At 71.2% G+C, this 454875-nt stretch carries 403 protein-coding genes, 4 tRNA genes, 2 pseudogenes and 2 riboswitches (2 of these 411 only partly in view); of the genes and pseudogenes, 148 read left to right on the top strand and 261 right to left on the bottom strand.

From position 1 onward, the window contains the following. Positions 1-272 carry the 3' end of a phospho-sugar mutase gene (locus ACFYYF_RS07295; RefSeq protein WP_361691398.1) on the top strand. 1360 nt of this gene lie to the left of the window's left edge, so the window shows 272 of its 1632 coding nt (coding positions 1361-1632); the start codon falls outside the window, past its left edge; its stop codon occupies positions 270-272. Positions 273-784: 512 nt separating this feature from the next. Further along, the gene (locus tag ACFYYF_RS07290) at positions 785-2005 is read left to right on the top strand and encodes a hypothetical protein (protein WP_388772306.1); all 1221 of its coding nucleotides are present in this window, start codon (positions 785-787) and stop codon (positions 2003-2005) included. A gap of 81 nt (positions 2006-2086) precedes the next feature. Here the strand turns inward: ACFYYF_RS07290 and ACFYYF_RS07285 are convergent, their stop codons facing one another. Next, complete coding sequence (locus tag ACFYYF_RS07285; protein ID WP_388772303.1) at positions 2087-2761, bottom strand: PH domain-containing protein; 675 nt, start codon at positions 2759-2761, stop codon at positions 2087-2089. Positions 2762-2813: 52 nt separating this feature from the next. After that, positions 2814-3254, bottom strand: a complete 441-nt coding sequence (locus ACFYYF_RS07280; RefSeq protein WP_388772301.1) for a helix-turn-helix domain-containing protein — start codon at positions 3252-3254, stop codon at positions 2814-2816. A gap of 73 nt (positions 3255-3327) precedes the next feature. On the opposite strand from ACFYYF_RS07280, the gene ACFYYF_RS07275 reads away from it, so the two are divergent. The 4 genes from ACFYYF_RS07275 (at position 3328) to ACFYYF_RS07260 (ending at position 8196) form a co-directional block, all read left to right on the top strand. Next, positions 3328-4200, top strand: a complete 873-nt coding sequence (locus tag ACFYYF_RS07275; protein ID WP_388772299.1) for a class I SAM-dependent methyltransferase — start codon at positions 3328-3330, stop codon at positions 4198-4200. 672 nt (positions 4201-4872) lie between these two features. Next, a complete protein-coding gene (gene deoC / locus ACFYYF_RS07270) occupies positions 4873-5826 on the top strand; it encodes a deoxyribose-phosphate aldolase (protein WP_388772973.1) in 954 nt (317 codons plus the stop codon). 6 nt (positions 5827-5832) lie between these two features. Then, entirely contained in the window at positions 5833-7290 is a 1458-nt protein-coding gene (locus ACFYYF_RS07265; protein ID WP_388772296.1) for an aldehyde dehydrogenase family protein, read from the top strand. Further along, complete coding sequence (locus ACFYYF_RS07260) at positions 7291-8196, top strand: aldehyde dehydrogenase family protein (protein WP_388772294.1); 906 nt, start codon at positions 7291-7293, stop codon at positions 8194-8196. It abuts the gene before it with no gap. 152 nt (positions 8197-8348) lie between these two features. On the opposite strand, the gene ACFYYF_RS07255 is transcribed toward ACFYYF_RS07260, so the two are convergent. Further along, positions 8349-8756 carry a hypothetical protein gene (locus ACFYYF_RS07255; RefSeq protein ID WP_388772292.1) on the bottom strand — a complete coding sequence of 136 codons (408 nt, stop codon included), beginning with the start codon at positions 8754-8756 and terminating at the stop codon, positions 8349-8351. A 258-nt stretch (positions 8757-9014) separates the two neighbouring features. Between ACFYYF_RS07255 and ACFYYF_RS07250 the strand changes: the two genes are divergently transcribed. Continuing rightward, on the top strand, positions 9015-9662 hold the full coding sequence (locus ACFYYF_RS07250; protein ID WP_388772289.1) for a uridine kinase: 648 nt from the start codon (positions 9015-9017) through the stop codon (positions 9660-9662). Positions 9663-9877: 215 nt separating this feature from the next. On the opposite strand, the gene ACFYYF_RS07245 is transcribed toward ACFYYF_RS07250, so the two are convergent. Next, positions 9878-10672, bottom strand: a complete 795-nt coding sequence (locus tag ACFYYF_RS07245; protein ID WP_388772287.1) for a SigE family RNA polymerase sigma factor — start codon at positions 10670-10672, stop codon at positions 9878-9880. 295 nt (positions 10673-10967) lie between these two features. On the opposite strand from ACFYYF_RS07245, the gene afsQ1 reads away from it, so the two are divergent. The 5 genes from afsQ1 (at position 10968) to ACFYYF_RS07220 (ending at position 14805) form a co-directional block, all read left to right on the top strand. After that, a complete protein-coding gene (gene afsQ1, locus ACFYYF_RS07240) occupies positions 10968-11645 on the top strand; it encodes a two-component system response regulator AfsQ1 (RefSeq protein WP_037625670.1) in 678 nt (225 codons plus the stop codon). Further along, entirely contained in the window at positions 11642-13225 is a 1584-nt protein-coding gene (locus ACFYYF_RS07235; protein WP_388772285.1) for an ATP-binding protein, read from the top strand. The genes afsQ1 and ACFYYF_RS07235 overlap by 4 nt, the downstream gene beginning before the upstream one ends. After that, a complete protein-coding gene (locus ACFYYF_RS07230; RefSeq protein WP_388772283.1) occupies positions 13222-13872 on the top strand; it encodes a hypothetical protein in 651 nt (216 codons plus the stop codon). Before ACFYYF_RS07235 ends, ACFYYF_RS07230 begins: the two co-directional genes overlap by 4 nt. Before the next feature lie 63 nt (positions 13873-13935). Then, positions 13936-14517: a VanZ family protein gene (locus tag ACFYYF_RS07225; protein ID WP_388772280.1), complete on the top strand. Its 582-nt coding sequence runs from the start codon at positions 13936-13938 to the stop codon at positions 14515-14517. Between the two features lie 84 nt (positions 14518-14601). Beyond that, positions 14602-14805: a PspC domain-containing protein gene (locus ACFYYF_RS07220; RefSeq protein ID WP_388772278.1), complete on the top strand. Its 204-nt coding sequence runs from the start codon at positions 14602-14604 to the stop codon at positions 14803-14805. A gap of 189 nt (positions 14806-14994) precedes the next feature. Here the strand turns inward: ACFYYF_RS07220 and ACFYYF_RS07215 are convergent, their stop codons facing one another. Both ACFYYF_RS07215 and ACFYYF_RS07210 read right to left on the bottom strand, forming a co-directional pair. Next, the gene (locus ACFYYF_RS07215) at positions 14995-15282 is read right to left on the bottom strand and encodes an ATP-binding protein (RefSeq protein WP_388772275.1); all 288 of its coding nucleotides are present in this window, start codon (positions 15280-15282) and stop codon (positions 14995-14997) included. Positions 15283-15424: 142 nt separating this feature from the next. Beyond that, the gene (locus ACFYYF_RS07210) at positions 15425-16579 is read right to left on the bottom strand and encodes an adenosine deaminase (protein WP_365480486.1); all 1155 of its coding nucleotides are present in this window, start codon (positions 16577-16579) and stop codon (positions 15425-15427) included. 113 nt (positions 16580-16692) lie between these two features. Between ACFYYF_RS07210 and ACFYYF_RS07205 the strand changes: the two genes are divergently transcribed. Beyond that, positions 16693-17454, top strand: a complete 762-nt coding sequence (locus ACFYYF_RS07205) for an alpha/beta hydrolase (RefSeq protein WP_388772272.1) — start codon at positions 16693-16695, stop codon at positions 17452-17454. A gap of 112 nt (positions 17455-17566) precedes the next feature. Here ACFYYF_RS07205 and ACFYYF_RS07200 read toward each other — a convergent pair whose 3' ends face one another. Further along, positions 17567-18529 (bottom strand): LysR family transcriptional regulator, encoded by a 963-nt coding sequence (locus ACFYYF_RS07200; RefSeq protein WP_388772269.1) that lies wholly within the window; start codon positions 18527-18529, stop codon positions 17567-17569. A 62-nt stretch (positions 18530-18591) separates the two neighbouring features. Here ACFYYF_RS07200 and ACFYYF_RS07195 point away from each other — a divergent pair, with 62 nt between their 5' ends. Both ACFYYF_RS07195 and ACFYYF_RS07190 read left to right on the top strand, forming a co-directional pair. Beyond that, entirely contained in the window at positions 18592-19893 is a 1302-nt protein-coding gene (locus ACFYYF_RS07195) for an MFS transporter (protein WP_388772266.1), read from the top strand. A gap of 179 nt (positions 19894-20072) precedes the next feature. Then, a complete protein-coding gene (locus ACFYYF_RS07190; protein WP_388772263.1) occupies positions 20073-21140 on the top strand; it encodes a sigma-70 family RNA polymerase sigma factor in 1068 nt (355 codons plus the stop codon). 39 nt (positions 21141-21179) lie between these two features. Here ACFYYF_RS07190 and ACFYYF_RS07185 read toward each other — a convergent pair. Beyond that, positions 21180-21419 (bottom strand): annotated as a pseudogene (locus ACFYYF_RS07185) (STAS domain-containing protein); the annotation flags it as partial. Between the two features lie 122 nt (positions 21420-21541). Between ACFYYF_RS07185 and ACFYYF_RS07180 the strand changes: the two are divergent. Then, entirely contained in the window at positions 21542-22462 is a 921-nt protein-coding gene (locus ACFYYF_RS07180) for an AEC family transporter (protein WP_388772261.1), read from the top strand. A 132-nt stretch (positions 22463-22594) separates the two neighbouring features. Here the strand turns inward: ACFYYF_RS07180 and ACFYYF_RS07175 are convergent, their stop codons facing one another. The 12 genes from ACFYYF_RS07175 to ACFYYF_RS07120 all read right to left on the bottom strand — a co-directional run bounded on the left by ACFYYF_RS07175 (position 22595) and on the right by ACFYYF_RS07120 (position 38320). Then, positions 22595-23878, bottom strand: coding sequence for a thymidine phosphorylase (locus ACFYYF_RS07175; RefSeq protein WP_388772259.1), 1284 nt, complete (start codon positions 23876-23878; stop codon positions 22595-22597). Positions 23879-23943: 65 nt separating this feature from the next. Beyond that, positions 23944-24357 (bottom strand): cytidine deaminase, encoded by a 414-nt coding sequence (locus tag ACFYYF_RS07170; RefSeq protein ID WP_388772257.1) that lies wholly within the window; start codon positions 24355-24357, stop codon positions 23944-23946. Beyond that, positions 24354-25619 (bottom strand): ABC transporter permease, encoded by a 1266-nt coding sequence (locus ACFYYF_RS07165; protein ID WP_361691455.1) that lies wholly within the window; start codon positions 25617-25619, stop codon positions 24354-24356. Before ACFYYF_RS07165 ends, ACFYYF_RS07170 begins: the two co-directional genes overlap by 4 nt. Further along, on the bottom strand, positions 25616-26740 hold the full coding sequence (locus ACFYYF_RS07160) for an ABC transporter permease (RefSeq protein WP_361691458.1): 1125 nt from the start codon (positions 26738-26740) through the stop codon (positions 25616-25618). The genes ACFYYF_RS07165 and ACFYYF_RS07160 overlap by 4 nt, the downstream gene beginning before the upstream one ends. After that, positions 26740-28386, bottom strand: a complete 1647-nt coding sequence (locus tag ACFYYF_RS07155) for an ABC transporter ATP-binding protein (protein WP_361691460.1) — start codon at positions 28384-28386, stop codon at positions 26740-26742. Before ACFYYF_RS07155 ends, ACFYYF_RS07160 begins: the two co-directional genes overlap by 1 nt. Before the next feature lie 288 nt (positions 28387-28674). After that, on the bottom strand, positions 28675-29730 hold the full coding sequence (locus ACFYYF_RS07150) for a BMP family ABC transporter substrate-binding protein (RefSeq protein ID WP_365480515.1): 1056 nt from the start codon (positions 29728-29730) through the stop codon (positions 28675-28677). Between the two features lie 316 nt (positions 29731-30046). Continuing rightward, entirely contained in the window at positions 30047-31105 is a 1059-nt protein-coding gene (locus ACFYYF_RS07145; protein ID WP_361691466.1) for a BMP family ABC transporter substrate-binding protein, read from the bottom strand. Between the two features lie 437 nt (positions 31106-31542). Then, the gene (locus ACFYYF_RS07140; RefSeq protein WP_361691469.1) at positions 31543-32766 is read right to left on the bottom strand and encodes a M20 family metallopeptidase; all 1224 of its coding nucleotides are present in this window, start codon (positions 32764-32766) and stop codon (positions 31543-31545) included. A gap of 761 nt (positions 32767-33527) precedes the next feature. Further along, positions 33528-34607, bottom strand: coding sequence for a hypothetical protein (locus ACFYYF_RS07135; protein ID WP_388772252.1), 1080 nt, complete (start codon positions 34605-34607; stop codon positions 33528-33530). 38 nt (positions 34608-34645) lie between these two features. After that, complete coding sequence (locus tag ACFYYF_RS07130; protein WP_361694903.1) at positions 34646-35584, bottom strand: N-acetylneuraminate synthase family protein; 939 nt, start codon at positions 35582-35584, stop codon at positions 34646-34648. A 14-nt stretch (positions 35585-35598) separates the two neighbouring features. Next, a complete protein-coding gene (locus tag ACFYYF_RS07125; protein WP_388772249.1) occupies positions 35599-36906 on the bottom strand; it encodes a cytidylyltransferase domain-containing protein in 1308 nt (435 codons plus the stop codon). A 76-nt stretch (positions 36907-36982) separates the two neighbouring features. Next, positions 36983-38320: a DUF6716 putative glycosyltransferase gene (locus ACFYYF_RS07120; protein ID WP_388772247.1), complete on the bottom strand. Its 1338-nt coding sequence runs from the start codon at positions 38318-38320 to the stop codon at positions 36983-36985. 198 nt (positions 38321-38518) lie between these two features. Here ACFYYF_RS07120 and ACFYYF_RS07115 point away from each other — a divergent pair, with 198 nt between their 5' ends. The 3 genes from ACFYYF_RS07115 to ACFYYF_RS07105 all read left to right on the top strand — a co-directional run bounded on the left by ACFYYF_RS07115 (position 38519) and on the right by ACFYYF_RS07105 (position 42539). Beyond that, positions 38519-39499, top strand: coding sequence for a glycosyltransferase family 2 protein (locus tag ACFYYF_RS07115; RefSeq protein ID WP_361694897.1), 981 nt, complete (start codon positions 38519-38521; stop codon positions 39497-39499). Continuing rightward, positions 39496-40830, top strand: a complete 1335-nt coding sequence (locus tag ACFYYF_RS07110) for an alpha-2,8-polysialyltransferase family protein (RefSeq protein ID WP_388772245.1) — start codon at positions 39496-39498, stop codon at positions 40828-40830. Before ACFYYF_RS07115 ends, ACFYYF_RS07110 begins: the two co-directional genes overlap by 4 nt. A gap of 545 nt (positions 40831-41375) precedes the next feature. Then, positions 41376-42539 (top strand): acyltransferase family protein, encoded by a 1164-nt coding sequence (locus ACFYYF_RS07105; RefSeq protein WP_388772243.1) that lies wholly within the window; start codon positions 41376-41378, stop codon positions 42537-42539. Positions 42540-42597: 58 nt separating this feature from the next. On the opposite strand, the gene ACFYYF_RS07100 is transcribed toward ACFYYF_RS07105, so the two are convergent. After that, positions 42598-43257, bottom strand: a complete 660-nt coding sequence (locus ACFYYF_RS07100; RefSeq protein ID WP_388772240.1) for a TetR/AcrR family transcriptional regulator C-terminal domain-containing protein — start codon at positions 43255-43257, stop codon at positions 42598-42600. Between the two features lie 74 nt (positions 43258-43331). On the opposite strand from ACFYYF_RS07100, the gene ACFYYF_RS07095 reads away from it, so the two are divergent. Next, positions 43332-44801 carry an FAD-dependent monooxygenase gene (locus ACFYYF_RS07095; RefSeq protein WP_388772237.1) on the top strand — a complete coding sequence of 490 codons (1470 nt, stop codon included), beginning with the start codon at positions 43332-43334 and terminating at the stop codon, positions 44799-44801. A 3-nt stretch (positions 44802-44804) separates the two neighbouring features. On the opposite strand, the gene leuE is transcribed toward ACFYYF_RS07095, so the two are convergent. From leuE to ACFYYF_RS07080, 3 genes are all read right to left on the bottom strand, one after another. Further along, positions 44805-45455 carry a leucine efflux protein LeuE gene (gene leuE, locus ACFYYF_RS07090; protein WP_388772235.1) on the bottom strand — a complete coding sequence of 217 codons (651 nt, stop codon included), beginning with the start codon at positions 45453-45455 and terminating at the stop codon, positions 44805-44807. A 54-nt stretch (positions 45456-45509) separates the two neighbouring features. After that, positions 45510-46088 carry a Uma2 family endonuclease gene (locus ACFYYF_RS07085; protein ID WP_388772232.1) on the bottom strand — a complete coding sequence of 193 codons (579 nt, stop codon included), beginning with the start codon at positions 46086-46088 and terminating at the stop codon, positions 45510-45512. Positions 46089-46180: 92 nt separating this feature from the next. Further along, positions 46181-47761, bottom strand: coding sequence for a methylmalonyl-CoA mutase (locus tag ACFYYF_RS07080; protein WP_388772229.1), 1581 nt, complete (start codon positions 47759-47761; stop codon positions 46181-46183). A gap of 187 nt (positions 47762-47948) precedes the next feature. Between ACFYYF_RS07080 and ACFYYF_RS07075 the strand changes: the two genes are divergently transcribed. Beyond that, positions 47949-48830, top strand: coding sequence for a L,D-transpeptidase family protein (locus ACFYYF_RS07075; RefSeq protein ID WP_388772227.1), 882 nt, complete (start codon positions 47949-47951; stop codon positions 48828-48830). 239 nt (positions 48831-49069) lie between these two features. On the opposite strand, the gene ACFYYF_RS07070 is transcribed toward ACFYYF_RS07075, so the two are convergent. The 8 genes from ACFYYF_RS07070 to ACFYYF_RS07035 all read right to left on the bottom strand — a co-directional run bounded on the left by ACFYYF_RS07070 (position 49070) and on the right by ACFYYF_RS07035 (position 57482). Then, entirely contained in the window at positions 49070-50155 is a 1086-nt protein-coding gene (locus ACFYYF_RS07070; protein ID WP_388772225.1) for a hypothetical protein, read from the bottom strand. Then, entirely contained in the window at positions 50155-50817 is a 663-nt protein-coding gene (locus ACFYYF_RS07065; RefSeq protein ID WP_037626719.1) for an RNA polymerase sigma factor, read from the bottom strand. The genes ACFYYF_RS07070 and ACFYYF_RS07065 overlap by 1 nt, the downstream gene beginning before the upstream one ends. 788 nt (positions 50818-51605) lie before the next feature. Continuing rightward, positions 51606-52442 (bottom strand): hypothetical protein, encoded by an 837-nt coding sequence (locus ACFYYF_RS07060; RefSeq protein ID WP_388772223.1) that lies wholly within the window; start codon positions 52440-52442, stop codon positions 51606-51608. Positions 52443-52736: 294 nt separating this feature from the next. Next, on the bottom strand, positions 52737-53354 hold the full coding sequence (locus tag ACFYYF_RS07055; RefSeq protein WP_361676335.1) for an RNA polymerase sigma factor: 618 nt from the start codon (positions 53352-53354) through the stop codon (positions 52737-52739). A 209-nt stretch (positions 53355-53563) separates the two neighbouring features. Further along, the gene (locus tag ACFYYF_RS07050) at positions 53564-53944 is read right to left on the bottom strand and encodes a hypothetical protein (protein ID WP_365480558.1); all 381 of its coding nucleotides are present in this window, start codon (positions 53942-53944) and stop codon (positions 53564-53566) included. 186 nt (positions 53945-54130) lie between these two features. Continuing rightward, positions 54131-54703 (bottom strand): hypothetical protein, encoded by a 573-nt coding sequence (locus tag ACFYYF_RS07045; RefSeq protein ID WP_365480561.1) that lies wholly within the window; start codon positions 54701-54703, stop codon positions 54131-54133. 178 nt (positions 54704-54881) lie between these two features. After that, positions 54882-55658 (bottom strand): DUF4328 domain-containing protein, encoded by a 777-nt coding sequence (locus tag ACFYYF_RS07040; protein WP_388772220.1) that lies wholly within the window; start codon positions 55656-55658, stop codon positions 54882-54884. Positions 55659-55847: 189 nt separating this feature from the next. After that, a complete protein-coding gene (locus ACFYYF_RS07035) occupies positions 55848-57482 on the bottom strand; it encodes a glycoside hydrolase family 20 protein (protein ID WP_388772218.1) in 1635 nt (544 codons plus the stop codon). A 287-nt stretch (positions 57483-57769) separates the two neighbouring features. Here ACFYYF_RS07035 and ACFYYF_RS07030 point away from each other — a divergent pair, with 287 nt between their 5' ends. The 5 genes from ACFYYF_RS07030 (at position 57770) to ACFYYF_RS07010 (ending at position 62049) form a co-directional block, all read left to right on the top strand. Then, a complete protein-coding gene (locus ACFYYF_RS07030; RefSeq protein ID WP_388772216.1) occupies positions 57770-58447 on the top strand; it encodes a 2-oxo-4-hydroxy-4-carboxy-5-ureidoimidazoline decarboxylase in 678 nt (225 codons plus the stop codon). Between the two features lie 167 nt (positions 58448-58614). Then, positions 58615-58995 (top strand): succinate dehydrogenase, cytochrome b556 subunit, encoded by a 381-nt coding sequence (gene sdhC, locus ACFYYF_RS07025; protein ID WP_355759678.1) that lies wholly within the window; start codon positions 58615-58617, stop codon positions 58993-58995. 5 nt (positions 58996-59000) lie between these two features. Continuing rightward, positions 59001-59492, top strand: coding sequence for a succinate dehydrogenase hydrophobic membrane anchor subunit (locus ACFYYF_RS07020; RefSeq protein WP_151469119.1), 492 nt, complete (start codon positions 59001-59003; stop codon positions 59490-59492). 23 nt (positions 59493-59515) lie between these two features. Further along, entirely contained in the window at positions 59516-61270 is a 1755-nt protein-coding gene (gene sdhA, locus ACFYYF_RS07015) for a succinate dehydrogenase flavoprotein subunit (RefSeq protein ID WP_388772214.1), read from the top strand. Continuing rightward, positions 61270-62049 (top strand): succinate dehydrogenase iron-sulfur subunit, encoded by a 780-nt coding sequence (locus ACFYYF_RS07010; RefSeq protein WP_361676352.1) that lies wholly within the window; start codon positions 61270-61272, stop codon positions 62047-62049. Before sdhA ends, ACFYYF_RS07010 begins: the two co-directional genes overlap by 1 nt. 98 nt (positions 62050-62147) lie before the next feature. Here ACFYYF_RS07010 and ACFYYF_RS07005 read toward each other — a convergent pair whose 3' ends face one another. Beyond that, positions 62148-64613, bottom strand: coding sequence for a DUF4132 domain-containing protein (locus ACFYYF_RS07005; RefSeq protein WP_388772211.1), 2466 nt, complete (start codon positions 64611-64613; stop codon positions 62148-62150). Then, entirely contained in the window at positions 64610-65002 is a 393-nt protein-coding gene (locus ACFYYF_RS07000; protein ID WP_388772208.1) for a hypothetical protein, read from the bottom strand. The genes ACFYYF_RS07005 and ACFYYF_RS07000 overlap by 4 nt, the downstream gene beginning before the upstream one ends. A 90-nt stretch (positions 65003-65092) precedes the next feature. On the opposite strand from ACFYYF_RS07000, the gene ACFYYF_RS06995 reads away from it, so the two are divergent. The 4 genes from ACFYYF_RS06995 (at position 65093) to ACFYYF_RS06980 (ending at position 67406) form a co-directional block, all read left to right on the top strand. Further along, a complete protein-coding gene (locus tag ACFYYF_RS06995) occupies positions 65093-65518 on the top strand; it encodes a VOC family protein (protein ID WP_365480578.1) in 426 nt (141 codons plus the stop codon). A 125-nt stretch (positions 65519-65643) separates the two neighbouring features. Next, positions 65644-66051, top strand: coding sequence for a hypothetical protein (locus ACFYYF_RS06990; protein ID WP_365480581.1), 408 nt, complete (start codon positions 65644-65646; stop codon positions 66049-66051). Positions 66052-66056: 5 nt separating this feature from the next. After that, the gene (locus ACFYYF_RS06985) at positions 66057-66572 is read left to right on the top strand and encodes a thiol-disulfide oxidoreductase DCC family protein (protein WP_388772204.1); all 516 of its coding nucleotides are present in this window, start codon (positions 66057-66059) and stop codon (positions 66570-66572) included. 150 nt (positions 66573-66722) lie between these two features. Further along, positions 66723-67406 (top strand): TetR/AcrR family transcriptional regulator, encoded by a 684-nt coding sequence (locus ACFYYF_RS06980; RefSeq protein WP_388772969.1) that lies wholly within the window; start codon positions 66723-66725, stop codon positions 67404-67406. Positions 67407-67466: 60 nt separating this feature from the next. Here the strand turns inward: ACFYYF_RS06980 and ACFYYF_RS06975 are convergent, their stop codons facing one another. Beyond that, a complete protein-coding gene (locus ACFYYF_RS06975; RefSeq protein ID WP_388772967.1) occupies positions 67467-69881 on the bottom strand; it encodes an MMPL family transporter in 2415 nt (804 codons plus the stop codon). Between the two features lie 161 nt (positions 69882-70042). On the opposite strand from ACFYYF_RS06975, the gene ACFYYF_RS06970 reads away from it, so the two are divergent. The 3 genes from ACFYYF_RS06970 to ACFYYF_RS06960 all read left to right on the top strand — a co-directional run bounded on the left by ACFYYF_RS06970 (position 70043) and on the right by ACFYYF_RS06960 (position 74784). Continuing rightward, a complete protein-coding gene (locus ACFYYF_RS06970; RefSeq protein WP_361676369.1) occupies positions 70043-70732 on the top strand; it encodes a response regulator transcription factor in 690 nt (229 codons plus the stop codon). Positions 70733-70761: 29 nt separating this feature from the next. Continuing rightward, positions 70762-72183 (top strand): sensor histidine kinase, encoded by a 1422-nt coding sequence (locus tag ACFYYF_RS06965; protein ID WP_388772201.1) that lies wholly within the window; start codon positions 70762-70764, stop codon positions 72181-72183. A 468-nt stretch (positions 72184-72651) separates the two neighbouring features. Then, on the top strand, positions 72652-74784 hold the full coding sequence (locus tag ACFYYF_RS06960; RefSeq protein WP_388772198.1) for a sulfatase-like hydrolase/transferase: 2133 nt from the start codon (positions 72652-72654) through the stop codon (positions 74782-74784). Between the two features lie 20 nt (positions 74785-74804). Here the strand turns inward: ACFYYF_RS06960 and ACFYYF_RS06955 are convergent, their stop codons facing one another. The 3 genes from ACFYYF_RS06955 to ACFYYF_RS06945 form a co-directional block, all read right to left on the bottom strand. Continuing rightward, positions 74805-76361, bottom strand: coding sequence for an ABC transporter substrate-binding protein (locus ACFYYF_RS06955; protein WP_388772197.1), 1557 nt, complete (start codon positions 76359-76361; stop codon positions 74805-74807). 144 nt (positions 76362-76505) lie between these two features. After that, complete coding sequence (locus ACFYYF_RS06950) at positions 76506-77849, bottom strand: metallophosphoesterase (protein WP_388772194.1); 1344 nt, start codon at positions 77847-77849, stop codon at positions 76506-76508. A 16-nt stretch (positions 77850-77865) separates the two neighbouring features. Next, a complete protein-coding gene (locus tag ACFYYF_RS06945) occupies positions 77866-78108 on the bottom strand; it encodes an SCO4848 family membrane protein (RefSeq protein ID WP_361676383.1) in 243 nt (80 codons plus the stop codon). A 112-nt stretch (positions 78109-78220) separates the two neighbouring features. Between ACFYYF_RS06945 and ACFYYF_RS06940 the strand changes: the two genes are divergently transcribed. Next, positions 78221-79528 carry a D-alanyl-D-alanine carboxypeptidase gene (locus tag ACFYYF_RS06940; RefSeq protein ID WP_361676386.1) on the top strand — a complete coding sequence of 436 codons (1308 nt, stop codon included), beginning with the start codon at positions 78221-78223 and terminating at the stop codon, positions 79526-79528. A gap of 73 nt (positions 79529-79601) precedes the next feature. Here the strand turns inward: ACFYYF_RS06940 and ACFYYF_RS06935 are convergent, their stop codons facing one another. From ACFYYF_RS06935 to ACFYYF_RS06920, 4 genes are all read right to left on the bottom strand, one after another. After that, positions 79602-80612 carry a YhjD/YihY/BrkB family envelope integrity protein gene (locus ACFYYF_RS06935; RefSeq protein WP_388772191.1) on the bottom strand — a complete coding sequence of 337 codons (1011 nt, stop codon included), beginning with the start codon at positions 80610-80612 and terminating at the stop codon, positions 79602-79604. Next, on the bottom strand, positions 80600-81013 hold the full coding sequence (locus ACFYYF_RS06930; RefSeq protein WP_388772964.1) for a GtrA family protein: 414 nt from the start codon (positions 81011-81013) through the stop codon (positions 80600-80602). The genes ACFYYF_RS06935 and ACFYYF_RS06930 overlap by 13 nt, the downstream gene beginning before the upstream one ends. Positions 81014-81156: 143 nt before the next feature. Next, positions 81157-82101, bottom strand: coding sequence for a decaprenyl-phosphate phosphoribosyltransferase (locus ACFYYF_RS06925; RefSeq protein ID WP_388772189.1), 945 nt, complete (start codon positions 82099-82101; stop codon positions 81157-81159). Continuing rightward, complete coding sequence (locus ACFYYF_RS06920; protein ID WP_388772961.1) at positions 82094-82582, bottom strand: phosphatase PAP2 family protein; 489 nt, start codon at positions 82580-82582, stop codon at positions 82094-82096. Before ACFYYF_RS06920 ends, ACFYYF_RS06925 begins: the two co-directional genes overlap by 8 nt. A 211-nt stretch (positions 82583-82793) precedes the next feature. Between ACFYYF_RS06920 and ACFYYF_RS06915 the strand changes: the two genes are divergently transcribed. Together ACFYYF_RS06915 and ACFYYF_RS06910 are read left to right on the top strand one after the other, a co-directional pair. Then, positions 82794-84143, top strand: coding sequence for an FAD-binding protein (locus ACFYYF_RS06915; protein ID WP_388772186.1), 1350 nt, complete (start codon positions 82794-82796; stop codon positions 84141-84143). 144 nt (positions 84144-84287) lie between these two features. Further along, positions 84288-85043 carry a decaprenylphospho-beta-D-erythro-pentofuranosid-2-ulose 2-reductase gene (locus ACFYYF_RS06910; protein WP_388772184.1) on the top strand — a complete coding sequence of 252 codons (756 nt, stop codon included), beginning with the start codon at positions 84288-84290 and terminating at the stop codon, positions 85041-85043. A 63-nt stretch (positions 85044-85106) separates the two neighbouring features. Here the strand turns inward: ACFYYF_RS06910 and ACFYYF_RS06905 are convergent, their stop codons facing one another. After that, positions 85107-85688: a 2'-5' RNA ligase family protein gene (locus ACFYYF_RS06905; RefSeq protein ID WP_361676401.1), complete on the bottom strand. Its 582-nt coding sequence runs from the start codon at positions 85686-85688 to the stop codon at positions 85107-85109. Between the two features lie 228 nt (positions 85689-85916). Continuing rightward, the gene (gene trpS, locus ACFYYF_RS06900) at positions 85917-86930 is read right to left on the bottom strand and encodes a tryptophan--tRNA ligase (RefSeq protein WP_388772181.1); all 1014 of its coding nucleotides are present in this window, start codon (positions 86928-86930) and stop codon (positions 85917-85919) included. A 388-nt stretch (positions 86931-87318) separates the two neighbouring features. Between trpS and ACFYYF_RS06895 the strand changes: the two genes are divergently transcribed. Further along, positions 87319-88062, top strand: coding sequence for a hypothetical protein (locus ACFYYF_RS06895; RefSeq protein ID WP_388772179.1), 744 nt, complete (start codon positions 87319-87321; stop codon positions 88060-88062). 60 nt (positions 88063-88122) lie between these two features. Here the strand turns inward: ACFYYF_RS06895 and ACFYYF_RS06890 are convergent, their stop codons facing one another. Continuing rightward, a complete protein-coding gene (locus ACFYYF_RS06890; protein ID WP_361676410.1) occupies positions 88123-89568 on the bottom strand; it encodes a glycine hydroxymethyltransferase in 1446 nt (481 codons plus the stop codon). A gap of 333 nt (positions 89569-89901) precedes the next feature. On the opposite strand from ACFYYF_RS06890, the gene rocD reads away from it, so the two are divergent. Continuing rightward, on the top strand, positions 89902-91116 hold the full coding sequence (gene rocD, locus ACFYYF_RS06885; protein WP_388772959.1) for an ornithine--oxo-acid transaminase: 1215 nt from the start codon (positions 89902-89904) through the stop codon (positions 91114-91116). An 86-nt stretch (positions 91117-91202) separates the two neighbouring features. On the opposite strand, the gene ACFYYF_RS06880 is transcribed toward rocD, so the two are convergent. Further along, the gene (locus ACFYYF_RS06880; protein WP_361676412.1) at positions 91203-92387 is read right to left on the bottom strand and encodes a glutathionylspermidine synthase family protein; all 1185 of its coding nucleotides are present in this window, start codon (positions 92385-92387) and stop codon (positions 91203-91205) included. A 73-nt stretch (positions 92388-92460) separates the two neighbouring features. Further along, positions 92461-92805: a hypothetical protein gene (locus tag ACFYYF_RS06875; protein ID WP_361676415.1), complete on the bottom strand. Its 345-nt coding sequence runs from the start codon at positions 92803-92805 to the stop codon at positions 92461-92463. A gap of 132 nt (positions 92806-92937) precedes the next feature. On the opposite strand from ACFYYF_RS06875, the gene ACFYYF_RS06870 reads away from it, so the two are divergent. Continuing rightward, a complete protein-coding gene (locus tag ACFYYF_RS06870; protein ID WP_365480947.1) occupies positions 92938-93792 on the top strand; it encodes a hypothetical protein in 855 nt (284 codons plus the stop codon). 4 nt (positions 93793-93796) lie between these two features. On the opposite strand, the gene ACFYYF_RS06865 is transcribed toward ACFYYF_RS06870, so the two are convergent. Continuing rightward, positions 93797-95188, bottom strand: coding sequence for a PLP-dependent aminotransferase family protein (locus tag ACFYYF_RS06865; protein WP_388772176.1), 1392 nt, complete (start codon positions 95186-95188; stop codon positions 93797-93799). 47 nt (positions 95189-95235) lie between these two features. On the opposite strand from ACFYYF_RS06865, the gene ACFYYF_RS06860 reads away from it, so the two are divergent. Both ACFYYF_RS06860 and ACFYYF_RS06855 read left to right on the top strand, forming a co-directional pair. Continuing rightward, on the top strand, positions 95236-95799 hold the full coding sequence (locus ACFYYF_RS06860) for a carboxymuconolactone decarboxylase family protein (RefSeq protein ID WP_388772174.1): 564 nt from the start codon (positions 95236-95238) through the stop codon (positions 95797-95799). Beyond that, positions 95796-96548, top strand: coding sequence for an isocitrate lyase/phosphoenolpyruvate mutase family protein (locus ACFYYF_RS06855; protein WP_388772172.1), 753 nt, complete (start codon positions 95796-95798; stop codon positions 96546-96548). Before ACFYYF_RS06860 ends, ACFYYF_RS06855 begins: the two co-directional genes overlap by 4 nt. 229 nt (positions 96549-96777) lie before the next feature. Here the strand turns inward: ACFYYF_RS06855 and ACFYYF_RS06850 are convergent, their stop codons facing one another. From ACFYYF_RS06850 to ACFYYF_RS06825, 6 genes are all read right to left on the bottom strand, one after another. Further along, the gene (locus ACFYYF_RS06850) at positions 96778-97737 is read right to left on the bottom strand and encodes an ABC transporter substrate-binding protein (RefSeq protein WP_388772169.1); all 960 of its coding nucleotides are present in this window, start codon (positions 97735-97737) and stop codon (positions 96778-96780) included. 1 nt (position 97738) lies between these two features. Continuing rightward, positions 97739-99688: an ABC transporter permease gene (locus ACFYYF_RS06845; protein ID WP_388772166.1), complete on the bottom strand. Its 1950-nt coding sequence runs from the start codon at positions 99686-99688 to the stop codon at positions 97739-97741. Further along, positions 99688-100956 carry a glycine betaine/L-proline ABC transporter ATP-binding protein gene (locus ACFYYF_RS06840; RefSeq protein ID WP_388772164.1) on the bottom strand — a complete coding sequence of 423 codons (1269 nt, stop codon included), beginning with the start codon at positions 100954-100956 and terminating at the stop codon, positions 99688-99690. The genes ACFYYF_RS06845 and ACFYYF_RS06840 overlap by 1 nt, the downstream gene beginning before the upstream one ends. After that, positions 100953-102485 (bottom strand): GMC family oxidoreductase, encoded by a 1533-nt coding sequence (locus ACFYYF_RS06835; protein WP_388772162.1) that lies wholly within the window; start codon positions 102483-102485, stop codon positions 100953-100955. Before ACFYYF_RS06835 ends, ACFYYF_RS06840 begins: the two co-directional genes overlap by 4 nt. 331 nt (positions 102486-102816) lie before the next feature. Next, positions 102817-104328, bottom strand: coding sequence for an aldehyde dehydrogenase family protein (locus ACFYYF_RS06830; protein ID WP_388772159.1), 1512 nt, complete (start codon positions 104326-104328; stop codon positions 102817-102819). Positions 104329-104603: 275 nt separating this feature from the next. Then, entirely contained in the window at positions 104604-105632 is a 1029-nt protein-coding gene (locus ACFYYF_RS06825) for a hypothetical protein (RefSeq protein WP_388772156.1), read from the bottom strand. A gap of 350 nt (positions 105633-105982) precedes the next feature. Between ACFYYF_RS06825 and ACFYYF_RS06820 the strand changes: the two genes are divergently transcribed. From ACFYYF_RS06820 to ACFYYF_RS06805, 4 genes are all read left to right on the top strand, one after another. After that, complete coding sequence (locus ACFYYF_RS06820; protein WP_388772154.1) at positions 105983-106402, top strand: CU044_2847 family protein; 420 nt, start codon at positions 105983-105985, stop codon at positions 106400-106402. A 74-nt stretch (positions 106403-106476) separates the two neighbouring features. Next, positions 106477-108555, top strand: a complete 2079-nt coding sequence (locus tag ACFYYF_RS06815; protein ID WP_388772152.1) for a trypsin-like peptidase domain-containing protein — start codon at positions 106477-106479, stop codon at positions 108553-108555. A gap of 52 nt (positions 108556-108607) precedes the next feature. Next, on the top strand, positions 108608-109558 hold the full coding sequence (locus ACFYYF_RS06810) for an AAA family ATPase (RefSeq protein WP_388772149.1): 951 nt from the start codon (positions 108608-108610) through the stop codon (positions 109556-109558). A gap of 2 nt (positions 109559-109560) precedes the next feature. Next, positions 109561-112896: an SAV_2336 N-terminal domain-related protein gene (locus ACFYYF_RS06805; protein WP_388772957.1), complete on the top strand. Its 3336-nt coding sequence runs from the start codon at positions 109561-109563 to the stop codon at positions 112894-112896. Positions 112897-113027: 131 nt separating this feature from the next. Here ACFYYF_RS06805 and ACFYYF_RS06800 read toward each other — a convergent pair whose 3' ends face one another. The 4 genes from ACFYYF_RS06800 to ACFYYF_RS06785 form a co-directional block, all read right to left on the bottom strand. Next, positions 113028-114017, bottom strand: a complete 990-nt coding sequence (locus ACFYYF_RS06800; protein WP_388772147.1) for a malate dehydrogenase — start codon at positions 114015-114017, stop codon at positions 113028-113030. Between the two features lie 613 nt (positions 114018-114630). Beyond that, positions 114631-115551 (bottom strand): XRE family transcriptional regulator, encoded by a 921-nt coding sequence (locus tag ACFYYF_RS06795; RefSeq protein ID WP_388772956.1) that lies wholly within the window; start codon positions 115549-115551, stop codon positions 114631-114633. Between the two features lie 316 nt (positions 115552-115867). Then, positions 115868-116359 carry a DUF3017 domain-containing protein gene (locus tag ACFYYF_RS06790; RefSeq protein WP_388772144.1) on the bottom strand — a complete coding sequence of 164 codons (492 nt, stop codon included), beginning with the start codon at positions 116357-116359 and terminating at the stop codon, positions 115868-115870. Between the two features lie 310 nt (positions 116360-116669). Continuing rightward, positions 116670-117524, bottom strand: coding sequence for a bifunctional methylenetetrahydrofolate dehydrogenase/methenyltetrahydrofolate cyclohydrolase (locus ACFYYF_RS06785; protein ID WP_037626775.1), 855 nt, complete (start codon positions 117522-117524; stop codon positions 116670-116672). Between the two features lie 348 nt (positions 117525-117872). On the opposite strand from ACFYYF_RS06785, the gene ACFYYF_RS06780 reads away from it, so the two are divergent. Beyond that, positions 117873-118508 carry a hypothetical protein gene (locus tag ACFYYF_RS06780; RefSeq protein WP_361676454.1) on the top strand — a complete coding sequence of 212 codons (636 nt, stop codon included), beginning with the start codon at positions 117873-117875 and terminating at the stop codon, positions 118506-118508. A gap of 76 nt (positions 118509-118584) precedes the next feature. Here the strand turns inward: ACFYYF_RS06780 and purH are convergent, their stop codons facing one another. Together purH and purN are read right to left on the bottom strand one after the other, a co-directional pair. Next, complete coding sequence (gene purH / locus ACFYYF_RS06775) at positions 118585-120174, bottom strand: bifunctional phosphoribosylaminoimidazolecarboxamide formyltransferase/IMP cyclohydrolase (RefSeq protein WP_388772141.1); 1590 nt, start codon at positions 120172-120174, stop codon at positions 118585-118587. Next, entirely contained in the window at positions 120171-120791 is a 621-nt protein-coding gene (purN, locus tag ACFYYF_RS06770; protein ID WP_361676460.1) for a phosphoribosylglycinamide formyltransferase, read from the bottom strand. The genes purH and purN overlap by 4 nt, the downstream gene beginning before the upstream one ends. Positions 120792-121261: 470 nt before the next feature. Here purN and ACFYYF_RS06765 point away from each other — a divergent pair, with 470 nt between their 5' ends. After that, entirely contained in the window at positions 121262-122140 is an 879-nt protein-coding gene (locus tag ACFYYF_RS06765) for a hypothetical protein (protein ID WP_388772139.1), read from the top strand. A gap of 382 nt (positions 122141-122522) precedes the next feature. On the opposite strand, the gene ACFYYF_RS06760 is transcribed toward ACFYYF_RS06765, so the two are convergent. Beyond that, positions 122523-124370, bottom strand: coding sequence for a DUF6350 family protein (locus ACFYYF_RS06760; RefSeq protein ID WP_388772136.1), 1848 nt, complete (start codon positions 124368-124370; stop codon positions 122523-122525). A gap of 108 nt (positions 124371-124478) precedes the next feature. Between ACFYYF_RS06760 and ACFYYF_RS06755 the strand changes: the two genes are divergently transcribed. Further along, positions 124479-125693, top strand: coding sequence for a helix-turn-helix domain-containing protein (locus ACFYYF_RS06755; RefSeq protein WP_388772135.1), 1215 nt, complete (start codon positions 124479-124481; stop codon positions 125691-125693). A 163-nt stretch (positions 125694-125856) separates the two neighbouring features. Here ACFYYF_RS06755 and sucD read toward each other — a convergent pair whose 3' ends face one another. From sucD to ACFYYF_RS06730, 5 genes are all read right to left on the bottom strand, one after another. After that, on the bottom strand, positions 125857-126741 hold the full coding sequence (sucD, locus tag ACFYYF_RS06750; RefSeq protein ID WP_103552813.1) for a succinate--CoA ligase subunit alpha: 885 nt from the start codon (positions 126739-126741) through the stop codon (positions 125857-125859). Between the two features lie 21 nt (positions 126742-126762). After that, the gene (sucC, locus tag ACFYYF_RS06745) at positions 126763-127941 is read right to left on the bottom strand and encodes an ADP-forming succinate--CoA ligase subunit beta (RefSeq protein ID WP_037626788.1); all 1179 of its coding nucleotides are present in this window, start codon (positions 127939-127941) and stop codon (positions 126763-126765) included. A gap of 446 nt (positions 127942-128387) precedes the next feature. Further along, the gene (locus ACFYYF_RS06740) at positions 128388-129551 is read right to left on the bottom strand and encodes a VWA domain-containing protein (protein WP_388772132.1); all 1164 of its coding nucleotides are present in this window, start codon (positions 129549-129551) and stop codon (positions 128388-128390) included. Then, positions 129548-132208, bottom strand: a complete 2661-nt coding sequence (locus tag ACFYYF_RS06735) for a DUF5682 family protein (protein WP_388772129.1) — start codon at positions 132206-132208, stop codon at positions 129548-129550. The genes ACFYYF_RS06740 and ACFYYF_RS06735 overlap by 4 nt, the downstream gene beginning before the upstream one ends. After that, the gene (locus ACFYYF_RS06730) at positions 132205-133350 is read right to left on the bottom strand and encodes an AAA family ATPase (RefSeq protein ID WP_361676481.1); all 1146 of its coding nucleotides are present in this window, start codon (positions 133348-133350) and stop codon (positions 132205-132207) included. The genes ACFYYF_RS06735 and ACFYYF_RS06730 overlap by 4 nt, the downstream gene beginning before the upstream one ends. A 133-nt stretch (positions 133351-133483) precedes the next feature. Between ACFYYF_RS06730 and ACFYYF_RS06725 the strand changes: the two genes are divergently transcribed. Continuing rightward, a complete protein-coding gene (locus ACFYYF_RS06725; protein WP_388772126.1) occupies positions 133484-134839 on the top strand; it encodes an SWIM zinc finger family protein in 1356 nt (451 codons plus the stop codon). 22 nt (positions 134840-134861) lie between these two features. Continuing rightward, positions 134862-136478, top strand: a complete 1617-nt coding sequence (locus tag ACFYYF_RS06720; RefSeq protein ID WP_388772124.1) for a DUF5691 domain-containing protein — start codon at positions 134862-134864, stop codon at positions 136476-136478. 183 nt (positions 136479-136661) lie between these two features. Here ACFYYF_RS06720 and ACFYYF_RS06715 read toward each other — a convergent pair whose 3' ends face one another. Beyond that, positions 136662-136802 (bottom strand): hypothetical protein, encoded by a 141-nt coding sequence (locus ACFYYF_RS06715; protein ID WP_388772122.1) that lies wholly within the window; start codon positions 136800-136802, stop codon positions 136662-136664. Between the two features lie 89 nt (positions 136803-136891). After that, on the bottom strand, positions 136892-137308 hold the full coding sequence (locus ACFYYF_RS06710) for a cobalamin B12-binding domain-containing protein (protein ID WP_361676490.1): 417 nt from the start codon (positions 137306-137308) through the stop codon (positions 136892-136894). Between the two features lie 811 nt (positions 137309-138119). On the opposite strand from ACFYYF_RS06710, the gene ACFYYF_RS06705 reads away from it, so the two are divergent. Then, positions 138120-138983: an esterase/lipase family protein gene (locus ACFYYF_RS06705; protein ID WP_388772119.1), complete on the top strand. Its 864-nt coding sequence runs from the start codon at positions 138120-138122 to the stop codon at positions 138981-138983. A gap of 225 nt (positions 138984-139208) precedes the next feature. Next, a complete protein-coding gene (locus tag ACFYYF_RS06700) occupies positions 139209-140990 on the top strand; it encodes a M23 family metallopeptidase (RefSeq protein WP_388772116.1) in 1782 nt (593 codons plus the stop codon). 147 nt (positions 140991-141137) lie between these two features. Here ACFYYF_RS06700 and pcrA read toward each other — a convergent pair whose 3' ends face one another. Further along, on the bottom strand, positions 141138-143624 hold the full coding sequence (gene pcrA / locus ACFYYF_RS06695; RefSeq protein ID WP_388772114.1) for a DNA helicase PcrA: 2487 nt from the start codon (positions 143622-143624) through the stop codon (positions 141138-141140). Between the two features lie 885 nt (positions 143625-144509). After that, positions 144510-144679, top strand: a riboswitch (cyclic di-AMP (ydaO/yuaA leader). 7 nt (positions 144680-144686) lie between these two features. Between pcrA and ACFYYF_RS06690 the strand changes: the two genes are divergently transcribed. Further along, positions 144687-145859: an NlpC/P60 family protein gene (locus ACFYYF_RS06690; protein WP_388772111.1), complete on the top strand. Its 1173-nt coding sequence runs from the start codon at positions 144687-144689 to the stop codon at positions 145857-145859. A gap of 132 nt (positions 145860-145991) precedes the next feature. Beyond that, complete coding sequence (locus tag ACFYYF_RS06685) at positions 145992-147002, top strand: tellurite resistance/C4-dicarboxylate transporter family protein (RefSeq protein ID WP_388772109.1); 1011 nt, start codon at positions 145992-145994, stop codon at positions 147000-147002. Positions 147003-147112: 110 nt separating this feature from the next. On the opposite strand, the gene ACFYYF_RS06680 is transcribed toward ACFYYF_RS06685, so the two are convergent. Next, entirely contained in the window at positions 147113-147466 is a 354-nt protein-coding gene (locus tag ACFYYF_RS06680; RefSeq protein WP_388772106.1) for a hypothetical protein, read from the bottom strand. Positions 147467-147938: 472 nt separating this feature from the next. Between ACFYYF_RS06680 and ACFYYF_RS06675 the strand changes: the two genes are divergently transcribed. Beyond that, positions 147939-149021, top strand: coding sequence for an NlpC/P60 family protein (locus ACFYYF_RS06675; protein WP_388772105.1), 1083 nt, complete (start codon positions 147939-147941; stop codon positions 149019-149021). A 9-nt stretch (positions 149022-149030) separates the two neighbouring features. On the opposite strand, the gene ACFYYF_RS06670 is transcribed toward ACFYYF_RS06675, so the two are convergent. After that, positions 149031-149783 (bottom strand): response regulator transcription factor, encoded by a 753-nt coding sequence (locus ACFYYF_RS06670; RefSeq protein WP_361676513.1) that lies wholly within the window; start codon positions 149781-149783, stop codon positions 149031-149033. After that, positions 149780-151069 (bottom strand): PspC domain-containing protein, encoded by a 1290-nt coding sequence (locus ACFYYF_RS06665; protein ID WP_361676516.1) that lies wholly within the window; start codon positions 151067-151069, stop codon positions 149780-149782. Before ACFYYF_RS06665 ends, ACFYYF_RS06670 begins: the two co-directional genes overlap by 4 nt. A gap of 177 nt (positions 151070-151246) precedes the next feature. On the opposite strand from ACFYYF_RS06665, the gene ACFYYF_RS06660 reads away from it, so the two are divergent. Both ACFYYF_RS06660 and ACFYYF_RS06655 read left to right on the top strand, forming a co-directional pair. Further along, a complete protein-coding gene (locus tag ACFYYF_RS06660; protein WP_388772101.1) occupies positions 151247-152626 on the top strand; it encodes a PspC domain-containing protein in 1380 nt (459 codons plus the stop codon). Beyond that, the gene (locus ACFYYF_RS06655; RefSeq protein ID WP_388772099.1) at positions 152613-152837 is read left to right on the top strand and encodes a hypothetical protein; all 225 of its coding nucleotides are present in this window, start codon (positions 152613-152615) and stop codon (positions 152835-152837) included. The genes ACFYYF_RS06660 and ACFYYF_RS06655 overlap by 14 nt, the downstream gene beginning before the upstream one ends. Before the next feature lie 49 nt (positions 152838-152886). Here ACFYYF_RS06655 and ACFYYF_RS06650 read toward each other — a convergent pair whose 3' ends face one another. Together ACFYYF_RS06650 and ACFYYF_RS06645 are read right to left on the bottom strand one after the other, a co-directional pair. Continuing rightward, positions 152887-153411 (bottom strand): DoxX family protein, encoded by a 525-nt coding sequence (locus ACFYYF_RS06650; protein ID WP_388772097.1) that lies wholly within the window; start codon positions 153409-153411, stop codon positions 152887-152889. Between the two features lie 497 nt (positions 153412-153908). Further along, entirely contained in the window at positions 153909-155174 is a 1266-nt protein-coding gene (locus tag ACFYYF_RS06645) for a hypothetical protein (RefSeq protein WP_361677318.1), read from the bottom strand. Between the two features lie 323 nt (positions 155175-155497). Here ACFYYF_RS06645 and ACFYYF_RS06640 point away from each other — a divergent pair, with 323 nt between their 5' ends. Then, positions 155498-156382, top strand: a complete 885-nt coding sequence (locus ACFYYF_RS06640) for a DUF4429 domain-containing protein (protein WP_388772095.1) — start codon at positions 155498-155500, stop codon at positions 156380-156382. Positions 156383-156512: 130 nt separating this feature from the next. On the opposite strand, the gene ACFYYF_RS06635 is transcribed toward ACFYYF_RS06640, so the two are convergent. Next, positions 156513-157307, bottom strand: coding sequence for a class II aldolase/adducin family protein (locus tag ACFYYF_RS06635; protein WP_361676531.1), 795 nt, complete (start codon positions 157305-157307; stop codon positions 156513-156515). 155 nt (positions 157308-157462) lie between these two features. On the opposite strand from ACFYYF_RS06635, the gene ACFYYF_RS06630 reads away from it, so the two are divergent. Continuing rightward, positions 157463-157933, top strand: coding sequence for a pyridoxamine 5'-phosphate oxidase family protein (locus ACFYYF_RS06630; protein WP_365480727.1), 471 nt, complete (start codon positions 157463-157465; stop codon positions 157931-157933). Between the two features lie 30 nt (positions 157934-157963). On the opposite strand, the gene guaA is transcribed toward ACFYYF_RS06630, so the two are convergent. Further along, positions 157964-159544 (bottom strand): glutamine-hydrolyzing GMP synthase, encoded by a 1581-nt coding sequence (guaA, locus tag ACFYYF_RS06625; RefSeq protein WP_361676537.1) that lies wholly within the window; start codon positions 159542-159544, stop codon positions 157964-157966. 629 nt (positions 159545-160173) lie between these two features. Between guaA and ACFYYF_RS06620 the strand changes: the two genes are divergently transcribed. Beyond that, entirely contained in the window at positions 160174-160458 is a 285-nt protein-coding gene (locus ACFYYF_RS06620; protein WP_326785978.1) for a chorismate mutase, read from the top strand. A gap of 453 nt (positions 160459-160911) precedes the next feature. On the opposite strand, the gene ACFYYF_RS06615 is transcribed toward ACFYYF_RS06620, so the two are convergent. Further along, positions 160912-162123 (bottom strand): hypothetical protein, encoded by a 1212-nt coding sequence (locus tag ACFYYF_RS06615; protein ID WP_388772092.1) that lies wholly within the window; start codon positions 162121-162123, stop codon positions 160912-160914. Between the two features lie 218 nt (positions 162124-162341). On the opposite strand from ACFYYF_RS06615, the gene ACFYYF_RS06610 reads away from it, so the two are divergent. After that, positions 162342-163325, top strand: coding sequence for an LAETG motif-containing sortase-dependent surface protein (locus tag ACFYYF_RS06610; protein ID WP_365480733.1), 984 nt, complete (start codon positions 162342-162344; stop codon positions 163323-163325). 185 nt (positions 163326-163510) lie between these two features. On the opposite strand, the gene ACFYYF_RS06605 is transcribed toward ACFYYF_RS06610, so the two are convergent. From ACFYYF_RS06605 to ACFYYF_RS06590, 4 genes are all read right to left on the bottom strand, one after another. Next, complete coding sequence (locus ACFYYF_RS06605; protein WP_388772089.1) at positions 163511-165364, bottom strand: GMC family oxidoreductase N-terminal domain-containing protein; 1854 nt, start codon at positions 165362-165364, stop codon at positions 163511-163513. Between the two features lie 71 nt (positions 165365-165435). Continuing rightward, a complete protein-coding gene (locus ACFYYF_RS06600; RefSeq protein WP_388772087.1) occupies positions 165436-167373 on the bottom strand; it encodes a succinic semialdehyde dehydrogenase in 1938 nt (645 codons plus the stop codon). Positions 167374-167518: 145 nt separating this feature from the next. Further along, entirely contained in the window at positions 167519-169381 is a 1863-nt protein-coding gene (locus ACFYYF_RS06595) for a protein kinase (RefSeq protein ID WP_388772085.1), read from the bottom strand. Between the two features lie 121 nt (positions 169382-169502). Then, the gene (locus tag ACFYYF_RS06590; protein WP_388772082.1) at positions 169503-171158 is read right to left on the bottom strand and encodes a serine/threonine-protein kinase; all 1656 of its coding nucleotides are present in this window, start codon (positions 171156-171158) and stop codon (positions 169503-169505) included. 326 nt (positions 171159-171484) lie between these two features. Between ACFYYF_RS06590 and ACFYYF_RS06585 the strand changes: the two genes are divergently transcribed. Then, complete coding sequence (locus ACFYYF_RS06585; RefSeq protein WP_388772081.1) at positions 171485-171904, top strand: hypothetical protein; 420 nt, start codon at positions 171485-171487, stop codon at positions 171902-171904. 383 nt (positions 171905-172287) lie between these two features. Here the strand turns inward: ACFYYF_RS06585 and ACFYYF_RS06580 are convergent, their stop codons facing one another. The 3 genes from ACFYYF_RS06580 to ACFYYF_RS06570 all read right to left on the bottom strand — a co-directional run bounded on the left by ACFYYF_RS06580 (position 172288) and on the right by ACFYYF_RS06570 (position 179874). Then, on the bottom strand, positions 172288-173943 hold the full coding sequence (locus ACFYYF_RS06580; protein ID WP_388772953.1) for a serine/threonine-protein kinase: 1656 nt from the start codon (positions 173941-173943) through the stop codon (positions 172288-172290). 189 nt (positions 173944-174132) lie between these two features. Then, positions 174133-177549, bottom strand: coding sequence for a protein kinase (locus ACFYYF_RS06575; RefSeq protein WP_388772078.1), 3417 nt, complete (start codon positions 177547-177549; stop codon positions 174133-174135). Between the two features lie 168 nt (positions 177550-177717). Further along, positions 177718-179874 carry a serine/threonine-protein kinase gene (locus tag ACFYYF_RS06570; protein ID WP_388772950.1) on the bottom strand — a complete coding sequence of 719 codons (2157 nt, stop codon included), beginning with the start codon at positions 179872-179874 and terminating at the stop codon, positions 177718-177720. Between the two features lie 274 nt (positions 179875-180148). Between ACFYYF_RS06570 and ACFYYF_RS06565 the strand changes: the two genes are divergently transcribed. Then, complete coding sequence (locus ACFYYF_RS06565; RefSeq protein ID WP_388772076.1) at positions 180149-181225, top strand: serine hydrolase domain-containing protein; 1077 nt, start codon at positions 180149-180151, stop codon at positions 181223-181225. A 70-nt stretch (positions 181226-181295) separates the two neighbouring features. On the opposite strand, the gene ACFYYF_RS06560 is transcribed toward ACFYYF_RS06565, so the two are convergent. Next, positions 181296-183002 carry a glycerol-3-phosphate dehydrogenase/oxidase gene (locus ACFYYF_RS06560; protein WP_361676564.1) on the bottom strand — a complete coding sequence of 569 codons (1707 nt, stop codon included), beginning with the start codon at positions 183000-183002 and terminating at the stop codon, positions 181296-181298. Between the two features lie 270 nt (positions 183003-183272). On the opposite strand from ACFYYF_RS06560, the gene ACFYYF_RS06555 reads away from it, so the two are divergent. The 3 genes from ACFYYF_RS06555 to ACFYYF_RS06545 all read left to right on the top strand — a co-directional run bounded on the left by ACFYYF_RS06555 (position 183273) and on the right by ACFYYF_RS06545 (position 185486). Beyond that, positions 183273-184481 carry a nucleotide sugar dehydrogenase gene (locus tag ACFYYF_RS06555; RefSeq protein WP_361676567.1) on the top strand — a complete coding sequence of 403 codons (1209 nt, stop codon included), beginning with the start codon at positions 183273-183275 and terminating at the stop codon, positions 184479-184481. Between the two features lie 149 nt (positions 184482-184630). Next, positions 184631-185218, top strand: a complete 588-nt coding sequence (locus tag ACFYYF_RS06550) for a hypothetical protein (protein ID WP_388772074.1) — start codon at positions 184631-184633, stop codon at positions 185216-185218. 1 nt (position 185219) lies between these two features. Continuing rightward, positions 185220-185486 (top strand): hypothetical protein, encoded by a 267-nt coding sequence (locus tag ACFYYF_RS06545; protein ID WP_388772071.1) that lies wholly within the window; start codon positions 185220-185222, stop codon positions 185484-185486. A 79-nt stretch (positions 185487-185565) separates the two neighbouring features. Here the strand turns inward: ACFYYF_RS06545 and ACFYYF_RS06540 are convergent, their stop codons facing one another. The 4 genes from ACFYYF_RS06540 to ACFYYF_RS06525 all read right to left on the bottom strand — a co-directional run bounded on the left by ACFYYF_RS06540 (position 185566) and on the right by ACFYYF_RS06525 (position 190447). After that, entirely contained in the window at positions 185566-186690 is a 1125-nt protein-coding gene (locus ACFYYF_RS06540; RefSeq protein WP_037626843.1) for a GuaB3 family IMP dehydrogenase-related protein, read from the bottom strand. A gap of 139 nt (positions 186691-186829) precedes the next feature. Then, the gene (gene guaB / locus ACFYYF_RS06535) at positions 186830-188338 is read right to left on the bottom strand and encodes an IMP dehydrogenase (protein ID WP_361676576.1); all 1509 of its coding nucleotides are present in this window, start codon (positions 188336-188338) and stop codon (positions 186830-186832) included. A 468-nt stretch (positions 188339-188806) separates the two neighbouring features. Next, positions 188807-189382, bottom strand: a complete 576-nt coding sequence (locus ACFYYF_RS06530; RefSeq protein ID WP_361676579.1) for a sigma-70 family RNA polymerase sigma factor — start codon at positions 189380-189382, stop codon at positions 188807-188809. A 453-nt stretch (positions 189383-189835) separates the two neighbouring features. Beyond that, positions 189836-190447, bottom strand: coding sequence for a response regulator transcription factor (locus ACFYYF_RS06525; RefSeq protein WP_003948568.1), 612 nt, complete (start codon positions 190445-190447; stop codon positions 189836-189838). Between the two features lie 389 nt (positions 190448-190836). Between ACFYYF_RS06525 and ACFYYF_RS06520 the strand changes: the two genes are divergently transcribed. Then, complete coding sequence (locus ACFYYF_RS06520; protein ID WP_361676582.1) at positions 190837-191166, top strand: WhiB family transcriptional regulator; 330 nt, start codon at positions 190837-190839, stop codon at positions 191164-191166. A gap of 316 nt (positions 191167-191482) precedes the next feature. On the opposite strand, the gene ACFYYF_RS06515 is transcribed toward ACFYYF_RS06520, so the two are convergent. Continuing rightward, entirely contained in the window at positions 191483-192400 is a 918-nt protein-coding gene (locus tag ACFYYF_RS06515; RefSeq protein ID WP_388772066.1) for a LysR family transcriptional regulator, read from the bottom strand. 79 nt (positions 192401-192479) lie between these two features. Here ACFYYF_RS06515 and ACFYYF_RS06510 point away from each other — a divergent pair, with 79 nt between their 5' ends. The 3 genes from ACFYYF_RS06510 to ACFYYF_RS06500 all read left to right on the top strand — a co-directional run bounded on the left by ACFYYF_RS06510 (position 192480) and on the right by ACFYYF_RS06500 (position 194813). Further along, on the top strand, positions 192480-193172 hold the full coding sequence (locus ACFYYF_RS06510) for an MOSC domain-containing protein (RefSeq protein WP_388772064.1): 693 nt from the start codon (positions 192480-192482) through the stop codon (positions 193170-193172). A 49-nt stretch (positions 193173-193221) separates the two neighbouring features. After that, positions 193222-193995 (top strand): SDR family NAD(P)-dependent oxidoreductase, encoded by a 774-nt coding sequence (locus ACFYYF_RS06505; protein ID WP_361676591.1) that lies wholly within the window; start codon positions 193222-193224, stop codon positions 193993-193995. A gap of 110 nt (positions 193996-194105) precedes the next feature. Then, positions 194106-194813, top strand: coding sequence for an ester cyclase (locus ACFYYF_RS06500; RefSeq protein WP_361676594.1), 708 nt, complete (start codon positions 194106-194108; stop codon positions 194811-194813). A gap of 153 nt (positions 194814-194966) precedes the next feature. On the opposite strand, the gene groL is transcribed toward ACFYYF_RS06500, so the two are convergent. The 4 genes from groL to ACFYYF_RS06480 all read right to left on the bottom strand — a co-directional run bounded on the left by groL (position 194967) and on the right by ACFYYF_RS06480 (position 199065). After that, positions 194967-196592 carry a chaperonin GroEL gene (groL, locus tag ACFYYF_RS06495; RefSeq protein ID WP_359026147.1) on the bottom strand — a complete coding sequence of 542 codons (1626 nt, stop codon included), beginning with the start codon at positions 196590-196592 and terminating at the stop codon, positions 194967-194969. Positions 196593-196742: 150 nt separating this feature from the next. Next, positions 196743-197051, bottom strand: coding sequence for a co-chaperone GroES (gene groES / locus ACFYYF_RS06490; protein ID WP_037626893.1), 309 nt, complete (start codon positions 197049-197051; stop codon positions 196743-196745). A 314-nt stretch (positions 197052-197365) separates the two neighbouring features. Further along, positions 197366-198118 (bottom strand): polysaccharide deacetylase family protein, encoded by a 753-nt coding sequence (locus tag ACFYYF_RS06485; RefSeq protein ID WP_388772061.1) that lies wholly within the window; start codon positions 198116-198118, stop codon positions 197366-197368. Beyond that, positions 198115-199065, bottom strand: coding sequence for a polysaccharide deacetylase family protein (locus tag ACFYYF_RS06480; protein WP_388772059.1), 951 nt, complete (start codon positions 199063-199065; stop codon positions 198115-198117). The genes ACFYYF_RS06485 and ACFYYF_RS06480 overlap by 4 nt, the downstream gene beginning before the upstream one ends. A 91-nt stretch (positions 199066-199156) precedes the next feature. Between ACFYYF_RS06480 and ACFYYF_RS06475 the strand changes: the two genes are divergently transcribed. Continuing rightward, complete coding sequence (locus ACFYYF_RS06475) at positions 199157-200350, top strand: methyltransferase domain-containing protein (protein ID WP_388772057.1); 1194 nt, start codon at positions 199157-199159, stop codon at positions 200348-200350. A gap of 147 nt (positions 200351-200497) precedes the next feature. On the opposite strand, the gene ACFYYF_RS06470 is transcribed toward ACFYYF_RS06475, so the two are convergent. The 6 genes from ACFYYF_RS06470 to ACFYYF_RS06445 all read right to left on the bottom strand — a co-directional run bounded on the left by ACFYYF_RS06470 (position 200498) and on the right by ACFYYF_RS06445 (position 207910). Beyond that, positions 200498-201781: an RNA polymerase sigma factor gene (locus ACFYYF_RS06470; RefSeq protein WP_388772054.1), complete on the bottom strand. Its 1284-nt coding sequence runs from the start codon at positions 201779-201781 to the stop codon at positions 200498-200500. 44 nt (positions 201782-201825) lie between these two features. Then, entirely contained in the window at positions 201826-202182 is a 357-nt protein-coding gene (locus ACFYYF_RS06465) for a YciI family protein (RefSeq protein ID WP_361676608.1), read from the bottom strand. A 160-nt stretch (positions 202183-202342) separates the two neighbouring features. Beyond that, complete coding sequence (locus tag ACFYYF_RS06460) at positions 202343-203719, bottom strand: FG-GAP-like repeat-containing protein (protein ID WP_388772050.1); 1377 nt, start codon at positions 203717-203719, stop codon at positions 202343-202345. Between the two features lie 81 nt (positions 203720-203800). After that, positions 203801-204868, bottom strand: coding sequence for an LCP family protein (locus tag ACFYYF_RS06455; protein ID WP_361676613.1), 1068 nt, complete (start codon positions 204866-204868; stop codon positions 203801-203803). Between the two features lie 116 nt (positions 204869-204984). After that, a complete protein-coding gene (locus ACFYYF_RS06450; protein WP_388772047.1) occupies positions 204985-206385 on the bottom strand; it encodes an endo-1,4-beta-xylanase in 1401 nt (466 codons plus the stop codon). A gap of 496 nt (positions 206386-206881) precedes the next feature. Further along, positions 206882-207910 (bottom strand): LacI family DNA-binding transcriptional regulator, encoded by a 1029-nt coding sequence (locus ACFYYF_RS06445; protein ID WP_365480798.1) that lies wholly within the window; start codon positions 207908-207910, stop codon positions 206882-206884. Between the two features lie 138 nt (positions 207911-208048). Here ACFYYF_RS06445 and ACFYYF_RS06440 point away from each other — a divergent pair, with 138 nt between their 5' ends. From ACFYYF_RS06440 to ACFYYF_RS06425, 4 genes are read left to right on the top strand one after another with little or no spacing between them, the layout of a single operon-like run. Next, a complete protein-coding gene (locus ACFYYF_RS06440; RefSeq protein WP_388772044.1) occupies positions 208049-209356 on the top strand; it encodes an ABC transporter substrate-binding protein in 1308 nt (435 codons plus the stop codon). A 2-nt stretch (positions 209357-209358) separates the two neighbouring features. Further along, a complete protein-coding gene (locus tag ACFYYF_RS06435; protein ID WP_388772947.1) occupies positions 209359-210303 on the top strand; it encodes a carbohydrate ABC transporter permease in 945 nt (314 codons plus the stop codon). A 4-nt stretch (positions 210304-210307) separates the two neighbouring features. Further along, a complete protein-coding gene (locus ACFYYF_RS06430; RefSeq protein ID WP_388772042.1) occupies positions 210308-211207 on the top strand; it encodes a carbohydrate ABC transporter permease in 900 nt (299 codons plus the stop codon). 50 nt (positions 211208-211257) lie between these two features. Next, a complete protein-coding gene (locus ACFYYF_RS06425) occupies positions 211258-213564 on the top strand; it encodes a glycoside hydrolase family 3 N-terminal domain-containing protein (protein WP_388772039.1) in 2307 nt (768 codons plus the stop codon). 102 nt (positions 213565-213666) lie between these two features. Here the strand turns inward: ACFYYF_RS06425 and ACFYYF_RS06420 are convergent, their stop codons facing one another. From ACFYYF_RS06420 to tsaB, 4 genes are read right to left on the bottom strand one after another with little or no spacing between them, the layout of a single operon-like run. Continuing rightward, positions 213667-213921, bottom strand: a complete 255-nt coding sequence (locus ACFYYF_RS06420; RefSeq protein ID WP_388772036.1) for a hypothetical protein — start codon at positions 213919-213921, stop codon at positions 213667-213669. Continuing rightward, the gene (gene tsaD / locus ACFYYF_RS06415; RefSeq protein WP_388772033.1) at positions 213918-215021 is read right to left on the bottom strand and encodes a tRNA (adenosine(37)-N6)-threonylcarbamoyltransferase complex transferase subunit TsaD; all 1104 of its coding nucleotides are present in this window, start codon (positions 215019-215021) and stop codon (positions 213918-213920) included. Before tsaD ends, ACFYYF_RS06420 begins: the two co-directional genes overlap by 4 nt. Next, on the bottom strand, positions 215014-215487 hold the full coding sequence (gene rimI / locus ACFYYF_RS06410; protein ID WP_361677329.1) for a ribosomal protein S18-alanine N-acetyltransferase: 474 nt from the start codon (positions 215485-215487) through the stop codon (positions 215014-215016). The genes tsaD and rimI overlap by 8 nt, the downstream gene beginning before the upstream one ends. Before the next feature lie 17 nt (positions 215488-215504). Beyond that, the gene (tsaB, locus tag ACFYYF_RS06405) at positions 215505-216158 is read right to left on the bottom strand and encodes a tRNA (adenosine(37)-N6)-threonylcarbamoyltransferase complex dimerization subunit type 1 TsaB (RefSeq protein ID WP_388772031.1); all 654 of its coding nucleotides are present in this window, start codon (positions 216156-216158) and stop codon (positions 215505-215507) included. A 110-nt stretch (positions 216159-216268) separates the two neighbouring features. Here tsaB and ACFYYF_RS06400 point away from each other — a divergent pair, with 110 nt between their 5' ends. Continuing rightward, the gene (locus ACFYYF_RS06400) at positions 216269-216826 is read left to right on the top strand and encodes a hypothetical protein (RefSeq protein ID WP_388772029.1); all 558 of its coding nucleotides are present in this window, start codon (positions 216269-216271) and stop codon (positions 216824-216826) included. 153 nt (positions 216827-216979) lie between these two features. Here ACFYYF_RS06400 and ACFYYF_RS06395 read toward each other — a convergent pair whose 3' ends face one another. From ACFYYF_RS06395 to glmS, 8 genes are all read right to left on the bottom strand, one after another. Continuing rightward, a complete protein-coding gene (locus ACFYYF_RS06395) occupies positions 216980-217165 on the bottom strand; it encodes a hypothetical protein (RefSeq protein ID WP_388772026.1) in 186 nt (61 codons plus the stop codon). Between the two features lie 233 nt (positions 217166-217398). Beyond that, positions 217399-217932 (bottom strand): tRNA (adenosine(37)-N6)-threonylcarbamoyltransferase complex ATPase subunit type 1 TsaE, encoded by a 534-nt coding sequence (gene tsaE, locus ACFYYF_RS06390; RefSeq protein WP_361676641.1) that lies wholly within the window; start codon positions 217930-217932, stop codon positions 217399-217401. Next, the gene (locus ACFYYF_RS06385; protein ID WP_361676644.1) at positions 217898-219133 is read right to left on the bottom strand and encodes an alpha/beta hydrolase; all 1236 of its coding nucleotides are present in this window, start codon (positions 219131-219133) and stop codon (positions 217898-217900) included. Before ACFYYF_RS06385 ends, tsaE begins: the two co-directional genes overlap by 35 nt. Before the next feature lie 156 nt (positions 219134-219289). Next, on the bottom strand, positions 219290-220462 hold the full coding sequence (alr, locus tag ACFYYF_RS06380) for an alanine racemase (protein ID WP_388772022.1): 1173 nt from the start codon (positions 220460-220462) through the stop codon (positions 219290-219292). A 103-nt stretch (positions 220463-220565) separates the two neighbouring features. Continuing rightward, entirely contained in the window at positions 220566-221390 is an 825-nt protein-coding gene (locus ACFYYF_RS06375; protein ID WP_388772019.1) for a L,D-transpeptidase family protein, read from the bottom strand. Between the two features lie 669 nt (positions 221391-222059). After that, a complete protein-coding gene (locus ACFYYF_RS06370) occupies positions 222060-223490 on the bottom strand; it encodes an NAD(P)H-hydrate dehydratase (RefSeq protein WP_388772017.1) in 1431 nt (476 codons plus the stop codon). A gap of 123 nt (positions 223491-223613) precedes the next feature. Then, the gene (locus tag ACFYYF_RS06365) at positions 223614-223985 is read right to left on the bottom strand and encodes a holo-ACP synthase (RefSeq protein ID WP_388772015.1); all 372 of its coding nucleotides are present in this window, start codon (positions 223983-223985) and stop codon (positions 223614-223616) included. Positions 223986-224053: 68 nt separating this feature from the next. Next, positions 224054-225901: a glutamine--fructose-6-phosphate transaminase (isomerizing) gene (gene glmS / locus ACFYYF_RS06360; protein ID WP_388772013.1), complete on the bottom strand. Its 1848-nt coding sequence runs from the start codon at positions 225899-225901 to the stop codon at positions 224054-224056. A gap of 168 nt (positions 225902-226069) precedes the next feature. On the opposite strand from glmS, the gene coaA reads away from it, so the two are divergent. Both coaA and ACFYYF_RS06350 read left to right on the top strand, forming a co-directional pair. After that, positions 226070-227059 carry a type I pantothenate kinase gene (gene coaA, locus ACFYYF_RS06355; protein WP_361676660.1) on the top strand — a complete coding sequence of 330 codons (990 nt, stop codon included), beginning with the start codon at positions 226070-226072 and terminating at the stop codon, positions 227057-227059. A gap of 38 nt (positions 227060-227097) precedes the next feature. After that, positions 227098-228048: a DUF389 domain-containing protein gene (locus ACFYYF_RS06350; protein WP_388772010.1), complete on the top strand. Its 951-nt coding sequence runs from the start codon at positions 227098-227100 to the stop codon at positions 228046-228048. 124 nt (positions 228049-228172) lie between these two features. Here ACFYYF_RS06350 and glmM read toward each other — a convergent pair whose 3' ends face one another. From glmM to ACFYYF_RS06330, 4 genes are all read right to left on the bottom strand, one after another. Then, on the bottom strand, positions 228173-229531 hold the full coding sequence (gene glmM / locus ACFYYF_RS06345) for a phosphoglucosamine mutase (RefSeq protein ID WP_361676666.1): 1359 nt from the start codon (positions 229529-229531) through the stop codon (positions 228173-228175). A gap of 194 nt (positions 229532-229725) precedes the next feature. Beyond that, entirely contained in the window at positions 229726-230247 is a 522-nt protein-coding gene (gene rpsI, locus ACFYYF_RS06340; RefSeq protein WP_339130949.1) for a 30S ribosomal protein S9, read from the bottom strand. Between the two features lie 42 nt (positions 230248-230289). Then, a complete protein-coding gene (gene rplM, locus ACFYYF_RS06335) occupies positions 230290-230733 on the bottom strand; it encodes a 50S ribosomal protein L13 (RefSeq protein ID WP_095936057.1) in 444 nt (147 codons plus the stop codon). Positions 230734-230956: 223 nt separating this feature from the next. Further along, positions 230957-232153: a glycosyltransferase 87 family protein gene (locus ACFYYF_RS06330; protein ID WP_388772007.1), complete on the bottom strand. Its 1197-nt coding sequence runs from the start codon at positions 232151-232153 to the stop codon at positions 230957-230959. 74 nt (positions 232154-232227) lie between these two features. On the opposite strand from ACFYYF_RS06330, the gene ACFYYF_RS06325 reads away from it, so the two are divergent. Next, positions 232228-233115 (top strand): hypothetical protein, encoded by an 888-nt coding sequence (locus tag ACFYYF_RS06325; protein WP_388772004.1) that lies wholly within the window; start codon positions 232228-232230, stop codon positions 233113-233115. 90 nt (positions 233116-233205) lie between these two features. Here the strand turns inward: ACFYYF_RS06325 and truA are convergent, their stop codons facing one another. From truA to ACFYYF_RS06160, 33 genes are all read right to left on the bottom strand, one after another. Then, positions 233206-234072 carry a tRNA pseudouridine(38-40) synthase TruA gene (truA, locus tag ACFYYF_RS06320; RefSeq protein ID WP_388772001.1) on the bottom strand — a complete coding sequence of 289 codons (867 nt, stop codon included), beginning with the start codon at positions 234070-234072 and terminating at the stop codon, positions 233206-233208. 92 nt (positions 234073-234164) lie between these two features. Continuing rightward, a complete protein-coding gene (gene rplQ / locus ACFYYF_RS06315; RefSeq protein ID WP_361676678.1) occupies positions 234165-234662 on the bottom strand; it encodes a 50S ribosomal protein L17 in 498 nt (165 codons plus the stop codon). A 178-nt stretch (positions 234663-234840) separates the two neighbouring features. Further along, entirely contained in the window at positions 234841-235863 is a 1023-nt protein-coding gene (locus tag ACFYYF_RS06310; RefSeq protein WP_003966937.1) for a DNA-directed RNA polymerase subunit alpha, read from the bottom strand. A gap of 178 nt (positions 235864-236041) precedes the next feature. After that, entirely contained in the window at positions 236042-236446 is a 405-nt protein-coding gene (gene rpsK / locus ACFYYF_RS06305; protein ID WP_003956432.1) for a 30S ribosomal protein S11, read from the bottom strand. Between the two features lie 69 nt (positions 236447-236515). Further along, positions 236516-236896 (bottom strand): 30S ribosomal protein S13, encoded by a 381-nt coding sequence (rpsM, locus tag ACFYYF_RS06300; protein WP_060901485.1) that lies wholly within the window; start codon positions 236894-236896, stop codon positions 236516-236518. 218 nt (positions 236897-237114) lie between these two features. After that, the gene (gene rpmJ, locus ACFYYF_RS06295) at positions 237115-237228 is read right to left on the bottom strand and encodes a 50S ribosomal protein L36 (protein WP_003998809.1); all 114 of its coding nucleotides are present in this window, start codon (positions 237226-237228) and stop codon (positions 237115-237117) included. Between the two features lie 70 nt (positions 237229-237298). Further along, positions 237299-237520 (bottom strand): translation initiation factor IF-1, encoded by a 222-nt coding sequence (gene infA, locus ACFYYF_RS06290; protein ID WP_003948620.1) that lies wholly within the window; start codon positions 237518-237520, stop codon positions 237299-237301. A 351-nt stretch (positions 237521-237871) separates the two neighbouring features. Then, a complete protein-coding gene (map, locus tag ACFYYF_RS06285) occupies positions 237872-238711 on the bottom strand; it encodes a type I methionyl aminopeptidase (RefSeq protein WP_388771997.1) in 840 nt (279 codons plus the stop codon). 220 nt (positions 238712-238931) lie between these two features. After that, entirely contained in the window at positions 238932-239588 is a 657-nt protein-coding gene (locus ACFYYF_RS06280; RefSeq protein WP_388771995.1) for an adenylate kinase, read from the bottom strand. Then, on the bottom strand, positions 239588-240901 hold the full coding sequence (gene secY / locus ACFYYF_RS06275; RefSeq protein ID WP_361676688.1) for a preprotein translocase subunit SecY: 1314 nt from the start codon (positions 240899-240901) through the stop codon (positions 239588-239590). Before secY ends, ACFYYF_RS06280 begins: the two co-directional genes overlap by 1 nt. Positions 240902-241141: 240 nt before the next feature. Then, the gene (gene rplO / locus ACFYYF_RS06270; protein WP_003974249.1) at positions 241142-241597 is read right to left on the bottom strand and encodes a 50S ribosomal protein L15; all 456 of its coding nucleotides are present in this window, start codon (positions 241595-241597) and stop codon (positions 241142-241144) included. 3 nt (positions 241598-241600) lie between these two features. Then, complete coding sequence (gene rpmD / locus ACFYYF_RS06265; RefSeq protein WP_055553514.1) at positions 241601-241783, bottom strand: 50S ribosomal protein L30; 183 nt, start codon at positions 241781-241783, stop codon at positions 241601-241603. Then, positions 241783-242388: a 30S ribosomal protein S5 gene (gene rpsE / locus ACFYYF_RS06260; RefSeq protein ID WP_006376045.1), complete on the bottom strand. Its 606-nt coding sequence runs from the start codon at positions 242386-242388 to the stop codon at positions 241783-241785. Before rpsE ends, rpmD begins: the two co-directional genes overlap by 1 nt. A gap of 38 nt (positions 242389-242426) precedes the next feature. After that, a complete protein-coding gene (gene rplR / locus ACFYYF_RS06255; RefSeq protein WP_361676693.1) occupies positions 242427-242810 on the bottom strand; it encodes a 50S ribosomal protein L18 in 384 nt (127 codons plus the stop codon). Positions 242811-242813: 3 nt separating this feature from the next. Then, positions 242814-243353, bottom strand: a complete 540-nt coding sequence (gene rplF / locus ACFYYF_RS06250; RefSeq protein WP_361676696.1) for a 50S ribosomal protein L6 — start codon at positions 243351-243353, stop codon at positions 242814-242816. A gap of 24 nt (positions 243354-243377) precedes the next feature. Then, positions 243378-243776, bottom strand: a complete 399-nt coding sequence (gene rpsH, locus ACFYYF_RS06245; protein WP_010986352.1) for a 30S ribosomal protein S8 — start codon at positions 243774-243776, stop codon at positions 243378-243380. A 211-nt stretch (positions 243777-243987) separates the two neighbouring features. Beyond that, positions 243988-244173 (bottom strand): type Z 30S ribosomal protein S14, encoded by a 186-nt coding sequence (locus ACFYYF_RS06240; protein ID WP_003948630.1) that lies wholly within the window; start codon positions 244171-244173, stop codon positions 243988-243990. 5 nt (positions 244174-244178) lie between these two features. Then, positions 244179-244736, bottom strand: coding sequence for a 50S ribosomal protein L5 (gene rplE, locus ACFYYF_RS06235; RefSeq protein WP_037626984.1), 558 nt, complete (start codon positions 244734-244736; stop codon positions 244179-244181). Continuing rightward, complete coding sequence (rplX, locus tag ACFYYF_RS06230; protein WP_361676700.1) at positions 244736-245059, bottom strand: 50S ribosomal protein L24; 324 nt, start codon at positions 245057-245059, stop codon at positions 244736-244738. The genes rplE and rplX overlap by 1 nt, the downstream gene beginning before the upstream one ends. 2 nt (positions 245060-245061) lie before the next feature. Then, on the bottom strand, positions 245062-245430 hold the full coding sequence (gene rplN, locus ACFYYF_RS06225; RefSeq protein ID WP_003998823.1) for a 50S ribosomal protein L14: 369 nt from the start codon (positions 245428-245430) through the stop codon (positions 245062-245064). A 100-nt stretch (positions 245431-245530) separates the two neighbouring features. Further along, on the bottom strand, positions 245531-245815 hold the full coding sequence (rpsQ, locus tag ACFYYF_RS06220; RefSeq protein WP_181863401.1) for a 30S ribosomal protein S17: 285 nt from the start codon (positions 245813-245815) through the stop codon (positions 245531-245533). Continuing rightward, positions 245815-246039: a 50S ribosomal protein L29 gene (gene rpmC, locus ACFYYF_RS06215; RefSeq protein WP_003998824.1), complete on the bottom strand. Its 225-nt coding sequence runs from the start codon at positions 246037-246039 to the stop codon at positions 245815-245817. Before rpmC ends, rpsQ begins: the two co-directional genes overlap by 1 nt. Continuing rightward, the gene (gene rplP / locus ACFYYF_RS06210; RefSeq protein ID WP_007443989.1) at positions 246039-246458 is read right to left on the bottom strand and encodes a 50S ribosomal protein L16; all 420 of its coding nucleotides are present in this window, start codon (positions 246456-246458) and stop codon (positions 246039-246041) included. Before rplP ends, rpmC begins: the two co-directional genes overlap by 1 nt. A 5-nt stretch (positions 246459-246463) precedes the next feature. After that, on the bottom strand, positions 246464-247294 hold the full coding sequence (rpsC, locus tag ACFYYF_RS06205) for a 30S ribosomal protein S3 (RefSeq protein WP_037747976.1): 831 nt from the start codon (positions 247292-247294) through the stop codon (positions 246464-246466). Continuing rightward, positions 247294-247641 carry a 50S ribosomal protein L22 gene (rplV, locus tag ACFYYF_RS06200; protein ID WP_003974262.1) on the bottom strand — a complete coding sequence of 116 codons (348 nt, stop codon included), beginning with the start codon at positions 247639-247641 and terminating at the stop codon, positions 247294-247296. Before rplV ends, rpsC begins: the two co-directional genes overlap by 1 nt. A 42-nt stretch (positions 247642-247683) precedes the next feature. Continuing rightward, positions 247684-247965 (bottom strand): 30S ribosomal protein S19, encoded by a 282-nt coding sequence (gene rpsS / locus ACFYYF_RS06195; RefSeq protein WP_015035577.1) that lies wholly within the window; start codon positions 247963-247965, stop codon positions 247684-247686. Positions 247966-247977: 12 nt separating this feature from the next. Continuing rightward, positions 247978-248814: a 50S ribosomal protein L2 gene (gene rplB / locus ACFYYF_RS06190; protein ID WP_020132633.1), complete on the bottom strand. Its 837-nt coding sequence runs from the start codon at positions 248812-248814 to the stop codon at positions 247978-247980. Between the two features lie 39 nt (positions 248815-248853). Continuing rightward, positions 248854-249270, bottom strand: a complete 417-nt coding sequence (gene rplW, locus ACFYYF_RS06185; RefSeq protein WP_037626998.1) for a 50S ribosomal protein L23 — start codon at positions 249268-249270, stop codon at positions 248854-248856. After that, positions 249270-249926 carry a 50S ribosomal protein L4 gene (gene rplD / locus ACFYYF_RS06180; protein ID WP_103549183.1) on the bottom strand — a complete coding sequence of 219 codons (657 nt, stop codon included), beginning with the start codon at positions 249924-249926 and terminating at the stop codon, positions 249270-249272. The genes rplW and rplD overlap by 1 nt, the downstream gene beginning before the upstream one ends. 5 nt (positions 249927-249931) lie before the next feature. After that, the gene (rplC, locus tag ACFYYF_RS06175; protein WP_020135811.1) at positions 249932-250576 is read right to left on the bottom strand and encodes a 50S ribosomal protein L3; all 645 of its coding nucleotides are present in this window, start codon (positions 250574-250576) and stop codon (positions 249932-249934) included. 17 nt (positions 250577-250593) lie between these two features. Further along, positions 250594-250902: a 30S ribosomal protein S10 gene (rpsJ, locus tag ACFYYF_RS06170; protein ID WP_003948644.1), complete on the bottom strand. Its 309-nt coding sequence runs from the start codon at positions 250900-250902 to the stop codon at positions 250594-250596. A 486-nt stretch (positions 250903-251388) separates the two neighbouring features. After that, positions 251389-251829, bottom strand: coding sequence for a hypothetical protein (locus ACFYYF_RS06165; protein WP_388771987.1), 441 nt, complete (start codon positions 251827-251829; stop codon positions 251389-251391). A 107-nt stretch (positions 251830-251936) separates the two neighbouring features. Next, positions 251937-256436, bottom strand: a complete 4500-nt coding sequence (locus ACFYYF_RS06160) for a DUF6531 domain-containing protein (protein ID WP_388771985.1) — start codon at positions 256434-256436, stop codon at positions 251937-251939. Positions 256437-256640: 204 nt separating this feature from the next. Here ACFYYF_RS06160 and ACFYYF_RS06155 point away from each other — a divergent pair, with 204 nt between their 5' ends. Continuing rightward, positions 256641-257669, top strand: coding sequence for a hypothetical protein (locus tag ACFYYF_RS06155; RefSeq protein ID WP_388771982.1), 1029 nt, complete (start codon positions 256641-256643; stop codon positions 257667-257669). Between the two features lie 18 nt (positions 257670-257687). On the opposite strand, the gene ACFYYF_RS06150 is transcribed toward ACFYYF_RS06155, so the two are convergent. The 3 genes from ACFYYF_RS06150 to ACFYYF_RS06140 are packed head-to-tail and all read right to left on the bottom strand — an operon-like array spanning position 257688 to position 259389. Further along, positions 257688-258293, bottom strand: a complete 606-nt coding sequence (locus ACFYYF_RS06150) for a hypothetical protein (RefSeq protein ID WP_388771980.1) — start codon at positions 258291-258293, stop codon at positions 257688-257690. Between the two features lie 41 nt (positions 258294-258334). After that, on the bottom strand, positions 258335-258535 hold the full coding sequence (locus tag ACFYYF_RS06145) for a DUF397 domain-containing protein (protein ID WP_388771977.1): 201 nt from the start codon (positions 258533-258535) through the stop codon (positions 258335-258337). Positions 258536-258540: 5 nt separating this feature from the next. Then, complete coding sequence (locus ACFYYF_RS06140; protein ID WP_388771974.1) at positions 258541-259389, bottom strand: helix-turn-helix domain-containing protein; 849 nt, start codon at positions 259387-259389, stop codon at positions 258541-258543. Between the two features lie 139 nt (positions 259390-259528). Here ACFYYF_RS06140 and ACFYYF_RS06135 point away from each other — a divergent pair, with 139 nt between their 5' ends. Both ACFYYF_RS06135 and ACFYYF_RS06130 read left to right on the top strand, forming a co-directional pair. Continuing rightward, positions 259529-260266 (top strand): ATP-binding protein, encoded by a 738-nt coding sequence (locus tag ACFYYF_RS06135; RefSeq protein ID WP_388771972.1) that lies wholly within the window; start codon positions 259529-259531, stop codon positions 260264-260266. Then, positions 260256-261173 (top strand): annotated as a pseudogene (locus tag ACFYYF_RS06130) (helix-turn-helix domain-containing protein); the annotation flags it as partial. The gene ACFYYF_RS06135 and the pseudogene ACFYYF_RS06130, both read left to right, overlap by 11 nt. 80 nt (positions 261174-261253) lie before the next feature. Here the strand turns inward: ACFYYF_RS06130 and gdhA are convergent. The 5 genes from gdhA to rpsL form a co-directional block, all read right to left on the bottom strand. Further along, positions 261254-262609 (bottom strand): NADP-specific glutamate dehydrogenase, encoded by a 1356-nt coding sequence (gdhA, locus tag ACFYYF_RS06125; RefSeq protein ID WP_388771970.1) that lies wholly within the window; start codon positions 262607-262609, stop codon positions 261254-261256. Positions 262610-262949: 340 nt separating this feature from the next. After that, complete coding sequence (gene tuf, locus ACFYYF_RS06120) at positions 262950-264143, bottom strand: elongation factor Tu (protein ID WP_361676725.1); 1194 nt, start codon at positions 264141-264143, stop codon at positions 262950-262952. A gap of 143 nt (positions 264144-264286) precedes the next feature. Then, positions 264287-266413, bottom strand: coding sequence for an elongation factor G (gene fusA, locus ACFYYF_RS06115; protein ID WP_361676728.1), 2127 nt, complete (start codon positions 266411-266413; stop codon positions 264287-264289). Positions 266414-266452: 39 nt separating this feature from the next. Next, on the bottom strand, positions 266453-266923 hold the full coding sequence (gene rpsG / locus ACFYYF_RS06110; protein ID WP_003992340.1) for a 30S ribosomal protein S7: 471 nt from the start codon (positions 266921-266923) through the stop codon (positions 266453-266455). A gap of 2 nt (positions 266924-266925) precedes the next feature. Next, a complete protein-coding gene (gene rpsL / locus ACFYYF_RS06105) occupies positions 266926-267297 on the bottom strand; it encodes a 30S ribosomal protein S12 (protein ID WP_003948652.1) in 372 nt (123 codons plus the stop codon). Between the two features lie 431 nt (positions 267298-267728). Here rpsL and ACFYYF_RS06100 point away from each other — a divergent pair, with 431 nt between their 5' ends. The 5 genes from ACFYYF_RS06100 (at position 267729) to ACFYYF_RS06080 (ending at position 274692) form a co-directional block, all read left to right on the top strand. Then, entirely contained in the window at positions 267729-268430 is a 702-nt protein-coding gene (locus ACFYYF_RS06100; RefSeq protein WP_361676731.1) for a Crp/Fnr family transcriptional regulator, read from the top strand. Between the two features lie 202 nt (positions 268431-268632). Further along, on the top strand, positions 268633-269577 hold the full coding sequence (locus tag ACFYYF_RS06095; protein ID WP_388771965.1) for a hypothetical protein: 945 nt from the start codon (positions 268633-268635) through the stop codon (positions 269575-269577). After that, positions 269574-271760, top strand: a complete 2187-nt coding sequence (locus ACFYYF_RS06090; protein ID WP_388771963.1) for a hypothetical protein — start codon at positions 269574-269576, stop codon at positions 271758-271760. Before ACFYYF_RS06095 ends, ACFYYF_RS06090 begins: the two co-directional genes overlap by 4 nt. Before the next feature lie 3 nt (positions 271761-271763). Further along, on the top strand, positions 271764-273167 hold the full coding sequence (locus tag ACFYYF_RS06085) for a PE-PGRS family protein (RefSeq protein WP_388771960.1): 1404 nt from the start codon (positions 271764-271766) through the stop codon (positions 273165-273167). Positions 273168-273252: 85 nt separating this feature from the next. After that, the gene (locus ACFYYF_RS06080; RefSeq protein ID WP_388771958.1) at positions 273253-274692 is read left to right on the top strand and encodes a M48 family metalloprotease; all 1440 of its coding nucleotides are present in this window, start codon (positions 273253-273255) and stop codon (positions 274690-274692) included. A gap of 100 nt (positions 274693-274792) precedes the next feature. Here ACFYYF_RS06080 and ACFYYF_RS06075 read toward each other — a convergent pair whose 3' ends face one another. From ACFYYF_RS06075 to ACFYYF_RS06025, 11 genes are all read right to left on the bottom strand, one after another. Then, complete coding sequence (locus ACFYYF_RS06075; RefSeq protein WP_361676744.1) at positions 274793-278692, bottom strand: DNA-directed RNA polymerase subunit beta'; 3900 nt, start codon at positions 278690-278692, stop codon at positions 274793-274795. Between the two features lie 114 nt (positions 278693-278806). Beyond that, positions 278807-282292 carry a DNA-directed RNA polymerase subunit beta gene (rpoB, locus tag ACFYYF_RS06070; RefSeq protein WP_361676747.1) on the bottom strand — a complete coding sequence of 1162 codons (3486 nt, stop codon included), beginning with the start codon at positions 282290-282292 and terminating at the stop codon, positions 278807-278809. A 639-nt stretch (positions 282293-282931) separates the two neighbouring features. Further along, positions 282932-283315, bottom strand: a complete 384-nt coding sequence (gene rplL, locus ACFYYF_RS06065) for a 50S ribosomal protein L7/L12 (protein WP_361676750.1) — start codon at positions 283313-283315, stop codon at positions 282932-282934. Between the two features lie 109 nt (positions 283316-283424). Next, on the bottom strand, positions 283425-283955 hold the full coding sequence (rplJ, locus tag ACFYYF_RS06060; RefSeq protein WP_361676753.1) for a 50S ribosomal protein L10: 531 nt from the start codon (positions 283953-283955) through the stop codon (positions 283425-283427). Positions 283956-284320: 365 nt separating this feature from the next. Beyond that, positions 284321-285169: an LppX_LprAFG lipoprotein gene (locus ACFYYF_RS06055; RefSeq protein ID WP_388771954.1), complete on the bottom strand. Its 849-nt coding sequence runs from the start codon at positions 285167-285169 to the stop codon at positions 284321-284323. 162 nt (positions 285170-285331) lie between these two features. Beyond that, positions 285332-286279 (bottom strand): hypothetical protein, encoded by a 948-nt coding sequence (locus ACFYYF_RS06050; protein ID WP_388771951.1) that lies wholly within the window; start codon positions 286277-286279, stop codon positions 285332-285334. Positions 286280-286491: 212 nt separating this feature from the next. After that, positions 286492-287217, bottom strand: a complete 726-nt coding sequence (rplA, locus tag ACFYYF_RS06045) for a 50S ribosomal protein L1 (protein WP_361676762.1) — start codon at positions 287215-287217, stop codon at positions 286492-286494. 94 nt (positions 287218-287311) lie between these two features. Further along, positions 287312-287746 (bottom strand): 50S ribosomal protein L11, encoded by a 435-nt coding sequence (gene rplK / locus ACFYYF_RS06040; protein WP_037627044.1) that lies wholly within the window; start codon positions 287744-287746, stop codon positions 287312-287314. A 191-nt stretch (positions 287747-287937) separates the two neighbouring features. Beyond that, positions 287938-288780, bottom strand: coding sequence for a transcription termination/antitermination protein NusG (nusG, locus tag ACFYYF_RS06035; RefSeq protein ID WP_361676766.1), 843 nt, complete (start codon positions 288778-288780; stop codon positions 287938-287940). Between the two features lie 77 nt (positions 288781-288857). Then, positions 288858-289139: a preprotein translocase subunit SecE gene (gene secE / locus ACFYYF_RS06030; RefSeq protein ID WP_361676769.1), complete on the bottom strand. Its 282-nt coding sequence runs from the start codon at positions 289137-289139 to the stop codon at positions 288858-288860. A gap of 109 nt (positions 289140-289248) precedes the next feature. Continuing rightward, positions 289249-289321, bottom strand: a tRNA-Trp gene (locus ACFYYF_RS06025). Between the two features lie 247 nt (positions 289322-289568). On the opposite strand from ACFYYF_RS06025, the gene ACFYYF_RS06020 reads away from it, so the two are divergent. Together ACFYYF_RS06020 and ACFYYF_RS06015 are read left to right on the top strand one after the other, a co-directional pair. Next, positions 289569-290795 (top strand): pyridoxal phosphate-dependent aminotransferase, encoded by a 1227-nt coding sequence (locus tag ACFYYF_RS06020; protein WP_365493233.1) that lies wholly within the window; start codon positions 289569-289571, stop codon positions 290793-290795. A gap of 175 nt (positions 290796-290970) precedes the next feature. Continuing rightward, positions 290971-292002 carry an adenosine deaminase gene (locus ACFYYF_RS06015; protein ID WP_388771946.1) on the top strand — a complete coding sequence of 344 codons (1032 nt, stop codon included), beginning with the start codon at positions 290971-290973 and terminating at the stop codon, positions 292000-292002. Here ACFYYF_RS06015 and ACFYYF_RS06010 read toward each other — a convergent pair. Continuing rightward, complete coding sequence (locus tag ACFYYF_RS06010; RefSeq protein WP_388771944.1) at positions 291999-292634, bottom strand: TetR/AcrR family transcriptional regulator; 636 nt, start codon at positions 292632-292634, stop codon at positions 291999-292001. The two genes, ACFYYF_RS06015 and ACFYYF_RS06010, sit on opposite strands and share 4 nt — an antisense overlap. A 127-nt stretch (positions 292635-292761) precedes the next feature. On the opposite strand from ACFYYF_RS06010, the gene ACFYYF_RS06005 reads away from it, so the two are divergent. Then, on the top strand, positions 292762-293394 hold the full coding sequence (locus tag ACFYYF_RS06005) for an NAD(P)-dependent oxidoreductase (protein ID WP_388771941.1): 633 nt from the start codon (positions 292762-292764) through the stop codon (positions 293392-293394). Between the two features lie 134 nt (positions 293395-293528). Here ACFYYF_RS06005 and ACFYYF_RS06000 read toward each other — a convergent pair whose 3' ends face one another. The 8 genes from ACFYYF_RS06000 to ACFYYF_RS05965 all read right to left on the bottom strand — a co-directional run bounded on the left by ACFYYF_RS06000 (position 293529) and on the right by ACFYYF_RS05965 (position 298899). After that, the gene (locus ACFYYF_RS06000) at positions 293529-294584 is read right to left on the bottom strand and encodes a UDP-N-acetylmuramate dehydrogenase (protein ID WP_388771939.1); all 1056 of its coding nucleotides are present in this window, start codon (positions 294582-294584) and stop codon (positions 293529-293531) included. Positions 294585-294771: 187 nt separating this feature from the next. After that, entirely contained in the window at positions 294772-296235 is a 1464-nt protein-coding gene (locus tag ACFYYF_RS05995) for a DHA2 family efflux MFS transporter permease subunit (protein WP_388771938.1), read from the bottom strand. 101 nt (positions 296236-296336) lie between these two features. Further along, positions 296337-296906, bottom strand: a complete 570-nt coding sequence (locus ACFYYF_RS05990) for a TetR/AcrR family transcriptional regulator (protein ID WP_388771935.1) — start codon at positions 296904-296906, stop codon at positions 296337-296339. A 195-nt stretch (positions 296907-297101) separates the two neighbouring features. Beyond that, a complete protein-coding gene (locus ACFYYF_RS05985; protein WP_361676792.1) occupies positions 297102-297530 on the bottom strand; it encodes a MaoC family dehydratase in 429 nt (142 codons plus the stop codon). Position 297531: 1 nt separating this feature from the next. Then, a complete protein-coding gene (locus ACFYYF_RS05980; RefSeq protein WP_361676795.1) occupies positions 297532-297984 on the bottom strand; it encodes a MaoC family dehydratase N-terminal domain-containing protein in 453 nt (150 codons plus the stop codon). Between the two features lie 471 nt (positions 297985-298455). Next, on the bottom strand, positions 298456-298620 hold the full coding sequence (gene rpmG, locus ACFYYF_RS05975; RefSeq protein WP_003948671.1) for a 50S ribosomal protein L33: 165 nt from the start codon (positions 298618-298620) through the stop codon (positions 298456-298458). An 87-nt stretch (positions 298621-298707) separates the two neighbouring features. Next, positions 298708-298780: transfer RNA gene (locus tag ACFYYF_RS05970), tRNA-Met, on the bottom strand. A 46-nt stretch (positions 298781-298826) separates the two neighbouring features. After that, positions 298827-298899 (bottom strand) — tRNA-Thr (locus ACFYYF_RS05965). A gap of 888 nt (positions 298900-299787) precedes the next feature. On the opposite strand from ACFYYF_RS05965, the gene ACFYYF_RS05960 reads away from it, so the two are divergent. Next, positions 299788-301050, top strand: a complete 1263-nt coding sequence (locus tag ACFYYF_RS05960) for an amidohydrolase family protein (protein ID WP_388771933.1) — start codon at positions 299788-299790, stop codon at positions 301048-301050. Between the two features lie 37 nt (positions 301051-301087). On the opposite strand, the gene ACFYYF_RS05955 is transcribed toward ACFYYF_RS05960, so the two are convergent. Beyond that, the gene (locus ACFYYF_RS05955) at positions 301088-302167 is read right to left on the bottom strand and encodes a hypothetical protein (RefSeq protein ID WP_388771930.1); all 1080 of its coding nucleotides are present in this window, start codon (positions 302165-302167) and stop codon (positions 301088-301090) included. Between the two features lie 144 nt (positions 302168-302311). Here ACFYYF_RS05955 and ACFYYF_RS05950 point away from each other — a divergent pair, with 144 nt between their 5' ends. Then, on the top strand, positions 302312-302968 hold the full coding sequence (locus ACFYYF_RS05950) for an SDR family oxidoreductase (protein ID WP_365493262.1): 657 nt from the start codon (positions 302312-302314) through the stop codon (positions 302966-302968). A gap of 121 nt (positions 302969-303089) precedes the next feature. Here ACFYYF_RS05950 and ACFYYF_RS05945 read toward each other — a convergent pair whose 3' ends face one another. Then, a complete protein-coding gene (locus tag ACFYYF_RS05945) occupies positions 303090-303302 on the bottom strand; it encodes a hypothetical protein (RefSeq protein ID WP_388771928.1) in 213 nt (70 codons plus the stop codon). A 466-nt stretch (positions 303303-303768) separates the two neighbouring features. Then, entirely contained in the window at positions 303769-304035 is a 267-nt protein-coding gene (locus ACFYYF_RS05940) for a hypothetical protein (RefSeq protein ID WP_388771925.1), read from the bottom strand. 327 nt (positions 304036-304362) lie between these two features. Here ACFYYF_RS05940 and ACFYYF_RS05935 point away from each other — a divergent pair, with 327 nt between their 5' ends. Next, entirely contained in the window at positions 304363-304659 is a 297-nt protein-coding gene (locus tag ACFYYF_RS05935; protein ID WP_388771923.1) for a hypothetical protein, read from the top strand. A 171-nt stretch (positions 304660-304830) separates the two neighbouring features. On the opposite strand, the gene ACFYYF_RS05930 is transcribed toward ACFYYF_RS05935, so the two are convergent. Further along, positions 304831-304912 (bottom strand) — tRNA-Tyr (locus ACFYYF_RS05930). A gap of 201 nt (positions 304913-305113) precedes the next feature. Between ACFYYF_RS05930 and ACFYYF_RS05925 the strand changes: the two genes are divergently transcribed. Then, entirely contained in the window at positions 305114-305602 is a 489-nt protein-coding gene (locus ACFYYF_RS05925) for a YajQ family cyclic di-GMP-binding protein (protein ID WP_037627493.1), read from the top strand. Between the two features lie 115 nt (positions 305603-305717). Here ACFYYF_RS05925 and ACFYYF_RS05920 read toward each other — a convergent pair whose 3' ends face one another. Continuing rightward, positions 305718-305984 (bottom strand): GlsB/YeaQ/YmgE family stress response membrane protein, encoded by a 267-nt coding sequence (locus ACFYYF_RS05920; protein WP_103554853.1) that lies wholly within the window; start codon positions 305982-305984, stop codon positions 305718-305720. A 189-nt stretch (positions 305985-306173) separates the two neighbouring features. Between ACFYYF_RS05920 and ACFYYF_RS05915 the strand changes: the two genes are divergently transcribed. Further along, positions 306174-307418, top strand: coding sequence for an APC family permease (locus ACFYYF_RS05915; RefSeq protein WP_388771920.1), 1245 nt, complete (start codon positions 306174-306176; stop codon positions 307416-307418). 38 nt (positions 307419-307456) lie between these two features. On the opposite strand, the gene ACFYYF_RS05910 is transcribed toward ACFYYF_RS05915, so the two are convergent. The 13 genes from ACFYYF_RS05910 to ACFYYF_RS05850 all read right to left on the bottom strand — a co-directional run bounded on the left by ACFYYF_RS05910 (position 307457) and on the right by ACFYYF_RS05850 (position 319585). Beyond that, entirely contained in the window at positions 307457-308023 is a 567-nt protein-coding gene (locus ACFYYF_RS05910; protein WP_388771917.1) for an SMI1/KNR4 family protein, read from the bottom strand. 111 nt (positions 308024-308134) lie between these two features. Continuing rightward, a complete protein-coding gene (locus ACFYYF_RS05905; RefSeq protein WP_037627077.1) occupies positions 308135-308527 on the bottom strand; it encodes a YccF domain-containing protein in 393 nt (130 codons plus the stop codon). Then, the gene (gene htpX, locus ACFYYF_RS05900) at positions 308524-309387 is read right to left on the bottom strand and encodes a zinc metalloprotease HtpX (RefSeq protein ID WP_103548377.1); all 864 of its coding nucleotides are present in this window, start codon (positions 309385-309387) and stop codon (positions 308524-308526) included. The genes ACFYYF_RS05905 and htpX overlap by 4 nt, the downstream gene beginning before the upstream one ends. Before the next feature lie 207 nt (positions 309388-309594). Continuing rightward, positions 309595-311094, bottom strand: coding sequence for an NADH-quinone oxidoreductase subunit N (locus ACFYYF_RS05895; protein ID WP_388771914.1), 1500 nt, complete (start codon positions 311092-311094; stop codon positions 309595-309597). Beyond that, positions 311091-312665 (bottom strand): NuoM family protein, encoded by a 1575-nt coding sequence (locus ACFYYF_RS05890; protein WP_388771911.1) that lies wholly within the window; start codon positions 312663-312665, stop codon positions 311091-311093. The genes ACFYYF_RS05895 and ACFYYF_RS05890 overlap by 4 nt, the downstream gene beginning before the upstream one ends. A 6-nt stretch (positions 312666-312671) precedes the next feature. Further along, on the bottom strand, positions 312672-314663 hold the full coding sequence (locus ACFYYF_RS05885; protein WP_388771908.1) for an NADH-quinone oxidoreductase subunit L: 1992 nt from the start codon (positions 314661-314663) through the stop codon (positions 312672-312674). After that, a complete protein-coding gene (gene nuoK / locus ACFYYF_RS05880) occupies positions 314660-315034 on the bottom strand; it encodes an NADH-quinone oxidoreductase subunit NuoK (RefSeq protein WP_266761664.1) in 375 nt (124 codons plus the stop codon). Before nuoK (ACFYYF_RS05880) ends, ACFYYF_RS05885 begins: the two co-directional genes overlap by 4 nt. Beyond that, entirely contained in the window at positions 315034-315699 is a 666-nt protein-coding gene (locus ACFYYF_RS05875) for an NADH-quinone oxidoreductase subunit J (protein WP_361676829.1), read from the bottom strand. Before ACFYYF_RS05875 ends, nuoK (ACFYYF_RS05880) begins: the two co-directional genes overlap by 1 nt. Continuing rightward, positions 315696-316319, bottom strand: a complete 624-nt coding sequence (locus ACFYYF_RS05870; protein ID WP_388771906.1) for a NuoI/complex I 23 kDa subunit family protein — start codon at positions 316317-316319, stop codon at positions 315696-315698. Before ACFYYF_RS05870 ends, ACFYYF_RS05875 begins: the two co-directional genes overlap by 4 nt. Before the next feature lie 2 nt (positions 316320-316321). Then, a complete protein-coding gene (locus ACFYYF_RS05865; RefSeq protein WP_388771904.1) occupies positions 316322-317290 on the bottom strand; it encodes an NADH-quinone oxidoreductase subunit H in 969 nt (322 codons plus the stop codon). Next, positions 317287-318516, bottom strand: a complete 1230-nt coding sequence (locus ACFYYF_RS05860) for an NADH-quinone oxidoreductase subunit C (protein WP_388771902.1) — start codon at positions 318514-318516, stop codon at positions 317287-317289. The genes ACFYYF_RS05865 and ACFYYF_RS05860 overlap by 4 nt, the downstream gene beginning before the upstream one ends. Further along, complete coding sequence (locus ACFYYF_RS05855; RefSeq protein WP_388771899.1) at positions 318513-319181, bottom strand: NADH-quinone oxidoreductase subunit B; 669 nt, start codon at positions 319179-319181, stop codon at positions 318513-318515. Before ACFYYF_RS05855 ends, ACFYYF_RS05860 begins: the two co-directional genes overlap by 4 nt. Beyond that, a complete protein-coding gene (locus tag ACFYYF_RS05850; protein WP_361676844.1) occupies positions 319172-319585 on the bottom strand; it encodes an NADH-quinone oxidoreductase subunit A in 414 nt (137 codons plus the stop codon). Before ACFYYF_RS05850 ends, ACFYYF_RS05855 begins: the two co-directional genes overlap by 10 nt. 274 nt (positions 319586-319859) lie before the next feature. Here ACFYYF_RS05850 and ACFYYF_RS05845 point away from each other — a divergent pair, with 274 nt between their 5' ends. From ACFYYF_RS05845 to ACFYYF_RS05825, 5 genes are all read left to right on the top strand, one after another. Then, positions 319860-321059, top strand: coding sequence for a sensor domain-containing protein (locus ACFYYF_RS05845; RefSeq protein ID WP_361676847.1), 1200 nt, complete (start codon positions 319860-319862; stop codon positions 321057-321059). Between the two features lie 375 nt (positions 321060-321434). Further along, entirely contained in the window at positions 321435-322790 is a 1356-nt protein-coding gene (locus tag ACFYYF_RS05840; RefSeq protein ID WP_388771896.1) for a sensor histidine kinase, read from the top strand. A gap of 382 nt (positions 322791-323172) precedes the next feature. Next, the gene (locus tag ACFYYF_RS05835; RefSeq protein ID WP_361677332.1) at positions 323173-323832 is read left to right on the top strand and encodes a response regulator transcription factor; all 660 of its coding nucleotides are present in this window, start codon (positions 323173-323175) and stop codon (positions 323830-323832) included. A gap of 235 nt (positions 323833-324067) precedes the next feature. Next, the gene (locus tag ACFYYF_RS05830; RefSeq protein ID WP_388771893.1) at positions 324068-326011 is read left to right on the top strand and encodes a 2-oxoacid:acceptor oxidoreductase subunit alpha; all 1944 of its coding nucleotides are present in this window, start codon (positions 324068-324070) and stop codon (positions 326009-326011) included. Continuing rightward, complete coding sequence (locus ACFYYF_RS05825) at positions 326004-327083, top strand: 2-oxoacid:ferredoxin oxidoreductase subunit beta (protein WP_388771890.1); 1080 nt, start codon at positions 326004-326006, stop codon at positions 327081-327083. The genes ACFYYF_RS05830 and ACFYYF_RS05825 overlap by 8 nt, the downstream gene beginning before the upstream one ends. A gap of 28 nt (positions 327084-327111) precedes the next feature. On the opposite strand, the gene ACFYYF_RS05820 is transcribed toward ACFYYF_RS05825, so the two are convergent. After that, positions 327112-327528: a helix-turn-helix domain-containing protein gene (locus ACFYYF_RS05820; RefSeq protein ID WP_361676859.1), complete on the bottom strand. Its 417-nt coding sequence runs from the start codon at positions 327526-327528 to the stop codon at positions 327112-327114. Positions 327529-327657: 129 nt separating this feature from the next. Here ACFYYF_RS05820 and ACFYYF_RS05815 point away from each other — a divergent pair, with 129 nt between their 5' ends. The 3 genes from ACFYYF_RS05815 to ACFYYF_RS05805 all read left to right on the top strand — a co-directional run bounded on the left by ACFYYF_RS05815 (position 327658) and on the right by ACFYYF_RS05805 (position 330300). Next, positions 327658-328512 (top strand): SDR family oxidoreductase, encoded by an 855-nt coding sequence (locus ACFYYF_RS05815; RefSeq protein WP_388771887.1) that lies wholly within the window; start codon positions 327658-327660, stop codon positions 328510-328512. Between the two features lie 186 nt (positions 328513-328698). Further along, a complete protein-coding gene (gene rarD / locus ACFYYF_RS05810) occupies positions 328699-329760 on the top strand; it encodes an EamA family transporter RarD (RefSeq protein WP_388771885.1) in 1062 nt (353 codons plus the stop codon). A gap of 57 nt (positions 329761-329817) precedes the next feature. Beyond that, entirely contained in the window at positions 329818-330300 is a 483-nt protein-coding gene (locus tag ACFYYF_RS05805) for a VOC family protein (protein WP_388771883.1), read from the top strand. Between the two features lie 56 nt (positions 330301-330356). Here the strand turns inward: ACFYYF_RS05805 and ACFYYF_RS05800 are convergent, their stop codons facing one another. Genes ACFYYF_RS05800 through ACFYYF_RS05790 form a run of 3 tightly spaced genes read right to left on the bottom strand, consistent with a single transcriptional unit; the run spans position 330357 to position 334722 of the window. Continuing rightward, entirely contained in the window at positions 330357-332897 is a 2541-nt protein-coding gene (locus tag ACFYYF_RS05800) for a hypothetical protein (RefSeq protein ID WP_388771881.1), read from the bottom strand. An 8-nt stretch (positions 332898-332905) separates the two neighbouring features. Then, a complete protein-coding gene (locus ACFYYF_RS05795) occupies positions 332906-333673 on the bottom strand; it encodes a hypothetical protein (protein WP_388771878.1) in 768 nt (255 codons plus the stop codon). A gap of 14 nt (positions 333674-333687) precedes the next feature. Next, the gene (locus ACFYYF_RS05790; RefSeq protein ID WP_388771875.1) at positions 333688-334722 is read right to left on the bottom strand and encodes a peptidoglycan DD-metalloendopeptidase family protein; all 1035 of its coding nucleotides are present in this window, start codon (positions 334720-334722) and stop codon (positions 333688-333690) included. A 173-nt stretch (positions 334723-334895) separates the two neighbouring features. On the opposite strand from ACFYYF_RS05790, the gene ACFYYF_RS05785 reads away from it, so the two are divergent. From ACFYYF_RS05785 to ACFYYF_RS05735, 11 genes are all read left to right on the top strand, one after another. Continuing rightward, positions 334896-335525, top strand: a complete 630-nt coding sequence (locus ACFYYF_RS05785) for a DUF6668 family protein (RefSeq protein WP_388771873.1) — start codon at positions 334896-334898, stop codon at positions 335523-335525. After that, positions 335522-335779 (top strand): hypothetical protein, encoded by a 258-nt coding sequence (locus ACFYYF_RS05780; protein ID WP_361676882.1) that lies wholly within the window; start codon positions 335522-335524, stop codon positions 335777-335779. Before ACFYYF_RS05785 ends, ACFYYF_RS05780 begins: the two co-directional genes overlap by 4 nt. A gap of 541 nt (positions 335780-336320) precedes the next feature. Continuing rightward, positions 336321-336620, top strand: coding sequence for a hypothetical protein (locus ACFYYF_RS05775; protein ID WP_362405534.1), 300 nt, complete (start codon positions 336321-336323; stop codon positions 336618-336620). A gap of 39 nt (positions 336621-336659) precedes the next feature. Then, positions 336660-337433, top strand: a complete 774-nt coding sequence (locus ACFYYF_RS05770; protein ID WP_388771871.1) for a hypothetical protein — start codon at positions 336660-336662, stop codon at positions 337431-337433. A 1-nt stretch (position 337434) separates the two neighbouring features. Continuing rightward, on the top strand, positions 337435-338586 hold the full coding sequence (locus ACFYYF_RS05765; RefSeq protein ID WP_361676891.1) for a hypothetical protein: 1152 nt from the start codon (positions 337435-337437) through the stop codon (positions 338584-338586). A gap of 175 nt (positions 338587-338761) precedes the next feature. Beyond that, positions 338762-340255, top strand: a complete 1494-nt coding sequence (locus tag ACFYYF_RS05760) for an SCO6880 family protein (RefSeq protein WP_365495495.1) — start codon at positions 338762-338764, stop codon at positions 340253-340255. Continuing rightward, the gene (locus ACFYYF_RS05755) at positions 340252-341817 is read left to right on the top strand and encodes an ATP/GTP-binding protein (RefSeq protein ID WP_388771868.1); all 1566 of its coding nucleotides are present in this window, start codon (positions 340252-340254) and stop codon (positions 341815-341817) included. Before ACFYYF_RS05760 ends, ACFYYF_RS05755 begins: the two co-directional genes overlap by 4 nt. A 264-nt stretch (positions 341818-342081) precedes the next feature. Then, the gene (locus tag ACFYYF_RS05750; protein WP_388771865.1) at positions 342082-343839 is read left to right on the top strand and encodes a type IV secretory system conjugative DNA transfer family protein; all 1758 of its coding nucleotides are present in this window, start codon (positions 342082-342084) and stop codon (positions 343837-343839) included. Beyond that, positions 343836-344309, top strand: a complete 474-nt coding sequence (locus ACFYYF_RS05745; RefSeq protein ID WP_388771864.1) for a DUF4913 domain-containing protein — start codon at positions 343836-343838, stop codon at positions 344307-344309. Before ACFYYF_RS05750 ends, ACFYYF_RS05745 begins: the two co-directional genes overlap by 4 nt. 18 nt (positions 344310-344327) lie before the next feature. Further along, positions 344328-344639: a hypothetical protein gene (locus tag ACFYYF_RS05740; protein WP_388771861.1), complete on the top strand. Its 312-nt coding sequence runs from the start codon at positions 344328-344330 to the stop codon at positions 344637-344639. Then, entirely contained in the window at positions 344636-345898 is a 1263-nt protein-coding gene (locus ACFYYF_RS05735; protein WP_388771858.1) for a zeta toxin family protein, read from the top strand. The genes ACFYYF_RS05740 and ACFYYF_RS05735 overlap by 4 nt, the downstream gene beginning before the upstream one ends. A gap of 59 nt (positions 345899-345957) precedes the next feature. Here ACFYYF_RS05735 and ACFYYF_RS05730 read toward each other — a convergent pair whose 3' ends face one another. Then, positions 345958-346506, bottom strand: coding sequence for a hypothetical protein (locus tag ACFYYF_RS05730; RefSeq protein WP_388771856.1), 549 nt, complete (start codon positions 346504-346506; stop codon positions 345958-345960). Positions 346507-346552: 46 nt separating this feature from the next. Between ACFYYF_RS05730 and ACFYYF_RS05725 the strand changes: the two genes are divergently transcribed. Then, positions 346553-349285 carry a hypothetical protein gene (locus ACFYYF_RS05725; protein ID WP_388771854.1) on the top strand — a complete coding sequence of 911 codons (2733 nt, stop codon included), beginning with the start codon at positions 346553-346555 and terminating at the stop codon, positions 349283-349285. 422 nt (positions 349286-349707) lie between these two features. Next, positions 349708-350292 carry an NAD(P)H-dependent oxidoreductase gene (locus tag ACFYYF_RS05720; RefSeq protein WP_365493899.1) on the top strand — a complete coding sequence of 195 codons (585 nt, stop codon included), beginning with the start codon at positions 349708-349710 and terminating at the stop codon, positions 350290-350292. Between the two features lie 9 nt (positions 350293-350301). Here ACFYYF_RS05720 and ACFYYF_RS05715 read toward each other — a convergent pair whose 3' ends face one another. Genes ACFYYF_RS05715 through ACFYYF_RS05705 form a run of 3 tightly spaced genes read right to left on the bottom strand, consistent with a single transcriptional unit; the run spans position 350302 to position 353598 of the window. After that, a complete protein-coding gene (locus ACFYYF_RS05715; protein WP_388771852.1) occupies positions 350302-351309 on the bottom strand; it encodes an ABC transporter permease in 1008 nt (335 codons plus the stop codon). Further along, positions 351296-352318 carry an ABC transporter ATP-binding protein gene (locus ACFYYF_RS05710; RefSeq protein WP_388771849.1) on the bottom strand — a complete coding sequence of 341 codons (1023 nt, stop codon included), beginning with the start codon at positions 352316-352318 and terminating at the stop codon, positions 351296-351298. Before ACFYYF_RS05710 ends, ACFYYF_RS05715 begins: the two co-directional genes overlap by 14 nt. Positions 352319-352350: 32 nt before the next feature. Then, positions 352351-353598, bottom strand: a complete 1248-nt coding sequence (locus ACFYYF_RS05705) for an outer membrane lipoprotein carrier protein LolA (RefSeq protein WP_388771846.1) — start codon at positions 353596-353598, stop codon at positions 352351-352353. A 629-nt stretch (positions 353599-354227) separates the two neighbouring features. Between ACFYYF_RS05705 and ACFYYF_RS05700 the strand changes: the two genes are divergently transcribed. Further along, a complete protein-coding gene (locus ACFYYF_RS05700; protein WP_388771843.1) occupies positions 354228-354791 on the top strand; it encodes a hypothetical protein in 564 nt (187 codons plus the stop codon). Between the two features lie 120 nt (positions 354792-354911). Here ACFYYF_RS05700 and ACFYYF_RS05695 read toward each other — a convergent pair whose 3' ends face one another. Next, complete coding sequence (locus ACFYYF_RS05695; RefSeq protein ID WP_365493884.1) at positions 354912-355922, bottom strand: polyprenyl synthetase family protein; 1011 nt, start codon at positions 355920-355922, stop codon at positions 354912-354914. A gap of 432 nt (positions 355923-356354) precedes the next feature. Here ACFYYF_RS05695 and ACFYYF_RS05690 point away from each other — a divergent pair, with 432 nt between their 5' ends. Both ACFYYF_RS05690 and ACFYYF_RS05685 read left to right on the top strand, forming a co-directional pair. After that, positions 356355-358352 (top strand): CocE/NonD family hydrolase, encoded by a 1998-nt coding sequence (locus tag ACFYYF_RS05690; protein ID WP_388771841.1) that lies wholly within the window; start codon positions 356355-356357, stop codon positions 358350-358352. 474 nt (positions 358353-358826) lie between these two features. Further along, positions 358827-359019, top strand: a riboswitch (cyclic di-AMP (ydaO/yuaA leader). 3 nt (positions 359020-359022) lie between these two features. Beyond that, positions 359023-359784 (top strand): transglycosylase SLT domain-containing protein, encoded by a 762-nt coding sequence (locus ACFYYF_RS05685; protein ID WP_388771839.1) that lies wholly within the window; start codon positions 359023-359025, stop codon positions 359782-359784. Positions 359785-359959: 175 nt separating this feature from the next. On the opposite strand, the gene ACFYYF_RS05680 is transcribed toward ACFYYF_RS05685, so the two are convergent. After that, positions 359960-360772 carry an HAD family hydrolase gene (locus ACFYYF_RS05680; protein ID WP_361676939.1) on the bottom strand — a complete coding sequence of 271 codons (813 nt, stop codon included), beginning with the start codon at positions 360770-360772 and terminating at the stop codon, positions 359960-359962. Positions 360773-361465: 693 nt separating this feature from the next. On the opposite strand from ACFYYF_RS05680, the gene fahA reads away from it, so the two are divergent. After that, positions 361466-362692, top strand: a complete 1227-nt coding sequence (gene fahA, locus ACFYYF_RS05675) for a fumarylacetoacetase (RefSeq protein WP_388771834.1) — start codon at positions 361466-361468, stop codon at positions 362690-362692. A gap of 233 nt (positions 362693-362925) precedes the next feature. Here the strand turns inward: fahA and recQ are convergent, their stop codons facing one another. Beyond that, positions 362926-364935: a DNA helicase RecQ gene (recQ, locus tag ACFYYF_RS05670; protein ID WP_388772944.1), complete on the bottom strand. Its 2010-nt coding sequence runs from the start codon at positions 364933-364935 to the stop codon at positions 362926-362928. A gap of 290 nt (positions 364936-365225) precedes the next feature. On the opposite strand from recQ, the gene ACFYYF_RS05665 reads away from it, so the two are divergent. Next, entirely contained in the window at positions 365226-365915 is a 690-nt protein-coding gene (locus ACFYYF_RS05665) for a hypothetical protein (protein WP_388771832.1), read from the top strand. A gap of 59 nt (positions 365916-365974) precedes the next feature. Here the strand turns inward: ACFYYF_RS05665 and nuoN are convergent, their stop codons facing one another. The 14 genes from nuoN to ACFYYF_RS05595 are packed head-to-tail and all read right to left on the bottom strand — an operon-like array spanning position 365975 to position 381925. Then, the gene (gene nuoN / locus ACFYYF_RS05660) at positions 365975-367633 is read right to left on the bottom strand and encodes an NADH-quinone oxidoreductase subunit NuoN (RefSeq protein ID WP_388771830.1); all 1659 of its coding nucleotides are present in this window, start codon (positions 367631-367633) and stop codon (positions 365975-365977) included. Continuing rightward, positions 367630-369201 carry an NADH-quinone oxidoreductase subunit M gene (locus ACFYYF_RS05655; RefSeq protein WP_361676950.1) on the bottom strand — a complete coding sequence of 524 codons (1572 nt, stop codon included), beginning with the start codon at positions 369199-369201 and terminating at the stop codon, positions 367630-367632. The genes nuoN and ACFYYF_RS05655 overlap by 4 nt, the downstream gene beginning before the upstream one ends. 5 nt (positions 369202-369206) lie before the next feature. Beyond that, the gene (nuoL, locus tag ACFYYF_RS05650) at positions 369207-371120 is read right to left on the bottom strand and encodes an NADH-quinone oxidoreductase subunit L (protein ID WP_361676953.1); all 1914 of its coding nucleotides are present in this window, start codon (positions 371118-371120) and stop codon (positions 369207-369209) included. Positions 371121-371134: 14 nt separating this feature from the next. Next, positions 371135-371434 carry an NADH-quinone oxidoreductase subunit NuoK gene (gene nuoK / locus ACFYYF_RS05645; protein ID WP_054232157.1) on the bottom strand — a complete coding sequence of 100 codons (300 nt, stop codon included), beginning with the start codon at positions 371432-371434 and terminating at the stop codon, positions 371135-371137. Beyond that, positions 371431-372249: an NADH-quinone oxidoreductase subunit J gene (locus tag ACFYYF_RS05640; protein WP_355761885.1), complete on the bottom strand. Its 819-nt coding sequence runs from the start codon at positions 372247-372249 to the stop codon at positions 371431-371433. Before ACFYYF_RS05640 ends, nuoK (ACFYYF_RS05645) begins: the two co-directional genes overlap by 4 nt. Next, positions 372246-372875, bottom strand: a complete 630-nt coding sequence (gene nuoI / locus ACFYYF_RS05635) for an NADH-quinone oxidoreductase subunit NuoI (RefSeq protein WP_388771827.1) — start codon at positions 372873-372875, stop codon at positions 372246-372248. The genes ACFYYF_RS05640 and nuoI overlap by 4 nt, the downstream gene beginning before the upstream one ends. Beyond that, entirely contained in the window at positions 372868-374238 is a 1371-nt protein-coding gene (gene nuoH / locus ACFYYF_RS05630; RefSeq protein WP_361676959.1) for an NADH-quinone oxidoreductase subunit NuoH, read from the bottom strand. Before nuoH ends, nuoI begins: the two co-directional genes overlap by 8 nt. Beyond that, a complete protein-coding gene (locus ACFYYF_RS05625) occupies positions 374235-376739 on the bottom strand; it encodes an NADH-quinone oxidoreductase subunit G (protein ID WP_388771825.1) in 2505 nt (834 codons plus the stop codon). Before ACFYYF_RS05625 ends, nuoH begins: the two co-directional genes overlap by 4 nt. Next, on the bottom strand, positions 376736-378088 hold the full coding sequence (gene nuoF / locus ACFYYF_RS05620) for an NADH-quinone oxidoreductase subunit NuoF (RefSeq protein ID WP_339130853.1): 1353 nt from the start codon (positions 378086-378088) through the stop codon (positions 376736-376738). The genes ACFYYF_RS05625 and nuoF overlap by 4 nt, the downstream gene beginning before the upstream one ends. After that, the gene (gene nuoE, locus ACFYYF_RS05615; protein WP_361676968.1) at positions 378085-378927 is read right to left on the bottom strand and encodes an NADH-quinone oxidoreductase subunit NuoE; all 843 of its coding nucleotides are present in this window, start codon (positions 378925-378927) and stop codon (positions 378085-378087) included. Before nuoE ends, nuoF begins: the two co-directional genes overlap by 4 nt. Then, entirely contained in the window at positions 378924-380264 is a 1341-nt protein-coding gene (locus tag ACFYYF_RS05610) for an NADH-quinone oxidoreductase subunit D (protein ID WP_388771823.1), read from the bottom strand. The genes nuoE and ACFYYF_RS05610 overlap by 4 nt, the downstream gene beginning before the upstream one ends. Continuing rightward, positions 380261-381001: an NADH-quinone oxidoreductase subunit C gene (locus ACFYYF_RS05605; protein ID WP_388771821.1), complete on the bottom strand. Its 741-nt coding sequence runs from the start codon at positions 380999-381001 to the stop codon at positions 380261-380263. Before ACFYYF_RS05605 ends, ACFYYF_RS05610 begins: the two co-directional genes overlap by 4 nt. Then, positions 380998-381552, bottom strand: a complete 555-nt coding sequence (locus tag ACFYYF_RS05600; RefSeq protein WP_003998928.1) for an NADH-quinone oxidoreductase subunit B family protein — start codon at positions 381550-381552, stop codon at positions 380998-381000. Before ACFYYF_RS05600 ends, ACFYYF_RS05605 begins: the two co-directional genes overlap by 4 nt. A gap of 13 nt (positions 381553-381565) precedes the next feature. After that, positions 381566-381925 (bottom strand): NADH-quinone oxidoreductase subunit A, encoded by a 360-nt coding sequence (locus tag ACFYYF_RS05595; protein WP_037627175.1) that lies wholly within the window; start codon positions 381923-381925, stop codon positions 381566-381568. Positions 381926-382649: 724 nt separating this feature from the next. On the opposite strand from ACFYYF_RS05595, the gene ACFYYF_RS05590 reads away from it, so the two are divergent. Next, entirely contained in the window at positions 382650-383477 is an 828-nt protein-coding gene (locus tag ACFYYF_RS05590; RefSeq protein WP_361676974.1) for a C40 family peptidase, read from the top strand. 170 nt (positions 383478-383647) lie between these two features. Here ACFYYF_RS05590 and ACFYYF_RS05585 read toward each other — a convergent pair whose 3' ends face one another. After that, positions 383648-384949: a geranylgeranyl reductase family protein gene (locus ACFYYF_RS05585; RefSeq protein ID WP_361676977.1), complete on the bottom strand. Its 1302-nt coding sequence runs from the start codon at positions 384947-384949 to the stop codon at positions 383648-383650. A 98-nt stretch (positions 384950-385047) separates the two neighbouring features. Here ACFYYF_RS05585 and ACFYYF_RS05580 point away from each other — a divergent pair, with 98 nt between their 5' ends. Then, entirely contained in the window at positions 385048-385554 is a 507-nt protein-coding gene (locus ACFYYF_RS05580) for a GNAT family N-acetyltransferase (RefSeq protein WP_388771817.1), read from the top strand. 105 nt (positions 385555-385659) lie between these two features. Further along, the gene (locus tag ACFYYF_RS05575) at positions 385660-385992 is read left to right on the top strand and encodes a PASTA domain-containing protein (RefSeq protein ID WP_361676983.1); all 333 of its coding nucleotides are present in this window, start codon (positions 385660-385662) and stop codon (positions 385990-385992) included. 34 nt (positions 385993-386026) lie between these two features. On the opposite strand, the gene ACFYYF_RS05570 is transcribed toward ACFYYF_RS05575, so the two are convergent. From ACFYYF_RS05570 to ACFYYF_RS05550, 5 genes are all read right to left on the bottom strand, one after another. Next, positions 386027-386719 (bottom strand): demethylmenaquinone methyltransferase, encoded by a 693-nt coding sequence (locus ACFYYF_RS05570; protein WP_388771814.1) that lies wholly within the window; start codon positions 386717-386719, stop codon positions 386027-386029. Positions 386720-386877: 158 nt separating this feature from the next. Next, positions 386878-388401, bottom strand: a complete 1524-nt coding sequence (locus ACFYYF_RS05565) for a reprolysin-like metallopeptidase (protein ID WP_388771812.1) — start codon at positions 388399-388401, stop codon at positions 386878-386880. A 116-nt stretch (positions 388402-388517) separates the two neighbouring features. Continuing rightward, entirely contained in the window at positions 388518-389948 is a 1431-nt protein-coding gene (locus tag ACFYYF_RS05560; RefSeq protein ID WP_388771810.1) for an acyltransferase, read from the bottom strand. Further along, entirely contained in the window at positions 389945-392266 is a 2322-nt protein-coding gene (locus ACFYYF_RS05555) for a bifunctional polysaccharide deacetylase/glycosyltransferase family 2 protein (protein ID WP_388771808.1), read from the bottom strand. The genes ACFYYF_RS05560 and ACFYYF_RS05555 overlap by 4 nt, the downstream gene beginning before the upstream one ends. A gap of 19 nt (positions 392267-392285) precedes the next feature. Next, positions 392286-392555 (bottom strand): hypothetical protein, encoded by a 270-nt coding sequence (locus tag ACFYYF_RS05550; RefSeq protein WP_388771806.1) that lies wholly within the window; start codon positions 392553-392555, stop codon positions 392286-392288. Between the two features lie 463 nt (positions 392556-393018). Between ACFYYF_RS05550 and ACFYYF_RS05545 the strand changes: the two genes are divergently transcribed. Next, on the top strand, positions 393019-394062 hold the full coding sequence (locus ACFYYF_RS05545) for a chitinase (RefSeq protein ID WP_388771803.1): 1044 nt from the start codon (positions 393019-393021) through the stop codon (positions 394060-394062). Between the two features lie 208 nt (positions 394063-394270). Here ACFYYF_RS05545 and ACFYYF_RS05540 read toward each other — a convergent pair whose 3' ends face one another. From ACFYYF_RS05540 to ACFYYF_RS05525, 4 genes are all read right to left on the bottom strand, one after another. Beyond that, positions 394271-394870 (bottom strand): hypothetical protein, encoded by a 600-nt coding sequence (locus ACFYYF_RS05540; RefSeq protein ID WP_388771800.1) that lies wholly within the window; start codon positions 394868-394870, stop codon positions 394271-394273. A 7-nt stretch (positions 394871-394877) separates the two neighbouring features. Further along, complete coding sequence (gene mqnC / locus ACFYYF_RS05535; RefSeq protein WP_361677010.1) at positions 394878-396077, bottom strand: cyclic dehypoxanthinyl futalosine synthase; 1200 nt, start codon at positions 396075-396077, stop codon at positions 394878-394880. A 111-nt stretch (positions 396078-396188) separates the two neighbouring features. Beyond that, positions 396189-396926 (bottom strand): prepilin peptidase, encoded by a 738-nt coding sequence (locus tag ACFYYF_RS05530; protein WP_388771798.1) that lies wholly within the window; start codon positions 396924-396926, stop codon positions 396189-396191. 348 nt (positions 396927-397274) lie between these two features. Then, entirely contained in the window at positions 397275-400304 is a 3030-nt protein-coding gene (locus tag ACFYYF_RS05525) for a BTAD domain-containing putative transcriptional regulator (protein WP_388771796.1), read from the bottom strand. Between the two features lie 436 nt (positions 400305-400740). Between ACFYYF_RS05525 and ACFYYF_RS05520 the strand changes: the two genes are divergently transcribed. The 7 genes from ACFYYF_RS05520 (at position 400741) to ACFYYF_RS05490 (ending at position 403809) form a co-directional block, all read left to right on the top strand. Beyond that, positions 400741-401592 carry a helix-turn-helix domain-containing protein gene (locus tag ACFYYF_RS05520; protein ID WP_388771793.1) on the top strand — a complete coding sequence of 284 codons (852 nt, stop codon included), beginning with the start codon at positions 400741-400743 and terminating at the stop codon, positions 401590-401592. Between the two features lie 9 nt (positions 401593-401601). Beyond that, complete coding sequence (locus tag ACFYYF_RS05515; protein ID WP_361677022.1) at positions 401602-401805, top strand: DUF397 domain-containing protein; 204 nt, start codon at positions 401602-401604, stop codon at positions 401803-401805. Between the two features lie 52 nt (positions 401806-401857). Further along, positions 401858-402049, top strand: coding sequence for a hypothetical protein (locus ACFYYF_RS05510; protein WP_388771789.1), 192 nt, complete (start codon positions 401858-401860; stop codon positions 402047-402049). Positions 402050-402107: 58 nt separating this feature from the next. Beyond that, complete coding sequence (locus ACFYYF_RS05505) at positions 402108-402806, top strand: hypothetical protein (protein ID WP_388771787.1); 699 nt, start codon at positions 402108-402110, stop codon at positions 402804-402806. A 71-nt stretch (positions 402807-402877) separates the two neighbouring features. After that, entirely contained in the window at positions 402878-403018 is a 141-nt protein-coding gene (locus tag ACFYYF_RS05500; protein WP_388771784.1) for a hypothetical protein, read from the top strand. Between the two features lie 34 nt (positions 403019-403052). Next, on the top strand, positions 403053-403382 hold the full coding sequence (locus ACFYYF_RS05495; protein WP_361677032.1) for a hypothetical protein: 330 nt from the start codon (positions 403053-403055) through the stop codon (positions 403380-403382). Between the two features lie 97 nt (positions 403383-403479). Then, positions 403480-403809: a hypothetical protein gene (locus ACFYYF_RS05490; RefSeq protein WP_388771781.1), complete on the top strand. Its 330-nt coding sequence runs from the start codon at positions 403480-403482 to the stop codon at positions 403807-403809. A gap of 69 nt (positions 403810-403878) precedes the next feature. On the opposite strand, the gene ACFYYF_RS05485 is transcribed toward ACFYYF_RS05490, so the two are convergent. From ACFYYF_RS05485 to ACFYYF_RS05430, 12 genes are all read right to left on the bottom strand, one after another. Then, complete coding sequence (locus tag ACFYYF_RS05485) at positions 403879-404391, bottom strand: TadE/TadG family type IV pilus assembly protein (protein ID WP_388771778.1); 513 nt, start codon at positions 404389-404391, stop codon at positions 403879-403881. After that, complete coding sequence (locus ACFYYF_RS05480) at positions 404388-404834, bottom strand: TadE/TadG family type IV pilus assembly protein (RefSeq protein WP_388771775.1); 447 nt, start codon at positions 404832-404834, stop codon at positions 404388-404390. The genes ACFYYF_RS05485 and ACFYYF_RS05480 overlap by 4 nt, the downstream gene beginning before the upstream one ends. Then, positions 404831-405211: a TadE family protein gene (locus ACFYYF_RS05475; RefSeq protein WP_388771772.1), complete on the bottom strand. Its 381-nt coding sequence runs from the start codon at positions 405209-405211 to the stop codon at positions 404831-404833. Before ACFYYF_RS05475 ends, ACFYYF_RS05480 begins: the two co-directional genes overlap by 4 nt. A 90-nt stretch (positions 405212-405301) precedes the next feature. Further along, positions 405302-405553 carry a hypothetical protein gene (locus ACFYYF_RS05470; RefSeq protein ID WP_028805786.1) on the bottom strand — a complete coding sequence of 84 codons (252 nt, stop codon included), beginning with the start codon at positions 405551-405553 and terminating at the stop codon, positions 405302-405304. Between the two features lie 66 nt (positions 405554-405619). Then, entirely contained in the window at positions 405620-406543 is a 924-nt protein-coding gene (locus ACFYYF_RS05465; protein WP_388771768.1) for a type II secretion system F family protein, read from the bottom strand. Next, positions 406540-407469 (bottom strand): type II secretion system F family protein, encoded by a 930-nt coding sequence (locus tag ACFYYF_RS05460; protein ID WP_388772942.1) that lies wholly within the window; start codon positions 407467-407469, stop codon positions 406540-406542. The genes ACFYYF_RS05465 and ACFYYF_RS05460 overlap by 4 nt, the downstream gene beginning before the upstream one ends. A gap of 230 nt (positions 407470-407699) precedes the next feature. Further along, positions 407700-409010 (bottom strand): CpaF family protein, encoded by a 1311-nt coding sequence (locus ACFYYF_RS05455; RefSeq protein WP_388771765.1) that lies wholly within the window; start codon positions 409008-409010, stop codon positions 407700-407702. Beyond that, positions 409007-409867 (bottom strand): hypothetical protein, encoded by an 861-nt coding sequence (locus ACFYYF_RS05450; protein ID WP_361677050.1) that lies wholly within the window; start codon positions 409865-409867, stop codon positions 409007-409009. Before ACFYYF_RS05450 ends, ACFYYF_RS05455 begins: the two co-directional genes overlap by 4 nt. A gap of 20 nt (positions 409868-409887) precedes the next feature. Continuing rightward, positions 409888-410619: a hypothetical protein gene (locus ACFYYF_RS05445; RefSeq protein WP_388771762.1), complete on the bottom strand. Its 732-nt coding sequence runs from the start codon at positions 410617-410619 to the stop codon at positions 409888-409890. A gap of 371 nt (positions 410620-410990) precedes the next feature. Next, positions 410991-411575 carry a hypothetical protein gene (locus ACFYYF_RS05440; protein ID WP_388771759.1) on the bottom strand — a complete coding sequence of 195 codons (585 nt, stop codon included), beginning with the start codon at positions 411573-411575 and terminating at the stop codon, positions 410991-410993. 11 nt (positions 411576-411586) lie between these two features. Continuing rightward, positions 411587-416167: a DUF6531 domain-containing protein gene (locus tag ACFYYF_RS05435; RefSeq protein WP_388771757.1), complete on the bottom strand. Its 4581-nt coding sequence runs from the start codon at positions 416165-416167 to the stop codon at positions 411587-411589. 247 nt (positions 416168-416414) lie between these two features. Next, a complete protein-coding gene (locus tag ACFYYF_RS05430; RefSeq protein WP_388771754.1) occupies positions 416415-417065 on the bottom strand; it encodes a hypothetical protein in 651 nt (216 codons plus the stop codon). A gap of 594 nt (positions 417066-417659) precedes the next feature. On the opposite strand from ACFYYF_RS05430, the gene ACFYYF_RS05425 reads away from it, so the two are divergent. The 4 genes from ACFYYF_RS05425 to ACFYYF_RS05410 all read left to right on the top strand — a co-directional run bounded on the left by ACFYYF_RS05425 (position 417660) and on the right by ACFYYF_RS05410 (position 420530). Next, complete coding sequence (locus ACFYYF_RS05425) at positions 417660-418112, top strand: hypothetical protein (RefSeq protein ID WP_388771751.1); 453 nt, start codon at positions 417660-417662, stop codon at positions 418110-418112. Beyond that, positions 418100-418759, top strand: coding sequence for a hypothetical protein (locus ACFYYF_RS05420; protein WP_388771748.1), 660 nt, complete (start codon positions 418100-418102; stop codon positions 418757-418759). The genes ACFYYF_RS05425 and ACFYYF_RS05420 overlap by 13 nt, the downstream gene beginning before the upstream one ends. An 80-nt stretch (positions 418760-418839) precedes the next feature. Next, the gene (locus tag ACFYYF_RS05415) at positions 418840-419493 is read left to right on the top strand and encodes a hypothetical protein (protein WP_388771745.1); all 654 of its coding nucleotides are present in this window, start codon (positions 418840-418842) and stop codon (positions 419491-419493) included. Beyond that, positions 419481-420530: a hypothetical protein gene (locus tag ACFYYF_RS05410; RefSeq protein WP_388771742.1), complete on the top strand. Its 1050-nt coding sequence runs from the start codon at positions 419481-419483 to the stop codon at positions 420528-420530. Before ACFYYF_RS05415 ends, ACFYYF_RS05410 begins: the two co-directional genes overlap by 13 nt. A 153-nt stretch (positions 420531-420683) precedes the next feature. On the opposite strand, the gene ACFYYF_RS05405 is transcribed toward ACFYYF_RS05410, so the two are convergent. The 5 genes from ACFYYF_RS05405 to ACFYYF_RS05385 form a co-directional block, all read right to left on the bottom strand. Beyond that, positions 420684-421295, bottom strand: coding sequence for a hypothetical protein (locus ACFYYF_RS05405; protein WP_388771739.1), 612 nt, complete (start codon positions 421293-421295; stop codon positions 420684-420686). Continuing rightward, positions 421292-421954 carry a hypothetical protein gene (locus tag ACFYYF_RS05400; protein ID WP_388771737.1) on the bottom strand — a complete coding sequence of 221 codons (663 nt, stop codon included), beginning with the start codon at positions 421952-421954 and terminating at the stop codon, positions 421292-421294. Before ACFYYF_RS05400 ends, ACFYYF_RS05405 begins: the two co-directional genes overlap by 4 nt. A gap of 34 nt (positions 421955-421988) precedes the next feature. Then, positions 421989-423374: a hypothetical protein gene (locus ACFYYF_RS05395; RefSeq protein ID WP_388772939.1), complete on the bottom strand. Its 1386-nt coding sequence runs from the start codon at positions 423372-423374 to the stop codon at positions 421989-421991. 2 nt (positions 423375-423376) lie between these two features. Continuing rightward, positions 423377-423697, bottom strand: a complete 321-nt coding sequence (locus tag ACFYYF_RS05390) for a hypothetical protein (protein ID WP_388771734.1) — start codon at positions 423695-423697, stop codon at positions 423377-423379. Positions 423698-423820: 123 nt separating this feature from the next. Then, complete coding sequence (locus ACFYYF_RS05385; RefSeq protein ID WP_266761472.1) at positions 423821-424126, bottom strand: WXG100 family type VII secretion target; 306 nt, start codon at positions 424124-424126, stop codon at positions 423821-423823. A gap of 277 nt (positions 424127-424403) precedes the next feature. On the opposite strand from ACFYYF_RS05385, the gene ACFYYF_RS05380 reads away from it, so the two are divergent. Together ACFYYF_RS05380 and ACFYYF_RS05375 are read left to right on the top strand one after the other, a co-directional pair. Further along, a complete protein-coding gene (locus tag ACFYYF_RS05380; RefSeq protein ID WP_388771732.1) occupies positions 424404-428969 on the top strand; it encodes an FtsK/SpoIIIE domain-containing protein in 4566 nt (1521 codons plus the stop codon). Between the two features lie 112 nt (positions 428970-429081). Beyond that, positions 429082-429621 (top strand): hypothetical protein, encoded by a 540-nt coding sequence (locus ACFYYF_RS05375; RefSeq protein WP_388771730.1) that lies wholly within the window; start codon positions 429082-429084, stop codon positions 429619-429621. Between the two features lie 24 nt (positions 429622-429645). Here the strand turns inward: ACFYYF_RS05375 and ACFYYF_RS05370 are convergent, their stop codons facing one another. Both ACFYYF_RS05370 and ACFYYF_RS05365 read right to left on the bottom strand, forming a co-directional pair. Then, complete coding sequence (locus ACFYYF_RS05370; RefSeq protein WP_388772938.1) at positions 429646-431631, bottom strand: serine/threonine-protein kinase; 1986 nt, start codon at positions 431629-431631, stop codon at positions 429646-429648. Between the two features lie 99 nt (positions 431632-431730). After that, positions 431731-432579 carry a menaquinone biosynthetic enzyme MqnA/MqnD family protein gene (locus ACFYYF_RS05365; protein WP_388771728.1) on the bottom strand — a complete coding sequence of 283 codons (849 nt, stop codon included), beginning with the start codon at positions 432577-432579 and terminating at the stop codon, positions 431731-431733. Between the two features lie 344 nt (positions 432580-432923). Between ACFYYF_RS05365 and ACFYYF_RS05360 the strand changes: the two genes are divergently transcribed. Then, positions 432924-433127: a cold-shock protein gene (locus ACFYYF_RS05360; protein ID WP_037627265.1), complete on the top strand. Its 204-nt coding sequence runs from the start codon at positions 432924-432926 to the stop codon at positions 433125-433127. Between the two features lie 157 nt (positions 433128-433284). On the opposite strand, the gene ACFYYF_RS05355 is transcribed toward ACFYYF_RS05360, so the two are convergent. Beyond that, complete coding sequence (locus ACFYYF_RS05355; protein WP_388771725.1) at positions 433285-435189, bottom strand: AMP-dependent synthetase/ligase; 1905 nt, start codon at positions 435187-435189, stop codon at positions 433285-433287. Between the two features lie 760 nt (positions 435190-435949). On the opposite strand from ACFYYF_RS05355, the gene ACFYYF_RS05350 reads away from it, so the two are divergent. Together ACFYYF_RS05350 and ACFYYF_RS05345 are read left to right on the top strand one after the other, a co-directional pair. Next, positions 435950-436912 (top strand): MaoC family dehydratase, encoded by a 963-nt coding sequence (locus tag ACFYYF_RS05350; RefSeq protein WP_388771722.1) that lies wholly within the window; start codon positions 435950-435952, stop codon positions 436910-436912. Between the two features lie 203 nt (positions 436913-437115). After that, positions 437116-438408, top strand: coding sequence for a DUF6716 putative glycosyltransferase (locus tag ACFYYF_RS05345; protein ID WP_388771719.1), 1293 nt, complete (start codon positions 437116-437118; stop codon positions 438406-438408). 105 nt (positions 438409-438513) lie between these two features. Here the strand turns inward: ACFYYF_RS05345 and ACFYYF_RS05340 are convergent, their stop codons facing one another. The 8 genes from ACFYYF_RS05340 to ACFYYF_RS05305 all read right to left on the bottom strand — a co-directional run bounded on the left by ACFYYF_RS05340 (position 438514) and on the right by ACFYYF_RS05305 (position 445036). Beyond that, a complete protein-coding gene (locus ACFYYF_RS05340) occupies positions 438514-439224 on the bottom strand; it encodes a TetR/AcrR family transcriptional regulator (protein WP_388771716.1) in 711 nt (236 codons plus the stop codon). Positions 439225-439271: 47 nt separating this feature from the next. Next, a complete protein-coding gene (locus ACFYYF_RS05335; RefSeq protein ID WP_388771714.1) occupies positions 439272-439577 on the bottom strand; it encodes a DUF4229 domain-containing protein in 306 nt (101 codons plus the stop codon). A gap of 83 nt (positions 439578-439660) precedes the next feature. Further along, a complete protein-coding gene (locus ACFYYF_RS05330; protein ID WP_361677116.1) occupies positions 439661-440194 on the bottom strand; it encodes a GNAT family N-acetyltransferase in 534 nt (177 codons plus the stop codon). A gap of 1 nt (position 440195) precedes the next feature. Continuing rightward, the gene (mqnE, locus tag ACFYYF_RS05325; RefSeq protein ID WP_388771711.1) at positions 440196-441359 is read right to left on the bottom strand and encodes an aminofutalosine synthase MqnE; all 1164 of its coding nucleotides are present in this window, start codon (positions 441357-441359) and stop codon (positions 440196-440198) included. 95 nt (positions 441360-441454) lie between these two features. After that, the gene (locus tag ACFYYF_RS05320; protein ID WP_037627278.1) at positions 441455-441910 is read right to left on the bottom strand and encodes an Lrp/AsnC family transcriptional regulator; all 456 of its coding nucleotides are present in this window, start codon (positions 441908-441910) and stop codon (positions 441455-441457) included. A gap of 54 nt (positions 441911-441964) precedes the next feature. After that, the gene (locus ACFYYF_RS05315) at positions 441965-442654 is read right to left on the bottom strand and encodes a UbiX family flavin prenyltransferase (RefSeq protein ID WP_388771708.1); all 690 of its coding nucleotides are present in this window, start codon (positions 442652-442654) and stop codon (positions 441965-441967) included. 31 nt (positions 442655-442685) lie between these two features. Further along, entirely contained in the window at positions 442686-443588 is a 903-nt protein-coding gene (gene mqnP, locus ACFYYF_RS05310) for a menaquinone biosynthesis prenyltransferase MqnP (RefSeq protein ID WP_388771706.1), read from the bottom strand. Next, entirely contained in the window at positions 443585-445036 is a 1452-nt protein-coding gene (locus tag ACFYYF_RS05305) for a menaquinone biosynthesis decarboxylase (protein WP_361677128.1), read from the bottom strand. The genes mqnP and ACFYYF_RS05305 overlap by 4 nt, the downstream gene beginning before the upstream one ends. Positions 445037-445125: 89 nt before the next feature. Between ACFYYF_RS05305 and ACFYYF_RS05300 the strand changes: the two genes are divergently transcribed. Together ACFYYF_RS05300 and ACFYYF_RS05295 are read left to right on the top strand one after the other, a co-directional pair. Beyond that, positions 445126-445524 (top strand): PLD nuclease N-terminal domain-containing protein, encoded by a 399-nt coding sequence (locus ACFYYF_RS05300; protein WP_388771704.1) that lies wholly within the window; start codon positions 445126-445128, stop codon positions 445522-445524. Position 445525: 1 nt separating this feature from the next. Further along, positions 445526-446431 carry a LysR family transcriptional regulator gene (locus ACFYYF_RS05295; protein ID WP_361677134.1) on the top strand — a complete coding sequence of 302 codons (906 nt, stop codon included), beginning with the start codon at positions 445526-445528 and terminating at the stop codon, positions 446429-446431. Here the strand turns inward: ACFYYF_RS05295 and ACFYYF_RS05290 are convergent. Both ACFYYF_RS05290 and ACFYYF_RS05285 read right to left on the bottom strand, forming a co-directional pair. Then, on the bottom strand, positions 446316-447371 hold the full coding sequence (locus ACFYYF_RS05290; protein ID WP_388771701.1) for a DMT family transporter: 1056 nt from the start codon (positions 447369-447371) through the stop codon (positions 446316-446318). The two genes, ACFYYF_RS05295 and ACFYYF_RS05290, sit on opposite strands and share 116 nt — an antisense overlap. A gap of 97 nt (positions 447372-447468) precedes the next feature. Further along, a complete protein-coding gene (locus tag ACFYYF_RS05285; protein WP_388771699.1) occupies positions 447469-447807 on the bottom strand; it encodes an ArsR/SmtB family transcription factor in 339 nt (112 codons plus the stop codon). Between the two features lie 123 nt (positions 447808-447930). Between ACFYYF_RS05285 and ACFYYF_RS05280 the strand changes: the two genes are divergently transcribed. From ACFYYF_RS05280 to ACFYYF_RS05260, 5 genes are all read left to right on the top strand, one after another. Continuing rightward, positions 447931-448914 carry a zinc-binding alcohol dehydrogenase family protein gene (locus tag ACFYYF_RS05280; protein ID WP_388771697.1) on the top strand — a complete coding sequence of 328 codons (984 nt, stop codon included), beginning with the start codon at positions 447931-447933 and terminating at the stop codon, positions 448912-448914. A gap of 69 nt (positions 448915-448983) precedes the next feature. Next, on the top strand, positions 448984-449442 hold the full coding sequence (locus tag ACFYYF_RS05275) for a nucleoside deaminase (RefSeq protein WP_388771694.1): 459 nt from the start codon (positions 448984-448986) through the stop codon (positions 449440-449442). A 286-nt stretch (positions 449443-449728) separates the two neighbouring features. Beyond that, on the top strand, positions 449729-450691 hold the full coding sequence (locus tag ACFYYF_RS05270; protein WP_388772935.1) for an isopenicillin N synthase family dioxygenase: 963 nt from the start codon (positions 449729-449731) through the stop codon (positions 450689-450691). A 136-nt stretch (positions 450692-450827) separates the two neighbouring features. Then, positions 450828-452948 (top strand): hypothetical protein, encoded by a 2121-nt coding sequence (locus ACFYYF_RS05265; protein ID WP_388771692.1) that lies wholly within the window; start codon positions 450828-450830, stop codon positions 452946-452948. After that, positions 452948-454492, top strand: a complete 1545-nt coding sequence (locus ACFYYF_RS05260; protein WP_388771690.1) for an ABC transporter substrate-binding protein — start codon at positions 452948-452950, stop codon at positions 454490-454492. Before ACFYYF_RS05265 ends, ACFYYF_RS05260 begins: the two co-directional genes overlap by 1 nt. Positions 454493-454575: 83 nt before the next feature. Here ACFYYF_RS05260 and ccsB read toward each other — a convergent pair whose 3' ends face one another. Continuing rightward, on the bottom strand, positions 454576-454875 hold the final stretch of the coding sequence (gene ccsB / locus ACFYYF_RS05255; protein WP_388771687.1) for a c-type cytochrome biogenesis protein CcsB. The gene runs 822 nt beyond the window's last position; the window shows 300 of its 1122 coding nt (coding positions 823-1122); its start codon lies beyond the right edge, outside the window; its stop codon occupies positions 454576-454578.

Here is a 454875-nt window from a genome sequence, read left to right as displayed (position 1 = left end):
AGCCGCCCACGGAGCTCGCCGGCCTCGCCATCACCCGGGCCGAGGACCTGACCCGGGGGACGGACAAACTGCCGCCCACGGACGGCCTGCGCTACACCCTGGACGGCGCGCGGGTCATCGTCCGGCCGAGCGGCACCGAGCCGAAGCTGAAGTGCTACCTGGAGGTCGTGGTGCCCGTCGGCGGCCACGACGAGCTTCCGGCGGCGCACGCGAAGGCGGCCGAGCTGCTGTCGGCGATCAAGCGGGACCTGTCGGCGGCGGCCGGCATCTGAGTCGATGCTCCGGGGTGGGAGCGGTGCTCTTCGGTGCGAGCGGTGCTCTCTGGGGAGAGCGGTGCTTCTGGGTGGGAGCGGTGCTCTCCGATAGGAGCGGTGCTTCCGGGTGAGAGCGGTGCTCTCCGGTGCGAGCGGGGCTTCTGGCCGGGAGTGCTGCTCTCCGGTAGGAGCGGTGCTTCGGGGTGAGAGCGGTGCTCTCCGGCGAGGGCGGCGCTTGCTGGGAGGAGCGGTGCTCTTTAGGGAGAGCGGTGCTTCCCAGTAGGCGCAGCGCTCTCCAGGGAGGGCGGTGCATTCCAGTGGGAGCAGCACTCTCCGGGGAGAGCGGTGCTCTCCAGTAGGAGCAGTGCTCTTCGGTGAAAGCAGTGCTCTGGTGGGAGGTGGCGTTCCGTCGCCTCCTACCCTTCTTACGGGTGATTTCCGCAGGGCAGTTGACGCAGCGCTCCCGTGCGCCACCGGACGACCGAGGAACGGTTACCGGCAGCGCACCATCGAGTCCCAGGAGCCGCCGCGTGCCCTCGACCGATTCCCGGCCGACGTCCGCCCCGCCCCGAAGCGACCCGGGCGAGGCCGTCCCCGGCGTCCCGGCCGCCCGGCGCGCGCACCGCGCGACCGGTCTCCCCGCCCGGGTCCGCGCCGGTCTGCGGCACGCGGCCCCCGCCCTCACCGCCTACGCGGCCGTCCGTCTCGCCGGACTGCTCACCCTCGCGCTCTGGGCGCACCGCAGACATCACGGCGTCTGGCCGATCCTGGCGGCCCAGTGGGACGCGGACTGGTACCTCGGCATCGCCGACCACGGTTACGCACGCCATCTCGGCACCGCGTTCGACGCGAACAACCTGGCCTTCTTCCCGCTCTACCCGGTCCTCGTCAAGGCCGTCGCGGCCGTGACCCCCGGCTCGCGCGCCTCGACCGGGCTGGCGATCGCGGTCGTGTGCTCCTTCGTCGCCGCGTGGGGCGTCCACGCGGTGGGCAGCCATCTGCACGGCCGCCGGGTGGGCGTGCTGCTGACCGTGCTGTGGGCGGCCCTGCCGGTGGGTCTGGTCCAGTGGATGGGCTACACGGAGTCGCTGTTCACCGCGTTCACCGCGTGGGCGCTGTACGCGGCGCTCACCGGCCGGCTGCTGTGGGCCGCCTCGCTCGCCTCGCTGGCGGGGCTCACCCGGCCGACCGGTGTCGCGGTGGCCGCCGCCGTGGCCGTGGCCGCGCTGCTGTCGCTGCGGCGCGGCTTCCGTGTCCGCGCGCTCGCCGCGGTCGTCCTGGCCCCGGCCGGCTGGCTCGCGTACGTCGGCTGGGTGGGTCACAGGCTGGGCCGCTGGGACGGCTACTTCGCCGTGCAGCGGCTGTGGCACAACGAGTGGGACGGCGGCGCGGAGACCGTGCGCCGGCTGCGGGAGGTCCTCGCGCAGAACTCCTCGCCCGAGCTGTTCCTGGTGATGGTGACCGTGACCCTGCTGGCGGCCGTGGCGCTGTACGCGCTCTCCGTGGGCGATCGCCAGCCGGTCCCGCTGCTCGTCCTCACCGGCATCCTGCTGCTGATCGTCCTCGGCAGCGGCGGCGTCTACTTCCCGCGGGCCCGCTTCCTGCTCCCGGGCTTCCCGCTGCTGCTCCCCCTGGCCCTGTACCTGGCGCGCGCGTCCCGCCGCCTGCGGACGCTGTTCCTGACGGCGGCGGTCCTCGGTTCGGCCTACTGCGGCGCGTACATGGTCCTGGTGTGGCCGAGTGCGCCCTAGGGCACCGGCTTTCGGGTGGGCCCGGTGGCTCCTTGCCGGCCCTCAGAGAGGGAGGGGGAGCACCGGGTGCCCGTCACCGCGTCAGCCCACGGCCAGCAGGATGGCCAGGACCACGAGGCCGGCCAGCGCGGGGCCGATCACCTCGTACGCCCAGCGCACCGTGACCTCTCCCTGCGCGCCCTCCGCGGCGGCACGGTTCTCGGCGAGCTCGCGCAGATCGTCCATGATCCGGTCGGTCTCGGGGCGGACCGGTGCGTCCGTGGCGGGGCTGCCGCCGAAGGCGGACGCGCGGCCCAGCGACAAGGAGCGACTGCCGCCCCCGCGGCCGGCCGCGCCCTGCGCCTGCCGGGCCGCCTTCTTGCGGGCCCGCAGCGACACGGGCACCGCCCAGAGCTGGTACTTCGTGCCCGAGGCGTCGACCACCTCGTTCGAGTAGTGCGACCGCAGCGAGGCGACCTTGCTCCAGGGGAGCACGATCACGCGCAGCGGGTTGCGGATGCGCAGCCGGTCCTCGTTGGCGTAGACGGCGGGGCGCAGGGTGAACGCGGCCACGACCGGAACGATGAGGATCAGTCCGGCGAGCGCCAGCCAGGGGGTGCGGCCGTGGCCGGAGACCAGCGCGTCGAAGCCGAGCCAGCCCACGATGAGGAGCAGGAGGACGCCGCCCGCGATACCGGCGGGCGACCGGTAGATCCGGTCCCTGGCCTCGGGTCGCGAGGCGTCCGGAAGGGGTGACTGGTGGTCGGGGGTCGTCATGGTCCCGATTGTGCACGACGCGCGCCGCGGGCTTGAGCTCGGTCGGGTCTCGCTATGGTCGCGAAGGAGTCCGCGCCGCCCGCCTGCCCGGCACCGCGACCGCGCCGGACACGACCGCGCCGATGATCCGGCGGAACGTCGGGCACTCCATGTGGCTGGGCGCGGGGCAGGCGGCGGTGTGCCGCAGGGAGTCGCGCAGGACCTCCAGCTCCCGGATCGTCCGGTCCAGTTCGTCGGCCTTGCCGAGCAGGGCACGGGGGTCGATGCGGGGGCGTCCGTCCGGCGCGAACATCCGGCCGATCTCGTCCAGGGAGAACCCGGCGGAGCGGCCCATCGCGATGAGTGCGAGCCGTTCGAGCACGGCTGGGTCGTACTGCCGGCGCAGACCGCGTCTGCCCGTCGGGGCGATGAGCCCCTTCTCCTCGTAGTACCGCAGGGTCGAAGCGGGCACTCCGGCGCGGCGTGCCACTTCGGCGATATCCAGATCCGGCATCGTCTTGACCTCAAGTCGGCTTGAAGTAGGACGGTGTCATCTCCAGGCCGTGAGGGCAACCACAGGAGGCGTGATGGGATCCGATCGCGGAGCGGGGGGCACGGTGGGCGACGAGCAGGCCGCGCGGTGGAACGGGCCGTCCGGGAACGCCTGGGTCGGGGCCCAGGACATGGTGGACGCGTTGTTCGCGCCGCTGGAGGAGCTGCTCGTCGGGACGTTTCCGGCCGGGCAGGGGGGACGGGTTCTCGACGTCGGCTGCGGGACGGGCGGGACGACGGTGGCGATCGCTCGACGGCTGGGGGCCGGGGGGCGGTGTGTCGGCGTGGACATCTCGGAGCCGATGGTGGAGGCGGCTCGGGTGCGGGCCGGGCGGGAGGAGGGGGAGGGTGCGGGGGCCGTCTCGTTCCTTCGCGCCGACGCGCAGGATCACGTCTTCGAGCCGGCCGGGGTCTTCGACGCGGTCGTCTCCCGTTTCGGGGTCATGTTCTTCTCCGATCCGCTGCGGGCGTTCGCCAATCTGCGGCGGGCGGCTTCGGACGACGCCGTGCTGCGGTTCATCGTCTGGCGCGGTATCGCGGAGAACCCGTTCATGACGACGGCCGAGCGGGCGGCGGCGCCGCTCCTGCCGGGTCTGCCGGCGCGTGAGCCGGAAGCGCCGGGGCAGTTCGCGCTGGCGGACGCGGGCCGCGTGCGGCGGCTGCTGGAGGGGGCGGGCTGGGGCGGGGTCGGGCTGCGGGCGGTCGACGTGGAGTGCGTCATGGCCGAGAAGGAGCTGGTCCCGTACTTCAGCCGGTTCGGGCCGGTCGGGATCGCGCTGCGGGACGTGGACGAGGCGACGAGGGCCCGGGTCGTCCCGACGGTCCGCGCGGCGTTCGAACCGTACGTCTCCGGCGAGGAGGTCCGCTTCACGGCGGCGTGCTGGCAGATCGACGCCCAGGCCGGATAGATCCCGTCCGGGGGGGGTGGCCCCGGTCCGGTGGGGCGGTCATGTCCGGGCACGGCTTCGGTCCGGTGGGTGGGTCGGGGCCGCGCCGGTGCATCAGGCCGCCGCTGTCGGGCAGAGAAGTGACCGTTAGTGGCGACGGCCATCGATGTACCGGCACGTCCCCTCACGTGCGTCGCCGACTGCGGACACGTCGTGGTGACCCGCCCTACCGGCCCCCTCCGCCGGATCCCGGCTGCGGGTGCGCCGGGGAAAAGTTCAGCCCCTCCGGCGATTGAGGAGCGGGGTCCGGGGCGGAGCCCCAGGGGCCCACCTCTCGGGTACGGGGCAACGTTTCAGCCCCTCCGGCGATTGAGGAGCGGGGTCTGGGGCGGAGCCCCAGGGGGCCACTTCTCGGGCGCGGGGCAAGTTTCAGCCCCTGCGGCGTTTGAGCAGCGGGGTACTGGGGCGGAGCCCCAGGTACGGGACGGGTAGGGGCGGAGGGGGCGAAGGAAGGCTGGTCGAGGGGGCGTGGGGGCCGTTCCCGTTGCTCCCCGCCCGGCGGGCACAGGGGCGGCCTGGCAAGGTCACCGCCCGGAGGGCCATGCGGCACCCCGCCCCGGCGGGCGAAAAATCCCCGGAGGACCCCGGGACTGTACAAGCCGCTACGCGCGTAGATATGCTCGTCTGGTGACCATGCCCACCTCTGCACCAGCACACGCACTCGGCGAAGTGACCGCGTCCGACAGCACGCTGCGCCGCTTCCTCCACGGGCTGCCCGGCGTCGACCCGGTCGGCCTGGAGGCGCGAGCCGCATCGCTCGGCACCCGATCCATCAAGACCACCGCGAAGGCGTACGCCATCGACCTGGCCATCTCGATGGTCGACCTGACGACGCTGGAAGGCGCGGACACCCCGGGCAAGGTCCGGGCGCTCGGCGCCAAGGCGGTCCTCCCGGACCCGACCGACCGCACGACGCCCACCACGGCGGCGGTCTGCGTCTATCCCGACATGGTGGCCGTCGCGAAGGAGGCCGTCGCCGGCTCCGGGGTGAAGGTCGCCTCGGTCGCGACCGCGTTCCCGGCCGGCCGCGCCGCGCTCGACGTGAAGCTGGCGGACGTCCGCGACGCCGTCGCCGCGGGCGCCGACGAGATCGACATGGTCATCGACCGCGGGGCGTTCCTCGCGGGCAGATACTTGAAGGTGTACGACGAGATCGTCGCCGTGAAGGAGGCCTCGGGCGCCGCCCGCCTGAAGGTCATCTTCGAGACCGGCGAGCTTTCGACGTACGACAACATCCGGCGTGCGAGCTGGCTCGGCATGCTGGCCGGCGCCGACTTCATCAAGACCTCCACCGGCAAGGTGGCCGTGAACGCGACGCCCGCGAACACGCTGCTGATGCTGGAGGCCGTCCGCGACTTCCGCGCCCAGACGGGCGTGCAGGTCGGTGTGAAGCCGGCCGGCGGCATCCGCACCACCAAGGACGCCGTGAAGTTCCTGGTCCTGGTGAACGAGACCGCGGGCGAGGACTGGCTGGACAACCACTGGTTCCGCTTCGGCGCGTCCTCGCTCCTGAACGACCTGCTGATGCAGCGTCAGAAGCTGGCCACCGGCCGCTACTCCGGCCCCGACTACGTGACGGTGGACTGATCCATCATGGCTTCCGCATTCGAATACGCACCGGCGCCCGAGTCCCGCTCCGTCGTCGACATCGCCCCCTCCTACGGCCTGTTCATCGACGGTGAGTTCACCGAGGCCGCCGAGGGCAAGGTCTTCAAGACCGTCTCCCCCTCCTCCGAGGAGGTCCTCTCCGAGATCGCCCAGGCCGGCGAGGCGGACGTCGACCGCGCGGTGAAGGCGGCCCGCAAGGCCTTCGTGAAGTGGTCCGCGCTGCCGGGCTCCGAGCGCGCCAAGTACCTGTTCCGCATCGCGCGGATCATCCAGGAGCGCAGCCGTGAGCTGGCCGTCCTGGAGACGCTGGACAACGGCAAGCCGATCAAGGAGACCCGGGACGCCGACCTGCCCCTGGTCGCGGCGCACTTCTTCTACTACGCGGGCTGGGCCGACAAGCTCGACCACGCCGGCTTCGGCGCGAACCCGCGCCCGCTGGGTGTCGCGGGCCAGGTCATCCCGTGGAACTTCCCGCTGCTGATGCTGGCGTGGAAGATCGCGCCCGCCCTCGCGACCGGCAACACGGTCGTCCTCAAGCCCGCGGAGACCACGCCCCTGACGGCGCTGTTCTTCGCGGACATCTGCCGCCAGGCGGGCCTGCCCAAGGGTGTCGTCAACATCCTTCCCGGCTACGGCGACGCGGGCGCGGCCCTCGTGGCGCACCCGGACGTGGACAAGGTGGCCTTCACCGGCTCCACCGCCGTCGGCAAGGCGATCGCGCGCCAGATCGCGGGCTCGCACAAGAAGGTCACGCTCGAACTGGGCGGCAAGGGCGCGAACATCGTCTTCGACGACGCCCCGATCGACCAGGCCGTCGAGGGGATCGTCAGCGGCATCTTCTTCAACCAGGGCCAGGTCTGCTGCGCGGGCTCCCGGCTGCTGGTCCAGGAGTCGATCCACGAGGAGCTGCTCGACTCGCTCAAGCGCCGGCTGTCGACGCTGCGCCTGGGCGACCCGCTGGACAAGAACACGGACATCGGCGCGATCAACTCCGCCGAGCAGCTCTCCCGTATCACCACGCTCGTCGAGCAGGGTGAGGCGGAGGGCGCCGAGCGCTGGTCCCCGGCCTGTGAACTCCCGTCCGCCGGCTACTGGTTCGCCCCGACGCTCTTCACGAACGTCACCCAGGCGCACACCGTCGCCCGGGACGAGATCTTCGGTCCGGTGCTGTCCGTCCTGACGTTCCGCACCCCGGACGAGGCGGTCGCCAAGGCCAACAACTCCGCGTACGGCCTCTCGGCGGGCATCTGGACCGAGAAGGGCTCCCGGATCCTCGCCGTGGCGAACAAGCTCCGCGCGGGCGTCGTCTGGTCCAACACGTTCAACAAGTTCGACCCGACCTCGCCGTTCGGCGGGTACAAGGAGTCGGGCTTCGGCCGCGAGGGCGGCCGTCACGGCCTGGAGGCGTACCTCGCCCCGTCTAGCCCGGAGGGCGAGCGATAAATGAGTGCAGCCGAGAAGTCCGAGCAGCAGCGTCTGAGCGTCTTCAAGACCTACAAGCTGTACGTGGGCGGCAAGTTCCCGCGTTCCGAGAGCGGCCGGGTGTACGAGGTGAGCGACTCCAAGGGCAAGTGGCTGGCGAACGCGCCGCAGTCGAGCCGCAAGGACGCCCGTGACGCGGTCGTCGCCGCGCGCAAGGCGTTCGGCGGCTGGTCCGGAGCGACCGCGTACAACCGCGGCCAGGTCCTGTACCGCGTCGCCGAGATGCTGGAGGGCCGCAGGGAGCAGTTCGTCCGCGAGGTGGCCGACGCGGAGGGCCTGTCGAAGGCGAAGGCGGCGGCCGTCGTCGACGCGGCGATCGACCGCTGGGTCTGGTACGCGGGCTGGACGGACAAGATCGCCCAGGTCGTGGGCGGCGGCAACCCGGTCGCGGGCCCGTTCTTCAACCTGTCCTCCCCCGAGCCGACGGGCGTGGTGACGGTCCTGGCTCCGCAGGAGTCGTCCTTCCTCGGCCTGGTCTCGGTGATCGCCCCGGTGATCGCCACCGGCAACACGGTGATCGTGATCGCGAGCGAGAAGTCCCCGCTTCCGGCGCTGTCGCTGGGCGAGGTGCTGGCCACCTCCGACGTGCCCGGCGGTGTCGTGAACATCCTGTCCGGCCGGACCGCGGAGATCGCGGCCCCGCTGGCCGCGCACCAGGACGTCAACGCGATCGACCTGGCCGGCGCGGACGAGGTGCTGGCGAAGGAGCTGGAGATCGCGGCCGCGGACAACCTGAAGCGCGTCGTCCGTCCACAGGCTGTGGATTACGCGCGGACTCCCGGGACCGAGCGCCTGACGGCCTTCCTGGAGACGAAGACCGTCTGGCACCCGACGGGCTCCCTGGGCGCCTCGGGTTCGTCCTACTGAGCCCGGTCCGCCGCATCGGCGCCGGCTGAGACGCCGGGCCCCGATCCGTGTCCCCGGGGCCCCGCGACACGGGAGAGCCGCGCTTCCCCTCCGTCCAGGGGGAGCGCGGCTCTCTCATGTCCAGGGACCGCCGGCGGCCCGTGCGCGGGACGTCAGTGGAGGAGTCCGGTCACCTGGCCGATCACCGGGATGCTGCCGATCGAGGGTGCCTGCGCCACCGGTCCGGTGAGCGCCTTGGACGTCAACGGCTTGAAGTCCGCGAGCTGGGTGCCCACGCCGTTGTCGAGCGGGTCCGAACCGGTGCCTGCCAGCGGGTTGGGCTTGAGACCCTCGACGGGGCCCGTGACGTACCCCACGGTCCCGTTCAGCGCCGAGAGTCCCGACAGCGGGTCGATCTTGCCGAGCGGGGCGGGCCGGGTGTGCAGGGCGTCCACCACCGGGGCCGTGTCCGCGAAGGCGGGTGCGGCCGCGGCCGTACCGGCGGCGGCCACACCGACCACCGCGGCGATCCGCGCGGTCGTCCGGGCCAGGGTGTTCCGCTGGGCTGCGTGTCGCGCCATCAGATTGTCCTCATTTTGACTAGCGGAGAGCGAAGGGGGAAGCACGGAGTGCAAGGGGTGCGACACGCACAGTAGTTGACCTGGGGCGTGTCCGTGGAACCCCGTCGGAGGATTCGCCCCTGCGGGTCAACCGGCGCGTCAGCGCCACTCGTCACATTCGCCCGACATCCGTCCGTCCGTTCGGTGAAGCCGGGGATAATGGCCGGGAGCCGCGCCGTCGCGCGGCGCCGCCGGACCTGTCACAGAAGGTACAGACCATTGGGTTCCCCTCTCCCGATACCCGCCCGCGTGGTGCTGCTCTGCGGCCCCTCCGGCTCCGGGAAGTCCCTTCTCTCCGCCGCCTCCGGGCTCCCCGTGCTGCGCCTCGACGACTTCTACAAAGAGGCCACGGACCCGACGCTGCCCCAGGTCGAGGACAGCGAGGACATCGACTGGGACCACCCGCAGTCGTGGGATGCGGACACCGCCGTCGCCGCGATCGAGGAACTGTGCCGCACGGGACGTACGACCGTCCCCGTCTACGACATCTCCCTGAGCGCCCGGACCGGGACCGAGGCCCTGGGCATCGACGGGGCACCGCTGTTCATCGCGGAGGGGATCTTCGCCGCCGAGATCGTCGGGCGGTGCCGTGAACTCGGCGTCCTCGCCGACGCGTTGTGTCTGTCCCGGGGCGCGGTGACCACGTTCCGGCGCCGTTTCGTGCGGGACCTGAAGGAGGGCCGCAAGTCGGTGCCCTTCCTGCTGCGGCGCGGCTGGCGGCTGATGCGCTCCGAGCGTTCCATCGTGGCGCGCCAGGCGGCTCTGGGCGCCCACCCCTGCGACCGGGCCGAGGCTCTGGACCGGCTGAAGACCGCTTCGGCCCCCTCGGCCGCACCACGGGCGTCGGCGCCCACGGCGAGCGCGTAACCGCCCGTTCCCGGGCACGAAAGAAGGTCCAGGCGGACCCCCGACCGCATGGACCTTCTTCCGTTTCCCCCGTGGTCCCCCGTGACACGGCCGTTTCGCCCGTGCCCCGTTTCCCCGTGACCCCGTTCGGTGTCGGCTCCCCCCGGAACCGACTCCCCCACCACCGGCTCCCCCCGGAGCCGGCCCCCGTCCTTGTTACCGCTCCCCCCGCACCCTCAGGCGACAAGCTCCCCGAAGGACTCCTCCTCGTCACGGCCGAAGCTGAGGACCTCGTCCTCGCGCATCCGGCGCAGCGACCGCCAGATGCTGGACTTCACCGTGCCGACACTGATGCCGAGGATCTCCGCGATCTCCGGGTCGGTGCGGCCCTCGTAGTAGCGGAGGACCAGCATCGTGCGCTGGAGTTCGGGCAGCCGGGCCAGCGCCTGCCACAGGACCGCGCGCAGCTCGGTGCCGCGCATCGCGTCCGTGTCACCGGGCGTCTCCGGCAGCTCCTCGGTCGGGTACTCGTTCAGCTTGCGGCGGCGCCACGCGCTGATGTGCAGGTTGGTCATGGTGCGGCGGAGGTAGCCCCCGACCGCCGCCTTGTCACTGATCCGGTCCCAGGCGCGGTACGTCGAGAACAGCGCGCTCTGCAGCAGGTCCTCGGCCTCGAAGCGGTCACCGGTCAGGTGGTAGGCGGTTGCGTACAGGGAGGCGCGGCGCTCCTGGACGTAGGCGGTGAAGGCCGCTTCGGCCTCCACGCTGCCCACCCCGGAACGACGCTCCCCCGAGTCCTCCCCGTACGCGGCTCCCCCGTGAGCCTTCCCCCCCGTCGTGCCCACGGCGGCCTGCGCCGTGGTGTTCTCCCCCGTGAAACCGTCAACCACCGTCATGTACGCGGTGTGCTGACGCCCGGCACCGCGAGCGCACCCCCGTCCGCTCACGACCCCGGACTTCTCCGTGGCCCGGGTGACGTCGTGGAGCCGCGTGACAACTGCGCTAGTGCTGGTGCTGTGCAGCGTGTTCATCTCGCGCCCCCCGTCGTGGAGTCCCGGATCTTCGGTTCGTTCCGTCGTGCGTCCTGCCTTGTGTCGAAAAGCTTGCCGGGCCCACTTCATGGCCGTGTCCGCCGACTGTCACAGACCTGTCACAGGGGTCGCCCCCAGGCACGGCACAGCGCGATCACAGAGAAGAGCGGTACGACTACGCAGATGACCACTTGGGCCCCCGCGGCCGCCCGCGGGGCCTTTCGTTGGGCCGGGAGACGAGTGGGAGCGCTCCAACAGTCGATACCCGAGCATGACATGGGCCAGAATGACGTCCGTGCCTTCCCTGTTGCTGATCGAGGACGACGACGCCATCCGGACGGCCCTGGAGCTCTCTTTGACGCGCCAGGGACACCGCGTGGCCACCGCTGCCACCGGCGAGGACGGTCTGAAGCTGCTGCGCGAGCAGCGACCGGATCTGATCGTGCTGGATGTGATGCTGCCCGGCATCGACGGATTCGAGGTGTGCCGGCGCATCCGGCGCACCGACCAGCTTCCGATCATCCTGCTGACCGCGCGCAGTGACGACATCGACGTCGTGGTCGGGCTGGAGTCCGGCGCCGACGACTACGTCGTCAAGCCGGTGCAGGGCCGGGTGCTCGACGCCCGGATCCGTGCCGTGCTGCGCCGCGGCGAGCGGGAGGCGAACGACTCGGCGTCGTTCGGCTCGCTGGTCATCGACCGTGCCGCGATGACGGTCACCAAGAACGGTGAGGATCTGCAACTGACGCCCACCGAGCTGCGGTTGCTCCTGGAGCTGAGCCGCAGGCCGGGGCAGGCCCTGTCCCGGCAGCAGCTGCTGCGTCTGGTGTGGGAGCACGACTACCTGGGTGACTCGCGTCTGGTCGATGCCTGTGTGCAGCGGCTGCGCGCGAAGGTGGAGGACGTGCCGTCCTCGCCCACCCTGATCCGTACCGTGCGCGGCGTCGGCTATCGGCTGGACAACCCTCAGTGACCAAACCGCAGGACAAGCTCCGCGGCTGGGCCGCGGCGCGCAAGGCGTTGCTGTCCGGACTGCGCTTCACCAGTCTGCGGCTGCGGCTGGTCGTGGTGTTCGGGCTCGTCGCGCTCACCGCGGCGGTGTCCGCGTCGGGCATCGCGTACTGGCTCAACCGCGAGGCCGTGCTGACGCGTACCCAGGACGCGGTGCTGCGTGACTTCCAGCAGGAGATGCGCAACCACGCGAGCATGCTGCCCGTGCACCCGGCGCAGGACGAACTCCAGCGCACGGCCGGGCAGATGGCGAACAGCAGCCAGCGTTTCAGCGTGCTGCTGACCGCCGAGGCCGCCGACGGCAAGATGATCACCGGCAACTCCGAGCTGGACACGTTCACCCTGGAGGACGTACCGAAGTCCCTCCAGAAGGCGGTGAACAAGCGGCAGCCGCTGACCTCGACCAACACGTCCGCGTACCACCTGTACTGGCAGCGGATCACCCAGCACGACAAGTCGTACCTCGTGGGCGGGGCCCGCGTGATCGACGGCAGCACGACCGGTTACATGCTCAAGTCCCTGGAACCGGAGGCCAAGGACCTCAACTCCCTGGCCTGGTCGCTGGGGATCGCGACGGGGCTCGCGCTGATCGGCTCGGCGCTGCTCGCTCAGGCCGCCGCGACCACGGTCCTCAAGCCGGTGCACCGGCTGGGCATCGCGGCCCGCCGGCTCGGCGAGGGCAAGCTGGACACCCGGCTGCGGGTCTCCGGAACGGACGAACTCGCCGATCTGTCCCGGACGTTCAACCGGACGGCGGAGTCGCTGGAGAAGCGGGTCGCGGACATGAGCGCGCGGGACGAGGCGTCCCGCCGGTTCGTCGCCGACATGTCGCACGAACTGCGTACGCCGCTCACCGCGATCACCGCCGTCACCGAGATCCTCGAAGAGGAACTGGACGCGGAGACCGGCAGCGTCGATCCGATGATCGAGCCGGCCGTACGGCTCGTCGTCAGCGAGACCCGGCGCCTGGGCGACCTCGTCGAGAACCTGATGGAGGTGACCCGCTTCGACGCGGGCACCGCCCGGCTCATCCTCGACGACGTGGACATCGCCGACCAGATCACCGCCTGCATCGACGCGCGCGCCTGGCTGGACGCCGTCGAACTGGACGCCGAGCGCGGCATGATGGCGCGGCTGGACCCGCGCCGCCTCGACGTGATCCTGGCGAACCTGATCGGCAACGCGCTCAAGCACGGCGGTTCACCGGTGCGGGTGTCGGTCCGCGTGGAGGGCGAGGAACTGGTCATCGAGGTGCAGGACCACGGTCCCGGCATTCCCGAGGACGTCCTGCCGCACGTCTTCGACCGGTTCTACAAGGCCAGCGCGTCCCGCCCGCGCTCCGAGGGCAGCGGTCTCGGCCTCTCCATCGCCCTGGAGAACGCGCACATCCACGGCGGCGAGATCACCGCGGCGAACGCTCCCGAGGGCGGGGCGGTCTTCACGCTGCGCCTGCCGCAGGACGCGTCGGAACTGCTCGCCGACCACCCGCGGGGCCGGGACGCCGCCGCGCACGGGAACGGCACGGAAGGCACCACCGAATGACCTCCGCACACCCCACCGGCCCCCGGACGCGCACCGCTTCCCGGGGCAGGGCGCTGCCCTGGCTGGCCGTGCCGTTGCTCGCGGGGCTGCTCGCGGGGTGCGGCATCCGTCCCACGCAGGTGCCCACCGACTTCGGTCCGGCGCCCTCCCGGGTGCCCTGCGCCCTCTCCGGCCCGGACATCACCACCCAGTCCTCGCACGGGGTGCCGGTCCAGGTCTTCCTGCTGTGCTCGGAACAACTGGTCACGGTCGACCGGTCGGTGCGCATCGCGGACGGCACGGCGGAGTCGGCGCGCCGGGTCCTGGTGGCCCAGGCTCTGCTGGACGAGCTCGCCGAGGCGCCCTCGACGCCCGAGGAGCAGGCCGGGTACACGACGGACGTGCGCGGCGGCATGACGGTCGGCGGTCCCCGCGGAGGGGACCCCGAGGACACGCTGCGGCTGAGCACCGCGCCGCAGGACCTCAGCCGGACGGCTCTCGCGCAGATCGTCTGCACCTTCTCGGACTCGGCGGCCGCGCGGGACGACGGCCGTGTCGTCCTGGGCGGTCCCGCCCCCTCCGGCCTGCGCAGTTACGAGTGCACCCCCGAGATGCGCGCCGCCCCGGGCGACACGGCCCCGGCGTCGACGACTGTCCGGGGTTCGTAACGCTACGGGGCCGAAACCCGTCACAGCGGAACCGATCGTGCCGGACGCGGCGTCTTGGGGGGCGTGCAGCGTCAAGGTTCTGAGGACGGCAGCGCCGTCACCCGCGTCCGTGTGGCAGGAGGTGTCCTCCTCGTCGCACACCTGGCGCTCGTCGCCTGGATCACGCTGCGGCCGCTGGACGTCCCCTGGGTGAGCGCCGCCAACCTGCGGCCCTTCGCCGGTATCAGAGCCGACCTCGCACTGGGCCCCGCGATGGCGGCCCGGCGTATCGCCGCGGGCCTCGGCCTGCTCGCCCCGCTGGGTGTGCTGCTCCCGATGGCGGGGGGCAGGCTCGTCGTCTCCCCCCTCGGCTCGCTGCTGCGGACGACCGCCGCCGGCGTGCTGCTGTCGCTGGGCATAGAACTGCTCCAGACCGGGGTGCCGGGCCAGGTCGTGGACATCGACTCGATCATCCTGAACACCTTCGGCGTGGCGCTCGCGCATCTCGCGCTCGTGCCCGCCCTCAGGGCCCGGTTCCGCCGCAGGGCCGAGACGCGGCGCCGGGCGGCCGTCCTGCGGGAGGACCTGGCTCAGGGTCGGACCCCGACGATTGCCAGGGTCGGGATCGCCCCCTGGAGCGAGGTTTCGCGCACGTCGTCCTCGTAGCGTTGAGGGCATCGGTGAAGGCACCGATGAGAACGACGAAGCCGGCCCCGCCGGCACTCGACGACGGTTCGCGAAGGAGCCACCATGACCGCCCTCGCCCGCCCCACGAACAGCCGCATGATCGGCGGAGTCTGTGCTGCGCTGGCACGGCGCTTCGGCACCTCGGCGACGACGATGCGGGTCGTCTTCGTCCTGTCCTGCCTGCTTCCCGGCCCGCAGTTCCTGCTCTACATAGCGCTGTGGATCCTCTTCCCGTCCGAGGACAAGGTCTCCCGCAACGCCTGGTGACCCGGGCGGGCGCCTGGTGGCGGACGGCACGCTCACGGCGAACGCCGGTGGGGCACACCCGAGTCGGGTGTGCCCCACCGGCGTTCGTACGGCCAAAGTCGGCGCGGCCGCGGTGTGTACGGCCCCTGCGCGTACGGAGCGAAGGTCCCGGGCTCGGACAGGCCGGGGACCTCCGTCCGGCGGCGGACGTCAGCCCAGCGGGATGCCGTTGACCGGCAGGCCGTGCGTGGGCAGCCCCTGCAGCGGCAGTCCCCCGAGCAGTCCGGCCACGGGCGCGGCGGGCCCGTCGGCGAGCAGGCCCGAGGCGGCGGGCAGCGCCGAGGTGACCTTCTCCGCGGGCAGCGCCTTGGTGACGGTGTCCAGCGACGGGGCGGCCTCCGGAAGGGCCGGTGCGGCGTTCGCGGCACCCGCGCCGACGGCGGCGAAAGCGGCGCCGAGAGCGGCGACACCGAGAGTCTTGACAGCAGACTGCTTCATCGTGAATGCGTCCTTGGGGTGGGTGAGACGTTATGTGAGCGGTCCAGAACCGTAAACACGCGATCCCGCCGTCCGCAAACATCGAAAAGCGGCCGAGTCATGGAGGAGAAGTGAAGACCCGGCCGCTTTCGCTTCGCCTCGATCAGGCCCCTTCGCCGGAAGAACCGCTGGTGGAGGCGGTCTGCTGGAACAGCCATTCGGACTTCAATTCTGCATATCCGGGCTTGATCACGTCATTGATCATGGCCAGTCGTTCATCGAAAGGAATGAATGCTGACTTCATAGCATTGACCGAGAACCACTGCATGTCGTCGAGCGAGTAACCGAACGCCTCGACAAGGTGCTCGAATTCCCGGCTCATGCTCGTACCCGACATCAGACGGTTGTCGGTGTTGACCGTGGCGCGGAAGTGCAGCCGCCGCAGCAGCCCGATGGGATGGGCGGCGTACGAGTCGGCGGCGCCGGTCTGGAGGTTGGAGCTGGGGCACAGCTCCAGCGGGATGCGCTTGTCGCGGACGTACGAGGCGAGCCGGCCGAGCTCGACCGAGCCGTCCTCGCGCACCTCGATGTCGTCGATGATGCGGACGCCGTGCCCGAGCCGGTCGGCGCCGCACCACTGGAGCGCCTGCCAGATGGAGGGCAGGCCGAACGCCTCGCCGGCGTGGATCGTGAAGTGGTTGTTCTCGCGCTTCAGGTACTCGAAGGCGTCCAGGTGCCGGGTGGGCGGGAACCCGGCCTCGGCGCCCGCGATGTCGAAGCCGACGACGCCCGAGTCGCGGTAGCGGTTGGCGAGTTCGGCGATCTCCAGGGCGCGGGCCGCGTGCCGCATCGCGGTCAGCAGGGCACCGACCCGGATGCGGTGGCCGTTCTCGCGGGCCAGCCGTTCCCCTTCCCTGAAGCCCTCGTTGACGGCCTCGACGACCTCTTCGAGGCTGAGCCCGCCCTCCAGGTGCTGCTCGGGCGCGTACCGCACCTCCGCGTAGACGACGCCGTCCTCGGCCAGGTCCTCGGCGCACTCGGCGGCGACCCGCACCAGGGCCTCACGGGTCTGCATGACGGCGCAGGTGTGGGCGAAGGTCTCCAGGTACCGCTCCAGCGAACCGGAGTCGGCGGCCTCGCGGAACCAGATCCCGAGCTTGCCGGGATCGGTCTCGGGGAGGTCGGAATAGCCCGTCTCACGGGCGAGTTCGACGATCGTGCCGGGGCGCAGGCCCCCGTCGAGGTGATCGTGCAGCAGGACCTTGGGCGCCCGGCGGATCTGCTCCGAGCTCGGGGTGTTCCGGATCTGGCTCGTCATTTCCGCACTGTAGCCCCTACGCGCGTAGATCTCCTGTCGCACACTTCCGTCGATACGTAACGGTGACCGTGCGGACGGGTGGCGTACACCCTTGCTTCTGACACTGTTCTGTCATGGCACAGCAAGCGACGCCGGTTCGCAGGGCCCGGCTGGGGAGGGCTCTCGGCCCGGAGCCGACGGCGGTCAGCGGCGTGGTTCTGCTGCTTCCGGGCGGCGAGGAGACCTCGTCCCGAAGACCCTCACCGATGATGGCGACCGCCTCCGTACGCGCGCTCGGGCGCCGGCTGGCCCGCGCCGGACGCGCGGAAGGCCTGGTCGGCCACGTGGTGCACTACCGGGTCCGCGGCTGGAACGGCAGCGGGGCCGATCTCGCGGCCGACGCGTCCTGGGCCGCGGACGAGGTCGTCCGCCGCTACGGCGACGTGCCCGTGTGCCTGGCCGGCGTCGGCATGGGCGGCCGTGCGGCGCTGCGCACGGGCGGGCACGCGGCCGTCAACTCCGTGCTGGCGCTGGCCCCCTGGCTGCCCGAGGAGGACGTCGCGGCGCCACCCGAACCGGTGAAACAGCTCGCGGGGCGGCGTGTGCTGATCGTGCACGGCACCAACGACGCGCGCACCGACCCGGAGTTGTCCTTCCGGCTCGCCGCGCGCGCGAAGAAGGCCAACCGCGGCATCTGCCGTTTCGAGGTCCACTCGGACGGACACGCGCTGCACCAGTACCGGCACGAAGTCCTCGCCCTCGCCGAGGACTTCGTGATGGGCTCGCTCTTCGGACACGCGTACTCCCGCCCGGTGGAGGACGCCTTCGCCGCGCCGCCGCCGCTCGGGCTCCGGATGCCGCTGGCGGCGGGCTTCGGGCAGTCCTTGCGCCGCTAGGGCGGGCGGGTCCGCGACGACCGGCCGGGGCGGCCCCGGCCTGTCGCGGCCGCCTCGTCCGGTCGCGGCCGCCTCGTGCGAGCGGTTCGGGCCATGCGGGCCGTGCGGCCGGTCAGTGGGGCAGCAGGCTGCCGCGGCGGGAGAGCAGGAACTTCTTGAAGGCGGCCACCGGCGGGGTGTCCGGGTGGCCGTCGAGCCAGGCGACCCCGATCTCGCGCACGGCGCGCGGGGCGGTCACCGTCAGTTCGACGACTCCCGGACGGGGGACGGCCGGTGGCGGCAGCAGCGCGACACCGAGGCCGGCGGCGACGAGGCCGCGCAGCGTCTCCGCCTCCTCCCCCTCGAAGGCGATGCGCGGCCGGAACCCGGCCTCCTGGCACAGGTCGTCGGTGATGCGGCGCATGCCGTAGCCGGGTTCCAGGGTCACGAAGGTCTCGTCGGCCGCCTCGGCGAGCCGGACGCGTCTGCGCGCGGCGAGTGGATGGTCGGCCGGTACGACCAGGCGGAGCTTCTGCTCGTCGAGGCGGCGGCCCACCAGGTCGGGCGCGTCCGGCACGGGCGAGGTCAGGCACAGGTCCAGTTCGCCCGACCGCAGCCGCTCCAGCATGGCCTCCCCGTAGTTCTGCACGAGGCTGAAGCGGACGCCCGGATGATCGGCGCGGAACGCGCGGATCAGCCCCGGCACCGTCTCCGAGCCCATCGTGTGCAGGAAGCCGAAGGCGACCTTGCCGGTGGCCGGGTCGGCGTCCGCGCGCACCTCCTCGGCGGCGCGCCCGACCTCGGCGAGGGCCCGTTCCACGGAGGCGAGGAAGGTGCGGCCGGCCGGGGTCAGCGACACCGTGCGGCCGTGCCGCGCGAACAGGTCGACGCCCAGGTCCTGTTCGAGCCTGACCATCGCCCTGGACAGCGTCGACTGCGGGACCTGCATCTGTTCCGCGGCCCGGGTGACGTGCTCGGTGCGGGCGACGCCGGCGAAGTACGCCAGGCGCGGTGCGAGCAGTTTCACGAAGTGCGCGCTGTCTTCTGTGTCACTGGATGGTGACAGGTGAGTCTGTGACCTCTGCTGATGCGGCATGGGAACGATTATGGCGATTCCATGCATTGGACGGATGAACGGCGGCTCCCTAGGTTCGGGGTATGCCTTCCGCCAGTACCGGGGCGCCCGTCACCACGGGCGCCGCCGTCTCCGCTCCTGCCGCCGTCTCCCTGCCCACCTCCGCCGACGACGCCCGCATGGCGCCCGGCGGGCCCGGCTACCGCCGGATGAGCTTCGCGCTCTTCCTCGCGGGCGTCGCGACCTTCGCGCTCCTCTACTCCACCCAGGCCCTGCTGCCGCTGCTCTCCTCGGACTTCGGGGTGAGCGCGGGCGAGGCGAGCTGGACGGTGTCGGCGGCGACGGGCGGGCTCGCGCTGTTCGTCCTGCCGATGAGCGCGCTGTCGGAGCGCTTCGGTCGGCGTACGGTGATGACGGCGTCCCTGGCGGTGGCGGTCGCCGTGGGTCTCCTCGTCCCCTTCGCGCCCTCGATCGGGGCGCTGGTGGTCCTGCGGGCGATCCAGGGCGCGGCGCTGGCGGGACTCCCGGCGTCGGCGACGGCCTATCTGGCGGAGGAGGTCCGCCCCAAGGCGCTGATCACCGCGATCGGTCTGTTCGTCGCGGGCAACAGCGTCGGCGGGATGAGCGGCCGGGTCATCACCGGCTGGGTGGCGCAGGAATGGGGCTGGCGGGTGGCCGTCGGCACGATCGGGCTGATCGCCGTGGTCTGCGCGGTGGCCTTCCGGCTGCTGCTCCCGGCGCCGCGGCACTTCACGCCGGGTTCGCTGCGGCCCCGGGTGCTGGCCCGCACGGTGCGCGACCACCTCGCGAACCCGCTGCTGTGCCGGCTGTACGCGATCGGCGCGCTGTTCATGATGGTGTTCGGCGGGGTCTACACGGTGATCGGCTACCGCCTCGGCGAAGCGCCGTTCTCACTCCCGCAGGGCATCGTGGGCTCGGTCTTCCTGGTCTATCTCGTCGGCACGGTGTCGGCGTCGACGGCGGGCCGGCTGGCCGGCCGGCTGGGCCGCCGCGGCTCCCTGTACGTGGCGGGCGCCACCACGACCGCGGGACTGCTGCTGACCCTGACCGGCTCCCTGGCGACGGTGCTGCTCGGCCTGGTCCTGATCACGGCGGGCTTCTTCGCGGGACACGCGGTGGCGTCGTCGTCGGTGAGCCACACCGCGAAGGAGGGGCGGGCGCAGGCGTCGGCCCTCTACCAGTCCGCGTACTACATCGGCTCCAGCGCGGGCAGCACGCTCGGCGCGGTCGCCTTCCACGCGGGGGGCTGGGCGGGCACGGTGGCCATGGGGCTGTTCGCGGTGCTGGGAGTCGTCTCGATCACCTTGTTCGGCACCCGCGCGGCCCGTACCGCCGCGCGGCGCGTGCCCGTACCGGCCCACTGACGGCCCGGTGCCCGAGGGAGGCCCGGCGGAATCCCGCCGGGCCCGGCCCGCTTCCGGGACACCCGCTGCGACCTGCAGCTTTCCCCGCTCCGCACGCCATTGTCAGTGGGCTGCGGTAGCTTCCGAAGTGCCGGCGCGATGACGCGCGAATCGGAAGTGGCCACAGGGGTGGGTTGGCGATGAGCGAGGGTACGGCGACTACGGCGGACCTGGACGTCCGGCTGGAACAGCACCGGGTCGAGCTGACGGGGTACTGCTATCGCATGCTCGGCTCGTCCTTCGAGGCCGAGGACGCGGTGCAGGACACGATGGTGCGGGCCTGGCGCGGCTACGCCTCGTTCGAGGGCCGCTCCTCGATGCGGTCCTGGCTGTACCGGATCGCGACGAACGTGTGCCTGGACATGCTGAACGCGGGCAACAGGAGGGCTCGTCCGATGGATCTCACGGGCCCCTCGCCGCTGGCGCAGGCCGCGCTCACGCCCCGCCCCGACAACACCTGGCTGGAGCCGATGCCCGACGGCCGTGTCCTGCCGACGACCGGCGATCCGGCGGAGGCAGCCGTGGCCAAGGAGTCGGTGCGGCTGGCCTTCATGGCGGCCCTGCAGCAGCTTCCGCCCAAGCAGCGCGCGGTGCTCATCCTGCGTGAGGTCCTCGCGTGGAGGGCGAGCGAGGTCGCCGAGCTGCTCGGTACGAGCGTCGCCTCGGTCAACAGCGCGCTCCAGCGGGCCCGCGCCACCCTCGCGGAGAACGAAGGGGCGGGTGCGGTCGCCGCGACCTCGGACCCGCTCGACGAGGAGCAGCAGAAGCTCCTGGAGCGCTATGTGGCGGCCTTCGAGGGGTATGACATGACGGCACTGACGGCGCTCCTGCACGAGGACGCGGTCATGACGATGCCGCCGTTCGACCTGTGGCTGCGGGGCACGGACGACATCACCGGTTTCATGACGACGCTGGGTGCCGCCTGCGCCGACTCGCGCCTGATCCCGGTGGAGGTCAACGGCCTGCCGGGCTTCGCGCAGTACAAGCCTGACGAGGAGGCGGGCGGCCACACGCCCTGGTCGGTGCAGGTGCTGGAGATCTCAGGGGGCCGCATCTCCGGGTTCCACTTCTTCCTGGACACGGCCCGCTGGTTCCCGCTCTTCGGACTCCCCCTCCATCTCGACGGACCCGGGACTCCCGGCCCCCGGGGCGAGGGCGGGCCCGCGGCCGTCGGTGGTCTCGAAGCGAAGGCCGACGAGGTCGAGTAGGGCGCGCAGCGCCGGGTCCGGGCCGTGCAGGCGGATCCGGCCGCCCGCCCGGCGGGCCGCGAGTTCCATGCGGGCCAGCGCGTCGACGGCGGTGAGGCCGGGCGGCCCGAGTCCGGCGACGTCGCAGACCACGACCCCGCAGCCGCCCGCCCCGAGGAGCGCGCGGACAGCCTCGCAGAGCCGGGGCACCTCGTCCCGGGTGACGAGTCCTGGCAGCACGAGCACGGCCGGTTTCGCGGAGTCCACGGTCAGTAGACCGCCCGGCGGCCACGAACTCATCGCGGCCGGCGCGGAAGATCACATTGACCGGCGCCCGCTCCTCCCTCTTGGGTTGGGTGCATGCCCCATGAATCTGTTCCGCCCGCGATACCCGAGCGCGCCCTCCCCGCCGAGGGGGCCCGGTGCAAGGGGTACTGAGCGGCTTCGCGGTCATCGCCGTCGTGATCGGGGTCGGCTACGCGCTCGGCCGGGGCGGTCATCTGGGCGAGCACGGGCGCGAGGTGCTGACCAGGCTGGCCTTCCACGTGGCGTCCCCGGCCCTGCTGTTCACGATGCTCGCGCGGGCCGACCTGTCGGTGATCTTCTCCAGCCGGCTCCTGGTCACGGCGATGAGCACGGCCGCGGTGGCCGGCGTCTTCATCGCGGTGGGTGCGGTCCGGCGCTGGGGCGTGGGCCGGACGACGATCGGCGCGCTGTGCTCCAGCTACGTCAACTCCGGCAACCTGGGCATCCCGATCGCCGTCTACGTCCTGGGGGACGCCTCGCTGGTGGCGCCCGTGCTGCTGTTCCAGCTGATCGGCGTCACCCCCGTCGCGCTGACGGTCCTCGATCTGTCGGGCGAGGGCGCCAAGGGCTCGCCGGCGCGTCGGCTGCTCACTCCGCTGCGCAATCCGATCGCGGTCGGCTCGCTCGCCGGGGTCGTCGTCTCGGCGAGCGGCCTGCGCATCCCCGGCCCGCTCCTGGACCCGCTGACGCTGATCGGCAACATGTCGGTCCCGGCGGTCCTGCTCGCCTTCGGCATCTCGTTGTGCGGCAGCACGATGCCGGGCCGGGGCCCCGACCGGTACCCGGTCCTGCTGTCGGTCGCGCTGAAGTCGGTGGGCCAGCCGGCCGTGGCCTGGGTCGTGGCCTCGGGCGTCTTCGGCCTGAGCGGAGCGCATCTGCTCGACGTGGTGGTGACCTCGGCTCTCCCCGCCGCCCAGAACCTCTTCACCTACGCCTCCAGTTACGGCGTGGGCGAGCGCCTGGCCCGGGACTCGATCCTGCTGTCGACGATGGCCTCGGTCCCGGTACTCGTCGTGGTGGCGGCACTGCTCGGCTGACCCGGCCCCGCGAACGCCGCGGCCGGTGAGACCGCTCGGTCCGTCCGGCCGGGGCGTCACCGGCGTGCGGCACGCGGAACGGGACCGGTGGAGGTCCACCGGTCCCGTTCACCCGCATGAGGAGACCGCGGGTCAGGCGATGCGGTCCAGCACGATCGGGCTGGGCTTGAAGTCGGTGCCGGGCGCGGCGATGTCGTACGAGCCCTCGACGGACTGGAGCGCGTACTCGAAGCGGTCCGGGGTGTCGGTGTGCAGGGTCATGAGGGGCTGGCCCGCCGTGACCGTGTCGCCCGGCTTGGCGTGCAGCTCGACGCCCGCGCCGGCCTGCACCGGGTCCTCCTTGCGGGCGCGTCCGGCGCCCAGGCGCCAGGCGGCGATCCCGATGTCGTACGCGTCCAGGCGGGTCAGCACGCCGGAGGCCGGGGCGTTGACGACGTGCGTCTCGCGCGCGGTGGGCAGCGCGGCGTCCGGGTCGCCGCCCTGCGCGGCGATCATGCGGCGCCACACGTCCATCGCGGAGCCGTCGGCGAGTGCCTTCGCCGGGTCGGCGTCCTTGATCCCGGCGGCGTCGAGCATCTCGCGCGCCAGGGCGACGGTGAGCTCGACGACGTCGGCGGGGCCGCCGCCGGCGAGGACCTCGACCGACTCGCGGACCTCCAGGGCGTTGCCCGCGGTCAGGCCGAGCGGCGTGGACATGTCGGTGAGGAGCGCGACCGTCTTGACACCGTGGTCGGTGCCGAGGCCCACCATCGTGGAGGCGAGTTCGCGGGCGTCCTCGATGGTCTTCATGAAGGCGCCGGTGCCGACCTTCACGTCGAGGACCAGCGAGCCGGTGCCCTCGGCGATCTTCTTGGACATGATGGAGGAGGCGATGAGCGGGATCGCCTCGACGGTGCCGGTGACGTCGCGCAGCGCGTAGAGCTTCTTGTCGGCGGGGGCCAGTCCGTCGCCGGCTGCGCAGATGACCGCGCCCGTGGTGTCGAGGACGTGCAGCATCTCCTCGTTGGACAGCAGCGCGCGCCAGCCCGGGATGGACTCCAGCTTGTCCAGGGTGCCGCCGGTGTGGCCGAGGCCGCGGCCGGAGAGCTGGGGCACCGCGGCACCGCAGGCGGCGACGAGCGGGGCCAGCGGAAGGGTGATCTTGTCTCCGACGCCGCCCGTGGAGTGCTTGTCGGCGGTCGGACGGGACAGGGAGGAGAACTCCATGCGCTCGCCCGAGGCGATCATCGCGGCCGTCCAGCGGGCGATCTCACGGCGGTTCATGCCGTTGAGCAGGATCGCCATGTTGAGGGCGGCCATCTGGTAGTCGGCGACCTCGCCGCGGGTGTACGCGTCGATGACCCAGTCGATCTGCGCGTCACTGAGTTCGGCGCGGTCCCGCTTGGTGCGGATGACGGAGACGGCGTCCATGGCCATGGCGTTCCTTCCGAAAGATGAGCGGCCCCTCCCCGGCGTCAGCCGGTCGGAGGGGCCGCGGGGCATTACTTGGTGAGATGGCCCGGCCCGAAGGCCTGCGGCAGCATCTCGGACAGGGGGACGAGCCCGCGCGGTGTCTCCACGATGAGTTCGTTCCCGCCGAACTCGAACAGGAGCTGCCGGCAGCGTCCGCAGGGGACGAGGATCTCGCCCTGCCCGTCGACGCACGTGAAGTGCGTCAGCCGGCCGCCTCCGGTGGCCCGCAGTTCGGAGACCAGACCGCACTCGGCGCACAGGCCGAGGCCGTAGGAGGCGTTCTCGACGTTGCAGCCGGAGACGATCCGGCCGTCGTCGACGCGGGCGGCGGCGCCGACCGGGAAGTCCGAGTAGGGGGCGTACGCGCGGGTCATCGCCGTACGGGCCACCTCCCGCAGCTCCTCCCAGTCGACGTCCGCGGACTCCGCGCCGGCGGCCGTCACTTCCCCTGTCCCTTCCGGTACGGCAGGCCGTCCGCCTTCGGCATGCGCAGGCGCTGCGCCGACAGGGAGAGGACGAGGAGGGTGATGACGTACGGCGTGGCGGAGACGATCTGGCTGGGCACCTCGTCGGTCGCGGAGTACCAGAGGAAGACGAGGCCGCCGATGACCACGGTGATGGCGGCGGACACGTACTTCTTCTTGACCGAGAGCCAGATCGCGCCGATCACCAGCAGGATCGCGCCGAGGAGCAGCAGGGCGTGGACGTTCTCGGAGCCGCCGCGCAGGTTGAGGCTGTCGGTGTAGCCGAAGAGTCCGGCGCCGAGCGCGAGACCGCCGGGCATCCAGTTGCCGAAGATCATCGCCGCGAGACCGATGTAGCCGCGGCCGGCGGTCTGGCCCTCCAGGTAGAAGGGGTTGGCGACGATCGAGAGGAAGACACCGCCGAGACCGGCGAGACCACCGGAGATGATCACGGCCATGTACTTGTACTTGTAGACGTTCACGCCGAGCGACTCGGCCGCGACCGGGTTCTCGCCGCAGGACCGCAGGCGCAGACCGAACGCGGTGCGCCACAGGATCCACCAGGTGGCGGGGATCAGCGCGATGGCGATCAGCGTCAGCCAGGAGACGTCGGTGACCAGACCGCCGAGCAGGCCCGCGATGTCCGAGATGAAGAACCAGCCCTTGGAGTTCAGGGTGGTGAGCCAGTCGGAGAGCCCGGGCACGGTGAACTGGCCGAGCGATTCGACCGGCGGGGACTGCTTGGCCGAGCCGCCCTGGACGCCCACGAAGGCGAGCGGGGACAGGTAGCGGGTGACGCCGAGCGCGAGGATGTTGATGGCCACACCGGAGACGATGTGGTTGACGTTGAAGGTGACCGTGATGATCGCGTGCAGCAGGCCGCCGACGGCGCCGCCGATGATGCCGATCAGGACACCGGTCCAGGGGCCCCACTGGTATCCGGCCCAGGCACCGAACCAGGTGCCGAGGATCATCATGCCTTCGAGGCCGATGTTGACGACGCCGGAGCGCTCGGCCCACAGACCGCCGAGACCGGCCAGACCGATCGGGACGGCCAGTTCGAGCGCGGTCGACATCTGGCTGACGTTGGTGATGCCGTCGGCGCCGGTGATGATGCGGACGATCGAGGTCAGCGCCAGGGCGCCGGCGATCACCAGCAGGAGGACGGGGAGCGACATCCGGCGGCTCTTGGGGGCCGGGGGCTGCACCGTGGGCTGGTTGACGTCGGTTGCGGTGGTCATCGGCCCGCCACCTCCTTCTCGGTGTTGTCGTTTCCGCCGAGGACGTTGCCCGCGGCGAGTTCGGCGCCGACGCGGCGCTGCTGACGGCGCAGGCCCCACTCGCGCACGGACTCGTAGGAGACGACGACGGCGATCACGATCAGGCCCTGCATGATGACCGCGATCTCCTTGTCGTACCCGTGGAAGTCCAGCTCGGGCGAGGCCTTGTCGAGCCAGGCCCACAGCAGGGACGCGAAGGCGATGCCGACGGGGCTGTTGCGGCCGAGCAGCGCGATACCGATGCCGAGGAAGCCGATGCCGGTCGGGAAGTTCAGGCTGTACGTGTGCGTGTCGCCGAGGAGGATCGGCAGGCCCGCGAGACCGGCGATGCCGCCGGAGAGCAGCATCGCGGTGAGCACCATGCGCTTGGGGTCGACACCGCTGGCCGCGGCGGCGGACTCCGAGGCGCCGGAGGCGCGCAGGTCGAAGCCGAAGCGGGTGCGGTTGAGGACGATCCAGTAGCCGATGCCGAGGACCACGGCGAGGATGACCAGGCCGTAGATCTCGCCCGCGTCACCCATGTTGAAGCCGGGGATCCAGCCGGACTTGTGCATCTCGCCGGTGGTGTTGTTGTTGCCGAGCTTGACGCCGAAGACGTCGGGCAGCCACAGGTAGGCGATGACGGAGGTCGCGATCGCGTTCAGCATGATCGTCGCGACGACCTCGCTGACCCCGCGGGTGACCTTCAGGACACCGGCGATGCCGGCCCAGAACGCGCCGGTGCAGATCGCGGTCAGCATCAGCAGCGGGACCTGGAGCGCGGCCGGCAGGGCGACGTGCGCGCCGACGACCGCGGCCATCATGGCGGCGAGCTGGTACTGGCCGTCGACACCGATGTTGAACAGGTTCATCCGGAAGCCGATGGCCACCGCCAGCGCCGCGATGTAGTACAGCGACGCCTGGTTGATGATCAGGACCTGGATGTCGGAGAACGTCGCCTGCTCGAACATGATCGAGTACGGCTCGATCGGGCTCTTGCCCGAGGCGAGCAGCACGATCGAGGTCAGCGCCACGGCGACGACGAGCGCGATGACCGGCCCGGCCACCGCGAGGAGCAGGCGCTCCTTGTCGAACTTCTTCATCAGCGGGCCTCGTCTTCCGGGGCGTCGGCCGGGTTCTCGGCGGGCTCTTCGAGCTCGGCCGCTTCGGCGAGCTCCTCGTTCTCCAGGTGTCCGGAGGCGGCACCGGTCATGGCCGAGCCGAGTTCCTCCGGGGTGATGGTGGCCGGGTCCGCGTCCGCCACCAGCTTGCCGTTGTAGATCACCCGGAGCGTGTCGGACAGGCCGATGAGCTCGTCCAGGTCGGCGGAGATCAGCAGGACGGCGAGGCCCTCACGGCGCGCCGCGCGGATCTGGTCCCAGATCTGCGCCTGCGCGCCGACGTCCACACCACGGGTGGGGTGGGCGGCGATCAGGAACTTCGGCTGGTGGCTCATCTCGCGGCCGACGATCAGCTTCTGCTGGTTGCCGCCGGACAGGGAGGCGGCGGTGACGTCGATGCCGGGGGTGCGCACGTCGTATTCCTCGACGATGCGGCGGGTGTCCTGCTGGGCGCCCTTGATGTCGATCCAGACACCCTTGGCGTTGGGCTTCTCGGTGACGTGACCGAGGATGCGGTTCTCCCAGAGGGGGGCTTCCAGGAGGAGGCCGTGACGGTGGCGGTCCTCGGGGATGTAGCCGATGCCGTTCTCGCGGCGCTTGCGCGTCGACAGACCGGTGATGTCGTCGCCGAGGAAGCGGACGACGCCGAAGTCCGCGGCCTTGAGGCCGATCAGCGCGTCGATGAGCTCGGTCTGGCCGTTGCCCTCGACACCCGCGATGCCCATCACCTCACCGGCGTGGATGGTGAAGGAGACGTGGTCGAGGACGAGGCGCACGGCGCCGCGCTCCACCTGGTCCATGAGCAGGGCCGCGGAGCCCTTGCCCAGCGACACCGAGCCCTTGGCGAAGACCGTCAGGTCCTCGACCTCGATCACGGGCTGGTCGGTGACCGTCGACTCGGAGGTCTCGGGGGTGGGCAGTTCGCTGCCGACCATCAGCTCGGCGAGCTGACGCGGGGTCGTCTCGGAGGGCACGGCGGTGCCGACCGTCGTACCGCGCCGGATGACCGTGATGTCGTCGGCGACCGAGAGGACCTCGCCGAGCTTGTGCGAGATGAAGATGACCGACAGGCCCTCGGCCTTGAGCTCGCGCAGGTTGTCGAAGAGCGCGTCGACCTCCTGCGGCACGAGGACGGCGGTGGGCTCGTCCAGGATCAGGATGCGGGCGCCGCGGTAGAGGACCTTGAGGATCTCCACGCGCTGCCGTTCGGCGACGCCGAGCTCCTCGACCAGGACGTCGGGGCGGACCCCGAGGCCGTAGCGGTCGGAGATCTCCACGATCTTGCGGCGGGCCCTGGCGCCGATCCCGTACAGCTTCTCGCTGCCGAGGGTGACGTTCTCCAGGACGGTGAGGTTGTCGGCCAGCATGAAGTGCTGGTGGACCATGCCGATGCCGCGGGCGATGGCGTCGCCCGGCGACGAGAAGGTGACCTGTTCGCCGTCGACGGCGATGGTGCCCTCGTCCGGCTTCTGCATGCCGTAGAGAATCTTCATCAGCGTCGACTTGCCGGCGCCGTTCTCCCCGACGAGGGCGTGCACGGTGCCCTTGCGGACGCTGAGGTGGATGTCGTGGTTGGCCACGACGCCAGGGAATCGCTTGGTGATCCCGGCGAGTTCGACAGCGGTCACCTGACCGTTGACCGCGTCGGCCGGAGGGCTGCTGGACGCGTTGATGGCGCACTCTCCTGAGGGAAAGGGGGTCGTCTACGCGCGTAGCGCCCCTACGGCAACGAAAGGGGCCACAGGCCGCGAGAACGGGATACGTGGAGCAAGACTCCTCGTATCCCGTTGAGCGGACGTAACCCCGCGGTTACCAAGCGGCTCCGGGGCAGAACGGGCGCCTCCCCGTGCCGGCCGGCACGAAGACTTGCCCGAACTTCCCCGGGACCGCATTGGCTGCTCCTGAGGTAACTCTCGTCAGCTGGTCTTGACCTTGATCGCACCGCTGATGATCTTCTCCTGGGCGGCCTTGACGGCGTCCTGGATCGCGGTGTTGCTCTTGAAGGCCGGGTTGGAGTCGGCCAGGCCGACCTCACCGGACTTCAGATCGCCCCGAACGATACCGCTCTCGGGCTTGCCGTCCTCGACCGACTTCGCCAGGTTGTAGACCGCCTTGGCGACATCCTTGGTCGCGGACGTCAGGATCGAGTCCTTGTACTGGGCCAGCGCCTCCTGGAGGTACTGGTCCGAGTCGACGCCGATCGCCATGACCTTCTTGGCGGAGGCGGCCTCGATGACACCCTGACCGGACAGACCGGCCGCGGCGTAGACGACGTCGGCCTTCTTCTCGATCTGGCCCTCGGCGGCCGTCTTGCCCTTGTCCGGGCTGGAGAAGCCACCCTCCTGGGCGGTCTGGGTCAGGTACTGCGAGAGGACCTTGACGCCGGGCTTGGTGTCCTTGACACCCTGCTCGAAGCCCGCCTCGAACTTGTGGATCAGCGGAACGTCCACACCGCCCACGAAGCCGACGGTGTTGGTCTTGGTGGCCTTGGCGGCGGCGACGCCGGCCAGGTAGGAGGCCTCCTGCTCGGAGAAGACCAGGTCCGCGACGTTCTTCGCCGTGACGGTGGAGTCGTCGACGATGCCGAAGGTGGTGTTCGGGAACTTCGCCGCGGCGGCCTTGACGGCCGGGCCGTAGGCGTAACCGATGCCGATGACCGGGTTGTAGCCCTGCTTGGCCAGGGAGACCAGGCGCTGGGTCTTGTCCGCGTCCGTCTCGCCGTCGGTGGGCTCGACGTCGGCGGTGGCGTACTTGAACTCGCTCTTCGCCTTCTTCAGGCCCTCGTACGCGGCGTCGTTGAAGGACTGGTCGCCCTTGCCGCCGACGTCGTACGCGATGGCGAGGCCCTTGTGACCACCCTTGGAGTCCGAGGAGGACGAGGAGGAGGTCGAGGTGCCGCCACAGGCGGACAGAGCGAGGGCGAGAGAGGCGGTCGCAGTGCCTGCGAGCGCGATGCGGGTAACCCGGCGCATTACATGTGCTCCTGTCGTACAGCGCCCGACGGTTCAGCTTCGGCGCTGGCTTCGCCGCAGATTAACGCGCGTAGACCAACTAGAAAACCCCTTCTGTCCACCTTGTTATGCGGCTGTGCTCGACGCCACTCGCCCAGGGGCCGCGCACATGCCGATCGCAAAGGGAAGGTGGCGCAGGGTGAGATCGCGGGCGGACGGCGGAACGGGCGGGCACCTGGGGTGCCCGCCCGTTCCACGGTACTTCGATCGTGTTCGCCCGCCAGGAGGGCGGAGGCGGACCGGGGCCCGCCGCCGTCACCCGCGGTTCACGCGACGACTAGGAGGTCTTGACCTTGATGTCGCCGGCGATGATGGCCGCCTTGGCCTTGGCCACGGCGTCGTTCAGACCGGCGATCTCGCCCATCTTCGGGTTGCTGTCGGCGAGGCCGACACCGTTGACCTTGAGGTCGAACGTCTGCGTGCCGGTCAGCGGCTTGCCGTCGTGGACCGACTTCGACAGCGTGTAGACCGCGCCGCCGACGTCCTTGAGCGCGGAGGTGAGGATCTTGTCCTTGTACGCCGCCAGCGCTTCCTGCTTGTACTGGTCGGAGTCGACGCCGATCGCCCACACGCCCGCCTTGGAGGCGGCCTCGATGACACCCTGGCCGGAGAGACCGGCGGCGGCGTACAGGACGTCGGCGCCCTTCTCGATCTGGCCCTCGGCGGCGGCCTTGCCCTTGTCGGGGCTGGAGAAGCCACCCTCGGCGGCGGTCTGCGTCAGGTACTGCGAGAGGACCTTCACGCCGGGCTTGGTGTCCTTGACGCCCTGCGTGTAGCCGGCCTCGAACTTGTGGATCAGCGGAACGTCCACACCGCCGATGAAGCCGACCGTGTTGCTCTTGGTGGCCTTGGCGGCGGCGACGCCGGCGAGGTACGAGGCCTCCTGCTCGGCGAAGACCAGGGAGGCGACGTTCTTGCCCTCGACGACCGAGTCCACGATACCGAAGGTGGTCTTCGGGAACTTCGCGGCGGCCTTCTCCAGCGCGGGGCCGTAGGCGAAGCCGATGCCGATGACGGGGTTGTAGCCCTGCTTGGCGAGCGACTCCAGACGCTGCTGCTTGTCGGCGTCCGTCTCGTTGTCGGTGGGCTCGACGTCGGCCGTCTGGTAGCCGAACTCCTTCTTCGCCTTCTCCAGGCCCGCGTACGCGGCGTCGTTGAAGGACTGGTCGCCCTTGCCGCCGACGTCGTACGCGATGGCGAGGCCCTTGCCGCCGCCGCTCGCGCTGCTGTTGCTGCTGCTGTTGCTGTCGCTGCTGGTACCGCCGCAGGCGGTGGCGGCGAGTGCGAGCGACGCGACCCCCACCGCGATCCGGGTCAAGCTGGCAATCCGACGCATCTGAAGTTCCCCATTCTCCAAAGCCCCGCAGTGGGTGCTCAGTTCGGCGCACATTAACGCGCGTAGACCGTCCAGGGAACGGGGTTCCGCCTGGCCGTTATCCATTCGTGCCGATGGCCGGTTACGTCCTTGTGAACCATGCGGCCTAAAGGCGTGTTCGGGGACGCAGCGCCCATCACGGACCGCACGCGGTGAATCCGCAGAACGGACCCCGTGTGACGGAGCGGGTGGTCGCTGCTCCACAAAGTGACTGTTGTCAGGAACTGCCGACCACGCTACTGCGGGGCCGTGGGGGACGCGACCGGAGTTCACCCGGGCGTGTCCGGCCCCCCGTCCGGGGCCCCGGACGGGGGCCGCTCCGGCGGCCCGGGGCGGGTCGGTCGAGCGGTGCCGGAGCGGGTCGGTCGAGCGACCCCGGAGCCGGCGGACCGGCGGCCCTAGGAGACGGGCCGGTCCAGCAGGGCCGCGGCGGTGAACATCTCGACGCCGACCGTGATGGCGTGCTCGTCGGCGTCGAAGTCGCCCCGGTGCAGATCGCGGGTGGTGCGGTCGCCGGGGCGGCGCACCCCGAGCCGGGCCATCGCTCCGGGCACGTGCTCCAGGTACCAGGAGAAGTCCTCGCCGCCGAGGCTCTGCTCGGTGTCCTCGATGGACTGCGCGCCGCGCCGGGCGGTCATGGCGTCGCGGAGCAGGTCGGTGACGGCCGGGTCGTTGACGACCGGCGGGACGCCCCGGATGTAGTTGATCTCGGACTTGGCGCGGTAGAGGTTCGCGATCTCGTCGATGGCCGCGTGGACGAGGTCGGGCGCGGCCCGCCAGGCGTCGAGGTCCAGGCAGCGGATCGTGCCGGACAGTTCGGCGTGCTGGGGGATCACGTTGCAGGCGTGGCCCGACTCGATGCGGCCCCAGGTCACCGCGAGCCCGCTGCGGGCGTCCACGCGCCGGGCGACGAGCGCCGGCACGTCGGTCACGACCCGCGCGGCGGCGGTGACGAGGTCGGTGGTGAGGTGGGGGCGCGCGGTGTGGCCGCCCGCGCCGTCGAGTGCGACTTCCAGCCGGTCGCACGCCGAGGTGATCGCGCCGTGCCGCAGTCCGATGCGCCCCGCGTCGACCCTCGGGTCGCAGTGCACGCCGACGATCCGGCCGACCCCTTCGAGCACGCCCGACTCGATCGCGTCCGGGGCGCCGCCGGGCAGCACCTCCTCCGCTGGCTGGAAGATGAGCCGGACGCGCCGGGGCAGCAGGCCCTTGGCGTGCAGGTCGGCGAGCACGAGGCCGGCGCCGAGCACGACCGTGGTGTGGACGTCGTGGCCGCAGGCGTGGGCGCGGTCCGGCACGGTCGAGCGGTACGCGCAGTCACTCTTCGTGTCCGGAATGGGCAGCGCGTCGATGTCGGCGCGCAGGGCCAGCATCGGGCGTACGTCGCTCTCGTCCCCGATGTCACAGATGAGGCCGGTCCCGATGGACAGGACCCGCGGCTCGAGGCCCGCCTGCTCCAGGCGCGCCTTGATCGCCGCGGTGGTGCGGAACTCCTGGTTGCCGAGCTCCGGGTGCATGTGCAAGTCGCGGCGGAACGCGACGAGTTCGGCGCGCAGTGCCTCGGGCAGCGCGCCCGGGAGCAGTGGCTCCCCGGGGAGATCGGCCTCGGACTCTCGGGACATCAGTTGGTTCACCCTTTGAAGGGTAGGACGATCGGGCGGCCAACTGACCCACGATCAACAAAAGTTCAGCCCGTTAGGGGAAGAAAAGTTGGCCGCGCGGTGCATGGTCGGCTACGAGGATGGGTAAACTCGCCCGGCTCTTCGGGCGTTTGGATCTTGAACGGGTGCGGTGACCGGCTGTGATCCGACGCGTCGGCGGTGTCCGCCGATGTGCACCGGAGAAGGCCCGGGGTCCCCGGGCTCATTCCCCTTCTCGGTCTCCACGGTCTCACACCGGCGCGCCCGGATCCCGGCGAGGCGACCGTCCCCGGCCGTTTTTCGCGTCACGTTCCGTCATGAGGGGGTCCGGGGTGCCGGCGGCGTGTCCTCGTCCGGCCGGGGGCGGCTCAGCCGAAGCGGCCCGCCACGGCGCGTGCCGGTGTCCGGCGGGCATCGGTGCGGGCGGCGCGTTTGCGCACCATGTGGCTGCCGACGCCGGCAGCCCGCGCCCGTCCGGCCCTGCGGGAGCCGCCGCCGGGCGGGCGGGGAGGGTCCCGTCCGACGGGACAGGCGGCCGGTCGACGGTGGCGGCCGCGGCGGGTCCCGGGTCGGGCGACGGCGTGGCGGCAGTGGTGAACGGCCCACGACCGTTCGGTGCGGTCGCCGTGGGGGACACGGGCGGACAGCGGTCCGGGCGACGCTCGGGGAGCGCGTTGGCACGAACGGCGGGGCCCGGCGCCGTACGCCGGACCCCGCACGCGTGAATACGCTCGTGACTGGACCTAGACGGTGGACACCGCCGAGAGGCGATAAACGTCCCGGGCTGTTCCGGTGACCCCGGAGAGGAAGCCCTGGGCCCTCGGCGAGGCGTTCTGCGTCAGCCAGGCCGGGTCGATGTCGCAGACGGCGACCCGCACCTCGGTGCCGGCCAGGGCGAGCGGCAGGGTGTGGACGACCGTCGACGGGAAGCTGAGGATCGTACGGCCTATGGGGCCGCGCCGTGCGATCAGTTCGAGCGGCAGGTCGGGACGGACGATCTCCAGGCCCGTCTCGGCGGCCAGCCGGTGGAGTTTGTCCGCGCTCTCGCGGCGGTGGGCGAAATAGCGGGTCGCGCCGTGCGCCTTGGCGAGCGAGCGGACCGCGTCCAGGTAGCGGTCCGGGTCGACCACGCCCGTCTCGACGAGCGAGGTGCCGACCATGTCCGCGCTCCTGGTGATGCGCGGCGGGCCGAAGCGGGCCCGGGTCCAGGAGAAGTCGTTGGCGGTGACCGTGACGCCGTCCGGCGCCGATTCGATCGGCATCGAGGAGAAGACCTCGACGCTGCGGCGCCCGCTGGGCGTCAGCCGGCGGCGGGCCGAGGCGGACACGGGGGCGAAGAGCACGTCCCGCGGGCCGGGGCGGCCGCCGCGCCGGTGCCAGCGCACCAGGCGTTCACCGCGGGCGAGCTGGGAGACGAACTCCATCGTCGCCGTGCCGTCGTCGACCACCACCAGGTCGCGCGCCTTGGTGATGGTCAGCAGGAGCTGCACGTAGCGGGAGAACGGGTCCCCCATGACGATCCGCCGGGCCCGGCGCAGCAGCGGCGCCAGTCCCCCGATGGTGTGGAAGGGGGCCGTGGTGCCGCCGCGCGCCTCCTCCCAGCGGACCGTGTGCCCCTCGTCGCGGGCCAGTTCCGCCATCCGGCGGAGCTGGCCGCGGGTCATCGGGTCGTTGGGGGACAGGACGACGAGGGTGAGCCCCGCGCCGGGCGCCGCACCGTTGTGGGCATGCGCGTGCGCCCACTCCAGCACGTTCAGGAGCTGTACCGGACTCTCGACGAAGGCGAGGGTGGGGGAGCCGGCGGAACCGGCGCGGGGGCTCATCGACGTACGACCGTCCCGTCGTAAGGGATTCAGGGCGTTCAGACCGAGACGGGCTCGCCCGCGGCCGCGGCGATCTCGGCCTCGGCGACGACGCCCGTGACGCGGCGGAGCTTCTTCATCGGGCCGAGCTCGGAGTCGTAGACCTTCTTGACACCGTCGCCGAGGGAGGCCTCGATGGTGCGGATGTCGCGGACGAGGCGGGTCAGGCCCTGCGGCTCGACGGAGGCGGCCTGGTCGGAGCCCCACATCGCGCGGTCCAGGGTGATGTGACGCTCGACGAAGGCGGCGCCGAGGGCGACGGCGGCGAGCGTGGTCTGCAGGCCCGTCTCGTGGCCGGAGTAGCCGATCGGGACGTTCGGGTACTCGGCCTGGAGGGTGTTGATGACGCGGAGGTTGAGCTCCTCGGCCTGCGCCGGGTAGGTCGACGTGGCGTGGCACATCAGGATGTTGTCGCTGCCGAGGACCTCGACCGCGTGGCGGATCTGCTTCGGCGTCGACATGCCGGTGGAGAGGATGACCGTGCGGCCGGTGGCGCGCAGGGCGCGCAGCAGCTCGTCGTCGGTCAGCGAGGCGGAGGCCACCTTGTGGGCCGGGACGTCGAACTTCTCCAGGAAGGCGACGGCCTCGGTGTCCCACGGGGAGGCGAACCAGTCGATGCCCTTCTCCTTGGAGTACTCGTCGATCTGGCGGTACTCGTCCTCGCCGAACTCCACGCGGTGGCGGTAGTCGATGTAGGTCATGCGGCCCCAGGGGGTGTCGCGCTCGATGTCCCACTGGTCGCGCGGGGTGCAGATCTCCGGGGTGCGCTTCTGGAACTTGACGGCGTCGCAGCCGGCCTCGGCGGCCGCGTCGATGAGCTTGAAGGCGTTCTCCAGCTCACCGTTGTGGTTGATGCCGATCTCACCCACGACGTAGACGGGGTGGCCGGGACCGGCGGTCTTCGAACCGAACTGGCGCAGACGGGAGTTGGTGCTCATGGTGGAGAAGTTCCTTACTTGTCGAGGGAGTCGAGAGAAGGGCCGAGGATCCAGCTGGCGATCTCTCGGATCGCGCCGTCGCCACCGGGGACGGTGGTGACCGCGCGTGCGGCGCCGCGCACGACGTCGTGGGCGCTCGCGACCGCGACCGGCCAGCCCACGAGGGCGAAGCACGGGAGGTCGTTGACGTCGTTGCCGACGTAGAGCACGCGCTCGGGCGCGATGCCCTGTTCCTCGCACCACTGCTTCAGCGCGAGGTCTTTCCGGTCGATGCCGTGCAGGACCGGAAGCTTGAGCTTCCGGGCGCGTGCGGCGACGACCGGGTTCTGTTCCGTGGACAGGATCAGCATCGTCAGTCCGCTCCTGCGGAGGGCTGCGATACCGAGTCCGTCCCCGCGGTGCACGGAGACGAACTCCCGTCCGTCGGAGTCGATCAGCACCCTGTCGTCGGTCTGGGTGCCGTCGAAGTCGAGGACGACCGCGTCGATGTCGTCGGCGGTCGGAAGGGTGCCCGGCCGGTTCGCGTCGAAGAGCGGCGCGAGCGCGCGGGCGCGGGCGAGGTCGTGCGGGTCGTCGATCTCCAGCACGCGGGCCGGGTCGGTGCGCACGAGTTCGGTGCGGCCGAAGAAGCGGTGCTTCGCCGCGCGGAAGCCGGTGGCCTCCATGGCGTAGACGGCTCCGGTCTCCAGGAGGTCCTGGGGACGGTCCTGGCGGCGCGGGCGGAAGGACTTGTCGTGGTTGACGCCGTAGCCGCCGCTGACGGCGGGGTCGGCGACCAGGACGTCGGCTCCCCCCTCGACGGCCGCGCGTCCGGTCCCGGCGGCCACGGAGGCGGCGGGCTCGTCGTCCCCGTCGCGCCACACGAAGCCGTGGAAGGGGGCCACGGTCAGCGCCGTGTCCGCGCCGCCGGTGACGATCGCGTCCACGACGCCGTCCACGTCCTCGCGGACGATGAACGGGCTGGTGCACTGGACGAGCAGCACCACGTCGACCGGGGAGCCGTGCAGCGCCTCGTGCGTGTCCAGGGCGTGCAGGACGGCGGCCTCGGAGGTGGCGGTGTCCCCGGCGATGGCGGCGGGGCGCAGCACGACCTCGGCGCCGGCCTGGCGGGCGGCGGCCGCGATGGCCTGGTCGTCGGTGGAGACGACGACGTCCGTCACGAGGCGGGCGGCACGGCACTCGCGCACGGCGCGGGCCACCAGCGGTACACCGCCCACGGGCAGGAGGTTCTTGGCGGGCACGCCCTTGGAGCCGCCGCGCGCGGGGATCACCGCGAGCACGCGGCGCACCGGCGCGGCCTTGCCCGCTTCCGAGTTGGTCATGCGCTGTTCTCCTTGACGAGGGAGGTGAGGAAGGCGTGGGGGGCGAGGGGCGGCGGGCCGCCCGCTGCCGGGGTGCTCACAGGTCGCCCATCCGCCGGATCACCGGTGCGACGCGCTGGACGCCGTGGCGGTAGGCGCCGCGGGCGGCCCGGCGCACGAACTGCCGTACGGGGCTGGGTTCCCGGTCCGCCGCCGGGGCGCCCGGCAGCGGGCTGCCGTCCGGGCCGAGGTGGTGGCGGGCGAGGATGCCGGGCAGATACCCGGGCGCGGTGACGGGGGTGTAGTAGGGGGTCAGGGGCGGCAGCTCGTCCGCGGCGAGCAGTTCGGTGATGCGCAGGCGGGCCGCGTCGAACGCCGTCTCGTACGATCCGTCGGCGGCGACGCCCTGGCGGGCCACCCACTCCGGGTCGGGCACCGGCCGGTGTCCCGCGTCGAGCTGGTCCCAGGAGGCGAGGCAGCCGGATCCCACGAAGTGGTGGTTGCCGAGCGCCTCGCGCACCCCGAGGTCGCTGAGGACGACGGTGGGGATGCGCCGGTGCAGGGATTCCAGGGCGGCGGTGGAGCTGATGGTGACGAGCAGGTCGGTGCGGTCCAGGACCTCACCCATGTGCCCGTACACGAGGCGGAAGTTGGCCGGCGGATCGGCCTTCTGCACGAGTTTCTGGTACGGCAGTTCCTCGATGTGCGTGGTGTGTTCGCCCGGCTTGGAGCGCAGCTTGAGCAGGACCTCGCGGTCCGGGTGCAGCCGCGCGTGACCGATGAGCCGGTCCAGCAGGTACGTACGGTCCTTGCGGCTCTCCGGTACGGAGGGCTGGGCGGCGAAGACGACCGTGTGGGGCCTGCGCCCTTCCTTCGCGGACGGATCGCTCCCGGTGTACGCGGCCCCGCCGAGGAAGGGCAGCGCGACCTCGGTCACCGATCCGGCGTCCGCGCCGACTCCCTCGTACACGGCCCGGAACCGGTCCGCGTCCTGGCGGGAGTTGGCGAGGACGAGGTCCGCGCCGTGCCGCAGGAGCAGCCCGTCGGCGAGCTTCTCGTAGACGACGCCGACGTAGCCGGTGACGACCAGGGGCCGCTTCGCGCGTCCTTCCCAGACCCGGGCGAGGCCGTGCAGGACCGCCTGGACGGCACCGCCGACCAGGGCGAGGACGACGACGTCAGGGGCGGCGTCCTCCTTGCCCAGCTCGCGCAGGAACTCGAGGGCGGTGACCTCGCGGAGGGAGTCCGCGCGGACGCCGACCTCTTCGAGCTGGCGGGCGGTCGGGGTGGCACGGCCGCGCAGGAGGAATCCGTCGAGGCGGATGTCCGATCCGGCCGGGGAGATGCGGTTCGCGGTGAGCGATCCCCACTTCCACCGGGTGTCGGAATCCGCGAGGACGGCCACCCGCAGCGGCTTCGAGGTACTTGCTGGCACGTCCTAGACGCTAGGAAGCCATTTCGAGGAGCGGCCCAACCCGAATACAACAAACGGTTAACAGCGCGTCGACGAATGGGGGTTCAGCCCGGGATCGGCTGAGAAAGCGGCGTGGTTCACGGTACCGCCACGCGTCGTTCACCTTGCATCTCACCAACGGTAAAGACGAATGCCGGGCTTCCCCCTAACGTCACAGGGGTGGTCAAGCTCTCCGTCATCGTGCCGTTCTACAACGTGCAGCAATATGCGCCCGACACCCTGAAGAGCCTGCGTGCGAACGCACGGCAGGATTTCGAATTCATTCTCGTCGACGACTGCTCGCGCGACGAGACACCGGACATCCTCGCGCGCGCGGAGCGCGAGCTCCCGGGTGCGGTGTATGTCAGACACGAGAAGAACGGAGGACTGGCGACCGCCCGCAACACCGGGATCGACAAGGCGCGTGGCGAGTACCTCACGTTCCTGGACGGGGACGACTGGCTCGCCCCCGGATATTACGAACAACTCGTGTCCGCCATCGAGGATCTGGGCTGCGACTTCGTCCGTACGGACCATGTCCAGTGCACCGCGCGCTCCCGTTCCGTCCACCGCGTCCCGCACGGCCGCCGCGGGGTCGTCATGGATCCCCGTGACGCCATCCTTCCCTCCGACCGGTCCACCTCCGTCGACTACGCCTACGCCTGGGCGGGCGTCTACCACCGCCGGCTGGTCGACCGGGGACTGCTCCACTTCACCGACGGGCTGCGCACGGCCGAGGACCGGCCGTGGATCTGGAAGCTGCACCGGGAGGCGGAATCCTTCGCCACGGTGGGGCTGCTCGGCGTTTTCTACCGGCGTGGCGTCGCCTCCTCCCTCACCCAGATCGGGGACGTGCGTCAACTCGATTTCATTCGGGCGTTCGACCAGGTCGTGGCGGAAACCGCCGAGGACCGGGACGCGGAAAAACTCCTTCCCAAAGCCGTGCGCACGTATTGCGCGATTATTTCCCATCACCTGGGATCCATCGAAAGGTTCGAGCCGGCGGTGGCACGGAAACTGAAGTCCATGAGTGCCGTCGCACTGCGCCGAATGCCGCAGGGCGTGCTCGACGACGCGCTCGACTCGATGGACGTCCAGCGCGCCACCCGGCTGCGCCGGCTGCGCCGACGGCCCGCGCCCGCCGCGGGGGTGGCCGCGTGACCACCCAGATCTTCATGGCGTCCACGCTGTACGGGACGGCCACGCTCGCCGCGGCCCTCGACACCGACAGCTTCGGGCCCGCCGACCGGCGCATCCTGCTCGTCTCCAACAACGCGGCGACGCCGGAGACGACACCCGGGGTGGACACGATGCCCGGCTTCGAGCGGCTGCGCGGCCGCTTCGACGACGTCATCTCGTGGAACGAGACCATCTCCCCCTTCCACCCGGGCGGCTGGGCGCCGCGCCCTGACGACGTCCCCCTGTGGGAGCGGCATCTGCGGCTCGCCTGGAACCTCGGCGACGACGACGTCGAACTGGCCGTGGAGTCGATCCAGGTCAACCCGGCGCTCGGCGTCTCCCAGATCTTCATGGGTGCGCCCGTCACGGTGTACGCCGACGGCCTGATGAGCTACGGCCCCACCCGCAACAAGATCGACCCGCTGGTCGGCACCCGGGTGACCCGGCTGCTCCATCTGGACCTGGTGCCCGGTCTGAAGCCGCTGCTGCTCACCGAGTTCGGCGTGGAGCCGCAGATCGTGCCCACGGACGCGTTCGTGAAGGTGCTCGCGGAACTCGTCGACACCGGTGACGAACTCCCCTCGGCCGACGAGCCGGCGCTGCTGCTCGGGCAGTACCTCTCGGCGCTGGAGATCCTCACCGCCGAGGAGGAGGAACAGCTCCACGTACGGATGCTGCAGGGGGCCCTCGCGCTCGGCCACACCCGGGTGGTGTTCAAGCCGCACCCCTCCGCTCCGGCGCGCTGGTCGCGGATGCTGGAGAAGGAGGCCGAGAAGCTGGGCGCGGACCTCACCGTCCTGGACACCCCGGTGCTCGCCGAGGTGCTGTACCAGCGGATGCGGCCCGCGCTGGTCGTCGGCTGCTTCTCCACCGCGCTGTTCACGGCCTCCGCGCTGTACGGCCTGCCGGTCGCCCGCGTCGGGACCGGCCCGCTGCTGGAACGGCTCACTCCGTACGAGAACAGCAACCGCGTCCCGGTGACCGTCGTGGACGCGCTGCTGCCCGACCTGGCGGACGGCGCCGCGGTCACCGCGCAGCGCCCCGGCATGGACGTGGCGGAGCTGACGAGGCTCCTGAGAGCCGTCGGCTTCGCGATGCAGCCCAAGATCTACCCGGACCTGCGTCCGGCGGCCGAGAGCTATCTGACGCACCAGCTCACCGACGACACCTGGCGCTACTTCAAGCGCAAGCGCCTGACCTCGCTCGCGCTGCCCGGGGCGGTGCCGGCGCAGCTCGCGTTCATCCCGCGCAACGCGACCGTGCGGCGGGTCGCCCGGAGGGCGCGCTCGTTGAAGCGGGCGGTGGGCCGCTGACGCGCTCGCCGCGCGGAACACCAGGGAGCGGGGCCGGGTCGACGCGACCGGGCCCCGCTCCCTTGCGTGCGCCTCCGGCACGGGTGCCGGCCCCAGCTTCCTTCGCCCCCTCCGCCCCTACCCGTCCCGTACCTGGGGCTCCGCCCCGGACCCCGCTCCTCAATCGCCGGAGGGGCTGAATCTTTCGCCGGCCGGGGCTGAAATCTTGCACGGCACCCGAAAGGTGGGCCCCTGGGGCTCCGCCCCGGACCCCGCTCCGCAAACGCCGGAGGGGCTGGATCTTGCAGCCGGGATCCGGCGGAAGGGGACGTGCCGGTACATCGATGGCCGTCGCCACTAACCGTCACTTCTCCGCCCGACAGCGGCGGCCTGATGCACCGGCGCGGCCCCGACCCACCCACCGCCGGCGGAGTCGTCGACGCGACGGCAACCCGCAGATGAACTCCCGTGGGCAAGAAGGAGAACCGGCCTCGCGAGGCCGTAAGCATCCCCGACTATCGGACTAACGTGCTGTGGGCCAGCTGAGTCCCATCGAGGGGAACCTTGTGATCGACACGCCCGAGGAGGCCCGCGGGACGTCGACCGGCACCGTGGTCCGTACCGTCCTGCCACCTGCCGAGACGTCCGCCGCACCCAAACCCGCGGCACCCCGGGAGAACCGGCTGCGCGCCCTCGACGGGCTGCGGCTCGTCGCGGCCCTGATGGTGGCGGGGTACCACTACGGCGGCCGGGACGGCGAGGTGGTCCAGGCTTGGGGCACCTCCCCCAAGCACCAGTTCCCCACGCTGCACCACCTGTTCGCCTACGGGTGTCTGGGCGTGCAGGTCTTCTTCGTGATCAGCGGCTTCGTCATCTGCATGAGCGGCTGGGGCCGGCCGCTGCGCTCCTTCTTCGCCTCGCGCGCCTCACGGCTGCTGCCCGCCTACTGGGCCGCGATCGTCATCGTGACGGCCGTGTTCGCCCTGCCCGTGGTCGCGTACAAGACGGTCTCCCCGAGCGACGCGCTGGTCAACCTCACCATGCTCCAGCAGCCGCTGGGCGTCGACCGGGTGCTCGGCGTGTGCTGGACCCTGTGGGCGGAGGTCCGCTTCTACGCCCTGTTCGCGCTGTGCATCGTGCTCCCGGGGGCGAACCGGCAGCGCGTGATCCTGTTCTGCGCCGCCTGGACGCTGGCCGCGGCCGTCGCGCAGGGCGTGCACGAACCCCTGCTCGACGTGGTCCTGATGCCGGAGTACGCCCCGTACTTCATCGGCGGCGTCGGCCTCTACCTCGTCCACCGCAACCGCCGCGACGCGTACGCCTGGGGCATCGTCGGCGTGAGCTGGCTGATCGGCCAGCACTACGCGGTCCAGCGCCTGTGGCACGCCCCGAACCCGCAGTTCTTCTCCGACCGCTCGTCCTACGCCATCATCCTCGTCGTCACCTTCGGCTACGTCGCCGTCGCCGCGATCGCGCTGGGCTGGCTGCGGTGGGCCAACTGGCGCTGGCTGACGGTCGCGGGTGCCCTGACGTACCCGTTCTACCTGGTCCACGAGCACCTGGGCTGGGTCGTCATCAAGGCCTACCACCGGACCCTGCACATCCCGTCGTACGGCACGTTCCTCGCTACGGTCACCACGATGCTGCTGCTCGCCTGGCTGCTGAACCGGTTCGTGGAGGACCGGCTCACCCCGAAGCTGCGCACGGCCCTGTCGAGGCCGCGCCCCTAGGGCCGCGATGACCGACGGCCGGGCGGGGAATCCCGTCCCGGAGAGACGGGGCCACCGCTCAGCCGATGCCGTAGCGCGCCCCGATGCCCGCGACGATCAGGCCGAGCCCCTCCTCGAAGTGCCGCTCGTAGTCCTCGAAGATCTCCGCGCCCGCCGCCGCCGACAGAGGGAAGTCGGCCATGTGGCGGGCGCGTTCGTCCGTGTCGTACCCCTCGCGGCGCTCGCCCGGCAGCGGCTGGACGCCCTGCTCCTCGGTGACGAAGCCGAGCGTGTACAGGTACGTGGTGGAGGTCGCGCGCACCGCCTGCGTGAGAGTGAATCCCGCCTCGGTGAAGAGCGTCAGGGTCCGCTCCATCTCGACGGCGTGCAGGGTGCCCGTGAAGCGTGAACCGCTGAAGACCTTGGCACCGTCGCGGTAGCTCAGCAGGGCGGCGCGCAGGCCGCGGTTGGCGGCGAGCAGCCGCTCCCGCCAGCCGTCACCCCCGGCCGCACCGGGGGCGTCGACCATCCGGCGGTACATCTCCGTCGCCATCTCGTCGAGCAGTTCCTGCTTGTTCTTGAAGTGCCAGTAGAGCGCCGGCGCCTGGACGTTCAGCTCCTTGGCGATGGCCCGCAGGGTCAGTCCGTCGAGGCCCGTCTCGTTGAGCAGCCGCAGCGCGGTGTCGACGACCTGCTTCTTGTCCAGCCCGGGGGATCGCTGGGTTCTCTGGGTAGCCACGCTTGACAGTTTAACGCCGTTAAGGGCATGCTCGCCCCATTGAACTTAACGGCGTTAAGGAGAAAACCATGGGCATGACATTCACTCAGTCCGCGCCCGTTGACGTGGACGTCCTCGTCGTCGGCGCGGGCCCGACCGGCCTCGCCCTCGGCGTCGACCTCGCACGGCAGGGCGTGGACGCGCTCGTCGTGGAGCGGGGCGAGGGCCTGGCGCCGGGCTCGCGCGGCAAGGGGCTCCAGCCGCGCACCATGGAGGTCTTCGAGGACCTCGGCGTCCTCGACGCGATCCGCGCGGCGGGCGGCGACTACCCGGTCGGGATGATCTGGCAGGACGGCAAGCGGGCGGGCGAGCACCCGATGTTCGACCCGGCCGAGGACGGCGAGGCGGGCTCCGCGTTCACCGCGCCGTGGATGGTGCCCCAGTGGCGCACGCAGGAGATCCTGCACGCACGGCTGGCCGGACTCGGCGGCCGCGTCGCCTTCGGCAGGGAGGTGACCGCCCTCGACCAGGACGAGGACGGTGTGAGCGTGCGCTTCACCTCGCGCGAGGGAGCGGGGACCGTCCGCGCGAGGTACGTCGTCGCCGCCGACGGAGGCCGCTCGGCCGTCCGCCGGGCCGTCGGCATCGGCATGACCGGTGCCGGGAGCGACGGTTCGGGCGTCGTCGACCCGGACCCGATCCTGGTGGCGGACGCCCGGATCAGCGGCCTGGACCGCGACCACTGGCACGTCTTCCCGCCGGGCGGGGACAGCGACGGCTTCCTGGCGATCTGCCCGCTGGCGGGCACGGACCACTTCCAGATCGTCGCCGGGTTCCCGGCCGGGACCACGGTCGACAGCTCACCCGCGGGCGTACGCAAGGTCGTCGCCGCCCGTTCGCACCTGGCCGCCGACGCGGTGACCGGGACGACCTGGATCTCGGAGTTCCGGCCGCGCGCCGCGCTGGCGGACCGCCTCCGCGCGGGGCGGGCCTTCCTCGCCGGGGACGCGGCGCACATCCACTCGCCGGCCGGCGGGCAGGGGCTCAACACCAGCGTCCAGGACGCCTACAACCTCGGCTGGAAGCTCGGCGCGGTCCTGCGCGGCGAGGCTCCCGCGGCCCTCCTCGACACCTACGAGGAGGAACGCCATCCCGTCGCCGCCGACATGCTCGGCCTCTCCACCCGGATCCACCGCGGCGAGGCCCGGCGCGGCAGCCAGACCCGTCAGCTCGGCCTCGGCTACCGCGGCTCCTCCCTCGCGGTCGAGACCCGTACGGACCTGCCGGACGGGGCGCTGCGCGCGGGCGACCGCGCCCCCGACGGAACCATGGACGGCGTACGTCTCTTCGACGCGTTCCGGGGCACGCACTGGACGCTGCTCACCGTCGGCACGGACACGGAACTGCCGGAGCTCCCCGGCGTCCGCACCGCGCGGATCGGGTCGTACGAGCGCTACGGGACCGGCGTCTTCCTCGTCCGTCCCGACGGCCACGTGGGCTGGGCGGGCACGGACGCGCGGGGCTTGGCGGAGTACGCGGCCCTGGTGGGCCTCGGCGCCCGCTGAGCGCTACGCGCTGGCGAGAGTCAGCTTGACCGCGAAGCCGAGGAACAGGGCACCCGCGGCGGTCGTGGCGCCCGCGGAGAGACGCTTGCGCCGGCGGAAGGCCGACGCGAGGCGGGTCCCGCTGAAGATCAGCGCGGTCAGATAGAGCACGCTCGCGAGCTGGGCGAAGGCACCGAGCACGACGAACGACAGGGCCGGGTAGGCGTATCCGGGATCGACGAACTGAACGAAGAAGGCGACGAAGAACAGGATCGCCTTCGGGTTGAACAGGCTGATCACCAGCGCCCGCCGGAACGGCCGCTCCCCCGGCGCCTCCTCGGTCTCCGCGCTCTCGGCGACCGGCTCACGTCGGGCCCGCCACATCGCCCGCGCGGCGCGCAGCATGCCGATCGCCAGCCAGGTCAGATATCCCGCACCGGCGTACTTCACGATGCTGAACAGTACGGCGTTCGCCTGGAGCAGCGAGGCCACACCCGCCGCCGACAGGGTCATCAGGACCGTGTCCCCGCACCACACGCCCGCGGCGGCGGTGTACCCCGTGCGGACGCCCCGGCGGGCGGCGACGGACAGCACGTACAGCGAGTTCGGTCCCGGCAGCAGGACGATCAGGACGAGGCCCGCGAGATAGGTGGGGAGATCGATGACACCAAGCATGAAAAGGAGTGTCGCACGCGTCTACGACATCGCGTCCGGGCGTCTCATCACGGCTCAGTCACCGTCGAGGAGGGTGTCCACGGGGAGGTCGAGAGCGACCCCGACGACGTCCGGGACCGGGAAGCTCTGCCCCCGCCCGTAGCGCTCGGGGGCCGGGTACTTGCCGTTGACCGGGTCCCGGTACAGCAGGACCTCGTCGTGCTTGCGGTCGACGACGACGTAGACGGGGACGCCGGCCTCGGCGTAGCACTCGACCTTCGGTCCGAGGCCGTCGGACCAGTTCGACGAGGTCACCTCGACCACGAGACGGAAGACGTTCGGGGCGTAGCAGTTCTTCTGGACGAGGGCGTCGCGGAAGTCCTCGTCGACGATCGAGAAGTCGGGGATCGCGAAGTCGGCGGGCAGGGTGGGCAGCCAGAGGCCGACGCCCTGGACGTACCTGAGCCCGGCGTCCCGGGCACCCGCCCGATCGAACGCCACGACCAGCCATGACAACGACAGCGCATGCGAGCCGTCCGGCGGTGGTGTCGCAGTCAGCCTCCCCTGGAGAATCTCCGCGCGGTGCCCAGGCAGTGCACGGGAGAGCAGGTCGGCGGCTTCGCCCAACGTCAGCTCGTGTTGCAGTACGGCCACGGCATCCTCCCGTTCAGGGGTCGCTCTCCCCGAGCGCAGCCGGGGGCGTGCGGCTTCCGCCCTCGTTCACCCGTACGAAGGAATCGCGCAGGTCAGAAGGTGTCCGAGGGCACGTAGGTCCCCCAGATCTCGCGCAGCGCGTTGCAGACCTCCCCGACCGTGGCACGGGCGCGCAGCGCCTCCTTCATCGGGTACAGGACGTTGTCCGTGCCCTCGGCGGCCTTCTTCAGCGCGGTGAGGGCGGCGTCGACGGCGCCCTGGTCGCGCTCCGCGCGGAGCCTGGCGAGGCGTTCGGCCTGCTGGGCCTCGATGGCCGGGTCGACGCGCAGCGGCTCGTACGGCTCCTCCGCGTCGATCCGGAAGCGGTTGACGCCGACCACCACGCGCTCACCGGAGTCGGTCTCCTGGGCGATCCGGTAGGCGGAGCGTTCGATCTCGCCCTTCTGGAAGCCCTGCTCGATGGCCCCGACGGCGCCGCCGAGGTCCTCGACCCGGGTCATGAGGGCGACGGCGGCCGTCTCGACGTCGTCGGTCATCGACTCGACGACGTACGAGCCGGCGAAGGGGTCGACCGTCGCCGTCACGTCCGTCTCGTGGGCGAGGACCTGCTGGGTGCGCAGGGCGAGCCGGGCGGACTTGTCGGTGGGCAGCGCGATGGCCTCGTCGAAGGAGTTGGTGTGCAGCGACTGGGTGCCGCCGAGGACCGCGGCGAGGCCCTGGACCGCGACCCGGACGAGGTTCACCTCGGGCTGCTGCGCGGTGAGCTGGACGCCCGCCGTCTGGGTGTGGAAGCGCAGCATCAGCGACTTGGGGTTCCTCGCGCCGAACTCGTCGCGCATCACCCGGGCCCAGATGCGCCGGGCGGCACGGAACTTGGCGACCTCCTCCAGGATCGTCGTACGGGCGACGAAGAAGAAGGAGAGGCGGGGGGCGAAGTCGTCGACGTCCATGCCGGCGGCGACGGCGGTGCGGACGTACTCGATGCCGTCGGCGAGCGTGAAGGCGATCTCCTGCGCGGGAGAGGCGCCGGCCTCGGCCATGTGGTAGCCGGAGATCGAGATGGTGTTCCACTTCGGGATCTCGGCCCCGCAGTATTTGAAGATGTCCGCGATCAGCCGCAGGGACGGCTTGGGCGGGAAGATGTACGTGCCGCGGGCGATGTACTCCTTGAGGACGTCGTTCTGGACGGTGCCCGTCAACCGGTCCGCGGGGACGCCCTGTTCCTCGCCGACGAGCTGGTACATGAGCAGCAGCAGCGCGGCGGGCGCGTTGATCGTCATCGAGGTGGAGACCTTGTCGAGCGGGATCCCCTCGAACAGGACGCGCATGTCGTCGACCGAGTCGACGGCCACGCCGACCTTGCCGACCTCGCCGTGCGCGAGCGGGGCGTCGGAGTCGTGGCCCATCTGGGTGGGCAGGTCGAAGGCGACCGACAGGCCGGTCGTTCCGTGGGCGATGAGCTGCCGGTAGCGGGCGTTGGACTCCACGGCGGTGCCGAACCCCGCGTACTGGCGCATGGTCCACGGGCGGCCCGTGTACATCGACGGGTAGACACCGCGGGTGAAGGGGTACGCGCCCGGCGCGCCGAGTCTCTCGGCCGGGTCCCAGCCGGCCAGGGCCTCGGGGCCGTAGACCGGTTCGATGGGCAGTCCGGACTCGGATTCGCGCGTCATTGCTGTGCCTCCCGTGAAGCGGCCCGACGACAGGGACTCCGTTCCGCCGTGCGGCGGCTCGTTCCATGGTTCTCTTCCACCATGCCGCCCCGTTCGCAACCGGTCACCCGCGGAAAGCATCTCAGGTGACATGACGGCGGGACGGGGGCCTGAGGTGCACGACAGAGCGGGTGGAACAGGGGTCCGGATGCGTACGACTGGCTGGAAGAGATCGCTGGCCGCGCTCGCGGTGCTCGCCGTGGTGAGCGGCTGCACGGCGCACGCCGTGGACACGGAGGGCAAGGGGCGGCCGGCGGGCGTCGGCGGTTCGCGCACCCCGTCCCCCGGCGCGGCGAAGAAGGACGACGGCAAGCCCGCCTCCCCCTCGAAGGGCGGGGACGGCGCCTCCGGCTCCGCGGACGGCGGGAAGGACGGCGACCGGCCGGCCGCCGAGCCCGCCAAGGTGCTCTGGTCCGAGGGCGACAAGGGCGACGACATCCGCAGGGCGCAGGCCCGGCTGCATCAGGTCGCCTGGCTGATCACCCCGCCGACGGGGACGTACGACGCCCGGACGGTCGCGGCGGTGAAGGGGTTCCAGGGCAAGCGGGGACTGCCGCGCACCGGTGATCTGGACACCGTGACCTGGCAGCGGCTGCGGCGGATGACGCACGAACCGGCCGCCTGGGAGCTTTATCCCTACGGCGGGCAGCCGGCGGCGAAGCCCGACCCGCGCTGCATGAAGGGCCGCGTGCTGTGCGTCAGCAAGACGAGCCGCACACTGCGCTGGATGATCGACGGCAGGACGGTCTCGGAGATGGACGTCCGGTTCGGCTCGCAGTACACGCCCACCCGCGAAGGGGTGTTCACGGTGTACTTCAAGTCGCGCCACCACGTGTCGACGATCTACCACACGTCGATGCCGTACGCGATGTTCTTCAGCGGCGGCCAAGCGGTGCACTATTCCTCGGACTTCGCGGCCCGCGGCTACTACGGCGCCTCGCACGGCTGCGTCAACGTACGGGACGAGGGCAAGGTCGCGTCGCTGTTCGCGCAGGTCCGCACGGGCGACAAGGTCGTCGTCTACTGGTGAGGGGCCTCCGCGCGAAGGCGGGGCGAAGAGGAGTGGGGCGCGGGCGGGACCGGGGGAACGTGTCCCACCCGCGCCAGGTGCACGAAGCCGTGGGTACGGGGGGAACCCGGGCTCCGCGCTACGGCCGATGACCAGTCGGCTCATCACGTACTGCGTCGCGGCGGCCGAAAACGTCACACCCAGCCGGTGAAATTTTCAACGACTTACAAAAGTGCAGGTCAGCGCGGTGTGGCGGTGCTTCACAGGAGCGTGTCGGGCGACGGGACCGGCGTCGTCCGCGGGTTCGGGACCGGCGGCGGGGACCAGGTGGGCAGGGCCGGCCGGATGCGGATCAGCCCCGGGCGCACGACGGACGGGTTGCTGACACCGTTGTCCCGGGGGTGGTCGATGCCGGGACCTATGTGGTGACCGTCGCCGCCCGGGTCGCCCTGGTCTCCCTGACCGGAGCCGTCGCCCGTCCCCTGCCCGCCGCCGTCGCCCGAGTCCCCGCCCGAACCGTCGCGGGTTCCCTGTCCGCGGCCGAGGACGCCCGAGCAGTACAGCCGCACCCGGGCACCGCCGCCCGCCACGTGCTCCAGGGCGCGCCTGCGTTCCCCGTCGAGGTCCTTGCCGTCGAGGAGGTCACGGCAGTACGAGCGCGTCCGGGCCCACCACTCGCGGGTGCGGTCGGCGTTCCCGTCGGCGTCGGGACTCGGCGGCGCACTCGGCAGGCCGGGCCCCGCGGAGGCGGAGGTGTCCCCGGACGGTTCGCCCGACGGCGTGTCGGGCACCGGCACCAGCGTGCCGTTGCCGCCGGAGACCCCGGGCGAGGGGGAGGGCGAGGCGGAGACGACCGGACGGTCCGGGGTCCGGGCGGCCGTGGCCGTCGCGGCCGGGCCCGGGTGTTCACGGGTGAACGGGGTCGGCAGGACTCCGGTTCCGGCCGCGAAGGCGACACCGCCGAGCATCCCGGCGGCCAGCACCGCGGCGAGTCCGAAGCGGGTGGGCCGCCCCCAGCGCGTCCGGCGTCCGTGCGCTGCGGGGCGTCCGATCCGTACGAGACCGGCGTCGGCGGCGTGCGCTGCGGACCGCGCGCGACCGTGCCGGCCGGGTCGCGCGGCGACGCCGTCCCCGCCCTCGCGCACCTTGCGGAACGCCGCCAACGCGGCCGCCTCGCCCGGGAGTTCGTCGCTGGTCGGCTGGGGTCCCGCGGTCAGTGCGCCGAGCGCCGCCGCGAGGCGGTCCACCTGGTCACGCGTGCCGGGGTCGACGGCTTCCAGCGGCTCCCCGTTCAGCAGACGCTCCGCGGCGTCCCGGTCCAGCCACTTGTACTGCTCGTCGGCCATCACATGTCCTTCTGCGCCCGCGAACGCGTATGCGTCACACCGGCGGACGTCACCGCACGGGTGCGGGAACCTCGTTGCGGGGGAACGGCGTCGAGCGCGCCGACGGATTCCGGATCGGTGCCGAGCAGTTCGGCGAGCCGTTTCAGACCCCGGTGCGCGGCGGTCCTGACGGCTCCGGGGCGCTTGCCGAGGGTCTCGGCGGCCGTCTTGGCGTCGAGACCGACCACGACCCTCAGGACGACGGCCTCGGCCTGGTCCTGCGGGAGCTGGGCTATGAGCGAGAGCGTGCTGCCGGTGGACAGCGCCTCCATCGCCTCGGTCGCGGTGTCGGACTCGGCGGCCTTGCCGGTCAGCTCGGTCTCGTCGCCGCCTATCGCGGGACGGCGTCCGCGCATCCGTATGTGGTCCAGCGCGCGGTTGCGGGCGATCCTCGCCGCCCAGCCGCGGAAGCGGTCCGCGTCGCCGCTGAAGCGTTCCAGGTCGCGGGCGATCTGGAGCCAGGCCTCGGACGTGACGTCCTCGGCGTCCGGCTCGCCCACCAGTGTCCGCACGTATCCGAGCAGGCGTGGATGCACGGCTCGGTACACAGTCCGGAACGCGGTCTCGTCCCCGTCCTGTGCGGCAAGTACCGCGGCGGTCAGCTCCGCGTCGTCCCCCAGCACCCCCGCGCCCCTCTGTGCACCTCGACCGGTTCCGCTCTCGCGGACCGGGTTCTCGCCGTCGTCGTGCGTTCCTCGATGGACGGTTGTGGTCTCGGGTCCGCGTGGTCGTGGTCTGCCGCCCCACGCGGTTCCGGCCCCAGGCCCCACGTGGTCGTGGTCCCCGGTCCGCACAGTCGTGCTCCCGGGTCCCCCGTGGTTGCGGTCGTCCTCTCCGCACCGGCGCGAAAGGCACGTTACGGCCTGAAACAGCTCCCCGTCCATGTTCGTACAACCTGCAACTACGCGGTGACGGTGCGAGGTGTGACACAAAACGCAGTCGCGGCGCTGTAGAGAGTACGGGTCGCCGCGCGGCCCGTGCCGCGCGACGGTCGGGGCCTCTCCTGTGGGGGGTGGCGGCCCCGGCCGTTGCCATCGGCGAGGAATCGGGCCGACGGCCCCGCAGAGAGGGACACCTGGCGTCGCGTCAGGGATGTCCCCGGCAGCCCGTCCGCGAGGCCGGCCGCTGTCCGCCGGGCCGGGACCGCCCGCGTCAGCCGGGCGCCGACGCCTCCGACGCCGGAACACCCGCCGCCTTCACGGCGGAGACATCCGCCGTCCTCAAGCCACGGACGGCGCCGCCCGGACCCGGGCTCCCTGACGTCCGACCGAACCCCGGCGGGCGTTCCGGTGGCCTTCCGGGCCCCGTCCGGCCCACGAGCGGCCGGGCCGGCGTTCGGCAGTCCGGCCGGGGCACGTCCGCGAAGTCGCGTCGTCCGCCCGCCGGTCGGGCGGGACGTTGCGGACACGACCTAGCGCTCGCCCTTCGGCTTCGCCGTCGCGGCCGGCGTCTCCTGAGCCGGCGTCCCGTCGGGCTTCCCGGCGTCGCGCGCGCTTCCCGGGTTCTCCGGGTTCTCCGCGTTCCCCGTCCCCTTCGCACCCTTCGTCCCGCTGCGCGCGGCCAGTTGCCCGGCGCAGAACGCCTCGACCTCGTCCTCGCCGCCGGCGGCCGTGACGAGCCGCTGCCAGGAGCTCGCGTCCAGGGCCTTGCCCCGGTCCCGCACGGACGCGTACGCGCGGCAGTGGGCCTCGATGTCCTGGGCGCGCGGCGGACGGCTCACCGCGCCGCTCGGGGTCGGGGTGCCGGGAGCACCGGGCCCCACCGGCACGGCGGCCCCGGGGAGGCGGGGTGGAACACCGCCGGACGGCCGGGACGTGGCTCCGCCCCGGTGCCCGGTGTCGTCGTGCGTGACCGGGCCGATGGCCGCGACGGCCACACCGCCCAGGGTCAGACCGGCCAGCAGAACGGCGAACGCGGCCCGCAGCGAACGGCTCGGCCCCTTCTGCTCCTTGGGGCGCCAGTCGTCCCGCCGCCGGGTGCGCGCCGTGTGCGCGCCGCCGTCCCGCGCGACCCTGAAGGCGGCCACGGCCCGCGTCTCGGCGGCCCTGTCGTCGGCCCGGCCGAGCATCGCGGCCGCGAGGAGCCCTTCCAGGGAAGTCCCGTCCGAGGGAGCCCCTTCAAGGAGAGTCGGGGCCTCCCCGCTCCCGCGGCCGGCCGCGGGAGCGGGGCGGGCGCCGGGGGCCGCGCCGTCGCCGACGTGCCGTTCACCCATGCCGGTTCGCGTGTCCGGTTCCCTGTGCGGTTCCACGTCCGGTTCCCTCTCCGCCTGCCGCTCCGCCCTGCAACTCCTCGCCGTACCGGGACTCCGCCCCGCGCTCCGCTCCGTACAACGCCCTCGTTCCACACGGCGCCCCGCGCCCGTGGAACGGCACCCCGCCATGGGCCGCCCCGGCCCCGGACGGCGGCCCGTCGCGGTACGGCAGCCGTCCTGCGTGTGACGGCCGTCCGCCGTGCACCATCCGTACACCGGTCGACTTCCTTCCGCCGTACGACGATGCGGTTCCGGACGACGGCGTGGCGCCGGCCGTTCCGGAGGTACTGCTCATCCCGACTCCCCCAGCGTCCGGGACTCCTCATCCGTCACACCCGCGACACCGAGCTGGCGCGCGAGCCGCTTGAGGCCCCGGTGGGCGGAGGTGCGCACCGCGCCGGGCCGCTTGCCGAGCACCCGCGCCGCGGCCGGTCCGTCGAGGCCGACGACCACCCGCAGGAGCACGGCCTCGGCCTGGTCGCGCGGCAGGCCCGCGACCAGTTCCAGGGCGTACTCGGTGGACAGGCTCTCCAGGGCCTCGTCCTGGGTGCTGTGCCTGCCGGGCAGGTCCAGCGCGTCCTGCTCGATGGCGGTGCCCCGGGGCCGTACCCGCAGCCGCCGCAGATGGTCCAGGGCCCGGTGCCGGGCGATGGTCGCGGTCCAGCCGCGGAACCCGGCGCCGTCCCCGCGGAACCGTCCCAGGTCCCGGGCGATCTCCAGCCAGGCGTCGGACGCCACGTCCTCGGCGTCGTCGCCGACGATGCCGCGCAGATAGCCGAGCAGTCCGGGCTGCACGAACCGGTACGCGGCCGCGAAGGCGAGTTCGTCGCCCTCCTGCGCCCGCGCCACGGCCATGCCCAGTTCCGCGTCGTACGGCTGCCCGCGGCGGGGTTGCCCTCCCTGGCCCAACACTGTCCTCGTTCGCACCGAGTTCGCCCGAATGTGCCTGCCGGCGCGGCCGTCCGCGTCGACACCCTCATGGTCATCAGCGTCGGGCCCCACGGAAGTGTCACAGTGCGTCAGACGCTCCGGCCGGGCACCGCGTCCGGGCCTGCCGGGCCCCCGGCCGCGGACGCCGGAGGCCGTCGTCACGCGGCCGGCGGGGCCCGGCGGGGACCTCAGCGGGTGGCCTCGCGGCACAGCAGGCGCAGGGAACCGTCGCCCGCGTAGCAGCGGCTGGCCTCCTCGATCGGGTCCCACAGACGTCCGTCGGGCGTACGGAGCCAGTGTTCGCCGCCGGTCTCCCACCACTCGGCGCCGGTGTGACGGACGACCACCTCACCGGCGTACGCGCCGAATCCGCGCAGCACGCTCGCGACGGCGGCGTACGGGGCCCCGTCCCTGCGTATCTCGTCGATGACGCGGTCGACGCGCCACAGGCTCTGTGCCGAGTAGTCGAGGCGCAGCCTGGCGCCCTCCCGCATGGCGGCGACCGTGTCGCCCGCCCAGCGAACGGGCTTCGTCGCAGCCGAGGGCCGAGTTGCTTGAGTTGCGTTCACACTCGGTAGAGCGCGGGGGCGGCTCGATTCGTCACGGGTCCGGGCCCGGGTTCGCGACACCGGCCCAGGACCGCCATGTCCGCCCCAGGACCCTCACAGGAACCCCTCGCGATCAAGGTTTCGGGTGCGCCGGAGCCGTGCCCCGCCGGAAGGCCTCCGGCGCACCCTCGCAGGTCCGTTCGGGGACTACACGCGTCCCCGTGCCCTGCGGGAGACCACCGCCCGCAGGACGCGCCGCCCCTCCGTCGACGCGTCCAGCGCGAGCCGCAGTCCGCCCGGGCCGTGCTCGGCGAGCAGCTCCAGGACGGAGACCTGGCGGCGCAGTTCGGCGGCGACGAGCGGGGACATGCCCTCCGTGCGCCCCTCGCGGCGTGCCGTCACGCACGCCTCCGCGTCGTCGGCGTGGTCGAGGAACCGGTGGACCTGCAGCGCCGCCACCGAGCAGGCGTCCGACCAGGCGCGCAGCTCCTCCTCGGAGGGCTTCGCCGGGACGGCGTCCAGCATGCCCCGGGCGAGCAGGGCCGCATGGTCCTCGTCGGTCACGGCCGGCTCGGGGTCCTCCGCGTCCATCTTGGCGCGTGCCTCTTCCAGGCGCGTCCCCCACTCGGCCCAGGTGTCCGCCTCCGCCAGGCTGGCCCACAGGGGCCGCAGGACGTCGTCGTCACCGCCGAGGAGCGGGACACACCGATCCAAACAAGCCAGGCCACTCGCTGCCAGACCTCGCTCGTCGGCCCGAGCGATCAGTTCCACCAGACTCATCACGACTCCCTCGAAATGCCTCGACAGGGCGCCCTTGCCTTACGGAGCCCGCACTTCCCCTTACTGCGTGCAACGGACCCGGAGTGTCACAGTGCGAGCCCACCCTGCCGTTCGGAGAGCCGAATGAACAGGTTTTCGGCCAAAGACGCACTCCGGGACCGGCACGATTCCGCGCGCGTCAGGCGCCGGAGACGGCCGGGTCCTCCAGCGCCTTCCGGTTCTGCATCCCGGTCAGCTTGAGGACCACGACGATGGCAGCGACGGCTGCCGCGATGTCGAGGCCGTCGCCGATCATGGCCTGGAGGGCGGTGTCCCGTATGTCCTTGGCGGTCTCGGCGTTGCGGGAGAGGGCGGAGTAGAACCGGCCGGCCACCAGACCCGCGAGCCAGAGCACCCACCAGAGGTTGACGAGTCCGAGCCGGCTGCGGCTTCCCGCGGGACGGCTCGCGTCCCAGATCTCCGTCATGATCTGGCGCGGGCGCCACAGGTTCACGATCGGCACGAACCAGCCCCCGATCACCCAGGCCCGGGACCAGGTGTGTCCGGCCGGGAAGAAGACCTCGGCGTTGAGCCGGACCCGCCGGAACCAGAACAGGAAGACGACGCCGGCAGCCAGAAGGGCGGTCGTCTGCACCCGAGCGGCGGCCAGACTGAGCGAGTCCGCCTCATCGGCCCTTTGCACGAGGGAGGCGAGGGACACGCCTCCGCCGGCGAGGCCGTCCGCGAGCGCGCCGACGACCGTGTTCGCCACGTCGTACAGCTTGTAGTCCGCCCAGACCCCGAAGAGGTCGGCGGCGATCACCAGGCCGAGCACGGCGGCGGTGATCCTTCCGAGGACGACCGGCGAGCGCAGCGAGGCGGGGCCGTGCGGCGACGGGAGCGGCGGCAGCGGCGGCAAGGGGCGCCTGGCGGCGACCCCCTGCTCGGCGGGCTGCGGCGATGGCGGCATGGTCATGAGACCCCCCAGATCTGCCGTCACGTCACCGGGACGGCACAAGAAGCCGGACGCGCCCCTCCCCAGAGGTCACGTCCGGCCCGCGAACAAAGTAAGCGGAAGATAAGGGTCCTTACCTTGTCGCGTCCAGTCCCTTTCGAAGCGCACCGTCGGGCGCTGACCAGTGCGTTTCCGGCGGCGGGGGTCGCCTCAGCCCAACTGGTCCGCCAGCGCCCTGAACTGGGTCCAGGAGAGGGACGGCTTGCGGGAGTCCCACAGTTTCTGCGACAGGGCGCGCAGCGGCATGCGGATGCCCGCCGCGACCTGGTCCTGGGTCTGGGAGTTGGAGAGGTCGCACCAGACGGCGAAGGAGCCGCCGAGGATCTGGGAGTCGTACGTCGCGGAGACCGGGGTGGTCCCGCGCAGGACGAGCGGGGTCCACTGCTCGTAGATGCGCTGCCCGGTCGGATAGACGAAGGTCTGGGGTTCGCCGAGGACGTAGTACAGGTACTCGTCGTTGTAGTTGACGACCTTACGGCCCGCGCTCAGGTACTCCACCGGCTGCCGGGCCCCGATCTCCTTGCCGGTCCAGTACGCCACCCGCAGGCTGCCGTCGGCCCGGACGGTGCCCGAGCGGAAGAAGCCGTCGTTCCAGGCCCGCGCCGTCCGCCCGTGCCCCTGAACCACCTTGGCGCGGTCGTTCAGCCAGCCGGTCGTGAGGTCGGTGACGCCCGCGCCGGCTCCGTACTTGTTCCTCGCCGCGGTGACGAGTTGCGGGAAGGACGCCGCCGGGTTCGCCACCGTCAGCGCCTGGTACTCGTCTCCGCCGAGGTGCCAGTCGGTGCCGGGGAACAGACCCGCGTACTCGTCGAGCAGGTCGTCGACGATCTGCGCCGCCGCGGGCTTGGAGATGTCCACCGCACCGCGGACGGGGACGCCCGAGACGTTGCGGAGCTGGAGATCGGGGTGCGCCGCGATGACCGCGCCGAGGTGACCGGGCGAGTCGATCTCGGGCACGACGGTGATGTGCCGGCTCTTGGCGAGGGCGACGATCCGGCGCACCTCGTCCTTCGTCAGATGCTGCTGCGACACGATCTCGGGGTGCGTGTCGGACTCGATGCGGAAGCCCTGGTCGTCCGAGAAGTGCAGCCCGAGCTGGTTGTACTTCAGGTCCCCGAGCTCGCGCACCCGGTCCTCGATCCAGGCCGCCGTGAAGTGCTTGCGCGCGGTGTCGAGCATGAACCCGCGGACCGGCTTCGCGGGGCGGTCGCGTACGACGCCCTCCGGCGCCGTGCCGCCGGCGCGCACCTCCTGCTTGAGGGTGCGCGTGCCGTAGAAGACCCCGGCCTCGGCGGGCCCGGTGACGCTCACCCGGCCGTTCCTGACGGTCAGGGTGTACGACTCCGGGCCCGCTCTGCCCTTGTCGAGGCCCAGTTCGACGTCGCCCGCCCTGGCGGCCGCCCGCCCCGCGTACGTCATCTTGAGCTCGCCCGCGAGCAGCTTGCCCTCGCCGGCGAGGCCGTTGTCGTCCACGACCACCCGGGCACCGGCGGCCGGACGCCAGCCGGGACCGTGGGCCGCGGTGTGCTCGCGCACGGCGGGGATGGTGCGGGGCGGCTTGGAGAGGGGATAGCTCTTGGTCGGCGAGGGGCTGGGGGCCGACACGGCCCCCGATCCGTCGGCGGACGGCACCCCCGCCCCGGCCGGCCCGCCGCCCCCGTCGGGCCAGACCGCCACGGCCACCGCGACGACACCGGCGACCGCCAGAACGGCCGCGACGAGTTTGCCCCGCCCGTGCTGTTCCGGCCCCCGCCGACGCGGCGCACGCCGCCTGCCACTGCTCACTCCGCCACCCTCGTCTCACCGCGCCCGCTGCGCGGCGCTCACTTCACGGCGCCGGCCGCGCGGCACCCGCTTCACCGTGCCGGCACTCCGCGGCCGGCACTCCCTACAGGTGTACTCCCCCGTCGAGGCGGCCACCTCTTCGGAACACCTCGCCGGACCGGCTCCCCCACTCCCACCGCAGACTCTGCCCCGGCCGTCACCCCAACCGTCCACCGAACGCTACGAAACTCTCTCGTGCGGGTGAAATCCGGGCATCCGTCGGACAGGTCCCGACACGCCTCGATAGCGTGAGCAGCACAACTTTCACTTCCGCCCCTGCCGAAACACACGTATCGCACGCACGTCATGCTCACCGGACGTCGCGCGTCCCACCCCCACGCCGAGGACCCACGCTGACGTCTCACCGTCTCCCACGCCTCCCCGGCCAGGTCGCCCTCCCCGAGCAGAAGAGCGCGGAACCGTCCCCGGTCCGCCTCGACGGGTTCAACTCCGCGCCCACCGGAGAAGTCACCCGCGCCCTGCTCACCTGCTGCCGCAGCCTGCGCTGGGTCCACCGTCTGGCCGACCACCGCCCCTACCCGGATCTCGGCTCCCTGCTGGCCGCGGCCGACGAGGCGGCGTACGACCTCACCCCCGCCGACCTGGCGGAAGCCCTGGCCGGCGAATCGCTCACACCGCTCCCGGACGGCGCGTACTCCGCCGCCCACACCGCGCTGAGCGCCGCGCACGCCGCGTACGAGAGCAGATTCGGACATGTGTTCGTCATCTGTCTGGACGAATTCACTCCGGGCGAGGCGCTCGACCAGGTCCTCGCCGGCATCCGGTCGCGCCTGGCGAACGACCAGGAGGAGGAGCGGATCACCACCGCCGACGAGCTGCGCAGACTGGCCCGCGGGCGGCTGACCCGGCTCGTCCGTCAGTTCGCCCACGAGGCACGACCCGCCGAGGCGCCGCGCCCGGAATAGCCCGAACGTGCCTGATTGATTGCCAGTTTGATCACATTGATAGGGCCGCTGTAAGCGTTCCGACAACACGTCGCTACGATGGCCGGGGCCGGTGGACCGTACCCGGCCGGGCCCGACCGACAGAGAAGCCGGCGCGGCCCCAATCCCCGCTCCCGGAGGGTTCTTCCGTGCCGGCTGGAACGCTGTACCGCGGCCGGGAAGGAATGTGGTCCTGGGTGGCTCATCGAGTCACCGGCGTCCTCATCTTCTTCTTCCTGTTCGTACACGTGCTGGACACCGCTCTCGTCCGTGTCTCCCCCGAGGACTACGACAAGGTCGTAGCCACGTACAAGACGCCGATCGTCGCGCTGCTGGAATACGGCCTCGTGGCCGCCATTCTCTTCCACGCGCTCAACGGCCTGCGTGTCATCGCCGTCGACTTCTGGTCCAAGGGTCCGCGCTACCAGAAGCAGATGCTCTGGACCGTCGTCGGTATCTGGGTCGTGCTGATGTTCGGGGCTCTGTACCCCGTCCTCGGACACGCATTCCGCGAAGTATTCGGGAGCTGACGCAGATGTCCACTACTGACACCGCCGCTTCCGGCATCGGCCCCGTGGAGGGCGCCGGAGACCACTCGGCCTACAGCGTCGACAACCCGGCCCCCTTCATCGAGGCCCCGCGCAAGCGCACCAAGAAGACCCCGAAGTCGACCCGCGGCAACTTCGAGATGTACGGCTGGCTCTTCATGCGCCTGTCGGGCATCGTCCTGGTCGTCCTGGTCCTCGGTCACCTGCTGATCCAGCTCGTCCTCGACGGCGGCGTCTCCAAGATCGGCTTCGCCTTCGTGGCCGGCCGCTGGGCGAGCCCCTGGTGGCAGGCCTGGGACCTGGCGATGCTGTGGCTGGCCATGCTGCACGGCTCCAACGGCCTGCGTACCGTCATCAACGACTACGCGGAGCGCACGAACACGCGCCTGTGGCTGAAGGGCCTGCTGTACACCGCCACGGTGTTCACGATCCTGCTGGGCACGCTGGTGATCTTCACCTTCGACCCGAACATCCGCTAGGCACGGGGCTGAGGCAACCACTCATGAAGATCCACAAGTACGACACCGTCATCGTCGGCGCCGGCGGCGCCGGCATGCGCGCCGCCATCGAGGCGACGAAGCGCAGCCGCACCGCCGTGCTGACGAAGCTCTACCCCACCCGCTCCCACACGGGCGCCGCGCAGGGCGGCATGGCCGCCGCGCTCGCCAACGTGGAAGAGGACAACTGGGAGTGGCACACCTTCGACACGATCAAGGGCGGTGACTACCTGGTCGACCAGGACGCCGCCGAGATCCTGGCGAAGGAGGCCATCGACTCGGTCCTCGACCTGGAGAAGATGGGCCTGCCGTTCAACCGGACGCCCGACGGGACGATCGACCAGCGCCGCTTCGGCGGTCACTCCCGCAACCACGGCGAGGCCCCGGTGCGCCGGTCCTGCTACGCCGCGGACCGCACCGGTCACATGATCCTCCAGACGCTGTACCAGAACTGCGTCAAGGAGGGCGTGGAGTTCTTCAACGAGTTCTACGTCCTCGACCAGCTCATCACCGAGATCGACGGGGTCAAGCACTCGGCGGGCGTCGTCGCCTACGAGCTCGCGACCGGCGAGATCCACGTCTTCCAGGCGAAGTCCGTGATCTACGCGTCCGGCGGCACCGGCAAGTTCTTCAAGGTGACCTCCAACGCGCACACCCTGACCGGTGACGGCCAGGCGGCCGTCTACCGTCGCGGGCTGCCGCTGGAGGACATGGAGTTCTTCCAGTTCCACCCGACCGGCATCTGGCGCATGGGCATCCTGCTGACGGAGGGCGCCCGCGGTGAGGGCGGCATCCTCCGCAACAAGGACGGCGAGCGCTTCATGGAGAAGTACGCGCCGGTCATGAAGGACCTCGCGTCCCGTGACGTCGTGTCCCGCTCCATCTACACCGAGATCCGTGAGGGCCGCGGCTGCGGTCCCGAGGGCGACCACGTCTACCTCGACCTCACGCACCTCCCGCCGGAGCAGCTCGACGCCAAGCTGCCCGACATCACGGAGTTCGCGCGGACCTACCTCGGCATCGAGCCCTACACGGACCCGATCCCGATCCAGCCCACCGCGCACTACGCCATGGGCGGCATCCCGACGAACGTCGAGGGTGAGGTCCTCTCGGACAACACCACCGTCGTCCCGGGCCTGTACGCCGCCGGTGAGGTCGCCTGTGTCTCCGTGCACGGCGCCAACCGCCTCGGCACGAACTCGCTGCTGGACATCAACGTCTTCGGGCGCAGGGCCGGCATCGCGGCCGCGGAGTACTCGGCGAAGGCCGGCTTCGTGGAGCTGCCGGAGAACCCGGCCGAGCAGGTCGTGTCCCAGGTCGAGCGGCTGCGCAACTCCACGGGCACCGAGCGGGTCGCCGAGATCCGCCGGGAGCTGCAGGAGTGCATGGACGCCAACGTGATGGTGTTCCGCACCGAGCAGACGATCAAGACGGCCGTGGAGAAGATCGCGGAGCTCCGCGAGCGCTACAAGAACGTCTCGGTCCAGGACAAGGGCAAGCGGTTCAACACGGACCTGCTGGAGGCCATCGAGCTGGGCAACCTGCTCGACCTGGCCGAGGTCATGGCCGTCTCCGCGCTGGCCCGCAAGGAGTCCCGCGGCGGTCACTACCGCGAGGACTACCCGAACCGCGACGACGTCAACTTCATGCGCCACACCATGGCGTACCGCGAGGTCGGCGACGACGGCACCGAGTCCATCCGTCTCGACTACAAGCCGGTCGTCCAGACCCGCTACCAGCCGATGGAGCGTAAGTACTGATGGCTACTCCCACTCTGGACAAGGCGGACGCGGCCGGCGCACCCGAGCCCGGTTTCGCCGACTCCCCCTACATCACCGCCACGTTCCGCATCCGCCGCTTCAACCCGGAGGTCTCGGCGGAGTCGGTCTGGGAAGACTTCCAGATCCAGATCGACCCCAAGGAGCGTGTCCTCGACGCGCTGCACAAGATCAAGTGGGACGAGGACGGCACGCTCACGTTCCGCCGCTCCTGCGCCCACGGCATCTGCGGGTCGGACGCCATGCGGATCAACGGCAAGAACCGGCTGGCCTGCAAGACGCTGATCAAGGACCTGAACCCCGCGAAGCCGATCACGATCGAGGCCATCAAGGGCCTGACCGTGCTGAAGGACCTCGTGGTCGACATGGACCCGTTCTTCCAGGCGTACCGCGACGTGATGCCCTTCCTCATCTCGAAGGACACCAACGAGCCGACGCGCGAGCGTCTGCAGTCGGCCGAGGACCGCGAGCGGTTCGACGACACGACCAAGTGCATCCTGTGCGCGGCGTGCACGTCGTCCTGCCCGGTGTTCTGGAACGACGGCCAGTACTTCGGTCCGGCCGCCATCGTGAACGCCCACCGCTTCATCTTCGACTCGCGTGACGACGCCGGAGAGCAGCGCCTGGAGATCCTCAACGACAAGGACGGCGTGTGGCGCTGCCGCACGACGTTCAACTGCACGGACGCCTGCCCGCGCGGTATCGAGGTCACCAAGGCGATCCAGGAAGTCAAGCGCGCGCTGATCACGCGCCGCATCTGACGGCCGTTCCGCTGTGACCGAAGGGCCCCGCTCCTCTCCCGGAGCGGGGCCCTTCGGCGTGTCCCGCGCGGCGCCCTTCGGCGTGCGGCGGGTGCGGGTCAGAGCTGGCTCAGGATCGTCGGGTCGGTGATCTTCAGGTCGTCGGCCAGGAGCATGGCCTTGCTGAGGATCACCGTCAGCATCCGGTCGCCCTCGAACGGCAGGTAGCCCGCCTGGGGTCCTGGCGTGGCGGACTTCGGGACGATGCACAGGTACTGGTCGTTCGGGCTCATCAGGATGTTGCCCGAGCCCAGATGGATCTTGTACGTGTGCCGCTCGCCCTTGACGTGCAGGAAGCGGCCCTCCAGGGTGCAGCGGTCCGCCATCGCCAGCCGGGGGATCAGCCGGTCGAGCAGGGCGCGGCGGGTCTGCGCGGTCTCGTTCAGGTCCCCGAAGCCGTACGACGTCCAGTACTCCCGGAAGCGGCCGCCGGGGCCGCCGTCCTGCCAGGTCGGGTCGTTGCCGACGCTGGAGACTCCGACGAACAGGTCGACGTCGCGCAGGACCTCGGACAGGACGAGCGGCGGGATCTCGGTGAGCGGCAGGGCTTCCACGGGAGCCCTGCCGAGCCCCCTTCTCATGCGGTACTCGCCGCCGTCGCAGTGCGCCGAGTTCTCCGGGGCGTCGATCGGGTAGAAGCGCACCTGGTCGGTGTGCAGCCGCAGATAGCTGCCGGACTCCGTGGTGTCGACGCCGGGCTCGCCGTCGCCGGTGATCCAGTACTCGGCGCGCAGCCCCCACTCGGGCAGTTCCCGGGTGGCCGGGGGCGCCTCGTCGTCGACGCAGAGGCGGAGTTTGTTGCGCCAGCCCCTGACGGCGGCCAGGGAGTGGAACTGGTGCTGGCGCACGATGTGGGCGGCGAAACGGTTCGAGTAGGTGCCCGTCGCGCGTTCGGCGTCGGTGAGGAGATAGACCTCGCGGTGGGCCTGCTTGAAGGGCTGGGTGATCTCGTGCCGCTCCAGCCAGTCCCGCCAGGCGACGACCTCGGCGGGTTCACGGCCGACGGGGTGCCAGAGGGCGACCTCCCCGCCCGCCTTCACCGGGTCGTCGGTGAGGGTGCGCAGCTCGCCGTCGGCGAACCCGGCCGGTGTGCCGTCGACGGTCCACAGGAGCCGGCGGGCGAGGGTGCCGACGAGCGGGTGGTCCAGGTAGCGCTCGCGCCAGGTGTCGTACGCCCAGGTGCGCCGGGCGAGGAACTGCCGGTCCAGGCGTTCGGTCTGCGCGGAGAGCATCTTGTCGATGTCCTTGACGGCCGCCTTGAGTTCCTTGAGCTCCTCGGCGTGATCGCGCCGCACGGCCGCGGGCACGCTCTTGACGGCCTTGCCGCTCGCGTTGCGCCAGCTCAGCGTGGTGCGTGTGCCGTGGACTTCGAGGAGGGCGGTGGTGTCGCCGAACTCGTGACGCGCCTGCCCGACTTCGGTGAGGCCGTACGCCGGGACGGCCAGTTCCTCGATCTCGTCCCGGCTCAGGCCGAGGGCGGCGGCCTTCGTCTCCAGGGCGGCGTCCAGGAGCTTCAGCGTGCCCCGGTACGTCACCCGGGCCGCCAGGCGGGCCAGTTCGGCGAGGGCGGCCTCGCCGTCGACACGGGAGAGCGCGATCACACCGGCGTTGGCGACCTTCGGATTGCGCGGGCCGAGTCCGGTGACCTTCTTCAGGGAGGTCTCGACGAGCGCGCCGAGGGCCCGTGCGGTGTCCGGGTGGGGCGGCAGCAGCGAGACCAGCCAGGCGAGGCCGCGCAGGGCGTTGGCGTTGTACGGGTCGTAGGTGTCGTTCACGTCCGAGCCGTGCCGCCGGTCGACCAGCCTGAAGGTCCGGGGACGGCCGACGAGGGCCAGCCAGGACAGCGCGGTGGCCCGGACGTGGTCGGCGCCGATGGCTTCCACGAGCGCCCGCGCCCGCGCGTCCCACGGGGCGGAGGGCTTGGCGGCGGTGGCGGTCGCCAGGTGGGTCAGCAGGGCCTTCCGGTCGGGGTCGGAGGCGTCCCGGACGGCCTGCTCGGCCCACTCCTCACCGACGTTGAGGACCGGCTCGGCGACGTGCCCGGCCAGGCTTCCCAGGTCCCGCGAGCGGTAGGCGTCCATGACGGTGCGGCGGTAGGCCGCGACGAGGGAGGGGGGCAGCCGGCGGCCGGCCGCCAGCTCGGCCTCGGCCAGCCCGTCCACCCCCGTCACGTACCAGAGGGCGTAGTGCTCGCCGAACTCCTCGAGTTGCCTCAGCCGCTCCGCGGGGAGCCGGTCCCCGGGCAGGTCCCGGGAGACGACGCCGAGGAGGATCAGCGCGTCCTTCCGGGTGCCCGAGCCGTCGCCCGCCGAGTCGTGGTGCCGCACCAGTGCGTCGGCCAGCCTGGTCCGCTCCTCGGCGGGCAGTTCGCGCAGCATCGCGAAGGTCTCGTACCACCCTGCGCCCCAGTGGCCCTTGTCGGTCACGGCCGCCTCCAGGAGGCCGGTGGCGAGCTCCCCCATGTTGCCCTCGGCCGCCCGCTCGCGGAGCCGCTCTTTCCACGATCCGGTGCTGTCCATCGTCATCCCCCCACCAGTGCGACGAGCTTGAGGAAGGTGACCTCGGTGCCCAGGACCAGCTCGATCTCCTCGTCCAGGTCGGTCATCTGACGCTCCCCCACGAGCACCAGGAAGCCGTTCCCGGCGAAGGCCTTCAGCGCCAGCCGGGTCTGCGCCTCCGGGTCTATCCGGCGGGGCGTACGCAGCGCGTAGCCGTTCAGCACGCGCTCGGTGTCCTCGGGCTGCACGAGCCCCTGGAACACCTCCGGCGTGTCCGCGTTGTACTCGGCGACCTCCTGGAAGACCCGCCGCCGGATCAGCTCGCGCACCGCGAGCCGCTCCTCGGCGATCTCGATCCCCCAGCCCGCGCCCCGCCCCCCACTGGTCGTCTCGTCGACGAACGTCACCATTCCCATGCCGCCGAGCGTACGAGCCCCCACTGACAACCGGCCCCCGCCCCCGGGTCGTTCCGGGGCGGCACCGCGCCCCCCTCCTAATCTGATGCCATGTCAGATGAAGTGTCACGCGAGCCGGGCGAGCTGCTCGGGGTCGACAACGTGCTGTTGCCCGTCGGGGACATCGGCGAGGCCGTGGGGTTCTACGAGCGGGCCGGGTTCCCGCCGGCGTTCCGCCTGGACGAGGCCGGGATCGCCGTGCTGAAGGTGGGCAAGGAGACGCCCGGAGTACTGCTGCGGCTGGACGGGGAGCTGAGCCACCGGCCGCCGCCGTGGGCGTCGCCGCGCCTGTGGGTGGAGGTGCCGGACGCCCGCGACGCGGCCCGCTCGCTGGCCGCCGCGGGCATCGAGGCGCTCGACGAGCCCTTCTCCGGCGCCACCGGCTGGACCGTCGAGATCGCCGACCCCTGGGGCAACGTCATCGGTTTCACGGACTACACCAAGCGGCCCGAACTGGCCCGTGGAGCCCGGGGGTAGCCCAGGATCCACTCGCCCCGGATCCGGGGCGTCCACTCACCTCGGATCCGACTTGAACATGTTCAAAAGGAGGTCTACATTCATCTCAGACAGCGTTTTGAACGCGTTCAAGAAGGGGTGGGGACATGGACCTCACAGTCGTCGCTTACGTCATCTATCTGCTGGTCAGCATCGCGCTGACGGTCTGGGTGGCGCGCACGCTGAGCCACAACGGGCGGATCTTCCTGTCGGACGTCCTGCACGGCAACGAGAAGCTCGCCGACGCCGTCAACCACCTGCTGGTGGTGGGCTTCTACCTCGTCAACCTCGGCTTCGTCGCCCTCTATCTGCACCAGAGCGACGAGATCTCCAACGCCCGCGAGATCTTCGAGGCCCTGTCGACCAAGCTGGGCGTCGTCCTGCTGGTCCTCGGCGTGATGCACCTGGGCAACGTCTACGTCCTCAACAAGATCCGGCGGCGGGGGGTCATGGAGCGGGAGCAGACGCCGCCGGTGCGGCCGACCGACTGGGCCGCCCCCGCGGCCGGGATGTGAGACCGGTGACCGCCGCAGCGGCCACCGGGGACCGGGACGCGGCGAGCGTCCCGGTCCTCGGGCTCACCGTCCTCTACGACGCGCGCTGCTCGCTGTGCGCCTTCCTGAAGAAGTGGCTGGCCGGGCAGGCGCAGCTCGTACCGCTGCGGTTCGTGCCGGCCGGTTCCGAGGAGGCCGCCCGGCGCTACCCGCGGCTCGACCACCGCGCCACCCTGGACGAGATCACCGTCGTCGGGGACGCCGGACAGGTCTACCAGGGAGCCGCCGCCTGGATCGTCACCCTGTGGGCGCTGCGCGACCACCGGCCGCTGGCCCACCGGCTGAGCACGCCCGCCGGTGCCCGGCTGGCCAGGGGCGCGACCCTCGCCGCCGCCAAGTGGCGCGGGGCGCAGTGGTCCCGGCACTGGGGCGGCGGCGCGTACGAGTGGGGCGACGGCTGGAGCTACCACCCGACCACCGGATGGACCTTCGAGCCACCGGCCTGTGACAGCGGCGGATGTACGACGCTTCCCAGTCGTTAGGCTCGTCCCGTGCCAGCACCGAAAGACAGCCCCGCGCCCGCCGGGTCCTCCGAGCCCACCACGGCCCCCGAGCCCGCCAAGTCCCCGGGCAAGGAGGCGAAGAGCCCGGCGAAGAGCGAACAGACCCGGGCCCTGATCCTGGAGACCGCGATGCGGCTCTTCCAGGAGCGGGGGTACGACAAGACGACGATGCGAGCCATCGCCCAGGAGGCCGGGGTCTCCGTCGGCAACGCGTACTACTACTTCGCCGGCAAGGAGCACCTGATCCAGGGCTTCTACGACCGGATCGCCGCCGAACACCAGGAGGCGGTCCGGGAGGTGCTGGACCGCGAGACGGATCTGGAGGCCCGGCTCGGCGGCGTCCTGAAGGCGTGGCTGGACATCGCCACGCCCTACCACGAGTTCGCCGTGCAGTTCTTCAAGAACGCCGCCGACCCGGACAGTCCGCTCAGCCCCTTCTCCCCCGAGTCCGAGCACGCCCGCCGCGAGGCGATCAGCGTCCACAAGGAAGTGCTGGCCGGCGCGAAGACCAAGGTGCCGGAGGAACTGCGGGAGGTGCTGCCCGAGCTGATGTGGCTCTCCCAGATGGGCCTCGTCCTGTACTGGGTCTTCGACCGTACGGAGAGCCGCGAGCGCAGCTACCGGCTCGCCGAGCGCGGCGCGCGTCTGACGGCGCGCGGTGTCTCGCTGGCCCGCTTCCGGCTGCTGCGGCCCCTCGTCCACGAGGTGCACGAGCTGTTCACGGACTTCCTGCCGGGCATGACGAAGGCCCTGCCGGACCCGGCGAAGAAGACGGACCGGGGCCCCGCCGGACCGGCGGCGGACACGGACTGAGGGGCACCCGCCGAGGCGGGCGCCCCCGTGCGCCGGGACGGTCCGGCAGCTCCGGCGGCCTCAGTTGACCGCGTCGGCGTCCACCTCTCCCTGGGCCAGCTCCACGTCGTGCACCAGCGGTTCCCCGGCCACGACGACGTGCTGGGCCCGCGCCGCGTACGAACGGGCCGTCGCCGACAGCAGGTACGTCCCCGGGGCCGGCACCGAGACGATGTAGGAACCGTCGGCCAGCGAGGTCACCCGGTCGAGCTGCCTGCCCCCCTTGGACAGCAGCGTGAGGACCGCCCCGTCGACGGGCCCGCCCTCCGCGTCACGCACGAAACCGTGCACGGCCGAGGCACCGCCGCCGTCCGGCGCCGCGTCCTTCGACGGCTCCTCGGCGGGCTCCACCGCCAGGTGCGGCAGCCGCCTGTCCAGCCACGCTGGCAGCCACCAGTTGGAGTCGCCGAGCAGGTGCATCGCGGCGGGCACCAGCGCCGTCCGCAGGATGAAGGCGTCCAGTGCGACGGCGGCCGCGAGGCCGACACCCGCCATCGCCGCTCCCGCGTCACCGCTGAGGACGAAGGCGAGGAAGACACACACCATGATCAGGGCGGCCGAGTTGATGACCCGGCCGGTCTCGGCCAGCCCGACGCGCACCGCGCGCGCGTTGTCCTTCGTGTGCACCCATTCCTCGTGCATGCGGCTCACCAGGAACACCTGGTAGTCCATGGACAGGCCGAACAGCAGCGAGAGCATGATGACGGGCAGGAAGGCGTTGATCGGACCCTCCTTGCCGAGGCCCAGCAGCTCCAGGCCCCAGCCCCACTGGAAGATCGCGACCAGGACGCCGAAGGACGCGGCGGCCGCGATCAGGTTCATCAGCGCGGCCGTCAGCGGGACCACCAGGGAACGGAAGGCGATCAGCAGGAGCAGGAAGCCGAGCCCGATGATCGTGGCGATGAACCAGGGCAGCCGGTCGCCGGTGATCGTGGCGAAGTCCTTCGACACGGCGGTGACACCGCCGACATGGGCCGTGGCCCCGGCGTCCGGGATCACCCGGTCCCGCAGGGTGTCGATGAGCCGGTCCGTCCGCACCGACTGCGGTGACGTCGTCGGCACCACCTGGATCACCGTCACACCGCCCGCGGGCGGCAGCGCGGCGACCGCGGCGACCCCTGGCGTGCCCTTGATGCTCTTCGCCAGCGCGTCCGTGGCACCGGCGGTCACGACCACCTGCAACGGGCCGTTGAAGCCGGGTCCGAAGCCCTCGGCGAGCAGGTCGTAGGCCTGCCGGGTGGTGGTCGCGCCGTCGTCGTTGCCCTGGTCGGTGGCGCCGAGGCGCAGCGACAGGACGGGGATCGCGAGAACCGCCATCACGGCCAGCGCGAGCGCGGCGATGGTACGGGGACGGCGCTGCACGCTCATCGACCAGCGGGCCGCGGCCCCGCTCGCCCGCTCCTCCTCCGGGCCCCGCTCGGCCAGTTTGCGCCGCTGGCGGCGGCTGAGCACCCGGGTGCCGAGGACACCGAGGAGCGCGGGCAGCAGCGTGGTGGCGGCGAGCACGCTGAAGACGACCGTCAGGGAGGTGCCGATGACCACGCCGTCCAGGAAGCGGAGGTTCGTCACGAGCATGCCCGCGAGCGCGATGCACACCGTGCCGCCCGCGAACAGCACCGCGCGGCCCGAGGTGTTGAGGGCGACGACCGCCGACTCCTCGGGCGCCAGGCCCCGCAGAAGACCGCGCCGGTGCCGGGTGACGATGAACAGCGCGTAGTCGATGCCGACACCGAGACCGATCAGGGTGGCCAGCAGCGGTGCCAGGTCCGGGATGTCCGTGGCGTGGCTGAGCAACTGCGTGGAGAACAGCCCCGTGCCCACGCCGAAGATCGCGATGCCGATCGGCAGCAGCATGGCGAACAGTGAACCGAAGGCGAAGAAGAGGACGACCGCCGCGGCCAGGATGCCGACCATCTCGGCGAGCCCGGTCGGCGGCTCCTGCACCCGCTGGATCGCCTGACCGCCCAACTCCACCTGGAGTCCGGCCCGTTCGGCCCCTTGAGCGGTGTCGACGACGTCCTGCACCAGTTCCTTGGGTACGGCGTTCGCCTGCTCGGTGAAGGTGATCTGGGCGTAGGCGATCGTGCCGTCACGGCTGATCTGCGCGGCGCCCCGCTCGCCCTCGTACGGGCCCGCGACCTGGCCCACACCCTTCATGCCCGCGATCTCGTCCAGCACGGGCTGCATCCGGTCGCGCACGGAGGCGTCCCGGGCCGTGCCGTCCGCGACCTTCCACACCACCGTGTCGGTGTCCCCCGCGCTGTCCGGGAAGGCCTTCTCCATCTGGTCGTACGCACGCTTGGAGTCCGTGTTCGGAAGGGAGAACACGTTCGCGTAGTCCGTGCCCGCGGTGGTCGCCGCGAAGCCCAGACCGAACAGCGCGCCCACCCACAGCAACAGGACCACCAGCCGGTGCCGATAGCACCACCGTGCCAATGCCGCCACGTTCAACTCTCCTCAGTCGGTCGGTTCCCCCGGGTCCTGGTCACCAGGATTCGCGGCCGCCCGCGCGAGTGGACACGACCCGCCCATGACTCTCAAGGAACTCCAAGGAGCGAACGGCCCACGCCCTCAACAGCCCGGCCGATACTGGGAACATGACCGCACACGAGGCAGCCACCGTGCTCGTCGTCGAGGACGAGCCGAGCATCGCGGACGTCCTGACCATCGCGCTGCGCTACCACGGCTTCGAGGTGATGGCCGCGGGATGCGTGCGCGAGGCCCTGGCCCTCGCCGAGCGCACCCGCCCCGACGCGGCCCTGCTCGACGTGATGCTCCCGGACGGCGACGGACGGGCCCTCGGCCGCGAACTGCGCCTGCGGCGGCCGGACCTGGCCGTCGTGTTCCTCACCGCGCGGGACGCGCCCGCCGAGATCGTCGGCGCGCTCGGCTTCGGCGACGACTACATCACCAAGCCGTTCAACATCGACGAGGTCGTCGCCCGCATCACCGCCGTCCTGCGCCGCACCCGGCAGGGCGACGTCCTGCCGCAGCGGCCGCCCCTGCGTTACGGCGACCTGGAACTGGACGAGACGACGTACCGCGTCCACCGCGCGGGCACCACGGTCGAACTCACCCCCACCGAGTACGCCCTGCTGCGCTTCCTCGTGCGCAACGGCGGCCGGATCGTGCCCAAGGAGCAACTCCTGCGCCACGTCTGGCAGTACGAACACCCCGCGGAATCGACCGTCGTCGAGACGTACATCAGCTACCTGCGGCGCAAGCTCGAACCGCTGGGCCCGCCGGTGATCCAGACCCGCCGGGGCGTGGGATACGGGCTCGCGTGAAGGCGCCCGTCCCACCCGGTTGCCGCCCCGTGCGCCGCCGGCACGGCATCCACTCGCTGCGCGGCCAGCTCACCATCGCGAACGTGGCGCTGCTGGCCCTGGGCATCGTGGTGGCGACCGCCGTCAGCCTGATGGGCATGCGGCACTACCTGCTCGACCAGGTGGACGCCCAGCTCCTCAAGACCCGTGACTCACTGGGCGGTTCACAGCTCACGATGCGCCAGATCGACTCGCTGAGCGCCCTGGCGTTCGTGCACGAGCGGATCGGACCCGCCGCGGACGAGTCCTCGAAGCCGGAATCGATCTTCGCGGCCGTGGACCGCGAGGGCCGGGCCGTCGAGGTGGCCGGCTACGAACCCACCGGCACCCAGCGCGCGTTCGCCGCCGCCGTGGACGACCCCGGCGGCCTAGCCCGCGCCGCCGACCCGCGTGACGTCAGCGTGCGCGGCGCCGACTACCGGGCGACCGGGGCGCGGCTCACCGACGGAACCTACGTCCTGTTCGCCAGCTCGACCGACGGACTCCACAAGGGCATCGCGAAGGCGCTCAGGCTCGATCTCGCCGTGGGCACCCTGCTGCTGGCGCTCCTCGCGTGTCTGACGATGTTCAGCGTGCGCCGCCGGATGCTGCCGCTGGAGGCCATGGTGGAGACCTCGTCCGCCATCGCCGAGGGCGATCTGGCCCGTCGCGTCCCCTCCAGCCAGCATCCGACCCAGGAGGTCGAACAGCTCCGGCTCGCCCTCAACTCCATGCTGCACCAGGTCGAATCGGCCTACCGGACGCGTGAGGACAGCGCCGCCCAGCTCCGCCGGTTCGTCGGGGACGCCTCACACGAGCTGCGCACCCCGCTGGCGGCGATCCGCGGCTACCTCCAGCTCTACGAGAAGGGGATGCTGACCGACCCCGTCGAGCGCAAGCGCGCCTGGGACCGGATGAACGGGGAGGCCGACCGCATGGGCCGGCTGGTCGACGAACTGCTCACGCTGGCCCGCCTCGACCAGCGGCCCGAGCTGCGCTTCCGGAACGTCGACCTGAGCCGGCTCGTACGGGACGCGGCCGCGGATCTGCGGGCCCAGCAGCCCGGCCGCCCGGTGACCGTGGAAGCCGACGGCACCCTGCTCGTGCAGGCCGACGAATCGGGGCTGCGGCAGGTGCTGGGCAATCTCGTGGGCAACGTACGCACGCACACGCCCGGTGACGTGCCCGTGCGGCTCGGTCTGGAGCGTGCGGACGGCGTCCTGCGGCTGTGTGTCGCGGACAAGGGTCCCGGGCTCACGGAACAGGACGCGGCGCGCGTCTTCGACCGCTTCTTCCGGGCCGGCGGCAACGCGGGCAGCGGGCTCGGCATGGCGATCGTGGAAGGCGTGGTGCGGGCCCACGGGGGAAGCGTCGCGGTACGGACGGCCCCGGGCGAGGGCCTGTCGGTGACGGTGACACTGCCGGTGCGATGAGGCTGCCGCCGGCGCGGTGAGGCTGCCGCCGGCGCGATGAGGCCGCCGCCGGCGCGATGAGGCCGCCGCCGGCGCGATGAGGCCGCCGCCGGCGCGATGAGGCCGCGGACGCCGGTGGTGCTGTGGGCCGCGTCGGCGCGGGGGCCGCCGCCGATGCGGGGGGCCGCTGTCGGTGCGGTGGGGCCGCGGACGCCGATGTGCGGTGAGGCCGTGGACGCCGCCGGTGGGGTGAGGTCGCCGACGTCGGTGGGGGGCCGCCGCCCGGCGCCGGTGGGGCCGGGGCGTCCTGCGTGACGGCCGGGACCTCTCCAGCACCGCTCTGACCTGCGCCGACGGACTTGGACAGAAGCTGACCGAGGCGGTTGAACACGGGCTGCCGTGGCCCCGTACACCACGATGAGGGCGCTTCGGTCGCTTCCGAGAAGCCCGCCACGCCACCACCGCGCTGCGCACGGAAGGACCGCCGGGTTGTCGTTCAACACGAGCTCTCGACAGCTGCCGAACACGGACGAGACGCCTCCGCGCGACGAGCCGACGCCGGGCACCGACGCGGACACCAGCACCGGAACCGGCACCGGCACCGGCACCGATCAGGACGCCGCCGCCTCGGGTGAGGGACAGGCAGCGGCCGGGGCGGCCCCTGACGTCACCATGACCGAGGGAGCCGCCTCGATCGGTTCCGGCGCCCCGGAGGAGACTCCGCCGGAAGCCGCCCCCGGTGACGGGACGGCCCCCGACGCGAGCGAGGACGGACCGGCCGCCGACGCGACCGGGACCGAGGCGCCCGGCGGCACCGGCGTGGACGCAACGGACGCGGAGGACGCGGAAGCGGTCGGCGCCACGGACTCGGCGTCGCCCTCACCTGAGGACGACGCCCCGGCTCCCGCCCGCGGTGACGAGGGCGGGACCGGGGAGGAGCCCCCGGTGGACGAGCCGCCGGGGAGGGGCCGGGGAAGTGGGTGGCGGGACCGGCGTCCCGTCGCCGCCCGCGTCCTCGCCTGGACCACGAACCTCGCCGCCGCCGCGCTCGTGCTGTTCGCGCTGCTCATGCCGAGCGAGTCGGACAAGTTCCGTCCGGCCGAGTTCATGCGGCTGCCGGTGGAGGCGATCTTCGGTGCCGCGCTGCTGATCGTCCTGCCCCGCCGGCCGCGGATCGCGGTGTCGGCGGCCGCCGGGCTGGTCCTGGGCGTACTGACCGTCCTGAACGTCCTCGACATCGAATTCAACGAATACCTCGGGCGCGGCTTCAACGTCGTCCTCGACTGGTCGCTGTTCGGCGACGCGCAGGCGTACCTGGAGGACACGTTCGGCCACGGCGGCGCGCTCGGCATCGCGGCGCTGGCCGTGGCGCTCGTGATCGCCGTCCTGGCCCTGATGACGCTGTCGGTGGTCCGGCTGGGCAACCTGGTGGCCGGGCACACCCGGACGGCGACCCGCACGACGCTGGTCCTGGCCATGGCCTGGGTCACCTGCGCCACGCTCGGCGTGCAGTACACCGGGGTGCCCGTCGCCTCCGAGCACGTCGCGCTGGTCGTCCAGGAGCGCGCGGCGCGGGTACGGAAGACCCTGCGGGACGAAGCCGAGTTCGCCAAGATCTCCAAGAAGGACGCCTTCGCGAACACGCCGCCGAACGAGATGCTCACCGATCTGCGCGGCAAGGACATGATCGTCACGTTCATCGAGAGCTACGGCCGCAGCGCCGTCGAGGACCCGGCCATCGCACCGGACGTCGACGCGACCCTGACCGCGGAGAACACGAAGCTGACCCGGGCCGGTTTCGCGGCGAAGAGCGGCTGGCTCACCTCCGCGACGTACGGCGGCAGCAGCTGGCTCGGTCACTCGACGTTCCTGTCGGGCCTGTGGATCAACAACCAGCAGCGCTACCGCACTGTGACCGCCGGCAACCATCTCTCCCTGATCAGCGCCTTCAAGAAGACCGGCGACTACGACACCGTGGGCGTCATGCCGGGCATCCAGAAGGGCTGGCCCGAGCAGAACTTCTACGGCATCGACAAGCTCTACGACGCCTTCCACCTCGGGTACAAGGGGCCGAAGTTCAGCTGGTCGACCATGCCCGACCAGTACGCCCTGGCCGCGTTCGAGCGTCTGGTGCACAGCAGGAAGCACGACAAGCCGCTGATGTCGACGATCATCCTGACCTCCAGTCACCAGCCCTGGGCGCCCATACCGAAGACGGTCCCCGAGGACCAGGTCGGCGACGGCTCGGTCTACGAGGCCATCGAGAAGGCGGGCAAGAAGCCCGCCGACATCATCACCAGCTCGCAGAAGTCGAAGGTGGAGTACGGCAAGGCGATCTCGTACTCGGTGACCAGCCTGATCGACTACCTGGTGAAGTACGGCAACAAGAACACCGTGCTGATCTTCCTCGGGGACCACCAGCCGATAGCGCGGGTCAGCGGCGACCACGCCAGCCGCGACGTGCCCGTCTCGATCGTCGCCAAGGACCCGAAGGTCCTCGACAGGATCGCCGACTGGGGCTGGACGGACGGGATCCAGCCCGATCACGACGCCCCGGTGTGGAAGATGAGCTCGTTCCGCGACCGCTTCCTGACGGCGTACGGGTCAACTCCCCGCCCCTAGACCGGGACCCGGCGCCGCCGTCACAGCCACTTCATCTGCCAGAGGCGGAACACGCCGGTCCCGTCGGACAGGTACTGGCCGCCGCTGATGTCCTCACTGCTGATGACGTAGTCCTTGCGCTGCCACAGGGGAACCAGCGGGACGTCCTCGGCGACGCGCTGCTGGAGCCGCCGGAACGCGTCCGCCGTGCGGCTGCGGTCGGCGTCGTCCTGCGTCTCCTTGATCAGACGGTCGACGACGTTGTTCGTGTAGCCGTTCTTCATGCTGTTGCCGGTGCCGACGAGCGGCGCGCCGAAGGTGTCCGCGTCGGGGTAGTCGGCGACCCAGCCGACCGCCCACGCGTCCAGGCCGCCCTCCGCGTACTTCTTCTGGAACTCGGTCCACTCGAACCCCTCGGTCGTCACCTTGAAGAGTCCGTCCGCCTCCAGCTGCCGCTTGAGCTCGGCCGCCTCCTCACCCGCGGCACCCCGCCCCTCGGCGAACCCGTAGGTGAAGCGCACGGGCAGGGAGACGCCGGCCTCGGTCAGCAGGGCCCGCGCCTTCTTGGGGTCCGGTTTCGGATAGGCGTCGAAGAACGAGGTCGCGTGCCCGGTGATCCCCGCCGGGATCAGCCCGTACAGCGCGTCGGTGGTTCCCCGGTACGTCCGGTCGACGAGCTCCTGGCGGTCGATCAGCGAGGCCACGGCCTGCCGGACCCGCCGGTCGTGCAGCGGCGAACTCTCGCGCACGTTGAGGACGAGGTTGCGGGTCTCCGCGCTGTCGGCCTCCGTGACGCGTTGCGCGGGGTCGCTCGGCGAGAGCGCGGCGAGCTGGGCGGGCGGCAGCTGACGGGCCACGACGTCGAGCTGCTTCGCCTTCCACGCCACCTGCAGCGCGTCCGAGTTGGCGTAGTAGCGCAGGACGACGGGGCTGCCGAGACCGTCGACGGCGCCCTTGTAGCGGGGGTTGGGGGCGAGGACGGCCTTCGAACTCTGGGTGTACGACTTCAGGACGTAGGGCCCCGTGCCGTCGACGTCGCTACCGGTGCGCAGGCTGCGCCGGGGGTAGCGGGTGCTGTCGACGATCGACCCGGCGCCGGTCGCCAGCTTGAACGGGAAGGTCGCGTCGGGCGAGGACAGGTGGAAGGTGACGGTGCGGCCGCTCGCGTCCACGCTGCCCAGCGTGGAGAGGAGGGAGGCGGGCCCGACCTCGTCGTTGATGCGTCTGACGCGGTCGAAGGAGAACTTCACGTCCTCGGCGGTGACCGCGCGCCCGCTCGCGAAGGTCAGGTCGTCGCGGAGTGTGCAGCGGTACGTGCGCAGGCCCGCGTCGGTGAACGCGCAGCTCTTGGCGGCGTCCGGGACGGGCTTGGCGCCGCCGGGCTCGAAGGTGAGCAGCGACTGGAAGACATTGCTGAACAGGGCCCAGGATCCGGCGTCGTAGGCGCCGGCCGGGTCGAGCGAGGTGACGGCGTCCGTCGTGCCGACCGTGATGGTGCGGCTGTCGTCGCCCCGTGCCGGCAGGAGCTGCCAGCCGGCCACCCCCACGCCCGCCACGACGAGCAGTGCCACGACCATCCATAAGCGAACCGATCGCATCGGTGCCCTCCCCAGGCGCCCCGCACACCACTCCCTTAGTGGCGCGGATCACCTAATCACAGGAGTTTGGGCCGGGGAAGCGAATCGGGAAGAGTGCTCAGGACCGACGAAAATGATCTTTTCCGCCCCCCTCACAGGGGATTCTCAGGCTTGGCGCGACGCCAGCTCGACGACCGTGATGTCCGAGGGCGCGCCGACCCGGGTCGGCGGCCCCCAGGCTCCCGCGCCGCGGGAGACGTAGAGCTGTGTGTCGCCGTAGCGGTCGAGGCCGGCGACCGTCGGATTGGCGGCGGCCGCGATGAGGTTGCCCGGCCAGAGCTGCCCTCCGTGGGTGTGGCCGGACAGCTGAAGGTCGACCCCGTGGCGTACCGCTTCATGGATCTGCACCGGCTGGTGCGCGAGCAGCACGCAGGCTCGTGTCGTGTCCCGGTCTCCGAGCGCCTTGCCGAAGTCGGGTCCCTGCCCCTCGCTCTCGCCCTGGAGGTCGTTCACACCGGCGAGGTCGAACCAGGCCAGTTCGGTCCGCGCGTTCTCCAGGGGATGGATGCCCAGCTCCCGCACCTCCCGGACCCACTGCTCGGCTCCGGAGAAGTACTCGTGGTTCCCGGTGACGAAGTAGGACCCGTGGCGGGCGCGCAGCCCGGCGAGCGGTGCGGCGGCGGGGCCGAGGTTCTTCACGCTGCCGTCGACCAGGTCGCCGACGACGGCGATCAGATCGGGCTGCGTGGAGTTGATCGTGTCGACGACGTTCTGCGCGAATCCGCGTCCGAGCACCGGTCCGAGGTGGATGTCGCTCACGACGGCGATCCGGAAGCCGTGGGCGGACCGGGGCAGTTTGGCGAGCGGCACGGTGACCCGCTTGACCCTGGGACCGCGCAGCACGCCGTACGTCCCGTGGCCCACGGTCCCGACGGCGGCGGCCGCGGCCGCACCCGCCACGACCCGCGAGACGAACAGCCGCCGTGACGGTTCGAGGACGGCCCCGGCCGCTTCCCCGGACCCCGCCGCCGGGGCGGGTCCGGTCGCCTCCGCGGGTTCGTCGGGTTCGGTCCGCTCCGTCGCCTCCGCGGGCCCGGCGGGTTCCGCCGCGTCCGTCCGTTCGGCCGCGGCCGTCGGGACGACCTCGGCGAGGGAGGCCGCTCCCCCGGTCTCCTGACGTCCTGCGGCGCGGCGCCTCGGGGCGCGGAGCAGGAGCGGTCGCACCAGTTCCCCGGCGAGCAGTGCCAGTACGAGGTAGAGACCCAGCGGCATCCACAGGAATCCGGGCCAGGCCAGCGCCTGCTGGAGCCCGAAGGGAGCGCCCGAGCGCTCGGCCACCAGGGCGCCGACCATCAGCAGCGGCCCGGCGACGAAGAGGGCCGTACCCAGCCGGCGGGCCGGTCCGGGCCCGCTCGTGGTGTCCCGCACCAGCCGGCGCCAGGCGTACCAGTGCAGCCCGACGAGCACGGCCAGCACGGCCAGGCCCACCGCCACGAACAAGATGACCATGACGCCGTATCCCCCGTTATGACGTCTGGCGCAAAGCGCGTACGCCGCGCAACCCGATGACCCCGACGACCGTCCCAAGGACAAACGAGACGACGGCGAGCGTCAGATGCACCCAGAAGTACGCGGTCGGATCGCCCGCGTCGTCGAACGCGAGCCCACTGGCGTCCTGCCAGAGATTCTTAGCGAAAGTGACCCAAATGACCCAACTCCACACCCCGAAGGCGAGCAGGAACCAGGACACGGGGCGGCTGAGCTTCATGCGTTCAGTATCGCCGTCGCCCACCGTGGTCCGGCGCCGGGGTGGAGAGGGCGAGGCGGCTCCCCCGAACGGTGACGGGTATTCCGGTCACAACCCCTGTACTTTCTCGATCGTGCCCGCCTCGAAAAAGACCATTCGACGATCCTTGTTGATCACTTCTTCCACACTGCTGACCGTTTCCCTCGCCGCGCCCGCGTTCGCGGACACCACCGACGCGAGCCCGACGGCAAGCCCCTCGGCCTCCCCATCGGCCACGCCCCCGGCGAACATGTCGAGCCTGGGCGGCGAGCTGCTGGGCCGGCCCGGCAACCAGGTGAAGCTCGGCGCCGGCGCCCCCGTCCTGCCCGGGGACGTCACCGCCCGCTCCTGGATCGTCGCCGACGCCGAGTCCGGCGACGTCCTGGCCGCGCACAACGCGCACTGGCGGCTGCCACCGGCGAGCACGCTGAAGATGCTGTTCGCCGACACCGTGCTGCCCAAGTTCCCGGGGAGCACCTCGCACAAGGTGACCCCCTCCGAGCTGAAGGGCATCGGCGAGGGCTCCAGCGTCGTGGGCATAAAGGAGAACGAGACGTACACCGTCCACGATCTGTGGCTCGGTGTCTTCCTGAAGTCCGGCAACGACGCCGTGCACGTGCTGTCCGCGATGAACGGCGGCGTCCCCGAGACCGTCAAGGACATGCAGGCGCACGCGGACGACCTCCAGGCCCTCGACACGCACGTGGTGAGCCCGGACGGCTACGACGCCAGGGGCCAGGTGTCGTCCGCCTACGACCTGACGCTGTTCGCCCGTTCGGGGCTCCAGAAGAAGGACTTCCGGGAGTACTGCTCGACGGTGCGGGCCACCTTCCCCGGCACGACGGCCGGGAACAAGAAGGGCACGTCCGCCCGCGCGTCCTCCGAGATCCGCAACACCAACCGGCTGCTGTCCGGTGACACGGACATCACCCCGTACCAGGGCATCGCCGGCGTGAAGAACGGCAACACCACCAACGCGGGCGCCACCTTCACGGGTGTCGCCGAGCGCGGCGGCAAGGTGCTGCTCGTCACGGTCATGAACCCGGAGAAGAAGGAGCACAACGAGGTCTACAAGGAGGCCGCGCAGCTGCTCGACTGGGGGTTCCAGGCCGCCGACAAGGTCGAGCCGGTGGGCGAACTGGTCGCGCCCAAGGGCGTGGACACCACGGCTCAGCCGGGCGCGAACGCCTCGGACGGGTCGAGCCCGGGCACGGGCTCCGGTTCGGGCACCGCGCACGCCTCCACGAAGCCGGTGGCGGCCGCCGCCGCGGCGAAGGGCGGTTCGAGCGGGATCGGCATCGCGCTCGGTGTGGTGGGCGGCTGCCTCGCCCTGCTCGGGGCGGGCGTCTTCCTCGTCAACCGCCGCTGGCCGCTGCCGGACCTGATGCGCCGCCGCCGCTGAACACCGGGGACCGGGGCGTGTCGGCGAAGTCCCGCCCGCCCGGCGGCGGACGGCACGACCTCGCGGACACGCCTCAAGGTCCCTGCTTCGCGCTCCTCGGAGCCCCCGGGTCACCCCGGTCCCCGCCCTCGGAGCCCACCGGTTCCGGCGGTCCGTCCGGCCCCTTCGGTCCCTCTGGTCCGTCCGGCCCGTCCGGTGCCGCCGGTTCGCCCTCGCCGGCCGCCTCCTCGTCCTGGCCCTCGCTGGGTGTCGCCGTCCAGGCGGCCGAGTACAGGAGCAGTTTCGAGGTGAAGTTGATCCACAGGAGCAGTGCGATCGGCACGCCGAAGGCGCCGTACATGCTCTTCGACGCGACCCCCCGCATGTAGCCGCTGAGCAGCAGCTTCAGCAGCTCGAACCCGACGGCGCCGATCAGCGCGGCGACGATCAGCCGGCGGCGCGGCGGCTCCACGCCGGGCAGCAGCGTGAGGACGTACAGCAGGACCAGGAAGTCGGCGAGCACGGCCACCGCGAAGGCGACGACCTGGAGCAGCGTGGTTCCCCAGCTCTGCTCGTCGAGGCCCATGTGCCGCGCCGACCAGCCCATCGCCGTGGACGCGAGGGTGGAGACGGCGATGGTGAGGAGCACGGCGCCGCCGAGACCGACGAGGACTCCCCCGTCCTTGAGCTTGCGCAGAAGCGGGTTCTCCTCGGGGTCGGGCAGCTCCCAGACCGCGCGCAGGCACTCCCGCATGGAGCCGACCCAACCGATGCCGGTGACCAGCAGCAGGGCGCCCGCGACGAGCCCGATCGTGCCGGCGTTCTGGACGAGGCTGTTGATGTCGAGCTGGTCGGAGATGCCCGGCACCTGCTCGGCGAGCTTGTCCTGGAGGTCCTTCTGCTGCTGCGCGCTGAGCGTGGCGGCCCCGATCGCCGCGGCCACGGTCAGCAGCGGGAACAGCGCGACGAAGCTGATGAAGGTCATCGCCGCGGCGAGCCGCGTCCACTTCACGCGGTCCAGCCGCTCGTACGAACGCCACGCGTGCGTGGCCATGAGGCGTACGACCCAAGGTCCCACGCCGGGAATCTTTTTCAGCCAGTCCATGATCCGACTCTGCCCTCGCCTCGGAAAACCAGTGACCGGGTACCCCAGAATCGCAGGACCGTCGCGAGCGCCATGCCGATTCCCGCACCGGAGACCGTGTCCGCCCCCGGCGAGGTGAAGCCGAGCCCGTAGTGGCTGACGGCGACGCACAGCAGCTGCACCAGCGCTCCCGCGATGTTGACCGCGAAGAAGACCAGGTACTGCCGCGGGCCCCGGGCCGCCGCGTGGCGGTAGGTGCCGAGGGCGTTCCCGGCGTAGGCCACCGAGCAGCCCGCGAGGAAGGACAGCGCCTTGGCCGTCAGGGGACCGAGACCCACCGGGCCGCGGAGCCAGACGAACAGCCCGAGGTCGGCCGCGTAGGCGAGGGCGCCGACCGCGGCGAAGCCGAGGACTTCCCGCAGGAACCGCTCGCGGGGGCGAGCCGCCGCGGGGGCCGCCGCCTGTTCGCCGACGGCCCCCGGGGCGGTGGGCGCACCGGCGTCGGTGCCGGCGTCCGTGCCGGGAGCGGCGAGGAGGCCGGGGCCCGGCCGGTCCTCGGTGACGCTCACCAGTTGGCCACGGCCAGCCCGTACATGGCCAGCCACACCAGGCCGATGAGGGCGAGCGGACGGTCGCGCAGGACCACGTCCTCCGGCTCGCCCGCGGTGCCCCGGTCGGCGAAGACCGCGTAGCGCAGGACGGCCAGGATGAAGGCGACCATGGAGAGCTGACGCCACGGCAGCAGTCCGCTGTCCGGCACCCCGCCCTCCTCCAGGGCCCACAGGCAGTACCCGAGGACGGAGACCCCGGCCGCGAGCTGCCAGACGAAACGCAGGTAGCCGGTCGTGTACTCGGTGAGCAGCGCGCGCGTGGCTCCCGCCTTCCCCGCCATCTGCACGGCCTCGGAGTAACGCTTCGCCGAGACCATGAACAGCGCCCCGAAGCCGGTCGTGATCAGGAACCAGCGCGAGAGCGGGATGCCGAGGGCCAGGCCGCCGATCATGGCCCGCATCAGGAAGCCGGTCGTGACGACGACGAGATCGACGACGAGGACGTGCTTGAGACTGACGCAGTACGCGAGCTGCATGCCGATGTACGCGGTCAGCAGCGCGCAGACGGACGCCGAGCAGAGCCAGGCGGCGGCCGCGGGCGCGAGGACCGCGAGGGCGCCGCCGACGGCGTACGCGGCCGGTACGGGGACCTGACCGGCGGCGACCGGGCGGTGACGCTTGTGGGGGTGGGCGCGGTCGGCGGCGGCGTCCCGGGCGTCGTTGATCAGGTAAACGGCGGCGGCGCAGGCGGTGAACAGGACGAAGACCAAGGCGAGTTGAGCGGCCGCGTGCTGCGAGAAGAGCCGGCCGGCGGCGGCCGGGGCGGCGACGACGAGCACGTTCTTCACCCACTGGCGGGGGCGCGCGGTTCTGACGAGGCCCCGGAGTGACCCGCTCAGGCTCCGTGGCGGCGGGGCGAGGGCCGGGGTGCGCTCCAGCAGCGCCGTGCGCTCAGTCATGGCCGGCCCCGATCCAGCGGGCGCCCAGTCCGGCCGCGGCGGCGCCGAGGGCCGCGCCCGCGGCGACGTCCGTGGGGTAGTGGACGCCGACGACGAGGCGCGAGAGGCACATCGCGGCGGCGAGCGGCGGGACGGCGTACGCGCCGAGCGTGCCGTAGGCCACCGCGGCGGCGGTGGCGGAGGCCGCGTGCGAGCTGGGGAAGGAGTGCCGTCCGGCCGTGCGCACGCGGGGCGCCACGTGCGTGGGGCGCGGGCGGCGCACGATCCGCTTCACGCCCATGCTGGCGAGGTGCGCGCCCGCGGTGAGCGCTGTCGCGCGCAGCCACGCGCCGCGCCGCCCGCGGTCGGCGGCCGCTCCGGCGAGCCCCGCGGCCAGCCACAGGGCGCCGTGCTCGCCGCTCCAGGACAGGGTGCGCGCGAGAGCCGCGACGCGCGGGTTCCCTCCGTACGCGTGGAGTGCGGACAGCAGTCTGCGGTCCATGTCGTCCGGTGGACGGTCCGTGCCGTCAAGCCGCCGATCCGTCTCGTCACGGTCGTCAAGGTCGTCCATGTGAGGCCACTCTTCTAGGGAGCCGCCACAGAACTACGGCAATCTCGGACGACATCCCATTAATCACCCATTTCGGTGAGGAGCCGGGAGCGCTGGGTAGATTGCCCCGATGCGCACCCCCGGCGGCGCTACGGTCACGGTCATGCCTGCCGACTCCGTCTCCGTCACGGGTTGGGGCCGCACCGCCCCGACCACCGCCCGACTGGTGCGTCCGCGCACCTACGGGGAGGCGGCGGCCGCCGTCCGGGAGTGCGGGGCGCGGGGCGGGATCGCCCGGGGGCTCGGACGGGCCTACGGGGACGCCGCGCAGAACGCGGGCGGGGCGGTGCTCGACATGACGGGCCTGGACCGGATCCACGCCATCGACGCGGGCGGCGGCACGGTCCTGTGCGACGCGGGGGTGTCCCTGCACCGCCTCATGGAGGTCCTGCTCCCCCTCGGCTGGTTCGTACCGGTGACTCCGGGGACCCGCTACGTGACCGTGGGCGGCGCGATCGGCGCGGACATCCACGGCAAGAACCATCACGTGTCGGGCTCCTTCGCCCGGCACGTCCTGTCCTTCGAGCTGCTGACGGCGGACGGCGAGATCAGGACGGTCGGGCGCGGCACCCCTCTGTTCGACGCCACGGCGGGCGGCATGGGCCTGACCGGCGTGATCCTGACGGCGACCGTCCGTCTCCAGCCGGTCGAGAGCGCCCTGATGTCCGTCGACACCGAACGCGCGGTGGACCTGGACGACCTGATGGCCCGTCTCACCGCCACCGACCACCGCTACCGCTACTCGGTGGCGTGGATCGACCTCCTCGCCCGTGGGTCCGGCACCGGGCGCGCGGTCCTGACCCGCGGCGATCACGCGCCGCTGGACGCGCTGCCCCCGCGGGCGCGCAGACACCCGCTGGCGTTCCGCCCCTCGCGTCTGCCGGCGGCCCCCGCCTTCGTACCCGAAGGGCTCCTCGGGCGGACGACGGTCGGCCTGTTCAACGAACTCTGGTACCGCAAGGCCCCCCGCGCGCGGACCGGCGAACTCCAGCCGATCCCGGCCTTCTTCCATCCCCTCGACGGGGTGCCGCACTGGAACCGCGTCTACGGGCGCGGCGGCTTCGTGCAGTACCAGTTCGTCGTCGGACACGGCCGGGAGGAGACCCTGCGCCGGATCGTGCGGCGCATCTCCGAACGCCGCTGCCCGTCCTTCCTCGCCGTCCTGAAACGCTTCGGCGAGGGCGATCCGGGCTGGCTGTCCTTCCCCGTGCCAGGCTGGACCCTGGCCCTGGACATCCCGGCGGGCCTGCCCGGCCTCGGCGCCTTCCTCGACGAGCTGGACGAGGAGGTGGCGGGAGCCGGAGGGCGCGTCTACCTCGCCAAGGACGCGCGGCTGCGGCCCGAACTGCTGGACGCCATGTACCCGCGGCTCGGCGCGTTCCGGTCGCTGCGCCGGGAGCTGGACCCGCGGGGCGTCTTCACCTCGGACCTGTCCCGCCGCCTCGGCCTGTAGAGCCCCGCGGAGCGCCCCGCGTCGGTCCCGGTCCCGGACCCAAGCCCCACCCCGTCACCGGCCCCCGCCTCACCCCGCCACCGGCCCGCGGAGCGCCCGTTCCCGCACGCCCCTCCGGTTCCCCGTCTCTAGGAGCTAGCTGTCATGAAGGACGCCTTCGGAACCCCCCAGTCCCTGCTGGTCCTCGGCGGCACGTCCGAGATCGCGCTGGCCACCGCGCGCCGGATGATCGCCCGGCGCACCCGCACGGTGTGGCTCGCCGGACGGCCGACGCCCGCCCTGGAGGAGGCGGCCGGGCGGCTGCGAGGGCTCGGCGCGGAGGTCCGCACCCTCGCCTTCGACGCCCTGGATCCCGAGTCCCACGAGGCCGTGCTCGGCAAGGTGTTCGCCGAGGGTGACATCGACATGGTGCTGATGGCGTTCGGGGTGCTCGGCGACCAGGCCCTGGACGAGAAGGAGCCGGTCGCGGCGGTCCGGGTCGCGCAGACGAACTACACGGGCGCGGTGTCCTCGGGCCTGGTGTGCGCGCGGGCGCTGCAGACGCAGGGACACGGCTCGCTGGTGGTGCTGTCCTCGGTCGCGGGCGAACGCGCGCGCCGCTCGAACTTCATCTACGGCTCCAGCAAGGCGGGCCTGGACGCCTTCGCGCAGGGCCTGGGCGACGCCCTGCACGGCACCGGCGCGCACGTCATGGTCGTACGCCCCGGATTCGTCCGTACGCGGATGACGGCGCATCTGCCCGAGGTCCCGCTGTCGACCACTCCCGAGGCGGTGGCCGCGGCGATCGAACTGGGGCTGCGGCGCCGCTCCGAGACGGTGTGGGTGCCGGGGGCGCTCCGGATGGTCATGTCGGCGCTGCGGCACACGCCCCGGGCGGTGTTCAGGCGGCTGCCGGTCTGAGACGCCGCGCCCGCCGGGGCCGCCGAGCCCCGGCGGAATCCTCTAGAGCGCCGACAGGGACCTCTAGAGCGCCGGCAGGGTGGTGTCCCGCTCGGGCGACGTGGCCTGCGGGGGCACCACGGCGCCGCCGAAGGCGAACTCGCGGAGCTTGCGCCACACACCGTCGCCGCCCTGCTCGTAGAGCGCGAATCCGGTGCAGGGCCACGCGGCCTCGTAGTCGGACAGCGCCTCGAAGGCGAGGTCCATGGCCGCGTCGTCGATGCCGTGCGCCACGGTGACGTGCGGGTGGTACGGGAACTGCAGCTCACGGGCGCAGGGGCCCGAGACGTCCCGGACCTGCTTCTGGAGCCAGGTGCAGGCCTCTGCGCCCTCGGCGAGCGCGACGTACACGACCGGGGACAGCGGACGGAAGGTGCCCGTGCCGGACAGCCGCATCGGGAACGGGCGCCCGGCGGCCGCGACCTCGACGAGGTGCGCCTCGATCGCGGGCAGCGCCGACTCCTCGACCTCGGTCGGCGGCAGCAGGGTGACGTGCGTGGGAATGCAGCAAGCCGCGGGGTCGCCGAAGCCCGCGCGCCGCTCCTGGAGCAGGCTGCCGTGAGGCTCCGGGACCGCGATCGACACGCCGATCGTTACGGTCCCCACGTCGTCTCCTGTCGTTGTCGATGGTCAGGGCTGTTCGGTGGTGCTGCGCGTGGGAGGGGCGATCGCTCGGCCCGCCCCGCATCCGACTGTACGGCGGTATGACCCGCAATCGGCCGTCGTAGGAGTGTCGCGCTCGTCTCGTACTGACTGCCGAAGGTGGTGTGGTAGGGGCTGAGCGCCGTCGCGGGGCCGGGGCAACGGCCCCGCCGACGGCGGCGGCCCCGGCCGTCAGTGCTTGGCGGGCAGGAATCCGACCCGCTCGTACGCCTGGGACAGCGTCTCCGCGGCCACGGCGCGCGCCTTCTCGGCGCCCTTGGCCAGGATCGAGTCGAGCGTCTCGGGGTCGTCCAGATACTGCTGGGTGCGCTCCCGGAACGGCGTCACGAAGTCGACCATGACCTCGGCGAGGTCCGTCTTGAGCGCGCCGTACATCTTGCCCTCGTACTCCTGCTCCAGCGCGGCGATCGACGTGCCGGTGAGGGTGGAGTAGATGGTGAGGAGGTTGCTGACGCCCGGCTTCTCCTGAGCGTCGTACCGGATGACGGTGTCCGTGTCGGTGACGGCGCTCTTGACCTTCTTGGCGGTCACCTTCGGGTCGTCGAGCAGGTTGATGAGCCCCTTCGGCGTCGACGCCGACTTGCTCATCTTGATCGACGGGTCCTGGAGATCGAAGATCTTCGCCGTCTCCTTGAGGATGTACGGCTTCGGGATCCTGAACGTCTCGCCGAAGCGGCCGTTGAAGCGCTCCGCGAGGTCGCGGGTCAGCTCGATGTGCTGGCGCTGGTCCTCGCCGACCGGGACCTCGTGGGCCTGGTAGAGCAGGATGTCCGCGACCTGGAGGACCGGGTACGTGAAGAGGCCGACGCTCGCGCGGTCGGCGCCCTGCTTGGCGGACTTGTCCTTGAACTGGGTCATGCGGGAGGCCTCGCCGAAGCCGGTGAGGCAGTTCATGACCCAGGCGAGCTGGGCGTGCTCGGGGACGTGGCTCTGGACGAAGAGCGTGCAGCGCTCGGGGTCGAGACCGGCGGCGAGCAGCTGCGCGGCGGCGAGCCGGGTGTTGGACCGCAGGTCCGCGGGGTCCTGCGGAATCGTGATCGCGTGCAGGTCGACGACCATGTAGAACGCGTCGTGGGACTCCTGGAGGGCCACCCACTGACGGACGGCGCCGAGGTAGTTGCCGAGGTGGAACGAGCCCGCCGTGGGCTGGATTCCGGAGAGCACGCGAGGACTGTCAGAGGCCATGTTCACCATTCTCTCAGGTACCGGGGCCCGCTCCGGAACTGGCCGGAAAGTGAGTGGACCGGGTCGGGCCGGCGCCGCGACGCACGGAAGCGCGCCCTCGGAACCTCCACACCATCGACACAGACGGTGACCATTTCGCTCACCTGAGCGGCTTTCGAACACGCACCGTCAGGCAAGTGCAACGGTGAGGTGACATTCCGCCGGGAGGGGGTGCTTTCGGCGTCACCGGCGCTTGAGAATGCCGGTCCGCCCAGGTAGCCGGTTTCGGCAGGGCGGAGCGCTGCTCGGACGTCGCCGTCGAGGGGAACCCCCGGCGGGTCCGTCGGCGCACCCGGAAATCGGCACAACGGCGTGCGGGTCGGCTCAGCGCCGGCCGGTTGGGGGTTCCATGCGCGGGCTGCGCGAACTGGTCACGGTGGTGGGCGCGTCGGTGGCGGCCGCCGCGGTGGTGGTGTCGGCGGCACCCGCCGCCCTGGCCGGCCCCTCGGCGAACACGCCGATGGTCGCGTCGGCGGTCCGGGAGAGCGCGGAGTCCGCCGCGCAGGCCTCCTCGGGCGACAGCCCGGACATCGTCCTGACCGTCGCCGGTGACACGGGACGGACGACCACCCTGCACAGCGGCGATCCGGATTTCGGACGGCTGTGGCGGCTGCTGTCCCCCCGGTACACGGGGCCGAAGAAGACGCCCGACGAGTGGGCGGACGGCCACCTTCCCCTTCCCGAGGTCACGGTGATCTGGGGAGTCACGGGTCCCGGAGGTGACGTCGCCATCGAGCGCCAGGACCAGGTGTTCCTCACCGCGGACGGCGAGCCGTGGGTGCGGTCGGACCTGGCTCCCGACCTGGTGGGCGGCGACTTCCGCTGGCACCGGGCGCCGCTCTCGGTGCTCGACCAGCTCAGGCAGGAGAAGAGACTGTTCGGCTCCGGGCCCGCCGCCTCCGCCGTGCTGGTGGAGCCGGACCCGGCGGCCTGGGCGGTGCCCGGACTCGCGGCGGGCGTCGCCCTCGGCGCCGGCGCCACGTGGTTCGTCCGCCGCGCGAAGGTCCGGCTGGCGAACGCCGGGAACGCCGGGAGTACCGGGAACGCCGAGCCGCTGCCGGAGCCGCGCAAGGAACTGGTCGAGGTCGGATGACCGTCCGATGACCGTCCGGGGCCGGACGGATCCGGCCCCGGCGCGGTGTGGCGCGGAGGGTCAGCCGAGGTCGATCTCCGGGTAGAGCGGGAAGCCGGTGAGCAGGTCGCTCGCGCGGTGGGCGATCTCGTCGGAGATCTTCGTGTCGAGCACGTGCTGCGCCTTGGACGGCGCGCCCTTGGCGGTGGTGCCCGCCTCCGCCGCGGTCAGGACGCGGTCGATGAGACCGGCGATCTCGTCCATCTCGGTGGCACCGAGGCCGCGGGTGGTCAGCGCCGGGGTGCCGATGCGGATACCGGAGGTGTACCAGGCGCCGTTCGGGTCGGCGGGGATGGCGTTGCGGTTGGTGACGATGCCCGAGTCGAGCAGCGCGGACTCGGCCTGGCGGCCCGTCAGGCCGTAGGAGCCGGCGACGTCGATGAGGTTGAGGTGGTTGTCGGTGCCGCCGGTGACCAGGGTGGCGCCCCGGCGCATCAGCCCCTCGGCGAGGGCACGGGAGTTGTCGACGACGGCCTGCGCGTAGTCGCGGAACTCGGGGCGGCGTGCCTCGGCGAGCGCGACGGCCTTGGCGGCCATGACGTGCGGCAGCGGGCCGCCGAGGACCATCGGGCAGCCGCGGTCGACCTGCTCGGCGAGGGTCTCGTCGCACAGGACCATGCCGCCGCGCGGGCCGCGGAGCGACTTGTGCGTGGTGGTGGTGACGATCTGGGCGTGCGGGACCGGGTCGAAGTCGCCGGTGAGGACCTTGCCCGCGACCAGGCCGGCGAAGTGCGCCATGTCGACCATGAGGGTGGCGCCGACCTCGTCGGCGATCTCCCGCATGATCCGGAAGTTCACCAGGCGGGGGTAGGCGGAGTACCCGGCGACGATGATGAGCGGCTTGAACTCGCGGGCGGAGACGCGCAGGGCCTCGTAGTCGATGAGACCGGTGGCGGGGTCCGTGCCGTACGAGCGCTGGTCGAACATCTTGCCCGAGATGTTCGGGCGGAAGCCGTGCGTGAGGTGGCCGCCGGCGTCCAGGGACATGCCGAGCATCCGCTGGTTGCCGAAGGCCTGGCGCAGTTCGGCCCAGTCGGCCTCGGTGAGGTCGTTGACGTTGCGCACGCCGGCCTTGGCGAGCGCCGGGGCCTCCACGCGGGCGGCGAGGACGGCCCAGAAGGCGACGAGGTTGGCGTCGATGCCGGAGTGCGGCTGGGCGTAGGCGTGTTCGGCGCCGAACAGTTCGCGGGCGTGCTCGGCGGCGAGGGCCTCGACGGTGTCGACGTTGCGGCAGCCGGCGTAGAAGCGGCGGCCGACGGTGCCCTCGGCGTACTTGTCGCTGAACCAGTTGCCCATGGCCAGGAGGGTGGCCGGGGAGGCGTAGTTCTCGGACGCGATCAGCTTCAGCATGTCGCGCTGGTCGGCGACTTCCTGGCCGATGGCGTCGGCGACGCGGGGCTCCACGGCCCGGATCACGTCGAGGGCGCTGCGGAAGGCGGTGGACTCGGTGGAAAGGGGCTCTGGCATGACGGCCTCCGGACGTTGCTTTCAGCGTTCACGGGTCGGCCCAGGCGCACGGCACTCGGTTGCCGCGACGTCCCGCCCGGACGATCCGGGCTCCTCGGGACGGCCTGCCGCTCCGTCCGGAGGTCCGGGATCGCCCCGGGAAAGCCTCAGCGCGGGTGCCGCTCCCCGATGGTCGGTCCCATCCCAGCGCGCCAGTCACGGCCCCGTCCGTCAGCCTACCGGGCGCGCCGGATCAGCGGGGTCCACGGTCCACCATGCGAGCGACGATAGGAAAGGGGCCACAAGCCCGCCCCCGCGTGCCGCCCGACCGAGAACGGAGATCCCGTGACCACCATGGATGCCAGGGAGACGACGGAGGCGTTCATCGCCTCGGCCGAAGCGCACAGCGCGCACAACTACCACCCGCTGCCGGTCGTCGTGGCGACGGCGGACGGGGCGTGGATGACGGACGTCGAGGGGCGCCGCTTCCTCGACATGCTGGCCGGGTACTCGGCGCTGAACTTCGGCCACGGCAACCGGCGGCTGATCGAGGCGGCCAAGGCGCAGATGGACCGGGTGACGCTGACCTCGCGGGCGTTCCACCACGACCGGTTCGCGGACTTCTGCCGGGAGCTGGCCGCGCTGTGCGGCATGGAGATGGTGCTGCCGATGAACACCGGCGCCGAGGCGGTGGAGACGGCGGTGAAGACGGCCCGGAAGTGGGGGTACCGGGTCAAGGGCGTCCCGGCCGAGATGGCGAAGATCGTGGTCGCGGGCAACAACTTCCACGGGCGTACGACGACGGTCATCAGCTTCTCGACGGACCCGGAGGCCCGGGCGGACTTCGGCCCGTACACGCCGGGATTCGAGATCGTGCCGTACGGGGACCTGACGGCCCTGCGGGCGGCGGTCACGGAGAACACGGTGGCCGTGCTGCTGGAGCCGATCCAGGGCGAGGCGGGGGTGCTGGTGCCGCCGGCCGGTTATCTGCCGGCTGTGCGGGAGCTGACGCGGGAGCGGAACGTGCTGTTCGTCGCGGACGAGATCCAGTCGGGGCTGGGGCGGACCGGCCGTACGTTCGCGTGCGAGCACGAGGGTGTCGTGCCGGACATGTACGTCCTCGGGAAGGCGCTCGGCGGCGGGGTGGTGCCGGTGTCCGCGGTGGTGTCGAGCGCGGAGGTGCTGGGGGTGTTCCGGCCCGGGGAGCACGGCTCGACCTTCGGCGGGAACCCGCTGGCCTGCGCGGTCGCGCTGGAGGTGATCGCGATGCTGCGGTCGGGCGAGTACCAGGAGCGGGCGGCCCGGCTCGGCGAGCGGCTGCACCGGGAACTGGGCCTGTTGAAGGAATCCGGTCATGTCACGGCGGTGCGCGGGCGCGGTCTGTGGGCGGGCGTCGACATCGCCCCCGCGTACGGCACGGGCCGGGAGATCTCGGAGCGGCTGATGGAGCGGGGCGTCCTGGTCAAGGACACCCACGGCGTGACCGTCCGGATCGCCCCGCCGCTGGTCATCGGCGAGGAGGACCTGGACTGGGGTCTGGCCCAGCTCCGGGCCGTGCTCGGCGCGTAGGCGCCCCGGCCCGGGAGGACCGCGCGGGACCCGGGCCCCGGACGGCCCGCGAGGGGACCCGGGCCCCGGACGGCCTGCGCGCGGGTCTAGAGGATCACGTGGGGCAGGAAGCGGGCGTACTCGTCCGTGATCGGGCCCGAGGACTCCCGGATGCCGAGGCCCGCCGACTCGTCCTCGACGACCCAGGCGCCGAGGACGACCCGGTTGCCGTCGAAGGAGGGGAGCGGCGCCAGCTCCTGGTAGCAGCAGGCCTCTTCGCGTACGACGGGCGCGGCGCCGGCTTCGTGGATCGTGACCCCGGCGCCCTCGCGGCCGAGCAGGGGCTTGGCGACGTAGCCGTTCGTGGCGGCCAGTTCGCGGGGGCCGTCGAGGTAGGCGGGCAGCAGGTTCGGGTGGCCCGGGTAGAGCTCCCAGAGGACCGCGAGGAGCGCCTTGTTGGACAGGAGCATCTTCCAGGCGGGTTCGATCCACAGGGTCGTACCGGTGCCGCCGCCGTTGTCGAGGGTGTCCAGGACGTGGCCGGCGAACGCGTCGGTGGTGAGCCACTCCCAGGGATAGAGCTTGAAGCAGCTGCGGATGAACGCGAGCCGGTTGTCGACGAAGCGGCCGGAGAGGGGGTCCCAGCCGATCTCCTCCATGGAGATCCAGTCCGTGTCGAGTCCGGCCTGCTCCGCGGTCTCCTTCAGGTAGGCGACCGTCATCAGGTCCTCGCCGAGTTCGTCCTCGGCGGAGTGCGCGAAGTAGAGCGGGCCGCCCGGCGGGAGGAGGGCGCCCTGCTTCTTCCAGGCCGCGACGAGGCGTTCGTGGAGGGAGTTCCACTGGTCGGCGCCGGGGAAGCGGTCCTCCATCCAGAACCACTGCGGGCTCGCGGCCTCCACCAGCGAGGTCGGTGTGTCGGCGTTGTACTCCAGGAGTTTCGCCGGGCCCGTCCCGTCGTACCGGAGGTCGAAGCGGCCGTAGACCGAGGGGAGTTCGGCGCGCCGGTGCCACGCCTCGGCGACGGCGGCCGCGACCCGCGGGTCGTCGATGCCGAGGTCGGCGAAGCGTCCCCGCTCGACGATGTGCCCGGCCGCGGTCAGGCACATGGCGTGCAGTTCCTCGACGACCTCCTCCAGCGCCTCCACCTCGGGCAGCGAGAAGACGTAGTGCGCGCTCTCGTCCCAGTAGGGGCGCAGGGAGTCGTCGGGATGGCGGGTGAGCGGGTAGATCAGTCCCTGCCGCTCGACGGTCTGCTGCCAGCCGGGACGGGGGGTGATGGTGCGGCGTTCCATGGGGTGCGTGGGTTCTCCGTCTCGGCGGGCGGGTCGGGTGCCGGAGCGCTCGCTCCGGCGGCGGGGCCGCGGGTCAGCCGCCGGAGCTGCCCTTGCCGCCGCCGAAGCCGCCGCGGTGGACGCCGCTGCCGCCCGAACCGCCGGAGCCGCCGGAGCCGCTGGGCCTGACGAAGGAGCCGCCCTCGACCCAGCTGCTCTTCTTGCTGCCGCCGTAGTACCAGCCGGTGTGGTACGAACCCGAGGAGGACGTGCAGTACTTGTCCGCGACGACCTCGTAGCCCTTGGCCGCGTTGTAGCTGTCGCGGTCGACGCAGCGCTTGTCGGGGTCCGAGGAGCAGGCGGTGAGCGTCGCCGCGAGGAGCCCCATGCCGCCGAGGACGACCGTGCCCGAGCGGAGTTGCCGTCGTACGTCCGCCATGTCCGTTCCCCCGTTTGTTCGCCGTGGTTCGTTCTTCGACCGAAGAGGACAGATTAGAGATCCCGTACACGGAGGGTTCACGACAGCCCCCCGTAACGCGCCGTCCCCTACAGTCGCTTCGTGCTCTTTGGAATGATCTGCGCCCTTGGTGCCTCGGTCTGTTTCGGTACGGCGACGGTTCTGCAGGCGATGGCCGCGCGGGCCGCGGGCGAGGGCGGGACCGGCGGCGGAGCCGGCGGCGCGGCCGTCCTGCTGCTGCGGGCGCTGCGGCAGTGGCGCTATCTGGCGGGGCTCGGCCTCGACGGGGTCGGGTTCGTGCTGCAGATCCTCGCGCTGCGGTCCCTTCCGATCTACGCGGTCGGCGCGGCCCTCGCGGCGAGCCTGGCCGTCACCGCGGTGGTCGCCTCGTGGCTGCTGCGTGTGCGACTGAGCCGGACCGAGTGGGGCGCGGTGGCGGTGGTGTGCGGCGGACTCGCGATGCTGGGGCTCGCCTCCGGTCCCGAGGGGGACCGGGCGGGGTCCCTGGCGCTGAAGTACGCGATGCTCGGGACGTCCGTGGCCGTCCTGGTGCTGGCGCTCGTCGGCGGACGGCTGCCCGACCGCGGGCGGGCGCTCGCGCTGGGCCTCGGGTCGGGGTTCGGGTTCGGGGTGGTCGAGGTGGCGGTACGGCTGATCGCCGACCTCGATCCGGGGACGCTGCTGGCCAATCCGGCGACGTACGCGCTGCTCATCGGCGGCGGCGCCGCGTTCCTGCTGCTCACCACGGCCCTGGAACGGGGTTCGGTGACGACGGCCACCGCCGGTCTCGTCATCGGGGAGACCATCGGGCCCGCGCTGGTGGGCGTGGTGTGGCTGGGCGACCGTACCCGCGAGGGACTGTCCTGGCTGGCGGTGCTCGGTTTCGCGGTGGCGGTGGCCGGAGCCCTGGTGCTGGCACGGTTCGGCGAGGCGCCGGCCGCGGAACCGGCCGCGCCGGCACCGTCGTGAACCGTCAGGGAAGCGCCCGGCACAGTGCCTCCAGGGCGCCGGACCAGGCATGGTCCGGCGGGGTGCCGTAACCGACGACCAGCGCGTCCTGGTGCGGGACGAGCGCGTCCGGGTGGCGGTGGTGGGACAGGCCGTGGACGGCCAGGCCCTGGAACGCGGCGGCCTGGACCACGGACCGCTCGGTGCCGGGCGGGAGGCGGAGCACGGCGTGCAGCCCGGCCGCGATGCCGGTGGCGTGCACGTCGGGGGCACGGGTGGCGAGCGCCGCGACGAGAGCGTCCCGGCGGCGCCGGTAGCGCAGCCGGGCGGAGCGGACGTGCCGGTCGTAGGCGCCGGAGGTGATGAACTCCGCGAGCGTGAGCTGGTCCAGGACCCCGGTGGACCAGCCGCCCTCCCCCTTCAGGGAGACCACCTCGTCCACGAGCGACGGCGGCAGGACCAGCCAGCCGAGGCGCAGCGCGGGGGCCAGGGACTTGCTGGCGGTGCCCAGATGGACCACGTGCTCGGGGTCGAGGCCCTGCAACGCGCCGACGGGCTGCCGGTCGTAGCGGAACTCGCCGTCGTAGTCGTCGTCCAGGACGAGCCCGCCGGTGCGGCGCGCCCAGGCGACGACGGCGGCCCGGCGGTCCGGATGCAGGGGCACGCCCATCGGGAACTGGTGGGCGGGGGTGAGGAGTACGGCCCGTACGCCCGTCATGTCGCGGGTGTCGGTGCCGAGTTCGTCGAAGGGCAGCGGGACCGTGCGCAGGCCCGACCGGTGCAGGAGCGCCCAGTGCACGTCGAGCCCGTACGACTCGACGGCGACCGAGCGGAGCCCCCGCCCGCGCAGGATCGCGCCGAGCAGCGTGAGGCCGTCGGAGAAGCCGGAGCAGATCACGATGCGCTCCGGGTCCGCGCGGACGCCCCGGGCGCGGGAGAGATAGCCCGCGAGGGCGGTGCGCAGTTCGGGGCGGCCGCGCGGATCGCCGTAGCCGAGGGCCTCGTGCGGGGCGCGGGCCAGGGCGCGGCGGGCGGCCTTGAGCCAGGCGGCGCGCGGGAAGGACGCTAGGTCGGGGCGGCCGGGGACCAGGTCGTAGGCGGGACCGAGCTGTTCGCGGCGGCGCGGCGCGGCCTGGGGCGCCGGTCGTACGACGCTCCGCTCGGCGACGCGCGTGCCCGAGCCCTGGCGCGCGGTGAGCCAGCCCTCGGCGACGAGGTCGGCGTAGGACTCGGCGACCGTGTTGCGGGCGATGCCGAGGTCGGCGGCGAGGGAACGGGAGGACGGGAGACGGGTCCCGGGAGCCAGCCGGCCGCCGCGCACGGCCTCGCGCAGCGCCTCCGTCAGTCCCTTGCGGATGCCGGACCCGGTCGGCTCGACATGGAGGTCGACACCCAGATTGGCCCATGTTTTCCCCATGCGAATGGACCATACTCCTGGGCTATTCCCTTCGTAGGGTCGATCGCATGACGACGCAGGACACGACCACGCAGCCCACCACGACCCCCGCTGGCTCCTCCCCGGCGTCCGCCCCGCCCGCCGACGGCACCGCGCCGCACGCGCCCGAGCACACGCCCCGGCTGGCCTGGGCCGAGCTCGCGCCCGACGTCTACAAGGCGATGGTCAGGCTCGACGCGGCGGCCCGGCGCGGAGTGGACCCCACGCTCCTGGAGCTGGTGAAGATCCGTGCCTCGCAGCTCAACCACTGCGCGTTCTGTCTGGACATGCACAGCAAGGACGCGCTCGCGGCGGGCGAGAGCGTGGAGCGGATCGTGCAGCTCGGCGCGTGGGAGGAGTCGCGGCACTTCTACACGGAGAGGGAGATCGCGGCGATCGAGCTCACCGAGGCCGTCACGGTGCTGACGGACGGCTTCGTGCCGGACGAGGTGTACGAGCGCGCGGCCCGGCACTTCGAGGACGCCGACCTGGTCCAGCTCATCGCCTCGATCACGATGATCAACGCCTGGAACCGGTTCGGCGTGACCTGCCGCATGGTGCCCGGCCACTACCGGCCGGGCGGCCACAAGTGACGCCCGGGGCGGCCGCGGGCGGGGCGCCCGCGCCGGCGGGCGGTGCCGGGAGGTTCCGGGCACTGCACCACGGACGGGTGCCGGGCGATCCGCTGGTGCTGCCCGGGCCCTGGGACGCGGCGAGCGCCCGGGTGTTCGCGGACCAGGGGTTTCCCGCGCTCGCCACCCCCAGCGCCGGGGTGGCCGCGTCGCTGGGCTACGCGGACGGGGAGACGCCCGCGGCGGAGATGTTCGCCGCCGTCGCGCGGATCGCCCGGGCGGTCGACGTGCCGGTGTCGGCGGACGTCGAGGGCGGCTACGGGCTGGCGCCCGGGGAACTGGTGGAGCGGCTGCTGGAGGCCGGGGCCGTGGGCTGCAACCTGGAGGACTCCGAGGGCGGGGTCCTCAAGGACGCGGCCCGGCACGCCGACTGGCTGGCCGAGGTGCGCGGCGCGGCGGCGGACCAGCTCTTCGTGAACGCCCGGGTCGACGTCTTCGCGTACGGCGACGGCGATCCGGGGCGGGCCATCGAGCGGGCGGCCCTGTATGTCGCGGCGGGGGCGGACTGCGTGTACCCGATCGGGGCCCCGGAGCAGGTGCTGCCGCTGCTGCGGTCCGGAATCCTGGGCCCCCTGAACGTGTTCGCCCGGCTCGACGGGACGTCCCCCGCCGAGCTGGGCGAACTGGGCGCCACCCGCGTCACGTTCGGCCCCGGACTGCAGCGCCGGGCGGCCGAGGCGCTGGGCGACATCGCGGCGAAGCTGCGCTAGGCGGTGGCGTCGGGGGGCGGTCCGGGTCAGGCCCCGACGGCTCGCCGCGCCGCCGATCACGCGGACGGTGTCCCGGGGCCCGTCCCGGGCCACCGCCGACGACCCGTCCCGGGCCACCTCCGACGGCCCGGGACCGGCGACGCAGGGCATCGCCCGAACGCGCGGACCCCCGACCGGCCTCGCGGGGCCCGCACGACCGTGCGGGGTCTCCTTCAGCCGGCCGGCCGGGTCACGACGGCAGCCACGCCCTCCAGGTGGACCGGTGGCGGTCCGCCCACTTCTTCGCCGCCTCCTGGGGCGTCAGCTTGTCGTCGGCGATCATCAAGGAGACCTCGTTCTGGTCCTCGGTGGTCCACTTGAACTTCTTCAGGAAGGCCGCGGCCTTGCCGCCGGTCTTCGCGAAGTCGGCGTTGAGGTACTTCTGCAGCGGCGTGTGCGGATAGGCGCAGGCGACCTTCGCCGCGTCGGCGTCGCAGCCCTCCTTGTAGGCGGGCAGCTTCACCTCCGTCAGCGGGACCTTCTCGAACAGCCACTGCGGGGAGTACCAGTACGTGAGGAAGGGCTTCTTCTCCTTCGCGAACTGCTTCATCTGCGTGATCTGCGCGGCCTCGGAACCGGCGAACACCACCTGGTAGTCCAGCTTCAGGTTGTTCACCAGCGCCTTGTCGTTGGTGACGTACGACGGGGAGCCGTCGAGGAGCTGGCCCTTGCCGCCGCTCTCGGGCGTGCGCAGTTGCTCGGCGTACTTGTTCAGGTTCTTCCAGTCCGTGACGTCGGGATGCTGCTTCGCGAAGTACGTCGGGACGTACCAGCCGATGTGCCCGGTCACACCCAGCTTCCCGCCGGGCGCGATCGTCCCCTTGTCCTGGACGTAGCGCTTCTCCTGGTCGGGGTGGCCCCAGTCCTCCAGGATCGCGTCGACGCGGCCCTGGCTGAGCGCGTCCCAGGCGGGCACCTCGTCGACCTGGACGGTGTCGACGCGATAGCCCAGCTCGTGTTCGAGGAGGTACTGCGCCACCGCCACGTTCGACTGGGCGCCGACCCAGGACTGCACGGACAGGGTGACCGTCTTCGCGCCCCGGGCGTTCGCGAAGGGCGAGGCCTGCTGGGTCATGTCGGCGGCGCCGCAGCCGGTGAGCAGCAGCAGGGCCGAGGCCCCGGCCACCGCGGATGTCGTACGAACGCGCATGTCAGGCTCCCTTCTTCGCGCGGCGCCCGGTCGGCTGGGTCACCCGGTCGAGCATCAGTCCGAGGCAGACGATTGCGGCGCCCGCGACCAGCCCGGTGGCCAGGTCGCCCTGGGCGAGGCCGAAGACGACGTCGTAGCCGAGCGCGCCGCCGCCGACCAGACCGCCGATGATGACCACGGCGAGGACCAGGACGACGCCCTGGTTGACGGCGAGCAGCAGCGCGGGACGGGCCAGCGGAAGCTGGACCTGGCGCAGCTGCTGCCCGGCGGTGGCGCCGAGGGAACGGGCCGACTCCAGTGCGGCCGGGTCGACGGCGCGCAGCCCCTGGGTGGTGATGCGGACCACGGCGGGCAGCGCGTAGACGACCGCGGCGGCGACGGCGGGGGCGCGGCCGACGCCGAACAGCGCGACCACGGGGATGAGGTAGACGAACTGCGGCATGGTCTGGAAGACGTCGAGGACGGGCCGGAGCAGGCGCTCGAACCGTTCGCTGCGGGCGGCCGCGATCCCGGTGGCGAAGCCGATCACGAGGGTCACGGCGACCGCCGCGAGGACCTGGGACAGCGTGTCCAGGGCCGGCTTCCACTCGCCCAGCACGCCGATCGCGGCCATCGCGAGGACGGCGGTCAGGGCGGTGCGCCAGGTGCCGATCAGCCAGGCCAGGGCGGCGACGGTCAGCAGCACGGCCCACCAGGGCAGCCACTGGAGTCCGTCGCGGAGCGGGTCGAGGACCCAGGTGGTGAAGTGGCCCGCCCAGTCGGCGGTGCCGCCGATGTAGGGGACGCCGGAGTAGAGGTGGCCGGTCATCCAGTCGACGGCCGTGTTCACCGGCTCGGCGAGATGCACGGCCCACGCGTCGGGCCACTCCGCCCGGCCCGCGAGACGGCCGGCGAGCGCGACGACGAGGACCGCGGCGGCGGCGAGCGCCACGTACAGCCGGGGAGTGTTCTCGTGGGGCGCTCCGATGCGCTCCCCCGCCGCGGCCGTGACCCGGTCGAGCACGACCGCGAGGAGCACGATCGGGATGCCGGCGGCGAGTGCGGCGCCCACGTCCACGGAGGCGAGGGCCTGGTAGACGCGGTCGCCGAGACCGCCGGCGCCGATCACCGAGGCGATCACGGCCATGGACAGCGCCATCATGATCGTCTGGTTGAGGCCGAGGAGGAGTTCCCTGCGGGCCAGCGGGAGACGGGCGGTGAACAGGCGCTGCCGGGCCGTGGCGCCGAGCGAGGCGACGGCCTCCATGACGCCCGCGTCCGCGTCGCGCAGACCGAGCGCGGTGAGGCGGGCCATGGGCGGGGCGGCGTAGACGACGGTGGCGAGCACGGCCGCGGGCACGCCGATCCCGAAGACCAGCACGACGGGCAGCAGATACGCGAACGCCGGAAGCACCTGCATGGTGTCGAGGACCGGGCGCAGTGCGCGGTGGGTGCGGTCGGAGAGCCCGGCGGCGAGGCCGAGCAGGACACCCAGGACGACCGAGGCGAACACGGCGACCACCATGACCGCCAGCGTCTGCATGGTCGGCACCCACATGCCGAGCAGTCCGCAGACGAGGAAGGCCGCGCCGGTGCCGAGGGCCTGCCGCACTCCGGCGGCCCGCCAGGCCACGAGGGCGCCGAGCGCGGTCACCCCGGCCCAGCCGGCCGCGAGGAGCAGCAGATAGACGGCGCGTACGGACAGCACGACGGCGTTGCTGACGTAGCCGAAGAAGTACAGGAACAGCGGGTGGCTGTCCCGGTTGTCGATGATCCAGTCGCCGGTTCTGCCGAGCGGGCCGGTCAGGTCGACGGTCAGGGCGTGCGGCCAGCTGCCGCCGGACCAGCGGGCGACGGCGAGGGGCACGAACACCGCCGCGAGGACGGCGAGCAGCACGAGTTTGCCGACGGCCGGATGTCCGAGGCGGCCGGGCAGCGCCGTACGGGGTGCGGATGCGGTGACCGCGGCCATCACACCGCCTCCTTCAGCGCGTCCTGCGGGCCGGCGACGACCTGGAGCAGCCGCTGCTGGTCGACGACGCCGAGGCAGCGGCCTTCGTCGACGACGCAGGCGGCGCGGCCGGTGGCGGCGACGGTCTTGATCGCGTCGGCGACCACCGTGCCGGGGGCGAGCGCGCCGGGGTGCTCCGGGCCGCCGCAGTCCCCTGCGCGCATGGCCGTGCGGACCGTCATGACCTGCTCGCGGGGCACGTCCCGGACGAATTCGCGGACGTAGTCGTCGGCCGGGGAGCCGACGATCTCCTCGGGGGTGCCGAGCTGGACGATCCGGCCGTCGCGCATCAGCGCGATGCGGTCGCCGAGGCGCAGGGCCTCGGTCAGGTCGTGGGTGATGAAGACCATCGTGCGGCCCTCCTCGCGGTGCAGCCGGACGACCTCCTCCTGCATGTCCCGCCGGATCATCGGGTCGAGCGCGCTGAACGGCTCGTCGAAGAGCAGGACCTCGGGGTCGACGGCGAGCGCGCGGGCCAGCCCGACGCGCTGCTGCTGACCGCCGGACAGCTCGCCCGGCCTGCGCTGCTCCATGCCTTCCAGCCCGACCTTGGCGACGACCTCGGCGGCCTTCGCCCGGCGTTCCTCGCGCGGGACGCCCTGGATCTCCAGGCCGTAGGCGACGTTGTCGAGGACGGTGCGGTGCGGCAGCAGGCCGAAGTGCTGGAAGACCATGGCGGCGCGGTGGCGGCGCAGTTCGCGCAGCCGGCCCTTGTCCATGGCGAGGACGTCCTCGCCGTCGATCGCGAGGCTGCCCGAGGTGGGTTCGATCAGCCGGGTGAGACAGCGCACCAGGGTGGACTTGCCCGAACCGGACAGGCCCATGACGACGAAGACCTCGCCCTTGCGCACGTCGAAGCCGACATCGCGGACGGCGGCCGTACAGCCGGTGGCGGCGGCCAGTTCGGCGGCGTCGAGGGACGCCAGTCCGGGGTCGCCGGGAACGCGGTCGGCCTTCGGGCCGAACACCTTCCACAGCCCGCGTACGGAGAAGACGGGGTCGGCGGCGGCCGTGGCGCCGTCGGCGCGAGCGGTCGTGTCGGTCTCGACGCGGGTGGTCGTGGCGGCAGGGGCGGTCGGGCCGCCCTCGGCGTTCTCGGCGTGGACGGCCGCGTCGCTCTCGACGCGGGCCGGGTCGGCGCTCGTCTGTATGGCGCTCTCGGCGCCGGTCGGCGCGGCGCTCTCGGCGCCGGTCGGCGTGGCGCTCTCGGCGCCGGTCGGGGTGTTCATCGCGCGTCACCCCCGATCAGCTCGGCGGCCTTCTCGCCGACCATCAGCACTCCCACCATCGGGTTCACGGCGGGCATGGCCGGGAACACGGAGGCGTCGGCGATCCGGATGCCGTCGAGGCCGCGGACGCGCAGTTCGGGGTCCACCACGGCGAGTTCGTCCAGGAGGCCGCCCATCCGGCAGGTGCCCGCCGGGTGGTACACGGTGTGCGCGACCTGGCGTGCGTACGCGCTCAGTTCCTCGTCGCCGGTGACCTCGGGTCCGGGGCACACCTCGCGCTTGAGCCAGCCGGCGAGCGGTTCGGCCGCGGCGATCTCACGGGCGATCCTGATGCCGTCGACGAGGGTTCGGCCGTCGTAGTCGTCCTCGTCCGTGAAGTACCGGAAGTCGAGGGCCGGTTTGACGGTCGGGTCGGGGCTGGTGAGGTAAAGACGGCCGCGGCTGCGCGGCTTGGGGATGTTGGGGGTCATCGAGACGCCGTGCGCGGGCCGTTCGTAGCCGATGCGCTCCGGGTTGTCCGTGAAGGGGATCTGGTAGAAGTGGAACATCAGGTCGGGGCCCGGCTCCGCGGGGTCGCGGCGCACGAACAGGCCCGCGTCGGAGTCCATCGCCGAGTTCTCCGGGATCGGTCCGTTCGTCTCCCAGACGATCACCGACTCGGGGTGGTCGAGCAGGTTCTCGCCGACGCCCGGCAGATCGTGCACGACGGGGATGTCCAGCTCCTCCAGGTCACCGGCGGGCCCGATGCCGGAGTGCAGCAGCAGCCGCGGCGAGTCGACCGCGCCCGCGCACAGCAGGACCTCGTGGCGCGCGCGGACGAGGACCTCCTCGTCGTCCTTCGTGCGGACGTGCACGCCCGTGACGCGCTTCCCGTCCAGTTCGAGCTTGTACGCCCAGGTCTCCAGCAGGAGCGTCAGGTTGGGCCGCTCGTCCATCACGGGGTGCAGATACGCCACCGAGGCGCTCGACCGCTTGTTGTCCTCCGGGTGGTACGCGAGGTCGAAGAAGCCGGCGCCCTCGGTGAACGGCTGCCGGTTGAAGCCCTCGACCAGCGGCACGCCGAGGGCGGACCGCGCGGCGTCCACGAAGTCGCTCGCGATGGCGTTCCGGTCCTTCGCGTCGACCGGGACGATGTTGTTCAGGAGCCGCGTCCAGTACGCCTCCATCGGCTCCGCGCCCCAGCCCTTGGCGCCGGCCGCCTCCCACTCGTCCCAGTCGGACGGCAGCGGCTTGAACGCGATCAGCGTGTTGTGCGACGAGCATCCGCCGAGCACGCGGGCACGGCTGTGCCGGATGTGCGAGTTGCCGCGAGGCTGTTCGGTGGTCGGGTAGTCGTAGTCGAGCTCCCCGCCGAGCAGGCCCATCCAGCGGCGCAGGGTGAGGACGTCGTCGCGTCCCACGTCGCTGGGGCCGCCCTCGATGACGGCGACGCTGACATCCGGGTTCTCGGTGAGGCGGGACGCGATCACGGAGCCCGCCGTGCCGCCGCCGATGACGACGTAGTCGTACGTTTTCTCGTGCTGGGACATGAAGGGGTGCTCCAAGGTGCTGTGAAAGGTGGGGGGACGAGCGCCGGAACCCGACGCACGAGCCCGGCGGACCGGACAACGGACCGATGACCGAAGGCTGTTGGCCGATGGCCACCACAGGCCATGACCGGCTGCCGTTGGCCGATGACGGGCTGCCGTTGGCTGATGACCGGCCGCCGTTGGCTGATGACCGGCCGCCGTGGCTGTTGACCGGCTGCCGTTGACGGCCGAAGTGGGCCGGACTCAGCCCGAGTCAGCCGGAGTCAGTGGGGTCAGTCGGAGTCAGTCGAGGTCAGCCGGAGTCAGTGGGGTCAGTCGGAGTCAGTCGAGGTCAGCCGGCGAACCAACGGACCGGCGCCGGCGCGAGGTTCTGGTAGACGTGCTTGGTCTCGCGGTACTCGGCGAGCCCGGCCGGGCCGAGTTCGCGCCCGACGCCGCTCTTGCCGAAACCGCCCCACTCCGCCTGCGGGAGGTAGGGGTGGAAGTCGTTGATCCAGACGGTGCCGTGGCGCAGCCGCCCCGCGACACGGCGGGCCCGTCCGGCGTCGGCGGTCCAGACGGCGCCCGCGAGGCCGTACTCGGTGTCGTTGGCGAGCGCGACGGCCTCGTCCTCGGTGGTGAACGTCTCCACGGTGAGGACGGGTCCGAAGACCTCCTCGCGGACGACCCGCATCCCGCGGTGGCACCGGTCGAGCACGGTCGGCTCGTAGAAGTAGCCGCCGGCGGGCCGGACTTCGGACGGCTCGGGCCGCTTGCCGCCGGCTCGCAGCACCGCGCCCTCGGCCAGCGCGGAGGCGACGTACTCCTCGGTCCTGGCGCGCTGCTGCGCGGAGACCAGCGGGCCGCACTCGACACCGTCCTCGGTGCCGCGGCCGAGGCGGATCGCGCCCGCCCTGCGGGCGAGTTCGGCGACGAAGCGTTCGCGCAGCGACTCCTCGACGATGAGCCGGGAACCGGCCGAGCACACCTGACCGCTGTGGATGAAGGCGGCGTTGAGGGCCTGGTCGACGGCGGTGTCGAAGCCCTCCTCGGTGGCGCAGGCGTCGGCGAAGACGACGTTGGGGTTCTTGCCGCCGAGTTCGAGCGCGACCTTCTTGACCGTGTCGGCGGCGGCGCGCGCCACCTTCGTCCCGCTGACCAGGCCCCCGGTGAAGGAGACGAGGTCGACGTCGGGATGCTCGGCGAGGCGGGCGCCGACGGTGTGGCCGGGGCCGGTGACGAGCCCCGCGACACCGTCGGGGAGGCCCGCCTCGGCCAGCAGCCGCAGCAGGGCGACGGTCGTCAGCGGGGTGATCTCGCTCGGCTTGACCACGAAGGTGTTGCCGGCGGCGAGGGCCGGGGCGATCTTCCAACTGGCCTGCAGCAGCGGATAGTTCCAGGGCGTGATGAGCGCGCACACGCCGACCGGCTCATGCACGACGACACTGTGGACGTCGGCCGAACCGGCGTCCACCACTCGCCCTCCGCCCTCTCCCACCACGAGGTCGGCGAAGTACCGGAAGGCGTCGGCGACACAGTCGATGTCGACGCGCCCTTCCTCCACCGTCTTGCCGGCGTCCCGGCTTTCGAGCAGGCCGAGTTCCTCGCGGTCACGGGCGAGGAGACCGGCGACGCGGCGCAGCAGGGCCGCGCGCTCGGCGACGGGGGTGTGCGGCCAGGGGCCCTCGTCGAAGGCGCGCCGGGCGGCGGCGATCGCGAGGTCCGCGTCCTTCTCGTCGCCTTCCGCGACCACGGCGAACGGCACGGCATCGGCGGGGTCGAGGATCTCGCGCGTCGCGCCGGAGAGCGCCGCGCGCCACTCGCCGCCCACATGGATGGTCTGTTCTGCCTGCTGTCCTGCCATGGTCGGTGTTGCCTTCCGTTCCCGTTCGATCCCCCTGCGTCACGTGGGTGTCGCCCCCGTGAGCTGTGAGCGCCTGCCCCTCGCCCCCGGCCGCATGCGCGATCCGCCACCGGAAGTGCGCCGGATCACTGAAAAATCGCACGAAAAGGGACAAACAGGGGCGGTGAACGCGCGGAAACCGCCCGCCGACCAGTGACGGTCGTCGCTCAGGAACGGACGGGACTCTGGAACGGGAAGGGACTCAGGATCGGACAGGCCTCAGGATCGGACAGGCCTCAGGAGGGACTCGCGCAGGTGAACCCGGTCGGACAGAAGGAGTTCACGGCCGTCGTGAGCTGCTGGGCCATGTCCCCGCCCGGCGGGCCGCTCACGACGACCGCGTACGGCGTGCCGTCGGCGGCCTCGAAACGGTGGTCGACGGTCTCGGTGACCCCGTACTGCTTGCTGTCGTAGCGGTAGCTGAACTCCGTCCAGCCGGTGCCGGTCTGCCGGTCCAGGTACTGGTAGCCCCGGAACCCCTCCGCGATGGACTGGGCCTGGGACGAGGACTCCGTCACGGAGGTCTCCTTGACCTCGAACACCATGAGCTTGCGTCTGCCGCCGGGCGCCGTGTACGTGACGACGGGCGCCAGCCTGCCCTGCGTCTCCTCACGCGCCCAGCCGTCCGGCACGTCCACGGAGTAGCCGAGCGGATCGACCGAACGGCTGTATCCGGGCGCCGGCGCCGGGGCGGTGGTCGCGGCCGGGGCGGTGTACGTGCCCTCACCGCCGGAGGTGTTCGAGGCGCCCGGGGTCACGCCGGGCTGTGACGTCGTGACGGTGACCGAGGGACCGGACGGGTTCGCCTCCGGGTGCTTCGCCGAGTCGTCCCGGGTCAGCGCCCACAGACCGCCGCCCACGCCGCCCGCCAGGACGGCCACGGCGACGATCACCAGGAGCAGCCGCCGCGAGTCCCCGGGCCCGCGCGGCCGGCCACCGCCCGGCGGCGGCACGACACCGCCGGGCCACGTCTGCGGCTGCGACTGCGACTGCTGATGCGACCAGGCGGCCTGGGCCTGCTGCTGGGAGTGGGCCCACTGCTGCTGTTGCTGATGCTGCGGCGGCTGGGGCGGCGGCGGCACGGAGCCCGCGGGCGGAAAGGAATCCGGCCGCATCGGGCCTGCCTGGGTGGCCGCCGCCCACCACTGCTGATCCCCGGCCGGCGGCGCTCCGCCGGCGTCCACTCCGTCCTGAACTCCCCCGTCCGTCGGGCCCGTACCGTCGTCGACCCATTGCCGACGATCCGCGTCCCATCGCTGCGCCATGCCGTCCCCCGCTCCCCGTCGGCCCCACCCGACGGCCCGATCTCGGCGCTTTCCCCACCGAACCTCTGCCGCACCCCTGCCCCCGGCGGACCGTACACAACGACGATAGTGAGGATTCCGCCCCCAGCACCCCTCTTTATGAGGACAAAGCACATACGTTCGATACGTACTTTCCGTACGTCTGTCGCAAGAGAAGTCCGGCAGCATCCGGCCAGGAGGCCCGAATCGCCCCACCCGGATCCGGTCGCCGGGACGGGGCGGTGACCTCACCAGTACGCAACACGACTCAGCGGACGTCGAGTTGGGCGAATATACCGGTGTCAGGGACCTGTCTCTACCAGAATGTGACTGTGTCAACCTCAACAGAGTCGCAGTTCGACGGGCAGTTCGAGGACGGTACGCCTGTCAGGTTCGTCCTCACGCCTGTCCAGGGCGGGACGAGACCCGACCGGGCCGGGGACAGAGACCGTCCCGAGGGCATGGGGACCGCCGTCCCGGTGGCTACGGCCGGCGGAGCCGTCGTGGCTTTCGCGGTCGGCACCCTGCGCCATGCGCTCCGGCCGCTCGGCCCCATGCTCCAGGAAGTGCACGACGCGGTCACGTCCGCGCCCGATCCGCCGACCGAACTGAGTGTGGCCTTCGGCGTCCAGGTCGGACAGGACCTCAAGCTCGGAATCGTCGGCGGAAGCGGCCAGGCCCATCTCACGGTGACCGCCAGTTGGAAACCGACGTCCGGCGGCACTGGTGGCGCGCTGCCGAACGCGGAATGACTATGCGGTGGTTCCGGCCCCTCGGACACGCGGACAACCACCCTCCCGTCTCATGCGCGGCGACGGTTCGCCGCGTGCGGGACGACAAAGTGGCGGGCGGCGGGCTGATCCTCGGCCCCGACACCGTGGTGACGTGCGCGCATGTGGTCAACGACGCCTTGGGCAGGGCACTCTTCGAGCCACGTGCTCCGGGCCTCGAAGACATCACCGTCGAGTTCACGGGACCACGCGCGCACGGCAGGTATCCGGCACGCGTGGCCCACTGGATCGCGCCACGCACCCACGACGGCGCCACGGTGCGCGCGGGCGAGGACCACTGGCTCGGCGACCTCGCGGTGCTCCGGGTCAACGCGCCGGAGGACAGTGTGTGGCCGGCCACCCGGCGGCTGGCCATGACGGCGGGCCAGAAGGTGCGCGCCTGGCACGGCAGCACGGGCGGAGCCACGTTCGCTGACCTGACCGTCAAGTCCGCCGACGGGCCCGTGGCCTACCTCGACGGCGAAGCCACCGGCATGGCGGTCGGTCCCGGCTACAGCGGCGGCCCACTGTGGTGCAGCCGTGACCAGGCCGTGGTGGGTGTCGTCGTGGCTCACTTCATGCCGCCCCAGGACCCCCTCACCGGTGGCCCCGCCGGGTACAGCCCTCAGCATCTGATCCGGCGCAGCTGGGGCATCCCCTGGCAGCACATCGAGACCGAGCTACGTGGCGTCGGCGCCCTCGACCTCCAGGAGGTCGAACCGGCGGACCCCGACGACCCGGCCCGACTGCTGCTCATCGAGGCACTGGAAGCCGCCTTCCCGTCGCCGTCCGGCCGCGGCGACGCGGCCCGGCAACTGGCGCGCGCCTGCGGTGTCGGTGACGGCGGCGAGGTGACTCCTCCCACGTTCGAGGAGTTCACGGACTTCCTCCTCAGCCACCCTCGGGCTCTCGCCGCCTTCACCGAGATACTGCGGCGCCGGGACTCGGCAGCCGCCGACCGCGTCCTGACGGCCGGCCGCCTCTCACCTGGGCCCCGGCTCCTCTCCCCACGCGAATACGCCCGTCTGCACCACCTGTTGCGCGGCGTCGACCGCACGGTGCTCGGACGGTTCGGGGAAGTGGTACGCGCGGCGCTGCCACTGGTCGCCGTGTTCCCGGGCGGGGGCAGCCTCGACACGCTGCTCGACCATCTGGAGACGCTGCCGGGTGACGGCCGCTCGGACGGCACCGACCCACGGGTCCCCGCTCTGCTGCGTGCCATGGAATACCTGAGCGTGCTGTGCGCCGCGCCGCAGCGTGCCGGGCTGCGCATGTGGTCCGACGGGGTGATCGCCCGGCTCGGCATTCCTCGCTCGGCCCTTGCGGAGCGGCGCTCGGACGCCCAGGAATGGGCACGGGACATACGCACACGGTCGGCCCGCGCCCGGGTCCTGGTTGAGGTACGGCAGGCCGGGGCGGAACGCCATCGCCTGCGGATCTGGTGCGACGAGGGCGCGGGGCCCCGGCAGGTCTCGGCCACGGCGGACGTCTCCTACTCGGCGTCCGAGGCCGCCCGCGAACTGTTGCGCACCCTGGAGTCCGTCGCTCCGTCCGCCTCACAGGGCCAACGCCCCCTCGTGGAGGTCCTGGTAGACCGCGGCAGCCTGAATCTCCCCGTCGACGAATGGGAGGGCCGGGCCCCCGACGAGATCGTGCCCGGTGTGCTCGGGGTGGAGTTCCCGCTGGTCATGCACTGCCCGGAGCTGCTGCGCCGTCACGAGCGCTTCCTGCCCGAGTGGCGCCGCCGGTGGAGCCGTCTCGATTCCGGAGCAACCCTGGTCTTCTCGGACGCGTCCAAGGATCCGAACCAGGTCTACTACGAACTGATGGAGAAGCTCGATGCCGTGCGCGTCTCCGTCGACGTGCCGCCCGGTCTGCGCGATGGCATCGTGCAGGTCTGTCTGGCCGTCGGGGTACCTGTAGTGGTGTGGGACCGGGGCCGGGACACGGACTCGCACGCCGTGAGACACATGGCACGGGTCGCCACACGGGAACTGCCCGACGGCGTGCGCTCCTACCGCGCCAGGACCATGGCCCACCCTCACGACTTCCCGGGCCGTCCGGTCCTCGCTTGGGCCGACGCCGACCGCACGGTGCCCCGGCTGCATCTGGCGGAGCCTCAGGAGGGCGTATGAAACCCGATCCCGCGCCTCTTCCACCGCTGACCCACGAACCGCAGGAGAGGTCATGACGACCGCACCCGACGCCGACTGGCGCCTGTTCCGCGGAAGCGGACTGCCCCGGGCCGTGGCCCTTCCGCCGGCGCCGCCCTGGCGTCGCTTCACCCCGTCGCACATCGCCCGGGCCGAACTGCCGTACCTGATCGAGCCACAGCACGCCGATGTCGTCAACGCCGCACTGCATCTGCGCCGTCCGCTGCTCGTGACCGGCCCGGCGGGTACCGGAAAGTCGTCGCTCGCCCGGGCGGTCGCCCACGAACTCGACCTCGGCGAACTGCTGCGCTGGCCCATCAACAGCCGCTCCACCGTGCGCGAAGCCCTCTATCAGTACGACGCCATCGGTCGGCTGCGCGAGACGACCCTGAGCCGCGACCGGGGCGAACGAGAGCCCTCCATCGGCACGTTCGTCCGACTCGGCCCTCTCGGCACCGCACTGGTCCCCTCTGCCGCGCCCCGCGCCCTGCTCATCGACGAGATGGACAAGGGTGACGTCGATCTGCCGAACGACCTGCTCACCGTCTTCGAGGAAGGGGTCTTCGACATACCCGAACTCACTCGGCTCCCCGAGGACGTCACGAACGTGGAAGTGCAGACCGCCGACCACCGCGGCACCGTAAGCGTTCATCAAGGGCGGGTCCAGTGCGTGGAGTTCCCGGTCGTCGTCATCACCAGCAACGGTGAACGCGACTTCCCGCCGGCGTTCCTGCGTCGCTGCGTCCGCCTCGAACTGCCCGTGCCCGACGAGGAGCGGCTGCGCGCCATCGTCGCCGCCCATCTGGGCGAGGACGCGCTACGCGAAGCGGACGACCTCCTGAACGCGTTCCTGCGCCGCCGGGCCCCCGGCGAACTCGCCACGGACCAGCTGCTCAATGCCGTCTTCTTGCGCGTCGGCGGCGTCGATCTGGACGCGGAGGGCCTCCTCGACGCCGTCCTCCACCAGCTGACCGGGGCGATGTGACGATGGCGGGCGGCGGTGACCGGCTCGCCGAGGCCCTCCGGGTCCTGGGCGCATGCGGCCAGGACCTCGACGCGGACCTGGTACTCGACGTGCTCTGGCTCGCCCGGCGTCTGCCGTCGACCGATCAGGCACCCCTGAGCGTCGGCCTGCGCCCGTCCCCGCAGCCCGCATCCCCGGCCGCCGACCCCGAGCCCGCATCGGAGCCCCTTCCGCCACCGGGGCCCGCCCCCGAGCCCGACGACCCGGAGCTGCCCGATCTCACCAAGCCTTCCCTGTACGCGGCGGCCCGCCAGAACCCCGCCCCCGCGTCCTGGCCACGGCAACCGGAGCGGGAACCGCGCAAGGCACTGCCCATTCGGGTCCCGGAGAGCAAGGCCCTCGACGACGAACTCGAACTCGGACGTGCACTGCGTCCGTTGCGGCGCCGTCTGACCAGCCGGCACCGGCTGGAGATCGACGAGGAGCGCACCGCCGCCGAGCTGGCCGAGACACGGCTGCCCGACGTGGTGCAACGTCCCATGCAGGAACGCTGGCTGAGCCTGGTGCTGCTCGTCGACGATGGTGTGTCGATGCTGCTCTGGAACCGGCTCGGCGCCGAACTGCGCACGCTGCTCGAACGACTGGGTGCCTTCGCCACGACCCGCGTCCTCGGCCTGGACACCCATCGCGCACGCGAACCGCGGCTTCGCGCCCGGCCATTTCAGCGCGAGAGCGCCGAGATCCCGCTGAGCGCGGTACGCGACCCCTCGGGCCGCACCCTGGTACTGGTCGTCAGCGACGGGATGGGGGCCGGCTGGCGGAACGGAACCATGCACGATCTGCTGGCGGCGTGGGCTGTCCTGGGCCCGGTCGCCCTGCTGCACACACTGCCGCCCGAGATGTGGGAGGCGTCCGGAATCCACGCCGAACGCTGGCAGGCCACCACCCGGCGGATCGGTGGCGCCAACACGTCCTGGGAGATCACCGACCGGGTGTTGCCGCCCGAACTGGCCGAGTTCACCGGGGTACGCGTCCCGGTCCTGGAGCCGACAGCCGCCGCTCTGCGGAACTGGGCGCGCCTGCTCGCCTCGCCGGGAACCACGGTGGAGTTGCCTCTGCTCGCTCGCCCCAGCCGCTACGCGGCGGTCGCCGCCTCCCGGGACCTGCACAGCGCCCAGCGGTTCCGGGACGCTGCGACTCCGGAGGCGTACCGCCTCGCCGCCCATATGGCCGCCGTCTCGCCGTTGTCGGTGCCGGTCATGCGGCTGGTCCAGACAGCGGTCCCCTGGCCGGCGCGCACCTCGCACCTCGCCGAGGTGTTCCTCGGTGGCCTCATCGGACCGCGTCCAGCACCCGTGTCCGGACCCATACCCGCCAAGCACCTCGTCTTCGACTTCTCCGAGGAGTCCAAGTCCGTTCTGCTGGACGCGGTCCCGCAGGCCGAACTCCTGCGCACAGGGCGCAGCATCGGCCGCAGGCTGGAGCAACTGGCAGGCAATTCGCCCGACTTTCCCGCCTGGCTGATCCATCCGGACGGCATGGCGCAACTGCACGGCTCCCAGAACCCGTTCACCAGTGTCGAGCGGCGACTGCTGACCCGTTTCGGGGTCTCCGTCGACGGCGCGCCCGGCGCCGCCGCTGTCACCGAACCGAACGTGCCGGAGTCCGGCCCGGACGACTGGGCTGCCCTGACGGACGAGGATCCCCGCGCGCTGGGACCGTACACGCTCAGGGGGCGGCGGCGGGGTCGTCGCACAGTGGTCTACCAGGGGTCGACCGCGGAGAACGAGGTGGCCGTACTCCGCGTCCCTCGTCCTGATCTCCCCACAGTGAACGCGCGACTGATCGAGGTGGAGGCCGAGGCTCTCCGGCGGCTCAGCGGCCAGTACGCGCCCGTGCTGCACATCGCCCGGCTCGACGCGACTCCGCCCTGGCTGGCGATGGCACCCGTCGCCGACGCCGACGCGCCCGACAGGCAACCGCCCCGGCTGTCGGAGATCTTCAACAGGGCCTTGCTCGACGGCACGGCTCCGTTCGACAAAATCGCCGGTCTCGTCGTCGCGTGGCACCTGGCCAGCGCCCTCGCCGTCTGTCACGTCAACGGCCTGGTCCTCGCGGACTTCAGTCCCGACAGTGTGTTCGTCCTCAGGCGCTCCGTGGTCCTGGGCAACCTGTCCGACTGCGTCGTCGACGGACGCCACCTCGGAACGGGTCCGGTACCGACGGCCGAGGACAACGTACGATCCCTCGGCGAGATGCTCCAACTCGTCAGCAGCAAAGCCGGCTGGGAGATACCGGCGCTGCCCGAGGGCATGCATCTGTGGCAGGGCGACACGTGGGAACGGCTCCGACTGCTCGTGCTGCGCTGCCTGGACCCCGACCCGGCGCGGCGCCCCATCGCGGGGGCGGTGGCCGACATCCTCGCCCGTTACGTCGCCATGGCCCGGGCGACGCAGGACAGCGAGGGAGCGCCTGTCGTGTCACTGGGCCCCGCGCTGGCGGACATACCCCTCGCTCTGCCGCCCGCCGATGCCCGGCCGGAACGGCGCGCCCGCCTTCGCCTGCCACGGTTCGGTGTCACGGACCGGGACGCACGCCTGCAGCGGCTGCGCACGCCGCTGCGCCGGAGCAAGCGCGTCACATTGGTGGGCTCGTACCATTACAGCGGCCGGGCCACGACGACCATGGTCCTCGGCTCACTGCTCGCCACCGTCCGCGAAGAGCCCGTTCTCGCTCTCGACGGAGCCCCGTCACAAGGAGCTCTCGACTCCTTCCTGACCCAGCGCAACCCAGCCACCCTGCGCGACCTGGCGACCCTGCCCCTGGACGCCTCGTACGACGAGATCCGCGCTCTCACCAACCACTTGCCCTCAGGCCTGGAAGTGCTCGCGCACCGCTCGGGCCACTTCAACTCGAACCCGGTCCATGCCCAGGAGTACGCCCGGGTGCTGACTCAGACGGCGCCGTACTACTCCTTCGTGCTGACCGACTGGTCGCCCAAGCGTCTCGACCGGTCCGCCGAGGTCGCGCTGACCCTCACGGACCAGCTGGTCCTGTGCTCCAGTGCCACCGACCAGTTCCTGGACATGGTGGCGTCCTTGCTCGAGGATCTGCGCGCGTCGGGGCACCGGACGCTCGCGGACGAGGCGATCGTCGTGGCCTCGGAGATCGAGGGACCCGGCCGACCGGCGCGCTCCAGCGAACTCGCGTTCCGTCTCGGCTGCCCCCTTGCGCAGGTCGTCCTCATCCCCTTCGACATGAGCCTGCGCTCTCCTGGATTCCGTGATCTGAGCAAGCTGCGCACGGCGACGACGCGGGCGTTCCTGGATCTGGCCGAGCTGGTGGTCGGCCAGGCCTGAGGCGCCCCGCCCGAACGCACCGATGCCCGGGTGGTGAGCACCACCCGGGCATCGCGTGTACCGCGGCGGAACGAACGCCGCCGGGCCGATCCGGACGAATGCCGTTACGGTTCAGCCCGGTTCGCGTCGGATCAGATCAGGCCGAGGGAGCGGACGGCCTCGCGCTCCTCCTCAAGCTCCTTGACGGAGGCGTCGATGCGGGTGCGGGAGAACTCGTTGATGTCCAGGCCCTGGACGATCTCGTACTGGCCGTCCTTCGTGGTGACGGGGAAGGAGGAGATGAGGCCCTCCGGCACACCGTACGAACCGTCGGACGGGATACCCATGGAGGTCCAGTCACCCTCGGCGGTGCCGTTGACCCAGGTGTAGACGTGGTCGATGGCGGCGTTGGCGGCCGAAGCCGCGGAGGACGCGCCACGGGCCTCGATGATCGCCGCACCGCGCTTGGCGACGGTCGGGATGAAGTCCTCGGCCAGCCACTTCTCGTCGTTCACGACCTCGGCGGCGTTCTTGCCGGCGACCGAGGCGTGGAAGATGTCGGGGTACTGGGTGGCGGAGTGGTTGCCCCAGATGGTCAGACGCTTGATGTCGGCGACCGTGGTGCCCGTCTTCTTCGCGAGCTGGGTCAGCGCGCGGTTGTGGTCCAGACGGGTCATGGCGGTGAAGCGCTCGGCGGGTACGTCCGGAGCGGCGGCCTGGGCGATCAGCGCATTGGTGTTCGCGGGGTTGCCGACGACCAGGATCTTGACGTCGTCCGCGGCGTTGTCGTTGATGGCCTTGCCCTGCGGCTTGAAGATGCCGCCGTTGGCCGAGAGCAGGTCGCCGCGCTCCATGCCCTTGGTGCGGGGGCGGGCGCCGACGAGCAGACCGACGTTCGTGCCGTCGAAGGCGACGTTCGGGTCGTCCGTGATGTCGATGCCCTGAAGAAGCGGGAAGGCGCAGTCGTCGAGCTCCATCGCGGTGCCCTCGGCGGCCTTGAGCGCCGGCGTGATCTCCAGGAGGCGCAGCTTGACCGGCACGTCCGCGCCGAGCAACTGGCCGGAGGCGATGCGGAAGAGCAGGGCGTAACCGATCTGGCCGGCCGCGCCGGTGACGGTGACGTTCACGGGAGTGCGAGTCATGGCGTTCTCCGTATGACAGCTGGCGGTGGGGCGTCCCTGCCCCGGGTGCAGGATCGTCCCCTGCCACCACCGCAATGATCGATCAAAGGTTCCGATGATCGATCTCTCGGCGTCAAGAGAGATCCGCCGCTCAGGCTATCGCGCATCCGGGACGCCGGACGTCAGGGTGCGTGTGGCCCACCCCACAGATGCGGAGTGGATCCCCCGGGCAGGCGGTCGCCGGGACCGGGAGAGGGTGAACTCGGCGACCGCCAAAGGGGGGTACCAGGCACTCCGGGAAGGGATCTCCCCCCTTCCCGGCGCTCCGGATCCCGTGGGGGTACGGTCCGCCTGCCCCCTCAGAACCAACTCAATCCCCCAAAACCAAAGTTTTCGCCGTCCCTCCACAGCCTTCTCTCGCCCCCTCCGCCCCTACCCGTCCCACCCCTGGGGCTCCGCCCCAGACCCCGCTCCTCAAACGCCGGAGGGGCTGGAATGTGCACCCGCAGCCGGGATCCGGCGGAAGGGGACGTGCCGGTACATCGATGGCCGTCGCCACTAACCGTCACTTCTCCGCCCGACAGCGGCGGCCTGATGCACCGGCGCGGCCCCGACCCACCCACCGGACCGGCCGCTAGCCGGTACAGCCCGTCTCTCCCGACCCCAGCGTCACGCAGGCCCTCGCCTCACCGGCACCCCGCACGACGACCATCGGCGTGTACGTGTTCACGTCCGTGCCCACCACGGCGCTCTGCTTGACCGAGGCTCCGCCGGCGCCGTCCGCCGACACCTCGACCCGGTCCCCCACCCCCGCCCGCGTAACCCGAGCCCAAGCCGCCCCGCACGTCTCGCTGTACCGCACCTCCACCAGCGCACCCCCCACGGTCACGCTGGTCGCCGTCGTGGCCAACCGTCCGCTGCATCCCATGGTCTCGGGATCCTTCCCGGCACAGGAGGCCCCGGCGCACTTCACCCCGGACGGCAGAGCCTGCCGAGGACTCGCGGACACCACCGGCTTCTTCGGCGTCCCGGCCACGTCCTCCTCGCCTCCACCCCGGGTGAACCAGACCCCAACACCGACCAGGACCCCCACAACACCGACAAGAAGCAGCACCAACCCCCGCTTCCTGCGCGCGAACCCCTCCCCCGAACCGGCACCGACACCGACACCGACACCGACAGGCCGAGCATCCTCAGGCTCCGCCCCCAACGCCCCCAGCTCCCCCAACGCGGCCCGCGCCCGGGAAATCCGTATCGCTTCCATCGTCGTGTCGTGACGCATCTCCGAACGGCTCCAGGCACGCTCGGCCAGCTCCCACATCGTCGCCAGATGCACGGGACTGGCCCCGGTCACCTCGGCCAGCGCGACGACCGCCCCCTTGGGCGCGAGCAGCCCGGCGTTCAGGTACCGCTCCCAGGATGTCCTGCTGTAGCCCGTCCGGTCGGCCACGGCCGCGACCCCCAGCCCGCTCCGGTCGACGAGCAGCCGCAACTGTCCGACGAACTCCGCCACCCGCGGATCGAGTTCGTCCGGCAGAGCCTTCCAACGAGCCATGCTTTCCCCCAACTTCCCCTGGTAGCACCAGTGTTCCACCCCGCGGACGGGAGTTGAACGGCCGCCGTCACACGGCGCGCACACCGTGCCGGAATGGTCACTTCCGTGCCACAGCGGGCCGAGAGCTGTTGAACAGCGCGTTGCCGTGCACAAGGGTTGACCCCGGGCGGAACACTCGCCCGATCGCGGCCCGTCCTTGACTCGGGGGAGAGGACGGGCCGTCGTCGTTCCCGAGAACGGCAAAGGCCCGCCCCCTGGAGGAGAGGACGGGCCACCGGTGCGCACGAACGGCCGGCACGCGCGTGCCGGCCGCGGTTCAGCGGACCGTGAAGTGCAACGTGTCGTCGAGGAACGGAATCTCCAGCACCGGGTTGGGCTGGGCCATCAGCGCGAGCACCACGATGGCGCCGCCCAGGACGCTGTAGGTGACCATGTCCGTGAAGCGGGAGCGGACCGCGAGCATGCCGACGCTGGGCAGCATCCATCGCATCACGGCCCCCGCGAGCAGCGCGGCGCCGATCAGGATCGTGCCGACGCGGAACACGTCGAGCGCGGTGAGCAGCAGGCCGAGCGCGACGGCGGACAGCACGGTGAGGATGGGCCACTGGCGCGCGGGCGCCGGGGCGTCTCCGGGCGCGGCCCGGCCGCCGCCCTCGGGCCGTGCCGTGTCCCGCGTGAACAGCGGGAAGCGGCGCGTGGTTCGCCGCGGCTCACCCTGGGCGTCGGGCGCGCTGATCGCGTCCCGAACGGTCACCTCGTCCTGCTCGGCCCCGTCCGAGGCACCGTCCGCAGCCTCAGCCCCGGACACAGCCCCACCCGAAGCCTCAGCCCCGACGCCGCTCGCACCCGAAGCCCCAGCCCCGACCTCGCTCCCACCCGAAACGTCAGCTCCGGACACAGCCCCGCCCGAAGCCTCGGCCCCGGACACGACCCCGCCCGAAGCCTCGGCCCCGGCGTCAGCCTCGGCGCCGGCCCCGACCTCAGCCCGCCCCCGGGCCTCAGCCCCGCCGGTCGACGCGGCCTCGATCCCGGTCTCCTCCTCGGCCCTGGACCGCACTCCGGCAGCGCTCGCCCCACCCCCGCGCACGGCGGAGGTCCCGGACTCGTGGGTCTTGCCGTCAGCCGACACTGCGCTCCGCCGCTTCCACCACGTTGACGAGCAGCTGCGCCCGGGTCATCGGGCCGACTCCGCCCGGGTTCGGGGAGATCCAGGCGGCGACCTCGGCGACGTCCGGGTGGACGTCTCCGACGATCTTGCCCTCGGCGCTGCGCGAGACACCGACGTCGAGGACGGCCGCGCCCGGCTTCACGTCCTCGGCCCGGACGAGGTGCGCGGAGCCGGCGGCGGCGATGATGATGTCGGCGCGCTTGAGGTGCGCGGAGAGGTCACGGGTGCCGGTGTGGCACTGGGTGACCGTGGCGTTCTCGCTGCGCCGCGTCAGCAGCAGCGGCATCGGGCGTCCGATGGTCACACCGCGGCCGACGACCACGACCTCGGCACCCTTGATCTCCACGCCGTAGCGGCGCAGGAGCGTGAGGACGCCGTTGGGGGTGCAGGGCAGCGGGGCGGGCTCGTTGAGGACGAGGCGCCCGAGGTTCATCGGGTGCAGGCCGTCCGCGTCCTTGTCCGGGTCCATCAGTTCCAGGATGCGGTTCTCGTCGATGCCCTTGGGAAGCGGCAGCTGGACGATGTAGCCGGTGCAGGCAGGGTCCTCGTTCAGCTCGCGGACCACCGCCTCGATCTCTTCCTGCGTGGCGGTCGCGGGCAGTTCGCGCTGGATGGAGGCGATGCCGACCTGGGCACAGTCGCGGTGCTTGCCGGCGACGTACTTCTGGCTTCCGGGGTCGTCCCCGACCAGGACCGTCCCGAGGCCGGGCGTGACGCCCTTCTCCTTCAGGGCCGCCACGCGGACGGTCAGGTCGGACTTGATCGCGGCTGCGGTGGCCTTGCCATCGAGAATCTGGGCGGTCATGGCCCCCATCCTCCCGGATGACGCGGTCCAGGTTCCAATCCGGGGCCGCCCAGGCCCCCGCACCGACCCCAGCGACGGCCTTCCAGCCGCCTTCCCCCGGTCATCCAGCCGCCTTCCAGCCGCCCGTCGGCGGCCGCAGAGCGCCCGATTCACCCGTATCCGGCCATGATCGTCGATGTTGCACTTGCACAACACATAGGGAAGTTCGCTGGACAAGTAAGAGTCTGCTAAAGAACGATGAGCACACACAGTGTCGCGGGCAGTACCGGGGGGACGGACCGCTCTGTAGAAATTCCTCCGAACCGTGCCGCGCGTAGTCCCCGCACCAGGCAACGGAGGAAACCCGCCATGAGTTTCGGCGACCCGAACAACCCCTACGGCCCCCCGCCGCAGCAGCCTCCCGCCGCCCCGCCGGGAGCCCCCGGCTACGGGTACCCGCAGGCCCCGCCGACCGTGCCCCCGCAGGGCTACGGCTACCCGCAGCAGCCCGCGTACCCCGGCTACCCGGGCGGCAACATGATGCCGCCGACCATGCCGGGCCTGATGGTCACCGCGCGCGTGCTGCTCTACATCGTGGCGGGCGTGCAGATCCTCATCGGCATCTTCGCCATCTTCGGCGCCGCGACGATCAACGACGCGTCCAACGCGGGCGAGGACACCTTCGGCGACAACGGCCTGTCCGACATCGGCCACGCCTCCGCGGGCATCATCTTCGTGTTCGCGCTGATCTTCCTCGGCCTCGCGGCCCTGTCGATCACGCTGGGGGTGAAGTTCACCAGAGGCGGCCAGGGGATCCGTATCACCACCATGGTCTACGGCATCCTGGGCTCCCTGATGGGCTTCCTCGGCCTGATCAACGCGGCGGACGTCGGCTCCTCGGCGTCGCTGGTGTTCGCGCTGCTGTGGATCGGCTTCGGCGGTGTGATGGCGGCGGCGATGATCGCGCCGTCCGGCGCCGCGTGGTTCAACCGTCCCCGCTACTGAACGCTCCGTTTCACGCCGAGGGCCGTGTCCCACCCCGCAGGGGGAGACACGGCCCTCGCGTTCGTCCGCTGCCGGATCAGTGGAAGAAGTGCCGCGTCCCGGTGAAGTACATCGTGATGCCGGCCTTCTTCGCGGCCTCCACGACCAGCTCGTCGCGGACCGAGCCGCCGGGCTGGACCACGGCCTTGACGCCCGCGTCGGCGAGGATCTCCAGGCCGTCGGGGAACGGGAAGAACGCGTCCGAGGCCGCGTAGGAGCCGCGGGCGCGCTCGGCGCCGGCCCGCTCGACCGCGAGCTTCGCGGAGTCGACGCGGTTGACCTGGCCCATGCCGACGCCGACCGAGGCACCGTCCTTGGCGAGCAGGATCGCGTTGGACTTCACCGCACGGCAGGCGCGCCAGGCGAAGGCCAGCTCGTCGAGCTCGCCCTCGCTCAGGGCGTCGCCGGTCGCCAGCGTCCAGCTCGACGGGTTGTCGCCCGCGGCCTGGAGGCGGTCGGTGACCTGGAGCAGCGCCCCGCCGTCGACGGGCTTGATCTCGACCGGGTCGGCCGGAGCCTTGTGGGCCCGCAGCACGCGGATGTTCTTCTTCTTGGTGAGGGCTTCGAGGGCGCCGTCCTCGTACTCGGGCGCGACGATGACCTCGGTGAAGATCTCCGCGACCTGCTCGGCCATCTCCCGGGTGACCGGGCGGTTGACCGCGATCACACCGCCGAACGCGGACAGCGGGTCACAGGCGTGCGCCTTGCGGTGCGCCTCGGCGACGTTCGACGCGACGGCGATCCCGCACGGGTTGGCGTGCTTGATGATCGCGACGCAGGGGTCCTCGTGGTCGTACGCGGCACGGCGCGCGGCGTCCGTGTCCGTGTAGTTGTTGTACGACATCTCCTTGCCGTGCAGCTGCTCGGCCTCGGCGAGGCCGCCCGTGCCGGAGGTGTAGAGGGCGGCGGGCTGGTGCGGGTTCTCGCCGTACCGCAGCGTGTGCGCGCGCTCCCAGGTGGCACCGAGGAAGTCGGGGAACTGTGAGTCGTCGACGGGCGCGTACGAGGAGGCGAACCAGGACGCGACGGCGACGTCGTACGCGGCCGTGTGCTGGAAGGCCTCGGCGGCGAGCCGCTTGCGGGTGCGCAGGTCGAAGCCGCCGCCCTGGACGGCGGTGAGGACGTCGCCGTAGCGGTCGGGGCTGGTGACGACGGAGACCGAGGGGTGGTTCTTGGCGGCCGCGCGGACCATCGAGGGACCGCCGATGTCGATCTGCTCGACGCACTCGTCGGGGGTGGCGCCGGACGCGACCGTCTCCCGGAAGGGGTAGAGGTTGACGACGACCAGGTCGAACGGCTCGACGCCGAGCTCGGCCAGCTGCTGCCGGTGGCTCTCGAGACGCAGGTCGGCGAGGATCCCGGCGTGGACCTTGGGGTGCAGGGTCTTGACGCGGCCGTCCAGGCACTCGGGGAAGCCGGTCAGCTCCTCCACCTTGGTGACGGGCACACCGGCCGCGGCGATCTTCGCGGCGGTGGACCCGGTGGAGACGAGCTCGACGCCGGCGGCGTGCAGCCCACGGGCCAGCTCCTCAAGGCCGGTCTTGTCGTACACGCTGACGAGCGCGCGCCGGATGACCCGCTTGGTGCCCTCGGTGCTCTCGGCCGTGACTGTGCTGTCGGCGGTCACTGGATAACTACCTTTCGTCCCTCAATGCGATAGCCGTTGCGGGCGAGCCGCCCCACGACATCGACGAGCAGCCTTCGCTCGACTTCCTTGATGCGCTCGTGCAGAGCGCTCTCGTCGTCCTCGTTGCGGACCTCGACCACGCCCTGGGCGATGATCGGTCCGGTGTCGACGCCGTCGTCGACGAAGTGGACGGTGCAGCCGGTGACCCGGGCTCCGTACGCGAGCGCGTCACGGACGCCGTGGGCGCCGGGAAAACTGGGCAGCAGCGCGGGATGCGTGTTGACGAACCGTCCGCCGAAGCGGGCGAGGAATTCCTTCCCCACGATCTTCATGAACCCGGCGGACACGACGAGATCGGGCTCGTACGCGGCGGTTGCCTCGGCGAGCGCCCGGTCCCAGTCGTCCCGGCTGCCGTGGTCCTTGACCTTGCACACGAAGGTCGGGAGTCCGGCACGCTCGGCCCGCGCGAGCCCCTCGATGCCGTCCCGGTCGGCGCCGACGGCCACGATCTCGGCCCCGTAGGCCGCAGGGCCCGCCTCCGCGACGGCGTCGAGCAGTGCCTGCAGATTCGTACCTGATCCGGAGACCAGCACGACGAGGCGCTTGGTCTTGGCCACGAGGGGGCCCTTTCTCGGGGGAGCGTTTGTACGGTCGTACGAATGCTTCGCGCCCCGGGATACGGGGAAGTCTACGAAGCGGCCGACCGTCAGCAACGATACCGGCACACCGGGCGGCCCCCACGGGACGGGGGCGAGGCCGGAAGGTAGCGTCTGGGGAGGATCCACCCGGGAAGGCCTCCGGCACGGGGAACGCCCTGTGCGCGCGGGACGTTGACCTGGGACGAGAACGAACGTCCGGGGCGTGCCCCCGGCACCACCCGCGGCACGGGTTCGGGAGACATCCGGAACCCGCGTCCAGGGGTACGAAACTCGGGGCGCGAGTCCGGAGTGCGAGGCTCGGGGCGTCGGTCCGGGGCGGACCGGCCGGCGCGTCAGCCCGGGAGGACCCGCCCGGGGCGTGCGTCGCGAGCGCGAAGCCGTGTGGACCCACCGCCTGCCAGAACCACCAAGGGGAAGACGCTCACCTGATGCCGGACCGCAGTCTCCGACTCCCTTCGCTCCTGCTGCGCGAGCGGCGCTCTTCGTCCACCCCGCCGAGGCCGGGCGAGGGCGGCTCCACCGGCGGGCCCGGCTCCGCGGACGGGAACGGCGGCGGCTCGGCGGGCGGAGGCGGCACCCCCTCGGGCGAGGGCGGACCCGACGCGCCCGGCACTCCCCCGTCCGGCGGGGCCTCCGGCCAGGAGGACAACCCGTTCGCGCCGCCGCCGGAGGGAACACCCGACCGGCCCTGGCAGCCGCGCCGGCCCGCGCAGGGCTCCGGCGAGAACGACGGGGGCGGACAGCAGGGCTCCGGGCACTCGCCCTGGGGCAGCCAGTGGAGCGACCGTCAGCCCGGCCCCTCCAGCGGCGGCGGTTTCGGCGACCGGCCGGGCGCGCCGCAGGGACAGGGCGGACCCGAGGGCGGACCCGAGGGCGGACCCGGCGGGACGCCCGGCGGAGGCATGCGCTGGGACCCCACGGACCCGGCCCAGCGTCGCGCGCGTTACGCACTGCTCTCCGGCATGTGGGCGTTCTTCTTCGTCCTCTTCGGCTGGCCGTACGTGGCGCTGCTGCTCGGCGCGCTCGCCCTGTACTGGGGCGGCAGCGCGCTGCGTTCCAGGTCGCGTACGCCGGACCCCGACTCCCCGGCTCCCGACCCGAACGTCCGCCCGCAGACGACCGCCGCGGTGAGCGGCATCGTCACGGCGTCGCTGGCCATCGTGCTGGTCGCCGGGGTCTTCACCGCCCACCTCGTCTACAGCGACTACTACTCCTGCACGAACGACGCCCTGACGACCGCCGCGAAGAAGTCCTGCAACGACCTCCTCCCGAAGGACCTGCGCGGAATCCTGGGCACCCACGACTGACACCGCCCGGCTGCCCGGCACCGGCCACGAGGCCGTTCCGGCCCCGGACGCGTAACGGAACCGCCCCCGGCAGAAGACCGGTCCGCCCCGCGGCTTCTCGGAGTTCGCTCCTGGCCCGGACGCACCGGAGGCCGCGACGGCGGTCCCGGTCCGGGCGGAGAGCCGGTCCGCCGCCCGGCTCCCGGAGTCCACTCCGCGCCCGGACCCGCCGGAAGCCGCGACAGCGGGGCCCGGTCCGGACGGCGGGGCGAGCCGGACGCGCCGGACGCCGCAAGGGCGGGGCCCGGTCCGGGCGGTGGGGCGGGCCGCTCCCCTCGGGGGCCGGGCCTGGGGCTGTCGCCGGTTCACGGCTCCCCCGTCTCCGGGTTCTCGAACAGTCCCTCTACTCCGGTCCGTTCCGGTGCTCCGGGCCCCGCGGGCTCCCGCCGTCCGCCGGGTCCCCCGGACCTTCGGAACTCTCCCGGTGTTCCCGGGACTCCGGCTCCTCCGACTTCGGTTCCGGCTCCGACTCCGGCTCCACCTCCGAAGACCCGTTCGCCTTCTTCAGGGCCTCCCATCGGGATTCCCTCGACTCCTCGCCGTGCCAGCCGCCCCCCGTGGCCTCGCCCGGCAGCGGGTCGTACGGCTCGAAGGGGTCGTAGGAGTCGTACGGGTCGTACGCCTCGTACGGGTCGAAGCCCTCGACGACCGACGCCGGCACCGTGGGATCGGCCTGGCCTGACATGGACGCCGCCCCCTGGTGCGGAACCGGCGTCGGCACCGCCATCGCGGCGGTGCCCCCGCGCCCCGGCAGCCAGGCACGCAGCCGCGACAGCCGCAACGACTGCGCCAGCCACGACGGCCGCCCCGCCTGCCGCACCCCCCGGCGCGCACCCGCGCCCCCGGCCGGCGCACGCCCCCGGTCCCGCCACTCGGCCGCGGCCGCCGCGACGGGAATCCCGACGACCGCCGTCCACACCGCCGTCGCGGGCCCCACCTGCCACCACACCGGCCCGAAATGCGCCAGGGCGCGGACCCCGAGCGGCCCCCCGGCCAGCCCGGCGAGCAGACCGAGCGCGACGCCGCAGCACCCGGCGGCGATCGAGACGACGGCCACCGTCCGCCCGAGCGGCCAGGGTTCCTCCCGCTCCGGGTTTCCCCGCGCGGCCCCCGACTTCACCGCGAACCACGCGACCGTCACCCCGGCGGCCAGCGGCACCAGCGCGCTCGGCCAGGGGGACGGCGCCCCGGAGCCCGCCTGCGGCAGGGCCGCGAGCAGCGGAAACGCGGGAAGCAGTTCGGTCGGCGCGTGCGCCGCGGAGACGGCCGCGGTCAGCGGACCGGCGACATGACCCGCACTCAGGACGACTCCGGGCCCGAGACCGTAGGCGGCCCCCCACACGGCGGCGTTCGGCGCCAGGACCAGACACAGCAGCAGGACGGCGAACCGGCCCGACCATCCCCCGGTGAGCTGCACGAACGAGGCGCGCGCCGTGTCGCCGTGCCAGACGAGCGACGCCGCCACGAGCAGGGCCCCGCCCGCGACGAGGACCACGATCCCGGCCGCGGCGGCCCGCGCCGCACCGCCGAGCACCCGGCCGTCGGCGGCGACGAGACGGCGTACGGCCGAGACCGGGCGCCCCCCTGTTCGCGGATGCTTCCCGGCGGCCCGTCCTCCCCCGAACGGACCCGGTCCCCACGGCCGCCCGTACGCCGTCCAGACCCCCGCTCCCGCGGCGCTCACCGCGAGGAGGGGCAGACAGATCGCCGCCCAGGTCCAGGAGGGACGCAGGGTCCCGCCCGAGGCGTACAGCACGGTGGCCCAGCCGACGGACAGATAGCCGGCCACGACCCCGGCCCACGCCGTGTGCGGCGACGAACCCGACGTGGCGTCGGCCGCCTCGCGTGCGGCCCGGTGCAGCAGCCACACGGGGAGGGCGAGCAGGAGCAGCGGCGTCACGCCCACCGGCATCGGCAGGCCGGAGAGGGTGTCGGTGCGGATCAGCTCCACGCCGTGCGCGAGCAGCCAGAGCCCGGCGGCGACGTGCAGCGCCCCGTCCGGTCCGCTGTCCGGGTAGGGCGAGCTGATCCACAGCACCATGACGAGGATGGCGAACCAGGCGAGCCCGAGCCCCGCGGCGAAGACGCCGCCCAGGAGGCTGGCGGCCAGTCCGGGTGAACGGTCGCGCATCCGGGTGAGCAGGTGCGACAACGAGAGCCTGCGGTCGGTGATTTGGGTCACGGCTCTCATGCTCCCAACGACACGCGCTTTCTCGTCGTAACAGGCGAACCCTGGATGTGTCGCTCAATATGCAGTTATGTACTTTTTCGTACGAAGGGGCTGTCTGTGGAACCCGAGATGACACAGAGCCCCGCCACCCCGCTGCCGGCGCCCAAGGAGCGCCGCCGCCTGCGCGAGGGCCGGTCGCTGACCCAGGCCGAGGTGGCCACCCGGCTCGGCGTCAGCCGGTCGACGGTGCGCTCGTGGGAGAGCGGCCGTTCGGCCCCGCGCGGCCGCATGCGGGAGGCGTACACGAGGCTGCTCATGACCGATCCCTCCGCCGCCCGGCCGGAGGTGACCGTCCCTCAGGAGGACGTCACACCCGAGCTGGTGGGGGCGGGTACGGGCGGCGAGACGCCGGCCGGCACCGGAAGGAAGGGGCCCGCCCGAGTCGGGCGACGGCCCGGGCGGAACCGGGCCGAGGGGCGGCTCGCCGCGGGGGTGCCCACCGAGGAGTGGCTCGTCGAGGACGCGCACGCCGGTCTCTCGGAGCCCTCGCTGACGCCCGCTCAGGCCTTCGACGCGCTCTACGCGTTCTGCGCCCCCGCCCTCGTACGACAGACCTATCTGCTGACCGGGCGGCGCGAACTGGCCCGCGAATCCGTGGAACGGGCCTTCCAGCAGGCCTGGTACCGCTGGCCCGAGGTGGCCGTGGACCGGGACCCGGCCGGATGGGTGCGCGCGACGGCGTACGAGTACGCGCTCTCCCCGTGGCACCGGCTGCGCCCCCGCTACCGTCACCCGGAGGCACCGCCCGCCGGTGCCGCCGACCGCGCCCTGCTCGACGTACTCCTCGAACTGCCGCCCGTGTACCGGCGCACCCTGCTGCTGTTCGACGGTGTGGGGCTCGGCCTGCCGGAGACCGCGGCCGAGACGGAGGCGAGCACGCCCGCGGCGGCCAACCGGGTGCTGCACGCGCGTGAGGCCGTCGCCGAACGGCTGCCGGAACTGGCGTCGCCGGAGGACCTGCACCGGCGGCTCACCGAACTCGCGAGCGCGGAGCGGCTGCGCGCGGCGAAGCCCCGGACCGTCCGCTGGCACGGAGAGCGGCGGGCCCAGCAGTGGACCCGGGCGGCCATCGCCTTCACGGTCCTGCTGATCGGGGTGACCGTCCTGACGCTCGGCACGGCCCCGGACCACTACGAGGAGCCTCTCGCGCCGCCGGAGACCATCCACGGCCTGCCGCCCAAGGCCGCGCCCGGGCCGCTGTCCGCGGCGGAGCTGAAGCTGCGCGCCCGGCTGCGGTCCCAGGAGATGCACGGTCCGGAGCGGCTGATCCCGGAGAGCCGCTGAGCCCGGAGAGCCGCTGCGCCCGGAGAGCCGCCGAGCGGGAGGACCGCCGATCCCGGGGGACCGCCGATTCGGGTGACCGCGGGGGACACGGACAGCACGGAACGCCGGTGGGCCCGCACCCTCGAAGGAGTGCGGGCCCACCGGCGTTCGGTCGGGCGTCGGCTCAGCCCGCGAGGATCTCGCGCGCGAGCTTGGCCGTCTCGGTCGGCGTCTTGCCGACCTTGACGCCGGCGGCCTCGAGGGCCTCCTTCTTCGCGGCGGCCGTGCCGGAGGAGCCGGAGACGATGGCGCCGGCGTGGCCCATGGTCTTGCCCTCGGGCGCGGTGAAGCCGGCGACGTAGCCGACGACCGGCTTCGTCACGTTGGCCTTGATGAAGTCGGCCGCGCGCTCCTCGGCGTCGCCGCCGATCTCGCCGATCATGACGATCAGGTCGGTGTCGGGGTCGGCCTCGAACGCGGCGAGCGCGTCGATGTGCGTCGTGCCGATGACCGGGTCGCCACCGATGCCGACGGCGGAGGAGAAGCCGATGTCACGGAGCTCGTACATCATCTGGTACGTCAGCGTGCCGGACTTCGAGACCAGGCCGATGCGGCCCGGCTTCGTGATGTCGCCCGGGATGATGCCGGCGTTGGACTGACCCGGGGTGATGAGACCGGGGCAGTTCGGGCCGATGATGCGGGTCTTGTTGCCCTGCGCCACGGCGTACGCGTAGAACGCGGCCGAGTCGTGGACGGCGATGCCCTCGGTGATGACGACCGCGAGGGGGATCTCCGCGTCGATCGCCTCGACCACGGCGGCCTTGGCGAAGGCCGGCGGCACGAAGAGGACGGACACGTTGGCGCCGGTCTTCTCCATGGCCTCGGCGACCGTGCCGAAGACGGGGATCTCGGTGCCGTCGATGTCGACGGAGGTGCCCGCCTTGCGCGGGTTCACGCCACCGACGATGTTCGTGCCGTCGGCCAGCATGAGCTTGGTGTGCTTCATGCCCGTGGCACCGGTCATGCCCTGGACGATGACCTTGCTGTCCTTGTTGAGGAAGATAGCCATGGCTGTTTAGTCCCTCGTCCCTTACTTCGCAGCCGCGAGCTCGGCGGCCTTGTCGGCCGCGCCGTCCATGGTGTCCACGCGCTGGACCAGCGGGTGGTTGGCGTCCGACAGGATCTGACGACCCAGCTCGGCGTTGTTGCCGTCGAGACGCACGACCAGCGGCTTGGTGACTTCCTCGCCCTTGTCGGCGAGGAGCTGAAGCGCCTGGACGATGCCGTTGGCGACCTCGTCGCAGGCGGTGATGCCACCGAAGACGTTGACGAAGACAGACTTGACGTCCGGGTCGCCGAGGATGATCTCCAGGCCGTTCGCCATGACCGCGGCGGAGGCGCCGCCGCCGATGTCGAGGAAGTTGGCGGGCTTGACGCCACCGTGGTTCTCACCGGCGTACGCGACGACGTCGAGGGTGCTCATGACGAGACCCGCGCCGTTGCCGATGATGCCGACCTCACCGTCGAGCTTGACGTAGTTGAGGTTCTTGGCCTTGGCGGCGGCCTCGAGGGGGTTGGCGGCCGCGTGGTCGACCAGCGCCTCGTGGTCGGGCTGACGGAACTCGGCGTTCTCGTCCAGCGACACCTTGCCGTCGAGGGCGATGACCTTGCCGGAGGCGACCTTGGCGAGCGGGTTCACCTCGACGAGGAGGGCGTCCTCCTTGATGAAGGTGTCCCACAGCGTCACCAGGATCTCGGCCACCTGGTCGGCGACCTCGGCCGGGAACTTCGCCTGGGCGACGATCTCGCGGGCCTTCTCGATCGACACGCCTTCGTTGGCGTCGACCGGCACCTTCGCGAGGGCGTCGGGGTTCTCCTCCGCGACGACCTCGATCTCCACGCCGCCCTGGACGGACGCCATGGCGAGGAAGGTGCGGTTGGTGCGGTCGAGGAGGTACGAGACGTAGTACTCCTCGACGATCTCGGGCGCGGTCTCGGCGATCATCACCTTGTGGACCGTGTGGCCCTTGATGTCCATGCCGAGGATGTCCGTCGCGCGGGCGACGGCCTCGTCCGGGGTGGCGGCGAGCTTGACGCCGCCGGCCTTGCCTCGGCCACCGACCTTCACCTGGGCCTTGACGACGGACTTGCCGCCAAGACGCTCGGTCGCCTCGCGGGCTGCCTCAGGCGTGTCAATGACTTCACCGGCCAGCACCGGTACACCGTGCTTGGCGAAGAGGTCCCTCGCCTGGTACTCGAACAGGTCCACGCGCGTCCGTCCCTATCAGTGATCTCGCGGTTCGTTGGATGCGTGGGCGTGCCGCGAAGGGCAACGTGACGTCCGCTGTCACAAGGGTGGCGCACACGGTGTCCGAGCGCGCGGCATGTCCGTCTCGCAGGTTATCGCCGCCGGGCACGGGACCCTAAATCGCAGCTCACACCACAGCGGTGATACCTGTCACAGAACGGGCCCGGGACCGGCCCTCACCTGGCCCGGGGGCACCCCGTGAGGCCCTGTGAGCAGCCGCTGAGGGCCCCGCGCGGCCCTCCGGGCCCCAGAGGCGGACCGGCCGGCGGGGGCCGGGGAGCCCGGTCTGGCGGATCCGGCGGCTTTCCGCCGTCCGGGTCTCCCGAACCGACCCGAACCGATCCGAACCAATCTGAACCGATCTGAACCGATCTGTATCGGTCATCCGCGGTCAGGACGGAAACCCCTCACCTCGTGTCCGGGACCGGCAGCGGCCGCTTCTCGATCGCCGCCGCCATCACCTCGGGGAAGAGGTCGGGTGTGCAGGCGAACGCCGGCGCGTCGAGCGCCGCGAGCGCCGCCGCGTGCTCACGGTCGTACGCGGGCGCCCCCTCGTCGGACAGCGCCAGCAGCGTCACGAACTGCACCCCCGACGACTTCATCGCCGCGACCCGCTTCAGCATCTCGTTGCGGATCCCGCCTTCGTAGAGGTCGCTGATGAGGACGACGACCGTGTCGGCCGGTCTGGTGATCTGCGCCTGGCAGTAGGCGAGCGCCCGGTTGATGTCCGTGCCGCCGCCGAGCTGGGTGCCGAAGAGGACGTCGACCGGATCGTCGAGCTGGTCGGTGAGGTCGACGACGGCCGTGTCGAACACGACGAGCCGGGTCGCGATGGACCGCATGGACGCCAGCACGGCACCGAACACGGAGGCGTAGACGACCGACGCCGCCATCGACCCCGACTGGTCGATGCAGAGGATGACCTCCTTCTTCACCGACTGAGACGCCCGCCCGTAGCCGATCAGCCGCTCGGGCACGACCGTGCGGTACTCGGGCAGGTAGTGCTTCAGGTTGGCCGCGATCGTGCGGTTCCAGTCGATGTCGTGGTGGCGCGGCCTGCTGATCCGGGCGCTGCGGTCGAGGGCACCGGTGAGCGTGGCCCGGGTGCGGGTGGCGAGCCGCTTCTCCAGGTCCTGGACGACCTTGCGCACCACGGCCCGCGCGGTCTCCTTCGTCGTCTCCGGCATGGCCTTGTTGAGGGAGAGGAGGGTGCCCACCAGATGCACGTCCGCCTCCACCGCCTCCAGCATCTCGGGCTCCAGGAGCAGGGCGGAGAGCCCGAGCCGGTCGATGGCGTCCCTCTGCATCACCTGGACGACGGAGGAGGGGAAGTGGGTCCGGATGTCACCGAGCCAGCGCGCGACCGACGGCGCCGACGCCCCGAGCCCCGCCGAGCGGTCCCGCCCCGGCCGTCCCCCGCTCCCCTTTCCGTAGAGCGCGCCCAGCGCCCCGTCCATGGCGGCCTCCCGGCCGGAGAGCACGCATCCGGTGCCGTCCGCCTCGTCGCCGCCGAGCACCAGCCTCCAGCGCCGCAGCCGCTCGTCCCCGGCACTCAACGCCGCCTCGGTCATGGAGCCACCCTCACAAGATCGTTGTCGATGCCGGCGTCGGTTCCGGTGCCGGTACGGCTTTCGGTGCCGGTACGGCTTTCGGTGCCGGTGCCGATGTCGGTTCCCGCGCCGCTGTCGGTGCCGGCTCCGCCGTCGCTGCCGGCTCCGCTCTCCGTGCCGGAGTCGGCCAGCCCCAGCAGCAGGCTCAGCAGCGGCAGAACGGCGTCGGCGCGCTCGGTGTCGAGGTCGGGCGCGAACCCGGGTATGCCGGAGCCGGACCCGGTGGCCTGCGCGTGCGCCCGGGGCGCGGGACCGCGCCGGACCAGCTCGCCCAGGGTCCTGCGCACCCCCGTCTCGTACGCCGAGAACGTCCGGCGCAGCAGCGGCAGCACGTCGGTGAACGCCTCCGCCGGCACCCCGGTCAGCCATGTGTCCACCAGCCCGAGCAGCCGCTCGTCGTGCACGAGGAGCATGCCGCCGGAGCCGCCCCCGACGAACCCCTCGATCCACGCGGCCCCGTCCGCGGGTTCCGTGCCCGGCGACAGCACGAGGCCCATGAGCCGGGCGGCCTCCTCCTGGGCCAGCTCCCCTTCGTCGAGGAGCAGGCGGACCGCCCGGCCCCTGACCACTCCCGGAACGGTGTCCCGCGCGGCGAGCACCCGCAGCACCGAGTGCCAGCGCCCGCGGATGCCCGGAGGCCCGTCGGTCCCCAGGGCCGCCTCCCCCAGCAGCCCCACCGCCCCGTGCACGGCGTCGAGGTGGCCGCGCATCTCCTCGGCGGCGTCGCCGTCGAGGGAGGCGCAGGCCGGCGGGAGGCCCACGAAGACGCGTTCGGCGAGGCCGGCCGCGACCCCGCCGAGGGCCTGGGTGTCCGTGCCGCGTACGTCGCCGTAGCGCAGGGAGCGGACGAGGGCGGGCAGGGCCTGCGCGAGGTGACCCACGTCCGTGTCGAGGGCCGCCCGGTCGGCGAGGACCCGCATCACCACGGGCAGCGCGTCCGGAAGCTCGGCGAGGAGGCAGCGCTCGGCGAGGGCCGTGACGTCCCCCAGCGACGGCGCGCCGACGGCGTCCGCCTCGGCCTTGGCCGTCGCGGCCGACACGACGGTCGTGCCCCACACACCGGCCTCGGCGACCCGCACCGACAGCTCCGGCTCCCAGCGCAGCCGCCAGGTCTCCCGGAAGGTGCCCGTGCTGCCGCGGGACGCCGCGGGCTCGCCCCATCCGACACCCAGGAGCCGCAGCCGGTGCAACAGGGTGCTGCGCCCCGCGTCGGTCTCCTTGCGCAGGTCGAGCTCCACCTCCCGCTCCAGCGCCTCGGGCTTGAGCCGCAGCCGCCGCTGCGCCTGCGTGAGGTCTCGCTGCAACGGCACCGCCGGGGCGGATTCCGGCACCTCACCGAGCACCTCGCCGACCACGAGCCGGTCGCGCACCAGGTCCAGGGGGACGTCCGAGCCCTCGCACATCACGGCGCGGACGGCGTCGGTGGTCTCGGTCAGTCCCGGCAGCGGGCGGCCGCGCATCGCGGCGAGCGTGCCCGCCAGGCGCACGGCCTCGATGACGTGGGCCGACGACACGCCCCGGTCCTCGTCGCGCAGCAGCCTGGCCACCTTGGTCATCCACCGCTCGACGGGGCGGTCGGGGGCGCCGAACAGATGCCCGTACCAGCCCGGCGAGTCGATGCCCGCTCCGTACCCGCTGGCGCGGGACAGCCGGCGGTGTGTCCAGGGCACCCACGTGAGCTGGACCTTGGCCTTGGGCAGCCCCTTCAGGAGTGCCCGGTCGGCGCCGACCGTGGCCCGCTGCCGCAGGGCGGGCACGTGCCAGGCCCCGCACACCACGGCCACCGCGTCCCCGGACTCGCGCTGTGCCGCCCTGATCTGGAGCCGCATGTAGGCCTCGCGCACCAGGTCCCGGTCGTGGCCGCCGACCCCGTACACCTCGCGCAGCGACCCCATGGCCTCCTCCAGCACGGCGAACGGTGCGAACGGGTCGTCGGCCGCGCCGGACCGGTGCTCGACCACGTCCTCCCACCAACGCTCCGGATCGTCGTACCCGGCCGTCTCGGCGAGCACCGCGAGGGGGTCGATCCGGACGGCGGCCGCGTCGGCGGACCGGCCGGGACCACCTGCCGTGCCGGGATCCACCGCGTTGACTCCGTCCGGTTCCGGTGCCGCGTCGCCTCCGGAACCGGGGACGCCGGGGACACCGCGGTTCCCGTCCAGGGGCGGGGCGTCGAGAGGCGCGCCGCCGGGCCCGTCCCCGTCCCCGTCGGGGTCCGTGCCCTGCTCGTCGTCTCTCCCCCAAGCCAGGGTGTGGGCGGCCGGGAGGTCGATGAAACGGGCCTGCGCCCCGTGCTCCAGCGCCCACTGGATCGCCACCCACTCCGGCGAGAACTCGGCCAGCGGCCAGAAGGCCGACCGGCCGGGCTCGTCGACGACGTGGGCGAGCAGCGCCACCGGGGGCCGCATGTCCTTCTCGCCGGCCAGCGGGACGAGCGCGTCCGCCTCGGGCGGCCCCTCGATCAGCACGACCCGGGGCGCCGCCGCCTCCAGCGCCGCCCGCACGGCCCGCGCCGACCCGGGTCCGTGGTGCCGCACGCCGAGCAGCAGCGGCCCGGGCCCCCGGGCGAAGGTCCCGCGCTCCGGACCGGGCGGCCCGGCGTCCCGCCCGGCGCTCATGCGCTCACCTCGCGGCAGGCACGGTAGAAGTCCTTCCAGCCGTCCCGCTCGCGGACGACCGCTTCCAGATACTCCTGCCAGATGACACGGTCGGCGGCCGGGTCGCGCACGACGGCGCCTAGGATGCCCGCGGCTACGTCGCTCGCCCGCAGGACTCCGTCACCGAAGTGGGCCGCCAGAGCGAGGCCGTTGGTGACGACGGAGATCGCCTCGGCCGTGGACAGGGTGCCGCTGGGCGACTTCAGCTTCGTCCGGCCGTCGGCCGTGATCCCGTCACGCAGCTCCCGGAAGACGGTGACGACCCGGCGGATCTCGTCGACGCCGTCGGGCACGGCGGGCAGGTCGAGGGAGCGGCCGATCTGGTCGACCCGGCGCGAGACGATGTCGACCTCGGCGTCGGCGCTCTCCGGCAACGGCAGCACCACCGTGTTGAAGCGGCGGCGCAGGGCGCTGGAGAGTTCGTTCACCCCGCGGTCGCGGTCGTTGGCCGTGGCGATGAGGTTGAACCCGCGGACGGCCTGCACCTCCTGGCCCAGCTCCGGGATCGGCAGGGTCTTCTCGGAAAGGATCGTGATCAGGCTGTCCTGCACGTCCGCGGGCACACGCGTCAGCTCCTCGACGCGGGCGGTCATGCCCTCGGCCATGGCCCGCATGACGGGGCTCGGCACGAGCGCGTCACGGCTGGGCCCGTGCGCGAGCAACTGCGCGTAGTTCCAGCCGTACCGGATGGCCTCCTCCGGTGTGCCGGCCGTGCCCTGCACGAGCAGGGTCGAGTCGCCGCTGACCGCGGCCGCCAGATGCTCGGACACCCACGTCTTCGCGGTGCCGGGCACGCCGAGCAGGAGCAGGGCCCGGTCCGTGGCGAGGGTGGTGACGGCGACCTCGACGATGCGGCGCGGCCCCACGTACTTGGGAGTGATCACGGTGCCGTCCGGCAGCGTGCCGCCCAGCAGATAGGTGGCCACGGCCCAGGGCGACAGCAGCCAGCGCTCGGGGCGGGGCCGGTCGTCCTGCGCGGCGAGCGCGGCGAGTTCGGCGGCGAAGGCGTGCTCGGCGTGCGGTCGCAGCGCCTCGCTCGGCCGGCTCGCCCCCTTCTCTCCCGCGGGTGCGTCAACGGACGTCGGTTCAACGGACACGGACATGCCTCGGTCCCCCTCCAGCTCGGCCGGTTCGGATCTGGTTCCACCGTGCACCACGCCACTGACAACGCGCTCTGACCTGCGCAGACATGGCCGCCGGGGCCGATTGTCAGTGGCGGGTCCTACCTTCGATCGCATGACACAGCAGGCGGTGCGCTGGACGGCGGATCAGGTGCTGGCACTGGCGCCTGACGCCGCGTCACGCAAGGCGGGGAGCAAGCTCGGCGCGGCCGGCCCGTGGTCCGAGGCGGGCAGTACGGAGGAGGGGACGGTATGGGGACTGTGCAGGGGAAGCGGCAGCAAGCCGTATCAGACGGTCGTGGACATCGCGGACTCGACGGGTCCCGCTTACAAGTGCAGTTGCCCGAGCCGGAAGTTCCCGTGCAAGCACGCGCTGGGGCTGCTGCTGCTCTGGGCGGGCGCGGACGGGGTGGTGCCGTCCGCGCAGCCGCCGGAGTGGGCCGCCCAGTGGTTGGAGGGCCGGCGCAGGCGCGCGGAGAGCAGGAGCTCGCCGGGCGGGGGATCTGGAGCCGCCTCCGCGGGTGATCCCGAGGCGGCCCGGCGCCGGGCCGAACGCCGGGCCGAGCGGATCACCGCGGGGACGTCGGAGCTGGAGCAGCGGCTGGCGGATCTGCTGCGCGGCGGCCTCGCCTCCGCCGAACGGGCTGGGTACGGGATGTGGGAGGAGACGGCGGCCCGGATGGTCGACGCCCAGGCACCCGGACTGGCCTCGCGCGTGCGGGAGTTGGGGGCGATCCCGTCGTCCGGGCCGGGCTGGCCCGTGCGGTTGCTGGAGGAGTGCGCGCTGCTGCATCTGCTCGACCAGGGCTGGCTGCGGCGCGAGCGGCTGCCGGACGACCTGGCCGCGACGGTCCGCTCCCGCGTCGGGCTGCCCGGCTCCGCGGACGGCCCGCCGCTGCGCGACCGCTGGCTGGTCCTCGCCCAGTACGACACGGCGGACGCCCGGCTCACCACACGCAGGATCTGGCTGTACGGCGCCGAGTCCGGCCGCACGGCCCTGATCCTGTCCTACGGCGCCGCCGGCCGGGCACCCGAACTGGCGCTTCCAGTGGGGCTGGCCTTCGAGGCGGAGCTGTCCGCGTACCCGGGAGCCGGCCAACTGCGGGCGGCGCTGGGCGAACGGTTCACCGCCCCGGCACCCGCGGCGATCCGGCCGAAGGGGCTGACCACTCCTCAGGCCGCCGCCCGTTACGGCGAAGCGCTGCGCGCCGATCCCTGGCTGGACTCCTGCCCCGTCACCCTGGAGCGGGTGATACCGACCCCGGACGGCGACGCGTGGCAACTCGCCGACGCCGATGGCGACTCGGCGCTCCCGCTCAGCCCCTCCTCGCTGTCCCAGCCCGAACTGTGGCGCCTGGTCGCCTTGTCCGGCGGCGCGCCGGTCACGGTCTTCGGCGAGTGCGGCCACCGCGGCTTCACCCCGCTGACGGCATGGCCGCGGGGCGAGGGCGAGGCGGTGCCGCTGTGCTGACCTCCGTACGGAAAGGACGTTCATGACCACCGCACCGGCTTCCCCGGGCACGCCCGGCGGCGGCTCCTGGGAGGAGCTCGTCACCGTGGCGCTGCTCGGCACCGAGCGGCGCACGCTTCCGGGCCAACGGCCCGGGCAGCAGGCTCCCGTGGCGCTGCTGGACGCGGCGGCCGTGGAGACCGTACGGCGGCGGGCCGGAGTCCGGCCGGCGCGGGCGGCGGCCCGTCCGGAGCCCGCGGCACCGGACGGACGGACCCCGCTGCCGCCCGCCGCGGCCCGACGGCTCTCGACTCTGCTCGCGGACCGGCCCGGGACGGGAGGCGGCGGCCGCAGAGGCGCGGCACCCGACCTCGTCGAACTGCTGCCCCAGTGGCTGGCCCTGGCGAACGCACGCGGTTTCGCCGCGCCCCCGCAGGCCCTTCCTGCGCTTCTCGACGCGGCCCGGGGGCGCACGGACCTGCGGCCCGCCGCCCTCGCCTTCGCCGGGCCGCGGGCACTGTGGCTGGCCGGGCTGAACCCCGAGTGGCGGTTCGCGCTGCGCAGCTCGCCGGGCGGCGCCACCACGCCGCCGGAGAAGGCCGAGGACGTACAACGGCTGTGGCAGGAGGGGCTGTTCGCGGAGCGGGTCACGCTGCTGGCGGCGGTCCGGGCCAAGGATCCGGCCACCGGACGCGCCCTGCTCGTCGCCACCTGGGCTACGGAGCGGGCCGAGGACCGGCTGATGTTCCTGGACTCGCTCCGGTCCGGACTGTGCGCCGAGGACGAGGCGTTCCTCGAAGGGGCCCTGGCCGACCGCAGCCGCAACGTACGTGCGACGGCGGCCGAGCTGCTGTCCGCGCTGCCGGGGTCGGCGCTCGCCGCGAGGATGGCGGACAGGGCCGCCTCGTGCGTGGCCCTCGACCATACGCGCGAGACCCCGGCGATCACGGTCGAGGCACCGCACGAGTGCGACGCGGCGATGGAGCGGGACGGGGTGGTGCCGAAGCCGCCGGCCCGCCGGGGAGAGCGGTCCTGGTGGCTGGGCCAGCTCGTCGAGGCGGCACCCCTGCGCACCTGGGTGGATCGGCTCGGCGGCCGCTCACCGGAAGAGGTGGTGGCGCTGCCCGTGGCGGACGGCTGGCAGGGGGAACTGCACGCTGCATGGTGCCGGGCGGCGGTGCGGCAGCGCGATCCCGCGTGGTCGAGGGCGCTCCTCGGGCCGCCCTCCGCTCCGGAGGCCGGGGGGCCGGGGGCGGTGTCGCTGGCCGAGCGGGCCAAATTGCTCGCCACGCTGAGCCCGGGGGAACGGGCCGACTGGGTGGCCGGGTTCATCGGTACGCACGGACTGTCCGAGGCGTTCCAGTTGCTCGGGGTGTGCGCGGTGCCCTGGGCGGGGAGCCTGGGGCGGGCGGTGGTGGACGCCCTCGACATCGCGCGGGACGCGGGGAGCTTCCCGTGGAGCTTCAGCGGGGTGATGGGGCTGGCCGAGCGCTGCCTCGACCCCGCGGAGGCGGCGCGGCTCGAAGGTCTCACCTCGGTCCCCGACGAGTCGGAGCACGCGGCGCCGGGCTCCGGCGACTACTGGGCCGAAGCCTTCCAGCGGCTCGTGACGACCCTGCGACTGAGAGCGACCATGTCCGCCGAACTCACGGCACCGTGACCGCCCCTCGCGGAGAACCGGGCGAAACCGAGCCCTCCGGCGCCGAACCGCTCCGGCGCTGGGGACGCCGAAGGCCACCGGGGTCCACGCGGGCGGGGGTACCCGGCGGCCACGCGGACCGACGCGGACACGGGCGCGGCACCGATGGCCAGGTGGACCCGCCGCAGGCGTAGGCACCGGCGGTCACGCGGACCCGGCGTAGGCACCGGCAGTCTCGGCGCAGGCGTAGGCGTAGGCGTAGGCGTAGGCGTAGGCACCGACGGTCACATGGCCCGCACCGGCACACGCGCAGGCACCGGCGCTCACGGTGGCCGGTACAAGCACCGGCGGTCACGGTGGCCGGTTCGAGCACCGGCAGTCACGGTGGCCGGTTCGAGCACCGGCATGTCACACGGGTCGGCGCAGGCGCCCGGTCACGTGCCGGCCGGCTGCCTGACGTTCGCGCGGACCCAGTCCACGATGGACACCGTCGTCGCGCCCGGGGTGAAGATCTCCGCGACGCCCTTCTCCTTGAGGGGAGCGATGTCCGCCTCGGGGATGATGCCGCCGCCGAAGACCTTGATGTCCTCGGCCTCGCGCTCCTTGAGAAGGGCGATGACGGCCGCGAAGAGCGTGTTGTGGGCGCCGGACAGGATGGACAGGCCGATCGCGTCGGCGTCCTCCTGGATCGCGGTGTCGACGATCTGCTCGGGGGTCTGATGAAGCCCGGTGTAGATGACCTCCATACCGGCGTCGCGCAGCGCCCGCGCGATCACCTTGGCCCCACGATCGTGGCCGTCGAGCCCCGGCTTGGCCACCACCACGCGGATCGGACCGGCTGCCACACCCATCACTGCCTCCATGAACGAGCTACTTCGACCTGCACCTACGAAGACTGCCGACGCACGGCCTGCGACGGCCACCGCCGGACGAGGACCGGCAGCCGATCGAGGAACCACCGACCGGGATTCACCACCGGGGTACACCGACCGACCACTCTTGACTACCCGCCGTCACCGACAGGCGCTCCTCGACCGCACCGACTACTGACCATCGACACATATCGCTCAGTTTTCCGCGCGCCACACCGGATGACTCGGAATCACCGATCGCGCCCAAGCGGCACAGGCGTCCCGGGGCCCTTTCGGTCCGAGAAGTGAACGAACGTTATCGCCAGCATCCCGCAACCGGCAGTTTCGCGGTCGGGACCGAGGGGGAAATCACACACTGGGACAAGTTCGCCGCGCACGGTTCCGTACGGCGGCACTGGCGCCGCAGGCAGTTGCGGCGTACGGGCCTCGGCCGGAGCAGGCGCAAGAAGAGCCGCGACCAGGTGGCCGCACAGCATGTCGTCAGCGGGACGGCGTGGTGCTGGGGCACATCGGCGACGGCACGACAGCGGGGAGCGAGGCCGGGCGGCAGGACCACGGGAACACGAGGGCGACTCCACGCCACGACACGACGCCGTGCACCCAGCGCGGCGGACCGTCGGGGAGCCGGGGTCGGCGTCGTATACCGCGCCTTCGCCGAGCACTCCGCAGCGTCACCGGTCTCACACCCCGGGGACGCGTCGTGGGCCGCCGCCGTCGCCGACCTCACGGCTTTCCACTAGGGCACACGGGGGACGGAGTGGTCCTCCCGCGTGCCGACTGGAGGTCGGCCATGAAGGTGACCGAGGCTGCGTCGCCCTTTCTCCCCCTGTGCCAGCGCCTGTTTCCGACGAAACTGGCCGGGCTCTCGGTGGCCCTGCTGAAGGCCACGGCACTGGAGCTCGCGATCCTCGCCGGGCACCTCCTCCTCTATCCCTCCGGCATCACACAAGAACGCCGCACCGGTCATCCGCTCCCCCCGTCCGACGTCGCCGCCCCGCTGCCCACCGAGGCCAAGCCCCCGGTCGTCCTGCTGCACGGTTTCATCGACAACCGCTCCGTCTTCGTCCTGCTGCGCCGCAATCTCGCCCAGCACGGCCGGCAGCACGTCGAGTCCCTGAACTACTCGCCGCTGACGTGCGACATCCGTACGGCGGCGGAACTGCTGGGCCGGCACATCGAGGAGATCTGCGAGCGCACCGGCCACGACCGGGTGGACATCGTCGGACACAGCCTCGGCGGGCTCATCGCGCGCTACTACGTGCAGTGCCTCGGCGGCGACAGCCACGTCCGCACCCTCGTCACGCTCGGCACCCCGCACTCGGGCACCCGGGTCGCGCCGCTGATGAACGCGCACCCGATCGTCCGCCAGATGCGCCCCGGTTCCCCGGTGATCGAGGAACTGACCGGTCCCGCTCCGGGCTGCCGTACGCAGTTCGTCAGCTTCTGGAGCGACCTCGACCATCTGATGGACCCGCTGGAGACGGCCTGCGTCGAGCACCCCGACCTGCTCGCCCAGAACGTCCGCGTGAGCGGGGTCGGCCATCTCGCGCTGCCCGTGCACCCGGCCGTCGCGACCGGCATCCGGCAGGCACTCGACCTCGAGGTGTCCGGACCCACCGCCGTGACCCGACGCGGCGGACTCACCGTGGCATGAGGGACGGCCTCACCATGGCGTGAGGGCGGCTCCACGCCGGCGTGAGGCGGCGCGGAAACACTCCGCGGGAACGAGAAACGCGCCCCGAGGGGACGAGAAGCGGTCCGAGGGCGGCCGTCGGGAGGGCTGACGGCCGCCCGACGGCCTTCCCGGCAGCCGAAATCCTCGAACATCAATCGAACGCCAGGCCAAGCCCTTGCCCGCCCTCCCCCGAAACACGGCCGAATGCCCGTTTCCCGCGACGGGGAAACCTGCCGAAGATTGTCGCGCCCGCATACCGCCGGGTACAGTCGCCGCACTGCTCTGCCAGCCCCTGTTGTCGAGGCGAAAGAGAAGTTGGTGAACGACCGTCACCCGTCGGGGATCGCGACTCCCCCGGCCCCGGCTTCCGACGCCGCCTCGGCGTCCTACGCGTCCTACGACGCGCAAGAAGCCCAGTACGGCGACTTCACCGCGTACGGCGACTACACCGCCACGGCCTTCGACCCGGGCGCGGCCACCATGGGCGCCTACGCCGGCGCGGACTACTCCGGTGACCCGCTCTTCGGCACCCTGCCGGACGGTTCCGGAACCGGCTCGTACGACGCCACGCAGTGGAACGCGGGAGTCCAGCAGCCCATGGGCTACGACCCGTACGCGGCGCAGCACTCCGGCTACGACACCGGCGCCCACAACAGCGCGGCCTGGACGAACGGTTACCAGCAGCCCGCCGACATCCCCGCGCAGCATCCGGGCCCCGACGCCTCGGGCCAGTGGGACTCCGGCGCCTGGGTCCAGCCCGAGCAGCCGCTCGGCGGCACCCAGCAGTGGACCGTGCCGACGCAGGAGACGGGCGCGTACGACGCCACGCAGTGGAACAGCGCCGGCGGCCAGGACGCGTACCAGGCCCACGAGCACCCGCAGACGGAGACGTACGAGCACGCGCAGACCCCTTCGTACGACCAGCCGCAGGCGGAGTCCGCGTCGTACGACCACGAGCTGACGCAGCTCGACATGACCTACGAGGGCGCGTCCGGCGCGGCGGAGGCGGTGCCCTTCGACCAGCAGGCCACCGCGACCTTCGACCAGGCGCTCCACGGCCGGCCCGACGCGGACGAGGACGAGTTCGGCCCGGCCGAGTTCGACCCGGCCGAGGACTTCGCGGGCGCGGACGGCGCCGAGGACGGCTACGACCCGTACGACGAGGGGCACGAGCGGCCGCTGCTGGAGGACCAGGAAGAGATCACCCCGGTCCGGCGGCCCGCGTCGCGGAGCGGTTCCCGCGCCCGGCGCCGCAGCCCCGCGAAACGTTCCGCTCTGCTGACCGTCGCGGTGCCCTCCGCCTGTGTCATGGGGGTCGCGGGGATCGCAGCCGCCTCCGTGGGCGGTGTCGGCGGCCTCGGCGGAAGCGACTCGAAGGACACCACCGCCAGCGCCTCCGACGCGACCTCGGTGAAGCCGTCGGCCGCCAACGTCAAGCTGGACACCCAGCTCCAGAGTCTGTCCGCCGGCGCGGACGACTTCGCCGACCGGGCCAGCCGCACGCAGGAACGTATCGATCTCAAGGCGCAGCAGGCGACGGAGAAGAAGAAGGCGGCGGAGGAGGCGGCCCGCAAGGAGCGGCTGCGTCCGAAGTTCGCTCTTCCCGTGGCGCAGCAGGGTCTCAGCGCCTACTTCGGTCAGGCCGGCGTCAACTGGATGTCGGTGCACACGGGCATCGACTTCCCCGTCTCCTACGGGACGCCGGTGATGGCCGCGACCGACGGGACCGTCCGGACGCAGTGGAACAGCGCGTACGGCAACATGATGATCGTGACGGCGATGGACGGCACGGAGACGTGGTACTGCCACCTCTCCACGTACAAGGTCGCCTCGGGCACCACCGTCAAGGCCGGTGACCAGATCGCCTTCTCCGGGAACTCCGGCAACTCGACCGGCCCGCACCTGCACTTCGAGGTCCGCCCGGCCGGCGGTTCCGCGATCGACCCGCTGCCGTGGCTGCGCAGCCACGGACTGGACCCCACGTAGGAACCCGGATCGCTGTCGGGAACCCGGCCGCCGCGTGAACCTGGTCGGGAACCCCGCCGGCATGTGACCACGGGCGAGAATCCGGCGCCCGCGGCCTCGGCCGTCCGTCTCCGGACGGCCGAGGACCCCTGCGAACGGTCTCGCGGACTACAGCTTCTCCACCGGCGCGTACCGCAGCAGCAGCCGCTTCGGCTTGGGCTCTCCGAAGTCGACCGTCGCCTCCGCGTTCGCGCCCGTCCCCTTCACGCCGACGACGGTGCCGAGGCCGAACTGGTCGTGCGTGACCCGGTCCCCGACGGCCAGCGAGACCACCGGCTTCTCGGTGGCGCCGCGGCGGGTGGCGAACCCGGAGGCACCCGAGGCCGCGGACCGCGAACGAGAGGACGACAGGGAGGCGGCGACACCGGAGACGGGACCGGCGGGCCTGGCCGACGTCGCTCCCGTGCGCTTCCAGTCCAGATGGGTCGCCGGGATCTCCTCCAGGAAGCGGGAGGGCGGGTTGTACGAGGGCTGTCCCCAGGCGCTGCGCATCGAGGACCGGGTGAGGTAGAGCCGTTCCCGCGCGCGGGTGATGCCGACGTACGCGAGGCGCCGCTCCTCCTCCAGTTCCTTGACCTGTCCGAGCGCGCGCATGTGCGGGAAGACGCCGTCCTCCATGCCGGTCAGGAAGACCACGGGGAATTCGAGGCCCTTGGCGGTGTGCAGGGTCATCAGGGTGATGACGCCGTTGCCGTCCTCCTCGTCCGGGATCTGGTCGGAGTCGGCGACGAGCGCGACCCGTTCCAGGAACGCGGAGAGTCCGGGCGGGGTCTCGCCCTCACCGGTCTCCTGCTCGAACTCCAGGGCCACGGCGGCGAGTTCCTGGAGGTTCTCGATCCGGGTCTCGTCCTGCGGGTCGGTCGACGCCTGCAACTCGGCGAGATAGCCGGTGCGTTCGAGGACGGCCTCCAGGATGGTGGCCGGGCCCGCGCCGGACTCGACGATCGTCCGCAGGTCCTCCATCAGCGTGTTGAACCGCTTGACCGCGTTGGTGGAGCGCGCGGCCATGCCGTAGGCCTCGTCGACGCGGCGCAGCGCCTGCGGGAAGCTGATCTTCTCGCGCTGTGCCAGGGCGTCGATCATCGCCTCGGCGCGGTCGCCGATGCCGCGCTTGGGCACGTTCAGGATGCGGCGCATCGGGACGGAGTCCTCGGGGTTGGACAGCACCCTGAGGTAGGCGAGGACGTCCCGGACCTCCTTGCGCTCGTAGAAGCGGACGCCGCCGACGACCTTGTACGGCAGGCCGACGCGGATGAAGACCTCTTCGAAGACGCGGGACTGCGCGTTCGTGCGGTAGAAGACCGCGACGTCGCCGGCCCTGGCCTCGCCCGCGTCCGTGAGACGGTCTATCTCGTCGGCGACGAACTGGGCCTCGTCGTGCTCGGTGTCCGCGACGTAGCCCGTGATGTTCGAGCCCGCGCCCGCGTTGGTCCACAGGTTCTTGGGGCGGCGCGACTCGTTGCGCTCGATGACCGCGTTGGCGGCGGACAGGATCGTCTGGGTGGAGCGGTAGTTCTGCTCCAGCAGGATCGTCGTCGCGTTCGGGTAGTCCTCCTCGAACTGGAGGATGTTGCGGATGGTCGCGCCGCGGAAGGCGTAGATCGACTGGTCCGCGTCACCCACCACGCACAGCTCGGCGGGAGGCAGGTCGTACTCGCTGGGGGGTACGTCCACCGGGTGCTCGGAGGTCCCGACGAGTTCGCGGACGAGGGCGTACTGCGCGTGGTTGGTGTCCTGGTACTCGTCGACGAGGACGTGCCGGAAGCGGCGGCGGTAGTGCTCGGCGACGTCCGGGAAGGCGCGCAGCAGGTTGACCGTGGTCATGATCAGGTCGTCGAAGTCGAGCGCGTTGGCCTCGCGCAGCCGCGACTGGTACAGCGCGTACGCCTGGGCGAGGGTCTTCTCGAAGCCGTCGGTGGCCTGGGCGGCGAAGTCCTCCTCGTCGATCAGCTCGTTCTTCAGGTTCGAGATCTTGGCGCTGAACGACTTCGGCGGGAAGCGCTTGGGGTCGAGGTCGAGGTCACGGCAGACGAGCGCCATCAGGCGCTTGGAGTCCGCGGCGTCGTAGATCGAGAACGACGAGGTGAAGCCGAGGGTCTTGCTCTCGCGGCGCAGGATGCGGACGCAGGCGCTGTGGAAGGTCATCACCCACATCGCGTTGGCGCGCGGGCCCACGAGCGCCTCGACCCGCTCCTTCATCTCACCTGCGGCCTTGTTGGTGAAGGTGATCGCGAGGATCTGGCCGGGGTGGACGTTCCGCTCGCCGAGCAGGTGCGCGATGCGGTGGGTGAGGACGCGGGTCTTGCCCGAACCGGCTCCGGCCACGATGAGCAGCGGGGAGCCGGAGTGGACCACGGCCGCGCGCTGGTTCTCGTTCAGTCCGTCCAGCAGGGCCGCCGGGTCCACGGCGGGCCTGGGCGCGCCGTCGCGGTAGTACGCGTCCCGGCTCGGCGGCACGTCGAACTTCCCGCCGAACAGATCGTCCGGAACCGGTTCCGGTACGTGGTCGTCCTCGGGCGGCGGCGGGTGTTCGTCCTCGTGGGCCGCGGAGGGCTGGAGGGCCGCCAGGAAGCTGTCGTCAAAGAGGCTGCTCATCGCTCTCCGAGTCTAGGCCGCCCCACCGACAGCCCGCCGCCACCCCGAGAACTCGGCCCGAACTCGGGCGCCCGGCGAGCACCAGGGGTTCACGGCTCCCCCGTCGTCATCTCACCCCGCGTGACGGCACACGACGGTCCGGTCACCCGGCGTGAGACCCGGCCACCGACCGCGGCCGGAGCGGCACCCGTCCGGCGTTCTTGTCGATGCGAGGGCCCCGGGGCCGGCGGGAACGAGGGAGGAGGCCGACCGGGCCGGCGGAGAAGCGAGCGGTCCGACCGGCCGGGCACGAAGGCGACCGGCCCAGCGGGAGGGGGGGCCGACAGGAAGGAGGGCCGGCGCGAAGACAGGCCGGCGCGGAAACGGGCCGCCGCGAAAACGGGCCCGCGCGAAGGCAAGCCGGGCGGACCGACCAGCCGGGCGGGAAGGAGGGACCGCCGACCAGCCAAGCGGGACGAAGGGAGGGCGAGCGGGCGGGAAGGCGGGCGGGCCCACGAGCCGGGCTGGAAGAAGGGGGAGCGAGTGCGGCGGCCAGGACAGGGCGAGCGGGTTGCCTGCGACAGCACATGTGGCGGCGCCTGCGACGGCACGTGCGGGGCGTCTGCGACGAGACGCGCGGGGCGTCTGCGACGGCACGCGCGGCGGCACCTGCGGTGCGCCCGCGACGAAACATGGGGCGACGCCTACGGCAGCGTACGCGGGGGCTGCGGCGGCGCATGCGCGGCGACAGCGGAGGCGGCACCTGCGAGAGGTCTGCGACGGCACATGCGGCAAAGGTCACGGAAATGTATCGGGCGTATCGGGCATCAACCTTCACACGGGCCACACCGGTTGGCTAGCGTGCTCGAAGGCCGCTCGACCGCATCCGGCGAACATCGCCGGGCCGGGCGGCCTCCGCCGAGTCCGGTGCGCCGCGAGGCCCCGGAGCCGGGGACCCACCGACCTTGGGGTGAATCGGTCCAACCGCCTTGTGGGGCACGGACCGTAGGGCAGCCTTCCGGAACCACCCGCCCGAACCCGACAGCTAACTCGGTAGGCGGATGACGGAAGGAGTCGCCTCTCTTGGCGTCACACCGCAAGGCGCGTCCCACCGGTGCGCGCATCGCAGGCATACGGACCCCCGCCCTCGCCACCGCGGCCCTCACCTCCGTGGCCCTGCTCTCCCAGACCGCCAACGCCGCCCCCTCGGCCGAGCCCAGGCCCAGCATCGAGGAGGTCTCGAAGAAGGTCGACGACCTCTACCACCAGGCCGAGTCCGCCACGGAGAAGTACAACGCGACCCGGGAGAAGACCGCCAAGCAGCGCAAGCGCGTCGACACCCTGCTCGACGACGTCGCCCGGCGCACCGAGAAGCTCAACACCGCGCGCGAGGAACTGGGGTCGTTCGCCGCGGCGCAGTACCGCACCGGGGCCGCCGCGCCCGACACCGCGACCCTGCTGCTCGCGGACGACCCCCAGGACTACTTCGACCAGACCCAGTTGATGAACCGTCTGACGACCCGCCAGAAGGCGGCCGTCGACGACTACATCACCGAGCAGGCGGCGACGACCAAGAAGCGGACGGAGGCCACCGAGAACCTGGAGTCGCTGACCGCATCGCAGAAGGCGCTCAAGACGTCCAAGGCCGAGGTGCAGCGCAAGCTCGCCGCGGCGCGCGACCTGCTCTCGGATCTGAACGCCGAGGAAAAGGCGCGCCTGGCGGCGATCGAGAAGAAGAAGCAGGAGCAGGCCGCGGCCAAGGCGGCGGAGCTGGCGCGGCAGCAGGCCGCCGCCGAGAAGGCCGCGCAGGCGCAGTCGTCGGACAGCACCGCCGGTTCGGCCACCGGCTCGGCCGACGGGTCGTCGTCGGGATCGACGGCCACGGACTCCTCCGCCTCGACGAAGGCGGCCAAGGCGCTCGCGTTCGCCCGCGCGCAGATCGGCAAGCCCTACGTCTGGGGTGCCACCGGCCCCGACTCCTACGACTGCTCGGGTCTGACCCAGGCCGCCTGGAAGGCCGCGGGCGTCAGCCTCCCGCGCGTCACCTACGACCAGGTGAACGCCGGCACGACGGTCTCCCTCGCCGACGCGCAGCCCGGCGACCTGGTCTTCTTCTACGACGACATCAGCCACGTCGGCGTCTACATCGGCGACGGCATGATGATCCACGCGCCGAAGCCGGGAGCGTACGTCCGCGAGGAGTCGATCTACTACGACGGCACCTCGGCGATCCACAGCGTGGTGCGCCCGGCGTAGCGCGGGACACGAAGGCCCCTGTCGCGGGGCCGCGCGCGGGACGCTTCCGATCCTCGCGCGCGTGCCCCGCGTTTTCGTCCCGTCCGCGCGTGGCCCGCCCGCAACCGCACCGCGGGTCCCTAGCATCGACGCATGCCAGACACACCGGACATGACGGACACCATTCCGCTCCGCGCCTGGTGGGCGGGGTGGGCGCCCGCCGCCGGGGCCGCCGTCATGGCCACCGGCATCCTCTCGATCGGGCTGCACCTGACCGGCTACGAGGTCCTGTCCGGGATCGCGCTGGTCCTCGCGTCGCTCGCCTGGGTCGCGCTCGCCTCGGACTTCCTCGGCCGGCTGGTCGGCGACCGGGAGCAATGGGCGCGCCGGGCGGGCACTCCCGCCGGGCTCGACGCGGTCGCGGCGACCACCGTGCTCGGCACCCGGTTCTCGGCCCTCGGGTGGCGGACGCTCGCCGAGATCCTGCTCGCACTGTCGGCCCTGCTCTGGCCGGTCCTGCTGCTCTCCGTCCTGCGGCGCTGGCGGCGCCGCGGGACCGGAGAGGTGTTCCTCGTCTGCGTGGCCACACAGGGCCTCTCGGTCCTGGGGTCGGCGATCGCCACCGAGGTGGGTTCGGACTGGCTCGCGCACGCCGCGATGGCGCTGTTCTGGCTGGGGATCGCGCTCTACGTGCTCTCATTCGCGGCCTTCGACCCGCGGGAGGTGCGGAAGGGAGCCGGGGACCACTGGATCGCGGCCGGCGCGCTGGGCATCTCGGCACTGGCCGGGGCGGGGCTCGTCGTGGCGCACGACGTGAATCCGTACCTGTGGAACAACGACGACCAGGGCGTCCTGCGCGCGACGACCGGCGCGCTGCTCGTGCTCGACCTCGCCTGCTACGCCCTGCTGGCCGTCGCGGAGGTGGTGTGGCCGCGCCCGCGGTACGACGTACGGCGCTGGTCGTCCGTCTTCCCGATGGGGATGTCGGCGGTGGCGACCCTGGCGGTGTCGGCCGCCCTCGACGTCTTCTGGCTCAAGGGGACCGGGCAGGTGCTGCTGTGGATCGCGGTGGCGGCCTGGCTCGCGGCGGTCGCGGGGACCGCTTTCGCCTTCAGGTCAGGGGTACGGGGTGACGCGGCGGGGGTCCGGCGTCACCGAGCCTGAGCGGCCGGCAGATCCGCCCTCGCGGAGGTGACGCGGCCGGTGGATCCCCCGTCACCGGGGCCGCCATCGGAGCCGCCGTCAGGTCCGCCGCGGGGCGATGTGCGGGCCGGTCAGGTCCACAGGACGGCGATGAAGATGTTCGCGACGGTCAGCAGCCCGACGAGGCCGAACAGGCGCTTGTCCACCGTCTCGTCGTCCCGCTTCACGTAGACGAGCCCGAGGATCACTATCAGCAGGGCCAGCTTCACACCGATCTTGACGGTGCTGACCGTGCTGCCGTCGGCCTGGTTGAGCCCGACCAGGGCGACTCCGGTCACCAGCATGGTCAGCGCGCCGTGCAGCATCGCGGGGACGAAGCGGGCGGTGCCCTTGCCCATCGCCTTCATCTGCGTGAGGAAGCCGCCGAGGAGCGCGGCGATGCCGATGATGTGCAGGCCGACGAAGAGATGGATGAGTACGTCCATGGGGCCGGAGCCTAATCGCACCCCCTGACGCCCCCGCCGACCGGGCCCCTCCCTACCGGCCCCTTCCCACCGGGCCCCTCCCGACCGGGGCGCCCCTTCCTCCACTCCCTCTCCACCGGACCGTCGCGCGTCACCCATAGCACCAGCATCATGCGGACTGTCCGGGATTCCCCACTTCGGTCATCACCCTGCGTGAAGTCGGCGACGTACGACCAGGATCTTGGCCACATTTGGTCACTTGGCGATCCAATCGCAATAGTTCCGTACATAGCGTTACCAACAGCGCGCTCTCAGGTTTAGCGTCCTCCACCAGGTGACCGGCTCCCCACCACCGTCCGGGCCAGGGACGGCAGTCGGACACCACCGCCGAGAAGGTCCGGCGGCGGCCCGCTCCCCCTGTGTGCGCCGCCGCCGGACGTGTCACCGCTTGACCGCACCTCAGGGGCGGTCGCACGGAAGGATGTGGGCCCTCGTGGCAGCGCACCGCAAGGCCAGGCAGCGTTCGGTCGGCGGAAACACGGCTCGCACAGCGGTCACCATCGCCCTCGCGGGCGCGGCGACGGCCACCGGCTTCGACGGCGTCGGCCACGCCGACCCCCAGCTCTCCCCGGCGCAGGTGAAGGCCAGGGTCGACAAGCTGTACGAGGAGGCGGAGGCCGCCACCGAGAAGTACAACGGCGCCAAGGAGAAGGCCGGCCAGGCGGAGACGAAGCTGAGAAAGCTCCGCGACGAGGCGGCCCGCCGGGAGGACCGGCTCAACTCGGCCCGGGACGCGCTCGGTTCGATGGCGGCCGCGCAGTACCGCAGCGGCGGGCTCGACCCCGTGGTCCAGCTCGCGCTCTCCGACCACCCCGACCAGTACCTGGACGGGGCCGCGCTCGCCGAGCGGGTCGGCACCCGCCAGTCGGCCCAGATCGCGGGGGTACGCAAACAGCTGCACGAGCTGGAGCAGCTGCGCGGGGCGGCGAACATCGAACTGGCCAGGCTCAAGTCGCGGCAGACCGAGCTGAAGCAGCACAAGAAGACGGTCAACGAGAAGCTCACCGCGGCACGCCGGCTGCTCGACCGCCTCACCCCGGAGCAGCGCACGCAGTACGCGGAGCGGGGCGGCGCGGGCGACCAGCAGCACGTCTCGCGCGACACGTCCCGCGACCCCGCACCGGTCGCGTCGTCCGGGGCCGCCGGAGCGGGCACCGCGGCGCCCAACTCCCGGGCGGCGGCCGCCGTCGCCTACGCCTACGCGAAGCTCGGCAGCCCCTACGTCTGGGGTGCCACCGGGCCCAACGCCTTCGACTGTTCCGGGCTCGCCCAGGCCGCGTACCGTTCCGCGGGCGTCTCCCTGCCCCGTACGACCTACTCCCAGATCAACGCCGGCACGCGGGTCACCCGCTCCGAACTCCAGCCCGGCGACCTGGTGTTCTTCTACGCGGGCATCACCCATGTGGGCATCTACATCGGCAACGGCCAGATGATCCACGCCCCGAACCCGTCGGCGCCCGTGCGGGTGGCCCCGATCAGCGAGATGCCCTTCGCCGGGGCCACCCGGGTCGCCTGAACGCCGGGGTCAGACCAGCCGGCGCGCCGTCGCCCAGCGGGTCAGCTCGTGGCGGTTCGAGAGCTGGAGCTTGCGCAGGACCGCCGAGACGTGCGACTCGACCGTCTTGACGGAGATGAAGAGCTGCTTGGCGATCTCCTTGTACGCGTACCCGCGGGCGATGAGGCGCAGGACCTCGCGTTCGCGCTGGGTGAGACGGTCCATGTCCTCGTCCACGGGCGGGGCGTCGGTGGAGGCGAAGGCGTCGAGGACGAATCCGGCCAGGCGCGGGGAGAAGACCGCGTCGCCGTCCTGGACGCGGAAGACCGAGTCCACGAGGTCCGTGCCGGTGATCGTCTTCGTGACGTACCCCCGGGCGCCGCCGCGGATCACGCCGATCACGTCCTCCGCGGCGTCCGACACGGACAGCGCGAGGAAACGGACCGGCTGCTCGGCGTCGGCCATCAACGGCGCGCAGCGGCGCAGCACTTCGACGCCTCCGCCGCCGGGGAGATGGACGTCGAGGAGGACGACCTCGGGGCGGGTGGCCGTGATGACCGTGACCGCCTGGTCGACGTCCGCGGCCTCGCCGACCACCTCGACGCCGGTCCGCGCGGTCTCCCCGATCTCGGCCTGGACCCCCGTACGGAACATGCGGTGGTCGTCCACGAGCACCACGCGCACCCGGCGCCCGCCCTCGGCTCCGGCGTCGGCGGACGCGGTGGCACCGGAGGCCTCCGCGGCCGAACCACCGGACTCCACAGGCTCGTTCGTGTCGCTCATGACGTTTTCTCCGCCCTCTCCATCTCCAGCTCGACCTCCGTGCCCCCGTCCGGCACCGCGCGCAGTCGCGCCGTGCCGCCGTTGCGCTCCATGCGGCCGATGATCGATTCTCTGACGCCCATGCGGTCGGCGGGTATCGCGTCGAGGTCGAAACCGGGGCCGCGGTCACGGACGGACACGAAGACCGTCCTGCCCTCGACTTCGGCGTAGACCTGCACGGCGCCGCCCTCGCCACCGTACTTGGCCGCGTTCACCATCGCTTCCCTCGCCGCCTGCATCTGTGCGGTCAGCCGGTCGTCGAGCGGGCAGTCGCCCACGACGACGACCTCGATGGGGACGCCGTGCTTGTCCTCGACCTCGGCGGCGTGGCCGCGGACCGCCTCGGCGAGGGTGGCGGGCTCCTCGTCCTCGTCCTTGCCGCTGCCGTCCGGTTTGTAGAGCCAGGCCCGCAGATCGCGCTCCTGGGCGCGGGCCAGGCGCCGCACCTCGTTCGCGTTCTCCGCGTTGCGCTGGATCAGGGTCAGGGTGTGCAGCACCGAGTCGTGCACGTGCGCGGCGACTTCGGCCCGCTCCTGCGCGCGGATGCGCATCAGGCGCTCCTCGGAGAGGTCCTGGGTCATCCGGATCAGATAGGGGCCGGCGAGCAGCGCGATGCCGACGAGGACCGCGAGCGCCGCCTGGAGCACGGAGCCGAGGTGGGCCGCGGAGCCCTGGAGGACGAAGATCCCGGAGACGCCGGCGGTGACGAGGAGCACGCCCGCCGCGGACCGCAGCAGGCTGAGGGTGCGGCGACGGCGGCCGACCTCCGCCCAGCGGGCCCGCCGCGCGTTGTCCGCCTGCCGCCAGACCAGGGCGACGCCCGCGCCGACGAGGACCGTCGGCCACAGGTACGCCTTCGTGCCGCCGCCGAGATTGACGTTGCCGACGAAGACCATGGCCACGACGACCATGAGGAGAAGGGCGACGATCTGGCCCTTGTCCGGCTTGCGGGCCACCAGTCTGCGCCGGCCGTCGGGCGAGGTCTCGGTGGTGAACGCCGGGGTACGGCCGGAGCCGACGCCGCCGACACCGAGCGGCACGAAGAACCAGAACGCGGCGTACAGCAGCGCGCCGAGTCCGTCGGCCATGAACAGTCCGACGAACACCAGCCGCACCCAGACCACGGGCAGCCCGAGATGCCCGGCGAGCCCCCGCGCCACTCCGCCGAGCCAGCGTCCGTCGCTGCTTCGGTAGAGCTTGCGCGGGGGCCGCGGGTCGTCGGCGGACAGGACTGCGGCTTCCGGCATGCCACCGATGGTCACACGCCCGGGAGGCCGGAGCATCAGGGTCGGCCCCGGATACTCCCCTGATCTTCGAGAACCGGCCCTCGAACAGTCCCCATCCGCCTTTCGGGGGCGGATATCAGGGTTCGGCCAGGGTCATCCCGACTGCCGCCGCGCCGTCCCGCCCGTCACCATGGACGCATGACAGATCAGCAGCACGCGGCGGCGGAGCCGGACCCCGGCACCGCTCCGGGCGACGAGCCGCGCGCTCGCCGGGAGGCGGCCACGGCAGGGTCGGCGGACGCCGACGCCGCCTCCTCCGGAGCGCCGCACCGGTTCCGGCGCGACCGCCGGCAGAAGATGCTCGGCGGGGTGTGCGCCGGGCTCGGCCGGCAGTGCGACATGGACCCGGTGATCTTCCGCATCGTGCTCGCGGTGCTCGCCGCGACCGGCGGCATCGGCCTCATCTTCTACGGCTTCGCCTGGCTCTTCGTCCCGTACGACGACGAGGAGGAGAACGAGGTCCGCAAGCTGCTCACGGGCCGTGTCGACGGGCCCGCGCTGACCGCCGTGCTCTTCGCGCTGGTCGGCTGCGGAGTGTTCCTGTCCATGCTGAAGAACGGCGGCGTGCTGACGTTCGCCGTCGTCCTGTCCCTGCTGCTGGCGGGCGCCGGCTACTGGTCGCACAACCGCGGCGCCGCCGACCCGGACCCGCTGGCCGCGCAGGCCGTCGCCGACGCGCCGCCGGAGGCGAAGGCCCCGCCCGTCCCCGACTCCTATCCCTCCTGGTGGCGCGACCCGATCGTCAAGGACGGCTCGCACGTCGGCGGCACCGGCTACATGTGGGGCCCCGTGGAGACCCGGGACCGCGATGTCGCGGCCGCCCTCGACAGCGCCCGGGGCACCTCGCGCCCCGCCTCGCGGACGGGACCGGAGCGCGGACAGCGCGGCCCCCGCCCGATCGGCGGCCGCGTCTTCCTGCTCGCCCTCCTCGCGGGCGGCCTGACCACGAGTCTGAACTGGCACGACCACTCGCTCGGCACCAGCCTTCAGGCCGGGCTCGCGGCCGCGCTCATCGTGTTCGGCCTGGGCATCGCGGTGAGCTCGTTCCGCGGTCGCACGGGCGCGGGGACGGTCTTCCTGGCGCTGATCACGGCCGTTCTCCTCGCGGCCTCCGCGGCCCTGCCGAAGGACATCGGCACACACTGGGTGCGGACGGACTGGACCCCGGCGACAGCGGCCGGCGTACGGCCGGCGTACGACCTCGGCACGGGAGTGGGCACGCTCGACCTCAGCCGTGTCGACCTGGCCAAGGGGCAGACGGTGAAGACGAACGCCGAGGTGGGCGCGGGCCGGCTCAAGGTGATCGTCCCCAAGGACGCGACCGTGCGGCTGACCATCGAGGTGGGTGTCGGCGACATCCAGCTTCCGGGCGACGACAAGAAGGACGTGGACGTGGAACCGGGCAAGCACAAGCGGGTGACCCTGCCGCCGGCGACGGGCGGCAAGGACGGCGGCACCTTCGACCTCGACCTGCAGGTCGGAGTCGGCCAGGCGGAGGTGGCCCGTGCCACGTCATGAGTTCCAGCCCGGAAAGCTCGTGGTGGGTCTGTTCCTCACCGCCGGGGGCGTCGCCTACGCCGGAGACGCGGGCGGCTGGTGGGACACCGAGTGGTTCGCCATCATCCCCGTCGTCGTGATCGGCCTCTGTCTGGCGGGGGCCGTGGCATCCGTGAACCACGCCGTCCGCAGACGCCGCACGAACCGGGGGGCGGGGGCCGCGAAATCGTAGGCCCCTGGCCTTCTCCCCGTGACCGTCCCGGATGCCGGCGTCAGTACCGTCAGTACCCGGCCCGTTGCCGCCGTCGTTGCCGGATCACGGCGTCCAGCGACCAGTAGGACGCCCCGGCCAGCACGAGGGGGGTCCAGAGGAACAGGTACGGGAGGTCGTTGCCGTAGTAGTACGGGTCGGAGGCCCAGCTCACGGTCAGCCACAGGCTGAGCGAGATGACGGCTCCGCCGAGCGCGGCGAGGCGGGCGAACAGGCCGATCAAGGTGCCGATCCCGACGGCCAGTTCGCCGAACGCGATGGCGTAGCCGAAGCCGACGGGGTTCTTCAGGGACAGGTCGACGAGGGCCGGTATCGCGGAGGAATCACGCACCGTGCGCATCATGTCGCCGATCGAGCCCGAGCCGGAGGCCTTCATGAAGGCGCTGTCCGTGAGTTTGTCGAGGCCGGCGTAGATGAAGGTGACGCCGAGGAAGATCCGCAGGGGGAGCAGGGCGTAGTGGGTGGCGGTGTCCCGCCAGTCCCGGCGTTCTCCCAGATACCGGGTGTGCGTGTCCGTCCGCGTACCGTGAGTCATCGTTCTCCGCCGCCTCTCGCCCGCGTGCCGTTGACCACTCAACAGACCATACGTACGAATCGGTTCCCCGACTCAGCCGAGGGAACCTTTTCCGGGCCTCACCTCTCGGCATACCCCCACCGACCCCACCTCTCCCCGACCCCCCCAAACCTTTCCTCGCCCCCTCCGCCCCTACCCGTCCCGTACCTGGGGCTCCGCCCCAGACCCCGCTCCTCAAACGCCGGAGGGGCTGAACTTTCGCCGGCCGGGGCTGAAAGCCTTTCCTGGCGGGACTGGAAACTTTCCCTGGCGGGGCTGAAAGCTTTCGCTGGCGGGGGAATGCTGCGCCCGCACCCAAGTGAGCACGCACCCGCAGCCGGGATCCGGCGGAAGGGGACGTGTCGGTACATCGATGGCCGTCGCCACTAACGGTCACTTCTCTGCCCGACAGCGGCGGCCTGATGCACCGGCACGGCCCCGACCCACCCACCGGCGGAACCCGCGACGCCCGCACCGGCTCAGTCCGTCACATCGATCTCGTACCGGTTCGTCTCGACACCCGCCGCGGTCACCACCTGCACCTCCACCCGCCCCGGCTCCACATCCACCGGCACAGGCACGGTCAGCACCGCGTCCGTGGGATTGCTGAAGCCCCCGGACACCGGCACCAGCGGCACATGCACATGCACCACCCCGATCCGCACGACCATCCGCGACAGCCGGTCCGCGGTCTGCGCCCCCGGCGGCACGAACCCGGCCCCCCGGATCTCGATGTCGTCCCCGGTACGGATGGGCGCGTCCAGATCGCCCGCCTCTCGGGACCGGACCACGGAGAGGATCACCGGCCGCCCGCCCTCGGCGTACTTCCCGGCGAGATAGGTCGCGGCCGACACCAGCACCAACAGCGCCAGCCCCCACGGAAGATCGGGCAACTGCGACGGCCGCCGAGCCATCCGCACCGCCGCGAAGACGAGAGCGGCCGCGCTGATCACGACGTACTGGATGTCGGCGAAGCCACCCCGCCCGGAGTCGTCGGTCAGCAGGTCCGCCGCCCGCGGCCGATCGGCACGCACCTTCTGGAGCCGCTGCCCCAGCACCCTCAGCCCGACCACCCGCCGCACCAGCACCGCGACCCCGCAGACCACGGCGACGACGGTCACGACACCGGCGGCCCGCGCCAGTTCGAACCCGGCGATCAGCTCGTCCCGGCGGCCGTGCGCGGAGGCCGCGGCGAGCTGGCCCACCAGCACGAGCACCGCGTACACCACGAGCAGCACCCAGCCGGCGGCCACCGCACGGGAGGTGGACAGCCGGTTGTCCTCACCGATGACCGGCGCGAGGGCCCCGCCCCGCGCCCGGTGCAGCCAGGCCGCCCCGGTCAGGAGCACGGCCAGCACGACCGCGGCGAGCAGCCCCGCCGTGCGCGCCGCCGTCCAGCCGGCCCCGATCGCGGTGAGCGCCTGCACGAGCAGGAGGACGACGACGGCGGCCCAGACGGTGTACGCGGTGTACCGCCACAGCCGGCCCAGCCACGCCTCGCCCTCGAGGCGGCCGCGTTCGGCGACGAGGTCGGCGGACTGGGTGAGTTCGTCGGACACCCACTGCCGGGACGCGGAGGCGGAGTGCGCGACACCGGCGGGCAGTCCCTGCCCGGACGCCAGCGCGTCGCGCTTGGCGAGGAACGCGGCGACAGCCCGCCGGTGCCCCGTACGCGCCCCGTGCGGACAGTCCCCGCACGTGCAGCCGCCCTCGTGCCCTCCGGGCCCCCCGCCCGGCTCACCGATCGGCCCGCCACCCGCCCCGCCACCGGAGCCACCGCTCCTCCCGGTGCCCGCCCCGGACCCCGGCCCGGCACCGTGCCCCGCACCGTGTCTCGCCTCCTGCACCGCCACGCCCACTGCCGCCTTCCCGCGCCAGAACGAACTCCGCGGAGACGAACTCCGTGGAACCGGAATGTCACGAACCTCCGGCTGCCGCGCCCCCACCCGACAACTCTCCTGTGACGAAAGCGAATTGTGCCGTACTCGGCACCCCGCGCATGCGTCAGGTCGGTTCGGCGCGGGTGAAGCGAGATATCCCCTGTTGACCCGGCTGCGAGAATTTGTCCATGGCCGAGATCATCCAGCGCGACGGGGCCTGGGCCTTCGACGGCAGCACGGTCAGGATCACGCCGGGACTCCACCGCAGGGTGCCGCTGTTCCGGCAGACGTACGGGGAGATCGCCGTCCCGCTGGAGGCGGTGTCGGGTGTGGTCCACGAACCCGAACGCAGGGGCGGCCGCCTGCGGCTGCGGCTGCGCGAGGGCGCGGACCCGCTGCTCCAGGCGACCGGGGGCCGGCTGCCCGACACGGCGGACCCCTACAGCCTGTCGGTCGGCGCCGACCGTTCCGGGGTGGCCGCGTACGTGGCCGAGGAGATCCGCCGCGCGCTGCTCCTGGACCAGGTCCCGAAGGAGCCGGCGAAGACGTATCTGCTCGCGGGGCCGCCCGTCCCGGTGTCCGTCCGGTCCAGCGACGGCACGGTCTCCTTCGACGGGACGCGGGTGCGCATCGACTGGGCGGACACCTCGGACCGGATCAAGCGGGCGACGGGGCCGCGGATCATCGACCTGGGCGACCTGACGCAGGTCGAGTGGCTGCCCAACTCCGGTTACGGGGACGGCTTCCTGCGTTTCGTGACGGGCGAGGCGGTGTTCTCTAAACTGCCGCCCGAGAAGGACCCGTACGCCCTCGACCTGTGGGGCAGCACCCGGCGTGACCTGCTCACCGCGCTGGTCGCCACCGCGGTCACGGCACGGCTGCCGCATCCCTCCACGCGCGCCGGAGCGTACGCGGAGCGGCCCCGGCCGGCCCCGGGGGTGCCGTCGGCGCGGTCCGGCCATCACGACGTACTGCTGCGCCGGCTGCGGGAGTTGGGGGAGCTGCACCGCGACGGCGTCCTGACGGACGAGGAGTTCGCGCGGACGAAGGCGGCAGTCCTACGAGGCTTCTAGCACCGCGCCGAGGAGCCGCCCCTCACCCCCGAACGCCCCACCCGCCCCGGACCTGCCCCTGCCTGCGCCCCCGGACCCGGACCTGCCCCTCCCCCTACGCCTCCCCTACCCCTCCCCTGTCTCTCCCCCCCTAGCTGAGCAGATCGGGTTCGCTGCGGCTGATGTCCTGCCACAAGGGCTGGTAGTTGATCCAGGCCACCAGGTCGCCGCCGAGCTGTTCGCGGGTGGCGACGGCCTGCTTGTGGTCGATGAGGAGGGGCCGGCCCGCGGCCTTCGCGGTGAGCTGGACCTGGCTCGACCGTTCCATGGACAGGAACCACCAGGCCGCCGCGTCCACCGAGTCCCCGACGGTCAGCAGCCCGTGGTTGCGCAGCACCAGCGCCTTGCGGCTGCCCAGCGCGGACGCGATCCTGCGGCCCTCCTCGGCGTCGACGGCGACCCCGGTGTAGGCGTCGTACAGCGCGTGGTCCTCGTAGAACGCGCAGCTCTCCTGGGTGATCGGGTCGAGCAGGTCGCCGAGGGCGGCGAGGGCGCGGCCGTGCACGGAGTGGCAGTGGGCGACGGCGACGACGTCGGGCCGGGCCGCGTGGACCTGGGAGTGCACGGTGAACGCGGCCTGGTTCACGTGATAGCGGCCCTCGATCACCTGGCCCTCCTGGTTGGCCATGACCAGGTCGCCCACGGTGACGTGCTTGAACGGCATGCCGAACGGATTGACCCAGAAGCAGTCGCTGTACTCCGGGTCGCGGGCCGTGATGTGCCCGGAGACGCCGTCCTCGAAGCCGAGCCGCCCGAACAGCCGCAGCGCGCCGGCGAGGCGCTCCTTGCGGTGCCGCCGTTCGTCGTCCAGCGACTCGTGCATCGGCGGCATGGCGAAGCGGAGCTGGTCGGTGGGGCGGGGCAGCGGCGGAGTGGACCCGTGCATCTGTCCTCCAGCACTGGCGTGTTCGGTACGAGCGGAAGTTACCCGGGGTCAGCGCAGGAGAACAGGGGTGTTCGGGGAGAGAAAAAATGTGGAACGCCGAGGGACACGGGCCATACCCGACAGGAGATGTCGGGTATGCGCGTCAGACTCGCGGCATGAACTGGGCAGCCCTCTCCACAGCCGAACCGGCCCTCGCCGAGACCGTCGAACAGCGCTTCGGTGCCTTCACCCACCACGTCCTCGCGACCCTCCGCAAGGACGGCTCGCCCCGCACCTCCGGCATCGAGGTGCGTTTCCTCGGCGGCGAGCTGTGGCTCGGCATGATGCCGGACTCCCTCAAGGCGCTCGACCTGCGCCGCGACCCCCGTTTCGCGCTCCAGGCGAACCCGGGGGCCGGCACGGACATGGGCGGCGGCGACGTACGGATCAGCGGGCGGGCGGTCGAGGTGGGCGACGACGTCCCCGCCAAGGCGGCGTACGTGAAAGAGGTGGAACCGCCGGAGCCGTTCCACCTCTTCCGCACCGAGCTGACGGAGGTCACGCGGACCTGTGTCGAGGACGAGACGTATCTCGTCGTCCAGGTCTGGAAGCCCGGCGCGCCGGTGCGCACGCTCAAGCGGACCTGAGGCGGGAGTCCCCTCCCGCCCGTGGGAGGACTACTCCCACTCGATGGTGCCCGGGGGCTTGCTCGTCACGTCGAGCACGACGCGGTTGACGTCCGCGACCTCGTTCGTGATGCGCGTCGAGATCTTCGCCAGCGTCTCGTAGGGCAGCCGCGACCAGTCGGCCGTCATGGCGTCCTCGCTGGACACCGGACGGAGCACGATCGGGTGGCCGTAGGTCCGGCCGTCGCCCTGGACGCCCACGCTGCGCACGTCGGCGAGCAGGACGACCGGGCACTGCCAGATCTCGCGGTCGAGACCGGCGGCGGTCAGCTCCTCGCGGGCGATGGCGTCGGCGGCGCGGAGCAGGTCGAGACGCTCCTTGGTCACCTCGCCGACGATCCGGATGCCGAGGCCGGGGCCGGGGAACGGCTGCCGCTGGACGATCTCCTCCGGCAGGCCGAGCTCCTGGCCGACCATCCGGACCTCGTCCTTGAACAGCTTGCGCAGCGGCTCGACGAGCTGGAACTCCAGGTCCTCGGGGAGGCCGCCCACGTTGTGGTGGGACTTGATGTTGGCGGTGCCGGTGCCGCCGCCGGACTCGACGACGTCCGGGTAGAGCGTGCCCTGGACCAGGAACGCGACGTCCTCGCCCTCGGCGGCCTCGGCGATGATCTCCGCCTGGGCCTGCTCGAAGACGCGGATGAACTCGCGCCCGATGATCTTCCGCTTCTCCTCGGGGTCCGAGACGCCCTTGAGCGCGGTGAGGAAGCGCTCCTCCGCGTCCACGACCTTCAGCTGCACGCCGGTCGCGGCGACGAAGTCCTTCTCGACCTGCTCGGTCTCGCCCTGGCGCATCAGACCGTGGTCCACGTACACACACGTGAGCTGGGAGCCGATGGCCTTCTGCACGAGGGCCGCGGCGACCGCCGAGTCCACTCCGCCGGACAGACCGCAGATCGCGCGCTTGGTGCCGACCTGCTCGCGGATCAGGGCGACCTGCTCCTCGATGACGTTCCCGGTGGTCCACGACGGGGTGAGACCCGCGCCGCGGTACAGGAAGTGCTCCAGGACCTGCTGGCCGTGCGTGGAGTGCATGACCTCGGGGTGGTACTGGACGCCGTAGAGCTTCTTCTCGTCGTTCTCGAAGGCGGCGACCGGGACGACGTCCGTGGAGGCCGTGACGGTGAAGCCCTCGGGGGCGGCGGAGCAGGCGTCGCCGTGCGACATCCACACCGGCTGCTCGTCCGGGGTGCCCTCGAACAGGGTGGAGCCGGACTTCGAGACGTGCAGCGGGGTGCGGCCGTACTCGCGGGCGCCGGTGTTGTCGACCGTGCCGCCGAGGGTCGTGGCCATGAGCTGGAAGCCGTAGCACATGCCGAAGACGGGGACGCCCGCCTCGAAGAGTTCGCGGTCCAGGCGCGGGGCGCCCTCCGCGTAGACCGACGAGGGGCCGCCGGAGAGGATGATCGCGGCCGGGTTCTTGGCGAGCATCTCCTGGACCGGCATGGTGCTCGGCACGATCTCGCTGTAGACCCGGGCCTCACGGACGCGACGGGCGATGAGCTGGGCGTACTGCGCACCGAAGTCGACGACCAGGACGGTGTCGGGGGCGGCGGGGGACGCTTCTGGCACGGTCTGCCTTCCGGCGGTGAGCAAAAGGGTGTGTACGGCCGATTCTACCGGGGGCCGCGACGGGCCTGGCCCCGCCGGGGTTTCAAGGCCCACGACGGACCGGCGCGGGCCGGTTCTCGCGGGCTACGACGGGCCGGTGCGAACCAGCGCGGGCCAGGCGTCGAGGACCACGACGGGCCGACGCGGACCGGGCCTCAAGAGCCACCGCGGTCCGGTGCGGGCCGGGGTTCGCGGCCCGGTACCGGACCGGTACGAACCGGTACGGCCGGGCTTCGAGGACCAGGGCGGACCGCTGCGGACCGGGCCTCAAGAGGGGCTGTGCACCGATGCGGGCCGGGCTTCGGGAGGCGCCGCGCACCGGTGCGGGTCGGGGCCGGCGGGACCGTGGGCCCGGTCTCAGCATCCGAACCGGCTTGGCCGGCGTCGCCGCCCGCGTGCATACTGCCTCCATGCTCACGCAGACGACCTTCCTGTTTACCTATGGCAACCGGCCCACCGGCTGCCATGGTCGTGCTGCTTGAGCAACTGACAAGCGACTTCCCAGGCGCCCCGGGCCGACAAGGCCCGGGGCGTCTGCCGTTTCCGGGCCCGGTCGCTCCGGGGCTTCCCTTCCACCGAGGAGCCCCACCATGGCCGACGTACTCGACAAGACCGGCGCCCGCACCGACGAGGCCGCCGACGTGATCACCGGCGCCCGCGAACGCATCGACGCCCTCGACGACCGGATCATCGGTCTCGTGCAGGAACGCATGGCCGTCTCTGCCGTGATCCAGGAGGCCCGGATCACGTCGGGCGGCCGCCGGGTGAACCTCTCCCGCGAGATGGAGATCCTCGGCCACTACCGGGACGCCCTCGGCAAGCCGGGCACCTCGCTGGCCATGATCCTGCTCGAACTGTGCCGCGGCCGGATCTGAGACCCGCACCCGGCGTACGCACGTACGCATTCCCTCTCACCCGTACGGCGCGTATCCGGGGTGCCGCGGACTTCGTTTCTTCTGGTGTCCGTGTCAGCCAGGGGCGGGCCCGAAAGAACCACGCGTGGCTTCACTGGAGCGATGAGACGTACGGATCGTGCCGTACGTCGTGGGACCTCGCTCCAGGTCGTGTGACCGGACGGCAGGGGACAGCAGCCCGGTCACTCAAGAGAACGGTCGGCCCCGGGGACGCCCGGGGCCGTCCGACGGAACCTGTTCAGGCCGTCGTCGTGCGCGCGCCCTCGTGGGCAGCGGCGCGGACGGGCGGCCCCTCCCGCCATCGGCGGCGCATCCCCCGACGCCGCTTCGAGGCACCGGTGCCGCCCTGACGCCGGTGCCGCCGGTGAAGGGCCCCGCGGACACGCGTCCCGCGGGGCCCTTCACCGTGCGACGTCAGGTACGCGACACCGTGCCGCACTCCGCGCTGCGGGACGCTTCGAGGTCACGGCTGCGGTCGTACGGGTCGGTGGTCGGGCCGGTCGGCGCCGTGCCGGTCGACGCCGTGCCGGTGGGTGCGACCGAGTCGAACCGCGGGTGCAGGAACCCGTCGTAGACGTCGCAGGCGGAGTTGCCGGCACGCTCGTCGTAGTGACTGATCATCACTTTTCCGGGCGTGAGCCGGTACTTCCTCGGATCCAGGAAGGTGACGTCGAGGACGCGGCGCACGATGGTGCGGGTCACCTCGTCCTCACTCCCGCCGACCGGGGACACCGGATAGACGAAGGTGTAGTCGGCGTGGATGGCGACGGCCCCCTTCTCGCCCTCCTTGAACGTCATCCGGCCGCGCACCTTGACCACCTGTCCGACCAGGCTCACCTCGTGGGGGTCGAAGCGGCTGAACAGGGTCAACGGATCGTGTTTCTTCTCCGGCGCCCTCAGCATGCGCTCGATGTCGTCCAGCATGCGGGGCTGCTTGGGGTCGAGGACGGCGAGCGCCGCCTCCGGACGCTCGCCCCGCAGGGTCGCCGTGTCGAGGTTGGCCCCCACGAGCAGCTTCTTGGTCCCCCGCAGCGCGGTGGCCACCTGCTCCTTCGTGAGGGAGCCGACCGGCGTGGCCTTCGGGACGACGACGGCGTCGGCGCCCTCGGCCCAGCGCTCGGCGGGCGACCCCGCGAACGGCCTTTGCCTGGTCGGCGTCCGCGAGGCCTGGGCGGAGGGCGGCGCCGTCGGGGCGACGGTCTCGGCGGGCAGCTCGGGGGCGGGCGAGGCCGAGGCCGACGCGGACGAGGCGCCGAAGAGGTCGCCGGGCAGCAGGGACGGCTTCATCGCGACGACGGCCACGGCGACGGCGAGCGGGATGCCGAAGATCGCCCACAGCCTGCGGCGCCGGGCGGCGCGCGCGTCCGCCTCACGCCAGGCGGAGCTCGTTCGCCATCCCTCGGGCTGCGCCTCCGCACGCGACTGCTTGCGGGCGCTCCGGCGGGAGGCCCGCTCGGCCTCCCGCTCGTCCTGAAGGCGCAGGCGTTCCGTCACCATGCGCGCCCGGGCGGACGGCTCCTTGGGCGCGGAGGCGCGGATGTCGCGCTCGGTGTCGCGCGCGAAGCGTTCCCACACGTCGTCAGGAACCGTCGGCTCACCGGATTCCCCGGGCTGTTGATCAGACACGAAGCCTTTCTAAGTGTCTCGAACGGGCGTGCGCAAGCCGCACATCGATGTGACCCAGCACACATAAGAATCTCGTCAGATGTAGGACAACCATTCTCAGACCTCGCCGGTCTCACCTGCAGAACCAACGGTCACATCCGCGTTCACACGCGGACGGCCACACACAAAATCGAAAATCGCGCCGCGAGTTCACGGCGCACTGGATCACCGAGGTCTTCATGAAGCTTCGCCGTGCCATGGCCACTGCGGCCGCGACGGCTGTCATAGCACCGCTCGCGTTGCTGTCGGTCGCGCCGGCCGCGTTCGCGGAAGAAAGCCCGTCCCCGAGTGCGAGCGTGTCCGAGTCCGCGACCGAGTCGGCCGAGCCGAGCCCGAGCGAGTCGGCCCCCGAGGCGACCGACGAGGCGTCGGCCTCCGCCTCGGCCTCGGCGTCCGTCTCCGAGTCGGCTCCGGCTCCGAGCACGTCCGCCTCCGAGTCCGCACCGGCCCCGAGCGCCTCCGCGTCGGCGTCGGAGTCCCCCGAGCCCGAGCCGTCCGAGTGCTCTGACTCCAAGGTCCAGGTCTCCATCAACGGCCTGCCCGGCAAGATCGCCGCGGGCAGCGGATGGCACAAGTTCTCCCTGGACGTCCTGAACAACTCGGACTCCACCCTCACCGACCTCGGCTTCTTCGCGGGCGCCTCGCCCGACAAGAACGGCGAGGACATGTTCAAGAGCAAGCAGGTCCAGCTCCAGGCGTACAACCCGGACGACAAGGTCTGGGAGGACGTCGACTCCGAGGGTTACGCGGTCGGCTACGTCGGCTACACCGACGAGCTCAAGCCCGACTACGAGGTCGACATCCCGCTGCGTATCAACGTGAAGGCCAGTGCCCCGGTCGGCGCCGGCTTCTCCCTCGGCGCCAGCATCTACGGCGACGCCGACTCGGAGTGCTACGGCTACGGCGAGGTCGCCTACAAGTTCCAGATCGTCGCGTCCGGCACGGACACCGACGGCACCAAGCCCACCGAGGGCGGCAAGGTCCCGGTCTCGGACAAGCCCGCCGACAAGAGCAACACGCCTTCGGTCGACGGCAGCCTCGCCGAGACGGGCTCCAGCTCCGCGCTGCCGATGATCGGCCTCGCGGGCGGTATCGCCGTCGTCGCCGGTGCCGGCGCACTGGTCGTCGTCCGTCGCCGCAAGTCCGCCGGGACGAACGCGTAACGACACCGCACCACACGGCCGGCGCGCGCGTCGGCCCCGTACGAAAAGAAGGACCTGCGCTCGGAGGGGGGCGCAGGTCCTTCTTCTCGTTGTACGGGTTCGCTGTGTACGGGTTCTCTGTGTACGGGTCCCCGGTGTACGGCGGTTCGCCTTACGGGTCTCCGCCGCCGCGGCCGGGGCCCGGGCTACTTCTTCGGGGGCATCGCCGGCATGCCGAGGAACGGCAGCCGCAGCGCGCCGAACGCCTCCGCGGGGACGACGGGACGGTGCGGCTCGACCGCCTTCAGACGCTCGTACGAGGCGCCCTGCGCCGGACGCGGATCGGCCTCGCCCTTGTTGGGCCAGAACGACATGGCCCGCTCGGCCTGCGCGGTGATGGTGAGCGACGGGTTGACGCCGAGGTTCGCGGAGACGGCGGCGCCGTCGACGACGGAGATGCCCGGGTGGCCGTAGAGCCGGTGGTAAGGGTCGATGACGCCCTCCTCGGCACCGGCTCCGATCGGGCAGCCGCCGAGGAAGTGCGCGGTGAGCGGGGTGCCCATCAGCTCGCCGACATTGCTGCCCGGGAAGCCGTTGATCTCCTCGGCCAGGACGGAGGCGGCCCGCGAAGCGGCCTCGATCTGCTTGGGGTTGGGGACACCGTGACCCTGACGTGCCGTCAACAGCCCCTTGCCGGCGCCCTTCGGCTTGAGATAGGTCGTCAGGGAGTTGTCGAGGGACTGCATCACCAGCCCGATGATGGTGCGTTCGGACCAGCGGCGGTTGGAGAGCGACCGGAGCACGAGCAGCGGATGCCGGGCCGCGTTGACGAACCAGCCGGCCACCCTCGACGAGCCTTCGGCGTAGGGGACCTGGAGGATGGACATGCCGCCCATCGCGTTGGAGCCCTTGCCGTAGCGGACGGGTTCGATGTGGGTGTCCGCGTCCGGGTGGACCGAGGACGTGATGGCCACGCCCCGGGTGAAGTCGGCCTTCGTCCCGTGCGCCTTGCGGTAGCGGCGGTCGTCGGTCTGCGCGCCCACCAGCGCCTCGGAGTTGGTACGGGTCAGCTCGCCCAGCCGCTTCGACAGATGCGGAAGCTGACCGCCGGCCTTCATGCGGTGCAGCAGCGTCTGGGTGCCGTAGGTGCCGGCCGCGAGAACGACCCGGCGCGCCGTGAACGTCCGCCCCCGCCCCTTGCGCCGGTCGTCGGTCGGAAGGGTCTGGACGGCGTAGCCGCCGCGTGAGTCGTCGGTGACGGACACGACGGTCGTCATGGGATGGACGGCGGCCCCCGCCTTCTCGGCGAGGTGGAGATAGTTCTCGTTGAGGGTGTTCTTGGCGCCGTGGCGGCAGCCGGTCATGCACTCGCCGCACTCGGTGCAGGCCTTGCGCGCGGGCCCGACGCCGCCGAAGTACGGGTCGGCGACCTCCTCACCGGGCTTCGCCCCGGCCGTGCCGTCCGCGTCCTGCCCGTCGCCGAAGAACACGCCGACCGGTGCCATGTGGAAGGTGTCGCCGACCCCCATCCGCTCCGCGGCAGCCTTGAGGTGGACGTCCGAGGGGGTCATGGTCGGGTTGAGCCGCACGCCCAGCATGCGCTTGGCCTGGTCGTAGTAAGGCCCCAGCTCCTCCTCCCAGTCGGTGATGTCCTTCCACTGCGGGTCCTCGAAGAACGGCTTCGGCGGTACGTAGAGGGTGTTGGCGTAGTTGAGCGAACCGCCGCCCACGCCCGCGCCGGCGAGCACCATCACGTTGCCCAGGAGATGGATGCGCTGGATGCCGTACATGCCGAGCCGCGGCGCCCAGAGGTAGTTCCTGATGTCCCAGGAGTTCTTGGGGAGCGTGTCGCGGGTGAAGCGGCGGCCCGCTTCGAGGACACCCACGCGGTATCCCTTCTCCGTCAGCCGCAGGGCGGTGACGGAGCCGCCGAAGCCGGAACCCACGACGACGACGTCGTAGTCGTACGTCTCCTCGCCCGGCTTCTCGTCCGTTGCCTCGCCCGGCTTCTCGTCCGGCTTCTCGTCCGGCTGTTCCTGGACAGAGCTCTCCTGTGACACGTGCCGCTCTCCTCGTCGAGACCGTTCAGAAGCGTTGAGAACCGTTGGGGGATTCGTTCGGAAGCGGCGGGCTACCGCAGCCGGAGCGCCTTCATGACCTGCAGGCTCCGGCTCATGAACGCCGCGTACTTCTCGTCGTCCATGCCGAGCGACGGCGCCATCGGCAGCAGCCGCTGGTGGGCGACGGTCTGCGCCTCGGTGTACTTGAGGATGCCCTCGGAGCCGTGCCGGCGGCCGAGGCCGGAGTCCTTCATGCCGCCCATCGGCGACTGGACGCTGCCGTACGCGGGCGCGTAGCCCTCGTTGACGTTCACCGTGCCGGTCCGCAGCCGGGCCGCGAGCGCGCGACCCCGCCGGCCGTCCTTCGTCCAGACGGAGGAATTGAGACCGTACGAGGTGGCGTTGGCGCGCTCGACGACCTCGTCCTCGGTCTTGAAGCGGTAGACGGAGACGACGGGCCCGAAGGTCTCCTCGGCGCAGACGGCCATCGGGGCCTCCACTCCGTCGAGGATCGTGGGCTCGTAGAAGTACGGGCCGACGTCGGGCCGGGCGACACCGCCGGTGACGACCCTGGCCCCCTTGGCGACCGCCTCCTCGACGTGCCGCGTCACGGTCTCCAGCTGCCGCTCGCCGACCAGCGAGCCCATGTCCGCCCCGTACGCGAGGGACGTACCGAGCCGCATGGCCCGGGTCCGGGCGGCGAACCGCTCCGTGAACGCCTCGGCCACGGACTCGTGGACGTACAACCGCTCGATGGAGATGCAGAGTTGACCGGCGGAGGAGAAGCAGGCCCGGACGGCGCCGGCGGCGGCCTTGTCGAGGTCGGCGTCCTCCAGGACCACCATGGCGTTCTTGCCGCCGAGTTCGAGGGAGACGCCGACGAGACGGGCGGCCGCGCCCTGGGCGACCTCGCGGCCGGTGCGGGTCGATCCCGTGAAGGAGACGTAGTCGGCGTGCCGGACGACCTCGGGGCCGACGACCGGTCCTTCGCCGATGACGACCTGGAAGATCTCGGCGGGCAGCCCGGCCTCGACGAGCAGGTCACGCGCCCACAGGGCGGTGAGGCAGGTCTCGGTGTCGGGCTTCATGACGACGGCGTTGCCCGCGACGAAGGCCGGCAGCGCGTCGCCGACCGACAGCTCCAGCGGGTAGTTCCAGGGCGCGATCTGGCCGACGACACCGCGCGGGTGCCGCAGCTCGGTGACCTTGGTGAGGGTCGGTATCGCGCCCGCGTGGCGCTTGGGGCGCAGGTAGGAGGGAGCCTTGAGTCCGTAGTGCCGCGCGGCGACGAGGACGGCCTGGACCTCCTCGTGGGCGTGCAGCCGGGCCTTGCCGGTCTCCAGCTGGATGAGGTCCAGGACCTCGGCCTGCCGGGCGAGCACGAGGTCGTGGAAGCGGAGCAGGACGGCGGCGCGGCGCCGGACGGGAGTGGCCGCCCAGGCGCCCTGCGCGGCACGGGCCCGCTCGAAGGCGTTCTCGACGTCCGCGGGGGTGGACTCGGGCACGTCGGCGAGCTTCTCGCCGGTGAACGGCGTGTGGTTGGCGGTCCGTCCGGACCCGGTGACTCCCTTGGTGAGCTGCGCGACGAGCTCGGGGGTGACCACGTCGGCGGCGCTGCGGGCGCCGGCCGGGGCGGGAGCGAGCGGGTTGGTGCCGAGCGCGACGGGCGCCGCGACGGCCTCCCCGGCGGCCTCGACCTCGTCCCCGGCATCCCCGGCAACCTCGGCGACGGCCTCGTCCACGGCGACGGCCTCGTCCACGGCGACGGTCCCATCCACGGCGACGGCCTGGTCCGTGGTGACCTCGTCCGCGGCGGCGGCCGTCGCGTCGGCGCCCGCCGTGTCGGTCACGTCGGCCGATGCCGCGGTCGCGGTCACGGTGTTCGCGGCGGCGGCGGACGTCACGTCCGCCTCGCTCGCGGCGGCCACGGCGGCCGTGGCGTCGGTACCGGCCGTCTCATCGGCGCCGGTGCTGTGCGTGGCCTGCTCCGCGGCCTGCGAGTCCGTCATGAGCCGCAGAGTATGCCCACGCGCTCCCTTTGGGTACCCGTCGGTAATGGCCTTTCACGGAGTGCTCACACGCTGCCAGTGATCACTGGCAGCAAATGCGCTGATCAGGGCGTTGTCGGTCCGGCGATCACCCGCGGATCGGTTCTCACGGTTTGTCGAGGTCCAGGTTCGCGATCGCCGCGTCGGCGACCTCGCGGCCCCGCGCGGTGAAGTCGCCGTCGCCCGGATAGCTGATCGTGAGCTTGTACATGTCCCCGGCCTTCGACTTGTAGTAGAAGAGCCGCACCTCGCGGGGACGGGGATGCTGGCTGTCGTCGGTCTTGTAGGTCACCGTGTTCTCGGCGGACTCCCGGCCCCGGTACGTCGCCCGCGCGTCCGGCTTCGTCCCCGGCCCCGCCGGCATGTTCAGCTCGTAGGCACCGCTCGCCTTGAACTCGCCGTCGTCCGCGTACATCTCGGCCCTGGCCGAGTCCTTGATCAGCTTGCTGGTGTCCTCGGACTTCCGGGCGAGGCTCAGCCCGATCCAGATGCTCCCGCTCCAGTCGGTGTACGTGACCCAGTGCCCCTTGTCCGACGCCCGGTCCGGCGTTCCCGGCTGGTACTCCGCGGGTACCGCCAGCGTCGCGGCCACGTCGGCCACGTGCCGCTTCCTCCAGCCGTCCGGCAGCGGACCGGCGAACGGGTCAGCGATCACCACGTACGCCGTCACCGCGGCCGCCGCGACAGCCGTGGCGACCGCCGCCGCGAGGCCGATCAGGACCTTGCGGCCGATGCGGATCCCGCCGCCGGGCGCGCGGGCGCCGTCCGGGCCCGCCACGCCCTCGATCCGCATGGGCTGCGTCGCCGCGGGGGCGGGCGGCCGTACGGCCTCCTCCAGGAGGCGCCGGACGTCGGCCGCCGCGGGCCGGTGGGCCGGTTCCTTGGCGAGCAGGCCGTTGATGGCCTCCGTGAGCGGGGCGCCGGCCGAGGCGGGCGCGGCCGGTGTCGCGTTGAGGACCGACTGGAGCGTGGCGGGCGTGTTGCTGCGCCGGAACGGCGACACTCCCTCGGTGGCGGCGTAGAGCACCACGCCGAGCGACCAGAGGTCGGAGGCGGGCCCCGGGCGCACCCCCAACACCCGCTCCGGGGCGATGTACTCGGGCGAGCCGACGAAACCGCCGGTGTCCGTCAGGTTCGTCTCGCCCTCGATGCTGGCGATGCCGAAGTCGGTGAGGACGACACGGTCGTGCGGTCCGAGGAGGACGTTGTCGGGCTTGACGTCACGGTGCAGGACGCCCGCCGCGTGCGCCGCCTCCAGGGCGCCCAGGACCTCCAGGCCGATGCGCGCGGTCTCGCGGCTGCCGAGGGTGCCCTCCCTGAGCGCGTCGCCGAGGGAGCGGCCCCGCACCAGCTCCATGACGATCCAGGGCTGTCCGTCCACGACCGCGACGTCGTGGACGTTCACCACGGCGGGATGGTCGAGCCGGGCCGCCGCGCGTGCCTCGCGCCGCATCCGCTCGTACGCGGTGGCCCGTTCACGCTCGGGAAGGTGGTCCGGGACCCGCGGTTCCTTGACGGCGACCTCGCGTTCCACGGTCTCGTCCCTGGCGCGCCACACCGTGCCCATGCCGCCGTGCCCGAGCTTGGCGAGCAGGCGATAGCGCCCGGCGATGAGCCGGCCCGTTCCGGGGTCGTCCGAGGGTCCCGGCGCGCTCGTCCCCGGCGGGTCCGTGACGGTCCGGGCGGGCGTGGCGTACGGATTGCCCGGGTGCGGCACGGCGACCGGGCCCTCCGTCCGGCGCTCCGGCGCCATGGCGCCGGCCCGCGGGTCCGGCGCGGCGCTCCTGGGGTCCGCGGCCCTGGCCGTCGGCGGCGTCTCCGGCACCGTGGCACTCGGGTGCGGGCCCGGGATCACGGCGCCCGGCTGCCCGCCGTGCGCCGCCCGTGCAGGTGGTTGCAGACCAGGTGGTTGCAGACCGAAACTCGTCGGCTCGTCGCCCCGGTGAGGGACTCCCCCGTCGTCGCTCATGCCCCCATCTGTATCGCGGCGGACGCCCGGCCTTCCAGCCTCTTCGCCCACCGGTCACAGACCCGTGACGCACCCCATCCCTTATCTCCCCTTTACGGGGTTACGAGGCCGCCTCACGGGGTTACGAGGCCGCGAACGTGTCCACCGCGACGTCGAAGTACTCCTTCGCCTCCGTGACCCGGCCCACCGGCGCGGAGACCCAGACGTCGTACATCCGGCCGCCCTGCTCCCAGCACAGGTCGTAGGTGTGCCGCGGGCCCTCCGCTTTGCTGAAGCCGTTCCAGGTGAACTCCCAGAGGGCGGCGGTGTTTCCGTCGTGGACGGTCCGTGTGACCCTGCCGTCGCGGTAACCGGGGTTGCTGGAGGCCCCGTCGGCGTCCGCCCGGCGCATCACGCCGAGCGGACCGCCCGTCGCGGGATCGGACACCTTGATGCCGATGCGGAAGGTGTCGCCCGACGACATGTAGAAGATCCGCTCACCCTGCGGATCGCGCGTGAACCCCTCGGGGACGGCGAGCGAGAAGCCGTTCGGATCCGCGGCGATGCGGTAGCCCGAGGGCGCGGTGCGGGCGGTGGCGGACGGCGTCCGGTGGCCGGTCGCCGTGACGGCGGGCCCCGCGCCGGTGGGCGGCGCCGACGGGGTGCCGGACGACGGGGACGTGCCGGAGGAGGTGCCCGTCGTGTGGGGCGTGCCCGGAGCGCTCGACGCGGCCGGTTTCCCGTCCCCGCCTCCGCCCATCAGCAGCGCGGCCGCCGACACCCCGGCGCCGGCCATCGCGGCGACGAGCGCGGCCGTGACGAGGAGGCCGCGGGTGGACTGCCGGGGCGGTGGGGCGGACACGGTGCCGCCGGAGGCCGGCGAGGGCTCGGGCGCGGACCTGCGCAGCGACACGTGGGGCACGTCCCGCCGGGTCGGCGTGTACGGGACCAGCAGCCGCGGCGTGCGGCCGGTGTCTCGGTAGGCGCGCAGCATGCGCTCCGCCTCGGCCGCGTCGAGCCGCCGCTCAGGATCGCGTTCCAGCAGTCCTCGTACGACGGGCAGCAGGGGCGCGGCCTGGGCCGGGGGACGGATCTCGTCGACGACGACCGCGTGCAGGATGCCGCCGAGCGAGTCGCGGCGAAAGGGCGAGGCGCCGCTCAGGACGGCGCACAGCAGCACGCCGAGCGACCACAGGTCGGACTCGGGGCCGGTCCGTGCCCCGGCCATCCGTTCGGGCGCGGTGTATTCGGGCGAGCCGACGAACGCGCCGGTCTCGGTGAGCGTCGTCGCGCCGGCGACCTGGGCGATCCCGAAGTCGGTGAGGACGACGCGGTCGGTGCCCGCCTCGACGAGGACGTTGGCGGGCTTGAGGTCGCGGTGCAGGACGCCCGCCTCGTGCGCGCGGCGCAGCGCGCCGAGCAGGTCGATGCCGATGCGGGCGGCCTCGCGGGCGTCGACCGGCCCGTTCTCGGAGATCCGTTCGGCGAGCGAGCCGCCGCCGATTAGTTCCATGACGATGTATGGGCGTTCGTCGTCCTCGACCACGTCGTGGACGACGATGATGTGCGGGTGGTGCAGCTGGGCCACGGCCCGTGCCTCGCGCAGGGTGCGGTCGCGCTGGAGCCGTGACTCCTCCGCGGAGAGCGAGTCGTCGACGGCCAGTTCCTTCACGGCCACCTGGCGGCCGAGCAGTTGGTCGGTGGCACGCCAGACGACGCCCATGCCGCCCCGGCCGATTCTCGCCTCCAGCCGGTAACGCCCCGCGATCAGACGGGCGTTCTCCCCCTCGGTCCCCATGGGTCTCATCATGCCCCACCGGACGGGCCCCCTCCGTGGCACCGACCGGCCAAGTATGCCGCCGTAGCGGGGCAGTCTGCGCACTAGTACGGCACACCAGTGGCCCGGTGACGCGCGACGTCCACCGAAGGCGGTGAGCTTGCCGAGTTCATCGGCATGCTTGATCAGGGAAGGCCGATCATCCAGAGACGATCATTTTGGGCCACGGCCTGGATCAGAAAAGAGACAAGGCGCGAAAAATCGCCGAGCGATATACACCATCCGGGAAAAAACGGGCGACCGGAATCCTGCTGTCACGTGAATCTTGGAAGCCTTACTATTCCTTTATGGGGAACACATTGAAGCGTCTTTCCGTCACGAGCGTCGCGGCGGTGGCAATATTCGCCACAACCACAGTGACCAACGCCAGTGCGGCGAGCGGCGTCGCCGCATGCTCCACGACCGGCGCCTCGGGAAGTCTGACATTCACCAACTGGTCAGACAATCATGTAGAAATCAAGGGCTGGGTGAAGGACACCGCCGCCGATGGCCACCATGTAGCCATTCAGCTCCTCTCCACCGACGGTAGCAGCAATAACAACTACCCTTGGCCCTGGCATCATGAATATGACGGCAAAGGAGCGGTTCTCCCCATCGACACCTACGCTTCGAACCCCGACGGCTGGCTCCGCTATGTCGGTGTGAGGGTGGCAGTCTGGGAAGGAGACAGGATATTCTCGAGTAGGGTTTGCTCCGAATGGGCCTGAGTGCACACACGATAATCTGAGCCATCTTTACGACCTGTTCGGTGGGGCTACGTCACTAAGTCCCACCGAATCCACACTCCGGTGAATCACCCGGAGCGCGGCGTTCATGTCGATCGGGCAGCGCACCGGCAGAATCGTTCGATGATCTCGCGAGCGGTGGGGCGCAACAACAGTCGGCGACAGAGCTCAATCTCGCGCATCGACCTGCGGGCGCATCGAGCAACCCCCCGCGGGTCGATGCGCCCCGCCAGAACCGCATCGCCGGGATGGTGAACGCCTGCGGTCGTTGCCGAGACGCCCGCCCACTCACTGCCCCGGCCGCCTCTCGGACGCCGCACGCCGACAGAACAGCTGGACGAAGTGTCAAGCGCCGCTGGACACTCTCACCGCTTGACTGCACCCTCTCGCCAGCCCTGCAGCACAGTCTCAAACTGCTTGCGCGTGGTGGCCCAGTCCTCCACAGGAGAGGCCATGCAGATCGCGTACTCGACCCCGTTCCGGGCGATGTACATCACGTCGACGGCTCGGTACGCCCCAGGCGGGCGTGAACCCTGTACCTGCGCCGTCCACTTGTACTCCAGCCGGGAGCTCTGACGGTCACGGTAAACCTGGCGCTGCATGCTCACGCGCTCGTAGTCGACCAGCTGCTGGCTCAACTGCTCGTCCAGTTCGACTTGGTGCAAGTACGGGTCGTCGTAGTCCGGCGCGGTGTCGACCGCGACCCGTACGAGGTGTTTGCCCTTGTCGGGTGTGAAGTCGACCTGCCGGAGGCCGTCCTTGTCGATGGAGACGGACCGCGTCCACCCCTTGGGCAGGGAGATGCCGAATCCCACTGGGTCGTCGCGATGCTGCCAACCGGCGGGAACCGCCCCCTCGCCGCCCTTGCCGCTCGGCTTGTCGCTCGGTTTGCCGCTCGCCTTGCCGTCGGCGGTCCCGGTCGACGAGGCAGAGCCCGAGCCGCGGGGTCCGCTGCCCGTGCCGAAGTGCTGCAGCGCGACCGCGACACCTCCGCCGATGACCGCCGCGAGGGCGACGACCAGGGTGAACGTCCGCAGAAGGTGCCGCTTCGGCGGCGCGGGCACGGGCGCGGGCACGGATCCGATCGTCACCGGCTGGTACGGCGTGTTGGCGGCCGTGTGCGCGCGGGTGGCGGTGCCGGTCCCCTGCTCGGCGGCGCCGTACCCGGTCTGCCGCGACGGCGCGTACGACGGCGCCGCATCCGGCACGCGTCCCTGCGCCGCCTCGGCGAGCATCCGCTCGGCCCGCTCCGCGTCGGGCCGTTCGGCCGGATCCTTGCGCAGCAGCGCGGCGAGGACGGGCCCCAGCGCACCGGCGTTGACCGGTTCGGCGGGTTCCTCCTCGACGACGGCCTGCATGGTGCCGATGGGCGAGGTGCGGCGGAACGGCGACCTGCCCTCCACCGCCGTGTACAGCGTGGCGCCGAGCGCCCACAGGTCGGACGCAGGGCCCGGGTCGTGGCCGCGCACCCGCTCCGGGGCGAGGTAGTCGACCGAGCCGACGACCTCTCCGGTGCGGGTGATGGTGGTGTCGCCCTCGATCTGGGCGATGCCGAAGTCGGTGAGCAGCACCCGGCTGTCGCGGCCGAGCAGGACGTTGCCGGGCTTGATGTCGCGGTGCAGCACGCCCGCGGCGTGCGCGGCGCGCAGGGCCCGCAGCACCCACAGGCCGATGCGCGCGGCCTCGCGCGGCTCGATGCGGCCGCGCTCCTTGACCGCGTCGGCCAGCGACTCGCCCTCGACCAGCTCCATCACGATCCAGGGACGGCCGTCGTGATCGAGGACGTCGTGCACGGTGACGACGGCCGAGTGGTTGATGCGCGCGGCGGCGCGGGCCTCGGCACGGGTGCGGGCCAGCAGGACGCTCTGCTCACTGTCGGAGACGTAGAGCGCGGCGGTCAGCTCCTTGACCGCGACGGCGCGGTGCAACACCTCGTCGTGGGCGCGCCAAACCCGGCCCATGCCACCGCTGCCGATGGATTCGACAAGCCGGTAGCGGCCCGCGAGGAGCAGGCCCTGCATCTGATTCACGTTTCCCCGCAATGGTCTTGACAGGGTCAGACTAAAGAGCGGTACCCAGCCTGGGAACAAGCGGGGTCGTACGGAGACCGCACTGTGACGGTTGTCCCTTCCCTGTACGGGAGGGAACCGTCTGGTGTTCAGACGCCGCCGCCTGCCGAAACGTTGCGCCCTGGGCGCAGAAAGAGTTGTTCAGCGGGTGACCCGGTAGGTCGACGACGCCTGTTCGTAGAGCCGCGAGACCTCGTCGCGCTCGGCGTCCGGACCGCGCAGCTGCACCACGTGGTAGTGCCCGGCGATCAGGATCGCGAGGTTGCGCACGTAGAGCGAACGGCCCGCGGAGTCCTGCCAGGTGAACTGGCCCTCGGCCATCACCTTTCCGCCCACGTCGATCCGCCGCATCCCGCTGGAGGTCGCCCAGGTCGAGTCCCTGAAGGGCTGCAACTCCTTCTCGCTCTCCCGCTGATAGGTCATCGGGTCGCTGCCGTACGTGGCGGTGCCGTCCCGGCCGGGGACGACGATGAGCTCGAAGTCCCCCTGGGAGTAGACGACCTGGCCCCTGCCGTTCTTCGGCGAGCGCGTCCAGCCGCTCGCCACGGCGACCTGGAATCCCTCGGGGTCCTTGCGGAGGGTGAACCCCTGGGCCACGTCGGGATCGGCGGTGGTGTGCGAGGAGGTCGAACTGGACTTCCCCGAGGGGCTCTTGTCGGGGTCGGGCGAGGTCTGGTCGGAGCCGGGCGCGTTGCTCACGGTCGGGTCGCCACCGGGCTGCGTGGCGGGACCGGCCTGCCCGGCGGCGCCGGTCCGCCCGCCGTCGGTGCCGCCGCGGTCCGCCTTGGGCATGAAGACGACCGCGTACGTGACCGCGGCGGCCAGCAGGAGCAGGATCAGCAGGAGGAGGTTGCGGCCGAGCCGGCGCGGACCCGCCGCGTTCTCCTGCCTGGCCCGCTTGTGGCGGGCGTGCGCGCTGGTCGCGGGCAGCCCGGCGCGGCGCCTGCGGACGAGCTCGCCCCGGCGCCGTACGATCGGCAGCCGGCTCGGGTCGGCGGGCGGTACGGGCACGACGTGCGCCCCGGCCTCGGGCTCCGGCGCGGAACGCACCAACGACCGCAGCCAGCCGCGCAGTTCCTCGAAGTCGAGGCGTTCGGTGGGGTCCTGGCGCAGCAACGACTCGACGACGGGCCGCAGCGGTCCGCACTCCTCGGCGAAGGCGGGCGGTTCCGCGCACACCAGCTGGACCAGCTCGGCGGTGTTCTCCTCCGGGTAGGGGGCGTGTCCCTGCACGGCGCGGAAGAGCAGCGCGCCGAGCGCCCACAGGTCGGTCGCCGGGCCGATCGGAGCCGCCAACTGCCAGTTCTCGTGCACCGGTCCGGCCTGTTCGGGCGCCCAGCGTTCGGTGACCGGACCGACGACGGCCATACGTGCCTGCCGGGCCCGCTCGGCCGCGAGCGCGGTGGCGGGCCCCCGGCGCGGCGGAGCCCCGGCGACCAGGTCACCCCAGCCACCGCCGGGGCGGCCGGAGGGGTGCGCGGCGGGGGCGAGGCCCTGCGGGGTGCCGGGCGCCCGGGTGTGGTCGTGGGCCGGGGAGGCACCCGCCGTACGGGCGTTCCCGGTGCCGGTGAATCCGCCGGGCGGTACGGGTACCTGGGCGCCGCCGGGCGCCCGGAATCCGCCGGTGGACCGGCCGTCGTCCGGGGCCCGCTCGCCGCCGATGGGCCGTCCGGGAGCCGGAACTCCGGGGCGGCCGCCCTGCCCTGTCCCGTAGGGGGCCTGTCCGGGCGCGAGCGCGGAACGGCCGTACGCCGTGTCACCGCCCGCGCCTCCGGCGCCCGGTCCCGGGGGGAGGGTGGGCCGCGTACGGCCGCTGTCCCCGGCGGACCGCGCCTGGACTCCGTACCTGCCGGTGCCGCCGACTCCGTACGGATCGGCTATCTGCCCCGGGGGCGCACCCTGCACCTGCTGCCGACCGTCCTGACCGGGCAACTGCGGCGTGGTGGGGGCCTGGGCCCCGGGGGCGTACGGAGTGGCGCCGTACTGGCCGCCCTGGCCGGGCAGGTGCGAGGACGAATCGGGGTCCTGGGGCCCCTCAGCGTGAGGAGAAGCGCCGTACGGACCACCCTGGCCTGGGACATGCGACGGCGGGGCGGAGGCTTGGGCTCCTGGTGTGTGCGGGGAGGCGCCGTACCGGCTGTCCTGGCCGGGCACGTGCGACGACGGAGTGGGGGCCTGGGCCCCGGGGACGTAGGGAGAAGCGCCGTACTGGCCGCCCTGGCCGGGCACGTGCGAAGACGGAGTGGGGGCCTGGGCCCCGGGGGCGTACGGAGTGGCGCCGTACTGGCCGCCCTGGCCCGGCACCTGCGAAGACGGGGCGGGGGGCTGAGCCCCCGGAGCGTGCGGGGAGGCGGCGTACCGATCGTCCCGGGTGGGCGGCTCGCCGGGGGTGGAGGGGCGGGGGGCCGGGAGGGCGAGCGGGTCGCCGCGGCGCTCTCCCTGTACGCGGGCCGCGGCACGCGCTCCGGCGCGGTACGCGGCGATGGCCCCGGCGCGCGCGGCGCGGATGTCGTCCCCGGCACCCTCGGCCTGCCCGCCCGTCTCCGGTCCGCCGTCGGGACCGGCCGCTCCCGTGGGGCGGCCCGGACCCGCCGGACCACCCGCTTCGAGGGCGCGCGGCCCCCGGCCGGCCGCGGGCGCGCCGGGAACCGGTGCCCCCGGAACCGGAGTTCCCTGCTCCGCACGGGCCTCGATCGCCGCCCGCCGGGCCGCCTCGGCGTCGGCGCCGCTCGTGGCCGCCACGGCGACACCGCGCGAGGCACCAGCACCGAATCCGCCACCGCCGACGGGCCCGCGCCCGCCCGCGGCACCCTGCCCGCCACCGGGCCCGCTCCCCGGCCCACGTCCGGCGGCACCCTGGGGGGCACCCGCGCCGGCCGGACCGGCGTCACCGGGCTGCCCCGCGCGGGGGCCGGATCCGTGACCGCTCGTGAAGTCGTCCTCCGGCGCCGGCACCGGGTCGTACCCGCACAGCGCCTCTTCGGCCGCCCCGGCGGCAAGCCCGGTGAGCAGGACGCGGCCGTCGTCGCAGACGAGCACCGTGCGCACGGTGATGTTGCGGTGCACCCAGCCGTGCGCGTGCAGGACCCGCAGGGCGGTCAGGACGTCGGCGGCGACCTCCGCGGCGCGGTACGGGCTGAGCGGCTTCTCGGCGAGCAGCGCGGCCAGCGGCCTCGCGGGCACCAGCTCACTGACGATCCACAGCGAGCCGCCCTCGGCGAACACGTCGAAGACCTGGTCGAGCCGGGGGTGATCGGGAATCCGCGCGGCCGCCTGCGCCGCCTCGATCGCGCGCAGCACCGCCGGTTCGACGGACCGCCGGGTGGTGCGGGCCGACGCCCGCCGCACACCGCCGTCCCGGGCCACGAACCCGTCGGGCAGCCCGTCCGCGTCGAGCACCTCGGCCTCGACGACCTCGGGCAACGGCACCTGCCGTACGAGGACTTCCTGCCCGCTGTAGGTGTCGAAGGCCCGGCTCTCGGCGAGTTCGTACTCGTCGGACGGCGGCAGGGGCAGGCGGTAGCGGTCGGCGAGTACCCGTCCCGCGTAGTCGTCCACGATGCTCCCCCAGCCGACCGGTTGGTCAATTCCGTTCGCCGTGCGTCCCGTTGTGGCTTCGTTCGGTCCGCAACCACTCACGATACGTGCCCGAGGCAACCCGCAGAGCGGTGATGCGAGATCTCGGGCCCCGTTCGTCGCGGAACGTCACCTAGAGCCTGCGGTACGTCATGACTTCGGCTGGAACGTCTTGGTCAGCGTGGCCCACGTGCTCTTGCGCAGCGTGCTCCCCCACGCGGCGTCCTTGGCCGTGTACATCAGTGCGTAGCCCTGATGCGGGTTCACCACGAAACCGCGGTCGATCGTGTGGAACTTCGTGCCGCCGTCCACGTAGGTGAACTCCCAGTCGGCCATGTTCCAGCTGCGGTAGTCCACCTGCGCTATACGGATCTTCGAGTACTGGGAGCGCGTCATGTAGCGCTCCTGGTTCTTCCAGTCCGCGACCGGGTCGTCCTTGGGCGTCGAGGTCCAGCCGACGAGGAGCTTCTGTCCGTCGGGGCCGGTGAACCGGGCTCCCGCGGCGTCCTGGGACTCGTACTTCCATCCCTTCGGCAGCCCGATCGAGAAGCCCTGCCCGCTCTTGTACGTGGTCACGGCGGCGGAACCCGAGCCCGACTCCTTGCCGCCGCCCGAACCGTCCGAGTCGCCGGTGCCCGTGTCCGTGCCCGTGCCGGACGAGGTCTTGGCGTCGTCGTCCGAGCCGGAGCCGGAGCCGGAGTCCGTGCCCGACTTGTCGCCGCTGTCGGTGTGGGCGGTGTCGCTCTTGCTCTTGTCGCCGCTCTTGGCGCCGTCCTTCTGCCCGCTGCCGCCGGCCGCTCCGGTGGAGGCGGTCGCCTTGGCGCCGCTGCCGCCGCCCTTGGCGCCGTTGTCGTCGTCGCCGCCGCCGATCGTGATGGCCAGCACGGTGCCGACCACGGCCAGCGCCACGACGACCGCGAGGATCACCAGCGTCCGCAGCGGCACGACATCGGTCAGCGAGGCCTTGGGTGCCGGACGGGCCGGACGCTCGGGGGCCACGGGCCACCCGGAGCCCGAGCCGCCGCGCTTGCCGCCCGCGCCTCCGGCGCCGGTGGCCGAACCCGGGTTCCCCGGTCCGCCGTCGGAACCGCCCGTCCGTCCCGGCACGGACGCGTTCACCGCGGTCGCCGCCACGGAGGCGCCGCCGGTCCGACCGGCATCCGATCCGGTCCCCGAACCGGCCTGCGGGGAGGTCGTCCTGGCTCCGGCCGCCTGCGCGGAGTCCGCGCCGCCGGCCGCCTTGGCACGGGCCGTCGCCGCCGAGGTGGCCGCCGCCGTGGCGGCTCCGGCCGCGGTCGCGGCCTTGCGCACCGACCGCAGGGCCCCGCGCAGCCGCTCCGAGGGCTCCTCGCCCTTCTTGGCGCCGCCCGAGCCGCCCCGCCGGGCCGGTTCCTCCGGCAGCGGCGGCATGGCCACGACCTTCGTCGCGTCCGCCGGCTCCGGCACGTCCGGCTCGGGCGCGCGCAGCACCTCGTTGAGCATGGCCCGGGCGCCCGCGTCGTCGAGCCGCTGCTCGGGATCCTTGGCCAGCAGGCCGTAGATCACCTTCTCCAGCGGGCCCGCGTTCTTGGGCTGTTCGACCGGCTCGGTCATCACCGCGGTGAGCGTCGCGATCGCGGAGCCCTTGTCGTACGGCGGCACGCCTTCGACCGACGCGTACAGCAGACCGCCCAGCGACCACAGGTCGGCCGCGGGTCCGGGCTTGTGGCCGCGCGCCCGCTCCGGCGAGATGTAGGAGGGCGCGCCGACGAGCATGCCGGTCGAGGTGATGGACGGGTCGCCCTCCACCTGCGCGATGCCGAAGTCGGTGAGCACGACCCGGCCGTCGTCGGAGATCAGCACGTTCGACGGCTTCACGTCACGGTGCAGGATGCCCTCGCGGTGCGCCGCCTGGAGCACGTCGAGGATGGCGAGCCCCACCTCCGCGGCACGCCTCGGCGTGAGCAGTCCGTCCTCGCGGATGGCCTCGGCGAGGGACTTGCCCTCGACGAGCTCCATGACGATCCAGGGCCGGTTGTCCTCGTCGACCACGTCGAAGACCGTCACCGCGCTGTTGTTGCGGATCCGCGCGATGGCCTTGGCCTCGCGCAGCGTGCGCGTGATCAGCCGGCGCTTCTCGTCCTCGTCGATGGCCGACGGGAACCGCAGCTCCTTCACGGCGACCGTACGGCCCAGGGTCTCGTCCTCGGCACGCCACACGGTGCCCATGCCGCCGCGACCGAGAACGTCCCCCAGCCGGTACCGCCCGGCGAGGAGACGTTCGCTCTTGTCCTGACGGGATGCCCCCGCCCGCTCCGCCTCCGACATGCGTCCCCTCATGCAACCCGCCCTGACAGAGCCTCCATTGTCCCCCACCCGACAAGTGCCCGACGCCGTGGGGGCCCCTGGAACCGCAACAGCTCAGCCAGTGAGACGCCCGGACCCCGCCGGCGGCCCGCCCACGACCGCGCCGCGCGCCCCGCGGCCACCCCGTGACCACGGCCGGGCGGGTCCGCCGCACCCGTTTCCGTGACCCGCCCCACGATGTTCCCGGGCACAGAAACGTGCCCCATGATGGGCCGCGACAAGGAAGGACCCCGCGATGCCATCGCCCCGGACACCTCGGACACTTCTGGCCATACCCCTGTCCCTGGCCCTGTTCGTCACGGTCCGGACCCAGCTTCCGGGGCATGTTCCGGCCGCCGCGCACACGACCGTCACCCGGGCCACGGACGCCGCGCTGACCCGCCTGGTGACCCGCGGCGGCGCTCCGGCCGCCGCCCTGCTCGCCGACGACACGTCCGGATCCCGGTTCACGAGCGCCGGAAACGGAATCTCCCGCTCCGATCATTTCCGTGCCGGAAGCATCACCAAGTCGTTCATCGCGACGGTCGTCCTGCAACTCGCCGACGAGCACCGGCTGTCCCTGTCCGACTCCGTCGACGACCATCTGCCCGGCCTGGTGCGCGGCGCGGGCAACGACGGCCGCCGCATCACCCTGCGCGACCTGCTCCGCCACACCAGCGGCCTCTACGACTTCACCGCGACGACCCGGGGCGCCGTCCCCGTGACCGCTCGTCAGGCTCTGCGCATCGCACTCACCCATCCCCCGGCCGACCGCGGCCGCTTCGCCTACTCGAACACGAACTACGTGGTGCTCGGCCTGATCGTCGAGCAGGTCACCGGCCACTCGTACGCCGCCGAGGCCGAACGGCGGATCATCAACCCCCTTCATCTGACGGGCACTTCGTTCCCGGGCGCCCGCACGACGCTGCCCGCGCCGCACGGCCGCGCCTACGCCGCCGACGGCTCCGACGTCACCGGGCTCGACCCGCGCGTGGCCGGCGCGGCGGGTGAGCTGGTGAGCACGCTGGCCGACCTGAACCGCTTCTACGCGGCCCTGCTCGACGGCACGCTGCTGCCCTCGCGCCGTCTGCGCGAGATGCTCGACACCCGCGCCGCACATGGCTCGTACGGCATGGGGCTGTTCCCGGTGAAGCTGCCGTGCGGGACCACGGTGTGGGGACACAACGGCCGGATCTCCGGCAGCTACGTGCGCAGCGCGGCCACCGTCGACGGTCGGCGTGTCCTCACCTTCCGGGTGAACACGGACGGGGTCACGGACCCGACGCTCGAACCGGCCCTGCTCGCCGCCGAGTTCTGTCCCCGCACCTCGTAGAACGGCCGGGCCCCGGGCGGAGATCCCTCCTCACCACACCCGTTCGAGTGATATCGGCAAAGAGCTCGGGTCAGAACTGCACGATCTCCGGCGCGCCCAGCCGGGCCGCGTCCGCCGTCAGGTCGTCCGGCTGCCGCTGGGACTCCCGCTCGGCCTCGACCCGCTTCTCGTAGTGCTCCACCTCGCGCTCGATCTGGTCCTTGTCCCAGCCGAGGACCGGCGCCATCAGCTCGGCGGCCTCGCGGGCGCTGCGGGTGCCCCGGTCGAAGGTCTCGATGGAGATGCGGGTGCGCCGGGTCAGGACGTCGTCCAGGTGGCGGGCGCCCTCGTGCGAGGCGGCGTAGACGATCTCGGCCCGGAGGTAGTCCTCGGCGGCCGGCAGGGGACTGCCCAGGGAGGGGTCCGCCGCGATGAGGGCGAGAAGCTCCTCGGCGAGCGATCCGTACCGGTTCAACAGGTGCTCCACACGCGCCACATGGATGCCGGTGCGAGCCGCGATCCGCGCTCGCGCGTTCCACAGCGCGCGGTACCCCTCGGCGCCGAGCAGCGGGGTGTCCTCGGTGACGCACTCGGCGACCCGCTGGTCGAGACCGTGCACCGCCGCGTCGACGGCGTCCTTGGCCATGACCCGGTAGGTCGTGTACTTGCCGCCGGCCACGACGACGAGCCCTGGCACCGGATGGGCCACGGTGTGCTCGCGCGACAGCTTGCTCGTGGCGTCCGACTCGCCGGCCAGCAGCGGGCGCAGCCCCGCGTACACCCCTTCGACGTCGTCCCGGCCGAGCGGCACGGAGAGCACCGAGTTCACATGCTCCAGCAGATAGTCGATGTCCGCGCTGGACGCGGCCGGGTGGGCCTTGTCGAGGTCCCAGTCGGTGTCGGTGGTGCCGATGATCCAGTGGCGGCCCCAGGGGATCACGAACAGCACGGACTTCTCGGTGCGCAGGATCAGGCCCGTCGTGGAGTGGATGCGGTCCTTCGGCACGACCAGGTGGATGCCCTTGGACGCGCGGACGTGGAACTGGCCCCGCTCCCCGACCATGGCCTGGGTGTCGTCGGTCCACACGCCCGTGGCGTTGACGATCTGCCGGGCGCGGACCTCGTACTCGCCGCCGCCCTCGACGTCACGCACCCGGGCCCCGACCACCCGCTCGCCCTCGCGCAGGAATCCGGTGACCCGCGCGCGGTTGGCCACCTTCGCTCCGTACGAGGCCGCCGTGCGCACCAGGGTCGCCACATAGCGGGCGTCGTCCATCTGCGCGTCGTAGTACTGGAGGGCGCCGATCAGCGCGTCCTTCTTCAAGGCCGGTGCGACGCGCAGGGCGTGGCGGCGGCTCAGATGGCGGTGGGAGGGCAGGCCGCGGCCGTGACCGCGGGCCATCGACATGGCGTCGTACAGCGCGACGCCGGAGCCCGCGTACAGCCGCTCCCAGCCCTTGTGCTGGAGGGGGTAGAGGAACGGGACGGGCTTGACCAGGTGCGGTGCCAGCCGTTCGAGGAGCAGGCCGCGCTCCTTCAGCGCCTCGCGGACGAGCGCGAAGTCGAGCATCTCCAGATACCGCAGGCCGCCGTGGATCAGCTTGCTGGATCTGCTCGACGTGCCCGACGCCCAGTCACGCGCCTCGACCAGGCCGGTGGACAGCCCGCGCGTCGCGGCGTCCAGCGCGGTGCCCGCGCCGACCACGCCCGCGCCCACGACCAGCACGTCCAGCTCGCCCTCGGCCATTCCCGCCAGTGACTCGGCACGCTCCGCCGGCCCCAGTGTCGCTGTCCTCACCGCTGCCTCCCGCTGTAGATCGCGCTGGCCGCACCCGTCCGGCGACGCCCGGCTCACTTCCCCCTGCCCAAAGTCTGACCGTCTCTCCCCTCATCGGCCACCGTCCGTCCTCAGCCTGTGGACAACTCTGGGCGACGCGTAGGGAATCTTGATCGATCAATCCCGTAAATCGGTCATATTTACTCCTAGTCTGACATTGCTCTCGCCCATCCTGTCCACAGGGCTTGCGCACCTGTCCCGCATCGGTTACTGGGAAGGACGGCCCACTCCATGCCCGCAGACCTCGCCGTCATCGGACTCGGTCCCCTCGGCCTGCCCCTGGCCCAGGCCGCCGTCGCCGCCGGCATCCCCACCCTCGGCTACAGAACCGGCCCGGAAGGCGGCTCCCTCACTGCCGCGGAACTGCGCCGGATGCTCGCGGGCGGCTTCCGCCCGGCCACGAACCCGGCCGAGCTCGGCCGCGTCCGCACCGCCGTCATCTGCGCACCGACCCCGCGGGGCGCGGACGGCTCCCTGGACCTCGGCCAGGTGGAATCGGCGGCCCGCACCCTGGCCGCGCGGCTGCGCCCGCACACCACGGTCATCCTGGAATCGCCGGTGCACCCCGGCACCACCGAGGCGTTCCTGCGCCCGCTCCTCGAAACCGGATCCGGGCTGCGCGCGGGGCGCGACTTCCACCTCGCCTACTCGCCCAGCCGGGTCGACCCCGGCAACCGCGACTTCACCCCCGCCGGGACACCGAAGGTCATCGGCGGCCTCACCCCCGCCTGCACCGAGTCGGCCGCCGCCTTCTACGGACGGCTCACCGACAAGGTCGTCCGCGCGCGCGGGCCGCGCGAGGCGGAGACCGTGCAGGTCCTGGAGACCAACTTCCGGCACGTCAACATCGCGCTCGTCAACGAGATGGCCGTGCTCTGCCACGACCTGAACGTCGACCTGTGGGACGTCATCCGCTGCGCCGAGACCAAGCCGTTCGGGTTCCAGGCGTTCCGGCCCGGCCCGGGAGTCGGCGGCCACGGGATCGCCCAGGACCTCGGCGGCCCCTCCGGACGCCCGCTGCGGATGGTCGAACTGGCCCGGCAGGTCAACAACCACATGCCCCAGTACGTCGTCCAGCGCGCCGCCGCGCTGCTCAACGAGCACGGCAAGTCCGCCCGGGCCGCGCGGGTGCTCCTCCTCGGCATCACCTACAAGGCCGACATCGCCGACCAACAGGGCTCCCCCGCCCACGAGATCGCCGTACGGCTGATGGAACTCGGCGCCTCCGTCAGCTATCACGACCCGCACGTACCGTCCTGGAGCGTGCTCGGGCGGCCCGTACCGCGCGCGGACTCCCTCTACGAGGCCGCGGCCGACGCCGACCTGACGATCCTGCTCCAGCAGCACCGCACCTACGACCTGCAAGGACTGTCCGTGAAGGCCCAACTCCTCCTGGACACACGGGGAGCGACCCCGACGGGAGCGGCGCACCGGCTCTGAGCCGAAGAATTGCCTCACCGACTGTCACTCCCCCCTGCTAACCTGCGGCAGCTCTCGCACACGCGTGCGCCCGTGCCCCGGGCGCCGCCAGGTGTGCGGCGACTTCACCAGCGCACAGCACGTGCGCCCGCATCCCTGGGGGGAACCACATGAGCCAGTCGACGCCGCCGTCCGGTCCACCGGCCGACGCCAACCCGCCCGCCGCCGCGCCCGCGCCCGCCGCTCCGGCCGACCAGCCGCCCGTCCCGCCGCAGGCCGCCGCGCCGCAGGGCCCCTGGCAGGGCGCGCCCCAGCCGGGCTTCCCGGTCGCGCCGCCCGCCCCGGCCGCCCCGGCGCGCAGCAACTTCCCGCTCGGCCTCGTCGCCTCGATCGGCGCCGGTGTGGTGTCCGCGATCCTGTACGGCCTGGTCATCGGCCTCACCAAGCACGAGATCGGCTACGCAGCCGTGGGTGTCGGCTTCCTCGTCGGCATCGCCGCGGGCCGTGTCGGCGGCCGCAGCCAGACCCTCCCGGTCGTCAGCGTGATCGTCTCCGTGGCGGCGGTCTACCTCGGCCAGCTCATCGGCGAGGCCATGATCATCGCCAAGGAGTACGGCGTCGGCTTCAGCGACGTCTTCTTCGACCACTTCAGCGTCGCCCAGGAAGGCTGGAAGGCCGACGCAGACCCGCTGACCTTCGTCTTCTTCGCGGTCGCCGCCTACGTGGCGTTCCAGAGCGCCCGCAAGGCCGGGGACTGAGGTGCCGGTCTGGCTGTTCCTGATGCTGTTCGGTCTGTCCGGCGCGGTCGCCGGGGGCTGGGTCGCCTTCAACATCCGGGGCGCCGCGGACGCCATGAAAGCCTTCCAGCAGCGCAGCCACGAGATGACCGCCCTCGCCGCCGGGACCTTCACCCCGCGGCCGGACCGGGTCAGCCGCATCGGCCTGCGGCCGTACGCCGCACTCGTCGGCCTCGCCGGCGCCAGCCTCGTCCTCGCGGGCGTGGCCGAGCTGCTGACCAGCCGCTGACGAGGCCAGAGAACACGACGAGGGCCCGGCCACCACACGGTGAACGGGCCCTCGTCGCGTACGGCCTAGGGCATGGGGACTACCGCTTGTGCTGGGAGTCCGCCACCGTCACCTCGACGCGCTGGAACTCCTTGAGCTCGCTGTAGCCGGTGGTCGCCATCGCGCGGCGCAGGGCGCCGAAGATGTTCATCGAGCCGTCCGGGATGTGCGACGGACCGGTGAGGATCTCCTCGATCGTGCCGACGGTGCCGAGGTCGACCTTCTTGCCGCGCGGCAGCTCCTCGTTCACCGCCTCCATGCCCCAGTGGTGGCCGCGGCCCGGCGCGTCGGTGGCGCGCGCGAGCGGGGAGCCCATCATCACGGAGTCGGCGCCGCAGGCGATGGCCTTGGGGAGGTCGCCGGACCAGCCCACACCGCCGTCGGCGATGACGTGCACGTACCGGCCGCCGGACTCGTCCATGTAGTCACGGCGGGCCGCGGCGACGTCCGCGACGGCGGTGGCCATCGGGACCTGGATGCCCAGCACGTTGCGCGTGGTGTGCGCGGCGCCGCCGCCGAAGCCGACGAGGACACCGGCCGCGCCGGTGCGCATCAGGTGCAGGGCCGCGGTGTACGTGGCGCAGCCGCCGACGATCACCGGGACGTCGAGCTCGTAGATGAACTGCTTCAGGTTCAGCGGCTCGGCGGCACCGGAGACGTGCTCGGCCGACACCGTCGTACCGCGGATGACGAAGATGTCCACGCCCGCGTCGACGACGGCCTTGGAGAACTGCGCCGTGCGCTGCGGGGAGAGGGCGGCGGCGGTGACGACTCCGGAGTCGCGCACCTCCTTGATGCGCTGCCCGATCAGCTCCTCCTTGATGGGAGCCGCGTAGATCTCCTGGAGACGGCGCGTCGCGCGCTCCGCGTCCAGCCCGGCGATCTCGTCGAGCAGCGGCTGCGGGTCGTCGTACCGCGTCCAGAGGCCTTCCAGGTTCAGGACGCCGAGGCCGCCGAGCTCGCCGATACGGATCGCGGTGGCCGGGGAGACGACCGAGTCCATCGGGGCGGCCAGGAACGGCAGCTCGAAGCGGTAGGCGTCGATCTGCCAGGCGATCGAGACCTCCTTCGGGTCCCGCGTACGGCGGCTCGGGACGACGGCGATGTCGTCGAAGGCGTACGCCCGGCGGCCGCGCTTGCCGCGCCCGATCTCGATCTCAGTCACGTTGTGGCCTTTCCCTCTTCGCTTCTGCGCCTCCCAGTATCCCCGACGCCCACGACAAGGGCGGCCCCGGAACCTCCGGGACCGCCCTCGTGGCGGGTCTCCACGCGCGCGTGGGAAGACCGATCAGCTGTACGGGTGACTACTTGAGGCGGCTGTAGTTCGGCGCCTCGACCGTCATCTGGATGTCGTGCGGGTGGCTCTCCTTGAGGCCCGCCGAGGTGATGCGCACGAACCGGCCGCGCTCCTGGAGCTCGGGCACGGTACGGCCGCCGACGTAGAACATCGACTGGCGCAGACCGCCGACCAGTTGGTGGACGACCGCGGACAGCGGGCCGCGGTAGGGCACCTGGCCCTCGATGCCCTCGGGGACGAGCTTCTCGTCGGAGGCGACGCCCTCCTGGAAGTAGCGGTCCTTGGAGAAGGAGCGCTGCTCGCCACGGGACTGCATGGCACCCAGGGAGCCCATGCCGCGGTACGACTTGAACTGCTTGCCGTTGATGAACAGCAGCTCGCCCGGGGACTCCTCGCAGCCCGCGAGCAGCGAGCCGAGCATCACCGTGTCGGCGCCCGCGACCAGGGCCTTGGCGATGTCGCCGGAGTACTGGAGGCCACCGTCGCCGATGACCGGGACACCGGCCGCCTTGGCGGCGAGCGACGCCTCGTAGATGGCGGTGACCTGGGGGACGCCGATGCCGGCGACGACGCGGGTGGTGCAGATGGAACCGGGGCCGACACCGACCTTGATGCCGTCGACGCCCGCGTCGATCAGGGCCTGCGCGCCGTCACGGGTGGCGATGTTGCCGCCGATGACGTCGACGCCCGAGGAGTTCGACTTGATCTTGGCGACCATGTCGCCGACCAGCCGGGAGTGGCCGTGCGCGGTGTCGACGACGATGAAGTCGACGCCCGCCTCGATCAGGGCCTGGGCCCGCTCGAAGGCGTCGCCCGCGACACCGACGGCCGCGCCGACCAGCAGACGCCCCTCGGAGTCCTTGGCGGCGTTCGGGTACTTCTCGGCCTTGACGAAGTCCTTGACCGTGATGAGGCCCTTGAGGACGCCGGCGTCGTCGACCAGCGGAAGCTTCTCGATCTTGTGGCGGCGCAGGAGCTGCATCGCGTCGTGACCGGAGATGCCGACCTTGCCCGTGACCAGCGGCATCGGCGTCATGACGTCGCGCACCTGCTGCGAGCGGTCGGTCTCGAAGGCCATGTCGCGGTTGGTGACGATGCCGAGCAGCTTGCCGCCGCCGTCGGTGACCGGCACACCGGAGATACGGAACTTGGCGCAGATCGCGTCGGCCTCGACGAGCGTGGCGTCCGGGCGCACGGTGATCGGGTCGGTGACCATGCCGGACTCGGAGCGCTTCACCAGGTCGACCTGGTTGGCCTGGTCCTCGATGGACAGGTTGCGGTGCAGAACACCGACGCCGCCCTGGCGGGCCATCGCGATCGCCATGCGCGATTCGGTGACCTTGTCCATGGCGGCGGAGAGCAGCGGGATGTTGACCCGGACGTTCTTCGAGATGTGCGAGGCGGTGTCGATCTGGTCGGGCGCCATGTCCGACGAGCCCGGCAGCAGCAGCACGTCGTCGTAGGTCAGCCCGAGTGTCGCGAATTTGGCGGGCACTCCGTCGACGTTGGCAGTCATGACACCTTCCCCAAATGGCCTTGATCGGTGCGGATGTCCATGCTAACGGGAAGCATGGCTCTCTCATTCCACGGTTGAGGGTGGGCTTCGGCTTCGTATGTTCGTACGGGATGACGGGCGTTCCCGTTCAGACCCGCGCCCGGAGAGGGGCGCGGAGCCCGCCCGGGCCGCCCGGCCCGAGGTGGGCGAGGGCCCGCGGGCCCTCGCCAGGCCTGCCGGAGGCGGCACCGTGCCGTCCCCGGCCGGGGTCGATCGGCGCCGCCGGGATCCGCCGCCCTTTGCCCGCGCTTTGCGGAGGAAAAGGGTCGCGGCGCGCGGGGCGCCCCTGACCGCAGTGACCGGCATCACCGGCCCGACACCACCGGAACGTGTCCCGCCGGCCCGGACGCGCCCGACTCGACCGGACGCCTGCCACCCGGTCGCGTCGGCGTGCCGTCCGCTCGCGTCGCCGCGACCGGATCCGGATTCCTACTGCTCCGCCAGTGCCCTCAGCCGGCTCAGCGCACGGTGCTGGGCCACCCGGACGGCACCCGGAGACATGCCCAGCATCTGGCCCGTCTCCTCCGCCGTGAGGCCCACCGCGATCCGCAGAAGGAGCAGCTCTCGCTGGTTCTCGGGGAGGTTGGCCAGGAGTTTCTTGGCCCATTCGGCGTCGCTGCTGAGCAGCGCGCGCTCCTCGGGTCCGAGGGAGTCGTCGGGCCGCTCCGGCATCTCGTCGGACGGGACGGCCGTGGACCCCGGATGGCGCATCGCGGCACGCTGGAGGTCGGCGACCTTGTGCGCGGCGATCGCGAAGACAAACGCCTCGAAGGGGCGACCGGTGTCCTTGTAGCGCGGCAGCGCGAGGAGCACCGCGACACAGACCTCCTGCGCCAGGTCCTCCACGAAATGCCGCGCGTCCCCCGGCAGCCGGGACAGCCGGGCGCGGCAGTAGCGCAGCGCGAGCGGGTGTACGTGGGCGAGCAGGTCGTGCGTGGCCTGTTCGTCGCCGTCGACCGCGCGAAGGACGAGCGCACCGATCCCCGTCGTCTCGTCTTCACGCATCGGTCCATGGTGCCTTGACGTCGTCCTGTCCGTGGCACCGCGTCCATAGTTGTGCACCGAAGCGTTATGAGCAGGTGCGCCGGAACTCATCTCCTGCGCCCTCCCCTTCCGCTCGACCGACTTGTCCCCAAGGAACTCCACACCTCAAGGATGCGGCATCCGCCGGGAAACGGAGTCCGGACACCGAGGAGGCACGCTCCAAAGGCCCGGCCCCACCCGCCGACCGGCGGGCAGGGACTGCCCATGTCATACCCGCGAGGCGGCTCACCCGAGGGCTGTCCGACGCTCCCCGACGCGTGCGCGAGGACGGCTGACGCGTGCGTGAAGACGGCTACGGCACCTCGCCGCGTCGCCGGACCGCCCGGATACGCCCAGTACGGGGAACGCCCTCCGCGTCGAGGTGCACCGCACCCGACGCCGCGCGCTGATCCACCGGGTGCCACGGGACACTCCTCAACGAACCAGGCCCCACCGGAATCCGAGCGCGACCGCGTGCGCCCGGTCCGAGGCGCCGAGCTTCTTGAAGAGCCGCCGGGCGTGGGTCTTGACCGTGTCCTCGGAGAGGAACAGCTCACGGCCGATCTCGGCGTTCGAACGTCCGTGGCTCATTCCTTCGAGCACCTGGATCTCACGCGCGGTGAGCGTGGGCGCGGCGCCCATCTCCGCCGAACGCAGTCTGCGCGGGGCGAGCCGCCAGGTCGGGTCGGCGAGCGCCTGGGTCACGGTGGCGCGCAGCTCCGCCCGCGAGGCGTCCTTGTGCAGATAACCGCGGGCGCCGGCGGCGACGGCGAGCGCCACGCCGTCCAGGTCCTCGGCGACGGTGAGCATGATGATGCGCGCACCGGGGTCGGCGGACAGCAGCCGCCTGACCGTCTCCACGCCGCCCAGTCCGGGCATGCGTACGTCCATCAGAATCAAATCCGAACGGTCGGCTCCCCAGCGGCGGAGGACTTCCTCGCCGTTGGCCGCCGTCGTCACGCGCTCGACACCGGGCACGGTCGCGACCGCGCGGCGGAGCGCCTCTCGGGCAAGCGGGGAGTCGTCGCAGACGAGGACGGATGTCATGACCGTCCTCCGCAGCTGATGCGCGTCACCTTGAGCCTCCAGGCTGTTACGAATCGTCACCTGTGCGGTCGACACTCGCAGGCGGATACATCCGCCTACCCGAGCGCTTGTTCCTTCAACCGCCTCAGCCATCTCAACGATGGTCACTCGAAAGAGTTACGGGGCAGTCGGCCGTCATCGGCACTGTACGTGAGGGCGCGGACACGGTGCAGACATGCGCGCCGACCCTCAACGTTTCATCACAACCCATGCCCCATTTAGCCTGTTTTCTTCCCATTAGCTGGTGTCTGAGGCTAGATTCGCAATGAGTCATATTTTCATCTCCTTAGATCGTAGATGTACGGTCGGTGGGCACAGAGCAGCCCAGAACGGCAACAAGGGGACACGCAATGGCAGATTTCTCCCGCCTTCCCGGTCCGAACGCGGACCTCTGGGACTGGCAGCTCCTCGCGGCCTGCCGAGGGGTCGACAGCTCGCTCTTCTTCCACCCGGAGGGTGAGCGTGGTGCGGCACGGAGCGCTCGTGAGAACTCGGCCAAAGAGGTCTGCATGAGATGCCCGGTACGCGCGGAGTGCGCGGCACACGCGCTCGCGGTGCGCGAACCGTACGGCGTGTGGGGCGGACTGACCGAGGACGAGCGCGAAGAGCTCATGGGACGGGCACGCAACCGACTGGTCTCGGCGGCGGCCCCTGGAAACGCTTCCGCTTCGAACAACTGAAGGAACGTTTCTGCCCTGAAGACGCGTACAGGTTCGGTGTGCGTACAGGCCGGTGCGCACGGACTGGAGGTGCGTACGCGACAGCCCGTACGGCGTGTGCAGCCCGTACGGCGTGTGCAGCCCGTACGGCGTGTGCAGCCCGTAGGGCGTGTCCACGGAGCACACGACGCGCACGACATGTGCAGGGGGCCGCAGCAGGAGTTGAGCCCCGCCGTGACGGCCCGGCTCCCTCGCGGGCCGAGCACCGGCGGGTGAAGCGCCGACGGGCGGAATGCCGACGGGCCGCCTGCTTGGCGGCCGAGTGCCGGCGGGCCGCCTACTTGCCGGCGGCGGAGTGCTGGCGGGCCGCCGCCCGTGCCAGCCGGTCCAGCGTCGCGGCCACTGCCGGGACCTCGGCGAGGTCCGGGAGGGTGAGCGCGACGATCTCGCGGCGCACCGCGGGCTCCACCGTCACGGTCCGGGCCCCCTTCGGGCGTACGGACTCGATCGCGAGTTCCGGGAGGACGGCGACGCCCAGTCCCGCGCCCACGAGCCCGACCACCGCCGGGTAGTCGTCGGTGGCGAAGTCGATGCGGGGCTCGAAACCCGCACCACGGCAGACCTCGACGAGCTGGCCGCGGCAGCGCGGGCAGCCCGCGATCCACGGCTCACCGGCGAACTCGCCGATCGCGACGGACCCCGCGCGCGCGAGCCGGTGCCGCTCGGGCACCAGGCCGACGAGGCGGTCCATGAGCAGGGGCCGTACGACGAGGTCGTCCCACTCCTCGACGCCCGGAGCGCTCTCGTAGCGGAAGGCGAGCGCGATGTCGCAGTCGCCGGCCCGGAGCTTCTCGACCGACTCCGGCGGTTCGGCCTCCTCCAGGGAGACCCGTGTGCCGGGGTGGGCCTCGCGCAGCGCGGCGAGGGCGGTGGGGACGAGGGTGGAGCTGCCGCTGGGGAAGGAGACCAGGCGGACGCGGCCCGCGCGCAGACCGGCGATCGCGGCGACCTCCTCCTCCGCGGCCGTGAGGCCGGCCAGGATGGTCGCCGCGTGCTTGACCAGGGCCTCACCGGCCTGGGTGAGGCGCATCTCGCGGCCCGTCCTGACGAGCAGCGGAGTGCCCACGGACGACTCCAGGGCCTTCATCTGCTGGCTGACGGCGGGCTGGGTGCAGCCCAGCTCGCGGCCCGCCGCCGAGAAGGACCCGGTGGTGGCGACGGCGCGCAGGACGCGGAGATGACGAGCCTCGATCACCTTTCGAGCATAAGCGCGTCTTGGGTGCTGTGCCGAATATCGCGTCGACGCTTTGGTCGGTATCGCCTAGCTTGATGGCATGAAGCTTCTGTCGCTGAACGTGGGCCGGGCCCGGACCGTCCCGTACACGGACCACCCCGAGGGCGTCACCGGCATCGACAAGCAGCCGGTCGACGGCCCGGTCCGGGTGACGGCGCCGGGGCCCAAGGGGACCGGCGGGAGCGGGCTGGCCGACGACACCGTGTGCGACCTGCGGCACCACGGGGGCGACGACCAGGCGGTGTACGCGATGGCGCGCGAGGACCTGGACGACTGGGAGCGCGAACTCGGCCGGGCGCTGCCGAACGGCGTGTTCGGCGAGAACCTCACGACGCTCGGGCTCGACGTGTCCGGCGCGCTGATCGGCGAACGCTGGCGGATCGGTTCCGACGTCGTCCTGGAGGTCACCTGCGGGCGCATCCCGTGCCGCACCTTCCAGGAGCACCTCGGCGAGAAGCGCTGGGTCAGACGGTTCACGCTCCGGGGTGCGCCGGGCGCGTACCTGCGGGTGATCGAGCCCGGCGAGATCCGCTCCGGGGACCCGGTCGAGATCGTGCACCGGCCCGCCCACGACGTCACCGTCGCCCTCCAGTTCCGCGCCGCGACGACCGAACGGAAGCTGCTGCCACGGCTGTTGGCGGCGGGCGAGGCGCTGCACCCGGAGTCGCTGGCGTCGGCGCGGGAGTACGTGGCGAAGTACGGCGGACAGACCGGGGCGGCCGCCGCCGGGTGACCGGCCGCACCGGGGGGCGGGGGTCCGGGCCGGTCACTACCCTTGCGCCATGACAACGGCTCTGATTACGGGATCGACCGCGGGGATCGGTGCCGCCTTCGCGCGGCGGCTCGCGGCGGACGGGCACAACCTCGTGCTGGTGGCGCGGGACACCAAGCGGCTGCGGGAGCAGGCGACCGAGCTGCACGACCTCCACGGCATCGAGGCCGAGGTGCTCACCGCCGACCTGGCGACGGACGCGGGCATCGAGGAGGTCGCCGCCCGGCTGTCCGACCGCAAGAACCCGGTCGACCTGCTGGTCAACAACGCCGGCTTCGGCAACAAGGGCCGCTATCTGGACGTGTCGATGGCGGACGAGCTGAAGATGCTCAAGGTCCACTGCGAGGCGGTTCTCCGGCTGACGTCGGCGGCGACCGAGGCGATGCGGGAGCGCGGCCGGGGCGGGGTCGTCAACGTGGCGTCGGTGGCCGCGTTCGTGCCGCGGGGCACGTACGGGGCGTCGAAGGCGTGGGTCGTGCAGTTCACGCAGGGCGCGGCGAAGGATCTCGCGGGCAGCGGGGTCCGGCTGATGGCGCTGGCCCCGGGCTTCGTGCGCACCGAGTTCCACGAGCGGGCCGGGATGGGCACGGACAACATCCCGAACTGGATGTGGCTGGACGCCGACAAGCTGGTCGCGGCGGCGCTCGCCGATCTGGCCCGCGGCAGGACGCTGTCGGTCCCGGACCCGCGCTACAAGGTGCTGATGGGCGTGGTGAAGGTGACGCCGCGCGCGCTCCTGGGCGGGATCTCGTCGCGGACCGGGCGCAAGTACGGACCCGAGTGAACCGGGGCGCCCGGGCGGTCCGTTCGCGATGATCGCGCGGTGGGTGGTGTCGCCCCTCCGGTGGGAGAATCGAGGTGGATCAACCGGACCAGGGGGCCGGAGGCGGCGCCATGACATTCATGCAGTTGATTGACTGTAGAACCAGTCGGTTCGACGAGATGAACCGGCTGATGGACACGTGGGTCGAGAAGACCAAGGGGAAACGGACCGCGACGCACAGCGTCATCGGCAAGGACCGCTCCGACGCGAGTCACTTCGTGGAGATCGTGGAGTTCCCGTCGTACGAGGACGCGATGCGGAACTCGAAGCTCGCGGAGACCGACACGATCTTCCAGGAGATGGTGGCGCTCTGTGAGGGCATGCCGACGTTCACGGACCTCGACGTGGTGCGCGACGAGCAGCTCTACGCGGCGAACATCCGCGGCTTCTTCGAGATGCTGGGTGCTCCCGGGGAACTGCCGCCGCTCGACGGGCTGATGGCGGAGAGCTATCACGACCACGATCCCGCCAACGAGCAGGACACCATGGGGCTCGACGCGATACGGCGCGAGATGGAGATGTGGCGCGGCGGCTTCGACTTCACGTTCACCATCGACGACCAGATCGCCGAGGGCGACCGCGTCTGCTCGCGGTGGACCTGGAGCGGCACGCACACGGGTGACTTCATGGGGATCCCGGCGTCCGGGAAGCAGGTCTCCATGACCGGCACGACGATCTTCCGGTGCAACGAGGACGGAAAGATCGCCGAGGGCTGGTGGGAGTACGACCGGCTGGGCCTGATGGCGGATCTCGGCGCGCTGGACGCGATGGAGGGCTGAGGCCACTCCCGCACGGGGACGGTCCCGTGCAACGAGGCCGCTCCGCACGGGGATGGTCCCGCGGAACGCGAGAGGTCCCCGTTCCTCGTGGAACGGGGACCTCTTCACGACGTCACGCCCCGGGGGGCGTGTCCGCGCTCAGGGCGTCGGACGTCAGTGGGAGTGGCCGTGGCCGCCGTGGCCGGCGTCGGCCTCTTCCTCGGCCGGCTTCTCGACGACCAGGGTCTCGGTCGTCAGGAGCAGGGAGGCGATGGAGGCCGCGTTCTCCAGGGCGGAGCGGGTGACCTTGACCGGGTCGATGACGCCGGCCTTGACCAGGTCGCCGTACTCGCCGGTGGCGGCGTTGAAGCCCTGGCCCTTGTCGAGCTCGGCGACCTTGGAGGTGATGACGTAACCCTCGAGGCCGGAGTTCTCGGCGATCCAGCGCAGCGGCTCGACGGCGGCGCGGCGGACGACCGCGACACCCGTGGCCTCGTCGCCGGTCTTGTCGAGGTTGCCCTCGAGGACCTTGACGGCGTGGACGAGCGCGGAGCCACCACCGGAGACGATGCCCTCCTCGACCGCGGCGCGGGTCGCGGAGATGGCGTCCTCCAGACGGTGCTTCTTCTCCTTCAGCTCCACCTCGGTGGCGGCGCCGACCTTGATCACGCACACGCCGCCGGCCAGCTTCGCGAGGCGCTCCTGGAGCTTCTCGCGGTCCCAGTCGGAGTCGGTGTTCTCGATCTCGGCCTTGATCTGGTTGACGCGGCCGGCGACCTCGTCGCTGCTGCCGGCACCGTCGACGATCGTGGTGTCGTCCTTGGTGACGGTCACGCGGCGGGCGCTGCCGAGCACGTCCAGGCCGACCTGGTCGAGCTTGAGGCCGACCTCCTCGGCGATGACCTGACCACCGGTGAGGGTGGCGATGTCGCCGAGCATGGCCTTGCGGCGGTCACCGAAGCCGGGGGCCTTCACGGCGACGGCGTTGAACGTGCCGCGGATCTTGTTCACGACCAGGGTCGACAGGGCCTCGCCCTCGACGTCCTCGGCGATGATCAGCAGCGGCTTGGAGGCGTTCGACTGGATGACCTTCTCCAGCAGCGGCAGCAGGTCCTGGATGGAGCTGATCTTGCCCTGGTGGATGAGGATGTACGGGTCGTCGAGGACGGCCTCCATACGCTCCTGGTCGGACACCATGTACGGGGACAGGTAGCCCTTGTCGAAGGCCATGCCCTCGGTGAAGTCGAGCTCCAGACCGAAGGTGTTGGACTCCTCGACGGTGATGACACCGTCCTTGCCGACCTTGTCCATCGCCTCGGCGATGAGCTCGCCGACCTGCGGGTCCTGGGCGGACAGACCGGCGACGGCGGCGATGTCGGACTTCTCGTCGATCGGGCGCGCGGTGGCGAGGAGCTCGTCGGAGACCGCCTTGACGGCCGCGTCGATGCCCTTCTTCAGCAGCGCCGGGGAGGCACCCGCGGCGACGTTGCGCAGGCCCTCGCGCACGAGCGCCTGGGCGAGCACGGTGGCGGTGGTCGTACCGTCACCCGCGATGTCGTTGGTCTTGGTCGCCACCTCCTTCACGAGCTGCGCGCCGAGGTTCTCGAACGGGTCCTCGACCTCGACCTCACGGGCGATGGTCACACCGTCGTTGGTGATGGTGGGAGCGCCGAACTTCTTGTCGATGACGACGTTGCGACCCTTGGGGCCGATCGTCACCTTCACCGTGTCGGCAAGCTTGTTGACGCCGCGCTCAAGGGCGCGACGGGCGTCCTCGTCGAACTTCAGGATCTTCGCCATGGAAGCGGTTCAGCCCTCTCGGAAAATGTGGAGAACGAACCGCGCCCCCGGCGCCCGGCTGGAATATCGCGGGTGCCAGGGGCGTGGTTCACTGCAATGCTTGGTGCGGGGTCGCCCGGGGACGAACCCCGAACTCCCTTACCAGGTGAATTACTTCTCGATGATCGCGAGCACGTCGCGAGCCGAGAGGACGAGGTACTCCTCGCCGTTGTACTTCACCTCGGTGCCGCCGTACTTGCTGTAGAGAACGATGTCGCCGACGGCGACGTCGAGCTCGACACGCTTGCCGTCCTCGATGCGGCCCGGGCCCACGGCCAGGACGACGCCCTCCTGGGGCTTCTCCTTCGCCGTGTCGGGAATGACCAGGCCGGAGGCCGTGGTCTGCTCGGCGTCGAGCGGCTGGACCACGATGCGGTCCTCGAGCGGCTTGATGGCAACCTTGGAGCTGGCGGTCGTCACGATCCGACCTCCCCCTTCGGAGATCTCACGGGGTTAACTGTCTGAGGTGGCGACCAGGTCGATCCGTCGTCGCGGGTGCCGGACCTGCCCGTCGCTGTTGGCACTCTCCAGGGGGGAGTGCCAGACCTGAGACTATGACTGTGATTAGCACTCGGTCAAGCGGAGTGCCAAAGCCGTCCGGCGTGGCGTGGACCGGAAGGGGCGGGACCCCACCGAACGGGCGCACTCCGGAAGGGGCTCGCCGGTGCGAGTCCCTTGATGCCGGTCCGCCGCTCGGCGCCCCCGAAGGCCGTTCTCTCTCCCCCGGGTGCCCTCTAGAGGTAGTTCTCCAGCCGCGCCACGGTGAAGCCCTCGCGCTGGATCCTCCGGAGCAACCGGAGCGTGGCGTCCGTGAGACCGCCTTCGCCGGGGCCCGCGAGGATGTCGCCCGGCCGGAGCCGGTGCGCGTCGGCCGTCCTGCCGAGGACGATGGCGGCGACCCCGCAGTCGGCGGCGGCCCGCAGGGTGGTGTCGTCGTACCTGCCGTAGGGGGGTCGCAGCAGCCGGGGCCGGACGCCGAAGCGCCGTGCGAGCTTGTCCTGCTGTCCGCAGATCTCGGCGCGCTGGCCCGCGTAGGGCAGACCGCGCAGGGTGACGTGGTCGAGGGTGTGGTTCTGCAGGTTCGCGCCGACCGCGCGCAGCCGGGCGAGACGCCCGTATCCGGGGCCGGCGACCCGGTCCGTGAGGAACATGCTGACCGGCAGGCGCAGTTCGCGGACCATGTCGGCGAACCGCGGGTCGCGCTCCGCCCCGTCGTCGTACGTCAGGAAGACCACCTTGTCGCGGGTGCGCACCTGGGTCACGACGGGCGGCAGTCCCGTGTCCGCGGTGCGCGCGGTGCTCCGTACGGTCACGTCCGGCGCCGGGGTCAGGGGGCCGGCCAGACCCCAGCGGCGGTACGCCGACTGCGTCGGGTGGACTCGCTGGGCGGCCTTCTTGCCGAGGCGCTCGATGGGGTCGACGGACTGGGCGCAGCCGCTGAGCAGTGCCGCCACGAGCAGCCCGGCGGCCGGCGCGCGCAGCCTCACAGGTAGTCCTCCAGGCGTGCGACCGCGTATCCCTTGGCGGTGACCGTCCTGAGGAAGCGGCGGACCATCTCGGGCATGGTGCCCGTCCCTTGCTCGCGGCCCTGGAAGTGGGTGAGGACGATGTCGCCGGGGTGCAGGTCCTGGTCCTCCTCGCGGTACTCCCAGTGGTCGGCGAAGACTTCCTCGTTCCAGATGGGCGCGTACCTGATGCCGCAGGCCCTGGCGGCGCGCAGGGTGTCCTGGTCGTAGTTGCCGAACGGGGGGCGGAAGACGGTCGGGCGTCTGCCGAACTGCTTCTCCATCACGTCCTGCATGCCGCAGATCTCGCGCTTCTGCCGGGCGTAGGAGAGCGCCGGCAGATAGGGGTGGTGCAGCGTGTGGTTGTCGAGGGTGACGCCCCGGTCGCGCATCCGCCGGAAGTAGCCGTAGTCGTCCTTGACGAGGAAGTCGCTGAGGAAGGCGGTGTACGGGATCCTCAGGTCGCTCATCATCCGCAGGAACGCGGGGTCCTTCTGGGCGCCGTCGTCGACGGTGAGGAAGACGACCTTGTCCTTGGTGGGGACGGTCGTGAAGACCGGCGGCAGCCCCAGTTCCTTCTGGCCGTCGACCTCGAAGCCCTTGCGGGCCTCGATGACCGGCTTCCTGGCGGGCGGCGCCGGAGGCGTCAGCGGCACCGCCGTCAGGCCCCAGCGCCTGGCGACGGCGGCGCGCCGGACCTGTGCCGCCCGGAGCCGGGAGGCGTACGCGGCGAGGGCGCCGGCGGGGCCCTCCAGGTGTGCGGCCCGCGGGGCGTGGGCCCCTCCGGCGCCGCCGTCGGCTCCGGGTGCCGGGGCCGCGCCGGACCCGGCGCAGCCGGAGGCGAGGAGGGCGAGGGCGAGCACGCCGACTCCCCGGCGCACACCGGCCCCTCTTGCGCCGTTTTTATCATTTTGTCGTACGGGTCGCATGGAGCCGGATCCTCCCAGCTCACCTCCCGCGCGAGGGCCCCGACACCGCCGCCGGAAGCACACCGTCCACCGACTGGCCCACAATGGCCGGGTGAACGACGTCTCCTTCGCCCCCCTCCTCACCGCCGAGGGCCGCGCCCTGCTCGACGAGGTCCGCGCCACGGAACCGGCGCAGGAACTGGCCGTCGCCACCCGGCTGCGCCGCGAGCACCCGGCCGAACTGGTCTCGGCGGCCCTCGGTCAGGCACGCCTGCGGCAGCGGGCGGTGGCGAAGTTCGGCGCCGAGGACGCCGGACGGATGTTCTTCACCCCGAACGGGGTCGAGCAGTCCACCCGGACGAGCGTGGCCGTGCACCGCGCCGAGCGGCTGCGCGCGCTCGGCGTCCGCTCCGTCGCCGACCTGTGCTGCGGCATCGGCGGCGACGCCATCGCGCTGGCCCGCGCCGGAATCCGCGTCCTGGCCGTCGACCGCGATCCGCTGACGGCCGCCGCCGCCCGCGCGAACGCCGACGCGCTCGGACTCACGGACCTGATCGAGGTGCGCGAGAGCGACGTCACCGAGGTGGACACCGCCTCGTACGACGCCGTCTTCGTGGACCCGGCGCGCCGCGGCGGCCGCGGCCGGATCTTCGACCCCGAGGCGTACTCGCCGCCGCTGTCCTGGGCGGTCGCGGCGGCCCTGCGCGCCCCGGTCGCGGCGCTGAAGATCGCCCCCGGCATCCCGCACGAGGCGGTCCCGGCCGAGGCGGAGGCCGAGTGGATCTCGGACGGCGGGGACGTGAAGGAGGCGGTGCTCTGGTTCGGCACCGAACCCGGCCTGGTGCGCGCCACCCTGCTGCCGGGCCCGCGCGAGCTGCGCGGCCGCGGCCTGCCCGATCCCGGGGTCAGGCCGGTCGGGCGCTATCTGTACGAGCCGGACGGCGCCGTCATCCGCGCGCACCTGGTCGCCGAGGTGGCCGAGGACCTGGACGGCGGGCTGATCGACGAGACGATCGCCTACGTCACCGCGGACGCCCTGCGCCCGACGCCGTACGCCTCCGCGTACGAGATCACCGACCGGCTCCCCTTCAACGTCAAGAAGTTGAAGGCGCTGCTGCGGGAACGGGAGGTCGGTGTCCTGACCGTGAAGAAGCGCGGATCGGCCGTCGAGCCGGAGGAACTGCGCCGCAAGGTGAAGCCCCAGGGCCCGCACTCCGCGACGGTGTTCCTGACCCGGGTGGCGGGCGCACCGACCATGCTGGTGGGAGCACCCGCCAAGCCGTCCGCCGCTGCCGGCGGTCGCTGAGCGGACCGGGGTCCGGCCCGGCGACGGGCCGTGGTCCCGGGCCCGTCCGCACCACCGGTGCCCCCGCGGACGGCCCGGCGAGGGCGGACGAACCCGCTCGGGGCGGTGCGCCGATCACCCCGGGAACGGATCACCGCACGGGGAACCTCACGATTTCCGCGACTCGCGCGCCCGCGCCTCCAGCAGCGCGCGTTCCCGCTCGTTGCGCGCCAGCGCGGCCGCCCGCTCGAACTCCGCGCGTGCCTCCCGTGTACGTCCTAGGCGGGCGAGGAGGTCGCCGCGCACGCTCGGCAGCAAGTGGTAGTCGCGCAGGGCGGGTTCGTCGGCGAGGGCGTCGACGATGTCCAGGGCGGGGCCGGGGCCCTCGGCCATCGAGACGGCCACGGCCCGGTTCAGTTCGACCACGGGGGACGGGGAGCGGGCCGCCAGCAGGCCGTACAGGGTGGCGATCACGCCCCAGTCCGTGTCCTCGTAGGTGTAGGCCTGCGCGTGGCAGGCGGCGATGGCGGCCTGGAGCGCGTACGGTCCCGGACGGCCCGTCGCGACGGCGTTGGCCCGGCCGAGCGCGGTGAAGCCGCGGCGGATCAGCAGGCGGTTCCAGCGGCGGCGCTGCTGGTCCTTGAGGAGGACGGGCTCGCCGCCGGGCCCGGTGCGGGCGGCCGCCCGGGACTCCTGGAGCTCCAGCAGGGCGGCGAGGGCGTGCACCTCGCTCTCCTTGGGCATCAGCTCGGCGAGCACCCGGGCCAGCCGGAGCGCGTCCTCGCACAGCGCGGGGCGGAGCAGGTCGTCGCCCGCCGTGGCCGCGTACCCCTCGTTGAAGACGAGGTAGATGACCTCCAGCACGGATCCGAGCCGGGCTTCGCGCTCGGGCCCGTACGGGACCTCGAAATCCACGCCCTTCGCCGCCAGCGTCCGCTTGGCCCGCACGATCCGCTGGGCGACGGTCGCCTCCGGGACGAGGAAGGCGCGGGCGATCTCGGACGTCGTCAGACCGCCGAGGAGCCGCAGGGTGAGCGCGATGCGGGCCTCGGCGGACAGGACGGGATGGCAGGCGGTGAAGACCAGGCGCAGCAGGTCGTCGTCGATGTCGTCCGGATCGGCGGGTGCGTCGAGATGGTGCGGCGCGGACAGCGAGAGGTCCCGCCCGACCTCCTCCAGCTTGCGCGCGTACCGCTCACGGCGGCGTACGAGGTCGATCGCCCGGTGCTTGGCCGTGGCCGTCAGCCAGGCGCCGGGATTGTCCGGCACCCCGTCGCGCGGCCACTGCTCCAGCGCCGCGACCAGGGCGTCCTGCGCGAGTTCCTCCGCGATGCCGACGTCACGGACGATCCGGGCCACGCCCGCGATGATGCGGGGGGACTCGATGCGGTAGATGGTCTCGACGGCGGTGTCGACACCGCCGTCGGGTGCTCGGGTGGGCTGCTGTTCCACAACCCCCCATGAGACACCCACGGCGGCGCCGGGCCAAGGAGCGCTCAGCCCTCGGCGATCTCCCGCACCTCACAGGTGACCGTCCAGTGCTCCTCGTGGACCTTCAGGAAGCGCTTGGTCCACTCCAGGGCCTCGGCCATGTCCTTGCACTGCATGATCGCGTAGCCGCCGACGACCTCCTTGGACTCGGTGAAGGGCCCGTCGGTCACGGACAGTTCCCCGCCCACGTAGTGGACGCGCTTGCCCTGCGCGCTGGGTGTCAGGCCCTCGGTCTGGAGCATGACACCGGCCTTGGTGATCTCCTCGATCAGTTCGCCCATCCGCTGCATCAGTTCGGGGCTGGGGCCTTCGGCGGGTGCGGTGCGCTCGTCGATCTGGACCAGGGAGAGGTAGCGGGGCATGGTGACTCCTCGTGTCGGTGGTGTCTCGGAGGCGGGGCTTCTTCCCGCCTCTCACCAGTGCGTCGAACGGGGAGACCCCGGATCGACACCCACCCCGGAATTCTCCGGAAGATTTTTCCCGGGGCCCGTCCGTCCGGTGTTCGCGCAGGTCGGACGGCGGCTACCGGAGTACGGAACCGAAGGCGGCCTTGGCGTAGGGGGCCCCGAGCGTCCTCCCTCCCAGGACGAGGGCCCCGTCCGTGACGACGCCGGTCGCGGCGCCGCGCAGCAGCCACACGGCGCCGTTGCCCGCGTCCTCGTTCGCCGCGGAGGCGGCCAGGTCGGCGTGCCCGTCGTGGCCGACGTCGAGCAGGCGGACGGTGTGGCCGAAGCCGTCCCCCGGCTCGGACACTCCGGGGACCCCCTCGGTGTCCTGGGTGAACGCCCGGGCGTGCGCGCCGGTCAGTCCGGAGCGGCTGCCCCGCAGCACGTCGACGACACCGGTGGAGCCGTTCTCGCCGGGGGCACCGACCGCCACGTCGTCGATGCCGTCGCCGTCGACGTCACCGACCGCGATCGACGCGCCGAACATGTCGCCGGCCTCCCTGACGCCGGGCACGCCGGGCGTGTCCTGCGTGTACTCCTTCCAGCTGCTCTGGTCCTGGCTCGGCCCGCCGGCCGAGCCGGGGACCACGGTGATGGCGTCGCCGTAGCCGTATCCGCCGATCAGGTCGTCGTAGCCGTCGCCGTTGACGTCGCCGAGGGTGAGGACACCGTCGCCGGTCAGGTAGTAGCCGGTGAGCCGGGTGAGGCCGAAGAGGCCGCCCAGGTAGACCCGGCCGCAGTCGCCGCCCTCCCCGCAGTAGGCGGTGAGCGCCAGGTCGGCCCGGCCGTCGCCGTTGATGTCCCCGGCCGTGCCGTCGTGGACGTCGATGTACTGGAGGTGGTCGGGGTCGAGCGGGGCCGCGGCGGCCGGGGTGCCGGAGCGGGTGACGGGGCCCGTCCAGACCTCCGCGGTGGTGCCCCGCGGATCGTCGCCGCCCGTGTAACTGGCGCGGAAGACGGCGAGGTCGAGGTGTCCGTCGCCGTCGAAGTCACCGGTCTGCGTGTTGTTGCCGGGGACCGGGGTGCCGCCGGACAGACCCCGCGGACCGCCCCAGAGCACGACCGCGTCGGCACCGGCCGCACGGGTGCCGACGACGAGGTCCGAGTAACCGTCGCCGTCCAGGTCGCCCTTGGTCAGCTGGAGGCCGAACGTCTCGTAGGCGGTGGGGTCGCCGGGAACGCCGGCCGTGGCGCGGCTGACGATCGTGCGCCGGATGCCGGCGAGCCCGTGCGGGCCGCCGTACAGGACGGCCGCGTAACCCGCCCTGGTCCGGCCGCCGACGGTCGCGTTCGGGGCGCCGACGACCAGGTCGGCGTACCCGTCGCCGTTGAAGTCGTCGCGGACGGAGGCCGTCGTCGGCGACGCGGAGGCGGGAGGAACGGCGACGCCCAGTGCCGCGAGTCCCAGCGTCAGCGGGACCGCCCAACGGGCGTACGAACGTGCGGAGAACACCGGGAGGCTCCTTCGGCGCGTGAACATGTCACCGCACACGACCCTCCGGTCGCCCCGATGGTTGCCCCGGAGCCGGACCCGTCAGCGCAGGGACGCCCACAGCTTCCCGGCGGCCGGTTCGCGGGCCACCACCCGGTTGGGGTCGGACGGCGCCGTCGCCACCGGCATCATCACCGTCCTCACCTCGTCCGAGGACAGACCCTTCAGGCTCTGGCCCAGGTCCATCAGCTCCTTCAGGGAGTCGAGGCCGGTGTCCGTGGTCAGGCTGGAGGTGACCGCGTCGGCGACCTTGTAGAGCCTGGCGGGATCGGTGAGCAGGTCGGTGGCGGACATCTGCTCCAGCAGGGCCTTGACCAGCTTCTGCTGGAGACCTATCCGGCCGAGGTCGCTGCCGTCGCCTATGCCGTGCCGGGTGCGGGCCAGGGCGAGGGCCTGCTTGCCGCTCAGATGGTGGGTGCCGGCGGCGAGGTGCAGATGGCTCTTGTCGTCGTCGATGTCCTCGTCGGTGGTGACGGTGACCCCGCCGAGGGCGTTCACCAGCTTCGCGAAGCCCGCGAAGTCGATCTCCAGGTAGTGGTCCATCCGGACGTTCGTCATCGATTCGACCGTCTTCACGGCGCACACCGGACCGCCCACCGAGTAGGCGCTGTTGAACATGGCGCCGTACGTCACCGCGGTCGAGCCCCCGGAGGACAGCGGGCAGGACGGACGGGTGACCAGCGTGTCCCGGGGGATGCTGACGACGGTGGCCTTGGTGCGGCCCGCGTCGATGTGCACGACCATCGCCGTGTCGGAGCGCGCGCCGGAACTGTTCCCTCCGCCGAGCTTCGCGTTCGCCTCGCCGCTGCGCGAGTCCGAGCCCAGGACCAGGATGTTCAGGGCCTCGGTGGGCAGCGGGGACGGGGACGCCGAGGCGGAGGCGGACGCCGTGGCCGAGGGTGTCACCACCGCCTTGGCCGGGCGGTCGTCGCCGAGCGCGCTGTTGATGTCGACGCTCGCGATGTTGTGGTTCAGATGCCAGTACGCCCAGCCCGCGGTGCCGGTGCCCACCACCAGCAGTCCGGCCAGGGTGAGGCCGGCGGCCTTCAGCACCCGCGACCGCCGGCCTCGTCGTCTGTTCTCGTCGCCGTTCTCGTCATGTCCGGTCACGGACAGGAACGTAAGTGCGCTTTATTAGGGGACTGTTAGGGAAACAGACCCGGAACGATTTTCTTCGGAGAATCTCATCATTCTTACCCCGGCCCGGAGCTGAAGCGCCCGCCCCCTCAGCCCAGTGTCACCGTGGGCACGGGGTTGCCCCCGCTCCAGGAGGCGTTGAACCCGAAGGTCACCGAACCGCCGTCCGGGACGGTCCCGTTGTAGGAGGCGTTGGCGCAGCTCACGGCCGCGCCGTTCTGGGTGCAGGTCGCGTTCCAGGCCTGGGTGATCCGCTGGCCCGCGCCGTACGTCCAGTTCACCTTCCACGAGGAGAGCGCGGCCCCGGAGCACGCGATGCGCACCTGGCCGGTGAATCCGGTGTTCCACTGGGTCTGGACGCTGTACGTGGCCGTGCACGCGCCCGTGGGTGGTGTCGTGGTGCCTCCGCCGAGCGAGGCCGCGATGGCGCCGTACGCCGGTTTGGGCGCGTAGTTCTCGTCGTACGGGGTCGCCGCGCCGTAGCCCGGGAAGACGTCCGGGATCCAGGAGTCGGAGTCGGTGAAGCCCCACACGGTCACGCCGTGGCAGCGGGTCACGGCGACGCAGGCGTCGAACACCGCCTTGTAGTCGGCGGCCTGCTGGGCCAGTTTCACGCTGTCGGAGGGGAGCTGCATGCGGATGTCCAGCTCCGTGACCGCGACGTCGACGCCGAGGTCGGCGAAGCGCTGGATGTTCTGCTGGAGGGTGCCGGGGACCTGGCCGAGGATGAGATGGGCCTGGAGGCCGACGCCGTCGATCGGGACGCCTCGCGCCTTCAGGGACTTGACCAGGTTGTACAGGGCGGTGCTCTTGGCGTTGACGCCCTCGACGTTGTAGTCGTTGATGTAGAGCTTGGCGCTCGGGTCGGCGGCGTGCGCCCAGGTCAGCGCCTGGGCGATGTAGTCGGTGCCGAGGCCGTTGTACCAGAGGGTCGAGCGGTAGGTGCCGTCCTCGTTGAAGGGCTCGTTGACGACGTCCCAGGCGGCCAGCTTCCCCTTGTAGCGGGTGACTTCGGTGGTGATGTGGTCCTGGAGCAGACCGCTCAGCTCGGCGGTGGTCCAGGTGCCGTTCGTCAGCCAGCTCGGGTTCTGGCTGTGCCAGACCAGGGTGTGACCGCGTACCTGCTGGTTGTGGGCCTGCGCGAACGCGACGATCTGGTCGGCCTCGGCCCAGTCGAAGCCGCCCCGGGTGGGCTCGACGGTGCCCCATTTCATGGCGTTGCCCGGGGTCAGCGAGTTGAACTGGCTCCCGGCGATGTCGCCGTACGCGCCGGTCAGCCTGGAGCCGGTGACGGCGGTGCCGATGGCCTTGCCCTTCGCGGCGGCGAGGTCGCGCAGCGGGGTGGCGGCGGCGTGCGCCGTCGTGCCGGCCGCGTGTGCCGTCGTGCCGGCCGTGAGCAGGGCGGCGACCGTCACTCCCCCGGCGAGCAGGGCGGTGGCCGCGCGGCGTAAGGAGCGGGGTCGGGCGGAGCGGGTTCGGGAGGTTCTCATGGCGGGTGCCTCCGAAAGTTTCGGCTGTACAACCGATTGACTTCGCAGGAGTGTGAAGGCGGACGCCCCACCCGTCAACCACTCCCCGGGTCACCCCACCCCCTGTTTTTCGCCCCCTCCGCCCCTACCCGTCCCGTACCTGGGGCTCCGCCCCAGACCCCGCTCCTCAAACGCCGGAGGGGCTGGAACGTTGCCCCGTACCCGAGAGGTGGGCCCCTGGGGCTCCGCCCCAGACCCCGCTCCTCAAACGCCGGAGGGGCTGAAACTTTTGCCGGCCGGGCCTGAATCCAGTACTCGCACCCGCAGCCGGGATCCAGCGGCGTGGCCCGGACGGGCCACCACGACGCACCCGCACCCGCACCCGGCAACGCACGCGAGGGGACGTGTCGGTACATCGATGGCCGTCGCCACTAACGGTCACTTCTCTGCCCGACAGCGACGGCCTGATGCACCGGCGCGGCCCCGACCCACCCACCGGCGGGAACCGGAACCGGTACTACGCCGGAGGCGCACCCGTGCTGCTGCGGACCACCAGGCTGGTCGCCAGCTCCATCCGCGTCCCGGCCGACGGCCTCTCCTGGCGGCTCAGGTCCAGCACCAGCTTCGCCGCCGCCTCGGCCATCTCCGTCAGCGGCTGCCGCACGGTCGTCAGCGGCGGCCCCACCCAGCGCGCCACCGGCAGATCGTCGAAGCCGACGACGCTCAGGTCCTCGGGAATGCGCAGCCCCAGCTCACGGGCCGCCTCGTAGAGGCCGAGCGCCTGGAGGTCGTTGCCGGCGAAGACGGCCGTGGGCCGGTCGGGACGGCGCAGCAGATCGAGGCCGATCCGGTGACCGGCCTCGTGGTGGAAGTCCCCGGCGACGATCAGCGAGGGGTCGACGGGCAGCCCGGCCGTCTCCAGCGCCGCGCGGTAGCCGTCGACCCGTGCCCGGCTGCACATCATCCGGGACGGCCCGCTGATGGCGCCGATCCGGGTGTGGCCGAGTTCGACGAGATGGCGGGTGGCGGCGAGACCTCCCTGCCAGTTGGTGGCGCCGATGGAGGGCACGTCGACGCCCGGATCACCCGCCGGGTCCATCACCACGAACGGGATGGACCTGCTGTTCAGCAGGGCGCGCTGGGAGTCGTCGAGGCCCGACAGAACGAGGATCACACCGTGCGGGCGCCGGGCGGCGACCTGGTCGGCCCAGGTCCGGCCGGGAGTGAGCCGCCCGGCGGACTCGGAGAGCACCACGCTGAGGCCGGCGTCCCGGGCGACGTTCTCGACGCCCCGGATGACCTCCATCGCCCAGGCGCTCTCCAGCTCGTGGAAGACCAGGTCGATCAGCGGCGAGCGGGAAGCCTCGGCCCGGCGGCGCCGGTAGCCGTAGGCGTGCAGCAGCTCCTCGACGCGGGAGCGGGTCGCGGGCGCGACGTCGGCACGACCGTTGAGGACTTTCGAAACAGTCGGAGCCGAGACACCGGCCTCCCGGGCGATCTCGGCCAGCGTCGCCGTCTGTGCTTCTGCGGACTTCCCAGGCTTCATGGCGGCGATCGTATATCTGCGCACCCCCTTGACGGGCTCATCGGATCGCCTTACGTTCCCGGAACATTCGAAATAAAACTCGAAACATTCGCGATGGATCATCGGCGATCCCTCGCGCCTACCGAGAGGTGCCGTCCTATGGAGTCCTACAGCAGACGTTGGTTCCTCGGCGCGGGCACGGCCGCCCTGGCCTCTGTCGGCGGGCTCACCGCCTGCGGCTCCGACGGCGACTCGGGCGCCGGCGGGACGCTCACCGCCTTCGTCTACGGCGACGACGCGGCGAAGATCCAGGTCAAGTCCGTCAACCGGTTCAACGCGTCGGCCGCGGCGAAGAAGGCCAAGGGCAGCATCAAGCTGCAGAAGGTGCCCGCGACCGACTACCCGGCCAAGCTGCGCACGGCGATGGGCTCGCCCAACGCCCCCGACGTGTTCTTCAACTGGGGCGGCGGCTCCATCAAGGCCTACCGCGAGGCCGGCCAACTGGTCGACCTGACCGACGTCATCACGTCCGACCCGGTGCTCAAGAGCGGCTTCCTGCCGTCAGTGCTGGCGTCGGGCGGACTGGACGGCAAGAACTACGGCGTGCCGATGCGCGGCATGCAGCCCGTGATCCTCTTCTACAACAAGACGGTCTTCGAGGAGAACAAGCTCCAGCCGCCCACCACCTGGGACCAGTTGCTGGACATCAACACCAAGCTGAAGAAGGCGAACATCACCCCGTTCGCGCTGGGCGGGGCGGACATCTGGCCCGAGCTGATGTGGCTGGAGTACCTGGTCGACCGGATCGGCGGCCCCCAGGTCTTCGAGAAGATCAAGAACGGTGACGCCTCCGCCTGGGGCGACCCGGCCGTCCTCAAGGCCGCCCAGACGGTCAAGGAGCTGATCGACGACGGCGCCTTCGGCAAGGGCTACAGCTCGGTGGGCTACGGCAACGGCGGCGCACCCGCGGTCTTCGCCAAGGGCAAGGCGGCGATGCACCTGATGGGTTCGTGGGAGTACTCCACGCAGCTCGGCAAGTTCCCCGACTTCGCCAAGAAGAACCTGGGCTGGTGCGCCTTCCCGAAGATCGAGGGCGGCGCCGGCGACATCCGCAACGTGGTCGGCAACCCCACCAACTACTGGTCGGTGAACGCCCGTACGTCCAACAAGGACGCGGCGATCGCCTTCCTGCGGGACTCCGCCTCCCTGGCCTACACGAAGGAACTCATCGCCAACGGTGACGTCCCGGCCACCTCGAACGCGGCGAACCTCCTGGACGCCTCGCCGAACCCGGAGTTCGCCAAGTTCCAGTACGAGATGGTCCAGCAGGCCCCGGCGTTCACGCTGAGCTGGGACCAGGCGGTCGACCCCGACGTGTCGACGCCGATGCTCACCGAGGTCAACAAGCTGTTCGTGGGCAAGTCCTCGCCGACGCAGTTCGTGTCGGCGCTCAAGGAGCTGAAGTGAGCCTGACGCAGGTCAAGGGCGGCCCGCGCGACAACGCGGGCCGCCCCCGCTCCGGTGGACGCGACAGGACCAGTGGGCGCAACAGGACCGGCGGGCGCAACAGGACCGGCCGCCCGAGCGCGGCACTGGCCCTCCCCGGCGTCCTGTTCTTCGCGTTCTTCGCCCTCGCCCCGATGGTCCTGGCCCTCTACCTGTCGTTCACGAAGTGGAACGGCCTGGGCGACCCGGAGCCGGTCGGTCTGGCCAACTGGCGCAAGCTGCTGAGCGACGACCGGCTGACCCAGTCGCTGACGGTCACCGTCTCACTGACGGTGGTGAGCTGGGCGTTCCAGACGGTGATCTCACTCCTGCTGGGCGTGTGGGCGGCGGGCGGACAGCGCAACCGCGCGGTGCTCTCGGCGATCTTCTTCGTGCCGTTCCTGCTGTCGTCGACGGCGATCTCGCTGCTGTTCTACGCGCTGCTCGACCCGAACTTCGGCATCATCCACAAGGACACCCTCGGCACGACGAGCGGAGCGTTCCTCGCGATCGTGTTCGTCGGCGGCTGGCAGTTCGTCCCGTTCCACACCCTGATCTACCAGGGCGGGGCACGACAGATCCCCGAAGTCCTGTACCAGGCGGCCGCGATCGACGGCGCCGGCCGCTACCGCCAGTTCTTCTCGATCACGCTCCCGCAGCTCCGCAACACGGTGACGACGTCGAGCGTGCTGATGATCGTCGGCTCGCTGACGTACTTCGAGACGGTCCTGATCCTCACCCAGGGCGGTCCGGGCACCGACACGGCGATCCTGCCGTACCTGATGTACGAGGCCGGCTTCAAGAGCTACGACTTCGGCTATGCGAGCGCCGTCGCCTCCTTCCTGGTGCTCGCGGCGACCGCGTTGTCCCTGCTGATGGTGAAGCTGTCCGGCTTCGGCGCGATGCGCAGCACCCGGGAAGGGATGTGACGGCATGTCACACGACACATTGCCCCGCCCCGTGAGGACGGACTCCGTACCGACCACCGAGCGGCCAGGGCGTCGCCGCAGGCACTGGACCCGGCGCGCCAACCCGCTCGCCGGAGCCGGGGCGCTGATCTGGCTGGCCGTCGTGATCGTCCCGATCTACGCGATGATCTCGGCCTCGCTCACCCACCAGGACGAGGCGCTGGGCCACAACGCCCTGAAGCCGCCGTCCCGTCCGACCCTGGACAACTACAACACCGTCCTGCACAACGGCTTCGGCCACCTGCTGTGGAACACGGTGCTCGCGGCGGCCGGGGTCGTCCTGATCGTCCTCGTGCTGTGCGTCCCGCTGTCCTACGTGGCCGTACGGACCCGCAGCGTCTGGTCGGGGGCCGCGTTCCGGCTGTTCCTGCTGGGCGTGGCGATCCCCGCGCAGGCCGTCGTGGTGCCGCTCTATCTGATGATCGCCAAGCTGAACCTGTACGACAGCCTGCTCGCGATCGTCCTGCCGACCGCCGCGTTCGCCATGCCGGTGTCGGTGCTGATCCTCACCGGCACGCTGCGGGACATCTCGGAGGAGATGTACGAGGCGATGGCGCTGGACGGCGCCTCCACGACCCGGATGCTGTTCCAGCTCGTCATCCCGATGGCCAAGGGCGGCATCAGTACCGTCGTCATCTTCTCGGCGCTGCAGGCCTGGAACGGCTTCCTCTTCCCGCTGATCTTCACCCAGTCCGACGGGCCCCGGGTGCTGACCCTCGGCCTGTTCAACTACGTGAGCGAGTTCGGCGTGAACATTCCCGCGATCCTCGCCTCCGTCGTCCTCTCCGGTGTGCCGATCTTCATCGTGTACCTGGTGGCCCGCCGCGCGCTGGTCGGCGGCCTCATGGGTGTGGGCGGCAAGTGAACATGTACGACCTGGGGCGGTCGAACCCCCCTTTTCCCGACAGGAGTTCCATGACCACCGCTCCCTGGCGCGACCCCGCCCTGCCCGCCGCGACCCGCGTCGACGACCTGCTCTCCAGGATGACCCTGGAGGAGAAGACCGCCCAGCTCTACGGCGTGTGGGTGGGCGCCGCCACGGACGGCGCCGGAGTCGCCCCGCTCCAGAGCGAGATGGCCTCCGCCTACGACTGGGACGAGCTGATCACCCGCGGCCTCGGCCAGCTCACCCGCTCCTTCGGCACCGCCCCCGTGGACCCGGCGCTGGGCGCGCAGGCCCTGGCCCGCGCCCAGCGCCGGATCGCCGAGGCGGGCCGCTTCGGCATCCCGGCGGTCGCCCACGAGGAGTGCCTGGCGGGCTTCACGGCCTGGCGGGCGACGGCGTACCCGGTCCCGCTGGCCTGGGGCGCCGCCTTCGACCCGGCGCTGGTGGAGGAACTGGGCCGGCGCATCGGCGAGGACCTGCGTTCGGTCGGCGTCCACCAGGGCCTCGCCCCGGTCCTGGACGTGGTCCGCGACCTGCGCTGGGGCCGGGTGGAGGAGACGATCGGCGAGGACCCGTACCTGGTCGGCACCGTCGCCACCGCCTATGTGCGGGGCCTGGAGTCGGCCGGGATCGTGGCCACGCTCAAGCACTTCGCCGGGTACGCGGCCTCGGCCGGGGCCCGGAACCTGGCGCCGGTGCGGGCCGGGGTGCGCGAGCTCGCCGACGTCACGCTGCCGCCGTTCGAGATGGCGCTGCGCGAGGGCGGCGCCCGTTCGGTGATGGCCGCCTACAACGACACGGACGGCGTCCCGGCGTCGGCCGACCCGTATCTGCTGACCGAGCTGCTGCGCGAGGAGTGGGGCTTCACGGGCACGGTGGTCTCGGACTACTTCGGTGTCGGCTTCCTCCAGTCGCTGCACCGGGTGGCCGGCAGCGAGGCGGAGGCGGCGCACAAGGCGCTGGAGGCCGGCATCGATGTCGAGCTGCCCACGCTGAAGTGCTACGGCGAGCCGCTGGTGGCCGCGGTCCGCGCGGGCACCGTCCCCGAGTCGCTGATCGACCGGGCGGCCCGCCGGGTGCTGCTCCAGAAGTGCGAGCTGGGCCTGCTGGACGAGGACTGGCGGCCCGAGACCGGCCGCCCGGTCGACCTGGACTCCGCGGGCAACCGGGCGCTCGCCCGCAGGCTCGCCGAGGAGTCGGTGGTCCTGCTGGACAACGCGGACGGCGTGCTGCCGCTGGCCCCGGACACCCGGATCGCGGTGGTCGGCCCGCGCGCGCACGACCCCCTGGCGATGCTCGGCTGCTACTCGTTCCCCTCGCACGTGCTCGCGCACCACCCCGGGGTGCCCACCGGCGTGGACATCCCGACCGTGCTCGACGCGCTGCGCGCCGAACTGCCGGACGCCAAGGTGACGTTCGCGCGGGGCTGCGAGGTCTCGGAGCCGGACCGGTCCGGTTTCGAGGAGGCCGTGGCACGGGCCGCCGAGGCCGACGTGTGCGTGGCGGTGCTCGGCGACCGGGCCGGACTCTTCGGCCGGGGCACCTCCGGGGAGGGCTGCGACGTGGCCGACCTCGGTCTGCCGGGCGTGCAGGGCGAACTGCTCGACGCCCTGGTCGCCACGGGGGTCCCGGTGGTCCTGGTGCTGCTCACCGGCCGCCCCTACGCGCTGGGCCGCTGGCAGGACCGGCTCGGTGGCGTGGTCCAGGCGTTCTTCCCCGGAGAGGAGGGCGGCCCCGCGCTGGCGGGCGTGCTGTCCGGCCGGGTCGGCCCCTCGGGCAGGCTGCCGGTGAGCGTGCCGCGCGATCCGGGCGGCCAGCCGTGGACGTACCTCCAGCCGCCGCTGGGCCTGGCGGGCGAGGTGAGCAACCTGGACCCGACGCCGCTGTACCCGTTCGGCCACGGCCGCTCGTACACGTCGTTCGACTGGGAGGCGGCCGAGGTGCCCGAGGCCGAGATCGCCACGGACGGTTCGTACGACGTGTCGGTGACCGTCCGCAACACCGGTGAGCGGGCGGGCGCCGAGGTCGTCCAGCTCTACCTGCACGACCCGGTGGCCTCGGTGACCCGCCCGGACGTGCGGCTGATCGGCTACCGGCGTCTGGAGCTGGCCGCGGGCGAGGCCCGCCGGGTGACCTTCCGCTTCCACGCGGACCTCTCGGCGTTCACCGACCGCACCGGCACCCGGATCGTCGAACCCGGTGCCCTGGAGCTGCGGCTCGGCGCCTCCAGCGCGGACGTACGCCACACGGCCCGGCTGAACCTGACGGGTCCGGTGCGGCACCCGGGCACGGACCGGCGTCTGCACTGCGAGACCGAGGTCGAGCCGGCGTCCTGATCCGGGGGGGGGAGGGCCCGGTCCCCGTGGGCCGGGCCCCGGTGGGCCGGGCCCGCGCCTGACGCGCGGTCCCGGGTCACCGGTACGCAGGCACCGCCGTCGTCATCGGTCCACCTGCTCGAAGCGCCACCGGTGCACCGCTCGGGACACCAAGTCCCCTTCCGGCTCCGGGAGTTCGGGAAGTTCGGCGTCGTACGGCGCGTCCCACCAGGTGATGACGAGGACCCGGTCCTGGGGCGCCCGCAGGATCTCCCGGCGCACCGGCTCCCCGGGGATCGCCTGCCCGCGCACCCAGGCGAGCAGGTCCTCGCCCCGGCCGGCGGCGGCCCGGGCCTCCCACATCAGCGCGACGGTCACGGGTAGAGGTTCTCCTTCGCGACCTCGTGCACGTGATCGTGCGTGTGCGTGTGCCCGCGCCCCGGCACGTGCGGGTCCGTCACCGGCAGCGAGGAGTCCGCCGACAGGTCCCAGTCGGAGGCGGCCCGGTTCCGGGCGACCATCTCGGCGCCCAGCGCCGCGACCATCGCGCCGTTGTCCGTGCACAGCTTGGGGCGCGGCACCCGCAGCCGGATGCCGGCGGCCTCGCAGCGCTCCTGGGCGAGCACCCGCAGCCGCGAGTTCGCGGCCACGCCGCCGCCGATCATGAGGTGGTCGACGCCCTCGTCCTTGCACGCGCGGACGGCCTTGCGGGTGAGCACGTCCACGACGGCCTCCTGGAAGGACGCGGCCACGTCGCGCACCGGCACCTCCTCCCCCGCCGCCCGCTTGGCCTCGATCCAGCGGGCCACGGCGGTCTTCAGACCGGAGAAGGAGAAGTCGTAGGCCGGGTCGCGCGGGCCGGTGAGGCCGCGCGGGAACGTGATGGCGTTCGGGTCGCCCTCCTTGGCGTACCGGTCGATGACCGGGCCGCCGGGGAAGCCGAGGTTCAGCACGCGCGCGATCTTGTCGAAGGCCTCGCCGGCCGCGTCGTCGATGGTCGCGCCCATCGGCCGTACGTCGGAGGTGATGTCGGTGGACAGCAGCAGCGAGGAGTGGCCGCCGGACACCAGCAGGGCCATCGTCGGCTCCGGCAGCGCGCCGTGCTCCAGCTGGTCCACACAGATGTGGGAGGCCAGGTGGTTCACGCCGTACAGCGGCTTGCCGAGCGCGTAGGCGTACGCCTTCGCGGCCGAGACGCCGACGAGCAGCGCCCCGGCGAGCCCGGGTCCGGCGGTGACCGCGATGCCGTCCAGGTCCCTGGCCGACACCCCCGCCTCCTTCAGCGCCCGCTCGACGGTCGGGACCATCGCCTCCAGGTGCGCCCGGGACGCGACCTCGGGCACGACCCCGCCGAACCGCGCGTGCTCGTCGACGCTGGACGCGATGGCGTCCGCGAGCAGGGTGTGGCCGCGGACGATGCCGACGCCGGTCTCGTCGCAGGAGGTCTCGATGCCGAGGACGAGGGGTTCGTCAGCCATGGGTCTCTGTTCCTTGTACGGAGGTCGATGGGTCGTGCAGCCGCATCACCAGGGCGTCGATGTTCCCCGGCTGGTAGTAGCCGCGCCGGAAGCCGATGGGCTCGAAGCCGAAGCGCTCGTACAGCTTCTGCGCGCGTACGTTGTCGACGCGGCACTCGAGCATCACCTCGGCGCAGTCGAAGTCGCTGGCGGCCCGCAGCAGTTCGGTGAGCAGCCGGCCGCCGAGGCCGGTGCCCCACTGGTCCTGGCGCACCGCGATCGTCTGCACGTCGCCCAGGTCTCCCGAGGCGGCGAGCCCGGCGTAGCCGACGAGCGCGTCGCCGTCGCAGGCGACCAGATAGCGCCGGGTCGCCTCCGGCCCGCGGGCGTGGGCGAGTTCGGACCAGAACATGCCCCGGGACCAGGCGTCGACGGGGAAGAGTTCCTTCTCCAGCTCCAGTACGGGATCGATGTCCCACCAGCGCATCTCGCGCAGCACGGCGGTCACTTGGGGGTGACCACCTTGTAGTTCTTGGGCACCTGGGCGTCCGGGCGGCGCAGGTACAGCGGCCTGGGCGGCTCCAGCTCCTCCCCGGCGGCCAGCTTCTCGGCGGCCAGGGAGGCGAGGGCCGCGGCCGAGACGTTCTCGGGCGCGCGGGCGTCCGGGAAGGTGTCGGGGTACAGGAGGGCGCCCGCGCCGACGGCGGGCAGCGCGGTGACCGCCTCGTCGATCTCAGCGGGGCGGTCCACGGCGGGCTCCGACAGCCGCGTACGGCGGTCGGCGTACCGCGCCCAGTAGACCTCCTTGCGCCGGGCGTCCGTGGCGACGACGAACGGCCCCTCCACGTCGGCGGCGTAGGCGAGCCCGTCGAGGGTGCACACGCCGTGCACGGGCACGCCGAGCGCGACGCCGAAGGTGTCGGCGGTCATGAGGCCGACGCGCAGCCCCGTGTAGGGGCCGGGGCCGACGCCGACGACGATGCCGGTGACGGCGTCCAGCCCGAGGCCTGCCTCGGTGAGCACCCGGTCGACGGCCGGCAGCAGCAGCTCTCCGTGCCGGCGCGCGTCCACCTGGCTCGACGAGGCGATGACGGACGTGCCGTCGTGCAGGGCGACGGTCACGGCGGGGGTGGCGGTATCCAGAGCGAGCAAGAGCACGCAAACAGCCTACGGCGCCGGAGCCCGGCGCAAGGCCGCCCGGGACTCCCGTCCCTCGGCTGCTACCGTCAGCGCAAGGACGTACGAAGGTCGAGAGGTGGGCACACAAGGTGGCTAGGAGCAGCTCGGGAATCGTGGCCGGGCTCACCGTGGCGGCGCTCGCGGCAGTCGGCTTCCTCGCCTTCCAGGCACAGGCGAACGTTCCGGACACCTTGGGCGCGCCGAGCGGAAGCGTTTCCCCCAAGGCCTCCGCCCCCAAGACGCCCAAGGCCGCCAAGAAGAACCCGAACGCGCTGCCGGCCCCGTCCGGGACCGGAGTGCGGGTCGTCTACTCGCTCGGCAGCGACCGGGTGTGGCTCGTCGGCGCCGGGAACAGGGTGAAGCGCACCTTCGAGGTCACCCCGGGCACGGTCGACCCGGCCGCCGGCACGTACGCCGTCACCTCGCGGACCGGTTCGACCCCCGGGTCCGACGGCACGCAGATCGAGCACGTCGTGCGGTTCTCGCTGGCCGACGGCGTCGCCTTCGGCTTCAGCGCCGCGGTGAACGGCTCCACCGAGGCTCCCGACCCCGAGAAGAAGCTCGGCGGCATCCGCTCCACGCGCGCCGACGGCGACGCGATGTGGGCGTTCGCGACCGTCGGAGCGAAGGTCGTCGTCATCAAGTAACACCCGGCACCCGGCGCCGCGCGGGCGCCGAGACCGTCGCGCCCGGCTCGTACGGCCCGCGCAGGCGTCCGGAGTGCCGTACCCGGCCCGTGCGACGCGCGCAGGTGTCCGGTCAGGAGGCCGCGCGCCGGTGTCCGGCGCCCCTGGGGTGCGTCAGGCGGCTCTGCGGGGGCTCTGCTCGCCCGGGTCGGCCAGAGGGGCGCGAGGGGGTCTGGACACCGCCTCCGCCGCGGCGCACGCCGCCAGCAGATCCCGCATCGACACCCCGGCCACCGCGCGCGGCGCGGCCTGCACGTCACGTTCTGAAGCCGGCACTGCAGCCGACTCTGATGCCGACATGGACGCCTCCTCGGGCTTCGGGGGCAAGCGTGGTTAGGTAGACCTAACTACGTACTGATGTCCATGTGACCACGGCCGGGACGCCGAACGCAATATTTTGCCGACGTCCTGTCGGAATCGTTGGCCGAATGTACGCCCGAGGGCCGCCCGGGCCGCGGGCGAGGGCGGGTCGGGCGGCGGGCGGACGCGTGCGGCGCCGGCCGGAGACGGGGCGGGCTCCGGGCGGAGACGGGTCAGGCGGCGAGGACCGTCAGGTCGGCGGCGGCCCAGCGCCCTCCGAGTCCCGTGACCGTCACGTGCCGCACCTCGTCGGTGGTGTCCCCGACGGCCCGGTGGATGACGACGTTCAACCGGTCGTCGGTCAGCTCCTCGACCTTGCCCTCGCCCCACTCCACCACGATCACGGAGTCGGAGAGCGAGACGTCGAGGTCCAGGTCCTCCATCTCGTCGAGCCCGCCGCCGAGGCGGTACGCGTCCACGTGCACGAGCGGCGGCCCGTCGCCGAGGGAGGGGTGCACGCGGGCGATGACGAAGGTCGGCGAGGTGACCGCGCCGCGGACGCCGAGCCCCTCGCCGAGCCCGCGGGTCAGCGTGGTCTTGCCCGCGCCGAGCTCGCCGTTCAGCATCACGAGGTCCCCCGCGCGCAGCAGCTTGGCCAGTCTGCGGCCCAACTCCTGCATCTGTCCGGGCGAGTTGACGGTGATCTGCACGCCGACGCCGTCCTGGGCGGGCTCAGCCGGGTTGTGCGCTGCTGCTGGTGCTTCCATAACCGCCCACGGTAGCCCCTGCCGGGACGGCTCCGGCGCGCACGAGGAGGTCCGCGAGGCGGTCTATGACGACCTCGGGGTGCTCCAGCATGACCAGGTGTCCGGCGTCCGGGACGAGCACCAGCTCGGCGTCCGGCAGCAGGTCGGCGATCGCCTCGCTGTGCTCGCTCGGTGTCACCAGGTCCTTCACTCCGGCGAGGACGAGGACGGGCATCTCGGCGAACCGGGCCAGCGCGGCGGTCTTGTCGTGCTCGGTGAACGCCGGGTAGAACTCGGCGACCACGTCGATCGGCGTTCCCTCGATCATCCGTTCGGCGAACCGCTCGACCGCCGGATCGACGTCCCGGCCCGCGAACGAGTACCGCTTGATGACCCCGGCGAACAGGTCGGCCGTGGCCCGCCGCCCCCGCTCCACCAGGGCCGCCTGCTGTCCGAGTGCCTTCAGCACCCCGGGGAGCACGCGCCGCACGGCGGCGACGCCCGCGACGGGCAGCCCGAAGTTGACCTCGCCGAGCCGTCCCGACGACGTGCCGACCAGGGCGACGGCGACGACCCGGTCGCGGATCAGCTCGGGGAACTGCTCCGCGAGCGCCATGACGGTCATGCCGCCCATGGAGTGCCCGACGAGCACGATCGGGCCCTCGGGCACCGCCGCCTCGATGACGGCCAGCAGGTCGCGGCCGAGCTGGTCGATGGTGACCGGCTTGCGGTCCTCCAGCTGGGCCACACCCCGCCCGGACCGGCCGTGACTGCGCTGGTCCCAGTGCACCGTGCGCACGACACCGCGCAGCGCCGCACGCTGGAAGTGCCAGCTGTCCTGATTGAGGCAGTAGCCGTGACTGAAGACGACGGTGACGGGTGCGGGCGCCTTGCGTCCGAAGAGCCGGCGCCGGCGCGGGGCCAGCGAGGCCTCCGGCTCGGCCTCGTCGACCTCGTAGTACAGCTCGGTGCCGTCGTCCGAGAACGCCTTGCCCGGTGTGCCGCGCAGGGTGCCGTACGGACCGGTGGAGTCGAGGGCGAGACGGGCCTTCTTGCGCATGCCGCGCCCGACCGTGAGCCGCTCGATCGCGACTCCGGCCGCGGCGCCCGCCGCGACCACGCCTATCGCGGCCCCCGCGACACCGGCCCTGCGCCAGTTCCCGGCGGAGGCGGCGGCCGTCGAGGCCGCGCTCACGACGGCCTCCGCGCTGGTCTCGCTCACGTACCGCTCCTCTTCGCTCCGGATCTCGGCTGTCCGCTGTCCGCTGTCGGCTGTCCGCTGTCGCCCTGGGCTGCGCGCCGGCCGGGCTCCCGCCCGCCGTGGACCGCCCGGCGTTCCTCGCCCGCCGGGCCCGCGCGCCTGTTCGACTACAGGGTGCTACCCGTCCTGTTCCTCGTTCACCTTCACGTAGACGCGCGGAACGCGGGTTCCGATGCGGGTGACGATCTCGTACGCGATCGTGCCCGCCGCGCGCGCCCAGTCCTCGGCGGTGGGCTCGCCGTCGTCGCCGGGACCGAAGAGGACGGCCCGGGCGCCGGGCTCCGGCTCGTCGCCGCCGAGGTCGACGACGAACTGGTCCATCGCGACCCGGCCCGCGACGGTGCGCCACTTGCCGCCCACCAGGACGGGGCCGGTGCCCGAGGCGTGCCGCGGGATCCCGTCCGCGTAGCCGACGGGGACGAGGCCGAGGGTGGTCTCGCCCGGGGTGACGTAGTGATGGCCGTAGCTCACGCCGTGGCCGGCCGGTACGTGCTTGACCAGCGCGAGCGACGCGCTCAGCGTCATCACCGGGCGCAGTCCGAAGTCGGCGGGGGTGCCGAGCTCGGGGCTCGGCGAGATCCCGTAGACCGCGATCCCGGTCCGTACGAGGTCGAAGTGGCTCTCGGGGAGGGTGAGGGTCGCGGGCGAGTTGGCGATGTGCCGCACCTCGGGGCGCACGCCCTGCTCCTCGGCGTACGCCACCATCTCGCGGAACAGTGCGAGCTGGGCCTGGATCGAGGGGTGGCCCGGTTCGTCGGCGCAGGCGAAGTGGGACCACAGTCCGGTCACGGTGATCAGCCCGCGCGCCTCGGCGGCCAGGGCCCCGGCGACGAGCTCGGCCCAGTCGGCGGGCTGGCAGCCGGCGCGTCCGAGGCCGGTGTCCGCCTTGAGCTGCACCCGGGCCCGCACACCGACGGTCTCCGCGGCCGCCACGGCCTCGCGGAGCGCCCACATCCCGCTGACCGACACGTCGATGTCGGCCTCGATCGCCTCGGCCCAGGGGCCGCCCGGGGTCCAGAGCCAGCACATGACGCGTCCGGGCAGGCCGGCCGCCCGCAGGGCCAGCGCCTCCTCCGGGGTGGCCGTGCCGAGCCACGTGGCGCCCGCCTCGCGTGCGGCGCGGGCGCACTGGACCGCGCCGTGGCCGTACGCGTCGGACTTGACCACGGCCATCAGGGCCGCGGTCGGCGCGTGGGCACGCAGGGCCCGCACGTTGGCTCGCAGGGCGGCCAGATCGATCTCCGCGCGGGCGCGCAGGGGCGCCGTGGGCGGGTGTGCTGTCTCTGTCATCGCGCCCCAGTCTCTCAGAGGCGTACGGCGGCCTCCCGGCACCGGTCCCCGGGAGGGGTCCGGTGAGCGGCCCGGACCCGGGCGGGTCCCCTGTCCGCCGCCCCTACCGGCGGGGCCGTCGGCCCCACACGTAGACGCGGTCGCCCTTCCGCAGGACCTTCCAGAGCCCGCGGGCGTCGGCGAGCCGCAGATTCACGCAGCCCATGGAGCCGCCGACGGTACGGATGCTGCCGCGGACGGCGTGGAAGGCCTGCCCTCCGCTGAAGAACTGGGCGTACGGCATGGGGCTGTTGTAGAGGGTCGACCAGTGGTTGCGGTTCCGCAGGTAGATCCGGAACCAGCCGGTGCGGGTGGGGTGCCGGACGCTGCCGCTGCGCATCGGCACGGGGCCGTACAGGATCCGGCCCCGCTGCTGCACCCAGGTGCGCTTGCGGGTGAGGTCGACGCAGGCGACCCGGTAGGACCGGACAGGGCAGCCACGGAGGACCCGCTTGTGCCCCTTATGCCCCTCGTACCCCTCGTTCCCCCTGTGGCTCTTGTTGCCCTTATGGCTCTTGTGACCCTTCTCCGGCTCATGGCGCTCGTGCCGCTCGCGCCGCTCGTGCGGGGCTTCGCCGGCCGACAGCGCCCGCATGCGGGCCCAGGTCGCCGGTCCGGCGGTCCCGTCGGCGGGCTCGACGCCGTGCTTCCTCTGGAAGGCACGGATGGCCCTGCAGTCCCCCGCTGACTGCTTCCCGTCCACCCGCAGCTTCAGCCACCGCTCGGCTTCCCGCTGACGGACGCCCCGCCGCCCGCCGCACCTGCCGGGCCCGGCCCCGGGCGAGCCGGACGCGACGGGCGCGAACCCGGCCGCCGTGGCCGCGCCCGGCCCCTGCCGATCCGGGGGCGTGTCCCGCGGCCTCCGTCCGATGGCGGGGATGTCCCGCATGCTCCGTCCGCCGGCGCGCGTGTCCACGGGAACCGAGAGGGCCTGCGGCATCCGCACGCCAGGGCCCCCGACCGGCCAGGACGGTCGCGGACCTCCCGCCGCTCCTGGCCACGGCTCGACGACCCGTCCGGGGGCGGGCGGCAGCGGGGCCGACTCGGCCGCCACCGCCCCCAACGGCACGGCCGTCACCACCGCCAGCAGCAGCCCGATCCCCCGGCAAGCACTTCGTCCGCTCATCACGCGAACAGACATACGCAACACCCACCGCCCCCGGCAGACGCCACACGCAAAGGGTCCCCCGATCTGGGCAACGCCCGGACAGCCACCCCCCGGCCCGCCGGCATCGGCGGTCGGGGCGAGCGCGATGCAGGTCAGGGAGGCGGGCAGGCCCCCGGCGGGGAAGTCAGCCGGTCCGGGACGGGAGCCGGGGTGCCTCGGCCGGGGCCGCTGACCGCGGCCCGACACGGCCGACGGCCCTGTCGGACACACGTGCCGCACCGGGCTTCGGCTGCCCGCAGCCGTCAGCTCGTGGGCGGCTGATGGTGGTGTCGGGCGAGCGCGCCGCTCCATGCTTCCGGTGCCCACGGCCCGAAGGCGGCCGACCGCCTTCACGCGAGGGTGTCGCGGCGGGCCTCCGGTGCCCGCAGCCAGGGACAGCCGGCGAGGGTGTCAGGCCAGCGTGTCGCGCCAGGCTTCCGGGATGGCTGTGGCCACGTCGTGGGCGCCTGCCGGGGCGCCGTCCGCCGCGAAGCGGCCGGCGAGGCCGTGCAGGTACGCGGCGACACTGCCCGCGTCGAGCGCGGAGAGCCCCGAGGCCAGCAGCGACCCCGCGAGCCCCGACAGCACGTCCCCGCTCCCCGCGGTGGCCAGCCACGCCGTCCCGGTGGCGTTCACCCGTACCGCGCCCCCCGTGGGATCGGCGACCAGTGTCGTGGCCCCCTTGAGGAGGACCGTCGCCCCGTACAGCCCCGCCAGTTCCCGTACGGAGGCCAGCCGGGCCTCCTCCACCGCCTCCCGGGCGACCCCGAGCAGCGCGGCGGCCTCCCCGGCGTGCGGGGTCATCAGCGTCGGCGCGGTGCGGGCCCGCACGGCCCCCCGGTCGGCGAGCCGCAGCCCGTCCGCGTCCACCAGCACCGGCACGTCCACGTCCAGCACCTCCGCGACCGCCGAGGCGTCGTCACCGGCCCCCGGGCCCGCCACCCAGGCCTGCACCCGTCCCGCCTTCGACGGCCCGGCGCCGGACACCAGCGTCTCGGGGAAGCGGGCGATGACGGCGTCCGCGGCGGGCCCGACGTACCGCACCGCCCCGGCGCCACCGCGCAGCGCCCCGGCCACGGCGAGCACCGCGGCCCCGGGATAGCGGGCGGACCCGGCCGCGATCCCGACGACACCGCGCCGGTACTTGTCGCTCTCGGCTCCCGGAAACGGCAGCCGGGCCGCGACGTCGGCGTGCTGGAGCGCCTCCACGTCGGCCGGCTCCGGCAGGTCGAGCCCGATGTCGACGAGGCGCACGGAACCGGCGTACCCGCGCGCCGGTTCGATGAGCAGCCCCGGCTTGTGGGTGCCGAAGGTGACGGTGAGGTCGGCGCGTACGGCCGCGCCCAGCACCTCCCCGGTGTCCGCCTCGACCCCGCTCGGGAGGTCGACGGCCACGACGGCGGCCCGTGAGACGTGCGCGAGTTCCGCGAGGCGCGCCGCGTCCGGCCGCAGGCCGCCCTTCCCGCCGATCCCGACGATGCCGTCGACCACGAGGTCGGCCCGCCTGAGGAGCGGTTCGGCGGCGGCCGGATCGGCCGTGGTGCCCCCGGCGCGCAGCAGCGCCGCCAGTCCACCCGGATGGGTCCTTTCGGGGGCGAGCCGCACCGCGGTGACACCGGCACCCCGGCGGGCGAGCCTCGCCCCGGCGTACAGGGCGTCGCCGCCGTTGTCCCCGCTGCCCACCAGCAGCACCACCCGGCGGCCGTAGACCCGGCCCAGCAGGTCGGCGCAGGCGGCGGCGAGCCCGGCGGCGGCCCGCTGCATCAACGCCCCTTCGGGGAGCCGTGCCATCAGCTCCCGCTCGGCGGTCCTCACGGTCTCCACGCTGTACGCAGTACGCATGCCGTCGAGTCTCCCGCACCGGCCCGCCCCGTGCGCGTCCCCGCACCGGGCGGGCCCACCGGACGCCCTGTGCACTCCCGGGACACCGTGCGGGTCCGCGAGCCGTCCGCGGGAGGTGTCCGGCTAGCCCTCCGCCACCACCACCGCCGAGGCCACCCCGGCGTCGTGACTGAGCGACACGTGCCAGGAACACACGCCCAGTTCGGCCGCGCGGGCCGCCACCGTGCCCTTCACCCGCAGCCTGGGCTGCCCGCTGTCCTCCACGTAGACCTCGGCGTCCGTCCAGTGCAGCCCGGCCGGGGCGCCCAGCGCCTTGGCGAGCGCCTCCTTCGCCGCGAAGCGGGCGGCGAGCGAGGCGATGCCCCGCCGTTCACCGCTGGGCAGCAGCAACTCGCTCTCCACGAAGAGACGTTCGGCCAGCCCAGGCGTCCGCTCCAGCGACGCCCGGAACCGGTCGATCTCGGCCACGTCGATACCGACCCCGATGATGCTCATGGCGGCACCCTAGAGGGTCCGCACCCCTCGGGACGGGGCCACGGCGCGGCCTCGCGCGGCGGCGCCGCTCACTCCACCGTCACGGACTTCGCCAGGTTGCGCGGCTGGTCCACCTCGTTGCCCCGGGCCGTCGCCAGTTCGCAGGCGAACACCTGGAGCGGGACCGTCGACACCAGCGGCTGGAGCAGGGTGGGGGTGGCCGGGATGCGGATGAGGTGGTCGGCGTACGGGACGACCGCCTCGTCGCCCTCCTCCGCGATGACGATCGTGCGGGCGCCCCTCGCGCGGATCTCCTGGATGTTGGAGACGATCTTGTCGTGCAGGACCGAGCGGCCGCGCGGCGAGGGCGCCACGACGACCACCGGCATGTCCTCCTCGATCAGCGCGATCGGCCCGTGCTTGAGCTCGCCCGCCGCGAAGCCCTCGGCGTGCATGTACGCCAGTTCCTTGAGCTTGAGGGCGCCTTCCAGCGCGACCGGATAGCCCACGTGCCGGCCGAGGAACAGCACGGTGTCCTTGTCGGCGAGGGAGCGCGCGAGCTCCCGTACGGGCTCCATGGTCTCCAGGACCCGCTCGACCTCGCGGGAGATGCGCGACAGCTCCCGGATGACGGCCTGGATCTCGTCGCCCCACTTCGTGCCGCGCACCTGACCCAGGTACAGCGCCACCAGGTAGCAGGCCACCAGCTGGGTGAGGAACGCCTTGGTGGAGGCGACGGCGACCTCGGGGCCCGCGTGCGTGTACAGCACCGCGTCGGACTCGCGCGGGATCGTCGAGCCGTTGGTGTTGCAGATCGCCAGCACCCTGGCGCCCTGCTCGCGGGCGTGCCGCAGCGCCATCAGCGTGTCCATCGTCTCGCCGGACTGCGAGATGGCGATGACGAGCGTCTGCCGGTCAAGGATCGGGTCCCGGTAGCGGAACTCGCTGGCCAGCTCCACCTCGCACGGGATGCGCGTCCAGTGCTCGATGGCGTACTTGGCGATCAGCCCGGCGTGGAAGGCGGTCCCGCAGGCGACGATGACGACCTTGTCGGCCTCGCGCAGCGCCCGCACCGGGATGCGCACCTCGTCGAGCCTCAGCGAACCGGCCGCGTCGATCCGCCCCAGCAGCGTGTCGGCGACCGCCTTGGGCTGCTCGGCGATCTCCTTGAGCATGAAGTAGTCGTAGCCGCCCTTCTCCGCCGCCGACGCGTCCCAGTCGACGTGGTACGAGCGGACGTCCGCGGGGCTGCCGTCGAACCCGGTGACGGTCACACCGTCGCGGCGCAGTTCGACCACCTGGTCCTGGCCCAGCTCGATCGCGGAGCGGGTGTGGGCGATGAACGCGGCGACGTCCGAGGCGAGGAAGGCCTCGCCGTCGCCGACCCCGACCACCAGCGGCGAGTTCCGGCGCGCCCCGACGACCACGTCCGGCTCGTCGGCGTCCACGGCGACGAGCGTGAACGCGCCCTCCAGACGCCGGCACACCAGCCGCATCGCCTCCGCCAGGTCCGCGCACGAGGAGTACTCCTCGGCGAGCAGGTGGGCGACCACCTCGGTGTCCGTCTCGGAGGCCAGGTCGTGCCCCCGCCCGGCGAGTTCCTCGCGGAGCAGGGCGAAGTTCTCGATGATGCCGTTGTGGACGACGGCGACCCGGCCCGCGTTGTCGAGATGCGGATGGGCGTTGGCGTCCGTGGGGCCTCCGTGGGTGGCCCAGCGGGTGTGCCCGATTCCCGTCGTCCCGGCCGGCAGCGGTCTGCCGGCCAGTTCCTTCTCCAGGTTGACCAGCTTCCCGGCCTTCTTCGCGACGGCGAGTCCCCCGTCCGCGAGGACGGCGACACCCGCCGAGTCGTAACCCCGGTACTCGAGCCTCTTCAGTCCGGCCATCACCACGTCGAGCGCCGGCTGCGACCCCACATAACCCACGATTCCGCACATGGCGGCAGCGTACGGTCCCCCGCCCGCCGAAATCCGGCTCACCGTGCCCGATATCGGAAATTCAGGCCGCCTTTCAGGACCCGCCGACGGGCTCTTCGTCCCCCCGGCTGTCACCAGGCGTGACGGACCCCACCCTCCATCCCGTCCATACTCCCGTAACAATGGACTGTGATCTCTCCGGTCTCCTCGTTGCCGCGGAGCGCCCACCGGTCCAAGCCGGAGGCGACTCCCTACGTCGACCTCACCCGTGCCGAGTGGAGCGCGCTGCGCGAAAAGACGCCGCTCCCGCTGAACGCCGCGGAGGTCGAGAAGCTGCGCGGTCTGGGCGATGTCATCGACCTCGACGAGGTGCGGGACATCTATCTGCCGCTGTCCCGGCTGCTGAACCTGTACGTCGGCGCCACGGACGGGCTCAGAGGCGCGCTGAACACCTTCCTCGGCGAGAAGGGCTCGCAGTCCGGCACCCCGTTCGTCATAGGCGTCGCCGGTTCCGTGGCCGTCGGCAAGTCCACCGTGGCGCGACTGCTCCAGGCGCTGCTCTCCCGCTGGCCCGAGCACCCCCGGGTCGAACTGGTCACCACGGACGGCTTCCTGCTCCCCACCAAGGACCTCGAGGCGCGCGGGCTGATGTCGCGCAAGGGCTTCCCCGAGTCCTACGACCGCCGGGCCCTGACCCGGTTCGTCGCGGACATCAAGGCGGGCAAGGACGAGGTGACGGCGCCCGTCTACTCGCACCTGATCTACGACATCGTGCCCGGCGAGCGGCTCACCGTCCGCCGCCCCGACATCCTCATCGTCGAGGGCCTGAACGTGCTGCAGCCGGCGCTGCCCGGCAAGGACGGCCGCACCCGGGTCGGCCTCGCGGACTACTTCGACTTCAGCGTGTACGTCGACGCCCGCCCCGAGGACATCGAGCGCTGGTACCTGAACCGCTTCCGCAAGCTGCGCGCGACGGCCTTCCAGAAGCCCGACTCGTACTTCCGCAAGTACACCCAGGTCTCCGAGGAGGAGGCTCTCGACTACGCCCGGACGACCTGGCGCACCATCAACAAGCCGAACCTGCTGGAGAACGTGGCTCCCACCCGCGGCCGGGCGACCCTCGTCGTCCGCAAGGGCCCGGACCACAAGGTGCAGCGCCTGAGCCTGCGCAAGCTGTAGCCCTACGGCGCCGGGGCGGCGCCCACTAGTCTGCGGCCATGCTGCACCTGCGCCTGATCACTCCCGCCGACCGGACCGACGACGTCGTACGCCTGATCGAGAAGACGGTCGGCACCACGCACCTCGTCGTCCTTCCCGGCGCCGCCCGTGACCCGGCGGGCGACGTCATCATGTGCGACGTCGCCCGTGAGGCGGGTGACGAACTCATCCGCGGCCTGCGGGAGACGGGCATCGACCGCACGGGCTCGATCGCGGTCGAGGACATCGACCTGTCCTTGTCGAAGCGTGCGGACAGGGCGGAGGAGGAGGCCCCGGGCGAGGGCGCCGACGCGGTGCTGTGGGAGCACCTGGAGGAGGCCACGCACGAGGAGTCGACGCTGTCGGTGACCTACGTCGCGTTCATCACGATCGCGACGATGATCGCGGCCTGCGGTGTGGTGCTCGACAACGCGGTGCTGATCGTGGGTGCCATGGCCGTGGGGCCGGAGTTCGGTCCGCTGGCCGGGCTGTGCACGGCGATCGTGCAGCGCGGCGGACGCCTCGCCCTGCGCTCCCTGACGGCGCTGCTGGCCGGCTTCGCGATCGCCATGGCGGTGACGGTGCTCTTCAGCCTGTTCATGGACTCGGTGGGCCTGTTCAGCGAGGCTCAGCTGGAGGGGCCGCGGCCCAACACGGGGTTCGTCTACGCCCCGGACTGGTTCTCCTTCGTCGTCGCGGTGCTCGCCGGCGCGGCCGGCATGCTGTCGCTGACCTCGGCGAAGTCCGGTGCCCTGGTCGGTGTCGCGATCTCCGTGACGACGGTCCCGGCGGCCGCGAACGCGGCGGTGGCCCTGAGCTACGGCGACATGGGCCAGACGTGGGGCTCCACCAAGCAGTTGCTGTTCAACCTGCTCGGCATCGTGGTCGCCGGAACGCTCACGCTGATCGCCCAGAAGTGGTTCTGGGCCCGGCAGCGCGACCAGCGGCCCGCGCGGCAGCGGACCGCGTGACGGACGAGGCACGGGCAGGCGGACGGAGGCGCGGGCGGACGGCTATGCGGGCCGTGCGTGCCCGTGCATCGGTGAGGCCCGGCACCCCTCGGGGTGCCGGGCCTCACCGATGTGGTCGCGGCGACTAACCGAGCGCCGACTTCACGACGTCGGCGAGGCGCGCGGCCACCGAGCGGGCGTGCTCGATGTCGGCGGCCTCGACCATGACGCGGACGAGCGGCTCGGTGCCGGAGGGGCGCAGCAGCACCCGTCCGGTGGTGCCCAGTTCCTGCTCGGCGTCGGCCACGGCGGCGGCCAGCTCGGCGGAGGTGTTCACCCGCGTCCGGTCGACGTCCGGCACGTTGACCAGGACCTGCGGCAGCCGCTCCATGACCGAGGCGAGGTCCTGGAGCGTACGGCCGGTCTGGGCGACCCGGGCGGCGAGGAACAGACCGGTGAGGGTGCCGTCGCCGGTGGTGGCGTGGTCGAGGACGATGACGTGCCCGGACTGCTCGCCGCCGAGCGCGTAGCCGTGCTGCTTCATCTCCTCCAGGACGTAGCGGTCGCCGACCGCCGTCTGGACGAGGGCGACGCCTTCGCGCTCCATGGCGAGCTTGAAGCCCAGATTGGACATGACCGTCGCGACAACGGTGTCGGAGCGCAGTGCGGAACGCTCCCGCATCGCCAGCGCGAGAACGGCCAGGATCTGGTCGCCGTCGATCTCCTCGCCCGTGTGGTCCACGGCGAGGCAGCGGTCGGCGTCGCCGTCGTGCGCGATGCCTAGGTCGGCGCCGTGCTCGACGACGGCCGCCTTGAGGAGGTCCAGGTGGGTGGAGCCGCAGCCGTCGTTGATGTTGAGCCCGTCGGGCTCCGCGCCGATCGTGACGATCTCGGCACCGGCCCGCGCGAAGGCCTCCGGGGAGACGCGGGCGGCGGCGCCGTGCGCCTCGTCGAGGACGACCTTCAGACCGTCGAGACGGTTCGGCAGAACACCGATGAGGTGGGCGACGTACTGGTCGAAGCCCTGGTCGTAGGAGTTCACCCGGCCGACGCCGGAGCCGGTCGGGCGGTCCCAGGGAGCGCCGGTGCGGTGCTCCTCGTAGACGCCCTCGATCCGGCCCTCCAGCTCGTCGGCGAGCTTGTGGCCGCCGCGGGCGAAGAACTTGATGCCGTTGTCGGGCATGGCGTTGTGGCTGGCGGAGAGCATCACGCCGAGGTCGGCGCCGAGCGCCCCGGTGAGATACGCGACCGCCGGGGTGGGCAGCACACCGACCCGCAGGACGTCCACACCGGCGCTGGCGAGGCCGGCGACCACGGCCGCCTCCAGGAACTCCCCGGACGCGCGCGGATCCCGCCCGACCACCGCCACGGGCCGGTGGCCTTCGAACGTGCCCGCCTCGGCGAGTACGTGCGCCGCCGCAACGGACAGCCCGAGCGCGAGCTCGGCCGTCAGATCCGCGTTGGCGACACCACGCACGCCGTCCGTGCCGAAGAGTCGTCCCACTTGTCCTCCTGAGAAAGCTGCAGAGTACGGAAGTCCCCCGAGGATACGGAGTCATCCGATCACATGAGCCTTTGAGCACCTTGTGCCGTTATACGCCCAACCACTGTGATAAACGAACGCCCCGGCAGCACGGTGAGGTGCCGCCGGGGCGTTCGGAGCTACGCGTACCTACGCGCAGAAGCAAGCAGCGAAGATTAACGCTTGCTGTACTGCGGGGCCTTGCGGGCCTTCTTGAGACCGGCCTTCTTGCGCTCGACCGCACGGTCGTCGCGCTTGAGGAAGCCGGCCTTCTTGAGGGCGCCGCGGTTGTTGTCCACGTCGGCCTCGTTCAGCGCGCGGGCCACGCCGAGGCGCAGGGCACCGGCCTGACCGGAGACACCGCCACCCGCGATGCGGGCGATGACGTCGTAGCGGTTGTCGAGCTCGAGCACCTTGAAGGGCTCGTTGACTTCCTGCTGGTGCACCTTGTTGGGGAAGTAGTCCTCAAGGGTGCGGCCGTTGATCTTCCACTTGCCGGTGCCCGGGACGATCCGGACGCGGGCGATGGCGTTCTTGCGACGGCCCAGGCCGGCCGCGGGCTGCGGGTCGCCGAAGCGGCCCGCGAGCGACTCCGAGGTGTACTCGCCCTCGACGGGGACCTCGGACTCGGTGGTGTAGTTCTCGATGTCGACGAGCTCAGTCTCTTCGACCGGCTGCTCAACGGTGGTCTCGGCCACGATTCTCCTCAGATTCTTTTTCGTCTTAGGGGGTGGCCGGAACTACTGCGCGACCTGGGTGATCTCGAACGGGACCGGCTGCTGCGCAGCGTGCGGGTGGTTCTCGCCCGCGTAGACCTTCAGCTTCGAGAGCACCTGACGGCCCAGGGAGTTCTTGGGAACCATGCCCTTGATGGCCTTCTCGACGGCCTTCTCGGGGTTCTTCGCCAGCAGCTCGTCGTAACGGACGGAGCGCAGACCACCCGGGTAACCGGAGTGGCGGTACGCCAGCTTCTGGGTCTTCTTGTTGCCGGAGAGGTGCACCTTGTCCGCGTTGATGATGATGACGAAGTCACCAGCGTCGACGTGGGGGGCGTAGATCGGCTTGTGCTTGCCCCGCAGGATGTTCGCGGCAGTGGTCGCCAGACGGCCCAGGACGACATCCTGGGCGTCGATGACGTACCACTGGCGAGTGATGTCGCCGGGCTTGGGGCTGTACGTACGCACGGTCGTAGCCTTCGCTTCTTCAGTGAGTGGGTCCTGACATGGCCACCACGGACGATCACGACAGCCCTGACCGCACTGCGGTGACGCATACCGCGTGCTGGTCGCTGGTCATCGGCCCCGGTGGACCGGTGTAAGGGCCCCTCACGTGAGAATGAGCAAGCCAATACACATAACGAACCGCAAGCTTACCCGCGGTGGACCGCAAGGGTCAAAACGCGAGTGCTCACACCCTCGTGGCCCGTCGTCCCCGTCGCTGTGCGACGAAATGCTCCGGGCCGGCGAGCGGCAGGTGACGGCGGCGCCGAAGCGCCACCGATGCAGTCATCACACACAGGGTAAAGCAGTCCCGGAAGGAACGCCGGGTCACCGCTTCCAGCCAGGGCCAGTCCGCGCCGGGCGCCTGCGGCACCAGCGCCAGCCAGAACCACGGCCCACGGGCCGCCGCGCCGGGGTCGGGCAGCCCCGCGAGCAGCAGCGGCACCACGACGAGCAGATAGTGGTCGTAGGACGGCCGGGACACCAGGAACGCGGAGAGCATCAGCAGCACCGCGGTCTCGGTGAGCCGCAGCGGCCCGGGAAATCCGCGTGACCAGCGCCGGTACGCGGCCAGGACTCCGGCGCCCGCCGCCGCGCAGGACAGCGCGACCGCCACCGGTGAGGGCACTCCGAGCCGCGGCAGCACGGCCACCGGAGAAGCCTCGTAGAGGCGGACGAAGCCGTCGTGGCCGCGCAGCAGGAACGGCAGCGTCCGTGTGACGAACGCCGCAGGATCGGGCATCAGCAGCGCCGCCCCGCCGGACGCCACGGCGGGCACCAGGACCACCGCGGCCAGCCCCCTCCAGCGGCGCGCGAAGAGGAACAGGAGCGCCACGGGCGCGAGCAGCGGCTTGAGGGCGAGGGCCGCGCCGATGACCACTCCGGCCCGCCCCCACCGCTCCCGCGCCGCCAGCAGCACGGCGAGCGGCAGCGCCGCCGCGGCGGTCACGGTCCAGTTCCCGAGCGCGACGAGGTGCCCGAAGGGCGCGAAGCCCAGCGCGAGCGCGGCCGGCCCGAGCACCCCGAGGCGGCTGCGCCAGGGGACGCCGTGGACGCGCAGGGCGCACGCCCAGCCCGCGACCAGCAGAACGGTCACGGTCAGCGGGACCAGCACCCGCAGCGCGTCCGCCGGGAGCAGGGTCTGCGGCACCGCCGCGAGCACCGCGCTCGGGAGATAGAGGAAGTGCCGGTCGGCGTACGGCGAACCGCCGTCCAGCCAGGTCCGCGCCGCGCGGACGACGATCGCGTTGTCCATCCCGCCGTCGGAGGTGTGCAGCGCGACGGCCACGACGTGCGCGGACAGCACCGCGCCCGTGGCCGCCCACGCGTGCCAGGAGGCCCTACGCACCAACCACCCGGAGATGTCACTTTTGCCCTTGCGCATTCAGATCACGCTAGGGGCTCAAGTGCCCGGTGGAGCTGACCGGCACCCCCCAACCCCCGTCTAAGATGCGGCGCATGAGTTATGGGCAAGGTGGGCAGGGGCAGCCCCCGTGGGACCCCTGGAAGCCGGGTTCTCAGCAGGCGCCCCAGTGGAACAACCAGCGTTCCGGCGGGAATCCCGACTGGGCCGCCATGGCGGAGGCTTCCGAAACGCGCAACAAGCGCCGCAAAGTGCTGTTCATCGTGGGCGGGGCGCTGGCCACCGTCGCGGTCGGCGCCGCCGTGGCCATGGCCGTCGCGGGTGCGAACGGGAACAACGAGGCCGCCGGCCAGCCGTCCCAACTGCCCGCGAGCGCGGACATTCCCGGCGCCACGACGCCGCAGCCGTCCTTCGAGCCGACCTCGGCTCCGCCGCCGCTGGATCCGAAGCAGTTCATATCCAGCGCGCAGAAGGACACCGCGCCGCTGAGCCCGGACATCCTCTTCCCCGGTACGCAGCTCACCATGGGCAACCGCGTGTACCGCAAGGGTCCGACGGCCGACACGAAGAACTGCGCCTCGGCCGTGAAGGGCACGCTGCCGAAGGTCCTGACCAAGGACGGCTGCACCCGCTTCATGCGGGTCAGCTACGTCAAGGACGGCATCGCGGTGACGGTCGGCGTGGCCGTCTTCGACACCGAGGCCAAGGCGAGCAAGGCCAAGGCCGACGCGGACAAGAAGAGCATCATCGCCTCGCTCCCCGGCAACGGCATCAAGGCGTTCTGCGACGCGGCCGTGTGCCGGTCGACGACCAACGCCTACGGCCGGTACGCCTACTTCACCCTCTCCGGTTTCACCAACGGCAAGGACGTGACGACGAAGGACACCGCGGTGTTCACGACCGGCGACGACCTCGCCGAGTTCGCGTTCCGTCAGATCAGCCGGCGCGGCCAGGCCCAGGCGTCGGCCGCGGCCAACCAGTAGCGGTTCCGGGCGCGGCGGCCCGCGGAAACCGGCCGCCGCCCCGCCTTCCCCGGGCCAACCGGCCCCCGGCTCCGATCCGGTGAGCGTGCGTCAGCAGGACGCGCACCCGGCCGCACCCGGCAACGTCCGCTTGTTGCGGGCCTCCTTGTTCCGCGCGGCCAGCAACTCGTCGGCGGGGTAGCCGACTTCCTCCAGCGTCAGCCCGTGCGGCCGTACGACGTGAACGGCCGAGTCCCGCACGCCGGCGGCGAGCACCTTGCCCGGCCAGTCGGGCCCGCGGTGCCCGTCCCCGACGAACAGCAGGGCCCCGATCAGCGACCGCACCATGTTGTGGCAGAAGGCGTCGGCCCGCACGGTGGCGGTGATGACGCCGTCCTCGCCCCGTACCAGGCTCAGTTGCTGGAGCGTGCGGATGGTCGTGGCACCCTCGCGCTTCTTGCAGTACGCGGCGAAGTCGTGTTCACCCAGCAGCCGTTCGGCGGCCCGGTTCATGGCGTCCACGTCCAACGGCCAGTCGTGCCAAAGGACATGACTGCGCAGCAGCGGGTCGACACCGCCGGGTTCGTCGGTCACGCGATAGGCGTAGCGCCGCCAGATCGCCGAGAACCGTGCGTTGAATCCCGCGGGCGCCTCGGTGAGCGACCACACCCGCACGTCCTTGGGCAGCCGTCCGGCGAGCCGCTTCAGCAGCTTCTCCCGGTGCTCGGCCCACAGTTCCTCCGGCAGGTCGACGTGCGCCACCTGACCGCGCGCGTGCACCCCTGCGTCGGTCCGCCCGGCCACGGTCAGCTCGTACGTGGTGTCCTTCGTCCGCGTCACCGTCCGCAGCGCGTCCTCGATCTCGCCCTGCACGGTCCTGCGTCCGGCGGCCTGCCGCGCCCAGCCGGAGAACTCCGTCCCGTCGTACGACAGATCCAACCGCACCCGGACGAACCCGGGCTCCGCTTCGTCACTCACACCTAGATCCTCTCAAGCCCGGGCTCCTCCCCGGGAACGCGAAAGCGGGCCCGCCCCGAAAGGGACGGACCCGCTCACAGCAAGGCAGTGCCTCAGGCGTCCTTCGACTCCTCGGCGGGAGCCTCGACGGCGTCCTCGGCCTTGGTGTCCTCGACCTTGGCCGGGGCCTCGGTCTCCTTGGCGGCACGCTTGGTGGCGGCCTCGGCCTCACCGGTGGCCTGCTGGGCCACGGTCAGGGCCTCCACCAGCTCGATGACGGCCATGGGCGCGTTGTCGCCACGGCGGTTACCGATCTTGGTGATACGGGTGTAACCACCCGGGCGGTTCTCGTAGCGCGGGCCGATCTCGGTGAAGAGCGTGTGCACGATGCTCTTGTCCGTGATCACCGAGAGCACCTGACGGCGGTTGTGAAGGTCACCCTTCTTCGCCTTGGTGACCAGACGCTCCGCGTAGGGACGCAGGCGGCGGGCCTTGGCCTCGGTGGTGGTGATGCGGCCGTGCTCGAAGAGCGACTTCGCGAGGTTCGCGAGGAGCAGCTTCTCGTGCGCGGCGCTGCCGCCCAGACGGGCACCCTTGGTGGGCTTCGGCATGGTGTTTCTCCTAGGTGTCTGCCCCGGCCGTATCAGGTACCGAGGTCAGTGTCCGAGCGGGCGATTACCCGTCGAAGATCCGACGAGCCCCGAAGGGGCGAGCCGGAAGGGGCGCGGGGAACTGCGCGACAAGCCACAGCGCACCCGCACCCAGGAACCGGCAGTCGGTCCCGAGCTCTTAGTACTGCTCGGTCTCGACGAAGCCGGCGTCCGCGTCGTCGTCGGCGCCGAAGGCGTCGGCGGCGGCGGTCGGGTCGAATCCGGGCGGGCTGTCCTTGAGGGCCAGGCCCATGCCGGCCAGCTTCGCCTTGACCTCGTCGATGGACTTCGCACCGAAGTTGCGGATGTCCAGGAGGTCGGCCTCGGAGCGGGCGACGAGCTCACCCACGGAGTGGATGCCCTCACGCTTGAGGCAGTTGTACGAGCGGACCGTGAGCTCCAGCTCCTCGATCGGCAGCGCGAGGTCGGCGGCGAGGGCGGCGTCCGTGGGGGACGGGCCCATGTCGATGCCCTCGGCGTCGATGTTGAGCTCGCGGGCCAGACCGAACAGCTCGACCAGGGTCTTGCCGGCCGACGCCATGGCGTCACGGGGACGCATGGCCTGCTTGGTCTCGACGTCGACGATCAGCTTGTCGAAGTCGGTGCGCTGCTCGACACGGGTCGCCTCGACCTTGTACGTGACCTTCAGCACCGGCGAGTAGATCGAGTCGACCGGGATGCGCCCGATCTCCTGACCGACCTGCTTGTTCTGAACGGCGGAGACGTAGCCGCGACCGCGCTCGACGGTCAGCTCCATCTCCAGCTTGCCCTTGCCGTTGAGCGTGGCGAGGACGAGGTCGGGGTTGTGCACCTCGACACCGGCCGGGGGCGCGATGTCCGCGGCGGTGACCAGACCCGGGCCCTGCTTGCGCAGGTACATCACGACGGGCTCGTCGTGCTCCGAGGAGACGACGAGCTGCTTGATGTTGAGGATCAGGTCGGTGACGTCCTCCTTGACGCCCGGCACGGTGGTGAACTCGTGCAGGACACCGTCGATGCGGATGCTGGTGACAGCAGCGCCGGGGATCGACGAGAGGAGGGTGCGGCGCAGGGAGTTGCCGAGGGTGTAGCCGAAGCCCGGCTCCAGCGGCTCGATCACGAACCGGGAGCGGAATTCGTCGACGACCTCTTCGGTCAACGAGGGGCGCTGAGCGATCAGCATGTGGTGATCAGATCCTTCATTCGTGGACGCCCGCTATTTGACGCCCGACAAAACCGGGCCTCCGAAGAGGCCGGGTACAGCAAGGGTACGGGCGATACGGCCCTTTTACGGAGCCGTACCGCCCGAAAACCTCGAACCTGCACAGGGCCGTCGGGATCGACGGCCGAGCGGCCGTGCGTCAGACGCGGCGGCGCTTCGGCGGACGGCAGCCGTTGTGCGGGGTGGGGGTGACGTCCTGGATGGAGCCGACCTCGAGGCCAGTGGCCTGGAGGGAGCGGATCGCGGTCTCGCGACCGGAGCCCGGGCCCTTCACGAAGACGTCAACCTTGCGCATGCCGTGCTCCTGCGCGCGGCGGGCGGCCGACTCGGCGGCCATCTGCGCGGCGAAGGGGGTGGACTTGCGCGAGCCCTTGAAGCCGACGTGGCCGGCGGAGGCCCAGGAGATCACGTTGCCCGAGGGGTCCGTGATCGAGACGATCGTGTTGTTGAACGTGCTCTTGATGTGGGCGTGCCCGTGAGCGACGTTCTTCTTTTCCTTGCGGCGCACCTTCTTGGCGGCGCCCTGACGACCCTTGGGGGGCATCTGTTTCTCCTACGGGGAGGTGGTCGGTCCTACAGCGAAGACCGCTGATGAAGCGTTGTCCGCTGAGGACTACTTCTTGCCCGGCTTCTTCTTACCGGCGATGGCGCGACGCGGGCCCTTGCGGGTACGAGCGTTCGTGCTGGTGCGCTGACCGTGGACGGGCAGGCCACGACGGTGGCGCAGACCCTGGTAGCAACCGATCTCCACCTTGCGGCGGATGTCGGCCTGAATCTCGCGACGGAGGTCACCCTCGGTCTTGATGTTGGCGTCCACGTACTCGCGGATCTTGACCAGCTCCTCCTCGGAGAGGTCACGAACGCGCGTGTTGGGGTTCACGCCAGTCTCGGCCAGCGTCTGCTGGGAAAGGGTCCGGCCGATGCCGAACACGTAGGTGAGGGCGACCTCCACACGCTTTTCGCGCGGGATGTCAACACCGGAAACGCGTGCCATTCAATGGCTCCAGTTGTCGTTCGGAGGTCTTCCGCAGAACCGGATCCCGCCCGCCGTCGTCCTCTGATCCAGGGGATCGAAGAGTCGGTACGAACCGGGTCCCCGGCCTCCGACCGGGGGTGTCAGGCCTGATGAGACTCAGCCCTGGATCCTGCGTATGAACATGTACTGCTTGCGTCGCGCGAAGTATCTGCGGGTGCAGAAGGTGCGGTCGTGCGTCAGCCCTGGCGCTGCTTGTGGCGCGGGTTTTCGCAGATGACCATGACCCGACCGTGACGGCGGATCACCCTGCACTTGTCGCAGATCTTCTTGACGCTCGGCTTGACCTTCATTAGGTGAGGTTCTCCGGGTCAGTGCCACCCCCCGCGCTCCCGGAACCGGGAACACGGAGCAAGGCAAGATCTACTTGTAGCGGTAGACGATCCGGCCGCGCGTCAGGTCGTACGGAGACAGCTCCACCACGACCCGGTCGTCAGGGAGGATGCGGATGTAGTGCATGCGCATCTTGCCGCTGATGTGCGCCAGGACCTGGTGGCCGTTCTGGAGCTCCACCTTGAACATCGCGTTCGGAAGAGACTCAACGACAGTGCCCTCGATCTCGATGGCACCTTGCTTCTTGGCCACGCTTTGCCCTTCGAATCGACTACCTTGATCGACTTCGTGCGAGCGCATGCAGACATGCGGGTGCACGAGAGCCGACGAGTCAGTCTACGTCAGGGCTCCCCGAAAGACGAATTGGCCTGTGTCCTCCCCGCTCATCATGACGATGCCCCACCCGTCGGCGCGGTATGCGCGGAGGGCGGGGCTGACCGGTACAGGGCCGGCGGAGAAAGGAGGCGGGCGCATTACGGTGTCATTCATCGAACGCGGGATCGATGGCAAGTGATCTTGCGAGGGTGCCGTACGCGACGTACCTCCGCGAGATCCCCGCACCGGCGAGGCCGGTCCGCGGCCCGCTCCCGTGCGGGCGGGGCCTCAGCCCGCGAGGGGATCGGGCGCCGCCGTGATCCCGTACTCGGCGAGCTTCGCCCGGCCGCAGTCGGGAGCCGTGAGGACGAGCGGCCCGTCCTCGGTCAGCGCCACGGAGTGCTCCCAGTGCGAGGACCAGGTCCCGTCCGTGGTGATCACGGTCCAGTCGTCCTCGAGCACCTCGGTCCGCGGTGTGCCGAGCGACACCATCGGCTCGATCGCCAGGCACAGGCCGGGCACCAGCTTCGGCCCCTTGCCGCGCTTGCGCTCGACGTAGTTCAGCAGGTGCGGGTCCATGTGCATCTCGGTGCCGATGCCGTGGCCGCCGTAGTCCTCGACGATGCCGTACTTGCCGCCGCCCGGCTTGGGCTGGCGGCGGATGTAGGTCTCGATCGCCCGGGAGATGTCGACCAGGCGGTTGCCCACCTTCATGGCCGCGATGCCGGCCCACATCGACTCCTCGGTCACCCGGGACAGCTCGATGAGCTCCGGGGCGTGGCCCGTCCCGACGAACGCGGTGAACGCGGCGTCGCCGTGCCAGCCGTCGACGATCGCGCCGGCGTCGATGGAGATGATGTCGCCGTCCTTCAGGACGGTCTTGTCGTCCGGGATGCCGTGGACGACGACCTCGTTGGCCGAGGTGCAGATCGTCGCGGGGAAACCGCCGTACCCGAGGAAGTTCGACTTGGCGCCGTGCTCGTCCAGCACCTTGCGCGCGACCTCGTCCAGGTCCCGGGTCGTCGCGCCGGGCACCGCCGCCTCACGCGTGGCCGCATGGATGGCCGCGACGACCAGCCCCGCCTCACGCATCTTGGCGATCTGCTCGGGGGTCTTGATCTGCACCATGGTGGCTGCGGCCTTTCTGGACCGGAGAACGGACTACTCCAACGATACGGGGGACTCGACCCACCCCGCCCGGGGTCGAGGGACCCCGTCCCGCACAGGACCTTCGCCCTGTCCGGCTCGCACGTCGGCCGCGGCACCCGGTGAGGGGTGCCGCGGCCGATGCGACGTACTTCTTCATGCTCCCCGCGGTGCGTGCGCACCACGGAGCGGACCGCGGGGACTAGGCGTCCTCGCGGGCCAGCGCCTCCATCGAGCGCGCCGTGACGTCCTCCACCTTGCCGAGCGCCGGGATCGTGACGACCAGGCCCTGGGCCTTGTAGTAGTCGATGATCGGCTCGGTCTGCGTGTGGTAGACCTCCAGCCGCGTACGGACGGTGTCCTCGGAGTCGTCGTCGCGCTGGTACAGCTCGCCGCCGCAGACGTCGCAGACGCCTTCCTGCTTCGGCGCCTTGTACGACACGTGGAAGACGTGCGAGGAGTCGTTGCGGCAGATGCGACGGCCCGCGATACGGCGGACCACCTCGTCCTCGGGGACCTCCAGGTCCAGCACCGCGTCCAGCTTCATGCCCTCGCTGTCCAGCATCTCGTCCAGCGCCTCGGCCTGCGAGACGTTGCGCGGGAAGCCGTCGAGCAGGAAGCCGTTCTCGGCGTCCGGCTGCTCCATGCGGTCCTTGGCCATGGCGATGGTGACCTCGTCCGGTACCAGTTCACCCTTGTCCATGTAGGACTTGGCCAGCTTGCCGAGCTCCGTCTGCTGAGAGATGTTGGCGCGGAACAGGTCGCCCGTGGAGATGTGCGGGATCGCCAGATTCTTGGCGAGGAACGCGGCCTGCGTTCCCTTCCCGGCACCGGGCGGCCCGACGAGGACGATTCGCATCAGCGGAGGAACCCTTCGTAATTGCGCTGCTGAAGCTGACTCTCGATCTGCTTCACCGTCTCGAGGCCCACACCCACGATGATGAGGATGCTGGTGCCACCGAACGGGAAGTTCTGGTTTGCCCCGAAACCAACCAACGCGACCGTCGGCACGAGAGCGATCAGCCCCAGATACAGCGAACCCGGCCAGGTGATCCGGTTGAGTACGTAGCTGAGGTACTCAGCGGTCGGCCGGCCAGCCCGGATACCCGGGATGAAGCCACCATACTTCTTCATGTTGTCGGCGACTTCCTCGGGGTTGAACGAGATCGCCACGTAGAAGAACGCGAAGAACACGATCAGAAGGAAGTACATCGTGATGTAAATCGGGTGGTCACCCTTGGTCAGGTTGTTCGTGACCCATGTCTTCCACCCCGAGTTACCGCTCGAGAACTGGGCGATCAGGCTCGGAATGTAGAGCAGCGAGGACGCGAAGATGACAGGAATCACACCTGCCTGGTTGACCTTCAGCGGGATGTAGGTCGAGGTGCCACCGTAGGAACGGCGGCCGATCATGCGCTTCGCGTACTGCACCGGGATCCGGCGCTGCGCCTGCTCGACGAAGACCACCAGGGCGACCATGGCCAGGCCCACCGCGATGACCGTGCCGAACTCGATCCAGCCACCGGCCAGCTTGCCCTGGACCTTGACGGTCCACAGGGCGCTCGGGAAGGTCGCGGCGATCGAGATGAACATCAGGATCGACATGCCGTTGCCGATGCCGCGGTCGGTGATCAGCTCACCGAGCCACATGACGACGCAGGTACCGGCGGTCATCGTGATGACCATCGTGATGGTGGTGAAGATCGACTGGTCCGGGACGATCTGCGAGGCGACGGGGCAGCCCGAGAACAGCGCGCCGCTGCGGGCGGTGGCCACCAGGCCCGTGCCCTGGAGGATCGCGAGCGCGACCGTCAGGTAACGGGTGTACTGCGTGATCTTCGCCGTGCCGGCCGAGCCCTCCTTCTTGAGGGCTTCCAGTCGCGGGATCACCACGGTGAGCAGCTGGAGAATGATGCTCGCCGTGATGTACGGCATGATGCCGAGCGCGAAGACGGTGATCTGGAGCAGCGCGCCGCCGCTGAACATGTTGATCAGGCTGAACAGGCCGCGGTTCGAGTCGGCCGTGTCGATGCACGACTGGACGTTCTTGTAGTCCACGCCGGGGATCGGGATGTGGGTACCGACCCGGTAGACCACGATGATGCCGAGCGTGAAGAGCAGCTTTTTGCGCAGGTCGGGCGTCCTGAACGCCCGGGCGAACGCGGTGAGCACGGTGCCTCCTGCGACCCCCGCGCTACCGCGTCCGAGGGTGAGTCTTGAGGTTCGACGGATGACTGACAGCTAACCAACAGTCAAAGCCCGTCCGGAGTTCCCGTGAGGCACGCCGGACGAAAATTAACAGTGCAGGCCACCTTACCGGCGACACTGCCCCCCTTGGAACGACCAACCGGGGATGCCCCTTTTGTGGGGCATCCCCGGTCGGGATCGTTCAGGTCATCGGGACGTCTGAAATCAGACGAGCTCGGTGACGGTACCGCCGGCGGCGGTGATCTTCTCCTTGGCGGAGCCGGAGACGGCGTCGACCGTCACCTGCAGCGCCACGGAGATCTCGCCCTGGCCGAGGACCTTGACGAGGCTGTTCTTGCGAACGGCACCCTTGGCGACGAGACCCTCGACGGTGACCTCGCCACCCTCCGGGTACAGCGCGGCCAGCTTGTCGAGGTTCACGACCTGGAACTCGGTCTTGAACGGGTTCTTGAAGCCCTTCAGCTTCGGGAGGCGCATGTGGAGGGGCATCTGGCCACCCTCGAAGCGCTCCGGAACCTGGTAACGGGCCTTCGTGCCCTTGGTACCACGACCAGCCGTCTTACCCTTCGACGCCTCACCACGACCAACACGGGTCTTGGCGGTCTTGGCGCCCGGGGCGGGACGGAGGTTGTGGATCTTGAGCGGGTTGTTCTCCGCCATGATCTAGTCGACCTCCTCGACCGTCACGAGGTGGCGGACGGTGTGCACCATTCCGCGGAACTCGGGGCGGTCCTCCTTGACGACCTGCGTGTTGATGCCCTTGAGACCAAGGGAGCGCAGGGTGTCACGGTGGTTCTGCTTGCTGCCGATGTACGACTTCGTCTGCGTGACCTTGAGGCGAGCCATTACGCACCCGCCCCGGCACGCGCACGAAGCAGAGCCGCGGGGGCGACGTCCTCGAGGGGCAGACCACGGCGAGCCGCGATCTCCTCGGGACGCTGCAGGCCCTTGAGGGCCGCCACGGTCGCGTGCACGATGTTGATCGCGTTCGAAGAACCGAGCGACTTCGACAGGATGTCGTGAACGCCGGCGCACTCGAGCACTGCACGCACGGGACCACCGGCGATAACGCCGGTACCGGGGGAAGCAGGCTTGAGCAGGACGACGCCCGCGGCCTTCTCGCCCGTGATCGGGTGCGGGATGGTGCCCTGGATACGGGGGACCTTGAAGAAGTGCTTCTTGGCCTCTTCAACACCCTTGGCGATCGCGGCCGGCACCTCCTTGGCCTTGCCGTAACCGACACCGACGGTGCCGTCACCATCGCCTACCACGACAAGCGCGGTGAAGCTGAAGCGACGACCACCCTTCACAACCTTGGCGACGCGGTTGATCGCGACAACGCGCTCAACGTACGCGGTCTTCTCGGCGGCAGCAGCGCCGCCGTCACGGCCCTTCCGGTCCCGCCGCTCGCCGCCACCGGCACCGCTTCCACGGCGCTGGGGTCCAGCCATTGGATTACCTCTCTCTTTCCGCTAGCTACGGAAGCGGCTCAGAACTTGAGCCCGGCTTCGCGGGCGGCGTCCGCCAGGGCGGCGATGCGCCCGGCGTACTGGTTTCCACCACGGTCGAACACGACAGCCTCGACACCGGCGGCCTTGGCGCGCTCGGCGACCAGGGCGCCGACCGACTTGGCCTGCGCGGACTTGTCGCCCTCGCCACCACGGATCGTGGTGTCCAGGGTCGACGCCGACGCGAGGGTGTGACCCTGAACGTCGTCGATGACCTGGGCCACGATGTGGCGGTTGGAGCGCGTCACGACCAGGCGCGGACGCTCAGCCGTACCCGAGATGTGCTTACGGATGCGGATGTGACGACGCTTGATGGCAGCACGCTTGTAAGCGTCGCCCTTAGCAATCTTGACACCGTATGCCATGGCTTACTTACCCGCCTTTCCGACCTTGCGGCGGATGACTTCGCCTTCGTACTTGACGCCCTTGGCCTTGTACGGGTCGGGCTTGCGCAGCTTGCGGATGTTGGCCGCAACCTCGCCGACCTTCTGCTTGTCGATGCCCTCGACCGAGAAACGGGTCGGGGCTTCCACCTTGAAGGTGATGCCCTCGGGGGCCTCGACAGTGATCGAGTGGCTGTAACCGAGCGAGAACTCCAGGTTGGAGCCCTTCGCCAGGACGCGGTAACCGACACCGCTGATCTCGAGCTTCTTCACGTAACCCTCGGTCACGCCGGTGATCATGTTCGCCACCAGCGTGCGGGACAGGCCGTGGAGGGCCTTGTTCTGACGCTCGTCGTTGGGGCGGGTGACGTTCAGAACGCCGTCCTCACCCTTGGCGATCTCGATCGGCGCCACGACGGTGTGGGTCAGCGAGCCCTTGGGGCCCTTGACCGAGACCGTCTGGCCGTCGATGGTGACGTCCACGCCGGCGGGAACCGTGATGGGGAGCTTGCCAATACGCGACATAGCTGTTTCCTCCGTTCCCTTCCGCTACCAGACGTAGGCGAGGACTTCTCCGCCTACGCCCTTCTTGCCGGCCTGCTTGTCGGTCAGGAGCCCGTGCGACGTGGAGATGATCGCCACGCCGAGGCCGCCCAGAACCTTGGGCAGGTTGGTGGACTTCGCGTAAACCCGGAGACCGGGCTTGGAGATCCGCTTGATGCCCGCGATGGAGCGCTCACGGTTCGGGCCGAACTTCAGCTCGAGAACGAGGTTCTTGCCGACCTCGGCGTCCTCGACCTTCCAGCCCGTGATGAAGCCCTCCTGCTGGAGGATCTCCGCGATGTGCGACTTGATCTTGCTGTGCGGCATACCCACGGTGTCGTGGTACGCCGAGTTCGCGTTACGCAGACGCGTAAGCATGTCTGCGATCGGATCAGTCATGGTCATGAATTGGCCTTCGGCCTCTCTCGCCGGGGTTTCCTGTATGCGCCATCCCTCTCCCCACTCATGGGCGGGACGGGTGCGGTGCGGGGACCTACGGCGTAGTAAGTCGTGTGGGCGTCAGGCGCCCAACCCTCCTAGCCTAAGCCATGGAGAGCTGGGCACCCGACAGAGCCCATTGCTTACCGAGAGCCCTGGAATCCCAGAATTACGGGGACTACCAGGAGCTCTTGGTCACGCCCGGCAGCTCGCCACGGTGAGCCATCTCACGAAGGCACACGCGGCAGAGGCCGAACTTGCGGTACACGGAGTGCGGACGACCGCAGCGCTGGCAGCGCGTGTAGCCACGCACACCGAACTTGGGCTTACGAGCAGCCTTGGCAATCAGAGCCTTCTTCGCCATCTCGCTTACGCCTCCTTGAAGGGGAAGCCGAGGTGACGGAGAAGGGCGCGGCCCTCAGCGTCGTTGGTCGCCGTGGTCACCACGGTGATGTCCATGCCCCGGGTACGGTCGATCTTGTCCTGGTCGATCTCGTGGAACATGACCTGCTCCGTGAGACCGAAGGTGTAGTTGCCACGGCCGTCGAACTGCTTGGGGGACAGACCACGGAAGTCGCGGATGCGCGGGAGCGCGAGCGACAGGGTGCGGTCCAGGAACTCCCACATGCGGTCGCCACGGAGCGTGACGTGGGCACCGATCGGCTGACCCTCACGCAGCTTGAACTGCGCGATGGACTTGCGGGCCTTGGTGATGGCCGGCTTCTGACCGGTGATCGTGGTCAGGTCACGGACGGCACCGTCCATGAGCTTCGAGTCACGGGCGGCGTCGCCGACACCCATGTTGACCACGATCTTGACGAGGCCCGGCGTCTGCATGACGTTCTCGTAGGAGAACTCTTCCTGCAGCTTCGCCGCGATCTCCTCGCGGTACTTCGTCTTGAGACGCGGAGTGGTGGTGGTAGCCATCAGATGTCCTCACCCGTCCGCTTGGCAACGCGGATCTTGTTGCCCTCTTCGTCGAAGCGGTAACCGACGCGCGTGACGACCTTGTTGCCGTCCTTCTCAACGACCAGCTGGACGTTGGAGACGTGGACGGGCGCCTCGGTCGTGACGATGCCACCGGCCTGCGAGCCCTTGGCGGTCGGACCGGCCTTCGTGTGCTTCTTGACCCGGTTGACACCCTCGACCAGGACGCGCTCCTCGCGCGGGTAAGCGGCAATGACCTTGCCCTGCTTGCCCTTGTCCTTACCGGTGATGACCTGGACCAGGTCGCCCTTCTTGATCTTCATGCTTACAGCACCTCCGGCGCGAGCGAGATGATCTTCATGAACTTCTTCTCGCGCAGCTCACGGCCGACGGGGCCGAAGATACGGGTGCCACGAGGGTCGCCGTCGTTCTTCAGAATGACGGCGGCGTTCTCGTCGAAGCGGATGTACGAGCCGTCCGGACGGCGGCGCTCCTTGACGGTGCGAACGATGACGGCCTTGACGACGTCACCCTTCTTCACGTTGCCGCCGGGGATCGCGTCCTTGACGGTGGCGACGATGACGTCACCGATGCCCGCGTAGCGGCGACCGGAGCCACCGAGCACACGGATGCAAAGGATTTCCTTCGCACCAGTGTTGTCGGCGACACGCAGTCGCGACTCCTGCTGGATCACGTCTATCTCCTGATTGTCTGCCGGTTCCCGGGGCGGGGCCGTCTAGGACGGCCCCGCCCCGAGCCTGGCGGAACGAACCTGAGGGAAACCCCTCAGGTAATTACTTGGCCTTCTCGAGGATCTCGACGATGCGCCAGCGCTTCGTCGAGGACAGCGGCCGGGTCTCCATGAGGAGGACGCGGTCGCCGACGCCGGCGGCGTTCTGCTCGTCGTGGGCCTTGAGCTTGCTCGTACGGCGGATGACCTTGCCGTACAGGGCGTGCTTCACGCGGTCCTCGACGGCGACGACGACGGTCTTGTCCATCTTGTCGCTGACGACCAGACCCTCACGGGTCTTGCGGAAGCCGCGCTCGGTCTTCTGCTCAGTCACGTTGCTCTCGCTCATCAGGCGCTCTCCACCGTCTCGATGCCCAGCTCGCGCTCACGCATCAGGGTGTAGATCCGCGCGATGTCCTTGCGGACGGCCTTCAGCCGACCGTGGTTCTCGAGCTGACCGGTCGCCGCCTGGAAGCGGAGGTTGAACAGCTCTTCCTTGGCTTCGCGGAGCTTCGCGAGAAGCTCCTCGTCACCCAGTTCGCGCAGCTCGGACGCCTTGGTACCGGCCGACATCACGCTTCACCTGCCTCGCGCTTGACGATCCGGCACTTCATCGGCAGCTTGTGGGCTGCGCGAGTGAGGGCCTCACGGGCGATCTTCTCGTTGGGGTAGGACAGTTCGAACATGACCCGGCCCGGGTGCACGTTCGCGATCCACCACTCCGGGGAACCCTTACCGGAACCCATGCGGGTCTCGGCAGGCTTCTTCGTGAGCGGGCGGTCCGGGTAGATGTTGATCCAGACCTTGCCGCCACGCTTGATGTGGCGGGTCATCGCGATACGAGCCGCCTCGATCTGGCGGTTGGTCACGTACGCCGGCGTGAGGGCCTGAATGCCGTACTCGCCGAACGCAACCGTCGTACCGCCCTTGGCCATACCGCGGCGCTTCGGGTGGTGCTGCTTGCGGTGCTTGACCCTACGGGGGATCAGCATGTCGGTCAGGCCTCCGTTCCGGTGCTCTCAGCCGGAGCGGCGGCGGGAGCCTCGGCCTTGGGGGCCTCGGCAGCCGGAGCCTGCTGCGGCTTACGACCGCGACCGCCACGCTCGCCACCGCGGCCACCACGGCCGGCCGGGCGGTCAGCGCCGCCACGGGCCGGGCGGTTGCCGGCACGGGCAGCGGCGTTCTCGGCGCGGACCTCGGCGATGTTCTTGACGTCGCCCTTGTAGATCCAGACCTTCACACCGATGCGGCCGAAGGTCGTCTTGGCCTCGAAGAAGCCGTAGTCGACGTTCGCGCGGAGCGTGTGCAGGGGCACACGGCCCTCGCGGTAGAACTCCGAGCGGGACATCTCGGCGCCGCCGAGGCGGCCACCGCACTGGATCTTGATGCCCTTGGCGCCCGCCTTCATCGCCGACTGCATGCTCTTACGCATGGCGCGACGGAAGGAGACGCGGGAGGACAGCTGCTCGGCAACGGCCTGGGCCACGAGCTGAGCATCCGTCTCGGGGTTCTTGACCTCGAGGATGTTCAGCTGGACCTGCTTGCCCGTGAGCTTCTCGAGGTCGCCGCGGATGCGGTCGGCCTCGGCGCCACGGCGGCCGATGACGATGCCGGGACGCGCGGTGTGGATGTCCACCCGCACGCGGTCACGGGTGCGCTCGATCTCAACCTTCGAGATGCCGGCGCGCTCCATGCCGGACGTCATCATCCGACGGATGGCGACGTCTTCCTTGACGTAGTCCTTGTACAGCTTGTCGGCGTACCAGCGGGACTTGAAGTCCGTGGTGATGCCGAGCCGGAACCCATGCGGGTTAACCTTCTGGCCCATTACCGGGTTCCTTCCTTGCTGCTGACGACCACGGTGATGTGGCTGGTCCGCTTGCGGATCCGGTAGGCACGGCCCTGGGCGCGCGGACGGAACCGCTTCAGGGTCGGACCCTCGTCGACGTACGCCTCGGAGATGAAGAGGCTGTCGGCGTCGGTGTGGTCGTAGTTGTGCGCGGCGTTGGCAATGGCGCTGTCAAGCACCTTGCCGACCGGCACGCTCGCGGCCTGCGGGGCGAAACGCAGGACCGCCTGAGCCTCCGTGGCATCCATGCCACGGATAAGGTCCACCACTCGGCGGGCCTTCATGGGCGTAACGCGGATGTACCGCGCCTGGGCCCTGGCTTCCATGGTTGTCCTTCCAGTGTCTGTCATGGTCATTCCACCCCGCTACTAGCGGCGCTTCGACTTCCGGTCGTCCTTGACGTGACCCCGGAAGGTGCGCGTCGGCGAGAACTCGCCGAGCTTGTGGCCGACCATCGACTCGGTGACAAACACCGGAATGTGGGTCTTGCCGTTGTGCACCGCGATCGTGTGGCCGAGCATGGCCGGGATGATCATCGAGCGACGGGACCAGGTCTTGATGACGTTCTTGGTACCGGCTTCGTTCTGAGCGTCCACCTTCTTTACGAGGTGTCCGTCGACGAAGGGTCCCTTCTTGAGACTGCGCGGCATCTAAACCCGCTCCTAGCGCTTCTTGTTCGTCTTGCGGCGGCGGACGATGTACTTGTTCGAAGCCTTCTTCGGCGAACGAGTACGACCCTCCTTCTGACCCCACGGCGAGACCGGGTGGCGACCACCGGAGGTCTTGCCCTCACCACCACCGTGCGGGTGGTCAACCGGGTTCATCGCCACACCGCGGACGGTCGGGCGAACGCCCAGCCAGCGCTTACGGCCGGCCTTACCCCAGTTGATGTTGCTCTGCTCGGCGTTGCCGACCTCGCCGACCGTGGCGCGGCAGCGCTGGTCGACCAGGCGGATCTCACCCGAAGGCATGCGGAGGTGGGCCATGGTGCCCTCCTTCGCGAGCAGCTGCACCGAGGCACCCGCGGAGCGAGCGAACTTGGCACCGCCACCGGGACGGATCTCGATCGCGTGGATCGTGGTACCGACCGGGATGTTGCGGAGCGCCAGGTTGTTGCCCGGCTTGATGTCGGCCCCGGGACCGTTCTCGACGCGGTCACCCTGCGACAGGTTGCGGGGGGCGAGGATGTAGCGCTTCTCGCCGTCCGCGTAGTGAAGCAGCGCGATGCGCGCGGTGCGGTTGGGGTCGTACTCGATGTGCGCGACCTTCGCCGGCACGCCGTCCTTGTCGTGACGACGGAAGTCGATCACGCGGTAGGCGCGCTTGTGTCCGCCACCCTGGTGGCGAACGGTCACACGACCGGCGTTGTTACGGCCGCCCTTGCTGTGCAGCGGGCGGACCAGCGACTTCTCCGGCGTGGACCGCGTGACCTCGACGAAGTCGGCGACGCTGGAGCCACGACGGCCCGGCGTAGTCGGCTTGTACTTGCGGATTCCCATTTCTCAGTCCTCGTCCGATATTCGGACCAGGGCGCTCCGTTAGGAGGCCTGGCCGAAGATGTCGATACGGTCGCCCTCAGCGAGGGTCACGATCGCGCGCTTGCTGTCAGCACGCTTGCCGAAGCCCGTCTTGGTCCGCTTGCGCTTGCCCTGACGGTTGATCGTGTTGACCCCGGTGACCTTGACCGAGAAGACCGCCTGGACGGCCTGCTTGATCTGGGTCTTGTTGGCCCGCGGGTCCACGACGAAGGTGTACTTGCCCTCGTCGAGCAGCGCGTAGCTCTTCTCCGAGACGACCGGCTTGAGGAGGACGTCACGGGGGTCCGTGAAGCTCTTGCTCAGCGGGGTCTCGACGGTGTTCTTGCCCTCGGCCTCGTGGCGCTTCGCCTTGGCGACGCGCGCGGCCTTGGCGGCCTTGGCCGCCTTGGAGGCAATGCTCGGGTGACGCGTAGCCATCAGGCTTCGCTCCCTTCGGTGTCAGCGGCCTGGGGGCCAGACACGAAGGACTCGAAAGCGGCCTGGGTGAAGACCACGTCGTCCGAGACGAGAACGTCGTACGTGTTCAGCTGGCCCGGCTCCAGGATGTGGACCTGGGGCAGGTTGCGCGCGGAGAGCAGCGCGGCCTCGTCGGAGCGCTCGATGACCAGGAGCACGTTCTTGCGCTCGCTGACCTTGCCGAGGAAGCTCTTGGCGGCCTTGGTGGAGGGGGTCTCGCCCTCGATCACGCCGGTGATGACGTGGATGCGAGCGTTGCGGGCCCGGTCGGTGAGGGCGTGGCGCAGGGCCGCGGCCTTCATCTTCTTCGGGGTCCGCTGCGAGTAGTCACGCGGGGTGGGGCCGTGGACGACGCCACCGCCGGCGAACTGCGGCGCACGGGTCGAACCCTGGCGCGCGCGGCCGGTGCCCTTCTGGCGGTAAGGCTTCTTACCGCCACCGCGGACCTCGCCACGACGCTTGACCTTGTGCGTGCCCTGACGGGCGGCGGCCAGCTGCGCGACGACGACCTGGTGAAGCAGCGGAATGCTGATCTTCTCGACGTCGAAGATCTCGGCCGGGAGCTCGACGGTCCCGGCGTTGTCGCCGGAGGGCGACAGAATGTCAATGGTGGTCATAGTCCTCAGGCCCCCTTGGCCGCGGTGCGGACCAGGACGAGGCCGCCGTTCGGACCAGGAACCGCGCCCTTGATGAGGAGCAGGCCCTTCTCCGCGTCAACGGCGTGAACGGTCAGGTTCTGGGTGGTGACCCGCTCGTTGCCCATGCGACCCGCCATGCGGAGGCCCTTGAACACACGGCCCGGGGTGGCACAGCCACCGATGGAGCCGGGGGAGCGGTGCTTGCGCTGGGTGCCGTGTCCGGCGCCGAGGCCCTTGAAGTTGTGACGCTTCATGACACCGGCGAAGCCCTTGCCCTTGCTCTTGCCGGTCACGTCCACCTTGATGCCGGCCTCGAACACCTCAGCGGTGATCTCCTGGCCGAGGGTGTACTCGCTGGCGTCAGCGGTACGGATCTCGACGAGGTGGCGGCGGGGAGTGACGTCGGCCTTCGCGAAGTGGCCCTTGAGGGGCTTGTTCACCTTGCGCGGGTCGATCTCGCCGAACGCGATCTGGACGGACTCGTAGCCGTCGACGTCGTTCGTACGAACCTGGGTCACGACGTTCGGGCCGGCCTTGACGACGGTGACCGGAACAACACGGTTGTTCTCGTCCCACACCTGCGTCATGCCGAGCTTCTCGCCGAGGATGCCCTTGATCTGCTTAGCCATTCTCAGATCACCGATCCCTAGAGCTTGATCTCGATGTCGACACCGGCCGGAAGGTCGAGTCGCATCAGAGAGTCAACGGTCTTGGGCGTGGGGTCGAGGATGTCGATGAGGCGCTTGTGCGTGCGCATCTCGAAGTGCTCGCGAGAGTCCTTGTACTTGTGCGGCGACTTGATGACGCAGTACACGTTCTTCTCAGTGGGCAGCGGCACCGGGCCCGCGACCGACGCACCAGTGCGGGTCACCGTCTCGACGATCTTCTTCGCCGAGGAGTCGATGACCTCGTGGTCGTAGGCCTTGAGCCGGATGCGGATCTTCTGTCCCGCCATGGCTACTCAGTAGTCCTTTGTCTCGGAAAACGCTCTGGCACTCGGGGGTTCGCGTCCTGTGTCTCCGACCCACGCGGTCGGGTGTGTCGCGCTCCTGGCGACAGAGATATCCGTCAAGGATTTCCCTGCCAGGGACGCGGCTCCGCCCGAAAGCAACCGCGAGACCGGGGGCTGAACACCCACCGGGCACCTGGTCGGCACCCCGCTGACACTTCCCGGAAGATTCCCGTACGTCCGCCCCAGCGCTGCCTCTCGACAGATTGGGCGACGAGTACTGTGGGACTCGCTTCCAGTCCTCCCGGCGGGAGGCGCGCAGCATCGGCACTCGACCGAGCAACCCCGTTAGTCTGCCATACCGGACGCCCCCCTGGCCAATCGAGCCGAGGATCGTACCCCTAAGGTGACGCAGATCAAACCCGGCTCGGCCGGAACCTGAAAGTCCCGGAAAAGGACGCGCACCCACGGGGTCCTTTGCCCGCCGACGGGTCAATCCCACGGATCACGCAGTGGCCTGCGCATCCACCACTGCGGGAGTTCCGCCTCGGGACGCTCCTTCGTCGGACGCACCCAGGCGCGCAGGGATCGTTCCGGATCCGGAACGCTCGCGGCCGCGAAGCGTTCGTCCAACCGCGCCAGCAGTTGCCCCAGCGCTCCCTCCCGGGCCTCCGCGGGCATCCCGAGCATCAACTGCTCAAGCGAGTCACGGGAGTCGAGGTCGTTCTCGTAGGCGCTGATGGGATAGAAGTCCTCGCTCGACCAGCCGGGCTCCATCCGGCGCACCACACGCTCCCAGGAAGCGAACCGATCGGCGACCGAGTAGACGGGAGTCGTGATCCTCTCCCGCAGCGCCGGTGCGACCCGGGACCGCTCCACCTCAAGACGCTCCGCGTCGCACCGGGCGACGGCTTCCAGGACCTCTGCCGGCAATCCCGCCCACACGGTCCTCGTGTCCGGCGCGGATCGGAACACGTCGCGCGGTTCCCGCTTCCTGCCCCGTCGCGCCGGGGTGGGCCCCTCTGCCCGCGTCAACGCCATCACTCCTTCAGTTGCTTCAGGAAGTACTCATAGCCGTCATCGGGCTGCATGAAGGTCCCGTTGTCGCCTTCCCGGATCAGCATCGTTCCCGTCGCATCGTCCCACCAGGCGAAACGAGGATTGCCCGACGTGGTGCTTCGCATACGGATACCTGGGGAGTTGGTCATCAGATCCTCCAAGTGCTCCGGCACGTCCAGGTCGTCGACGCCCGGAATCCCTCGGTTCTTGATGTCTCCGTGCGCCGCGATCTTGTCGGCGAGCATCGGCAGATTCCCTGCCTGACTCGCGGGGTCCGGCTTGCCGATCTCGTAGAGCCCGAGCGGGTCGGCCATGAGAAGGGGATCGAGGACGTAGAGGAAGGGATTCGGAGCGGGCCCCAGACCGAGCGGATCGGGGCTGACGTAACCCGCCGTCTCCGGGTCGTAGTAGCGGTGCACGTTGTAGTGCAGACCGGTCTCGGAGTCGTAGTACTGCCCAGGAGACCGAAGCGGCGTATAGGCGCGGCCTCCGCTCTTCCAGGCGGTGACACCCCACAGCGTGCTCCGCGCCTGCCAGGCGACGCTGCCGTCCTCACCGACGAGTTCGGTGGGAGCACCCACCAGATCGGCGACGATGGCGAAGAACCGTGAGTCGATCTCTTCGTGCGAGGCCGTGAGGATGCGTTCGGTCTGGGCGATGGGGCGCAGCCCGTCGTACTCCCAGGACAGGGCCACGGGCCGGGTGCCTTCAGCGTCGGTCGTGACCTGCTCGCAGAGAGTGGCTCCGTCCCAGGTGAAACGGGTCTCCTCCACCACGCCGGTTCCCCCGACGGCCAGACGCTGCTTGGCGATGCGGCGTCCCATCGGGTCGTAGCGGTATCGCCAGCACGTCCCGTCGGGGGTGCGCACGGAGGTGAGCCGGTCTTCCGCGTCCCACGTGTAGGCCCAGGTCTCCGGCTTGCGTGAGAGGCGCGTGCGGTGCCGACGGATCAACCGCCCTTGGTCGTCGTACCGATAACGGGTGGCTCCCGCCCCGACGATCCGGCCGCCCCCGTGGGCGCGAGGGCCCACCGCCGCCCGGCCGGGGTGCCGACTCGGCCAGGCGGCATCCGTCTGGGCTCCGTTCTCGTCGTACGCGTAGGTCTCCAGCCAGTCCTCCGCGCGTACGGCGGTGGTACGACCGGCGGCATCCAGCTCGAAGCCCCGGCTCTCCCCGTCGAGGCCGTCGATGCCGATCAGATGCCCGTCGGCGCGGTAGTGGTAGGAGCGGTCGCTCACGGTGCGCCCGTCGCCGGTGGCAACGGCCTGCGTCGTGACCCTGCCGAGTCGGTCGTACCCGCGGCTCAGCGACAGAGCGTCGTCCACGCCGACGGAAAGCAGTCGCCGTGCGTCGTCGTAGCGGAAGTCGAGCGTGCGTCCCGCGGTACTGACCCGGGCGACCTCGCCACGGCCGTCGTACGTCTTCGCGCTGGTCACACCTGTGGGGGTGGTGCGGCTCAGCGTCCGCCCCGCCGCATCGTGCGTGAAGGCGGTGGTCCGGCCGTTGACGGTCTCCGAAAGGAGGCGTCCCTCGGGGTCTCGCCGGAGGACCACCGTGGCGTCCGGTCCCACGGCCTCACGGAGCCGGCCGTTCAGGTCGTAGGTGTACGTACTCACGGCACCGTCCGCATCCTTGACGGTCATGCGACCGAAGGTGTCCCTGGTGATGCGGACCGTCTGCCCGAGCGCGTTCGTGCGCAGGACGACCTGGCCCTTGGCATCCCGGCCGTAGCGCTTGGACCGCCCGTCGAAATCCGTCTCCGAGGCGAGTCGCCCCGCAACGTCGTACTCGTACGTCCAGTGACGGCCGTCAGGGCGGCCCACCTTGGTCAGCCGCAGGGAGGGGTCGTACGCGAAGGTGTGGCGGACGCCGTCGGGCCCGGTCCGTGCCGCGAGCTGATTGAAGTGGCCGTACTCGAAGCGTGTGACAGCTCCGATGGCGTCGGTGTGGCTGACCCGGTTCCCCTCGGCGTCGTACGTCCACACCTCCGTCTGCCCGTCCGCGTCGGTGCGCCGCCTCAGTTCGCCGTCCGCGCCCCACTCCATGGAGGTCATGTGGCTCAGAGGGTCCGTGACCGTCGCCACGCGGCCGAAGGCGTCGTGTGCGTAGCGGGTGACACCGCCCAGGGGATCGGTGACGTGTTCGGCCAGGCCCGCCGGGTTGCACCGCACCCGGGTGAGGCCCCCTGCCGGATCGGTCACCGAGGACAGGTGTCCGGCGTCGTCGTAGGTGTAACGCGTGGTCGCTCCACCGGGCTTGACGACCGTGACGCAGTTGCCGCGGGCGTCGTACTCCCGACGCAGCACCTGGCCGTCCGGGCGGACGGTGGTGACCAGGCAGCCCCGGGTGTCGTACGCGAGACGCACGGGTGCACCGTCCGGGCGCCTGACCTCGAGGAGTCGGCCGAGGTCGTCGTAGCTCCTGGTCGTGGTGTGGCCCAGCTCGTCCGTCCAGGAGGTCGGCCGATGGTGCTCGTCCCATGACGTGCGGGTCGTGCCGCCGAGCGGATCGATCTCGGCGACGACCTGGCACCTGTCGTTGACGACGAACCGGCTGACAGCGCCCTCCGCCGTGGTGACGGTGGTGATCCGGGCATCGGGCCACGCGGCGTCGGTGCCGTCGTAGTCCAGGCTGAGGCTGAGGTGCCCCGCCTCCCCTCCTTCCGCCACGCATCGGTCCGCCGTGTCGTACGCGTACGAGTAGCCGCGGCCATTGCGATCGGTCCACGACGTGATGCGGTGCCGCTCGTCATAGGTGAACCGCATCGGATGGCCCGTGGCGTTGACGACGGTGGTGAGGCAGCCGTCGGTGTAGCCGTAAGAGCGCAGGAGGAGGCTCGAACCGTCCTCGCCCGCGCCCGCGAGGTGAAGAGCCGCGACCCGACCGTCAGTGACGGTGACCTCGATTCGGTAGCCACCGGAGTGCCGGATCGCGAGCGGGGTCCCGTCGGGGGCGTGATCGAAATCGATCGTTTCACCGTTGCGGTTGGACATGCGCTTCAGGAGAGCGATGCCGTCGACCGGAACGTCGAACTCACGCGTGATGCCGGTGATCGGGTCATCGACGTGGTAGCGGCCATCACCGAGACGGGTCAGGGGGAAACGCGGGCCTGCCTCGGGAAGGACCGATCGCTGCGGCTCTGCGGGATGGGCATAGCTGAGGAGCAATCCGTCCTCGGTGACCAGTACGACGCCGGCTCCGTCGACCTCCAGGCGCTGGTCGACCGTGGAGGCCCAGGTACTACCGAACCACCAGCCCGTCCGGTAGTCGGACGCGGCCCTGCGCGTGAAGACGAGGGGCAGGCTGCCGGGCAGACTGACGTCGGTCTCCGGGAAGTACATGGCTCCGGTGGCCATGTCCACGGGGTCGCTGCCCTTGGAGCGGACCGCGTTCTTGAGCCGGTTGTACGCGCCCTTCGCACCGTCCGCGAGCATGCCGCGGGCGTTCTTGCCCAGCCCCCGCGCCGCCAGGCTCATCCCCTTCAGCCCGCCCTTGAGCCCCTTCATCGCCGCGAGGCCGCCCTTGAGTCCCTTGGCGAGTCCGCCGAGGGTGGTGAGCCCCTTCATCCCGGGGATGCAGTCCAGCGCGGCGAAGCCCACATCCCAGAGAGACGCCTGGCCCTTCGCGTATTTGTTGAGCGTGTCGGCGAGGACGACGAGTGCCGCGATCAGCACGATCGCGCCGAGGATCGGCCCCCCGATGATCATCGCCACGATCCCGAGCACGGCCACCACGACCTTGCACACCGTGACGATGGTGTCCCAGTTGTCGGAGAACCAGTCCCCGACCTCCTCCCACCACTTCCGGTTACGGATCCCCGCGTCCGACGCCTCGTCGATCTTCGACTTCGCGTCCCGCGCCGCCTCCTCCCGCATCTTGCGGGCATCCGCGGCCATCTTCTTCGCCGCGTCCAGCGCACTGTTCGCATCCGTCACGTCCGACCGGGCGCTGGTCTGCGCCGACTTGGCATGCTGCGCATCCCGCGTCGCGGCACGGACCTTCGCCTCGTCCGGCTTCTCCGCGTCCTTGCTGCCCGTCGGATCGTCCTTGTACTTGTCCGCCTCCTTGCCGGCCCGCGTCACCCACGAATCAGCCGACGCGAGCCGGGACTTGGCCGAACTGAGGTCGGCCTGAGCCTCCCGCCCCTTCACCAGCGCCTTGTCCGCCAGCGCCTGCGCCCGCTCCAACTTCGGCCAGTAGTCCCCGAGCGCACCCCCCGCCATCTCGTACGACTTCTTCAGCTTCTTCAACTGCTTCGGCACACCCGAGAACTCGGCCTGGAACGCCTCCGCCGACTTCCCCGCCCACGCCAGGACCGCGTCCTCGCCCGCCATCCCCTTGATCAACCGCAACGCGTCCGACACGTCATCCGCGAAATCCAGCAGATCCTTCGACAGCTTCCGCACCCGGTCCGGATCACCCGGCGTCGGATCCCGCTCCAGATCCAGCACATGCCAGTCACCCGGCCGATTCCCCGCCACGCCGCAACCCCCGTCACGTCGGTCCCGTCAACACCCGTACGCACAAGCGAACTTACAGGGAACACTCATGCGGTACGGCGATCACCGCGGCGCGGGGCACGTGTGCGCCACCGGTCTCCAGTCTCTTGCGCCGCCGGCGCGCCGAGCCCGGAATCGGTTCATCCACCCGCGGCGCGGCCGCCGTTGGGCCCGTAGCCTCTCCCCATGGCTCGGACCACTCCCCCACGGCCCCTCGACATCACCGCCCCGTTTCCCGAACTCGCGGCGCTGGCCCGCAGCGCCGTCCGGCTGCATCCGCGGCCGGACTCTCCGACGGCCGGGGACAGTTCGGTCGGCGGCCCCCTTCTGTGGCCCGCCGGCGAGCCGTGGCCCACGTGCCCGGACCACGACGCGCCCACGCACCGCGGTGTGGCGCCCGACGACGTACGGCAGCGGCGGCGCATCCTCGCCGACGCCTGGACCCGGCCCCGCGCGGAGGGCGCGGACCTGCTCACCCCCGACGAGCGGGAGATCGTCGACCGCGCGGTCGACGAGCGGCCCCTCCCTCAGGACGGACCGGTCCCCCTCATACCCGTACTCCAGGTCTACGCGGCCGACGTCCCCGCGCTGCCCCGCCCGGCCGGCACCGATCTGCTCCAGGTGCTGTGGTGCCCGTTCGACCACGACGAGGACTACATGCCCGCGTCGGAGCTGTACTGGCGGGCCTCCGCCGACGTCACCGACCCGCTCGTCGTGGCGCCCGGGCCCTCGGTGATCGGCAACAGCGACTACCTGCCGGAACCCTGTCTGCTCCACCCCGAGACCGTCACCGAGTACCCGGCCCCGCACGAGCTGCCCGAGGAGCTGGCGGACCGGATCCACGCGTGGGAGGAGGAGCAGGACCCGGGCGACGAGGGCGACGAGGAGGAGGACGTCGAAGTCGTCGACTACCAGTACGACCTCAGTGTCGCCCCCGGCTGCAAGCTCGGCGGCCACGCGCCCTGGAGCTTCAGCGACCCGTTCCCGATGTCGTGCCCCGAGTGCGGCTCGGACGTCCGCCCGCTGGTCACCGTCGACGGCGCCGAATGGGACGGCAACACGAGCTGGCGTCCCCTGGAGGACGCCGACTACGACGGCCTGCACTTCCTCGGCCCCGCCTGCGCCACCCAGCTCACCATCGGCCGGAGCTACAACATGCAGATCTACGTGTGCGAGGCGTCGTACGACCATCCGCACGTGCAGAACATGCAGTAGCCAGCCTCCGGGCGAACCTCAGACCGGCGCGAGCAACCGCTCCAGTTCCGCGTCGTACGCCCTGTATCCCGCCTTGCCGGACCCCGGAGCACCGGAGTCCGGGCGCAGGGTGTCCGGCAGACGGGCCACGCGCCACATCCGGAACACGCCGTCCGGGGCGCTGCGCCCGGCGTGGCCCACGAGCTCACAGGCGATACGGATGACCCCTGCGGCCAGGTCCCCACCCTCCTCGGCGTCCACTCCGGCCGCGATCCCGGCGGTCACCAAGGCATCCACCAGGTTGACCAGTTGGAGGTCCGCGCCCATCCGGCACATCCGGCGCACCACCGACGGATCCGCCAGATACGCGAGGTCGTCCGCCGACTCCGGGTCCCAGGCGATGCCCGCCGACCAGAGCAGCATGAACGGCGTCTCGACCGGGTGCTCGCGCAGGTACCCCAGCTCGTCCGAGATGGCCATGACCGTGTCGTCGAACCGGCCGAGCGTCCGGACCGCCGCCATGATCCGGGCGATGTCCTCGCCCCTGGGCGCCAGGAAGGCCCCCACCGACGCCTCCGCCAGGTCCCAGGTACCGGTGCCGTTCACCGCGCCGATCTCGACGACTCCGCCCAAGGCAGCGAACACGGTACGGGCGTAGCTCTGCGGGTGGATGGCCGCTCCCCCGGTCAACCGCGAGCGGCGAACCCGACGAACGCGGTCCAGGCGGCGGGGGCCATCACCAGACGGGGGCCGGCCGGGTTCTTGGAGTCGCGGACGTGGATCGCGGTGGGGGTGGGGGCCATCTCGACGCAGTCGTTTCCGTTGCTGCTGTCGCTGTAGCTGCTCTTGAACCAGAGAAGATCCAAGGAGATCTCGGCGGAGGTCATGTGGATCACGTTTCTCCCAGCGCTTGCTCAATGAAGGCCATGGACTCCCCCGGCGTAAGCGCCTGGGCCCGGATGATGCCGTACCGCAGTTCCAGAACCCGGATGTGCCGTGGGTCTGAGACCGGTCGCCCGGCGAACTCATCATCCGTGCGGCCGACGGCCGTACCGTCTCCGAACTTCAGGACCCGGATGCGCCCACCCGTACCCGGATGATCGGCGCGACTGGTCGGCATCACCTGGAGCTCCACGAACGGCAACCTGGCCACCTCCAGCATGTGTTCGAGCTGTCGGCGCAGCACCATTGTGCCTCCGACCGGGCGGCGCAGGGTCACCTCTTCCTGGACAAAGCTGAGTTCGGGAGCCGGCGACCGCTCGAAGACGGACTTGCGGGCCACCCTCGCGGCAACCATGCGCTCCAACTCGTCCAGCGAATAGGCCGGCCTCCAGGTACCGAGCAACGCGCGGGCGTACTCCGGCGTCTGCAACAACCCATGGATGTTGTGGTTGCTGTACAGCAGAAGCTCGACGGCCCGTTCCTCCAGCATCTTCAGCTCGCGCACCTTCTTCGGGTACCGGGCCTTCTCCATGTCCTCCTTGAAGGCCCGGAGACGCCCGCCGGCGTTCAACACGTCGTCCGCACGGTCCAGGAAGTCCACCCGGGGAATCCGCGCCCCGCGTTCGACCTTCCGGACCAGGTCCTCCCCGTAGCCGATCGCCCGCCCGAACTCGACCACCCGCATCCCGGCCGCCTCCCGCCAGAGCCTGACCTGGCGGCCGGTCGCCTCGACGACCGGGGCGACCTCGTCCTCGGGGCTGACGTCCCACCCCGGCTCGTCCGCGCTCTCGCTGCTCACACCCACCCACCTCCAACGCCCACCGTTCCCGTACGACACCCGGGACAGCCGGGACAGATCGGGACAGCGACCGGACAAAGCCCGTACACACCGACGTCATCGCAGCTCACGGTAGGCGGAGTCGGACACGCTGAGTGACGTGAATCAGGAAACCGCCGGGCCGGAGGCCCAACGCGTCGAACCCGTCCGCAACTTCAGCGTGCTGCTGTCCCCCACGCCACGCGGTGCCCGCCTGGGGAGGCTGCTGGCCACCGAACAACTCCGCTCCTGGGGCTTGCCCTTGAGCCCGGCGGACCAGATCGTCGCGGAGCTCGCGAACAACGCGGCGACGCACGGCCGCGTGCGGGGAAGGGACTTCCGCCTCACGCTGTACGTCGTCGGCGACACCCTTCGCATCGAGGTGACGGACACCGTCGGTGACCGGCTCCCCCGGCTCGGCCCGGCGGAACCCGGCGCCGGGTCGGGCCGCGGCCTGCTCCTCGTGGACGCGTTCGCGGACCGCTGGGGCGTGACGCCGGGGCCCGTCCCGCGCAAGACCGTCTGGGCCGAACTGAGGCTCCGGAAACCGGAGCACGAGGGGCCGTGCTCCGGTGCTGCCTGCGGTCTTTTCCAAGCACCATCGGGGAGAAAGAACCCCCAGCCAAGCCCCACCCCTCCCGCCCGCGGAGCGGTCTCACCCCCTCGGGTGAACATGCCCAACACGACTGGATTTGGGAGGGTTTGCGTGCCCTACGCTCAGCGCGACAGATCACGACCACGGGCATCCTCGAACATCGACGGACCCGCGGCAGAAAATGCGACGGCCCCCGCCGGGACTGCAATCCCAGTGCGAGGGCCTGACCACCGAGGAAGTAAAGGGCTTCCCGATGGACACTGAAAACCCTAGCGCGCCCACGCGGCGCCAGTCCCGCATCCCGGGCAAAAACCACCCTCACAGGCGCCCCCGTTCCGGGGTCGTGCACGACAACACCCGCCACACCGAACGCTTCACGGTGATCGGCAACCACCTCACCCAGCACCCGGAGCTGTCCGGACTCGCCATCGGGCTCGGCGCCCACATCCAGTCCCTGCCCGCCGGCGCCCCCGTCGACATCAAGACCCTCGCCGCCCGCTTCCCGGAGGGCGCCACCCGGATCGCCGCCGCCCTGCGCGAGCTGGAGACCCACGGCTATCTGCGCCGCACCCGCGAACGCACGCCCGACGGCCGGATCGTCACCCGCACGGTGTCCTGCAACCAGCCGGACCGCCACGGCACGGCGGACACCGGCGCCACCTCCGGCCCGCCCACCCGACGCCCGTCGTCGCCCACCCGACGCCCGGCCCCGCCCGACCGGGACCCGGCCCCGCCGGCCCGCCGCCGCGCCCCGGCCGAGCGCCCACCTCGCAAGGCACTCCCGGCCGTCCCGAAGCCCTCGCACACCTCCCCTGCCCTGGTGCGGGCGGCCGTCGATCTCCTCGGCGGCCTGCGCCGTACGGACCCCCGGCTCCTGCTCTCCGCCACCGACGCCGAACACCTCGCCCCGGGTGTCGTCGCCTGGCTGGAGCGCGACCTCACCCCCACCGCCGTACGCCACGCCCTGACCAGGGACCTGCCCCCCGAGAACCTGCACCGCCCTGCCGCCCTCCTGGCCCACCGCCTCACCGCCCACCTGCCGCCCCCGCCGCCCTTCCGCACACCCGCGTCCCCCGGAGCCGCCTCCGTCCGGCACCCCTTGCAGAACTGCGACGACTGCGACCGCGCCTTCCGGGGACCGGAGCCGGGCATCTGCGGAAGCTGCCGGACCGCCAGGGCCCCGGACAGCGCGAGAGGGCTCGCACGACCCCCTTCGGCCGTACGAGCCCTCTCCGTGAGTCCGGTTCCCGGTCAGATCACGCCCTGCTCCAGCATCGCGGAGGCGACCCGCTCGAAGCCCGCGATGTTCGCGCCGCTGACGTAGTCGCCCGGGACGCCGTAGCGCCCGGCGGTCTCGTGGCAGATGGCGTGGATGTTGTTCATGATGCCGGTCAGCTCGTCCTCGACCCGTTCGCGCGACCACGAGGTGCGGGCGTGGTTCTGGCTCATCTCCAGCGCGCTGACCGCGACACCGCCCGCGTTGGCCGCCTTGCCGGGGCCGAAGGCGACACCCGCCTCCTGGAACAGGCGGACCGCCTCCGGGGTGGTGGGCATGTTGGCGCCCTCGGAGACCGCCTTGACGCCGTTGCCGATCAGCGTGGCCGCCGCGGCCGCGTCCAGCTCGTTCTGGGTGGCCGAGGGCAGCGCCACGTCGCCCGGCACGTCCCAGACGCTGCCGTTCGCGACGAACCGCGCCGACGCGCCGCGCCGTGCCGCGTAGTCGGAGACCCGGCCGCGCTCGACCCCCTTGACCTGCTTGAGCAGCTCGACGTCGATGCCCTTGTCGTCGACGACGTACCCCGTCGAGTCGGAGCAGGTCACCGGGTTGGCGCCGAGCGCGATGAGCTTCTCGACGGTGTACGTGGCGACGTTGCCGGAGCCGGAGACCACCGCGGTCTGGCCCTCCAGGTCCTCGCCGCGCTCGCGCAGCATGGCGGCGGCGAACAGGACGTTGCCGTAGCCGGTCGCCTCGGGCCGGATCAGCGAACCGCCCCAGTGGGTGCCCTTGCCGGTCAGGACACCGGCCTCCCAGCGGTTGGTGATGCGGCGGTACTGGCCGAACAGGTAGCCGATCTCGCGGCCGCCCACGCCGATGTCGCCCGCCGGCACGTCCGTGTGCTCGCCGATGTGCCGGTACAGCTCCGTCATGAACGACTGGCAGAACCGCATGACCTCGGCGTCCGACCTGCCGCGCGGGTCGAAGTCGCTGCCGCCCTTGCCGCCGCCGATGCCGAGACCGGTCAGGGCGTTCTTGAAGATCTGCTCGAAGCCGAGGAACTTCACGATGCCGAGGTTCACCGACGGGTGGAAGCGCAGACCGCCCTTGTACGGGCCGAGCGCGCTGTTGAACTCCACGCGGTAGCCCCGTTCGACGTGGACCTTGCCGTGGTCGTCCTGCCACGGGACGCGGAAGACGATCTGCCGCTCGGGCTCCACCAGGCGTTCGACGAGAGCCGCTTCCGCGTACTCCGGGCGCTGCGCCAGGACCGGAGCCAGCGTTTCGAGAACCTCGTGCGCGGCCTGGAGGAACTCGGGCTGCGCCGGATTGCGCCGCTCGATGTCGTCGAGCAAGGAGGCGATAAGGCTCTTCGTGTCAGGACGGGTCACCTGGGGTCCCTTCAGACAGGGCCGCCGGAACGGGTCGACCGGGGTCGGTCCGACCGGTCGGTTCCGGCGGCATCGGTGCGCAGAGCAGGCCCCCGCCGGGGAGCGGGAGACCGTCCTACAGTCTTCCTCCTGAATTACGGACTGGTTACGCGATTCTTTCGACACGCTCCAAGATTCGCTTCACCTGCGGGGACCACCCCGATACCGCAAAGACGTTCGGGATTCGTATACGAACTCGGTCACGCCCTCGTACGGGCACGCGAAAGGGCCCGTACGACCGAAGTCGTACGGGCCCTCTCAAGGAGCTCGTGAAGGAGCTACCAGGTCATGCGATCAGCAATTACTTGGTGATCTTGGTGACCTGGCCGGCGCCCACGGTCCGGCCACCCTCACGGATGGCGAACTTCAGGCCCTCTTCCATGGCGACGGGCTGGATGAGCTCGACCTTCATCTCAGTGTTGTCGCCCGGCATGACCATCTCCGTGCCCTCGGGGAGGGTCACAACACCGGTCACGTCAGTCGTACGGAAGTAGAACTGCGGACGGTAGTTGTTGAAGAACGGCGTGTGGCGGCCACCCTCGTCCTTGGACAGGATGTAGGCCTGGGCCTCGAACTCGGTGTGCGGGGTGACCGAACCCGGCTTGATGATGACCTGGCCGCGCTCGACGTCCTCGCGCTTGATGCCACGGAGGAGCAGACCGACGTTCTCACCGGCCTGGCCCTCGTCGAGCAGCTTGCGGAACATCTCGATGCCGGTGACCGTGGTCGTGGTCTTGTCCTGCTTGATGCCGATGATGTCAACGGTCTCGTTGACCTTCAGGACACCACGCTCGATACGGCCGGTGACGACCGTACCGCGACCGGTGATCGTGAAGACGTCCTCGACGGGCATGAGGAACGGCTTGTCGACGTCACGAGCCGGGGTCGGGATCGCCTCGTCGACGGCGGCCATGAGGTCCAGAACGGTCTGGCCCCACTCCTTGTCGCCCTCGAGCGCCTTGAGCGCCGAGACCTTGACGACCGGCAGGTCGTCGCCCGGGAACTCGTACTCGGAGAGGAGCTCACGGACCTCGAGCTCGACGAGCTCCAGGATCTCCTCGTCGTCCACCATGTCGGCCTTGTTCAGGGCGACGACGATGTACGGAACGCCGACCTGGCGGGCCAGGAGCACGTGCTCCTTGGTCTGCGGCATCGGGCCGTCGGTCGCGGCGACGACGAGGATGGCGCCGTCCATCTGCGCCGCACCCGTGATCATGTTCTTGATGTAGTCCGCGTGACCGGGGCAGTCGACGTGGGCGTAGTGACGGCCCTCCGTCTGGTACTCGACGTGCGCGATCGAGATCGTGATACCGCGCTGGCGCTCCTCAGGAGCCTTGTCGATCTGGTCGAAGGCCGAGGCCTCGTTCAGGTCCGGGTACGCGTCGTGCAGCACCTTGGTAATGGCGGCCGTGAGGGTCGTCTTACCGTGGTCGATGTGACCGATGGTGCCGATGTTGACGTGCGGCTTAGTCCGCTCGAACTTCGCCTTCGCCACTGGGGTCCTCCTACGGAGTGGTTCTGTACGCCTTACTCATCGGCGCCAGGTGATCTTTGCTGGGGTGCCGTCCGCCGGGGTTCTCCCGTGCCGGTCGAACCCCGGCGGTCGGTGTCAAGCCTAAAGCGTGTAAACGAGCTGTGTTACTCGCCCTTGGCCTTCGCGATGATCTCCTCGGCGACGTTCCGCGGAACCTCGGCGTAGGAGTCGAACTGCATCGAGTAGCTTGCGCGACCCGACGTCTTGCTGCGGAGGTCTCCGACGTAGCCGAACATCTCCGAGAGCGGGACCAGACCCTTGACGATCCGGGCGCCCATGCGCTCCTCCATGGCCTGGATCTGGCCACGGCGAGAGTTGATGTCGCCGATGACCTCACCCATGTAGTCCTCGGGCGTGGTGACCTCGACGGCCATCATCGGCTCAAGGAGCACGGGAGAAGCCTTGCGCGCGGCCTCCTTGAAGGCCTGCGAACCGGCGATCTTGAAGGCGAGCTCGGAGGAGTCGACCTCGTGGTAGCCACCGTCGAGAAGAATGACGCGGACGCCCGTCATCTCGTAGCCGGCCAGGATGCCGAACTGCATGGCCTCCTGCGCACCCGCGTCGACCGAAGGGATGTACTCCTTCGGGATGCGGCCACCGGTGACCTTGTTCACGAACTCGTACGAGGCGTCGCCGCCCTCGATCGGCTCGATCGCGATCTGCACCTTGGCGAACTGACCGGTACCACCGGTCTGCTTCTTGTGCGTGTAGTCGTGACGCTCGACGGCCTTGCGGATCGTCTCGCGGTACGCGACCTGCGGCTTGCCGACGTTGGCCTCGACCTTGAACTCACGGCGCATACGGTCGACCAGCACCTCGAGGTGCAGCTCGCCCATGCCACCGATGATGGTCTGGCCGGTCTCCTCGTCCGAGTGAACCTGGAAGGAGGGGTCCTCCTCCGCGAGACGCTGGATGGCGACACCCAGCTTCTCCTGGTCACCCTTGGACTTGGGCTCGATGGCGACCTGAATGACCGGCGCCGGGAAGTCCATGGACTCCAGGATCACCGGGTTCTTGTCGTCGGACAGCGTCTCACCGGTGGTGGTCTGCTTCAGGCCCATGACGGCGACGATGTCGCCGGCGCCCACCGACTCGATCTCCTCACGCTTGTTCGCGTGCATGCGGTAGATCTTGCCGATGCGCTCCTTCTTGCCCTTGACGGAGTTCAGCACAGCGCTGCCCGCCTCGAGACGGCCCGAGTACACCCGGACGAAGGTGAGCTTGCCCAGGTGCGGGTCGCTCATGATCTTGAACGCGAGGGCGGAGAGCGGCTCGTCGTCGGACGGCTTGCGCTTGACGACCAGCTCCGGGTCCTTCACGTCGTGGCCCTCGATGGCCTCGACGTCGATCGGAGTCGGCAGGTAGCGCACGACCGCGTCGAGCAGGGGCTGAACGCCCTTGTTCTTGAACGCGGTGCCACAGAACACCGGGGTGACCGTGACGTCCTTGGACTTGCCGGACGCGATGGTGATGCGACGGATCGCGGCGTACAGCTGCTCCTCGGTGGGCTCCTGGCCCTCCAGGAACAGCTCCATGATCTCGTCGTCGTGCTCGGCGACGGTCTCGACCAGCTTGCCGCGGTACTCCTCGGCAGCCTCGGCGTGCGTGGCCGGGATGTCGACGATGTCGTACATCTCGCCCTTGGCCGCCTCGGCGGACCACACGAGCGCCTTCATGCGGACCAGGTCCACAACGCCCTTGAAGTCCATCTCGGCACCGATCGGGAGCTGCATGATGATCGGGACGGCGCCGAGGCGGTCCTTGATCATGTCCACGCAGCGGTGGAACTCGGCGCCGGTGCGGTCCAGCTTGTTCACGAAGCAGATGCGCGGCACGCCGTAACGGTCGGCCTGACGCCACACCGTCTCCGACTGCGGCTCGACACCCGCGACACCGTCGAACACCGTGACGGCACCGTCGAGCACGCGGAGCGAACGCTCCACCTCGACCGTGAAGTCGACGTGCCCGGGGGTGTCGATGATGTTGATCGTGTAGTCATTGTCCTCGAGCGGCCAGTGACAGGTGGTGGCAGCAGAGGTGATCGTGATGCCACGCTCCTGCTCCTGCTCCATCCAGTCCATGGTGGCGGCGCCGTCGTGGACCTCACCGATCTTGTAGCTGACGCCGGTGTAGAAGAGGATCCGCTCGGTGGTGGTCGTCTTGCCCGCGTCGATGTGGGCCATGATCCCGATGTTGCGGACCCTGGCCAGGTCAAGTGAAGTGGTAGCCATAAGGCTTCAGTCTTCTCTCGGTCTCGATGTGGGTAGCGACTACCAGCGGTAGTGCGCGAAGGCCTTGTTGGACTCGGCCATCTTGTGGGTGTCCTCGCGCTTCTTCACAGCGGCACCAAGGCCGTTGGAGGCGTCGAGAAGTTCGTTGAGCAGACGCTCGGTCATGGTCTTCTCGCGACGGGCGCGGGAGTAACCGACGAGCCAGCGCAGCGCGAGCGTGTTGGCACGACCGGGCTTGACCTCGATCGGGACCTGGTACGTCGCACCACCGACACGGCGGGACTTGACCTCGAGGGTCGGCTTGATGTTCTCAAGCGCGCGCTTCAGCGTGATGATCGGGTCGTTGCCCGTCTTCTCACGCAGGCCCTCCATGGCGCCGTAGACGATGCGCTCGGCGGTGGAGCGCTTGCCGTTCAGCAGCACCTTGTTGATGAGGGAGGTCACCAGAGGGGAACCGTAGACCGGGTCGATGATGACCGGGCGCTTCGGGGCGGGGCCCTTACGAGGCATTTCTACTTCTCCTTCTTGGCGCCGTAGCGGCTGCGGGCCTGCTTGCGGTTCTTGACACCCTGGGTGTCGAGGGAACCGCGGATGATCTTGTAGCGAACACCCGGCAGGTCCTTCACACGGCCGCCGCGCACGAGCACGATGGAGTGCTCCTGCAGGTTGTGTCCCTCACCCGGAATGTAGGCCGTGACCTCGATGCCGCTGGTCAGACGCACACGCGCGACCTTACGCAGGGCCGAGTTCGGCTTCTTCGGGGTGGTCGTGAACACACGCGTGCAGACGCCACGACGCTGGGGCGAACCCTCGAGTGCGGGCGTCTTGTTCTTCTCGACCTTGTCCTGCCGGCCCTTCCGGACCAGCTGCTGGATCGTAGGCACTACTTCTCCGGTTTCTGTGTGCCGAATGGTGAAGCTAACCTGGAACGCCACCGACCCACGCGGTCGGGTGTGTCGAATGCTGCAGACCCTCGCCGCGAGGCGAAAAGGGCGCAGATTGCGGTGGCCGCTTACGGCTCCCCTTGCGGTCTGAAGGCACGCACGAGAGCCAGGGCACACCCCAGGCACAAGGTATGAGCGTACCTACCTCACGGACTTCGGTCAAAACAAATGCCGTGCTGCCCGACACGCCGGACTTCTCCCGATCCATTCTCGGGGCACTTCACACTTGGCGCAGCTTGTCACCGGTTCCGCGATGAAGGTCCCCGATCCGTTCCGCACCGCACACACTGGGTGAGTACGTTGACCCGTTGTCGCGCAACGGTCACCGTGTGTCGGCCACGGGGGCCGGCCGGGGGACGGGGGATGGACTCATGGCGGCTGCGCCCTTGACCGGGGACGAGAGCCTGGACGACCGGGTGCCGTTCCTGGCACGCCTGGAGAGCGAGGACCGCTCCGCGCTGCTGTCCCTCGGGAACGAACTGTCCTTCATGCCCCGCACGGTGCTCCTGCGCCAGAGCGAGCCCTCGTCGCACGTGCTGATCGTGACGCACGGCTGGACGAAGGTGACGGCCGCCGCCGCCAACGGCTACGAGGCCCTGCTCGCGCTGCGCGGCCCCGGCGACATCGTCGGGGAGTCCGCCGCGCTCACCGGCCGGCCGCGCTCCGCGACGGTGACGGCCCTGGAACCGGTCCGCACGGTCGCGCTCGTACGCGAACAGTTCCGGGACTTCCTCGCCCGCTCCCCCGCGGTCTCCTTCGCCCTCCTCGGCCTCACCTCGGACCGCACCCGCGCCGCCGACCGCCGCCGCCTGGAGTTCGCCTCCATGAGCGTCCGCGAGCGCTTCGCGGCGCTCCTGCTCGACCTCGCCCGCACGAACGGCCACCGCACCGAGGAGGGCGTCGAACTCTCCGTCCCGCTGAGCAAACAGGAGCTCGCGGGCTCGGTGGGAGCCTCCCGGGAGATGGTCCAGCGCCTGCTCAAGGAACTGCGGGAGCGCGAAGCCGTGCTGACGGGCCGGCGGACGCTGGTGATCCTGCGCATGGACGTCCTGCGGAGGATCGCCCGGCGATGAACCGTCAGCACGTACGGGGACGCGCCGGCGGCCCCTTCCCCGGCGGAGCGCCCGACGCCGTGGTCACGGCAGCCGTGGCCCCCGTGACCACGGACCGCGTCTGTGCACACGGTCACACTTCGAGTGGGACATCCGTCCTCACACCCGTCCCACCGGTGACGCCACGCTGCATGCCAGGCGAGGCCCCCACCGAAAGGCGACCATGACCGACCCCGTGAGCCGGACGATCCTCCTGCTGGACATCGAGAAGTACAGCGACCGGGACGACGTGGAGCAGGCCTACCTGCGCCGGATGCTGTACGACATCACGGACCGCGCCCTGGAGAGCGCCGGCATCGACGAGCGGCTGCGCCTGCGGGCGGACCGCGGCGACTCGGTGATGGAGCTGATCGACGCCAACGCCTCCGTCACCGCGCTGCTGCGCACCCTCCTCGCGGAGGTGCCCGAACTGCTCCGCGCGGTCAACCGGACGGCGTCCAGCTCGGCCCAGATCCGCCTGCGCGGCGTCGTGGCCACCGGATACGTCGCCGTCGACGAGCACGACGGCTGGGTCGGCTCCGACCTCAACCACGCCTGCCGGCTCCTCGACGCCCGCCTGCTGCGCGCCGCCCTGCGGGAGCGGCCGGACGACTTCGCCCTGTGCGTCTCCGCGGGCGTGCACGCCGGGATCGTGCGGCACGACCACCCGGGCATCCCGGCGCAGGACTTCCACGCGGTGACGGTGGACAGCAAGAACGGACCCCTGCGGGCCTGGCTGCACGGCCCGGTCCCGCACGGGGCGGACGGCCGCGGTGAGGACGACCACGGTGAAAGAGGGGGAGCCCCGGCGCCGGACTGCTCGGGGGAGAGCCCGGCGCCGGGGGCGGACGTCTCCGCACCCCGGGCGGAACCGGCGGAGGCGACCACGGCGGTCCCGGACCCGCACGAGCCCTCCCGGCCCGCGCAGCCCGTAGACCCCGCGCAGCCCGTAGAGCCCGGGCAGCGGCCCGCCCGGCCCGCCGCGCTGCCCGGGAACGTCGTCTTCGACTTCGGCGGCGGCTCCCCCAGCTTCGGCGGAAGCCTCGTCTCGGGGGATCAGCACGGAGTGTCCGGCGGACACGTCACCGGAGACGTCCACCTGGGCCGGAGCGGCGGTGAGCCCGCGTGACGGCACCCTCGCCGACGGCACGGGGCGGCCCCGACGACCTGCGACCGCCGGACGCGCCGTGGCCCCCGGAACCGCACCCGGACCCCGAGACGGGAACCGACTCGGGTGAGCCCGAGGAGGAGACCCAGGAGGCCCGGGCCGCCCAGCGCGAACTCGTCGCGCACACCCCGGGATTCATCTTCAGCGAGGCCGCCTCCTTCGGCGGCAGCCTGGTCGCCGGGGCCCAGCACGGAGTGTCGGCGGGCGGCTCGGCCCGCGACGTGTTCCTCGGCGGCAAGACGGAGATCCACCACCACGGGACGGCCTCCGCGTCGGCCGCGTACGTCTCCGGCGAGATCCCCCGGCAACGGCTCGACGCGCTCCGCACCGTCTTCGTCGAGAGCCCCGCCTTCGCCGCCGCCCTGACCCGGCTGCGCGACGAGCGCGTCCTCGTCCTCGCCGGCGCCCACTCCACCGGCCGCTACGCCGCGGCCCTCATGCTCCTGCACCACCTCGGCGTGCCCGCCGTGCACGCGCTGTCCGCCGAGACCGGCCCGGCAAACCTGGCCGGCCGGCTCACCGCGCCCGGCGGCCACGTCCTGCGCGACCTGCCGCTGAGCCGCAACCGCCCGCTGCGGGACACCCACCTGTACGCGGCCCGCGACCAGCTCGCCAGGACCGGCGGGTATCTGGTCGTCACCCTGGAGAACTCCCCGTTCCTGCCGGGCGTCACCCCCTCCGTCTGGGAGCCCCCGGAAGCCGCCGCGGTGCTGCGCGCCCACCTCGCCCACCTGCGGAAGGACCCCGGGGACGACGCCGGCCTGCTCGGTCTCGGCCCCGTCCGCGACTTCCTCTCCCGCGGCGCCCACCGGCCCGCCGAGGTGGCCCGGTTCGCCGTCGAGGTCGCCCGCTACGACGGCGGTGAGGAGGCGGCGGCCCGCCTCGCCGACTTCGGGCACGCGGCCGTCGAGCAGCAGTGCCGGGAATGGCTCGGCGACCCCGAGACCGGCCTGCGCGACAAGGCCTTCCTCATCTCGCTCGCCGTCTTCGACCAGGCGCCCTACGTGCTCGCCGCCGAACTCGCCGACAAGCTGTTCGTGCACTTCCAGCGGCTCCAGCATCCCGAGCAGCCGCCGGAGATCCCGGTGTTCGGCCTCGACGCCAAGACCCGGCTGGAGCGGGCACGGGCCGAGGGCGAGTTACGCGACGAGGAGACCGACTGGGGTCCCGTGCCGCAGTTCACGGCCCGGTTCAAGAAGGAGAACACCCCCAGGGTGCTGCTCGGCGAGGTCTGGACGGGCCACCCGTCGGCCCGGCCCGCGCTCGTCGCCTGGCTGAAGGAGCTGGCCCGCGACAGCCGTCCGGTCGTCCGGACCCGGGCCGCCGCCGCGGCCGCGCTGCTGGCCCGCGCCGACCTGCCCTCGGCGATGGCACTGCTCATCGACGGCTGGGCGGTGTCCAAGGCCTTCGGCCCCCGGGTCACCGCCGCGAACACCCTCACCCTCGCCCAGCTCCTCGACGCGCCCGTCGTGCTGCGCCTGCTCACCCAGTGGTGCACCGACTCCCACTGGGCCCGCCGCTGGACCGCCATCCGCGCCTTCGGCCTGCTCACCCCGCTGCGCCCCGACCTCGCGGGCCCGGCACTCAGCGCCCTCGCCGCCCGCGCCCGCGCCGGAGGCAGCAACAGGACCGAGTCGAACAACCTGGTCGACTCGACGGCCCTGCTGCTCTCCGTGGGCGGGCGGCGCGGCGAGATGCTCTCCGAGCTGGTGCGCCTGCTCCACCACGACACGGCCTCGGTCCGGGCGCTCGCGCTGGCCGCGTTCGTACGCTCCTGCGACAACGCGGAGGAGGGCGCGCTCGTCGAGTGGTACGCCGACACCGGCATGTACGAGACGGACTCGGCCCGCGACCTCGCCGCCCTCTGGCGGACCGCGCTCGGCGACCGCGGGCACACCCGCGGCGCCCTGACCGCCCTGCGCACCTGGGTACGGCTGGCCGAGCGCCGCGCGGACGTCGCGCAGGCCCTGGAACTGCTGCTGCCCGCGCTGGTCGTCACGGCGGACGACGGCAAACGGCTCGGCCACGAACTGGCCGGCATGCCGGCCCAGGACGGCGGCGGGCGCTCACCCGTGGCCGACCGGCTGCTCGGCCTCCTGATCCCCTCCACCCCAGATCCGTCGAGAGATCCATCGAGGAGTTGACCCATGGCGGAGTTCCGCCGTCAGCCGGAGTGGCAGCAGGACGCCAACCGGCACACCGCCCTCATCGACCCGGTGCTCACCGTGCGGCCCATCGCGCGCTTCGACTACACCGTCCGCCGCGCGGTCACCGCGATCGACCACGCGCTGGTGTTCGTCACCGCGAAGGGCACGTACGACGTCTACACACCGCCGCACCGGCCGACCCGCTCGGACGCGGCCACCCGCCGCTACACCTCCGTGTACGAGGTGGACATGGGCAGCCACCCCGTCCAGCTCTCCCTGGAGATGCCGAGCGACGACGACGCGTTCTCCTTCGGCGCCACGGCCGACCTGACCTGGCGCGTCGCGGACCCGATCGCGTACGTGGCGAGCGGCGAACGGGACGTGCCGACGCGGCTCACCCGCGAACTGCACCAGCTCGCGCGGCCGGTGAGCCGCGCCTTCTCCATCGAGGACAGCCCGGCCGCCGAGCGAGCGGTCCAGCGGGCCGTGGAGGAGGGCGGCTTCGCCGCGGGCATCGGGCTCGCCGTGACCTGTGCCGTACGGCTGCGGCTGGACGACGAGGCCATCGCGCACCGGCGGCGGCAGCGGAGTCTGCGCTACGAGTCCGACATGCTCGACCCCGAGCACGAGTACCGGCTCCGGGCGGCCCGGCAGCAGCACGAACTGGAGCTGCTGCGCCAGCAGCAGGACCACCATCTGATCGCCGAGAAGATCAACTTCTACCAGTACCACCTCCAGCACGGAGGGGTCGCGGCCTGGGCGCTGCATCTGTCCCAGCACCCCGAGGACACCAAGATGGTCGTCGGGGCCATCCAGAAGGACCAGCTGTCCATCATCAGGGGCCAGCTGCAGGTCCTCGCCGGGAACAGCCTGGAGGACTTCCAGAAGGCGGAGTCGGCGCGCTCGACCCTGCGGGCCGTCGACGAGCTGATCCAGCAGCAGACGCCTCCGGCGCCGCGGGACGCCCAGGGGGCACTGCCCGCCGGGGCGACGCCCGGACCGCCGCAGACACCGCCCCAGCCGCCCTATCCGGGCCAGTCCCAGCACCCCGGGCCCCCGTACACGGGACAGCCTCCCTACGCGGGCGGCCCGCCCCCGTACACCGGGCAGCCCCAGCCCCCGTACACGGGCGACCCGGGCGGACAGCCGTCGCCGTACACGGCGCAGCCGCCCTACGCGGGCGACACCGGCGGGCTGCCGTCCTACGCGGCCCAGCCTCCGTACGCCGGGAGTCAACCGCCGTACGCCGGGCAGCCCGAGGGCCCGGCCGCGTACCGGCCGCCCGGCACCACGCCCCACCCCACCGCGGGACCCGCTCCGGCCGTACCTCCCCGGCCCGGCCGCCCCGACGACCCGCGAGCCGCCGTGCCGCCGGACGCCGTCCCGGGCGACGGACCGGCCTGACCGCGCCCGCCGGAGGCCCGTCGGCCGCGCCGCCCACCCCGGCCGACGTCCCCGCACAGCCACCAGCCACACCGAAGGAGCCGTCATGTCCCAGCCTCCAGACCCGGCCCACGAGCCCGCGTACCCGGGAACCCCGTATCCGGGAGCCGCGACCCCGCCACCTGATTACCCGGTGGCCGCCGCTCCCCCACCGCAGTACCCCGGCGGACCGGCACCCCAGTACCCGGGCACGGGTACGACGACGGGGTATCCCCCGCAGTACCCGGGGGTTCCCGGCCCCGGCGGACCGGGACCGCAGTACCCGGGGGCGGCGGCCGGCAGCCCCGCACCACCCCGGTACCCGGGCGCGGGAACCGGCGGACCGGCACCTCACTACCCCGGAGGCCCCGGACTCGGGGGGCCGGACCCCCAGTACCCCGGAAGCCCAGGGCCCGGGGGGCCGGGGCCGCAGTACCCGGGGCCGGGGACGGCGGCCGGAGGTCCCGCCGGCGGGGACCCGGGGGCCGACACGCGGTTCGCGGGGCAGCAGCCGCAGCCGAAGCCGTTCGTCCCCCGGCAGGCCGTCGCGCCCGACGACCTCGACTACCGTCACCAGGGCTCCCGCGTCCATCTGGCGAGCCACCAGCGCGGCGCCGACGCCACCGCCGTCGGACAGCTCGCCACCCAGATCCCGGGGGCCCTGGTCAGCCTCGCCGTGGTGTCGGCCCTCGCGCTCGGCATCTGCGGCACCGTCGTGGGCTGGCTCGTCGTCGTGGCCTGGGTGGCCTCCGGAGCGCTCGTCTTCCACCGGCCCACCGAACTCCGCTTCGCCCGGCACGCGCTCAAACTGCGGACGCCGCTGGCCGAGGAACGCGCCCGGCTGGAGCCGATCTGGCGCGAGGTCACCGCCCGGGCCGGCATCCAGGCGGACACCTACGAGCTGATGGTGGAGAACAGCGACGACCTGAACGCGGTCGCGGTCGCCGGCCACGTCGTCGGCGTCACCACCTACTCCCTCAACAAGATCCCCAGCAGCAACCTCGCCGCCGTACTCGCCCATGAACTCGGCCACCACACCGGCGGTCACGCCTGGGCCGGGCTCCTCGGCTACTGGTACTCGCTGCCCGGCCGGCTCGCCTGGGCCTTCACCCGCGGGATGGCCCGGATCGCGCTCGCCGTCGCCGGGGTCTTCTCCGCCGCCGCGACCGGCCTGCTGATCCTCTTCATGGGGATGTTCGTGGTCGCCGGATTCCTGGTCGCCTGGTACATCACCATCCCCCTGGTCATCGCGCCCTACCTCCTCGCCTGGGCCGGCCGCCTCGGCGAACTGCGCGCCGACCAGCAGGCCGCGGCCCTCGGATTCGCGCCCGAGATGGCCGAGGTCCTGCACCACTTCCAGGCCGAGGAGGACGCGGCGAAGGCGGTCGCCGCCGGCCAGGGCAAGAAGCTCCAGGAACCCACCGGCCTCGCCAAACTGCTGTCCACCCACCCCGACAACTACACCCGGCTGCGCGCCCTGGAGCCGTACCTCCAGCTCCTGCGCTGAGGCCGGGCCGGGTCCCGGAGCGCTCAGGGAACGCCGAAGGGCGGTCACCCCCACCGGGGGTGACCGCCCTTCCTGCTAGCTAGCGCCTACCGGCAGCCGCTCACTGGTTGTACGGACCGTAGTCGTAGTCCTCCAGCGGGACGGCCTGGCCGGAGCCCGTGCCGAACGGCGAGTAGTCGATGTCGTCGTAGCCGACGGCCGAGTACATCGCGGCCTTGGCCTCCTCGGTCGGCTCCACCCGGATGTTGCGGTAGCGGGACAGACCCGTACCGGCCGGGATGAGCTTACCGATGATGACGTTCTCCTTGAGGCCGATGAGGCTGTCGGACTTGGCGTTGATCGCCGCGTCCGTCAGGACTCGGGTCGTCTCCTGGAAGGAGGCGGCCGACAGCCAGGATTCCGTCGCCAGCGAGGCCTTGGTGATACCCATGAGCTGCGGACGACCCGAAGCCGGGTGACCACCCTCCTGGACCACACGACGGTTCTCGGTCTCGAACTTCGAGCGCTCGACCAGCTCGCCGGGCAGCAGCTCCGCGTCGCCCGACTCGATGATCGTCACACGGCGCAGCATCTGCCGGATGATGATCTCGATGTGCTTGTCGTGGATCGACACACCCTGCGAGTTGTAGACCTTCTGGACCTCGCCGACCAGGTGGACCTGGACGGCACGCTGACCCAGGATGCGCAGCACGTCGTGCGGGTTGGTGGCACCCACGGTGAGCTTCTGGCCCACCTCGACGTGCTCGCCCTCCGACACCAGGAGACGGGCGCGCTTCGAGATCGGGAACGCCGTCTCGTCGCTGCCGTCGTCCGGGGTGACGACGAGCTTCTTGGTCTTCTCGGTCTCCTCGATCCGCACGCGGCCGGAGGCCTCGGAGATCGGGGCGACACCCTTCGGCGTACGGGCCTCGAAGAGCTCGACGACACGGGGCAGACCCTGGGTGATGTCGTCACCGGCCACACCACCGGTGTGGAAGGTACGCATCGTCAGCTGGGTACCGGGCTCACCGATGGACTGGGCGGCGATGATGCCGACCGCCTCACCGATGTCGACCAGCTTGCCGGTGGCCAGCGAGCGGCCGTAGCACATGGCGCAGGTGCCGACGGCGGACTCACAGGTCAGGACCGAACGGGTCTTGACCTCCTCGATGCCGTGCTTGACCAGCTCGTCGATGAGGACGTCGCCGAGGTCGGTGTTGGCCGGGGCCAGCACCTTGCCGTCGACGGTGATGTCCTCGGCCAGCGCACGTGCGTACACGCTGGTCTCGACGTTCTCCGTCTTGCGCAGCACGCCGTCCTCGCCACGCTCGGCGATGGCCAGACGCAGACCACGGTCGGTGCCGCAGTCCTCCTCGCGGATGATGACGTCCTGCGAGACGTCCACCAGACGACGGGTGAGGTAACCCGAGTCGGCGGTACGCAGGGCGGTGTCCGCCAGACCCTTACGGGCACCGTGCGTGGAGATGAAGTACTCCAGCACGGACAGGCCCTCACGGAACGAGGCCTTGATCGGACGCGGGATGGTCTCGTTCTTTGCGTTCGACACCAGACCACGCATACCGGCGATCTGACGCATCTGCATCATGTTGCCTCGGGCGCCCGAGTTCACCATCATCGAGACCGGGTTGGTCTTCGGGAAGTTCTCGTTCATCGCCTCGGCGACCTCGTTGGTCGCCTTGGTCCAGATCGCGATGAGCTCCTGAGTGCGCTCTTCCTTGGTGATCAGACCACGCTCGTACTGCTTCTGGACCTTCTCGTCCAGGTCCTCGTAGCCCTTGACGATCCCGCGCTTGGCGTCGGGAACGACGATGTCGGAGATGGCCACGGTGACACCGGAACGGGTCGCCCAGTAGAAGCCCGCGGACTTCAGGTTGTCGAGCGTCGCCGCCACGATGACCTTGGGGTAGCGCTCGGCGAGGTCGTTGACGATCTCGGAGAGCTGCTTCTTGCCCACCTCGTAGTCGACGAACGGGTAGTCCTCGGGCAGCAGCTCGTTGAAGAGCGCGCGGCCCAGGGTCGTCCGCAGGCGGAAGGTGTCACCCTGCTGCCACTCCGGCTCGCCCTCCTCCTGCGCCGGCGGGGTCCAGCCGCGCGGCGGGATGGTGCCCACCGGGAAGCGGATGTCCACGCGCGACTGCAGCGAGAGCTCGCCGGCGTCGAACGCCATGATCGCCTCGGCCACGGACGCGAAGGAGCGCTCCTCGCCCTTGACGTTGCGCAGCTCGCCGTCGGTGGTCAGGAAGAACAGACCGAGGACCATGTCCTGGGTCGGCATCGTGACCGGGCGGCCGTCGGCGGGCTTGAGGATGTTGTTCGAGGACAGCATCAGGATGCGGGCCTCGGCCTGCGCCTCCGCGGACAGCGGCAGGTGCACGGCCATCTGGTCACCGTCGAAGTCCGCGTTGAACGCGGTGCAGACGAGCGGGTGGATCTGGATGGCCTTGCCCTCGACCAGCTGCGGCTCGAAGGCCTGGATGCCGAGGCGGTGCAGCGTGGGCGCACGGTTCAGCAGAACCGGGTGCTCGGCGATGACCTCTTCGAGGACGTCGTACACGACCGTGCGGCCGCGCTCGACCATCCGCTTGGCGCTCTTGATGTTCTGCGCGTGGTTCAGGTCGACCAGGCGCTTCATCACGAACGGCTTGAAGAGCTCCAACGCCATGGCCTTCGGCAGACCGCACTGGTGCAGCTTCAGCTGCGGACCGACGACGATGACGGAACGCGCCGAGTAGTCGACTCGCTTGCCGAGCAGGTTCTGACGGAAGCGGCCCTGCTTGCCCTTGAGCATGTCGGACAGCGACTTCAGCGGACGGTTGCCGGGGCCCGTGACGGGGCGACCACGACGGCCGTTGTCGAAGAGCGCGTCGACGGCCTCCTGGAGCATGCGCTTCTCGTTGTTCACGATGATCTCGGGGGCACCGAGGTCGAGAAGGCGCTTCAGGCGGTTGTTGCGGTTGATCACACGGCGGTACAGGTCGTTCAGGTCGGAGGTCGCGAAGCGGCCACCGTCCAGCTGCACCATCGGACGCAGGTCCGGCGGGATGACCGGCACGCAGTCGAGCACCATGCCCTTGGGGCTGTTGCTGGTCTGCAGGAACGCGGAGACGACCTTGAGGCGCTTGAGCGCGCGGGTCTTCTTCTGGCCCTTGCCGGTGCGGATGATCTCGCGGAGGCGCTCGGCCTCCTCGTCCAGGTCGAAGGACTCCAGGCGCTTCTGCAGCGCCGCGGCACCCATCGAACCGTCGAAGTACGTGCCGAAGCGGTCACGCAGCTCGCGGTAGAGGAGCTCGTCGCCCTCCAGGTCCTGGACCTTGAGGTTCTTGAAGCGGGTCCACACCTCGTCGAGACGGTCGATCTCGCGCTGCGCGCGGTCGCGCAGCTGCTTCATCTCACGCTCGGCACCCTCGCGGACCTTGCGGCGCACGTCGGCCTTGGCGCCCTCGGCCTCCAGCTCGGCCAGGTCGGTCTCGAGCTTCTTGGCGCGGGCCTCGAGGTCGGCGTCGCGGCGGTTCTCGACCTGCTGGCGCTCGACGGAGACGTGGGCCTCCAGCGAGGGCAGGTCGCGGGTGCGGCGCTCCTCGTCGACGTACGTGATCATGTACGCGGCGAAGTAGATGACCTTCTCGAGGTCCTTCGGGGCGAGGTCGAGCAGGTAGCCCAGCCGCGACGGAACGCCCTTGAAGTACCAGATGTGGGTGACGGGAGCGGCCAGCTCGATGTGGCCCATCCGCTCACGGCGCACCTTGGCGCGAGTGACCTCGACGCCACAGCGCTCACAGATGATGCCCTTGAAGCGGACACGCTTGTACTTGCCGCAGTAGCACTCCCAGTCCCGGGTCGGACCGAAGATCTTCTCGCAGAAGAGTCCGTCCTTTTCGGGCTTGAGGGTGCGGTAGTTGATGGTCTCGGGCTTCTTGACCTCGCCGTGGCTCCACTGACGGATGTCGTCAGCGGTGGCCAGACCGATCCGGAGCTCATCGAAGAAGTTGACGTCGAGCACTATGCGTCAATCCCTCTCAGGGTTGTAAGTCTTAGGGGTCTGATACGGGGGTCCTGGGGCCGGCGGGCCTTGATCACCCTTTCCACAGGTGGCCAAGGCCCGGCCGGACTCCCGTCAGACCTCTTCGACGCTGCTCGGCTCGCGCCGGGACAGGTCGATGCCGAGCTCCTCCGCCGCGCGGAAGACGTCCTCGTCGGTGTCACGCATTTCGATGGACATACCGTCGCTGGACAGCACCTCCACGTTGAGGCAGAGAGACTGCATCTCCTTGATGAGCACCTTGAAGGACTCGGGGATGCCGGGCTCGGGGATGTTCTCGCCCTTGACGATGGCCTCGTAGACCTTCACGCGGCCGGTCACGTCGTCGGACTTGATCGTCAGCAGCTCCTGGAGGGCGTAAGCGGCGCCGTACGCCTCCAGCGCCCACACCTCCATCTCACCGAAGCGCTGACCACCGAACTGAGCCTTACCACCCAGCGGCTGCTGGGTGATCATCGAGTACGGACCGGTCGAGCGGGCGTGCAGCTTGTCGTCGACCAGGTGGTGCAGCTTGAGGATGTACATGTACCCGACCGAGATCGGGTCCGGGAACGGCTCGCCGGAGCGGCCGTCGAACAGCCTCGCCTTGCCGGACGGGAGGACCAGACGGTCACCGTCGCGGTTGGGCAGGGTGTGCTCGAACAGACCCGCGAGCTCGTCCTCACGCGCACCGTCGAAGACCGGGGTGGCGACGTTCGTGCGCGGCGGAACCTGGTCGGCACCGATGGCCTGCAGGCGCTGCGCCCAGTCGTCCGCCAGACCGGAGACGTCCCAGCCGCGGCTGGCGAGCCAGCCGAGGTGGATCTCCAGCACCTGTCCCGGGTTCATTCGGGACGGGACACCGAGCGGGTTGAGGATGATGTCGACCGGGGTGCCGTCCTCCAGGAACGGCATGTCCTCGATCGGCAGGATCTTCGAGATGACACCCTTGTTGCCGTGACGGCCGGCGAGCTTGTCACCGTCCGTGATCTTGCGCTTCTGCGCCACGTAGACACGAACCAGCTGGTTCACGCCCGGCGGCAGCTCGTCGCCCTCTTCACGGTCGAAGACGCGGACACCGATGACCTTGCCGATCTCGCCGTGCGGGACCTTCAGGGAGGTGTCGCGGACCTCGCGGGCCTTCTCACCGAAGATCGCGCGCAGCAGGCGCTCCTCCGGGGTCAGCTCGGTCTCACCCTTGGGCGTGACCTTGCCGACGAGGATGTCGCCGGCGACGACCTCGGCACCGATACGGATGATGCCGCGCTCGTCGAGGTCGGCGAGGACCTCCTCGGAGACGTTCGGGATGTCCCGGGTGATCTCCTCCGGGCCGAGCTTGGTGTCACGGGCGTCGACCTCGTGCTCCTCGATGTGGATCGAGGAGAGGACGTCGTCCTGCACGAGGCGCTGCGACAGGATGATCGCGTCCTCGTAGTTGTGACCCTCCCACGGCATGAACGCCACGAGCAGGTTCTTGCCGAGGGCCATCTCGCCGTCCTCGGTCGCGGGACCGTCGGCCAGGACCTGGCCCTCGATCACGCGGGCGCCCTCGTCCACGACAACCTTCTGGTTGACGGAGGTGCCCTGGTTCGACCGGGAGAACTTGTGCAGGCGGTACGTGGTGTACGTGCCGTCGTCGTTGGCGGTGGTGATGTAGTCCGCGGAGACCTCCTGGACCACACCGTCCTTCTCCGACTTCAGGACGTCACCGGCGTCGACCGCGCAGCGGTACTCCATGCCGGTGCCGACCAGCGGCGCCTCGGACTTGATGAGCGGAACGGCCTGGCGCATCATGTTCGCGCCCATGAGGGCACGGTTGGCGTCGTCGTGCTCCAGGAACGGGATCATCGCGGTCGCGACCGACACCATCTGGCGCGGGGAGACGTCCATGTAGTCGACGTCGTCGCCGGGGACGTAGTCGACCTCTCCGCCACGACGGCGGACCAGGACGCGGGACTCCTCGAAGCGGAGCTCGTCCGTCAGCGGCGCGTTGGCCTGCGCGATGACGAATCGGTCCTCTTCGTCGGCCGTGAGGTAGTCGACCTCGTCGGTGACGACACCGTCGGTGACCCGGCGGTAGGGCGTCTCGACGAAACCGAACGCGTTCACGCGGCCGTAGGAGGCGAGCGAGCCGATCAGGCCGATGTTCGGGCCTTCGGGGGTCTCGATCGGGCACATGCGGCCGTAGTGCGACGGGTGCACGTCACGGACCTCGAAGCCGGCCCGCTCACGGGAGAGACCACCCGGGCCAAGAGCCGACAGACGGCGCTTGTGGGTGAGACCCGACAGCGGGTTGTTCTGGTCCATGAACTGCGACAGCTGGCTGGTGCCGAAGAACTCCTTGATGGAGGCGACGACCGGCCGGATGTTGATCAGGGTCTGCGGCGTGATCGCCTCGACGTCCTGCGTCGTCATGCGCTCGCGCACGACGCGCTCCATACGAGCCAGACCCGTGCGGACCTGGTTCTGGATGAGCTCGCCGACGTTGCGCAGACGACGGTTGCCGAAGTGGTCGATGTCGTCGGTCTCGACGACGATCGAGGTGCCGTTGTCTCCAACGGTCTCGGTCTCACCGGCGTGCAGCTTCACCAGGTACTTGATCGACGAGATGATGTCCTCGACGGTCAGGATGCCGGCGTCGAGCGGGGCGTCGCCGCCCAGCTTCTTGTTGACCTTGTAACGGCCGACCTTGGCGAGGTCGTAGCGCTTCGGGTTGAAGTAGAGGTTCTCCAGAAGCGTCTGCGCGGCCTCACGGGTCGGCGGCTCGCCCGGACGCAGCTTGCGGTAGATGTCCAGCAGCGCGTCGTCCTGGCCCTGGGTGTGGTCCTTCTCCAGGGTGGCGCGCATGGACTCGTACTCGCCGAACTCCTCGAGGATCTGCTCGGTGGTCCAGCCGAGAGCCTTCAGGAGAACAGTGACGGACTGCTTGCGCTTGCGGTCGATGCGGACACCGACCATGTCGCGCTTGTCGATCTCCATCTCCAGCCAGGCACCCCGGGAGGGGATGACCTTGGCCGAGAAGATGTCCTTGTCGGACGTCTTGTCGATGGAGGAGTCGAAGTAGACACCCGGCGAGCGGACCAGCTGCGACACCACGACACGCTCGGTGCCGTTGATGACGAAGGTGCCCTTGTTGGTCATGAGCGGGAAGTCGCCCATGAAGACCGTCTGGGACTTGATCTCGCCGGTCTCGTTGTTGGTGAACTCGGCGGTGACGAAGAGCGGGGCCGCGTACGTGAAGTCGCGGTCCTTGCACTCGTCGATGGAGTTCTTCGGGGGCTCGAAGCGGTGGTCGCGGAACGTCAGGGACATCGACCCGCTGAAGTCCTCGATCGGGGAGATCTCCTCGAAGATCTCCTCCAGACCGGACTTGGTGGGGACGTCCTGTCCGCTGTCCAGAGCCGCCTCGACACGAGCCTTCCACGCGTCGTTGCCGAGCAGCCAGTCGAAGCTCTCGGTTTGCAGCGCAAGAAGGTTCGGAACCTCGAGGGGCTCCTTGATCTTTGCAAAGGAGATGCGCAGCGGGGCGGTGCTGGCGCCGTTGTTCGTATTCGCGGTCGAGGCAGTGCGCGAGGCGGCCAAGAGGGGGTCCTTCCGAGGGCTCGGACTCACTACGCGCGTACCGGTCCCATGTCGGACAAAGTCTCGGACCGTTCCCGATCCGGCCGGATAGAGGCCAGGTCAGAGATGGTCCAACAGTCGATGTTCAAACACGGGCATGCCCCTGGTGACGGGCAGGAGGCAGCTAACAGGCAGCGCAAAGGGTCAGTGTAGCCACTAGGCCCACTGATGTCCAGTCCCGGTTTCTTGAGACTCCCACTGTTCTCAACACCTGGAGCAAGCCACGCCCTCAATGCACATCGATACTGCCCTCTTCGTCAGCGATCCATGCCTCGGATACGGATCGTTGTGACGACGCGTCCTGAGAATTGCGCGCTGCGTGCGGTTCGTCAAGGCCCCCCATGCCCAAAGCAAGTGCCGCGATCGTCACGTGCGGCCCGTCTTGCAACCCGTCCCTCTGCCTGTCACAGGGCGGCCGGAGGCACAACGAAGATCACCATACTCGTCGCGGCCCGCAGCGCAAGGCTGCCGCTTCAGGGACCCCCTGGAACGCCGAAGAGCGACCACCCAGTTGGGTGATCGCTCTTCGGTGCGTCAGCGTTACAGCGCTACGAGAGCGACTGTGACAGCTTCACAGGAGTCCTCGGGGGACTCGTCGAGTTACTTGACCTCGACGGAGGCGCCGGCGCCCTTGAGGGACTCGGCAGCCTTCTCGGCGGCCTCCTTGGCGACCTTCTCGAGGACGGGCTTCGGAGCGCCGTCGACGAGGTCCTTGGCCTCCTTCAGACCCAGGGAGGTGAGCTCACGCACGACCTTGATGACCTGGATCTTCTTCTCGCCGGCACCCGTGAGGATGACGTCGAACTCGTCCTGCTCCTCAGCGGCCTCGGCGGGCGCACCGGCGACGGCGGGGCCGGCAACGGCGACGGCCGCGGCGGCGGTGACGTCGAACTTCTCCTCGAAGGCCTTCACGAACTCGGCGAGCTCGATGAGGGTGAGGTTCTCGAACTGCTCGAGCAGCTCTTCCTGGGACAGCTTCGCCATGATGGCGTCCTTCCACTAATTCGGCAGGTGCCGGATGTACTGGTGAGGCGGGCGTACGTTCGGCCCGCTACGACCGTCGCCTCAGGCGGCGGTCAATGCGCGAGCCGAATTACTCGGCACCGCCCTGCTCGGCCTGCTTGGCACGAAGCGCCTCCGCGGTGCGGACGAACTTCGAGGGCAGGGCCTGGAAGAGGCGAGCAGTCTGCGTCTGCTTGCCCTTGAAGGCACCCGCCAGCTTGGCGAGCAGAACCTCGCGGGACTCGAGGTCCGCAAGCTTCTTGATCTCGTCGGCGGACAGCGCCTTGCCGTCAAGGACACCGCCCTTGATGACGAGGTTCGGGTTGTCCTTGGCGAAGTCACGAAGACCCTTCGCCGACGTCACCGGGTCACCGGAGATGAAGGCGACCGCCGTCGGACCGTTGAACAGGTCGTCGAGCGTGGAGATCCCGGCCTCGTTGGCCGCGATCTTGGTCAGCGTGTTCTTCACCACGGCGTACTGGGCGTCTTCACCGAGCGAACGACGCAGCGTCTTGAGCTGCGCCACGGTGAGACCCCGGTACTCGGTCAGCACGGCGGCGTTCGAGCTGCGGAACTGGTCCGCGAGCTCGGCTACCGCGGCAGCCTTGTCGGGCCTTGCCATAAGCGTGGCCTCCTTCCGGGTGATGAGGACCGCTCAGAAGGGGCCGACACAACAAAAACGCCCCGGCGCAGGCGCACGGGGCGTAGCTCGACCGGATTCCTCCGCACGCTGGGCGTGCGAACTCCGGGAACACATCCACGATCACCTGCGCGGGTCGTCCGCAGTGCGGATCCTTCGGCCACCCCGTCCTCTTGCGAGCACGTGGCAACGACCAGCGGTCTTTGGCTTCTCGAGGAGAGTACGTGAAGGGGACGGCGTCAAGCAAATCCGGCCGAAGGGCCCGGCCGGGAGCCGCGTTTCGCGACCTCCGGCGGCCGGGTACCGCGGCCGTCACCGGCCGCGTCCGGCGGACCCGGCGGCGCGGATCAGCCCTCCTGGGCGCCCTTCATCATCTCGGCGAGGTCGACGGTGTCCTTGGCCGGCGGAGCGGTCACGGTCACGGGCTTGTTGTAGTCCAGGAAGGTGATGGTCATGTCGAGCGGACCCTTGTCGGCGGTCCCGCGCATACGGAACTGCTTGGTGCGGTCCTCGCCGTCGATCCACATGTCCATCGTGATCGCGTCGATGCCCATCTTCGTGTACTGGTCGAGGGCCTTCTCCCGCTTCTCGCGCGTGGCCTTGTCCTGGCTTTTGAGCGACTTGCGGAACGTGTCGAGGGAGACCGTGCCCTTGTAGTGCGTGGTCTTCACGCCGTCGACGGTCTCGCTCCCGACCTTCTTCAGGTCCTTCGAGCCGGTGAGGAAGGTGGACTCGGTGGCGGGGTTCTTGTCGGCCTGCCCGCCGCCGAGCTGGCTCGCGTTCAGCTCCTTGTCCGCACCCAGGGCGGACATGTCGAACTTGATCCAGCTCTTGCCGTCCATCTCCTTGGCGGCCTGGGCGCCCCCGCCTATGTACATCGCGTTGTTCACGAGCCGGATCTCGACCGGGCCGTCGGTGGCCTGGTCCTCGGCCGTCATCTTCATGCTCATGGCCAGCGGCTTCATGCTCATCGCCGCCTCACCGCTGACACGCCCCTCCTCGGGGACCTTGCCCTTCATCCGGTAGCGGAGCGAGGTGATGTCCTCGGTCTTCTTCGCCGCCTTCGCCACGGCCGCCGCGGGCGTCAGCGCGGGCGACTCCTCCGCGGTGCCCTTCGAACAGCCCACCGCGCCCCCGCCCAGGACCAGGGCCGCGAGGGCCGCTCCGGTCGCCCGGCGCCGTGCCGCGTCGCTCACAGAAAGCTTCAAGGTTCCCCCCAAGGAACAGGTACAGGATTCACAGATTCCGCGTGAGCGTAGCTCAGGCCGTTCGGACGATCACCTGGGTTTTCGGGCAACTCCGCCGCGTGGATGGGATGTTCAGGAGGTGCGGCTAGGGCCGGGCGCCCGCCGTCCGGCTCAGGAGGGGGAGCCGGTGCCCGAGCCGCTCGCGGTGTCGCCGCTGCCCGGCGTCAGGCCCTGGGTCTTCAGGATGTCCTTGAAGTCCATGGTGTCGGAGGCCGGGGGCGCGGCGGCGGAGACCTTCACCCCGTAGTCGCTGTAGTACGTCGTGGAGGACAGCGTGCCGGTCGCCATCGCGGCCTTGGAGACGGCCTTGGCGAGCAGGTCCTCGGCGTCGACCCAGATGTCGACGTCCTCGGTGGTGATGCCGGCCTGGTCGAACTGCTTCTTCATGTCGGAGAGCTGGCCCTCGGTGAGGTGCGAGCTGCGGGCAGCGAGGTCGCTCACGTCCACCGTGCCCGCGTAGTGCGTGGTCCGCTTGCCGCGGACCGTCTCCTCGCCGACCTTCTTGACGTCGCCGGAGGCCAGCAGCAGCTTCACCGTCTGGTTCGGCGAGCTGTTCTGCGCCTGTTCCTTCAGGAACGCGCCGGAGCCGCCGCCGATCTTCGCCAGGTCGTCGTACGCGTACCGGATCCAGTGCTTGCCGCCGACCTGCCGGGCGTAGGCGTCGCCCATCTTCGCGTAGTAGGCGTCGGGCAGATAGCGGGCCTCCATGGAGTCGCTGCCCAGCTGGCGCATCGTGTCCGCCATCGTGCCGCCGGTGTACGTGATCGTCATGTCACCGGTGAAGCCGTCGCCCCAGGCCATGACGCCGCCCGACTTCATGGACATCAGCGTGCCCATGGTCGTGGTGGACTCGACCCTCGCGGAGTCGGCGCCGTCGGTGGACTTCTCCGCGGAGCGCAGGGCCGCGATGGGACTGACGCGGGTGACGCTCTTGTGGCCGGCCTTGTCACCCTTGCCCGAACTCCCGGAGGAGTCCGAGGAGTTGCAGGCGGCCACGCCCGCCAGCGCGGTCGCCGCCGCGATCGAGACCGTGAGTCGGCGCACCATGGTGCTGTTCATTCGTCCCACCCCTATGAGAAGTCCGTGAAACGCACGCTAGCGCGGCCCACTGACACCCGTACCCGGATTTCCGGCCGGGGCGATCGCCCCGAAAGTCCTCCGGACATCGCCCGGAGAAGCTCCGGACATGAAGACGGGCCCCGCACCTCGAAAGGTTGCGGGGCCCGTTCAGATACGCGTGCGCGACGCGGTCACCGGGGTGAGCGAAGGGCTCAGACGGCGGCCGGGTCCTCCTCGACGAGGAGGTTGCGGGTGCGGTTGGGGTCGACAGGAATGCCGGGGCCGATCGTGGTGCTGATCGCGGCCTTCTTGACGTACCGGCCCTTGGCGGCCGACGGCTTCAGACGAAGGATCTCGTCGAGCGCGGCGCCGTAGTTCTCCACCAGCTTGGAGTCGTCGAAGGACACCTTGCCGATGATGAAGTGCAGGTTCGAGTGCTTGTCGACGCGGAACTCGATCTTGCCACCCTTGATCTCGGTGACAGCCTTGGCGACGTCGGGGGTCACGGTGCCGGTCTTGGGGTTCGGCATGAGACCACGGGGACCGAGCACGCGGCCGAGGCGGCCGACCTTGCCCATGAGGTCCGGGGTGGCGACGACGGCGTCGAAGTCCAGACGGCCCTTCGCGACCTCGTCGATCAGTTCGTCGGAGCCGACGATGTCGGCGCCCGCGGCCTCCGCGGCCGCAGCACGGTCACCGGTCGCGAAGACCAGGACCCGGGCGGTCTTGCCGGTGCCGTGCGGCAGGTTCACGGTGCCACGGACCATCTGGTCGGCCTTGCGCGGGTCGACACCCAGGCGGAAGGCGACCTCGACGGTGCCGTCGAACTTCGAGGTGGAGGTCTCCTTGGCGAGACGGACGGCCTCGAGCGGGGCGTAGAGCTTGTCCCGGTCGACCTTGGCGTCCGCAGCCCGGAGAGACTTGCTGCGCTTGCTCACTACTGCTCCTGATGTGTTCTGAGGAGTCGTGGTACGGGCCGAGCAGGCCCCGCCACGTGCGGCCGCGGCCGCATGGTTCCTACGAAGGTGGGTGTCAGCCCTCGACCGTGATGCCCATGGAACGGGCGGTGCCGGCGATGATCTTCGCGGCGGCGTCCAGGTCGTTGGCGTTGAGGTCGGGCATCTTGGTCGTGGCGATCTCGCGGACCTGCGCCTCGGTGATCTTGGCGACCTTGGTCTTGTGCGGCTCGCCGGAGCCCTTCTCGACACCCGCGGCCTTGAGGATCATCTTCGCGGCCGGCGGAGTCTTGGTCACGAAGGTGAAGGAACGGTCTTCGTAGACCGTGATCTCCACCGGGATGACCCAGCCACGCTGCGACTCGGTCGCGGCGTTGTAGGCCTTGCAGAACTCCATGATGTTGACGCCGTGCTGACCGAGCGCGGGGCCGACCGGCGGGGCCGGGTTCGCCGCACCGGCGTTGATCTGGAGCTTGATAAGCCCCGTGACCTTCTTCTTCTTGGGAGGCATTCCGGGTCCTCTTTCGTTTTCGCCTTCCTACGTCCGAGTCGCCCCGGACGGCTGCCTTCAACCAGGAAAGATCCGGATGGAGGCATACCGCACAACGATAACGGGTATCTGTGCGCGGCTAAAAACCGAGCAGGTCAGACCGGCTGCGACAGCCCGTCTGACCTGTTCGGAAGACGTACGTCCAGAAGGAGCTAGTTCTTCTGGATCTGGTCGAAGGAGAGCTCGACCGGGGTCTCGCGGCCGAAGATCTCGACGAGACCCTTGACCTTCTTCGAGTCGGCGTTGATCTCGTTGATCGTGGCCTGCAGCGTGGCGAACGGACCGTCGGTGACGGTGACCGAGTCGCCGACCTCGAAGTCCAGCACCTGGACCTCGACCTTGCGCTGCGGAGCGGGCTTGCCCTCGGCCTCGGCGGCCTCGCGGGCGGCCTTCTCCTCGGCCTCCGGGGCGAGCATCTTGACGATCTCGTCCAGGGTCAGCGGGTACGGGTCGTAGGCGTTGCCCACGAAGCCGGTGACGCCGGGAGTGTTGCGGACGACACCCCAGGACTCGTTCGTCAGGTCCATGCGGACCAGGACGTAGCCCGGGAGCTTGTTCTGCTTGATCGTCTTGCGCTCGCCGTTCTTGATCTGCGCGACCTCTTCCTGCGGCACCTCGGCCTGGAAGATGAAGTCCTCGACGTTCAGCGAGACGGCACGCTGCTCGAGGTTGGTCTTCACGCGGTTCTCGTAACCGGCGTAGGTGTGGATGACGTACCACTCGCCGGGGAGGAGACGCAGTTCGTCGCGCAGGGCGGTCACGGGGTCGACGGGCTCGGCCTCGACCTCGGGCTCGGCCTCGTCGGCCGCGTCCTCGCCCTCGGCGTCCTCACCGGACTCGTCCTCGACGTGCACGGCCGCGTCCTCGGCGTTCTCGCCGGCGGCGGCGTCGGCAGCCTCGAACTCGTCCTCGACGTCCGCTCCCTCGACGATCTCGAGCTCGTCGTCTACGGACTCGACCGACTCGGAGGCGTCGTTCAGGTTCGGGTCAGACACGGTGGCTGCTTCTTCCTGGTTACATGGGGGTGGAACGCGCGAAAGGGGCGCCGGTGTCGGCGCCCTTCGCTCTCGGCTCAGCCGAAGACGTACTTGGCGGCGTGGTTGAGCCCATAGTCAATCACGGTGACCAGGCCGATCATGATGACGACGAACACAATCACCACGGTGGTGTAAGTCGTCAGCTGATTGCGGGTCGGCCAGACAACCTTCCGGAGTTCCGCGACAATCTGGCGGTAGAAGGTGGCAAGGCGCTTCAGCGGGCCCTTCTTGGCGCGCTTACCGCCCTTGCGGGGCTTCTTCTTGGACTCCGGCGCCTCGGCATCAGGCATGTCGATGGAGCCCACGGCGTCCGTCACTCGTCCTCACCTGATTCCCGGGTCGTGACCGTGCCGCGCCCGGTTGAGCCGCACGGCGGTGCATTGCAGTACGTACATGCGCACACATCCTGGCGAAAGGCGTGTGTAGCAGGGCCGGAGGGACTTGAACCCCCAACCGCTGGTTTTGGAGACCAGTGCTCTACCAATTGAGCTACGACCCTTTGATTTCCCCCAACGTACCGCATCCGACCGGGTGCTCGGTGTGCACCGGTTGAGTGCGGCCGGTGAAGGCCAACGAGGTGAGAGTGTACGTGGTCCGGAGCCGGGCGTCGAACAGAAAGTGTCGGCACGGGCCCGCCGCGTTGAAGATCCACTGGTGGGGCGCGCGGATCCGGACGGATGTTCTGCCCTTGTTCAGTCCGTGAAACCCGTGTGCCGGGGGCGTTTCCGGTCTGAAACGATGGGGTCATGAGCCCTGCAACCCCTCCCACCGAGCGCCGGGTCTCCGCCCGAGTCGGCGCGATCTCCGAATCCGCCACCCTCGCCGTGGACGCCAAGGCCAAGGCACTCAAGGCCGCCGGACGTCCGGTGATCGGCTTCGGTGCCGGTGAGCCCGACTTCCCGACCCCGGACTACATCGTCCAGGCCGCCATCGAGGCCTGCTCGAACCCCAAGTACCACCGCTACACGCCGGCAGGCGGGCTTCCCGAGCTGAAGGCCGCGATCGCCGCGAAGACGCTGCGCGACTCCGGCTACGAGGTGGAGGCCGCCCAGGTCCTGGTCACCAACGGTGGCAAGCAGGCCATCTACGAGGCCTTCGCCGCGATCCTCGACCCGGGCGACGAGGTCATCGTCCCCGCGCCGTACTGGACGACGTACCCGGAGTCCATCCGTCTCGCCGGCGGTGTCCCGGTCGAGGTCGTCGCCGACGAGACCACCGGCTACCGCGTCTCGGTCGAGCAGCTGGAGGCCGCCCGCACCGAGAACACCAAGGTGCTGCTCTTCGTCTCCCCGTCCAACCCGACGGGCGCGGTCTACACCCGCGAGCAGATCGAGGAGATCGGCCGCTGGGCCGCCGAGAAGGGCCTGTGGGTCCTGACGGACGAGATCTACGAGCACCTGGTCTACGGCGACGCGGAGTTCCACTCGCTGCCCGTGGTCGTCCCCGAGCTGCGCGACAAGTGCATCGTCGTCAACGGCGTCGCCAAGACGTACGCCATGACCGGCTGGCGCGTGGGCTGGGTCATCGGCCCGAAGGACGTGATCAAGGCCGCGACCAACCTCCAGTCGCACGCCACCTCGAACGTCTCGAACGTGGCCCAGGTCGCCGCGCTCGCCGCCGTCTCCGGCGACCTCGCGGCCGTCGCGAAGATGCGCGAGGCCTTCGACCGCCGCCGCAAGACCATCGTGCGCATGCTGAACGAGATCGACGGCGTGCTCTGCCCCGAGCCCGAGGGCGCCTTCTACGCGTACCCCTCGGTGAAGGGACTGATCGGCAAGGAGATCCGCGGCAAGCGCCCCGCGGACACCGTCGAGCTGGCCGCGCTCATCCTGGAGGAGGCCGAGGTCGCGGTCGTCCCGGGCGAGGCCTTCGGCACCCCTGGCTACCTGCGCCTGTCGTACGCCCTCGGTGACGAGGACCTCGTCGAGGGCGTCAGCCGGATCCAGAAGCTGCTGGCCGAGGCGACGGACTGACGTCCGGCGTCCTCGCGCGCCCTCCGGGGCGCCGGTGACGTCACAGCGCTCCAGGCGCGCGTGCGGGGGCCGGTCACTCTTCGCGGAGTGACCGGCCCCCGTTCGTCCGTTCGAGCAAGCGCCCGATCAGGGAAAGCCCTACCGGCACGGCCTCCGGGTGCGGCAGGATCTTTGGATGGAGCGCGTACGTGATGTCAGTCAACTTCCGAAGGCCCATCTGCACCTGCACTTCACCGGGTCGATGCGGCCCGGCACCGTGCTGGAACTCGCCGACAAGTACGGCGTGCGGCTGCCCGAAACGCTGACCGAGGCGCTGACCAGCGGGGAACCGCCGAAACTGCGGGCGACCGACGAACGCGGCTGGTTCCGCTTCCAGCGCCTGTACGACGCCGCGCGGTCCTGCCTGAGAGAGCCCGAGGACATCCGGCGCCTGGTGCGCGAGGCCGCCGAGGAGGACCTGAAGGACGGCTCCGGCTGGCTGGAGATCCAGGTCGACCCGACGTCGTACGCCCCGCGCCTGGGCGGTCTGATCCCGGCCCTGGAGATCATCCTGGACGCGGTCGAATCCGCCGCGCGGGACACCGGGCTCGGGATGCGCGTCCTGGTGGCCGCGAACCGCATGAAGCACCCCCTGGACGCCCGCACGCTGGCCCGGCTCGCCGTGCGCTACGCGGACCGCGGAATCGTCGGTTTCGGGCTCTCCAACGACGAGCGGCGGGGCATGGCGCGGGACTTCGACCGGGCCTTCTCCATCGCCCGCGAGGGCGGGCTGCTGTCCGCGCCGCACGGCGGCGAGCTGACCGGTCCCGCCTCGGTCCGCGACTGCCTGGACGACCTGCACGCCTCCCGGATCGGCCACGGGGTGCGGGCCGCCGAGGACCCGCGCCTCCTGAAGCGCCTCGCGGACCGCGGGGTGACCTGTGAGGTCTGCCCCGCCTCGAACGTCGCCCTGGGCGTCTACGAGAAGCACGCCGATGTCCCCCTGCGCACTCTGTTCGAAGCCGGGGTGCCGATGGCCCTCGGCGCCGACGACCCGCTGCTCTTCGGATCCCGGCTCGCCGCCCAGTACGAGATCGCCCGCCGCCACCACGCCTTCACGGACCAGGAACTGGCCGAGCTGGCCCGGCAGTCGATCCGCGCCTCGGCCGCGCCCGAGGACGTCCGGGCCAAGATGCTGTCCGGCGTCGACGACTGGCTGACGACTTAGATCCCGTTCCCCGGTGCGATCCCGGCGAGCAGGGTGCGGGCGAGCGCCGGGGCGAAGGTGTCCAGGGGCGGCGGCGTGCCCTCCTCGGTGGCGTCGTAGGCGAACGCCCGCTGAGCGCAGGCCCCCAGAAGGAGGGACGCGGCCGCGAAGGTGTCGGTGTCCTGCTGGACGCGCCCGGCCCGCTGCTCCGCCAGCAGATAGGCGGCGACGCCTTGGATGGGCATGTGCGGGCCCGCGCCCATGGCCCGCATGGCGTCGTCGTGACGGCGCTTGAGCTGCGTCTCCGCGTACAGGGAGGCGGCGATCGGGAAGCTCTGCTCGTAGAAGAGGGCAGCCTGACGGGCGATCTCCGTCAGGTTCTCCTCCAGGGAGTGCTCACGCGGCTCGGCCGTCAGCCGCTCCAGGAGGGGGCCGAGCTGGGGCAGCCGCTCGTGGAGGACCCGGATGAACAGCTCCTCCTTGCTCGCGAAGTACTTGTAGAGCGCCGCCTCGGAGCAGCCGGCCGCCCTCGCGATCTCCTTGGTGGTGGCCCGGGAGAGACCGCGCGTGAGCATCAGCTCGTGCGCCGCGTCGAGGATGCGGATCCTGGCCGGCTTCGGCGGCGCGGCTTGCGTGGCGGATTTCTGCTGCATGGGGCCCAAGGATTCCATGACGCGCCCTGGCGGGCTTGACGGGTGGGTGAGTACTTACTCACTCTAGAGGAAGCAAGGGTGAGTGAACACTCACCCACCTCATCTCCGTCTCATGCGGGAGCAGGTCATGGAACTCACCGTTCTCGGTGCCACCGGAGGCATCGGCCAGGAGATCGTCCGACAGGCCCTGGGCGCGGGCCACCGGGTCACGGCGGTCGTGCGGGATCCCGCGCGGCTCACCGTCACGGGCGCACGTCTGGAGGTCCTCCGCGCGGACCTCACCGACCCGGAGTCGCTGCGCCCGGCCGTCGCGGGCCGGCACGCGGTCCTGTCGGGTCTCGGCGCGCGCAGCCGGAAGGACGCCGGGGTCGCGGCCCGGCTCACTCGTACGGTGCTCGGCGCCATGGAGGCGGAGCAGACGCGGCGGCTGCTGGTCGTCAGCGCGGCTCCGGTCGGCCCCGCCGCCGAGAAGGACACGCTCGTGGACCGCGCGATGCGGAGCATGATCTCCGGGCTCCTGAAGGACGTCTACACCGACCTGCGGGAGATGGAGGACGAACTGGCGGGCAGCGCCACGGACTGGACCGTCGTCCGGCCGCCCCGTCTCCAGGACAAGCCGCTGACCGGCTCCTACCGGACGGTCGTGGGCGGCTTCCCGCCCAGGGGCCGCTTCATCGCGCGCGCCGACGTGGCCCACGCGATGCTGGCGATGATCGACGACCCGGGAACCGTCAAGCAGGGGGTGGGCATCGCCTACTAGGGCGTGCCCGCGCGGCCGAGAGGCCCGTCCGGGCCGCCGCGCCCGGGCCGGGCCGGAAGGGCCCCCGGTGCCTCTCGGTGCCGCTCGGCGCCTCTCAGTGCTTCTCGGTGCTCATCGGTGCTTCTCCGCGCCCCTCAGAGGCTCGCGTTCACCGTCACCGGCTCGTTGACGAGCGTGATCCCGAAGGCCTCGTGGACACCGGCGACGACCTCCCGGGCCAGCGCGAGAAGGTCCTCGGTCGTGGCCGCGCCACGGTTGGTCAGGGCGAGGGTGTGCTTGGTGGAGATACGGGCGGGCCCGGTTCCGTAGCCCTTGGTGAAGCCCGACTTGTCGATCAGCCAGGCCGCGGAGGTCTTGGTGTGGCCCTCCCCCGCCGGGTACGCCGGCGCCACGGCACCGGCACCGAGCCGCTCCTCCACGCGCGCGTGGAACGCGGCGAACGCCTCGTCCGTGAGGATCGGGTTGGTGAAGAACGATCCGGCGGACCAGGTGTCGTGGTCCTCGGGGTCGAGCACCATGCCCTTGCCCGCACGCAGCTTCAGGACCGTCTCGCGGGCGGCGTCGAGGGCGACACGGTCGCCGGGCTCCACGCCGAGCGCGCGGGCCGTCTCGGCGTACTTGACCGGCGCGGACATTCCCTGCGCGTCCTCCAGCCCGAAACGCACCCGCAGCACGACATGGCGCTCGGGGTCCGCCTTGAAGCGGCTGTGGCGGTACGAGAAGTCGCACTCGGCGTTGGTCAGCGTGACCGTCTCGCGCGTCTCGCGGTCGTAGGCGACCACCTCGGTGATCGTCGACGACACCTCCTGGCCGTACGCGCCCACGTTCTGGATCGGCGTCGCGCCGGCGGACCCGGGGATGCCCGCGAGGCACTCGATCCCGGCGAGTCCCGCCTCCACGGAGCGGGCGACCGCGTCGGTCCACACCTCGCCCGCGGCCAGCTCCAGGCTCGTACCGTCCAGGGCGAAGCCCTTCGTGGCGATGCGCAGGGCGGTCCCCGCGAAGCCCTTGTCGCCGATGACCAGGTTCGATCCGCCGCCGATGAGCAGCAGCGGCGTACCGGCGTCGTCGGCCTCGCGCACGGCGGCGATCACCTCGGCGTCGGTCGTGGCGGTGATCAGCCGGGCGGCCGGGCCGCCGAGGCGGAAGGTGGTCAGCGGGGCGAGCGGGGCATCGTGGAGTTCCTGCACGGGCCCAAGACTACGAGACGGCACCGACTGCTCCGGGCGCACGGGGTCACGCGGGATGCCGGGGGACGGGGTCGGGGTTGCCGGCGAGGGCAGGGTGCCGGGAGGGGGCGGAGTGCCGGTCGCCCGACACGCACGCGTACGGCCCCGTCCGGGCGGACGGGGCCGTACGCGTGCGTGTGCCTGCCGCTCAGCGTCCGGCGCTCTCCAGCACCGGGGCCGGCCCGGCGGAGCCGGACTTGTCCGCGTCCGCCGCGTTCCCCGCGATGCGGCGTCCGGCCGGGATCACCAGGGCGGCGATCCCGGCGACGGCCACGACCGCCGAGCCGGTGACCAGCGCGGGCCGCAGTCCGTCCACGAAGGCCTGGCCGGACTCGTATCCGCCCTGGGCGGCGAAGATCGACGACATGATCGCGACACCGAGCGCGCCGCCCACCTCGCGCAGTGCGTTGTTGGCGCCCGAGGCGATGCCCTGCTCCTGCGGCTGGACGCTGGACATGACCAGGTTGGCGGCCGGGGCGAAGTAGAGCGCCATGCCGACACCGCTGATGATCAGAGCGGGCAGCTGAGCGCCGTAGGAGGCGTCGGTGGTGGCCACGACGGCCATGTAGCCGAGGCCGAGGGCCTGGAGGAAGAGGCCCGCGGCGACGACCGGGCGGCCGCCGATACGGTCGGACAGGATGCCCGCGATCGGTGCGACGAGCATGGGCATACCGGTCCAGGGGAGCATCCGCAGCCCCGCCTCGGTCGGCGAGTAGCCGAGCACGCCCTGCATGTACTGGCTGAGCAGGAAGATCGAGCCGAACATCCCGAGGAACATCAGCAGACTGGCCGCGTTGATCCCGGCGAAGGCGCGGGAGCGGAAGAGCCGCATCGGGAGCATCGGGTTCTCGGCCCGGCTGCCGTGGACGACGAAGCCGACGATCAGGGCGCCGCCCACGATCAGGCCGGTCAGGACGAACCCGCTGGTCCAGCCGTCGGCGGGCCCGCGGACCAGGCCGTAGACGATCCCGAAGAGGCCACCGCTCGCGAGCAGGGTGCCGGGCAGGTCGAGCCGGGCACCGGCGCCGAACGACTCGGACAGCCGCAGCCGGGCGAGCGGGAGCACCGCGAGACCCAGCGGAACGTTCAGCCAGAAGATCCAGTGCCAGGAGACGTGTTCGGTGAGGCTGCCGCCGATGAGGGGCCCCGAGGCGACCGCGAGCCCGTTGACGGCACCCCAGATCCCGTACACCATCCCGCGCTTGGCGGCGGGGACCGCGGCCGTCAGCAGGGTCAGGGTCAGCGGCATCATGATCGCCGCGCCGACGCCCTGGACCGCGCGGGCGGCGATCAGCGAGTCGATGCCGGGAGCCATGGCCGCGGCGGCGGAGGCGCCGGTGAAGACGGTCAGGCCGACCATGAAGAGCCTGCGGCGGCCGAACCGGTCACCGAGCGCCGCGCCGAACATCAGCAGGACGGCGAAGGTGAGCGTGTAGGCGCTCACGGTCCATTCCAGGTCGTCGAGCGCGCCCCCGAGATCCTTGCGGATGGAGGGCAGGGCGGTGGTGACGACGAGGTTGTCGAGGGCCGCCATGAACCCGGCGACGCTCGTGATGAGAAGGGCCCACCCGGCGCCCCCGCGGCGTGCTGTGGCCTCGGTCTGCTGTGACATCTCTCCCCCAGAGAGATCGATGGTTAGTTATTGATGACTAAGTTCAGAGGTCAGGAAAATCCGCGGACCGGGAGCCCCGGCGCCCGGCCGCCGCTTCCCGCCTACTCCCCGGGCCCGCAGACGGCCCCGGGACCCGGGAACAGCCCCTCCCACACCCGGTGCTCGGGCGGGAAGCCCATCGCCACGAAGGTGTTGATGAGCATTCCGGTCGCCAGGAACGACGTGGTCGCTCCCGGGTCCGCACCGAGCGGCAGGTGCACGGCGTCCCACAGCCGCATCCAGCCGGCTCGTACGGTCTCGCCGAACTCGTGGTCGCCCTCCTGCTCGGCGGCGGCCACGGCGACGTACATCTGCATCTGCATCATCAGCCGCTCGGGCCGCTGCGCGATGACCTCGACGTACGCGTCCCCCATGGCATGCTTCGCCTCCTCGCCCTCCAGGCCCTTCGCGGCCTCCTGGAAGGTCTGGATGGTGTCCTCGACACACCGCTCGGCGGCGGCGAGGAAGATCGCCTTCTTGCCGGGGAAGAGCCGGAAGAGATACGGCTGCGACACCCCGACGCGCTTGGCGATCGCCTCGGTGCTCGTGCCGTGATACCCGCCACGGGCGAACTCTGTGGTCGCCGCGCGGATGACGCTCTCGCGCCGCTCCTCTGCACTCATCCTGACCATGCAGATAAGTTAGTACTCAATCACTAACTTAGCAAGGGGGCGCATCGGGCGGTCGGCGTCGTTCGGCCACGGGCAACGGTCGGCGTCGTTCGGCCACGAGGAAGAGGCGCCCTCGAAGGAGAGCGCCTCTTTGTCTCGAACTCGGCCGCCGGCCTGGGAGCCGGGAACTCGGCCGCCGGACCGGGAGCCGGGCCGTCAGGCCAGTCGTACGACCGCCCGCGACATTCCGAGGACCTTCTGGCCGTCGCAGGTCGCGGTGAGGTCCACGCGGACCGTGTTGTCGTCGAGCTTGGCGGCGACCTTGCCGCCGACCTCGACGGTGGCGCCCTTGTCGTCGTTCGGGACGACGACGGGCTTGGTGAAGCGGACCCCGTACTCGACGACGGCGCCCGGGTCGCCGACCCAGTCGGTCACCACGCGGATCGCCTCGGCCATGGTGAACATGCCGTGGGCGATGACGTCGGGAAGGCCCACCTCGACCGCGAACTTCTCGTTCCAGTGGATCGGGTTGAAGTCCCCGGAGGCCCCCGCGTACTGCACGAGCGTGGCGCGCGTCACGGAGAACGTCTGGGGCGGCAGCTCGGTGCCGACCTCGACGTCCGCGTAAGAGATCTTCGCCGCCATGTCAGCCCACCTCCGCCGCGCGGGCCACGAGCTTCGTGACAGCCGTCACGACGTGCTCGCCCGCCTCGTCGTGGACCTCGCCACGTACGTCCAGGATGTCGTTGCCCGCGAGGGACTTGATCGACTCGATGGTCGAGGTGACCGTGAGCCGGTCGCCAGCGCGCACCGGGCGCGTGTAGGCGAACTTCTGGTCGCCGTGCACCACCCGGCTGTAGTCGAGGCCCAGTTGCGGGTCCTGGACGACCTGGCCCGCGGCCTTGAACGTGATCGCGAACACGAAAGTGGGCGGGGCGATCACATCGGGGTGACCGAGAGCACGTGCGGCCTCGGGGTCCGTGTACGCAGGGTTGCCGTCCCCGACGGCCTCCGCGAACTCGCGGATCTTCTCCCGACCGACCTCATAGGGGTCGGTGGGCGGGTAGGACCGCCCCACGAAGGACTGGTCGAGCGCCATGGGCTCGGCACCTCCTGGTTGTCTTCGCCGCGCTGATGGTCATCGCCGCGCCTGGTTGTCTTCGCCGCGCTGACGGTCATCGCCGCGCCTGGTTGTCTGCGCTGCGCTGATCGTCATCGCCGCGCCTGGTGTCTTCGCTGCGGCGGCCGCCTTCGGGCCGCCGTAGGCCGCTTGCGCCGCGCCGGACGCCCTCGCGCACCGGGGTCTCCGGCGCACTGGGGTCTCCGGCACACCGGATGCCTTCGGCACACCGGACGGCTCGGCTGCGTCGACGGGCTTCGGTGCGCCGGGTGTCCTCGGCGCTCCGGGTGCCGCGGTTGCCACAGCGGGACCGGCCGTTTTGGCCGGACGGCCCATCTTCGCTCGAAAACGCCGGTACGCCTATGACGCCCCGGTCCGCGCCGGGCATCGGTTCCACAACGACGCGAGGCCGCCCCCCGTGAGGGGGACGGCCTCGTGTACGAGCCTGAATTATCGCGTTTCGCGGTGCGCGGTGTGCGCGTTGCAACGCGGGCAGTGCTTCTTCATCTCCAGTCGGTCCGGGTTGTTACGCCGGTTCTTCTTGGTGATGTAGTTCCGCTCCTTGCACTCCACGCAGGCCAGCGTGATCTTCGGGCGGACGTCGGTGGCAGCCACAGGAGTGCTCCTTGACGAACGGATGGGACATTAACGCATAGAAGAGTAGCCGATCGAAGGACCGACCCCACAATCGGCTACTGTCTGTAGCGGTGACCGGACTTGAACCGGTGACACAGCGATTATGAGCCGCTTGCTCTACCGACTGAGCTACACCGCTGAGATGCGATCGGACCCCGTCTTGCGACGGGAACCTTTCACACCAGAGCCCCAATACGGAATCGAACCGTAGACCTTCTCCTTACCATGGAGACGCTCTGCCGACTGAGCTATTGGGGCGAGCGATGAAGACATTACACGGTCCGCCGCCGATCGCCCAAATCCGTTTCGCGGCACCCGCCCGGGCCTGATCGCGGGCGTTTCCCCGGGCGTTCCCCAAGCCTTCCGGCGCCCCTCGGGACCCATGGATCACAGCGGGTGACGGCTCTCGCCGAGGGCGGAGCAAGGCGGCCGAGGTGGCCCGGGTGTCCGGGGCGAGGGCGGCACGCGGGGATCCGCTTGAGGCGGCTGCCGGGCCGGGAGGCCGGGGCGGACGCCAGGGGGCGTCGGGAAGTCGGGGCGACGGGGGTCGCCCGGCCGGCCGGGCCCGCCACGGCTGGTCGTGCGCCGGGCACGTGGCGGCCGATTCCTGGCCCGTACCGGCCGGCCCCGGACCGGCCCCGAAGGTGCCCCGTTGCGCGCCGGTCACGCGGCAGCCGGCTCCGGACCCGTACCGGTCGGCCGCTCCTCGACCGGTCCCGAAGGCGGCCGCCGAGAGCCGGGCACGTGGCGGCCGGTTCTCGACCCGTCCCGGTCGGCCGGCTCCTGGCCCGTACCGGGTCGGCCGGTCCTCGACCGGTCCCGAAGACGGCCGCCGAGAGCCGGGCACGTGGCGGCCGGTCCTCGACCAGTCCCGAAGGCGGCCGCCGAGAGCCGGTCACGCGGCAACCGCTTCTGGACCCGTACCCGACCCGTTCCCGACCCGTACTCGCCCCGTCCCGGTCGGTTCCGGCCCCGTCCCGACGGTGGCCGGTCCAGGGCGGTCGGCGGGGCCACGCCGGTACGACTATTGCGCTCCTCCCTGACGTCGACGGGTCACCGCCCTAGGCTCGACTCACGCTGCGTGATCTTGTGTCCCCACGCCCGCAGTCGTCCCTCCCGCAGCCGCCCCCGAGCCACAGGAGCGCGATGCCCGACAGTCAGCAGCAGCCTCCCCGCTCCCCCTCGGGGCAGACCGATCCGGCCGCTCTCCTGCTGTGCGGGGCGCGGCTCACCGACGGCCGGACCGTGGACGTACGGCTCGGCGGCGGCCGCATCGAGGCGGTCGGTACCGCGGGAAGCCTGGCGGCGGGTGCCTCGGGGGCTCGCGCCGCACGGGTGGACCTCGACGGCTACCTCCTCCTGCCGGCCCCCGTGGAGGCCCACGCGCACAGCGACACGGCTCTGACGGCCGAGGGCCACGGACCTCTCGCGTACGACGACCGGGCGATCCGGCGCCGGGCCACCGAGGCGGCCCTGCTGCAACTCGGGCACGGGGCCACGGCTTTGCGGTCCCACGTGCGCGTCGGCGACGTGCAGGGGCTGGACGCGCTGGCGGCCGTGCTCGAGGTGCGGCGGTCGTTGCGGGGGCTCGCCGAACTGGCGACGGTCGCGATGCCCCGGGTGCTGACCGGGGCGGCCGGCGCCGACGGGCTGGCGATGCTGCGGGACGCCCTGAAGATGGGCGCTTCCGTGGTGGGCGGCTGCCCGGACGCCGACCCCGATCCGACGGGGTACGTCGAGGCCGTCCTGGAACTCGCCTCAGAACACGGCTGTCCGGTCGATCTGCACACGGACGCCGCCGATCCCGCCCGGCTCGCCCGCCTCGCGGCGATGGCGGGCGGGCTGCGGCCCGGCGTGACCCTGGGGCCGTGCGGCGGGCTCGGCCGGCTGCCGTCCGAGGTGGCCGCCCGCGCCGCGGACCAACTCGCCGCGGCCGGCGTGACGGTGGTGTGCCTGCCGCAGGGCGGCTGCGGCTCGGCGGACGACCGCGGCACGGCTCCCGTACGACTGCTGCGGGCGGCCGGGGTCCGGGTCGCGGCGGGCGGTGGCGCCCTGCGTGACGTGTCCAACCCGGTGGGTCGCGGAGACCCGCTGGAAGCCGCGTACTTGCTGGCCTCCCGTTACGGACTGCACCCCGAGGAGGCGTACGACACGGTGAGTTGTGCCGCCAGAGCCGTCCTCGGGCTGCCCGAGGTGCGCGTGGAGGCGGGATTCCCCGCCGAGTTGCTCGCCGTGCGCGGGGACGGTCTCGCGGGGGTGCTGTCCCTCTCGTACAGCCGGATCGTGATCCACCGGGGGCGCGTGGTGGCGCGTACCAGCGCGGTACGGGAGTACTGCGACTCGACGGCCGACTCCGGTCTCGAACTGCCCCGGCAAGGACGGGAAGAGCCGTCCTGGCCGGGGTTCTGAGACCTCCGGTTCCGGGGACCCGCTGCCCGGCGCCCGGCTAGAAGCCGCCGCCGCCACCCATGAAGGCGCCCCCCAGCGGGCTGCCCGGGGGAATCTTGTCCACGGGAATCTCGGTGGCTCCGGACGGCGCGCTGACGTCACCCGCCTCGGAGAACTTCAGGACGAGGGGCAGCTTGGCCTTCGACGGGGTGTCGGAGAGGACGGCCAGGTCGACCCTGATCTGCCGGAGGTCGCCGTTCTTCAGGGTGAAGTCGACGGCGGCCTTCTTGTTCGGCGCTTCCTTGAGGTCCTTGGCAGTGGGGAGTTCCGCGCCCGCCGGAAGGTCGCCCTGCAGCGGACGGAGCTTGTCGAAGACGCCGGTGAGCAGGTCGCGGACGTTGCCGGTGGCGATGACGTGCTCGACCCCGTCGGCGCCGCCCTCGGTCCGGAACGTGACCTTGTGCCCGATGACACCGCGTACGGCGTCGAGAACCTTCTTCTGGGTCTTCGCGTCGAGCTCCCCGCCGTCGGCGGCCCCCTTCGAGCCACCCCCGGCGGCCTTCCCCGCGCGCTCCAGCTCCTTGGTGTCGACCTTGACCCAGTCGCCTTCGAGGACCTTCTTCAACTCCTTCTGGCTCGGGGGGAGATCGTCGGCCGTCGGCATGGGAACGCCCATGGCCTCGCCGATGGCCTTCATGTCGGTGCGGTAGTACATGAGGTCGCCGATGATCCGGTACTCGACCAGGACGCCATCGGCGCCCGTGACCTTCATGCTCGTGCCGACGAGGTCCTTCTCGCCCGAATCCGCCAGCGCCTTGCGCGACCTGATGGTGACATCGACGCGCAGGCCGCTGACGAACTTCGCGAACTCCGGCGGAAGCGAGTCCTCGGAACCGGACTCGCCCGCGACGGAGTTGATCGCGGACGCGGACGCGTCCAGGTCCAACTGGAACGCGAGCGCCTTCTTTTCGCCGAGAGCGGAGACGGCGTGGTCCACCTTCTGCCCGGCGGTGAGGTTCTGGACCGTGCCGCAGGCGGCCGCCGCGGTGAACAGGACAGCGGTGCAGCCGACCGCGGTGACGGTCTTGCGTATGACGGTGATGATGGTCTCCTCTTGCAACGCCGTACGGGCCCGCACGGCGTTCCTCCGTTCGCGTGTTCACTCGTTCCGGCGCGTTCTCGCGGCGATCACCCACGCGTTCACAGTGATCACCCATGTGACTCATGAGTCGCCCACAGGGTTGTGCGGCGAACGCGGTCATCCGGGCGTACGGTCGGAAACATGCGCATTGTCATCGCTGGTGGTCATGGTCAGATCGCGCTGCGGCTGGAGCGGCTGCTCTCCGCGCGCGGGGACGAGGTCGCGGGGATCATCCGCCGTGCCGAACAGGGGGACGATCTACGGGCGGCCGGCGCCGAACCCGTCCTGTGCGATCTGGAATCGGCATCGGTGGAAGAGGTCGCCGCGCATCTGCAGGGGGCGGACGCGGCCGTCTTCGCGGCGGGCGCGGGACCGGGCAGCGGCGCGGACCGCAAGCAGACGGTGGACAAGGGCGCCGCGATCCTGTTCGCCGACGCCGCCGAGCGCGCGGGCGTACGCCGGCACGTGGTCGTCTCCTCCATGGGCGCGGACCCGGCCCACGCGGGGGACGACATCTTCGACGCCTACCTGCGCGCCAAGGGCGAGGCCGACGAGTACGTACGCGGTCGTACGGGCCTGGACTGGACGATCCTGCGTCCCGGCGGTCTGATCGACGACGCCGGAACCGGTCTCGTACGCCTGGAGGCCTCGACCGGACGCGGCATGATCCCCCGCGACGACGTCGCCGCGGTCCTCGCCGAACTGGTCGACACCCCGGCCACGGCCGGCCTGACCCTGGAAGCCGTCAGCGGTTCGACCCCGATCTCCGTCGCGGTGAAGGCGGTGGCGGGGAACTAGCGCGGCGTCCACGGGGCGGCTCCCCGCGGGCCGGTGCAGCAAGTGCGGGCTTCATCGACGCCCGCTCAGCAGGTGTGGCTGTTCGGAGCCTGCTCAGGAGGTGTGACTGTTCGGGGCCTGCTCAGAACAGGGGGAGCTGGCCGGGGAAATCGGGGACGGTGTAGCCGTCCAGCGTGGGCTGCGCCGCCCCGATGAACGCTTCCCGGCGCGAACCGGGGCACGACACCAGTTCCCCACTCCCCCGCGCGCCGGGCGGGTCGTGCCGGGCGAACCGCCCCGCGACGACGGCGATCTCCCGACGGCACTCGGGGCAGTTCCTGCGACGCGACGACATGTGATCAGTGTGCCCCGGGGACCCCGCCTTCCGTCTCCCGCTCCTCACCGCCCTGCGCCGCGCGACCGATGAACCGCGCCGGAAGCGGGCGGACCCCTGCGCCAATTCGAGCCGCGAAAAAGACCTGAAAAACCCAGAAAGCGGCCGCCCCGAAAGCCGGGACGACCGCACGGAAAAACTGGGCGGGCAACTTCTCCACCCGACGGGAAGCGGCGGCCGAAAAGAAACACCGATCCGATCCGATCCGACCTGACCCGCCCCATCCCATCCCATCTCATCCCGTTTCGCGGAATCAAGATGTCGACGCGACGGCGGACCTCTCGGACCCACTCGAACCACTCGGACCGCCTTTGGCAGTCCACCCGCGGGCGGGGGCGGCACCGAACCGGTTGGTCAGACCGGTCCAGGCGCCCCTTGGGCGCCGACGGCCACCCGGCACCAACGCCTCTGCCCCAACTCACCTACCTCAAGCGGGCAGTTCATCCACGTAGCGCTTGGCCATCACGAGTGAGACATCAGGGTGGCCCTCGCGGACGGCCTTGACGGCCGCGACATCACCTTCGGCCCGACGAACCCCCTGGATCCGCTCCGCGTCGACCTGGCCACGGAACCCTTCGAACGATCCGTACCTGTCCCAGAATGCCTTCTTGCGCTTCTTCGCGGCCCTCTCACCGGCGACCCCGACAGCAATCGCAATACCGACTGCGATGAAACCCGCTATTCCCCCGAGCATGGTGCTCCTTCTCCACTGGTGCACACGGCACTTACCGTGCATGTCACTGCTTACGCCCGCCAACTTACCCGCCCCCGGACGAAGCAATGCGGGAGCCCGGCACAGGCAGTCGGCCACAGGCCACCCCCACGACTCACCGACCACGACACCACCCAGCCACTGAGCCACCGCCGAGCCACCGCTGCGCCACCTGCAGCCATTCGCGGAGCTTTATCCCCCTTTGGTGATACACGCGACGTAACAACCCGAACTTCCGATCTCGCGTATTAGGATCCGCCGCTAGCGTCACCCGACCGACCGTTGCTCACCCCGTCGCCAGGAGGCCCGATGATCGGCGTGCTCGTGACTTTCACGCAGCCCGACAAGTTCGATCGGTCAGCTCTCACCACGATCGCCGACGAGCTCCGAACCCCGTTCGAAGGCATGCCCGGCCTTCGCCTCAAGAGCTTCATGCTCGACGAAGAGGGCGTTCACGCAAGGAACTTCTACGTGTGGGACGACGAGGAGAAGGCCCGCGCCTTCTTCACGGACGAGATCGTCCAGAAGGTGACGGGGATCTACGGCGTCCCGCCCAAGATCGAGTTCCTGGACATCGTGGGCCTCGTCGACAACTCCGGAGCCTGACCCGCGGGGAGGCGCCACACCTCTCCTGCGCCCGCGCCCGCGTGGGCATGACAGTCCACCCGTCAAGCGTCCACGCATCTCCGCGCGGCACGCGACCGGACCCGGGAACGGAAACGAAGAAACCCCCTCCGACCTGCCGTGAAGGCTGGTCGAAGGGGGTTTACCTTCATGTGGCGGCGCCAGGATTCGAACCTGGGAAGGCGAAGCCGGCAGATTTACAGTCTGCTCCCTTTGGCCGCTCGGGCACACCGCCGGGTTTGCTGCCCCTGAGCTTCGCTTTCGCGGTGCTCCCTGGCAACGACGTAAACGATACCTGATGCTCGGGGATGCTTCGCCACCCAATTGATCGACGCTCGGGGGGAGGGGGGTGGCTAGGCTTATGCGGATGCGGCCGGAGGCCCACGCCGGGCTCCACTGCCGCCCCTACGCACCCCGATACAAGGAGCCACAGGACATGGCCGACTCCAGTTTCGACATCGTCTCGAAGGTCGAGCGGCAGGAGGTCGACAACGCCCTCAACCAGGCCGCCAAGGAGATCTCGCAGCGCTACGACTTCAAGAACGTCGGCGCCTCCATCTCCTGGTCCGGCGAGAAGATCCTCATGGAGGCGAACTCCGAGGAGCGGGTGAAGGCCATCCTCGATGTGTTCGAGACCAAGCTGATCAAGCGCGGCATCTCGCTGAAGTCGCTGGACGCCGGTGAGCCCCAGCTCTCCGGCAAGGAGTACAAGATCTTCGCCACGATCGAGGAGGGCATCTCCCAGGAGAACGCCAAGAAGGTGGCGAAGATCATCCGTGACGAGGGCCCCAAGGGCGTGAAGGCCCAGGTCCAGGGCGACGAGCTGCGTGTCAGCTCCAAGAGCCGCGACGACCTGCAGGCCGTTCAGGCCCTCCTCAAGGGCAAGGACTTCGACTTCGCCCTGCAGTTCGTGAACTACCGGTAGAACGCCCCGCAGGCGGCGTGAAGCGGCCACGGGCGTGGTCGGCGGTACGAGGAAGGGTGGGCACCCGGGGTGTCCACCCTTCTCGTCCGTCGGCCGCGCTCCCGGCGACGCCGCCTCAGCGCCGCGAGTCGCCGAACAGGATGCGGTACAGGATCAGCAGCACGAGCGAGCCGCCGATGGCCGCGACCCAAGTGGCGCCGTCGTAGAAGTGCTTGCTGACGGGGTGGTCCAGCCAGCGGGCGGATATCCAGCCGCCGACGAACGCGCCGACGACGCCGATGACGGTCGTTCCGACGAAGCCTCCCGGGTCGCGCCCCGGCAGCAGGAACTTGGCGATGGCGCCTGCCAGCAGCCCCAGAATGATCCAGCTGATGATGCCCATGGTCCGAGCCTGCCCTTCCGTTCTGTACTCAAGCTGTCCCGGCCCTGTGAATCCGATCCGTGCGGGCCGTGTCCGTGCTGTCCCCGGGCGGTGCCGATCACGTGTACCGCGTGACGTGTCGGTGCCGTGCCGATGAACAGGACGCCGCCGTGACTCCCGGCGGTTGCGGTGATCAGTAGGGTGCGGCGTATGACGTCGTCAGCACCCGAACTGCGCCGCGCTCTGGGAGTCGGTGACGCCGTGGTCGTCGGGCTCGGCTCGATGATCGGTGCCGGCATCTTCGCCTCGCTCGGCCCCGCCGCGCGGGCGGCCGGGTCCGGGCTCCTGCTCGGGCTCGGGCTCGCCGCGGTCGTCGCCTACTGCAACGCGATGTCCTCGGCCCGGCTGGCCGCCCTGTACCCCGCTTCCGGCGGCACGTACGTCTACGGGCGCGAGCGGCTCGGGGCCTTCTGGGGATATCTGGCGGGCTGGTCCTTCATCGTCGGGAAGACGGCCTCCTGCGCGGCGATGGCCCTCACCGTGGGCGCCTACGTCTGGCCCTCGCAGGCGCACGCGGTGGCGGTCGCCGCGGTGGTCGCGCTGACCGCCGTGAACTACGGCGGCATGCAGAAGTCGGCCTGGCTGACGCGGGTGATCGTGGCGGTGGTCCTGGCGGTCCTCGCTTCCGTGGTGGTGGGGTGCCTCGGGTCCGACGCCTCCGATGCCGGGCGGCTTGGCATCGGTCTGTCGTCCGGCGCGGGCGGGGTGCTTGAGGCGGCCGGTCTGCTCTTCTTCGCGTTCGCCGGGTACGCGCGGATCGCCACGCTCGGCGAGGAGGTACGCGATCCGGCGCGCACCATTCCGCGCGCGATCCCGCTGGCTCTGGGCATCGCGCTCGCGGTGTACGCGGCGGTCGCTGTCGCTGTCCTTTCGGTGCTCGGAACGGACGGGCTGGGGCTCGCCCCGGCGCCGCTGGCGGACGCCGTACGAGCGGCCGGGCTGCCGGGGCTCGTGCCGATCGTGCGGACGGGTGCGGCCGTGGCCGCGCTCGGCTCTCTTCTCGCTCTGATCCTGGGCGTCTCGCGGACCACGCTGGCGATGGCCCGCGACCGTCATCTGCCGCACGCCCTGGCCGCCGTCCATCCGCGCTTCCAGGTCCCGCACCGGGCGGAACTCGCCGTCGGCGCGGTGGTCGCCGTGCTGGCCGCGACCGTGGACGTGCGCGGCGCGATCGGCTTCTCCTCCTTCGGTGTGCTGGCCTACTACGCGATCGCCAACGCCTCCGCCTGGACGCTGAGTCCGGCCCCGGCATCGCGGGTCGTACCGGTGCTGGGCCTCCTCGGCTGCGTGACGCTGGCCTTCGCCCTGCCGGGGGCTTCGGTGGTCGCCGGCGCGGCCGTCCTGGCGGTGGGTGCGGCGGCGTACGGCGTACGGCGGTGGGCGGCCTCGCGCTGAACCGCCTGAGCGGGCCTCGGGGGCAGGGGTCAGGGGGGTCAGGGAGCCCGGGTGCCCGTCGTGCGTATGAGGAAGTCGGGCCACGGCGGGAGGTCCGCTCCGTCGTTGGACTCCTCGTACCAGCCCGTCCCCTCCAGCCAGGCGAGCAGCCAGGTCGCGAGGTCAGGCGCGTCCACGTACCAGGCCTGGTCGGCCCGGTCGGCGTTCGGCTCGAAGAGCAGCACCGTGCCGTCGGGGCTCTGGCAGTCCACGCACGCGTACATTCCGCAGCCCCAGTGGGATATGGGCAGGACGCCCTCGGGCCAGGGCCATTCGGGGTCCTTGCGGCCGCTCTCGCGGCTGGCGAGGTACTGCGGAACAGCCGCCGGTTCGCCCGAGGGCGGACCGGCGAGCAGGGACAGCAAGCCGTATTCCGGACCGAATCCGCCGTCCCCTATCCGGAGGTAGAGCGAGGCGAGCAGTGCGGGCAGCGGGAAGCCGAGGACGGCCTCGGCGCGGGCGACCTCGGCCGTGTCCACGGGCGCGGGGAGCGAAGGCCAGCCCCACGGGCGGGTGTTGCGGGCCTCCGTAGCGACCCGTGCCAGCAACTGCTCGATTTCGGTCATGGATTCATGATGCAGCGCGCCACCGACAATCGGGCGGCCTGTGGAAAACCCTCGCGCGAGACGGACGCCGAGCGCCTGACAGTGAGATGCGCGGTGACGGATCCGCTGCGGCTAACGCCCGGCGAACGGCTCGTCCGTGCGCACGATTTCGCGTCCCAGCGGGAACAGCGAGATCGGGATGAGCTTGAAGTTGGCGATGCCGAAGGGGATGCCGATGATCGTGATGCACATCGCGATGCCCGTGACGATGTGGGCCAGCGCGAGCCACCAACCCGCGAGGACCAGCCACAGCACGTTGCCGACGCAGGACGGCGCGCCGGCGTCGTGGCGCTCCACGGTCGTATAGCCGAACGGCCACAGCGCGTAGATGCCGATGCGGAACGCCGCGATGCCGAACGGAATTCCGATGATCGTGATGCACAGGATGATGCCTGCGGCGAGATACCCGAGGAACAGCCAGAAGCCGCTCAGGATGAGCCAAATGACGTTCAGAATTGTCTTCACTGCTGACGACCTGCCATCTGCTCGAGCCGGGCGATGCGCTCCGCCATCGGCGGATGCGTAGAGAACATCTTCGACATTCCCTGTCCCGGGCGGAAGGGGTTAGCGATCATCATGTGGCTCGCCGTCTCGATGCGCGGCTCGGGAGGCAGCGGGAGCTGCTTCGTGCCCGCGTCGAGCTTGCGCAGCGCGCTCGCGAGGGCGAGGGGGTCGCCGGTGAGCTGGGCACCGGACGCGTCCGCCTCGTACTCCCTGGAGCGGCTGATGGCGAGCTGGATGAGGGAAGCGGCGATCGGGCCGAGGATCATGACCAGAAGCAGTCCGAGGATGCCGGGGCCGTCGTCGTCGTTGGACCGGCCGACGGGGATCAGCCAGGCGAAGTTGACCAGGAACATGATCACGGAGGCGAGTGCGCCGGCCACGGACGAGATCAGGATGTCGCGGTTGTAGACGTGGCTGAGCTCGTGGCCGATGACACCGCGCAGCTCGCGCTCGTCCAGGATCCGCAGGATCCCCTCGGTGCAGCACACGGCCGCGTTGCGGGGGTTGCGGCCCGTCGCGAAGGCGTTCGGTGCCTCCGTCGGTGAGATGTACAGGCGCGGCATGGGCTGGCGGGCCTGCGTCGAGAGATCGCGGACCATGCGGTACAGGGCCGGAGCCTCGAACTCACTCACCGGGCGGGCGCGCATCGCGCGTAGAGCCAGCTTGTCGCTGTTCCAGTACGCGTACGCGTTCGTGCCGATCGCGATGAACAGCGCGACGATCAGGCCGGTGCGCCCGAAGAAGCTGCCGATGACGATGATGAGTGCGGACAGTCCCCCGAGAAGTACGGCTGTCCTGAGCCCGTTGTGCCGGCGGTGCACGGTAGCCCTCCAAGTCGTGCGGCGGGGGAACCCTTTGCTTGCTGATGCGCTGCTTCCACTCTTCAGTGGACCCTCCCGTACTGGTCAACGCCAGACGAGAAGCACTAGTTCCCTTGTGCGCACTGCCCGGCGCGTGGGCCGTCCGAGTGATTCGGACGGCTGTTCACGCGCGCGTGCCCCTCGAAGAGCCCTTTCGGGAGTGGTGCTTCAGAAGAGGGCGGTCTGCGAGAACCGCAGGATCAGCTGGGGCGCCCCGGACAGGACGACGCCGAGGACGGCCGTCAGGGCGATGGCCGCGGTGAGCGGGACCGGTACGCGGTGCGTTCCCGGCTCGCCCTCGGGGGCGCGGAAGAGCAGCGCCGTCCACTGGAGGTAGTAGAAGAGCGCGATCACCACGTTGACGGCCATGACGACGGCCAGCCAGCCGAGCCCCGCGTCGACGGCGGCCGAGAACACGGTCACCTTGGCGAAGAGGCCGATGATGCCCGGCGGCAGGCCGGCGAGGCAGAGCAGGAAGAAGCCGAGGACCAGTGCGGAGAGGGGGCTCTGGGCGTACAGGCCGCGGTAGTCGCTGATGCGGTTCAGGGGGCTTCGGCGGGCCACCAGGGCGGCCACGGCGAAGGCGCCGAGGTTCACGGCGGCGTACATGAGGGCGTAGGCGAGGGTGGAGCCGATGGCCTGCTGGGCGTCCTTGGAGTAGGCGGCGGCCGCGATCGGGACCAGGAGGTAGCCGGCCTGGCCGACGGAGGACCAGGCGAGCAGCCGCACCGCGCTGTACGCGCGCGTGGGCCGCTGCCGCAGCGCGCCGACGTTCCCCACGGTCATGGTCAGGGCGGCCAGGGCCGCCATGGCCGGGCCCCAGACGTCCGCGTACGAGGGGAAGGCGACGACGGTGACGAGGATGAGCCCGGAGAAGCCGACCGCCTTGCCGACGACGGAGAGGTAGGCGGCGATCGGCAGGGGCGCCCCCACGTAGGTGTCGGGCACCCAGAAGTGGAAGGGCACGGCGGCGGTCTTGAAGGCGAAGCCGACGAGGGTGAGGACGACGCCGGTCTGGGCGAGGGTGTGGAACTGTCCGTCGACGTGCTGGATCTCGTCCGCGATCCGGGTGAGATAGAGGGTGCCGGTCGTCGCGTAGACGAAGCTGACGCCCATCAGGCTCACGGCGGTCGCGGTGACGGAGGACAGGAAGAACTTCAGGGCCGCCTCGGAGGACTTCTTGTCGCCGCGCCTGATGCCGACGAGCGCGAAGGCGGGCAGCGAGGCGACCTCCAGGGCGACGATGAGGGTCGCGAGGTCGCGGGAGGCGGGCAGGAGGGCGGCGCCGGCCGCCGAGGAGAGCAGCAGGAACCAGTACTCCCCCTCGGGGAGTTCCCTGTCGGCGTCCTTCAGCGCGGTGACCGACAGCAGGGCGACGAGGAGCGCGCCGCCGAGCACCAGGAGCTGGATGACCAGGGTGAAGCGGTCGGCCACGTAGGAGCAGGTGTCACTGGCGCCCGTCAGGCAGAACGTGGCCCGGTCGCCGTTCCGCAGGGGCAGCAGCAACAGCGCGGAGGCGGCGAGGCCCGCGACGGACGTCCAGCCGAGTACGGCCTTGCGCGCGTCGCCGATGAACAGATCGGTGACGAGCACGACGAGTCCGACGACCGCCGCCAGGGTGGGCGGCGCGATGGCGAGCCAGTCGACGGACTGGACCAGGGAACTCATCGGGTGCCTCCTGCGAGGAGCTGCTGGACGGCCGGGTCGGTCAGGCCGAGCAGGGCCCGGGGCCACAGACCGGCGACGACGGTGAGGGCGACGAGCGGTGCCCAGGCGGCGAACTCGTAGGTCTGGACGTCGGTGAGCTTCGGCGACTCCCGGGGCGTCGCGCCCATGCAGACACGGCGTACGACGATCAGCATGTACGCGGCGGTGAGCAGCGTGCCGAACGCGGCGATCGTCATGAAGGTCAGGTAGGCGGGGCGGCTGAGGCCGGAGGCGGGCTCGAACGCGCCGAACATCGCCAGCATCTCGCCCCAGAACCCGGCGAGGCCCGGCAGTCCGAGCGAGGCGACGGCGGCGAAGGCCAGCAGGCCGCCGAGGCGCGGTGCCTTGCCGTACAGCGCGGCGCCGGACTCCTCGGCTAGGGAGTCGAGGTCGGTGGTGCCCGTGCGGTCCTTCAGCGCTCCGACGAGGAAGAAGAGAAGGCCGGTGATGAGGCCGTGGGCGATGTTGGCGAACAGCGCGCCGTTCACGCCGGTCGGGGTCATGGTCGAGATGCCGAGCAGGACGAAGCCCATGTGGCCGACGGAGGAGTAGGCGATGAGCCGCTTGAGGTCGCCCTTCGCGCCCTGCTTGGCGAGGGCCAGGCAGGCCAGGGAACCGTAGATGATCCCGACCACGGCGAAGGCCGCGAGGTAGGGGGCGAAGGTCCGGAAGCCGTCCGGCGTGATGGGCAGCAGGATCCGGACGAACCCGTACGTCCCCATCTTCAGCATGACGCCGGCCAGCAGGACCGAGCCGACGGTCGGGGCGGCGGTGTGGGCGTCGGGCAGCCAGCTGTGCAGCGGCCACATCGGCGTCTTGACCGCGAGCCCGATCCCGATCGCCAGAACGGCGGTGACCTGCACGGATGTGCTCAAGCCGCGGCCGTTGTCAGTGGCGAGTGCCACCATGTCGAATGTGCCCGACTTGATTCCGATCAGGAGCAGGCCCAGCAGCATGACGACCGAACCGAGCAGGGTGAAGAGGATGAACTTCCAGGCCGCGGCCTGGCGCTGGGCGCCTCCCCACCGTGCGATGAGGAAGTACATCGGGATGAGCACCGTCTCGAACGCGAGGAAGAACAGCAGCAGATCGAGGACGGCGAAGGTCGCGAGGGTGCCGGACTCGAGCACGAGCAGCAGGGCGACGAACGCCTTCGGGGTCGGGCCCGCGGGCATCTTGAAGTAGGAGTACAGCGCGCAGAGGAAGGTCAGCAGCGCGGTCAGGACCAGAAGGGGGAGGGAGATGCCGTCGATGCCGAGGTGGATCCGCACGTCGAGTGCGGGGATCCAGCTGATGTCCGTCGTGGCCTGCATCTTCGACGGATGGTCGTGGTCGAAGCCGAGCGCGAGGACGATCGCGGCGATGAGGACCACGCCCGTGACGGTCACGCCGTGCCGCAGCACCGCCTGTTCGGGCGACTTCCCCTTCAGTCCGGGCGGGGCCGGGAGAAGGGCGGCGGCGGCCCCGATGAGCGGGCCGACGACGATCAACGCGAGAAGAATCTGCATCACGGATTCACTGATATCGATCACGCCTGCTCACGCTCCCGTGGCGACGAGGAGGGCGGCGACCACCAGGACGACGGTGCCGGCGAGCAGCGCGCTCACATAGGTCTGCACATTGCCGGTCTGCGCCCGCCGTACGGCGGTGCCCAGCCAGCGGGGTAGGGCGCCCGCGCCGCGTACGTAGGTGTCGACGACCTCGCGGTCGAGGAACCGGACGAGTGTGGCTCCGGCCTGGACCGGGCGGGCGAACAGCACCGAGTACACGGTGTCGAGGTGGAAGCCGGCGGCCGCGTGACGGTGCAGCGGGCCGAGCAGCAGCCGGCCCGGGTCCGCCGGGTCGGAGGCGCGGGCGACGTCTCCGAAGGCGGGTTCGTGGGCGGCGATCACCTCGGCCTCGACGTGTCCGGCATCGGCGTCCGGGTGGGCGGCGACCGCTCCCAGCGGCACGCGCGACGCCGACGCGGTGGTGTGCCGCCAGGCTCCGTAGGTGACGATCCCGCCGACCAGGGCGAGTCCTGTGCCGAGCACCGAGGTGGTGAGGACCGGCGTCAGGTCGCGGCCGTCGAACCAGTCGGGCAGCGGGCCGAAGGCCAGACCGAACGCGAGCGAGGGGATGGCGAGCACCCACAGCACGGCCGTCATGGTGACCGGCTGCCTGCCGTGGTCGGGGGCCTCGGCTCCATGGCCGCGGAAGGCCAGCAGCCACAGCCGGGTCGCGTACGCGGCGGTGAGGACGGCGGTGACCAGACCGGTGACCAGGACGATCCAGCCCGCCGCGCCGGGGGCGTGCTCGGTGTGACCGGTGGCGACGTGCTCGGCGGCGCCGAGGACGGCCTCCTTGGAGAAGAAGCCGCTGAAGGGAGGGATCGCGGCGAGGGCGAGCAGTGCCACGGTCATCGTCCAGAAGGCGTCGGGGACGCGGAGGCGCAGGTCCTTCATCCGGGACATGACGGCCAGCGAGTTGGTGCCGGAGGCGTGGATGATCACGCCGGCGGCGAGGAACAGCAGCGCCTTGAAGGCGCCGTGCGCGAGGAGGTGGAACACGGCGGCACCGCGGTCGCCGACGGCGAGGGCGCCGGCCATGTAGCCGAGCTGACCGATCGTCGAGTAGGCGAGGACCCGCTTGATGTCGTCCTGGGCGAGTGCCGCGAGTCCCGAGCCGACCATCGTGACACCGGCCATGACGGCGAGGACGACCATCGCGGCCGCGGAGGCCTGGAAGACGGGGAGGAGACGGGCGACGAAGTAGATACCGGCGGCGACCATCGTCGCGGCGTGGATCAGCGCGGAGACGGGTGTGGGGCCCGCCATCGCGTCGGGCAGCCAGGTGTGCAGCGGGAACAGCGCCGACTTGCCCGCCACGCCCGCGAGGAGCAGCAGGGCCACGAGGGTCGGGTGGTGCAGTCCGCCGCTCGCGACGGCGCCGAGGACGGTGGTGATCCGGAACGATCCGGCGTCGGTGGCCAGCGCGAACAGACCGATGAGGAAGGGGACGTCGCCGAGCTTGGTGACCAGGAAGGCCTTGAGCGAGGCGGCGCGGGCCTCCGGGGTCTCCCAGTAGTGGCCGACCAGGAAGTACGAGCAGATGCCCATGATCTCCCAGCCGACCAGCAGCACCATCAGGTCGCCGGAGTAGACGACGAGCAGCATCGCGGAGGTGAACAGGGAGACGAGAGCGGCGTACGAGGGGTAACGCGGGTCGTCGCGCAGGTACCCAGTCGAGTAGATCTGCACGCAGGTGGCGACGACGCCGACGAGTACGGCGACGAGGGCGGCGAAGCCGTCGATGTGCAGGCCCAGCTCGATGGGGACCGAGCCGGTCGGGGTGAGTTCGGTGTGCGAGTCGATGGCCAGGCCGCCGCCCTGGTCCACCGCGACGCTCACGGCGAGCGCGAGCGAGGCGAGGACGGGCAGCACGGCGAGCGGGCGGACGAAGCCCGGGGCGGTGCGGCCGAGGAGGAGTCCGGCGACGGCGCCGAGGAACGGAAGGAGGGGGACGAGGACGGCGAGGGTGGTCGTGGTCACGCGGTGGCCTCAGCCTTCTCGGCCGCGGGGGCGTCGGGGTCGTCGGGGCCGTGGCCCTCGGCGGTGTCGCGGAGCTTGTCGATGTCCGACGTGCCGCGGTTGCGGTACACGGCGAGGACGATCGCCAGGCCGATGCCGATCTCGGCGGCGGCGATGGCGATGGTGAACAGGGTCAGGGCCTGTCCGGAGTGCAGGGTGTCGCGGGCGGCCTTCGAGAGCCAGACGTCGAAGGCGACGAGGTTCAGGTTGACGGCGTTGAGCATCAGCTCGACCGACATCAGGACCAGGATCGCGTTGCGGCGCGCCAGGACTCCGTACAGGCCCGTGCAGAACAGGAGGGCGGCGAGCACGGCGGGATAGGCGAGGTGCATCAGCGGACACCTTCCTTGTCCTGCTTGCCGTCGCGGCTTCCGGGGACGCGCGGGGCGGCGGCTGTCGTGGTCGCGGCGGCGGTGTCCGCCTTCGCCTTGCGGGAGAGGACGATCGCGCCGACCAGAGCGGCGAGGAGGAGGACGGACAGCGCTTCGAAGGGAAGGACCCAGTTCTGGAAGAGGCTGGCTCCCGTCACTTCGGTGGAGCCGGCGGCGGCGCCGTTCAGGTCGACCCAGGTGGTGCGGAACGCGTCGACGACGACCCAGACCAGGGTGCCGGCCGAGGCGACGGCGACGGCCAGCGCCGCCCAGCGGTTGCCGGAGTCGGCGTCCGGGGAGCGGCCGATCGGGGCCCTGGTGAGCATCAGGCCGAACAGAAGGAGGACGACGACGGAACCGACGTAGATGAGGACCTGCACCCAGGCGATGAACTCCGCCGTCAGCAGGAGGTATTCGACGGCGAGGCCGCCGAGGGCGACCACCAGCCACAGGGCGGCGTGCACCAGCTGCTTGGTGGTGACGGTGACGAGTGCGGCGCCGAAGGTGAGCAGGCCGACGAGGACGAAGGCGATCTCGACACCGGTCGGGGAGAGGAAGCCGTGGTGTCCGGCGGCGACGGTGGTGGCCGTGCGGGCCGCCGTTGCCGTGGCTGCTGCGAAGGTCACGACTGCCCCTCCTGCGGGCCGGAGGGAGGCGTGGCCGGAGGCTCCTCGGCCTCGGCCTGGGCCTGGGCTGCCTGTTCGGCCGCGAGCTTGTCGGCGGTCTTGCGGGCGGCCGCGATCTCCTTGGGCTCCTCGGCACCGGGGTCGAGGGCGGGCGGGGCCGGGACGGTCCACATCCACTCGCGGAGCTTGTCGCGTTCGTGGGTGAGTTCGTGGATGTCGGTCTCCGCGTACTCGAACTCCGGGGTCCAGAACAGCGCGTCGAAAGGACAGACCTCGATGCAGATACCGCAGTACATGCACAGGGAGAAGTCGATGGCGAAGCGGTCGAGGACGTTGCGGCTGCGCTCGCGGCCGCCCGGGGCGGCGGGCGGGACCGTCTCCTTGTGGGAGTCGATGTAGATGCACCAGTCCGGGCACTCGCGGGCACACAGCATGCAGACCGTGCAGTTCTCCTCGAAGAGGGCGATGACTCCACGGGTGCGGGGCGGGAGTGCGGGCTGGACGTCCGGGTACTGCGCGGTGACGGTCTTCTTCGTCATCGTGCGGAGGGTGACGGCCAGACCCTTGGCGAGGCCGGAGCCGGGAATGCGGGGCCGGGTGGGCGGGAGGGGCTCGGCCATGGTTACGCGATCACCACCTTGACGATGCCGGTGAGGGCGATCTGGGCGAGGGACAGAGGGACGAGGAGGGTCCAGGAGAGCTTCTGGAGCTGGTCCTCGCGCAGGCGGGGATAGGTGACGCGGAGCCAGATGACGACGAAGGCGAGGATCGCGGCCTTCAGGAGGGTCCAGACCCAGCCGAGGCCGTCGGCGCCCCAGGGACCGTGCCAGCCGCCCAGGAAGAGGACGGTGGTCAGGCCGCACAGGACGACGATCCCGGCGTACTCGGCGAGCAGGAACAGGGCGAAGCGCAGGCCCGTGTACTCGGTGTACGCGCCGAAGATGATCTCGGAATCGGCCACGGGCATGTCGAAGGGGGGCCGTTGGAGTTCGGCGAGACCGGCGACGAAGAACACGATCGCGCCGACGATCTGCCAGGGCAGCCACCACCACTGGAAGGCGTCCACGATGCCGGGGAGCGAGACCGTGCCCGCCGCCATCGCGACCGAGGCCGCGGTCAGGAGCATCGGCAGCTCGTACGCGAGGAGCTGGGCGGCGGTGCGCAGACCGCCGAGCAGGGAGAACTTGTTGGCCGAGGCCCAGCCCGCCATGAGCGAGCCGAGGACGCCCACGCCCATGACGGCGAGGACGAAGAAGATGCCCGCGTCGACGACCTCGCCGACCGCGCCCTCACCGGGGCCGATCGGGATGGCGAGGAGGACCAGGAGGTACGGGAGCAGGGCCACCGCGGGGGCGAGCTGGAAGATGCGCCGGTCCGCGCCCGCGGGGACGACGTCCTCCTTCTGCGCGAACTTCACGCCGTCCGCGACGAGCTGGGCCCAGCCGTGGAAGCCGCCCGCGTACATCGGGCCGAGGCGGCCCTGCATGTGGGCCATCACCTTGTGCTCGGTCTGACCGACGATCAGGGGGAACGTCAGGAACACGACGAAGACGACGAGGAGGCGGAGGGCGACGTCGAGAGCGTCGTTCACTGCGTACCTCCGGAGGGGTCGTCGGGGCTGGTTGCGGGCTTCGGGCCCGGTGCGGGCGTCGCCTCCGAGTCGGCGGAACCCGACCCGGAATCCGCGTCGGGCTCGGCCACCGAAGGGGGTTCCGTCTTGCCCTGCGTCTCGGGCTCGGGCTCGGACGCCCGCTCAGGCTCAGGTCCGGGCTCCGGCTTCGCCTTCGGCTGGTGCTCCGGACGTTCCGGTCGGGGCTCCGCGTCGTCGAACGCGGGCTTCGGCTGATGCCAGGGAGCGTCGGAGCTGCGCCCGGTCGACGGCCCGGAGGCGGGCGGCGCGGCCGGAGTGGGCTGTTCCTGGGCTCGTTGGCTGGCGGAGCCCTGGCTCGCGGTGCGCGACCGGCGTGCGGGACGCGCGGCCTCGGCACCGGAGGTGCCACCCGCGGCACCACTCGCGGCGCCGGACACGGCGTCCGCACCCGCGGCACCCGTGGCGCCCGCGGCCGGCACCGTCGTGTCCGAAGCCGCGGCCGGGACCGTCGTCTCCGGAGCCGTGGCCGGGGTCGCCGCGGTGGCAGGGGCGTCGGGCGCCTGGCTTGCCGAGCCCTCCCCCGCCGTACGGGACCTGCGGACCGGGCGGTCGCCTGCGGGGCGGGCCGCGCCGCGGGCCGGGCGGGACGGAGCCGGGGGGAGCTGGCCCTTGAGAGGGCCCCACTCGTTGGGGTCGGGGACGCCGGGCGGCAGCATCTGGCGGCGCTTGGGGCCGCCGTGCTCGGACTCGCCGGGCTCCTTCGCGCCGGGCCAGGCCTTGGCGACGCGGGCGGCCAGGACGAAGTCCTTGCGGAGGGGGTGGCCCTCGAAGCCCTCCGGGAGCAGCAGGGGGTCGAGGCCGGGGTGGCCCTCGAAGGTCACGCCGAACATCTCGTGCGTCTCGCGCTCGTGCCAGGCGGCACCGGCGTAGACGGAGACCGCCGACGGGAGCGCCGGGGCGGTGTGCGGGACGGTCGTACGGACGAGGAGGCGGTGCAGCGGGGACAGGGCCACGACGTGGGCCGAGACACGGAAGCCCGTGCCGGGTTCGTCGACGGCGCTCAGCCAGTCGAAGTAGGTGCAGCCCAGGGTGTCGCGGGCCGTCTCCAGGGCCGCGATCCAGGAGGCCGGGGGCACGTCGACCGTCAGGACCTCGTACGACTCCTCGGCCGTGGCGTCGGGGCCGAAGAGGTCCTCGGCGGGGCCGGGAAGCCAGCCGACGGTCATCGGTCCTCCTCACCGGGGGCGGTCGTGTCCGTGCCCAGGACGGTCGTGTCCGCTCCCGGGACGCTCGTCGCCGCGGGGGCCGGCGGCTTGACCAGGCCACTTTGGAGAGCCGCGGCGGAGGGGCGCGGAGAGCCGGAGCCGTAGCGCTCCCCCAGCGATTCGCGGGCGATCTTCTCCTGGAGCTTGAGGATGCCCTGGAGCAGGGCCTCGGGGCGGGGCGGGCACCCGGGGACGTACACGTCGACGGGGATGATCTGGTCGACGCCCTTGGTGACGGAGTAGGAGTCCCAGTAAGGGCCGCCGCAGTTGGAGCAGGCGCCGAAGGAGATGACGTACTTCGGCTCGGGCATCTGCTCGTACAGGCGCTTGACGGCGGGTGCCATCTTGTCCGTGACCGTCCCCGACACCACCATCAGGTCGGCCTGCCGGGGTCCCGGAGCGAACGGGATCACGCCGAGGCGGATGAAGTCGTGGCGGGCCATCGACGCGGCGATGAACTCGATCGCGCAGCAGGCGAGGCCGAAGTTGAAGACCCAGAGCGAGTAGCGGCGGCCCCAGTTCAGGACCACCTTCATGGGCTCGGGGGCGAGCCGGGCGAGCGCGCCGAGCCGCTTCGGCTCGGGCAGCGGCACCGGCTGCCCCGGGGCGGCGGGGGTCACGCCCATGTCAGGACGCCCTTCTTGTATGCGTACAGCAGGCCCACGGCCAGGAAGCCGAGGAAGATGAACATCTCGACGAGCGTCGCGGCACCGTAGCCGGGAGCGGCGAAGACCGTGGCCCAGGGGAAGAGGAAGATCGAGTCGACGGCGAAGATGACGTAGAGGAACGCGTACACGTAGTAGCGGACCTGGGTGTGGGCCCAGCCCTCGCCGACGGGGTCGACGCCGCACTCGTACGTCAGGAGTTTCTCGGGGGTCGGTACGACGGGCCGCAGCAGGCGGCCCGCTCCGAAGGCGACGGCGACGAACAGCACGCCGACGACGGCGAGCAGCCCGACGACCGAGTAGGACTGGAAGTAGTCCGCCGCGACGACGGCCCCGGTCGCCGTGACAACGGTCGGTTCCGGCACGTCAGCCCCTCACTCCCTGACCTCGTTGCGCCCCGTCGTGCGCCGTCGCGCACTCTGTGATGCGCCATGTTCGACGATCTGTACGGACGGGAGTCTAGGGCCTGCTAAAGAGAGCGTAAGCAGCCCGTCACACCCTCGGCCATCTCTCGGCCAACAGTGACGTGTTCACGTCTCACGGTGTGAACACGTTCCTCCTGGGGGTGGGGATAACCCCAGTGCATCGCGGCGGCCCACCTCATGGCGCGGCGGCGCGCCGCCGGGCAGGCTAGCGGATATGACCGAACGCATCACGCCCGCCGGGCCGTCGGACGCATCGTCCGACGGTGACCGGCCGCCCGCCGTACGTCTCGCCCTGGACCCGCAGACGTGGAGGGAGATCGCCCATCTCCTGGCGAACCTGCCGGCCTCGATCGTCGGGTTCGTGTACGTGGTGACGATGCTCGCCACGGGTGCGGGGCTCGCCGTGACCGTCGTCGGACTGCCGCTGCTCGCGGCCGGACTGCGGGGTTCTCGGCAGCTCGGCAAGGCGGAGCGGGCGCGGGCGCGGGCCCTGCTGGGGCTGCGGATCGACGAGCCGAGCCCGCTGCCGGTGCGCCGGACCGGCTTCTTCGGCTGGCTGTGGTCGAGCCTGAAGGACCCGGTGGGCTGGCGGGCGGTGCTGTACGACCTCATACGGCTGCCCTGGGGCATCGCGACCTTCACGATCACGCTGGTGTCGCTTTTCGTGCTGTGGCCGGTGCTGCCCTTCATCGCGCGCGGGCTGACGAACGTCGACCGGGCGATGGTGCGCGGACTGCTGTCGCCCTCCGACGAGTTGGAGCGGCGCATCGCCGAACTGGAGTCGGACCGCGGGGTGGTGGTCGACACGGCCGCCGCCGATCTGCGCCGTATCGAGCGCGATCTGCACGACGGGGCGCAGGCCCGGCTCGTCAACCTGGCGATGGGGCTCGGCCTGGCGAAGGAGAAGCTGCTGGAGGACCCCGACGCCGCGGCGTCGATGGTGGACGAGGCGCACGGCGAGGTGAAGCTCGCCCTTCAGGAACTGCGTGATCTGGCCCGCGGCATCCATCCGGCGGTCCTCACGGACCGGGGTCTGGACGCGGCCCTGTCCTCGATCGCCTCGCGGTGCACCGTGCCGGTGAAGGTGACGACCGAACTGGAGACGCGGCCGGCCGCGGCCATCGAGGGCATCGCGTACTTCACGGTCTCCGAACTGCTCCAGAACATCAGCAAGCACAGCGGGGCGAGGACCGCGTCGGTGGACGTCTGGCGGACGGACGACCGTCTGCTGATCCAGGTCCGGGACGACGGACGCGGGGGCGCCGGCGTCGACGGCGGCACGGGCATCGCGGGGCTCGCGGACCGGCTCGGTGCGGTGGACGGGCTGTTCGTCGTCGATTCGCCGGTGGGCGGCCCGACGGTCATCACGGCCGAACTGCCGTGGCGGGACCGCCGGAACGAACCCGTGCGATAGCGGTCCGGACGGGCCCGCCCGGGTTCACTCGATGGAGACCCTCGGCCGACGAGTTCGCCGGGGGTCTCCGGGCTCTCCGAGCTCTCTGAGGCCGCCGGGCCGCCAGGCCGCCAGGCCGCCAGGCCGCCAGGCCACCGGGCCGCCAGGCCACCGGGCCGCCAGGCCACCGGGCCGCCAGGCCACCGGGCCGCCAGGCCACCGGGCCGCCAGGCCACCGGGCCGCCGGGTCGCCGAGGTAGGGAAAACCCCCCGTACAAGACGCCGATCCGCCGCATGTCCCGTGGGGCTCACGGGCGGCACGCTGGAGGAAGAGGGAGCGGCCGGCTCGTGGAGCGGGCCGGGGCGCAGGACGCGACGAGAGAAACGGACGGACCGATGGCCACGGAGTACGGACACGGATACGGGCACCGCGGCGGGTCCCGATTCGACGAGGCGGACGCCGCCGGGCCGCGGCACCGCCTGCCGGCCCCGTTGCGGGCGCCGTTCGAGGCCCGCACCTGGCGCGAGTTCGGCTACGTGCTGCTGGGCCTGCCGCTCGGGATCCTCCTGTTCACGTTCGCCGTCACGATGGTCTCGCTCGGCGCGGGCCTGCTGATCACCTTCCTGGGCGTTCCGGTGCTCGCCGCCGCGCTGGCCGGCTGCCGCGGCCTCGGCTCGCTGGAGCGGGCGCGGGCGCGCGGACTGCTCGGTGTCGAGGTGGCCGAGCCCGAGCCGCTGCGGGCGGAGAAGCACGGGGCGATGGCGTGGATGGGCGCCGTGCTCAAGAGCGGCACGTCGTGGCGCCACCTGCTGTACGCGGTCGTGCAGTTCCCGTGGTCGGTGTTCTCCTTCGTCGTCGCGGTGAGCTTCTGGGTGTACGGCTGGGCGCTGCTGACGTATCCGCTGTGGTTCTGGGTCTTCCCGATGTACGGAGGTCAGGACGGGCTCCAGCTGTACGGGGACAGCACGCACTCGATCTATCTGGACAACCCGTTCGAGATCACGGTGACCGCGCTGGTGGGGCTGCTCTTCACGATGGCGACCCCGTGGATCGTGCGGGCGCTGACGAGCGTGGACCGGGTGATGGTGCGCGGGCTGCTCGGTCCCTCGCGGCTGGCCACGCGCGTGGTGGAGCTGGAGTCGGACCGCGGGGTCGTGGTCGACACGGCCGCCGCCGATCTCCGGCGCATCGAGCGCGATCTGCACGACGGGGCGCAGGCCCGGCTCGTCGCCCTGGCGATGGACCTGGGGCTCGCCAAGGAGAAGCTGGCCGAGGACCCCGGTGCCGCGGCGCGGATGGTGGACGAGGCGCACGGGGAGGTCAAGACGGCGTTGCAGGAGCTGCGGGATCTCGCGCGCGGGATCCATCCGGCGGTGCTGACCGACCGCGGGCTCGATGCCGCGCTGTCCTCGGTGGCCTCGCGGTGCACGGTGCCGGTGCAGGTGGAGGTGGATCTGGCGGCGCGGCCGGCACCCGCGATCGAGGGGATCGCCTACTTCACCGTCTCCGAGCTGCTGCAGAACATCAGCAAGCACTCACGGGCTACGCGGGCGACCGTGGACGTGTGGCGGGTGGAGAACCGGCTGATGATCCAGGTCGCCGACAACGGGGTCGGCGGGGCCGACGCCACCGAGGGGTCGGGCCTCGCGGGGCTCGCGGAACGGCTCGACGCGGTGGACGGCATCCTGGTGGTGGACTCGCCGCCGGCCGGCCCCACCCGGATCACGGCGGAGCTGCCCTGGCGGGGCTGAGACCCCCCGCGAAACGCAAGCGGAGGCCCCGGTGCATCCCACCGGGGCCTCCGCTTGAAGCGCGGGTACCCCACCGGGGTCTCGCGTGAGGCGCAGGCGGTACCCCACCGGGGTCACCGCGCCGCGCGGTGTCACCGCCGCCTCGCATCCGCGCACCCCGCCGAGGTGATCCCGGCAATCAATCAATCGTCACCGGAAACACCCCACCGGGGCGGCCCCAGCCCCTCCGCACCGCCGCCAGACCCCCTCTTCTCGTCGCCCGGGCGCATCCCGGTCCGAATGCTGGAATGCTGGGGTCTGTCGTACGAGCGGGCACGAACCCGGTGGAGCCGGGGGCGGCCGGGGGCGGGCTCTGGGGGGCCGAGGAATCGTGGAGGACAGGGTGCGGGTGGTCATCGCCGAGGATTCAGTGCTGCTCAGGGAGGGCCTGACCCGGTTGCTGACCGACCGCGGACATGATGTCGTGGCAGGAGTCGGTGACGGCGACGCGCTGATCAAGACCATCACCGAGTTCGCGGCGCAGGACGCGCTGCCGGACGTCGTCGTCGCGGACGTACGGATGCCGCCGACGCACACCGACGAAGGCGTACGGGCGGCCGTGCAGCTGCGCAAGGCACATCCGGGACTCGGTGTGCTCGTGCTGTCACAGTACGTGGAGGAGCGTTACGCCACCGAACTGCTGGCCGGTTCGACCCGCGGCGTGGGCTATCTGCTCAAGGACCGGGTCGCCGAGGTGCGCGAGTTCGTGGACGCCGTGGTGCGGGTGGCCCAGGGGGGTACCGCGCTCGACCCGGAGGTCGTGGCGCAGCTGCTGGGCCGCAGCCGCAAGCAGGACGTGCTGACCGGGCTGACACCGAGGGAGCGCGAGGTCCTCGGGCTCATGGCCGAGGGCCGGACGAACTCCGCCATCGCCCGCCAGCTCGTGGTGAGCGACGGCGCCGTCGAGAAGCACGTCAGCAACATCTTCCAGAAGCTGGGCCTGTCACAAAGTGACGGGGATCACCGGCGTGTTCTGGCCGTCCTCACATACCTGAACTCCTGACGAACTGACAGTCTGTCAGTTGTCGAGTGGAACCAAAGGGCGAGCGGGGAACGTCATGAGAGGAAGGGGCCAGGGGCGGGAAATATCGTGACACATCAGTATGTCAGGGCGTCTCAAAACAGCGTCCATCATGCGAATGGCCTAAGGAAGGCGACCCTTACCGACGTAGGGTTGAAAAAGGAAGGGTCTTGGGAAGGCCACTCCGGGACAGCCGCCTCAAAGGAGGTCCAGTTCAGTGACGAGCAAGGTCAGCAGCCCAACGGAACAGGCCGACGAAGCCGTCGTAGGAGAACAGCGCAAACCGCCGGGGGCGAAGGACGTCCGCCGGCTCGACCGGGTCATCATCCGGTTCGCGGGGGACTCCGGTGACGGTATGCAGCTCACCGGCGACCGCTTCACCTCGGAGACTGCCTCCTTCGGCAACGACCTCTCGACCCTGCCGAACTTCCCTGCCGAGATCCGCGCGCCCGCAGGCACCCTGCCGGGCGTTTCGTCCTTCCAACTGCATTTCGCCGACCACGACATCCTCACGCCGGGCGACGCGCCCAACGTCCTCGTGGCCATGAACCCGGCGGCCCTGAAGGCGAACATCGCCGACGTGCCGCGCGGCGCCGAGATCATCGTCAACACGGACGAGTTCACCAAACGGGCGATGCAGAAGGTCGGCTACGCGACCAGCCCGCTGGAGGACGGCTCGCTGGACGGCTACAACGTCCACCCCGTCCCGCTCACGACGATGACCGTCGAGGCGCTGAAGGACTTCGAGCTCTCCCGCAAGGAGGCCGAGCGCTCCAAGAACATGTTCGCGCTAGGCCTGTTGTCGTGGATGTACCACCGGCCGACCGAGGGAACCGAGAAGTTCCTGCGGACGAAGTTCGCCAAGAAGCCCGACATCGCGGCCGCCAACCTCGCCGCGTTCCGGGCGGGGTGGAACTTCGGTGAGACGACGGAGGACTTCGCGGTCTCCTACGAGGTGGCGCCGGCGTCGAAGGCGTTCCCGACGGGTACGTACCGGAACATCTCGGGGAATCTGGCTCTGTCGTACGGCCTTGTCGCGGCGTCCCGGCAGGCGGATCTGCCGCTGTACCTGGGCTCCTATCCCATCACCCCGGCCTCCGACATCCTGCATGAGCTGAGTAAGCACAAGAACTTCGGGGTGCGCACCTTCCAGGCGGAGGACGAGATCGCGGGCATCGGCGCGGCGCTGGGCGCGGCGTTCGGCGGCTCGCTGGCGGTGACGACGACGTCCGGTCCCGGTGTGGCGCTGAAGTCGGAGACGATCGGACTGGCCGTCTCCCTCGAACTGCCCCTGCTCGTCATCGACATCCAGCGCGGCGGCCCCTCGACGGGTCTGCCCACCAAGACCGAGCAGGCGGATCTGCTCCAGGCGATGTACGGGCGCAACGGCGAGGCGCCGGTGCCGATCGTGGCGCCGCGCACGCCGGCCGACTGTTTCGACGCGGCGCTGGAGGCGGCGCGGATCGCGTTGACCTACCGGACACCCGTCCTGCTGCTGTCGGACGGCTACCTGGCCAACGGCTCCGAGCCGTGGCGCATTCCGGAGACGGACGAACTCCCGGACCTGCGCGTGCAGTTCGCGCAGGGTCCGAACCACACGCTGGAGGACGGCACCGAGGTCTTCTGGCCCTACAAGCGTGATCCGCAGACCCTGGCCCGTCCGTGGGCGGTTCCCGGAACTCCGGGGCTGGAGCACCGGATCGGCGGGATCGAGAAGCAGGACGGCAGCGGGAACATCTCCTACGACCCGGCCAACCACGACTTCATGGTCCGCACCCGCCAGGCCAAGATCGACGGCATCGACGTCCCGGACCTGGAGGTCGACGACCCCACCGCCGGCACCGACACCGCGGCCACCACCCTTGTCCTGGGCTGGGGTTCGACCTACGGGCCGATCACCGCCGCGGTCCGCCGGCTGCGCACCGCGGGAGAACACATCGCCCAGGCGCACCTGCGCCACCTCAACCCCTTCCCGCGCAACCTGGGCGCGGTACTCAGGCGTTACGACAAGGTGGTGATCCCCGAGATGAACCTCGGCCAGCTCGCCACCCTGGTGCGGGCCAGGTATCTGGTGGACGCGCACTCGTACAACCAGGTCAACGGCATGCCCTTCAAGGCCGAGCAGCTCGCCACAGCTCTCAAGGAGGCCATCGATGGCTGACACGTCAACGGAAGGCCCGGGCACGATCGAGGCGCTTTCCCTGGTCCCCAAGGCCGACGCCAGGCAGTCCATGAAGGACTTCAAGTCCGATCAGGAAGTGCGCTGGTGCCCCGGCTGCGGTGACTACGCGATCCTCGCCGCCGTGCAGGGCTTCATGCCCGAACTCGGCCTGGCGAAGGAGAACATCGTCTTCGTCTCCGGCATCGGCTGCTCCTCCCGCTTCCCGTACTACATGAACACCTACGGGATGCACTCCATCCACGGCCGCGCCCCCGCCATCGCCACCGGACTGGCCTCCTCACGCCGCGACCTGTCGGTGTGGGTCGTCACCGGCGACGGCGACGCCCTGTCCATCGGCGGCAACCACCTCATCCACGCCCTGCGCCGCAACGTCAACCTGAAGATCCTGCTCTTCAACAACCGCATCTACGGCCTCACCAAGGGCCAGTACTCCCCGACCTCCGAGGTCGGCAAGATCACCAAATCGACGCCGATGGGCTCCCTGGACGCCCCCTTCAACCCGGTCTCCCTGGCGATCGGCGCGGAAGCCTCCTTCGTCGCCCGCACCGTCGACTCCGACCGGGGGCACCTGACCGACGTGCTGCGCCAGGCCGCCGCCCACCCCGGCACCGCCCTGGTGGAGATCTACCAGAACTGCAACATCTTCAACGACGGCGCCTTCGAGGTCCTCAAGGACCGGCAGTCCGCCGAGGAGGCGGTCATCCGGCTGGAGCACGGCCGGCCCATCCGCTTCGGCGCCGACGCCTCCCGCGGCGTGGTCCGCGACCCGCGCACCGGCGACCTCCAGGTCGTCACCGTCACCCCGGACAACGAGGCCGACGTCCTGGTCCACGACGCGCACACCGCCTCCCCCACCACCGCGTTCGCGCTGTCCCGCCTCGCCGACCCCGACACCCTGCACCACACCCCCATCGGAGTGTTCCGGTCCGTCGACCGGCCGGTCTACGACACCCAGATGGCCGACCAGCTCGACGCCGCCATCGAACAGAACGGCAAGGGCGACCTCGCCGCCCTCCTCGCCGGCGGCGACACCTGGACCGTCGTCGGCTGAACAGTCAGCAGGCAGTCAGCAGGCGGTTCTACGAAGCCCGGGGCCCGCGTCCCCGGGCTTCGTCGTACGCGCCGCGGGCCCGCTCGACGTCGGCCATGCGCTCACTGGTCCACAGCGCCAGCGACCGCACCTGCTCGGCGGCCTCGCGGCCCAGCTCGGTCAGCGAGTAGTCGACGCGCGGCGGGATGACCGGCTTGGCGTCGCGGTGCACGAGCCCGTCGCGCTCCAGGGTCTGGAGGGTCTGGGTGAGCATCTTCTCGCTGACGCCCTTCCCGACCCTGCCGATCGCCCGGCGCAGCTCGCTGAAGCGGTACGAACGCTCCAGCAGCTCGATCAGGACGAGGACACCCCAACGGCTGGTGACATGTTCCAGGACCAGGCGGTAGGGGCACATCGCCTCGTCGGCGTCGTACCCGTCCGCTGCCTTCACGCTGCTTACGGCCATGCCAACACCTTACTCACAAGTGGGTACCTTACCCAGAGGTAGGCACCTTACTTCAAGGTGGGTACTTTCCAACAGTTAGTGCAGCTCCTAGGGTGAGTGACATCCGCACCCCACAAGGAGATGTACGTCATGAGCATCGTCGTCACCGGAGCCACCGGACACCTCGGCCGTCACGTGATCGAGCAGCTGCTGGAGAAGGTCCCCGCCGAGCAGATCACCGCCGTCGTGCGGAACGAGTCCAAGGCCGCCGACCTCGCGGCCCGCGGCGTACGGCTCGCGGTCGCCGACTACAACACCCCGGAGACCTTCGACGGCCTGTTCGCCGCGGGCGACAAGGTGCTGCTGATCTCGGGCAACGAGTTCGACAAGGGCCGCGTCGCACAGCACCGGGTCGTCATCGACGCGGCCGGGGCGGCCGGCGTCTCGCTGCTCGCCTACACCAGCGCCCCCGGCAGCCTGACGGCCGCGCTGGCCGACGACCACCGCGCCACCGAGGACGTCCTGCTCGCCTCCGGAGTGCCCTACACCCTGCTGCGCAACGGCTGGTACCACGAGAACTACACCGAGAACCTCGCCCCGGTGCTCGCGCACGAGGCCGTCGTCCAGGCCGCGGGCGAGGGCCGGATCGCCCCCGCCGCGCGCGCCGACTACGCGGCCGCCGCGGTCGCGGTGCTGACCGGAGAAGGCCACGAGAACAAGACGTACGAGCTGAGCGGCGACGAGGCGTGGGGCTTCGCCGAGTACGCCGCCGAGCTGAGCCGGCAGACCGGCAAGGAGATCGTCTACAACTCCGTCTCCCCCGAGACCTTCGCCTCCATCCTGACCGGCGCCGGACTGCCCGAGGCCCTCGCCGGGATCCTCGCGGGCGTCGACGTCTCCATCGAGAAGGGCGAGCTCGCCGTCACCACCGGCGACCTGTCCCGGCTCACGGGCCGCCCGACCACGCCGATCGCCGAGGCCGTCGCGGCGGCGCTGAAGGGCTGACGCCCCGGAGGCGCCGGGCGCCCGTTCCGCGCACCTCGCCTGTCATGACCGTATGGCGATACGAGCATGACAGGCGAGGTGCGCGGCGCTACCTTCTTGCATGGTGCACGGAAGTTCCCCGACCACGGGGGAGCGCCGGGGCGCCGGACGCGAACGACGTCCGAGAACGTGGAGAAGGAGACGCCGGTGGCCGGGAAGTCGAGAGGCGAACAGCACATAGGTCTGCTGAACGGCTTCGCGGCGTACGGAATGTGGGGGCTCGTCCCTCTCTTCTGGCCGCTGCTGAAGCCCGCCGGAGCCGTCGAGATCCTCGCCCACCGGATGGTGTGGTCCCTCGGGGTGGTCGGGGTCCTGCTGCTGGTGATGCGGCGCTGGGCCTGGGCGGGCGAGCTGCTGCGGCAGCCGCGCAAGCTCGCGCTGATCACGGTCGCGGCGGCGGTCATCACCGTCAACTGGGGCGTCTACATCTGGTCGGTCAACTCCGGGCACGTGGTCGAGGCCTCACTCGGCTACTTCATCAATCCCCTGGTCACCATCGCGATGGGCGTGCTGCTCCTCAAGGAACGGCTGCGGCCGGTGCAGTGGGCCGCCGTGTCCGTCGGCGCGGCGGCCGTCCTCGTGCTGACGATCGGCTACGGCCGGCCGCCGTGGATCTCCCTGTGTCTCGCCTTCTCCTTCGCCACGTACGGCCTGGTGAAGAAGAAGGTCAACCTCGGCGGCCTCGAATCGCTGGCCGCCGAGAGCGCGATCCAGTTCCTGCCGGCGCTGGCGTTCCTGCTGTGGCTGGGCTCGCGGGGCGACGCGTCCTTCACCGCGCAGGGGCCGGGGCACGCCGCGCTGCTGGCGGCCACCGGTGTGGTCACCGCGATCCCCCTGATCTGCTTCGGCGCCGCCGCGATCCGCGTGCCGCTGTCCACTCTGGGCCTGCTCCAGTACATGGCGCCCGTGTTCCAGTTCCTCCTCGGCGTCTTCTACTTCCACGAGGCCATGCCGGCCGAGCGGTGGGCCGGGTTCGCGCTGGTGTGGCTCGCGCTGTCGCTCCTGACGTTCGACGCGCTGCGTTCGGCGCGGCGGGGGGCACGGGCCCTGCGGGAATCGGCCCGCACTGCGGAGGCGGGTGTGGTGGAGGCGGCCGAGGCGGAGGCGGGCGCGCCTGTCGCGCGGGTCGGAGACGCCGTGGGACCGTCCGCCGAGGTCGGGGAACGTCCCGGCTCGTACGACGGGGTCGGCTCGGCCCGCACGACCTGAAGCCGGTCCGGCGAGTGACCTTGCCCGGGTGGCCGGACAGCCACTATGAGTGGCTTCATGACGTCGAATCCCGTGCCAGCGCCCGCAGCCGCACCCGTCCACTGGAAACTCGTCATCGACTCCGCCGATCCGCACGCCCAGGCCGACTTCTGGTCCGCCGCGCTCGGTTACCCGGTCGAGGACAACAGCGCCTTCATCGAACAGTTGCTGACCATCGGCGCCCTGCCCGCCGACGCCACCGTCGACTTCCACGGCCGCCCGGCCTTCCGGGACCTGATCGCCGTACGGCACCCCGAGGACCCGTACGACAAGGAACGCGGCACCGGCCTCGGGCGGCGACTGCTCTTCCAGCGGGTTCCCGAGCCCAAGACGCAGAAGAACCGTCTCCACCTGGACCTGCACCCCGGCGAGGGACGCCGCGCCGACGAGGTCGAGCGTCTGAGGTCGCTGGGGGCCGGCGTCCTGCGCGAGGTGAAGGAACCCGCGGGCGAGTGGGTCGTGATGACGGACCCCGAGGGGAACGAGTTCTGCGTCCACTGAGCCGGTGGCCTGATCGGCCGGACGACCCGGCTGGGCGGGCTCAGGCCTCCCGGATCCTACTCGCCGTGGGCCCGGGGCCTCTGGGCGTACGGGTTGTCCGCGGCGAGGCGGGCGCGTTCCGCCAGGCGGATCATGCGGGTGCGGGCCGATTCCAGCTGTTCCAGGTCGTCGGCGGCAGGACCCTCGTCGGCCGCCAGCTCGGTCCACAGTCCGATCAGGTCCCGTCCGAGGTGCAGACCCTGGAGCGGATCGCGGACGGCGCGCCACGCGGCGGCCGCGCTCTGGACGTTGCCGTAGGCCGCCCCCGCGTCCCGGTGACCCCGGCGGACCCTCGCGAGATCCAGCGACAGATGGAACGACCTGAGCGCGTCACCGGCCAAGTAGGCGATGTACGCGGTCAGCTCGCGCAGCTTCAGCACCTCGGGGTGCTCCTGGCCCAGCGACTGCGCCGCCTCCGCGACGGCACGCTCCGCCATGCCCGCGGCGGCCTCGATACGGCCCATCTTCACGGCCTCGTTGATCCGCGCGACGGGCTCAGCGAGGAACGCCGACGCGGCGTCCCGTTCCGGGGCCTGGCCCTGAGGACTCGGCGCCAGCACCGCCTCCGCCACGGCGTCGAAGCCGCGGGCGGGAGTGGGCTTCGGGTCCGGTTCCGGCTCCGGGCCCAGCAGCGACAGGGCCTCCGCCGCCGAGGCGGGCTTCCGCGCCGGGGCGGCCGTCTTGCCGGGCTCGGGGGCGCGCTCCGGCCGGGGGGCCGGCTCCGTCACCGGGGCCGGGCCGAACTCGCCCGTCGGGGCGACCACCGCGGCCGACTCCGGCACCGCCCTCAGGACACGCGTCGACGCGGCCCCGGGCAGCGGCCTCGGTTCCGGCACCGCCCGCAGGACGAAGGTGGACGGCGTGGGAGTGCCGGGCTCGGCGGGCTCGGCCGCGGGCACCGGAGCGGAGCCCTCGGCGGAAGCGGGGCCCTCGGCCGGGGCGACGGCACCGCGGTGGGCGACAGCACCGCCGTGTGCCGGGCCCGCCTCCGCACCGGCGTCCCGGTCGGATTCCGCCGGGACGGCCGGCTCGGCCGTCGCCGCGGGAGCGGTGGCGGGCACGGATGCCGCCGGTGCCTGCGGCACGGACCGGGCCTGCGGCGGCAGCACGAACTCGGCGGTGACCGCCGGCTCCGGCCTGCGCACCGGCGCGGGCTGCGCCTCCGGCGCGAACTCCTGACGCACCGACGGCTCAGGCACGGACTGCGGCACGAACTCCGCCGTCACCGCCGGCTCCGGCCCGCGCACCGGCGCAGGTGCGGGCTGCGGCTGCGGCTGCGGCTGCGGCTGCGGCACGAAGTCCGGGTGGGCCTGTGACTCGGGCGCGGGCGGTGCCGTGGGCGGGTACTCGGACGTGGGCGCGGGCGCCGGTTCGGGCGTCGTCGCCGGGGTCTGCGGTGTCCCGCTCTCCGATCCCGGGACCGGTCGCGCATCCGGTTCCGGCACCGCGCGCAGCATGTACGTCGCCTTGTCCCGGCGCGGAGCGGCCGGAGCCTCGGCGGGGACGGGCGGCAGCGGAGGCACCGGCGCCTCGGGGCGGGGGGCCGGCGCCTGCGCCATCCCCCGAACCGGAGCCGGGGGCATTGCCCGGTCCGGAGCGGGGGGCATTGCCTGGACCGGCGGCTGCGGGACGTCGCCGCCCGGATGCCGCGGGTGCTCGTGGGCGGGGGCCTGCCAGTGCTCCTCGTCCGCGAAGTGCGGACGCTCCTGCACGGGCGCCTGCGGCCGCTGCTCCGGAGCCTGCGGCTGCGGCCGGTACTCCGAGACCGGCGGCTGCGGGTACTGCCCCTGGTCCGAAGACTGCTGACCCTGCCCCGACGCCGACGACTGCGGCCGCTGCTCCGGGGCCTGCGGCTGCGGGCGGTACTCCGAAACCGGCGGCTGCGGGTACTGCCCCTGAGCCGAAGACTGCTGCCCCTGCCCCGAAGCCGGCGCCTGCTGACGCTGCTCCGGGGCCTGCGGCTGCGGGCGGTACTCCGAAACCGGCGGCTGCGCGTGCTGCCCCCGGGCCGGGGACTGCCGGCCCTGCTCCGCAACCGGCTGCTGAGGACGCTGCCCCGAAGCCGGCGACTGCGGGCCCAGCTCCTGGGCCGGAGGCCGTCGGCGTTGGGGCTGGGTCGGGAGCGGTGCGGCCGGGGGTGCCACGCGGACCGGTTCCGACGTGTAGCGGCTGGAACCGTCGACATTGACCTGGAGCGGTACGACGAAGCCGATGCGTTCGTCGTGGATGCTGGCCAGGACCGGGTGGCCCGTGGCGAGGGCGAGGCGGTGGAGGTAGTTCAGGATCGCGCCCTGGACCGTCTCGCCGGGCGCGGCCACGACCGGCATCCCGCCGACCGTGGCACAGCCCTGCGTCCCCGCGGCACCCGGCACACCCGGCGTACCGGGCACGCCTGGGAGACCCGGCGTACCGGGGACACCCGGCGCCACGCCTGCGTCGGCGGACGCCGGGACGTGCACCTCGATCGGCGTCATCCCCGCGGCAGGCTGCCCCCCGGCACCGGCCGCCGAGCGCTGCCGCTTGAGTTCCCGCTTCTGTTCGCGGCTGAGTCGAGACATCGGTTCCCTCACGAAGGGGTGGTCGAGGACGGGTTCGAGGACATCATCGGGGCCGAGGACGACGTCGGCGTCGCGGGTGAGGCCCCGGGCTCGGAGGTTGACGGCGGCGGAGGCGGGTCCGCCGCCTCCACGCTCGTCACGTCGGCGACGCGCCACGGACGGCCGCCACTCGCCCGGGTGAGCTTGAGGTAGACGTTCGCGCGCGGCCCCGTACCGGTCCAGCCGTCGCGGCCGTGCGCCGTGCCGTCCACGAAGAGGGCGCGGTAGGCCAGGACGGTCGTGTCGGCGGGACCGTCGGCGTCGTCGTCCGGGGTCACGTCCACGCTGGTCCAAGCCCGGTGACCGGCCCAGGTGTTCCACTCGGCGCCCGCCCCGCTAGCGGGGTGGTACGACCGCTCGGCAGCGGCCTTGGCCGGGGTGAACCAGCGGGCGGAACGCAGCACGGCGTCGTGGGGACCGTAGTCGTACTTCGTGTCATAGCCGTACGCCACCTCCGCCCACGCCTCCGATACTTCCGTCGCGTCCGTCCCGTCGACAGCCGACGGGCTCGGCACGTGTGCGTCCGTGCCCAGCGGCCTGCCCGGCGGGAGGGACGCCTTCGGTGCCACGGACGGCACCGCGGAGGGCGACGAACCCGGCGCGCCCACCTCATCACGATGGTCCCGCAGGCCACAGCCCGTCAACGCCAGGATCCCGGCCATGGACACGACCGTCAGCGCGGCGAAGGTCCCGCGCGCCCCGGTGCGGACCGCTGTTCCCGTCCGTGTCGTCCTCATCCTCGCCTCCCTCCTCACTTCAGGCCCAGCCAGGGTGCCGGATCCACGTACGTACCGTTCTGCTGGACCTCGAAGTGCGCGTGCGGCCCCGTCGAGAGACCGGTGGAACCCACCTCGCCGACCTTCTGGCCGACCTGGACGTGCTGGCCGACGTGCACGGCGATGCTGCGCATGTGGTTGTAGGTCGTCGAGATGCGGTCGCCGTCGATGGTTCCGTGCGAGATGACCACGCGGTTGCCGTACCCGTTGCCCCAGCCCGCGAAGGTCACCGTGCCGTCCCGGGCCGCCTTGAACGGCGTACCCAGCGGCGCCGCGAAGTCGATGCCGGTGTGCAGCTTGTAGACGTGCTTGATCGGGTGCATGCGCATGCCGTACGGAGAGGTGATCCGCGGATTGCCGGAGAGCGGCATCGCCATCTGCTGACCGTCGGGGATCCTGCCCGGCGGATCGTCCACCGACTCGTACTTGGGTATCAGGGACTTGATGCGGGCGACGTAGTCACGGGTCTCGGTGTACGGCGGCATGCCGTGGTACTGGTGCACCGCGCCGGGTCCCGCGTTGTACGCCGCCAGTGCGAGGTCGAGGGTCTCGCCGCTCGCCTCGCCGCGGTTCTTGTACCCCTCGACCGTCCTGGCGAGGGCGCAGTCGTAACGGCCCTGCGCCATGATCGCGTCACCGGGATCGAACGGCGAGGCCCGGCCGTTGCCGTCGTCGTCCTTGCCCCAGCTCGGCCAGGTCCCCGGCATGAACTGCGACAGCCCCTCGGCGCCCACGGGGGAACGGGCGTTGGGGTTCCAGCCCGACTCGGCCTCGATCTGCGCGGCGATGACCGCGGGCTTGATGACGTCGCACATGGCGCCCGCCTTGAGCACCCACGGAACGTAACTCGCGGGCACGGCACCGTCCTTCAGTCCTCCGCCCCCGCCCGACCCCGGGTCCTCCTCGCTCGATGCCCCGCTCACCGCGACCATCATGACCATCGGCATGATCACGGCGGCCAGGCAGCCGCCGACCACCCAGGTCATGGTGGATCCGCCCCCGTTGGACATCGGCCCCCCTCAGCCTCATGTTCCGGTCGTGTACATGCTGTCGAGTCTCTCGGTTCCCACCCGATTCCCGCGTCACCGCGGCGTCACAGACTCGTCCCAGGAACTCACGCCCCGTTACCCAACTCGCCCGGGCGCCGGGAGGATCGGTGCACCGACGAGGAGAGAGAGCACCCATGCAGGGGATCGAGGGGGTGGCGATGCGGGTCGACGAGGGGCAGGCCGCGCGCGGGAGCGAAGGAGCGCCGCCGCGCGGGAACGAGGGCACGGTGCCGTACGGGAACGAGCCACACGGCCTGGGCGGGCCCGAGATATGGATACGCGGGGCGGCCGGGGAACCGGAGCAGTCGCCGCAGCGGTACGAGGAGGAACAGCAACTCGCTGCACGGGCGAGGCAGTTCTCCTGGATCGCCACCCACGGCGGCGCCGGGTCCTCCACGCTCGCCACCGTCTTCGGCGGCCACGACGCCGGGCGCGACTGGCCCCGGCCGGACCGGGGCGAGCCGGCCTCGGTCCTGCTCGTCGGCCGTACGCACGCGGCGGGACTCGACGCCGTGTCGCACACGCTCGACATCTTCCGCCGGGGAGACGCGCCGCCGGGACTCGATCTCGACGCCATCGTCCTGGTCGCGGACGCGCCCGGCCGGCTGCCGCGCCCGCTCACCCAGCGCATCAAGGTGATCAACTCGGTCATCGACGTCTACCGGGTGCCCTGGATGCCCGCCTGGCGCACCGGCGACCTCACCGGGCCGCTGCCGCGCGAGGCCGCCTCCCTGGCCCGCCTGACGGGAAGGACCGCGCCGTGACCGCCCTGCACACCCTCGCCGCCGCCCCGCTGGCCGTGGACGGGAGGGTCACCGGCCAGCTCGACTACGTCCTCGGCATCATCGCCTGGCTCGTCACCGCCGCCGGCGTGGCGGGCCTGATGATGGTGGGCTCCCGGATGGCCCTGGCCGTCAAGTCCGGGGAGTTCGAGGAGCACTTGAGCCAGTTCCTGATGGTGCTGGGCGCCTGCGTCATCGGCGCCACGGCGGGCCCGATCGTCGGCTTCGTACTCTGACCCGCCACCGCCCACGGACACAGCCGGCCGACCGTCCGCCCACGCGACACAGCCGGCCGCCCGCGGGACGCCGAGGACCACCCACCGGGACACGGCCGGCCGACCGCGGAACCCCACCGGGACACGGCCGACCGTCCCACGGACGCCGCCGGACCGCCCAGCGGGACACGGCCGGCCGTCCACCGGACGCCGCCTTCCGTCCGCCCGCCGTCAGGAATCCCCCGAGGCACCATCGCATCTGATGGTGCCTCAGTTCTTTTCCGCGGCCCCCACCTCGTCTTTCATGACGGTCTCTTCCCGTCTGTCACGGACACGTCACCGACAGGTGCTGGTCTCCTACATCGCTGGCCCCGGCCCACAGGAGTCGCCAAGCTCACTGTGCACCGGGAAGCACGGGGCGTCCCACGGATCTTCATCGCCCCCAAGTACCGCTCGCAGCAAGCACGTACCGCTCGCACCGAGCAAGTGCCGCTCAGACCCGGCGAGTTCCGCATCCGTCCCGGACGGACGCGCGGGCAGCCGGCCACATCGGGGAGAAACCATGTTCAAGGCGATAGCAGCCCAGGCCCACCAGTACGTCTACCTGGCGGACGGCAAGATCCCCAACCCGAACCGCGACGCGCCCGGCGCGCTGACTGGCAAGGTCGACACCGTCCTCGGCATCCTCGCCTGGGCCGGCACCGCGGCCGGCGTCGCGGGTGTGCTCATCACCGGCGCCATGATGGCGATCTCCATGCGCCGCGGCGAGGGCTCGGAGCACATGGGCCGGCTCGGCATGGTGCTCGGCGGCTGTGTCCTGGTGGCCACCGCGGGCCCCGTCGTCACGTTCGTCTTCGCCTGACCGACGCTCCGTCAGAGCCCGAGCGAAGGGAGCGCAACCATGCTGAACTCCGTCCGGCCCCAAGGGGGCAGCGGCGAGTGGGAACAGCCGTTCTGGCAGCAGCGGAGCTGGGTCCTGTCGGCCGGGTTCCTGCTGGTGCTGCTCGTGCTCGCCGTCTTCACGATGCTCGGCGCAGACAACGGGACACCGGCGGACGCGTCGGGCGGCGGCAAGCCCGCACCGTCCGCCGACCCGGACCGGGACGGCGGCGGCGACCGTCCGGGCGCCCGTCCCGCCGGCTGCCGCACCGACGACGGCGACCAGGCCAAGCCCACCCGGGCCCCGAAGGACTTCACGTGGAAGGCCGACGGGACGGGACTGGTGCCGGTCTCGAGGACGGCGGGCCCGCTCACGTTCGACGGACCGGTCTGGTCCTGCTTCGCCCACACGCCGATGGGCTCCGTCATGGCCGCCCACGCCATCACCGACCACCTGAGCTACCCGGGCTGGCGGAAGGTCGTCGACCGGCAGGTCGTCCCCGGCGGCGGACGCGACGCACTCGTCGCGAGCCGCACCGCGGCGGGCGACAAGCCGACCTCGGGCGAGACCGACGGGGGTGGCTACGCGGGCTTCACCGTCCTGTCGTACGACAAGGAGAAGTCGACCGTGATGTTCGTCGTCCGGGTCCCCGGCAAGAACGCCTACGGCACCGCTTCGGTGACGCTGCGCTGGCTGGACGGCGACTGGAAACTCGCGCCCGACGCCGACGGGACCGTCTATTCCGGCATGTCGCAGATCAGCGGCACCAAGGGCTTCGTCACCTGGGAGGTGTGAGATGTCGTGTTCCTGGCGGGTGTACGACTGCGTGATCGACGAAGTCGGGACGCAGCTCACCGACAGTGCCGTGGTGGCCTTCGCCAAGGCGATCGGCGACGCGACCGCGGCCGTGCTCAAGGCGCTCAACGGTGTGTGGATGAACGTCGACGTGGGAGACGCCTCCGGGCCCGTCGCCAAGATCGACGCGGAGGTCGACTGGCTCGTCGGCTACGTGGCGGTGGCCTCGCTGCTGATCGCGGCGATCCACATGGCGCTGGAGCGCAAGGGCCAGCCCATGAAACAGGCGTTCATGGGGATGTGGAAGGTCATCCTCGTCGGCGCGGTCGCCGTCCCGGTGGTCCAGGCGCTCACCAGGGCCTCCGACCTGTACGCGCAGGAGGTGTACGCGAAGTCCGACCTCGGCGACCAGGCGTCGACGATGCTCGGGGTGCTGACCCTCGACCAGCCGGGTCTCATCCTCATCTTCGGCCTGCTGGTGATGCTGTCGAGCTTCGTGCAGATCTGTCTGATGTACATCCGCATCGGCGTCATGATCATGCTGGTCGGCACCCTGCCGCTGGCCGCGGTCTCCTCGATGACCGGGTGGGGCGAGGGCTGGTGGAAGAAGCACGTCGGCTGGCTCGCGGCCTGGCTGCTCTACAAACCGGCGGCCGCGCTCATCATCTACTCGGCCACGTCGATGACCAAGGACACCAAGAACCTCGACCAGACCATCGCCGGTCTGGGCATGCTGATCATGGCGGTGTTCGCCCTGCCCGCCCTGCTCAAGCTGATCGTTCCGGCGACGGCGGCCCTGGGCGGCACCTCGGGCGGCACGGTCACGCTGAACGCGGTCAACAACGTCGCCACCGGCGCCGTCAGCATCGCCGCAGGCGGTGCCGGCGGAGGCGGCGGTGGCGGGGGCGCCGCCGGTCCGCAGGGCTCGCCCTCGGCGGGCGCCGGAGCCCCGGCGAGCGGCGGCGCGGGTGCGGCGGGCGGAGCCGGGGGCGCCGCTGCGGCGGGCGGCGCGGCCGCGGCGGGCGCGGCCACGGGCGGCGCGACCCTCGCCGTACAGGCCGCGGCGGTCGCCGTGCAGACCGGTGTCGCGGCGGCCAGTGAGGTGGCCAACTCCCTGAACGACAACGACGGGATGAAGGGCCACAACCACTAGCGGCCACGAGACCGAGGAGCCACGGCGCTCAGCGAGTTCCGGGGCGGTGCGCGAGCCGCCGCCACCGGGCCGGCCACCGCCCCGGAACTCGGCCCCGGAACTCCGCCCCCGAACTCCGTCCCCGAACTCCGCCCCAGACACGTATCCAGCGCTTCGAGCCGGAAGAAGGAACCCCATGTCCACCGACGCCATGACGCGTCCCACGTACGGGAACTGGCGCAGGCCCCGCCGTCCCGGACTCGGTCCGCTGGGTCTGCTCGGCACCGTCGTCGCCTTCGGCGGACTGCTGGTGGCGCTGCTGGCTTCGCTGGTCTCGCTGGCCGCCGCGATCGTCGTCCTCGTACCGGTCGGGCTGTTCCTCGCCCCGCTGGCGCTGCGCACGGTCGACGGCCGCAACGTCTACCAGGTCCTCGCCATCCGCGTCGGCTGGGCGCGGCGCAGGTCGGCCGGCTCGCACACCTACCTGTCCGGGCCGCTGTCCAAGCGTCCCGGCGGCCGCTACCAGCCGCCCGGACTGCTCGCGCGCACCCGGATGTACGAGGGCCGCGACGCCTACAACCGTTCCTTCGGCGTGCTGCACCACCCGGGCCGCGGCCTGTACACGGTGGTGCTGGCCTGTGAACCGGACGGCGGCTCGCTCGTCGACCCGTCCCAGGTCGACATCTGGGTGGCCTCCTGGGGCGACTGGCTCGCCCGGCTGTCCCACGAACCGGGCCTGCGCGGCGCCCAGGTGGTCGTGGAGACCGCCCCGGACACCGGGACCCGGCTCGCGGCCGAGGTGCTCCCCCGGATCTCCCCGGACGCGCCGGCCGCCGCGCGCGCCGTGATGGAGGAGGTCGTCGAGCGCTATCCGTCGGCGTCCTCCGAGATGCACACGTACATCGCCCTGACCTACGGCCCGACGGGCGGCCCCAAGCGCGGCACGGACGACATCGTCACCGACCTGTCGATGCGGCTGCCCGGACTGCTGTCCGGACTCGTCGCGGCGGGCGGCGGCAGCGCCTACCCGCTGCCGGCCGACCGGCTCGCCGAGATCGTCCGGGTGGCGTACGACCCCGCCATCGCCCCCGATGTCCTCAGCGCCCGCGCCGAGCACGCCACGACGGGTGTGGAGTGGGGCGACGCGGGCCCGGCCGCGGCCGTGGAGACCGTCACCTCGTACAAGCACGACTCGGGTGTCTCGCGCACCTGGATGCTGACGCTCGCGCCCCGCGGCACCGTCCGTTCCAGCGTGCTGCGCGGGCTCCTCGAACCGGCCCCGGGCACCCGGCGCAAGCGGGTCTCCCTGATCTACCGGCCCATCGACCCCGCCACCTCGGCCCGCATCGTCGAGTCCGACCGGCGCACCGCGCACTTCATGGCGGGCTCCAAGCGCGGTCTCGTCCAGGCGCGGGCCAGTTCGGAGATGCAGGCCGCCGAGCAGACCGCGGCCGAGGAGGCGGCGGGCGCGGGGCTCGTCGAGTTCTCGCTGATGGTGACGGTCACGGTGGACGACGAGGAGCAGTTGCAGGACGCGGGGATCACCGTGCGCAACCTCCAGGCCTCGTCCCGCATCCTGATGCGCCCCGCCGACCGTATGCAGGCCGCCGCCTTCACCTGCACGCTGCCGGTCGGCCTGCTCCCGTGGGAGCACACCCTCGTTCCGTACCAGATCAGGGAGGCACTGTGAGCAGGCAGCCGGCACCGGGGACCCGAGCGGTCCCGCCGGGTCCCGTCACCGCGCCGCCGCGCGGCTGGTACGGCCCCGCGGGCGGCCAGGTCGGGCACGTCGACCCGCCCGCGCTGTGGCGCGCGACGACCGTGCAGGCGTGCGGACTGTGGCCGTTCGCGGCCGGCTCCGGCGCGCCGATGACCGGGGTCCCGCTCGGGCAGCATCTGCACACCGGGGCGACCGTGTGCGGCGACCCCATCTCCTGGTTCACCCGGGCCCGTTACATCTCCAACCCCTCGCTCTTCATGCTGGGCATGCCGGGCCTCGGCAAGTCGACCCTGGTCAACCGCATGCTGATCGGCATGTCCGCGACGGGCATCACGCCCCTGGTCCTCGGCGACCTGAAGCCCGACTACGCCGACACCGTGCGGGCGCTCGGCGGCCAGGTGATCTCCATCGGGCGCGGGGTCGGCGGCATCAACGTCCTCGACCCGGGCGCGATGGGCGAGGCGGCGGCCCGGATCGGCGGCGAGCGCGGCCGGATCCTGGCCGCGGAGGCGCACGGCCGGGTCCTGAACATGGTCGCGGCGCTGATCACCATCGTGCGCGGGCGTCCGATGGACGACCACGAGCAGTCGGTGCTGTCCGCCTGTCTGCACCATCTCGCGGAGCGTACGAAGCCGGGGCGGGCGCCGCTCCTGCCGGATCTGCTGAAGGTGCTGGACGAGGGTCCCGACCGGGTCCGCGCGGTGACGCTGGACCGCGGCAACGTGGCCCGCTACCAGGAGGCCGTGGACCCCCTGCACCGCTCGCTGCTCGGTGTGCTCGACGGCCCGCTCGGCGACACCTTCGCCAACGAGACCTCGACCCGGATCGACCCGGCGTCGCCCGCCGTGTGCGTGGACATCTCCCGCATCGGCGAGGCGGACACCCAGCTCACGGCCGCGGCGATGCTGGCCGCCTGGTCCGACGGGCTCGGCACGGTGGCCGCCGCGCACGCCCTCGCGGACGCCGGACTCGCCCCGCAGCGCTGGTTCTTCACCGTTCTCGACGAGCTGTGGCGCCCGCTGCGGGCCGCCTCCGGCATCGTGGAACGGATCGACGCGCTGACCCGGCTGAACCGCTCGCTCGGCCTCGGCGACGCGAAGATCACCCACACGCTCAAGGACGCCGAGGCCCTCGGCAGCGAGGCCGACCGCGCGAAGGCGCGGGGGTTCGTGGAACGGGCGGGCATGGTCGTCTGCGCCGGGCTGCCGCGCTCGGAGATGCGGGAACTGGGCGAGATCGTCGGCATGTCCGAGCGCGAGATCGAGCTCGTGTCCTCGTGGTCGTCCCCGCCGGGCTGGGCGAGCACCGGCGGCAACGAGGAGCCGCCCGGCCGCGGACGCTTCCTCATCAAGGTGGGCGGCCGCCCCGGCATCCCGATCAAGGTCTCCATCACCGACACGGAACGGGCCCTGCACAACACGAACACCCGCTGGACAGAGGCGGGCAGACCGTCCCTGCACAAGGGTCCCGGCCCACATTCCAGCCCGTCCGGGGTTGGACGGAGGGGAGATTCCAGCCCGTCCGGCGCTTGAGGACCCGCGCGGAGCGCGGAGGGGGGCGGGCGCAGGGGCCACGCCCCCAGGACGGGACGGAAATTCCAGCCCGTCCGGCGCTTGAGGACCCGCGCGGAGCGCGGAGAGGGGTGCAGGGGCCACGCCCCCAGGACGGGACGGAAATTCCAGCCCGTCCGGCGCTTGAGGACCCGCGCGGAGCGCGGAGGGGGGTCCGGGGGCCAGGCCCCCGGGACGGGACGGGTAGGGGCGGCGGGGGCGAGAACCATCGACGGGGGAGCAGAGATGAGCAGCACACGCAGGACGGGACCCGGAGCCGGGGAGGACCTCCTCCCCTGGATCGTGCCGGGCGCCGCGTTCCTCATCGGCACGACGTTCCTGGCCGCCTGGCTGGGCGGAACCCTGGGCGCGGCGGCGACCGGCGCCGGCTGGCACCCACCACCGTTCACCCTGTCCACCCTCTCCACCCTGGTGAGGCAGGGCCCCGGCCCCCTGTGGCCGACCACCTCCCCGACCGCGCTCACCGCCGGCATCGCCACCGTCCTCGGGACCGTCGTGGCGGCGATCACGGCCCTGATCACGCTCGTACGACGCCGGGTCACCGCACCCACCGGCCTGGCCGGCCGCAAGGAACTGGCCGCCCTCCTGCCCAAGGGCGCCGCCCGGCGCGCCCGCGAACTCCGGCCGGCCCTGGCCAAGCTCGGCAAGATCACCCCGGACGACACCGGGAACCTGATCGGCAACCTCGAACCCCGCGGTCCGGAACTCCGCTCCAGCCACGAGGACGTCGAGCTCGACCTGATGGCACCCCGCGCGGGCAAGTCCACCGGCATCGCGGTCCCGCGCGTCCTGCGGGCCCGCGGCAGCGTGCTGCTGACGTCGAACAAGGCGGACGTGTACAGCGTGACGCGGGCGGAACGCGAACGGCTGGGCCGGGTCTGGACGTTCGACCCCCAGGGCATCGCCCACACCCCCCGCGGCCTGTGGTGGGACATGCTCGCCGAAGCGGCCACGATCGAGGGCGCCCGCCGGCTGGCCGGACACTTCGTCGGCGCGGTCAACGACGACGCCTCCCGCCGCGACTTCTGGATCTCGGCCGCCCAGAACACCCTCACCGCCCTCTTCCACGCGGCCCACCGCGGCGGACGGCCGATCGGCGAGGTCCTCGCCTGGCTGGCCGACCCGGCCGACCGCACTCCGGTCGACCTGCTGCGCGACGCCGGGATGACGGCCCTCGCCGACCAGTTGCAGGGCACGGTGCAGGGCGCGGTGGAGACCCGGGACGGCATCTACGAGACCAGCCGCCAGTGCGTGGCCTGCCTGCTCGACCCCGCGATCGCCGCGTGGGTGACCCCGGACCCCGCGCTGCCGCAGTTCCTCCCCGACCGCCATGTGCTGTCCCCCGACACGCTCTACCTGCTCTCCAAGGACGGCGGCGGCTCGGCGGCCGGGGTCGTCGCCGCGGCCGCCGACTCCGTGCTGCGCGCGGGAGTCGTCGCCGCGGAGCGGATGGGCGGACGCCTCGAACCGCCGATGACGGCGGTCCTCGACGAGGCGGCGAACGTCTGCCGGATCTCCGATCTCCCCGACCTGTACTCGCACTTCGGCTCACGCGGCATCAACATCGTGACCCTGCTGCAGAGTTACCGGCAGGGCGCACGGGTCTGGGGCGAGACGGGCATGGACGCGCTCTGGTCGGCCGCGACCATCAAACTGCTCGGCGCGGGACTGGACGACGCCGACTTCGTGGAGAAGATCTCCCGGCTCGTCGGCGACCACGACGTCTCGACGGTCAGCTGGTCCAAGGGCAGGGACGGACGCTCCCGGTCGACGTCGTACCGCCTGGAACGCATCCTGCCCGCCGACCGCATCCGCGCCCTGCCCAAGGGCACCGCCCTGCTCCTGGCCACCGGCATCCGGCCCGCCCTGGTCCGGCTCCGCCCCTGGTACGCCGAGCCGGGCGCCGACCGCATCGCGACGGCGGCCCAGGCCGAGGTGAAGGCCATCACCGCCCGCGCGGCCGAAAGGATCACCTACCGATGACATCCGAGGCCTTCCCGACCACGACCGAAGCAGCCGGACAACAGGCGGCCGAGGCACCCCCGTTCATCCTCTTCCTCGACGGTTCCGAGTACGCCGAGGAGATGAGCCGACTGGCCGTCTGGGTCGGCGACCTGCTCCTTCCCGTCTACGGCCGCGAGGTCACCTCGCAGCAGCCCTGGTGCCCCCGCTGGTGGGAACACCCGGAGGCGGTCGCCCGGCTCCACGGACTGTGGCTGGCCTGGCAGGAGCACACCGACCCGGCGGCGGGCGCCTCGGGCCCGGCCGTCTGGCACCGGGACCACCTCGGCGCCGTACTGTCCGAACTGCGTTCTCCCAGCGGCCCGTTCGCGGGCTGCAAGGGCGGCAGCCACCGCCCGAAGACGCCACCCGCGGTCGAGTCGTACGAGGACGCGGTCGCCGCGTCGGCACACCGGCCCGACCCGGATCCGTACGAGACCAGTCTCTGGTAAGCGAGGAATACTCCGCCCATGAACGACACCCCCGCACCCGACGCGTCCGCGGCCGACGCGGCTCCTTCCCTGCGCGCCTATCTGGGCCTCTACGCCGCCGGATTCGTGGAACGCGAGCAGATGATCGCGACCGTGGCCGGCTGGCCCTTCCAGCCCGAGGAGGGCCTGGACGAGGGACATCCCGAGCCGACCCACCAGGACAACACGCTGTCCGTGCTCGCCGCGGCACGGCTGCTCGGGCAGGTGACCCGCGAGGACGTGGAGGAGATCCAGCGCAGGATCGACGGCCGGCCGGACGGTCCGGCCGACGGGACCGAGCGTCGGCCATGACCACGGGCGAGCGGCCGGAGGCGGGACTCAGACCCGAATACCGCGCGCTGTACCGGGAGTTGCAGACCCGGATGTCACCGGGCGGCGATCTCGCGCCGGGCGGCGCGGACACGTTCGCCCGGTTCCGGCGCGGCGCGCTGTGGACGCCGGAACGCGAGCGGATGCACTCCGCGATCCTGGAGGAGTTCGCCGGGCGCTGCGCCGGCCTGCCCCGCGACGGCCATGCCGCCCTGCTCACCGCCGGGGCGCCCGGCGCCGGGAAAGGCGGCGCACTGCGCGGACTCGGCGAGTGGCAGGGGCGCGACGACGCACTGGGGCACGCGCTGCGGCGGGTCCACGGCATCGACATACGCGACTACGTGGTCCTGGACCCGGACCAGTTCAAGGTGGCGATCTTCGAGCACGGCGGATCGCCCCGTCTGGCGCCCTCCGCACGCGTGCTGTCCGACGGGCGGCCGGTCGCGCCGTCCGAGACGGCCTCGCTCACCCACCGCGAATCGGCCTTCCTCCAGGAGGTCTTCGAGCAGTGGGCACGCTCCGAGGGCTACAACCTCCTCTACGACGCGACGCTGCGCGACCAGCGCTGGAACGAGAAGCTTCTCGGCGATCTGCGCGCCGACGGCTACGACCGGCGCGTCCTGCTGTCGGTCGAGGTCCCCCTCGAACAGTGCCTCGCCCAGAACGCCGGCCGCTGGCAGCGCGGCCGCACCGAGTTCGACGCGGGCCGCGACCCGTACGGCGGTCGGATGGCCCCCGAGGTCATGATCGAGGACCTGTACGCGCGGAGCACGTCGGGGCGCGGGTTCTCCGTCGGCCGCGAGAACGCGGAGAAGCTGGTCGAGAGCGGGCTGGCCACCGGGCTGATCACCTCGGAGCGGGGGGTGTTCCCCGCCGGACGGGGAACGGAGCCGGGCCTGGCGTCGGGGCTGGGCACCTCGACCGGTGGGGCACCGGGGCTGGGCACCTCGGCCGGTGGGGCATCCCGGGTATCGGGGGCGGGTGTCCCGGCCGGTGCGGTGTCCGGGGCAGGTGCGTCGGACGGTGGAGTGTCGGGGGTGAGTGGCCCGGCCGGGGCGGTGTCCGGGGCGGGGGCCTCCATCGGCGATGCCACGATTCGGGTCGCCACCGCGGCCCGTCTGCGGTCCGGTGGCGGAAATGCCTCACCGGCGGCCGGGCGGATGCCGGGTGCGGCGGGCGGCGCCTCGCCGGCCGTCGCGGCCGTCCCGCGTCCGGCTCCTCGGCCGCCCCGGGCGCCGTGAGCACCGGGGGCGCCGGGAGCGCCGGGAGCGCTGGGAGCGCCGTGAATGCCGGGCAGGGCCTACGGCCGGCTTACGGGGTCGATGCTCTCCAGGATGCGGCGCTTGCGGGCGATGTTCTCGAGGAGTGCGGCCCGTCCGAAGCGGTGCGGGGCACTGTCGTACACCTCGCGGCCGCGCTCCGAGGTGAACAGTTCCTCGGGGACGCTGTCGAGCCCCTGCGGAAGGAACTTGAGGACCTCCTCGACCGCCGCGAGCGCGAACGCGGAGCCCTCACGCTGTCCGTGCCGCTCGGCGGGCGGAGTGTGCAGCAGCCGCAGTCCCGTGTCCGTGGCCACCTGGTCGCTCACCCACAGGAACTCCCCCGGGTCGATGATCCGCGAGGGCTCCCGCCCGCCGAACGCCGGTGGTGCGGGCGGGAGTTCGTCGGCGAGCCGGAACGCGAAGGAACGGGCGCGGCCGCACTGGGGGCAGACGCCCTCGTACACCGCGACCAGGGCACCGTCCCGCTCGTCGAGACGGTGCTCGCGCTCGAAGCTCTCCGCCCCGCACGCGCAGGCGTGCAGGTCCATGTAGAGGTGTGCTTCCTGCGTCGAACGGGCGATCAGCATGCCGAGATCTTACGTGCCACGAGGCCGTTCAAGGGGGAAAGTGCCAGTGGAGCAGGAACCGCTCGACCACGGGAACGACGGCCGTTCCGACCGGGCGGAGGCCCGGAGCGACGCCCGGGAGAGCGTCCAGGGGGACGGCCGGCCGGACGTGCGGCCGGACGTCCGGCCGGAGGCCCAGGGGGAGACTCGTCCCGCCGCCGGTGCGGGGCCGCGCGCGGAGCCCGTCGTCATCACCGCGACCGACGTCGCGGGCAGCCGTTTCGTCTCGGGCACCGGCGCCGCGCCTGATCCCGGACGCCAGGCCGCCGTCGTCGCGCAGGCGGAGAGCACCCTGCCGATGGTGGTGCAGAGCCTGTACGCGCAGCGGCTGACCTCCGTCGAGCTGCGGTCCGGCGCCGCCGGCGACCGCTTCTTCGCGCTCACCGACGACCGGGGCCGGGGCCTCACCCTGCGGCTGGACGCGATACCGCTCCCCTCCGGCACCGTCGCGCGGACCCACGTGAACACCACCTCGGACCAGCACGTCGTCCAGCTCTCCGACCGGATGGACCCGCGTCAGGTGGGCCGGGCGCTGAGCCACGAGGTCGGCGAACTGCTCGCGGTGCGCGACCGGGCGACCCGTGCCGCCGCCGGTGACCCCGAGGTCGCGGGCGTCGCTCCGAACCGCCAGGACCTGCTGGCCCGCGGCGGGCTCGGCGGCGCGGACCGGCGCCTGAGCCTGACCGAGGAGGACCTCGGCCGGGTCGGCGAACTCAACCACCTGGCCGCCCGCATGTACGACGTCACCCCCGACGCCACCCAACGCGCCGAATCCCGGGGTGAGTTATCGGCGCTCATCGACCATGTCGGGCTGCGGCCGCAGGCCCCCGCCGACTCCGACCGCCATGTCCCGGAGCTCCTGGCCGCCGACATCCGCCGTGATGTCATCGACCCGCACCTCACCCCGATGACGGCCGACGCCCTGCGCGAACTCGCCGTCCCCGTCGAGCGGTTGGGCGCCGCCGACGCCGCCGAACTGCGGGAGTTCCGGTCGCGGGCCGAGCACGCGCGGCCCCTGGGGGCCACCTTCGACGCGCCTCCCCTGCCGGGGCTCCGGCCCGACGGCTCCCCCGTCCCGCGCGAGGAGCTCGCCGGAGCGGCGGCCCAGGCGGCCGACCGGCGCACCCGGGACGGTGCCGCCACCCTGGACCAGCTCCGCGCGGAGACCGCCGCGACCGGTGAATGGCCCACCCGCCAGGTCGTCATCGGCGGTGGTGCCAGCCTCGTCGGACGCGACCCGCAGGCCCTGCTCGTCGACGCCCGCGGCCGCTGGCACCTGGACCCCGGCCAGGGCATCGTCCAGTCCCCCGACCAGACCAGGGACATGCGGGCCAGCGGGATGGGGGACGCCCACCAGTTCGCCGACCCGACCTCGCGGGTGCCGCGCGACGCCGTGCGCCTGTGGGAGGACCAGCTCGCCGTGCGCGGACCGGTCGTCGACGGCACCGCGGCCCTGGTCCCGGGCCAGGACGGTCACCTCTACGCGCACATCCGGCCCGGCGACGGCTCGCCGGACGTCTACGTGAAGGTCGAGGGCACGCCCACCGTGGCCACCGGGCTGCCGCCGGAGATGGTGCCGGGCGTCGACCGCCGGGACGCGGTGAACCTGCCGGAAGCCCTCGACGCCGTACGCGGGCAGCTGCCCGCCGGCTCACCCGCGCAGGCCGCGCTGACCGGGGAGGTCTCTGCGGAGCGGGCGCTCCAGGTGCTGCGGGACGAAGGCGTGCTGGACGGGCTGCGCTCCGGGGGCGGGGCGCGGGCCGCTCTCCAGACGCTCGACGCGACCGCCCGGTGGGAGCGGGCGCGGGCCGCCGCGCCCGGACGCGTCTTCATCGGGGACGAGATCGCCGAGGGCCGTTTCGACGCGCGGGCCGCGGGTGCGGAGGGGGCCCCGAAGACGTGGCTCGTCGCGGGCGCCGGCGGCACGGGGGTGGCCAACGCCGAGATCATCCTGGAGGCCGACCCCGAGGCGCGAGTCACCATCTACGGACCGAACCTTCCTCCGGCGCTGGAGAACCAGGTGCAGTTCACCGCGCTGCGGGAGCGGTTCGTCCGCGAGTACGGCGGGGACGGGCGCCTCACCATCGACATCCATCCCGACAATCGGGTCGGTGCCGTGCAGATGCACCTCGGGGCCGACGGGAGGCCGCGGTTCCGCGAGGGGCGTGTGGAGGCGGACGCGTATGTGGCGAGCCTCGGGCGGACCGCGCCGATGCCGGAGGCCCTTCGGGAGCTGAGTGAGCTGACGCGGGCCGGGGGTGGGCAGGTGAGGGGGGATCTGATGTTCGACCGGGACCGGCAGTACCTCGGGTACGGCGTCACGTTCGAATCCGGGGGGAGGCGGCATCGGGTCGAGGTGACCGGGGCGGCGTCGCAGTTGCTGCCCCGTGATGTGTTCCCCCGGGAGACCCAGGCCGCCTTGACGGCCATGGCGGTCCGCCAGGTGCCGTCCCAGAGCGGCAACGCGGCTCCGGGGTTCGCTCCCGTGGCCGAGCAGGCGGCTCGGCTGGCGGAGGCGCGGGCGGGGGGCGGGGTCGAGCGGCATGCCTCGGTGCCGGAGAGCTGGCGCAGGCCGGCGGTGGCGGGCGCGACGGCCTCCGGCGGGCCCGCGAACCCCGTGTCGAACGCGGCCCGCCTCCAGTCCGGCCGGCGTGCCGGCGCGCCGGGCGGAGCCGTTCCCGGCGCGGCGGCACCGGGGCCGGTCCCTCGGGTGCAACGGCCACCGCGGCCCGGGCGGTGACGACCGGTCCGGTGGGTGGATCGGGGCCGCGCCGGTGCATCAGGCCGCCGCTGTCGGGCAGAGAAGTGACCGTTAGTGGCGACGGCCATCGATGTACCGGCACGTCCCCTTCCGCCGGATCCCGGCTGCGGGTGCAGGATCCAGCCCCTCCGGCGATTGAGGAGCGGGGCCTGGGGCGGAGCCCCAGGGGGTCACTTCTCGGGTGCCGCGCAGGATTTCAGCCCCGGCCAGCAAAAGTTCAGCCCCTCCGGCGATTGAGGAGCGGGGTCTGGGGCGGAGCCCCAGGGTGGGACGGGTAGGGGCGGAGGGGGCGAGGCAACCTGGGGTGAGGTGATCTGCGGGGCCGGTCGGGGTGGACGGTAGATGCGTATGCATATATTGTTCACGCAAGTGATAGAGGCCGACGCATCTCAGGGGGAACCATGACCCGCCGATTCCTGTTCGTGCTCGGCAGCAGCCGCCCGAACGGCAACACCGAGACCCTGGCCCGCAGGGCAGCCGAACAACTCCCCGCAGACACAGAGCACCACTGGCTCTCCCTGGCAGCCCACCCCCTCCCCGACTTCACAGACCTCCGCCGGGACGGCGACCACGTACGCCCGCCCGCCTCGGGCACGGAGGGCACCCTCCTGGACGCCACCCTCGCCGCCACCGACATCGTCATCGCCTCCCCCCTGTACTGGTACTCGGTGTCCGGCCTGACCAAGCGCTACCTGGACTACTGGTCCGGCTGGCTGCGCACACCCGGCGTCGACTTCAAGGCCACCCTGGCCGGCCGCACCCTGTGGGGCGTCACCGCACTCGCCCACGAGGAGCCGGAGGTCGCCGACCCGCTGATCGGCACGCTGAACCACACGGCGGCGTACATGAAGATGCGCTTCGGCGGCGTCCTGCTCGGCAACGGCAGCCGCCCCGGCGACGTCCTGAACGACACGGCGGCGCTGACCCGCGCGAAGACCTTCTTCGCCCAGGAGGCACCGCTCGCGCGCTTCTCCTACGAGCAGTGAGGCGCCCGCTCAGGCGGTGATGTCCTTCGTCGTGAACCGCGCCCACGCGGCCGACCCGAACACGGCGACGTACAGGCCCTGCAGGCCGAGGTCGCGGACGAGGTCGTCCCAGTAGACGGGGTCACGCATGAGGTCGGCGAAGGACAGCCAGTAGTGGGAGAAGAAGTACGGCTGGAGCGCGTGGAGCTGCGGGATCTGGTCGAGGATCTGGACGGTGATCAGGAGGCCGACGGTCGTCGCCATGGCCGCGACGCCGCTGTTGGTGAGGGTGGAGACGAACAGGCCGAGCGCGGCGACACCGGTCAGTGACGCGGCGACGACCAGGGCGATGAGCAGCGCTCTGCCGAGCCCCTCGGCGAAGCCGATCCGGGTCCCGGAGATCGTGGTCAGGTCACCCAGCGGGAACAGCAGGGCGCCCACAGCGAAGGCCGACACCGCCACCACGAGGGTCGCCACCAGGCAGAACGCCATCGTCGTCGCGTACTTCGTGAGCAGCAGCCGCATGCGGCCCGCGGGCGCGACGAGGAGATAGCGCAGGGTTCCTGCGTTGGCCTCCCCCGCGATCGCGTCGCCCGCGATGACGCCGATCGCCATCGGCAGGAAGAACGGGAGCGTCGCGGCCAGCCCGGTGAACACCAGGAACAGCCCGTTGTTGGTGATCTGCGCGATGAACGCCGGGCCCTCGCCGCCGCCACCGCCCGCCTCCGAGCCGCCGTCCGTCTCGATCCTGACGGCGACGCCGATGAGGATCGGCACGGCCGCGAGCACGCCGAGCAGCGCGATGGTGCGCCAGCGGCGGAAGGTCGTGACGAGTTCGTCGCGGAAGAGTCCGAGGGTCCAGAGCGGGCTGCGCTGGCGGGTGGCCCCCGTTTTCGCGGCCACTGGCGAGGGCGTGCGCGTAGCGGCTGTCGCCGGCCCGGCGTCTCCCGGCTTCGCTGGCGGGGGTGCGATTCTCTCCGTGCGTGCCTCCGGTGGCCCCCCGGCGTCCCCGCTCTGTGCGCTCTCAGCCCGCGACATCGAAACCCTCCCCGGTCAGCGCCACGAACGCGTCCTCCAGCGAGGCCCGTTCCACTCCGAAGCCGCGGACCCGGACGCCCGCCATGACCAACGCGGCGTTCAGTTCGGCCAGTTCACGGGCCGGAGGCTCCGCTGTCACTCCCGTCTCGGTCACGACGAGATCCGTGACGCCCTGCTCCTTGAGAATCCGTGCCGCGTCCCCGGCGTCCGGGGTGGTCACCACCAGCCGGCCCCGGGCACCGGCCGCGAGATCGGCCACCGGGCCCTGCACGACGAGCCGCCCCTGGGCCATCACGGCCGCGTGGGTGCAGACCTGCTCGATCTCGTCGAGGAGGTGCGAGGAGAGGAAGACGGTCGTGCCGTCGGAGGCCAGCTCCCGGACCAGCGCGCGGATCTCGCGCATGCCCTGGGGGTCGAGGCCGTTGGTCGGCTCGTCCAGGACGAGCAGCCGGCGGGGCTGGAGCAGCGCGGCCGCGAGCCCGAGCCGCTGTTTCATCCCCAGGGAGTACGCCTTGGCCTTCTTTCCCGCCGCCGCGGTCAGTCCGACCCGGTCCAGCGCGGTCCCGACACGTGTCCGCCGGGTGCGGGGATCGGCGGTCGGGTCCGCGGCGTCGTACCGGAGGAGGTTGTCCCGCCCGGAGAGGAAGCCGTACAGCGCGGGGCCCTCGATCAGCGCCCCGACGTGCGGGAGCACGGAGCGAGCGGACCGGGGCATGGGCCTCCCCAGCACGCTCGCCGTCCCCGAGGTCGGCTCGATCAGGCCCATCAGCATGCGGATGGTGGTGGTCTTGCCCGAGCCGTTCGGGCCGAGGAAGCCGAAGACGCTGCCCGCCGGGACGGTGAGGTCCAGGCCGTCGACGGCGAGCTGTCCGCCGCGGTACCGCTTGCTCAGCGCCCGGGTGGCGATCACCGCGGCCGGCTCGCCGCGGGCGCTCGCCGTCCGCCCCGCGGCGACGGCGGCGCCCGCGGTGCGTGCCGGATCGTGCTCGTCGGCGGACAGCTCCTCCATGGGCTCCCTCGGTTCGGTTCGCCTCGTTGCCTCTACTGGGCCGCGTCGGCCGCCTTCACCAGCGCGGCCTTGGTGACGGCACCGGCGTACACCTTGCCGTCGTCCGTGATCAGCGCGTTGACCAGGCGGGTCGAGAAGACCGTGCCCGAGCCGAACGTGCCCTTCACGTGGTCGCCGAACGAGTTCAGGAAACCGTCGACGTCACCGTTTCCGGTCGAGCCGGACGCTCCGGACGGCAGGCCCTCGCCGCCGGTGTCGAGGACGACGATCGTGTTCCAGCCCTCGCCGATGGTCTTCGAACCGCCGAGGCCGTCGGCCGAATCCTCGTGCCCCTTCGGCAGCGCCTTCTCGAAGTCCTTCCGCCCGTCGCCCTTCGACTCCCCGCCCTTCAGGTCGTCGCCCTCGGTCACCTTCGCGCCCTTCGGCGGCGTGAAGGCGAACGTCGACGCGGACGGCCGGGAGAAGTCGACCCGGGTGAAGCCCGCGTCCACGACGGCCGCGCCGCCGCTCGCCGGGGTGAGCGTGAACTTCAGCGGCAGCCCCGTCTTCGCGTCCACCGCGATGCTGATCGCGCCGACCGTCGTGCCGGACTGCCGGGGCTTGATCACCAGCTTGTAGGCGTCACGGCCCGCGACGTGCGCGGTGCCGTCGACGGTCACGGAGGTCGTGTCGTCCACGGACTTGAGAACCTCGTCGGCGAAGTCCTTCGGGGTGGCGGGGACATCGTGCGGCGCCTTGCCCCCGCCGGTCTGCCCGGACTCGCCGGACGTCGAGTGGAAGACCTCGTTCGACTTGCTGTCGTATCCCCACACGTCCTTGCCGTTGTGGATGACGCTGTACTCGGCGGCGTCGTCCAGCAGGGAGACCTTGGCCCGGTCCGGGCCGTCGGCCGCCACGCGCAGCGTGTGGGTGCCCGAGGCCAGTTCGAGGAGCTTGGACTGCGGGTCGGCGGAGGAACCACCGTGCTCCCCGGCCGCGCCGGACAGCAGGCCGCTCTCCAGACCGCCCAGGTCGGGCAGTCCCAGATCGGTGCTGATCTTGACGGTGCCGGACAGTTGCTGGACGTCCGACTCGGCGATCTTCTCGATGAGTTGCTGCGCGGTGACCTTCGGCAGGTCGGGGTCCCCGGAGTCGGCGAGCGCCGGGACGAGTCCGATCGTCGCCGCCGCCACCCCCACCACCGCGACCGGAACGACGTACCGCGCGGCCTTGTGTCGCCCGGCGAACCTGTCGTCGGCCTCCTCGGCCCTCGCGCTGTCGTCGGATTCGTACGGTGCCATGTGTGCCTTACCTCCGTCGTCGGCGGCGGCCCTGCCCTCGATTCCGTTCCACTCCTAAGCCGCCATTCTCACCCGGACCAGTGAGGAGTGGTGTTCTCCATATGACCAAATACGCCGGATGAACGCGTCAACCCGCGGGCTCAACTCCGCGTAGTCCTGGGGTATGACGTGAGAGGGCGGGGCTCCCCCGGACCCGTAGGGGTCGCTCGGACCCGTAGCGGTCGCTCGGACCCGTAGCGGTCGCTCGGACCCGTAGGGGTCGCTCGCGGGGTCGCCGGCGGGGACACGCCGCGCGGCACACCGCGGGCACGCCGCGGGACACGCCGCGGGGGGAGCGGTGTCGGCCCGAGGCGTGCCGGCCCCCACCGGACCCAACCGGCCCCGCCGGGTCCCACTCGACCACCGCCCGGCTCGGCGCCGCACGCGCGCCGCCTGCCACGCTGACCGCATCGCCCGACATCACGCCACAGCGCCCCACAGCACTCTGCAGCACGTCGAATTGACCCGTTTCGCGCACCAATATCTAAATGTGGCGATTGTTCGAGTAAAAGGCGATCCGAATCCGTACCTACGGATGGCACCGAACGGAGCGCCCAGCACTCCGGGAATCACAGGATCGAGGGATCGTCATGGTTGCCATCAGGCACGTCGGGGGATACGCCGCCGCGGGCGTCGCCGTCCTCGCACTCACGCTCGCCGGGTGCGGAGGGGGAGGCGGCGGGAGCAGCGGAAGCGGGAGCGGGAACAGCACTCCGCAGAGCAGCGGCTCGACGCAGAGCGGCGCCAAGGGATCGGCGACGTCGACGCTGAGCACCGCCAAGATCGCGAAGCTGGGCACGGTCGTGACCGACGGCAAGGGGTTCGTCCTGTACCGCTTCGACACGGACTCGGCGAACCCGACCAGGGTCAGCTGTTACGACACCTGCGCCGCCCTCTGGCCCGCCGCAACGACCACGGCCCAGGGTTCGGTGACCACGAAGGGCATCGACAAGAGCCTGGTCTCCACGGTGAAGCGCAACGACGGCACCACCCAGATCACCCTCGCCGGCTGGCCCCTCTACCGGTACGCCAAGGACGACGAGCCCAAGGAGCCGTACGGCCAGGGAGTGGACGGAACGTGGTGGGCCGTCACGCCCTCCGGAGCGAAGATCACCACGCCGGTCACGGCGAGTCCGGGCAGCGGGGGCTACTGACCGTCACCCCCGCGAGAGCCATTCCTGGCATGGGTCCCCTGGCATGGGTCCCCTGGCATGGGTCCCCCGGCATGGGCCGGTCGTCCCCGGCCGGCCCTGACCGGTGACCCGCGGGCCGGCTCAGCCGGCCCGGTGCACCACCGCGTCCACCAGCTCGACCAGCGCGGCCTTCGCGTCGCACTCGCGCAGCGGAGCCAGCGCGGCGCGCGCCTCCTCGGCGTAGCGCACGGTGTCACGGCGCGCCTGCTCCAGCGCGGGGTGCTCCCGCAGCCGGGCCAGTGCCTCCGCGTGCCGCGCGTCGTCCGTCAGGTCGGACTCGAGCAGCTCGCACAGCGCGATGTCGTCGGCGAGCCCCAGCCGCTCCGCGCGCTCGCGCAGCCGCAGCACCGGCAGCGTGGCGATGCCCTCGCGCAGATCCGTCCCCGGCGTCTTGCCGGACTCGTGCGAGTCGGACGCGATGTCGAGGACGTCGTCCGCGAGCTGGAAGGCGACGCCCAGCCGCTCGCCGTACTGCGTGAGCACGTCCACGACGGTCTCGTCGGCGCCCGACATCATCGCGCCGAACCGGCAAGCGACCGCGACCAGCGACCCGGTCTTGCCGCCGAGCACGTCCAGGTAGTGATCGACCGGATCGCGGCCGTCGCGCGGCCCCGCGGTCTCCAGGATCTGCCCGGTCACGAGCCGCTCGAAGGCCTCGGCCTGGATCCGGACGGCCTCGGGCCCGAGGTCGGCCAGGATGTACGAGGCACGGGCGAAGAGGAAGTCACCCGTGAGGACGGCCAGCGAGTTGCCCCAGCGCACGTTGGCGCTGTCCACGCCGCGCCGGACCTCGGCCTCGTCCATCACGTCGTCGTGGTACAGCGTGGCGAGGTGGGTCAGCTCGACGACCACGGCCGAGGGCACGACACCCGGCGCGTAGGGGTCGCCGAACTGGGCGGCGAGCATCACGAGCAGCGGCCTGAACCGCTTCCCGCCGGCCCGCACGAGGTGCTGGGCGGCTTCCGTGATGAACGGGACCTCGCTCTTGGTGGCTTCGAGCAAACCCTCCTCGACAGCCGCCAATCCGGCCTGGACATCGGCCTCGAGAGCCTGGTCCCGCACGCTCAGCCCGAACGGCCCGACGACGGTCACGAGAGGTTCTCCTGTCTGCTGACGATCACATGGCGAACTCGGTCGATCATTCGGTCGATGACACGGTTTGTCGATGTGTCGCTGCCATCACTCAAGTCAGCGTATCCGGTCACGTTTCGATCACCGCGAGCGCCCACCGTCCCCCGGCCCACTTCGCTCCGCCAGGGGGTATGCGGGAGTACACCCGGAAGGCACACGGGAAGCACCTGCGTGCCCCAACGACGGGTACCCCGGTTCACGGGCGCCACCCGATCACCGACGGTATGTTCATGATCAGATGATGTGAACCGAATGGTGACGACATGCGGCGAAGCACCCGGAAGAGGTGACCTTGTCCCACAGCCGTGCCCGACCCGCGTACGGCCGGGACCCGACGGTCCCCGCTCCTCCGGCCGTGCCGCACGACGCATTCCGTCCACCGAGGTGACGCTCATGCACATCCGTACGTCCTTCCCCTACGAGATCACTCACGAGGACGTCCTCGTCCCTCTCTCGGACGGCACCCGTCTGTACGCCCGGATCTGGCGACCGCTGACCGAGGAGCCCGTACCGGCGCTCCTGGAGTACGCCCCGTACCGCCTGACCGACTGGACGGCCGCGCGCGACCAGCAGCGCCACCCCTGGTACGCCGGGCACGGCTACGCCTCCGTCCGCGTGGACGTGCGCGGGCACGGCAATTCCGAGGGAGTGCCCGGGGACGGACGGGCGGGGACCGAGGCGGACGACGGGGTGGAGGTGGTCTCCTGGCTGGCCGGCCGGCCCTGGTGCACCGGCCGGGTCGGCATGTTCGGGATCGCGTGGGGCGGCTTCACCTCCCTCCGGGTCGCGGCCCGCACGCCCGAGCCGCTCAGGGCGGTCGTCACGGTCTGCTCGACCGACGACCCTTATGACAACGACACGCACCACGCGGGAGGTTCCGTCCTCGCCGCCGACACGCACGCCAGGTCGGCCCGTCTGCTCGCCTTCGCCGCCCGCCCGCCGGACCCCGCGCACGTGGGCGAGGGGATGTGGCGGGACATGTGGGAGAAGCGACTGGAGGCCGTCACTCCCCCGGCGCACACCTGGCTGGCGCACCAGACCCGGGACGCGTACTGGCGTGAGGGCGCTGTCCGCGAGGAGTACGGGGCCATCCGCGCGGCGGTCCTCGCGGTCGGCGGCTGGCACGACCCGCACCGCGACACGGTGCTGCGCCTGGTGCGGAACCTGCCTGCGGATCGCGTACGAGGTCTCATCGGCCCCTGGTCCCGCCAGTACCCGGACCGGGGCCTGCCGCCCGGACCGGCGATCGGCTTCCTCCAGGAGACGCTGCGCTGGTGGGACCACTGGCTCCGCGACGAGGACACGGACGCGCTCTCCGTCCCTCTCCTGCGCTCCTACGTGATGGACGCGCACCCTCCCGCGACCGCGTACGCCCGGATCCCCGGCCGCTGGGTGGGCGACCCGGCCTGGCCCTCACCCTCGGTGACCCCGGTCGCGTACGCGCTCCAGGGCGCCCCGCTGCCGGTGCGGTCCCCGCAGCACACCGGGGTCGACGCGGGCCGGCTCTTCCCCTCGGGCGACGACGCCGACCTGCCGCCCGACCAGCGGGAGGAGGACGCCAGGTCGGCCTGCTTCGAGTTCGAGGTGGGCGAGGAGACCTGGGTCCTGGGCCGCCCCCGGGTCAATCTGCGGCTGACGTCCGCGTCACCCCGGGGCCAGGTGATCGCCCGGCTGTGCGACGTGGCCCCCGACGGGGCGTCCACACTCGTCACCCGGGGCGCCTTGAACCTGTCGGCGCGCCGGGGCCCGGACAGGACGGTTCCCTGGAGCCCGGGCACCACGGAGCACGTCGTCTTCGACCTGAACGCCATCGGCTACGCGTTCCCGGCGGGCCATCGCATCCGGCTGGGCGTCTCCTCCGCGTACTGGCCCTGGATCTGGCCCCAGCCGGGCTCGGAGGCGGGCTTCACCCTGGAGCCGGTCGGCAGCGTCCTCGAACTCCCGGTGCGGGCAACGAAGTCGGACCCCTCGGTCGCTTTCGAGGAACCGGAGGAGTCCGAACCCCTCGGCGTGACCGTCTCCGCGACCCTCGACGAGCCCCGCCCGCGACGCCTGGTCCTGCGCGACGTGGCCGCGGAGACCTGGAGCCTGGAGGTGGACCCGGGACGCGGCGGCACCCAGGTGTTCCCCGACGGCCTCGAATGCACGGAGGAGGCCCGGGAGACGTACACGATCGGCACGTCGGACCCGCTCTCCGCCCGCGCCCGCTCGGCCTGGTCGATCCGGCTGCACCGGCCCGAGCTGCCCTGGGACGCCCGCGTCGAGACGGTCTCCGCCCTCACCTGCGACGCGCGGGACTTCATCACGACCGACGAACTCGTCTGCAAGGACGGCGACGAGGTCGTCTTCCACCGGACCTGGGAGAAGCGAATCCCGCGCACGGCCGGCTGACCAGCCCAGTGAACAAAGGGAGTTCACCGCCGGCCGGGCGCGCGTGGACCCAACTGCGGCGGTACGACGCCCACTTCGCCGCGCCTCCACCGCGACCGGTCCGCTCTCGTGTCCGCGCTCCCCCACCCCCGGCGAACCGCGCCCGCCGCTGTGTCCCGCGCCACAATTCCCCCCGCACCAGGGGCTGCTCGACGCCTTCAGGGGGGCAGGAGGACCCTCACCAACGCAGGCGCAATGCCCGAATTACCCCCTCATGCCGCCTTGATGGTCTTTGGTCTCGTGAGTTGGGTCACCGGCCGACGAGGGTTCCACGGGGCACCTCTTTCGACTCAACCCCTTTGCGAAAGGCAAGTTGAGGATCCAATTCCGGCACAATCGGACTTTTTACCCGCTCATCAACCAGGCGAAAGTGATCTTCTCAGTCAAATCTCGTCTTGTTTCGGACATGTGCTCTCGCATACGTTCTGGTCGACCCCGGGCGGATCGCCGAATCCTGCCGCCGCCCGGCAACCCATCGACCCACGCACGGCAGGAGCGGGGGAACCACAGGTAAGCCGCCGATCCGGACAAACCGGACCGGCTTGGGGTGAAGCCGCGCCCACAGCGCGGCCGGGCATCTCCCGCCCGAACCCGACAGCTCACCTCGCAGGCGTCGGAGAGGACATTCGTCATGCCCATACGAGGCAAGCACCGCCGCATGAAGACCAACGTCATCACCCGGGGCATGATCGCCGCCGGTACGGGTGGCATGGCCCTCGCCCTCCCCCTCGTGGGCGCGACCGGCGCCAGCGCCGCCACTCCGGCGCAGGCTCCCCAGGCGGCCAAGACCGCGGTGGTCCCCAACGTGCAGCTCGTCACCTACAAGGTCGTCGCCGGCGACACCCTCGCGAAGGTGGCGAAGAAGTACCCCAAGAGCGGTGGCTGGAAGAAGCTGTACGCGGCGAACCGCGCGGTCATCGGCGACAACCCCTCGATGATCCGTCCGGGCCTGAAGCTGACCGTAGGCACGAAGACCCTGAAGTCGACGACCGTCCGCACCACGGCGAACGCGACCGCCGCCGTCGCCAAGTCCAAGACGACCACCGTCACCCAGGCCGCCGCCAAGACGTACTCCAACGACCTCGACGGCTGGATCAAGGAATCCCTGGACGTCATGGCCAAGGCCGGCATCCCGGGCAGCTACGACGGCATCTACCGCAACGTGATGCGCGAGTCCTCCGGCAACCCCAACGCCATCAACAACTGGGACTCCAACGCCGCCGCGGGCATCCCCTCCAAGGGCCTGCTCCAGGTGATCGACCCCACGTTCCAGGCGTACCACGTCGCCGGCACGTCGTCGAACATCTACGACCCGGTCGCCAACATCACCGCCGCCTGCAACTACGCGGCCGACAAGTACGGCTCCATCGACAACGTCAACGGCGCCTACTGATCGCACCCCCGCGACACCCTCTTCACCGCACCCGCCGACGGCGCCTTCCGGGCCGTCGGCGGGTGCGTTTTCCGTGTGGTGGGTGCGGGCGCGGGCGGGCGTGCGTCGGACTGTCCCGTACGTCGGACGGGACCGCGCATCGGACGGGACCGTACGTCGGACGGGTGCGCCGGTGTCAGCCGAAGCCGAAGATCCGCTCCAGGACGACCGCGATCCCGTCGTCCTCGTTCGACAGCGTGACCTCGTCGGCCACCGCCTTCAGTTCCGGATGGGCGTTGGCCATCGCCACGCCCCGGGCCGCCCAGTCGAACATCGGGATGTCGTTGGGCATGTCACCGAAGGCGAGCGTCGCGCCCGGCGTGAGCCCGAGATGCGCCGCGGCGAGAGCGAGGCCCGTCGCCTTGGTCACTCCGCATGGCTGGAGTTCGACGGTGCCCGGCCCGGACATGGTGACCGTCGCCAGCGAACCGACCACTCCCCGCGCCGCCGAGGCCAACTCGTCGTCGGACAAGGACGGGTGCCGGAGCAGCACCTTGCTGATCGGCTCCGCCCAGAGGTCGTCCCTGCGCGGCACCCGCACCGCCGGCAGCGTCGGATGCGGCATGACATAGCCCGGCTCGATGAGCGTCAGCCCGTCCACGCCGTCCTGGTCGACCGCCGCGTACAGCAGCCCGACCTCCGCCTCGATCTTGCCGAGCGCCGTCTCCGCCAGCTCCCTGTCCAGCGTCACCGACCACAGCATGCGGTCCGCGCCGGCGTCGTAGAGCTGCGCCCCCTGCCCGCACACCGCCAGTCCCTCGCCGCCGAGTTCGTCGAGAAGGGGTCGCACGCGCGGCGCCGGTCGGCCCGTGACCACGAGATGCCGGGCACCTGCCTGGGTCACCTTCGCCAACGCGGCGCGTGACCGGTCGGAGAGTGTGTCGTCGCCGCGCAGCAGCGTTCCGTCCAGGTCAGTGGCGATGAGTGAATATGCAGTCGGAGCGGCCATGATCCGAAGAATACGGATCGAACGACTCATCGGCCCGGCCTGAACCGGACGACGTCCGGTATCCCGTCAGCAACGCCGTTCACCGCACGGTGGTAAGCGCGTTGCGACCGCTTCGGATCACCCAGGCTCCGCTTCCGCCCACACCCACTTTCCCGCACAGGACCACCCACAACTCCCCAACACCCCTTGCGCCAAGCCCGACTCGGCCGAGCTCCGGACGCGGCCGTCACCAAGTCCGTTACCAGTGACACCCGTTGGAGAGGAGTGCGGCGACCTCCTTGCCGCAGGATGCGCACCACGGGAGCGTACGGAGCAGCGGCGCGACCTCGCGGGCAGGGGCCGGAGGGGGCGTGGAGCAGCGGGCGGGAGCGCGGGGCGGCGGACAGCCGCGGGCAGGGGCGCGCAGCAGCGGACAGCCGCGGGCAACGGCGCGACAAGTACGGTCCGGGACGGGTGAAGCGGCACCCGCCCCCCTCTCTGCGCCGCACCGCCGTTCACCGAAGGCCGACTCCGCACAGGGCCCGACACGGGGCCAGACACAGGGTCAGACACGCGGTCAATTCGGACATTGAAAACCTTTTAGGCCCTGCCGCAGTGGGGACACTCCCCCGTAACGTGTGCTCCGACCACACCAAACGCGTGGAACGCATGGCTCACATGGCGAGTACGAATCCGAAAGCGAGGCACCAACCGATGCCCCCCTTCGATGTCCCCGAGGGCGATCCCTTCGGCCCGCACAACCTGCCGTACGGCGTGTTCTCCCCGACCGACCCGGCCGGCGCCTCCGAGCGACGTGTCGGCGTGCGGCTCGGCGACCACGTGCTCGACGCGGGTGCGGCCGCCCGCGCACTCGGCTCCCCCTACGCCGGGCTGCTCGCACAGCCGACCCTCGACCCGCTGCTCGCCGCGGGCCACACCGCCTGGTCCGACGTCCGGCGCGCGCTGACGGCCTGGGTGACCGTCCCGGCTCACCGGGAGACCCTCGCTCCCCACTTCCACCCGCTCTCCGACGTGACCCTGCACCTCCCGTTCACCGTCGCGGACTACGTGGACTTCTACGCCTCCGAGAACCACGCCCGGAACGTCGGCCAGATCTTCCGCCCCGACGCCGCCGACTCCCTCACCCCGAACTGGAAGCACCTGCCGATCGGCTATCACGGCCGCTCCGGCACGGTCGTGGTGTCCGGCACGGACGTCGTCCGCCCGTCGGGCCAGCGCAAGGCCCCCGCGGACGCCGCCCCGGTCTTCGGCCCCTCGGTCCGCCTGGACATCGAGGCGGAGGTCGGCTTCGTGGTCGGCACCCCCTCGGAACAGGGCCGGCCGGTGCCCCTGGGCGACTACCGCGACCACGTCTTCGGCCTCTGCCTCCTCAACGACTGGTCGGCGCGCGACATCCAGGCCTGGGAGTACGTCCCCCTCGGCCCGTTCCTGGGCAAGTCCTTCGCCACGTCCGTGTCGGCGTGGATCACCCCGCTGGACGCCCTGGACGACGCCCTGGTGGCCCCGCCCGTCCGCACGCACCCCCTCCTCCCCTATCTCGACGACGCCTCCGAGGAGCCGGGCGGCTACGACCTCCGGATCTCCGTGGCCATCAACGGCCACGTCGTCTCCGAGCCCCCCTTCTCCACCATGTACTGGACGGCCGCCCAGCAGCTGGCCCACATGACGGTCAACGGTGCCTCCCTGCGCACCGGTGACCTCTACGGCTCCGGAACCGTCAGCGGCCCCACCGAGGGCGAGCGCGGCTCACTGCTCGAACTCACCTGGAACGGGCGCGACGCCCTCGAACTCCCCGACGGCAAGCGCACGTTCCTCGAGGACGGCGACGAGGTCACGCTGACGGCCTGGGCGCCGGGACCGGGCGGGACCCGGGTGGGCCTCGGCGAGGTCCGCGGCCGCATCACGCCGGCCGTCTCGTAGGAGGGGTCCGCCGCAGAGGCGGCAGCGGGGAACTCCGGGCCAGGTTCCCGGCAGAGGCAGCGGCGGGGATACCCGGGCGAGGTCCCGGGTACAGGCGCCGCAGCAGCCGGAGCTTCGTGCAAGGTCCCCGGCGGGGTGTCGCGGAGAACGAGGGTCGTGTCACGGTGGCCAGAACCCTGGCCACCGTGCCCGCCGGGCCCTCCGCCCTTGCCCCCTGCCCTCGCCCTCGCCCTCTACATCCAGTCCTCGGGCTCCGGCTCCTGGTCCAGCTCGGGCCAGTCCGGGTCCGGTCCCGCCGCGGCCGCCGGAACCGGTGCGGGCTCGGGTCTGTCGTCGGCCCGCGGGGGCGCGGGCGCGTCGCCGGACAGTGAGGCGAGCACCCCGATGACGCCCTCGCCGTACGTCGCCAGCTTCTTCTCGCCCACCCCGCTGATACCGCCCAGGTCCTTCACGGAGGTGGGCCACACCGTGGCGATCTCCCGCAGCGTGGCGTCGTGGAAGATGACGTAGGCCGGGACGCCCTGTTCACGCGCCTGCTCTCCGCGCCAGGCACGCAGCGCCTCGAACGCGGGCACGAGCTCGGCGGGCAGTTCGGCCGCGGCCGCCTTGGCCTTGCGCTCGCCCTTGGGCGCCGACGACCGGGACGCGGCCGGCTTCGGCGCCTCCTTGCGCATGGGCACGTCCCGTTCGCGCCGCAGCACGGTCCCGCTCGCCTCGGTCAGCACCAGCGTGCCGTACTCGCCCTCGACCGCGATCAGCCCCTGGGCGAGCAACTGTCGGACGACACCACGCCATTCGGCCTCCGCCAGCTCCTCTCCGATGCCGAAGACGGACAGTTGGTCGTGGTCGAACTGGATCACCTTGGCGGTCTTGCGCCCCAGCAGGATGTCGACGATCTGGCCCGCGCCGAACTTCTGTCCCCGCTCGCGCTGGAGGCGCACCACGGTGGACAGCAGCTTCTGTGCCGCGACCGTGCCGTCCCAGGTCTCCGGGGGTGTCAGACAGGTGTCGCAGTTGCCGCAGGCCGGGGTGTCGGGGTCCTGGCCGAAGTAGGCGAGAAGCTGGGAGCGCCGGCACCGGGCCGTCTCGCACAGGGCGAGCATCGAGTCCAGGTGGGCGGTGGCCCGGCGTCTGAACGCCTCGTCGCCCTCCGAGCCCTGGATCATCTTGCGCTGCTGGACGACGTCCTGGAGGCCGTACGCCATCCAGGCCGTGGAGGGCAGTCCGTCACGGCCGGCTCGGCCCGTCTCCTGGTAGTACCCCTCGACGGACTTCGGCAGGTCGAGGTGGGCGACGAACCGGACGTCCGGCTTGTCGATGCCCATGCCGAAGGCGATCGTGGCGACGACCACGAGGCCTTCCTCCCGCAGGAAGCGGGACTGGTGCGCGGCACGGGTGCCCGCGTCCAGGCCCGCGTGATACGGCACCGCCTCGATGCCGTTGCGGGAGAGGAACTCGGCGGTCTTCTCGACGGAGTTGCGGGAGAGGCAGTACACGATGCCCGCGTCGCCCGCGTGCTCCTCGCGCAGGAAGGACAGCAACTGCTTCTTCGGGTCGGCCTTCCCGACGATCCGGTACTGGATGTTGGGGCGGTCGAAGCTCGCCTCGAAGTGGCGGGCCGCGGGCATGCCCAGGCGCTGGGTGATCTCCTGGTGCGTCGCGCGGGTGGCGGTGGCCGTCAGCGCGATGCGCGGGACGTCCGGCCAGCGTTCGCCGAGCAGCGAGAGCGCCAGATAGTCGGGACGGAAGTCGTGGCCCCACTGGGCCACGCAGTGCGCCTCGTCGATCGCGAAGACGGAGATCTTTCCGCGCGACAGCAGGTCCAGCGTGTTGTCGAGGCGCAGCCGCTCGGGGGCGAGGTAGAGAAGGTCGAGCTCTCCGGCCAGGAACTCCGCCTCGACCACGCGCCGCTCGTCGAAGTCCTGCGTGGAGTTCATGAACCCGGCGCGCACGCCCAGCGCCCGCAGCGCGTCCACCTGGTCCTGCATGAGCGCGATGAGCGGGGAGACCACAACGCCCGTACCCGGTCTGACCAGGGAGGGGATCTGGTAGCAGAGGGACTTTCCGCCACCGGTCGGCATCAGGACGACGGCGTCACCGCCCGCCACCACGTGCTCGATGATCGCTTCCTGCTCGCCGCGGAAGGCGTCGTACCCGAAGACCCGGTGGAGGGTGGCCAGCGCCTCGCTCCCGCCCAGCGTCTCCGTCGCGTCCGCTTCGGTCATCACACCCGTCCCGCCCATCGTTTCGTCCCCCGTACGTCGCGCCTCGACCACTGCGTCCACGATAGGGGGCCGCGCCGACAGTCCGAGAGTTGTCCACAGGCTGCGAGGTACCGGCTTCCCTGTGTATCGGCGCGCGGCCCGTCTCACTCCGCTGCGCGGCGCGCCCCGGCGGGGTTCAACCCGTTGGCCCCGCCCGCATGGCGGCGCCTCGGGGCCGAGGGCCATGCTGCTCGGGCGGGAGGAGGGGGCCCGCAGCCGACGGACCCGTGCAGTCCGTACGCCTCTCTCATGCCTCTAGGAGCCCTCGCATGCCCCAGCGTCCCCTCAGGACCGCCGTCACCCTCGTCACAGCCGCCGCGGCGTCGCTCGCCCTGTCCGCCGGACCGGCCCCGGCCGCCGACCGTCCCGTCGACCCGAAGATCGTCCGGGATCTGGTCAAGGCATACCTGGCCAGTGCCAAGTACCTCGACGAGAAGGCCGCCGTCGCCGACGGATACGTCCCCAACCGTTGCTCCACGGATCCCGCGGGGCACGGCAGCATGGGCTACCACTACTTCAACCCGGCCCGTTACGGCTCGGTCGATCCGGCGAAGCCCTCGGCTCTCCTGTTCGAGGACGGCAAGGACGGCAAGCGCAGGCTCGCCGGGGTCGAGTGGATCGTTCTGGACTCCGACCAGAACCTGAAGACCAGCAAGGACCGGCCGTCGATGTTCGGCGGGCAGAAGTTCGACGGTCCGATGCCGGGTCACTACCCCGGTATGCCGATCCACTACGACCTGCACGTCTGGCTCTGGAAGCAGAACCCCAACGGGCTGTTCGACCGCTGGAACCCGAGGGTGAAGTGCACGGCCTCCCCGGCCCCCCACACCGGCAAACCGGACAAGGGACACGGTGGCAAGACGGCCCCGGGCCACACCGGCTCGTCCGGCACGGGTCACAAGGGCTCCGCGGGCATGGCTCACAAGGGTTCCGCGGGCATGGCCCACACCGCCCACTGAGAACGGCTCGGGCCCGCTCCCTTTGAAAGGGGGCGGGCCCGAGCCGCGTGAGGAACCGCTCAGCGCACGAAGACCCCTGCCTGGCTCGCCAGGTTCAAGAAGTACTGCGGCGCCACACCGAGCACCAGGGTGACCGCCACTCCCGCGGCGATCGCCGTCATCGTCAGCGGCGACGGCACGGCGACCGTCGGACCCTCGGGCTTCGGCTCGCTGAAGAACATCAGCACGATCACGCGGATGTAGAAGAAGGCCGCGATCGCCGACGAGATCACACCGACCACGACCAGCGCGCCCGCTCCGCCCTCCGCCGCCGCCTTGAACACGGCGAACTTTCCGGCGAATCCCGAGGTGAGCGGGATACCGGCGAAGGCCAGCAGGAAGACCGCGAACACCGCGGCCACCAGCGGCGACCTGCGTCCGAGACCAGCCCACTTGGACAGGTGCGTGGCCTCTCCGCCCGCGTCGCGTACGAGCGTGACGACGGCGAAGGCGCCGATCGTGACGAAGGAGTACGCGCCGAGGTAGAAGAGGACCGACGAGACGCCGTCCGGCGAGGTCGCGATGACACCCGCGAGGATGAATCCGGCGTGCGCGATCGACGAGTACGCCAGGAGCCGCTTGATGTCGGTCTGGGTGATCGCGACGATCGCTCCGCCCAGCATCGTGACGATCGCCACGGCCCACATGACCGGCCGCCAGTCCCAGCGCAGCCCCGGCAGGACCACGTAGAGCAGGCGCAGCAGCGCGCCGAACGCCGCCACCTTCGTCGCCGCGGCCATGAAGCCGGTGACCGGGGTGGGCGCGCCCTGGTAGACGTCGGGCGTCCACATGTGGAAGGGCACCGCGCCGACCTTGAAGAGCAGGCCCATGACGACCAGGGCGGTGCCGATGAGCAGCAGTACGTCGTTGCCCATGGTGCCGGCGAGCGCCGGGTCGAGGTCGGTGACCGTGCCGTCGACGACGTGCGCGATGGTCGCGTACGACATCGAGCCCGCGTAGCCGTACAGCAGGGCGATGCCGAAGAGCGTGAACGCGGAGGCGAAGGCGCCGAGCAGGAAGTACTTGACCGCCGCCTCCTGCGACATGAGCCGCTTGCGGCGGGCCACGGCGCACAGGAGGTAGAGCGGCAGGGAGAAGACCTCCAGCGCGACGAACAGTGTCAGCAGGTCGTTGGCAGCGGGGAAGACGAGCATGCCGCTGATCGCGAAGAGCAGCAGCGGGAACACCTCGGTGGTGGTGAACCCCGCCTTCACTGCGGCCTTCTCGCTGTCGCTGCCGGGCACCGCTGAGGCCTGCGCGGCGAAGGCGTCGACCCGGTTCCCGTGCGCCTCGGGGTCGAGGCGCCGCTCGGCGAAGGTGAAGACGCCGAGGAGTCCGGCGAGCAGGATCGTGCCCTGGAGGAACAGGGCCGGTCCGTCGACGGCGATCGCGCCCATGGCCGCGATGTGCGCCTTGGTGGTGCCGTATCCGCCCGCCGCGAGCGCGACGACCGCGGCGAAGGCCGCTGCCAGTGCGACGACGGCGACGAACACCTGTGCGTAGTAACGGGACTTGCGTGGCACGAAGGCCTCGACCAGCACCCCGATGACCGCTGCGCCGATGACGATCAACGCGGGCGACAATTGCCCATATTCGATCTTCGGTGCATCGATCTTGGAGATCGGCTCGGCCGCGGTCGCCGCGGTTGTCCACAGGCTGTGGACGGCTGATGCGCTCACTTGGCCGCCTCCACCTCGGGCTTGGGGTCCGTCTTGTGTACGTCTGACATGGTCTGCTTGACCGCCGGGTTGACGATGTCGGTGACCGGCTTCGGGTAGACGCCCAGGAAGATCAGCAGGGCGATCAGCGGGGCGACGACCAGGAGCTCGCGCACCCTGAGGTCCGGCATCTCGGCGACCTCGGCCTTGACCGGGCCCGTCATCGTCCGCTGGTAGAGGACGAGGGTGTAGAGCGCGGCGAGGACGATGCCGAAGGTGGCGATGATGCCGACCACCGGGTAGCGCGTGAACGTGCCGACCAGGACCAGGAATTCACTCACGAAGGGCGCGAGCCCCGGGAGCGACAGCGTCGCGAGACCGCCGATCAGGAACGTGCCCGCGAGCACCGGGGCGACCTTCTGCACCCCTCCGTAGTCGGCGATCAGACGCGAGCCGCGCCGCGAGATCAGGAAGCCGGCCACCAGCATCAGGGCGGCGGTCGAGATCCCGTGGTTGACCATGTAGAGCGTGGCGCCCGACTGGCCCTGCGTGGTCATCGCGAAGATGCCCATGATGATGAATCCGAAGTGCGAGATCGAGGCGTAGGCGACCAGCCGCTTGATGTCCCGCTGCCCGACCGCGAGCAGCGCGCCGTAGACGATGCTGATCAGCGCCAGGACGAGGATCGCGGGCGTCGCCCACTTGCTCGCCTCCGGGAAGAGCTGGAGGCAGAAGCGGAGCATCGCGAAAGTGCCGACCTTGTCGACGACCGCGGTGATCAGCACGGCGACCGGGGCGGTGGCCTCACCCATGGCGTTGGGCAGCCAGGTGTGCAGCGGCCACAGGGGCGCCTTCACCGCGAAGGCGAAGAAGAACCCGAGGAAGAGCCACCGCTCGGTGCTGGTCGCCATGTGCAGGGAGCCGTCGGCCCGCGCCTGGACGATCTCCTGGAGCGAGAAGCTCCCGGCGACCACGTACAGGCCGATCACGGCGGCCAGCATGATCAGGCCGCCGACCAGGTTGTAGAGGAGGAACTTCACCGCGGCGTACGAGCGCTGCGTCGCCGCCGCCTCGTCACCGTGCTCGTGGGCCCGGTCCCCGAAGCCGCCGATGAGGAAGTACATCGGGATCAGCATGGCTTCGAAGAAGACGTAGAACAGGAAGACGTCCGTGGCCTCGAAGGAGATGATCACCATCGCCTCGACGGCCAGGATCAGGGCGAAGAAGCCCTGGGTCGGACGCCAGCGCCTGCTCCCGGTCTCCATCGGGTCGGCGTCGTGCCAGCCCGCCAGGATCACGAACGGCATCAGCAGCGCGGTGAGCGCGACGAGCGCCACCCCGATGCCGTCCACGCCCAGTTGGTAGCTCACCCCGAAGTCCGGGATCCAGGAGTGGGACTCGGTGAGCTGGTAGCGGTCGCCGCCGGGGTCGAAACGCACCAGGGTGACCACGGCGAGCGCCAGCGTGCCGAGGGAGACCAGCAGCGCCAGCCATTTCGCGGCGACGCGCCGCGCGGGCGGCACGGCGGCCGTGGCGATCGCCCCGAGGGCCGGGAGCACCGCCGTCGCTGTCAGGAGGGGAAAGGACATCGGTATCAGACCGCCCTCATCAGCAGGGTCGCGGCGACGAGGATCGCCGCACCGCCGAACATCGAGACCGCGTAACTGCGCGCATAGCCGTTCTGCAGCTTGCGCAGCCGCCCGGAGAGGCCGCCCACGGAGGCCGCCGTTCCGTTGACGACTCCGTCGACCAGGGTGTGGTCGACGTACACCAGGGAGCGGGTGAGGTGCTCACCGCCGCGTACGAGCACGACGTGGTTGAAGTCGTCCTGGTACAGGTCGCGCCGGGCGGCGCGGGTGAGCAGGGAGCCGCGCGGGGCGACGACCGGGACGGAGCTGCGTCCGTACTGGAGGTAGGCGATGCCGGCGCCGACGACGAGCAGCACCATGGTGGCCAGGGTGACCGTGAGGGCGCTGACGGGCGAGTCGCCCTCCGAGTGCCCGGTGACCGGCTCCAGCCAGTGCAGGAAGCGGTCGCCGATGCTGAAGAAGCCACCCGCGAACACCGACCCGAAGGCCAGCACGATCATCGGGATCGTCATGGACCTGGGCGACTCGTGCGGGTGCGGCTCGTGGCCCTCCGCGTCGGGCTGCCAGCGCTTCTCCCCGAAGAAGGTCATGATCATCACGCGCGTCATGTAGTACGCGGTGATCGCGGCGCCCAGCAGGGCGACGCCGCCGAGGATCCAGCCCTCGGTGCCGCCCTTGGCGAAGGCCGCCTCGATGATCTTGTCCTTGGAGAAGAAGCCCGACAGGCCCGGGAAGCCGATGATCGCCAGATAGCCGAGACCGAAGGTCACGAACGTGACCGGCATGTACTTCCTGAGACCGCCGAACTTCCTCATGTCGACCTCGTCGTTCATGCCGTGCATGACCGAACCGGCGCCGAGGAAGAGCCCGGCCTTGAAGAAGCCGTGCGTCACCAGGTGCATGATCGCGAAGACGTAGCCGATGGGGCCGAGACCGGCCGCCAGCACCATGTAGCCGATCTGCGACATGGTCGAGCCGGCGAGCGCCTTCTTGATGTCGTCCTTCGCGCAACCGACGATCGCACCGAACAGGAGGGTGACCCCGCCCACGACGGTGACGACGAGCTGCGCGTCGGGTGCCGCGTTGAAGACGGCGGCCGAGCGCACGATCAGATACACGCCCGCGGTCACCATGGTGGCGGCGTGGATGAGGGCCGAGACCGGGGTCGGGCCCTCCATCGCGTCCCCGAGCCAGGACTGCAGCGGCACCTGGGCCGACTTGCCGCAGGCGGCGAGCAGCAGCATCAGCGCGATGGCCGTGAGCTTGCCCTCGGTGGCGTCCCCGGCGATCCCGGAGTGCCCCTCGGTGCCGAGCAGCGGCCCGAAGGCGAAGGTCCCGAAGGTCGTGAACATCAGCATGATGGCGATGGACAGGCCCATGTCGCCGACGCGGTTGACCAGGAAGGCCTTCTTGGCGGCCGTGGCCGCGCTGGGCTTGTGCTGCCAGAAACCGATCAGCAGGTACGAGGCGAGACCGACGCCCTCCCAGCCGACGTACAGCAGGAGGTAGTTGTCGGCGAGGACGAGCAGCAGCATCGCCGCCAGGAACAGGTTCAGATAACCGAAGAAGCGGCGGCGGCGTTCGTCGTGCTCCATGTACCCGATCGAGTACAGGTGGATCAGCGAGCCGACGCCGGTGATCAGCAGGACGAACGTCATCGACAACTGGTCGAGCTGGAAGCCGACGTCGGCCCGGAAGTCTCCGACGGCGATCCAGCTGAACAGATGCTGGGTGAAGGTCCGGTCCTCGGGACCCTTGCCCAGCATGTCGGCGAAGAGCACGACGGCGATCACGAAGGAGGTCCCCGCGAGCACCGTACCGATCCACTGACCGACGGCGTCCAGCCGACGTCCGCCGCACAGCAGTACGGCCGCTCCGAGCAGAGGCGCCGCGATGAGCAGCGCAATCAGGTTCTCCACGATTCAGCGACCCCTTACAGCTTCATCAGGCTGGCGTCGTCGACCGAGGCCGAGTGGCGGGAACGGAACAGCGACACGATGATCGCGAGCCCGACCACGACCTCCGCGGCGGCGACGACCATCGTGAAGAACGCGATGATCTGGCCGTCGAGATTGCCGTGCATCCGGGAGAAGACGACGAAGGCGAGGTTGCAGGCGTTGAGCATGAGCTCGACGCACATGAACACCACGATCGCGTTCCGTCTGATCAGGACACCGGTGGCGCCGATCGTGAACAACAGAGCGGAGAGATAGAGGTAGTTGACCGGATTCACTTGGACGCCTCCTCCGGCTTCGTGCGCTCCAGGCGCTCCTCGGCGCGCTGCTCCAGCGCCTTGAGGTCCTTCAGCGCGTCGGCCGACACGTCACGGATCTGCCCGCGGTCGCGCAGCGTCTTGCTGACGGTCAGCTCGGACGGAGTGCCGTCGGGGAGCAGGCCCGCGATGTCCACCGCGTTGTGCCGGGCGTAGACACCCGGCGCCGGCAGCGGCGGAATGTGCTTGCCCTCGCGCACCCGCTGCTCGGACAGCTCGCGCTGGGTCCTGGCACGCTCGGTGCGCTCGCGGTGCGTGAGCACCATGGCGCCGACGGTGGCCGTGATGAGCAGGGCGCCGGTGATCTCGAAGGCGAACACGTACTTCGTGAAGATGAGGGCGGCGAGGCCCTCCACGTTGCCGTTCGCGTTCGCCTTCGCCAGGCCGTCGAAGTCCTGGACGGACGCGTTGCCGATGCCGGCGAACAGCAGGATGCCGAAGCCGGCTCCGCAGAGCAGGGCCAGCCAGCGCTGTCCCTTGATGGTCTCCTTCAGGGAGTCCGCCGCGGTGACACCGACGAGCATGACGACGAAGAGGAAGAGCATCATGATCGCGCCGGTGTAGACGACGACCTGGACGATGCCGAGGAAGTAGGCGCCGTTGGCGAGGTAGAACACCGCCAGGACGATCATGGTCCCGGCGAGGCACAGCGCACTGTGCACGGCCTTGCGCATGAAGACGGTGCACAGGGCGCCGATCACCGCGACGGTACCGAGAACCCAGAACTGGACGGCCTCCCCGGTGGAGGTCGAGTACGCGGCCAGGTTGGCGGTCATGCCTCCGCCCCCTCTCCGCCGGACGTGCCCGACGGACTCGCCGAGGGGTGCAACTCGCCCTTGGAGACGGCCACCTGGCGCTCGGTGCCGGGCGCGGCCTCGGTCACCAGACCTCGGTAGTAGTCCTGCTCGTCCGTGCCCGGGAAGATCGAGTGCGGGGTGTCGACCATGCCTTCCTGGAGTCCGGCGAGCAGCTGCTCCTTGGTGTAGATGAGGTTGGCACGGCTGCTGTCCGCGAGCTCGAACTCGTTCGTCATCGTCAGCGCGCGCGTGGGGCACGCCTCGATGCACAGGCCGCACAGGATGCAGCGGGCGTAGTTGATCTGGTAGACGCGGCCGTAGCGCTCGCCCGGGGAGTAGCGCTCCTCCTCGGTGTTGTCCGCGCCCTCCACATAGATGGCGTCCGCGGGACAGGCCCAGGCGCACAGCTCACAGCCGACGCACTTCTCCAGGCCGTCCGGATGGCGGTTGAGCTGGTGCCGGCCGTGGAACCGCGGCGCGGTGGTCTTCTGCTGTTCCGGGTACTGCTCGGTCAGCCGCTTCTTGAACATGGCCTTGAAGGTCACGCCGAAACCGGCGACGGGGTTCTGGAAACCGGGCTTGGTCTCCTTCGGCTCCTCAGCCATCGGACCCCTCCTTTCCGTCACGAGATCCGGTAACCGGTCCATCACTCGCAGTATCGGACCCGCCACTGACAATCAGCTCCCGCTCGCGGCGCGGACGGCGCCGCGGTACCGGCGGCAGCTCCTGTCCGGGCAGCGGGGGCACGGGGAATCCGCCGGCCATCGGGTCGAAGGCGGCGGGTTCGGCGGGCGTCTCCCGGCCCTGCTTGTCGCGGAAGATGTCCGCCACGAACGACAGCAGCAGCAGGACGAGGACGCCTCCGCCGACGTACAACGCGATGTCCGCGAAGTCGTAGTTCTCGTTGCGGAGCGTGCGGACCGTGGCGACGAGCATCAGCCACACCACGGAGACCGGGATGAGCACCTTCCAGCCGAGCTTCATGAGCTGGTCGTAGCGGACGCGCGGCAGCGTGCCGCGCAGCCAGATGAAGAAGAACAGCAGGAGCTGCACCTTCACCACGAACCAGAGCATCGGCCACCAGCCGTGGTTGGCGCCCTCCCAGAAGCTGCTGATCGGCCAGGGCGCGCGCCAGCCGCCGAGGAAGAGCGTCGTGGACACGGCCGAGACCGTCACCATGTTCACGTACTCGGCGAGCATGAACAGCGCGAACTTGATCGACGAGTACTCGGTGTTGAAGCCGCCGACGAGGTCGCCCTCGGACTCCGGCATGTCGAACGGGGCCCGGTTGGTCTCGCCGATCATCGTCACGATGTAGATCAGGAACGAGACCGGCAGCAGGATGATGTACCAGCGGTCCTGCTGCTGCTCCACGATCGTCGAGGTCGACATCGACCCGGAGTAGAGGAACACGGAGGCGAACGCGGCACCCATGGCGATCTCGTACGAGATCATCTGGGCGCAGGAGCGCAGACCGCCGAGCAGCGGGTAGGTCGATCCGGAGCTCCAGCCGGCGAGCACGATCCCGTAGATGCCCACCGAGGCGACCGCGAGGATGTAGAGCATCGCGATCGGCAGGTCGGTGAGCTGCATCGTGGTGCGCTGGCCGAAGATCGAGATCTCGTTGTCCGCGGGCCCGAAGGGGATCACGGCGATCGCCATGAAGGCCGGGATGGCCGCGACGATCGGCGCGAGGACGTAGACGACCTTGTCCGCGCGCTTGACGACGAGGTCCTCCTTGAGCATCAGCTTCACGCCGTCGGCGAGCGACTGGAGCATGCCCCAGGGCCCGTGCCGGTTGGGGCCGATGCGCAGCTGCATCCAGGCGACGACCTTGCGCTCCCACACGATCGAGAAGAGCACGGTCACCATGAGGAAGGCGAAGCAGAACACCGCCTTGATGACGACCAGCCACCAGGGGTCGTGGCCGAACATCGAGAGGTCTTCAGCGGCGAGGTACGGCGTCATGCCTCCACCTCCTTGGGGGCCTCGGCGGCGATCGTCGCCGGGCCGATGCGGACGAGTGCGCCGGGCAGCGCCCCGGTGTCGGAGGCGACGCCCCCTCCGGTCGAGTTCAGCGGGAGCCAGACCACGCGGTCGGGCATCTCGGTGATCTGCAGCGGGAGTTCCACCGCTCCCGTGGGGCCGGTCACGGCGAGGACGTCGCCGTCCTTGACCCCGGCCTCGGCGGCGGTGGCGGCCGACACGCGCGCGTGTGCGGCGTGCCGGGTCCCGGCGAGCGCGGTGTCGCCCTCCTGGAGACGCCCCTGGTCGAGCAGCAGCCGGTGTCCGGCCAGAACGGCCTCCCCGGCGTCCGGACGGGGCATCTGCACCCCGGTCTCGGCGGGTTCGCCGGCCCGCTCTCCGTCCCAGGCGCCGAGCCGGTCGAGTTCCCCGCGCGTGGTGCGCAGGTCCGGCAGCCCGAGGTGGACGTCCATGGCGTCGGCCAGCATCTGCAGGACACGCGCGTCGGCGGGCGCGAGCCGCCGGGTCATCTGGTCGGGCTTGAGCGCGGCCTCGAAGGAACGGACCCTGCCTTCCCAGTTGAGGAAGCTTCCGGCCTTCTCGGCGACCGCGGCGACCGGCAGAACGACGTCCGCCTGCTCGGTGACCTCGCTGGGCCGCAGTTCGAGCGACACGAGGAAGCCGACCTCGGACAGTGCCTCACGCGCGCGTGCCGGGTCGGGAAGGTCGGCGACCTCCACACCCGCCACCACCAGGGCGCGCAGTTCGCCGCCGACGGCGGCCTCCACGATCTGGCCGGTGTCACGGCCGTAGCGGTGCGGGAGTTCGGAGACGCCCCAGGCGGCGGCGACCTCGTCCCGCGCGCGCGGGTCGGTGGCCGGGCGCCCGCCCGGCAGCAGCGACGGAAGCGCTCCGGCCTCGATCGCGCCGCGCTCCCCGGCCCGGCGCGGGATCCACACCAGGCGGGCTCCGGTGGCGGTGGCGGTCCGCACGGCGGCGGTCAGCCCTCCGGCCACGGAGGCCAGCCGCTCACCGACGACGATCACGGCGCCCTCGGCGCGCAGCGCCTCGGCGGCCTTCGCGCCGTCGCCCTCCAGGCCGACACCGCTCGCGAGCGCGTCCAGCCACTCGGTCTCGGTGCCGGGCGCGGCCGGCAACAGCGTGCCGCCCGCCTTCTCCAGACCGCGGGTGGCGTGCGTGGCGAGGGAGAAGGTCTTCTGCCCGTGCCCGCGCCACGCCTTGCGCAGCCGCAGGAAGACGCCGGGCGCCTCCTCCTCCGACTCGAAGCCCGCCAGCAGGACGGCGGGCGCCTTCTCCAGAGCGGTGTACGTGACGCCGGTGCCGTCGAGGTCCCGGCCGCGTCCGGCGACCCGGGCGGCCAGGAAGTCGGCCTCCTCGGAGCTGTGCACGCGCGCGCGGAAGTCGATGTCGTTCGTGTCGAGGGCCACGCGCGCGAACTTGCTGTACGCGTAGGCGTCTTCCACGGTGAGCCGGCCGCCGGTGAGGACACCGGCCCGGCCGCGGGCGGCGGTCAGTCCCTGTGCGGCGGCCTCCAGTGCCTCCGGCCAGGAAGCGGGCTCCAGGACGCCGTCGGCGTTGCGGACCAGCGGGGTGTCGAGGCGGTCGCGCTGCTGCGCGTACCGGAACCCGAACCGGCCCTTGTCGCAGACCCATTCCTCGTTGACCTCGGGGTCCGGCGCCGCGAGGCGCCGCATCACCTTGCCGCGCCGGTGGTCGGTGCGCGTCGCACAGCCGCCGGAGCAGTGCTCGCACACGGAGTGCGAGGAGATGAGGTCGAAGGGGCGCGAGCGGAAGCGGTAGGCCGCCGACGTGAGCGCGCCCACCGGGCAGATCTGGATCGTGTTGCCGGAGAAGTACGACTCGAAGGGGTCGCCGTCACCGGTGCCGACCTGCTGGAGCGCGCCCCGCTCGACCAGTTCGATCATGGGGTCGCCCGCGATCTGGTTCGAGAAGCGGGTGCAGCGGGCGCACAGCACGCACCGCTCGCGGTCGAGCAGCACCTGGGTGGAGATCGGGACCGGCTTCTCGTACGTCCGCTTCCTGCCCTCGAAGCGGGATTCGGCGTTGCCGTGCGACATCGCCTGGTTCTGCAGGGGGCACTCGCCTCCCTTGTCGCAGACCGGGCAGTCCAGCGGGTGGTTGATGAGCAGCAGCTCCATCACACCGTGCTGTGCCTTCTCCGCGACCTGGGAGGTGAGTTGAGTCTTGACGACCATCCCGTCCGTACAGGTGATCGTGCAGGACGCCATGGGCTTGCGCTGGCCCTCGACCTCGACGATGCACTGGCGGCAGGCGCCGGCCGGGTCGAGGAGCGGGTGGTCGCAGAACCGGGGGATCTCGATGCCGAGCTGTTCGGCGGCCCGGATGACCAGGGTGCCCTTGGGCACGCTCATCTCGACGCCGTCGATCGTCACCGAGACGAGGTCCTCCGGCGGGACCGCCGCTTCCCCGCCTCCGGAGGGAGCGCTGGTGGTCACTGTCATGCGTTCACCTCCGTGTGCTTGTCCGCCCAGACCGTGGACCTGGCGGGGTCGAAGGGGCAGCCGCGGCCCGTGATGTGCTGCTCGTACTCCTCGCGGAAGTACTTGAGCGAGGAGAAGATCGGCGAGGCGGCACCGTCGCCGAGGGCGCAGAAGGACTTGCCGTTGATGTTGTCGGCGATGTCGTTCAGCTTGTCGAGGTCGGACATGACGCCCTTGCCGGCCTCGATGTCGCGGAGCAACTGCACGAGCCAGTACGTTCCTTCGCGGCACGGCGTGCACTTGCCGCAGGACTCGTGGGCGTAGAACTCGGTCCAGCGGGTGACGGCGCGGACGACGCAGGTCGTCTCGTCGAAGCACTGGAGTGCTTTCGTGCCGAGCATGGAACCCGCGGCGCCCACTCCTTCGTAGTCAAGAGGGACGTCGAGGTGCTCGTCGGTGAACATCGGGGTCGAGGAGCCGCCCGGGGTCCAGAACTTCAGCCGGTGGCCGGGGCGCATCCCGCCGCTCATGTCGAGGAGCTGACGCAGGGTGATGCCGAGGGGCGCCTCGTACTGGCCGGGGCTGGCGACGTGGCCGCTGAGCGAGTAGAGCGTGAAGCCCGGAGACTTCTCGCTGCCCATCGACCTGAACCATTCCTTGCCTTTGTGGAGAATTGCGGGAACTGACGCGATCGATTCGACGTTGTTCACAACAGTTGGACACGCATAAAGGCCCGCGACAGCAGGGAAAGGGGGACGGAGCCGCGGTTGACCACGGCGGCCTTCGAGCGAGTCGAGCAGCGCGGTCTCCTCACCGCAGATGTACGCGCCCGCGCCCGCGTGCACGGTGAGCTGGAGGTCGAGTCCGCTGCCCAGGATGTTCTCGCCGAGGTAGCCCGCCGCGTAGGCCTCACGTACGGCCTCGTGCAACCGCCGCAATACGGGGACGACTTCACCGCGGAGATAGATGAAGGCATGCGAAGACCGGATGGCGTAGCACGCGATCACAATGCCCTCGATGAGGCTGTGCGGGTTCGCGAAGAGGAGCGGGATGTCCTTGCAGGTTCCCGGCTCCGATTCGTCGGCGTTGACAACTAGATAGTGAGGTTTGCCGTCCCCCTGGGGAATGAACTGCCATTTCATTCCGGTCGGGAAGCCGGCGCCGCCGCGGCCCCGCAGCCCGGAGTCCTTGACGTACGCGATCAGGTCGTCCGGTGACATGGCGAGTGCCTTGCGCAGGCCCTCGTACCCCTCGTGCCTCCGGTAGACGTCCAGCGACCAGGACCTGTCCTCGTCCCAGAAGGCCGACAGCACGGGTGCGAGCAGCTTTTCCGGACTTGTCTCGTTGATTTCGGCTGCCAAGGTCATCACTCCCCCTCCTCTGCCACAGGACCCGCCGGGTGGGACGGGTCGGAGGCCGACGTGTCCTGCGGCGCGTCGTGCGAGCTCTGGTGCTCGGCGGGCCGCTGGTTCTGAGGTGCTCCTCCGCCCCGCGGATGCACCACGCGCGCGGGGGCGCTCTCGCCCTTGGCCAGGCGCAGCCCCACCAGGGAGGCGTGGCCCGCGCTGCCGCCGGCCTCCACCGCGCCCTCGCGCTCGTCGGGGAAGCCCGCCAGGATCCGGGCGGTCTCCTTGAAGGTGCACAGCCGCGCGCCGCGGGTCGGCTCGACGTCCGCGCCCGCGCGCAGGTCGTCGACGAGACGCTTGGCGGAGTCCACGGTCTGGTTGTCGAAGAACTCCCAGTTGACCATCACGACCGGAGCGAAGTCGCAGGCCGCGTTGCACTCGATGTGCTCCAGGGTGACCTTTCCGTCACCGGTGGTCTCTCCGTTGCCGACGCCCAGGTGGTCCTGAAGGGCCTCGAAGATGGCGTCGCCGCCCATGACGGCACACAGGGTGTTGGTGCAGACACCCACCTGGTAGTCGCCGCTCGGCTTGCGCCGGTACATCGAGTAGAAGGTCGCGACGGCGGCGACCTCGGCCGTCGTCAGGCCCAGTACCTCCGCGCAGAACCGCTGTCCGGTGCGCGTGACATGGCCCTCCTGCGACTGCACGAGATGCAGCAACGGAAGGAGTGCCGAGCGGGAGTCGGGGTAGCGGGCGATGATCTCGCGCGCGTCCGCCTCCAGCCGGGCCCGGACGTCGGCCGGGTAGTCGGGCGCGGGCAGTTGGGGCATGCCCAGGCTGACGCCCTCGGGGGTGGTGGTCACCGGTCGACGCCTCCCATCACGGGGTCGATGGACGCGACGGCGACGATGACGTCGGCCACCTGGCCGCCCTCGCACATCGCCGCCATGGCCTGCAGGTTGGTGAAGGACGGGTCGCGGAAGTGGACCCGGTAGGGGCGGGTGCCTCCGTCGGAGACGACGTGCACCCCGAGCTCGCCCTTGGGCGACTCGACCGCCGCGTACGCCTGTCCCGGCGGGACGCGGAAGCCCTCGGTCACCAGCTTGAAGTGGTGGATGAGGGCCTCCATGGAGGTGCCCATGATCTTCTTGATGTGGTCGAGCGAGTTGCCGAGACCGTCGGGGCCGAGCGCGAGCTGGGCGGGCCAGGCGATCTTCTTGTCGGCGACCATGACCGGGCCGGGCTGGAGCCGGTCCAGGCACTGCTCGATGATCCGCAGCGACTGGCGCATCTCCTCCAGGCGGATCAGGAAGCGCCCGTAGGAGTCGCAGGTGTCGGCGGTCGGGACCTCGAAGTCGTAGGTCTCGTAGCCGCAGTAGGGCTGGGACTTGCGCAGGTCGTGCGGCAGGCCGGCCGAGCGCAGGATCGGGCCGGTGGCGCCGAGGGCCATGCAGCCGGCCAGGTCGAGATAGCCGACGTCCTGCATACGGGCCTTGAAGATGGGGTTCCCGGTGGCGAGCTTGTCGTACTCGGGAAGGTTCTTCGTCATCTTCTTCACGAACTCGCGGATCTGGTCCACCGCGCCCGGGGGCAGGTCCTGGGCCAGTCCGCCGGGACGGACGAACGCGTGGTTCATCCGCAGGCCCGTGATCAGCTCGTAGATGTCGAGGATGAGCTCACGGTCACGGAAGCCGTAGATCATGATCGTCGTGGCGCCCAGCTCCATGCCGCCGGTGGCGATGCACACCAGGTGCGAGGAGAGCCGGTTCAGCTCCATGAGGAGCACGCGGATGATCGAGGCGCGGTCGGGGATCTGGTCGGTGATCCCGAGGAGCTTCTCGACGCCGAGACAGTAGGCCGTCTCGTTGAAGAACGGCGTCAGATAGTCCATGCGCGTCACGAACGTGGTGCCCTGGGTCCACGTGCGGAACTCGAGGTTCTTCTCGATGCCCGTGTGGAGGTAGCCGATGCCGCAGCGGGCCTCGGTGACGGTCTCGCCGTCGATCTCCAGGATGAGCCGGAGCACGCCGTGCGTGGACGGGTGCTGCGGGCCCATGTTGACGATGATGCGCTCGTCGTCGGACTTGGCCGCGGACTGGGCGATCTCGTCCCAGTCGCCGCCGGTGACCGTATATACGGTGCCCTCGGTCGTCTCACGGGGAGAGGCGGCCGATGCCCCGGAAGGGGTCTGCGTGCTCATGAGTACGACCTCCGCTGGTCCGGAGCCGGGATCTGGGCGCCCTTGTACTCGACGGGAATGCCGCCGAGGGGATAGTCCTTGCGCTGCGGGAAGCCCTGCCAGTCGTCCGGCATCATGATCCGCGTCAGCGCGGGGTGGCCGTCGAAGATCAGGCCGAAGAAGTCGTACGTCTCGCGCTCGTGCCAGTCGTTCGTCGGGTACACGGTGACGAGCGAGGGGACGTGCGGGTCCGCGTCCGGGGCGCTGACCTCCAGCCGGATCAGCCGGTTGTGGGTGATCGAGCGCAGGTGGTAGACGGCATGCAGCTCGCGGCCCTTGTCCTGCGGGTGGTGGACGCCGGAGACGCCGGTGCACAGTTCGAACCGCAGGGCCGGGTCGTCGCGCAGGGTCTGGGCGACGGGGAGCAGGTACTCGCGTTCGACGTGGAAGGTGATCTCGTCGCGGTCGACGACCGTCTTGTCGATGACGTTCTCGGGGACGAGTCCCTGTTCCTCCAGGGCGCCCTCCAGTTCGTCGGCCACCTCGTCGAACCAGCCGCCGTAGGGGCGGGTGGCCGCGCCGGGCAGCCGGATCGAGCGGACCAGGCCGCCGTAGCCGGAGGTGTCGCCGCCGTTGTTGGCGCCGAACATGCCGCGCTGGACGCGGATCTCCTCGCCCCTATCGCCCCGCTGGCCGGGAAGGTTGGACGCGCTCAGGTCCTTCTCGGGGTTGACCCCGTTGCCGTTCGCTTCGCTCACCGCAGCAGGCCCTTCATCTCGATGGTGGGAAGCGCCTTGAGCGCCGCTTCCTCCGCCTCGCGGGCCGCCTCCTCGGCGTTCACGCCGAGCTTGGAGGTCTGGATCTTCTGGTGGAGCTTGAGAATCGCGTCCATCAGCATCTCGGGCCGCGGCGGACATCCGGGCAAATAGATGTCGACCGGGACGATGTGGTCAACTCCCTGCACAATGGCGTAGTTGTTGAACATTCCGCCCGATGACGCACAAACCCCCATGGAGATGACCCACTTGGGGTTGGGCATCTGGTCGTAGACCTGCCGCAGCACCGGCGCCATCTTCTGGCTCACCCGGCCGGCCACGATCATCAGGTCGGCCTGGCGCGGTGACCCGCGGAAGACCTCCATACCGAAGCGCGCCAGGTCGTAGCGCCCGGCGCCGGTGGTCATCATCTCGATGGCACAGCAGGCGAGTCCGAATGTCGCGGGGAAGACGGACGCCTTGCGCACCCAGCCCGCGGCCTGCTCGACGGTCGTCAGCAGGAATCCGCTCGGCAGCTTTTCTTCGAGTCCCATGTCCTAAGGCCCCTCAGTCCCATTCCAGGCCGCCGCGCCGCCATACGTACGCGTAGGCGACGAAGACGGTGAGCACGAAGAGCAGCATCTCCACGAGCCCGAAAACACCCAGGGCGTCGAAGGTGACGGCCCAGGGGTAGAGGAAGACGATCTCGATGTCGAAGACGATGAAGAGCATCGCCGTCAGGTAGTACTTGATGGGAAAACGCCCGCCGCCGACCGGCGTGGGGGTCGGCTCGATGCCGCACTCGTAGGCGTCGAGTTTGGCGCGGTTGTACCGCTTCGGACCGATCAGCGTGGCCATGACCACGGAGAAGATCGCAAAGCCTGCCCCGAGGGCTCCCAGTACGAGGATCGGCGCATACGCGTTCACGCTCCTCGCTCCTCTCAGTCGGCACTGACTGGTGGCGGTTTCGGCGGGCCCGCACCCCTGCCTCGTCAGCACCGCGAACCCCACCCGTCCCGGCGAAGATCACGGACATGTGAAGCAGGTCACAAGCCCAACTGCCTCGCATCTTATGCCCGGCGGTCTGTGATCTGCGACACGGGGTATTGCCTTAGCTTTGTGATCTCCACCACCTGACGAACGATCATGAAGTCGGATGAGCAGTGATCTTCACACGCGAAGCGTCAGGTCGATCACCAGACGTGACATTTTCGCTCATCTCCGCAGGCCCAGGGGGTCGTCTCAATATCAAGAGACTTCCGCCGCATGCAAATTCGCCTTGGACGCACCCCCTTGATAGTGGACCGCGTTCACACTTCGGGGGGACCAAGGGGACCGATGTGGACACGTGCACGCGTTCACGAGCGCGGGCGACGCGGGGGCGAGGAGGGTTCACGCGCGGGACGCGAGGGCCCGGGTGACCGTTCCGTGACCTGCGCCACATCTACCTATGGGTCAGATAAGCCGGGCTTGGCCATCCTCTTCAACCGGTGGTAGGTGGCGGGCAATTCGGACGTAATACTGAAAGGCCATGATCACGGGCCTGATGGACAGTGTCCGCAATGCCCGTTACGGCGTCAATAAAGAGTGACGGGCGACGAATTCGGCGGCCGATTGAACAACTGTGGCGCACCACACGTTTCTTGAAGGTATGGAGGAGCCCCTGGTACCGCTAGTACCCATGTCCCACACCGCACACATACGAAGCCACCGGAAGCCCCGTCGCAACGCTCCGTCGCTCGCGATGCGCGCCGGAGTTGCCGGTGGCGTCCTCAGCACCCTCGCCGTGGCCGCGGCCGCGGGTTCGGCGAGCGCCGCCGAGTCCGTCACGCAGACCATGGAGCTGCCGACCCTGACGGCCGACCTGGCCAACCAGGTCGCGCAGTCCGCGGACGCGACCCAGCAGGCCGCGGCCGACTACCAGCTCCAGGCGGAGCGTGACGCGGCGGCCGCCAAGGCGGCCAAGCAGGCCAAGGCCGACCTGGCCGACGCCAAGAAGAAGGCGGAGGCCAAGAAGAAGGCCGAAGCCGCGCGCAAGGCCGCGGCGGCCGAGGCCGTCTCGCGCTCCTCGGCGCGGACCGTCCTGTCGGCGAGCGCGTCCACGAACGTCTCGGCCCCGGCCAGCGGCAGTGTCGCGACCGTCATCGCCTTCCTCAAGGCTCAGGTCGGCGACGCGTACGTCATGGGCGGCACCGGACCCAACGCGTGGGACTGCTCCGGTCTGGTGCAGGCGGCGTTCAAGCAGGTCGGCGTCGACCTGCCGCGTGTCTCTCAGGACCAGTCGGTGTCCGGTACGCCGGTTTCCCTGTCCAATGTCCAGGTCGGAGACATTCTGTACTGGGGTTCGGCGGGTTCGGCCTACCACGTCGGTGTGTACATCGGTGACGGGCAGTACCTCGACGCGGCCAACCCCTCCAAGGGCGTCGTGATCCAGGACCTCTCGGGCTACCCGGCCACGGGCGCGGTGCGCGTGCTCTGACCCACGGGTGAACGCCGAAGGACCGCTTCCTGTGCGGGGAGCGGTCCTTCGGGCTGTTCCGGTGCCGGCGGCGTCCGAAGGCGCCTCCAGTGGCCTGGAGCCGCCCCGGTGCCCGGGAGCCCGCCCCGGTGCCCCGGGGCGGCTCGCGCGCCCCAGGGCGGCTCGCGCGGTCAGGCCTTCGGGGCGACCTTCGAGAGGCCGTTGATGATGCGGTCCATCGCGTCGCCGCCCGTCGGGTCGGTGAGGTTCGCGAGCATCTTGAGGGTGAACTTCATCAGCATCGGGTGGGTCAGACCCCGCTGCGTGGCGATCTTCATGACCTTCGGGTTGCCGATGAGCTTCACGAAGGCGCGACCGAGGGTGTAGTAGCCGCCGTAGGTGTCCTTCAGGACGCGCGGGTAGCGGTGCAGCGCCAGTTCGCGCTGGCCGGGGGTGGCGCGGGCGTGGGCCTGGACGATGACGTCGGCCGCGATCTGGCCGGACTCCATGGCGTAGGCGATGCCCTCGCCGTTGAAGGGGTTCACCAGACCGCCGGCGTCACCCACCAGCAGCAGGCCCTTGGTGTAGTGCGGTTGACGGTTGAAGGCCATCGGGAGGGCCGCGCCGCGGATCGGGCCGGTCATGTTCTCGGGCGTGTAGCCCCAGTCCTCCGGCATCGAGGCGCACCAGGCCTTCAGGACCTCGCGCCAGTCGAGCTCCTTGAAGGAGTCGGAGGTGTTGAGGACACCGAGACCGACGTTCGAGGTGCCGTCGCCCATGCCGAAGATCCACCCGTAACCGGGCAGCAGACGGTCCTCGGCGCCCCGGCGGTCCCACAGCTCCAGCCACGACTCCAGGTAGTCGTCGTCGTGGCGCGGCGAGGTGAAGTACGTACGGACGGCGACGCCCATCGGGCGGTCCTCGCGGCGGTGCAGGCCCATCGCGAGGGAGAGGCGGGTGGAGTTGCCGTCCGCCGCCACCACCAGCGGGGCGTGGAAGGTCACCTCCCGCTTCTCCTTGGAGTCGGCGTCGCCCAGCTTGGCGTGCACGCCGGTGATCCGGCCGGTGCGCTCGTCGAGGATCGGGGCGCCGACGTTGCAGCGCTCGTACAGCCGCGCGCCCGCCTTCTGCGCCTGGCGCGCGAGCTGCTCGTCGAAGTCGTCCCGCTTGCGCACGAGGCCGTAGTCGGGGAAGGAGGCGAGATCCGGCCAGTCGAGCTGGAGGCGTACACCGCCGCCGATGATGCGCAGGCCCTTGTTGCGGAGCCAGCCGGCCTCCTCGGAGATGTCGATGCCCATCGACACGAGCTGCTTGGTCGCGCGCGGGGTCAGCCCGTCACCGCAGACCTTCTCGCGCGGGAAGGCCGTCTTCTCCAGGAGCAGGACGTCGAGCCCCGCCTTCGCCAGGTAGTAGGCGGTGGTGGAGCCGGCTGGCCCGGCCCCGACGACGATGACGTCGGCGGTGTTCTCGGAGAGGGGCTGGGGCTCGGTCACGGCTGGGTCTCCCCAAGGCTCGAAATCAACGTGCCGACGGGCACTGGACATGGGCAGTCTATGCAGCGGTACCGATCACCCGGCTGAAGGGCTGCCCCGTGAACCGAGCTCTCCCCGCTGTACGACTGCGCGTCCCCACCGACGAGGACGCTCTCGCCTGGCACCGGGTCTTCGACGATCCCGAGGTCATGGAGTTCCACGGGGGCCGCGCGGCCGAGCGGTCCGTCTACGAGGAACTCACGGCGCGCCAGCGGCGGCACGACGCGGAGCACGGGTTCTGCCTGTGGACGATGGTCGGTCCCGGGGACGAGGTTCTCGGCTTCACGGGCGCGCAGCCCTGGCCGCACGCCTGGGGACCGGCCGGGAAGATCGAGATCGGCTGGCGGCTGGGGCGGGAGCACTGGGGCAAGGGGTACGTCACGGCGGCGGCGCGCACCACGCTGGAGCGGGTCCGCGCGGCGGGCGTCACGGACGTCGTCGCCATGGTCAACGCGGGCAACACCCGTTCCATCGCGGTCACGAGACGGCTGGGCATGGAGCTCGCCGAGCGGTTCACGCTGCCCTCGTCGCGGCAGGAGGGCCACCGCTACCGGCTGGCCCTGTGACGGCCGCCGGAACCGGCCCCGCGCCGAGGTCCCGCGCGTCTTCTCATGGCTTCCGGAAGGGCACGGGCGAGGCTTACCCTTCCGGTACCGCTGGGGGTGACGTCTGTGCGCATAACACCCAAGACACCCGAAGTGCGCGTGCCGCGGCTCGTCGGTCTGATGGCCGTGGACGCGCGTGAGACGGCAGAGGCTCGCGGTGTTCTGCTCGCCGCGCCCGACCGGCCCGATTTCCATCGGACGGTCGTCGACTACGTCGTACGGCAATTTCCGCAGCCCGGGGCCGAGGTGCCGCGCGGAGCCGTCGTCACGGTGTGGTTCGACCTCGGGGACGCGGAGGGCGGCGCCGGGGTGCGCGAGCCCCGTCCGCCCCGCCCGCCGTCGGGCGGGCTGCGGCGCGAACTCGACCTTCCCGGCGACCCGTTCGTGGTCCTCAGGTAGCCGGTCCCGGAGCTCCCCGGGGCGCTGGGCGGGGTCAGACCTTGTAACCCCGGTGGAGGGCGACGATGCCGCCCGTCAGGTTGCGCCAGGCCACCTTCGACCAGCCGGCCCCGATCAGCCGCTGGGCCAGCTCCGGCTGGGTCGGCCAGGCGCGGATGGACTCGGCGAGATAGACGTACGCGTCGGGGTTGGAGGAGGCGGCGCGCGCGACCGGGGGCAGCGCGCGCATCAGGTACTCGGTGTAGACCGTCCGGAACGGCGCCCAGGTGGGGTGCGAGAACTCGCAGATCACGACACGCCCGCCCGGCTTGGTCACGCGGTACAGCTCGCGCAGCGCGGTGTCGGTGTCCTGCACGTTGCGCAGTCCGAAGGAGATCGTGACGGCGTCGAACGTGTCGTCCTTGAAGGGCAGCCTGGTCGCGTCACCCGCGGTCAGCGGCAGCCAGGGGTGGTTGCGCTTGCCGACAAGGAGCATCCCGAGGGAGAAGTCGCAGGGGACGACGTACGCGCCGGTGCGGGCGAAGGGGAGCGACGAGGTCGCGGTGCCGGCCGCGAGGTCCAGGATCTTCTGCGCGGGGCGCGCGTCGACCGCCTTGGCGACCTCCTTGCGCCACGCCCGGTCCTGGCCGAGCGACAGCAGGTCGTTCGTCAGGTCGTACCGTTCCGCCACGTCGTCGAACATCGAGGCGACTTCGTGCGGCTTCTTGTCCAGGGATGCGCGGATCACGGTCCCCATTGTGGCAGCAGGGGCCCGACGGCTCTCCGGCGCCCGGCCGGGAACGGGCCTCCGTTCCCGTGTACGAGGACAGCGCCGCACCCGCCCCGTGAACCGGGGAGGGTACGGCGCTGCCGCCGGGGCCGGGGCGCCCGGTACTACCGCGTGGGCTAGGGGATCTCTTCGAACACCGCGTTGAGGGTGTGGTTGGCGTTCATGGTGATCGTGTAGTTCGTCGTGGTGTCCGCCTGGCGCACACCGTCGACGTCCCAGCCGACGAGCCGGAAGCCGGGGCTCACATCGGCGGTGACGGTGACCTGCGTGCCGGGGTCGTACGGGCCGTACTCGCTCGGGTTGAGACTGCCCCCGGCGGGCGGGGAGGAGGTCATGGTGAGGGAGACCCGGTTGGTGACCTGGGAGGTCCGGTAGTTCGCCAGGAACTCGGCGGCCCTGGTCGCGTTGGCGGCGTTGTTGTTGTTCTCGTCGCCGAGAGCCTGGCCGTTCAGCAGGTTCACGGTGTTGGAGTACTGGTTGACGACCGCGCACGGCTGAGTGCAGGCGCTGGAGTAGGCCATGATCGTGTGGTGCCGCTGGTCGGCGGTGACCCACCCGTAGTTGTCGGTGCCGACGGGGGTCGTGCCGCCCTGGGACACCACCGTCTTGCGGTCGTGCTTGAGACCGAAGTTGTGGCCGATCTCGTGCGCGAGGTTCTCCCACGCCGTGATGGAGAAGGCGCTGGTGACCGAGAACGCGTTGTTGCTGGTCCCCGGGCCCGCCGGGGTGGGCAGGTTGGCCTGCCCCGAACTGTCCTCGGCCGGGATGGAGGCGATGAGCGCCACCAGGTCGGCGCTGTACGCGAGCCGCTGGGCGGCGGCCGGGGCTCCGAGGGTCACGTTCAGGGGGTTGCTGATCATGCTCAGCAGGGTTCCGGCGTTCTCACGGGCCACGCCGGTCGCCGCGGTCTCGTACGTGTTCACGACGTGCACGCTGGCCGGCACCTGGCTGGTCGCGAGGGCCCTGTTGAGCTGGTTCACGCCGTACCGGATGCGGCTCTGCACGGCGGCGGTGGAGCCGAGTTCGGTGACGGTGGCCGGGGTGTAGGCGACGACGATGTCGATGGCCGCCGGATTGTCGGGGGTGGCGATCCGCAGACCCGGCTTGTACGGCTTGACCGACCTGGTCGGCGGCACGGTCACGGTGTCCACGCCCTGGCCGCTCGGGGGCAGCTTCAGGGTGTCGATCTCCTGCAGCAGGTACCTGCCCGGCCGCTTGGGCACCGGCTTGTAGAGGTACTGGCGGAAGCCCGCCTCGATCTCGCCGGACAGGGTGACCGGCCCGGCCGTGCACGCTCCGATGATCGACACGGAGATCGTGTTCTCCGGGTGCCTCGGGTCGTGGCCGGACCAGAACACCGTGCCGTCCGGCTCCTGGCGCTTGAAGTCCTCGATCGCCGTGAAGCCCTTCTGGTGCTCGAAGAGCGGGAAGGTGCGGCGCTCGGGCACGCCGTCCTTCTGTCTTCTGCACAGCGAATGGAAGTCCTTGGGATTCGCGCGCATCACCGCGCTGCGCTTCACCCAGGGCTCGGGGTCGTGGCCGGGACCGGCTCCGGCGGCCGCGGGTGTGTTCATGGCCAGCGACAGGGCGGCGGTGAGGGCGGTCGCCGCGGTGGACGCGGCGAGCAGGGAACGACGCATGAGGAAACGTCAGCCTCTCTGTGGGGGTTTCCCTCATGCTCGTGACCAAGATCGCACCAGGCTCGTTGTAGGCGTCCACACACGGCCAACCGGGGTGAGGTTCACCCTTCGGGCCGCTACGGCAGCAGCCGGGGCCGCTTCCGGGCGGCCACGTCCTCGACCCAGCCGACCAGCGGTATCGCGATCCAGATCAGCGCCCAGCCGACACCGAACATGAACCACTGGCTCTCCAGCGGCAGCCATTTCTCGAAGGCCGGCACCTTCCAGAACTGGTCGATCAGCGGGACGGCCAGGATCAGCGCTATCTCGTGCCAGAGGTAGATCGTCACCGCCCGGCCGTTGAAGACCGTCACCGCGCGGTCGAGCCGCCTGAAGCGCGCCAGCCAGGCGAAGTCGACGTCGTAGTAGGCCTTGAAGTACATCAGCGGTGTCACGAAGCCCGCCGACCAGAAGGCCTGGGCGAGAGGGATGTCGTCGAGGTCGTACGTGCCGTACTCCGCCTGGTGCGCGAGGGCGTACCAGCCGCCGTACGCGAGGGCCGCCGCCGAGGCGAGGACCACCGCGGCCGGCTTCAGCCGCTGGAGCACGCCCTCGCGGTGGGCGAAGCCGAGGAGCCAGCAGAAGAGATAGGTGGCGAGGTCCGTCAGCGCGCTGCCGAGGCGGCCGTCCGGGGGCTGCCACCCGTACCGGAGGACCACGATCGGGACGAGCGAGAGGAGCAGCACCGGTGCCGGGGCCTTGCGGAAGACGTTCAGCAGCAGGGGCGAGAGCAGCACGAACCAGAGGTACGTGCGCAGGTACCAGAGGATCTCCCAGGCCTGCTCGCCCCACTGGTTGCCGGGAGGGTCGCCGACCGGGACGACCCAGAAGACGATCTGCCATCCCGGCATCCAGCCGTGTATCAGCATCGCCACCACGACGAAGAGGCCCCAGAACCAGAACGGCGGCAGCAGGCGCCGCATCCGGCCGCGGACCACCTGGAGAGCCGGGCGCTCCAGCGACTTGGCCATCAGCGTGCCGGCGAGCGCGAACATCACGCCCATCGACGGGAAGACCAGTCCGGCCCAGGCCCAGCCGAAGGTGTGGTACGTGACGACACGGACCAGGGCGACGGCCCGGAGTGCGTCGAAGTAGCGGTCGCGGCCGCCCCCGGCTCCCCTCGTGCGGGACGGGGACGGGGCGGGGGCCGGTGCGACCGCAGCCGCCGCCACCGCCTCCGGCTCAATCGCCGTCGCCTCCGCCTCCGTCTCCGCCGTCGCCGTCGCCGTCGCCGTCCGGGCAGGCTCCTCCGGCTCGGGAACGTGCGGCCACGGCTCCTCGTACGGCTCCGGCCGCCCGTACGTCGTGGACTGCTCGTACGCCGTGGGCTGCTCGTACGACACCGTCTGGTCGTACGGGACCCCGTACCCGGCGTCGTAGCCGTACCCGGCGTCGTAGCCGTACCCGCCGTCGTACCCCTGGCCCTGGCCGTACCCGAGACCGTAGCCGCCCTCGGAACCCTGTCCGTACCCCTGCCCCTGCCCCTGCTGCTCCGCGCCCCAGGTCATCGGCTCGCCCCTGCCGGGGTTCCGACCTCGCCCGTGCGCTTGAGCTTCTGCCAGCGCAGGCGGCCGCCGGTCAGGGCCGTGACGCAGGAGTGGATCAGGACCAGGTACATCATCTGGCGGTAGGCGAGTTGCTGCAGCGGCAGCATCGCGAGGTAGCGGTACTTCTCACCGTCGAGCCGGAACGCGTAGGCCGCGCAGATCAGTTGGACCGCGAGCACGGCGAGCCAGGCGAGCAACGCGGCCCGGAAGTCCACGAAGATCATCGAGTAGGCGGTGAACACGTCGATGAGCGGCGCGAAGACCGGTGTGACGATCTGGAAGAGCACCACCAGCGGCATGCCCACCCGCCCGAAGCGGCCCGAAGGACCCTTGTCCGTCAGGGACTTGCGGTGCTTCCAGAGCGCCTGCATGGTGCCGTACGACCAGCGGTAGCGCTGCGACCAGAGCTGTTTGAGCGAACCCGGCGCCTCCGTCCAGGCCTTGGCGTGCTCCTGGTAGACGACCCGCCATCCCGCGCGGTGCATGGCGATGGTGATGTCGGTGTCCTCGGCCAGCGTGTCCTCGCTCATGCCGCCGACCTCCAGCACCGCGTCCCGGCGGAACGCGCCGATGGCGCCGGGGATGGTGGGCATGCAGCGCAGCAGGTCGTACATGCGGCGGTCGAGGTTGAAGCCCATCACGTACTCGATGTGCTGCCAGGCACCGATCACGGTGTCGCGGTTGCCGACCTTGGCGTTGCCCGCGACCGCCCCGATCTCCGGGTCGGCGAAGGGCTGCACGAGCTGGTGCACGGCGTCCGGCTCGAAGACGGTGTCGCCGTCCATCATCACGACGAGGTCGTGACGGGCGTGCCGGACGCCGTTGTTGAGCGCGGCGGGCTTGCCGGCGTTCTCCTGCCTGATGACCCGGACGTTCGGCATGCCGAGCGACGCGGCGATCTCCGACGTGTCGTCCTCGGAACCGTCGTCGACCACGATGATCTCGATCGGATGCGTGCTCTTCGCCAGTGACCTCAGGGTGTTGGCGATGCATTCCTTCTCGTTGTACGCGGGCACGATCACGCTCACCGGCCGGGTGACCGTCGGCCCCCAGCTGAACTTCCCGCCCCGGCCGCCTCTGCGGCCGCGGTTGCGGTTGCGCTGCCGGTGGTGCCGGCGGGCGAGGACCAGCATCATCGCGAACCGCCCCATGACGGCGACGCCGACGACCACGAGGAACCAGGACAGCGCCGGTACGACCCATTCGGCGACGGCCACGGCGTAGACGAGCGCCTTGCCCTCGTAGAGCGTCGCGCCGGTCGCCCTGCGCTGGCCCGACTGCGCTTCGGCGTTCGCGAGGGCCTCCCCCGCCGGACCGCCGCCCGCCGCGGTGTCCCCGGACCGGGACCCGCCCCGGCCCGCCGCCGCCCCGGACCCGTCCCGCGCGGCCGCCGCCCGGTTCAGTTCCGCCTGGGCGCCGCTGACCGTGGTGAAGGTGTAGCCCTTCGCTTTCATCTTCTTGATGTACGTGTCGAGCGCCTCGACCGTCTGCGAGCGGTCGCCGCCCGCGTCGTGCATGAGGACGATGGCGCCCTCGTTCTTCTTCGGCGTCGCCCACTGGACGATCTTCGAGACGCCCGGCTTCTTCCAGTCGTCGCTGTCGGTGTCGACGAAGACGCTCGTGTAGCCGAGGCCGCCGAGTTCCTTGTAGACGGGCCAGCTGTAGTTGTCGACGGCGCTGATCTCCGAGGAGTACGGGGCACGGAACAGCGTGGTCTGGACTCCGGCGGCGCCCGCGAGCGCCAACTGCGTCTGCTTCAGTTCGCGTTGGAGACGCGCGGTGCTCTGGTAGGAGAGATCGACGTGGGTGAAGGTGTGGATGCCGACCTCGTTGCCCTGGTTCACCAGCTTCTTCACCACGTCGGGGTAGCGGGAGACCATCGAGCCGACCACGAAGAACGTGGCGTCGACGTCGTTCTTCTCCAGGACCTTCAGGACCTGGGGCGTCCAGTCGGGGGTCGGCCCGTCGTCGAAGGTGAGCACGATGGTCTTCTTCGGCACGGACTGCGTCTTCGCGACGCCGTCGGCGAACGTCAGGATGGGGCCGCCGTCGAGGATCTTCTGGGGGACCTTGTCGTAGGCCGCGCCGTCGCGCACCCGGGCGTCGTTGCCGATCTCCGAGCGCAGATAGCCGTCGAGGAGCATGACGCTGATCAGGGCCAGGAGGAGTGTCAGGGCGAGGATGACACGGGGTTTCTGCAGCGCCGCGGCCTTCCCGGCGGCCCGCTCCAGCTTGGAGGGGGCCCGCCGACGGCCGCGCGTCGGTGTCGTCGTGGTCATGGGAGTGGGTGCGCCCTCGTCACTCGGCGCCGGAGGAGGCGGACGCCCCGGCGGTGGTCGTGGCGGCGGAGGAGGGGGCGGAGCCGGTGAGCGGGCCCGAAGGCGGGGCGCCGGTGGGCGCGCCGCTCGGGATCGTGCCGGTGAGCGGCCCGCCCCGGCCCCCGACGGGAGCGGAGCCGGCCCCGCCGCCGAAGGGCAGGAGCGAGGACGGCGTCAGCGAGGTGCCCCAGCCCATGAAGGCCATGCCGAGCACGACGGCGTACCCGAGGCAGCCGACGCCGACGAGCATCCCGATTCTGCTCAGCAGGCGGGCACGACGCCCGGAGCTGTCAACGAACACGGGGCCGGACGCGGCCCCCCTGCCGCGCCTACGGCTACGGCCACGCACCTGGACACGGTTTTCGACGGCGGACTCGGATTGCATTCCCCAGACGGTAGGACGCGTTTATGTGCCAAAAACTCCGAGTTCCGTATGAACGGCCCATGAGAGAGGCCCGAGCCTGTACTTTCCCTATGAGAATCGAGAAATGCCCGCGCAACCCGGGTCCGATGGATATGGGCGATATACACCTCAATGGAGTCCCGTTCACCCCTTATGTCGCCCGGTTCGCCCGTGATTCCGCCTCCCGATCTCCATTCGGTAATCCGTTCCGGATGTGACACATTTCCAGTCGGGGAACGGCTGTTTGTTTTCGGTTCGAGACAGACATCACACGAGATCGCGAAAGATCACGAGAGTGGGTGCGTGCGGAATGCGGAGTTTCCTGAGGCCGGCCGTGGGGGTCGTCGGTCTGGTGGTCCTGGCCTGTGCGGGGTGCTCCTCGGGCGGCGGTGACGCCTCGGACGAGTCGTCCGCGCGGGCCGGCGGGACGACGGCCTCGGCCGCGTCGCCGGACGCGGGTTCGGCGAAGTCGTCGGCCACCTCGTACGCCCCGTACGTGAGCGCGACGACCGCCGCGGACACCGACTCGGCGGGGTCGCCGACGACGTACAACCTGGCCTTCGTGATCTCGGACGGCAGCGGCTGCACACCGACGTGGGACGGGGCGTACGCCATCGGGGACAAGGCCGTGAAGTCCCGGATCTCGGCGCTCGGGAAGTCGGGCGGCGAGGTGCGGGTGTCGTTCGGGGGAGCCTCCGGCAAGGAGCTGGCGTCGACGTGCGACAGCGCGGACGAACTCGCCGCGGCCTACGGCGCGGCGCTGGACGCCGCCGGGTCCACGCAGGCCGACTTCGACGTCGAGGGAAGCCAGTTGAGCGACTCCGACGCGGTCGCGCTGCGCTCCGAGGCCATCGCGCTGCTCCAGAAGGAGCGCCCCGGGCTGACGGTGTCCTTCACCCTGCCCGTGATGCCGTCCGGGCTCGACGCCGACGGCCTGGCCCTGCTGGAGTCCGCCAACGACCACTCCGTGGACGTCTCCACGGTCAACATCATGACCATGAACTACGGCAGTTCGTACGACGGCGACATGGGCGACTACGCGATCACGTCCGCCGAAGCGGCCCACACCCAGCTGAAGAAGGTGTTCGGGCTGTCGGGCGCGGACGCCTGGAAGGGGCTCGCGCTCACCTCGATGATCGGCGTCAACGACGTGGACAACGAGACGTTCGGGCTCGCGGACGCGGCGCAGGTACGGGAGTTCGCCGAGAAGAAGGGGGTGGCCTGGGTGTCGATGTGGTCGACGTTCCGCGACAGGCAGTGCGAGAAGGGCAGCGCCACGGCGGACGACGCGGCGACCGACTGCAGCGGAGTGAAGCAGGGCGCGGGGGCGTTCGCCAAGGCACTCGCGGGCTGAGCCGCTGAGCCGGCCCCGGGAGGCCCGGACCGGATCACGCGGGCTGAGCCGCCGAGCTGGCCACGGGGGCCCGGACCGGAGCACGCGGGCTGAGCCGCCTGCGGGGTCGCGGCGGCACCACGAGCCGTCGCGGGCCGAGCGGATGTCACGTGCCAGGCCGCGCGGGACCGGGAGCACGCACCGGCCGGGCCGGCGTCCCGTGCCGTGATCAGCGGGCGCGGTACACCAGTCGACCGCCGATCACCGTCGCCACGCACGTACCGGCGCCGCGCCGGACCAGTTCGGCGCGGTCCGCGACGTCGAACACGGCGAAGCGGGCGGGTCCGCCCGGTTCCAGCCCCGGCAGCAGGACCAGCGGGACCGGGGACAGCGCCGCCGGACCCGGAAGCCGGTCCGGTCGCCGTCCCACCGCGAGACCGGCCCTGCGCACCGCGTCGACGACGGCGCGCGACCGCAGCTCCCCGGCCACCGCCACCGTGCCGTGCGCCAGCATCCGCTGGACTCCGCGTCGCGCACTCGCGCCGAGGCGTGCGGGGTCGGCGCGGAAGATCCGCTTGGCCCGCTCCCCGCCGATGGGCTCGGTGCCGAAGCCCTCGGCCTCGCGCGGGTCCGGGTGGTAGGTGGCTTCCAGAAGCTCCGGGCCGTACGGGTTCAGCAGTCCCGGCGTCAGGATGCCGGGCCAGCGCCGCACCTTCGCCTGCGGCCGGACGGCGGCCAGGTCCTCGTACGGGCCGATGGCGGCGACGACCGCCCCGTCGACCAGGACCGACGTCCCGGACGACTGCTCGGCTACGTGAAGTGTCAGCACGGCGCGGCTAGTTGGAGGCCAGCAGCTTCAGCTCGGGGTGCGCGGTGCCGCCCTCGATCGCGGTCGAGGAGATGTGGGACATGACGCGCTCGTCGACCGGGTCGTTCGCCGGGTCGTCGTGGACGACGATGTGCTCGTACGTCGTGGTCCGCTGGGCGGGGACCCGGTCCGCCTTGCGGATCAGGTCGATGATCTCCATGCGGTTGGAGCGGTGCTTGGCGCCGGCGGAGGAGACGACGTTCTCCTCCAGCATGATCGAGCCGAGGTCGTCCGCGCCGTAATGCAGGGAGAGCTGGCCGACCTCTTTGCCGGTGGTCAGCCAGGAGCCCTGGATGTGGGCGACGTTGTCGAGGAAGAGGCGGGCGATCGCGATCATCCGCAGGTACTCGAAGAGCGTCGCCTGCGTACGGCCCTTCAGGTGGTTGTTCTCGGGCTGGTAGGTGTACGGGATGAAGGCCCGGAAGCCACCCGTCCGGTCCTGTACGTCGCGGATCATCCGCAGGTGCTCGATGCGCTCGGCGTTGGTCTCGCCGGTGCCCATCAGCATGGTGGACGTCGACTCGACGCCCAGGCCGTGCGCGATCTCCATGATCTCCAGCCACCGCTCGCCGCTCTCCTTGAGCGGGGCGATCGCCTTGCGCGGGCGGGCGGGGAGCAGTTCGGCGCCGGCACCCGCGAACGAGTCGAGACCGGCCGCGTGGATCCGCTGGATGGCCTCCTCGACGCTCACCTTGGAGATCCGGGCCATGTGCTCGACCTCGGAGGCGCCGAGGGAGTGGATGACCAGCTCGGGGTACGCGCCCTTGATCGCGGCGAAGTGCTTCTCGTAGTACTCGACGCCGTAGTCCGGGTGGTGCCCGCCCTGGAACATGATCTGCGTCCCGCCGAGCTCGACGGTCTCCGCGCAGCGGCGCAGGATGTCGTCGAGGTCGCGCGTCCAGCCCTTGGCGGTGTCCTTGGGGGCCGCGTAGAACGCGCAGAACTTGCACGCCGTGACGCACACGTTCGTGTAGTTGATGTTGCGCTCGATGATGTACGTCGCGATGTGCTCGGTACCCGCGTACCTGCGGCGGCGCACCGCGTCGGCGGCGGCGCCGAGCGCGTGCAGCGGGGCGTCGCGGTAGAGGACGAGCGCCTCTTCCGGAGTGATCCGCCCACCCGCGGCGGCACGGTCCAGCACGGACTGAAGGTCGGCCTTCTCGGTCACCGGGAGCGTCCCTTTCGTAAGGGTTGTGGACAGACTCAACCACCCTACGCCAGCCCGCCGCACCGGCCGACGCCAGGCCCACCGGCGGACCTGCGCCGGCCCGGGCCGGTGTCAGGCCGCGTAGGCCCCGATCAGCAGTCCCGCGTAAGCGCCCGCGATCAGGAACGGGCCGAACGGGATCGACGTCTTGCGCCCCGCGCGCCGGGCCACCACCAGCGCCGTCCCGTACAGCGCGCCGAACAGGAACCCGGCGAAGGTGCCGAGGACGACCACGCTCCACCCGTACCAGCCGAGCGCCGCGCCGAGACCGAGGGCGAGTTTCACGTCGCCGAAGCCCATGCCGTTCGGGTTGATGAGGAAGAGCACGAAGTACCCGCCGCCGAGCGCGAGCGCCCCGTACAGCGCCGTCGTCCACTCCCCCGCGTGCTCGGGCAGCGCGGCGGCCGCCCCGAGCAGGACGAGCGCCGCCGCGGCGAGCGGCAGGGTCAGCGCGTCCGGGAGCCGCTGCACCCGGAAGTCCACCACGGCGAGCAGGACCCCGAGCGGCGCGAGGAGCAGCCACACGCCGAGCTCCGGACGCGTGCCGGTCGCGAGGGCGAGTCCGGCGCAGAGCAGGGCGGTGACCGGCGAGACGAGGAGAACGGTGGGTCCGTAGCGGGTGCCGCCCGGGGAGCGGGCGAGCCCCAGCCAGCCGCGCGCGGCCCCGGTGATCGGCTGCCCGTCGGGACAGCGGTCCCGCCAGGGCTCGTCGGGGTCGACGGCGAGGCGGTAGGCGGGCCTGGGCACCAGGAGCCCGGCCGCCGCGCCCCAGAGCGCTGCGGCGACGACGAGCCAGAGGTCGAGATCCACGCGTTCCCCCAAGAGTCCGGTGTGCCGGCCGGGCCGGACGGCGAGGCCGGTGACGAGCGCCCCGGCCGTCGGCCGCACCCGCCGGCGTCCGCTCCCGGCCGGCCGGTGGGTGCGGGTGCGGCCGAGACCGGCCGTGATGCCGGGAGGGCCGGTCGGGACGGCCCGTCGGTACCGCTCCGCCGAAACCGGCCTGACGGTATCGGCTCGACGGTTCCCATCGGCAGCCCCTGGCCGGTCGGCGTACGGCGGCGGGCGGAGCCCAGCGACGGCCGGGCCGGGCGGTGGGCCGGGCCCCGGCCGGAAGCCGTCGGTGTGCGGGTCGGGGCCGAGCCCGCCGAGACCGGGCTCTCAGCTCACCGCTGCCGTGCCGGTGCGCCAGGTCGGGAGGAGTTCGTCGAGCAGGGCCTCCGTCCGGGGCGGCAGCCCCCGCGCCCCGCTGCGGGACACCAGGTCCGCGGCGAGTCGCCTCACCTTGTCCTCGTCCCCCGTCGCGTGCGTCGCGCGCAGCAGTTCGTTCCACAGCCGTTCGTCCGCCGGGGCCGAGTTCATCGACGCGTTCAGCGCCTCGATCGCCTTCTCCGCCCGGTCCTTCTCCAGATGGAACGCGGAGAGCGCGAGGCCGATGTCCGCCACCAGCAGCGGCAGTTGGGCGTCGATGATCTCGTGGGTGAGCCAGCCGTAGCGCCCCTCGGCACGGTCGGCGAGCAGCGGCCCGCGGACCAGGACGAGCGCGTCGGTGAGCAGTCGCCCGCGCACCACACGGCTGGCGACACCCTTGCCCTGCGTCGCCTCGTGGTAGAGGGAGCGCAGCACGTCCAGGTCGGAGACGACGGACTTGGCGAGCGTGAGCCGCCCGGTCGCGTCGGAGCCGAGACGGGGGGTGCCGTCGGGGTCGTCGCCGAGCCAGTCGCGCAGCCGCTCGACGAGCGCGTCCCGCACGTCCTCGGTGACTCCGCGCGGCCACAGCGCCGAGGACAGCACGCGCGGGTGCACCCCTTCGCGGTGCAGCAGGAGCAGCGCCAGCGCCTCGTGGAGCAGCGGACTGCGTTGGCCTTCGGGCGTCTCCAGGCCGATGATCTCGTACGGGCCCACGAGCCGCGCGTACACGGCGGGCCGCCCCTGCTCGCTGATGTCGACGAGGAACGGCGGGGAGTCGGTCGGCCCGTCGGGGCCGCCCTCCGGGTCCGCCTCGACGAAGAGTTCCACGACCGCCCGTTGCTGGGCGACCGGCAGCAGCTGCGCGTCGAGTTCGAGGCCGAGGAGCGGCGCGAGCAGCTTGCCCTCGCGGGTGATCTCCATCTCCCAGGCCGCGCCCGGCAGTTCGCCGCTCTCGGTGCCGACGAGGTAGCCGATGCCCAACCGTCCGGCTTCGGCGGCGAGTTCGGCGAGCCTGAGGGCGTCGACGGAGGAGGGTTCGGCGGCGAGGAGGACGAGGTGCGGGGCCCAACGGGTGTGCTGGGCGGGCCCGGTACGGCCGGTGAGCACCGAGTCGTGTCCGGCGGCGCCGAGTGCGCCGCGCCGCTGCCGTGTCTCGGCCTCCATGGTCTCGACGAGCGCCTCGATGTCGTCGAGGTGGCGCAGCCGGTTGGGCGCGAGCGGTGTCAGGTCCTCGCCGAAGCCGACGAGGGTGATCGTCATGCGGTCCGACCAGCCGTTGGTGGCCAGTTCGGCGGCGACGGAGGCGAACACGCCCGCGCGGTCGGTCGCGCTGCCGCTCAGGGAGACGATGCCGGGCACGGCCTCCAGGTTGAGCAGCAGCCGCGAGTCGTCCATGGTGCCGAGGCTCACGAGGCCCGGGTAGGGGGCGGCGGTGTCGGTCTCCTCGTACCGCTCGGCGTCGGCGCGTGCCAGCATCCAGAACGTCTGGTCCTGGCCGAGCTGCCACGGCGTGGGCGGCTTTCCGGCCGGCTGGGCGAGCTGGAGGTGGAGATCGCCGTTGCCGCCGAGCCAGGCCGCGTAGACGGTCGGCAGCGGGCGGGACTCGGCGGCGAGGGCGGCCGCGAGGCCCCGCAGCGACAGGTCGAGGAGGCGTACGCCCTCGGGGTCGGCGCCCACGAGCAGGGCGTCCTGGGCGTCCGCGGCGGATCCGGTCGGAACCGGCGGCTCCATGCCCCGGCGCCCGCCGACCGCGCCGAGCGCCGACTGCCACAGGGCCTGGCGGCGGCGCCGGCCGAGGGCGCCGAGGAGGCCAGCCGCGAGGAGGGGAGCGCCGACGAGGGCTTCGGGCAGCCCGAAGGAGGACCCGCTCTCCTCGGACGCCGCGGGCGCGTTCTGTCCATCACGTGTGTCCGGGGCGGCTTCGCCGGAGGAGCCGCGGTCGCTCTCCTGGCCCTGGTCGCCGCCGGCCCGCTGCTGGGGAACGCGGAAGTGGGCGGTGTCCCGGTCGCCCTGCTCGCCCTGCCGGGCGGTGCCGCCGCCCTGCCGGGCACCGGCCTGCTGGTGGTCGCCGGTCTTCGCGTAGTCGTGGATCTGCTGCTGGACCTGCTCCGGGATCCCGGGCTCGGCCTCGGGCATCTCGACGAGCTCGCCGCCATGGGCGTCGCCGGGCATCTCCATGATCCAGCCGGGCCGGATGAGGCTGGCCTCGGACAGCCTGGAGCCGTCGGGCTGCGTACGGTCCTTGTTGAGCTCGTAGATCTCCTTGTACCGGCGCCCGTCGCCGAGGTGGCGCTGCGCGACCTCCCAGAGGGAGTCGTGGTGGCGGCCCTCGGGGGGCTGGATCCGGTAGTACTTCGTGTCGCCGTGCCGGGCGGAGGCGCCGGCGTCCGCCTGGGAGGCGGCCTGGGCCGCGGCCTCGGCGGCCTGCTCCGCGACGGCGGCTGCTCCGGCGGCGGCCTGCTCCCGCTGCTGCCCGAACAGTGAGCCCGGGGTCTGCTGGGCGGCCGCGACGGAGCCGTGCGAGGTGCCCTCCAGGCTCTGGCCGAGCTGGGAGAGGCCCGGGGTGAAGCTCGCGGCGGCGGCACCGACGAGCAGGAGGGCCGCGACGAGCTGCCGGGCCAGCAACTGGCTGGCCCCGGCGCCCGGTACGCGGTTGGGCAGTCCGACGCCCGACAGCGCGGCCTTCATCTCGACGAGGACGCACGCGGTGAACTGCGCCCAGGCGAACCACACGATGACCGTCAGCACGTGGATGAACGTGCCGACGGTGATCTCCTGCTGGAGCCAGTCCAGTGAGGGCGCTCCGTGCGGCAGCGGCCAGCCCACGGCGACCACCAGCGCGCCGGGCACGCCGACGAGCAGGACCAGCAGGGCGACGAACGCCCCGAACGCCTTCACGAAGTCCCCGACCGTCCGACGACGCCGGGGCAGGGGCTGCGGCGTCCGATTCCTCGGACCCGGCGAGCCGCCCGTCGAGCTGGAGTTGGTGCGTCGCGCCATGGCGGATGTCCTGGTGTCGTGTGGGAAGGGCGTGAGTTCGGGGGTGAGCCGAGCCTACTGAGAGTCTAAGGAGGGTGTCGAAGGCCGGGCAGAGGACAAAGGGACCGGCTCGTCCGTTTCGTCACCGTCCGTCCGGGGAGGCCGAGTTGCCGCACGACAGCGGTACGGTCCAGGGAGGCCGAGTCGTCGCACGGCCGCGGGACCGTCCAGGACGGCGGAGTTGTCGCACGGCCGCGGGACCGTCCGGCTCCTCGCGCTTCCGCTCCCCTTCACGACACACGCGGGACGGTCCTCACGAACCCCCCACAATCGCCCGGGATCCCGGGAGCGACTTTCGCGCCAACGACCGCGCACCTAGTCGTTTAGGCCCCCGGAGCGGTCGCATAATCTGCCCCGAGCGAGTCATGTTCACCGGCACTCCGAAAAGGGGAACCCGATGGCACTGAGGCGTGACGCGACGGCACGTCAGCTGCGACTGGCGGCGGAACTGCGCCGGCTCCGCGGAGCGGCCGGGCTCGCATCGCGCGAGGCGGCCGCCCTGCTCGGCGTGAGCCCCGCGCAGATCAGCCAGATCGAAGCCGGTCTCGCTGGCGTGAGCGAGAAGCGGCTGCGCCGGCTCGCGGCACAGTACGTCTGCACGGACGAGGCGTTCGTGGAGGCCCTGGTCGCCATGGCCACCGACCGGACGCGCGGGTGGTGGGAGCCGTACCGGGGCCTGCTGCCCACGCCGTTCCTGGACCTCGCCGAACTGGAGCACTACGCGACCTTTCTGCGGGACGTCCAGTTCCTCCATGTCCCCGGCCTTCTCCAGACGGAGCGGTACGCGCGTGCGGTGTTCTCCTACCGCGTGCCCGAACTGCCCCCCGAGGAGGTCGAGTTGCGCGTACGGCACCGGATGCAGCGCCAGGCTCTCCTCGACGGCCCGGCTCCCAAGCCGTACGACGGCGTCGTCCACGAGGCGGCCCTGCGCATCATGGTCGGCGACCGTGCCGCCTCGCGGTCCCAGCTCGCCCACGTGCTGGAGCTCTCCGAGGCCGATCACATCACCGTGCGCGTCATCCCCTTCGAGCTGGAGGGGTTCGGTGGAGCCGCGAGCGCCATGACCTACGCGGGCGGCTCCGTGCCCAGGCTGGACACCGTCGTGCGCGACGCCCCCCAGGGCGCCGCGTTCATCGACTCCGAAGCCCAGCTCAACGCCTATCGCACGCTGTTCCACAAGGTCGCGGAAGTGTCGCTGGACGCCGACCGGTCCCGCGACTTCATCCACAGGTTGACGAAGGAGCTGTGAGAGGTACCCATGAGCACCCCTGACAACTGGCAGAAGTCGTCCTACTCGGGACCCGGCGACGGCGACTCCTGCGTCGAGCTCGCCTCCAGCCCCGCCCTGCTCCACCTCCGCGAGTCCGACGACCCGGACACCGTCCTCACCACCACCCCGCACCCCGTCGGCCACCTGCTCCAGGCCATACGCACCGGATCGATCGACGCCCCCGGCTCGTAACAACCCCTCGACGAAGCCCGGTTCGGCATGTGCAGCGATGCAGGAAATCACCATGAACACGCACTTTCCTTACGTGGGAGAAGGCCAGTGCCGGAGGGGCATTCCCTACGGCCGATGGCGGGACTGGCACCCGAACGGCCGGCTTGCTCTGGAGAAGGAGTACGGCGCGCGCGGGATGGTGAGATCGATCAAGAAGTGGTCGGAGAGCGGCGAGCTCATCGACGACCGGACCTTCGACGTGTGATGCCGAGCGCAGTCTCCCGCCATCGCCACCCACCCGGCTGATCACCGCCAGGAAGACCATGGACGACATCTATCGCTGCCGCATCTGCGGTGAAGCAGCCCTTCCGATCGAAGGATTCTGCGGGGAGATCATCGGATACCGCCTGCTACGGGACCAGTGGTCCGACTCTCCCTCCTTTCTCGACGGGAATCTCCACTTCTCGTGCCTGGAGCAGTCGAGGGAACGGGAGGCGTTCCACGCGGAATTCGTCCACCTCGCTCAAGCCGGGCACGAGGAGATCCCCGGTCTGGAGGAGTCGCACCCTCCGCTCACCAGGTCGGGCCTGAGCATGTTTCCCGTCTTCTCGGGCGACGAGTGCGACATCTTCCAGAGCCGGAAGGCCGATCGCTGGATGCTCGTGAGGAAGACCGGTCCGTGGTTCGGCTTCGGGCTCCCCCAGCTCCAGGTCATCAGCTCGGGCGGCATTCCGGTCTCGGATTCCGAGGTGACCCGATACCGGCTTCCCGTCGACCTCGGGGACGAGGTCGGAACGTACGGACTTTCCGAACTCCTGGAAGCCATCGGGGTGGCCCACCGGTACGCGGACACGGCCGAACTGGCCCGTGTGGAATACCGTTTCGTGGACTACTACGCGCCGAAGAATCTCATCGACTACGTAGCCTTGGCACCCCTTCCCTTTCCCGAGGAAGCCCGCACGTTCCTCGCCGCCCACGCGAAGACGTACACCCCCGTCACCTTCGACGACGAGGACGCGTGATCGAGCCTCACGCGTCGGGGCGCCAAGAACGATAGGGCGTCGCGCAGGGTGACACCCGTACCCTTCGTATGGTGCTGACCCAGACGTACATCCCGGTCCCGGGAACCACCGACCAGGTCGTCCTCGTCTCCGGAGCCAGTCCGGTGCTCGACGTGGCCGAGGCGTTCCACGACGTCTTCGACGCGGTGACCGGGACGTTCCGGTTCGTCTGAGCGGGACTTCAGGACTCGACAAGGGGGAACGGACATGAGTGGTGGCGGCAAGAGCGACCTCGCGCTCCCGCTGAGCGAGCTGGAGGACTACGGCGGGCGGCTGCGGGACATCAAGACCCGGCTGAACCACACCAAGAAGCTGTTCGAGTCGTACCAGGACGACCTGGGCGACCACACCGTCTACGACGCCCTGGACGACTTCGAGTCCGGCTGGGAGGACGGCCGCGAGGACATCGGCCAGGCCCTCGACGCCCTCGCGAAGATGTCCGACGCCGTGGTCCGCGAGTTCAAGAAGCTCGACGACGACCTGGCCAAGAACGTCTCCGAGGGAGTGAAGACGGAGAAGAAGGACGGGGCGAAGTAGCCCTGTGGCGGAACGGGGCGGAGGTGCCGAGTCGATGCGGGCCGTGGGGTTCTTCTCCGAGCTTCGGCCCGGGTGGGGTCTTCCCCTGGCCGGGCTGATGAGGGACGCCGTGAACACGGTGGGCGAGCCGGACGAGGCCGCCGTCCTCGGGTATCTCCGGGGCGGGGCCGGGATCTGGTCCGAGACCAGTGCCGGGGCCGATGTTCTGGACCCCGGTGGCCCCGTCATGGCCGGTATCGGCTCCCTGTACACGGACGGGACCTGGCTGTGGCGCCAGGATCTGGCGTACTACCTCGCCACCTACCACGTCTCCCTGCCCCCGGACTTCCTCGCGCACGTCCGGGAGGCGGACCACTTGGTCCCGGACGTTCCGGAGGCACGGCTCATGGAGATCCTGAGGCGGGATCTCGGCATCCCCATGGGCTGAGCGGCCCCCGGCTCGGTACTCCGGAAGGGGCTGGACCGAGGGAACCCCGGCCCGGGAGGAACCCGGGGCTCAGCCCACCTCGTTCTCCGCCACCGCCCGGCCGTGGACCGTCACGTCTCCGCCGTAGAACATCCCCGTGAAGACCGGGGAGTAGGTCAACTGGACCTCGACCTCCACCTGGTCGGCGTCGGCGGTCACGCAGTGGGTGGCCGCTACGTCCGCGCCGGACATGCCCATCTCCCGGGCGAACGCCTTCACCCGGGCCCCGCAGTTCTCGAAGTTGATGGGTGCCGGGCCGTTCTCGTTCTCGTAGAGGGACTCGAGGTCGATGTCCTGGGCCGCGTACCGGGCCGCCTGCTCGGCGATGTCGGCGGCCCGCTCCCGCTTGGAGATGGACATCCCGCCGTCGATGACGAAGGCCGAGAGGGAGAGGAAGACCAGCGCGAAGATGATGACCGCGCCGGCGCCCGAGCCCCGGTCGTCGAGCCGTTCCCGGCGCGCGGCGGCCCAGCCTCGTACGGCGGCACCCGGCTTCGGGCAGCCCCACCGGGTCCGCCCCCGTGCCGCGGAGTTCCGCTTCATGCCGTCCTCCGGAACGGGTCGAGCGGTGAACTGAAGGACGCCTCCAGGGTGGTGGGCACATCGAGGCCGATCATCGCCAGGCCCCGCACCTCGCAGCTCACCTCGACGGTGAACAGCGTGTCCGGCTCGAAGCCCGTGCTGGTCTGCGTCACGCTCACCGGACCCGAGCAGATGTCCCCGAGGTCGGCCTCGGCCGCCTTCCTCGCCTCGGCCATGGCGGTCGCGTGGTCCTTCTGGATCGAGCCGGCCCGCGCCGCGTCCCGGGCGGCGCCGTCCAGCGCGCCGCGGCCGTCGACCAGCTGCCCGAAGGCCACCAGCACCAGGATGAAGAGGATCATCACCGGGGCGAGGATGACCACCTCGATGGTGGACAGCCCCCGGTCCCACCGATGCCCGGACACGCGGTCCCGGAGGACGGCGAGCAGGGCCTTCGGTCCCGTCACGGCGCCTCCTCCTCCACGAATCTCTCCACCGGCCCCGACGACTGCGCGTGCACCGTCAGGTTCAGCCCCGGGAACACCGAGGGAACCCTCGCGCTGATCTCGACCCCGACGGTGTCCGGCTCCGGCTGGAGCATCGTCACGTCCGGGGACAGCACCAGCTTCGGGCCGAGCTGGCTGATGTAGCTGTCGACGACGTCAGCCGCCTCGCCGCGCCACGCGCCGGGCTGCGCGTCCGCGGTGGCACGGGCCTTCCGGGCACCCGCCTGCGCCGCCGCCTGGGCGACGTGGTCCGCGAAGAAGTACAGCGCGAACTGCACCGTCGCGAAGATCATGAAGAACAGCACCGGAGTGAGCAGCACGAACTCGATCGCGGTCATGCCGGAGTCACCGCGGGCGGAGGCTGCCTCCACCCTGCGGCGCACCCAGCCCCGTACCCCTCGGTGTTCGCGCACTCGCATCCCCGGAACTCAGCAGGTCTTGCCCGCGTCGGCGCCCTTGATGCAGTCGCCGACCTTGTTGGCGCCGTCGCTCAGCGCGGCGTTGATGATCGCGGCCACCACGCCGACGATGGCGACGACGACGGCGGAGATGATGACCCACTCGACCGCGGACGCGCCCCGGTCGAGTTCGCCGGAGCGGGCACGCTGCACCCGGCCCTGGAGGAAGGTGATCAGGAAGTCCACCCCCGGGATCCCGGTGCTGAAGTTCCGTCCGTTCATGATGAGTTGTCCTCTCGAAGGAAAAGTAGTGGCCGACCGGTGACCCCCGCGGGCACCGCGGACGATTCAGACCTGGAACACGCGCATCGCCGCCGGGAAGATCAGGAAGACCAGGAAGCCCGCGCACAGCAGCAGTTGGGCGACGAGCATGGACTGCGACTTCTCGCCCGCACTGCCCTCGATCTCGGAGAGCTCGCGATGGCGCATCGTCTCGGCACGCGAGGCGAGCGACTCCCGCACCTTGGCCCCGTCGTCCGCGACCAGTGCCAGGGAGGCCGACAGGTCCTTCAGCTCCTCGACGCCGAGCTCCTCGCCGAGCGAGCCGAGCGCCTGCCACTGGCTGATACCGGTGATCCGGGCGTCGGCGAGCGCGTTGCGGATGCGCTGCGTGGCCCAGCCGTCGGAGATCTCGGCGGCGGCCATCAGCGCCTCCGGCAGACCGCGGCCGCCGGCCAGGCTCATCGACACCAGGTCCAGATACGCGCCGATCACGCGCCGCAGGTCGCGCCGCTTGTCCACCGCGTCCCGCCGCACCTCCAGATCAGGGAGGAAGAAGAAGACGGCCGCGAAGAGCAGCGCCAGCCAGACCGGGATGATCGGGCTGGTGCCCACCCCGAGCGTCCACACGACGGCGAAGAGGAACGGGCCGAAGAAGACGCCGGCAGCGGCCAGCAGCACCTTCGTCGCCAGGAACCTCTCCCAGCTGCGGTCCAGCACCGCCAGATCGGCGCGCAGCGAGCGCTGTTCCCAGCCCTGCTGGAGATAGAAGTCGGCGACGCGCCGGCCGACCTGCGCGCGCAGGCTGCCGAGGCGTCCGCTGTCCCGCTGCCCCTGGTGCGCGGACTCGTACGCGGCCCCGCGGGCCCGCATGGCGTCGATACGGGCGACCTGCGCGACCGCGCTGCGCTTCGACGGCATGAGGGCGCGGACGAGGGCGTAGAAGCCCAGGCCCAGGACGGCGCCGATCAGGATCGGCATGGTCAGGTTCATCGGCGTACCGCCTCATCCCCGGAAACCGGTGTACGGGGCCGCACGAACCGCACGGACGACTCGTCCCGTACCAGGAACCGCTCCGGCGTCTCGATCGTGGACAGCTTGCGCAGCCACCAGAAGCCGAGGCCGAACAGGCCGCAGACACAGGCGAGTACGAGCTGGCCGACCGCCGTGCCGTACGGCTCGACGAACTCACGGTTGAAGATCGACAGACCGAGGACGAAGGCGATGGACACCGCCACGACGATCTGCACGGAACGCCGGGTCGAGGCACGCTGGGCCATCACCCGCTGCCGCATGTCGACCTCCTCGCGCGCCGACTTGGCCAGGGCGCCCAGCACTTGGCGCAGACCGGGCCCGCGCAGCCGCGCGTTGAGGATGAGCGCGGCCACGATGATGTCGGCGGACGCGTCGTCGATCTCGTCGGCCAGTTGCTGCAGTGCCTCGGGAAGCGGCGTCCGGGAACGCAGCCGGTCCACCAGCGCGTCCAGATGGGGCCGCAGTACGGGGGCGGAGGCGCGCGCCGAGGCGGGGATGGCCTGCTCCAGGCCGACCGCGCCCGCGATGGTGTCGCGCAGCGACTCGGTCCAGGAGGCCAGGGCCTCCACACGGCGCATCGCGGCCCGTTCCTCGGAGGCGCCGCCGAAGAGCTTGTCCCAGAAGAAGACGAGGACGCCGGCCGCGAGACCGGCGACGGCCCAGCGGGTCAGCAGGAGGACGACGAGGCCGGCCATGGCGGCGATCGAACCGCGCTGTCCGGCGAACCGGATCAGCTCGGCCGCACGCTCGCTCGCCCGCTGCTTCTCGTGTTCGGGCCTGGCGGGCAGTCCCCGTACGGCGACGGCGAGCAGCGCGAGGCCGCCTCCGACGGCCACACCGCAGCCGAGGGCGTACAGGACGGGCAGGGAGAACAGTCCGCCCATGGAGCCGAGCGAGTCGAGCGCGGCGAGCGAGGTCGTGCCCGGGCCCTGGACCGGCGCCACGGCCCCATCGAGGTGCGCCACGGCCGCATCGAGATGCGGCGCGACGGTGTCGAGATGCGCCACGGCGGTGTCTAGGTGCGGCGCGGCTGCGGTCAGGTGCGAGACGGCCGCATCGAGGTGCGCCACGGCCGGGGCCGGGGCCGTGGCTGTCGTCATGTCCTGGGTCATCGTCACCAATTCCCGCTGCCGGGCAGCCGGTAGCCCTGCGCGATGAGCTCGTCGAGGCAGGCGATGGGCGCGTGCGGGACGATCCGGCCGTCCGGGGCCTCGGCGAACACCTCGCTGGACAGCACCCGTCCGTCGACGCCGTTGACCTCGCGCACGGAGGTCACCATGCGCTGGAGGCGGCCGCCGGACTCGTATTCGTTGCGCCGCTGGATGAAGACCACGAAGTTCACCGCGCCCGCGATGAGCATCTGGCTGGCCTCGATGGGCAGTCGCTCGGTCGCCTGGAGCGCGTACGTGGAGATGCGGTTGAAGACCTCGCTGGAGCTGTTCGCGTGGATCGTGGAGAGCGAGCCGTCGTTGCCCTGCGACATCGCGTTGAGCATCGTGACGATCTCGTCGCCCAGGACCTCGCCGACGATGACCCGCGAGGGGTTCATGCGCAGCGACCGGCGCACCAGTTCGGCCATCGTGATGGCGCCCTGGCCCTCGGAGTTGGGCAGCCGCTCCTCGAACGCCACGACGTTCGGGTGCAGTTCGGCGAACGTGTCGAGGCCGAGCTCCAGCGCCCGCTCGACGGTGATGAGCCGCTCGTGCGGCGGGATCTCGTTGGCGAGCGCGCGCAGCAGCGTCGTCTTGCCGGCGTTGGTGGCGCCCGCGATCATGATGTTCTTGCGGGCCCGGACGGCGCAGGCGAGGAAGTGCGCGACCTCCGGGGTCAGGGTGCCGTTGCCCACGAGGTCGGACATGAAGACCTTGCCCAGGCGCGCCCGGCGGATCGACAGGGCGGGCCTGCGTGTCACGTCCATGACGGCGGAGAGGCGGGAGCCGTCCGGCAGCCGCAGGTCGAGCTGGGGGTTCGCGGAGTCGAAGGGCCGGGACGACAGGCCCGAGTACGCGCCGAGGACCTGGATCAGCTCGATCAGTTCCTCGTCGGTCTCGGCGACGGGGTCCCCCTTCGTCTCCCGGCCGTCGGCGTAGCCGATGAAGACCTCGTCGTACCCGTTGATGTCGATGTTCTCGACTTCCGGGTCGTCGAGGAGCGGCTGGAGACGGCCCACGCCGAAGAGCGCGGCGTGCACGGCGGCCGCGTACTGCTCCTCGGTCTCCGCGTCGAGCGGGGTCCGGCCGAGGTTGATCTCGATTCGGGCGTGGTCCTCGAGGATCTGGGCGATGACGGCGCGGGCGTAGTGCCGTTCGTCCTCGCCGGACATCGGGGTGACGCCGCGGACCTGGTCCTCGCGGCGCTGTTCGGAGATGCGGTCGCCGGCCTCCTGCCGGAACCGCTTGACGAGCTGGTGGTCGACGGTGGTCATCGGCCGGCTCCGGCGGCGGGCTGTCCGTGCCCGGCGTTCGGTCCGTCGGCGGGTACGGACCAGGCGGCGCCGTACTGCTGGTACAGGTCCGCGGTCACCTTGCGGGCCGAGCGGATGAGCAGCGACTTGTCGAGGCGGCCGCGTCGGCGGCCGGCCAACTGGGCTGCGCCCGCGGGGTCGTCGGCGATGGTGCCGACGACACGGGCTCCCGTCTGGGCCGCGACGAGCATGTCGTTGACCTGGTGGACGAGCTTGGCGGAGTCCCCCGGGTCGGCGACGAGGACGACGCCGATGAACGGGGTGGCCAGTCCGCCGGCACCCCGCGGTCCGCCGTGCAGCTTGGCGGAGAGGGCGGCGGCACGGTCACGGACGCGGGCGATGGCCTCGGGCTCGGTGCGGGAGAGCAGGAGCACCAGGGCGGCGTGCGGGAACAGTTCGGCCGCCGGGGTGTCCCCGCTGATCCGGCCGCAGTCGGCGATGACGTCGGCGGGCGCGTTCGGGGAGTCGCCGAGCTGCGCGAACGCCCGGCCCAGGGTGGGCCAGAGTCCGGCGAGACCGGCGGCCTGCTCGGCGATCCCGAGTCCGACGAGGACGTCGAGTCCGCCGCTCAGCGGCTGTACGTGGTCCCAGAGCTGGTCGGGGACCAGGCCGCGCCGGGCGGTCGCCGCGATCGACAGCATGCCGGTGTTCGGGTTCAGCGGGCCGCCGTGGGCCGCCGCGCTGCGGTACACGAGGTCACCGCCGGCCGGGTCGGTCTCGGCGAGCAGGACCCTGCGGGGCCAGACCGCCGCGAGCGCCACCGCTGCGGTGGTGACTCCCGGCGAACCCTTGTCTGCGGCGAGGGCGATGAGCGCCATGTCTGTCTACTCACTCGCCTCTAGTTGCCGGGGACGATGACGAGGGCGACCTGGCCCGCCGAGGACGCGGCGGCGACGGCGGCCGCCTGGCCCTCGTCCACGATCAGGGTGACCGGCAGGTTGGTGCTGCTGATCGTGCTGTCCGTGTCGCTCTTGACCGAACCGACCTTCGCCTTCTCGACGATGGGGGCGCCGTCCGCGCTCGACGAGGCCGAGCCCGACGAGTTGGACGAGCCCGACGAGCGGCTGCCGCCGGTCGCGGTGTCGCCGACGCGGTAGACGGCCACGGTGTCACCGGACTTGATGCCCGAGGGGTACTGGCCCTCCTTGAGGGCGACCCCCACGGATGCCTTGCCGGCGGGAAGCTCGGCGCCGTTCGCGAACATGTCGCCGATGACCACGGTCCCCTTGTAGATCGGGGACTTGGCCTTGAGCTTCTTGAGTGCGGCGAGCTGGTTCCACTTGACGTAGTTGATGGAGGAGTCCTCCGCGACCAGTACGGAGGTCACGTGGCCGCCCACGGACTCGCCGGCCTGGATGTCGCTCGTCACCTTCACGACCTCGACACGGTCACCGGCACGCAGCACGAGCATGGTGGCACCGAGGGCGCCTACGAGGATGAGCAGCACCGCGAGCGCGGCCAGCGCTGGTTTGCGCTCGCGAGGCGGGGTGGGAAGCCGTTCGCCCATCGCCGGCTGGGCCGACGTGACGGAACGGTTGCCGCCCGGCCCCGTACGCTCTTGGATTTTCACGCGACCGCTCCCCGTACACCCAAGAAAATGTCTGTCAATTCATGCGCCAAGCAGGACACTTCACCACGGAGCCCCTTTACGGGACGGACCGTGCGACCTGGTCGAACATCCGGCGCCGGGGCGAGTGTCAAGCCATGGCACCGTATCAGCCGCACATAAGCCCCTCAAGGCGCGTCAAGACCCCTGAAGCGCACCCGACTCGACGTTATCGACGCGCAACGACGGCTGTTCGGTTCCGTGTTGAACGCGGCGACCGACCTGTCCGCCACCTGTGCGCCAGCGAATCGCCCTCGCCGGCCGGGGCGTCCGTCACGGCCCGTGCACGAGGCCTGCACGAGGTGCTCACGCACGGGGCGGTCGGAGAGCCCGGCTCAGAACCCCCACGGGCTGGGATGAGGCTTGACGGCCGGGTCCTGCGACCAGACCAGGCGGGCCTCCAGGTCGTCCCCCAGGAGCTCGGTGAGACGGTCGACGGCCCAGGCGTTCCACTGCACGCCGACGGGGAACTGCGGTACGCGGAAGGACGGCAGGGCGAGCGGGAGGGCGTCCGGACGGAAGACGGTCTTCTGCATCTCGCCGGTCGCCTTCTTCGGCTGCGACGAGGCACGGGTGTCCACGCAGTCGACGACCTGGTCCACGAGGTGGAGCAGGTAGGCGTCCGAGGGCGACCCCTCGACGCGGACCGGAAGCAGGCCGCCCGACTTCTCCAGGTCGTCCCGCAGCCGCTCCGCGAGCGGGCCGGCCAGGATCGGAGCGCCGGGATAGTCGGACGCGAACTCGGCCTTGCGGGCCTTCGGATCACCCGTCCACTCCGCCGCGAACGCGGTGGGCCGCGGCGCCCGGTCGCCCTGGAACTGCCAGCGCTTGAGATCGATGAGCGAGTCGTCCAGACGCAGGGTGCGCAGATTCCGGGCGCTCGGCATGAGCCGGTACACGGCCAGGGGTTCGGAGTTCATGAAGGACATCATCACGCCGTCCAGTAGGCGGTGCTCGGCACCGCGGTGGTGACGCCGGACAGCTCGGACTCGATCTGCCGGCCGATACTGCGCAGTTCCCTCCGAAGCGTCGTACGGATGGCGCGGTCCCCGAAGCCCCGGGCGACGCGGTCCGCGACGACGTTGTGCAGATGGGCGTCGAGGCGGCCGAGGAACCGGTTGCTGTGCGTGAAGTTGTGCGGCCTCGGATGCCCCAGTGGGATGCCGTTCGCCGCGTCGTTGATGTCGACCTTGTACTTGGCCAGGAGCGACCGCATCCGTGGGCCGCCACCGCGTGAGAACCCGGAGGGGACGATGTGGGCGGCCGCCTGGCCGGGTCCCACCGCGCGCCCCTCCTTCGCCATGTTCTCGCCGAGGATCTTGGAGCACTGCTTCAGGCCCAGATAGTCGGACCACAGCAGCGGGTTGACGACGTAGCGGCGCGGGTTGGGCCCGGCGTCCATGCCCAGCGGATCGGGGCTGAGATAGACGGCCGACGCCGGGTCGTAGTGCCGGAAGAAGTTGTGGTGCAGCCCCGTCTCGGCGTCGTGGTACTGGCCGGGGAAGCGCAGCGGGGTGGACGCCCCGGAGCCCGGCGCCGTGCCTGGTCCCGGGCCGAAGAGGGTGCCCAGACCCCACAGTGTCGTGTCGCCGCGCCAGACGATCGCGCCGGTCTCGTCGACGAGTTCGGTCGGGGTGCCGACCAGGTCCGTGACGATGGCGAAGAACCGTTCGTCGACGACGTCCTGGGGCGCGCCGGCCAGGGTCGTGCGTTCCGTCTGGGTCAGCGGGCGGGTGTCGTCGCGCTCCCAGGTGAGCGTCGTCTCGCGCACGGCTCCGCCGTCCGCGCCGGCCACCCGGCTGGTCTGCTCGACGAGGTGCGGGCCGTCCCACACGAAACGCGTCTCCTCGGCGACCGTGACCCCGTCCGCCGCGAGCCGCCGCTTGGCCACGCGGCGGCCGAGCGCGTCGTGGAGGTAGTGCCACCGTGTGCCGTCCGGCGTGGTGACGCCGACGAGCCGGTCCTCGGCGTCCCAGGAGTAGCGCCAGACGTCCGGCTTGCGCGAGAGCCTGGTGCGGCGGCGCAGGATCACGCGGCCGGCGTCGTCGTACTCGTAGTGGACGGAGCCGGCGCCGACGAGGCGGTTGCCCGCGTAGGAGCGCGTCCCGCGCGCCTCGGGCTGGTCCCGGTACGCGGGCCAGTCGGCGCCGGTGACGTTGCCCGTCCCGTCGTAGGCGTACGACTCGGTCCAGTCGGCGGCGCGCACCGCGGTGACCTGGCCCAGGACATCGAGGTCGAAGGTGCGCCGCCCGGCGGCCGGGTCGTCGATCCCGGTCAGGTTCCCGTCCGCGCGGTAGGTGTACGTCCGGCGGAGCGGCCGACGGGAGGAGCGGGTGTCCTCCAGCGTCTGGGAGCCGAGCCGGTCCCCGGTGTCCCAGGCGAAACCGAGGGTGAGGCCGGGCCCGAACGCCCGGGCCGTCTCGCGTCCCGCGGCGTCGTAGGAGGAGGTGAGGAGGTGACCCGAGGCGCTGAGCGCCGTACGGTTCCCCGCGTTGTCGTAGGTGTACGTCGTCGTGGCACCGGCCGGTGTGACACGGCGGACCGGCCGCCCCGCGGCGTCGTACGACGTGGCCAGCTCCCGTCCGTCCACCGCCTCTCCGGCGATGCGCCCGGCCTCGTCGTAGCGGAGCGTCAGGGTGGCGTCGGGGCCCACGGCCCGCAGCAGACGGCCGCCGGGCGTGTGCGTGAACACCGTGGTCCGGCCGTCAACGGTCTTCTCGACCTGGTTGCCCACCGCGTCGTAGGCGAAGGTGGTGCTCTGCCCCAGCGGGTTCGTCCGGCCGGTGAGCCGGCGCGCGGCGTCGTAGGCGTAGTGGACCGTCCGCCCGTCGAAGTCCGTCTCGGACGTCGGGCTGCCCACCGCGTCGTAGGTGTAGTCCCAGGTCAGCCCCCGTGGATCGGTGACCTGGCAGAGGCGCAGCTCGCTGTCGTGACGGAAGGCGTAGCGGGCGCCGTCCGGTGTCGTGCGCGCGGTGAGCAGATCGAAGGCGCCGTACTCGAACCGGGTGACCCGGCCCAGCGCGTCGGTGTGCGTGAGCCGGTTCCCCTCGCCGTCGTACGTCCATGCCTCGGTCGATCCGTCCGGGCCCGTCCTGGCGGCGAGATGTCCCTCCACGGTCCATTCCTGGCGGGTCGCCTCCCCGACGGGGTCGACGACGGAGGTGACCCGCCCGAAGGCGTCGTACCCGAACCGGGTCTCCGCGCCCAGGGCGTCGCTCGCGGAAACGATCTGTCCCGCGGGGTTGTTGACGAACCGCTGGACGGCCCCGAGCGGATCGGTCACGGAGGCGACGGCGCCGGTGCGGTCCCGGGTGAACTCCGTGGTCGTCCCGTCGGTGTCGGTGAGCGACGTGCAGTTGCCCCGCTCGTCCCACTCCTGCCGTACGACCGTGCCGTCGTATCCCGTGAGCTCGACGGTCAGGCCCTGCGCGTTGTAACGGGCCGCGGACACCGCCCCGTCGGGGAGGGCGACTTCGGTGAGCCGGCCGAGGTCGTCCCACTCCATGCGCGTGACCTGCCCCAACCGGTCGGTGTGGGAGGTCCGTTGATCCCGCCGGTTCCACTCATGGAACTCGGTGTGGCCCAGCGCGTCCGTCTCCGCGATCAGTTGGTAGGCGTCGTTGAACCGGTAGACGGTGGTGTGCCCGAGAGAGCTGACGGCGCGGGTCAGGTGCCGCTCGTCGTCGTAGTCGAAGGTGTAGTCGAGGATTCCGTGCACACCGCTGACGGCGACACAGCGGCCTCCGTCGTCGTACGTGTACCGGTACCAGGCTCCGTTGCGGTCCTCCCAGCCGGTGAGACGGCCGCGGTCGTCGTAGGCCAGCTTCAGCGGCCGGCCGGAGGAGTTGCGGACCTCGGTGAGACGACCGTGCGGGTCGTAGCCGTACGTCATGAGCGTCGGCCGCGCGGGGTCGCTGAGCAGGGTGAGGCTCACGACCCGCCCCGACGCGCAGGCCACACCGACGCGGTAGCCGCCGTGGTGGACGATCTCGGCCGGGCTGCCGTCGGCGGCGTACTCGACGGTGATCGTGTTGTCGTTCCGGTCACCGATCGCGGCGAGGGGCAGTTCTTGCGGCGGCCGGCCCTCCCGGGGTCGGAAGCTCAGCGTGCGGCCCGTCTCCGACTGGCTCACCGTGAGGGTTCCTCCGGGGCCGCCGTCCCAGCTCAGCGGCCAGTGCGGACCCTCCACGGGCAGGACGGGCACGTCCGGTTCGGGCACGGGGTAGGTGAGGATCATGCCGTCGGCGGCGAAGAACCGCACGCCCGTGGCGTCGAGGACCAGTCGCTGGTCGAGCGTGGAGGACCAGGCCCGCCCGAAGTGGCGGCCGCCGGTCAGACCGGTGCGGTGGTGGCGCTCCAGCACCAGGGGCAGTACGCCGTCCAGGGCCACGTCCGTCTCGGACATCACCATCTGGCCCGTCGCCATGTCGATGGGATCGCCGCAGGTGAAGAGCTTCTTCATCGGACGCCCCAGCGAGCGCGCGCTCTTGCCGAACCCCTTGGCCCCCAGCGCCATGCCCTTGAGGCCGGTCTTGCCGAAGGCCTTGAGGCCCTTGAGTCCCTTGGCGAGTCCGCCGAGGGTGGTGAGGCCCTTCATGCCGGGTATGCAGTCCAGCGCCGCGAAGCCCACATCCCACAGAGACGCCTGGCCCTTCGCGTATTTGTTGAGCGTGTCGGCGAGGACGACGAGTGCCGCGATCAGCACGATCGCGCCGAGGATCGGCCCTCCGATGATCATCGCGACGATCCCCAGCACGGCCACGACGACCTTGCACACCGTGACGATGGTGTCCCAGTTGTCGGAGAACCAGTCCCCGACCTCCTCCCACCACTTCCGGTTACGGATCCCCGCGTCCGACGCCTCGTCGATCTTCGACTTCGCGTCCCGCGCCGCCTCCTCCCGCATCTTGCGGGCATCCGCGGCCATCTTCTTGGCCGCGTCCAGCGCACTGTTCGCATCCGTCACGTCCGACCGGGCGCTGGTCTGCGCCGACTTGGCGTGCTGCGCATCCCGCGTCGCGGCACGGACCTTCGCCTCGTCCGGCTTCTCCGCGTCCTTGCTGCCCGTCGGATCGTCCTTGTACTTGTCCGCCTCCTTGCCGGCCCGCGTCACCCACGAATCAGCCGACGCGAGCCGGGACTTGGCCGAACTGAGGTCGGCCTGAGCCTCCCGCCCCTTCACCAGCGCCTTGTCCGCCAGCGCCTGCGCCCGCTCCAGCTTCGGCCAGTACTCCCCGAGCGCGCCCCCCGCCATCTCGTACGACTTCTTCAGCTTCTTCAACTGCTTCGGCACACCCGAGAACTCGGCCTGGAACGCCTCCGCCGACTTCCCCGCCCACGCCAGAACGGCGTCCTCGCCCGCCATCCCCTTGATCAACCGCAACGCGTCCGACACGTCATCCGCGAAATCCAGCAGATCCTTCGACAGCTTCCGCACCCGGTCCGGATCACCCGGCGTCGGATCCCGCTCCAGATCCAGCACATGCCAGTCACCCGGCCGATTCCCCGCCACGCCGCAACCCCCGTCACGTCGGTCCCGTCAACACCCGTACGCACAAGCGAAGTTACTGGAGAGGCCACGGGGTGAGAAAGGGAAGGCGTCGCGGGAGGCCCCTGGGACGGCGACGGGGCAGGCCCCTGGGGCGGCGCCGGGGGAGGCCTCTGGGGCGGCGCCGGAGGAGGCCCCTGGGGCGGCGCCGGGGGAGGCCGCCGTGGGTGGCCATCATGGAGGTCGGCCTCCGCGGCAAGTCGCCGTCCGCCTACCGGTCCGCGAAGCGGAAGGTGGAGGTGACGGCGTCGAAGACGTCGAAGAAGGAGTCGGCGAGGTCGAGGACCTGGCTGCTGCCGGCGACCAGGGCGACCTTGCCCTCCTGACCGGGCACCGGGATGAACGTCTGCATGAGCACGGCCCGGATCGTCCGCTGGAGGCTGTCGTCCGGGACGACGATGTCCTCGATGCCGTACGTCCGCGCGGCGGGCCCGACGCCGGGTATCTCGACGGTGGTCACCTTGCGCCAGGCGTCGCCCTCCTTCTTCGCCTCCCGTGCGGCGAGCTGTCCCGCGATGACCTGAGGGTCGGTGGACAGCGGCTCACCGGTCCGCGAACGGCCACCGACGATCGAGACGGTGACCGAGCCGGTGATCGGGGTGTCCCCGCCGAAGGACTCCGCCATGCAGCCGCAGTACAGGGCACCGGACTTCCAGGCGTCGGCGGCGGCCTTCCGGAGGAAGCCGATGTAGGTGTCGCGATACGGCGCCAACTCCGGCCGTTCCTCGATCCGTTCGCTGACCATCCGCCGGATCGAGTCGTCCCGCGACTCCGGCCGCACGTCGAACTCCCACCAGGATTCCGGCACCTTGATCCGGAATCCGCCGCGCTCGACGGTAAGGGTTTCGATGTAGCGGTCCATGATGCCCCCGGGTTGGTCGCTCGTCCTTCAGTACGAACCGGCCACGCCCGTGCGACCCGTTCGGCTCGGATCAGCCTACGAGGTGGAGCACACGCGGAGTCAGCGCCGTACCGCGCTCCCGACCAAGGCGCTGATCGCCAGCCGGACTTATGTGAAGGTGTCGAACGCAAACCCTGGGTGAGATGTGGAAGGGGTCTCGTCTCCGCACGGGCCGATGTGTCCCGGAACACCATCAGGCGGTCGTGGACGGCCACTTCACCCCGGAACACCCCCGTATGCCCGCGTCCGGCCCGGGGTTTCCGCCTGGCGAAACCAAGAGCCACATGGATACCGTCATTGCCCTTGACCGACTTCGCTCAACCGATGTCCCACGGGGAGCCCCTTGTGAAGCGCCGCACTTTGCCCGTTGCTACCGCGTTGGCCGCGACAACAGCCTTGCTGCTGACGGCTTGCGGCGGCGGGAGCGGCTCTCGCAGGGCGAGCGACGAGATCACGGGCACCGATACCGGCGCCGCGACATCCCCCTCCTCGGCTTCGCCCGGTCCGAACACGTCCGCCGGCGTCAAGCGGCCCGACATCACGCTGCCCCGTGACGTGAAGGACGACTTCGAGAACTGGAAGACGGGCGACGCGACCAAGGACGCCGTCCTCGCCGACGCCGGTCGCGCGCAGACCGCGACCAACTACGCCATCGTCAAGAGCGACCCGGACGAGCCGGCTCTCGCCTTCTACCGGCAGGGCGACGCCCTCGTCGGCGGCGCCCAGTGGGTCAAGTCGTTCGTGGACGCCGGAATCACGTACACCGGCACCGTTCGGTACTTCCGTCCCACCGTGACGCTCTACGGAACGACATCTGCGGGAGTCACGTTCTGCACGGACGAGAGCAAGGCGTTCAACAAGGACGTGAAGACGAAGAAGGTCGACAGAACCCCGGCGACCAGGAACTCGTACGTCTACTACAACACTCACCTGAAGAAGGCCGGCAACGGCGTCTGGCAGACGACGCAACTGGTCTCCGAAAGGGGAAACAGCACGTGCGCACGCTGACGTCCCGGAGCCGGGGGCTCACCGTCGGCGCCCTTGCAGCAGCCCTGCTGCTCACGGCCTGCGGCGGCGGGAACGACGGCCGGAAGACGAACGACAAGATCGCGGGCGCCGAACAGGGAAGCGCCCGTTCGACCACCCCCGGCGCGAGCGCATCGGACGACGCCGACCGGCCGGACATCACCCTTCCGAAGGACCTCGGCGACAAGTTCGAGAACTGGAGTACGGGCGACGCCGCGAAGGACGCGGTTCTCGCGGATGTCGGGCGGAGGGTCGACGCGACCAACTACGCCATCGCCGAGGGCGACGCCGGACTACCCGCTCTCGGCTTCTACTACCGCGGCACAGCGCTGGCCGATGCCGAGGACTGGGTCACGTCGATCGTGAAGGACGGCTACTCGATCACGGGCGTCAACCGCTACTACAACGCCGAGATCGACCTCTTCGACTCCGCCTCGGCCGGCGTCGTGTACTGCGAGGACCAGTCCAAGGCGTTCGCGAAGGACCGGAAGACGGGCGAGGTCGTCAAGACGGCTGTGACCGCCAAGTCCTACGTCCGCTACTCGACGCGACTCGAGAAGAACGAGAAGGGCGTCTGGCAGACGACGAAGCTCACCTCACAGAGGGGCCACACGTCGTGCACTCCGTAGCCGCGATCGCCCCCGCACCACACCGCCGCCGTCACTTCCTCGATCGAATTCACGCAACCGATGTCTCCCGGGAGTCCACTGTGAAGCGCCGTTCTTTGCCCGTTGCCACCGCGTTCGCCGCGACGACAGCACTGCTGCTGACGGCCTGCGGGGGCGGGGACGACTCCCCGAAGGCGAACGACAAGATCGCGGGCGCGGAGCAGGGAAGCACCCGTTCGGCCACCCCCAGCGCGAGTCCTTCCGACAACGCGGACCGGCCTGACCTCACCCTCCCGGGCGACGTGAAGGACGAGTTCGACGGATGGAAGACGGGCGACGCGACGAAGGACGCCGTCCTGGCGGACGCGGGACGGGCGCAGACCGCGATGAACGACGCCATCATCAAGGGCACCTCGGACACCCCTGGCCTGCCCTTCTACTACAAGGGCAAGGCTCTGACCTCCTCGGTCAAGTGGGTCCAGAAGTGGCTGGATGCCGGAATCACGTACACGGGAACCACGCGCTACTACAGCCCGAAGGTCGAGATATTCGACAGCAAGTCCGCCGGTGTCTCGTACTGCGCCGATGAGAGCAAGGCGTACAACAAGGACCGCAAGACCAAGAAGGTCGACAGGACACCCTCCGGGAACGACGCCTACGTGCTCTACAACACGCGCCTGGAGAAGACCGCTCAGGGCGTGTGGCAGACGTCCGACGGCACGTCCGTACGGGGGAGCAAGACGTGCGTACGGTGACCGGGCGCCGCGCAGCCGCCACCCTCGGAGCGCTCGCGATCACCTGCGCGCTGTCCGTGCCCACCACGGCGTTCGCCAAGGATCCCGGGGGCTCCCAGTTCGACGTCGAGGGCGACAACCAGCAGGACGGGGGCAAGACCCTCGAATCGCGGATCGTCTACAGGGGATCCACCGGTGGATCGAGCGGCAAGCGTTCGGGCGGGTTCACTCCCGTCGGCGACTGGGCTCCTCCCGCCTGCTGGTACGAGCCCAAGTGGACGCCGGCCGAGTTCGCCAAGGAGTTCGAGAAGGAGTGGGACATACCGCACGCCAGTGGCGTGGGAGAGGCCCACAGCCTGGCCGAGGAGCACTACAAGAACGGCGAGCCCTACAAGGACTTCAACAAGTCCGAGACGGGCAAGGGCCTGTGGTGGGACGCGGTTCGTGACCCCGACCGCGAGGCATCCGGCGATCCCGCCGCTTTCGCCTGCGACACCGCCACGTTCTGGGTGGAGAACGGTGAGACGCCGACCGTGAAGAACGCGGTGACGCCGGAGATTCTGGCTCAGCTCGCCTACGGCCGGATCAGGGTGCCCGACACCGAAGTCACGCTCGCACCCAGGGACGTCACCAAGGTCAACCTGCCCACCTGGGCCTGGCTCGACAAGGCCACCTTCAAGGACGTGTCCGTCACCGCGTCCCTCGATGTCGCCGGCCTCGCCATCTCCGCCACCACCAACGCGAAGCCGGTCTCCCTGACCCTCGACCCCGGCACCGGCGACGCCGTGACCTACCCCTCCTCCGGAGAATGCCGCCTGAACGACGACAACTCGATCGGCGAGCCCTACGCCAAGGGGAAGGCCGCCAAGACCCCACCGTGCGGGATCAAGTACCTCCGCTCATCCGGCGACGGCACCTACAAACTCCGGGCCACCATCACCTGGGCGGTCACCTGGACCGGCACCGGCACAGCCGGCGGCGACCTCCCCGACGGCACCTTCGGCACGACCCAGGACATCACGGTCCAGGAAATCCAGTCCGTCAACCGGGACCGGTGACCGTGGCCGCTCGAAGGGGGCGGTCAATTCAAGCCTGTTCTTTCTGCGGGTGACCCCTGATGGCCCGTCCAGCAAGACCCAGGGCATCACCCGCTCCAGCCCATCAACCGGCGCTCCACCGCCGCGGTGCGCGTGGTGGGCGCTTGCCGCCTGTCACGCCCAGTGCAGCGTTCCGGAGACCGTGTCGAACAACTCCACCATCCGATCGGCCAAGGGATCGATGGGCGTGGAGAAGTTGAGCAGCAACCAGCTCTTCGTCGCCGGAATCCGGACGTAGTAGGTCACGTTCGTGGTCGGAAGGGTGTTGCCCATCTGAGCCGCAGGATCGGGGGCTTCACGCTGACGGTGGCGCACGGCCCTACCCGCCATCGCCAAGTCCACGACGCTCAGCTCGGCGTCCTCACCGACGTCACCACCGGCCAGATGCTCCGCCAGCTCGTCCGCGTCCTCGCACTCCGGCCACTCACCCGGTGCCGGAAGGCTGATCAGCAGAGAGGACGCCAGTGGCACCGGGCCGATCGTCAGCGTGGACAGATAGAGCTCGATGCCCCCGACCTGGTAGGCGTCCTTGGCCTTGCGCTGCAGGTCCCGCATGAACTGGTCCCGGAGGTGGGGTGCGTTGTCCACCCCCCGGAACGTGCGCTCGGCAAGGGCGATGATGCCGCGGTCACGATCGTCCGGATCGAGCTGCAGTTGGAACCAGCCGTCCGGTACGACGATGTTGTAGTCCTGCGGCGGTGCGGTGAAGTCCGCTGCGTGCCTCATTCGGCGACCCCGTCGGCGATCGAGGAACCGTCACCCGTGGCCAGGGGGGTGAGCCGCAGTGTCTGTACAGCCTCGTCGGCGAGCTCGGTGATCTCCTCCGTACGGGCGATCGCCTCCCAGGTCACGGTGATGACGACCAGGCTCTTCATACCGGGCGGGAAGACCGCGTACTTGATGAACTCGGTCAGCTTTCGGCCGAAGCCGAACATCCGCTTCACCTGGAGCATCGCCTGGACCCGCACGGCAGGCCCGGCGGGCAGGTCGAGATAGGTGATCTGAGGATCCCCCGTCACCTCGCCGTTCGCCCACTCCAGGAGGACGGGCTGGACCTCCTCCCGCGTGGGGCGCTCCACTCCCTCGTCGCCGTACGAATCGACCATGAGGTTGGCCAGAGCCTCGCCGCTCTCGGTGTAGTAGGCCGCCGCGAGCGTGGGGACGTCGTCGTTCAGATCCACGGCCCGCTCGACCATGTCGTCGAAGACGGCACTCTTCTCGATCTGCAGGGCGAGCGGGTTCAAACTGTTCACGACTTGGGTGGCCAGCGCCTTGGCCTCGGCCTTGGTCCCCTCGCGGAGCGTCAGATCGATCCATCCGGGCTGGAATTCGAAGCGGCACTCGAAGTCCTCCACCAGGGGAGCGCCCTCGTCCGGAGTGGTCATGTCTTTCCTTTCGCGCCGGGGCGTGGTCATGGGATCAGCCCAGGAGCGGGTTGAGGTTGCCGTCCAGGCCCAGGCCGCCCAGCGTAATCCCACCGCCGACCAGCGACATCCGGGTGGCCGTCTTGGAAATCTTGTTGAGGGCATTGGTGTCGAACTGTCCGCCCAGCGCCGATGTCCCCAATTTGATGGACTTGAGATCGGAGGCCACGCCTGGATCCGCCATGGAGAAGGACTTCCCGAGGCCCTTCAGAGGATTCCCGCCTCCGCGCCCCGAGAGTTCGTTCATGGCTTTGCCGTAGTTTCCGCCGCCAGGCTTGAGAATCTTGAGGTTTTCGCTCCATGCACTCTTGGAGAACGGTTCGGTGAAAGGCTCCTTGAGTGACTTCCACACATCGCCCTTCCCCAGTTTGAAGGACTTTCCGGAGAGCCTGCGGAGGTTCTTGTTCGCGCGGCTCACCTGGCGGACGGTTCTGGCCGCCCCTGCCCTTCCCAGCTTTCCGAGGGCGCCCTTGGCGAACTTGCCGGCGATCTTCGAGAAGCCCTTGCCGACGCCCATCATGAGAAACCCGAGTGCGGCCAGACCCAAGTCCATCCACTCGGCGTTGCCCTGGAGGACCTGTACGAAGGTCGCCACGAAGTTGATGAGTGTGGCGACCATCGCGATGGCTCCCAACACTCCGGCCAAGGCCTGACCGATCACCGGAATCCAGCCGACGACGAGCGAGAGAATCCCGCACCATGTGGCGATGGTGGACGTGATGTCCGCGATCGCCTTCACCAGCGTGTCCCAGAATCCGTCCTTCAGGGAATCGTGGCTGATGACGGCGTCTATGGAGTCGCGGGCCCGCCTGGCCGCATCGTCCCGGATCTTTCTCGCCGCATTGATCTTCTCACGTGCCGCGTCGATCTCGCCGCCCGCGGCGTCACGCCTGTCCTCAAGGTCCTTGCGGTCCTTGTCCGCTTCTTCCTTCTTCTTCCCCTTGTCCGACAGGCCGTCCAGGCTCTTCTGGGCGGTCCCTTTACGTTCGTCGGCGTCCTGGGCGTCCTTCAGGGCCGCATCCGCGATCTCCTGGGCGCGGTTCAGATCTGAGGCGTAGCCGCGGGATGGGGCATGGAGCTTGTCCTGGTAGCTTCCCCCCACCTCCACGACTTCGGAGCCGATGGCGGTGGCCGCCGTGTCGTATCGCTTGAACGCGGCTTCGAGCTTCTTGACGTTGCCCTTGGCCTTCTCCCGGAACTCCTTGCCGGCCTTGCTGTCCCAAGCGTCGACCTCGGCAACCGCCTTGAGATTACGGATCTGCCGATCGAGTTCCTCAGCGGTCTTGCGCAACTGTCGTCCGAGGGCGGCCATACGGTCGGGATCGCCTGGAATGGGATCACTGTCGGCGACCGGATGCCAGTCGTGCGGCCGTCCGGCCATCGTCACTTCACCTTCTTCTTGGGATCCTGGGCACCTCGAATGGCTTCGGCCAGCTGGTGATCGATGTCTTCGTAAGCCTTCGCGGCGGCCTTCGCGATCTGCGCCAGGGCATCGATCTCGCCGGTCAGCTTCTCGCGGCTGATTTCCCAGTTGTCCGCGAAGTCGCCGAACTTGTCCGCGAGATCACTGTTGCCGAAGTCGTCCTCGTATTTGTCGCTCAGCTTGTCGATGCCGTCGAAGGCCTTCTTGACGTTGCTGAGGCCCGTTCCCATTTCCTTGATCACATCGAGATCGAGCCGGGTGTGATCACTCTGGTCGCCCATGACGTCCCCGTCGTGCCTTGCTGCCGAGTTGCCGTGAATCCTGCGAAACCTGCGAGAACGGTCCGGTGTGGCGTGCGCTCACGCGCTCCGCCGCACCGGACCGGCCGTGCGCCGAGAGCGGCCTCAGCCCTTGACACCCTTCGCCAGCTGATCATCCAGGTCCTCGTAAGCCTTCGCCGCGTCCTCCAGGAACTTGGCCATCCCCTTGAGGCCCTCAAGGGTGTCCTTCATGCCCTTGGTGAACTCCTTGAAGGAGTCGTCGAAGGCCTGGGAGCCCTTGGACGTCGTGTAGCCGTCCGCGACGAGGCCGTCGATGTAGCTGTCGAGGCCGTGGAGCTTGTCCTCCATCTTCTCCTTCTCGTGGCCGAGTCGCTTCGCAGCGTGCCGCATCTTGTCGTAAGTGATGTCTGCGTCTTTGCCGCCGGCCATGTGGCGTCCTCCATGCTTCAACTCGCCGCAGGGCCAACCCCCGTGGCTCCTGATGCGGATGGTGCGATCGTCCGCATCGAGCATGCAGCTTACTTACGGCGCTTGCAGGAGCACACCCCGGTTGTGTCACGAGCGCGCACCAAGGCCCGTTCCCGGACGGGGTCTTCGTGGTTCCCTCACAAGGGCCGTTGCCTGCGGGAAGCGGCGAGCGGCTATGGTCGGAAGCACTGTGGCCCGCGTTCCGGAAGCGGCCCTCGGTGTCTGGGGGAGGACGAGCGTGCGGCTGACTCTGACCGTCGTCGACCCGCTCGGCGGCGCCACCGCCGATGTGGTTCTCGACGCGGATCCCGAGTCCTCGGTGGGGGACATCGCCAAAGAGCTCGCGGAGCACGTCGGTTACGGCGGCGACGCGCAGATCATCCCCATCGGGAACCACCAGGGAGCCGCGGGCGGCGGCGCGCCGGTCGCGTACGTGGACGGGTATCCCGTCGATCCCGCCGCGACCATCGCCACCTCGCCGCTGCGCGAGGGCGCCGTCGTGAGCCTGCACGACCCGGCCGGATGCCTGCCCGGCGAGCCGACCGGACTGGTCGAACTCCGCGTGGCGGGAGGCCCGTCGGCGGGCGCCGTGCACCGGCTCGGCATCGGCCGCTACGACATCGGCGCCGGGCCCGCCTCGTACATCCGCATCGAGGATCCCGAACTTCCGCAAAGGGCGCTGACGTTGTCAGTTGCAACGGACGGAACGTGCGGTGTCGCCGTGCACGGGGAGAAGGAAGGTGTCACGCTCGACGGCGAACCCTTCGAGGACCGAGAGGACGACGACTGGCCCCTCGGCGGCCAGCTCTCGGTCGGCAACACCCTTCTCCAGCTCGACCGTTACACCCAGCCCGACGCCGCGCTGAAGTGGTCGGAGGACGGCGCCGGTCTCGACTACAACCGGCCCCCGCGGCTGCACCCGCCCGAGCGCGAGACGAAGTTCCGGCTGCCCAGTCCGGTACGGGACTACGAGGCCCGTCCGCTGCCCTGGCTGATGGCGCTGACGCCGCTGGTCAGCGCCGTCGTCATGGTGATGGTCTTCGGGCGCTGGTACTACATGATCATGGCTCTGCTGAGCCCGCTGATCATGCTCGGCAACTACTTCATGGACAAGAAGCAGGGCCGCAAGTCCCACGCCAAACAGGTCAAGGAGTACAACGAGCACAAGGCCCGGATCGAGAAGGACGCCCAGGAGGCACTGCTCGCCGAACGGCTCGACCGGCGCCGCGCGATCCCCGACCCGGCGACCGTGCTGTCCCTGGGCACCGGGCCCCGCACCCGGCTGTGGGAGCGGCGCCGCACGGACGCCGACCATCTGCTGCTGCGCGTCGGCACCGGACAGCTGCCGTCCGAGGTCGTGCTCGACGATCCCGAGCAGGACGACCACAAGCGCCAGGTCACCTGGACCATCGAGGACGCGCCCGTCTCCCTGCCGCTCGCGGAGCGCGGCGTCCTCGGCATCGCCGGACCCGGCGACTCGGCCCAGGCGCTGGGCCGTTGGGCCGTCGCGCAGACCGCGGTGCTGCACAGCCCGCTGGACGTCCAGTTCTACGTCCTGACGGAGAGCAGCGGCCAGGAGAGCTGGGACTGGGTGCGCTGGCTCCCGCACAGCAGGCCCGCCGGCGCCCAGGACGCCAACGTGCTCATCGGCACGGACGCCGAGACCGTCGGCGCCCGCATCGGCGAGCTGACCCAGCTCCTCGACGCCCGCCAGAAAGCCGCGAAGCAGAACGGCAACAAGGCCTCGTTCAGCGATCCGGACATCGTCGTCGTGTGGGACGGCTCCCGTCGGCTGCGGTCCATGCCGGGCGTGGTGCGGCTGCTGCGCGAGGGCCCCGCCATGTCCATGTACGCGATCTGCCTGGACGCCGAGGAGCGGTTCCTGCCCGGCGAGTGCCAGGCCATCGTCATCGCGGAGCCGAAGCCCGAGGAGCACGCGGACGCGCAGACGCCCGCCCGGACCGCGCCCACCGCCCCCGGCGGCTTCCCCTCCTTCCACGCCTGGCACGCCGCCGAGACCGACGACTCCGCCGCCGGCGCCGCCAAGGCGCTCGAACTGCGCCTGCGGGTGCAGCAGACGGGCGTCGCCCGGGTACGGGACGTACGGCCCGACTTCGTGTCGGCCGCCTGGTGCTCCCGGCTCGCGCGCGCCCTGTCCGCGCTGCGCGACATCAGCGGCGAGACCGAGGACTCGGCCCTGCCCGGCGCCAGCCGGCTCCTCGACGTGCTGCAGCTGGAGCCGCCGACCGCCGACGCGATCAGCGCGCGCTGGAGGCTGGGCGGACAGTCGACGACGGCCGTCATCGGTGAGTCGTACGACGGTCCGTTCGGCATCGACATGCGGCGCGACGGCCCGCACGGCCTGATCGCCGGTACGACGGGCTCCGGAAAGTCGGAGCTGCTCCAGACGATCGTGGCCTCGCTGGCCGTGGCCAACACCCCCGAGAACATGACGTTCGTCCTCGTCGACTACAAGGGCGGCTCCGCGTTCAAGGACTGCGTCCAACTCCCGCACACCGTCGGCATGGTGACCGACCTCGACGCCCATCTCGTCGAGCGGGCACTGGAATCGCTCGGCGCGGAGCTCAAGCGCCGCGAACACATCCTCGCCGCCGCCGACGCCAAGGACATCGAGGACTACCAGGATCTCGTCCGCCGCGACCCCTCGCACGCGCCCGTGCCCCGGCTCCTCATCGTCATCGACGAGTTCGCCTCCATGGTGCGCGACCTGCCCGACTTCGTGACGGGTCTGGTCAACATCGCCCAGCGAGGACGTTCGCTCGGCATCCACCTGCTGCTGGCCACCCAGCGGCCCAGCGGTGTCGTCTCCCCCGAGATCCGGGCCAACACCAACCTCCGGATAGCGCTGCGCGTCACCGACGGCGGCGAGTCGAGCGACGTCATCGACTCCCCCGAGGCGGGGCACATCTCCAAGAGCACGCCGGGACGCGCGTACGTCCGTCTCGGGCACGCCTCGCTCGTACCGTTCCAGTCGGGACGCGTCGGCGGCCGCCGGCCCGGAGCCGCCGACCCCGCGGTGCTCGCGCCCTGGGCGGGACCGCTCGGCTGGTCGGACCTCGGGCGCGCCGCACTGGTCAAGCCGAAGGCCGAGCAGCGCGAGGAGGAGGAGATCACCGACCTCAAGGTGCTGGTCGACGCCGTCCGCGAGGCCAACGGGGCCCTCGGCATCCCGCCCCAGCACAGCCCCTGGCTGCCCGCCCTCGCCGAGACGCTGCTGCTCGACGAGATCACCCCGCCCGCGTTCTCCGGCGGTCCGGGCAAGCTGCCGCCCGCCCCGTACGGCGTCGAGGACCTGCCCGCGGACCAGGCCCGCCGCCCCGTCGTCGTGGACTTCGCCTCCTTCGGGCATCTGCTCATCGGCGGCGCGCCCCGCAGCGGCCGTTCGCAGATCCTGCGGACGATCGCGGGCTCCCTGGCCCGCACCCACTCGGCGGCCGACGTCCATCTGTACGGCATCGACTGCGGCAACGGCGCCCTCAACGCGCTGGCCCGGCTGCCGCACTGCGGCGCCGTCGTCGGCCGCAACCAGACGGAACGCGTGGTCCGCCTCATCGCCCGCCTCAAGGGTGAAATGACGCGCAGGCAGGACCTGTTGGCCGACAAGGGCTTCGCGGACATCGGCGAGCAGCGGGCCGCGTCCGGACAGGACGAACGGCTCCCGCACATCGTGGTGCTGCTCGACCGCTGGGAGGGCTGGCTGCCGACGCTCGGCGAGTACGACCACGGCGATCTGACCGACCAGCTCACCGCGATGATGCGCGAGGGCGCGAGCGTCGGACTGCACCTGGTCATGACGGGCGACCGCCAGATCCTCTCCACCCGGATCGGCTCGCTGACCGAGGACAAGTACGCCCTGCGGCTCGCCGACCGCTCCGACTTCTCGCTGATCGGCGTCAACGCGCGCAAGATCCCCGAGGAGATCCCGCCCGGCCGCGGCTACCGCAACGAGCACGGCACCGAGACCCAGTTCGCCCTGCTCACGGAGGACTCCACCGGTCAGGGACAGGCCGCGGCACTCACCGCGATCGGCGAGGCCGCAGCGGCACGGGACGCCGAACTGCCGCGCTCCCGGCGCCCGTTCCGGGTCGACGTGCTGCCCACCCGGATCGGCTTCGCCGACGCCTGGGAGATGCGCGACCCGGAGGCCTCCCGCTCCCGGCTGTGGAGCCTGGTGGGCATCGGCGGCGACGACGTCCAGGGCTTCGGCCCGGACCTCTCCCGGGGCGTGCCGACGTTCGTCGTCGCGGGCCCCGCCAAGTCCGGCCGCAGTACGACGCTGATGAACATGGCCCGGTCGTATCTGGCCCAGGGCGTACGCCTGGTCGTCGCCGCGCCCCGTCCGTCGCCGCTGCGCGAACTGGACGGCCAGGACGGCGTGTTGAAGGTCTTCGACGAGGACGACATCGAGAGCGACGACCTGCGCGAGGCCATCGACTCGGCGACGCCCGAGGAGCCGATCGTGGTCCTGGTCGACGACGGCGAGGTCCTGGAGGACTGCGACGCCGAGACCGTCTTCAAGCGGATCGTGCAGCGCGGCGGCGAACGCGGTCTCGGTCTGGTCATCGCCGGTGACGAGGAGGACGTGTGCAGCGGCTTCTCCGGCTGGCAGGTCGAGATGAAGAAGGGCCGCCGCGGCATCCTGCTGTGCCCGCAGGACTCCTCCGCGGGTGAGCTGATCGGCATCCGCACGAACCGCAGCATGGTCGGCGGCCCGGTCGCCCCCGGCAAGGGCCTGCTGCACCTCGGCGACGGGGAGCCGCTGACGGTGACGACACCGATGTAGGCCGTCGGCCCGTGCGGGCAGGGCGGCGGGAGCCAGAGAGGGGGATCCGGTGGGCGGGTCGGCGAGACCGAAGCGGCGGAGGGCCGCACGGGGTGCGCTGGGACACGAGCACGTGCGGCAGCGGCCGTCCGCGTGGGCCCGGGCGCGCGAGAAGGCGTCCCGGGGCGAGGCGTGGGGCGGCTGTCTGGCCTTTCTGGCCGTGGCGGCCGCGCTCATCGGGTTCGCGCTCACGGTCATGACCCTGGGGACCGACCTCTGGGGCTCCGCGGCCCCTGCCTGGCCGGGTGGGGGCTACGGCTTCGCGGCCGTCGTCGGGGCCGCCGGCCCCCTCGGCCTGGCCACCGTGATCGCGGCCCTGAGCCGGACGCGGTGGAAGACGAACCCGCTGCGCTCGCTCGGCCGGGTGCTCGCCTCGCTGCCCGGAGTCGCCGCCTCCTTCGTGTGGGTGGTGGTCGTCTTCGCGGGCTTCCGCCCCCGGCACCGGCGCGACTGGGGCTCCGGGTGCCACAGCCGGGGCAACCCCTGCTGGGTGCACGTCGAGTACCCCTGGGTGTGGGCCGTCGGCCTGCTCTCGACGGTGCTCGCCACCGCCGTGCTGTTCACCGTGCTCTTCAGGATCGACAAGGCCCGCCGGAGCGCGGCGGCCGCCTGAACCGAAGGCCCCGCCACCGTCCGGTCAGCCCACCTTGGTCATCCTGGCCACCGGGTCCCCCGCCTCGGCGTTGTCCGTCTCGTAGGTGAGGTCGCTGCCGACGGGCGTCAGCCGGACCTCGTGCCGGCCCGTAGTGCAGACGTCCCGGTTGGACTTCGAGGCCACGCTCGTGGCGACCAGCTGGGTCTTCGTGACCTTCTTCAGGACGAGGACGTCGTCGCAGATGCCGCCGATCTGGTCGGTCTGCCGGAAGGTTCCCAACTCCTCGCCCACAGACGCCTGGTGGACGGTGACGCGGAAGGTCCCCATGGGCAGGGTGCCGCCGAGGCCGAGGCCGTCGCCCTCCCAGGTGCCGATGTAGGAGGCCGGGACCGCGGACTGCTGGCCGCCCGGATCGGACGCGCTCTCCGTCGGGGCCGGTTGCGGGGCGCTCGCCGTGGAACCCGGCCGCGTGGCGCTCGCCGACGGATCGGAGCCGGCGGCGCTCCGGCTCGCCGTGGCCGAGGGGCGCCCGCCCGCCACGTCGCTCCCCTCGTCGTCGGCGCCGCCGCCCGGCATCAGGTCGAAGAGGAACGCGGAACCCACGGTCACCGCGGCCAGCGCTCCCGCGACGGCGAGGGCGACGGTGCAGCTCACCCTGCGGCCCTGTCCGCCGGCCCCCGGCGCGGAGGTCGCCGCCACGCTGACCGAGAGCTTGCCCGGACGGCCGGACGTGTGCTGGTCCGAGGTCCCCTCACGGTGTACGGCGTCCTGGGGCCCGGCGCTCCCGGCCTCGCCCTGTCGCGGAACATGGGGCGGCATCGTGGGCGGCGGCCCGAAACCCGGCGGGGGCGGCCCGAACCCTCCGCCCGGACCCGGCACCCAGGCGCCCCTCTCCCCGGACCCCACGCCTCCGAACCCCGACCCACCGGAGCCCGCCGCACCGGACTGCACCTGACCGCCAGACTGCACGTGACCGCCGGACGGCACCTGACCGCCAGACTGCACCTGACCGCCGGACGGCACCTGCCCGAGCCCGGTACCCGTCCCGGCACCGGCCCCCTCCCCCCGCCCCGCCTCGACCGAAGAACTGCTGAAACCCAACGGTCCGGAGAGCGGCGCCTGCGCGGCGCCCGTCGCCTCAAGGTTCAGCAGCTGTACGGCACTTCGGCTCACCCGCTCGACCAGGGCACCCGGCAGCCAGCCCGCCGACACCAGCCGCGCGGCACCCTGCGGCGCGAGCCGGACGGCCACCTCGCCCGGAGTGGGCCGCGCCGTAGGCTCCTTGGCCAGGCAGGCCGCCACCAGCTCGCGCAACTCGCCTTCCAGGGAGTCGAGTCGAGGCTCCTCGTGCACCACTTTGTACAGCAGGGAGGCGGAGGAGTCGCCGGGGAAGGGCGGCTCGCCGGTCGCGGCGTACGCGAGGACCGCGCCGAGCGAGAAGACGTCCGCGGCTCCCGTGACGCCCTTGCCGAGGATCTGCTCGGGGGACATGTAGCCGGGTGAACCGACCGAGACGCCCGTCGAGGTCAGGGAGGCGGTGCCGTCCGTGGCCCGGGCGATGCCGAAGTCGATGAGGAGCGGACCGTCGAGGGTGAGCAGCACGTTGGACGGTTTGACGTCACGGTGGACGAGGCCCAGCGCGTGGACCGCGGTGAGCGCCTCGGCCAGACCGGCGCCCAGCACGCGCGCGGAGTGGGCCGGCAGCGGTCCGCCGTCGGCGATCGCCGCCGTCAGCGAGGGGCCGGCCGCGTAGCCGGTGGCGACCCAGGGGACCGGCGCCTCCGGGTCCGCGTCCAGGACGGGCGCCGTCCACGCGCCGCCCACCCGCCGCGCGGCCTCGACCTCGCGGCGGAAGCGGGCGCGGAACTCCTCGTCGAGCGCGAAGTGCGGATGCACGATCTTGACCGCGACCGTACGTCCGCCCGCGCTGCGCCCCAGATACACGCGCCCCATGCCGCCGGACCCGAGCCGGCCGAGCAGCCGGTAGGGCCCCACGGCCGTGGGTTCGTCGGCTCCGAGCGGCTGCATGGCACTCACGGTTCCCCCTCCCCCGTACACACTGCCCAGCAGCGTAGTGCCGTGCGCGCGCCCGGCCCCGAAATCAGCGGGACCCGGGCGCCCGGCGTCTCATGGCTGAAGGAGCCGAACGTCCACGTCCGCCGGGAACCCGGTGGTCGAGCCGACCCGGCGCGCGAACTCCCTTACGGCCTCCAGCTGCGGGCCGCCGAAGCGGAAGTCGAGCGTCGTGAAGTACCGCTCCAGGACGGACTCGTCGAACGCCTCCCACCGGGCCGCCTGCTCGGCGACCTTGGAGACCTCGTCGAGGGAGAGGTCCCGTGAGGCAAGAAAGGCCTGGTGCACCTTGCGGGTGACGAGCGGCTCGCGCTCCAGGTAGTCGCGGCGGGCCGCCCACACGGCGAAGACGAACGGCAGGCCCGTCCACTCCTTCCACAGTGCGCCGAGATCGTGCACCTGGAGCCCGTACTTCGGTCCGTCGAGCAGGTTGGCGCGCAGCGCCGCGTCGCCGATCAGGACGGCCGCGTCGGCCTCCTGCATCATCAGGCTCAGATCGGGCGGGCACGTGTAGTACGAGGGCCGCACCCCGACCTTCTCCGCCAGCAGGAGCTGGGCGAGCCGCACGGAGGTGCGCGAGGTCGAGCCGAGGGCGACGCGGGCGCCGTCCAGCTGGTCGAGGGGGACCTGCGAGACGATCACGCAGGACATCACGGGACCGTCGCAGCCGACGGCGATGTCCGGAAAGGCGACGAGGTCGTCGGCGTGCCTGAGGAACTCGACGAGCGTGATGGGACCGATGTCGAGATCCCCCCGCACCAGCTGCTCGCTGAGCTTCTCGGGGGTGTCCTTGGTGAGCTCGAAGTCGAGGAGCGTGCCCGTTCTCGCGAGCCCCCAGTACAGGGGCAGGCAGTTCAGGAACTGGATGTGGCCGACGCGCGGCCGGGTGCGAGAATTGTCCACATCGCGAGGCTAGACCCCATGCGGTAGCGTGCAGGCTTCAGGGTCGGCGTGTGCGGATGGAAACCGTCCCGACTCCTCGTGTCAACTGTCGTGACACCTCGCAGTCGACGCACGTCAGACCCCTGAGCCCCGGTGAACCACCCGTCCGGATGACGTGATCTTTCCCTCTATTGCTTTCGGCTGCCTGCGTGCTAGGCTCGCCGCAAGTTGCAGTTTGGTTTCCCTTGCAGTACAGAGCCTGCGGAGCATGTGACCGCGGGCTCTCGTCGTTTTCAGACGTATGCAGTTGTTTACACAATCGCAGGTTCTGGAGCAGGGCAACCCTTTGGGCCCAAGGAGGGCTTATGGCTACCGGAACCGTGAAGTGGTTCAACGCCGAAAAGGGCTTTGGTTTCATTGCCCAGGAAGGCGGCGGCCCGGACGTCTTCGTCCACTACTCCGCGATCAACGCGAACGGTTTCCGTTCGCTCGAAGAGAACCAGTCGGTTTCCTTCGACGTCACGCAGGGTCCGAAGGGCCCGCAGGCGGAGAACGTCACTCCGCTCTAAGCCTGCGGCTCCATGAGCCCGAAGCTTTGATCCGGAACGGATAGCAGTACCCAAGGAGCCCCGCGCCAGCCGGTCGCGGGGCTCCTGCCTTTTTCTCGCCTAGCGGCGACTACCTTTTCTCGCCGAGCGGCGGCCACCCTTTTCCGCCGCGCGGCGGCTACGTCGCGTACAGGGCCTCTATCTCCCTGCTGAAGTCCTTCTCGATCGCCGCGCGCCGCAGCTTCATGGACGGGGTGAGGTGGCCGGTCGCCTCGGTGAAGTCGACGGGCAGGACGGTGAAGCGGCGGATGGACTCGGGGCGCGACACGAGCCGGTTGGCCTCGTTCACGGCGCGCTGCAGGATGGCCAGCAGCTCCGGGTCGTCCATGACGAGCTCGGGGGGAACCGGGTGCTTGCCGTTCATCCGGCGCCAGTGGGCGATGCCCTCGGGGTCGAGGGTGATGAGGGCGGAGACGAAGGGGCGGCGGTCGCCGAGGACCATGCACTGGGCGATCAGCGGGTGGGAGCGGAGAAAGTCCTGGAGGGGCGCCGGGGCGACGTTCTTGCCGCCCGCGGTGATCAGGATCTCCTTCTTGCGGCCGGTGATGGCGAGATAGCCGCCGTCGTCCAGCTCGCCGATGTCACCGGTGGCGAACCAGCCGTCGGGGGCGGCGTCGACGACACCGCCGGCGTGCGGGTCCCAGTAGCCGCGGAAGACCTGCGCCCCGCACAGCAGCACCTCACCGTCGGCGGCGATCCGCACCCGGGTGCCCGGCAGCGGCCGGCCCACCGTGCCGAGGCGCGGCTTCTGCGGGGGCGTGACGGTCGCGGCGGCCGTGGTCTCCGTGAGCCCGTACCCCTCGAAGATCTCGATCCCGGCTCCCGCGTAGAAGGCGGCGAGCCGGCGGCCGAGCGGGGAGCCGCCGCAGATGGCGTGCCGGACCCGGCCGCCGAGGGCGTTGCGGATACGGCGGTAGACGAGGGGGTCGTAGAGGGCGCGGGCGGTGCGAAGGGCCCGGCTCGGTCCGGGACCGGTGCCGTGCTGCCGGGCCTCGACGGCCTCGCCGTACTTCTGGGCGATCCGGGCCGCCCGGTCGAAGGACGAACCGCGGCCCATCCGTTCGGCCGTGGCGCGGCCGGTGTTGAAGACCTTCTCCAGGACGTACGGGATGGCGAGCAGGAAGGTCGGTTTGAACGAGGCCAGGTCCGCGAGGAGCTCCTCGGTCTGGAGGCTCGGCGCGTGGCCGAGTTTCACCCGCGCGCGCAGACAGGCCACGGCCACCATGCGGCCGAAGACGTGCGAGAGGGGGAGGAAGAGGAGGGTGGAGGCGGGGTCCTGGGTGCGGGCCTTGAAGATCGGGTAGAGCAGTTCGACGGCGTTGTCGACCTCGGCGAAGAAGTTGCCGTGGGTCAGGGCACAGCCCTTGGGGCGGCCGGTGGTGCCCGAGGTGTAGATGAGGGTGGCGAGGGTGTCCGGGCCCAGCACCCCGCGCCGTACGGTCACTTCCTGGTCCGGGACCGCGCGACCGAGCTCCGCGAGGCGCTCCACATGCCCCTTCTCGAAGACCCACATGTGCCGCAGGTCGGGGATGTGCTGACGCTCGGGGCCGAGCGAGGCGGCCTGCGCCACCGACTCCACGGCGAGCGCGACGGCCCCCGAGTCCTGGAGGATCCAGCGGGTCTGGAAGACCGAGGAGGTCGGGTAGACGGGCACGGTGACCAGTCCGGCAGCCCAGGCGGCGAAGTCGAGGAGCGTCCACTCGTACGTCGTCCGGGCCATGATCGCGATCCGGTCGCCCGGCACCAGTCCCTCCGCGATGAGTCCCTTGGCCACGGCGTGGACCTCGTCCGCGAACTCGGCGGCGCTCACGTCCCGCCAGCCCTCGCCGTCCGGGGTCCTGCGGCTGAGGACCGGCTCCAGCGGGGCGGCGGCCGCGTTGTCGAACGGGATGTCCGCGAGGGAGCCGTGCGTCACCTGGCCCACGATCGGCGGCATCGCGACCTCGCGGACGACACCGTCCAGCCGCTTGATCTCGGGCTCCGGGAGGGGAGGGGCGGAGTCGGACGAGTAGGGGCTGGACACGGGGCGGCTCCTTGTCGGCCGGAGGCCGGGGCGGGTGCAAGGCGTGTTCGGGCTCGGCGGAGCGCGCGGCGGCGCGAAATCTCATACGGCCCTGGGGAGTGGGGGGTTCAGGGGTCTCGGCAACCCGGTGAGACGGGGATCCTACGGCGCCCAAGTGTGGGGTTTGTGACGCTTTGCCGCAGGTCAGGTGGGGGTTACCCGGGGTAGGTGTGCCCTTTTCTCACCCGTCGCGCCCATCGCCGCCGATCCCGGTGACACCGGCGCCGAGACACCCGGAGCGGGCCCGCCGGGACTCCCCCGACCCGCCCCCGAGCAGCCGGCTCCCGAGCGACCGCCGTCCCTCATCTCGACCCCCGCCCTCCCCCTGACGTAGCCTTACCCGCGGTAACTTACTCCAGAGTCACCTCCTGCCCACCCAGAACCCGGACAATCCCGCCGCCGCGGCGAACCACCCCGCACCAGCCTCCGAACCGCGCACCACCGCCCCGCCGAACCCCACACCACACCACCCTCCGAACCGCGCGCCGCCCCACGCCGAACCCCCACATCGCACCACCCGCCGGACCCCGCATCTCCGCACCGCCGCACCGCACCCCCTGCCGAACCCCGCACTGCCGCACCGCACCACCCGCCAGACCCCGCCCCGCCCGGCGGTCACCAGCACGCGCGATCCCGCACCGCCCGCCGGTCACCAGCACACGCGATCCCGCACCGCCGTTCCGCCGAGAGCCGCTGCTTCCCCGTCCGCCTGGAGACTCCGATGCGCACTCAGCCGCCCGTCCGCCCCGAGCCGCGGACCCGCACCCTCGACGCTCCGCCCTCGCTCGGCCCGCTGCTGGCCCGCGGCGCCCTGCTCTCCCCCTTCAAGCGGCCCCGCCCGGACGCCCCCGTCCCCGCCACCCGGCTCGTCCTGCCCGGCGCCCGGATCGACCTCGCGCACCTCGCCGCGTACGAGCGGGTGTGCGGGTTCCCGACCGGCGCGGACGCCCTGCCGGTCACCTATCCGCATGTGCTCGCCTTCCCGCTGGCGATGCGCATCCTGGCGGGGCGCGCGTTCCCGCTCCCGCTGCTCGGGCTGGTGCACACCTCGATCGAGATCACCGCACACCGGGAGTGCCCTGCGGACGCGGAGTACGAACTCGCGGTGCTGGTCGAGAGGCTGGCGCCGCACCGGCGGGGCACGGAGGCGACCGTGCTGACCGAGGCGCGGGTCCGGGGCGCGCTCGCCTGGGAGTCGAGGAGCACCTACCTGGCCCGGCACAGCCCCCGGGACCCGGGAAAGGACGGGGAGCCCGGCCGGGAGCAAGGGCGCGGACATCACGGGGACCGGCGCCCCGACCCGACCCGGGACCACCGCCGCGGCCCGGACCCGCGGCGGGACTCCGAACCACTGCCCGCCCTCGCCGAGTGGCACCTCGCCCCGGACGTCGGACGCCGTTACGGCGCCGTCTCCGGGGACCGCAACCCCATCCATCTGCACCCCCTCACCGCCCGCCTCCTCGGCTTCCCGCGTGCCATCGCGCACGGCATGTGGACGGTCGCCCGCTGCCTCGCCGAGTACGGACCGGGCGAAACGGCCCGCGTGCGGGCCGAGTTCAGGGCGCCGGTGCTGCTGCCCGGAACGGTGACGTACGCCGCGCGGGGGCCGAGGTTCGAACTCCGCTCGGGCGAACGGGTCCACGTCACCGGCGCCGTGGGGCCGACGCACGCGCGAGACGAGTGAACTCCGGGCGAACAGTGCATGGCGAAGGCCCGCGCCGAACACTCACGATGTCGCCAACTCCCAGGTGAGCGAGCCGGGTTGAGAAAGCCCTCACAGCTCACACCCAGTGCACCAAGGTGACTTCAAGCAGCCCCTCATCCCACCTTCAGACACCGTTCCTAGCCTCGGTCCCCCCGGCCGCCGCCAGGAAAGGCACCCGAGACATGCCCCCCAGACGTATAGCCGTCGTCGCCGACTCCGACACCCGCTGGAAGTGGGGAGCGTCCGTCGCCCGGCAGATCGCTCCCGGGTACGCGCTCGACGCGCTCTTCCTGCGCACCCGGGCCACCCCGACGGAACGCCAGCTGGCGGAGACGGGCATCACGCCGGACACCCGGCGCGAGGTCACGGTGGCGGAGCTGGTGGACGACGAGGAACTCGCGGCCGCCGACCTGCTCGTCCTGGCCACCGCGGGAGGCACCACCCTCGCGCTCACCCACGGCCTGGGCCTCGCCTGGGAGGGGCGGGAGCGGCGGCCGGTCACCGTCACGGGATACGTCGGGGTCGTGTACGAGAAGATGGTCGACGGCCTGCTGACCCGGGCCGGCACCGACCTCGTCCTCGCCAACAGCGCCTACGACGCGGACCGCTTCCGCGAGACGTTCGCGAGCGTCGGCGTCGATCCCGGCTCGGTCGTGGAGTGCGCCCTGCCCTTCCTCGGCGGGGAGCCGTACGCGCCGTCCGCGGAGCGGCCCTTCACGCTCACCTTCGCCGTCCAGCCGTCGGTGCCCAAGGGCAGGGTGTCCCGGCTCAGGCTGCTGGAGCGGGCGGCGGCCCACGCGCGACGGCACCCCGACCGGCTGGTGCTGATGAAACTGCGCAGCCTCCCCGGCGAGCACACCACGCACGTCGAGGCCGATCCGTACCAGCTCCTCATCGAGAGGATGACCGAGCCGGCCCCGGACAACCTGCGTCTCGTCTACGGCAACATGGGCGAAGTCCTGGACCGCACCGACCTGTTGGTGACGGTCAGCTCCACGGCCGCCCTGGAGTCGATGCACCGCGGCATCCCGACCGCGATCCTCAGCGACTTCGGGATCCGCGAGGCGCACGGCAACCACTACTTCGTGCACTCGGGCTGCCTCGCCTCCTGGGACGACCTGGACGCCGGAGCGGCCCCCCGCGTCGACCCGGCCTGGGCGGCACGGCAGGGCATCGGCAAGAGCGATCCGTACGCCGCCGCCCGCGCCCGGGTCGCCGCGCTCGGAGCCGCGGGCCGGCTGCCGGCACTGCGGCCGTACTACTCGCCGCAGCGGGCGGGCGCGTATCTCGCCGGCATCCTGGAACGCAACGGCCTCGACGAGAAGGGCAGGCCCCAGGCGTCCGCGGCGGGCGCGAGCGCCGGAGGCGCGGTACGCACGGTGATCCGCCGGGCCGCGCGCAGCGGCGCCAAGTCCCTCTACCGCGTGGGCCGTGAACGGGTCGCCCCCACGCTGCGCCGCTGGGGCCAGGCCTGACCGCGACGCCCGGACGACGGCGCGACCGCGCCCGGTGCACGACACGACGGCCGGGCGGGTGCGCGGCGAGGGAGAGAGAGATGGCGAGCCGGGCCGGCCGGGTGCTCAGACCTCCCCGGCGGTCCGGGAAGGGATCGCCGCGGCCGACTCCGTGGCCGTCTGGGACGGGATCGCCGCGTTCGGCGGGGACCAGGGGCGGCCCTGCATGAGCGTGCCGAGTCCCGCCCAGGCGAAGTTCATCAGGGTGGCGGCGGCCTGCCGGGCCGAGACGCCCGGGGTGGCGTTGGCCCACGCGGCCATCGACTCGGCGGCACCGACCAGCGCCTCCGCGAGCCCGGCGACCTCCCGGGCGGGCAGCGAGGGGTCGCGGTGCGCCTCGCGCGCGGCGACGACGATCAACTGCGTGACGAAGCGGACCAGTTCCTCACGCATCGCGAAGACCTCGGCGGCGAAGGGCTCGCCGTGCGTACGGGCCTGGAGGTGCAGGACCGACCAGCCGTCCGGGTTCTCGGCGGTGTGCGTGAAGAACGCCCGCAGCCCTTCCCAGAGCCGGCGGTCGGCGGGCAGTTCGGGGCGGACGCCGGCGCGGACCGCGTCGGTCAGCGCCTTGGCCTCACGCCGGATGCACGCGGTGAAGAGGTCTTCCTTCGAGTTCAGGTACAGATACACCAACGGCTTGGACACGCCCGCCAGTTCGGCGATCTCGTCCATCGACGCGGCCCGGTACCCGCGCTGCCCGAAGGTCCGTACGGCCGCGTCCAGCATCTGCTGTTCGCGTACCGCGCGGGGCATCCGCTTGTTCTTCACAGCACCCATGCGCCAAGCCTACGAGGGCGCACGGCGCGGCCGGGCACACAGCGGTGTCAGGAGGCCTGGTGCGGGGCGCCCTGGGCGGTCTCGTCCAGGAGGGTGTCCTCCTGGTTGCGGTTGCGCTCCAGGTTGGCCTTGGCACGGTCGACGCGGGCGACGACCTGGGCCGAGGCGCGGTCGCGCGCGCCGCGCAGGACGACGAAGCTGATCGGCGCCGAGATCACCAGGGCCAGCAGGACGACCCACATGTAGTTGGAGTCGCCGAGGCCGCGGGGGGCCACACCCGAGTAGACGAGGCCCCAGACGACCACGAGGCAGCCCGCGAAGATACCGAGGCGCATCAGTGTGTAGCGGAGCATCTCAATCCACTCTTCCGTTCCGAACGGTCCCAAAGAACTCCGTCCAGTGAAGCACGCCCGGACAGCGATCTTGCAGCGGGTCCTCAGCCGCGGACGGCCAGCGGAAGCAGCATCGTGATGTCGTCCCGTTCGTCGCCGGGCGCGACACGGATCGCGCCCGGCACCCGCCCGACCTCCTTGTAGCCGCAGGAGGTGTAGAAGCGTTCGAGACCCTGGCCGCCCCTGCAGGTCAGCCGTATCGCGTCGATGCCGTCGAGGCGGCCCGCCGCCTCCTCGGCGGCGGCGAGCAGGTCGCGGCCGTACCCCTTGCCCTGGTGCCGCGGGTGCACCATCACGGTGTACAGCCAGACCCAGTGCCTCATCAGCCGGTGCGTGTTGTGCGTGAGGAAGGCGGTCGCGGCGACGCCGCCCTCCTCGTCCCGGCCGACCAGCAGGCGGGTGCGGCCGTCGGCCATCGCGGCGAAGTGCTTGACGAGTTCGGGGCGTACGTCGTCGGCGGTCACCGGCGGGACGAAGCCGACGGAGCCGCCCGCGTTGGAGACGTCCGCCCAGAGGGTGAGGAGACCGTCCCTCAGCTCGGGGGTGACCGCCGGGTCCAGTTCGAAGACCAGGGACACGTCAGACCCGCATCGGCTGCGGCGCCTCACGGCGTGCCGGGTCCGGTCCGTCGTACTCGCGGATGATCTCGTAGCGCGTGTTGCGCTCCACCGGGCGGAAGCCCGCGTCCCGGATGAGGTCCAGCAGGTCCTCGCGGGTGAGCTTGTTCGGCGTGCCGTAGTTGTCCGCGTCGTGCGTGATCTTGTACTCGACGACCGAGCCGTCCATGTCGTCCGCGCCGTGCTGGAGCGCGAGCTGGGCGGTCTGGACGCCGTGCATGACCCAGAAGACCTTGACGTGCGGGACGTTGTCGAAGAGCAGCCGGGAGACCGCGAAGGTCTTCAGCGCCTCGGCGCCGGTCGCCATCTGGGTGCGGGCCTGGAGGCGGTTCCTGACCTTGCCGTCCTGCATGTCCACGAAGTCGTGCTGGTAGCGCAGCGGGATGAAGACCTGGAAGCCGCCGGTCTCGTCCTGGAGCTCACGCAGCCTGAGCACGTGGTCGACCCGGTGCCGGGGCTCCTCGATGTGCCCGTACAGCATCGTGCACGGGGTCTTGAGACCCTTCTCGTGCGCGAGGCGGTGGATGCGCGACCAGTCCTCCCAGTGGGTGCGGTGGTCGACGATGTGCTGCCGGACCTCCCAGTCGAAGATCTCCGCGCCGCCGCCGGTCAGCGACTCCAGGCCGGCCTCGATCAGCTCGTCGAGGATCTCCGAGGCGGACAGTCCGGAGATGGTCTCGAAGTGGTGGATCTCGGTGGCGGTGAACGCCTTCAGCGAGACGTCCGGGAGTGCCTTCTTCAGCTCGCTGAGCGAGCGCGGGTAGTAGCGCCAGGGCAGGCTGGGGTGCAGGCCGTTGACGATGTGCAGCTCGGTGAGGTTCTCGCCCTCCATCGCCTTGGCGAGACGGACGGCCTCCTCGATGCGCATCGTGTACGCGTCCTTCTCGCCCGGCTTGCGCTGGAACGAGCAGTACGCGCAGGACGCGGTGCACACGTTCGTCATGTTGAGGTGACGGTTGACGTTGAAGTGGACGACGTCGCCGTTCTTGCGCGTGCGCACCTCGTGGGCGAGTCCGCCGAGCCAGGCCAGGTCGTCCGACTCGTAGAGCGCGATGCCGTCCTCGCGGGTCAGCCGCTCACCGGCCCGGACCTTGTCCTCCAGCTCGCGCTTGAGCCCGACATCCATGCGATTACCTCTCCCTGTGACGAACGCTGCCAACCGTACTCCCCGCCCTGTCGGCGAAAGGCCCCCACCTGGGCCTTTCGCTCCCCGGGGTGTGCCTAGTCCTCCTCGGGCAGCTCTCCGACCCGGTTCTCCCACTTCGTGGAGAGCACGATCGTCGTACGGGTGCGGGAGACTCCCTTGGTCCCGGACAGCCGCCGGATGGTCTTCTCCAGCCCGTCGACGTCGCTGGAGCGCACCTTGAGCATGAACGAGTCGTCGCCCGCGATGAACCAGCAGTCCTCGATCTCGCTGAGGTCGCGCAGCCGCCGGGCCACGTCCTCGTGGTCGGCCGCGTCGGAGAGCGAGATGCCGATCAGGGCGGTGACGCCGAGACCGAGCGAGGCCGAGTCGACCGTCGCGCGGTACCCGGTGATGACACCGGCCGCCTCCAGCCGGTTGATGCGGTCGGTGACACTGGGTCCCGACAGACCGACGAGGCGCCCCAGCTCCGCGTAGGAGGCCCGGCCGTTCTCCCTCAGGGCCTGGATGAGCTGCCTGTCCACCGCGTCCATGCGATCGAAGCCTTCCGCTGAAAAGGTCTGAGAAGTCCTGAGAATCTTGCGAGTCTAGGCGGTGGCGTCCCGGGAGCCGCTCCCGAGTTCGCCCTTCCACCGGCGGTACAGGCCGTGTTCGACGCCCGCCGCGTCGAGGGCCCGTCCGGCGACGAAGTCCACCAGGTCCTGGATGTGCGTGGCCCCCGCGTAGAACGCCGGCGAGGCGGGCAGCACCACGGCGCCCGCGTCGTCCAGGGAGACCAGGTGACGCAGTGTCTGCCCGTTCAGCGGGGTCTCCCGTACGGCGACGACCAGCTTGCGCCCCTCCTTGAGGGTGACGCTCGCGGCCCGCTGCAGCAGATCCTTGGAGAGACCGAGGGCGACTCCGGCCACACAGGCGGTGGACGCGGGCACGATCAGCATGCCCTTGGCCGGATACGAGCCCGACGAGGGACCCGCCGCCAGGTCGCCCGCGCTCCAGTGCCGTACGCCGTCGAGATGCTCCCCGGGGACGTCGAAGGTGCCGGGCTTGCCGTCGGCGCCCCGCTCCAGCCACGCGCGCAGATCGTCCCGCCAGTGGGCGTCGCGGAACGGGAGGCCGGTCTCGTCGAGCAGCGTGAGCCGTGAGGCCCTGCTGACGACCAGGTCGACGCTCTCCCCCGCTTCCAGCAGCGAACGCAGCACCGCGGCCGCGTACGGCGTACCGGACGCGCCGGAGACCCCCACGATCCAAGGCCGGCGCTGCGTCTGTCCTGGCTTCATGATGTCGAGCCTATCCGGCCACCGGCCATGGTCAGACCGTCAGCCCGCGCACCAGCAGGTCCAACAGGGCGCACACGAACAGGGCGATCCCGATGAAGCCGTTGACCTGGAAGAACGCCCGGTTGAGCCGGCTCAGGTCGTGCGGCTTCACGATGGAGTGCTCGTAGAGGAACGCGCCCGCCACGATCACGAGACCCAGCCAGAAGAAGGCGCCGGCGCCGGTGGCGACTCCGTACCAGACGAAGAGCGCCGTCGTCACCGCGTGGCACACCCGCGCGCTCTGCACCGCGGCCGGGATGCCGAAGCGGGCCGGCACGGACATCACACCGATCTCGCGGTCGGTCTCCACGTCCTGGCAGGCGTAGATCAGGTCGAAGCCGCCGATCCAGACGCCGACCGCGAGGCCGAGGACGACCGCGTCCCAGGACCAGGTGCCGGTGACGGCGATCCACGCGCCGACCGGGCCCATCGCCTGGGCGAGACCGAGGATGGCCTGCGGGAAGTTCGTGAACCGCTTGCCGTACGGGTAGACGACCATCGGGATGACCGCGATGGGCGCCAGCGCCAGACACAGCGGGTTGAGCAGGGCCGCGGCGCCGAGGAAGACGACCAGGGCGACCAGCGCGCCCGTCCAGGCGTGCTTGACGCTCATCGCGCCGGTGACCAGTTCACGCTGGGCCGTACGGGGATTGCGGGCGTCGATCTCGCGGTCGATGATCCGGTTCGCGGCCATCGCGAAGGTGCGCAGGCCCACCATCGCGACGGTGACCAGGAGCAGCTTTCCCCAGTGGATGTTCTTGTCGACCTCGAACATCGCGGTGAGCGCCGCGATGTACGCGAAGGGCAGCGCGAACACCGAGTGCTCGATCATGACGAGGCGCAGGAACGCCTTGGTGCGGCCCGGCTGCGGAAGCGCCGCGGAAGCTGAACTCACAGCCCGTACTCCTTCCAACGGCGGTCGACCTTCGCCGCCGTCTGCGGGTCGGACAGCACCATCTCGGGCCAGCCGCCGTCCCGTGTGTAGCCCTCCTCGGGCCACTTCTTCGTCGCGTCGATGCCCGCCTTGCCGCCCCAGAACTGCTGGTAGGAGGCGTGGTCGAGGTGGTCGACCGGGCCTTCGACGACGGTGAGGTCACGTCCGTAGTCCGTGTTGCCGAGCGCGCGCCAGGCCACCTCGTGCAGATCGTGGACGTCGCAGTCCGCGTCGACGACCACGATCAGCTTCGTCAGGGACATCATGTGTGCCCCCCAGACGGCGTGCATCACCTTCTGCGCGTGCTTGGGGTACTTCTTGTCGATCGAGACGATCGCGCAGTTGTGGAAACCGCCCGCCTCCGGCAGGTGGTAGTCCACGATGTCCGGGACGATGATCTTCAGCAGCGGGAGGAAGAACCGCTCCGTCGCCCGGCCGAGGGGCCCGTCCTCCGTGGGGGGCCGGCCCACCACGATGGACTGGAGCAGCGGCCGCCGCCGCATCGTGACGCAGTCGATGGTCAGCGCCGGGAACGGCTCCTGCGGGGTGTAGAACCCGGTGTGGTCGCCGAAGGGCCCCTCGGGCAGCATCTCGCCCGGCTCCAGCCAGCCCTCCAGGACGACCTCGGCGTTCGCCGGCACCTGAAGCGGGACGGTCTTGCAGTCGACCATCTCGATCCGCTTGCCCTGGATGAACCCGGCGAAGAGGTACTCGTCGATGTCGCCGGGCAGCGGGGCCGTGGAGGCGTACGTGACGGCGGGCGGGCAGCCGAAGGCGATCGCCACGGGCAGCCGCTCGCCCCTGCGGGCGGCGACCTGGTAGTGGTTCCGGCTGTCCTTGTGGATCTGCCAGTGCATGCCGATGGTGCGCTTGTCGTGCCGCTGGAGCCGGTACAGACCGAGGTTGCGGATGCCGGACTCGGGGTCCTTGGTGTGGGTGAGCCCGAGGTTGAAGAAGGAGCCGCCGTCGTCGGGCCAGGTGAACAGCGCGGGCAGCGCGTCGAGATCGACGTCCTCGCCGCGCAGCACCACTTCCTGCACCGGCGCGTCCTTGACCTTCTTCGGCGGTACGTGCGCCATCGCGCCGAGTTTCCCGAAGGCCTCGCGCACGCCCACGAAGCCGTGCGGCAGCTCCGGCCTGAGCAGTCCGCCGATCTTCTCGGAGATCTCGCCGTACGACTTCAGGCCGAGGGCCTTCAGCAGGCGCCGGTCGGTGCCGAACACGTTCATCGCGAGGGGCATGGAGGAGCCCTTCACGTTCTCGAAGAGGAGCGCGGGCCCACCGGCCTTCTGCACCCGGTCGACGATCTCCCCGACCTCCAGGTACGGATCCACCTCGGCCTTGATGCGCTTGAGGTCTCCCTCGCGCTCCAGCGCCCTGAGCAGGGAGCGAAGATCGTCGTAAGCCATGTGTCCAAGTATCGGCCACCCGCTAATCTGTGCCCGTCACCGGGGGGCCCGTGCCGCCCCGCCGTCGCTCACTGGGGGATCGTTCGGCCATGCTCAGGTATCTGCCGTTCCTGCTGGTCCTGGCGCTGTGGATCTACGCGTTCATCGACTGCCTGAACACGCCGGAGGAGGAGGTCAGAGGCCTTCCCAAGGTGGTCTGGGTGATCATCATCCTGCTCTTCGGCGAAGTTCTGGTCGGCCCTGTCGCCTGGCTGGTCGCGGGCCGCAACCGCCGCGGCCCCGCGGGCGGCTCCACGCCCTCCGAATGGCACCGCAACCACCGGACGGAGTTCGTCGCGCCCGACGACAACCCCGAGTTCCTCAAGTCCCTCAAGGCCGAGAACCGCAAGGACGAGGCACTGCTGAAGGACTGGGAGGCAGACCTGCGGCGCCGCGAGGAGGAACTGAAGCGGCGCGAGGAGCAGAGCAGGTCCGACGAAGAGTCCTGACATGGAACTGCGCCTGCTGGTGACCTTCGAGAAGGTCGCGACCGTACTGAGTTTCACCCGGGCCGCGGCCGAGCTGACGTACGCGCAGTCCAGCGTGACCAGCCAGATCCGCGCCCTGGAGTCCTCGCTGGGCACCGAGCTCTTCGACCGGCTGGGCAGCAGGATCCGGCTGACCGAGGCGGGCGAGCGGCTGCTGCCCTACGCCCGGCAGATCATCGAGCTGACGGAGGAGGCGCGGGCCGCGGTCGTCGGCGCCGAGGAACCCTCCGGCACGCTCACCGTCGGCACGATGGAGTCCCTCACCTCGTACCGGCTGCTGCCGCTCCTGGAGTTCTTCCACCACCGCCACCCCCGGGTACGGCTGTCGCTGCGCACGACCATCGGCGACGAGACCCGGCAGGCCCTGCGCCAGGGCACGTACGACGTCGGCTTCCTGATGGAGGAGCAGACCGAGCACGCGGGCCTGGAGGTCGCGCTCCTCGCGAAGGAACCCTTCGCGCTGGTCGCCGCGCCCGGCGATCCGCTCGTCGGCACGACACCGGCCACGGTCGACCTCCCGGAGCGCCCGCTGCTCGCCACGGAGCCCGGCTGCGCATACCGGGACCTGTTCGAGCGGGAGCTCAACTCCCGCCTGCCGGACGGCTCCTCGGTCTTCTTCACCGAGTTCGGCACGATCGAGGCGACCAAACGCGCCGCGGCGGCCGGCCTCGGGATCGCGCTGCTACCCGAGGTGACGGTCGCCGCCGAACTGGAGCGGGGGGAACTCGTACGGCTGGACTGGGAGCCGCCGTTCACGCTTTGGACGCAACTGGCCTGGCGGGCCGGTAAGCGGCTCCCGTCCCACGCGCGGCTGTTCGTGGAGCGGGCGCGGCAGCTGGTGTCCGAGGAGTCCGGCCCGCAGGGGTGAGCGAGGCCGGGGTGAGCGCGGCGTTCTCGGCGATCCGGCGGGCCATGATGCTCCTGGCGCTCTCGGTCTTGCGGGGAAGCGTCACCTTCAGGCTCGCGGTCACGATCAGCGGGACGCCGAGGGCCTGGACGAAGCCGATGTGGTGGCCGTAGACCGCCCAGTCCATGACCATCGCGACGGCCGGGTAGGTGAAGGCGAGCACCGCGATCTTCGAGGTCGGGAGCTTGGCGTACGCGGCGTACATCAGGACGTACATCAGCCCGGTGTGGACGACTCCGAGCCCGATCAGCCAGCCCCAGTCCGCGCCGGTCCCCCGCATCGCGCCGAAGTCGGCGAAGGGGAGCAGCAGCGGGATGCCGACGACGACCTGGACGAGCGCGATGAGGTGCGGACGGACACCGGTGATGCGCTTGGTGACCAGGGTGGACAGGCCGTAGAGGAGCGCGGCGAGGAGTGCCTGTCCGATGCCCGTGAGGTACGCGCCGCCGTGCGCGAAGTCGGCCGGGGAGACACCGGCGACGAGGACCAGGCCGGCGAATGCCAGCGCGATCCAGCCCCCCTTGGCCGCGGTGAGCCGCTCACGGAAGAGCAGGGCGCCCAGCAGGACCACGTAGAACGGCTGGGTGTGGTAGACGACGGTGGCGACGGAGATCGAGGTGTTCTTGTACGACTGGAAGAGCAGGACCCAGTTGAAGACGATGAACACCCCGCCGAGCGCGGCCAGGGCGAGCGTGCGCGGGGTGAAGCCGTGGCCCCGGAAGTAGCCCCGGGCCAGTGCGTAGCCGCCGAGGGCGAGCGCCCCGAACAGGACGCGGAAGAAGACGACGTTGAAGGGCGAGGCGCCGGACTCGACGACGAAGACGCCGAGGGTCCCGGAGAGCATCATGGCGGCCGTGAGCTGGACGGCGCCCTTGTTCTCGACTGCGGTGGTTGAGGTCATGACCCGAAGGTAGGAGCGGCGGCACCCCGCGGGCCACGGTCCACCGGGGCGTCCTGCCGATGCCCCCATCGGCGCCGCCGATGATCCCTGGCGGGGACTACGGGCGGTCCGGCTCCTGGCGCAGGACCAGGGCGAGGAGACCGGGGAAGCGGGCGTCGAACTCCGCCCGGCGCAGCCGGTTGACCCGCTTCGGGCCCTGGTCGCGCTGTTCGACCAGACCGGCACCGCGCAGCACGGCGAAGTGATGGCTGAGCGCCGCCTTGCCGACGGGCACGTCGAAACTGCCACAGCTGCGGGTCCACTCATCGGATCCCGCGAGTTCCCTGACGAGCTGGATGCGTACGGGGTCGGCGAGCGCCGCGAGGGCGGCGGGCACGGAGACCTGATCGGGGTGGGTGTGCTCGGGCGCCGCCCGGTGACTGGTGCGCTCGGCCACGCCGGCCTCCCTGGTCTTCCTGAACTCCGCGAACCTCCCGGCCAGCTTGCCGAGTGTTCGATCAAAACCATACACTCCCGAGTGTTCGCTTTTCATTGAACAGTCGAGCGCCAGGGGTGTGCCATGCGTACGGTCGAATTCCAGGAGTACGGCGGTCCCGAGGTCCTGCGGGTCGCCGAGGCGAAGGTCCCCGATCCGGGCCCGGGGCAGGTGAGCATCGACGTGGCCTACGCGGGCGTGAACTTCGCCGACCTCAAGGCCAGGTCGGAGGGCTACCGCGTCCCCGCCCTCCCCTTCGTGCCCGGGCTGGAGGTCTCGGGCCGTGTCCGGGCGGTCGGCCCGGACGTGACGGGACTGCGGGTGGGCCAGGAGGTCGCGGCGCTGACGGAGGGCGGGGCGTACGCGGAGGTGACCGTGGCCGACGCCGTGACCGTCTTCCCGCTGCCCGACGGCGTCGGACTGCGCACCGGCGCCACCCTGCCCACCGTCCTGCCCACGGCGTACGCGCTGCTGCACACGGTGGGCCGGCTCCAGTCCGGCGAGAGCGTGCTCGTACAGGGCGCGGCGGGCGGCGTGGGCACGGTGCTGGGCCGGCTCGCGAAGGCGGCCGGGGCCGGCGCCGTGTACGGCGTCGTGTCCAGCGCGCCGAAGGCCGAGTACGCCCTCGGCCACGGCTACGACGAGGTGTTCGTGGGGTCCTTCCGCGACGAGGTGCGCGCGGCGACCGGCGGCCGCGGGGTGGACCTGGTCCTGGACCCGGTCGGCGGCGAGACCCTGCGCGCCGGCCTCGCCTCCCTCGCCCCCTTCGGCCGGCTGGTCTCCTTCGGCAACGCGAGCTCCGCGGAGCCCTGGACGGTGGGCCAGCCGGAGCTCTACCCGACCGGCCTGTCGGTCTCCGGATTCTCGATCCTGGGCCTCGCGAAGACGGCCCCGGCCGCCCTCCGCGCCATCGCCTCCCGCGCGTTCGAGACGGTGGCCGACGGCACGGTGACCCTCCCGGTCACGGCGGAGTTCCCCCTGGAATCGGCCGAGAAGGCCCACACCCTGATGGGCTCCCGCACCAGCACAGGCAAACTCCTGCTCCGCGTGACCGGTCCCGAGGTGTAGATCAGTGCTTCCCCGCGCCGCCCTCGTGTTCGGGCGACGGGAGAGGGGGGTGCGGGGGACAGTGGAGGCATGCAGCGTATCGAAGTGGCACAGGCCCGTGTGTGGCTCGGCACGGCTCTGGAGGAGGCGCGGGCCGGGCTCGCCGAGGGCGGTATCCCCATCGGGGCCGCGCTGTTCGGCACGGACGGCACCCTGCTCGGCCGCGGCCACAACCGCCGCGTCCAGGACGGCGACCCCTCGGCGCACGGCGAGACGGCCGCCTTCCGGGACGCCGGGCGGCAGCGGTCGTACCGCGGCACGACCATGGTGACCACCCTGTCGCCGTGCTGGTACTGCAGCGGGCTCGTCCGGCAGTTCGGGATCTCCCGGGTGGTCGTCGGCGAGGCGGCCACCTTCCACGGCGGCCACGACTGGCTCGCCGAGCACGGCGTGCAGATCGTGCTGCTCGACGACCCCGAGTGCATCGCGCTGATGCGCGACTTCATCGAGAAGAACCCGGCCCTGTGGAACGAGGACATCGGTGACTGACCCGACGAACACCCCCAGGACGACGGCCGATACGACCGGACCCACACACCTGGCGCCCCCCGGTACCCTCGGTCTTTCCGGGGGTCCGGCGGCCACCGGCTCCCCCGAGGCCAGCTCCTCACACCCGGCGGCCACCGGCTCCCCCGAGGCCAGCTCCTCACGCCCGGCGGCCACCGGCCTCCCTGTGGCCGGCTCCCCGCACCCGGTGGGTTCCGGCACCCCCGGCGCCGACTCCTCACACCCGGCGGCCACCGGCACCCCCGATGTCGCCGGTTCCGCCGGCCCGGTGGCCTCCGGCGTCCCCACCGTCGATCTCGGTCCCTGGCTCTCCGGGGATCCGGGTGCCCGTGACGCGCTCGCGCGGACCGTCGACGACGCCCTGCGGACGGCCGGATTCCTGCTCGTCACCGGGCACGGGGTGGACCCGGAGCTGCGCCGGCGCGTGCGGGAGGCGGCGCGTGCCTTCTTCGTGCTGCCCGCCGCGGTCAAGCAGCCGTACGCCGCCAAGGTCGGCGGGCGCGGCTGGCTCGGGCCCGGCGCCGAGGCCAACGGCTACGCGGAGGGCACCGAGACCCCGCCGGACCTCAAGGAGTCGCTGACGTTCGCGACGCACGAGCCGTTCGAGGACCCGGAGACCGACGCGCAGTGGTACGCGCCGAACGTCTGGCCCGCCGAGGCCCCGGAACTGCGGGCGCTCTGCGAGGAGTACCTGGAGCGGATGGCCCACCTGGAGAACCTGCTCCTCGAACTGCTCGGCCGGGCCCTCGGCCTCGAACCGGACTTCTTCACCCGCCACATGGACCATCCCACGTACGGCTTCAACATCAACTGGTACCCGGGCACGGAGGTCGTCGGCGAGCCACTGCCGGGCCAGTTCCGCATCGGCCCGCACACCGACTTCGGCACCGTCACCATCCTCGACCGGCAGGCGGGCAAGGGCGGTCTCCAGGTCTTCACGGACACGGACGGCTGGCAGGACGCACCCTTCGACCCGGCGGCGCTGACGGTCAACATCGGTGATCTCATGGCCCGCTGGACCGGGGACCGGTGGCGCTCGGGCCGGCACCGGGTGCTCCCGCCGCCGGCCGACGCACCCGCCGAGGAGCTGATCTCGCTCGTGTACTTCGGCGAGTGCACACCGGGAACGCTGGTCGAGTCGGTGCCCGCCCCCGTCGGCCGCGTCGCGTACGCACCGGTGGACTCCCACACCTATCTCCGCGAGAAGCTCGACTCGATCACTGTCGGTTGAACAGCCGAACGTTTTCGTAACTGAACAGACATCGGGCGCCCTATCCCGAACCAACTCCCCCTTCTTAAACTGTTGTTGATACACCTCACAGCAGCACAAACGGAATGGACCGGACCGCGGACCAGGGGGAGATGCGGTGCACACAGGGCTGCACGGCCGGGGGGCGCTCTTCGACACCGATCCGCCCGGACTCGCGTCACGACTGGTCGGCCTGCGCCCGCACCAGCTCCGCGCCACACCGTACGAACACCCCGCCGAGCCGCCCTTCGTGGTGTTCACGGGCGGCCGGGGACTGGGCAAGACCGCCGTGCTCCTGGCCCTGCGCGAGGCCTACCGCGGACACACGCCCGTCGCCCTGATCGACGGCGAGGAACGGCAGTTCGGCGCACCGCCCCCGGACCGACCGGCCGAATCCTGGTCCCCGGTGGGGCAGGCGCTCACCACGGCCGCCGAACAGCTCGCCGAACCGGTCAAGGGCGCCGGCCGCATCGGCTTCCCGCGGCTGTCGTCCGGACTGCTGGCCGTGGCGGCGGGCGGCTGGAGCGACCGCGACGTGCCCCGCATCCGGCAGGAGGCGGGGCGCATCCTGCTGCTGAGCGAGACGGAGTCCTGGCTGTCGGGGTTCGCCGGGCGCTGGGTGAGCAAGGTGATCTCCAAGCTCGTCGCGTCGATGAGCGGGACCGGCCCGGTGGTGGAACCCATCATCGAGGCGACCCTGGAAGCCTTCACGGAAGGCGTCTCCCCGGCCCACCGCCGGCTGCGCAGGGCCGCCACCTGGTACCGCGACTACCCGAACGCGGGCGGCAGCCCCAAGCTCGCGCTGATCCTGCTCTCCCGGCACTTCCGGGCGGGCGGCGACTCCCGCAGACACGCCGAACGCCACCTCGTACGGGCCCTGCTGGCCGACCTGGACGACGCCTACGCGGGCGTCGTCCAGCGCTCCCACCGGCGCGGACGCCCGGTCCTGCTGATCGACAACGTCCAGGAGCCCGCGGGTCTCGGCCTCCTGGAGCCGGTCCTGCGCGACCGCGCCGACGGCATCAAGGACCACGCCGTGTTCTTCGCCGCGCTACGGGGCCACGCGCATCCGGCGCTGCGCAACGCGGGCCGCCTCGCGCTGCCCGAGACCGCCCGGGCCACCGGCTGGCGGCCAGGCACGTCCCCGTCCTCGCGGGCCCTGCTCGTCCCGCTGCCGCCGCTGACCCCCGACGACACCCTGCACATCATGGACACCGCGTCCGGCGGGTCCGGCGCCGGACCCGCCGCCCCGGCCGCCGTGCCCGCCCAACTCCCGCACGCCACGCACCGGCTGACGGGCGGCAGCCCGCTCGGCATCACCCTGCTGGCCGCCTCGGTCCGGCAGAACCTGCCCGAAGGCGCCGACTCGCTCGGCACCCTGCTCACCGCCGACATCGCCCCGCACGAGGACCAGGCGGGCCGCCCCGCCTATCAGGAACTCCTCGGCCGACTCGTCCCCGGCGGCCGGCTCGACGAGCTGACCGTGCTGGCCGCGGCCCACGACCGCGACTCGGCCTGCTCGCTCGCCCAGTCGCGGCTGCCCGAGGACTTCGGCGCCTCCGGCGTCCTCGACCTGGAGGAACGGCTCGCGTCGGAAGGGTGGGCGACCGCGGCCGGACAGTTCGTCGGCGACCCGTTCCTGCGCGCGCTCCTCCTGCTCAGGCTGCACCACGACGACACCGACCACGGGCGGTGGCGGGCGGTGCACCGCGCCCTCGTCGACCACTACCAGGACCTGGGCGAGACGTCCCCGGCCGACAGCGACCGCTACCGGCTGCACCACGAACTCGCCCTCGGCAAAGCGGACTTCGCGGTCGCCCATCTGCGGGACACCTTCCCCCGCTCCGACACCCGCGACTGGCTCTCCGCACTGCTCTTCATCGCCTCCGCGCCCTACTACCACGCCCACGATCCGGACGGCCGCGACTTCGAGGGCCCCGACCACCGCGCCTCCGTCGCCCTCGGCCGCACCGACGCCGCACACCGGCCGCCGTACGGCGTGGACGCCGTACTGCACCTGCGGGTACGGCGGTTGCTGCACGCTGTGTGGCAGCTCACCGACCCCCTGGTACTGCCGGACCCCAGGGTGGCCGAGCGGCTGCGCTTCGAACTGGAACAGCTCTCGAACCTGCGCCCCGCGGGCAACGCCCTGCTGTGGCGGGCCTCGCGGGACTGGCCCTCGGACGCCCTGGCCGGCCGGCCGCTGCGCGTCCCGGACGACGAGGACGGAGGACGGTGATGGCGCGCTTATGGGTGTGGCTGCGCGAGGACATCTGGGAGATTCGTTTCCGCAGGTATGTCGCGCTGACGCTCGCGGCCGCCCTCGTGGGCCTCGGCGTGTGGGGCGGCATGACGGCGGCGAAGGTCGACCGCTCCTGCGCGCCCGGGGTCGTCCAGCCGAAGGACGGCGACGAGTGCGTCGGCGTCTCCTCGACGGCGTACGCCTTCGGGCGGGCGCGCTTCACCGAGACCGTCCGGGCCATCAACCGCGAGAACCACCGTCTGGCTCCCGGCAGTTACGTCACCGTCGCGCTGCTCGAACCCTTCACGGCGACCGACGCCGACAACCTCGCCGACGTCCTTCACGAGCTCCAGGGCGCCTATCTGGCGCAGTACCAGGCCAATCACGACACCACCGGGCTGAAGCCGAAGATCCGGCTCGTGCTCGCCAACCCCGGTGCCACCGGGGCCTCCTGGCGTCACACAGTCGACCAGCTCGACCGGATGACCGAGGGCCCGGACCGGCTGCGCGCGGTGACCGGGGTCGGGCTGAGCACCGACAACAACAAGAAGGCGGTCGCGGAACTCACCCGGCGGGGCATCCCGGTGATAGGGAGTTCGATCACCGCCGACAGCCTCGCCAACGGACAGGACGGCAAGGACCCCTTCCCGGGGCTCGCCCGGGTCTCCCCCACCAACACCGACGAGGCACGCGCCCTCGCCTCCTTCGCCAAGGTGTCGGCCGCCAACGCCTTCCTCGTCTACGACCGGACCGGCGACCCCTACACACGCACGCTCCAGTCGTCGTTCGAGAAGATGCTCAAGGGCGCGCGCTACGAGGCCCAGCCGTTCACCCCGCCCGCCGACCGCAGCAAGGAGGGAAGCACCGCCAACGTCTTCGCGCAGATCGCCAACATCCTGTGCAACACGCCGAAGGCCACGAACACCGTCCTGTTCGCCGGCCGGCACACCCAGTTGCGGCAGTTCATCAACGCGCTGGGCGCCCGGGGCTGCTCCGACCGCCGCTTCACCGTGCTCACCGGCGACGAGGGCTCGTACCTCGCGGGCGACAAGGACCTCGACCCGGCCGCCCTGAAGGACCCGCTGCTGACCGTGCGCTACACGGCGCTCGCCCATCCGGACGCCTGGCCGAAGGACGGCGCGCGGACCGGCGGCAGCGCGGCCGACGCGAAGGTGCTCCAGCGGCTGCTGACCGACGCCGCGCGGGAGCCGGTCGGCCCCATCGGCCAGGTCTCCCTCGACGACGGCCAGTTGATCATCGCGTACGACGCGATGCGGCTCGCCGTGCGCGGTGTCCGGGGCGCCTCACCGACCGGGCGGATTCCCGCGCTCGCGGACGTCGGCCTCCAGTGGCCCCAGGTCAAGGGCGCGCAGCTCCGGGTGAACGGGGCGAGCGGGTGGATCTGTCTCGACGCCCACGGGAACCCGTACGACAAGGCCGTGCCGATCGTGGAACTCACCCACGACAGCCGCGCCCGTTTCGTGAGGATCGCCTGGCCGGACGGGAAACCGCCCGCGGCGCAGTGCCTGCCGCCGTCCTAGGGCGATCGTCGACCGCGCGCCCATGGAAAAGGCCGGCCGCCGTGACAGGGGTCACGGGGGCCGGCCTTCGTCTGTGGGGAGGGTCAGACTCCCGCGTAGGAGTGCTTGCCGCTGACGAAGATGTTCACGCCGTAGTAGTTGAACAGCCAGCAGGCGAAGGCGATCAGGGCGATGTAGGCGGCCTTGCGGCCCTTCCAGCCGGCCGTGGCACGCGCGTGCAGGTGGCAGGCGTAGGCGACCCAGGTGATGAACGCCCAGGTCTCCTTCGGGTCCCAGCCCCAGTAGCGGCCCCAGGCGTCGCCCGCCCAGATCGCGCCCGCGATGATCGTGAAGGTCCACAGCGGGAAGACGGCGGCGTTCACCCGGTAGGAGAACTTGTCGAG

Origin of the sequence: Streptomyces sp. NPDC001914 (assembly GCF_042891215.1) — a bacterium.
Lineage (GTDB): Bacteria > Actinomycetota > Actinomycetes > Streptomycetales > Streptomycetaceae > Streptomyces.
Note: the sequence above shows the minus strand (reverse complement) of the source record. Positions and strands in the feature narration are given on the sequence as shown.

Excerpts from the sequence above, each read along its gene's own strand:
- ACFYYF_RS05840 (WP_388771896.1), top strand. The coding sequence starts at position 321,435 with ATGGCCACGGAGTACGGACACGGATACGGGCACCGCGGCGGGTCCCGA.
- ACFYYF_RS06530 (WP_361676579.1), bottom strand. The coding sequence starts at position 189,382 with ATGCGTGAAGACGAGACGACGGGGATCGGTGCGCTCGTCCTTCGCGCG.
- ACFYYF_RS07045 (WP_365480561.1), bottom strand. The coding sequence starts at position 54,703 with ATGAGTCTGGTGGAACTGATCGCTCGGGCCGACGAGCGAGGTCTGGCA.
- ACFYYF_RS06950 (WP_388772194.1), bottom strand. The coding sequence starts at position 77,849 with ATGGTCATCTTGTTCGTGGCGGTGGGCCTGGCCGTGCTGGCCGTGCTC.
- ACFYYF_RS05590 (WP_361676974.1), top strand. The coding sequence starts at position 382,650 with ATGGAGGAGCCCCTGGTACCGCTAGTACCCATGTCCCACACCGCACAC.
- ACFYYF_RS05680 (WP_361676939.1), bottom strand. The coding sequence starts at position 360,772 with ATGGCCGCTCCGACTGCATATTCACTCATCGCCACTGACCTGGACGGA.
- ACFYYF_RS06080 (WP_388771958.1), top strand. The coding sequence starts at position 273,253 with ATGTCCCAGCCTCCAGACCCGGCCCACGAGCCCGCGTACCCGGGAACC.
- ACFYYF_RS07285 (WP_388772303.1), bottom strand. The coding sequence starts at position 2,761 with ATGACGACCCCCGACCACCAGTCACCCCTTCCGGACGCCTCGCGACCC.
- ACFYYF_RS05820 (WP_361676859.1), bottom strand. The coding sequence starts at position 327,528 with ATGGCCGTAAGCAGCGTGAAGGCAGCGGACGGGTACGACGCCGACGAG.
- guaB (WP_361676576.1), bottom strand. The coding sequence starts at position 188,338 with ATGACTGCCAACGTCGACGGAGTGCCCGCCAAATTCGCGACACTCGGG.
- ACFYYF_RS05985 (WP_361676792.1), bottom strand. The coding sequence starts at position 297,530 with ATGGCGGCGAAGATCTCTTACGCGGACGTCGAGGTCGGCACCGAGCTG.
- ACFYYF_RS05665 (WP_388771832.1), top strand. The coding sequence starts at position 365,226 with ATGCCCCAGCGTCCCCTCAGGACCGCCGTCACCCTCGTCACAGCCGCC.
- ACFYYF_RS06980 (WP_388772969.1), top strand. The coding sequence starts at position 66,723 with ATGCGGCTCTTCCAGGAGCGGGGGTACGACAAGACGACGATGCGAGCC.
- ACFYYF_RS06240 (WP_003948630.1), bottom strand. The coding sequence starts at position 244,173 with ATGGCGAAGAAGGCTCTGATTGCCAAGGCTGCTCGTAAGCCCAAGTTC.
- ACFYYF_RS05935 (WP_388771923.1), top strand. The coding sequence starts at position 304,363 with ATGATCGGCGTGCTCGTGACTTTCACGCAGCCCGACAAGTTCGATCGG.
- ACFYYF_RS06875 (WP_361676415.1), bottom strand. The coding sequence starts at position 92,805 with ATGGCGGACGTACGACGGCAACTCCGCTCGGGCACGGTCGTCCTCGGC.
- ACFYYF_RS05765 (WP_361676891.1), top strand. The coding sequence starts at position 337,435 with ATGTCGTGTTCCTGGCGGGTGTACGACTGCGTGATCGACGAAGTCGGG.
- ACFYYF_RS07020 (WP_151469119.1), top strand. The coding sequence starts at position 59,001 with ATGTCCACTACTGACACCGCCGCTTCCGGCATCGGCCCCGTGGAGGGC.
- ACFYYF_RS06570 (WP_388772950.1), bottom strand. The coding sequence starts at position 179,874 with ATGTCGGAGGCGGAGCGGGCGGGGGCATCCCGTCAGGACAAGAGCGAA.
- ACFYYF_RS06005 (WP_388771941.1), top strand. The coding sequence starts at position 292,762 with ATGGAACTCACCGTTCTCGGTGCCACCGGAGGCATCGGCCAGGAGATC.
- rimI (WP_361677329.1), bottom strand. The coding sequence starts at position 215,487 with ATGCGCTGGTGGGACATCGATCCCGTACTGGAGCTGGAGAAGGAACTC.
- ACFYYF_RS06630 (WP_365480727.1), top strand. The coding sequence starts at position 157,463 with ATGAACTGGGCAGCCCTCTCCACAGCCGAACCGGCCCTCGCCGAGACC.
- ACFYYF_RS06085 (WP_388771960.1), top strand. The coding sequence starts at position 271,764 with ATGGCGGAGTTCCGCCGTCAGCCGGAGTGGCAGCAGGACGCCAACCGG.
- ACFYYF_RS05940 (WP_388771925.1), bottom strand. The coding sequence starts at position 304,035 with ATGCTCGGGGGAATAGCGGGTTTCATCGCAGTCGGTATTGCGATTGCT.
- ACFYYF_RS05910 (WP_388771917.1), bottom strand. The coding sequence starts at position 308,023 with ATGACCGAAATCGAGCAGTTGCTGGCACGGGTCGCTACGGAGGCCCGC.
- ACFYYF_RS05705 (WP_388771846.1), bottom strand. The coding sequence starts at position 353,598 with ATGGCACCGTACGAATCCGACGACAGCGCGAGGGCCGAGGAGGCCGAC.
- ACFYYF_RS06465 (WP_361676608.1), bottom strand. The coding sequence starts at position 202,182 with ATGCCCCGCTACCTCTCCCTGGTCCAGATCGACGAGCGCACCGCACCC.
- ACFYYF_RS07215 (WP_388772275.1), bottom strand. The coding sequence starts at position 15,282 with ATGAAGCAGTCTGCTGTCAAGACTCTCGGTGTCGCCGCTCTCGGCGCC.
- ACFYYF_RS05915 (WP_388771920.1), top strand. The coding sequence starts at position 306,174 with ATGACGTCGTCAGCACCCGAACTGCGCCGCGCTCTGGGAGTCGGTGAC.
- ACFYYF_RS06825 (WP_388772156.1), bottom strand. The coding sequence starts at position 105,632 with ATGGCGCAGCGATGGGACGCGGATCGTCGGCAATGGGTCGACGACGGT.
- rplJ (WP_361676753.1), bottom strand. The coding sequence starts at position 283,955 with ATGGCAAGGCCCGACAAGGCTGCCGCGGTAGCCGAGCTCGCGGACCAG.
- ACFYYF_RS06550 (WP_388772074.1), top strand. The coding sequence starts at position 184,631 with ATGAGCCAGTCGACGCCGCCGTCCGGTCCACCGGCCGACGCCAACCCG.
- ACFYYF_RS05275 (WP_388771694.1), top strand. The coding sequence starts at position 448,984 with ATGCAGCGTATCGAAGTGGCACAGGCCCGTGTGTGGCTCGGCACGGCT.
- ACFYYF_RS05785 (WP_388771873.1), top strand. The coding sequence starts at position 334,896 with ATGCAGGGGATCGAGGGGGTGGCGATGCGGGTCGACGAGGGGCAGGCC.
- rocD (WP_388772959.1), top strand. The coding sequence starts at position 89,902 with ATGGATGCCAGGGAGACGACGGAGGCGTTCATCGCCTCGGCCGAAGCG.
- rpsG (WP_003992340.1), bottom strand. The coding sequence starts at position 266,923 with ATGCCTCGTAAGGGCCCCGCCCCGAAGCGCCCGGTCATCATCGACCCG.
- ACFYYF_RS05960 (WP_388771933.1), top strand. The coding sequence starts at position 299,788 with ATGCCCGACAGTCAGCAGCAGCCTCCCCGCTCCCCCTCGGGGCAGACC.
- ACFYYF_RS06680 (WP_388772106.1), bottom strand. The coding sequence starts at position 147,466 with ATGGACGTACTCATCCATCTCTTCGTCGGCCTGCACATCATCGGCATC.
- rpsC (WP_037747976.1), bottom strand. The coding sequence starts at position 247,294 with ATGGGCCAGAAGGTTAACCCGCATGGGTTCCGGCTCGGCATCACCACG.
- rplW (WP_037626998.1), bottom strand. The coding sequence starts at position 249,270 with ATGGCTACGCGTCACCCGAGCATTGCCTCCAAGGCGGCCAAGGCCGCC.
- ACFYYF_RS06955 (WP_388772197.1), bottom strand. The coding sequence starts at position 76,361 with ATGCGATCGGTTCGCTTATGGATGGTCGTGGCACTGCTCGTCGTGGCG.
- ACFYYF_RS05550 (WP_388771806.1), bottom strand. The coding sequence starts at position 392,555 with ATGCTCGTCGGCGTCGGCTGCCTCGGGTACGCCGTCGTGCTCGGCATG.
- ACFYYF_RS05335 (WP_388771714.1), bottom strand. The coding sequence starts at position 439,577 with ATGCTCCGCTACACACTGATGCGCCTCGGTATCTTCGCGGGCTGCCTC.
- ACFYYF_RS05920 (WP_103554853.1), bottom strand. The coding sequence starts at position 305,984 with ATGGGCATCATCAGCTGGATCATTCTGGGGCTGCTGGCAGGCGCCATC.
- ACFYYF_RS06280 (WP_388771995.1), bottom strand. The coding sequence starts at position 239,588 with ATGCGAATCGTCCTCGTCGGGCCGCCCGGTGCCGGGAAGGGAACGCAG.
- groL (WP_359026147.1), bottom strand. The coding sequence starts at position 196,592 with ATGGCGAAGATCCTGAAGTTCGACGAGGACGCCCGTCGCGCCCTTGAG.
- ACFYYF_RS07000 (WP_388772208.1), bottom strand. The coding sequence starts at position 65,002 with ATGGGAATGGTGACGTTCGTCGACGAGACGACCAGTGGGGGGCGGGGC.
- ACFYYF_RS06870 (WP_365480947.1), top strand. The coding sequence starts at position 92,938 with ATGATCTGCGCCCTTGGTGCCTCGGTCTGTTTCGGTACGGCGACGGTT.
- rpsE (WP_006376045.1), bottom strand. The coding sequence starts at position 242,388 with ATGGCTGGACCCCAGCGCCGTGGAAGCGGTGCCGGTGGCGGCGAGCGG.
- ACFYYF_RS06395 (WP_388772026.1), bottom strand. The coding sequence starts at position 217,165 with ATGTCGGCATCAGAGTCGGCTGCAGTGCCGGCTTCAGAACGTGACGTG.
- ACFYYF_RS06730 (WP_361676481.1), bottom strand. The coding sequence starts at position 133,350 with ATGTCCGTGTCCGTTGAACCGACGTCCGTTGACGCACCCGCGGGAGAG.
- ACFYYF_RS05345 (WP_388771719.1), top strand. The coding sequence starts at position 437,116 with ATGCCCCCCAGACGTATAGCCGTCGTCGCCGACTCCGACACCCGCTGG.
- ACFYYF_RS06525 (WP_003948568.1), bottom strand. The coding sequence starts at position 190,447 with ATGACATCCGTCCTCGTCTGCGACGACTCCCCGCTTGCCCGAGAGGCG.
- ACFYYF_RS06920 (WP_388772961.1), bottom strand. The coding sequence starts at position 82,582 with ATGGACCGCAGACTGCTGTCCGCACTCCACGCGTACGGAGGGAACCCG.
- tsaE (WP_361676641.1), bottom strand. The coding sequence starts at position 217,932 with ATGGAAGCACCAGCAGCAGCGCACAACCCGGCTGAGCCCGCCCAGGAC.
- ACFYYF_RS06555 (WP_361676567.1), top strand. The coding sequence starts at position 183,273 with ATGCCCGCAGACCTCGCCGTCATCGGACTCGGTCCCCTCGGCCTGCCC.
- ACFYYF_RS05430 (WP_388771754.1), bottom strand. The coding sequence starts at position 417,065 with ATGGACCGCTACATCGAAACCCTTACCGTCGAGCGCGGCGGATTCCGG.
- ACFYYF_RS05545 (WP_388771803.1), top strand. The coding sequence starts at position 393,019 with ATGCGGAGTTTCCTGAGGCCGGCCGTGGGGGTCGTCGGTCTGGTGGTC.
- ACFYYF_RS07190 (WP_388772263.1), top strand. The coding sequence starts at position 20,073 with ATGAGCGAGGGTACGGCGACTACGGCGGACCTGGACGTCCGGCTGGAA.
- ACFYYF_RS07005 (WP_388772211.1), bottom strand. The coding sequence starts at position 64,613 with ATGACGATGGACAGCACCGGATCGTGGAAAGAGCGGCTCCGCGAGCGG.
- ACFYYF_RS05925 (WP_037627493.1), top strand. The coding sequence starts at position 305,114 with ATGGCCGACTCCAGTTTCGACATCGTCTCGAAGGTCGAGCGGCAGGAG.
- ACFYYF_RS05600 (WP_003998928.1), bottom strand. The coding sequence starts at position 381,552 with ATGGGACTCGAAGAAAAGCTGCCGAGCGGATTCCTGCTGACGACCGTC.
- rpsK (WP_003956432.1), bottom strand. The coding sequence starts at position 236,446 with ATGCCCCCCAAGGGTCGTCAGGGCGCCGCCAAGAAGGTGCGCCGCAAG.
- ACFYYF_RS06325 (WP_388772004.1), top strand. The coding sequence starts at position 232,228 with ATGAGTTATGGGCAAGGTGGGCAGGGGCAGCCCCCGTGGGACCCCTGG.
- ACFYYF_RS07205 (WP_388772272.1), top strand. The coding sequence starts at position 16,693 with ATGGCACAGCAAGCGACGCCGGTTCGCAGGGCCCGGCTGGGGAGGGCT.
- ACFYYF_RS06705 (WP_388772119.1), top strand. The coding sequence starts at position 138,120 with ATGAAGGTGACCGAGGCTGCGTCGCCCTTTCTCCCCCTGTGCCAGCGC.
- ACFYYF_RS06740 (WP_388772132.1), bottom strand. The coding sequence starts at position 129,551 with ATGACCGAGGCGGCGTTGAGTGCCGGGGACGAGCGGCTGCGGCGCTGG.
- ACFYYF_RS05735 (WP_388771858.1), top strand. The coding sequence starts at position 344,636 with ATGACCACGGGCGAGCGGCCGGAGGCGGGACTCAGACCCGAATACCGC.
- ACFYYF_RS06510 (WP_388772064.1), top strand. The coding sequence starts at position 192,480 with ATGAAGCTTCTGTCGCTGAACGTGGGCCGGGCCCGGACCGTCCCGTAC.
- ACFYYF_RS06350 (WP_388772010.1), top strand. The coding sequence starts at position 227,098 with ATGCTGCACCTGCGCCTGATCACTCCCGCCGACCGGACCGACGACGTC.
- pcrA (WP_388772114.1), bottom strand. The coding sequence starts at position 143,624 with ATGAGCAGCCTCTTTGACGACAGCTTCCTGGCGGCCCTCCAGCCCTCC.
- ACFYYF_RS07150 (WP_365480515.1), bottom strand. The coding sequence starts at position 29,730 with ATGCGCCGGGTTACCCGCATCGCGCTCGCAGGCACTGCGACCGCCTCT.
- rpmD (WP_055553514.1), bottom strand. The coding sequence starts at position 241,783 with ATGGCTCGCCTCAAGGTCACGCAGACGAAGTCGTACATCGGCAGCAAG.
- ACFYYF_RS06995 (WP_365480578.1), top strand. The coding sequence starts at position 65,093 with ATGTCAGATGAAGTGTCACGCGAGCCGGGCGAGCTGCTCGGGGTCGAC.
- ACFYYF_RS07230 (WP_388772283.1), top strand. The coding sequence starts at position 13,222 with ATGACCTCCGCACACCCCACCGGCCCCCGGACGCGCACCGCTTCCCGG.
- ACFYYF_RS05845 (WP_361676847.1), top strand. The coding sequence starts at position 319,860 with ATGACCGAACGCATCACGCCCGCCGGGCCGTCGGACGCATCGTCCGAC.
- ACFYYF_RS06500 (WP_361676594.1), top strand. The coding sequence starts at position 194,106 with ATGACATTCATGCAGTTGATTGACTGTAGAACCAGTCGGTTCGACGAG.
- rplF (WP_361676696.1), bottom strand. The coding sequence starts at position 243,353 with ATGTCGCGTATTGGCAAGCTCCCCATCACGGTTCCCGCCGGCGTGGAC.
- ACFYYF_RS06100 (WP_361676731.1), top strand. The coding sequence starts at position 267,729 with ATGGCGGCTGCGCCCTTGACCGGGGACGAGAGCCTGGACGACCGGGTG.
- fusA (WP_361676728.1), bottom strand. The coding sequence starts at position 266,413 with ATGGCTACCACTTCACTTGACCTGGCCAGGGTCCGCAACATCGGGATC.
- ACFYYF_RS06095 (WP_388771965.1), top strand. The coding sequence starts at position 268,633 with ATGACCGACCCCGTGAGCCGGACGATCCTCCTGCTGGACATCGAGAAG.
- ACFYYF_RS05990 (WP_388771935.1), bottom strand. The coding sequence starts at position 296,906 with ATGGTCAGGATGAGTGCAGAGGAGCGGCGCGAGAGCGTCATCCGCGCG.
- ACFYYF_RS06860 (WP_388772174.1), top strand. The coding sequence starts at position 95,236 with ATGACGACGCAGGACACGACCACGCAGCCCACCACGACCCCCGCTGGC.
- ACFYYF_RS05980 (WP_361676795.1), bottom strand. The coding sequence starts at position 297,984 with ATGGCGCTCGACCAGTCCTTCGTGGGGCGGTCCTACCCGCCCACCGAC.
- ACFYYF_RS07280 (WP_388772301.1), bottom strand. The coding sequence starts at position 3,254 with ATGCCGGATCTGGATATCGCCGAAGTGGCACGCCGCGCCGGAGTGCCC.
- ACFYYF_RS06765 (WP_388772139.1), top strand. The coding sequence starts at position 121,262 with ATGCCGGACCGCAGTCTCCGACTCCCTTCGCTCCTGCTGCGCGAGCGG.
- ACFYYF_RS05825 (WP_388771890.1), top strand. The coding sequence starts at position 326,004 with ATGGCTGACACGTCAACGGAAGGCCCGGGCACGATCGAGGCGCTTTCC.
- rpmC (WP_003998824.1), bottom strand. The coding sequence starts at position 246,039 with ATGTCGGCCGGTACCAAGGCGTCCGAGCTGCGCGAACTGGGTGACGAG.
- rpsM (WP_060901485.1), bottom strand. The coding sequence starts at position 236,896 with ATGGCACGCGTTTCCGGTGTTGACATCCCGCGCGAAAAGCGTGTGGAG.
- ACFYYF_RS06480 (WP_388772059.1), bottom strand. The coding sequence starts at position 199,065 with ATGCGACCCGTACGACAAAATGATAAAAACGGCGCAAGAGGGGCCGGT.
- ACFYYF_RS06780 (WP_361676454.1), top strand. The coding sequence starts at position 117,873 with ATGAGTTTCGGCGACCCGAACAACCCCTACGGCCCCCCGCCGCAGCAG.
- rpsJ (WP_003948644.1), bottom strand. The coding sequence starts at position 250,902 with ATGGCGGGACAGAAGATCCGCATCCGGCTCAAGGCCTACGACCACGAG.
- ACFYYF_RS05515 (WP_361677022.1), top strand. The coding sequence starts at position 401,602 with ATGAGCACCCCTGACAACTGGCAGAAGTCGTCCTACTCGGGACCCGGC.
- ACFYYF_RS06370 (WP_388772017.1), bottom strand. The coding sequence starts at position 223,490 with ATGCGTACTGCGTACAGCGTGGAGACCGTGAGGACCGCCGAGCGGGAG.
- ACFYYF_RS05455 (WP_388771765.1), bottom strand. The coding sequence starts at position 409,010 with ATGACCACCGTCGACCACCAGCTCGTCAAGCGGTTCCGGCAGGAGGCC.
- ACFYYF_RS05640 (WP_355761885.1), bottom strand. The coding sequence starts at position 372,249 with ATGACCGCCAACCTGGCCGCGTACTCGACCTCCACCGGGGAGGCCGTC.
- ACFYYF_RS07220 (WP_388772278.1), top strand. The coding sequence starts at position 14,602 with ATGACCGCCCTCGCCCGCCCCACGAACAGCCGCATGATCGGCGGAGTC.
- ACFYYF_RS06795 (WP_388772956.1), bottom strand. The coding sequence starts at position 115,551 with ATGGCTCGTTGGAAGGCTCTGCCGGACGAACTCGATCCGCGGGTGGCG.
- ACFYYF_RS07165 (WP_361691455.1), bottom strand. The coding sequence starts at position 25,619 with ATGACCACCGCAACCGACGTCAACCAGCCCACGGTGCAGCCCCCGGCC.
- rpsQ (WP_181863401.1), bottom strand. The coding sequence starts at position 245,815 with ATGAGCGAGAGCAACGTGACTGAGCAGAAGACCGAGCGCGGCTTCCGC.
- ACFYYF_RS06650 (WP_388772097.1), bottom strand. The coding sequence starts at position 153,411 with ATGACTCACGGTACGCGGACGGACACGCACACCCGGTATCTGGGAGAA.
- ACFYYF_RS06805 (WP_388772957.1), top strand. The coding sequence starts at position 109,561 with ATGGCGGGCGGCGGTGACCGGCTCGCCGAGGCCCTCCGGGTCCTGGGC.
- ACFYYF_RS05815 (WP_388771887.1), top strand. The coding sequence starts at position 327,658 with ATGAGCATCGTCGTCACCGGAGCCACCGGACACCTCGGCCGTCACGTG.
- ACFYYF_RS05465 (WP_388771768.1), bottom strand. The coding sequence starts at position 406,543 with ATGAACCTGACCATGCCGATCCTGATCGGCGCCGTCCTGGGCCTGGGC.
- ACFYYF_RS05770 (WP_388771871.1), top strand. The coding sequence starts at position 336,660 with ATGCTGAACTCCGTCCGGCCCCAAGGGGGCAGCGGCGAGTGGGAACAG.
- ACFYYF_RS06910 (WP_388772184.1), top strand. The coding sequence starts at position 84,288 with ATGAAGGACGCCTTCGGAACCCCCCAGTCCCTGCTGGTCCTCGGCGGC.
- rpmJ (WP_003998809.1), bottom strand. The coding sequence starts at position 237,228 with ATGAAGGTCAAGCCGAGCGTCAAGAAGATCTGCGACAAGTGCAGGGTG.
- alr (WP_388772022.1), bottom strand. The coding sequence starts at position 220,462 with ATGACAGAGACAGCACACCCGCCCACGGCGCCCCTGCGCGCCCGCGCG.
- ACFYYF_RS06865 (WP_388772176.1), bottom strand. The coding sequence starts at position 95,188 with ATGGGGAAAACATGGGCCAATCTGGGTGTCGACCTCCATGTCGAGCCG.
- ACFYYF_RS06505 (WP_361676591.1), top strand. The coding sequence starts at position 193,222 with ATGACAACGGCTCTGATTACGGGATCGACCGCGGGGATCGGTGCCGCC.
- rpsH (WP_010986352.1), bottom strand. The coding sequence starts at position 243,776 with ATGACCATGACTGATCCGATCGCAGACATGCTTACGCGTCTGCGTAAC.
- ACFYYF_RS05855 (WP_388771899.1), bottom strand. The coding sequence starts at position 319,181 with ATGGGCGTGACCCCCGCCGCCCCGGGGCAGCCGGTGCCGCTGCCCGAG.
- ACFYYF_RS05300 (WP_388771704.1), top strand. The coding sequence starts at position 445,126 with ATGCTCAGGTATCTGCCGTTCCTGCTGGTCCTGGCGCTGTGGATCTAC.
- ACFYYF_RS07210 (WP_365480486.1), bottom strand. The coding sequence starts at position 16,579 with ATGACGAGCCAGATCCGGAACACCCCGAGCTCGGAGCAGATCCGCCGG.
- ACFYYF_RS06050 (WP_388771951.1), bottom strand. The coding sequence starts at position 286,279 with ATGAACAGCACCATGGTGCGCCGACTCACGGTCTCGATCGCGGCGGCG.
- nuoK (WP_266761664.1), bottom strand. The coding sequence starts at position 315,034 with ATGCACCTCGCCTATCCCGCCGTGCTCGCCGCCCTCCTGTTCTGCACG.
- ACFYYF_RS06640 (WP_388772095.1), top strand. The coding sequence starts at position 155,498 with ATGGCCGAGATCATCCAGCGCGACGGGGCCTGGGCCTTCGACGGCAGC.
- ACFYYF_RS06845 (WP_388772166.1), bottom strand. The coding sequence starts at position 99,688 with ATGGCCGCGGTCACCGCATCCGCACCCCGTACGGCGCTGCCCGGCCGC.
- ACFYYF_RS06590 (WP_388772082.1), bottom strand. The coding sequence starts at position 171,158 with ATGGGGACCGAGGGGGAGAACGCCCGTCTGATCGCGGGGCGTTACCGG.
- ACFYYF_RS05700 (WP_388771843.1), top strand. The coding sequence starts at position 354,228 with ATGGTTGCCATCAGGCACGTCGGGGGATACGCCGCCGCGGGCGTCGCC.
- ACFYYF_RS05525 (WP_388771796.1), bottom strand. The coding sequence starts at position 400,304 with ATGGCGCGACGCACCAACTCCAGCTCGACGGGCGGCTCGCCGGGTCCG.
- ACFYYF_RS05555 (WP_388771808.1), bottom strand. The coding sequence starts at position 392,266 with ATGACCACGACGACACCGACGCGCGGCCGTCGGCGGGCCCCCTCCAAG.
- ACFYYF_RS06880 (WP_361676412.1), bottom strand. The coding sequence starts at position 92,387 with ATGGAACGCCGCACCATCACCCCCCGTCCCGGCTGGCAGCAGACCGTC.
- ACFYYF_RS05390 (WP_388771734.1), bottom strand. The coding sequence starts at position 423,697 with ATGGGCGACCAGAGTGATCACACCCGGCTCGATCTCGATGTGATCAAG.
- ACFYYF_RS05490 (WP_388771781.1), top strand. The coding sequence starts at position 403,480 with ATGAGGGACGCCGTGAACACGGTGGGCGAGCCGGACGAGGCCGCCGTC.
- ACFYYF_RS05505 (WP_388771787.1), top strand. The coding sequence starts at position 402,108 with ATGGACGACATCTATCGCTGCCGCATCTGCGGTGAAGCAGCCCTTCCG.
- ACFYYF_RS06700 (WP_388772116.1), top strand. The coding sequence starts at position 139,209 with ATGCCCGTTTCCCGCGACGGGGAAACCTGCCGAAGATTGTCGCGCCCG.
- ACFYYF_RS06445 (WP_365480798.1), bottom strand. The coding sequence starts at position 207,910 with ATGAAGCCTGGGAAGTCCGCAGAAGCACAGACGGCGACGCTGGCCGAG.
- ACFYYF_RS06915 (WP_388772186.1), top strand. The coding sequence starts at position 82,794 with ATGCCTGCCGACTCCGTCTCCGTCACGGGTTGGGGCCGCACCGCCCCG.
- rplQ (WP_361676678.1), bottom strand. The coding sequence starts at position 234,662 with ATGCCGAAGCCCACCAAGGGTGCCCGTCTGGGCGGCAGCGCCGCGCAC.
- ACFYYF_RS05305 (WP_361677128.1), bottom strand. The coding sequence starts at position 445,036 with ATGGCTTACGACGATCTTCGCTCCCTGCTCAGGGCGCTGGAGCGCGAG.
- ACFYYF_RS05385 (WP_266761472.1), bottom strand. The coding sequence starts at position 424,126 with ATGGCCGGCGGCAAAGACGCAGACATCACTTACGACAAGATGCGGCAC.
- ACFYYF_RS05760 (WP_365495495.1), top strand. The coding sequence starts at position 338,762 with ATGTCCACCGACGCCATGACGCGTCCCACGTACGGGAACTGGCGCAGG.
- mqnE (WP_388771711.1), bottom strand. The coding sequence starts at position 441,359 with ATGGATGTCGGGCTCAAGCGCGAGCTGGAGGACAAGGTCCGGGCCGGT.
- ACFYYF_RS06850 (WP_388772169.1), bottom strand. The coding sequence starts at position 97,737 with ATGCGCGTTCGTACGACATCCGCGGTGGCCGGGGCCTCGGCCCTGCTG.
- ACFYYF_RS05485 (WP_388771778.1), bottom strand. The coding sequence starts at position 404,391 with ATGAAGCGGAACTCCGCGGCACGGGGGCGGACCCGGTGGGGCTGCCCG.
- ACFYYF_RS05460 (WP_388772942.1), bottom strand. The coding sequence starts at position 407,469 with ATGGGCGGACTGTTCTCCCTGCCCGTCCTGTACGCCCTCGGCTGCGGT.
- ACFYYF_RS05750 (WP_388771865.1), top strand. The coding sequence starts at position 342,082 with ATGAGCAGCACACGCAGGACGGGACCCGGAGCCGGGGAGGACCTCCTC.
- ACFYYF_RS06935 (WP_388772191.1), bottom strand. The coding sequence starts at position 80,612 with ATGGACTGGCTGAAAAAGATTCCCGGCGTGGGACCTTGGGTCGTACGC.
- ACFYYF_RS06710 (WP_361676490.1), bottom strand. The coding sequence starts at position 137,308 with ATGGGTGTGGCAGCCGGTCCGATCCGCGTGGTGGTGGCCAAGCCGGGG.
- ACFYYF_RS07265 (WP_388772296.1), top strand. The coding sequence starts at position 5,833 with ATGGCTTCCGCATTCGAATACGCACCGGCGCCCGAGTCCCGCTCCGTC.
- ACFYYF_RS05320 (WP_037627278.1), bottom strand. The coding sequence starts at position 441,910 with ATGGACGCGGTGGACAGGCAGCTCATCCAGGCCCTGAGGGAGAACGGC.
- ACFYYF_RS06310 (WP_003966937.1), bottom strand. The coding sequence starts at position 235,863 with ATGCTGATCGCTCAGCGCCCCTCGTTGACCGAAGAGGTCGTCGACGAA.
- ACFYYF_RS07145 (WP_361691466.1), bottom strand. The coding sequence starts at position 31,105 with ATGCGTCGGATTGCCAGCTTGACCCGGATCGCGGTGGGGGTCGCGTCG.
- ACFYYF_RS05720 (WP_365493899.1), top strand. The coding sequence starts at position 349,708 with ATGACCCGCCGATTCCTGTTCGTGCTCGGCAGCAGCCGCCCGAACGGC.
- ACFYYF_RS05510 (WP_388771789.1), top strand. The coding sequence starts at position 401,858 with ATGAACACGCACTTTCCTTACGTGGGAGAAGGCCAGTGCCGGAGGGGC.
- ACFYYF_RS05715 (WP_388771852.1), bottom strand. The coding sequence starts at position 351,309 with ATGTCGCGGGCTGAGAGCGCACAGAGCGGGGACGCCGGGGGGCCACCG.
- ACFYYF_RS07200 (WP_388772269.1), bottom strand. The coding sequence starts at position 18,529 with ATGCCGCATCAGCAGAGGTCACAGACTCACCTGTCACCATCCAGTGAC.
- ACFYYF_RS05315 (WP_388771708.1), bottom strand. The coding sequence starts at position 442,654 with ATGAAGCCAGGACAGACGCAGCGCCGGCCTTGGATCGTGGGGGTCTCC.
- ACFYYF_RS06585 (WP_388772081.1), top strand. The coding sequence starts at position 171,485 with ATGGGGAACACATTGAAGCGTCTTTCCGTCACGAGCGTCGCGGCGGTG.
- ACFYYF_RS07040 (WP_388772220.1), bottom strand. The coding sequence starts at position 55,658 with ATGACCATGCCGCCATCGCCGCAGCCCGCCGAGCAGGGGGTCGCCGCC.
- ACFYYF_RS05405 (WP_388771739.1), bottom strand. The coding sequence starts at position 421,295 with ATGAGGCACGCAGCGGACTTCACCGCACCGCCGCAGGACTACAACATC.
- ACFYYF_RS07095 (WP_388772237.1), top strand. The coding sequence starts at position 43,332 with ATGACATTCACTCAGTCCGCGCCCGTTGACGTGGACGTCCTCGTCGTC.
- ACFYYF_RS06015 (WP_388771946.1), top strand. The coding sequence starts at position 290,971 with ATGGAGCGCGTACGTGATGTCAGTCAACTTCCGAAGGCCCATCTGCAC.
- ACFYYF_RS06440 (WP_388772044.1), top strand. The coding sequence starts at position 208,049 with ATGGAGTCCTACAGCAGACGTTGGTTCCTCGGCGCGGGCACGGCCGCC.
- rplO (WP_003974249.1), bottom strand. The coding sequence starts at position 241,597 with ATGGCGGAGAACAACCCGCTCAAGATCCACAACCTCCGTCCCGCCCCG.
- ACFYYF_RS06145 (WP_388771977.1), bottom strand. The coding sequence starts at position 258,535 with ATGACCTCCGCCGAGATCTCCTTGGATCTTCTCTGGTTCAAGAGCAGC.
- ACFYYF_RS06600 (WP_388772087.1), bottom strand. The coding sequence starts at position 167,373 with ATGACGGACTCGCAGGCCGCGGAGCAGGCCACGCACAGCACCGGCGCC.
- ACFYYF_RS06945 (WP_361676383.1), bottom strand. The coding sequence starts at position 78,108 with ATGAAGCTCAGCCGCCCCGTGTCCTGGTTCCTGCTCGCCTTCGGGGTG.
- ACFYYF_RS06810 (WP_388772149.1), top strand. The coding sequence starts at position 108,608 with ATGACGACCGCACCCGACGCCGACTGGCGCCTGTTCCGCGGAAGCGGA.
- ACFYYF_RS06020 (WP_365493233.1), top strand. The coding sequence starts at position 289,569 with ATGAGCCCTGCAACCCCTCCCACCGAGCGCCGGGTCTCCGCCCGAGTC.
- ACFYYF_RS05625 (WP_388771825.1), bottom strand. The coding sequence starts at position 376,739 with ATGACAGTGACCACCAGCGCTCCCTCCGGAGGCGGGGAAGCGGCGGTC.
- ACFYYF_RS07275 (WP_388772299.1), top strand. The coding sequence starts at position 3,328 with ATGGGATCCGATCGCGGAGCGGGGGGCACGGTGGGCGACGAGCAGGCC.
- ACFYYF_RS06785 (WP_037626775.1), bottom strand. The coding sequence starts at position 117,524 with ATGACCGCCCAGATTCTCGATGGCAAGGCCACCGCAGCCGCGATCAAG.
- ACFYYF_RS06990 (WP_365480581.1), top strand. The coding sequence starts at position 65,644 with ATGGACCTCACAGTCGTCGCTTACGTCATCTATCTGCTGGTCAGCATC.
- ACFYYF_RS07075 (WP_388772227.1), top strand. The coding sequence starts at position 47,949 with ATGCGTACGACTGGCTGGAAGAGATCGCTGGCCGCGCTCGCGGTGCTC.
- ACFYYF_RS05790 (WP_388771875.1), bottom strand. The coding sequence starts at position 334,722 with ATGTCCAACGGGGGCGGATCCACCATGACCTGGGTGGTCGGCGGCTGC.
- ACFYYF_RS06755 (WP_388772135.1), top strand. The coding sequence starts at position 124,479 with ATGACACAGAGCCCCGCCACCCCGCTGCCGGCGCCCAAGGAGCGCCGC.
- sdhA (WP_388772214.1), top strand. The coding sequence starts at position 59,516 with ATGAAGATCCACAAGTACGACACCGTCATCGTCGGCGCCGGCGGCGCC.
- ACFYYF_RS06610 (WP_365480733.1), top strand. The coding sequence starts at position 162,342 with ATGAAGCTTCGCCGTGCCATGGCCACTGCGGCCGCGACGGCTGTCATA.
- ACFYYF_RS06800 (WP_388772147.1), bottom strand. The coding sequence starts at position 114,017 with ATGACTCGCACTCCCGTGAACGTCACCGTCACCGGCGCGGCCGGCCAG.
- ACFYYF_RS05360 (WP_037627265.1), top strand. The coding sequence starts at position 432,924 with ATGGCTACCGGAACCGTGAAGTGGTTCAACGCCGAAAAGGGCTTTGGT.
- ACFYYF_RS06830 (WP_388772159.1), bottom strand. The coding sequence starts at position 104,328 with ATGGCAGGACAGCAGGCAGAACAGACCATCCATGTGGGCGGCGAGTGG.
- ACFYYF_RS06660 (WP_388772101.1), top strand. The coding sequence starts at position 151,247 with ATGACAGATCAGCAGCACGCGGCGGCGGAGCCGGACCCCGGCACCGCT.
- ACFYYF_RS05520 (WP_388771793.1), top strand. The coding sequence starts at position 400,741 with ATGGCACTGAGGCGTGACGCGACGGCACGTCAGCTGCGACTGGCGGCG.
- deoC (WP_388772973.1), top strand. The coding sequence starts at position 4,873 with ATGCCCACCTCTGCACCAGCACACGCACTCGGCGAAGTGACCGCGTCC.
- glmS (WP_388772013.1), bottom strand. The coding sequence starts at position 225,901 with ATGTGCGGAATCGTGGGTTATGTGGGGTCGCAGCCGGCGCTCGACGTG.
- ACFYYF_RS05295 (WP_361677134.1), top strand. The coding sequence starts at position 445,526 with ATGGAACTGCGCCTGCTGGTGACCTTCGAGAAGGTCGCGACCGTACTG.
- ACFYYF_RS06895 (WP_388772179.1), top strand. The coding sequence starts at position 87,319 with ATGCGCGGGCTGCGCGAACTGGTCACGGTGGTGGGCGCGTCGGTGGCG.
- ACFYYF_RS06840 (WP_388772164.1), bottom strand. The coding sequence starts at position 100,956 with ATGAACACCCCGACCGGCGCCGAGAGCGCCACGCCGACCGGCGCCGAG.
- ACFYYF_RS07070 (WP_388772225.1), bottom strand. The coding sequence starts at position 50,155 with ATGGCCGACGAGCAGTACAAGTGGCTGGACCGGGACGCCGCGGAGCGT.
- ACFYYF_RS06670 (WP_361676513.1), bottom strand. The coding sequence starts at position 149,783 with ATGAGCGACACGAACGAGCCTGTGGAGTCCGGTGGTTCGGCCGCGGAG.
- rplC (WP_020135811.1), bottom strand. The coding sequence starts at position 250,576 with ATGGCTAAGCAGATCAAGGGCATCCTCGGCGAGAAGCTCGGCATGACG.
- ACFYYF_RS05685 (WP_388771839.1), top strand. The coding sequence starts at position 359,023 with ATGCCCATACGAGGCAAGCACCGCCGCATGAAGACCAACGTCATCACC.
- ACFYYF_RS06925 (WP_388772189.1), bottom strand. The coding sequence starts at position 82,101 with ATGACTGAGCGCACGGCGCTGCTGGAGCGCACCCCGGCCCTCGCCCCG.
- fahA (WP_388771834.1), top strand. The coding sequence starts at position 361,466 with ATGCCCCCCTTCGATGTCCCCGAGGGCGATCCCTTCGGCCCGCACAAC.
- ACFYYF_RS07010 (WP_361676352.1), top strand. The coding sequence starts at position 61,270 with ATGGCTACTCCCACTCTGGACAAGGCGGACGCGGCCGGCGCACCCGAG.
- ACFYYF_RS07175 (WP_388772259.1), bottom strand. The coding sequence starts at position 23,878 with ATGGCCATGGACGCCGTCTCCGTCATCCGCACCAAGCGGGACCGCGCC.
- ACFYYF_RS05260 (WP_388771690.1), top strand. The coding sequence starts at position 452,948 with ATGGCGCGCTTATGGGTGTGGCTGCGCGAGGACATCTGGGAGATTCGT.
- ACFYYF_RS05290 (WP_388771701.1), bottom strand. The coding sequence starts at position 447,371 with ATGACCTCAACCACCGCAGTCGAGAACAAGGGCGCCGTCCAGCTCACG.
- nuoI (WP_388771827.1), bottom strand. The coding sequence starts at position 372,875 with ATGGCTGAGGAGCCGAAGGAGACCAAGCCCGGTTTCCAGAACCCCGTC.
- ACFYYF_RS05440 (WP_388771759.1), bottom strand. The coding sequence starts at position 411,575 with ATGAACTCCGAACCCCTGGCCGTGTACCGGCTCATGCCGAGCGCCCGG.
- ACFYYF_RS07160 (WP_361691458.1), bottom strand. The coding sequence starts at position 26,740 with ATGAAGAAGTTCGACAAGGAGCGCCTGCTCCTCGCGGTGGCCGGGCCG.
- ACFYYF_RS06330 (WP_388772007.1), bottom strand. The coding sequence starts at position 232,153 with ATGCGCAAGGGCAAAAGTGACATCTCCGGGTGGTTGGTGCGTAGGGCC.
- ACFYYF_RS07125 (WP_388772249.1), bottom strand. The coding sequence starts at position 36,906 with ATGACCAACTCGGAAGCGGGCAAGGCCGCGCCGGTGCGCCGCGTGCTC.
- ACFYYF_RS06425 (WP_388772039.1), top strand. The coding sequence starts at position 211,258 with ATGACCACCGCTCCCTGGCGCGACCCCGCCCTGCCCGCCGCGACCCGC.
- ACFYYF_RS05610 (WP_388771823.1), bottom strand. The coding sequence starts at position 380,264 with ATGAGCACGCAGACCCCTTCCGGGGCATCGGCCGCCTCTCCCCGTGAG.
- ACFYYF_RS06520 (WP_361676582.1), top strand. The coding sequence starts at position 190,837 with ATGGCAGATTTCTCCCGCCTTCCCGGTCCGAACGCGGACCTCTGGGAC.
- leuE (WP_388772235.1), bottom strand. The coding sequence starts at position 45,455 with ATGCTTGGTGTCATCGATCTCCCCACCTATCTCGCGGGCCTCGTCCTG.
- rplL (WP_361676750.1), bottom strand. The coding sequence starts at position 283,315 with ATGGCGAAGCTGTCCCAGGAAGAGCTGCTCGAGCAGTTCGAGAACCTC.
- rplR (WP_361676693.1), bottom strand. The coding sequence starts at position 242,810 with ATGGCATACGGTGTCAAGATTGCTAAGGGCGACGCTTACAAGCGTGCT.
- rplK (WP_037627044.1), bottom strand. The coding sequence starts at position 287,746 with ATGCCTCCCAAGAAGAAGAAGGTCACGGGGCTTATCAAGCTCCAGATC.
- ACFYYF_RS07140 (WP_361691469.1), bottom strand. The coding sequence starts at position 32,766 with ATGTCCCGAGAGTCCGAGGCCGATCTCCCCGGGGAGCCACTGCTCCCG.
- ACFYYF_RS07255 (WP_388772292.1), bottom strand. The coding sequence starts at position 8,756 with ATGGCGCGACACGCAGCCCAGCGGAACACCCTGGCCCGGACGACCGCG.
- ACFYYF_RS05945 (WP_388771928.1), bottom strand. The coding sequence starts at position 303,302 with ATGTCGTCGCGTCGCAGGAACTGCCCCGAGTGCCGTCGGGAGATCGCC.
- ACFYYF_RS05895 (WP_388771914.1), bottom strand. The coding sequence starts at position 311,094 with ATGAGTTCCCTGGTCCAGTCCGTCGACTGGCTCGCCATCGCGCCGCCC.
- ACFYYF_RS06665 (WP_361676516.1), bottom strand. The coding sequence starts at position 151,069 with ATGCCGGAAGCCGCAGTCCTGTCCGCCGACGACCCGCGGCCCCCGCGC.
- ACFYYF_RS05400 (WP_388771737.1), bottom strand. The coding sequence starts at position 421,954 with ATGACCACTCCGGACGAGGGCGCTCCCCTGGTGGAGGACTTCGAGTGC.
- ACFYYF_RS06595 (WP_388772085.1), bottom strand. The coding sequence starts at position 169,381 with ATGAGCGACGACGGGGGAGTCCCTCACCGGGGCGACGAGCCGACGAGT.
- ACFYYF_RS05450 (WP_361677050.1), bottom strand. The coding sequence starts at position 409,867 with ATGGCGCTCATCGCCCTCGCCGCAGACAAGGGTTCGCCGGGAGTCACC.
- tsaD (WP_388772033.1), bottom strand. The coding sequence starts at position 215,021 with ATGGCTGACGAACCCCTCGTCCTCGGCATCGAGACCTCCTGCGACGAG.
- ACFYYF_RS05950 (WP_365493262.1), top strand. The coding sequence starts at position 302,312 with ATGCGCATTGTCATCGCTGGTGGTCATGGTCAGATCGCGCTGCGGCTG.
- ACFYYF_RS06580 (WP_388772953.1), bottom strand. The coding sequence starts at position 173,943 with ATGCAGGGCCTGCTCCTCGCGGGCCGCTACCGGCTTGTCGAATCCATC.
- ACFYYF_RS07245 (WP_388772287.1), bottom strand. The coding sequence starts at position 10,672 with ATGAACACGCTGCACAGCACCAGCACTAGCGCAGTTGTCACGCGGCTC.
- ACFYYF_RS05775 (WP_362405534.1), top strand. The coding sequence starts at position 336,321 with ATGTTCAAGGCGATAGCAGCCCAGGCCCACCAGTACGTCTACCTGGCG.
- rplP (WP_007443989.1), bottom strand. The coding sequence starts at position 246,458 with ATGCTGATCCCCCGTAGGGTCAAGCACCGCAAGCAGCACCACCCGAAG.
- ACFYYF_RS05805 (WP_388771883.1), top strand. The coding sequence starts at position 329,818 with ATGACGTCGAATCCCGTGCCAGCGCCCGCAGCCGCACCCGTCCACTGG.
- ACFYYF_RS06725 (WP_388772126.1), top strand. The coding sequence starts at position 133,484 with ATGACACAGCAGGCGGTGCGCTGGACGGCGGATCAGGTGCTGGCACTG.
- ACFYYF_RS05350 (WP_388771722.1), top strand. The coding sequence starts at position 435,950 with ATGCGCACTCAGCCGCCCGTCCGCCCCGAGCCGCGGACCCGCACCCTC.
- ACFYYF_RS05690 (WP_388771841.1), top strand. The coding sequence starts at position 356,355 with ATGCACATCCGTACGTCCTTCCCCTACGAGATCACTCACGAGGACGTC.
- ACFYYF_RS05470 (WP_028805786.1), bottom strand. The coding sequence starts at position 405,553 with ATGAACGGACGGAACTTCAGCACCGGGATCCCGGGGGTGGACTTCCTG.
- ACFYYF_RS05995 (WP_388771938.1), bottom strand. The coding sequence starts at position 296,235 with ATGTCACAGCAGACCGAGGCCACAGCACGCCGCGGGGGCGCCGGGTGG.
- rplB (WP_020132633.1), bottom strand. The coding sequence starts at position 248,814 with ATGGGAATCCGCAAGTACAAGCCGACTACGCCGGGCCGTCGTGGCTCC.
- ACFYYF_RS06635 (WP_361676531.1), bottom strand. The coding sequence starts at position 157,307 with ATGCACGGGTCCACTCCGCCGCTGCCCCGCCCCACCGACCAGCTCCGC.
- ACFYYF_RS05655 (WP_361676950.1), bottom strand. The coding sequence starts at position 369,201 with ATGTCCTTTCCCCTCCTGACAGCGACGGCGGTGCTCCCGGCCCTCGGG.
- ACFYYF_RS06620 (WP_326785978.1), top strand. The coding sequence starts at position 160,174 with ATGGCCGACGTACTCGACAAGACCGGCGCCCGCACCGACGAGGCCGCC.
- ACFYYF_RS06450 (WP_388772047.1), bottom strand. The coding sequence starts at position 206,385 with ATGAGAACCTCCCGAACCCGCTCCGCCCGACCCCGCTCCTTACGCCGC.
- ACFYYF_RS06565 (WP_388772076.1), top strand. The coding sequence starts at position 180,149 with ATGCCATCGCCCCGGACACCTCGGACACTTCTGGCCATACCCCTGTCC.
- ACFYYF_RS05560 (WP_388771810.1), bottom strand. The coding sequence starts at position 389,948 with ATGACCTGGGGCGCGGAGCAGCAGGGGCAGGGGCAGGGGTACGGACAG.
- rplV (WP_003974262.1), bottom strand. The coding sequence starts at position 247,641 with ATGGAAGCCAGGGCCCAGGCGCGGTACATCCGCGTTACGCCCATGAAG.
- ACFYYF_RS06685 (WP_388772109.1), top strand. The coding sequence starts at position 145,992 with ATGCCAGACACACCGGACATGACGGACACCATTCCGCTCCGCGCCTGG.
- ACFYYF_RS06835 (WP_388772162.1), bottom strand. The coding sequence starts at position 102,485 with ATGTCCCAGCACGAGAAAACGTACGACTACGTCGTCATCGGCGGCGGC.
- ACFYYF_RS05370 (WP_388772938.1), bottom strand. The coding sequence starts at position 431,631 with ATGCAGCCGCTCGGAGCCGACGAACCCACGGCCGTGGGGCCCTACCGG.
- ACFYYF_RS05795 (WP_388771878.1), bottom strand. The coding sequence starts at position 333,673 with ATGAGGACGACACGGACGGGAACAGCGGTCCGCACCGGGGCGCGCGGG.
- ACFYYF_RS07080 (WP_388772229.1), bottom strand. The coding sequence starts at position 47,761 with ATGACGCGCGAATCCGAGTCCGGACTGCCCATCGAACCGGTCTACGGC.
- ACFYYF_RS05745 (WP_388771864.1), top strand. The coding sequence starts at position 343,836 with ATGACATCCGAGGCCTTCCCGACCACGACCGAAGCAGCCGGACAACAG.
- ACFYYF_RS05800 (WP_388771881.1), bottom strand. The coding sequence starts at position 332,897 with ATGTCTCGACTCAGCCGCGAACAGAAGCGGGAACTCAAGCGGCAGCGC.
- ACFYYF_RS06010 (WP_388771944.1), bottom strand. The coding sequence starts at position 292,634 with ATGCAGCAGAAATCCGCCACGCAAGCCGCGCCGCCGAAGCCGGCCAGG.
- ACFYYF_RS05565 (WP_388771812.1), bottom strand. The coding sequence starts at position 388,401 with ATGCGTCGTTCCCTGCTCGCCGCGTCCACCGCGGCGACCGCCCTCACC.
- ACFYYF_RS05280 (WP_388771697.1), top strand. The coding sequence starts at position 447,931 with ATGCGTACGGTCGAATTCCAGGAGTACGGCGGTCCCGAGGTCCTGCGG.
- ACFYYF_RS07130 (WP_361694903.1), bottom strand. The coding sequence starts at position 35,584 with ATGAGCACCAACTCCCGTCTGCGCCAGTTCGGTTCGAAGACCGCCGGT.
- rplE (WP_037626984.1), bottom strand. The coding sequence starts at position 244,736 with ATGGCTACCACCACCACTCCGCGTCTCAAGACGAAGTACCGCGAGGAG.
- ACFYYF_RS06375 (WP_388772019.1), bottom strand. The coding sequence starts at position 221,390 with ATGCGGGACATCCCCGCCATCGGACGGAGGCCGCGGGACACGCCCCCG.
- ACFYYF_RS06760 (WP_388772136.1), bottom strand. The coding sequence starts at position 124,370 with ATGAGAGCCGTGACCCAAATCACCGACCGCAGGCTCTCGTTGTCGCAC.
- ACFYYF_RS05710 (WP_388771849.1), bottom strand. The coding sequence starts at position 352,318 with ATGGAGGAGCTGTCCGCCGACGAGCACGATCCGGCACGCACCGCGGGC.
- ACFYYF_RS06430 (WP_388772042.1), top strand. The coding sequence starts at position 210,308 with ATGTCACACGACACATTGCCCCGCCCCGTGAGGACGGACTCCGTACCG.
- ACFYYF_RS05395 (WP_388772939.1), bottom strand. The coding sequence starts at position 423,374 with ATGGCCGGACGGCCGCACGACTGGCATCCGGTCGCCGACAGTGATCCC.
- ACFYYF_RS06365 (WP_388772015.1), bottom strand. The coding sequence starts at position 223,985 with ATGAGCATCATCGGGGTCGGTATCGACGTGGCCGAGATCGACCGGTTC.
- sucD (WP_103552813.1), bottom strand. The coding sequence starts at position 126,741 with ATGGCTATCTTCCTCAACAAGGACAGCAAGGTCATCGTCCAGGGCATG.
- ACFYYF_RS06735 (WP_388772129.1), bottom strand. The coding sequence starts at position 132,208 with ATGAGCGCCGGGCGGGACGCCGGGCCGCCCGGTCCGGAGCGCGGGACC.
- trpS (WP_388772181.1), bottom strand. The coding sequence starts at position 86,930 with ATGGCCTCTGACAGTCCTCGCGTGCTCTCCGGAATCCAGCCCACGGCG.
- ACFYYF_RS05475 (WP_388771772.1), bottom strand. The coding sequence starts at position 405,211 with ATGACCGCGATCGAGTTCGTGCTGCTCACTCCGGTGCTGTTCTTCATG.
- rplD (WP_103549183.1), bottom strand. The coding sequence starts at position 249,926 with ATGACCACCATTGACATTCTGTCGCCCTCCGGCGACAACGCCGGGACC.
- ACFYYF_RS06720 (WP_388772124.1), top strand. The coding sequence starts at position 134,862 with ATGACCACCGCACCGGCTTCCCCGGGCACGCCCGGCGGCGGCTCCTGG.
- ACFYYF_RS06155 (WP_388771982.1), top strand. The coding sequence starts at position 256,641 with ATGGCTCGGACCACTCCCCCACGGCCCCTCGACATCACCGCCCCGTTT.
- ACFYYF_RS05860 (WP_388771902.1), bottom strand. The coding sequence starts at position 318,516 with ATGACCGTCGGCTGGCTTCCCGGCCCCGCCGAGGACCTCTTCGGCCCC.
- ACFYYF_RS05740 (WP_388771861.1), top strand. The coding sequence starts at position 344,328 with ATGAACGACACCCCCGCACCCGACGCGTCCGCGGCCGACGCGGCTCCT.
- ACFYYF_RS05730 (WP_388771856.1), bottom strand. The coding sequence starts at position 346,506 with ATGCTGATCGCCCGTTCGACGCAGGAAGCACACCTCTACATGGACCTG.
- rplX (WP_361676700.1), bottom strand. The coding sequence starts at position 245,059 with ATGAAGATCAAGAAGGGCGACCTGGTCCAGGTCATCACCGGTAAGGAC.
- ACFYYF_RS06890 (WP_361676410.1), bottom strand. The coding sequence starts at position 89,568 with ATGCCAGAGCCCCTTTCCACCGAGTCCACCGCCTTCCGCAGCGCCCTC.
- ACFYYF_RS05870 (WP_388771906.1), bottom strand. The coding sequence starts at position 316,319 with ATGGCCGAGCCCCTCCCGCCCACCCGGCCCCGCATTCCCGGCTCCGGC.
- ACFYYF_RS07135 (WP_388772252.1), bottom strand. The coding sequence starts at position 34,607 with ATGAGCCCCCGCGCCGGTTCCGCCGGCTCCCCCACCCTCGCCTTCGTC.
- ACFYYF_RS07195 (WP_388772266.1), top strand. The coding sequence starts at position 18,592 with ATGCCTTCCGCCAGTACCGGGGCGCCCGTCACCACGGGCGCCGCCGTC.
- rpsS (WP_015035577.1), bottom strand. The coding sequence starts at position 247,965 with ATGCCGCGCAGTCTCAAGAAGGGACCCTTCGTCGACGGACACCTCGTA.
- nuoH (WP_361676959.1), bottom strand. The coding sequence starts at position 374,238 with ATGACGCCGTACCTCGCCGCTGAAGACCTCTCGATGTTCGGCCACGAC.
- recQ (WP_388772944.1), bottom strand. The coding sequence starts at position 364,935 with ATGGGCGGGACGGGTGTGATGACCGAAGCGGACGCGACGGAGACGCTG.
- ACFYYF_RS05340 (WP_388771716.1), bottom strand. The coding sequence starts at position 439,224 with ATGGGTGCTGTGAAGAACAAGCGGATGCCCCGCGCGGTACGCGAACAG.
- ACFYYF_RS05495 (WP_361677032.1), top strand. The coding sequence starts at position 403,053 with ATGAGTGGTGGCGGCAAGAGCGACCTCGCGCTCCCGCTGAGCGAGCTG.
- ACFYYF_RS06970 (WP_361676369.1), top strand. The coding sequence starts at position 70,043 with ATGACCGCACACGAGGCAGCCACCGTGCTCGTCGTCGAGGACGAGCCG.
- ACFYYF_RS07260 (WP_388772294.1), top strand. The coding sequence starts at position 7,291 with ATGAGTGCAGCCGAGAAGTCCGAGCAGCAGCGTCTGAGCGTCTTCAAG.
- map (WP_388771997.1), bottom strand. The coding sequence starts at position 238,711 with ATGGTGCAGATCAAGACCCCCGAGCAGATCGCCAAGATGCGTGAGGCG.